Origin of the sequence: Enterococcus sp. AZ163 (assembly GCF_050498925.1) — a bacterium.
Taxonomy (GTDB): Bacteria; Bacillota; Bacilli; order Lactobacillales; family Enterococcaceae; genus Enterococcus_A; species Enterococcus_A ferrettii.
The window spans coordinates 3,286,050-3,747,422 of sequence record NZ_JBIPAO010000001.1 but is presented as its reverse complement, the minus strand read 5'-3'; the positions used below and the strand labels follow the sequence as shown (position 1 = coordinate 3,747,422).

At 39.0% G+C, this 461,373-nt stretch carries 447 protein-coding genes, 4 tRNA genes, 1 riboswitch and 4 other annotated features (2 of these 456 running past the window's edge); of the genes, 351 read left to right on the top strand and 100 right to left on the bottom strand.

The window, feature by feature from the left end:
* The 6 genes from IGI46_RS18055 to IGI46_RS18030 all read left to right on the top strand — a co-directional run.
* A protein-coding gene (locus IGI46_RS18055; RefSeq protein ID WP_429964298.1) for an ABC transporter ATP-binding protein crosses the window boundary here: on the top strand, nucleotides 1-550 show its 3' portion. It extends 152 nt beyond the left edge of the window; 550 of the gene's 702 nt are visible here — the last part of the coding sequence; its start codon lies beyond the left edge, outside the window; its stop codon occupies nucleotides 548-550.
* A gap of 2 nt (nucleotides 551-552) precedes the next feature.
* Nucleotides 553-1,197: a CBS and ACT domain-containing protein gene (locus tag IGI46_RS18050; RefSeq protein WP_207700988.1), complete on the top strand. Its 645-nt coding sequence runs from the start codon at nucleotides 553-555 to the stop codon at nucleotides 1,195-1,197.
* Nucleotides 1,198-1,283: 86 nt separating this feature from the next.
* A complete protein-coding gene (locus IGI46_RS18045) occupies nucleotides 1,284-1,514 on the top strand; it encodes a DUF2969 domain-containing protein (RefSeq protein WP_207700989.1) in 231 nt (76 codons plus the stop codon).
* Nucleotides 1,515-1,630: 116 nt separating this feature from the next.
* A tRNA-Tyr gene (locus tag IGI46_RS18040) sits at nucleotides 1,631-1,711 on the top strand.
* A gap of 4 nt (nucleotides 1,712-1,715) precedes the next feature.
* Nucleotides 1,716-1,787 (top strand) — tRNA-Gln (locus IGI46_RS18035).
* Between the two features lie 270 nt (nucleotides 1,788-2,057).
* Entirely contained in the window at nucleotides 2,058-2,234 is a 177-nt protein-coding gene (locus IGI46_RS18030; RefSeq protein WP_429964297.1) for a hypothetical protein, read from the top strand.
* Nucleotides 2,235-2,275: 41 nt separating this feature from the next.
* On the opposite strand, the gene IGI46_RS18025 is transcribed toward IGI46_RS18030, so the two are convergent.
* A complete protein-coding gene (locus IGI46_RS18025; protein WP_207700991.1) occupies nucleotides 2,276-2,884 on the bottom strand; it encodes a TetR/AcrR family transcriptional regulator in 609 nt (202 codons plus the stop codon).
* A 176-nt stretch (nucleotides 2,885-3,060) separates the two neighbouring features.
* Between IGI46_RS18025 and IGI46_RS18020 the strand changes: the two genes are divergently transcribed.
* Nucleotides 3,061-7,305, top strand: coding sequence for an acyl-CoA dehydratase activase-related protein (locus IGI46_RS18020; RefSeq protein WP_429964296.1), 4,245 nt, complete (start codon nucleotides 3,061-3,063; stop codon nucleotides 7,303-7,305).
* Nucleotides 7,306-7,417: 112 nt separating this feature from the next.
* Entirely contained in the window at nucleotides 7,418-8,122 is a 705-nt protein-coding gene (locus IGI46_RS18015) for a GntR family transcriptional regulator (protein ID WP_429964295.1), read from the top strand.
* Between the two features lie 9 nt (nucleotides 8,123-8,131).
* Here the strand turns inward: IGI46_RS18015 and IGI46_RS18010 are convergent, their stop codons facing one another.
* Complete coding sequence (locus IGI46_RS18010; RefSeq protein WP_429964294.1) at nucleotides 8,132-8,776, bottom strand: YigZ family protein; 645 nt, start codon at nucleotides 8,774-8,776, stop codon at nucleotides 8,132-8,134.
* 74 nt (nucleotides 8,777-8,850) lie between these two features.
* Between IGI46_RS18010 and IGI46_RS18005 the strand changes: the two genes are divergently transcribed.
* The 25 genes from IGI46_RS18005 (at nucleotide 8,851) to IGI46_RS17885 (ending at nucleotide 33,689) form a co-directional block, all read left to right on the top strand.
* Nucleotides 8,851-9,138, top strand: a complete 288-nt coding sequence (locus IGI46_RS18005) for a DUF7662 domain-containing protein (RefSeq protein ID WP_429964293.1) — start codon at nucleotides 8,851-8,853, stop codon at nucleotides 9,136-9,138.
* A gap of 55 nt (nucleotides 9,139-9,193) precedes the next feature.
* On the top strand, nucleotides 9,194-10,498 hold the full coding sequence (locus tag IGI46_RS18000) for a DEAD/DEAH box helicase (RefSeq protein WP_429973927.1): 1,305 nt from the start codon (nucleotides 9,194-9,196) through the stop codon (nucleotides 10,496-10,498).
* Nucleotides 10,495-11,163: a ComF family protein gene (locus tag IGI46_RS17995; RefSeq protein WP_429964291.1), complete on the top strand. Its 669-nt coding sequence runs from the start codon at nucleotides 10,495-10,497 to the stop codon at nucleotides 11,161-11,163. Before IGI46_RS18000 ends, IGI46_RS17995 begins: the two co-directional genes overlap by 4 nt.
* 139 nt (nucleotides 11,164-11,302) lie before the next feature.
* Complete coding sequence (hpf, locus tag IGI46_RS17990; protein WP_010759975.1) at nucleotides 11,303-11,848, top strand: ribosome hibernation-promoting factor, HPF/YfiA family; 546 nt, start codon at nucleotides 11,303-11,305, stop codon at nucleotides 11,846-11,848.
* 304 nt (nucleotides 11,849-12,152) lie between these two features.
* Nucleotides 12,153-14,684: a preprotein translocase subunit SecA gene (secA, locus tag IGI46_RS17985; protein ID WP_429964290.1), complete on the top strand. Its 2,532-nt coding sequence runs from the start codon at nucleotides 12,153-12,155 to the stop codon at nucleotides 14,682-14,684.
* 89 nt (nucleotides 14,685-14,773) lie between these two features.
* Nucleotides 14,774-15,884 (top strand): peptide chain release factor 2 gene (gene prfB, locus IGI46_RS17980; protein WP_429964289.1). Its coding sequence is split into 2 segments (ribosomal slippage): nucleotides 14,774-14,845 and nucleotides 14,847-15,884, totalling 1,110 coding nucleotides; the frame shifts between segments, so codons are not numbered across the junction.
* A gap of 94 nt (nucleotides 15,885-15,978) precedes the next feature.
* On the top strand, nucleotides 15,979-16,668 hold the full coding sequence (gene ftsE, locus IGI46_RS17975; RefSeq protein WP_207701000.1) for a cell division ATP-binding protein FtsE: 690 nt from the start codon (nucleotides 15,979-15,981) through the stop codon (nucleotides 16,666-16,668).
* A complete protein-coding gene (gene ftsX / locus IGI46_RS17970) occupies nucleotides 16,661-17,545 on the top strand; it encodes a permease-like cell division protein FtsX (RefSeq protein ID WP_207701001.1) in 885 nt (294 codons plus the stop codon). Before ftsE ends, ftsX begins: the two co-directional genes overlap by 8 nt.
* A 135-nt stretch (nucleotides 17,546-17,680) precedes the next feature.
* Nucleotides 17,681-19,132, top strand: a complete 1,452-nt coding sequence (gene cls, locus IGI46_RS17965) for a cardiolipin synthase (protein WP_207701002.1) — start codon at nucleotides 17,681-17,683, stop codon at nucleotides 19,130-19,132.
* A 69-nt stretch (nucleotides 19,133-19,201) separates the two neighbouring features.
* Nucleotides 19,202-20,050: a phosphate ABC transporter substrate-binding protein PstS gene (locus IGI46_RS17960; protein ID WP_429964288.1), complete on the top strand. Its 849-nt coding sequence runs from the start codon at nucleotides 19,202-19,204 to the stop codon at nucleotides 20,048-20,050.
* A gap of 277 nt (nucleotides 20,051-20,327) precedes the next feature.
* Nucleotides 20,328-21,254 carry a phosphate ABC transporter permease subunit PstC gene (gene pstC, locus IGI46_RS17955; protein ID WP_429964287.1) on the top strand — a complete coding sequence of 309 codons (927 nt, stop codon included), beginning with the start codon at nucleotides 20,328-20,330 and terminating at the stop codon, nucleotides 21,252-21,254.
* A complete protein-coding gene (gene pstA / locus IGI46_RS17950) occupies nucleotides 21,254-22,141 on the top strand; it encodes a phosphate ABC transporter permease PstA (RefSeq protein ID WP_207701005.1) in 888 nt (295 codons plus the stop codon). Before pstC ends, pstA begins: the two co-directional genes overlap by 1 nt.
* A gap of 10 nt (nucleotides 22,142-22,151) precedes the next feature.
* Complete coding sequence (pstB, locus tag IGI46_RS17945) at nucleotides 22,152-22,952, top strand: phosphate ABC transporter ATP-binding protein PstB (RefSeq protein WP_207701006.1); 801 nt, start codon at nucleotides 22,152-22,154, stop codon at nucleotides 22,950-22,952.
* Between the two features lie 17 nt (nucleotides 22,953-22,969).
* Nucleotides 22,970-23,725 carry a phosphate ABC transporter ATP-binding protein PstB gene (gene pstB / locus IGI46_RS17940; protein WP_207701007.1) on the top strand — a complete coding sequence of 252 codons (756 nt, stop codon included), beginning with the start codon at nucleotides 22,970-22,972 and terminating at the stop codon, nucleotides 23,723-23,725.
* 24 nt (nucleotides 23,726-23,749) lie between these two features.
* Entirely contained in the window at nucleotides 23,750-24,427 is a 678-nt protein-coding gene (gene phoU, locus IGI46_RS17935) for a phosphate signaling complex protein PhoU (protein WP_429964286.1), read from the top strand.
* A 209-nt stretch (nucleotides 24,428-24,636) separates the two neighbouring features.
* A complete protein-coding gene (locus IGI46_RS17930; RefSeq protein ID WP_429964285.1) occupies nucleotides 24,637-26,016 on the top strand; it encodes an MATE family efflux transporter in 1,380 nt (459 codons plus the stop codon).
* Nucleotides 26,017-26,275: 259 nt separating this feature from the next.
* Nucleotides 26,276-27,814, top strand: a complete 1,539-nt coding sequence (liaX, locus tag IGI46_RS17925) for a daptomycin-sensing surface protein LiaX (RefSeq protein ID WP_429973926.1) — start codon at nucleotides 26,276-26,278, stop codon at nucleotides 27,812-27,814.
* Between the two features lie 25 nt (nucleotides 27,815-27,839).
* Nucleotides 27,840-28,145 carry a PspC domain-containing protein gene (locus tag IGI46_RS17920; RefSeq protein ID WP_207701010.1) on the top strand — a complete coding sequence of 102 codons (306 nt, stop codon included), beginning with the start codon at nucleotides 27,840-27,842 and terminating at the stop codon, nucleotides 28,143-28,145.
* A complete protein-coding gene (locus tag IGI46_RS17915; protein WP_207701011.1) occupies nucleotides 28,145-28,507 on the top strand; it encodes a phage holin family protein in 363 nt (120 codons plus the stop codon). Before IGI46_RS17920 ends, IGI46_RS17915 begins: the two co-directional genes overlap by 1 nt.
* A 118-nt stretch (nucleotides 28,508-28,625) precedes the next feature.
* Nucleotides 28,626-29,567: an HPr(Ser) kinase/phosphatase gene (hprK, locus tag IGI46_RS17910; RefSeq protein WP_207701012.1), complete on the top strand. Its 942-nt coding sequence runs from the start codon at nucleotides 28,626-28,628 to the stop codon at nucleotides 29,565-29,567.
* Nucleotides 29,564-30,397, top strand: coding sequence for a prolipoprotein diacylglyceryl transferase (gene lgt / locus IGI46_RS17905; RefSeq protein ID WP_429964283.1), 834 nt, complete (start codon nucleotides 29,564-29,566; stop codon nucleotides 30,395-30,397). Before hprK ends, lgt begins: the two co-directional genes overlap by 4 nt.
* A 53-nt stretch (nucleotides 30,398-30,450) precedes the next feature.
* The gene (locus IGI46_RS17900) at nucleotides 30,451-31,467 is read left to right on the top strand and encodes an NAD(P)H-dependent glycerol-3-phosphate dehydrogenase (RefSeq protein WP_429973925.1); all 1,017 of its coding nucleotides are present in this window, start codon (nucleotides 30,451-30,453) and stop codon (nucleotides 31,465-31,467) included.
* Nucleotides 31,468-31,489: 22 nt separating this feature from the next.
* A complete protein-coding gene (gene galU, locus IGI46_RS17895) occupies nucleotides 31,490-32,389 on the top strand; it encodes a UTP--glucose-1-phosphate uridylyltransferase GalU (protein ID WP_207701015.1) in 900 nt (299 codons plus the stop codon).
* A gap of 287 nt (nucleotides 32,390-32,676) precedes the next feature.
* Nucleotides 32,677-33,105, top strand: a complete 429-nt coding sequence (locus IGI46_RS17890) for a DUF948 domain-containing protein (protein ID WP_207701016.1) — start codon at nucleotides 32,677-32,679, stop codon at nucleotides 33,103-33,105.
* A gap of 14 nt (nucleotides 33,106-33,119) precedes the next feature.
* Entirely contained in the window at nucleotides 33,120-33,689 is a 570-nt protein-coding gene (locus tag IGI46_RS17885; protein ID WP_429964281.1) for a YtxH domain-containing protein, read from the top strand.
* Between the two features lie 49 nt (nucleotides 33,690-33,738).
* Here the strand turns inward: IGI46_RS17885 and IGI46_RS17880 are convergent, their stop codons facing one another.
* Nucleotides 33,739-34,839 carry a M24 family metallopeptidase gene (locus IGI46_RS17880; protein WP_429964280.1) on the bottom strand — a complete coding sequence of 367 codons (1,101 nt, stop codon included), beginning with the start codon at nucleotides 34,837-34,839 and terminating at the stop codon, nucleotides 33,739-33,741.
* 196 nt (nucleotides 34,840-35,035) lie between these two features.
* On the opposite strand from IGI46_RS17880, the gene ccpA reads away from it, so the two are divergent.
* A complete protein-coding gene (gene ccpA, locus IGI46_RS17875; protein ID WP_429973924.1) occupies nucleotides 35,036-36,037 on the top strand; it encodes a catabolite control protein A in 1,002 nt (333 codons plus the stop codon).
* A gap of 83 nt (nucleotides 36,038-36,120) precedes the next feature.
* Here the strand turns inward: ccpA and IGI46_RS17870 are convergent, their stop codons facing one another.
* Nucleotides 36,121-38,496 carry a transglycosylase domain-containing protein gene (locus IGI46_RS17870; protein ID WP_429964278.1) on the bottom strand — a complete coding sequence of 792 codons (2,376 nt, stop codon included), beginning with the start codon at nucleotides 38,494-38,496 and terminating at the stop codon, nucleotides 36,121-36,123.
* Nucleotides 38,497-38,685: 189 nt separating this feature from the next.
* Here IGI46_RS17870 and tyrS point away from each other — a divergent pair, with 189 nt between their 5' ends.
* The 14 genes from tyrS (at nucleotide 38,686) to IGI46_RS17800 (ending at nucleotide 53,412) form a co-directional block, all read left to right on the top strand.
* Nucleotides 38,686-39,948, top strand: a complete 1,263-nt coding sequence (gene tyrS / locus IGI46_RS17865; RefSeq protein ID WP_429973923.1) for a tyrosine--tRNA ligase — start codon at nucleotides 38,686-38,688, stop codon at nucleotides 39,946-39,948.
* A 54-nt stretch (nucleotides 39,949-40,002) separates the two neighbouring features.
* Nucleotides 40,003-40,911: an AEC family transporter gene (locus IGI46_RS17860; protein ID WP_429973922.1), complete on the top strand. Its 909-nt coding sequence runs from the start codon at nucleotides 40,003-40,005 to the stop codon at nucleotides 40,909-40,911.
* Nucleotides 40,912-40,945: 34 nt separating this feature from the next.
* Nucleotides 40,946-41,833, top strand: a complete 888-nt coding sequence (locus IGI46_RS17855) for a deoxyribonuclease IV (RefSeq protein ID WP_429964275.1) — start codon at nucleotides 40,946-40,948, stop codon at nucleotides 41,831-41,833.
* A 210-nt stretch (nucleotides 41,834-42,043) separates the two neighbouring features.
* A complete protein-coding gene (locus IGI46_RS17850) occupies nucleotides 42,044-43,231 on the top strand; it encodes a CynX/NimT family MFS transporter (RefSeq protein WP_429973921.1) in 1,188 nt (395 codons plus the stop codon).
* Nucleotides 43,191-43,820: a FadR/GntR family transcriptional regulator gene (locus IGI46_RS17845; RefSeq protein ID WP_429973920.1), complete on the top strand. Its 630-nt coding sequence runs from the start codon at nucleotides 43,191-43,193 to the stop codon at nucleotides 43,818-43,820. The genes IGI46_RS17850 and IGI46_RS17845 overlap by 41 nt, the downstream gene beginning before the upstream one ends.
* Nucleotides 43,821-43,931: 111 nt before the next feature.
* Nucleotides 43,932-44,150 carry a YneF family protein gene (locus IGI46_RS17840; protein ID WP_207701026.1) on the top strand — a complete coding sequence of 73 codons (219 nt, stop codon included), beginning with the start codon at nucleotides 43,932-43,934 and terminating at the stop codon, nucleotides 44,148-44,150.
* A 218-nt stretch (nucleotides 44,151-44,368) separates the two neighbouring features.
* Nucleotides 44,369-45,283, top strand: coding sequence for a thioredoxin-disulfide reductase (gene trxB / locus IGI46_RS17835; RefSeq protein WP_429964272.1), 915 nt, complete (start codon nucleotides 44,369-44,371; stop codon nucleotides 45,281-45,283).
* Nucleotides 45,284-45,396: 113 nt separating this feature from the next.
* Nucleotides 45,397-47,112 (top strand): phospho-sugar mutase, encoded by a 1,716-nt coding sequence (locus IGI46_RS17830; protein WP_429964271.1) that lies wholly within the window; start codon nucleotides 45,397-45,399, stop codon nucleotides 47,110-47,112.
* Between the two features lie 14 nt (nucleotides 47,113-47,126).
* Nucleotides 47,127-47,417, top strand: coding sequence for an ArsR/SmtB family transcription factor (locus tag IGI46_RS17825; protein WP_207704766.1), 291 nt, complete (start codon nucleotides 47,127-47,129; stop codon nucleotides 47,415-47,417).
* 134 nt (nucleotides 47,418-47,551) lie between these two features.
* On the top strand, nucleotides 47,552-48,841 hold the full coding sequence (locus IGI46_RS17820) for a homoserine dehydrogenase (protein WP_429964270.1): 1,290 nt from the start codon (nucleotides 47,552-47,554) through the stop codon (nucleotides 48,839-48,841).
* Nucleotides 48,842-48,846: 5 nt separating this feature from the next.
* On the top strand, nucleotides 48,847-49,905 hold the full coding sequence (gene thrC / locus IGI46_RS17815) for a threonine synthase (protein WP_010759940.1): 1,059 nt from the start codon (nucleotides 48,847-48,849) through the stop codon (nucleotides 49,903-49,905).
* Nucleotides 49,902-50,765 carry a homoserine kinase gene (gene thrB, locus IGI46_RS17810; protein WP_429964269.1) on the top strand — a complete coding sequence of 288 codons (864 nt, stop codon included), beginning with the start codon at nucleotides 49,902-49,904 and terminating at the stop codon, nucleotides 50,763-50,765. Before thrC ends, thrB begins: the two co-directional genes overlap by 4 nt.
* Nucleotides 50,766-50,770: 5 nt before the next feature.
* Nucleotides 50,771-51,000 (top strand) — a binding site (T-box leader).
* A 213-nt stretch (nucleotides 51,001-51,213) separates the two neighbouring features.
* Nucleotides 51,214-52,485, top strand: a complete 1,272-nt coding sequence (locus tag IGI46_RS17805; RefSeq protein ID WP_429964268.1) for an O-acetylhomoserine aminocarboxypropyltransferase/cysteine synthase family protein — start codon at nucleotides 51,214-51,216, stop codon at nucleotides 52,483-52,485.
* A gap of 3 nt (nucleotides 52,486-52,488) precedes the next feature.
* Entirely contained in the window at nucleotides 52,489-53,412 is a 924-nt protein-coding gene (locus tag IGI46_RS17800) for a homoserine O-succinyltransferase (protein WP_429964267.1), read from the top strand.
* 105 nt (nucleotides 53,413-53,517) lie between these two features.
* Here the strand turns inward: IGI46_RS17800 and IGI46_RS17795 are convergent, their stop codons facing one another.
* Nucleotides 53,518-54,378, bottom strand: coding sequence for a pyruvate, water dikinase regulatory protein (locus IGI46_RS17795; RefSeq protein ID WP_429973919.1), 861 nt, complete (start codon nucleotides 54,376-54,378; stop codon nucleotides 53,518-53,520).
* 84 nt (nucleotides 54,379-54,462) lie between these two features.
* Between IGI46_RS17795 and IGI46_RS17790 the strand changes: the two genes are divergently transcribed.
* The 25 genes from IGI46_RS17790 (at nucleotide 54,463) to glyS (ending at nucleotide 78,932) form a co-directional block, all read left to right on the top strand.
* Nucleotides 54,463-54,897, top strand: coding sequence for a Fur family transcriptional regulator (locus tag IGI46_RS17790; RefSeq protein WP_207704773.1), 435 nt, complete (start codon nucleotides 54,463-54,465; stop codon nucleotides 54,895-54,897).
* A 142-nt stretch (nucleotides 54,898-55,039) separates the two neighbouring features.
* Nucleotides 55,040-55,216 (top strand): 30S ribosomal protein S21, encoded by a 177-nt coding sequence (gene rpsU / locus IGI46_RS17785; RefSeq protein WP_002356740.1) that lies wholly within the window; start codon nucleotides 55,040-55,042, stop codon nucleotides 55,214-55,216.
* Nucleotides 55,217-55,234: 18 nt separating this feature from the next.
* On the top strand, nucleotides 55,235-55,678 hold the full coding sequence (locus IGI46_RS17780) for a GatB/YqeY domain-containing protein (protein ID WP_429964266.1): 444 nt from the start codon (nucleotides 55,235-55,237) through the stop codon (nucleotides 55,676-55,678).
* Nucleotides 55,679-55,834: 156 nt separating this feature from the next.
* On the top strand, nucleotides 55,835-56,164 hold the full coding sequence (locus IGI46_RS17775; protein ID WP_429964265.1) for a PTS lactose/cellobiose transporter subunit IIA: 330 nt from the start codon (nucleotides 55,835-55,837) through the stop codon (nucleotides 56,162-56,164).
* Nucleotides 56,164-57,558, top strand: coding sequence for a glycoside hydrolase family 1 protein (locus IGI46_RS17770; protein WP_429964264.1), 1,395 nt, complete (start codon nucleotides 56,164-56,166; stop codon nucleotides 57,556-57,558). Before IGI46_RS17775 ends, IGI46_RS17770 begins: the two co-directional genes overlap by 1 nt.
* 50 nt (nucleotides 57,559-57,608) lie before the next feature.
* The gene (locus tag IGI46_RS17765) at nucleotides 57,609-57,899 is read left to right on the top strand and encodes a PTS sugar transporter subunit IIB (RefSeq protein WP_207704777.1); all 291 of its coding nucleotides are present in this window, start codon (nucleotides 57,609-57,611) and stop codon (nucleotides 57,897-57,899) included.
* 6 nt (nucleotides 57,900-57,905) lie between these two features.
* Complete coding sequence (locus tag IGI46_RS17760) at nucleotides 57,906-59,258, top strand: PTS sugar transporter subunit IIC (protein ID WP_429964263.1); 1,353 nt, start codon at nucleotides 57,906-57,908, stop codon at nucleotides 59,256-59,258.
* A 79-nt stretch (nucleotides 59,259-59,337) separates the two neighbouring features.
* Nucleotides 59,338-61,197 carry a BglG family transcription antiterminator gene (locus IGI46_RS17755; RefSeq protein WP_429964262.1) on the top strand — a complete coding sequence of 620 codons (1,860 nt, stop codon included), beginning with the start codon at nucleotides 59,338-59,340 and terminating at the stop codon, nucleotides 61,195-61,197.
* A gap of 214 nt (nucleotides 61,198-61,411) precedes the next feature.
* Nucleotides 61,412-62,332, top strand: coding sequence for a PhoH family protein (locus IGI46_RS17750; protein WP_207704844.1), 921 nt, complete (start codon nucleotides 61,412-61,414; stop codon nucleotides 62,330-62,332).
* A 15-nt stretch (nucleotides 62,333-62,347) separates the two neighbouring features.
* Complete coding sequence (locus tag IGI46_RS17745) at nucleotides 62,348-64,549, top strand: HD family phosphohydrolase (RefSeq protein ID WP_207704780.1); 2,202 nt, start codon at nucleotides 62,348-62,350, stop codon at nucleotides 64,547-64,549.
* Complete coding sequence (ybeY, locus tag IGI46_RS17740; RefSeq protein WP_207704781.1) at nucleotides 64,549-65,022, top strand: rRNA maturation RNase YbeY; 474 nt, start codon at nucleotides 64,549-64,551, stop codon at nucleotides 65,020-65,022. Before IGI46_RS17745 ends, ybeY begins: the two co-directional genes overlap by 1 nt.
* Before the next feature lie 100 nt (nucleotides 65,023-65,122).
* Entirely contained in the window at nucleotides 65,123-65,506 is a 384-nt protein-coding gene (locus IGI46_RS17735) for a diacylglycerol kinase family protein (RefSeq protein WP_429964990.1), read from the top strand.
* A gap of 89 nt (nucleotides 65,507-65,595) precedes the next feature.
* On the top strand, nucleotides 65,596-66,495 hold the full coding sequence (gene era / locus IGI46_RS17730; RefSeq protein WP_429964261.1) for a GTPase Era: 900 nt from the start codon (nucleotides 65,596-65,598) through the stop codon (nucleotides 66,493-66,495).
* Between the two features lie 93 nt (nucleotides 66,496-66,588).
* A complete protein-coding gene (gene recO / locus IGI46_RS17725; protein ID WP_429964260.1) occupies nucleotides 66,589-67,380 on the top strand; it encodes a DNA repair protein RecO in 792 nt (263 codons plus the stop codon).
* A 219-nt stretch (nucleotides 67,381-67,599) separates the two neighbouring features.
* Complete coding sequence (hisG, locus tag IGI46_RS17720) at nucleotides 67,600-69,156, top strand: ATP phosphoribosyltransferase (RefSeq protein ID WP_429973918.1); 1,557 nt, start codon at nucleotides 67,600-67,602, stop codon at nucleotides 69,154-69,156.
* A complete protein-coding gene (hisD, locus tag IGI46_RS17715) occupies nucleotides 69,153-70,436 on the top strand; it encodes a histidinol dehydrogenase (protein WP_429964258.1) in 1,284 nt (427 codons plus the stop codon). The genes hisG and hisD overlap by 4 nt, the downstream gene beginning before the upstream one ends.
* Entirely contained in the window at nucleotides 70,433-71,488 is a 1,056-nt protein-coding gene (gene hisC, locus IGI46_RS17710) for a histidinol-phosphate transaminase (RefSeq protein WP_429964257.1), read from the top strand. Before hisD ends, hisC begins: the two co-directional genes overlap by 4 nt.
* Nucleotides 71,488-72,081 carry an imidazoleglycerol-phosphate dehydratase HisB gene (gene hisB, locus IGI46_RS17705; protein ID WP_429964256.1) on the top strand — a complete coding sequence of 198 codons (594 nt, stop codon included), beginning with the start codon at nucleotides 71,488-71,490 and terminating at the stop codon, nucleotides 72,079-72,081. Before hisC ends, hisB begins: the two co-directional genes overlap by 1 nt.
* A gap of 14 nt (nucleotides 72,082-72,095) precedes the next feature.
* A complete protein-coding gene (gene hisH, locus IGI46_RS17700; RefSeq protein ID WP_429964255.1) occupies nucleotides 72,096-72,722 on the top strand; it encodes an imidazole glycerol phosphate synthase subunit HisH in 627 nt (208 codons plus the stop codon).
* Nucleotides 72,719-73,438, top strand: coding sequence for a 1-(5-phosphoribosyl)-5-[(5-phosphoribosylamino)methylideneamino]imidazole-4-carboxamide isomerase (gene hisA / locus IGI46_RS17695; RefSeq protein WP_429964254.1), 720 nt, complete (start codon nucleotides 72,719-72,721; stop codon nucleotides 73,436-73,438). The genes hisH and hisA overlap by 4 nt, the downstream gene beginning before the upstream one ends.
* A complete protein-coding gene (gene hisF / locus IGI46_RS17690; RefSeq protein WP_429964253.1) occupies nucleotides 73,438-74,196 on the top strand; it encodes an imidazole glycerol phosphate synthase subunit HisF in 759 nt (252 codons plus the stop codon). The genes hisA and hisF overlap by 1 nt, the downstream gene beginning before the upstream one ends.
* 12 nt (nucleotides 74,197-74,208) lie before the next feature.
* Nucleotides 74,209-74,844 carry a bifunctional phosphoribosyl-AMP cyclohydrolase/phosphoribosyl-ATP diphosphatase HisIE gene (gene hisIE / locus IGI46_RS17685; protein ID WP_429964252.1) on the top strand — a complete coding sequence of 212 codons (636 nt, stop codon included), beginning with the start codon at nucleotides 74,209-74,211 and terminating at the stop codon, nucleotides 74,842-74,844.
* An 11-nt stretch (nucleotides 74,845-74,855) separates the two neighbouring features.
* Nucleotides 74,856-75,680: a histidinol-phosphatase HisJ family protein gene (locus IGI46_RS17680; protein ID WP_429964251.1), complete on the top strand. Its 825-nt coding sequence runs from the start codon at nucleotides 74,856-74,858 to the stop codon at nucleotides 75,678-75,680.
* 280 nt (nucleotides 75,681-75,960) lie between these two features.
* On the top strand, nucleotides 75,961-76,851 hold the full coding sequence (glyQ, locus tag IGI46_RS17675) for a glycine--tRNA ligase subunit alpha (RefSeq protein ID WP_207704793.1): 891 nt from the start codon (nucleotides 75,961-75,963) through the stop codon (nucleotides 76,849-76,851).
* 2 nt (nucleotides 76,852-76,853) lie between these two features.
* Nucleotides 76,854-78,932: a glycine--tRNA ligase subunit beta gene (gene glyS, locus IGI46_RS17670; protein WP_429964250.1), complete on the top strand. Its 2,079-nt coding sequence runs from the start codon at nucleotides 76,854-76,856 to the stop codon at nucleotides 78,930-78,932.
* Nucleotides 78,933-78,977: 45 nt separating this feature from the next.
* Here the strand turns inward: glyS and IGI46_RS17665 are convergent, their stop codons facing one another.
* The 4 genes from IGI46_RS17665 to IGI46_RS17650 form a co-directional block, all read right to left on the bottom strand.
* Nucleotides 78,978-79,919 (bottom strand): AEC family transporter, encoded by a 942-nt coding sequence (locus tag IGI46_RS17665; RefSeq protein WP_429964249.1) that lies wholly within the window; start codon nucleotides 79,917-79,919, stop codon nucleotides 78,978-78,980.
* Nucleotides 79,920-79,995: 76 nt separating this feature from the next.
* Nucleotides 79,996-81,921, bottom strand: coding sequence for a fructose-1,6-bisphosphatase (locus IGI46_RS17660; RefSeq protein ID WP_429964248.1), 1,926 nt, complete (start codon nucleotides 81,919-81,921; stop codon nucleotides 79,996-79,998).
* 12 nt (nucleotides 81,922-81,933) lie between these two features.
* On the bottom strand, nucleotides 81,934-82,752 hold the full coding sequence (locus tag IGI46_RS17655) for a pyruvate, water dikinase regulatory protein (protein ID WP_207704797.1): 819 nt from the start codon (nucleotides 82,750-82,752) through the stop codon (nucleotides 81,934-81,936).
* 12 nt (nucleotides 82,753-82,764) lie between these two features.
* On the bottom strand, nucleotides 82,765-83,394 hold the full coding sequence (locus IGI46_RS17650) for a helix-turn-helix transcriptional regulator (protein ID WP_429973917.1): 630 nt from the start codon (nucleotides 83,392-83,394) through the stop codon (nucleotides 82,765-82,767).
* A 164-nt stretch (nucleotides 83,395-83,558) separates the two neighbouring features.
* Here IGI46_RS17650 and IGI46_RS17645 point away from each other — a divergent pair.
* From IGI46_RS17645 to IGI46_RS17635, 3 genes are all read left to right on the top strand, one after another.
* Nucleotides 83,559-83,630 (top strand) — tRNA-Glu (locus IGI46_RS17645).
* A 156-nt stretch (nucleotides 83,631-83,786) separates the two neighbouring features.
* A complete protein-coding gene (locus IGI46_RS17640) occupies nucleotides 83,787-84,629 on the top strand; it encodes a helix-turn-helix domain-containing protein (RefSeq protein ID WP_429964246.1) in 843 nt (280 codons plus the stop codon).
* On the top strand, nucleotides 84,619-85,038 hold the full coding sequence (locus tag IGI46_RS17635) for a DUF2000 domain-containing protein (protein ID WP_429964245.1): 420 nt from the start codon (nucleotides 84,619-84,621) through the stop codon (nucleotides 85,036-85,038). Before IGI46_RS17640 ends, IGI46_RS17635 begins: the two co-directional genes overlap by 11 nt.
* Before the next feature lie 91 nt (nucleotides 85,039-85,129).
* Here the strand turns inward: IGI46_RS17635 and yidC are convergent, their stop codons facing one another.
* Both yidC and IGI46_RS17625 read right to left on the bottom strand, forming a co-directional pair.
* The gene (gene yidC, locus IGI46_RS17630) at nucleotides 85,130-86,053 is read right to left on the bottom strand and encodes a membrane protein insertase YidC (RefSeq protein WP_429964244.1); all 924 of its coding nucleotides are present in this window, start codon (nucleotides 86,051-86,053) and stop codon (nucleotides 85,130-85,132) included.
* 105 nt (nucleotides 86,054-86,158) lie between these two features.
* A complete protein-coding gene (locus IGI46_RS17625) occupies nucleotides 86,159-86,431 on the bottom strand; it encodes an acylphosphatase (protein WP_429964243.1) in 273 nt (90 codons plus the stop codon).
* 89 nt (nucleotides 86,432-86,520) lie between these two features.
* Between IGI46_RS17625 and IGI46_RS17620 the strand changes: the two genes are divergently transcribed.
* The 3 genes from IGI46_RS17620 to IGI46_RS17610 all read left to right on the top strand — a co-directional run bounded on the left by IGI46_RS17620 (nucleotide 86,521) and on the right by IGI46_RS17610 (nucleotide 88,721).
* Nucleotides 86,521-87,282: a TrmH family RNA methyltransferase gene (locus IGI46_RS17620; RefSeq protein ID WP_429964242.1), complete on the top strand. Its 762-nt coding sequence runs from the start codon at nucleotides 86,521-86,523 to the stop codon at nucleotides 87,280-87,282.
* A gap of 131 nt (nucleotides 87,283-87,413) precedes the next feature.
* Nucleotides 87,414-87,899, top strand: coding sequence for an HD domain-containing protein (locus IGI46_RS17615; protein ID WP_207704804.1), 486 nt, complete (start codon nucleotides 87,414-87,416; stop codon nucleotides 87,897-87,899).
* A 198-nt stretch (nucleotides 87,900-88,097) separates the two neighbouring features.
* Complete coding sequence (locus tag IGI46_RS17610) at nucleotides 88,098-88,721, top strand: YczE/YyaS/YitT family protein (protein WP_429964241.1); 624 nt, start codon at nucleotides 88,098-88,100, stop codon at nucleotides 88,719-88,721.
* A gap of 17 nt (nucleotides 88,722-88,738) precedes the next feature.
* On the opposite strand, the gene IGI46_RS17605 is transcribed toward IGI46_RS17610, so the two are convergent.
* The gene (locus IGI46_RS17605; protein ID WP_429973916.1) at nucleotides 88,739-91,093 is read right to left on the bottom strand and encodes a cation-translocating P-type ATPase; all 2,355 of its coding nucleotides are present in this window, start codon (nucleotides 91,091-91,093) and stop codon (nucleotides 88,739-88,741) included.
* Nucleotides 91,094-91,320: 227 nt separating this feature from the next.
* On the opposite strand from IGI46_RS17605, the gene efp (IGI46_RS17600) reads away from it, so the two are divergent.
* Nucleotides 91,321-91,884, top strand: coding sequence for an elongation factor P (gene efp, locus IGI46_RS17600; protein WP_207704807.1), 564 nt, complete (start codon nucleotides 91,321-91,323; stop codon nucleotides 91,882-91,884).
* A 95-nt stretch (nucleotides 91,885-91,979) separates the two neighbouring features.
* Here efp (IGI46_RS17600) and IGI46_RS17595 read toward each other — a convergent pair whose 3' ends face one another.
* Nucleotides 91,980-92,507 carry a folate family ECF transporter S component gene (locus tag IGI46_RS17595; RefSeq protein WP_207704808.1) on the bottom strand — a complete coding sequence of 176 codons (528 nt, stop codon included), beginning with the start codon at nucleotides 92,505-92,507 and terminating at the stop codon, nucleotides 91,980-91,982.
* Nucleotides 92,508-92,542: 35 nt separating this feature from the next.
* Nucleotides 92,543-92,640, bottom strand: a riboswitch (THF riboswitch).
* A 221-nt stretch (nucleotides 92,641-92,861) separates the two neighbouring features.
* On the opposite strand from IGI46_RS17595, the gene IGI46_RS17590 reads away from it, so the two are divergent.
* The 6 genes from IGI46_RS17590 (at nucleotide 92,862) to IGI46_RS17565 (ending at nucleotide 97,435) form a co-directional block, all read left to right on the top strand.
* Nucleotides 92,862-93,629, top strand: coding sequence for a formate/nitrite transporter family protein (locus IGI46_RS17590; protein WP_429964239.1), 768 nt, complete (start codon nucleotides 92,862-92,864; stop codon nucleotides 93,627-93,629).
* A gap of 116 nt (nucleotides 93,630-93,745) precedes the next feature.
* Entirely contained in the window at nucleotides 93,746-94,714 is a 969-nt protein-coding gene (locus IGI46_RS17585; RefSeq protein ID WP_429964238.1) for an alpha/beta hydrolase, read from the top strand.
* Nucleotides 94,711-95,079: a DUF1722 domain-containing protein gene (locus IGI46_RS17580; RefSeq protein WP_429964237.1), complete on the top strand. Its 369-nt coding sequence runs from the start codon at nucleotides 94,711-94,713 to the stop codon at nucleotides 95,077-95,079. Before IGI46_RS17585 ends, IGI46_RS17580 begins: the two co-directional genes overlap by 4 nt.
* A gap of 62 nt (nucleotides 95,080-95,141) precedes the next feature.
* Nucleotides 95,142-96,101 (top strand): NADP-dependent oxidoreductase, encoded by a 960-nt coding sequence (locus IGI46_RS17575; protein ID WP_429964236.1) that lies wholly within the window; start codon nucleotides 95,142-95,144, stop codon nucleotides 96,099-96,101.
* A 118-nt stretch (nucleotides 96,102-96,219) separates the two neighbouring features.
* Nucleotides 96,220-96,963 (top strand): cyclase family protein, encoded by a 744-nt coding sequence (locus tag IGI46_RS17570; protein ID WP_429964235.1) that lies wholly within the window; start codon nucleotides 96,220-96,222, stop codon nucleotides 96,961-96,963.
* 7 nt (nucleotides 96,964-96,970) lie between these two features.
* Nucleotides 96,971-97,435 (top strand): GNAT family N-acetyltransferase, encoded by a 465-nt coding sequence (locus IGI46_RS17565; RefSeq protein WP_429964234.1) that lies wholly within the window; start codon nucleotides 96,971-96,973, stop codon nucleotides 97,433-97,435.
* Here IGI46_RS17565 and nfsA read toward each other — a convergent pair.
* Nucleotides 97,427-98,158, bottom strand: a complete 732-nt coding sequence (gene nfsA, locus IGI46_RS17560; protein ID WP_429964233.1) for an oxygen-insensitive NADPH nitroreductase — start codon at nucleotides 98,156-98,158, stop codon at nucleotides 97,427-97,429. The genes IGI46_RS17565 and nfsA overlap by 9 nt on opposite strands.
* A gap of 155 nt (nucleotides 98,159-98,313) precedes the next feature.
* Between nfsA and IGI46_RS17555 the strand changes: the two genes are divergently transcribed.
* The 3 genes from IGI46_RS17555 to IGI46_RS17545 all read left to right on the top strand — a co-directional run bounded on the left by IGI46_RS17555 (nucleotide 98,314) and on the right by IGI46_RS17545 (nucleotide 101,581).
* On the top strand, nucleotides 98,314-98,583 hold the full coding sequence (locus IGI46_RS17555) for an ACT domain-containing protein (RefSeq protein ID WP_429964232.1): 270 nt from the start codon (nucleotides 98,314-98,316) through the stop codon (nucleotides 98,581-98,583).
* Nucleotides 98,584-98,613: 30 nt separating this feature from the next.
* A complete protein-coding gene (locus IGI46_RS17550) occupies nucleotides 98,614-99,957 on the top strand; it encodes a PFL family protein (protein WP_429964231.1) in 1,344 nt (447 codons plus the stop codon).
* 214 nt (nucleotides 99,958-100,171) lie between these two features.
* Nucleotides 100,172-101,581 carry a DUF4767 domain-containing protein gene (locus tag IGI46_RS17545; protein ID WP_429973915.1) on the top strand — a complete coding sequence of 470 codons (1,410 nt, stop codon included), beginning with the start codon at nucleotides 100,172-100,174 and terminating at the stop codon, nucleotides 101,579-101,581.
* 35 nt (nucleotides 101,582-101,616) lie between these two features.
* Here the strand turns inward: IGI46_RS17545 and IGI46_RS17540 are convergent, their stop codons facing one another.
* Nucleotides 101,617-102,165, bottom strand: coding sequence for a TetR/AcrR family transcriptional regulator (locus IGI46_RS17540; RefSeq protein WP_429964229.1), 549 nt, complete (start codon nucleotides 102,163-102,165; stop codon nucleotides 101,617-101,619).
* Nucleotides 102,166-102,315: 150 nt separating this feature from the next.
* Here IGI46_RS17540 and IGI46_RS17535 point away from each other — a divergent pair, with 150 nt between their 5' ends.
* From IGI46_RS17535 to IGI46_RS17505, 7 genes are all read left to right on the top strand, one after another.
* Nucleotides 102,316-103,017 (top strand): ATP-binding cassette domain-containing protein, encoded by a 702-nt coding sequence (locus tag IGI46_RS17535; RefSeq protein WP_207704820.1) that lies wholly within the window; start codon nucleotides 102,316-102,318, stop codon nucleotides 103,015-103,017.
* 9 nt (nucleotides 103,018-103,026) lie between these two features.
* The gene (locus tag IGI46_RS17530) at nucleotides 103,027-105,693 is read left to right on the top strand and encodes an FtsX-like permease family protein (protein ID WP_429973914.1); all 2,667 of its coding nucleotides are present in this window, start codon (nucleotides 103,027-103,029) and stop codon (nucleotides 105,691-105,693) included.
* A 125-nt stretch (nucleotides 105,694-105,818) separates the two neighbouring features.
* Entirely contained in the window at nucleotides 105,819-107,129 is a 1,311-nt protein-coding gene (locus IGI46_RS17525; RefSeq protein ID WP_429964227.1) for an FAD-dependent oxidoreductase, read from the top strand.
* A complete protein-coding gene (locus tag IGI46_RS17520; protein ID WP_429973913.1) occupies nucleotides 107,119-108,585 on the top strand; it encodes a helix-turn-helix domain-containing protein in 1,467 nt (488 codons plus the stop codon). Before IGI46_RS17525 ends, IGI46_RS17520 begins: the two co-directional genes overlap by 11 nt.
* A gap of 162 nt (nucleotides 108,586-108,747) precedes the next feature.
* Nucleotides 108,748-110,244: a glycerol kinase GlpK gene (gene glpK / locus IGI46_RS17515; protein WP_429964225.1), complete on the top strand. Its 1,497-nt coding sequence runs from the start codon at nucleotides 108,748-108,750 to the stop codon at nucleotides 110,242-110,244.
* Nucleotides 110,245-110,262: 18 nt separating this feature from the next.
* Nucleotides 110,263-112,095 (top strand): type 1 glycerol-3-phosphate oxidase, encoded by a 1,833-nt coding sequence (glpO, locus tag IGI46_RS17510; RefSeq protein ID WP_429964224.1) that lies wholly within the window; start codon nucleotides 110,263-110,265, stop codon nucleotides 112,093-112,095.
* Nucleotides 112,096-112,812 (top strand): MIP/aquaporin family protein, encoded by a 717-nt coding sequence (locus IGI46_RS17505; RefSeq protein ID WP_207704826.1) that lies wholly within the window; start codon nucleotides 112,096-112,098, stop codon nucleotides 112,810-112,812.
* Between the two features lie 40 nt (nucleotides 112,813-112,852).
* On the opposite strand, the gene IGI46_RS17500 is transcribed toward IGI46_RS17505, so the two are convergent.
* On the bottom strand, nucleotides 112,853-113,446 hold the full coding sequence (locus tag IGI46_RS17500; RefSeq protein ID WP_207704827.1) for a TetR/AcrR family transcriptional regulator: 594 nt from the start codon (nucleotides 113,444-113,446) through the stop codon (nucleotides 112,853-112,855).
* 321 nt (nucleotides 113,447-113,767) lie between these two features.
* On the opposite strand from IGI46_RS17500, the gene IGI46_RS17495 reads away from it, so the two are divergent.
* From IGI46_RS17495 to IGI46_RS17470, 6 genes are all read left to right on the top strand, one after another.
* A complete protein-coding gene (locus tag IGI46_RS17495) occupies nucleotides 113,768-114,862 on the top strand; it encodes an ABC transporter permease (RefSeq protein WP_429964223.1) in 1,095 nt (364 codons plus the stop codon).
* A 1-nt stretch (nucleotide 114,863) separates the two neighbouring features.
* On the top strand, nucleotides 114,864-115,538 hold the full coding sequence (locus IGI46_RS17490; protein ID WP_429973912.1) for an ABC transporter ATP-binding protein: 675 nt from the start codon (nucleotides 114,864-114,866) through the stop codon (nucleotides 115,536-115,538).
* A 65-nt stretch (nucleotides 115,539-115,603) separates the two neighbouring features.
* Nucleotides 115,604-116,608 carry a nucleoid-associated protein gene (locus IGI46_RS17485; RefSeq protein WP_429973911.1) on the top strand — a complete coding sequence of 335 codons (1,005 nt, stop codon included), beginning with the start codon at nucleotides 115,604-115,606 and terminating at the stop codon, nucleotides 116,606-116,608.
* Nucleotides 116,609-116,692: 84 nt separating this feature from the next.
* Complete coding sequence (locus IGI46_RS17480) at nucleotides 116,693-117,292, top strand: ParA family protein (protein WP_429964220.1); 600 nt, start codon at nucleotides 116,693-116,695, stop codon at nucleotides 117,290-117,292.
* 357 nt (nucleotides 117,293-117,649) lie between these two features.
* Complete coding sequence (locus tag IGI46_RS17475; RefSeq protein WP_429964219.1) at nucleotides 117,650-118,138, top strand: hypothetical protein; 489 nt, start codon at nucleotides 117,650-117,652, stop codon at nucleotides 118,136-118,138.
* 113 nt (nucleotides 118,139-118,251) lie between these two features.
* Nucleotides 118,252-118,749: a hypothetical protein gene (locus IGI46_RS17470; protein ID WP_429964218.1), complete on the top strand. Its 498-nt coding sequence runs from the start codon at nucleotides 118,252-118,254 to the stop codon at nucleotides 118,747-118,749.
* Nucleotides 118,750-118,840: 91 nt separating this feature from the next.
* On the opposite strand, the gene IGI46_RS17465 is transcribed toward IGI46_RS17470, so the two are convergent.
* Genes IGI46_RS17465 through IGI46_RS17440 form a run of 6 tightly spaced genes read right to left on the bottom strand, consistent with a single transcriptional unit; the run spans nucleotide 118,841 to nucleotide 124,022 of the window.
* On the bottom strand, nucleotides 118,841-120,013 hold the full coding sequence (locus tag IGI46_RS17465) for an aminotransferase class V-fold PLP-dependent enzyme (RefSeq protein ID WP_429973910.1): 1,173 nt from the start codon (nucleotides 120,011-120,013) through the stop codon (nucleotides 118,841-118,843).
* Nucleotides 120,014-120,022: 9 nt separating this feature from the next.
* Nucleotides 120,023-120,988, bottom strand: coding sequence for an ornithine cyclodeaminase family protein (locus IGI46_RS17460; RefSeq protein ID WP_429964216.1), 966 nt, complete (start codon nucleotides 120,986-120,988; stop codon nucleotides 120,023-120,025).
* 15 nt (nucleotides 120,989-121,003) lie between these two features.
* On the bottom strand, nucleotides 121,004-121,747 hold the full coding sequence (locus IGI46_RS17455; RefSeq protein ID WP_429964215.1) for an amino acid ABC transporter ATP-binding protein: 744 nt from the start codon (nucleotides 121,745-121,747) through the stop codon (nucleotides 121,004-121,006).
* On the bottom strand, nucleotides 121,744-122,451 hold the full coding sequence (locus IGI46_RS17450) for an amino acid ABC transporter permease (RefSeq protein WP_429964214.1): 708 nt from the start codon (nucleotides 122,449-122,451) through the stop codon (nucleotides 121,744-121,746). Before IGI46_RS17450 ends, IGI46_RS17455 begins: the two co-directional genes overlap by 4 nt.
* A complete protein-coding gene (locus IGI46_RS17445) occupies nucleotides 122,448-123,149 on the bottom strand; it encodes an amino acid ABC transporter permease (protein WP_429964213.1) in 702 nt (233 codons plus the stop codon). The genes IGI46_RS17450 and IGI46_RS17445 overlap by 4 nt, the downstream gene beginning before the upstream one ends.
* Nucleotides 123,150-123,176: 27 nt before the next feature.
* A complete protein-coding gene (locus IGI46_RS17440; protein ID WP_207704839.1) occupies nucleotides 123,177-124,022 on the bottom strand; it encodes a transporter substrate-binding domain-containing protein in 846 nt (281 codons plus the stop codon).
* 561 nt (nucleotides 124,023-124,583) lie between these two features.
* Between IGI46_RS17440 and IGI46_RS17435 the strand changes: the two genes are divergently transcribed.
* Genes IGI46_RS17435 through IGI46_RS17425 form a run of 3 tightly spaced genes read left to right on the top strand, consistent with a single transcriptional unit; the run spans nucleotide 124,584 to nucleotide 127,913 of the window.
* Complete coding sequence (locus IGI46_RS17435) at nucleotides 124,584-125,960, top strand: cation:dicarboxylate symporter family transporter (protein ID WP_429973909.1); 1,377 nt, start codon at nucleotides 124,584-124,586, stop codon at nucleotides 125,958-125,960.
* Between the two features lie 19 nt (nucleotides 125,961-125,979).
* Complete coding sequence (locus tag IGI46_RS17430; RefSeq protein ID WP_429973908.1) at nucleotides 125,980-127,158, top strand: double-cubane-cluster-containing anaerobic reductase; 1,179 nt, start codon at nucleotides 125,980-125,982, stop codon at nucleotides 127,156-127,158.
* Nucleotides 127,146-127,913: an acyl-CoA dehydratase activase gene (locus IGI46_RS17425; RefSeq protein ID WP_429964209.1), complete on the top strand. Its 768-nt coding sequence runs from the start codon at nucleotides 127,146-127,148 to the stop codon at nucleotides 127,911-127,913. The genes IGI46_RS17430 and IGI46_RS17425 overlap by 13 nt, the downstream gene beginning before the upstream one ends.
* A gap of 158 nt (nucleotides 127,914-128,071) precedes the next feature.
* Here the strand turns inward: IGI46_RS17425 and IGI46_RS17420 are convergent, their stop codons facing one another.
* From IGI46_RS17420 to IGI46_RS17395, 6 genes are all read right to left on the bottom strand, one after another.
* Nucleotides 128,072-128,152, bottom strand: a complete 81-nt coding sequence (locus IGI46_RS17420) for a type I toxin-antitoxin system Fst family toxin (RefSeq protein ID WP_429964989.1) — start codon at nucleotides 128,150-128,152, stop codon at nucleotides 128,072-128,074.
* Between the two features lie 85 nt (nucleotides 128,153-128,237).
* Nucleotides 128,238-128,819 (bottom strand): DUF2922 family protein, encoded by a 582-nt coding sequence (locus IGI46_RS17415; protein ID WP_429964208.1) that lies wholly within the window; start codon nucleotides 128,817-128,819, stop codon nucleotides 128,238-128,240.
* 58 nt (nucleotides 128,820-128,877) lie between these two features.
* Nucleotides 128,878-129,264 carry a hypothetical protein gene (locus tag IGI46_RS17410; protein ID WP_429964207.1) on the bottom strand — a complete coding sequence of 129 codons (387 nt, stop codon included), beginning with the start codon at nucleotides 129,262-129,264 and terminating at the stop codon, nucleotides 128,878-128,880.
* 127 nt (nucleotides 129,265-129,391) lie between these two features.
* Nucleotides 129,392-129,634 carry a DUF2922 domain-containing protein gene (locus IGI46_RS17405; protein WP_429964206.1) on the bottom strand — a complete coding sequence of 81 codons (243 nt, stop codon included), beginning with the start codon at nucleotides 129,632-129,634 and terminating at the stop codon, nucleotides 129,392-129,394.
* 2 nt (nucleotides 129,635-129,636) lie between these two features.
* On the bottom strand, nucleotides 129,637-129,852 hold the full coding sequence (locus tag IGI46_RS17400) for a hypothetical protein (protein ID WP_429964205.1): 216 nt from the start codon (nucleotides 129,850-129,852) through the stop codon (nucleotides 129,637-129,639).
* Between the two features lie 391 nt (nucleotides 129,853-130,243).
* Complete coding sequence (locus IGI46_RS17395; protein WP_429964204.1) at nucleotides 130,244-130,969, bottom strand: hypothetical protein; 726 nt, start codon at nucleotides 130,967-130,969, stop codon at nucleotides 130,244-130,246.
* A gap of 732 nt (nucleotides 130,970-131,701) precedes the next feature.
* Here IGI46_RS17395 and IGI46_RS17390 point away from each other — a divergent pair.
* The 14 genes from IGI46_RS17390 to IGI46_RS17325 all read left to right on the top strand — a co-directional run bounded on the left by IGI46_RS17390 (nucleotide 131,702) and on the right by IGI46_RS17325 (nucleotide 147,134).
* On the top strand, nucleotides 131,702-132,808 hold the full coding sequence (locus tag IGI46_RS17390; protein WP_429964203.1) for a tyrosine-type recombinase/integrase: 1,107 nt from the start codon (nucleotides 131,702-131,704) through the stop codon (nucleotides 132,806-132,808).
* Between the two features lie 402 nt (nucleotides 132,809-133,210).
* Nucleotides 133,211-134,128: a hypothetical protein gene (locus IGI46_RS17385; RefSeq protein WP_429964202.1), complete on the top strand. Its 918-nt coding sequence runs from the start codon at nucleotides 133,211-133,213 to the stop codon at nucleotides 134,126-134,128.
* A 14-nt stretch (nucleotides 134,129-134,142) separates the two neighbouring features.
* The gene (locus tag IGI46_RS17380) at nucleotides 134,143-135,297 is read left to right on the top strand and encodes a hypothetical protein (protein WP_429964201.1); all 1,155 of its coding nucleotides are present in this window, start codon (nucleotides 134,143-134,145) and stop codon (nucleotides 135,295-135,297) included.
* A 51-nt stretch (nucleotides 135,298-135,348) separates the two neighbouring features.
* On the top strand, nucleotides 135,349-135,813 hold the full coding sequence (gene lepB / locus IGI46_RS17375) for a signal peptidase I (RefSeq protein ID WP_429964200.1): 465 nt from the start codon (nucleotides 135,349-135,351) through the stop codon (nucleotides 135,811-135,813).
* A complete protein-coding gene (locus IGI46_RS17370) occupies nucleotides 135,810-136,124 on the top strand; it encodes a hypothetical protein (RefSeq protein WP_429964199.1) in 315 nt (104 codons plus the stop codon). The genes lepB and IGI46_RS17370 overlap by 4 nt, the downstream gene beginning before the upstream one ends.
* The gene (locus IGI46_RS17365; protein WP_429964198.1) at nucleotides 136,114-137,208 is read left to right on the top strand and encodes a glucosaminidase domain-containing protein; all 1,095 of its coding nucleotides are present in this window, start codon (nucleotides 136,114-136,116) and stop codon (nucleotides 137,206-137,208) included. The genes IGI46_RS17370 and IGI46_RS17365 overlap by 11 nt, the downstream gene beginning before the upstream one ends.
* Nucleotides 137,209-137,221: 13 nt before the next feature.
* Complete coding sequence (locus tag IGI46_RS17360) at nucleotides 137,222-138,193, top strand: signal peptidase I (protein ID WP_429962575.1); 972 nt, start codon at nucleotides 137,222-137,224, stop codon at nucleotides 138,191-138,193.
* A gap of 62 nt (nucleotides 138,194-138,255) precedes the next feature.
* Nucleotides 138,256-139,587 carry a hypothetical protein gene (locus tag IGI46_RS17355; protein WP_429964196.1) on the top strand — a complete coding sequence of 444 codons (1,332 nt, stop codon included), beginning with the start codon at nucleotides 138,256-138,258 and terminating at the stop codon, nucleotides 139,585-139,587.
* A gap of 41 nt (nucleotides 139,588-139,628) precedes the next feature.
* Nucleotides 139,629-140,384: an LPXTG cell wall anchor domain-containing protein gene (locus IGI46_RS17350; RefSeq protein ID WP_429964195.1), complete on the top strand. Its 756-nt coding sequence runs from the start codon at nucleotides 139,629-139,631 to the stop codon at nucleotides 140,382-140,384.
* Nucleotides 140,381-141,265 carry a BsaA family SipW-dependent biofilm matrix protein gene (locus IGI46_RS17345; RefSeq protein WP_429964194.1) on the top strand — a complete coding sequence of 295 codons (885 nt, stop codon included), beginning with the start codon at nucleotides 140,381-140,383 and terminating at the stop codon, nucleotides 141,263-141,265. The genes IGI46_RS17350 and IGI46_RS17345 overlap by 4 nt, the downstream gene beginning before the upstream one ends.
* Before the next feature lie 15 nt (nucleotides 141,266-141,280).
* Nucleotides 141,281-141,922 (top strand): hypothetical protein, encoded by a 642-nt coding sequence (locus IGI46_RS17340; protein WP_429964193.1) that lies wholly within the window; start codon nucleotides 141,281-141,283, stop codon nucleotides 141,920-141,922.
* A gap of 105 nt (nucleotides 141,923-142,027) precedes the next feature.
* Nucleotides 142,028-145,408, top strand: a complete 3,381-nt coding sequence (locus IGI46_RS17335; protein WP_429973907.1) for a hypothetical protein — start codon at nucleotides 142,028-142,030, stop codon at nucleotides 145,406-145,408.
* A gap of 197 nt (nucleotides 145,409-145,605) precedes the next feature.
* Entirely contained in the window at nucleotides 145,606-146,349 is a 744-nt protein-coding gene (locus IGI46_RS17330) for a recombinase family protein (protein WP_429973906.1), read from the top strand.
* 17 nt (nucleotides 146,350-146,366) lie between these two features.
* Complete coding sequence (locus IGI46_RS17325; protein ID WP_429964190.1) at nucleotides 146,367-147,134, top strand: helix-turn-helix domain-containing protein; 768 nt, start codon at nucleotides 146,367-146,369, stop codon at nucleotides 147,132-147,134.
* 252 nt (nucleotides 147,135-147,386) lie between these two features.
* Here the strand turns inward: IGI46_RS17325 and IGI46_RS17320 are convergent, their stop codons facing one another.
* Nucleotides 147,387-148,889, bottom strand: coding sequence for a PTS transporter subunit EIIC (locus tag IGI46_RS17320; protein ID WP_429964189.1), 1,503 nt, complete (start codon nucleotides 148,887-148,889; stop codon nucleotides 147,387-147,389).
* 33 nt (nucleotides 148,890-148,922) lie between these two features.
* Nucleotides 148,923-149,621, bottom strand: a complete 699-nt coding sequence (locus tag IGI46_RS17315) for an N-acetylmannosamine-6-phosphate 2-epimerase (RefSeq protein ID WP_429973905.1) — start codon at nucleotides 149,619-149,621, stop codon at nucleotides 148,923-148,925.
* Between the two features lie 147 nt (nucleotides 149,622-149,768).
* On the opposite strand from IGI46_RS17315, the gene IGI46_RS17310 reads away from it, so the two are divergent.
* Together IGI46_RS17310 and IGI46_RS17305 are read left to right on the top strand one after the other, a co-directional pair.
* On the top strand, nucleotides 149,769-150,587 hold the full coding sequence (locus tag IGI46_RS17310) for a MurR/RpiR family transcriptional regulator (protein ID WP_429964187.1): 819 nt from the start codon (nucleotides 149,769-149,771) through the stop codon (nucleotides 150,585-150,587).
* 30 nt (nucleotides 150,588-150,617) lie between these two features.
* Nucleotides 150,618-151,577, top strand: coding sequence for a P1 family peptidase (locus IGI46_RS17305; protein WP_429964186.1), 960 nt, complete (start codon nucleotides 150,618-150,620; stop codon nucleotides 151,575-151,577).
* A 36-nt stretch (nucleotides 151,578-151,613) separates the two neighbouring features.
* Here IGI46_RS17305 and IGI46_RS17300 read toward each other — a convergent pair whose 3' ends face one another.
* The 5 genes from IGI46_RS17300 to IGI46_RS17280 form a co-directional block, all read right to left on the bottom strand.
* A complete protein-coding gene (locus IGI46_RS17300; protein ID WP_429973904.1) occupies nucleotides 151,614-152,126 on the bottom strand; it encodes an Asp23/Gls24 family envelope stress response protein in 513 nt (170 codons plus the stop codon).
* 12 nt (nucleotides 152,127-152,138) lie between these two features.
* The gene (locus IGI46_RS17295; RefSeq protein WP_429964185.1) at nucleotides 152,139-152,327 is read right to left on the bottom strand and encodes a DUF2273 domain-containing protein; all 189 of its coding nucleotides are present in this window, start codon (nucleotides 152,325-152,327) and stop codon (nucleotides 152,139-152,141) included.
* Between the two features lie 12 nt (nucleotides 152,328-152,339).
* Nucleotides 152,340-152,918: an alkaline shock response membrane anchor protein AmaP gene (gene amaP, locus IGI46_RS17290; protein WP_429964184.1), complete on the bottom strand. Its 579-nt coding sequence runs from the start codon at nucleotides 152,916-152,918 to the stop codon at nucleotides 152,340-152,342.
* Nucleotides 152,919-153,108: 190 nt separating this feature from the next.
* Nucleotides 153,109-154,002 (bottom strand): SDR family oxidoreductase, encoded by an 894-nt coding sequence (locus IGI46_RS17285; RefSeq protein WP_429964183.1) that lies wholly within the window; start codon nucleotides 154,000-154,002, stop codon nucleotides 153,109-153,111.
* A gap of 127 nt (nucleotides 154,003-154,129) precedes the next feature.
* Nucleotides 154,130-155,872, bottom strand: a complete 1,743-nt coding sequence (locus tag IGI46_RS17280; protein ID WP_429964182.1) for an ABC1 kinase family protein — start codon at nucleotides 155,870-155,872, stop codon at nucleotides 154,130-154,132.
* A 145-nt stretch (nucleotides 155,873-156,017) separates the two neighbouring features.
* Here IGI46_RS17280 and IGI46_RS17275 point away from each other — a divergent pair, with 145 nt between their 5' ends.
* Together IGI46_RS17275 and IGI46_RS17270 are read left to right on the top strand one after the other, a co-directional pair.
* Entirely contained in the window at nucleotides 156,018-156,251 is a 234-nt protein-coding gene (locus IGI46_RS17275; protein ID WP_207701038.1) for a type II toxin-antitoxin system prevent-host-death family antitoxin, read from the top strand.
* Nucleotides 156,248-156,571, top strand: coding sequence for a type II toxin-antitoxin system RelE/ParE family toxin (locus IGI46_RS17270; protein ID WP_429964181.1), 324 nt, complete (start codon nucleotides 156,248-156,250; stop codon nucleotides 156,569-156,571). Before IGI46_RS17275 ends, IGI46_RS17270 begins: the two co-directional genes overlap by 4 nt.
* A gap of 123 nt (nucleotides 156,572-156,694) precedes the next feature.
* Here the strand turns inward: IGI46_RS17270 and IGI46_RS17265 are convergent, their stop codons facing one another.
* Nucleotides 156,695-157,579, bottom strand: a complete 885-nt coding sequence (locus IGI46_RS17265; protein ID WP_429964180.1) for an IS3 family transposase — start codon at nucleotides 157,577-157,579, stop codon at nucleotides 156,695-156,697.
* 14 nt (nucleotides 157,580-157,593) lie between these two features.
* Nucleotides 157,594-158,277 carry a transposase gene (locus IGI46_RS17260; RefSeq protein ID WP_429964179.1) on the bottom strand — a complete coding sequence of 228 codons (684 nt, stop codon included), beginning with the start codon at nucleotides 158,275-158,277 and terminating at the stop codon, nucleotides 157,594-157,596.
* Between the two features lie 451 nt (nucleotides 158,278-158,728).
* Here IGI46_RS17260 and IGI46_RS17255 point away from each other — a divergent pair, with 451 nt between their 5' ends.
* Nucleotides 158,729-159,679, top strand: a complete 951-nt coding sequence (locus IGI46_RS17255; RefSeq protein WP_429973903.1) for a zinc-binding dehydrogenase — start codon at nucleotides 158,729-158,731, stop codon at nucleotides 159,677-159,679.
* A gap of 104 nt (nucleotides 159,680-159,783) precedes the next feature.
* Here IGI46_RS17255 and IGI46_RS17250 read toward each other — a convergent pair whose 3' ends face one another.
* Nucleotides 159,784-160,245: a DUF441 domain-containing protein gene (locus tag IGI46_RS17250; protein ID WP_429973902.1), complete on the bottom strand. Its 462-nt coding sequence runs from the start codon at nucleotides 160,243-160,245 to the stop codon at nucleotides 159,784-159,786.
* A gap of 191 nt (nucleotides 160,246-160,436) precedes the next feature.
* On the opposite strand from IGI46_RS17250, the gene IGI46_RS17245 reads away from it, so the two are divergent.
* From IGI46_RS17245 to IGI46_RS17230, 4 genes are all read left to right on the top strand, one after another.
* Nucleotides 160,437-161,798 (top strand): FAD-dependent oxidoreductase, encoded by a 1,362-nt coding sequence (locus tag IGI46_RS17245; RefSeq protein ID WP_429973901.1) that lies wholly within the window; start codon nucleotides 160,437-160,439, stop codon nucleotides 161,796-161,798.
* A 54-nt stretch (nucleotides 161,799-161,852) separates the two neighbouring features.
* Entirely contained in the window at nucleotides 161,853-162,809 is a 957-nt protein-coding gene (locus IGI46_RS17240; RefSeq protein ID WP_429973900.1) for an aromatic acid exporter family protein, read from the top strand.
* A gap of 93 nt (nucleotides 162,810-162,902) precedes the next feature.
* Complete coding sequence (locus IGI46_RS17235; protein ID WP_429973899.1) at nucleotides 162,903-163,724, top strand: DUF4097 family beta strand repeat-containing protein; 822 nt, start codon at nucleotides 162,903-162,905, stop codon at nucleotides 163,722-163,724.
* Nucleotides 163,725-163,850: 126 nt separating this feature from the next.
* A complete protein-coding gene (locus tag IGI46_RS17230) occupies nucleotides 163,851-165,308 on the top strand; it encodes an aldehyde dehydrogenase family protein (protein ID WP_429973898.1) in 1,458 nt (485 codons plus the stop codon).
* A gap of 31 nt (nucleotides 165,309-165,339) precedes the next feature.
* On the opposite strand, the gene IGI46_RS17225 is transcribed toward IGI46_RS17230, so the two are convergent.
* A complete protein-coding gene (locus IGI46_RS17225; protein ID WP_429964173.1) occupies nucleotides 165,340-166,023 on the bottom strand; it encodes a YoaK family protein in 684 nt (227 codons plus the stop codon).
* A 387-nt stretch (nucleotides 166,024-166,410) separates the two neighbouring features.
* Here IGI46_RS17225 and IGI46_RS17220 point away from each other — a divergent pair, with 387 nt between their 5' ends.
* The 3 genes from IGI46_RS17220 to IGI46_RS17210 all read left to right on the top strand — a co-directional run bounded on the left by IGI46_RS17220 (nucleotide 166,411) and on the right by IGI46_RS17210 (nucleotide 168,594).
* Entirely contained in the window at nucleotides 166,411-167,166 is a 756-nt protein-coding gene (locus tag IGI46_RS17220) for an AzlC family ABC transporter permease (RefSeq protein ID WP_429973897.1), read from the top strand.
* Entirely contained in the window at nucleotides 167,159-167,476 is a 318-nt protein-coding gene (locus IGI46_RS17215) for an AzlD domain-containing protein (RefSeq protein ID WP_429964171.1), read from the top strand. The genes IGI46_RS17220 and IGI46_RS17215 overlap by 8 nt, the downstream gene beginning before the upstream one ends.
* Before the next feature lie 131 nt (nucleotides 167,477-167,607).
* The gene (locus IGI46_RS17210) at nucleotides 167,608-168,594 is read left to right on the top strand and encodes a LacI family DNA-binding transcriptional regulator (RefSeq protein WP_429973896.1); all 987 of its coding nucleotides are present in this window, start codon (nucleotides 167,608-167,610) and stop codon (nucleotides 168,592-168,594) included.
* Nucleotides 168,595-168,668: 74 nt separating this feature from the next.
* Here IGI46_RS17210 and IGI46_RS17205 read toward each other — a convergent pair whose 3' ends face one another.
* The 3 genes from IGI46_RS17205 to IGI46_RS17195 all read right to left on the bottom strand — a co-directional run bounded on the left by IGI46_RS17205 (nucleotide 168,669) and on the right by IGI46_RS17195 (nucleotide 170,761).
* On the bottom strand, nucleotides 168,669-168,968 hold the full coding sequence (locus IGI46_RS17205; RefSeq protein ID WP_207701050.1) for a hypothetical protein: 300 nt from the start codon (nucleotides 168,966-168,968) through the stop codon (nucleotides 168,669-168,671).
* An 81-nt stretch (nucleotides 168,969-169,049) separates the two neighbouring features.
* The gene (locus tag IGI46_RS17200) at nucleotides 169,050-170,090 is read right to left on the bottom strand and encodes a HAMP domain-containing sensor histidine kinase (protein ID WP_429964169.1); all 1,041 of its coding nucleotides are present in this window, start codon (nucleotides 170,088-170,090) and stop codon (nucleotides 169,050-169,052) included.
* The gene (locus tag IGI46_RS17195; protein WP_429973895.1) at nucleotides 170,090-170,761 is read right to left on the bottom strand and encodes a response regulator transcription factor; all 672 of its coding nucleotides are present in this window, start codon (nucleotides 170,759-170,761) and stop codon (nucleotides 170,090-170,092) included. Before IGI46_RS17195 ends, IGI46_RS17200 begins: the two co-directional genes overlap by 1 nt.
* Before the next feature lie 128 nt (nucleotides 170,762-170,889).
* Between IGI46_RS17195 and IGI46_RS17190 the strand changes: the two genes are divergently transcribed.
* On the top strand, nucleotides 170,890-173,232 hold the full coding sequence (locus IGI46_RS17190; protein ID WP_429973894.1) for an ATP-binding cassette domain-containing protein: 2,343 nt from the start codon (nucleotides 170,890-170,892) through the stop codon (nucleotides 173,230-173,232).
* Nucleotides 173,233-173,276: 44 nt separating this feature from the next.
* On the opposite strand, the gene pepA is transcribed toward IGI46_RS17190, so the two are convergent.
* Nucleotides 173,277-174,347 carry a glutamyl aminopeptidase gene (gene pepA, locus IGI46_RS17185; RefSeq protein ID WP_429973893.1) on the bottom strand — a complete coding sequence of 357 codons (1,071 nt, stop codon included), beginning with the start codon at nucleotides 174,345-174,347 and terminating at the stop codon, nucleotides 173,277-173,279.
* A gap of 166 nt (nucleotides 174,348-174,513) precedes the next feature.
* On the opposite strand from pepA, the gene IGI46_RS17180 reads away from it, so the two are divergent.
* From IGI46_RS17180 to IGI46_RS17170, 3 genes are read left to right on the top strand one after another with little or no spacing between them, the layout of a single operon-like run.
* A complete protein-coding gene (locus IGI46_RS17180; protein ID WP_207701055.1) occupies nucleotides 174,514-175,299 on the top strand; it encodes a glucose-1-dehydrogenase in 786 nt (261 codons plus the stop codon).
* A 16-nt stretch (nucleotides 175,300-175,315) separates the two neighbouring features.
* Complete coding sequence (locus tag IGI46_RS17175; protein ID WP_207701056.1) at nucleotides 175,316-176,167, top strand: GRP family sugar transporter; 852 nt, start codon at nucleotides 175,316-175,318, stop codon at nucleotides 176,165-176,167.
* A 21-nt stretch (nucleotides 176,168-176,188) separates the two neighbouring features.
* On the top strand, nucleotides 176,189-176,857 hold the full coding sequence (locus tag IGI46_RS17170; RefSeq protein ID WP_429973892.1) for a Pr6Pr family membrane protein: 669 nt from the start codon (nucleotides 176,189-176,191) through the stop codon (nucleotides 176,855-176,857).
* A 381-nt stretch (nucleotides 176,858-177,238) separates the two neighbouring features.
* Here the strand turns inward: IGI46_RS17170 and IGI46_RS17165 are convergent, their stop codons facing one another.
* The gene (locus IGI46_RS17165) at nucleotides 177,239-177,982 is read right to left on the bottom strand and encodes a methyltransferase domain-containing protein (RefSeq protein WP_429973891.1); all 744 of its coding nucleotides are present in this window, start codon (nucleotides 177,980-177,982) and stop codon (nucleotides 177,239-177,241) included.
* A gap of 68 nt (nucleotides 177,983-178,050) precedes the next feature.
* Here IGI46_RS17165 and IGI46_RS17160 point away from each other — a divergent pair, with 68 nt between their 5' ends.
* From IGI46_RS17160 to IGI46_RS17130, 7 genes are all read left to right on the top strand, one after another.
* Entirely contained in the window at nucleotides 178,051-178,434 is a 384-nt protein-coding gene (locus tag IGI46_RS17160) for a VOC family protein (protein WP_429973890.1), read from the top strand.
* Nucleotides 178,435-178,603: 169 nt separating this feature from the next.
* The gene (locus IGI46_RS17155) at nucleotides 178,604-180,334 is read left to right on the top strand and encodes an ABC transporter ATP-binding protein (protein ID WP_429973889.1); all 1,731 of its coding nucleotides are present in this window, start codon (nucleotides 178,604-178,606) and stop codon (nucleotides 180,332-180,334) included.
* On the top strand, nucleotides 180,327-182,090 hold the full coding sequence (locus IGI46_RS17150; RefSeq protein WP_429973888.1) for an ABC transporter ATP-binding protein: 1,764 nt from the start codon (nucleotides 180,327-180,329) through the stop codon (nucleotides 182,088-182,090). The genes IGI46_RS17155 and IGI46_RS17150 overlap by 8 nt, the downstream gene beginning before the upstream one ends.
* 122 nt (nucleotides 182,091-182,212) lie before the next feature.
* Nucleotides 182,213-183,214: a hypothetical protein gene (locus IGI46_RS17145; protein ID WP_429973887.1), complete on the top strand. Its 1,002-nt coding sequence runs from the start codon at nucleotides 182,213-182,215 to the stop codon at nucleotides 183,212-183,214.
* On the top strand, nucleotides 183,204-183,944 hold the full coding sequence (locus IGI46_RS17140; protein WP_429973886.1) for a hypothetical protein: 741 nt from the start codon (nucleotides 183,204-183,206) through the stop codon (nucleotides 183,942-183,944). The genes IGI46_RS17145 and IGI46_RS17140 overlap by 11 nt, the downstream gene beginning before the upstream one ends.
* A gap of 32 nt (nucleotides 183,945-183,976) precedes the next feature.
* A complete protein-coding gene (locus IGI46_RS17135; protein WP_429973885.1) occupies nucleotides 183,977-184,393 on the top strand; it encodes a GNAT family N-acetyltransferase in 417 nt (138 codons plus the stop codon).
* Nucleotides 184,394-184,771 (top strand): ACT domain-containing protein, encoded by a 378-nt coding sequence (locus tag IGI46_RS17130; protein WP_429973884.1) that lies wholly within the window; start codon nucleotides 184,394-184,396, stop codon nucleotides 184,769-184,771.
* A gap of 11 nt (nucleotides 184,772-184,782) precedes the next feature.
* On the opposite strand, the gene IGI46_RS17125 is transcribed toward IGI46_RS17130, so the two are convergent.
* Both IGI46_RS17125 and IGI46_RS17120 read right to left on the bottom strand, forming a co-directional pair.
* Complete coding sequence (locus IGI46_RS17125) at nucleotides 184,783-185,484, bottom strand: DUF554 domain-containing protein (protein WP_207701068.1); 702 nt, start codon at nucleotides 185,482-185,484, stop codon at nucleotides 184,783-184,785.
* A gap of 131 nt (nucleotides 185,485-185,615) precedes the next feature.
* Nucleotides 185,616-187,040, bottom strand: coding sequence for an amino acid permease (locus tag IGI46_RS17120; protein ID WP_429973883.1), 1,425 nt, complete (start codon nucleotides 187,038-187,040; stop codon nucleotides 185,616-185,618).
* Between the two features lie 228 nt (nucleotides 187,041-187,268).
* Here IGI46_RS17120 and IGI46_RS17115 point away from each other — a divergent pair, with 228 nt between their 5' ends.
* The 9 genes from IGI46_RS17115 (at nucleotide 187,269) to IGI46_RS17075 (ending at nucleotide 196,172) form a co-directional block, all read left to right on the top strand.
* Nucleotides 187,269-188,831 (top strand): PucR family transcriptional regulator, encoded by a 1,563-nt coding sequence (locus tag IGI46_RS17115; protein ID WP_429973882.1) that lies wholly within the window; start codon nucleotides 187,269-187,271, stop codon nucleotides 188,829-188,831.
* Between the two features lie 220 nt (nucleotides 188,832-189,051).
* The gene (locus IGI46_RS17110; protein ID WP_429973881.1) at nucleotides 189,052-190,323 is read left to right on the top strand and encodes a cytosine permease; all 1,272 of its coding nucleotides are present in this window, start codon (nucleotides 189,052-189,054) and stop codon (nucleotides 190,321-190,323) included.
* A 4-nt stretch (nucleotides 190,324-190,327) separates the two neighbouring features.
* Nucleotides 190,328-191,431, top strand: coding sequence for a DUF917 domain-containing protein (locus tag IGI46_RS17105; protein WP_429964155.1), 1,104 nt, complete (start codon nucleotides 190,328-190,330; stop codon nucleotides 191,429-191,431).
* Complete coding sequence (locus tag IGI46_RS17100; RefSeq protein WP_429973880.1) at nucleotides 191,424-192,974, top strand: hydantoinase/oxoprolinase N-terminal domain-containing protein; 1,551 nt, start codon at nucleotides 191,424-191,426, stop codon at nucleotides 192,972-192,974. Before IGI46_RS17105 ends, IGI46_RS17100 begins: the two co-directional genes overlap by 8 nt.
* Before the next feature lie 202 nt (nucleotides 192,975-193,176).
* Nucleotides 193,177-193,728, top strand: a complete 552-nt coding sequence (locus IGI46_RS17095; protein ID WP_429973879.1) for a GNAT family N-acetyltransferase — start codon at nucleotides 193,177-193,179, stop codon at nucleotides 193,726-193,728.
* Nucleotides 193,729-193,850: 122 nt separating this feature from the next.
* A complete protein-coding gene (locus IGI46_RS17090; RefSeq protein ID WP_207701075.1) occupies nucleotides 193,851-194,534 on the top strand; it encodes a DUF1538 domain-containing protein in 684 nt (227 codons plus the stop codon).
* Nucleotides 194,531-195,325 (top strand): DUF1538 domain-containing protein, encoded by a 795-nt coding sequence (locus IGI46_RS17085; protein WP_207701076.1) that lies wholly within the window; start codon nucleotides 194,531-194,533, stop codon nucleotides 195,323-195,325. Before IGI46_RS17090 ends, IGI46_RS17085 begins: the two co-directional genes overlap by 4 nt.
* Nucleotides 195,318-195,686: a P-II family nitrogen regulator gene (locus IGI46_RS17080; RefSeq protein WP_207701077.1), complete on the top strand. Its 369-nt coding sequence runs from the start codon at nucleotides 195,318-195,320 to the stop codon at nucleotides 195,684-195,686. The genes IGI46_RS17085 and IGI46_RS17080 overlap by 8 nt, the downstream gene beginning before the upstream one ends.
* 309 nt (nucleotides 195,687-195,995) lie before the next feature.
* Nucleotides 195,996-196,172 carry a hypothetical protein gene (locus tag IGI46_RS17075; RefSeq protein ID WP_429973878.1) on the top strand — a complete coding sequence of 59 codons (177 nt, stop codon included), beginning with the start codon at nucleotides 195,996-195,998 and terminating at the stop codon, nucleotides 196,170-196,172.
* A gap of 439 nt (nucleotides 196,173-196,611) precedes the next feature.
* On the opposite strand, the gene IGI46_RS17070 is transcribed toward IGI46_RS17075, so the two are convergent.
* Both IGI46_RS17070 and IGI46_RS17065 read right to left on the bottom strand, forming a co-directional pair.
* Nucleotides 196,612-197,157, bottom strand: a complete 546-nt coding sequence (locus IGI46_RS17070; RefSeq protein ID WP_429973877.1) for a DUF6560 family protein — start codon at nucleotides 197,155-197,157, stop codon at nucleotides 196,612-196,614.
* Nucleotides 197,158-197,357: 200 nt separating this feature from the next.
* Entirely contained in the window at nucleotides 197,358-197,942 is a 585-nt protein-coding gene (locus tag IGI46_RS17065; RefSeq protein WP_429973876.1) for a type IV toxin-antitoxin system AbiEi family antitoxin domain-containing protein, read from the bottom strand.
* 412 nt (nucleotides 197,943-198,354) lie between these two features.
* Here IGI46_RS17065 and IGI46_RS17060 point away from each other — a divergent pair, with 412 nt between their 5' ends.
* On the top strand, nucleotides 198,355-198,744 hold the full coding sequence (locus tag IGI46_RS17060) for a hypothetical protein (protein WP_207701081.1): 390 nt from the start codon (nucleotides 198,355-198,357) through the stop codon (nucleotides 198,742-198,744).
* Between the two features lie 67 nt (nucleotides 198,745-198,811).
* Complete coding sequence (locus IGI46_RS17055; RefSeq protein WP_429973875.1) at nucleotides 198,812-199,654, top strand: DUF2922 domain-containing protein; 843 nt, start codon at nucleotides 198,812-198,814, stop codon at nucleotides 199,652-199,654.
* Nucleotides 199,655-199,778: 124 nt separating this feature from the next.
* Here IGI46_RS17055 and IGI46_RS17050 read toward each other — a convergent pair whose 3' ends face one another.
* Nucleotides 199,779-200,462 carry a metal-dependent hydrolase gene (locus IGI46_RS17050; protein WP_429964144.1) on the bottom strand — a complete coding sequence of 228 codons (684 nt, stop codon included), beginning with the start codon at nucleotides 200,460-200,462 and terminating at the stop codon, nucleotides 199,779-199,781.
* Between the two features lie 107 nt (nucleotides 200,463-200,569).
* Here IGI46_RS17050 and IGI46_RS17045 point away from each other — a divergent pair, with 107 nt between their 5' ends.
* Nucleotides 200,570-201,223 carry a B3/B4 domain-containing protein gene (locus tag IGI46_RS17045; RefSeq protein ID WP_429964143.1) on the top strand — a complete coding sequence of 218 codons (654 nt, stop codon included), beginning with the start codon at nucleotides 200,570-200,572 and terminating at the stop codon, nucleotides 201,221-201,223.
* A gap of 48 nt (nucleotides 201,224-201,271) precedes the next feature.
* Here the strand turns inward: IGI46_RS17045 and IGI46_RS17040 are convergent, their stop codons facing one another.
* Nucleotides 201,272-201,748 carry a YbaK/EbsC family protein gene (locus IGI46_RS17040; RefSeq protein WP_429973874.1) on the bottom strand — a complete coding sequence of 159 codons (477 nt, stop codon included), beginning with the start codon at nucleotides 201,746-201,748 and terminating at the stop codon, nucleotides 201,272-201,274.
* Nucleotides 201,749-201,838: 90 nt separating this feature from the next.
* Here IGI46_RS17040 and IGI46_RS17035 point away from each other — a divergent pair, with 90 nt between their 5' ends.
* From IGI46_RS17035 to IGI46_RS17025, 3 genes are all read left to right on the top strand, one after another.
* Entirely contained in the window at nucleotides 201,839-202,804 is a 966-nt protein-coding gene (locus IGI46_RS17035; protein ID WP_429973873.1) for a sugar-binding transcriptional regulator, read from the top strand.
* Nucleotides 202,805-202,975: 171 nt separating this feature from the next.
* Nucleotides 202,976-203,656 carry a fructose-6-phosphate aldolase gene (locus IGI46_RS17030; protein ID WP_429964140.1) on the top strand — a complete coding sequence of 227 codons (681 nt, stop codon included), beginning with the start codon at nucleotides 202,976-202,978 and terminating at the stop codon, nucleotides 203,654-203,656.
* Nucleotides 203,657-203,804: 148 nt separating this feature from the next.
* Nucleotides 203,805-204,272: a Dps family protein gene (locus IGI46_RS17025; protein ID WP_207701088.1), complete on the top strand. Its 468-nt coding sequence runs from the start codon at nucleotides 203,805-203,807 to the stop codon at nucleotides 204,270-204,272.
* 410 nt (nucleotides 204,273-204,682) lie between these two features.
* On the opposite strand, the gene IGI46_RS17020 is transcribed toward IGI46_RS17025, so the two are convergent.
* Nucleotides 204,683-205,555 (bottom strand): Rpn family recombination-promoting nuclease/putative transposase, encoded by an 873-nt coding sequence (locus tag IGI46_RS17020; protein WP_429973872.1) that lies wholly within the window; start codon nucleotides 205,553-205,555, stop codon nucleotides 204,683-204,685.
* A 238-nt stretch (nucleotides 205,556-205,793) separates the two neighbouring features.
* On the opposite strand from IGI46_RS17020, the gene IGI46_RS17015 reads away from it, so the two are divergent.
* A complete protein-coding gene (locus IGI46_RS17015) occupies nucleotides 205,794-206,414 on the top strand; it encodes a hypothetical protein (protein WP_429973871.1) in 621 nt (206 codons plus the stop codon).
* A gap of 92 nt (nucleotides 206,415-206,506) precedes the next feature.
* Here IGI46_RS17015 and IGI46_RS17010 read toward each other — a convergent pair whose 3' ends face one another.
* The gene (locus tag IGI46_RS17010) at nucleotides 206,507-207,409 is read right to left on the bottom strand and encodes a LysR family transcriptional regulator (RefSeq protein WP_429973870.1); all 903 of its coding nucleotides are present in this window, start codon (nucleotides 207,407-207,409) and stop codon (nucleotides 206,507-206,509) included.
* Nucleotides 207,410-207,709: 300 nt separating this feature from the next.
* On the opposite strand from IGI46_RS17010, the gene IGI46_RS17005 reads away from it, so the two are divergent.
* The 7 genes from IGI46_RS17005 (at nucleotide 207,710) to IGI46_RS16975 (ending at nucleotide 216,104) form a co-directional block, all read left to right on the top strand.
* A complete protein-coding gene (locus IGI46_RS17005) occupies nucleotides 207,710-208,561 on the top strand; it encodes a sugar phosphate isomerase/epimerase family protein (protein WP_207701093.1) in 852 nt (283 codons plus the stop codon).
* 83 nt (nucleotides 208,562-208,644) lie between these two features.
* The gene (locus IGI46_RS17000) at nucleotides 208,645-209,496 is read left to right on the top strand and encodes a shikimate dehydrogenase (protein WP_429973869.1); all 852 of its coding nucleotides are present in this window, start codon (nucleotides 208,645-208,647) and stop codon (nucleotides 209,494-209,496) included.
* Between the two features lie 82 nt (nucleotides 209,497-209,578).
* Entirely contained in the window at nucleotides 209,579-210,862 is a 1,284-nt protein-coding gene (locus IGI46_RS16995; RefSeq protein WP_429964135.1) for an MFS transporter, read from the top strand.
* Between the two features lie 126 nt (nucleotides 210,863-210,988).
* The gene (locus IGI46_RS16990) at nucleotides 210,989-212,317 is read left to right on the top strand and encodes a citrate transporter (RefSeq protein ID WP_207701096.1); all 1,329 of its coding nucleotides are present in this window, start codon (nucleotides 210,989-210,991) and stop codon (nucleotides 212,315-212,317) included.
* A 24-nt stretch (nucleotides 212,318-212,341) separates the two neighbouring features.
* Nucleotides 212,342-214,465: a hydantoinase/oxoprolinase family protein gene (locus IGI46_RS16985; RefSeq protein ID WP_429973868.1), complete on the top strand. Its 2,124-nt coding sequence runs from the start codon at nucleotides 212,342-212,344 to the stop codon at nucleotides 214,463-214,465.
* 42 nt (nucleotides 214,466-214,507) lie between these two features.
* Nucleotides 214,508-215,161, top strand: a complete 654-nt coding sequence (locus IGI46_RS16980; RefSeq protein WP_429973867.1) for a hypothetical protein — start codon at nucleotides 214,508-214,510, stop codon at nucleotides 215,159-215,161.
* Nucleotides 215,162-215,267: 106 nt separating this feature from the next.
* Nucleotides 215,268-216,104, top strand: coding sequence for an SDR family NAD(P)-dependent oxidoreductase (locus tag IGI46_RS16975; RefSeq protein WP_207701099.1), 837 nt, complete (start codon nucleotides 215,268-215,270; stop codon nucleotides 216,102-216,104).
* A gap of 256 nt (nucleotides 216,105-216,360) precedes the next feature.
* Here the strand turns inward: IGI46_RS16975 and IGI46_RS16970 are convergent, their stop codons facing one another.
* On the bottom strand, nucleotides 216,361-218,268 hold the full coding sequence (locus tag IGI46_RS16970) for a M13 family metallopeptidase (protein ID WP_429973866.1): 1,908 nt from the start codon (nucleotides 218,266-218,268) through the stop codon (nucleotides 216,361-216,363).
* Nucleotides 218,269-218,352: 84 nt separating this feature from the next.
* On the opposite strand from IGI46_RS16970, the gene IGI46_RS16965 reads away from it, so the two are divergent.
* Both IGI46_RS16965 and IGI46_RS16960 read left to right on the top strand, forming a co-directional pair.
* Entirely contained in the window at nucleotides 218,353-218,898 is a 546-nt protein-coding gene (locus IGI46_RS16965; protein ID WP_429973865.1) for a hypothetical protein, read from the top strand.
* 68 nt (nucleotides 218,899-218,966) lie between these two features.
* On the top strand, nucleotides 218,967-219,941 hold the full coding sequence (locus IGI46_RS16960) for a ribose-phosphate diphosphokinase (RefSeq protein ID WP_207701102.1): 975 nt from the start codon (nucleotides 218,967-218,969) through the stop codon (nucleotides 219,939-219,941).
* Between the two features lie 60 nt (nucleotides 219,942-220,001).
* Here the strand turns inward: IGI46_RS16960 and IGI46_RS16955 are convergent, their stop codons facing one another.
* Nucleotides 220,002-221,177, bottom strand: coding sequence for a PucR family transcriptional regulator (locus IGI46_RS16955; RefSeq protein ID WP_429973864.1), 1,176 nt, complete (start codon nucleotides 221,175-221,177; stop codon nucleotides 220,002-220,004).
* 209 nt (nucleotides 221,178-221,386) lie between these two features.
* On the opposite strand from IGI46_RS16955, the gene IGI46_RS16950 reads away from it, so the two are divergent.
* From IGI46_RS16950 to IGI46_RS16910, 9 genes are all read left to right on the top strand, one after another.
* Nucleotides 221,387-222,895 carry an ABC transporter substrate-binding protein/permease gene (locus IGI46_RS16950; RefSeq protein WP_429973863.1) on the top strand — a complete coding sequence of 503 codons (1,509 nt, stop codon included), beginning with the start codon at nucleotides 221,387-221,389 and terminating at the stop codon, nucleotides 222,893-222,895.
* Nucleotides 222,896-222,906: 11 nt separating this feature from the next.
* Nucleotides 222,907-223,641 (top strand): amino acid ABC transporter ATP-binding protein, encoded by a 735-nt coding sequence (locus IGI46_RS16945; protein WP_429973862.1) that lies wholly within the window; start codon nucleotides 222,907-222,909, stop codon nucleotides 223,639-223,641.
* A gap of 22 nt (nucleotides 223,642-223,663) precedes the next feature.
* Nucleotides 223,664-224,791, top strand: coding sequence for an aminotransferase class I/II-fold pyridoxal phosphate-dependent enzyme (locus IGI46_RS16940; protein ID WP_429973861.1), 1,128 nt, complete (start codon nucleotides 223,664-223,666; stop codon nucleotides 224,789-224,791).
* Nucleotides 224,792-224,801: 10 nt separating this feature from the next.
* Entirely contained in the window at nucleotides 224,802-225,854 is a 1,053-nt protein-coding gene (locus IGI46_RS16935) for an ornithine cyclodeaminase family protein (RefSeq protein WP_429973860.1), read from the top strand.
* A gap of 150 nt (nucleotides 225,855-226,004) precedes the next feature.
* The gene (locus IGI46_RS16930; RefSeq protein ID WP_429964125.1) at nucleotides 226,005-227,150 is read left to right on the top strand and encodes a cysteine desulfurase family protein; all 1,146 of its coding nucleotides are present in this window, start codon (nucleotides 226,005-226,007) and stop codon (nucleotides 227,148-227,150) included.
* A 61-nt stretch (nucleotides 227,151-227,211) separates the two neighbouring features.
* Entirely contained in the window at nucleotides 227,212-227,559 is a 348-nt protein-coding gene (locus IGI46_RS16925) for a DUF1831 domain-containing protein (protein WP_429964124.1), read from the top strand.
* Nucleotides 227,560-227,706: 147 nt separating this feature from the next.
* Nucleotides 227,707-228,333 (top strand): hypothetical protein, encoded by a 627-nt coding sequence (locus tag IGI46_RS16920; RefSeq protein WP_242704267.1) that lies wholly within the window; start codon nucleotides 227,707-227,709, stop codon nucleotides 228,331-228,333.
* A gap of 54 nt (nucleotides 228,334-228,387) precedes the next feature.
* Nucleotides 228,388-229,233, top strand: coding sequence for an aldo/keto reductase (locus IGI46_RS16915; RefSeq protein WP_429973859.1), 846 nt, complete (start codon nucleotides 228,388-228,390; stop codon nucleotides 229,231-229,233).
* 9 nt (nucleotides 229,234-229,242) lie between these two features.
* The gene (locus tag IGI46_RS16910) at nucleotides 229,243-229,848 is read left to right on the top strand and encodes a metallophosphoesterase (RefSeq protein ID WP_207701111.1); all 606 of its coding nucleotides are present in this window, start codon (nucleotides 229,243-229,245) and stop codon (nucleotides 229,846-229,848) included.
* Nucleotides 229,849-229,884: 36 nt separating this feature from the next.
* On the opposite strand, the gene IGI46_RS16905 is transcribed toward IGI46_RS16910, so the two are convergent.
* The gene (locus IGI46_RS16905) at nucleotides 229,885-231,252 is read right to left on the bottom strand and encodes a PH domain-containing protein (protein WP_429973858.1); all 1,368 of its coding nucleotides are present in this window, start codon (nucleotides 231,250-231,252) and stop codon (nucleotides 229,885-229,887) included.
* The gene (locus tag IGI46_RS16900; protein WP_429973857.1) at nucleotides 231,249-231,626 is read right to left on the bottom strand and encodes a GntR family transcriptional regulator; all 378 of its coding nucleotides are present in this window, start codon (nucleotides 231,624-231,626) and stop codon (nucleotides 231,249-231,251) included. The genes IGI46_RS16905 and IGI46_RS16900 overlap by 4 nt, the downstream gene beginning before the upstream one ends.
* Nucleotides 231,627-231,844: 218 nt before the next feature.
* Here IGI46_RS16900 and mnmA point away from each other — a divergent pair, with 218 nt between their 5' ends.
* The 3 genes from mnmA (at nucleotide 231,845) to IGI46_RS16885 (ending at nucleotide 233,769) form a co-directional block, all read left to right on the top strand.
* Entirely contained in the window at nucleotides 231,845-232,963 is a 1,119-nt protein-coding gene (gene mnmA / locus IGI46_RS16895; protein WP_207701114.1) for a tRNA 2-thiouridine(34) synthase MnmA, read from the top strand.
* Between the two features lie 216 nt (nucleotides 232,964-233,179).
* The gene (locus IGI46_RS16890; RefSeq protein ID WP_429964119.1) at nucleotides 233,180-233,446 is read left to right on the top strand and encodes a hypothetical protein; all 267 of its coding nucleotides are present in this window, start codon (nucleotides 233,180-233,182) and stop codon (nucleotides 233,444-233,446) included.
* Nucleotides 233,447-233,520: 74 nt separating this feature from the next.
* Nucleotides 233,521-233,769, top strand: coding sequence for a hypothetical protein (locus tag IGI46_RS16885; RefSeq protein WP_429964118.1), 249 nt, complete (start codon nucleotides 233,521-233,523; stop codon nucleotides 233,767-233,769).
* A gap of 15 nt (nucleotides 233,770-233,784) precedes the next feature.
* On the opposite strand, the gene IGI46_RS16880 is transcribed toward IGI46_RS16885, so the two are convergent.
* Nucleotides 233,785-235,077, bottom strand: a complete 1,293-nt coding sequence (locus tag IGI46_RS16880; protein ID WP_429964988.1) for a multidrug efflux MFS transporter — start codon at nucleotides 235,075-235,077, stop codon at nucleotides 233,785-233,787.
* A gap of 183 nt (nucleotides 235,078-235,260) precedes the next feature.
* Between IGI46_RS16880 and IGI46_RS16875 the strand changes: the two genes are divergently transcribed.
* The 12 genes from IGI46_RS16875 to IGI46_RS16820 all read left to right on the top strand — a co-directional run bounded on the left by IGI46_RS16875 (nucleotide 235,261) and on the right by IGI46_RS16820 (nucleotide 249,396).
* Nucleotides 235,261-235,632: a DUF1033 family protein gene (locus IGI46_RS16875; RefSeq protein WP_429964117.1), complete on the top strand. Its 372-nt coding sequence runs from the start codon at nucleotides 235,261-235,263 to the stop codon at nucleotides 235,630-235,632.
* Nucleotides 235,571-237,643, top strand: coding sequence for a DNA topoisomerase III (locus IGI46_RS16870; RefSeq protein WP_429964116.1), 2,073 nt, complete (start codon nucleotides 235,571-235,573; stop codon nucleotides 237,641-237,643). Before IGI46_RS16875 ends, IGI46_RS16870 begins: the two co-directional genes overlap by 62 nt.
* 152 nt (nucleotides 237,644-237,795) lie before the next feature.
* Nucleotides 237,796-240,471 (top strand): sigma 54-interacting transcriptional regulator, encoded by a 2,676-nt coding sequence (locus IGI46_RS16865; RefSeq protein WP_429964115.1) that lies wholly within the window; start codon nucleotides 237,796-237,798, stop codon nucleotides 240,469-240,471.
* A gap of 123 nt (nucleotides 240,472-240,594) precedes the next feature.
* On the top strand, nucleotides 240,595-240,915 hold the full coding sequence (locus IGI46_RS16860) for a PTS sugar transporter subunit IIB (RefSeq protein WP_207701121.1): 321 nt from the start codon (nucleotides 240,595-240,597) through the stop codon (nucleotides 240,913-240,915).
* Nucleotides 240,916-240,930: 15 nt separating this feature from the next.
* Entirely contained in the window at nucleotides 240,931-241,260 is a 330-nt protein-coding gene (locus IGI46_RS16855; protein WP_010759742.1) for a PTS lactose/cellobiose transporter subunit IIA, read from the top strand.
* Between the two features lie 11 nt (nucleotides 241,261-241,271).
* Nucleotides 241,272-242,414, top strand: a complete 1,143-nt coding sequence (locus tag IGI46_RS16850) for a GNAT family N-acetyltransferase (RefSeq protein ID WP_429964114.1) — start codon at nucleotides 241,272-241,274, stop codon at nucleotides 242,412-242,414.
* Nucleotides 242,415-242,608: 194 nt separating this feature from the next.
* Nucleotides 242,609-243,868 (top strand): PTS sugar transporter subunit IIC, encoded by a 1,260-nt coding sequence (locus IGI46_RS16845; RefSeq protein ID WP_429964113.1) that lies wholly within the window; start codon nucleotides 242,609-242,611, stop codon nucleotides 243,866-243,868.
* 387 nt (nucleotides 243,869-244,255) lie between these two features.
* Nucleotides 244,256-245,644, top strand: coding sequence for a glycoside hydrolase family 1 protein (locus IGI46_RS16840; RefSeq protein ID WP_429964112.1), 1,389 nt, complete (start codon nucleotides 244,256-244,258; stop codon nucleotides 245,642-245,644).
* A gap of 17 nt (nucleotides 245,645-245,661) precedes the next feature.
* Nucleotides 245,662-246,750, top strand: a complete 1,089-nt coding sequence (locus tag IGI46_RS16835) for a DUF871 domain-containing protein (protein ID WP_429964111.1) — start codon at nucleotides 245,662-245,664, stop codon at nucleotides 246,748-246,750.
* A gap of 79 nt (nucleotides 246,751-246,829) precedes the next feature.
* Nucleotides 246,830-247,056 (top strand) — a binding site (T-box leader).
* 160 nt (nucleotides 247,057-247,216) lie between these two features.
* Entirely contained in the window at nucleotides 247,217-247,858 is a 642-nt protein-coding gene (locus IGI46_RS16830) for an amino acid ABC transporter permease (RefSeq protein WP_207701126.1), read from the top strand.
* Nucleotides 247,859-247,880: 22 nt separating this feature from the next.
* Complete coding sequence (locus IGI46_RS16825; protein WP_207701127.1) at nucleotides 247,881-248,516, top strand: amino acid ABC transporter ATP-binding protein; 636 nt, start codon at nucleotides 247,881-247,883, stop codon at nucleotides 248,514-248,516.
* Nucleotides 248,517-248,562: 46 nt separating this feature from the next.
* Nucleotides 248,563-249,396, top strand: coding sequence for an amino acid ABC transporter substrate-binding protein (locus IGI46_RS16820; RefSeq protein ID WP_429964110.1), 834 nt, complete (start codon nucleotides 248,563-248,565; stop codon nucleotides 249,394-249,396).
* Between the two features lie 50 nt (nucleotides 249,397-249,446).
* On the opposite strand, the gene IGI46_RS16815 is transcribed toward IGI46_RS16820, so the two are convergent.
* Nucleotides 249,447-250,442: an IS30 family transposase gene (locus IGI46_RS16815; RefSeq protein WP_429973856.1), complete on the bottom strand. Its 996-nt coding sequence runs from the start codon at nucleotides 250,440-250,442 to the stop codon at nucleotides 249,447-249,449.
* Nucleotides 250,443-250,568: 126 nt separating this feature from the next.
* Between IGI46_RS16815 and IGI46_RS16810 the strand changes: the two genes are divergently transcribed.
* Together IGI46_RS16810 and IGI46_RS16805 are read left to right on the top strand one after the other, a co-directional pair.
* Nucleotides 250,569-251,396 (top strand): transporter substrate-binding domain-containing protein, encoded by an 828-nt coding sequence (locus tag IGI46_RS16810; RefSeq protein ID WP_429964987.1) that lies wholly within the window; start codon nucleotides 250,569-250,571, stop codon nucleotides 251,394-251,396.
* 148 nt (nucleotides 251,397-251,544) lie between these two features.
* The gene (locus IGI46_RS16805; protein WP_429964109.1) at nucleotides 251,545-253,926 is read left to right on the top strand and encodes a DNA translocase FtsK; all 2,382 of its coding nucleotides are present in this window, start codon (nucleotides 251,545-251,547) and stop codon (nucleotides 253,924-253,926) included.
* Between the two features lie 324 nt (nucleotides 253,927-254,250).
* On the opposite strand, the gene IGI46_RS16800 is transcribed toward IGI46_RS16805, so the two are convergent.
* Complete coding sequence (locus IGI46_RS16800) at nucleotides 254,251-254,862, bottom strand: DUF1349 domain-containing protein (RefSeq protein ID WP_429964108.1); 612 nt, start codon at nucleotides 254,860-254,862, stop codon at nucleotides 254,251-254,253.
* A gap of 236 nt (nucleotides 254,863-255,098) precedes the next feature.
* Between IGI46_RS16800 and IGI46_RS16795 the strand changes: the two genes are divergently transcribed.
* From IGI46_RS16795 to IGI46_RS16765, 7 genes are all read left to right on the top strand, one after another.
* Nucleotides 255,099-257,051, top strand: coding sequence for a BglG family transcription antiterminator (locus IGI46_RS16795; protein ID WP_429964107.1), 1,953 nt, complete (start codon nucleotides 255,099-255,101; stop codon nucleotides 257,049-257,051).
* Between the two features lie 7 nt (nucleotides 257,052-257,058).
* A complete protein-coding gene (locus IGI46_RS16790; RefSeq protein ID WP_207701133.1) occupies nucleotides 257,059-257,520 on the top strand; it encodes a PTS sugar transporter subunit IIA in 462 nt (153 codons plus the stop codon).
* A 20-nt stretch (nucleotides 257,521-257,540) separates the two neighbouring features.
* Nucleotides 257,541-257,849, top strand: coding sequence for a PTS fructose-like transporter subunit IIB (locus IGI46_RS16785; protein WP_207701134.1), 309 nt, complete (start codon nucleotides 257,541-257,543; stop codon nucleotides 257,847-257,849).
* 11 nt (nucleotides 257,850-257,860) lie between these two features.
* The gene (locus tag IGI46_RS16780; RefSeq protein WP_429964106.1) at nucleotides 257,861-258,958 is read left to right on the top strand and encodes a PTS fructose transporter subunit EIIC; all 1,098 of its coding nucleotides are present in this window, start codon (nucleotides 257,861-257,863) and stop codon (nucleotides 258,956-258,958) included.
* 109 nt (nucleotides 258,959-259,067) lie between these two features.
* Entirely contained in the window at nucleotides 259,068-259,433 is a 366-nt protein-coding gene (locus IGI46_RS16775) for a hypothetical protein (RefSeq protein ID WP_429964105.1), read from the top strand.
* Between the two features lie 83 nt (nucleotides 259,434-259,516).
* Nucleotides 259,517-259,789, top strand: coding sequence for a hypothetical protein (locus tag IGI46_RS16770; protein WP_429964104.1), 273 nt, complete (start codon nucleotides 259,517-259,519; stop codon nucleotides 259,787-259,789).
* Between the two features lie 20 nt (nucleotides 259,790-259,809).
* Nucleotides 259,810-260,745 carry a LacI family DNA-binding transcriptional regulator gene (locus IGI46_RS16765; protein ID WP_429964103.1) on the top strand — a complete coding sequence of 312 codons (936 nt, stop codon included), beginning with the start codon at nucleotides 259,810-259,812 and terminating at the stop codon, nucleotides 260,743-260,745.
* A 33-nt stretch (nucleotides 260,746-260,778) separates the two neighbouring features.
* On the opposite strand, the gene IGI46_RS16760 is transcribed toward IGI46_RS16765, so the two are convergent.
* Nucleotides 260,779-261,540, bottom strand: coding sequence for a DeoR/GlpR family DNA-binding transcription regulator (locus tag IGI46_RS16760; protein WP_207701139.1), 762 nt, complete (start codon nucleotides 261,538-261,540; stop codon nucleotides 260,779-260,781).
* Between the two features lie 169 nt (nucleotides 261,541-261,709).
* On the opposite strand from IGI46_RS16760, the gene IGI46_RS16755 reads away from it, so the two are divergent.
* From IGI46_RS16755 to rlmN, 3 genes are all read left to right on the top strand, one after another.
* Nucleotides 261,710-264,058, top strand: coding sequence for a formate C-acetyltransferase (locus IGI46_RS16755; RefSeq protein WP_429964102.1), 2,349 nt, complete (start codon nucleotides 261,710-261,712; stop codon nucleotides 264,056-264,058).
* A 15-nt stretch (nucleotides 264,059-264,073) separates the two neighbouring features.
* Nucleotides 264,074-264,856 (top strand): glycyl-radical enzyme activating protein, encoded by a 783-nt coding sequence (locus IGI46_RS16750; RefSeq protein ID WP_429964101.1) that lies wholly within the window; start codon nucleotides 264,074-264,076, stop codon nucleotides 264,854-264,856.
* Between the two features lie 161 nt (nucleotides 264,857-265,017).
* Nucleotides 265,018-266,082 (top strand): 23S rRNA (adenine(2503)-C(2))-methyltransferase RlmN, encoded by a 1,065-nt coding sequence (gene rlmN / locus IGI46_RS16745; RefSeq protein WP_207701142.1) that lies wholly within the window; start codon nucleotides 265,018-265,020, stop codon nucleotides 266,080-266,082.
* A gap of 42 nt (nucleotides 266,083-266,124) precedes the next feature.
* Here the strand turns inward: rlmN and IGI46_RS16740 are convergent, their stop codons facing one another.
* Entirely contained in the window at nucleotides 266,125-266,553 is a 429-nt protein-coding gene (locus IGI46_RS16740) for a helix-turn-helix domain-containing protein (protein WP_429964100.1), read from the bottom strand.
* Nucleotides 266,554-266,683: 130 nt separating this feature from the next.
* Here IGI46_RS16740 and IGI46_RS16735 point away from each other — a divergent pair, with 130 nt between their 5' ends.
* The 4 genes from IGI46_RS16735 to IGI46_RS16720 all read left to right on the top strand — a co-directional run bounded on the left by IGI46_RS16735 (nucleotide 266,684) and on the right by IGI46_RS16720 (nucleotide 270,488).
* Complete coding sequence (locus tag IGI46_RS16735) at nucleotides 266,684-267,502, top strand: prenyltransferase (RefSeq protein WP_429964099.1); 819 nt, start codon at nucleotides 266,684-266,686, stop codon at nucleotides 267,500-267,502.
* A 35-nt stretch (nucleotides 267,503-267,537) separates the two neighbouring features.
* Nucleotides 267,538-267,927 (top strand): hypothetical protein, encoded by a 390-nt coding sequence (locus IGI46_RS16730; RefSeq protein ID WP_207701145.1) that lies wholly within the window; start codon nucleotides 267,538-267,540, stop codon nucleotides 267,925-267,927.
* Nucleotides 267,928-267,999: 72 nt separating this feature from the next.
* On the top strand, nucleotides 268,000-268,395 hold the full coding sequence (locus IGI46_RS16725) for a VOC family protein (protein ID WP_429964098.1): 396 nt from the start codon (nucleotides 268,000-268,002) through the stop codon (nucleotides 268,393-268,395).
* Nucleotides 268,396-268,514: 119 nt separating this feature from the next.
* A complete protein-coding gene (locus tag IGI46_RS16720; RefSeq protein ID WP_429964097.1) occupies nucleotides 268,515-270,488 on the top strand; it encodes a HelD family protein in 1,974 nt (657 codons plus the stop codon).
* 56 nt (nucleotides 270,489-270,544) lie between these two features.
* Here IGI46_RS16720 and IGI46_RS16715 read toward each other — a convergent pair whose 3' ends face one another.
* From IGI46_RS16715 to IGI46_RS16700, 4 genes are all read right to left on the bottom strand, one after another.
* A complete protein-coding gene (locus IGI46_RS16715; protein ID WP_207701148.1) occupies nucleotides 270,545-271,372 on the bottom strand; it encodes an NUDIX hydrolase in 828 nt (275 codons plus the stop codon).
* A 94-nt stretch (nucleotides 271,373-271,466) separates the two neighbouring features.
* Entirely contained in the window at nucleotides 271,467-272,495 is a 1,029-nt protein-coding gene (locus tag IGI46_RS16710; RefSeq protein WP_429964096.1) for a peptidylprolyl isomerase, read from the bottom strand.
* A gap of 166 nt (nucleotides 272,496-272,661) precedes the next feature.
* On the bottom strand, nucleotides 272,662-273,048 hold the full coding sequence (locus IGI46_RS16705; RefSeq protein WP_207701150.1) for a YtxH domain-containing protein: 387 nt from the start codon (nucleotides 273,046-273,048) through the stop codon (nucleotides 272,662-272,664).
* Nucleotides 273,049-273,483, bottom strand: a complete 435-nt coding sequence (locus IGI46_RS16700) for an HIT family protein (RefSeq protein ID WP_429964095.1) — start codon at nucleotides 273,481-273,483, stop codon at nucleotides 273,049-273,051. It lies immediately after the preceding gene.
* Nucleotides 273,484-273,611: 128 nt separating this feature from the next.
* Between IGI46_RS16700 and IGI46_RS16695 the strand changes: the two genes are divergently transcribed.
* From IGI46_RS16695 to IGI46_RS16630, 14 genes are all read left to right on the top strand, one after another.
* Entirely contained in the window at nucleotides 273,612-274,352 is a 741-nt protein-coding gene (locus tag IGI46_RS16695; RefSeq protein WP_429964094.1) for an ABC transporter ATP-binding protein, read from the top strand.
* On the top strand, nucleotides 274,345-275,553 hold the full coding sequence (locus IGI46_RS16690) for an ABC transporter permease (protein WP_429964093.1): 1,209 nt from the start codon (nucleotides 274,345-274,347) through the stop codon (nucleotides 275,551-275,553). Before IGI46_RS16695 ends, IGI46_RS16690 begins: the two co-directional genes overlap by 8 nt.
* A gap of 3 nt (nucleotides 275,554-275,556) precedes the next feature.
* Complete coding sequence (dat, locus tag IGI46_RS16685) at nucleotides 275,557-276,414, top strand: D-amino-acid transaminase (protein ID WP_429964092.1); 858 nt, start codon at nucleotides 275,557-275,559, stop codon at nucleotides 276,412-276,414.
* 99 nt (nucleotides 276,415-276,513) lie between these two features.
* Nucleotides 276,514-277,296 carry a phosphotransferase family protein gene (locus IGI46_RS16680; RefSeq protein WP_207701155.1) on the top strand — a complete coding sequence of 261 codons (783 nt, stop codon included), beginning with the start codon at nucleotides 276,514-276,516 and terminating at the stop codon, nucleotides 277,294-277,296.
* A gap of 39 nt (nucleotides 277,297-277,335) precedes the next feature.
* Nucleotides 277,336-277,989 carry a tRNA (guanosine(46)-N7)-methyltransferase TrmB gene (gene trmB, locus IGI46_RS16675; RefSeq protein ID WP_207701156.1) on the top strand — a complete coding sequence of 218 codons (654 nt, stop codon included), beginning with the start codon at nucleotides 277,336-277,338 and terminating at the stop codon, nucleotides 277,987-277,989.
* A gap of 65 nt (nucleotides 277,990-278,054) precedes the next feature.
* Nucleotides 278,055-278,969 (top strand): competence type IV pilus ATPase ComGA, encoded by a 915-nt coding sequence (comGA, locus tag IGI46_RS16670; protein WP_207701157.1) that lies wholly within the window; start codon nucleotides 278,055-278,057, stop codon nucleotides 278,967-278,969.
* Nucleotides 278,966-279,976, top strand: a complete 1,011-nt coding sequence (gene comGB / locus IGI46_RS16665; protein ID WP_429964091.1) for a competence type IV pilus assembly protein ComGB — start codon at nucleotides 278,966-278,968, stop codon at nucleotides 279,974-279,976. The genes comGA and comGB overlap by 4 nt, the downstream gene beginning before the upstream one ends.
* Nucleotides 279,970-280,245 (top strand): competence type IV pilus major pilin ComGC, encoded by a 276-nt coding sequence (gene comGC / locus IGI46_RS16660; protein WP_429964090.1) that lies wholly within the window; start codon nucleotides 279,970-279,972, stop codon nucleotides 280,243-280,245. Before comGB ends, comGC begins: the two co-directional genes overlap by 7 nt.
* A 48-nt stretch (nucleotides 280,246-280,293) precedes the next feature.
* The gene (gene comGD, locus IGI46_RS16655; protein ID WP_429973855.1) at nucleotides 280,294-280,689 is read left to right on the top strand and encodes a competence type IV pilus minor pilin ComGD; all 396 of its coding nucleotides are present in this window, start codon (nucleotides 280,294-280,296) and stop codon (nucleotides 280,687-280,689) included.
* Nucleotides 280,676-280,861, top strand: a complete 186-nt coding sequence (locus IGI46_RS16650; RefSeq protein WP_429964088.1) for a hypothetical protein — start codon at nucleotides 280,676-280,678, stop codon at nucleotides 280,859-280,861. Before comGD ends, IGI46_RS16650 begins: the two co-directional genes overlap by 14 nt.
* Before the next feature lie 21 nt (nucleotides 280,862-280,882).
* Nucleotides 280,883-281,311, top strand: coding sequence for a competence type IV pilus minor pilin ComGF (gene comGF, locus IGI46_RS16645; protein WP_429964087.1), 429 nt, complete (start codon nucleotides 280,883-280,885; stop codon nucleotides 281,309-281,311).
* Entirely contained in the window at nucleotides 281,304-281,678 is a 375-nt protein-coding gene (comGG, locus tag IGI46_RS16640) for a competence type IV pilus minor pilin ComGG (RefSeq protein ID WP_429964086.1), read from the top strand. The genes comGF and comGG overlap by 8 nt, the downstream gene beginning before the upstream one ends.
* Before the next feature lie 218 nt (nucleotides 281,679-281,896).
* The gene (locus IGI46_RS16635; protein WP_429964085.1) at nucleotides 281,897-282,904 is read left to right on the top strand and encodes a class I SAM-dependent methyltransferase; all 1,008 of its coding nucleotides are present in this window, start codon (nucleotides 281,897-281,899) and stop codon (nucleotides 282,902-282,904) included.
* 23 nt (nucleotides 282,905-282,927) lie between these two features.
* Nucleotides 282,928-284,124, top strand: a complete 1,197-nt coding sequence (locus IGI46_RS16630) for an acetate/propionate family kinase (protein WP_429964084.1) — start codon at nucleotides 282,928-282,930, stop codon at nucleotides 284,122-284,124.
* 65 nt (nucleotides 284,125-284,189) lie between these two features.
* Here the strand turns inward: IGI46_RS16630 and IGI46_RS16625 are convergent, their stop codons facing one another.
* The 3 genes from IGI46_RS16625 to IGI46_RS16615 form a co-directional block, all read right to left on the bottom strand.
* On the bottom strand, nucleotides 284,190-285,776 hold the full coding sequence (locus IGI46_RS16625; RefSeq protein WP_429964986.1) for a SulP family inorganic anion transporter: 1,587 nt from the start codon (nucleotides 285,774-285,776) through the stop codon (nucleotides 284,190-284,192).
* A 173-nt stretch (nucleotides 285,777-285,949) separates the two neighbouring features.
* Complete coding sequence (locus tag IGI46_RS16620; RefSeq protein ID WP_429973854.1) at nucleotides 285,950-288,217, bottom strand: FtsX-like permease family protein; 2,268 nt, start codon at nucleotides 288,215-288,217, stop codon at nucleotides 285,950-285,952.
* Nucleotides 288,217-288,918 carry an ABC transporter ATP-binding protein gene (locus IGI46_RS16615; RefSeq protein WP_429964082.1) on the bottom strand — a complete coding sequence of 234 codons (702 nt, stop codon included), beginning with the start codon at nucleotides 288,916-288,918 and terminating at the stop codon, nucleotides 288,217-288,219. The genes IGI46_RS16620 and IGI46_RS16615 overlap by 1 nt, the downstream gene beginning before the upstream one ends.
* Before the next feature lie 170 nt (nucleotides 288,919-289,088).
* Between IGI46_RS16615 and IGI46_RS16610 the strand changes: the two genes are divergently transcribed.
* Nucleotides 289,089-289,700, top strand: a complete 612-nt coding sequence (locus IGI46_RS16610; protein ID WP_429964081.1) for a TetR/AcrR family transcriptional regulator — start codon at nucleotides 289,089-289,091, stop codon at nucleotides 289,698-289,700.
* 98 nt (nucleotides 289,701-289,798) lie between these two features.
* On the opposite strand, the gene IGI46_RS16605 is transcribed toward IGI46_RS16610, so the two are convergent.
* From IGI46_RS16605 to IGI46_RS16595, 3 genes are read right to left on the bottom strand one after another with little or no spacing between them, the layout of a single operon-like run.
* Nucleotides 289,799-290,338: a CDP-alcohol phosphatidyltransferase family protein gene (locus IGI46_RS16605; protein WP_429964080.1), complete on the bottom strand. Its 540-nt coding sequence runs from the start codon at nucleotides 290,336-290,338 to the stop codon at nucleotides 289,799-289,801.
* Nucleotides 290,339-290,394: 56 nt separating this feature from the next.
* Complete coding sequence (locus tag IGI46_RS16600) at nucleotides 290,395-291,309, bottom strand: LacI family DNA-binding transcriptional regulator (RefSeq protein WP_429964079.1); 915 nt, start codon at nucleotides 291,307-291,309, stop codon at nucleotides 290,395-290,397.
* On the bottom strand, nucleotides 291,284-291,598 hold the full coding sequence (locus IGI46_RS16595) for a hypothetical protein (RefSeq protein ID WP_207701171.1): 315 nt from the start codon (nucleotides 291,596-291,598) through the stop codon (nucleotides 291,284-291,286). The genes IGI46_RS16600 and IGI46_RS16595 overlap by 26 nt, the downstream gene beginning before the upstream one ends.
* 295 nt (nucleotides 291,599-291,893) lie before the next feature.
* On the opposite strand from IGI46_RS16595, the gene IGI46_RS16590 reads away from it, so the two are divergent.
* The 3 genes from IGI46_RS16590 to IGI46_RS16580 all read left to right on the top strand — a co-directional run bounded on the left by IGI46_RS16590 (nucleotide 291,894) and on the right by IGI46_RS16580 (nucleotide 295,678).
* The gene (locus tag IGI46_RS16590; protein ID WP_429964078.1) at nucleotides 291,894-292,751 is read left to right on the top strand and encodes a DUF368 domain-containing protein; all 858 of its coding nucleotides are present in this window, start codon (nucleotides 291,894-291,896) and stop codon (nucleotides 292,749-292,751) included.
* Between the two features lie 315 nt (nucleotides 292,752-293,066).
* Nucleotides 293,067-294,506 (top strand): proline--tRNA ligase, encoded by a 1,440-nt coding sequence (gene proS / locus IGI46_RS16585; RefSeq protein WP_429964077.1) that lies wholly within the window; start codon nucleotides 293,067-293,069, stop codon nucleotides 294,504-294,506.
* Between the two features lie 206 nt (nucleotides 294,507-294,712).
* A complete protein-coding gene (locus tag IGI46_RS16580; RefSeq protein ID WP_429964076.1) occupies nucleotides 294,713-295,678 on the top strand; it encodes a D-2-hydroxyacid dehydrogenase in 966 nt (321 codons plus the stop codon).
* A gap of 38 nt (nucleotides 295,679-295,716) precedes the next feature.
* Here the strand turns inward: IGI46_RS16580 and IGI46_RS16575 are convergent, their stop codons facing one another.
* Together IGI46_RS16575 and IGI46_RS16570 are read right to left on the bottom strand one after the other, a co-directional pair.
* A complete protein-coding gene (locus tag IGI46_RS16575) occupies nucleotides 295,717-296,652 on the bottom strand; it encodes an aldo/keto reductase (protein WP_429964075.1) in 936 nt (311 codons plus the stop codon).
* Nucleotides 296,653-296,843: 191 nt separating this feature from the next.
* Complete coding sequence (locus IGI46_RS16570; protein WP_429964074.1) at nucleotides 296,844-297,788, bottom strand: aldo/keto reductase; 945 nt, start codon at nucleotides 297,786-297,788, stop codon at nucleotides 296,844-296,846.
* A 126-nt stretch (nucleotides 297,789-297,914) separates the two neighbouring features.
* Nucleotides 297,915-298,118 (top strand) — a binding site (T-box leader).
* 48 nt (nucleotides 298,119-298,166) lie between these two features.
* Here IGI46_RS16570 and hisS point away from each other — a divergent pair.
* The 3 genes from hisS (at nucleotide 298,167) to IGI46_RS16555 (ending at nucleotide 302,263) form a co-directional block, all read left to right on the top strand.
* Nucleotides 298,167-299,468 carry a histidine--tRNA ligase gene (gene hisS / locus IGI46_RS16565; protein ID WP_207701177.1) on the top strand — a complete coding sequence of 434 codons (1,302 nt, stop codon included), beginning with the start codon at nucleotides 298,167-298,169 and terminating at the stop codon, nucleotides 299,466-299,468.
* 41 nt (nucleotides 299,469-299,509) lie between these two features.
* Entirely contained in the window at nucleotides 299,510-301,282 is a 1,773-nt protein-coding gene (aspS, locus tag IGI46_RS16560; protein WP_429964073.1) for an aspartate--tRNA ligase, read from the top strand.
* A 102-nt stretch (nucleotides 301,283-301,384) separates the two neighbouring features.
* Entirely contained in the window at nucleotides 301,385-302,263 is an 879-nt protein-coding gene (locus IGI46_RS16555) for a YitT family protein (RefSeq protein ID WP_207701179.1), read from the top strand.
* A gap of 59 nt (nucleotides 302,264-302,322) precedes the next feature.
* On the opposite strand, the gene IGI46_RS16550 is transcribed toward IGI46_RS16555, so the two are convergent.
* Nucleotides 302,323-303,486 (bottom strand): hypothetical protein, encoded by a 1,164-nt coding sequence (locus tag IGI46_RS16550; RefSeq protein ID WP_429964072.1) that lies wholly within the window; start codon nucleotides 303,484-303,486, stop codon nucleotides 302,323-302,325.
* Between the two features lie 747 nt (nucleotides 303,487-304,233).
* On the opposite strand from IGI46_RS16550, the gene IGI46_RS16545 reads away from it, so the two are divergent.
* A complete protein-coding gene (locus IGI46_RS16545) occupies nucleotides 304,234-306,078 on the top strand; it encodes an acyltransferase family protein (protein ID WP_429964071.1) in 1,845 nt (614 codons plus the stop codon).
* A gap of 20 nt (nucleotides 306,079-306,098) precedes the next feature.
* Here the strand turns inward: IGI46_RS16545 and IGI46_RS16540 are convergent, their stop codons facing one another.
* Together IGI46_RS16540 and IGI46_RS16535 are read right to left on the bottom strand one after the other, a co-directional pair.
* Complete coding sequence (locus IGI46_RS16540) at nucleotides 306,099-306,377, bottom strand: GIY-YIG nuclease family protein (RefSeq protein ID WP_429964070.1); 279 nt, start codon at nucleotides 306,375-306,377, stop codon at nucleotides 306,099-306,101.
* Nucleotides 306,364-307,101 carry a tRNA1(Val) (adenine(37)-N6)-methyltransferase gene (locus IGI46_RS16535; RefSeq protein WP_429964069.1) on the bottom strand — a complete coding sequence of 246 codons (738 nt, stop codon included), beginning with the start codon at nucleotides 307,099-307,101 and terminating at the stop codon, nucleotides 306,364-306,366. The genes IGI46_RS16540 and IGI46_RS16535 overlap by 14 nt, the downstream gene beginning before the upstream one ends.
* Nucleotides 307,102-307,181: 80 nt before the next feature.
* Here IGI46_RS16535 and IGI46_RS16530 point away from each other — a divergent pair, with 80 nt between their 5' ends.
* Nucleotides 307,182-307,814: a lysophospholipid acyltransferase family protein gene (locus tag IGI46_RS16530; protein ID WP_429964068.1), complete on the top strand. Its 633-nt coding sequence runs from the start codon at nucleotides 307,182-307,184 to the stop codon at nucleotides 307,812-307,814.
* 44 nt (nucleotides 307,815-307,858) lie between these two features.
* Here the strand turns inward: IGI46_RS16530 and IGI46_RS16525 are convergent, their stop codons facing one another.
* Complete coding sequence (locus IGI46_RS16525; protein WP_207701185.1) at nucleotides 307,859-308,587, bottom strand: DUF554 domain-containing protein; 729 nt, start codon at nucleotides 308,585-308,587, stop codon at nucleotides 307,859-307,861.
* 202 nt (nucleotides 308,588-308,789) lie between these two features.
* Here IGI46_RS16525 and IGI46_RS16520 point away from each other — a divergent pair, with 202 nt between their 5' ends.
* The 7 genes from IGI46_RS16520 to pepF all read left to right on the top strand — a co-directional run bounded on the left by IGI46_RS16520 (nucleotide 308,790) and on the right by pepF (nucleotide 321,653).
* Nucleotides 308,790-309,929 (top strand): exonuclease SbcCD subunit D, encoded by a 1,140-nt coding sequence (locus tag IGI46_RS16520; RefSeq protein WP_429964067.1) that lies wholly within the window; start codon nucleotides 308,790-308,792, stop codon nucleotides 309,927-309,929.
* Nucleotides 309,919-313,050, top strand: coding sequence for an AAA family ATPase (locus IGI46_RS16515; protein WP_429964066.1), 3,132 nt, complete (start codon nucleotides 309,919-309,921; stop codon nucleotides 313,048-313,050). The genes IGI46_RS16520 and IGI46_RS16515 overlap by 11 nt, the downstream gene beginning before the upstream one ends.
* On the top strand, nucleotides 313,050-316,226 hold the full coding sequence (locus tag IGI46_RS16510) for an SNF2 helicase associated domain-containing protein (RefSeq protein WP_429964065.1): 3,177 nt from the start codon (nucleotides 313,050-313,052) through the stop codon (nucleotides 316,224-316,226). Before IGI46_RS16515 ends, IGI46_RS16510 begins: the two co-directional genes overlap by 1 nt.
* Nucleotides 316,227-317,412: 1,186 nt before the next feature.
* A complete protein-coding gene (gene spxA, locus IGI46_RS16505; protein WP_010759673.1) occupies nucleotides 317,413-317,811 on the top strand; it encodes a transcriptional regulator SpxA in 399 nt (132 codons plus the stop codon).
* A gap of 263 nt (nucleotides 317,812-318,074) precedes the next feature.
* On the top strand, nucleotides 318,075-318,719 hold the full coding sequence (locus tag IGI46_RS16500; protein WP_207701189.1) for an adaptor protein MecA: 645 nt from the start codon (nucleotides 318,075-318,077) through the stop codon (nucleotides 318,717-318,719).
* Between the two features lie 52 nt (nucleotides 318,720-318,771).
* The gene (locus IGI46_RS16495) at nucleotides 318,772-319,755 is read left to right on the top strand and encodes a competence protein CoiA (protein ID WP_429973853.1); all 984 of its coding nucleotides are present in this window, start codon (nucleotides 318,772-318,774) and stop codon (nucleotides 319,753-319,755) included.
* Between the two features lie 77 nt (nucleotides 319,756-319,832).
* A complete protein-coding gene (pepF, locus tag IGI46_RS16490) occupies nucleotides 319,833-321,653 on the top strand; it encodes an oligoendopeptidase F (RefSeq protein WP_429973852.1) in 1,821 nt (606 codons plus the stop codon).
* 610 nt (nucleotides 321,654-322,263) lie between these two features.
* Here the strand turns inward: pepF and IGI46_RS16485 are convergent.
* Complete coding sequence (locus IGI46_RS16485; protein WP_429964062.1) at nucleotides 322,264-322,911, bottom strand: DsbA family protein; 648 nt, start codon at nucleotides 322,909-322,911, stop codon at nucleotides 322,264-322,266.
* A gap of 18 nt (nucleotides 322,912-322,929) precedes the next feature.
* Nucleotides 322,930-323,508, bottom strand: coding sequence for a CYTH domain-containing protein (locus IGI46_RS16480; RefSeq protein ID WP_429964061.1), 579 nt, complete (start codon nucleotides 323,506-323,508; stop codon nucleotides 322,930-322,932).
* Between the two features lie 208 nt (nucleotides 323,509-323,716).
* Here IGI46_RS16480 and IGI46_RS16475 point away from each other — a divergent pair, with 208 nt between their 5' ends.
* Genes IGI46_RS16475 through IGI46_RS16455 form a run of 5 tightly spaced genes read left to right on the top strand, consistent with a single transcriptional unit; the run spans nucleotide 323,717 to nucleotide 327,940 of the window.
* Complete coding sequence (locus IGI46_RS16475; RefSeq protein ID WP_207701194.1) at nucleotides 323,717-324,385, top strand: GTP pyrophosphokinase; 669 nt, start codon at nucleotides 323,717-323,719, stop codon at nucleotides 324,383-324,385.
* Nucleotides 324,354-325,157, top strand: a complete 804-nt coding sequence (locus IGI46_RS16470; RefSeq protein ID WP_429964060.1) for an NAD kinase — start codon at nucleotides 324,354-324,356, stop codon at nucleotides 325,155-325,157. The genes IGI46_RS16475 and IGI46_RS16470 overlap by 32 nt, the downstream gene beginning before the upstream one ends.
* 4 nt (nucleotides 325,158-325,161) lie before the next feature.
* A complete protein-coding gene (locus IGI46_RS16465) occupies nucleotides 325,162-326,055 on the top strand; it encodes an RluA family pseudouridine synthase (RefSeq protein ID WP_429964059.1) in 894 nt (297 codons plus the stop codon).
* A gap of 10 nt (nucleotides 326,056-326,065) precedes the next feature.
* Nucleotides 326,066-327,436: a magnesium transporter gene (gene mgtE / locus IGI46_RS16460; RefSeq protein ID WP_429964058.1), complete on the top strand. Its 1,371-nt coding sequence runs from the start codon at nucleotides 326,066-326,068 to the stop codon at nucleotides 327,434-327,436.
* Nucleotides 327,437-327,490: 54 nt separating this feature from the next.
* The gene (locus IGI46_RS16455) at nucleotides 327,491-327,940 is read left to right on the top strand and encodes an NUDIX hydrolase (RefSeq protein WP_207701198.1); all 450 of its coding nucleotides are present in this window, start codon (nucleotides 327,491-327,493) and stop codon (nucleotides 327,938-327,940) included.
* A 34-nt stretch (nucleotides 327,941-327,974) separates the two neighbouring features.
* On the opposite strand, the gene IGI46_RS16450 is transcribed toward IGI46_RS16455, so the two are convergent.
* Entirely contained in the window at nucleotides 327,975-328,613 is a 639-nt protein-coding gene (locus IGI46_RS16450; RefSeq protein ID WP_429964057.1) for a copper homeostasis protein CutC, read from the bottom strand.
* 87 nt (nucleotides 328,614-328,700) lie between these two features.
* Between IGI46_RS16450 and IGI46_RS16445 the strand changes: the two genes are divergently transcribed.
* From IGI46_RS16445 to recD2, 4 genes are all read left to right on the top strand, one after another.
* Entirely contained in the window at nucleotides 328,701-329,528 is an 828-nt protein-coding gene (locus tag IGI46_RS16445; RefSeq protein ID WP_429973851.1) for a methyltransferase domain-containing protein, read from the top strand.
* A gap of 343 nt (nucleotides 329,529-329,871) precedes the next feature.
* Nucleotides 329,872-330,378 carry a tRNA (uridine(34)/cytosine(34)/5-carboxymethylaminomethyluridine(34)-2'-O)-methyltransferase TrmL gene (gene trmL / locus IGI46_RS16440; RefSeq protein WP_429964056.1) on the top strand — a complete coding sequence of 169 codons (507 nt, stop codon included), beginning with the start codon at nucleotides 329,872-329,874 and terminating at the stop codon, nucleotides 330,376-330,378.
* An 11-nt stretch (nucleotides 330,379-330,389) separates the two neighbouring features.
* Nucleotides 330,390-331,046 (top strand): histidine phosphatase family protein, encoded by a 657-nt coding sequence (locus tag IGI46_RS16435; RefSeq protein ID WP_429964055.1) that lies wholly within the window; start codon nucleotides 330,390-330,392, stop codon nucleotides 331,044-331,046.
* Between the two features lie 15 nt (nucleotides 331,047-331,061).
* Complete coding sequence (recD2, locus tag IGI46_RS16430; protein WP_429973850.1) at nucleotides 331,062-333,503, top strand: SF1B family DNA helicase RecD2; 2,442 nt, start codon at nucleotides 331,062-331,064, stop codon at nucleotides 333,501-333,503.
* A 47-nt stretch (nucleotides 333,504-333,550) separates the two neighbouring features.
* Here the strand turns inward: recD2 and IGI46_RS16425 are convergent, their stop codons facing one another.
* The 6 genes from IGI46_RS16425 to IGI46_RS16400 form a co-directional block, all read right to left on the bottom strand.
* A complete protein-coding gene (locus IGI46_RS16425) occupies nucleotides 333,551-334,528 on the bottom strand; it encodes a diacylglycerol/lipid kinase family protein (RefSeq protein ID WP_429973849.1) in 978 nt (325 codons plus the stop codon).
* Nucleotides 334,529-334,867: 339 nt separating this feature from the next.
* Nucleotides 334,868-335,137, bottom strand: a complete 270-nt coding sequence (locus IGI46_RS16420; protein WP_278253069.1) for a YiaA/YiaB family inner membrane protein — start codon at nucleotides 335,135-335,137, stop codon at nucleotides 334,868-334,870.
* A gap of 253 nt (nucleotides 335,138-335,390) precedes the next feature.
* Nucleotides 335,391-335,873 carry an HXXEE domain-containing protein gene (locus IGI46_RS16415; RefSeq protein ID WP_429964052.1) on the bottom strand — a complete coding sequence of 161 codons (483 nt, stop codon included), beginning with the start codon at nucleotides 335,871-335,873 and terminating at the stop codon, nucleotides 335,391-335,393.
* 388 nt (nucleotides 335,874-336,261) lie between these two features.
* Nucleotides 336,262-336,420, bottom strand: coding sequence for a hypothetical protein (locus IGI46_RS16410; protein ID WP_207701206.1), 159 nt, complete (start codon nucleotides 336,418-336,420; stop codon nucleotides 336,262-336,264).
* A 530-nt stretch (nucleotides 336,421-336,950) separates the two neighbouring features.
* Nucleotides 336,951-337,421 carry a cysteine hydrolase family protein gene (locus IGI46_RS16405; protein ID WP_429964051.1) on the bottom strand — a complete coding sequence of 157 codons (471 nt, stop codon included), beginning with the start codon at nucleotides 337,419-337,421 and terminating at the stop codon, nucleotides 336,951-336,953.
* Between the two features lie 296 nt (nucleotides 337,422-337,717).
* Complete coding sequence (locus IGI46_RS16400) at nucleotides 337,718-338,143, bottom strand: ribonuclease E inhibitor RraB (RefSeq protein ID WP_429964050.1); 426 nt, start codon at nucleotides 338,141-338,143, stop codon at nucleotides 337,718-337,720.
* Between the two features lie 1,454 nt (nucleotides 338,144-339,597).
* Between IGI46_RS16400 and IGI46_RS16395 the strand changes: the two genes are divergently transcribed.
* Nucleotides 339,598-340,074, top strand: a complete 477-nt coding sequence (locus tag IGI46_RS16395) for a QueT transporter family protein (protein WP_429964985.1) — start codon at nucleotides 339,598-339,600, stop codon at nucleotides 340,072-340,074.
* Nucleotides 340,075-340,109: 35 nt separating this feature from the next.
* On the opposite strand, the gene IGI46_RS16390 is transcribed toward IGI46_RS16395, so the two are convergent.
* Together IGI46_RS16390 and cbpA are read right to left on the bottom strand one after the other, a co-directional pair.
* Nucleotides 340,110-340,628, bottom strand: a complete 519-nt coding sequence (locus IGI46_RS16390) for a GNAT family N-acetyltransferase (protein ID WP_429973848.1) — start codon at nucleotides 340,626-340,628, stop codon at nucleotides 340,110-340,112.
* Between the two features lie 46 nt (nucleotides 340,629-340,674).
* The gene (cbpA, locus tag IGI46_RS16385) at nucleotides 340,675-341,313 is read right to left on the bottom strand and encodes a cyclic di-AMP binding protein CbpA (RefSeq protein ID WP_207701210.1); all 639 of its coding nucleotides are present in this window, start codon (nucleotides 341,311-341,313) and stop codon (nucleotides 340,675-340,677) included.
* A 141-nt stretch (nucleotides 341,314-341,454) separates the two neighbouring features.
* Between cbpA and rpmG the strand changes: the two genes are divergently transcribed.
* From rpmG to IGI46_RS16360, 5 genes are all read left to right on the top strand, one after another.
* Nucleotides 341,455-341,607 carry a 50S ribosomal protein L33 gene (gene rpmG / locus IGI46_RS16380; protein ID WP_010759653.1) on the top strand — a complete coding sequence of 51 codons (153 nt, stop codon included), beginning with the start codon at nucleotides 341,455-341,457 and terminating at the stop codon, nucleotides 341,605-341,607.
* 11 nt (nucleotides 341,608-341,618) lie between these two features.
* The gene (gene secE / locus IGI46_RS16375; RefSeq protein ID WP_207701211.1) at nucleotides 341,619-341,789 is read left to right on the top strand and encodes a preprotein translocase subunit SecE; all 171 of its coding nucleotides are present in this window, start codon (nucleotides 341,619-341,621) and stop codon (nucleotides 341,787-341,789) included.
* Between the two features lie 95 nt (nucleotides 341,790-341,884).
* On the top strand, nucleotides 341,885-342,427 hold the full coding sequence (gene nusG / locus IGI46_RS16370; protein WP_207701272.1) for a transcription termination/antitermination protein NusG: 543 nt from the start codon (nucleotides 341,885-341,887) through the stop codon (nucleotides 342,425-342,427).
* A 46-nt stretch (nucleotides 342,428-342,473) separates the two neighbouring features.
* A complete protein-coding gene (locus IGI46_RS16365; RefSeq protein WP_429973847.1) occupies nucleotides 342,474-343,343 on the top strand; it encodes an alpha/beta hydrolase in 870 nt (289 codons plus the stop codon).
* A gap of 410 nt (nucleotides 343,344-343,753) precedes the next feature.
* On the top strand, nucleotides 343,754-344,845 hold the full coding sequence (locus IGI46_RS16360; protein WP_429973846.1) for a lactate oxidase: 1,092 nt from the start codon (nucleotides 343,754-343,756) through the stop codon (nucleotides 344,843-344,845).
* A gap of 58 nt (nucleotides 344,846-344,903) precedes the next feature.
* On the opposite strand, the gene sdaAA is transcribed toward IGI46_RS16360, so the two are convergent.
* Both sdaAA and sdaAB read right to left on the bottom strand, forming a co-directional pair.
* Nucleotides 344,904-345,803: an L-serine ammonia-lyase, iron-sulfur-dependent, subunit alpha gene (gene sdaAA, locus IGI46_RS16355; protein ID WP_429964046.1), complete on the bottom strand. Its 900-nt coding sequence runs from the start codon at nucleotides 345,801-345,803 to the stop codon at nucleotides 344,904-344,906.
* Nucleotides 345,804-345,840: 37 nt separating this feature from the next.
* Nucleotides 345,841-346,512: an L-serine ammonia-lyase, iron-sulfur-dependent subunit beta gene (gene sdaAB / locus IGI46_RS16350; protein ID WP_429964045.1), complete on the bottom strand. Its 672-nt coding sequence runs from the start codon at nucleotides 346,510-346,512 to the stop codon at nucleotides 345,841-345,843.
* A gap of 285 nt (nucleotides 346,513-346,797) precedes the next feature.
* Between sdaAB and rplK the strand changes: the two genes are divergently transcribed.
* From rplK to IGI46_RS16325, 5 genes are all read left to right on the top strand, one after another.
* Complete coding sequence (gene rplK, locus IGI46_RS16345) at nucleotides 346,798-347,220, top strand: 50S ribosomal protein L11 (RefSeq protein ID WP_429964044.1); 423 nt, start codon at nucleotides 346,798-346,800, stop codon at nucleotides 347,218-347,220.
* A 93-nt stretch (nucleotides 347,221-347,313) separates the two neighbouring features.
* Nucleotides 347,314-348,003, top strand: coding sequence for a 50S ribosomal protein L1 (rplA, locus tag IGI46_RS16340; protein WP_207701217.1), 690 nt, complete (start codon nucleotides 347,314-347,316; stop codon nucleotides 348,001-348,003).
* 52 nt (nucleotides 348,004-348,055) lie between these two features.
* Nucleotides 348,056-348,182, top strand: a sequence feature (ribosomal protein L10 leader region).
* A 35-nt stretch (nucleotides 348,183-348,217) separates the two neighbouring features.
* Nucleotides 348,218-348,721: a 50S ribosomal protein L10 gene (rplJ, locus tag IGI46_RS16335; RefSeq protein ID WP_429964043.1), complete on the top strand. Its 504-nt coding sequence runs from the start codon at nucleotides 348,218-348,220 to the stop codon at nucleotides 348,719-348,721.
* Nucleotides 348,722-348,768: 47 nt separating this feature from the next.
* Nucleotides 348,769-349,137, top strand: a complete 369-nt coding sequence (gene rplL / locus IGI46_RS16330; RefSeq protein WP_429964042.1) for a 50S ribosomal protein L7/L12 — start codon at nucleotides 348,769-348,771, stop codon at nucleotides 349,135-349,137.
* A 224-nt stretch (nucleotides 349,138-349,361) separates the two neighbouring features.
* Nucleotides 349,362-349,763, top strand: coding sequence for an organic hydroperoxide resistance protein (locus tag IGI46_RS16325; RefSeq protein WP_429973845.1), 402 nt, complete (start codon nucleotides 349,362-349,364; stop codon nucleotides 349,761-349,763).
* Between the two features lie 46 nt (nucleotides 349,764-349,809).
* On the opposite strand, the gene IGI46_RS16320 is transcribed toward IGI46_RS16325, so the two are convergent.
* Nucleotides 349,810-351,144 (bottom strand): amino acid permease, encoded by a 1,335-nt coding sequence (locus tag IGI46_RS16320; protein ID WP_429964041.1) that lies wholly within the window; start codon nucleotides 351,142-351,144, stop codon nucleotides 349,810-349,812.
* A gap of 331 nt (nucleotides 351,145-351,475) precedes the next feature.
* On the opposite strand from IGI46_RS16320, the gene IGI46_RS16315 reads away from it, so the two are divergent.
* From IGI46_RS16315 to IGI46_RS16295, 5 genes are all read left to right on the top strand, one after another.
* A complete protein-coding gene (locus tag IGI46_RS16315) occupies nucleotides 351,476-351,724 on the top strand; it encodes a GlsB/YeaQ/YmgE family stress response membrane protein (protein ID WP_207701222.1) in 249 nt (82 codons plus the stop codon).
* Nucleotides 351,725-351,841: 117 nt separating this feature from the next.
* Nucleotides 351,842-352,141 (top strand): hypothetical protein, encoded by a 300-nt coding sequence (locus IGI46_RS16310; protein WP_429964040.1) that lies wholly within the window; start codon nucleotides 351,842-351,844, stop codon nucleotides 352,139-352,141.
* Nucleotides 352,142-352,339: 198 nt separating this feature from the next.
* Nucleotides 352,340-353,392 (top strand): DUF871 domain-containing protein, encoded by a 1,053-nt coding sequence (locus IGI46_RS16305; RefSeq protein ID WP_429964039.1) that lies wholly within the window; start codon nucleotides 352,340-352,342, stop codon nucleotides 353,390-353,392.
* Nucleotides 353,385-354,281 carry an N-acetylmuramic acid 6-phosphate etherase gene (gene murQ, locus IGI46_RS16300; RefSeq protein ID WP_429964038.1) on the top strand — a complete coding sequence of 299 codons (897 nt, stop codon included), beginning with the start codon at nucleotides 353,385-353,387 and terminating at the stop codon, nucleotides 354,279-354,281. Before IGI46_RS16305 ends, murQ begins: the two co-directional genes overlap by 8 nt.
* A gap of 8 nt (nucleotides 354,282-354,289) precedes the next feature.
* Complete coding sequence (locus tag IGI46_RS16295; protein ID WP_429973844.1) at nucleotides 354,290-356,239, top strand: glucose PTS transporter subunit IIA; 1,950 nt, start codon at nucleotides 354,290-354,292, stop codon at nucleotides 356,237-356,239.
* A 330-nt stretch (nucleotides 356,240-356,569) separates the two neighbouring features.
* Here IGI46_RS16295 and IGI46_RS16290 read toward each other — a convergent pair whose 3' ends face one another.
* Nucleotides 356,570-357,133, bottom strand: a complete 564-nt coding sequence (locus IGI46_RS16290) for an HD domain-containing protein (protein WP_429973843.1) — start codon at nucleotides 357,131-357,133, stop codon at nucleotides 356,570-356,572.
* Between the two features lie 215 nt (nucleotides 357,134-357,348).
* Here IGI46_RS16290 and proB point away from each other — a divergent pair, with 215 nt between their 5' ends.
* The 18 genes from proB (at nucleotide 357,349) to recN (ending at nucleotide 373,914) form a co-directional block, all read left to right on the top strand.
* Entirely contained in the window at nucleotides 357,349-358,146 is a 798-nt protein-coding gene (proB, locus tag IGI46_RS16285) for a glutamate 5-kinase (RefSeq protein WP_429964035.1), read from the top strand.
* 22 nt (nucleotides 358,147-358,168) lie between these two features.
* Nucleotides 358,169-361,414, top strand: coding sequence for a M14 family metallopeptidase (locus IGI46_RS16280; protein ID WP_429964034.1), 3,246 nt, complete (start codon nucleotides 358,169-358,171; stop codon nucleotides 361,412-361,414).
* A gap of 75 nt (nucleotides 361,415-361,489) precedes the next feature.
* Nucleotides 361,490-362,170, top strand: coding sequence for a DUF969 domain-containing protein (locus IGI46_RS16275; protein WP_429964033.1), 681 nt, complete (start codon nucleotides 361,490-361,492; stop codon nucleotides 362,168-362,170).
* Between the two features lie 11 nt (nucleotides 362,171-362,181).
* Nucleotides 362,182-363,126, top strand: coding sequence for a DUF979 domain-containing protein (locus tag IGI46_RS16270; RefSeq protein ID WP_429964032.1), 945 nt, complete (start codon nucleotides 362,182-362,184; stop codon nucleotides 363,124-363,126).
* Between the two features lie 16 nt (nucleotides 363,127-363,142).
* Nucleotides 363,143-363,787: a pyroglutamyl-peptidase I gene (gene pcp / locus IGI46_RS16265; RefSeq protein WP_429964031.1), complete on the top strand. Its 645-nt coding sequence runs from the start codon at nucleotides 363,143-363,145 to the stop codon at nucleotides 363,785-363,787.
* Between the two features lie 117 nt (nucleotides 363,788-363,904).
* Nucleotides 363,905-364,603: a hypothetical protein gene (locus IGI46_RS16260; protein ID WP_429964030.1), complete on the top strand. Its 699-nt coding sequence runs from the start codon at nucleotides 363,905-363,907 to the stop codon at nucleotides 364,601-364,603.
* Nucleotides 364,604-364,670: 67 nt separating this feature from the next.
* A complete protein-coding gene (locus IGI46_RS16255) occupies nucleotides 364,671-364,910 on the top strand; it encodes a GlsB/YeaQ/YmgE family stress response membrane protein (RefSeq protein ID WP_429964029.1) in 240 nt (79 codons plus the stop codon).
* 82 nt (nucleotides 364,911-364,992) lie between these two features.
* A complete protein-coding gene (locus tag IGI46_RS16250; protein WP_429964028.1) occupies nucleotides 364,993-366,057 on the top strand; it encodes a M24 family metallopeptidase in 1,065 nt (354 codons plus the stop codon).
* Between the two features lie 77 nt (nucleotides 366,058-366,134).
* Complete coding sequence (efp, locus tag IGI46_RS16245; protein WP_207701237.1) at nucleotides 366,135-366,692, top strand: elongation factor P; 558 nt, start codon at nucleotides 366,135-366,137, stop codon at nucleotides 366,690-366,692.
* A 14-nt stretch (nucleotides 366,693-366,706) separates the two neighbouring features.
* Nucleotides 366,707-367,132, top strand: a complete 426-nt coding sequence (locus IGI46_RS16240; protein ID WP_429964027.1) for an Asp23/Gls24 family envelope stress response protein — start codon at nucleotides 366,707-366,709, stop codon at nucleotides 367,130-367,132.
* Nucleotides 367,125-367,583: a transcription antitermination factor NusB gene (gene nusB, locus IGI46_RS16235; RefSeq protein ID WP_429964026.1), complete on the top strand. Its 459-nt coding sequence runs from the start codon at nucleotides 367,125-367,127 to the stop codon at nucleotides 367,581-367,583. The genes IGI46_RS16240 and nusB overlap by 8 nt, the downstream gene beginning before the upstream one ends.
* 57 nt (nucleotides 367,584-367,640) lie before the next feature.
* Nucleotides 367,641-368,495: a bifunctional methylenetetrahydrofolate dehydrogenase/methenyltetrahydrofolate cyclohydrolase gene (locus IGI46_RS16230; protein ID WP_429964025.1), complete on the top strand. Its 855-nt coding sequence runs from the start codon at nucleotides 367,641-367,643 to the stop codon at nucleotides 368,493-368,495.
* Between the two features lies 1 nt (nucleotide 368,496).
* Entirely contained in the window at nucleotides 368,497-369,834 is a 1,338-nt protein-coding gene (gene xseA, locus IGI46_RS16225; RefSeq protein ID WP_207701241.1) for an exodeoxyribonuclease VII large subunit, read from the top strand.
* Entirely contained in the window at nucleotides 369,834-370,058 is a 225-nt protein-coding gene (locus IGI46_RS16220; protein WP_207701242.1) for an exodeoxyribonuclease VII small subunit, read from the top strand. The genes xseA and IGI46_RS16220 overlap by 1 nt, the downstream gene beginning before the upstream one ends.
* 2 nt (nucleotides 370,059-370,060) lie before the next feature.
* Nucleotides 370,061-370,939 (top strand): polyprenyl synthetase family protein, encoded by an 879-nt coding sequence (locus tag IGI46_RS16215; protein ID WP_429964024.1) that lies wholly within the window; start codon nucleotides 370,061-370,063, stop codon nucleotides 370,937-370,939.
* Between the two features lie 11 nt (nucleotides 370,940-370,950).
* Entirely contained in the window at nucleotides 370,951-371,763 is an 813-nt protein-coding gene (locus tag IGI46_RS16210; protein WP_429964023.1) for a TlyA family RNA methyltransferase, read from the top strand.
* 10 nt (nucleotides 371,764-371,773) lie between these two features.
* Nucleotides 371,774-372,232 (top strand): arginine repressor, encoded by a 459-nt coding sequence (locus IGI46_RS16205; protein ID WP_207701245.1) that lies wholly within the window; start codon nucleotides 371,774-371,776, stop codon nucleotides 372,230-372,232.
* Between the two features lie 11 nt (nucleotides 372,233-372,243).
* Nucleotides 372,244-373,914 carry a DNA repair protein RecN gene (gene recN / locus IGI46_RS16200; RefSeq protein WP_429973842.1) on the top strand — a complete coding sequence of 557 codons (1,671 nt, stop codon included), beginning with the start codon at nucleotides 372,244-372,246 and terminating at the stop codon, nucleotides 373,912-373,914.
* 38 nt (nucleotides 373,915-373,952) lie between these two features.
* Here recN and IGI46_RS16195 read toward each other — a convergent pair whose 3' ends face one another.
* Entirely contained in the window at nucleotides 373,953-374,078 is a 126-nt protein-coding gene (locus IGI46_RS16195) for a DUF4044 domain-containing protein (RefSeq protein ID WP_429964021.1), read from the bottom strand.
* A 214-nt stretch (nucleotides 374,079-374,292) separates the two neighbouring features.
* On the opposite strand from IGI46_RS16195, the gene IGI46_RS16190 reads away from it, so the two are divergent.
* From IGI46_RS16190 to ileS, 17 genes are all read left to right on the top strand, one after another.
* Complete coding sequence (locus tag IGI46_RS16190) at nucleotides 374,293-374,676, top strand: DUF3397 domain-containing protein (RefSeq protein WP_429964020.1); 384 nt, start codon at nucleotides 374,293-374,295, stop codon at nucleotides 374,674-374,676.
* Nucleotides 374,677-374,837: 161 nt separating this feature from the next.
* Nucleotides 374,838-375,269 carry a division/cell wall cluster transcriptional repressor MraZ gene (gene mraZ, locus IGI46_RS16185; protein WP_429973841.1) on the top strand — a complete coding sequence of 144 codons (432 nt, stop codon included), beginning with the start codon at nucleotides 374,838-374,840 and terminating at the stop codon, nucleotides 375,267-375,269.
* Between the two features lie 15 nt (nucleotides 375,270-375,284).
* A complete protein-coding gene (gene rsmH, locus IGI46_RS16180) occupies nucleotides 375,285-376,241 on the top strand; it encodes a 16S rRNA (cytosine(1402)-N(4))-methyltransferase RsmH (protein ID WP_207701250.1) in 957 nt (318 codons plus the stop codon).
* Between the two features lie 5 nt (nucleotides 376,242-376,246).
* The gene (gene ftsL / locus IGI46_RS16175; RefSeq protein WP_207701251.1) at nucleotides 376,247-376,627 is read left to right on the top strand and encodes a cell division protein FtsL; all 381 of its coding nucleotides are present in this window, start codon (nucleotides 376,247-376,249) and stop codon (nucleotides 376,625-376,627) included.
* Nucleotides 376,628-378,802, top strand: coding sequence for a penicillin-binding transpeptidase domain-containing protein (locus tag IGI46_RS16170; protein ID WP_429973840.1), 2,175 nt, complete (start codon nucleotides 376,628-376,630; stop codon nucleotides 378,800-378,802).
* A 16-nt stretch (nucleotides 378,803-378,818) separates the two neighbouring features.
* Nucleotides 378,819-379,781 carry a phospho-N-acetylmuramoyl-pentapeptide-transferase gene (mraY, locus tag IGI46_RS16165; RefSeq protein ID WP_429964018.1) on the top strand — a complete coding sequence of 321 codons (963 nt, stop codon included), beginning with the start codon at nucleotides 378,819-378,821 and terminating at the stop codon, nucleotides 379,779-379,781.
* Nucleotides 379,782-379,793: 12 nt separating this feature from the next.
* Nucleotides 379,794-381,158: a UDP-N-acetylmuramoyl-L-alanine--D-glutamate ligase gene (gene murD, locus IGI46_RS16160; RefSeq protein WP_429964017.1), complete on the top strand. Its 1,365-nt coding sequence runs from the start codon at nucleotides 379,794-379,796 to the stop codon at nucleotides 381,156-381,158.
* 8 nt (nucleotides 381,159-381,166) lie between these two features.
* Nucleotides 381,167-382,258 (top strand): undecaprenyldiphospho-muramoylpentapeptide beta-N-acetylglucosaminyltransferase, encoded by a 1,092-nt coding sequence (gene murG, locus IGI46_RS16155; RefSeq protein ID WP_429964016.1) that lies wholly within the window; start codon nucleotides 381,167-381,169, stop codon nucleotides 382,256-382,258.
* A gap of 21 nt (nucleotides 382,259-382,279) precedes the next feature.
* Nucleotides 382,280-383,362, top strand: coding sequence for a cell division protein FtsQ/DivIB (locus IGI46_RS16150; protein WP_429964015.1), 1,083 nt, complete (start codon nucleotides 382,280-382,282; stop codon nucleotides 383,360-383,362).
* Between the two features lie 160 nt (nucleotides 383,363-383,522).
* Complete coding sequence (gene ftsA / locus IGI46_RS16145) at nucleotides 383,523-384,842, top strand: cell division protein FtsA (RefSeq protein WP_207701256.1); 1,320 nt, start codon at nucleotides 383,523-383,525, stop codon at nucleotides 384,840-384,842.
* Nucleotides 384,843-384,863: 21 nt separating this feature from the next.
* Nucleotides 384,864-386,102 (top strand): cell division protein FtsZ, encoded by a 1,239-nt coding sequence (gene ftsZ, locus IGI46_RS16140; protein ID WP_207701257.1) that lies wholly within the window; start codon nucleotides 384,864-384,866, stop codon nucleotides 386,100-386,102.
* Between the two features lie 14 nt (nucleotides 386,103-386,116).
* Complete coding sequence (locus IGI46_RS16135; RefSeq protein ID WP_429964014.1) at nucleotides 386,117-386,794, top strand: YggS family pyridoxal phosphate-dependent enzyme; 678 nt, start codon at nucleotides 386,117-386,119, stop codon at nucleotides 386,792-386,794.
* A gap of 10 nt (nucleotides 386,795-386,804) precedes the next feature.
* Entirely contained in the window at nucleotides 386,805-387,455 is a 651-nt protein-coding gene (locus IGI46_RS16130) for a cell division protein SepF (RefSeq protein ID WP_429964013.1), read from the top strand.
* Nucleotides 387,456-387,468: 13 nt separating this feature from the next.
* Complete coding sequence (locus tag IGI46_RS16125; protein ID WP_207701260.1) at nucleotides 387,469-387,741, top strand: YggT family protein; 273 nt, start codon at nucleotides 387,469-387,471, stop codon at nucleotides 387,739-387,741.
* A 13-nt stretch (nucleotides 387,742-387,754) separates the two neighbouring features.
* On the top strand, nucleotides 387,755-388,537 hold the full coding sequence (locus tag IGI46_RS16120) for an RNA-binding protein (protein WP_429964012.1): 783 nt from the start codon (nucleotides 387,755-387,757) through the stop codon (nucleotides 388,535-388,537).
* Nucleotides 388,538-388,555: 18 nt separating this feature from the next.
* On the top strand, nucleotides 388,556-389,266 hold the full coding sequence (locus IGI46_RS16115; protein WP_207701262.1) for a DivIVA domain-containing protein: 711 nt from the start codon (nucleotides 388,556-388,558) through the stop codon (nucleotides 389,264-389,266).
* Nucleotides 389,267-389,507: 241 nt separating this feature from the next.
* Nucleotides 389,508-392,294 carry an isoleucine--tRNA ligase gene (ileS, locus tag IGI46_RS16110; protein WP_429964011.1) on the top strand — a complete coding sequence of 929 codons (2,787 nt, stop codon included), beginning with the start codon at nucleotides 389,508-389,510 and terminating at the stop codon, nucleotides 392,292-392,294.
* Nucleotides 392,295-392,338: 44 nt separating this feature from the next.
* On the opposite strand, the gene zwf is transcribed toward ileS, so the two are convergent.
* Together zwf and IGI46_RS16100 are read right to left on the bottom strand one after the other, a co-directional pair.
* Nucleotides 392,339-393,847, bottom strand: a complete 1,509-nt coding sequence (gene zwf, locus IGI46_RS16105; RefSeq protein ID WP_429964010.1) for a glucose-6-phosphate dehydrogenase — start codon at nucleotides 393,845-393,847, stop codon at nucleotides 392,339-392,341.
* A 15-nt stretch (nucleotides 393,848-393,862) separates the two neighbouring features.
* Nucleotides 393,863-394,510, bottom strand: a complete 648-nt coding sequence (locus IGI46_RS16100) for a metal-dependent transcriptional regulator (protein WP_207701265.1) — start codon at nucleotides 394,508-394,510, stop codon at nucleotides 393,863-393,865.
* A 218-nt stretch (nucleotides 394,511-394,728) separates the two neighbouring features.
* Here IGI46_RS16100 and gltB point away from each other — a divergent pair, with 218 nt between their 5' ends.
* Together gltB and IGI46_RS16090 are read left to right on the top strand one after the other, a co-directional pair.
* Complete coding sequence (gene gltB / locus IGI46_RS16095) at nucleotides 394,729-399,222, top strand: glutamate synthase large subunit (protein ID WP_429973839.1); 4,494 nt, start codon at nucleotides 394,729-394,731, stop codon at nucleotides 399,220-399,222.
* A 2-nt stretch (nucleotides 399,223-399,224) separates the two neighbouring features.
* Entirely contained in the window at nucleotides 399,225-400,664 is a 1,440-nt protein-coding gene (locus IGI46_RS16090) for a glutamate synthase subunit beta (protein WP_429973838.1), read from the top strand.
* Nucleotides 400,665-400,702: 38 nt separating this feature from the next.
* On the opposite strand, the gene IGI46_RS16085 is transcribed toward IGI46_RS16090, so the two are convergent.
* On the bottom strand, nucleotides 400,703-401,056 hold the full coding sequence (locus IGI46_RS16085) for a DUF4828 domain-containing protein (protein WP_207705047.1): 354 nt from the start codon (nucleotides 401,054-401,056) through the stop codon (nucleotides 400,703-400,705).
* Between the two features lie 106 nt (nucleotides 401,057-401,162).
* Here IGI46_RS16085 and sfsA point away from each other — a divergent pair, with 106 nt between their 5' ends.
* The 4 genes from sfsA to IGI46_RS16065 all read left to right on the top strand — a co-directional run bounded on the left by sfsA (nucleotide 401,163) and on the right by IGI46_RS16065 (nucleotide 404,217).
* Complete coding sequence (gene sfsA, locus IGI46_RS16080; protein ID WP_207705048.1) at nucleotides 401,163-401,894, top strand: DNA/RNA nuclease SfsA; 732 nt, start codon at nucleotides 401,163-401,165, stop codon at nucleotides 401,892-401,894.
* Between the two features lie 15 nt (nucleotides 401,895-401,909).
* Nucleotides 401,910-402,911 carry a Gfo/Idh/MocA family protein gene (locus IGI46_RS16075; RefSeq protein WP_429973837.1) on the top strand — a complete coding sequence of 334 codons (1,002 nt, stop codon included), beginning with the start codon at nucleotides 401,910-401,912 and terminating at the stop codon, nucleotides 402,909-402,911.
* Nucleotides 402,912-402,919: 8 nt separating this feature from the next.
* A complete protein-coding gene (locus IGI46_RS16070) occupies nucleotides 402,920-404,092 on the top strand; it encodes a DEAD/DEAH box helicase (RefSeq protein ID WP_429973836.1) in 1,173 nt (390 codons plus the stop codon).
* A 51-nt stretch (nucleotides 404,093-404,143) separates the two neighbouring features.
* Nucleotides 404,144-404,217, top strand: a tRNA-Arg gene (locus IGI46_RS16065).
* Between the two features lie 55 nt (nucleotides 404,218-404,272).
* On the opposite strand, the gene IGI46_RS16060 is transcribed toward IGI46_RS16065, so the two are convergent.
* Both IGI46_RS16060 and IGI46_RS16055 read right to left on the bottom strand, forming a co-directional pair.
* Nucleotides 404,273-405,514, bottom strand: coding sequence for an aminopeptidase (locus IGI46_RS16060; protein ID WP_429973835.1), 1,242 nt, complete (start codon nucleotides 405,512-405,514; stop codon nucleotides 404,273-404,275).
* Between the two features lie 87 nt (nucleotides 405,515-405,601).
* Entirely contained in the window at nucleotides 405,602-406,045 is a 444-nt protein-coding gene (locus tag IGI46_RS16055; RefSeq protein ID WP_429973834.1) for a flavodoxin, read from the bottom strand.
* Nucleotides 406,046-406,190: 145 nt separating this feature from the next.
* On the opposite strand from IGI46_RS16055, the gene map reads away from it, so the two are divergent.
* The 46 genes from map (at nucleotide 406,191) to IGI46_RS15825 (ending at nucleotide 458,515) form a co-directional block, all read left to right on the top strand.
* Nucleotides 406,191-406,955 carry a type I methionyl aminopeptidase gene (gene map / locus IGI46_RS16050; RefSeq protein ID WP_429964002.1) on the top strand — a complete coding sequence of 255 codons (765 nt, stop codon included), beginning with the start codon at nucleotides 406,191-406,193 and terminating at the stop codon, nucleotides 406,953-406,955.
* Between the two features lie 13 nt (nucleotides 406,956-406,968).
* Nucleotides 406,969-407,895: a YihY/virulence factor BrkB family protein gene (locus tag IGI46_RS16045; RefSeq protein ID WP_207705054.1), complete on the top strand. Its 927-nt coding sequence runs from the start codon at nucleotides 406,969-406,971 to the stop codon at nucleotides 407,893-407,895.
* 79 nt (nucleotides 407,896-407,974) lie between these two features.
* Nucleotides 407,975-409,093 (top strand): MraY family glycosyltransferase, encoded by a 1,119-nt coding sequence (locus tag IGI46_RS16040; RefSeq protein WP_429964001.1) that lies wholly within the window; start codon nucleotides 407,975-407,977, stop codon nucleotides 409,091-409,093.
* Nucleotides 409,094-409,101: 8 nt separating this feature from the next.
* On the top strand, nucleotides 409,102-409,899 hold the full coding sequence (locus IGI46_RS16035; protein ID WP_429973833.1) for a glycosyltransferase: 798 nt from the start codon (nucleotides 409,102-409,104) through the stop codon (nucleotides 409,897-409,899).
* Nucleotides 409,900-409,909: 10 nt separating this feature from the next.
* The gene (locus IGI46_RS16030) at nucleotides 409,910-410,653 is read left to right on the top strand and encodes a glycosyltransferase family 2 protein (RefSeq protein ID WP_429963999.1); all 744 of its coding nucleotides are present in this window, start codon (nucleotides 409,910-409,912) and stop codon (nucleotides 410,651-410,653) included.
* A gap of 72 nt (nucleotides 410,654-410,725) precedes the next feature.
* On the top strand, nucleotides 410,726-411,598 hold the full coding sequence (rfbA, locus tag IGI46_RS16025) for a glucose-1-phosphate thymidylyltransferase RfbA (protein WP_429963998.1): 873 nt from the start codon (nucleotides 410,726-410,728) through the stop codon (nucleotides 411,596-411,598).
* Nucleotides 411,598-412,179 (top strand): dTDP-4-dehydrorhamnose 3,5-epimerase, encoded by a 582-nt coding sequence (gene rfbC / locus IGI46_RS16020; protein ID WP_429973832.1) that lies wholly within the window; start codon nucleotides 411,598-411,600, stop codon nucleotides 412,177-412,179. Before rfbA ends, rfbC begins: the two co-directional genes overlap by 1 nt.
* 12 nt (nucleotides 412,180-412,191) lie before the next feature.
* Entirely contained in the window at nucleotides 412,192-413,220 is a 1,029-nt protein-coding gene (gene rfbB, locus IGI46_RS16015; protein ID WP_429973831.1) for a dTDP-glucose 4,6-dehydratase, read from the top strand.
* 50 nt (nucleotides 413,221-413,270) lie between these two features.
* A complete protein-coding gene (gene rfbD, locus IGI46_RS16010; protein ID WP_429973830.1) occupies nucleotides 413,271-414,110 on the top strand; it encodes a dTDP-4-dehydrorhamnose reductase in 840 nt (279 codons plus the stop codon).
* A gap of 21 nt (nucleotides 414,111-414,131) precedes the next feature.
* Complete coding sequence (locus IGI46_RS16005) at nucleotides 414,132-414,998, top strand: glycosyltransferase (RefSeq protein WP_429973829.1); 867 nt, start codon at nucleotides 414,132-414,134, stop codon at nucleotides 414,996-414,998.
* A complete protein-coding gene (locus IGI46_RS16000; protein ID WP_429973828.1) occupies nucleotides 414,970-417,066 on the top strand; it encodes a DUF7657 domain-containing protein in 2,097 nt (698 codons plus the stop codon). Before IGI46_RS16005 ends, IGI46_RS16000 begins: the two co-directional genes overlap by 29 nt.
* 21 nt (nucleotides 417,067-417,087) lie before the next feature.
* Entirely contained in the window at nucleotides 417,088-418,338 is a 1,251-nt protein-coding gene (locus tag IGI46_RS15995; RefSeq protein WP_429973827.1) for an EpaQ family protein, read from the top strand.
* Nucleotides 418,339-418,504: 166 nt separating this feature from the next.
* Nucleotides 418,505-419,317 (top strand): ABC transporter permease, encoded by an 813-nt coding sequence (locus IGI46_RS15990; protein ID WP_207705065.1) that lies wholly within the window; start codon nucleotides 418,505-418,507, stop codon nucleotides 419,315-419,317.
* 13 nt (nucleotides 419,318-419,330) lie between these two features.
* Nucleotides 419,331-420,536, top strand: coding sequence for an ABC transporter ATP-binding protein (locus IGI46_RS15985; protein ID WP_429963991.1), 1,206 nt, complete (start codon nucleotides 419,331-419,333; stop codon nucleotides 420,534-420,536).
* On the top strand, nucleotides 420,518-423,721 hold the full coding sequence (locus tag IGI46_RS15980) for a glycosyltransferase (protein WP_429973826.1): 3,204 nt from the start codon (nucleotides 420,518-420,520) through the stop codon (nucleotides 423,719-423,721). The genes IGI46_RS15985 and IGI46_RS15980 overlap by 19 nt, the downstream gene beginning before the upstream one ends.
* Before the next feature lie 2 nt (nucleotides 423,722-423,723).
* Entirely contained in the window at nucleotides 423,724-425,886 is a 2,163-nt protein-coding gene (locus tag IGI46_RS15975) for a glycosyltransferase family 2 protein (RefSeq protein ID WP_429963989.1), read from the top strand.
* A 123-nt stretch (nucleotides 425,887-426,009) separates the two neighbouring features.
* Nucleotides 426,010-427,401 carry a sugar transferase gene (locus IGI46_RS15970; protein WP_429973825.1) on the top strand — a complete coding sequence of 464 codons (1,392 nt, stop codon included), beginning with the start codon at nucleotides 426,010-426,012 and terminating at the stop codon, nucleotides 427,399-427,401.
* Between the two features lie 13 nt (nucleotides 427,402-427,414).
* Nucleotides 427,415-428,455, top strand: coding sequence for a glycosyltransferase family 2 protein (locus IGI46_RS15965; protein WP_429973824.1), 1,041 nt, complete (start codon nucleotides 427,415-427,417; stop codon nucleotides 428,453-428,455).
* Between the two features lie 17 nt (nucleotides 428,456-428,472).
* Nucleotides 428,473-429,561: a glycosyltransferase family 1 protein gene (locus IGI46_RS15960; protein ID WP_429963986.1), complete on the top strand. Its 1,089-nt coding sequence runs from the start codon at nucleotides 428,473-428,475 to the stop codon at nucleotides 429,559-429,561.
* A gap of 12 nt (nucleotides 429,562-429,573) precedes the next feature.
* Nucleotides 429,574-430,530 (top strand): beta-1,6-N-acetylglucosaminyltransferase, encoded by a 957-nt coding sequence (locus IGI46_RS15955; protein WP_429963985.1) that lies wholly within the window; start codon nucleotides 429,574-429,576, stop codon nucleotides 430,528-430,530.
* Between the two features lie 155 nt (nucleotides 430,531-430,685).
* Nucleotides 430,686-431,999 carry an O-antigen ligase family protein gene (locus IGI46_RS15950; RefSeq protein ID WP_429973823.1) on the top strand — a complete coding sequence of 438 codons (1,314 nt, stop codon included), beginning with the start codon at nucleotides 430,686-430,688 and terminating at the stop codon, nucleotides 431,997-431,999.
* A 1-nt stretch (nucleotide 432,000) separates the two neighbouring features.
* Entirely contained in the window at nucleotides 432,001-433,068 is a 1,068-nt protein-coding gene (locus tag IGI46_RS15945; protein ID WP_429963983.1) for a polysialyltransferase family glycosyltransferase, read from the top strand.
* A 4-nt stretch (nucleotides 433,069-433,072) separates the two neighbouring features.
* Complete coding sequence (locus IGI46_RS15940) at nucleotides 433,073-434,488, top strand: lipopolysaccharide biosynthesis protein (RefSeq protein WP_429963982.1); 1,416 nt, start codon at nucleotides 433,073-433,075, stop codon at nucleotides 434,486-434,488.
* A 119-nt stretch (nucleotides 434,489-434,607) separates the two neighbouring features.
* Nucleotides 434,608-435,621, top strand: a complete 1,014-nt coding sequence (gene pseB / locus IGI46_RS15935) for a UDP-N-acetylglucosamine 4,6-dehydratase (inverting) (RefSeq protein WP_429963981.1) — start codon at nucleotides 434,608-434,610, stop codon at nucleotides 435,619-435,621.
* Nucleotides 435,622-435,623: 2 nt separating this feature from the next.
* Nucleotides 435,624-436,463 (top strand): cytidylyltransferase domain-containing protein, encoded by an 840-nt coding sequence (locus tag IGI46_RS15930; protein WP_429963980.1) that lies wholly within the window; start codon nucleotides 435,624-435,626, stop codon nucleotides 436,461-436,463.
* Nucleotides 436,447-437,865 carry a GNAT family N-acetyltransferase gene (locus IGI46_RS15925; protein ID WP_429963979.1) on the top strand — a complete coding sequence of 473 codons (1,419 nt, stop codon included), beginning with the start codon at nucleotides 436,447-436,449 and terminating at the stop codon, nucleotides 437,863-437,865. The genes IGI46_RS15930 and IGI46_RS15925 overlap by 17 nt, the downstream gene beginning before the upstream one ends.
* Nucleotides 437,866-437,867: 2 nt before the next feature.
* The gene (gene pseI / locus IGI46_RS15920; RefSeq protein ID WP_429963978.1) at nucleotides 437,868-438,914 is read left to right on the top strand and encodes a pseudaminic acid synthase; all 1,047 of its coding nucleotides are present in this window, start codon (nucleotides 437,868-437,870) and stop codon (nucleotides 438,912-438,914) included.
* On the top strand, nucleotides 438,914-440,092 hold the full coding sequence (gene pseC / locus IGI46_RS15915; protein WP_429963977.1) for a UDP-4-amino-4,6-dideoxy-N-acetyl-beta-L-altrosamine transaminase: 1,179 nt from the start codon (nucleotides 438,914-438,916) through the stop codon (nucleotides 440,090-440,092). The genes pseI and pseC overlap by 1 nt, the downstream gene beginning before the upstream one ends.
* Before the next feature lie 56 nt (nucleotides 440,093-440,148).
* The gene (locus IGI46_RS15910) at nucleotides 440,149-441,129 is read left to right on the top strand and encodes an NAD-dependent epimerase/dehydratase family protein (RefSeq protein ID WP_429963976.1); all 981 of its coding nucleotides are present in this window, start codon (nucleotides 440,149-440,151) and stop codon (nucleotides 441,127-441,129) included.
* Nucleotides 441,130-441,313: 184 nt separating this feature from the next.
* A complete protein-coding gene (locus IGI46_RS15905) occupies nucleotides 441,314-443,302 on the top strand; it encodes a hypothetical protein (protein WP_429973822.1) in 1,989 nt (662 codons plus the stop codon).
* Between the two features lie 364 nt (nucleotides 443,303-443,666).
* Complete coding sequence (gene rffA / locus IGI46_RS15900; protein WP_429963974.1) at nucleotides 443,667-444,812, top strand: dTDP-4-amino-4,6-dideoxygalactose transaminase; 1,146 nt, start codon at nucleotides 443,667-443,669, stop codon at nucleotides 444,810-444,812.
* Nucleotides 444,803-445,825: an NAD-dependent epimerase/dehydratase family protein gene (locus IGI46_RS15895; protein ID WP_429963973.1), complete on the top strand. Its 1,023-nt coding sequence runs from the start codon at nucleotides 444,803-444,805 to the stop codon at nucleotides 445,823-445,825. Before rffA ends, IGI46_RS15895 begins: the two co-directional genes overlap by 10 nt.
* Nucleotides 445,818-446,978: an ATP-grasp domain-containing protein gene (locus tag IGI46_RS15890; RefSeq protein ID WP_429973820.1), complete on the top strand. Its 1,161-nt coding sequence runs from the start codon at nucleotides 445,818-445,820 to the stop codon at nucleotides 446,976-446,978. Before IGI46_RS15895 ends, IGI46_RS15890 begins: the two co-directional genes overlap by 8 nt.
* 84 nt (nucleotides 446,979-447,062) lie before the next feature.
* The gene (locus IGI46_RS15885; RefSeq protein ID WP_429973819.1) at nucleotides 447,063-447,338 is read left to right on the top strand and encodes a hypothetical protein; all 276 of its coding nucleotides are present in this window, start codon (nucleotides 447,063-447,065) and stop codon (nucleotides 447,336-447,338) included.
* Entirely contained in the window at nucleotides 447,331-447,666 is a 336-nt protein-coding gene (locus IGI46_RS15880; RefSeq protein ID WP_429963970.1) for an EamA family transporter, read from the top strand. The genes IGI46_RS15885 and IGI46_RS15880 overlap by 8 nt, the downstream gene beginning before the upstream one ends.
* A gap of 23 nt (nucleotides 447,667-447,689) precedes the next feature.
* Nucleotides 447,690-448,631 (top strand): glycosyltransferase family 2 protein, encoded by a 942-nt coding sequence (locus tag IGI46_RS15875; protein ID WP_429963969.1) that lies wholly within the window; start codon nucleotides 447,690-447,692, stop codon nucleotides 448,629-448,631.
* A gap of 900 nt (nucleotides 448,632-449,531) precedes the next feature.
* Entirely contained in the window at nucleotides 449,532-450,725 is a 1,194-nt protein-coding gene (locus tag IGI46_RS15870) for a hypothetical protein (RefSeq protein ID WP_429973818.1), read from the top strand.
* 116 nt (nucleotides 450,726-450,841) lie between these two features.
* Complete coding sequence (locus IGI46_RS15865; protein WP_429963967.1) at nucleotides 450,842-451,795, top strand: glycosyltransferase family 2 protein; 954 nt, start codon at nucleotides 450,842-450,844, stop codon at nucleotides 451,793-451,795.
* 91 nt (nucleotides 451,796-451,886) lie between these two features.
* Complete coding sequence (gene mltG / locus IGI46_RS15860; protein WP_429963966.1) at nucleotides 451,887-453,347, top strand: endolytic transglycosylase MltG; 1,461 nt, start codon at nucleotides 451,887-451,889, stop codon at nucleotides 453,345-453,347.
* A 104-nt stretch (nucleotides 453,348-453,451) separates the two neighbouring features.
* Nucleotides 453,452-453,925, top strand: a complete 474-nt coding sequence (gene greA, locus IGI46_RS15855; RefSeq protein WP_207702268.1) for a transcription elongation factor GreA — start codon at nucleotides 453,452-453,454, stop codon at nucleotides 453,923-453,925.
* 144 nt (nucleotides 453,926-454,069) lie between these two features.
* The gene (gene liaF, locus IGI46_RS15850; protein WP_207702269.1) at nucleotides 454,070-454,792 is read left to right on the top strand and encodes a cell wall-active antibiotics response protein LiaF; all 723 of its coding nucleotides are present in this window, start codon (nucleotides 454,070-454,072) and stop codon (nucleotides 454,790-454,792) included.
* On the top strand, nucleotides 454,789-455,874 hold the full coding sequence (locus IGI46_RS15845) for a sensor histidine kinase (RefSeq protein WP_429973817.1): 1,086 nt from the start codon (nucleotides 454,789-454,791) through the stop codon (nucleotides 455,872-455,874). The genes liaF and IGI46_RS15845 overlap by 4 nt, the downstream gene beginning before the upstream one ends.
* Complete coding sequence (locus IGI46_RS15840; protein WP_207702271.1) at nucleotides 455,849-456,481, top strand: response regulator transcription factor; 633 nt, start codon at nucleotides 455,849-455,851, stop codon at nucleotides 456,479-456,481. The genes IGI46_RS15845 and IGI46_RS15840 overlap by 26 nt, the downstream gene beginning before the upstream one ends.
* 106 nt (nucleotides 456,482-456,587) lie before the next feature.
* Nucleotides 456,588-457,253 carry a potassium channel family protein gene (locus IGI46_RS15835; RefSeq protein WP_207675692.1) on the top strand — a complete coding sequence of 222 codons (666 nt, stop codon included), beginning with the start codon at nucleotides 456,588-456,590 and terminating at the stop codon, nucleotides 457,251-457,253.
* A gap of 12 nt (nucleotides 457,254-457,265) precedes the next feature.
* Nucleotides 457,266-457,559 carry a HesB/YadR/YfhF family protein gene (locus IGI46_RS15830; RefSeq protein ID WP_429973816.1) on the top strand — a complete coding sequence of 98 codons (294 nt, stop codon included), beginning with the start codon at nucleotides 457,266-457,268 and terminating at the stop codon, nucleotides 457,557-457,559.
* An 11-nt stretch (nucleotides 457,560-457,570) separates the two neighbouring features.
* Complete coding sequence (locus tag IGI46_RS15825) at nucleotides 457,571-458,515, top strand: glycosyltransferase family 2 protein (RefSeq protein WP_429973815.1); 945 nt, start codon at nucleotides 457,571-457,573, stop codon at nucleotides 458,513-458,515.
* Nucleotides 458,516-458,543: 28 nt separating this feature from the next.
* Here IGI46_RS15825 and IGI46_RS15820 read toward each other — a convergent pair whose 3' ends face one another.
* Together IGI46_RS15820 and IGI46_RS15815 are read right to left on the bottom strand one after the other, a co-directional pair.
* Nucleotides 458,544-459,491 (bottom strand): phosphoglycerate dehydrogenase, encoded by a 948-nt coding sequence (locus IGI46_RS15820; RefSeq protein ID WP_429973814.1) that lies wholly within the window; start codon nucleotides 459,489-459,491, stop codon nucleotides 458,544-458,546.
* Between the two features lie 67 nt (nucleotides 459,492-459,558).
* Entirely contained in the window at nucleotides 459,559-460,374 is an 816-nt protein-coding gene (locus IGI46_RS15815) for a DUF1189 domain-containing protein (protein WP_429963960.1), read from the bottom strand.
* A 152-nt stretch (nucleotides 460,375-460,526) separates the two neighbouring features.
* Here IGI46_RS15815 and IGI46_RS15810 point away from each other — a divergent pair, with 152 nt between their 5' ends.
* Both IGI46_RS15810 and IGI46_RS15805 read left to right on the top strand, forming a co-directional pair.
* Nucleotides 460,527-460,994 (top strand): GtrA family protein, encoded by a 468-nt coding sequence (locus IGI46_RS15810; protein WP_429963959.1) that lies wholly within the window; start codon nucleotides 460,527-460,529, stop codon nucleotides 460,992-460,994.
* 72 nt (nucleotides 460,995-461,066) lie between these two features.
* Nucleotides 461,067-461,373, top strand: partial view of a superoxide dismutase gene (locus IGI46_RS15805; RefSeq protein WP_429973813.1) — the 5' portion only. Its footprint extends 302 nt past the window's final position; only the first 307 of its 609 coding nucleotides appear in the window; its start codon is at nucleotides 461,067-461,069; the stop codon falls past the right edge of the window.

Here is a 461,373-nt window from a genome sequence, read left to right as displayed (position 1 = left end):
CCAACCTTCAAATGGTAAAATTACTTTTGAAGGAGAAGAAATTCAGAAGCGTCAGCCGCAAAAAATTGTTGCCAAAGGAATTTCTCAAGTTCCTGAGGGCCGACATGTTTTTTCAGGGCTAACGGTACAAGAAAACTTGGAGATGGGAGCCTTCTTACGTAAAGATGGCAATTTAAGTGCTGAATATGAGGCGATTTTCCAAAAATTCCCAATCTTGAAGGAACGTCGTACACAGGATGCTTCTACTTTGTCTGGTGGGGAGCAGCAAATGCTGGCAATGGGTCGGGCACTAATGTCTAAACCGCGTTTGTTACTTTTAGATGAGCCTTCTATGGGCTTGGCACCAATCTTCATTAAAGAAATATTTAATATTATCCAAGAAATCCAGCAACAAGGAACAACGGTTCTGCTGATTGAACAAAATGCAAAAATGGCTCTATCAATTGCTAATCGTGGATATGTGTTGGAAACCGGCAAAGTTGTTTTAGAGGGGACTGGCGAAGAGCTCTTGGCTAGTGATGAAGTGAAGAAAGCATACTTAGGAGGATAAAAATGAGCGTAAAAGATTTTATGTCCGCTGATTTAATTGTGGTTGATCCGCAAACCAAGATCTTTGATGCGGTGGATTTGATGAAAAAGCATGATATTCATCGTTTACCAGTTGTAAACAACGGTAAATTGGTAGGTTTGATTACTGAAGGTACCATTCAAGAGGCTTTACCTTCTAAAGCAACTTCCTTAAGTGTTTATGAAGCAAATTATTTGCTAAACAAAACAGTTGTTGCTGATGTAATGATTAAAGAGGTAAAAACGATCCAACCTAAAGCTCAGCTGGAGGATGCAGTCTATGCGATGCGTCAAAATAATATTGCTGTGTTGCCCGTTTTAGACGAGGAAAAATTGGTAGGGATTATCACCAATAATGATATTTTTGATGCTTTCTTGAAGCTAGCTGGCTATTATGAGGGTGGCAGCCGTATTCAAGTACGGATTCAAGAAGACAAGAAGGGTGTCTTGGCAGAAATTGCTAAGGTTTTAGCCGATAATGATTACAGTATTCTAACCGTAATTATTGATCACGTCGAAGGTGCAGCGATTGTTGAATTACAAATGCAGGCGAAAGAGCCTGAGAAAATTAAAGCTCTACTGGAACAAGCAGGCTTTGAAGTAACCGAAGCCGTATTAACTAACCCTTAAACCATTAAACTAACTGACTGCCTTCAGCAGTCAGTTTTGTTTTCAAATGCAGGTTATGCTACAATGGATTTCGCGAGGTGAAAGAAATGGCAAAAAAAAACAAAGACATCCAAGTACAGATTCAAGATGCTCAAAAGCAAGTGAACGGAAAAATTATCGAGATAGTTCAGTTGGTGATTGGTAAAAAAGTAATTGGTGAGCTGGTTCCAGATGGAAAAAATTTCCAAATTTTTGCTGACGGTAATTCTTTAGGTAGTGCAAAGTCCCTTGATGACGGGATTGAAGCTGTTATTCGCAATTGGAATCTTCACGATTAAAAAAATGAAGAAAAGTACTTGCATTTTATTTTGAAATTCGGTATTATAACTGAGTCGGGTTTTTAAGAAACCTTTCTGAGAATGCAAGTTCTAGCTTTGGGATTTGTTTTAAATATGGAGGAGTAGCGAAGTGGCTAAACGCGACGGACTGTAAATCCGTTCCTTAGGGTTCAGTGGTTCGAATCCACTCTCCTCCATCATTGGGGTATAGCCAAGCGGTAAGGCAAGGGACTTTGACTCCCTCATGCGTTGGTTCGAATCCAGCTACCCCAGTACTTTCAGTCAGACAATGGTCTGGCTATTTTTTTACCATTTTTTGCTTTTCTCAGTTTACAAAAGTAGTACTAGTTTAGAAAGTTCAATCAAAAATGCAACAATAAAAAATAGTAAACGAGAAATTGATATGAAATGAATACTTAAGCAAGCTCCCTCTGTTACACATAATTTTCCTTAATCAGCCGTTACCTAAGCGCTAAAAAACAAAATATAGTAAAATAATGGTAAGGAAAGAAAAATCTATATTTTATGTCGGGGGCGATTAAGATGGAACGAGCAAAGAGAATTAAGGAAATAGTTACTGAAACAGCAGAGCACGTATATGAACTGTTAAGGGACAACCAAGTGGAGGTAACGTTAGATACTAAAGATAGAAAAGGTGTGAAGGTACGAAAAATACGTCCTACACAACATACGATTAAGTGGAGAGCTAAAAACCATTAGTTAAAAAAGCGGCGAACAAAAAATTTTTGTTCAGCCGCTTTTTAATGTTCAATTTCAATTCCTAGAATAGTTAGATGACCATTACCTACAAGCTTGATAACTAGTTTGGCTAAATGATCGGCAGGCATTTCAGTATCGCTAGTAATCCACCAGTGCAGAGTACCTACAAAAATAGAGGTCATATATTCTAAGATGAAATCCATAGGTACTTCAATATCATTTTCTGTAATTTTTAATCGATTAAAGATATGAGCATATTTTTCATCTAAAATATCCTCAATTTGTTTTCGCAGCATTTCATTCGCAGAACTATCCATGATTGTAAGAAAGAATTTACGATTTTCTTGAATTCTTTTATAGATATTGGTCAAGACAATTTGAATCTGTTTGACTTTTAATCGATTGCCTTGAACAATTTGATCGGGATCCAGCACAGAAGCAAAGGCTTCAACAGCATTGTGAAAAATATAGTCATACAAATCTTGTTTATCTCTAAAATGAGCATAGAAGGTAGCACGGTTAATCATTGCTTCATCTGCAATTTCTTGGACTGTAATATTTTCGTATCCTTTTTGCTCCACAAGGTGAACAAATGCTTCGACAATCATTTTATGAGTGCGCTTTACACGTAAATCTAATTTTTTTGCCATGTAATTTCCTTTCTTTTTAACGACAGGTAGTTGTGAAATGTTGCTTATCTCACAGATGTAGGCGTTTTGCTTGTTGCTTTCTAATCAAAATCTTTTTAGAATATACGTGAGTAGTATAACAAACACGATGTAAGATAATCAACATGTGTCGCAAAAAATAGAAGGTAGGAAATAAAATGACATTACGTGCCGGAATCGATGTTGGCTCAACCACAGTCAAACTAGTCATTCTAGATGAAGAGAATCGGAGCCTGTTTTCAAAATATGAACGTCATTTTTCAGATGTGAAAGCTGCCACAGAAAGGGTTCTGAGAGAAGCACAGACAGTGGTACAGAAGCGTTCGTTAACGATGAATATTACTGGATCTGGCGGTATGGGCCTAGCTGACGTGCTACAGATTCCCTTTGTACAAGAAGTAATCGCCTGTACTCGAACAGTGGAAGAGGTAATTCCTCAAACAGATGTAGCAATTGAATTAGGCGGGGAAGATGCAAAAATTACTTTCTTTGAAGGTTCCTTGGAACAGCGGATGAATGGAAGCTGTGCGGGAGGAACAGGGGCCTTTATTGATCAGATGGCTGTTCTTTTGAAGACCGATGCGAATGGTGTAAATGAATTAGCCAAGAATTATAAAACCCTTTACCCAATCGCTTCGCGTTGTGGTGTGTTTGCCAAGACAGACGTACAACCTTTAATTAATGAAGGTGCTGCTAAAGAAGACCTTGCAGCGAGTATTTTCCAAGCAGTGGTCAACCAGACAATTGCGGGATTAGCTGCTGGACGTAAAATTAAAGGGAACATTGCATTCTTAGGCGGCCCTTTGTATTTTATGTCAGAATTGCGTAAACGATTCATTGAAACGCTGGATATCGCACCTGAAAATATTGTATTCCCAGAAAATCCACAATTATTTGTGGCGATGGGCGCAGCTTTTTATTCAGAGGATGCTGAAGCTACGACACTTGAACAATTGATTAATTATTTGACTACGGCTGACGAAGGACACTTGTCACCTTCAGATCGATTGACTCCTCTATTCAAGGATGAAAAAGAATTAGAAGAATTTCGTACTCGTCACAGTCAAGCGCTGGTTGAAGAGAAGGATTTGCAAAAGCACCATGGAGTGGCCTTTTTAGGGATTGATGCCGGATCAACGACAACAAAGGTTACCTTGATTGATGACAGTGGTCGTTTGATGTATTCCTTTTATGGAAATAATCAAGGCCAACCTTTAGAAACAACGATGACAGTGCTGAAGGATCTATATAAGAAACTTCCAAAAGATGTTTTTATCGGAAAAGCAGCGGTTACTGGCTATGGTGAGCAGTTAATTAAAAATGCTTTAAAAGTAGATATTGGGGAAGTAGAAACAATGGCCCATTACAAAGCGGCCAATCATTTTCAGCCTGGTGTGGATTTCATTTTAGATATCGGTGGTCAGGACATGAAGGCAATGACTATAAAGGATGGTGCGTTGTCTTCGATTCAGCTGAATGAAGCGTGCTCCTCAGGGTGTGGATCTTTTATCGAAACTTTTGCCAAGTCGTTAAACTATAAGGTAGAAGATTTTGCTCAGGCGGCTGTGAAATCACAAGCACCAGTTGATCTGGGTTCTCGCTGTACAGTGTTTATGAATTCTAAAGTAAAACAGGTTCAAAAAGAAGGTGCTTCTGTGGGGGATATTTCTGCAGGACTTTCTTATTCAGTTATAAAAAATGCTATCTACAAAGTAATCAAAGTACGTCGACCAGAAGAACTGGGCGCTAAAATTGTCTGTCAAGGTGGGACCTTTTACAATGAAGCGGTTTTACGGGCTTTCGAGTTAGTGACTGAGCGAGAAGTAGTTCGTCCATCAATCGCTGGTTTGATGGGTGCTTATGGAGCAGCTCTGATCGCTTTGGAAAATTACGAAGTTGGGGTAGTCAGTCAGACACTTTCATTAACTGAATTGGATGAATTTACTGCGGAGAAAGAATTTACTCACTGCGGATTATGTGAAAATAATTGTATGATGACTGTGACAATTTTTTCTGATGGACGAGAATTCATTACAGGAAATCGTTGTGAACGAGGAGCACGGATTAAAATCAAACGTGAGGATCGTAAAGTAAACTTGATCGACTATAAATACCGTCGACTGTTTAAGTACCGTCCGTTACGTAAAAAAGAAGTTACTCGCGGCACAGTAGGGATTCCTCGGGTTCTGAACATGTATGAGAATTATCCACTGTGGCATACTTTCTTTACAGAGTTAGGGTTCAAAGTAGAGCTGTCACCACGTTCAAACAAAGAATTGTATGAACAAGGAATGGAAACTATCCCAAGTGATACGGCTTGTTACCCAGCTAAAATCGCCCATGGTCATATTCAGGCTTTAATCGACAAAGGGATTCCCATGATTTTTTATCCCGGAGTAGTTTTCGAACGGGAAGAATCAAAGAATGCGGACAATCATTTTAACTGTCCGATCGTACAAAGCTATCCTGATGTTATTCGTAATAATGTGGATGACATTCGTGAAGGAAAAGTGGATTATCGCAATCCGTATTTGAATTTAGGCAATGAAGCTGCTGTTGCTAAAGTATTGAGTCGTACCTTCCAAGATTTGGGAATTACCGAAGCTGAAATTACTCAGGCGCTGCATCACGGTTACCAGGAGTTGGAAGCCTTCAAGCAGGACATTCGTACGAAGGGTGAAGAAACTCTGCTGATGCTGAATCAAAAGGGAGAAAGAGGGATTGTCTTATCAGGCCGCCCTTATCATTTAGATCCTGAAATCAATCATGGAATTGCTGAGGTCATCACGCAAGAAGGGTTCCACGTCTTGACCGAAGACAGTGTTTCACACTTGAGTGATGTAGGTAATCTGCGGGTTGTTAATCAATGGGTCTATCATTCTCGCTTATATGCTGCGGCACGGGTAGTAGCCAAAAGTAAAAATCTTGAACTGGTCCAATTGAACTCCTTTGGCTGTGGCTTAGATGCTGTTACTACAGACCAGGTAGAGGAAATTATGGATCAATATGGAAAAATTTATACGGTCTTGAAAATTGATGAAGGTTCAAACCTAGGAGCAATTCGGATTCGGTTACGCTCACTAAAAGCCGCGGTTAATGAAAGAGACAAGTCTAATTTTGAGCCTGTTCAGCGTTTTGAAGAGCCAGCTAAAATTACTTTTACAAAAAATATGCGTAAAAAACATACATTGCTATTACCAATGCTAAGCCCCATTCATCAAAGCGGCTTGTTCGATGTCGCCTTAGAGGCTTCCGGGTACAATGTTGTTTGTTTGCCGGCTATGGATCGCGAAGCTGTCAATGTTGGGTTGAAATATGTAAATAATGACGCTTGTTATCCAGCGATTATCTCAATTGGGCAATTAGTCGAAGCTTTACAAAGCGGCAAATATGATTTGGATAATGTCAGCGTGATGATGAGTCAAACCGGCGGCGGCTGTCGCGCAACTAACTATATTCCGTTGCTGCGTAAGGCGCTGGCAGATGCTGGATTTGGTCAAGTCCCCGTTGTTTCCGTATCATTGGGGAATAAGGGTGTGGAGTCCAATCCAGGCTTCAAGTTTACGCTGCCTATGATCAAACGAGCGGTTGTAGCAATCCTTTACGGCGATCTTTTCGAGCGGGTGGTTTACCGAACCCGACCATATGAGTTGGAAAAGGGTCAGATTGATGCCTTACATGAAGAGTGGTTGAAGAAAGTAGAGAGCAATGTTAGAAATGGCTCACTAACGCAATTTAATCGCAACATGAAAAAAATCATTAAGGACTTTGATACGATACCAATTTCTGATGAGGTCAAACCAAAAGTTGGAGTAGTGGGAGAGATATTAGTCAAATACTCACCTACTGCGAATAACGACATCGTTCGCTTGCTGGAAGAAGAAGGAGCAGAAGCCGTCGTACCTGATCTAGTAGGTTTCATGAACTATTCCTTATATAACCAAATTTGGAAGCATGACAATATGGGAATGCCGAAGAAGAGTAAAAATATAGCGGAATTTGTCATTAAACTAATTGAGGTAGTTGAAAAGCCAATGGATAAAGCTCTGCGAAGTTCTCAGCGTTTTACTGGAATTCACTCGATTTATCAGTTGGCTGAGGATGCTAGCAAAATTCTTTCTATCGGCAACCATACTGGTGAAGGCTGGTTCTTAACCGGAGAAATGATTGATCTGTTGAAAACAGGTGTTAATAATATCGTCTGCATGCAGCCGTTTGGATGTTTGCCAAATCATGTAGTGGGTAAAGGTGTCATTAAAGAGCTGCGTCACCAATATCCCAAATCTAACATTGCAGCGATTGATTATGACCCTGGAGTTTCGATTGTCAACCAGCTGAATCGGATTCGTTTGATGATGGCTACAGCCAACAAAATGCTAAAAGAAGAAAAGGTAGAACTTTAAAAACACTGATAAATATAGGGGTAGATCATTTTTTTCGGAAATGGTCTACCTTTTCTTATTGAGAATGAGGTATATACCAGTTATAATAGAGAAAAAAAGAGGAGCGATCGAAATGGCTAATCAAGTACCGGTTTATATTCAAATACATGATCAATTAAAAGATGAAATTGAAAAAGGTGTTTGGAAAGTCGGAGATCGTTTGCCGTCCGAACGGGAATTATCAGTGAAATTTAAAGTCAGCCGAATGACTTTGCGGCAGGCTATCCAAACATTGGCAGACGAAGGGATTTTGGAACGAAAAATTGGTTCAGGAACTTATGTAGCAAATGAAAAAGTTCAGGAAAAAATGAGCGGGACCACTAGTTTCACCGATATTATGGAATCACAAAATCGTATTCCTTCTAGTAAAACGATTTCCTTTTTCCATTCACCAGCCAGTTCAAGTGAAGCTGAAAATTTAGGTTTAACAAAAGGTGATCAGATTCTGCGGATGGAGCGTATTCGTTATGCGGATAATGTTCCTATCTGTTTTGAAGTTGCCAGCATCCCGGCTAAAATTGTCAAAGGATTCAGTAAAGAAGAAATTACGGACTCCTTTTATCATACATTGAAGCAGAAAGGCATGGAAATCGGTCGTGCAAATCAGACAGTTTCTGCTATTCTAGCTTCTGAACAAATCGCCGATTATTTGCAAATCAAACGAGGAGAGGCCATCTTGCGCTTGCGTCAAATATCTTATTTAGCTGATGATCAGCCTTTTGAATATGTTCGAACACAATATGTCGGCAGCCGTTTTGAGTTTTATCTTGAAAAATAAAGGAAGCTGCTAGTCTGCTTCCTTTACCAATTGTTCGAAATATGCGATTTCTCCGGTTGTAAAATCTGCTTGACCGCTCATCAGATCAATTACTTGAGCTTCAAATTCAGTGATGCCAGGTTCATCAATCATACAGGTCACCACTACCTGATCAGTGAATTGAGTATCTTTTACAGCAATCTGTTGGCTTTCAATAAAATTTTCCATTTTACTCCAGTTGGCATAGCTAAGAGTGACTAAGACTTCTTGTTGCAGTCGACCTTCGACGATGCCGGTTTCCCGAATTGCGTTGGCAACTGAACCAGAATATGCACGGATCAATCCGCCAGCACCTAGTTTAGTTCCACCAAAGTAACGAGTGACAACGGCAACCACGTTGATCAGTTCATTTTTCTTTAGAACCTCCAACATGGGAATACCGGCAGTGCCACTGGGTTCTCCATCATCACTAGTTCGTTGAATTTCCTGATGATCACCTAACACGTAAGCACTGCAATTATGATTGGCTTTCCAATGCTCCTTTTTTACGGATTGAATGAAAGCCTTTGCTACTTCTTCGGTTGTTACACGTTTTAAGGAACAAATAAACTGGGATTTTTTGATCTCGGTTTCATGAATACTATCTTGCTGAATCGTTCGATAATTTTGCAACATTTTATCACCTCAAAGTATAGTATAGTGGAACCATCCTAAAAAAGAAATGAATCGTCGAAAAGGAGGAACAGATAATGGTCCGAGCCAAAAAATATGATGGAATTACTCATTACTTAAAAAGTAATGGTGGTTCACAAGTAACATTAACTTTTACTCAATACGACGAATTGTTGTTTCCCAGCAGTGGACTGCCCAAAACAGCTCGGGAGGATTTGGATTGGTGGGCAAATGATTATCGTCATCCTGAAAAAGGTGCATATGGTTGGTTGAATGCCGGTTATGAAGTAGTACATGTGAGCTTAAAAAAAGAATATGTGGTCTTCAATCGATTAGTTAAATCTAACTGGTTATTCAAAAAGTGAGCGAAAATAAAATTTTGTTCACTTTTTTTGCGTACATTACTTTGAGGTGAATGAAATGAATGCATATGAAGGCCAACGATTATTAAAAAGTGAGTGGGAAACCTTTTATCCAACCGTCAATATAGCTAAGGCGCAAAAGATCCCAGCTATGAATGAGGCTGATAAAGAAGGCAGATGCTGTCAACGCTGTGGCAGCACTTCTAGTGAGCAAGTTCCAGCCGGATTTTACTATTGTCCATTTTGTATTAGTTTAGGCCGTATTAGCAGTAATCAATTTCTATATACTTTCCCAGCAACCCCCTTGACGAAGCGAAGTGTATCTTGTCAATGGACAGGAACATTGTCGCAAGCCCAAAATGAGATAGCGCAACAGTTGGTGAGGGATCAATCACAGGCTAATACATTTCTAATTTGGGCGGTCACTGGGGCGGGGAAAACTGAAATGTTGTTTCCTTTGATTCAGGATTATTTGTCACAAGGTAAACGAATCGCTGTTACATCTCCACGAGTAGACGTTTGCAACGAACTGCATCTGCGCTTTACCCAGTCCTTCCAACAGGAAAAAATTAGTCTCTATCACGGTAGTAAACGAATTGACGCTGGAAATCAGTGGATTGTTTGTACTATTCATCAGTTGTTTCGCTATCATCACACATTTGATCTAATTATTTTAGATGAAGTGGATGCATTTCCTTATGCCAATAATCCGTTTTTAGAGCAAGCAATTGCCCGCAGCAAACAATCGCAAGGAAGCATTGTTTATTTAAGCGCAACACCTTCTAAACTGCTGCTGCGTTCAGTAGATTACTGCTACCGGCTGCCTGGACGATACCATAGAAGACAGTTGCCCGTACCCAAAGTACTTTTATCCTTATTTTTAAATAAAAAGCTGGATCAAGGTAAACTACCTAAAGCTGTTACTAACGAGTTAATGCGTTTATTGGAAAAAAATGATGTGCTGTTTTTTTGTCCCAGCATTCCTTTGTTGGAAGTTGTTAAAAATCAATTGCTGGGCAAGGAACCTAATTTAGCCGTAACTACAGTTTTTGCTAATGATGAAGAACGTTTAGTCAAAGTAGAAAATATGCGGGATAGCCAGTATCAAATTTTGATTACCACTACCATTTTAGAACGAGGAGTCACTTTTGAAGGTGTCTCAGTTATGATTTTAGATGCTGCCCATCAAGTCTTCAACAAGGCAGCTTTAGTTCAGATTGCAGGAAGAGCCGATCGCAAGGGATTGTTTCGCAAAGCAGAAGTTTGTTTTGTAACAAGTGAATGGACTCGAACCATTAAGCAGGCTGTAAAAGAGATTGAAGAAAACAATCAATTAGCGAAGAAAGCGGGGTTGATTGGATGAAATGCAGGAACTGCCAAACGGATATTATTGAAAATTTAACACTTATCGAATGGTTTAAAACACCTGAGGTATTGTGTTTTCGTTGCGAGCAACAATTTTCTCGTTTGAAAGGTAAAATAACTTGTCCAGGCTGTGGGAGAATAAATGACGGAGAGCTTTGTGCAGATTGTCAAAGATGGCAGAAAATTCAAGGGTATACTTTACAAAATCAGGCATTGTTTGCATATGATGAGGGCTTCCAGCAATGGGTGGAGGCCTATAAATTCAAGGGAGATTATCGTTTACGAAAAGCTTTTGCCAGGGAGTTGAAGCAAGAGCTAAGGAATTATTCAGATTTTTTGTTTTGTCCGATTCCTTTATCAAAGGAACGATTCAGCCAGCGAGGATTTAATCAGGTGATTGCCTGTTTAGAGGCAGATGATTGTTCCTACAAAATTCTTTTGGAAAGAAAAAAAGATGACCGTCCACAGTCGATGAAAAATCGTTTCGAGCGCTTGCAAATGCCGCAGCCATACAAATTAAAAGGAGACGAAAGTAAAATTAAAGACAAAAAGATTCTTATAATTGATGACGTTTATACTACAGGAAGAACTTTGTTTCACGCATCAGAAATTCTATATAAAAATGGCGCTAAAGCAGTGCAAAGCTTGACTTTTGCAAGGTAAGGATTTCTGGTTTTGAACAAAAAAATGATAGCGATTTACTTTGCAAACCGATTAGAGTTGGTTATAATAGAGGTAAGAAGTGGGGCGAAGAGTGGTCCTTCCCCTTATCTTCAGTTGGTAGACGAAAGGGGCAATTTGTATGTTTAGATATAACGTTCGAGGAGAAAATATCGAAGTTACTGAAGCAATTCGTGATTATGTAGAGAAGAAAGTGGGGAAATTAGAACGCTACTTCACTGATGTGCCCGATGCAACTGCACACGTGAACTTGAAAGTTTATACTGAAAAAACTGCCAAAGTTGAAGTAACGATTCCACTTCCTTACTTAGTGCTACGTGCCGAGGAAACTTCACCAGATTTATATGCAAGTATTGATTTGGTTGTGGATAAATTAGAACGTCAAATTCGTAAATTCAAAACAAAAATCAACCGTAAAGCACGTGAAACTTCTTTGCCAACCCGTGAGGTAGCAGTAGAGTTGAATGATGAAGCAGAAGAAACTTCAGAATTAGAAATCGTGCGTACAAAACGTCTTTCTTTAAAACCAATGGGCAGCGAGGAAGCGGTATTACAAATGAATATGTTAGGACACAATTTCTTCATTTTTGAAGATGCTGAAACTAACGGAACTAGTATTGTTTATCGTCGTAAAGATGGCAAATACGGTTTAATTGAAACAGATTAATCTTATTAACCTCAGCTTAGGCTGAGGTTTTTTTATTTTGGGATAATTTCTTGTTTATAATTAGGGTCATAATTTTCTTATGAAAAAATTCGAATGATTAAATCTATCACTAGAAACCGCTAGTTTTTTACTAAAAGGAGTAAATCGGGCGTTTTTTTACCAAAATAGTAAAAGTAGGTGGTACTTTTTGTAAAGATATTCTTTTTATTCCTGGGATAAGTTTCTTTTCCATGGCACTAATGATAAAATAGACTAGCAGATTTGTAGACAAATCAAAGAGAGCACAAAGGAGTAAGAAAAACGAATGGCAAACTTTCTAAGAAAGATGATCGAAAACGATAAAAAAGAACTGAAGCGTTTAGACGGTATCGCGAATCAAGTCGAGCGCCATGCTGAAGATATGGAGAAACTCTCCGATGAACAACTTCGAGCAAAAACAGATGAGTTTAGAACCCGCTACAAAAACGGTGAAACCTTGGATGAACTATTACCTGAAGCTTTTGCGGTAGTTCGAGAAGCTGCTAAAAGAGTATTAGGTTTGTATCCTTACCATGTACAATTAATGGGTGGGGTCGTACTACACGACGGGAATATTCCAGAAATGAAAACTGGTGAAGGTAAGACCTTGACCGCTACCATGCCGGTTTATTTGAATGCTCTAACTGGGGAAGGCGTTCACGTAGTTACAGTTAATGAATATTTGGCAACACGGGACTCTACTGAGATGGGAGAACTGTATAATTTCTTAGGCTTGAGTGTTGGCTTAAATATTAACTCAAAAACGGCTGATGAAAAACGTGAAGCGTATGCCTGTGATATTACCTATAGCACGAATAACGAACTTGGTTTCGATTATTTAAGAGACAACATGGTAGTTTATCGTAGTCAAATGGTTCAGCGACCATTAAATTATGCAATTGTTGATGAGGTTGACTCTATCTTAATTGACGAAGCTAGAACTCCATTGATCATTTCAGGAGCTGCTGAGAAATCAACCGCTCTTTATACTCGTACAGATAATTTTATTAAGCGATTGCGGGAAGATGATGATTATAAGATCGATGTTCAATCAAAAACAATTGGTTTAACCGAACAAGGAATCGAAAAGGCAGAAGATAACTTCGGCTTGGAGAACTTGTATGATTTAGAAAATACTGCATTGACACACCATTTAGATCAAGCATTGCGTGCAAATTATATTATGATTCGTGATATTGATTATGTGGTTCAAGAAGGTAAAGTTCTAATCGTCGACCAATTTACTGGTCGGATTATGGACGGCCGTCGTTATTCAGATGGTCTGCACCAAGCGATCGAAGCCAAAGAAAGCGTGGAAATCGAAGACGAAACGAAAACTATGGCTACCATCACATTCCAAAACTATTTCCGTATGTATAAGAAACTGTCTGGAATGACTGGTACTGCGAAGACCGAGGAAGAAGAATTTCGTGAAATCTACAACATCGAAGTTATTCAAATTCCGACGAATCAGCCGGTTATTCGTGAAGATCACGCGGATCTACTGTACCCAACTTTGGAAAGTAAATTTAAAGCAGTAGTACAGGACATCAAAGAGCGTCACCGCAAAGGACAGCCGATTCTGGTAGGTACCGTAGCAGTTGAAACTTCTGAACTATTATCAGATATGTTGAATAGCGAAAAGATTCCTCATGAGGTGTTGAATGCTAAGAACCACTTCAAGGAAGCTGAAATTATTATGAACGCCGGCCAAAAGGGTGCTGTAACTATCGCGACTAACATGGCTGGTCGAGGTACAGATATTAAATTGGGCTTAGGCGTTGTTGAATTAGGTGGATTAGCGGTTATTGGTACCGAACGTCATGAATCACGTCGTATTGATAACCAGTTGCGGGGACGTTCAGGACGTCAAGGAGATCCAGGTGTTTCACAATTTTATCTATCTCTAGAAGATGATTTAATGAAGCGTTTCGGATCGGAACGAATCAAAGCCTTCTTGGACCGCATGAAAGTGGAAGAAGAAGATGCAGTTATTCAAAGTAAAATGTTGACGAAACAAGTTGAATCCGCTCAAAAACGGGTGGAGGGTAACAACTACGATACTCGTAAAAATGTCCTGCAATATGATGATGTTATGCGGGAGCAGCGGGAAGTTATCTATAAACAGCGGCAAGATGTAATTATGGAAGAAAAGGATCTTTCTTCACAATTATTGAACATGGTTCGCCGGACAGTTTCTCGTGTAGTTGATAGTCATACTCAACTTGAAAAAGATAACTGGACATTAGAAAGTATCATAGATTTTGCTGGTAATGCTTTGGTCCATGAAGATTCTATTTCTGTGTCTGATTTAGAAGGTAAAACGCCAGAAGAAATGAAAGATCTGTTGTTTGATCGGGCGAAAGAAGTATTTGAGGCTAAAGCTTCTCAGCTTCATAGTCCAGAACAACTGTTAGAATTTGAAAAAGTAGTTATTTTGCGAGTAGTAGATACTAAATGGACGGATCACATTGACGCAATGGATCAATTACGTCAATCAATTGGTCTTCGTGCTTATGGACAAAACAACCCATTAGTAGAATACCAAACTGAAGGTTATACAATGTTTGAGGATATGGTTGGGGCCATTGAGTATGAAGTTACTCGTCTGTTCATGAAAGCTGAGATTCGCCAGAACGTTCAGCGGGAGCAAGTAGCAGAACCACAAGAAACTCATCCAGTTGAAGCAGATGGCGATCCGAAAAATTTAACTAGTACAAAGAGAATGCCGAAAAAGGTTCAAAAAGTAGGACGAAATGATCCGTGTCCATGCGGCAGTGGGAAAAAATACAAGAACTGCCACGGTAAGGGAGAATAATATCCTAACTATCGGACGGGACATAGTAGCTTAACAGCTATGTCTCGTCTTTCTATGTAAATTGATCCAAGATGAAAGAAGGAATGACTTTGGAAAACGCAGAGATCAGAAACTTGTTAGATACAATCCAAGAGCAAGTGGCCAGCTTTAGGGGGTCTCTTTGACCTTGATCGGTTAGAGGAGGATATTGCTGAAGCTGAGCATCAAATGGCAGATCCGGGCTTTTGGGATGATTCCGAAAAGGCTCAAGAGCTAATTAACAAAAATAATTTAGAAAAGGAAACCTTTACTAAATTTAACGATATCAAAGAAGAAGCCGAAGAGCTGAATTTAATGGTTGAAATGCAGCAGGAAGAATATGATCCAGAATTGCAAACAGAGCTGGTGAATCGGCTGCAGCAACTAAAGGAACAGGTAGCTGGTTTTGAACTGTCCTTACTCTTAGATGCTCCTTATGACAAAAACAATGCGATTGTAGAACTTCATCCAGGGGCTGGTGGAACTGAGTCACAGGACTGGGGTTCTATGTTGTTAAGGATGTATACTCGCTGGGCGGAACAGCATGGTTTTAGTGTGGAAACTATTGATTATCAAGCTGGTGATGAAGCCGGAATTAAAAGTGTTACTTTGATGATCAAGGGATTAAATGCTTATGGCTATTTAAAATCAGAAAAGGGCGTTCATCGGTTAGTGCGTATTTCGCCATTTGATTCCGCAAATCGCCGACATACTTCTTTTTGTTCAATGGATGTTATGCCAGAACTGGATGGTACAATTGAAGTAGAAGTAAATCCTGATGATTTGAAGGTGGACGTTTACCGGGCTAGTGGTGCTGGTGGTCAGCATATTAATAAAACTTCCTCAGCTGTTCGTATTACGCATTTACCTACGGGTACAGTGGTTGCTAGTCAAGCGCAACGCTCACAATTTCATAACCGGGAAACGGCTATGACCATGTTGAAAGCGAAACTCTATCAAATGGAATTGGATAAAAAAGAACAGGAAGCTGCTGCCTTGCGTGGGGAACAAATGGATATCAGTTGGGGCTCACAAATTCGTTCTTATGTTTTTCATCCATATTCTATGGTTAAGGATCATCGAACAAATTATGAAACTGGAAATGTGCAAGCAGTCATGGATGGTGATCTAGATCCCTTTATTGACGCTTACTTAAAATGGCATTTGGGTCAAAGCAACTAAGTCAAATGAAATCAAATTGTAAACTACTGAAAGCCTGTTGCAATGTTTCCGTGCTATAATAGCTAAGAATTTAAGAGGATATGGAGAGATAACCATGATTGAAATGCAAGATGTGGTGAAAAAGTATCCCAATAAGACTACGGCGGTTCGCGGTCTTACGGTCAATATTGATCAAGGGGAGTTTGTATACGTTGTAGGACCCTCTGGAAGTGGGAAATCAACCTTTATCAAATTGATGTACCGGGAAGAAAAAGCAACTTCAGGAAAGAAATTAGAAGTTGCCGGACATGATTTGCTAAAAATTAAGAACCGAGATGTACCTTACCTGCGCCGGGATGTTGGTGTGGTTTTCCAAGATTTCAAATTACTTCCACGGAAAACGGTCTATGAAAATGTTGCTTATGCAATGCAAGTAATCGGACGTAAACCTCGCGATATTAAAAAACGAGTAATGGAAGTGCTAGATTTAGTCGGCTTGAAGCATAAGGTTCGTGTCTTCCCAGGTGAATTATCTGGGGGCGAACAACAGCGGGTATCTATTGCCCGGGCGATCGTTAATACACCTAAAGTGTTGATTGCCGATGAACCAACTGGGAATCTTGACCCTGAAACTTCATGGGAAATTATGAAATTGTTGGAGCGCATCAATGCGCAGGGAACAACCATTGTAATGGCGACTCACAATAAGACAATCGTGGATACCATGCGTCACCGGTTGATTGCGATTGAAAATGGCTTGATTGTTCGAGATGAAGCGGGAGGAGAATACGAATTCGATGATTAGAAATTTCTTCCGACATTTGTTGGAAAGTATCAAAAGCTTAAAACGTAATGGCTGGATGACTTTGGCGTCTGTCAGTGCAGTAACCATTACTTTAACATTAGCTGGTGTCTTTCTGGCAATTATTATGAACGCAACAAAATTGGCACAAGATGTTGAGGGCAATGTTGATGTGACAGTCTTTGTAGACATCGGTACTAGTGAGAAGGACTTAAAAGAGTTAAAAACCGATTTGGCTGACATTTCCCATGTAGAAAAGGTACAATTCTCTAGTAAAGAAGATCAGCTTAAAAAGATTCAAACAGCATTAGGTGATGCTTGGGATTTATTTGAAGGCGACAACAATCCTTTGTATGATGTGTATATTGTCAGCGCGACAGATTCACAATACATTAAACCGGTTGCTAATCAAGCCAAAGAATTACCAAATGTCAATCGCGCTGATTACGGTGGTAGTTCAGCTGATCGTATTATTACAATTGCAGGAGTTGTTAGGACCTGGGGATTAGCTGCAGCGGCCTTACTAATTTTTGTGGCAATATTCCTAATTTCCAATACTATTCGTATCACAATCATTTCCCGTAAACGTGAAATTCAAATTATGCGTTTAGTAGGAGCTAAAAATGGTTATATCCGTTGGCCATTCTTCTTGGAAGGTGGTTGGATTGGATTAATTGGTTCGATTGTTCCTATTCTAATTTTGACGTATGGCTACCAGCAAATTTATGAGTTGGCTGCACCGTACTTGTTGCAGTCTAATTTAAACTTGCTCGCTCCAAACAGCATTGTTTGGAAGCTTGATATTCTGATGGCTGTTGGCGGGTATTTGATTGGAGCATTAGGCTCGATCATTTCAATGCGTCGTTTCTTAAAAATTTAAAACAAAGGAAAGTGTTGGTGATTCATTTCGCCAACACTTTTTATTTGTTTCGGGTTAAGGGAACCGCTAAAATAACTATGTTTTTTGTTTACAATCGGGACCTTCTTCGCTATTCTTTAAAGGAAGGAGTGGAGCATGGTGAGTTTTTTGTTGGGACATATGGGGCTAGTTTTCCTAATCGTGAACACGATATTATCATTAATTATTGTCTTTCGAGAGCGGAAAGATACGGTTACGACTTGGGCATGGCTGCTAATTTTGACATTTTTACCGGTGGTCGGTTTCATTATGTACATATTTTTAGGTAAGGGAATTTCGAAGGAACGAATTTTTGACCTGAAGATGCAAACGAAGGTCGGAATGAATGTTGAGATTGAACAGCAGCAGAGAGCACTGAATCGAGGGTTATTCCCTAGACCTTCTACAAATCAAGTGAACCCTAAGCAGTTAATTTATATGTTAACTATGTTTGAAAGTTCACTTTACACGACGAATAACGAGGTTACCCTGTATACTGATGGCAGAGAGAAATTTGATGCGCTGTTAGCAGACATTCAAGAGGCAACCTTGCATATTCATATGGAATATTATATTTACCGCAGTGATGCCTTAGGAATAGAAGTGAGAGATGCTTTGGTTGATGCAGCTAAACGTGGAGTAAAAGTTCGACTTTTATTGGATGCTTGGGGATCTACTCAAGTAAATCGCAAATTTTTTGCTTCGTTGCTAGAGGCTGATGGCGAAGTAGAATTTTTTTTCCCGTTGTTTGTACCTTATTTAAATCCCCGTATGAATTATCGCAATCATCGTAAAATTGTTGTCATCGATGGTAACATTGGATATACCGGTGGTTTTAACGTCGGTGATGAATACTTGGGTCTTGTCGAAAAATTTGGGTATTGGCGCGACAATCATATTCGTGTATGTGGCGATGTGGTTTATTCCTTGCAGAATCGTTTTTTAATGGATTGGAATTCTCAACATAAAAACGAAGTACTGTATGAGCCGATCTATTTTCCAGAAATTGAATCTGGAGGTCATTGTGCTTTGCAAATTGTAACCAGTGGACCAGATAGTGAGCACGAACAAATTAAGATGACTTATTTGAAAATGATTAATTTAGCAAAGAAAGAAATTCTGATTCAAACACCTTATTATATTCCAGATGATTCTATTCATGAAGCGTTAAAATCTGCCTTACTTTCAGGTGTAAAGGTTCGTATTCAAATTCCTAATAAGCCAGATCACATTTTAGTTTATTGGGCTACCTATTCTTTTGCTGCTGAACTTTTGGAATATGGAGCTATTATTGAGACCTATGAGAATGGTTTTATTCATGCAAAAACCATGATTATTGATGAAGGAATTGCTTCAGTCGGTTCGGCAAATATTGATGTTCGCTCTTTCCAACTGGATTTTGAAGTGAACACGGTTATTTATGACAGTCATTTTGCTACAGAAGTTCGGAATGCTTTTTTCAACGATTCCGAAAAATCACAAGTATTAACCCAAGAACGTTATGACCAGAGAGGGCTGGTAATTAAATTTAAGGAAGGAATTGCCCGCTTGATCTCTCCACTACTGTAAATAACTCTTGCTCTTTAAAAATGAAATGGTACAATAAATTAGCTTATTTCTATTAAAAGGAGAATTCCAATGAAAAAATGGTTACTGCCCCTCTTAGGGACTGTACTTTTATTATCAGGCTGTTCTAAATGGATTGATCGTGGTGAATCAATTACCGCAGTTGGTTCATCCGCACTGCAGCCTCTGGTAGAAACAGTTGCTGAGGAATACCAAAATGAGAACCCCGGCAAATTTGTTAACGTCCAAGGCGGCGGAAGTGGTACTGGATTAAGCCAAGTGCAATCTGGTGCGGTTGAAATCGGTAATTCGGATGTGTTTGCGGAAGAAAAAAGTGGGATCAATGCTGATCAGCTAACGGATCACAAAGTTGCGGTTGTAGGTATTACCCCTATTGTAAATAAAGATATCGGTGTAAAAGATATTTCTTTAGAAAATCTACGCAAAATCTTTTTAGGTGAAATCACCAACTGGAAAGAAATTGGTGGTACAGATGAAGATATCGTCATTCTAAACCGGGCAACTGGCAGTGGCACACGTGCTACCTTTGAAAAATGGGTGCTGGATGGCCAAACGGCTGTTCGAGCACAGGAGCAGGATTCTAGTGGCATGGTCCGCCAAATTGTTGCGGATACTCCAGGTGCTATCAGCTACACTGCATTTTCGTATGTAAGTGACGATGTACAAACATTAAGCATCGATGGTATTGAACCAACAGATGAGAACGTTGCTGAAAATAAATGGCAAATTTGGGCGTATGAGCACATGTATACCAAAGGCAAACCAAGTGAGCTGAGCGCTGAATTTTTGGCATATATACAATCTGAGAAAATACAAAAACGGATTGTACCAAAATTAGGGTACATTCCAATTTCTTCCATGAAAGTTGAACGTGATTGGCAAGGTAATATCGTAAACTGAGGAAATGCTCCTCAGTTTTTTTTATAGAAAATTCGTCAAAAACTGGAAATACTAAGACTCTATACTTTTTCCTTAGTAAAAATTTGAATTTCTTGGGAAAAGTAGGATCGCTTTGAGTATCTAAAAAAGTAGGCTAGAATTGAGATAAATCACACTTTTTCAGTCTGATTTACACAATCTTTACAATTGTCATCCAAGCTTTACACAAGGTTAAAAAGAAATTGACGTTCAACTTGTAAAATGAATCCGTTAGATTATCGTTTAGGAGGAATATCCTTTGGAGAATGAAGAAGTAAAAAAAGCTCTGACCACTAAATCAAAAAGAGCACGTATCGAGCAACGAGGACGATTCATCAGTTTCATCTGCATCGCCTTGATTGTATTTGTAGTAGGTGCTATCTTCTATTTTGTCGCCAGCAAAGGGTTGGCTACATTTTTTGTAGATAAAATCAATGTCTTTGACTTTCTATTTGGGACAACTTGGAATCCTAGTGCAACAGGTCCAGATGGACAGCCGCTAGTAGGTGCCCTGCCAATGATTGTTGGATCATTTGTAGTCACCTTTTTATCAGCGATCGTCGCTACACCGTTTGCGATTGGCGCAGCAGTCTTTATGACAGAGATTTCGCCAAACAAAGGACAGAAATTTTTACAGCCAGTTATTGAATTATTGGTAGGTATTCCATCTGTAGTTTATGGATTTATTGGTTTGTCTGTGATTGTTCCGATGGTCCGTTCTGTGTTTGGGGGAACTGGGTTCGGGATTTTATCTGGAACGTTTGTTCTGTTCGTAATGATTCTACCGACAGTAACGACAATGACTGTTGATACGTTGAAATCTGTACCACGTTACTACCGGGAAGCATCATTGGCTTTAGGTGGGACACGATGGCAGACGATTTACAAAGTTGTGCTGCGAGCAGCTATTCCGGGAATTTTAACAGCAGTAGTATTTGGGATGGCTCGTGCGTTTGGGGAAGCCTTGGCGATTCAAATGGTTATCGGTAATGCTGCCTTAATGCCAACTAGTTTGACGACGCCAGCCTCAACCTTAACTTCAATCTTAACAATGGGCATTGGTAACACGATTATGGGCACGGTAGAAAACAATGTTCTGTGGTCACTAGCATTGATCCTATTGTTTATGTCGTTAGTCTTCAATATTGTGATTCGCTATATTGGTAAAAAAGGAGCGATTAAATAATGGATAAAGCAAAACGTGCCGATAAGATTGCCACTGGGGTTCTATACGTGATCTCTGGATTAATTGTTTGTATTCTAGCTTTTCTATTGCTTTATATATTAGTTCGCGGAGTTCCGCATATTTCATTGAACTTTTTAACCTCCCCGTCCAAAGCTTACCAAGCAGGCGGTGGTATTGGAATTCAATTATTTAACTCGATTTTCTTATTATTTATTACGATGTTGATTAGTTTTCCGATCTCTTTAGGAGCTGGTATTTACCTATCAGAGTATGCGAAAGACAACTGGTTGACTGGACTAATTCGTACTTCAATTGAAATTTTGAGTTCACTGCCTTCAGTTGTAGTGGGTTTGTTTGGATTCTTAGTATTTGTTATTCAGTTTGGTTATGGTTTCTCGATTTTGTCAGGAGCTTTGGCGCTAACCTTGTTTAATCTGCCATTGCTGACACGTAACATTGAGGAATCCTTGCGAGCAATTCATTATACACAGCGAGAAGCGGGTCTAGCACTAGGCTTATCACGTTGGGAAACAGTCACTAAAATTGTTGTTCCTGATGCTTCGCCAGGAATTTTGACAGGGATTATTTTGAGCTCTGGTCGTATCTTTGGTGAAGCTGCTGCACTGATTTACACAGCTGGTCAGAGTGCGCCGGCTTTAGATTTTACCAACTGGAACCCGCTGAGTGTTTCAAGTCCAATTAGCATTTTTCGACAAGCGGAAACGTTGGCGGTACACATTTGGAAAATTAACACAGAAGGAACCATGCCGGATGGAGCCAGTGTTTCAGCTGGTGCTTCTGCAGTTCTGATCATTGCAGTATTGCTATTTAATTTTGGTGCACGGGCGATTGGTAAACGTCTGCACAAAAAGATGACTTCAGCATAAGGAGAATTCGATGAAAGAATATAATTGGGAAGAACGCAATATCATCCATATGCCTGGAGATGTTGTCCTCCATACAGAAGATTTGCACGTTTTTTACGGAGAAAACGAAGCGATAAAAGGTGTCGATTTAGAATTTGAAAAAAATAAAATTACCGCTTTAATTGGACCTTCAGGTTGTGGGAAATCTACGTATCTGCGTTCCTTAAATCGTATGAATGATGGGATCAGCACTGCCAGTGTGACTGGGAAAATTATGTACAAAGGCGTAGATATTAACGCAGATAATATTGACGTGTACGAAATGCGCAAACGAATTGGCATGGTATTTCAGCGTCCGAATCCTTTTAGTAAATCTATTCGTGAAAATATTACGTTTGCCTTGAAGCAGCATGGAGAAAAGGATAAACACAAATTAGAAGAAATGGTTGAAACCAGCTTGAAGCAGGCTGCTTTATGGGATCAGGTGAAAGATAATCTGGACAAAAGTGCGTTAGCTTTATCAGGTGGACAGCAACAACGTTTATGCATTGCTCGTGCAATTGCTATGAAGCCAGATATTTTACTGCTTGATGAGCCAGCGAGTGCATTAGACCCGATTTCGACCGGTACGGTGGAAGAAACATTAACTCAATTGAAGGATGATTATACAATTATTATTGTTACTCACAATATGCAGCAGGCTGCTCGTATTAGTGATTACACAGCATTCTTTTATCTTGGGCATGTGATCGAATACGATGAAACGCGTAAAATCTTCACACGACCAAAAATTCAAGCAACCGAAGATTATGTTTCTGGGCACTTTGGTTAAGAGACGGAGGAAAACAAATGTCTGAGATTATTACTTCCAAAGACCTTCACCTTTATTATGGAAAGAAAGAGGCCTTAAAAGGAATTGATTTATCTTTTAACGAAAATGAAATTACTGCAATGATTGGACCTTCCGGTTGTGGGAAATCTACTTATCTGCGATGCTTGAATCGAATGAATGATTTGATTCCTGATGTAACAATTACTGGAAGCGTTGTGTATAAAGATAAGGATATTTACAGTCCTAAAACAGATACAGTTGATTTGCGCAAACAAATCGGTATGGTTTTTCAACAACCCAATCCTTTTCCTTTTTCCATTTACGAGAATATTGTTTATGGGTTAAAATTAAAAGGTGAAAAAGATAAAGTGAAACTAGACCAAGTTGTGGAAGAAAGCTTGAAGGCTGCTTCTGTTTGGAATGATGTCAAAGATAAATTGCATGAAAGTGCACTATCTTTATCGGGCGGTCAACAACAAAGAGTTTGTATTGCTCGGGTTTTAGCAGTAAATCCAGAAATTATTTTGATGGATGAGCCAACTAGTGCATTGGATCCTGTTTCTACCGGGAAAATCGAAAATATGCTTTTAGAGTTGAAGGAACGGTATACAATTATTATCGTTACTCATAACATGTCTCAAGCTTCACGGATTTCTGATAAAACAGCTTTCTTTTTACAAGGTGAGCTAATCGAGTTTGATAAGACAAAGAAAATCTTTCTGGATCCTGCTAAGCAAGAAACTGAAGATTATATCTCTGGTAAATTCGGTTAGAAAATAGAATTAAGGAGGGAAACAATGCTACGTACACAGTTTGAAGAAGATTTATTAAATCTGCATAATCAATTTTATGAAATGGGGATGTCAGTTTCCAGTGCTGTTCACAAATCCGTACGTTCATATATTGAGCATGATAAACATTTAGCTCAGGAAGTCATCGACAATGACAATGAAATTAACAACATGGAAGTGAAACTGGAAAAGAAAAGCTTTGAAATGATCGCATTGCAGCAACCTGTTACGACGGATCTGCGGACAATCATTACTATTATGAAAGCCAGCTCTGATTTGGAGCGGATGGGAGATCACGCAGTTTCTGTAGCTAAATCAACGATCCGTTTAAAAGGGATGCCCCGTATTCTCGAAGTGGAACAAGTCATTTCTGAAATGTCAGACTATGTGAAAAAAATGGTAGACAATGTCCTAATTGCCTACGTTAAAACGGATGAAAAAGATGCTCGTATGATTGCTAAGATGGATGATCGTGTAAACGAGTATTTCAAAAAGATTTACAAAATGACTACTGATACCATGGAACAGCAGTCTGATACGATTATCAGCGGAACAGATTATTTGAACGTAGCCAGCTATTTAGAAAGAATTGGCGATTACGTGACGAATATTTGTGAGTGGATTGTTTACCTTGCTTCGGGTAAAATTACTGAATTAAACAGCAATCGCGATGAGCAGTTTTAGGCTTGAGGACACGTTATTGTACGTGTCTTTTTTTGCTTCTTTCAAAATATATATTGGTTTATACTAAGTTTTTTAAGTTCAGCTTGAAAACTCAGCGTTAATTTTGTAAAATGACGATAATAGAATATTGCTTATTAAAGCCCGTATTTTGCTATTTTCACGACTTAAAATAGTAAGAGCGGGCTTTTTCTGCGAGAAAGAGGAGAAAAATGAAAATGAATAAAATGGCTGAGAAACCCATGCCATCATTGTTGTTCGGTATGGCATTGCCGCCGATGGTTTCAATGCTGATTCAGTCGCTTTATAATATTGTCGACAGTATGTATGTGGCTCAAATCAGTGAGGGAGCACTAACTGCGGTATCAATAGTTTTTCCAATTCAAAGTTTGATTATTTCTGTATCGGTGGGAATTGGAGTTGGGGTGAACTCTTACATCTCACGCAAACTTGGGGAGCAGGAACACAAAGAGGCCAATAGTACAGTGGCTCATGGCATGATGTTGGCCACTATTGCTTCAGGAATTTTTTGTTTATTTGGGTTAGTAGGCACCGAGCAGTTTTTACAAATGTTCACCCAGGATGCGGCGATTGTTGCTGATGCCTCCAGTTATATGTATATCGTTGTTTACTTTAGTTTTACGAGTTTCTACTATATTTTAATAGAAAAAATTTTTCAATCGACGGGTCAAATGAGCATTCCGATGATGATCCAAGTCATTGGTGCCGTAATTAATATCGTTTTGGATCCAATCATAATTTTTGGTTGGTTTGGTTTTCCAGCTTTGGGCGTGGCAGGAGCGGCTATTGCAACAGTCACCGCGCAATTCATTTGTATGCTGCTGTCCTTCTACTTCTTATTAAAGAAGAATCAGGAGGTTACTCTAAAGCTGCGAGAGTTTAAATACAATGTTGAGACGATTAAGCAGATTTTGTTCATAGGGATTCCCAATACTTGTATGAATGCATTAGGATCATTTTTAGTGATGGGGTTAAATGCCATTTTAATCTCCTTTTCAACAACCGCAGTTTCCTTATACGGAGTCTACTATAAGCTTCAAACCTTTGTCTTTATGCCGGTCAGCGGCTTAACTCAAGGTGCAATGCCAATTATGGGTTATAACTATGGTAGAAAGGATGCTAATCGGTTAGTGCACTGTTTGAAAATCTGTTTAGTTGCAGCATTAGGAATTATGCTGGTGGGCGTCCTGTTATTTCAAATTTTTCCTGCTCAGTTGCTGGATTTATTTAATGCTTCTGATGAAATGCAAGTGATCGGTATTCCAGCTTTACGCATTATTTCCATTAGTTTTATTCCCGCAGCGTTTGGTTTTATCTTGCCCACGCTATTTCAGTCAATGGGCAAAGGGAAAGAATCGCTGCTCGTGTTCTTATTACGTCAGTTTTGTATTACGATGCCTTTAGCGTTACTACTGAGCAAAATATGGGGACTTAACGGAATTTGGCTTTCCTTTATTATTGCGGAAACTATAGCCGCCTTAGTTTCTATAGCTCTTTTCAAGCGGTTGATTACACGTGATAGAGTGTTGAACAAAGAAATCGAAGCAACTGCAACCAGTAAATTCAACTAACAGCAAAAAAATGCTAGAAGATTTTGTGACTTTTTGCTAAACAAAATGTTTTATCTAATCTCTGCTCATGACAAAAAGCCTTGAGTTCGGTACACTTTCAGTAGTTAGAAGTGAATTAAGGCTTTTTTCTTTTGAAAGGTTTCGATGGTTGGAGAAAAAGATAAGCCTTTAGTCCTATGACAAATGAAGAAAAACATTGCATAATAAGTACATAAGTTAAGTAACCCAAACGTTTGATTGCTGAAGGAGGCAATTTTTTATGAATGAAAGACAAAGAGTTTTAGAACTAGTTAAAAAAGGAATCATCTCAACTGAAGAAGGTTTAGATTTATTGGAAAGTATGGCGAAAGCCAAAGACGAAGCACAAATTGAGCAGGACGCAGATAAGGTAGATTCTTACCATCGCGACCAAGCCGCTAACCTGGCTGATGATTGGGAAACCGATGGAGAAGAACGTAAAGCAAAAGAAGATGAGCTGGAAGATTTAGAAGCTTACTTCGATGAGTTAGCTACCGAAGCCAATCAGATTTCTGCTCGTATTGATGAAATTAATCGTGAAAAGCAAGAGCTTAAGGATGACATTCGGGAAAAACAAGAAGTACTGATGGAACTAAACACGAAGGAAGAATTAGATGCTTTATCAGATGAAGATGAAGCGATTCGTGAACGTGTGGAAGCTGAGATCAAAGATTGGGAAGAACAGTTAATCCGTTTAGAAAACCAAGAACTGGAACAGCAAGAAGCATTAGAATCCATTCGTGAGGATCAAGAAGCTAAAGGCAAACGCCTTTACATGAATTTTGAAATTCCTGAAGAATTGAAGGAACAAGCAAGTGAGACCTTCAATCAAGTAGGCGAAAAGTTAGGCGAAGCTGGTGTCCAGTTTGGCAAGTTCATGAAGAAAGCAATAAAAACAGTTTCGGAAACAGTTGAAGAAAACGTCGATTGGAAAGATATTAATGTAAAAGTTCCTGGCGTGGCTACTACTAAATTTGAACATCAGTTTTTATACAATGGTGTTGAACCAACCTTGATTGATGTAAAATTAGCAAATGGTAAAGTAACCTTCAAGTCTTGGGATGAAGAAGACATCAAAGTGGATGCTAAAGTTAAGCTTTACGGTAAAATGAATGAAGCAACACCCTTGCAATCCTTTATGGAACGCAGTCAAGTTGAAGTTAATGACGAACATATTACTTTCCAAGTACCTAATAAACGGGTAAATGCGGAATTAGTCTTTTACTTACCAAAACGGACTTATGATCATGTTGCAGTGAAACTATTGAACGGTAACTTAATCGTTGAAGAATTGGATGCTAAAGATGTGTATGCGAAATCAACTAACGGCAATATCGTATTCAAACAAATTAATGCCACTATGTTGGAAATCCAAGGTGTAAACGGCAATATTGAAATTCGCGAAGGAGAAATTCTAGATTCGATCATTGAAACAGTCAATGGAACGATTTCTTCAAGAGCATCAGTTCAAAATTATGGCGTTTCATTAATCAATGGTGATGTAAAACTAACTGTTGGTCATGATACGTTGAAAAAAATTAAAGCAAGTTCTGTCAATGGGAACGTTAAAGTATCGTTTCCTAAAGCATTAGGTTTAGAAGGAATGGCGAAAACAAGCTTGGGAAATATCAACCATCGCTTATCAGACTACGAGGTGGTTCGTGAGAAAAAAGAAAAAACCAATCGCTTGCTTCAATTCAGAAGAACCAATGATCAAATGGCACAAATTGATGTTTCTACGACAACAGGAAGTATTTTCTTGAAAGATTTTGACAAATAAGGAATAATAGGAAGGAAGATTATATATGCAAAAGAGACTTACAAAATCAAGGAGCAATGTGGTACTAACTGGTACCTTAGCCGGAATTGCGGAATACTTCGGCATTGATCCTACCATTGTTCGTGTCATTTATGTCTTCTTGAGTTTTGGCTTGATTGGTGCACCAGTTGTTTTATATGTCTTGTTGGCATTAGTAATTCCCGCAGGACCACGGACCAATTCTTATGGCCACGATAATCCTTATTATGGACGTAATAACACAAGTCAAAAGAAGACAAAGGAACGTAAGCAAGCTGAACCCGTTGATGACGATGACTGGAGCGACTTTTAATGACTTACTTGCAGCGCGTAGTAGCTAATACATTGATTTTCATCTCATTGTCCGTGATATTTCCAGCACATGTATTTGTTGCAAATATCTGGGTAGCTATTCTCGCAAGCTTTATCTTGTCTATTCTCAATACACTGGTAAAACCGATCTTAACGATCCTATCTTTACCATTGAATCTATTGACCTTCGGACTATTCAGCTTTGTGATCAGCGCTGGTATGTTACAAATGACTTCCAGTATTGTAGGAAGTTACCGCTTCGGCTTTGCAAGCTTTGGAACAGCCATCTTGGTAGCTATCGTGATGGCAATTGTCAATGTAATTGTCTCGGAACACTATCTTGATAAATATAACGAACGTTAACCAGAAGACGCTTTTGTCTTCTGGTTTTTTAGTTTTGTCTCAGAAAGGTTCTATAACCTAGTAACCCTCTCCAATAAATGATAAAATAGAACGGAAACTGATAGAAAGAGGGGCTCAAATGTCTGAAACAGTTAAAGTGAAAGAATTAGTTGAAGCACTTTCTTTGGAAGTAGTGACCGGAGATGAAAACAGTTTAGAACGAGTGATTGTGACTGGCGACATCTCACGACCAGGTCTGGAATTGACTGGGTATTTTAATTACTACTCTCATGATCGTTTACAGCTATTTGGAAATAAAGAAATAACCTTTGCGGAGCGTATGATTCCGGAAGAAAGATTGATGGTAATGCGGAGAATGTGCAGTGAAGATACGCCAGCATTTATTGTGTCTCGTGGGTTAACACCGCCGAAAGAAATGGTAGATGCAGCAAAAGAGCACGGTATTGCAGTCTTGCGATCACCGATAGCGACTTCACGTTTATTAGGAGAGATATCCAGCTTCTTGAATGGCAGCCTGGCACCACGTACTAGTGTGCATGGTGTTTTGGTGGATGTATATGGTTTAGGAGTTCTGATCCAAGGAGACAGCGGCATCGGGAAAAGTGAAACGGCTCTCGAACTTGTAAAGCGAGGGCACCGTTTAATTGCCGATGATCGTGTGGATGTTTATCAGCAGGATGAGTTAACTTTGGTGGGTGAACCGCCAAGAATTTTACAGCACCTGATTGAAATTCGTGGAGTTGGGATTATCGATGTCATGGATTTGTTTGGCGCAAGTGCGGTTCGCGGATCTATGCCTGTCCAGTTAGTTGTCTATTTGGAAAATTGGGCCAAAGATAAGAAATATGATCGCTTGGGTAGCGATAATACAGAAGTTGAAATTGCAGAAGTGAATATTCCACAAATAAAAATTCCAGTTAAAACGGGACGAAATGTTGCAATTATTATTGAAGTTGCTGCCATGAATTTCCGAGCGAAGAGCATGGGCTACGATGCGACAAAGACATTTGAAAACCGATTAACTGCTTTAATTGATGAGAATTCGGGGCAAAATAAATGATTGCTCAAGTAAATCGGACAGCCTTTGAAATATTTGGTCTTGAAATCTATTGGTATGCGATTATTATTGTTTCTGGGATTGCTATTGCGTTGTGGCTAGCAAGTCGTGAAGCTGTTCGCGTGGGGTTGAAAGAAGATGATATGACTAATTATTTAATATGGGCACTGCCGATCGCTATTATTGGGGCCCGACTGTATTTTATTTTATTTGATTTAGAACCTTATTTAGCTGACCCAATCCAGATATTTAATACTCGGAGCGGTGGTCTGGCGATCTATGGCGGTTTGATTGCAGCAGTGATTGTGTTGATCATTTATACGCGGTATCATTTTATTGATCCTTGGTTGTTTTTAGATGTTTGCGCACCTGGTGTAATTCTGGCACAAGGAATGGGTCGTTGGGGCAACTTTATGAACCATGAGGCATTTGGTGGGGAAACTACTAGAGGTTTTCTAGAGAGCTTGCATTTGCCACAGTTCATAATCGAAAATATGTATATTGATGGCGCTTATCGGCAACCAACTTTCTTGTATGAGTCGCTTTGGTGCCTGCTTGGTTTTGTCATACTGATACTTCTAAGAAAGAAAACCAGCCTTTTCAAGCAAGGAGAAATCTTCTTGAGCTATGTAGTTTGGTACAGTTTTGCTCGATTCTTTATTGAGGGAATGCGGACAGACAGCTTATATTTATTTGGTGAGCTAAGAGTATCTCAAGCTTTATCTTTAGTACTATTTGTGAGTGCTTGGTTAGTAATCTATCTACGACGGAAAAAGCAACCACCGATTCCAGCTTATCGACGGGATCAGGGCACTAATCAGTATATAGTATAGTTTACGACATTAAAATAAAATTATGTTAGGATTAAAGACAGGAGGAACGAACTTTGAAACAAAAAGTTGCCGTTCTAGGGCCAGGTTCTTGGGGAACCGCCTTAGCAAAAGTATTAGCAGAAAATGGTCATGACGTAAGAATTTGGGGGAACAACCCAGCACAAATTGATGAAATTAATACCTATCATACCAATCGTCATTATTTGCCAGATCTAAAGATCCCTGAAAGTATTCAGGGCTGCAAGGACTTAAAAGAAGCGATCGATGAGGTAGATGCTGTTCTTTTTGTTGTACCAACTAAAGCAATACGAATCGTTGCTAAGGAATTTAGCCAAGCAGTAACTGGTAAGCCTGTGATTATCCATGCAAGTAAAGGGCTAGAGCAGGAAAGTCATAAACGGATTTCAGAAATATTGGCAGAAGAAATTCCGGCAGAAAAACGTCGGGGGATTGTCGTTTTGTCTGGTCCAAGTCATGCTGAAGAAGTTGCGGTTCATGACATTACGACAATTACAGCAGCTAGTGATATTGAAGAGCTGGCAAAATATGTACAAAAATTGTTTATGAATGAGTATTTGCGTATTTACACTAACACTGATGTTGTCGGAGTTGAAATGGGAGCTGCCCTAAAGAATATTATCGCTATTGGAGCAGGAGCTTTGCACGGACTTTCTTATGGTGATGACGCCAAGGCAGCTATTATGACCCGAGGATTAGCTGAAATTAGTCGTTTAGGTGTGGCAATGGGAGCCAACCCATTAACGTTTATTGGCTTGAGCGGTGTTGGGGATTTGATTGTCACCTGTACCTCGGTTCATTCACGTAATTGGCGTGCTGGCAATTTGCTAGGCAAAGGACATAATTTAGATGAAGTACTAGATAATATGGGGATGATTGTTGAAGGCGTAGCGACAACTAAGGCAGCAAAAGAACTTTCTGAAAAAATGGCGGTTCAAATGCCGATAACCGAAACTATCTACTCTGTTTTATATGAAGGAAAGGACGTTCGTCAAGCTTGTACTGATTTGATGTTACGGGCAGGGACATTTGAGAATGAATTTACACTATAATCAAAAAGTTGGAGGAAGTACCATGCGTGTAAAAAAAGCTGTGATACCAGCAGCAGGGTTAGGAACTCGTTTTTTGCCAGCTACCAAAGCGATGGCAAAAGAAATGCTGCCAATTGTTGATAAGCCAACAATTCAATTTATTGTTGAGGAGGCTTTGAATTCGGGGATCGAAGATATTCTGATCGTTACCGGCAAAGCAAAGCGTCCAATCGAAGATCACTTTGATGCAAATATCGAATTGGAAATGAATTTAAAAGAAAAAGGCAAAACAGATCTGTTAGCGCTAGTAGAAGAAACAACGGATGTTAATTTGCATTTTATTCGTCAGTCTCATCCAAAAGGGCTGGGGCACGCAGTACTACAGGCCAAAGCATTTGTTGGCAATGAGCCATTTGTGGTTATGCTGGGTGATGATTTAATGGAAGATACAGTGCCATTGACGAAGCAGTTGGTGAATGATTATGAGAAAACTCATGCATCAACCATTGCCGTGATGCGGGTCCCTCATGAAGAAACATCAAAATACGGAATTATTAATCCGGGTGAAGAAGTTGAAAAAGGCTTATTCAATGTTAAAAACTTTGTAGAGAAACCAAATCCTAAAGAGGCACCTAGCGATTTGGCAATTATCGGACGCTATTTGCTGACTCCGGAAATCTTTTCTATTTTGGATAACCAAAAACCAGGTGCTGGCGGAGAGATTCAGCTGACGGATGCGATTGATACTTTGAATAAGACACAACGAGTATTTGCACAAGAATTTACTGGCAAACGTTCAGACGTCGGTGATAAGTTTGGTTTCATGACAACTAGTATTGAATACGGGTTGACTCATCCTGAGATTAAAGATAAATTAGCTGACTATATTGTGAAGTTAGGTAAAGAAATTGAAGGGAAAAAACCTAAAGCTCCAAAGGAATAATCAAAGCCAAAAAACAGCAGCTAATTGTTGCTGTTTTTTTTTTAGAAAAAATCAGATAATGTAGATGCTTCAATGGTTACATTTCTCAGAAGATGAGGTATTCCTCTGAGGAATATATAATAGCAATGCGTTAGAAATAATAAGAGGTATTCAATCGATTCGCCGTTCTTCAAACCAAGATACCTTTTGTACTGAAGGATAAACTTTTGTTTAATATGGGATGAATGGTATAATAAAAGTTAGCAAATAAAGGTTTTTTGACAGAAAATGAGCAAGGGAGTGTTCGGATGAGTCTAGGAGGTATTGCTGCCCTCATTGCAGCCTTAGCATTTGTTGTATTGGTAATTTTTCTGGTAAGGGTATTGAGTCAAGTCGCCAAAACGGTGGAAAAGGTCGATACTACAGTCAAAGAAGCAAATACAACGATTAGTGTATTAACAAAGGATGTTGATTTGTTGATGCAGCAAGTGGAAGGATTGCTGGTAAAAAGCAATCATTTATTAAATGACGTCAATGGGAAGGTAGCAACGATTGACCCATTGTTTACTGCCGTAGCAGATTTAAGTGAAAGTGTTTCGAACTTAAACCATGCTAGCCGTAACTTAACTGGTAAGGTCGCTAGTGTTGGAAAAACTACTGCTAAGGTAAAGGTTGCAGGTAAGGTTGGAGAGTCAACCATGAAGTTTTTCAGAAATCGCAAACAAACTAATTTATAATAGGAGGAATTACGATGGGAAGAAAAAAAGGCGGATTTTTACTAGGAGTAGTTATTGGTGGAGTTGCAGCAGCAGCAACAGCTTTATTATTAGCACCTAAATCAGGCAAAGAATTACGTGACGAACTGGCAAGCAAAACTGATGATTGGCGAGATCTAGCCTCTGATTATACTGAAGAAATCGTTGGCAAAACTAGTGAGATGAGTGCAGTAGTTAAGGAAAAGGCAGCTGATTTGACCAATCAAGCGACTGATTTTGCATCTTCAGTGAAAGGAAAATCAGAGGATGCAGTAGATGACTTGGGAGATATTCATGCTGATTTGTTTGATGATTTGAAGCAACAAAGCTCGGACTTATCTGATCGTTTCCGGAAAGCAGCTGATGAAGCACAAGACGTCGTTGAAGACACCGCTGATGATATTGTGATTGATGCAGATGAAATGAAAACTGGCGCTAAACAAACAGTATCAGAGGGTGCTTCAGAATTAGATGTGAAGGCAGAGGATTTAAAGAATTCTGACAGCTTTGAAGAAATCAAAGAAGAAATTAAAGAAGAAGTCGAGAAGAACAATCCTGAACAATAAATTTCAAAAAAAGTTGTCCCTTCAAAAAAGGGGACAACTTTTTTTGTTTCTATAAAATTATCAATTCTTTTGATGTTTTGGTAAATGGAACACAACCGTCTTTAGTTACAAAAATGCAGTCTTCGATTCGAACACCGACATCATTCGGTAAGTAAATTCCTGGTTCAATTGAGAAGCACATGCCTTCTTTAATCTCCATATCATTACCACCAACGATCGAAGGATATTCATGAATCGTTGTTCCAATACCATGACCTAAACGATGGTTGAAGTACTCACCGTAACCGTGACCTTCAATCACGTCACGAGCAATTTTGTCTAACTCAGCTGCTGTAATCCCAGGCTTAACAGCTTCTTGGGCTTTCAATTGAGCTTCTAGTACAATGTCGTAGATCTTCTTTTGATGATCAGTTGGCTTGCCGCAAGACACTGTTCTAGTGGCATCACTGCAATAACCATTAACAATTGTTCCAAGGTCAAATAGAACTAATTCATTTTCTTTCACAGTATTTTTTCCTGGTGAGCCGTGAGGGCTTGCTGCGTTTGGTCCAGCCAACACTTCAGTTGGGAAGGACATTTGTTTAATCCCTTGTTTCTTCAATTCGTATTCGATTTCTGCTACAATAGATTCTTCAGTAGTACCAGCCTTAACCAACTTAAAACCAATTTCAAAGGCTAGATCCGCCGTTGAACCGGCTTCAACTAAACGCTGGCATTCTTCTTCTGTTTTATAAAGCTGTAATTGTTGCACTAGAGGTGTCAGGTCAGCAGAGAAGTCAGTGTCAGTAAAAGTGTCTGCCAGACGTTGATAACGATCTAAAACCAATTGCCCCATCTCTACAGCCATTTTCTTTGGTGCGCCATAGCGTTTTTTAATTTCGGCTATAATAATTGCCCATGGATCTTCACTGTCTAAGTAGCCGATTACATCATATTCCCAGTTACTTGCTTTAGCATCTTCGACTTCTAAACCGGGAGCGAATAAAAAGGGCTCTTTGTCTAAAGGAATGAAAAGTGCTAAAATTCGTTCCATCGGATTGCTGTCGAAACCTGAGAAATAAGCGATGTGGCTAGGATCAGATACATAAGTCAAATCCACATTGTTTGATGACATCCATTTACGTAGTTCTGCAACTTTTTCTTGATTCATGATTATCCTTCTTTCTGTTAAGCATACAAATATTGTATCACTTGAGCCCTTTTCTGCAAAATAATATTAGAAAACGCTTGCAAATCTTTTAATAAATTAGAGTAAAACGGTTGCAATCAGAGAAAAGACGTGCTATTATCTTTAGGAAATGTAAATGAGATTTTCTGAAAACGAAAAGAGATAGGAGAAAAATCAAATGGAAAAACAAACAATTACAATTTACGATGTTGCCCGGGAAGCGAATGTTTCGATGGCAACCGTTTCTCGTGTAGTAAACGGCAATCCCAATGTAAAACCAACCACACGTAAAAAGGTATTAGAGGTTATTGATCGTTTAGATTACCGTCCAAACGCAGTTGCTCGAGGACTTGCAAGTAAAAAGACAACAACAGTAGGGGTAATTATTCCTGATGTCAGCAACATGTTTTTCGCGTCATTAGCACGAGGAATTGATGATATTGCGACAATGTACAAATACAACATCATTTTAGCTAACTCAGATGGTGAAACTTTAAAAGAAGTGAATGTGTTAAACAATCTGTTAGCTAAGCAAGTTGATGGTGTCATTTTCATGGGTCATCATATTACTGATGAAATTCGTGCCGAGTTCTCACGTTCAAAAACGCCAATTGTTTTAGCTGGTTCAATCGATCCAGATGAACAAGTCGGCAGTGTAAATATTGGTTACACAACTGCTGCGAAAGATGCAGTAGAAATCCTAGCACAGCATGACAATAAAAAAATTGCTTTCATTAGTGGTGCACTAATTGATCCAATCAATGGGCAAGCACGTATGAAGGGCTATAAAGAAGCTTTATCTGATCATGGTCTTTCATATAATGAAGGATTAGTTTTTGAAGCGACTTACAGCTTTAAAGATGGATTGGCTTTAACTGATCGTGTATTGAACAGTGGAGCAACATCAGCTTACGTTACCGATGATCAGTTAGCAATTGGTTTATTAGACGGTTTGTTGGATAAAGGTGTTAAAATTCCGGAAGACTTCGAAATTATCACCAGCAACGATTCATTGTTGACAGATGTTGCCCGTCCACGTTTAACGAGTGTTACTCAACCATTATATGATATCGGTGCGGTAGCAATGCGTCTATTGACTAAAATGATGAACAAGGAAGATATCGAACAAAAAACAATCATTTTACCTCATGGTGTCGATGAAAAAGGTTCAACTAAATAATTGATGAAAAGCTCTCAGCTTCTGAGGGCTTTTTTGCTCCACAAAAAAGACCGGGAAAAATCTCCCGGCCTGCTTGTTTGCAGTTAGTCTTCATCATCATTGTCATTATTATTGTTTGTCACATTGTTAGTACGGTTCGAACGATTGCGAGTATTCCAGTAATCTTCATAGTTAGCGTCTGTACCGCCGATACCAAATTTGTAAGTATTGCTTCCAGGTCCATCTTTAGCCCAGAAGGATTCAGATTCACCACTTGGTACTTGATAGGTAGTTCCATCATGACTAACTTTTCCAGGTTTCAGTCCCGTAAAGGTTGAAACCTTCTCTTTCTTGACATCGTCAGACAACTTAAACTCCTCATTTACCTCAAATACGTTAGGATTCACGCCATAGATTCGACCAGCTAGATACGCCATATAAGTAGCAGTACGGTTTCCAGCATTGCTATCCATCGGCTGATTATCATCGCGGCCTGTCCAACTGCCTAAAGTAACAGAAGGTGTAGAAACAATCAACCAGTTATCTGTATAATTATCGGTTGTTCCCGTTTTACCTACCCAGTCAGCTGTACTTAAGGTATAGTTTACTCCGCTTAGTAATGATTTAAATGGAGTAGTCTGCTGCTCGGTGATTACACTACGCATCATATCATTCATGATGCTTGCTGTTGCTTTAGAGTAAACCTGTACAGGATTTTCTTGGTGTTTGTAGATTTCTTTGCCTGTACTGTCTGTAATGGATTCAATTAAATACCCCTCTTGATAAACACCACCGTTGGCTAATGCTTGAAAACCATTTACTTGATTTAATGTAGTGGTCTCAATAGTTCCCAAAGGTGCTGATTCAACTCCCCAGTTGTCGGAGCTTGGAAAATTCATTTTCTTCAAATAATCGTTGTAGACATATTGATCAGAGCCTTTTTCAGTTAATAAATCTTGATAAACATGATAAGCAGGAATATTGGTAGACTCTACTAACGCTTCACGAGTTGTTTGGAAGGTTCGTGAACCATCTCCGGTCGCGTTTTTCAATTCTTTTCCAGCATTGGCACCTTGTTGATACTTCATTGGGAAATCAGCTATGCGGGTTCCGCTGCCGATCAACCCTTGGTCAACGGCTGGTCCGTAAACCAAAAGTGGTTTGATCGAAGAACCAGGCTGCCGAATGGTATCGAACGCATGATTATTCTGGTTAGTATTGTAATCACGACTGCCGACGAAGCCATAAATCCGACCTGTCCGGTTATCCATCAAAATATTACCTGTTTCGATAGGCGTTCCCGATCCATTGTCAAGATACTGCCCGTATTCGGTTGCTGAAAGCTGCATCGCATCATAAATATTTTTATCAATTGTTGATTGAACATTTAATCCTTGGTTTTGGATTTTTACTTTAGCCTGTTCAACATAACGAGTTCGTACATCATCTTTATTATAATCAGTTTCGCTGACACCATCTTGCGCTGCCTGCTGTCTAGCTAATATGCTGACTGCTTCATTATATATGGTGTAATATAAGAACCCTCGTTGGTCTTCTACCACATCTTCTCGTGCTTTGAAATCTTTGGCTAAATCATAATTTTTAGCTTCTTCGTATTCCTGTTTGGAGATTACCTTTTCACGATACATATTAAAAAGTACATTATCCTTACGATCCATTCCAATTGAGTAATCTTCTTTGAGATCTCCAGTGTTTGTATAAGGACTATAAACGATAGGACTTTGCGGCAATCCAGCAATAAAGGCAGCCTGCGGTAAATTTAGATCCTTGGCCTGAACACCAAAAATACCGGTGGCAGCTTCCTCCACGCCGGCAATGTTCTGCCCTTTATTATTACGACCAAACGGTGAAATATTCAAATAAGCGGTCAAAATTTCATCTTTGCTTAAATATTTTTCAACATCTAAAGCTAAAACAATTTCATTGGCTTTCCGTTTGAAAGAAGTCTCGCTGGTTAATACCTGTTGCTTTATCAGCTGCTGAGTTAAAGTAGACCCCCCAGAGCTTCCTCCCAAACCAGTTACTTCGCTGATTAACGCTCGAACTACTGCTTTAGGGACAACACCATGGTGTTCGAAAAAGTACTCATCCTCTGTAGCAACAATGGCTTTTTTGATCCACGGCGATATTTCATCAGAGTTGACTTTTTGTCGAATAGGATCAGCACTAATCGTGGCTATCTCTTTATTGTCCGCATAAAGGAGTTTGGAAGACTCGGTAATATCGCCGACCGTTTGCTTTACTTCTTCTTTTGTCGGTGTAGCGGTACCTTCTACCAAGTAGGCAAAGTAGCCTGCGCCAATACCTAAAGCCAGCATCCCTCCTAAGAATAGAACGAGGACAAGACCGACGAATAACGATTTTACCACTCTTAGTGTGACGTTAATATAAAAAGAAGTACCCACCAAATGCTTCGTGGAGCGGGGTTGCTTCTTTTTTTCTTTTTTCTTGTGAGCCAAAAAGTTCACCTCATCGATTATCTATATAATTCTGTTGAATTATAGCAAAGAATGAGCTGTCATAACAAGCACTTGGCGATATTGTAATCAAAACTTCAAATAATCGTAGTCATTTTGAATCTTACGTCTTTTAATTCGACATTTTTTCAGTTAATATGGGGAAGTATACAACTTTGAGGAGGAAAAAAAATGAGTTCAGACTTTTTTCAGGAGCTAAAAGACCGTGGCTTGGTCTTCCAAGTGACGGATGAAGAAGCCCTAAAAAAACAATTAAATGAAGAGTCTGTCAAATTATATATTGGATTTGATCCAACTGCTGACAGCCTGCACATTGGACATTTGCTGCCAATTTTGACTTTGCGTCGTTTCCAGCAAAACGGTCACGTGCCAATTGCATTAGTAGGTGGCGGAACCGGAATGATCGGTGATCCATCGTTTAAAGATGCTGAACGTCAGTTAAACACCTTAGATACTGTTAAAGCTTGGTCTCAAAGTATCAAAGATCAGTTATCTGGTATTATTGATTTTGAAAGTCAAGAAAACCCGGCTATTGTTGCCAATAACTATGAATGGTTAGGCGAGGTATCATTAATCGATTTCTTACGTGATGTTGGTAAAAACTTTACTATTAACTATATGATGAGCAAAGAAAGCGTAAAACGTCGGATTGAAACTGGAATTTCTTATACAGAGTTTGCGTACCAATTATTGCAGGCTTATGATTTTCTTCAATTATTTGATCGTTACGGTTGTCACCTGCAGTTAGGCGGCAGCGATCAGTGGGGAAATATTACTTCAGGAATTGAATTAATCCGTCGTGAAAAAGAGGCGCAAGCATTTGGGTTAACTATGCCGTTAATTACGAAAGCAGATGGGACTAAGTTTGGTAAAACTGAAGGCAATGCAGTTTGGCTTGATTCTGAGAAGACCTCTCCTTATGAGTTTTACCAATTTTGGATCAATACAGATGATCGCGATGCAGTGAAATTCTTGAAATATTTCACCTTCTTACCATTAGAAGAAATTGATGCCCTTGAAAAAGAGTTCAATCAAGCTCCTGAAAAGCGTTTAGCTCAACGGACGTTGGCTAAAGAAGTAACCACTTTGGTTCATGGTGAAAAAGCCTATGAACAAGCGGTCCATATCTCAGAAGCATTGTTCAGCGGCGCAGTGAAAAATTTAACTGCTGATGAAATCAAACAAGGCTTTAAAAACGTACCAAGCTACCAAGTGAAAGCGGAAGATGACTTAAATTTAGTAGAAATTTTAATTACTGCAAAAATTGAAGCATCTAAGCGTCAAGCCCGGGAAGATATTACTAACGGAGCAATTTATGTGAATGGCGACCGTGTACAAGACTTGTCTTATGTATTGAGTGACGAAGATAAATTGGCAGAATCCTTTATAGTTATTCGTCGTGGGAAGAAAAAATATTTCGTGTTGCAGTTTTAATTGAGAAGTTGGCTAAATCTTCGGATTTAGCCAACTCTTTTATAAGGAGTAGAAATGACAAACATCTTATGGAATTCATTAGGACTGTTTCTAATTGTCTGTTTAGGGTACCTGACAAAACGTTTTAATATATTGAGCAAAGCGGATGGTTCAACATTATCGATGATCATCATAAATATAACACTTCCAGGAGCAATCATCGTTAATTTAGCTAAGTTGGATATTGCTTCTAATTTACTTTTACTGATCGTGACTGGTGTTGTAATGAACATAGTAATGATTGGTTTTGGTGCATTCTTTTCTAAAAAGCAGCAGACAGTGGAACGAGAGCTGTTAATGTATAGTGCTTCAGGGTACAATATTGGAAATTTTGCTTTGCCTTTTCTTCAAAGCTTTTTACCGCAAGCAATCCCTGCCTTATCAATTTTTGATATTGGAAACAGTATTATGCTGGCTGGTGGTTCGACAGTTATGATTGAGGCAGTTAGCGGATCGAGTAAAGAAATTCCCAGTATTTTTCAAATTGGTAAGCGGCTAGCCCGATCAGTCCCCTTTTTATGTTATTTGATTATGCTATTTTTGCGCAGCTTCTCCATTGAAATTCCGATGCGCTTAGTTACCATGATTCAACCAATTGCGAATGCCAATACCTTCTTATCGATGTTTATGATTGGATTGTTTTTAGAATTACGGTTGCCAAGAAGCGATATAGTGCTAGTTGTTCGAACATTAGCTGTTAAATATATTTTTGGCGGTGTAATAGCTTTATTTGTGGCATTGTTGCCTTTACCGTCTATTATCAAAATGGTATTATGTTTAGTTTCGTTAGGACCTTTGACCACATTTGGGGTGGTAAATAGTGTTCAAGCAGGTGCTCGTCCAGAAGTTGTGGGATTTACTTCCTCTATCAGCTTTTTGGTAAGTCTGCCGTTAATGACAGCAATTTTACTGTTGGTATTGTAATGAATGAAAATCCTTGTAAGGAGTGAAGAAAGATATGTTAATTGGTTCTCATGTCAGTATGAAAGGAAAAGAGATGTTGCTGGGCGCTGCTAAAGAAGCAGCCAGCTATGAAGCATCTACTTTTATGATTTATAGCGGTGCGCCGCAAAATACCAAACGTAAATCAGTGGAGGAAATGAATATTCCTGCTGGAGAAGCTTTTATGGAGGAGCATGGACTATCCAATATTGTGATGCATGCGCCATATATTATTAATTTAGGCAATACAACCAAACCAGAAATGTTTGGCTTTGCAGTGCAGTTTTTACGGGAAGAAATTATGCGGGCAGAAGCGTTAGGAGCTACGCAAATTACGCTTCACCCCGGGGCACACGTGGGTGCTGGTGAAGAAGCTGCGTTGGATCAAATTATTAGAGGGCTAAATGAAGTGCTGACTGAGGACCAAAAAGCTCAAATTGCCTTAGAAACGATGGCAGGTAAAGGGACTGAAGTCGGGAAGACATTTGAAGAATTGGCATATATCATTAATGGTGTGACGCTCAATGAGAAGCTGTCAGTTACCTTCGATACTTGCCATACAAATGATGCTGGTTATGATGTGAAAAACAATTTTGATGGTGTAATGGAGGATTTTGATCGGATCATTGGTTTAGATCGACTAAAGGTTCTCCATATAAATGATTCAAAAAATCCGATGGGTGCTAGAAAAGACCGTCATGCCAATATCGGTTATGGAACAATTGGTTTTGATACCTTGAATCAAATTGTCCATGATGAACGCTTTTCTAAAGTATCTAAAATTTTAGAAACACCTTACGTTGGAAAAGATAAGAAGACGGCTTATGCACCTTATGGAAAAGAGATTGCCATGTTCAAGGAGCAAAAATTTGATAAAGCAGCCTTTCCAGAATTAGCTGAATAGAAGCAGTTAAGAAAATCAAAATTATTATCTGACTACAAATCCGAACGATTAGTTTTCATCTTTAGTTGATTGCACCTTAACAATTAACTTTAGGAAAGCCGATCGGTTCGGTTTTTTTATTGAAAATGACTGTCAATTTTTTGTTGGTAAATTGCTGGTAAAATGATATGATGATTTAAAAGTCATCAGATGATTAAGGGTGAGGGATTTATGACAAAGAAAAAGACTGTGCTGCTAATCTTTTTAGTAGCCTTCAATTTACGACTGGGAATTTCTAGCGTAGCTCCCATTTTGGCGACAATTCAACGTAGTTTGCATTTATCTAATTTTTCAGTCAGCCTTTTGACAAGTATTCCGGTAATTTGCATGGGGGTTTTAGCTTTTTTGGTCGCATTTGTACAAAAGAAACTTGGACGTAACAAGGGCATATTTTTATTTTTACTCATTTTAGGCGTCGCGACGTTGAGTAGAGGCGTGTTCAACAGCTTTTTGGGATTGGTAGTTAGCACCTTGTTAATTGGTTGTTCGATAGCATTAATTGGTCCATTGTTATCAGGATTTATTAAAGAAATTTTTCCAGAAAAAGCAGGCCTTTTGATTGGTATTTATTCACTAAGTATGGGATTAGGTTCCGTTAGTGCTTCTAGTTTGATGGGACCATTAACGCGATATTTTAATGGGCAATGGTCTACAGCTTTAGCTGTTTGGGGGGGATTAGCAATAATCAGCGGGTTCATTTGGAAGCTGTTGGCAGATAAAACGACTTCGCCAGCTGCAAGTAAGCAGTTTGGAACTTCTTTCTTTGCAGATAAAAAATTATGGAAATTGGCTTTATTTTTTGGAATTCAGTCCGGAGTATTTTACAGTTTTACTACTTGGATTACTTCTGCTTTGTTGAGTAAGGGGGTGTCGCCAATTTGGAGCATCACTTTACTAACTACTTTTACAGCTGTTCAAATGATTAGCAGCTTTTTAATTCCTACATTGATGGATAAAATTGGAACTACTAAGCAATGGATTATCTGTTGCTGCTGCCTATTAGGGTCTGCTCTGTTATTGATTTTCGCCAATAGACTCTTTATTCTAGTGATAAGTATTCTATTGGCTGCAATAGCAACAGGCGGATTTTTCCCAATTGCCATGCTATTGCCGATTCGAGAAAGCCAAGATGCTTCGCAAGCTAGTATCTATGCTAGTATTGTTCAGGCCTTTGGTTATATGATTGGTGGGATTACTCCTGTTTTAATTGGCAGTTTTATTGATTTAACAAACAGTACAGCCAGCTTGTATTGGTTTCTACTAATAGGGGCAATTTTGTTGTTGGTAGTAGGCCATTCATTGGAAAGTGAGGAAACAGATGGGAAACAAACGCGGGTTAGTCAATCAAACAATCACTGAACTCTTGACCTTTATCAAGGCAAAAAACTATAGAGTGGGACAAAAACTACCTAAAGAAGCCGATTTAGCCGAACTACTAGGGGTAGGACGTTCAACGTTACGAGAAGCGGTAAAAATATTGTCTTTCTCGGATGTGCTAGATGTACGGCAAGGTTCTGGTACTTATTTGAAAAATACCAGTTTTAAAGAAGATTTCTCAACGGAAGAACTGCTGGCCGCTCGGCAAATGTTAGAACTACAAGCCGTTCGTTTAGTTATTCAAAAGGATCATAAGGTTGATACTATGCTTCAGCTGAAGGAATTACTATTTCAACGAAATCAGTTATTAGAGGCGGGCAAGTTTTCTGAATACGTAATTCAGGATATGGCTTTTCATAAAAAAATTATTGATCTGACAGGTAATCCTTTTTTAGTCAAATGGTACCATGAAATCGAAGAGGCCATTCGACTATATCTAAGTGGTCAGATGCTGAAAGTAGCGAACTATCAAGATAATATTCGCTTTCATAATCAGCTTTACCAGGCATTGGTAGATAAAGATGTTGAATTAGCTGAACAAATGATTATTGCAAATAACGGCTTTGAGTGATGGGAACTGTTAGATATTTTAAGGAGATTATCAAGATTTGGGAAATACCTTTTCTTTTGTGGGAAGTTCTAGTAAAATATGTAGCGAATGTCAAAAGAGAGGAGCGATAAAATGGTATCAACAGGAATTGTTGTGTTGATTGCAGTCATTGCCGCAATATTGGGTGCTGTAGGTGGTTTCTTCTTAGCTAGAAACTGGATGAAAGATTATTTAAAAAAGAACCCTCCAATTAATGAGGATATGTTGCGTCAGATGATGATGTCGATGGGTCAAAAACCTTCTGAGAAAAAAATTCGTCAAATGATGCAGCAAATGAAAAATCAAGAGTAAGCATAAGCAAGGACAACCATTCTTTGATGGTTGCCCTTCTTTTTTGAAATAAAAAAACCTACTTTATACGGATCGACAAAAACGGAAAGACAATCTTCGTAAGTAAATAAGCTAATTTAAAAGAATAATTTGTTTGGGAAATTACAAACCTTTTGTAAGCAAATTACTCGACAGAATTCAATTGTAGCAGTAAAGTTAAGCCAAATGGGGGGATTTGAATGTACGACGTAATTATTATTGGTGCTGGTCCTGCAGGTATGACCGCAGCTTTGTATGCATCCCGTTCAAATTTGTCTGTATTAATGATCGAGCGCGGTGCGCCTGGCGGACAAATGAACAATACAGCTGAGGTAGAAAATTATCCAGGATTTGACTCAATTATGGGACCTGAGCTAGCACAAAAGATGTATGAAAATGTAGAAAAATTTGGAACTAAAAATGCTTATGGAATTGTGCTGGATATTAAGGATCGCGGGGACTATAAAGAAGTCATTACCGAGGATCAAACTTATCAAGCCAAAACAATCATTATTGCAACGGGCTGTGTTCATCGTAAGCTGGGCGTAGCTGGAGAAGAATCATTTGCTGGTCGCGGTGTATCTTATTGTGCGGTATGTGACGGTGCCTTTTTCCGCAACAAACGTTTGTTAGTAGTTGGAGGCGGCGATTCAGCAGTAGAAGAAGCGATTTACTTAACTCGTTTTGCCGCTGAAGTAGTCATTGTTCACCGCCGTGACGAGTTACGAGCACAAAAGATTATTCAAGACCGGGCATTTGCAAACGAAAAGATTTCTTTTATCTGGGACAGTGTCGTAGAAGAAATAGTTGGCAATGATATGGTGGTAACTGGAGCAAAAATTCGTAATGTTAAGACTGATGAAATCCATGAAGAACCAGCTGATGGCATGTTCATTTATGTTGGACTTGATCCACTAACAGAACCATTTAAAAATAGTGGTATTACCAATGAAGCAGGTTGGATTGAAACAGATAATGAGATGAAAACCAGTATTCCTGGTGTCTTTGCAATTGGTGATGCCAGAGAAAAAGATCTGCGTCAAATCACAACTGCAGTAGGCGAAGGTGGTATTGCAGGTCAACAAGTTTATAAATATATCGAGAGTAATAAATAATGAGTGTCTTTTTTGACACTCTTCTTTTTTTGCTCCATTTTAATGTTTTTGTTTGCTGAATATAACAAGGATGGTATACTTGAAAGGTAAGAAAAATGAAAGAGGTGTCCTTCATGTCTTGGAAACAAGTGTATGAACAATGGATGAATTCCGATAAACTGGATGAAAAAATGCAAAAGGAATTAAAAGCGCTTAATGATAATGCTGAATTAAAGCAAGATGCTTTCTATACATCTTTAGAATTCGGTACAGCAGGAATGCGGGGGATTTTAGGACCAGGAACCAATCGTATGAACATTTTTACGATTCGTCAGGCTACAGAAGGTTTGGCCCGTTTCATGGATACCCAAGATTCTGAAACTAAAAAGCGCGGCGTAGCAATTGCCTATGATTCTCGCCACATGTCGCCTGAGTTTTCAATGGAAGCAGCTAGAACGTTGGCTGCTCATGGCATTCCTTCTTATGTTTTTGAAAGTCTGCGACCAACTCCAGAGCTTTCTTTTGCAGTACGTCACTTGAATGCATTTACAGGGATAATGATTACTGCTTCACATAACCCCGCTGAATACAATGGGTACAAAGTCTATGGTGAAGATGGAGGCCAAATGCCGCCAGAAGATGCGGATGCATTGACTAAATTTGTGCGCTCAGTTGAGAATCCTTTAGAAGTGGCAGTTTTGCAAGACGAAACCAGCAGTCTAATTACGATTATTGGTGAAGAAGTTGATGCTGCTTATTTGGAAGAAATCAAAGCTGTGACAATTGATCAGGAATTGATTAACGAAATGGGCAAAAACTTGAAACTTGTTTATACACCATTACATGGTACTGGAACAATGCTTGGGGAGAAAGCCTTGAAGCAAGCAGGGTTTGAAGAATATATGCTGGTTCCTGAACAAGCAGTGGCTGATCCTGATTTTTCTACTGTTAAATCACCAAATCCTGAAGAGCATTCAGCTTTTGAATATGCAATTAAGTTAGGTGAAAAAGAAGGTGCGGATTTATTAATCGCCACGGATCCAGATGCTGACCGTTTAGGAGCAGCAGTACGTTTGCCTAGTGGTGAATACCAAGTATTAACTGGAAATCAAATCGGTGCGTTGCTGATTCGCTACATTTTAGAAGCTCATAAGCAAGCGGGGGATCTACCAGAAAATGCAGCGGTATTGAAGTCCATTGTTTCAAGTGAATTGCCAACGGCCATTGCTAAAGCCTATAATACTGAAATGGTTGATGTATTGACCGGCTTCAAATTTATTGCTGAAAAGATTCAACAATACGAAGAAGATGGCTCTCATACCTTTATGTTTGGCTTTGAAGAAAGCTATGGTTACCTAATCAAGCCATTTGTTCGGGACAAAGATGCAATTCAAGCGTTGCTTCTATTAGCAGAGGTTGCCGCTTATTATAAGAAGCAAGACAAAACCCTTTATGATGGTTTGCAAGAAATTTTTGAAGAATACGGCTACTTTGCAGAGAAAACTATTTCTGTGACGTTGAGTGGTGCAGAAGGTGCTGCTAAGATCAAAGAGATCTTGGAAGGGCTGCGGACTCAAGCACCAACGGAATTTGCAGGGGTTTCAGTGGCACTAACTGAAGATTATCTAATCCAACAAGCCACAGATAGCCAAGGTACAAGCAGGGCCATTGCTATGCCTTCTTCAAATGTATTAAAATATACGTTAGAGGATGATACTTGGTTAGCTATCCGACCATCTGGAACAGAACCAAAAATTAAATTTTACATTGGAGTAAAAGGGTCATCTGAAAAAGATGCGGAGAATAAGCTAGCGGCTTATGAAGCAGCAATCCGCAAAATTACAGAGTAGAAGAGGGGCTTAGAATGAGTACACAAAAGACTGAAATTCTAGCCGTTAGTCAGTTGTTTAAAGTGTTGAGTGACCCCACTCGTTTAAGAATTTTATTGTATTTGAAGCAAGGTGAACGCAATGTTTCTTCCATCAGTGAAAATTTGGCAATGGAACAGTCAGCGGTTTCCCATCAATTGAAGCTGTTGCGGGACAACCGTTTGGTCAAAGCACGACGCGATGGCAAGGCAATGTTGTATAGTTTGGATGACCATCATGTCTTAGATATTTTGGATCAAACCTTCCGCCATGTGTCTCATCATTAAGACAACTAGTGATTTTCTATTTTTATTGGAAAATCACTAGTTTTTTTTGGGTATTTTAGTTATACTAAGACACAAACTATATTAAAATATGATGAAACACGTTTAATCTTTGTGCAATCATTTGGAGGCGAATTATGAAAAAACCAGTTAAAGTAGGTCTATTAGGTTTAGGTGTTGTAGGAACTGGTGTGCTGGAAATTCTGGCAGATCATCAGGAGAAAATCGAAAAGAGTATTGGCTGTCCCTTAACCGTAACAAAAGCGTTGATTCGCCCGACTGAGGACAAAGAAGAAACGGCGAAAAAATACAATCTTCAATTGGTGCATGAGTTAACTGATATTACAGAGGATCCAGAAATTGATATTGTAGTAGAAGTAATGGGACGTATTGAACCAGCTAAGACTTTCATTGCAGAATCGCTGAAAGCTGGCAAGCACGTTGTTACGGCGAATAAAGATTTACTCGCTCAACATGGCAGTGAATTAGCTTCTTTAGCTCATGAGCAAAAACGCAACTTATACTATGAAGCAAGTGTAGCTGGTGGTATTCCAATCTTACGGACCATCGCTAACAGTTTAGCAGCGGATGATATTCAGGAAGTATTAGGGATTGTTAATGGAACAACTAATTATATGTTGACTAAAATGGTCACTGAACAGTTAGACTACGAAACTGCCTTGAAGCAGGCTCAAGAATTAGGCTTTGCTGAAAGTGACCCAACAAATGACGTAGATGGCATTGATGCAGCGTATAAAATGGTAATTTTAAGCAAATTTGCTTTTGGTATGACGATTAATATGGACCAAGTAAAGGTAAAAGGAATTCGAGGATTATCCGGTAATGATGTGACGGTTGCTGACCAGTTAGGCTACACCGTTAAATTGATTGGTTCGACTGTTAAGCAAGGCGACAGTATTGCAGCCGAGGTAGGACCAGTATTGGTTCCGAGTAATCATCCATTAGCTTCCATTCATAATGAATTTAATGCGGTATTTGTGAAGAGCTCAGGAATTGGTGAATCCATGTATTACGGACCTGGCGCTGGTTCACGACCAACAGCAACTAGTATTGTAGCGGATTTGATGACGATCGTTAATAAGATTCAACTAGGCACGATTGGTCATCGTTTCAGTGAGTATACTCAACCAACCAAGTTGACATCGCCTGAAGAAATCGTCAGCAAATACTTCTTGTCATTAAAAATGCCTGATAAAACAGGTCAATTTTTACAATTAGCTGAGATCATGGCACAAGCTGGTGCAGGACTTGAACAGGTAGTTCAAGAGAAAGCTCAAGTAGAAAATGCTCGAGTTGTGGTAATTACTCACAAAATGTCGGAAACAACCATGAGCCAAATTCAAAAAGACATCGATGAAAAAACAGATTTTGAACTATTATCAACAATGAAAGTAATGGGGGAATAGTTAACATGTACGAAGGATTATTAAAGCAATATCAAGAATATTTACCAATCACTGATAAAACACCAATGCTGTCATTAGCGGAAGGAAATACACCGTTAATTCCATTGCATAATTTATCTAAAGAACTAGGAATTACTTTGTATGGTAAATATGAAGGCTTGAATCCAACTGGTTCATTTAAAGATCGTGGGATGGTTATGGCTGTAGCTAAAGCCGTTGAAGACGGAGCGAAAGCAATTATCTGTGCATCAACTGGAAACACTAGTGCAGCAGCAGCGGCATATGCGACTCGTGCAGGTATTAAAGCCTATGTAGTAATTCCAGATGGAAAAATTGCTATGGGTAAACTGGCTCAAGCGATTATTTATGGAGCGGATATCATTTCAATTCCAGGAAATTTTGATGAAGCGTTGAAAGCAGTGCGTGATATTGCAGAAACAGAAGCAGTTGCTTTGGTAAACTCAGTTAATCCTTATCGTTTAGAAGGTCAAAAAACTGCTGCTTTCGAAATATGTGAACAACTAGAAAAAGCACCTGATGTTTTAGCTATTCCTGTCGGCAATGCTGGAAATATTTCGGCCTATTGGAAAGGTTTCAAAGAGTGGCATGAAGTGAAAGGCACAGCTCTACCGCGCATGCACGGTTTTGAAGCGGAAGGCGCTGCAGCAATTGTTAGGGGAGAAGTGATCGAACAGCCGGAAACAGTGGCGACTGCGATTCGAATTGGAAATCCAGCCAGCTGGAAATTAGCTGAGGCAGCAAGAGACGAATCAGGTGGACACATCGATGCAGTAACTGATGAAGAAATTTTAAATGCATACCGGAAAGTTGCAGCACAAGATGGCGTCTTTGTAGAACCTGGTTCAGCAGCATCGTTAGCCGGAGTAATTCAGCATGTGAAGAGTGGAAAAATCAAACAAGGTGAAACTGTAGTAACAGTTTTCACTGGTAATGGTTTGAAAGATCCAGATACAGCAATTAATGCAACTGATGTAAAAATTAGTAAAATGAGCGATTTAGAAGATATGCGTCAACACTTGAAAGAAGGAGTGGCGAAACTATGAAAATCCGCGTTCCTGCCACAAGTGCCAACCTAGGTCCAGGCTTTGACTCTTGCGGGATCGCGCTTTCGCAGTATTTAGTGATCGAGATTGGTCCAGCAACACAAAAATGGGCAGTGGAGCATGAGTTGTCCAATTCCATTCCTCGCGATGAGAAAAATCTGCTGATTCAAATAGCGTTGAAAATAGCGCCTAAGTTGACACCTCACAGCATAAAGATGTCAACTGATATTCCAGTCGCTAGAGGATTGGGCAGCAGTTCCTCTGTCATTGTGGCCGGAATTGAATTGGCTAATCGTTTGGGTAATCTAAACTTGTCTGTTCGAGAAAAATTAGAGATTGCTACAGAGATCGAAGGTCATCCCGACAATGTTGCACCAGCAATTTGTGGTAGTTTTGTTGTGGCTAGCTATGCAGATGAGCAGGTAGAGTATGTAAAACATCATTTTCCAGAATGCGATGTAGTCGTATTCATTCCAGACAAGGAATTGTTAACCTCAGCCAGCCGAAGTGTCTTACCTGATGAATTTTCTTATAAGGAGGCAGTAAAGGCCAGTTCGATTGCGAATGTAATGATTGCCGCAGTATTGAATGGCAATTTACCTTTGGCTGGAAAAATGATGGAAAAAGATTTATTCCATGAGAAGCATCGTAAAGATTTAGTGCCTCATTTAACTGAAATCCGAGAAATTACTCAAAAAATGGGTGGATATGGCAGCTATCTAAGTGGAGCAGGCCCTACTGTATTGACTTTAGTGGCCCCAGATAAATCTCAGCAGGTTGCTGAGCGATTGAAGGAGTTAGATGACACAGCTCGGGTGGAAATCTTGGCAGTTGATCAAGAAGGACTGCAAGTTTATTAATTAAATAGTATGTGATGAAAAGAAGAGTATAGAAGAACTAGGTTTTACAGAAAGCTTCGGTAGCTGAAAAGAAGTATTCCTGATCTTTTAGAAGATGGTCTTGGAGCATAAAATGATGAATAGAGTAATCATTTGCGGGTCGGCCCGGTACAGCTTTTCAACAGTCCGCTGTTGAGTGAGATTGATCCTAGATCAATAAACAAAGGTGGTACCACGGAAAACTTCCGTCCTTTCCTATTACAGGAGGACGGAAGTTTTTTTGTTAGTCTCGCTTTTTGCAGTTTGCTATTGTGAGAGAGTTAGATTTAAAGGGGTTGCTCAAATTCAAAATTAAGAAGACTAGTTGGATGGTACACGATAGTAGGATAAAAGATTTTTTGATAAGAAAATGTTGAACAGAAGAACAAACAGATCGAACAACCAATCACAATCAAAGGAGGAAATGAATATGGAATTCGAAACAAAATGTCTGCATGCGGGGTACACGCCAGGAAATGGAGAACCTCGGGTATTACCCATTACTCAAAGTACCACGTACACTTATGATTCAACAGAGGAAATTGGAAAACTATTTGATTTGAAGGAAAGTGGTTATTTCTATACTCGATTGGCAAATCCAACGACGGGTGCGGTAGAGGAAAAGCTAGCTGCACTGGAAAATGGCGTAGGAGCATTATGCACTGCTTCTGGTCAGGCGGCGACTTTCTATGCTATCTTGAATATTTTAGAAGCAGGGGATCATTTTATCTCTTCTTCTTATATTTATGGGGGTACGTACAATTTATTTGCCCATACTTTACGAAAAATGGGAATTGAAGTAACTTTTGTAGATCAAAATGCTTCTTTAGAGGAATTGAAGCAAGCAGCAAAATCAAATACCAAAGCGGTTTTTGCTGAAACAATTGCTAACCCAGCCTTATGTGTATTAGACATCGAAAAATTCGCACAGTTAGCGCAAGCTTTGGACGTACCGTTTTTAATTGATAATACTTTTGCGACCCCCTATTATTGCAGACCAATTGAATTTGGAGCAGATATTGTTATTCATAGTACAACTAAATACTTGGATGGTCATGCGGTTCAAACCGGCGGAGTTATCATTGATGGTGGGAAATTTAACTGGAATAATGGTAAATTCCCACAATTGTCTGAACCAGATGACACTTATCACGGGATTGTCTATACTGAAACCTTTGGTGCTGCAGCATATATTACTAAAGCTAGGGTTCAACTAATGCGCGATTTAGGAGCGACCCCTTCTCCGCAAAATTCTTTCTTACTGAATTTGGGAATCGAAACTTTAGCAGTAAGAATGGAACGTCATTATCAAAATGCTTTGGCTGTTGCAGAGTTTCTAACTAAACAACCTGCGGTCAAAAAAATAAAGTACCCTGGTTTAAAGCAAGATGAAAATTATGATTTAGCACAAAAATATGTTCCAAATGGATTATGCGGTGTGATTTCCTTTGAAATTGGAGCAGGCAAAGAGGAAGCAGCGAAATGGCTGGATGCTTTGCAATTGGTTTCGTTGGAAGTTCATGTAGCAGATATTCGAACATGCGCACTACATCCAGCAACATCTACCCATCGTCAGCTAACCGATGAAGAATTAACGCAGGCGGGAATTTCACCAGGTTTGGTGCGCTTATCATGCGGAATTGAGAATGTATCAGATATTCTAGCAGACTTGCAGCAAGCTTTTGAACAACTGGAGGGATAAGTCATGCCGATTCGTTTAGAACCTGACTTTCCAGCAAAAAGGATCTTGGAGAATGAAGATATCTTTGCCATTGATAATTTGCGAGCTAATCAACAAGATATTCGACCATTAAAATTATTGATTCTAAATTTAATGCCTAATAAAATCGCAACTGAAATTCAACTGCTGCGGTTAATCAGTCAAAGCCCATTGCAAATTGATGTGGATTTTATGAAGGTGGCTTCCCATGAGCATCGTAATACTAGCAAGACCCATTTGGAGAAATACTATTTAGAATTTTCTTCTATTAAAGAAACTTATTATGACGGATTGATTATTACGGGTGCCCCCATTGAAAAACTGTCTTTTGAAGAGGTAGATTATTGGGAGGAACTGACTGCAATTATGACCTGGAGCAAAACCCACGTGACTTCGGTCATCCACATTTGTTGGGGAGCTCAGGCGGGGATGTATTACCATTATGGAATAGATAAAGTGCTGTTTGAGGAAAAGCTGTTCGGCATTTTCTCACAAAAGCTTTTGACGCAGCATCGTTTGTTCCGTGGTTTTGATGATGTTTTTTGGATGCCGCAATCTCGTTATACTGGAATTAATGAAACACAAGTCTCAGACAGTTCGCTAGAGGTAATCGCTCGGGGAGCTGATGGCGCAGCCACGATTCTTCTTTCAGATGATGGGCACAACGTATTTTTACTGGGACATTTTGAATATGATTCTGGTACCTTAGAAGGTGAGTATCTGCGGGACTTGGATAAAGGATTAGATACTCAAAAGCCTGAAAATTACTATTTGTCTTCGGAGAAGATTACAAATCGTTGGCGAGCGCATGCGTATTTGTTTTTCCATAATTGGATTAATGATGTCTATCAGACAACTCCCTATGTATTAGAGCAAATAGTCGAGATCCAAACGAAAAAGACAAAATAAGATTTTTAAAATAGAAAATATCCGAACTTTAGCAACTGCACCCCTGTAATTATTGGCGTGTTCATTAACTATAGTTCGGATATTTTTTGTTAAAATTCCGTTTAGTTAGTCGTCTTCAGCGTCTTCCATAAAATAGTAGCTGTGGTCTTCTAAATCTAGGGCATTCATAATCTTAGCTGCAGTTTCCTCTATGGAATAGTTTGCGACGTTTACTACATAGCAACCAAGTTTTTGATACAATTCATTAGCAAATTCTAATTCTGCTTGAATTTTGTCGCGATCCGAATATGCTGTTTCAGGATTGAGGCCATAAGCGCGCATCCGTTCTTTTCGAATACTGATTAATACTTCAGGGTCATTGGTTAAACCAACAATCTTTTTAGGATCAATCTGGAACAATTGCTTAGGAATATGCGCTTGTGGAATCAACGGCAAATTGGCTACCTTTAAATTTTTGTTGGCTAAAAACAGGCTTAAAGGTGTTTTCGATGTTCGTGAGACACCTAATAAAACAATGTCAGCGTCAAGGAAACCTTTTGCATCTTTTCCATCGTCGTATTTCACAGCAAATTCCAACGCTTTGATTCGTTTAAAATAATTGTCATTTAAATGATGCAGTGCACCGGGTTCATAAGTTGGTTCAATACTTGCACGTCGTTCGATTTCATTAACCACCGGATTCAACAGATCCATATGGAACAAGCCTGCTTGTTCGCAAAATTCTTCGGCGATTCGTGATAACTTCGGATCAATTAATGTATGAATGATCATGGCATTTTCATTTTTAGCATCTTTCAGCGCCTTTAACAGTAACTCCGCTGAGCTGATAAAGGTTCGACGGAACAAGCAAAATTCTACAGTCGGGTATTGCGCCATAGAAGCCTGCGCCAATTTAGAAGCCGTTTCACCTGCCGAATCGGAAATGATAAAGATCGTTACAAGATCGGTTTGATTTTCCTCCTCCATAAAATTCTCCCTTGTATTTTAAGATAATTTATTATACCATATTGTTTATTCATAATCATTACGATTTAATTAGGAGGAATCGTCATGACCCAACCAACATTATTAGAAAAAGCGTTAATAAAAGTGAAGGAAAAGGGCTTCAAATACACGAAAAAGCGTGAAACCTTATTGGACTATTTGATTAAAAAGAATCGTTATGTGGCTGCTAAAGAAATATATGACTATTTGAATGCTCAGTTTCCTGGACTTAGTTATGATACTGTTTATAGAAACTTAAGGGAATTTTGTGAAATCGGCATTGTGGAAGAGACCGATTATCAGGGAGAAATGAAGTTCCGCTTCAGCTGCAGCGAAGATTTTGGGCACCATCATCACTTTATTTGTACGGTTTGTGGCAAAACGAAAGAGATTCACATGTGTCCAATGGATTTTTTCAAGGAGCAGTTAGATGATTGCCAAATTGAGGGGCATCGTTTCGAATTATATGGACGTTGTTCAGATTGTAAAACGATTGCTTAACCAATCGGTAAAATAAAACTCCCCAGTACCTTGACTCATATTTATCCATTCGATATAATAACCTATGGACGGTCTTGTTTTTTGAGAGTATATTTCAATAACAAAAACGGTTACTTTTTAAGCTCGGAGGGAGGGAATTTATATGTCAAAAACAGTGGTTCGTAAAAATGAATCTCTTGACGATGCTCTTCGTCGCTTCAAACGTTCCGTTTCAAAAGCGGGGACTCTACAAGAATCTCGTAAACGTGAATTTTATGAAAAGCCAAGTGTGAAACGCAAGAAAAAATCAGAAGCAGCTAGAAAACGTAAAAAATTCTAGTGTGAATGGAGTGATATGATGTCACTGCTTACTCGGCTAAACGAAGACATGAAGCAAGCGATGCGCAGCAAGGACAAAGAATCTTTGCAGGTAATTCGCATGCTGAAAGCCGCTGTTCAAAATGAACAAATCAATACAGGTCAGGAATTATCAGAAGATGATGAACTAACTGTTCTATCTCGTGAGATGAAGCAGCGACGTGAATCATTGATGGAATTCGAAAAAGCTGATCGGACTGATTTAGCGGATAAAGTCAAAAAGGAAATTGTAATTGTAGAAAAGTACATGCCAGCGCAGCTTTCAGAAGATGAAATCCGCAGCATAGTAAGTGATGCAATTGCTAAAACTGGAGCAACTTCACCAAAGGAATTTGGAAAAGTGATGGGCGCTGTGATGCCAAAGGTCAAAGGTAAGGCTGACGGTAATCAGGTAAATGCCATCGTAAAAGAGTTGTTACAATAGGAATTTTTACCATCGAGAAGAATATTCTCGGTGGTTTTTTTTTGCTTTATAATTGAGGATTGCCACAATTTCCACATTGAAGTGGAAAATAAAAAATTTAAACTCATTTGAAAACGTTCTATAGTTAGGTCAGAAAGAAGGAGGAGGAACTTTTTAATGGAAGAAGTCAGAGTCGGAACCGAGATGGACTCAATGGCCATCATCTTACATGCAGGCAATGCAAAGAGTGATGCGTATGAAGCCCTGCTCGCAGTGAAGCAAGGAGATTTCAAAACATTTGATGAAAAGCATAAGACAGCGAAAAGTGAAATGAAACTTGCTCATCGAGCGCATGCAGAAATGCTTAGAAAGCTTTCTTCAGAGGACCGAATGAACGAGGTGGATCTGCTATTAGTGCATGCAGAGGGACATTTAACTTCAACAGAGATTGCTGTAGACATGATCGCTGAGTTTGGAGAATTGTATAAATGGAAGGAGACTATTTAATGGATAAAAACTTTTTTTGGGGTGGGGCAACTGCCTCTTATCAATGTGAAGGTGCTTGGGATGTCGATGACAAGGCCGAATCAATGTGGGATCATTACCTGCATGAAAACGATATGGAGAATGGAGACATTGCCAGTGACCATTATCATCGCTTTGAAGAAGATATTCGTATGATGAAAGAAGGAGGTCAAACTTCTTATCGCTTTTCACTATCATGGCCACGCATTATTAAAAATCAAGCTGGTGAAATTAATTCTAAAGGAATTGAGTTTTATCATCGCTTATTAGATGCTTGCCACAAATTTGATATCGAACCTTTTGTGACAATCTATCACTGGGATTTACCGCAATATTGGGAAGCAGATGGCGGTTGGCTAAATCGAGACGTAGCTTATGCATTTGAACATTTAGCAAAGATTTGCTTTGAACAGTTTGGAGATAAAGTTCGTTACTGGACAACCTTCAATGAACCCAAATGGTTTATTGCTAACGGCTATTTTATCGGAAATTATCCACCAGGCTTGCAGGACGTTCAAAAAACGATGATAGGAGCTTATCATGTAATGTTGGCGAGTGCTCTAGGGGTGCGGGCTTTCCATGAAGGCGGTTATCAGGGACAGATTGGTATTGTTCACAGCTATACACCAGTTAATGGTGTAGATGATACAATTGAAACGAAGATTGCGATGCGCTATGCAGATAACTATTGCAATAACTGGATTTTAGATACAGCAGCTTTAGGAGAATTTCCAATTGATCTAGTGGCAAAACTGGCTTTAGATTATGACGTAGATTTTATGAAGGTAGATGAATTACGCATCATTAAGGAAAATACAGTTGATTTCATCGGGCTAAACTATTATGCTCGTACTTTAGTGAAACCGTATACCGATGGTGAAACACAAGTAGTCTTCAACCATTCGGGTAAAAAAGGTCAGAGTAAAGTGGTAATCAAAGGTTGGTTTGAACAGGTGAAGGATCCGAATAGTGAATTTACTGCCTGGGATACTGAAATCTATCCAAAAGGCTTGCAGGATGGGTTGATTGAAGCTTGGGATCGCTATCATTTACCCATTTACGTTACCGAAAATGGGGTAGGCGTCAGAGAAGACGTGACTGTTGATCAGGTGAATGATGATTACCGTATTTCATTTATGAATGACCACATTAATGCCATCATGAACGCGATGGATCAAGGAGTAGATATTCGCGGCTACTACGCTTGGGCATCCTTTGATTTATATTCTTGGAAAAATGGTGTTGAAAAGCGTTACGGCCTAGTTGCTGTTGATTTTAATAATGAACAAGAACGTAAGCCTAAAGCCTCTTACTATTGGTTTAAGGAGGTCATTGAAAGTCACGGAGAAAAAATCCAACGAAGAGCGTTTGAGTAACAATCCGATTTGCATTTAAAAAAATGGCTCCATTGAGAGGAACGATAATAATGAAAAAAGTAATGCTAGTTTGTAATGCGGGGATGTCAACAGGAATGTTAGCAAAAAAAATTGAAGCAGCTTCCGGCAATACGCTGGAAGTGAATGCTTACAGTGAATCTGAATATAAAGATTATTTGGAGGGGGTAGATTTAGTTTTAATTGGGCCACAAATTCGTTTCTTAAAACCGCAAATTTCGGCGGCGGTAGAGGTACCCGTTGAAGCAATTTCACCAATGAAGTACGGCATTATGGATGGTAAAGGTGTCTACGAAGATATCAAAAAATTGATCGGGGGATAAAAGATCATGGGATTTAATACATTAAGCGAAAAAATGGATCAATATATCTCGCCGCTTGCTAACAAGTTAAGTCAGCAGCGGCACTTGAAAGCAACACGCGATGCCTTTATGTCAATGCTGCCAATTACTTTGTTTGGTTCAATTCCGATCATTTTGAATGCTGCACCAGTGACAGAAAATACAACAAACCGCTTTTTGCTGGCTTGGGCGAGCTTTGCTGAACAGAACAGTATGATTTTAAACTGGATCAGTGGTATCACCTTAAGTGCCATGTCATTATTCATTTGTATCGGAGTAACTTATTTCTTATGTCGTCATTACAAGGAAGATGTATTAAGACCTTTGATGTTTGCAGTCGTTGGATTCTTGATGCTAGTTTTGACACCGTTGAAGCTAGGCTGGGATGGTAAAGAAGTGGAGATTAGTTTCTTGGATGGTCGTGGAATTTTGTTGGCACTTTTTGTTTCTATTGTTACGGTGGAAGGCTATCATTGGATGCGTAAGAAAAACATTGGACGAATTTCAATGCCGGATAGTGTACCAGCTTCATTGTCAGAAACCTTTGCAGCGCTCGTACCTGGCCTGATTTTGATGACATTCTTTTCGATTGTCTTTATTATCTTTCATGCCTTTGATACGACCGCTGTACAATTCCTATACAATATTATGGCACCGAGCTTCCAAGCAGCGGATAGTCTGCCATTTACCATTTTGAGTATTTTCTTGATTCACTTGTTTTGGTTCTTTGGCATTCATGATGCGGCATTAGCTGGAATTTTAGGACCAATTCGTGACGGAAATTTGTCAATTAACGCGGCGGAAAAAATGGCGGGTACAGATTTAAGTAACGTCTTTACTACTCCATTTTGGACTTACTTTGTTATTATTGGTGGTTCAGGTTCAGTCTTGGCATTAGCTTTCTTAATGATGCGTTCCAAATCAAAACAGTTAAGTACAGTGGGGAAAGTTGGTTTTCTGCCTTCCGTTTTCGGAATTTCAGAGCCGATGATTTTCGGGACACCGTTGATGTTGAATCCGATTTTCTTTGTACCATTTATTTTTACTTCTGTGTTTAACGGAATTGTTACTTACTTGTGTATGTCGTGGGGGATTGTTGGCAAGACGTTTGCGGTGTTCTCGTGGCAGATGCCCGCACCAATTGGAGCTTTCCTTTCTACTATGGACTGGCGTGCGGTTGTATTGGTTCTTGCATTGACGGCTCTAGATGGAGTGCTGTACTACCCATTCTTTAAGGTATATGAGAAAAACCTAATTAATCTGGAAAAAGAATCTGAGACAGAGGCTGATTCAGCAGAAAAAACAGCCGTAGATGTTTCCAATGATACAACGACTGCTTAATAGTTTAGAGCATAGGTAATCCTATGCTCTTATTGTGATATAATCTAAAAGCTAAAATGCCTTCAGGAGGATCGAACATATGCAAATTTCTCAAAGACAAGAACAGATTATCGAGAAATTAACTTTTAGTAATCTCCCTCTTACAGCCCAGATGCTCTCTAAAGAGTTAGGCGTATCGTCTAAAACAATTCGTAATGATATCCAACAGTTAAATGGACAGGTTTTACAAGCGGTCATTTTATCGAAAGCGGGTGCTGGATTTTATCTTAATCCAGAAACTCTTTCATTATTGGATAATGAGAAGAAAATTGATCGATCAAACCTGCGCTTTGAATTGCTGGTTCAAATTATTGATCAAGCCAGGTGCGATTTTTACGAATTAGCCGATGATTTCTTTATCAGCGAGTCTGCACTTAATCGGATTATCAAGGAGTTAAATGACTTGATTTCTCGACAGGATCAATCATTGATTATTCAGCGGAAAAACAACCAATTATTTATTAATGGTGAAGAAGCTGAGAAACGGCGCGTTTTTACGCTGTTCTTGAATCAAGAAATTGAGGCCAATAAATTAAGCTTGGAGAAGTATTCAGACTATTTTGGACAAATTGATTTAGCTAAGTTGTCGCAGTTGGTAATTCGTTTCCACCAGCAGGAGAACTTTTCGATCAACGACTTTTCCACGATTTCTTTTATTTTACATGTAGCTGTATTGTTAGAGCGAGTGAGCAAAGCGAGCTTTTTAAATACTACTAAGACTGCAATGGAGGATCAAGAGGGACGTCGGCTAACCCTTGAAATAGCTGCTTTATTAGAAGAAAACTTTCAGGTAGAAATTCCAGAGGAAGAGCTGCCATATATTTATCGTCTGTATTCTGGTGTAATTGTTTCCAATGAGAGCTTGGAAGAACTGCAGTTAAAAGAAGTGATCGAAAATTTACTTGATAGTATTTCGGGGATTTTTTATTTAGATTTTACTCAAGACGAAAAGATTGTTGATTATTTGCTGACTCATGTTTCAGCTTTATATAAGCGGGCAATCAATCATCAATATTTAACCAATCCTTTGTTAGAGGAAATTAAAAGTAAGTTTTCTTTTGTTTACAATGTTAGTGTATATGCTTCCGCTTTTTTACAACGGACATTATACATACAATTTCCAGAGGATGAAATTGCCTATTTATCCTTGCATTTTCTTTCCGCTTTAGAAAATATCCGCAGGAAAAAAAAGAAGCAGGTGCTGCTAGTTTCACCTTACGGAGTAGGAAATCAGCGGATTGTTCGATCTTATTTAAATCGAATTACGGACTTCGAAATAGAGTTGTCTGTAGCACAGTCTATTTTCGATATCAATGATGAGCTGATAAAGGACAAGGATTTGATTTTGACAACTGAAGCGTTGCAAATAGAGACGACTATTCCTATTTATCACTACCAGTCTTTTTTAACAGAACAAGATTTAGCCAAGATTACCCAACTCTTTGCTGCAGTCAGTCAAACGCCGTCGGTACTGACCCGCTTTTTGAAGGAAGAATTATTTTTTCCTCACGAGGGACAAAGGACACCTGATGAAGCGATTCGTTTTCTTTGTCAGCAGTTGTGTGATAAAGGATATTGCGAAGCTGACTATGTGGAAAAAGTATTAGAACGTGAGGCGTTGTCCAGCACAGCATTTGGCAATTATTATGCGATTCCCCATGCGATTAAACGAGAGGCTAAGAAAAATGCAGTAGCGATTGCTTCCTTTGAAAAACCGATTCAATGGCAAGGAAAAAAAGTAAGACTGGTTCTGCTGCTGGCGTTAAAAGGAGAACGTGACAATTCCTTTGAACAATTGTTTGAGGAGTTGGTAATGATTTTAAACGAACCTGCTCGTGTCAAACGGTTAGCGAAGCAAATAGATTTTGAAAAATTTTTAACGATTTGTCAGGAAAAATAAGAAAGACAGTGATTTTTTGAAGCGGCTCGTCAACGAGACTTCGAGGATTGCTGTCTTTTTAGGTCTTTCTTAAGGTGAGATCCCTCGCAATTTTTCTTTTATTTAGAGTGTGGTATGATAGGGTGACTGATTAAAATAAGGGGATGAAGTATTTTTGACAAAAAACGATTTTGAGTCGTTGGAAATAAAACTTAACGCCAAAGATGATATTAGTATGTTGTTAGGTTCCCATGACAAACATATCAAGTTTTTAGAAGATAATACAGAAACAACAATTAATACACGAGGCGAAACCATCCAAATTATTGGTGAAAAAGAAGAGACCAAACTGGTCGCAGATGTTATTCGAGCATTGCAGATGTTAATTGATCGGGGAATAAAGGTTGCGACACCTGATGTGATGACCGCTCTTCGCTTGGCTAAGGATAATCATTTAGATGAGTTTGTGATGATGTATGAAGAAGAATTATTAAAGGATCGCAACGGAAAGCCTATTCGTCCTAAAAATATTGGTCAAAGCCGCTATATCTCCGCTATCCGTAAATCAGATGTAGTATTTGGAATCGGTCCTGCCGGTACTGGTAAGACCTATTTGGCGATTGTTATGGCAATTGCCGCGTTAAAAAAAGGTGAGGTACAACGGATTATTTTGACTCGACCGGCTGTTGAGGCAGGCGAAAGCTTAGGATTCTTACCTGGTGACTTGAAGGAAAAAGTAGATCCTTACCTGCGCCCAATGTATGATGCGCTGCACCAAATCTTTGGTGTTGAGCATACGAACCGTCTATTGGATCGTGGTGTCATAGAAATTGCACCATTGGCTTATATGCGAGGCCGTACTCTAGATGATGCTTTTGTCATCTTGGACGAAGCACAAAATACGACGATTGCCCAAATGAAAATGTTTTTGACTCGGCTGGGATTTAATTCTAAAATGGTGGTTAACGGTGACACCAGTCAGATTGACTTGCCAAAAGGTCAGATGAGTGGCTTGATGCATGCGGAACGAACGCTGCGTAATATCAAACATATTCGCTTTGCGAATTTTGAATCTGCTGATGTGGTTCGTCACCCTGTAGTAGCTGAAATTATTGAAGCTTACGAGAAAGAGAATCTACGCCATTCAAATGAGTAGATTGGAGGAAACAACATGTTGAATCAACCAATCAATAATTTGCGAAAAAAACTCGGTTCACGATTTATTCCGCTAACTCTAGTCTTTTTTGCATTTCTTTTGATTGTTACGATGTTTACCAGCGTGCGTCAAAAACGAGTGGATTACCGGGAGGGTCAAGTCGCTTCTGAGAGTATTCGCGCCAATAAGACGCTTGAAAATATTGCTGAGACCGATCAGAAACGTCAACTGGCAGCTGAAGCTGTCACTCCGGAGTACACGTTCCAGCCTGAACTGGCAGAAACTCAGCACGATCGCATCAGTCAATTGATTGATTTGGTTCAAAAAACCAATAGTGATATTGATAAGGCTAATCAAACCAAAGTATCACAAGCTAAAGAAGGTGAGACTGTTCCTCAACCAACGGTGGAGGAACGTGTTGCCGCGGTAAAAAAGAACTTTGAAAGTATCGACCAAGATACAGTCAGCTTTTACCAAAAGCTGCCGGAAAACTTTTTCCGGTTAGTTGTTCAACTGACGAGTCAGCAGTTAGATCAAGTAAAAACGTCGACTTTAAAGTTGAACGATGAGCAGATGAGCAAACGAATTCGAGAGAGCGACTTAGAGGCCTATAGGCAGCAGGCGATCGATCAAATTCCTGACCTTGGACTAACAGACAACCAAAACCAGGTGATTCAATACTTGTTGGAAAACGGTATTGTAGTCAATGATATTCTGAATGAGAAAAGAACAGAAGATTTACGGGAACAGGCGAAGAGCTCTGTTCAACCGGTTATGATCTATCAAGGAGAAATCATTGTTCGCGAAGGCAGCCAAATTGATGCCAGTGCCTTCAATAAATTGAAATTATTGGGGCTGACTAGCTCGGGCGGGTCAACCTTCCCACTGATAGCCATGATTTTGTCAACTATTCTTCAAGGCTTTGTCTTGTGGTTCTACAGCCGACAATTTGAAGTTGAGTTTCAGCGAATCCGATTTATCTTATTCTATTCGGCTTCAATGATTTTCAGTGTTCTAGTCATGAAGTTTCTTCAAATTTTCCAAAGTACCAGCAGCAATAACTTGGCGCTATTTTTCCCAGCTGCTTTTGTACCATTGTTGTTGACCGTTTTTGTGAATCGCAGAGCTGGAAGTTTAGCGGCTGTTTTCCAAACTATTTTTGCTTTATTTGTTTACTATGATTCCATTGGAACCAACATGCTGACGATTATTTTGATGACCTATTTGTTTTCAGGTGTTTTGGCAGTGATGGTAAAACAAAAACGAGTATCTGATCAAGCCAAGCAGGCGCTGCTTTGGATCGTTATCTTCCCCTTGATTTGGGCGATTATTTTGAATATTTATCAAGGCTTGTCCTTTACCAATAGTGCAACTTGGGGCACGTTGATTTGTGCGGTAGCTGGATCGTTATTATCCTTCTTGTTAGGAACTGGTCTGCAGCCGTATATTGAATTGCTAGTAACAGATAGCGGGGTTATTACGCTAAATGAATTAAGCAATCCCAACCATCCATTGCTTAAACAGCTGCTGGAAGAAGCACCGGGAACTTATCATCATTCCATGATGGTGGCTAATCTGAGTGCCAATGCCGTAGCTGAGATTGGCGGACGGTCGCTGCTAACCCGTGTAGCTTGCTACTACCATGATATTGGTAAGATTCGTCATGCGAACTTCTTTGTGGAAAATCTGCCGCCGGGTGCGGAGAATCCACATAATTTCCTGCTGCCAGAAGACAGCAAGCAAATTATTTTTGGACATGTGATTGAAGGGGCTAAGATTCTAGAGGAATACAAAATGCCGCAAATGGTGATCGATATTTGTTATCAGCATCATGGAACGACTTTAATGAAATTCTTCTATGTGAAAGCTAAAGAGCGGAATCCGGAAATAACTGAGGCAGAATTCCGTTATCCTGGTCCGAAGCCACAGACAAGAGAAGCGGGTGTAGTAAGTATCGCCGACAGCTGTGAAGCAGCAGTACGCGCAATGGATCATCCATCAATGGAAAAAATCAGCAGATTTGTTCATGAGTTGATTGAAGAACGTATCTCTGATGGGCAATTGGACGATTCCGGCTTGACGTTGAAAGAAATTCGAATTGTCGAAAAATCGTTAATCAGCAGTTTGAGTTCGACCTTCCATTCACGGATTAAATATCCGAAGATGAAATCAGAAGCTGAGAAAATGAAAGAAGAGCAAGAAAGAGGCGAACGGTAGTGGATATTACCTTTATTGATGAAACCGGCGAAGTTTCTCAAGATAGAATCACTGAAGTTGACGACTTGCTGCAATTTGCAGCCGACTATTTGAAGCTGCCAGAAGACACGGAGATGTCGGTCACTTTTATGGACAATGCGGCCATTCAGATTATTAATCGGGATTATCGCGATAAGGATGCACCAACGGATGTGATCAGTTTTGCTCTAGAAGAAGACGGTGAAGATGAGGGTCCGATAATTTTTGACGAGGAGATGGCAATGCCAAGAAATCTAGGCGATATAATGATTTCTACAGAACGTGCAGCAGAACAGGCGGAAGAGTACGGACATAGTTTCGATCGGGAATTAGGCTTTTTAGCTGTTCATGGTTTTTTGCATATCAATGGCTATGATCATATGACCCCGGAAGATGAGAAAGAAATGTTCGGACTACAGAAAGAGATTTTGGATGCCTATGGACTCAAAAGATAAAAAAGAAAAAGTAGCTAAGACAGATGAAATGGATAAAACTGAAAAAATAGATGAGACAGAAAAAGCAGTTAGAGTGGATAAAATAGAAGAACCTAAAAAGATGGAAAATCGGGGGAAGAACAAGCATTTTATCACTTCTTTAGAATTTGCTTTTAAAGGAATACAAACAGTCTTTGAAGAAGAACGCAACATGCGTAAACATGTTCTTCTAGGTGGGCTAGCAATGCTAGCTGGAGTCATTCTTGGGTTAGACCGTTTAGAATGGCTATGGATTTTTCTGGCAGTTTTTTTGGTTTGGATAGTTGAAATCATTAATACTGTGTTTGAAAATGTGGTAGATATGTGTACGGAATGTCACTACAATGCCATTGGCAAAAAGATCAAGGATATGGCCGCTGGTGCGGTATTGCTGACATCTATTTTTGCTGTAATTGTTGGCTTGATTATTTTCTTGCCAAAAATTCTGGAATTTTTAGACGCATGAAATTGAGAGAATGTTGTTTAGCTGGGACGAACGAGCTTTTGTAAGCTGAAAAGGTTCGCCCAGTTTTTTTCAGGAAAGGAATAAAAACTATGACAGAACATAAATCAGGATTTGTTGCAATTGTTGGTCGTCCTAACGTTGGAAAATCAACCTTGCTGAACCGGATTGTTGGGCAAAAGATTGCCATTATGAGCGACAAAGCTCAAACTACCCGTAACAAAATTCAAGGAGTGTATACGACGGATGAAGCTCAATTGGTTTTCATTGATACTCCTGGAATTCATAAACCCAAACATCGTTTAGGTGATTATATGGTGGAGGCTGCCTATAGTGCATTGCGGGAAGTCGATGCGATCATGTTCATGATTAGTGCTGATCAAAAGCGCGGGCCAGGAGACAACTTCATTTTGGAACGATTGAAAAACCAAAACGTTCCTGTTTATTTAATTATCAATAAGATTGATAAGATTCATCCAGATGAATTACTGGCAATCATTGATGATTATCGTCAGGTGATGGAATTTAAGGAAGTTATTCCTATTTCAGCAACTGAAGGCAATAATGTAGAACACATGATGGAAACTTTAGTGGATCAGATGCCGGAAGGTCCGCAATATTTTCCAGAAGATCAAGTGACCGATCATCCAGAATATTTTATTGTTTCGGAGTTAATCCGAGAAAAGGTATTGCAACTGACCCGTGATGAGGTTCCCCACTCAGTAGCAGTAGTAACTGACTCAATGAAGCGGGATGAGAACGAGAAGATTCATATCCAAGCGACGATTATAGTAGAGCGTACGAGTCAAAAGGGAATTATTATTGGCAAAGGCGGGAAAATGCTGAAAAATGTCGGAACGCAAGCACGTAAAGATATTGAGCGCTTGTTGGGAGACAAAGTGTTTCTGGAATTGTGGGTAAAGGTTCAAAAGGACTGGCGCGACAAGAAAACCTATTTGCAGGATTACGGCTACCGTAACGATGATTATTAAGATGAGCAGAGGTGAAGCGAGGCTTTACCTCTATTTGTTAGCCTATTAGATAGAAATCCCTTTATAATAGAAAGAAAGAGCAGAGGTGACGTGATGGCACAAGTAAGTGAAACCAAAGGCTTGATCCTTTTTAGTCGGGATTACAAGGAAAAGGATAAGCTGATTAAGATTTTTACCGAGTCGGCCGGGAAAGTTATGTTTTTTGCCAAGGGGATTCACCGACCGAATAATCCGCTGCGGTCTGCAGTTATGCCTTTTACCGAGGCAGTCTATATTGGTAATTTGAAGGAAGACGGCTTATCCTTTTTAAATAGTGCCAAAGAGATTCACCCGTTGCGCAAGCTGCAGGAGGACATTTTTCTAAATGCTTACGGTTCCTATATCTTAGGTTTAGTGGATGCCGCTATTGATGATCATGTCTATGATCCGGCTTTGTATGGCTTTACTAAACAGGCACTAGAGTTGATGGATCAAGGGTACGATGGCGAAACAATCTTGAATATTTTTGAATTGCAAATTATGCAACGATTTGGGGTAGCTTTAAACTGGAGAGCCTGCAGTATTTGTGGAAAGACTACTGGAGCCTTTGATTTTTCTTCGAAATACAGTGGGGTTTTGTGTCAGGATCATTGGCACATGGATGAACACCGTTACCATGCAGATCCGCGGGCAATTTATTTCATTCGCATGTTTTCGACGATTTCTTACGATAAAATCAGTAGTGTAAATTTGAAGCCGGAAACTAAGCAGGCTATCCGTAAAACGATTGATCAGCTTTATGAAGAATATGTTGGATTGCATCTGAAAAGCAAACGATTCATTGATCAAATGGGTGAGTGGCAAAATATGCTGAAGCCGTTAGATCCAAAAAATGATGCTGAATAGTCTGCGCTGTCTTAAAGACGGTGCAGATTTTTTTTTATAGATCTTTGACTGGTAAAAACTTTAATAGAGTCAAAATCTGCTTTTTCAGATTCTTTCTTGAAAAAATCCCTCGTTTGTTTAACAAATTTTCCAGCTTTCCTTGACCTTTAATGATAAAATGATTAATATACTTTAAACATAAACTTATGAGAATTTCATTTTGGAAAAGGAGTGGTATAGATGAAGGAACTTTGGGATGTGCTACGCCCAGAAGAACAGATCGAATTACAAATAAGAAGGTTGTATCAAGAGCATCATTTTCATCTATACCAATTAAACAGCTTTGAGGAATTTGAAGGCTATCAGCAACAGCGGAATTTTTTTAAAGATAGTACGATTATTACCTTTACCGGAAATGATGGTCGAACGATGGCTTTGAAGCCGGATGTAACGATTTCGATTGTAAAAAATACACCCTCAGGGGAGCGTCGTAAAGTTTATTACGTAGAAGATGTTTATCGTCAAGATCGTCAAGAGGGGGAATATCAAAAGATTCGTCAAGTGGGAATTGAGATTATTGACAACATCGGACAAAAAGATGAACTTGAGGTTCTGCGTTTGGCTTGGCAGAGTCTAGCCTTAGTAGGCGAAGGAACCTTAGACCTTTCTCACATGGGGATAATCAATGCAATTTGCGAACAATTCCCTGAAGAGGAGCGGGATCAGGTTCTGAAAGCTTTACAGCATAAAAGCTCGCATGCCATGGATGAATTGACTCAGAAATACAATTTGCCAAAAGAAGAAAGTGAGAACTTAGGAAAATTACTGCGACTTTCTGGTAAGTTTGAACAGTTTTACGAAAAAGCACGTGGGTTGCTATCTACATTGCCTAAAGCACAAGCTGCACTAGATGAGTTGAAGGAATTACACGATCAGTTGACAAGTGACTCTGAGTTGTCTTCGTTGATTCGTTTGCGACTAGACTTTTCAATTATGAACGATGCGGATTATTACAGCGGATTATTGTTCCAAGGATTTATTAAGGAATCAAAGGAAACCATTCTTCATGGCGGACGTTATGACCTCCTGCTAAAACGCCAGGGAAAAAGTCAAGGTGCGATTGGGTTTGGTATGAAGCTGAATCATGTGGGTGAAAAAAAAGCACCGAAGGACTCCGAGTATTTAAACATCGCCTTACCAAAAGGACGGATGGGAGATACGGTCTATCAATTATTTACCAAAGCCGGAATTGCCAGCGAGGGAGTTTTCGAAGACAATCGCAAGCTGATTTTTGTTGATGAAACAAATAAATTACGCTTTTTCTTAGTGAAACCTAGTGATGTAGCGATCTATGTGGAGCATGGTGCCGCTGATATAGGGGTTGTTGGCAAAGATATATTGATGGAGAATTACGCACATGTTATTGAGTTTTTAGATCTACACCTAGGAGAATGTCGAATTGCAGTGGCGGCCTGCAATGATTTCGTAGAGGATGAAAGTAGACCGTTGAGAGTTTCAACGAAGTACTCCAACATTACACGAGATTATTATGACAGCTTAGGCCGTTCGATTGAGTTGATTGGATTGCATGGTTCGATTGAATTAGCGCCATTATTAGATTTATCAGACGTAATTGTCGATATCGTGGAAACAGGTACTACTTTGAAGGAGAACAATTTAAAGGTGATTCAGGATATCGCACCCTCTTCTGCACGGTTAATTATTAACCCTGCTACTTGGCGTTTTAAGCAAGCACGCATTCAGGAGGTTATTGAGAAAGTGAGGCAGGAAATTTGAGAATCTTTTCAACTGTAAAACAAACGCAGGAAGAAATTTTGGCGCGAAAAATGTCTGAATCCGTCGATGTTTCGGCTACTGTATCTGAAATAGTAACGAAGGTTAAAACTGGCGGAGATCAGGCGATAAAACAACTGACAAAAGAAATCGATGGTGTTGAACTCGCTGATTTGCGGGTAGTAGCTGCGGATATTGAAGCTAGTGTGAATGAGATTTCTAGTGAGTTGCTCGCTGTTTTGAAAAAAGCCAAAGAAAATATTACGGCTTACCACGAAAAGCAGGTTCGCCAGGGATTTGTCTCAACCTCGGAACAAGGAATTGTCATGGGACAACGTGTATTACCCTTAGAAACGGTGGGCGTTTATGTGCCCGGCGGAACAGCAGCTTATCCCAGTACGGTATTAATGGATGTATTGCCAGCTAAAATTGCTGGGGTGAAGCGAATCGTTATGATCACTCCTCCAAGCAAAGAAGGAAAATTAGCACCAGCTATTCTCGCGGCTGCACACGTTGCTGGTGTGGATGAAATTTATCAAGTCGGTGGAGCGCAAGGTGTGGCTGCACTAGCCTATGGAACGGAAACGATTCCGGCAGTTGACAAAATTGTTGGACCGGGAAATATTTATGTTGCAACAGCGAAACGTATGGTTTACGGCTTGGTTGATATTGATATGATCGCAGGTCCAAGTGATGTCTTGATTGTGGCGGATGACAGTGCCAATCCTGAATGGTTAGCCGCGGATTTAATTGCTCAGGCCGAGCATGATCCCTTGGCGCAGGCCATTTTGATTACAACCTCAGAGTCAATGATAAAAGCAGTGGATCAAGCAGTACAACAGCAATTAGTTGACCTGCCGAGACAAGCAATTGCTCAGCAATCATTGGACAATAATGGGAAACTGATTTTAACTCGGGATTTAGACGAGGCCATTTCCTTAGCAAATCAGGTGGCACCAGAACATTTGGAGTTAGCAGTTGATCAACCTTTTGGACTATTAGGAAAAGTAAGAAATGCCGGCAGTGTCTTTTTAGGCCATTACACGCCTGAGGTTTTAGGTGATTATTTTGCTGGACCAAACCATACTTTGCCAACGGAAGGAACCGCTCGCTTTTATTCCCCTTTGTCGGTAGACGATTATGTGAAGAAAAGCAGCTATCTTTACTATACACCAGAAGCATTGGCAGAGGCAGGCCCTTCCGTTGAATTATTTGCTAAAACGGAACACTTAGATGGCCATGCCCGTTCAATGGCGATTCGATTAAGGGGGGAAAAGGAATGAATTTCTTACATTCAAAATATGCTCATTTAGTTCCTTATACACCTGGAGAGCAACCAAAAGAATCTAACTTTATTAAGCTGAATACGAATGAAAGTCCTTATGAGCCAGCACCATCAGTTATGGAGGCAGTTAAGGCAGCAGCTCATACGTTAAACCGTTACTCCGATACTGCTGTAAGAATTGTTGTTGACCCCTTAGCAAAGCAGTTAGGAGTCAAAGCGGACCAAGTTATTTTAGGGAATGGCAGCGATGAAATTTTATCCTTTATTTTCCAAGCGTTCACCGAAAAAGGGATGTCTTTTCCAGATGTAACCTATGGCTTTTATGCTATCTATTGTGATATGTATCAAGCGCAGGCCAATGTGGTACCTTTGATGGAAGATTTTACCTTAGATTTATCGGCTTATGATGCATTGGCAGGAACTGTAATTATTGCTAATCCCAATGCACCAACGGGTTTGCTGCTTTCCTGTGAGGAAATATGCGACTTCTTGAAACGACATCCGGATCGTTTGTTGGTGGTGGATGAAGCGTATATTGATTTCGGTGGTCAATCAATGATTGCCCACATTGAAGAGTTTGATAATCTGTTGGTGGTAGGTACCTTTTCGAAATCACGTCAGTTGGCGGGAGCACGTTTAGGTTATGCTGTAGGGAACAGTCAATTGATTGGGAATCTGAATCAGATCAAATACAGTGTGAATCCCTACAATATCAATGCAATGACCCAGGCTGCGGGGGCTGCAGTGTTAGCCAAGCAGGATTATGTGGACCAATGTATCAAGAAGACGATTGAAGTAAGAAAGTGGAGTACACAGGAATTGAAAAAACGAGGCTTTGAAATGACAGACAGCTATTGCAATTTCCTGTTTGCCAAACATTCTGAATTTGCTGGCGAAACGTTATTTGAGGCGTTGCGAGAACAAAAAATCTTAGTCCGCTGGTTTAATCAACCGCGTACAAAGGACTATTTACGTATTTCAATTGGAACCAAAGAACAAATGGAACGCTTGATGGATGCCGTGGATCGAATTTTGGAAGGAGCCAACTAATGAGAAAAGCAGAAGTGACGCGCAATACCTCGGAAACGAAGATTCAACTCCAATTAGCTGTGGACGGAACTGGCCAACAAAATATTAAAACAGGTATTGGTTTTCTAGACCACATGCTGGAATTGTTTACTCGTCATGGCCGTTTTGACTTAGAGCTGGTCTGTGACGGCGATATCGAAGTGGATGCCCATCATACAACGGAGGATGTAGGGATTGCGATTGGTCGTGCCTTTTCTGAAGCTTTGGGCGAACGTCGCGGAATTAAGCGCTATGGCAGTATGATGCTTCCGATGGATGAAGCCTTGGTGATGACTGCTTTAGATATCAGTGGACGTGGAATGGCCGTCGTTGAGCTGGATATTCCTACCGAAAAAATTGGCCAACAGTTTGATACGGAGCTGGTTGAGGAGTTCTTCATTGCTTTTGCTCGTGAATTAGGAGCAACCATTCACTTACATCAAATTGCTGGCAAAAATAGTCATCATATTGTTGAAGCCTGCTTTAAAGGATTTGGTCGAGCATTAGGCGAAGCAGTCACCATCAATCAGGCGGCGCCAGATGAAATTCCTTCAACTAAAGGAACGATTATCTAGAAAGGGAGAATCTGATGATAGCGATTATTGATTATGGTGTCGGCAATTTATTCAGTTTAACCCGCTCGTTGGAATATATTGGCGAGAAGAGTATTGTAACAAGAGACTTAAGTATCCTAGAAGCGGCTGATCACATTATTCTACCTGGTGTTGGAGCTTTTGGGGATGCAATTGAAAAATTAGAGCAGCTGGAATTAATTGCGCCAATTCAGCAATTAGCAGCCAGCGGAAAACCCTTCTTAGGGATTTGTTTAGGGATGCAGTTGCTATTCGAAACGAGTGAAGAATTCGGCAATTATCGAGGGCTAGGATTGATTCCTGGAAAGATTGTTTCTATGACAGAGGCCTTTCGAAAACAGGCGATTGATTTGAAGGTACCGCAAATTGGCTGGAACCAATTGGAAATTTTGCAAGAGGATTGCCCGCTGGTTCGCGCTATCCAACAAGGCGATTATGTTTATTATGTGCATAGCTTCTATGGAGCGGATTGCGAAGACTCACTGGTTGCAGTTAGCGATTATGGTGTCAAAATTCCCGGGATTGTCCAAAAGGAAAATGTCATGGGGACTCAGTTTCATCCAGAAAAAAGCGGCGATGTCGGATTGAAAATTCTTAAAGCATTTGCGGAGGTGGGAAAATGAAAATCTTTCCAGCAATCGATTTATTAAATCAAAAGGTCGTTCGTTTGTATCAAGGAGACTACGATCAGCAGGAAATCTTTGGTGATGATCCAGCAGCTTTTGCCAAGTCCTTTGAGGAGGCGGGAGCAAAATATCTGCATTTGGTCGATTTGGATGGTGCTAAGGCTGGGAAGCTGCACTATTTCGAAATTGCGAAGCAAATTGTTGAACAAACCAACTTGTTTGTCGAAGTTGGCGGTGGCATTCGCGATGAAGCAACGATTCAACATTGTCTGGATGCTGGAGTGGATCGAGTAATTTTAGGAACAATTGCGCAAAAAGATCCTGAGTTTACACAAGCTATGCTGGCAAAGTATAGCGAGAAAATTGCCATTGGAGTAGATGCTAAAGAGGGGAAAGTAGCAGTAGAGGGCTGGTTGGAAAAAACCGAAACCGATGCTTTTGAATTCTGTCAGCAGCTGCAACGCTGGGGAGCAAAGACCATTATTTTCACGGAGATTTCCCGGGATGGGACAGGTCAAGGAATTAATATTCCTTTGTACCAAAAACTGAATGAATTAGATTTGGAAATTGTGGCTTCTGGCGGAGTAGCCAGTTTAGCGGATATTGAACAATTAAAGGCGATTCAGATTGGTGGAGCAATTGTCGGCAAATCCCTTTATAATGGTAGCTTGAAGCTAGAGGATGTCTTGGCAGCCGGCAAGGAGGAGAACTAATGCTCGCAAAACGAATTATTCCTTGTTTGGATGTCCGGGATGGCCGAGTAGTCAAGGGGGTAAACTTTGCTGGGCTGAAGGATGTGAATGATCCAGTTACTTTGGCACGGTTTTACAATGAGCAGGGAGCGGATGAATTAGTTTTCTACGATATTACAGCTTCAGCCGAAGATCGTGAGCTGTTTACTGATATTTTAGAGGCTGTTGCCTCAGAGGTATTTATTCCTTTAACTGTGGGCGGCGGAATTAATGAAGTAGCTGATTTTGAACGGGTATTAAATTGTGGTGCCGATAAAGTCAGTGTTAATTCTGGGGCTTTGCGAAATCCTCAACTGATTGAGGATGGGGCCAAGCGTTACGGCAGTCAATGTGTGGTTCTTTCGGTTGATATTCGAAAGGTAGGCGATCAGTGGCGGGTTTTTGCTAAGGGTGGTCGCGAAGATACTGGTTTGGACGCGTTAGAATGGATCAAAAAAGGCGAAGCATTAGGTGCCGGCGAGCTGGTAATTAACAGCATGGATACGGATGGCGTGAAGCAGGGATTTGATTTACCTTTGTTAACAGCGGTTAGTGAAATCAGCGCATTACCGATTGTTGCCTCTGGAGGAGCCGGAAACAGTGAAGATTTTTATCGCTTGTTCCAGCTGCCCAATATTGAAGCAGGCTTAGCAGCTTCGATTTTCCATTATGGCGAAGTAAAAATTCCTGATTTAAAGCGTCAATTAACAGAAAAAGCAATTCCAATGCGAATTGTTTAGAGGAGGAAGCAGATGGAACTGAAATTTGATGAACAAGGCTTAATCCCAGTTATTGTACAGGATGCCCAAACCAATCAAGTCTTGACCTTGGCTTATATGAATCAAGAAAGTTTAACCTTAACGTTGAAGGATCGTTTAATGACCTTTTATTCTCGCAGCCGTCAAGAGTTATGGCGCAAAGGAGAAACTAGTGGGAACTACCAGCATTTAGTCTCTTTGACCGCTGATTGCGATCAAGATGCCTTAGTTGCTAAGGTGACCAAGGATGGGCCTGCCTGCCATATTGGTTCAGAAAGCTGCTTTACTGAACAGCTTTTTGGTGAGCAGGAGCAGGAGAAAGTTCAACTAACTGATCTTTATCAATTAATTAAGGAGCGCAAGACGTCACCAAAGGAAGGTAGTTATACCAGCTACTTGTTCGATAAGGGGTTAGAAAAGATTTTGAAAAAAATTGGTGAAGAATCTACCGAAGTTGTTATTGGAGCAATGAAGGCAGATCGTCAGGAAACTGTTTTTGAAGCAGCGGATTTAACTTATCATATGCTAGTGCTTTTAGTGGAAATGGGCATTACGGTAGAAGAGGTTCAGCAGGAATTAGCCAAACGGCATGTCGTCGATCATAAGGTGAAGCAAGAAACGTTAAAATAGGGGGAAGTTTCATGTTCTATTCAAACGCACATACCCACAGCACCTGGTGTGATGGTAAGGATACGATGCAATCGATGGCTGAGGCAGCTATTCAATTAGGTTTTACTGACTTAGGCTTTACCAGCCATTCTTCAGCACCCTTTGATCCTTCTTGTCCTGGCGTTGCTGATGAATCAGGGTACCAAAAGGAGGCCCATGGACTGCAGGAGCAATTCAAGGATTATTTGACGATTCGTTTAGGTTTGGAATGGGACTACTATAGTCCAGATCCACAGATTGGCTATGACTATTTTGTGGGGTCGGTGCATTACTTACCACCAAGAAATGGCGTCTATCGTTCAGTTGATGAAAGTCCAGAAACGCTGATGGAAACTTTGCGGGACTGGTATGGCGGCGACAATCTGTTAATGATTCAGGACTACTACGACACCGTAGTGAGTCATATTCAACAGCATCAGCCGAAAATCGTCGGGCACTTTGATCTGATTACAAAGTTCAATGAGAAGGCCTCTTGGTTTGATGATAAAAGCAGCGCATACCAGAAGATTGCTTTGAAGGCATTAGATAACGTAATTGATTTGGTTCAATCCTATGGCGGTTTGGTAGAAGTGAATACTGGAGCCATTTCTCGTAATTGGCGAACACAGCCTTATCCGGATTGTTTCTTGCTGCAGCAGCTGCAGTTAAGAGAATGCCCGGTGATTGTCACTAGTGACAGTCATGAAACAAATACGTTAAATTTTCATTTTAAAGAGACTGGTGAACTATTGAAGTCCTTAGGTTTTACCTCGACGGTTCAATTAAAGGATGGCGAATTTCAAAAAATTTCGTTTTAAGCTAAATACGATTTGACAAACCATAGGAAAAGTCGATATTATAGTAGCAAGTTGAATAGGTGCGTTGAGCAAAAAAAGAAGTTCATCCCTCAGTGAAGCGAGTTCGGGTCAGTGGAAGCCGAATGTGATATGAATTTTCCCGGCGTTTGTGAGCACAGTAGTTGAAAGCTGCCAAGTTTTTTTGACTTGGAAGTAGGGTGGAACCGCGTTAATACGTCCCTATGTCTATTGCAGACATAGGGCTTTTTCATGTTTTTAGAACATTCAAGGAGGAAAATAAATGAGTAAACGATCCATGCAAGACATTATTTTGACATTGCAAAAATTTTGGTCCGACAATGGTTGTATGCTGATGCAGGCCTATGACACAGAAAAGGGTGCCGGAACGATGAGTCCTTATACCTTTTTACGGGCAATTGGACCAGAACCTTGGCGGGCAGCTTACGTGGAGCCATCACGTCGGCCAGCGGATGGACGCTACGGAGAAAATCCCAACCGTTTGTATCAGCACCATCAGTTTCAGGTAGTGATGAAGCCTTCACCAGAGAATATTCAAGAGCTGTACTTAGACAGCTTGCGCTTACTGGGAATTGATCCACTGGAGCATGATATTCGCTTTGTAGAGGACAACTGGGAAAACCCATCAATGGGCTGTGCAGGACTAGGCTGGGAAGTTTGGCTAGATGGAATGGAAATCACCCAATTTACTTATTTCCAACAAGTTGGCGGACTACCTTGTCATCCTGTAACAGCTGAATTAACTTATGGTTTGGAACGTTTGGCTTCTTATATTCAAGAAGTGGAAAGTGTCTACGATCTGCAATGGTCAGATGATGTAAAATATGGCGAAATCTTCAAGCAGCCAGAATATGAACATTCAAAATATTCCTTTGAAGTTAGTGACCAAAAGATGCTGCTGGATAACTTTGATAAATTCGAAAAGGAAGCACAACGATGCATTGATGAAGATTTAGTGCATCCGGCCTATGATTACATTTTAAAATGCAGTCATACCTTTAACCTACTAGATGCGCGCGGAGCCGTTTCAGTCACTGAACGGGCAGGCTACTTGGCACGTATTCGTAATATGGCACGAGCTGTTGCGAAAATCTTTGTGGCAGAACGTGAAAAATTAGGATTCCCATTGTTAAATCATGAGGAGGGCAAATAAAAATGGCAAAAGATCTATTATTAGAAATCGGTTTAGAAGAAATGCCTGCCCATGTGGTTTGGCCCAGCAGTAAACAGCTGGAAGAACGTGTAGTGAAATTTTTAGAAGAAAATAGTTTAACCTTTGATTCAGTGGAAAGCTTTTCGACCCCTCGTCGTTTGGGGATTCGAGTAACCAATATTCCTGATCGTCAAGAAGATGTTCAAGAAGAAGTTAAAGGGCCAGCTAAGAAGATTGCTCAGGACACAGAGGGGAATTGGAGCAAGGCAGCAGAAGGGTTTGTTCGTGGGCAAGGTTTGACCACGGATGCGATTACTTTCCGTGAAGTGAATGGTGTCGAATATGTTTATGTAACGAAGTATATTCATGGAAAAGAAAGCAACGAAGTGTTAACGCAATTAGATAAAGTTATCACTAGTATGACCTTCCCAGTAACTATGCATTGGGGCGATACTACTTTTGAATACATTCGTCCAATTCACTGGATTGTCGCTTTATTGGATGAAGAAGTGATCCCTTTTGAAATTTTAGATGTGAAAACGGGTCGTGAAACCCGCGGACATCGTTTCTTAGGTGACAACGCGGTAATCAATGAGCCAAAAGAATACGAAGAAAAATTGAAGGAACAATTTGTCATTGCGAATGCCCAAGAGCGCCAACAAATGATTATTGATCAAATCAATCAATTGGCTGCCGAGAATAAATGGCAAATTGATCTGGATGCGGATCTTTTAGAAGAAGTAAGTAATTTGGTTGAATATCCAACTGTTTTTGTGGGCGACTACGAAGAGCGCTTCTTATCCGTTCCTGAAGAAGTTTTAGTCACTTCCATGAAGGAACATCAACGCTATTTTGATGTTCGTAATCAAAAAGGAATCTTGCTTCCTCACTTTATTTCTGTACGTAACGGGAATAATGTTAAGCTGGACAATGTCATTAAAGGAAATCAAAAAGTACTAACCGCTCGCTTGGAGGATGCGGACTTTTTCTACGAAGAGGACAAAAAGCTCTCTATTGATGCTTGTGTTGAAAAACTGAAAAACGTAACCTTCCATGAAAAAATCGGCAGCATCTATGAAAAAATGCAGCGGGTTGGCAAAATTAGTCAGCTGATTGGTAAGCAAGTAGGCTTAACAGAGGACGAATTAACTGATTTGCAGCGAGCTTCCGAGATTTATAAGTTTGACCTAGTCACTAACATGGTGGGTGAATTCCCTGAATTACAAGGGATCATGGGTGAGAAATATGCGTTGCTGCAAGGGGAAAAACCAGCAGTTGCTCAGGCTGTTCGAGAGCATTACCTGCCGATTTCAGCTGAAGGTGATTTGCCTGAATCGAGTATCGGAGCAGTTTTAGCAGTAGCTGACAAGCTGGACAGTATTTTAGCCTTCTTTGCGGTAGAAATGATTCCAAGTGGTTCAAACGACCCATATGCTTTGCGTCGTCAAACTTATGGAATTGTACGTATTATTGAAAACAAAGGCTGGAGTTTCCCATTCCGAAAAGTTCAGCAAGTAGTGGCTGAAGCAATTAATGCAGATGAAGCCAGCTTTGGCATTCATTTCAATCAAGATCAACAAGCATTAGTGGACTTCTTCAAAGGCCGTTTACGCCAACGTCTGCAGCTGCAAAATATCCGTCATGACTTGATTGATGCAGTATTGGCATCGAAGCAGGATGACTTAACCCAAATTTTTGAAACGGCTCGTATTTTTGGTCAACATGTTAAGGATGTTGATTTCAAGGAATCGATGGAAGCTTTAACTCGGGTAATCAACTTAGCTAAGAAAGTAAATACTGAAGCGGTTGGTCAAAAGGTTGATCCAAAACTCTTTGAAAATGAGAGTGAAAAAGAATTATTTGCTGCGGTAAAATCTGCTTGTGATCAGTTTGGCGATCAATCCATGGCAGATAATTATGAAATGCTAGCAAACCTGCGTCCGGTGATTGAGCGCTACTTTAACGAAACGATGGTTATGGCAGAAGACGAAAAAGTCCGCAATAACCGATTAACTCAATTAGCACAGATTGCTGATATGGCGGAAGCTCTAGCAAGTATCGATAAAATCATTACAAAATAAGCAGAAAGAAACCTTCAGACAAACGCGTCTGAAGGTTTTTTTGCATTATAAAATGAGTTTTAATAGCACTGGGATATACACAAGATACAATAGAACCGAATAGCCTAATGAAGAAGCAGCGTATTCCTGATCACCGCCGTAAGATCGAGCGAGGATCGGTACGGAGTTTTGTACCGGCATGGCTGATTGAATGATAAAGACAGACAGCATCAGCTCAGGGACATGAATCCATTGCCCCAATAACCAAACAATTAACGGGGACAGCAAATAACGGCCTACTAAAACGCCAAGAATGTCCTTATTCAGCTTAAGGTTTCGAATTCCTACATTGTACACGATGATTCCGATGACAAACATTGACAAGGGTGTAGTTAAATTACCTAAGTAAGCAAAAAAGGTCGCAGCTTCATTCGGCATAGGCAGGCTAAGCAGTACCCAGCCAACGCCCACTAAAAATCCTAACAGAGCAGGTGAGAATATTTTTTTTAGAACCTGCAACGGATGAAAATGAACCGTTGCTTGTTCAATTTGCGGATGGTCTTTGGCTATCAAATAGATCCCGATGGTCCAAAATAAGGTAGTATTCACAATGTAATAGAGCAGGACATAGGGCACTGATTTCTCACCAAAGATAGCTAAATTAATCGGTAAGCCAATAAAAATCGTATTGGAGCAAGTAAACATTGTGGCGAAGGCTCCTTGGCGACCTTCTGAAACCTTGAATAGTTTGACATATAGGTAGCTGAAGGCAAAGGTCAGCAGCATGGAAATAAGCGGAATAATCATTCCACTGAATAATTGCAAAAATTCTTCACGGGAAAAGTTCTTGGTAATATTCAAAAACATATTGCAGGGAAGGGCAATTTGCAGCACCAATTTGGAGAAAACATCCCCCACTTGGTTGGTAAACCACTGTTTATAGGTCAAAAAATAGCCGATAAACATTAAAGCAAAAATTAAAAATATATTGATATATGCAGATAGCATGAACAACACCTCGCTTCAACTATACCGAAAAACCCCTCTCCCAACAAGATGAATTGGAAGAGGAGTGAAAATTTTCTTAGTTTTTTTGATACAATAACAAACCCGTCAAATTTTCGATCTGCTCCTCAATGCTTAAACCAACTGTCGTGTCCTTAATCAGAATACGGGTCAGTTCATGATCAATTACTTTTTTCAAAGAGGTTTGATCAGATTGCTTCTCTAGCAGATTCTCAACCGAGGTAAAGGGTTCATGAGTAACCAATTGGAAGCCATAGGAATTGTTCAATAGCGAGTACCCAGCAATGCCAGTAGTCTTCTGATAAGCCTTAGAAAGACCGCCATCAATCACAAACAGCATTCCTTCACCTTTAATGGGTGATTCGCCGCCCTTCACCTTCACCGGTGTATGACCGTTGATGATACGAGAGGCGGGTGAATAAAGACCAAACTCTTCTAAAATCATTTCGCAGATTTCTTTTTTATCCCGGAAAGAGTAGTAGCTGTTTTTTACTTCCAAATGCGTCTTTTTATCATTGATGAAGTAGCGCTCAAAGGTTGTCATGGCACTCTTTCCAAATTGGGGTGAGATTTTACCAGTCCAGCAATACCAGATCCAATCAGCATGTGGATTATCTGTACTTTGATCATTGCAACCTAACCGGATTTGGTTTTCGAAAAACTCCAGCAGGCCTTTGCCTTCATAAAGATCCTTGCCAACTTTTAGGGGTAGGAAGTTCCCCTTTTCATCCAATGGAATACAACCATGGAACAGCAAGTGTTGATTGTAAACCAAGTACATGGAGCCTTTGTCCAGTAAGAAATTCATATGTTCTTGCATTTTGACCGACATTTGGAAAGAGGCCATCAGCATATCCACTACATAATATTCCTGCTGAGTAAGGGCATAAGGGTCCTTTTGCACTGTTTTGAAACAGCTGCCCTGCAAAGGGTAAGTATCTTTGCCCAGTTTGATTGTATTGGACTTGAAATTGATCTGATTAAACATTAAACGATCTTCCATCTCAAATTCGGGATGACGTTGAATCAGCTGTCCTTCCAGTTTAAATTGTAAAATAGATAAAGCTTGGTGAACCTTTTCCAGCGTATCTAAACTTTCGATGGAATAGTCTGCGCTGCAATTTTTTTCTTTGGGTGTGAAGACCGGATTTTTTTCATAGTGCTCTTCAGCGTACATAAACAAAGGACGCAGATTTAAGGCATAAGCCTGTTCAATTTCATAAAGATAATTGTAACGGGCAGCAATTCGCAGCAGGGTTATTAGGCAGGCGCGAGAGCCGCCGTAAGCACCCATCCATAAAATATCGTGGTTGCCCCACTGAACGTCGACGGAGGGCTGCTGGCATAAACGGTCCATAATCTTGTCGGCGGCCGGTCCACGGTCGTAAATATCGCCAACGACATGCAGATGGTCTAAGACTAAGCGCTGAATACTGTTGCATAAAGCTATAATGAAAGGTTCACCCTGATCCAGCTCCAAAAGATGAGACATGATTTGGTCAAAGTAATCAGCTTTATCCTGATAATTAGTGTCAGTATACATTAACTCTTCAATAATATAAGCATATTGTTTTGGCAAAGCCTTTCTTACCTTTGAACGAGTATATTTGGTTGAAGAATAGCTCAGCAATTCTAACAATTGGCGTATTTTTTTGCGATACCAGGAACAATCCTTATGATCGAAGAAGGTATTGCTTGCTAATGCTTCTCGTGGGTAAGCTACTAAAATAGTCAGTTTGTCTTTTTCATGGGAAGTCAAACGGTCCTGAAACAGGCCGCTGATTTTCTCCTTGATGTTACCAGCTCCGGTACGCAGAATATGGTTAAAGGCATCGTACTCACCGTGAATATCGCTGATATACAATTCGGTTCCTTTAGGCAAGTGCATGATTGCTTCCAGATTAATTAATTCAGTCAAGATTGCTTCCTTGGTAGTGAATTCTTTTTCCAGCATTTGGTAATATTTTTCACGGGTAGACAGCATAAAAACCTCCAATTAATTTGGCAAATGGCTATCCATGTGTTCAGCAATCAGGGTAGCTGCCTCTTCAATGGATTTGTTGGTTACATCAAGTGAGAATGCCCCTAAATCATCAAAGACACCTAAAGCATAATCAAGCTCGTCTTTGATTCGTTTAATGTCGGCATAACGAGAATTTTCCTGCAGACCTAATGAATGCAAACGGCTGGTACGGATTTTTTGTTGTGTTTCGGGTTCAATAATTAAGCCTACCAGTTTTTCCTTTGGAACATCCTTAATTTGTTCAGGTAAGGGAACCTCTGGGATTAAAGGTAGATTAGCCACTTTATAGCGGTTATTAGCCAAATACATACTTAACGGTGTTTTCGAAGTGCGAGAGATTCCCAGCAAAACGATATCGGCTTCCATAAAGCCTTTTGGATCTTTTCCGTCATCATATTTCACTGCAAATTCAATGGCTTCCACTCGGTTAAAATATTCTTGGTTCAGTTTGTGGACGGTACCTGCCTCTTGTAAAGGAGCAATACCGGTTTTTTGATGAATGATTTCCATAAAAGGACACATTAAATCCATATATTGTAAGCCAGTTCGATCGCAAAAATCAGCAACAATCTTCGTTAAATTGCTGCTAACCAAAGTTGTAACAACAATCGCCCCGTCCTTTAGAGCATCACTTAAAATTTCTTTCAGCTCTTCTTCGTCCTTCATGAACGGGAAACGATAAGAAGTATCAAACTCAACATCAGGAAATTGTGCAGTAACAGCATTCACCAATTTTAAAGAAGTTTCGCCAACGGCATCAGAGATCATATACAACGGTACACTTTTTTTCATTATTATTTTCTCCTATCGATTAGTTTCTGTTTGTTTCGCTTGCTGCATAATATAATTGAAGATGCGTGATTTTGTAATTTTTCCAATGATTTTTTTCGGATCGTCATCGCTGACCACCGGCAAAGAATCCACTTGGTAATCCAGCAAAACTGCGCCAGCTTCTAAGACGGTATATTCTTTTGTACAGGTCCGGATATGTGGTGCACGGGTCATAACCACCGCAACCGGTGTATTCTGCAGATTGCTGTTCAAGGCTGCCCGCAATAAATCTTTTCGCGACAATAGTCCAACGAGATGCTGTTCCTTATCTGTCACATAAATAGAACCGACATCATACATGAACATATTAGTAATTGCATCGTGGATTGAGGTGTCTTGCGGAGTCAGCAGTGGTGAGAGCATAATATCACCAACGTTCACTGAAAAGATCTTATCGAACAAGAATTGTTCGATGCCGACACCGGTATAGGTATACCCAACTTTGGGGCTGGCCTCCAGCATACCGGCCATAGTTAGAAAAGAAAGGTCTGTACGCAAAGTTGCGTGTGAGATACCTAGATTTTCAGCAATCTTTTCTCCGCTTAACGGCTGCTCTTTTTTTACTATTTCGATGATTTTCTCTTGCCGTTCTGATAGCTTCATAAGTTCCTCCTATAGTACAGTGATTCATTCGTACATCAAATATTATACACTTATTCGCTATATAAACAACATAAACAGATGAATAAACGCATATTTATTTTGTATCGATAAAACAAAATCTTTTACGAAAAAGGCGATAAGCGTTATACTATTTTTGGTTAAATAGCCTGTTGGTCAAGGGGTCAAGACGCTGCGTTCTCAGCGCGGAATCACGGGTTCAAATCCCGTACAGGTTATACAGTGCTGCGGCAGTCGTTTTTTATTAACGATTGCGGCAGCTTTTTTTGAAACAAAAACTAGTTGAGGTGTGCAGCTCACGAAAAAAGTCAATATTTTCCAAGCCGGCAGTGTATACTCTTTTGTATACTAGGTAAAAGACAGGAGGCCGGGCGATGGCACAAGCCAAAAAGGTGATTTGTTACGACAAGCAATTACAGCTGGAGGCGTATACTTTTACTGGCGTTTCGCAAAATTTCCCTAATCACTTTCATGACTATTATGTAATTGGTCTAATCGAAGCAGGGGATCGTCGTTTGGTGGTGAATCAACAGGAATATATGATTGGACCAGGCGATCTCTTGACCTTCAATCCTTACGATAGGCATAGCTGCGAAGAAATTTCTGCCGGATGCTTGACCTATCGCTGTTTTAACATTAAAAAGGGAAAGATGAGTCACATCATGCAGGAGATTGGAGCCGTGGAAGAATTGCCTCATTTTCTTCAGCCTGTTCAAAAGCAACCTAGCACGGTTGATGATTTTACCAGAGTACATCAACTGGTGATGGCTGAACAAGAGGAAGGTGAAAAGGAATTACTCTTTTATTTATTGATGGAGGAATTTCTGCAAAATTTTACTTCCATGGAACAAACCGAACCACTTTTTGCCAAGCAAGAGGTAGAGCGAGTGTGCGACTATTTAGAACAGCATTATGGTGAGAAAATTACTCTGGATCAATTAAGTGAAATTGCTCATCTGAATAAGCATTCTTTGGTTCGCAATTTTACTCGTTACAAGGGGATTACGCCTTATCGCTATTTAGAAACGTTGCGCATTGATAAAGCGAAGAAGCTGTTGGAGCAAGGAAAAAGCTTGTTAGAAGCGGCTCAGCAAACGGGTTTTTACGACCAAAGTCACTTTGCAAATTATTTTAATCGTTTAATTGGACTAACCCCGAGCCAGTACCAGTCTGTCTTTTTAAAAATGAAGGAAAAAGAGGATCTGTATGACGAATGAACGAAAATGTGTCATGGTAGTAGATGAGAAGATGCCTATCGGGATTATTGCGAACAGTACAGCAGTAATGGGCGTTACGATTGGCAAACTATTCCCAGAGGTGGTGGGTCGAAATGTCTATGATCAAACCGGTTACGAGCATCAAGGAGTGATTGAATTTCCGATTCCGATTTTAAAAGGTAATAAAGCGTTTCTGAGAGAATTGAAAGAGAAAATGCAAGACTCGAAGTTTGAACAGGTAACAGTGGTTGATTTCTTTGATGCTGCTCAGAGCTGTAAGACCTATGAGGAATATATTGAGAAGATGAAGAATATTCCTGAATCAGCGCTGCAGTATTTTGGTTTAACCTTTTTTGGTCCTAAAAAACAAGTGAATCAATTAACCGGCAGTTTGCCTTTACTGAGATAAGTTAGAAGCTTTGCTGATTCGTGATTATTCGAGTCGGCAAAGCTTTTTTTGCGACAAAAAAACCTAGCTGCAGTGAGCTAGGTTCAATGAATTATTTACGTTTTTGTTTACCAGAATTACGACCATTAGCAGATTTCTTCGGCTGATTGACCGCTTTAGGCTTAATCGGCTCAGCCTTTTTCATGGTTTGTGGTGTTACAACTTGCTTCGGTGGATTCTTCGCCAATTCTTCTTTAATTTTTGCCTTGATCTTTGGACGCATCAATACATTGGTGATGAAGGTTTGGATACAGCTAAAAATACCCCCGACTACCCAGTATAGTCCCACACCAGCTGGTGAACTGAAGGTCATGAAGACAATCATTAATGGTGAAGCAATCATCATGCTGCGCATCGTCTTTTTCTGTTCTTCAGGAACGCCAATCAAAGAAATGTAGCTTTGCAGCAAATAGGCAATCCCAACAACAACAACCAATACATAACTTGGTTTTGCTAAATCAATACCTAAAAACACAGAGCTCTGAATCCCGGTAGAAAAACGGGCAGTATAATACAAAGCTGAGAAAATAGGCATTTGGATCAGCAACGGTAGACAACCAATGCCGCCCATCATGCTAACATTGTTTTCTTTGTAGACAGCCTGCATTTCTCTTTGGGCCTGTGCTTGCTCTTCAGGTGTTGAAGCTTCTTTTAATTTTGCTTGAGCGGCGTCCACTTGAGGCTTAATCGATTGCATTTTTTCTGTTTGAATTAGTGATTTTTTCGATTGGTTGATTCCTAAAGGCATAATAATCAATCGCACGATAATGGTTAAAACAATGATTGCCAAGCCGTAAGACCAATTAAAGTTTTGAACCATCCACTCCAAAAAACTCTCTAAAGGAACAACTAGGAAACGATAAACAATACCTGATGTATCTGGTTTTCCGTCACTGCCCATACGAACACAGCCAGATAGAAATACCACAAGACTTAGGAGACCCGTTCCAAGAAGCCATTTTTTCATTTTATTCATTTAATTCTTCCTCTGCTAATAAAATTTCACACAGGGAATACTATACTAAAGATCGGACCCCTTTTCAATTGTATTTCAAAAAAAGCCGATGGATTCAACGTTTTCTTAATAGATTACAGAGAATTTATCCCGATCTTTAATGGAGGAGTCCTCATACTTTTCCATGTGGTCTACTCGAGCAAAGGAATGGGGCGGTTGCTTAATCTTTTCTAAGAAGGTATCCACTTGTTCACTTGAGCCGATAGCTTTGATCGTTACGCTGCCATTGTCTTCATTTTTTACAGTTCCGGAAATACCAATTTCCTGAGCCAGTAGTTGTGTAGTATAGCGAAAGCCGACACCTTGGACACGTCCAGTTACATTAATATGCATTTTCATGATCTGATTCCTCCTTTTTTACTATCATAACGAGTTTTGCTGGCTGAGACAAGAAATCGCGTGCTATAATGCCAAAGAGGTGACGCAAGTTGAAAGAAATTCAATCAAACAAAAATCCATTTATCAAAGAAATCAAAAAATTGCAGCAAAAAAAATATCGTCAGCAAACCAATTCCTATATTCTGGAAGGCTTTCACCTAGTGCAGGAAGCTTTTAATGCGGGGGCGGAAATTCAAGAGGTTTTTGTCAATCCGCGAGGGCAAAAGGAATGGGCCGATTGGCTGGCTGAACGTTTTCCTGAGTATTATTTAGTTAGCGATGAAATACTGAAAATGCTAGCGGATCAACCGACACCTCAGGGGATGGCAGCTGTTGTTTCCATGACTGAGGATACGATCGAACAGTTTACTGGGGCATGGCTGTTGTTGGATCAGGTACAAGACCCAGGGAATGTCGGAACAATGATTAGAACTGCAGATGCTGCCGGCTTTAGCGGAGTTGTCTTAGGTGAAGGCACGGTTGATTTATATAATCCCAAAACCTTGCGCAGCATGCAAGGCAGTCATTTTCATTTGGCAGTAGTTTCCAGAAAGCTGCCAGAACTGATTTCTGAGTTGCAATCGCAGAAATTCACCATCTTCGGAACCGCCTTAGACAAAAACGCCAAAAATTATCAGACAGTGGATGTACAGGTTGATTTTGCTTTAGTGATGGGCAATGAGGGGCAAGGAATGCGTCCGGATTTGTTAGCCATGACAGATGCTAATCTTTATATTCCTATCAAGGGTCAGGCAGAGTCTTTGAACGTTGCGGTGGCTGCGGGCATCTTAATGTTTAAGTTAATTAAGTGATTGTGAAGAAAAATTCAGGCTTATTAAGGTTCCTTTAAAGTTCGGTATAAGTAAAGTAACTCACCTTTTTTCTTATCTGAAAGCGTGTTATACTACTAAACAGATACGAAAGAAAAGGGGCTTTGCATCAGATGAATTGGCAAGATGATAAAGAGTATATGTCCTATGTTGAAGATCTGCTAGCTACCAAAGAAGTACAAAGATTGGCAAATTACACCCAACACATGAATTCAACACGCTTGGAGCACTCAATTAGTGTCTCTTATAATAGCTATAAATTAGCAAAACGTTTGAATGGCAACGCGAAGGCAACAGCTCGCGCGGGACTATTACACGATTTGTTTTATTACGATTGGCACACAACTAAGTTTGATGAAGGGTCTCACGCTTACATGCATCCACGTATTGCAGTAAAGAATGCAGAAAAGATTACTGAATTATCTGCACTAGAGCGTGACATTATTATCAAACATATGTGGGGTGCAACTATTACACCACCTAAATACAAAGAGGGCTACATTGTGACAATGGTCGACAAATATTGCGCGATCAAAGAAGCAGCAGCACCACTTACTGCACGTTTGAACAAAAGACGTGTGAAAAAAGAAGTTATCTAAGAGCCTAGCAACTAGGCTCTTTTTTTGTTGGTTCTGCTCTTCGCAGTATCCAAAAGAACGATAACTACATAAAAATAGTTTCTTACTTTTCAAGTGTAAAAGTTGACGGAGAGTAAAGCTTCCGGCTACAATAAAAGAGGTGAGTTATAAGTAAACGACACCTTATCCCCACAATAGATGTGAGCGAGGAAGATAAATTTGATTGGAAAAGACAATTTAGTAAAACAGTTTACGTTAGCTTTATTTGGTACCTTTATCGCGGCACTAGGTATTCGCTTGATTGTAGTCAGCGGATTAGGGGCAGATGCAATCAGCACTTTGGTGTTAGGACTCCTGCAGCATATCCCACTACGCTTTGGTACAATCAGCTTGCTATTTAACGCCATCGTGTTAGTCATCATCTTTTTCTATGATCGCAGCATGGTTGGTATTGGTAGCGTTATCAATGGTTTTGGAGTAGGCTTGTGTTTGAATTTAATAGATTCACTCGGTTTGCTGCACACAATCCCCGAAGTATTAAACTATCCCTCAGTGGTGGTAGGAACTGTCGTGTTTGGTGTGGGAACGGGGATTTATCTTTTGGCAAATGCAGGGTCAGCTGCTTATGAGAGCTTAATGATTGTTCTGCAGCGGATACTTAAGGTGTCAGTGAAAACCGCTAGGATCATTCTGGATGGCAGCTTCTTTCTAGCAGGTTTTCTGCTAGGCGGTACAATTGGTTTTGGGACAGTGATTGTTTTAGTTTTGATGGGACCATCGCTGGAGCTGACCTTGAATTATTTGCCTAAATGGCGAATTTTTCGTACGCGAAAAGTCAATTAAAAAGCTGGTGCAAAATTCTAATGAAAGAATTTTGCGCCAGCTTGTTTATTAGCCGCAGGATGGGGCAAGGTTTTTGATAGGAAAATATATCCGACAGCATTTAGAATCATCATGCCGATAAAGATAGCAAATGAACCGGCATTTAACAGCCCGATTTCTAAAATAGAATGGAAAAGCATCGCAGCTACATAAATCCCTCCAACAGTTGTTACGATCAAAAAGATACGTAAAGGATTCAGCGGCAGGCAAGCTTTGATCACTGCTAGACAGCTAATACCAATCAATAGATAATACATTAAAGTGGTTGTGTCCATGTGAGCCCAGTTGTTATTCCGAGCAAGTAATGAGACAACCAATACATTCACAACAACTAGTAAAGCATTGGGAACGGCCGCCCGTAATGCTGTTGGCAGGAATTTTCCTTTGATCCGTTCCTTGTTTCCTTCAAAGGATAAGAAGAAGGAAGGGTAGCCTTCAATTGCCAAGTCAATCAAGGTAATCTGAATTGGAATGAAGGGAAATGCAGTAGCTGTTAGCAAGCAAATGACTGACAATAAGAACGAATAAATTGTTTTGATAAAAAAGATGCCTGATACTTTGGTAACATTATTTACTACGCGACGACCTTCAAAGACAACTTCTGGCAATGAGGTAAAGTCAGAATCAAGTAAAACTAAGTTAGCAATTTGACGAGTGGCATCGTCGCCGTCCGCCATAGCAATACTGACATCTGCTTCACGAAGAGCCAAAATATCATTTACGCCATCACCAGTCATGGCAACTGTCCGACCCGCATTTTTCAACGATTGAACCAGCAATTTTTTCTGATGAGGTGCTACTCGACCAAAAACGGTATACTGCTGTGCAGCATCAATCACTTGTTGGTCAGTTTCACAGGTTGCTAAATCAATGTAACGTTCAAAGTTGGGCAGACCAGCCCGACGAGCAATGTTGGAAACGGTGATTGGATTATCCCCAGAGATTACCTTCAGTTCCACACCCTCGTTATACAAGTACGCCAACGTTTCTTCAGCATTCCGACGAATGACATCTTCAATTTCAATCACAGCTAAGGCTGTTAAGTTTTCTTTTTCTTCAGGTACCTTGCTGCCAGGTCCAACGGCCAGCAGCAACACGCGCAAGCCTTCTTCCTGAGCAAGAGCGACTTGGGCTGGTAAAGCCTCAGCAGCAATTAACTTTTCAGGAGCTCCAAGATAAACCACACCGAAGTCTTCTAAAGCCATTGCACCCCACTTACGATCGGAAGAGAAGGGCAAGACATCTAAACTAGCGTAACGGTCAGCCTCTGGGAAGTAATCCCGCAAAGCTTGCATGGTTACGTTGTTGTCGGTACTTTGTGCTAAGTAGCTGCCTAATAGCGACTGAACATCGATATCATTGGAAATTGGGTGAATATTTGTTACCCGCATGTTTCCTTCAGTGATTGTTCCGGTTTTGTCTAAACAAAGTGTATCGACATGAGCGAGCGTTTCAATTGAGTACATATCTTGAACTAAAATGCGTTTTTTCGCCAGCTTTGTTACACCCGTTGTTAAGGCGATGCTGATTAAAAGGACTAATCCCTTTGGCAGCATACCTAAAACAGCAGCTGCTGAAACGACTACAGATGTTTTGATACCGCTTGTGCGGAAAAAGAAAGCTTCCAGAAATAGTAAAATCCCAAACGGAATAATAATGAAACTGGTAAATTTAGACACCTTGCGTATTGCTCGAACCAATTCTGAGTTGAAGGGCTTGTGCACTTTCGCTTCGCTGGCTAGTTTCGTTGCGTAATTATCAGCACCAACGCGGACAACTTTTGCAACGACCTCTCCACTGGTTAAAAAGCTGCCAGATAGTAACTCATTGCCGGCCGTTTTGCTGATCAAATCAGATTCACCAGTTAGCATGGCTTCATTTACTTCAGCAAAGCCAGATAGAACATTCATATCAGCAGCGATTTGTTCGCCGGCATGCATAATCACAGTATCATCCATTACGAGCTCTGTAGGGTTGATCGCCTGCTCCTTGCCATCACGAAGGACCTTAACCTTTTGTTGGTTAACAATCGACAGCTTCTGCACCAAATTCCGAGCATGAATTTCTTGATAAATCCCGATACAAATATTGGTTAAAATAATGACTAAATAGAACATGTTGGTGTAGGCACCTACTAGAAACAGGCAGATACCAATAATCAAGTTTAAAAAGTTAAAAAGGGTGACGATATTATCGTAGAGGATCGCCTTAGTCGATTTTGTGGCGTTTTCCTCATAGTTGTTTTGCAGCCCCTGCGATTTACGCTGCTGTACTTCGTTTTCAGTTAGTCCCGTTTGCTTCACAACATTTCCCGCTTTCCGTAAAAATCTCATACAGCATTCAAGATAGCATAAAATAAAAAGGCAGATTGAGGAAATAAGGTGAAACAATCGTTTTTTATGAAAATTTTAAAGGACCAAATGTAAATGTATGGAAATTATTTCTTGCTCTTTCAGACTTAAAGGTTCTTTTAAAAAGAAAACGGATTTATGCCTAGTAAGTCAGGGACATATTTGCTACAATAAACGAGGTGTAATTATCGAAGAAGGAGTGTTTTTTAATGATCTCAGCAAGCGATTTACGTGCCGGTATGACCTTTGTTCAAGACGGCAAATTAATTAAAGTATTAGAAGCCAGCCATCATAAACCTGGTAAAGGAAATACTGTTATGCGCATGAAATTGCGCGATGTTCGTACAGGTGCTACGTATGATACTACATTGCGTCCCGATGAAAAGTTCGAAAAAGCAATGATGGAAACAAAACCAGTTCAGTATCTTTACAGTCAAGACGACATGGCAGTCTTTATGGATTTGGAAACTTACGAACAATACGAATTACCAGTTTCTTCAATTGAAGAGGAAATGAAATATTTGTTGGAAAACATGGAAGTGAAAATCCAATTCTTTGGTTCCGAAGTGATTGGTGTAACCTTGCCTACTTCAGTTATCCTGCGAGTGGTTGAAACCCAACCTTCAATCAAAGGAGCAACGGTTACCGGCTCTGGCAAACCAGCAACGATGGAAACTGGCTTAGTAGTCAACGTTCCTGACTTTGTTGAAGCAGGAGAATTATTAGAAATCAATACACAAGAAGGTACTTACGCAAAACGCGCAGGCAAATAATAAAAAAAGGGGGACTCGAATGCTGTGTGCAGTTGAGTCCTCCTTTTATAAGGTAAAAGGATCAGCCACCGGGATTGGATGGCTGATCCTTCATTTTAATGTGTATTAAATTGGGCAACCCAACGTTTGTAAGGCAAGACACTCCCTAAGAAGTAAGTCAGGATGCTTTGGATTGGAACCCAAATAATGGTTTTTATTAGGCGCGGCGCCCAAATGATCCAGCTGTTTAACGGAACATTGTACATAATCGCCAGCCATAGTGGGGTTAAAATTAGATTGATCACAATCGTGTTAACTACGACGGACTGGATAGAATTCTTCCAGGTAATCTCTTTTTTATAAAAGAAAAAGCCGTAGATGGCACCTGATACAAAGGCATTAATCGTAAAGCCGATGAAAAAAGGTGCTTTTGGCAGTAAAGCCATGCCGATAAAATCAGCAACAACCGATCCCACTCCTGTCCAGAGAGGACCAAAAAGCATTCCCATAATGATCTCTGGGACAAAGGTGAAGCTCACCTTCAAAAATTGTGTCTCAATACCTAATACGCGAGACAGTGTAACCATCAGGGCAATCAGTAATGCCATGGTGGTGATGCTTCTAGCATCCAGTTTTTTCTTCATTTCTAGCATCTCCTTTAAGAGCTGCTACATCTTCATGCAGCGAATGCGAAAATAAAACCGCAGACCGAAGTCTTTCGTCCAGCAGGCAACATCCCATCCTTCCGGCACTTAACGCTTTATTCTCTACTCTGATTATTATTCGGGGAAAACCCCGCTAAAGCGTATCATAAATACCTGCCAAGCGCAATCAAACCCGGTTTTCCTTTTTCAGAAAGACAAAAGAAAAACTTTCAATATGGTCTGTTTTCTTATAAAATAAGAGAAGTTATGATAAATAATTCACAAAGACCTGGATAGCCAGCTCTTTGACTATGCAAGTGTGAAAATTAATTCGACAAACGAAGGAGTAGACGCATGTATTCACCGACAGAAACAGCAGAGATTTGTGTAGCAAAAGGAGTAGAAAAAACCAGAAAATCATTGATCCCACAGCTCATTTTAGGTTTTATTGGCGGAGCAATGATTTCGTTAGGGTATTTAGGCTACATGAAGATAGTAGCAATCACCCCGGAGGAGCTGCTTTTTTTAGGAACGCTTCTAGGGGCTTCGGTTTTTCCTATTGGACTAGTAGTCATTTTGTTAGCGGGCGGCGAATTAGTAACTGGCAACATGGTGGCCGTTTCGATTGCATGGCTGAATAAACAAGTTAGCGGACGGGCAGTCATTAAGAATTGGGCGATTATTACTTTTGCTAACTTTTTAGGAGCAGTGTTTGTCGCCTATTTCTTTGGACATCTAGTAGGCTTAACCAGCAGTGGTGCCTATTTGCATGAAATTAAGGTGGTTGCCGAAGCTAAGTTAGCCGCAACACCATTGCAGGCTTTTGTATCAGGGATTGGCTGTAACTGGTTCGTTGGTTTAGGAGTCTGGCTAAGCTATGGCTGCAAGGATTCCGCCGGCAAAATTTTAGGAATTTGGTTCCCGATTATGGTTTTTGTCTTGTTGGGCTTTCAGCATAGTGTGGCGAACATGTTTGTTTTAACAGATGCAATGCTTGAAGGCTATGCAAGCTTGGGCGATTTTTTTGGCAATATTCTTCCAGTTTATCTCGGCAATATTGTCGGTGGTGTTGGTTTTGTATCGCTGCCGTATTTTATGAGCTATTTGAACGGGCATCATTAATCGATAACTGAGGGGCAAGGGATCTCTTGCTCCTTATTTCAATTTTAATATCTGCCAGCTTTGGCTTTTGCGGTTAAACGAAATATGCTACTCTAAGAAAAAAGAGGAGGGGAAATATGACCCGTTCAAATGAAATTGCCGCAGAATTACGAGGGAACGTTTTGTTCAAGTTGTTCCCCTACTTATATAGTAAAAACCTGTCAAAAATGGCGAATCGCTTTCTTTATTCGTCCATTGGCAGCCAAGTGAAAAGTCCCACGCTTCGCTATGAGGAGCGCTTTATTCCGCGAGCGGATGGCAGCCAGCTGCGTATCTGCATCTACCGATCTAAGCAAGTTTCCGAAAATATTCCGGGTATTGTTTGGCTGCATGGGGGTGGTTATTCCATGGGAATCCCAGAATTAGATGAACGAACCTATGAAGCTTTGATAGCTGCAAATCCTTGTGTTATTGTTGCACCAGATTATCGAAGAAGTGTAGATGCTCCGTATCCAGCTGCAATTGATGACTGCTATTTAGCTTTAAAATGGTTAAAGGAAAATGGCGAGAGTCTTGGCTGCCGTTTAGATCAGTTGATGGTAGGCGGCAACAGTGCAGGCGGTGGATTGACAGTTGCACTAACCATGCTGGCTCGCGACAAGCAGGAGGTAAGCATTGCTTATCAGATGCCGTTGTATCCCATGCTGGATGATCGTATGCAGACCGCTTCTGCTAAGGATAATCATGCGCCAGTCTGGAACAGTCGCGCCAACCGAATTGCTTGGGATTTATACTTAGGTAACCTGAAAAAATCCCCTGAAATTCCTAGTTATGCTGCACCTGCGCGAGCCAAGGACTACACAGGACTGCCACCAGCGGTTACCTATGTAGGGGATATCGAGCCTTTTTATGATGAAACGTTGCAGTATGTCAATCAGTTGAAGGCGGCCAGTATTCCAGTTGCTTTGAAGATTTTTTCAGGTGCTTATCATGGCTTTTCACAGGTGAAACCTGATACGGCGATCTCTGAAGAGGCCTTTGATTTCTTCATTGAGAATTATATTTATGCCTGCAAACATTATTTTGCCAAGCAGGTGAAGAGATGAACCAGAGGGAAGCGCAAAAGGAATGGGCGCGCTGGAAATACTATGTGATGGCGCGCTCGCAGGCGGAATATTTAAATTTACGGCAGCTTTTCTCAGGAAACCAATGGAATGAAGAGAAAGAAAAAGTCTTCCTCACCAGTCTGCAAAAAGTCCAGGAGTTTCCCACTAACCCGAAGGCGATGCGCAATGCCTATGAACATGTGTGGGGCTATTTTAAGAAGCAAGCTACCCCAGATGAACGAGTAGCTTTTTACCAGAAGCTGGTCGCAATCAATGAAACACAGGATGATGCATTGCCTTATTTAATCTATTTAAACGAAAAATATCCCAATCAATACCTTGCTGACTCTAAATTATTCAACTAAAGCAGATTGTTTTCTTCTTTCCTACAAACCTTCTATAATGAGAGCGACGGAGGGATAAATGTATGAAAACTAGAGCAATTGTGATAAATCAATACGGCGGGGCCGACCAATTAGTGGAGGAAACAGTGGAACTGCCAGAGTTAGAAGTAAATCAAGTAGTCGTGAAGGTTAAAGCCACTTCAGTGAATCCAATTGATTGGAAGCTGCGAGAAGGTTATTTAAGTCAAATGATGCCTTGGGATTTCCCGATTATTTTAGGTTGGGATGTTGCTGGAGAAATCGTGGAAGTCGGCGACCAAGTAACTAACTGGCAGGTCGGCGATCAAGTCTTCGCCCGACCAGAAACGACCCGTTTTGGAACCTATGCGGACTACACGATCGTTGACGATCATTTATTGGCTAAAAAACCTGAGAATATCTCCTTTGAAGCTGCAGCGGCAGTTCCTTTAGCAGGCTTGACTGCTTACCAAGCGTTATTCACTCATGGTCATTTAAAGGCTGGTGAAAAGGTCTTAATCCATGCTGGGGCTGGTGGAGTCGGCATGTTTGCTATTCAGTTGGCTAAAAATGCAGGAGCTGAGGTTATTACTACGGCTAGTGCGAAAAATCATGAATGGCTGAAGGAATTAGGTGCGGATCAGGTAATTGATTACCACACCACTGACTTTTCAGACGTGTTAACGGATATTGATTTAGTCTTTGATACAATGGGCGGTGAAATTCAAGCGAAGAGTTTTAAGGTTTTGAAACCAGAAAGCGGCCGTTTGATTTCCATTGTGGGCACGCCGGTTTTGGAATTAGCCAAAGAATACAATATCTTATTGGCCAAAAGCATTTGGTTAAATCCTGACGGCGGCCAATTACAGCAGCTGGCTGAATGGCTGCAATCTGGAGAAGTGAAAAGTGTCATGGGAGAAACCTTCCCATTAACAGCTGAAGGTGTAAAAGAAGCCCATCAATTAAGTGAAACACATCATGCACAAGGGAAAATTGTTCTGACAAATACTAGCAATGCCAATTAATTTGTATAATAAAAGTGGCTGTTGAGAAGATCATGTTAAAATGGTCTTCTTTTTTTATCGCTATTGACAGCTTCAGCTTTTGTTTGTATCGTTAAAATAAAATGTTGGAGGTTGTGCCATGAGTAAGATTACCGAAAGTATTGCCTTTTTGCAGCAGCAAAAATGGATTGACTTAACCCATACTGTTTCAGCTGAAATTCCTTATTTCCAAGCCTTTAAGCCACTAAGTGAAGAGACGTTATGTACGTTGGAAAATGATGGCTTTTACGCCAAAGAATACCATGTGGTCACACAATATGGGACGCATATTGACGCCCCGATTCACTTTGCAGCAGGCAAGGATCATTTAGAGCAATTGGATATGCAGGAATTTATTCTGCCGTTGGTTGTTTTGCACAAAGAAGCAGCCGTAGCAAAGAATCCAGATTATTGTCTAACAGTTGCTGATATCGAAGCGTTTGAGCAGGAGCATGGGGAGATTCCAGCAGGCAGCTTTGTAGCCTTTGCTAGTGGATGGTCAAAACGATGGAACGAGCATGCTTCTTATTACAATGTTGATGAGAACGGTCAAGCCCATACGCCGGGCTGGTCATTGGAAGCTTTGAAGTTTTTACACGAAGAGCGTAACGTAACGGCGATTGGACATGAAACATTGGATACCGATACTTCGATGGATTGCACCAAAAATGGTGGCTTGATCGGTGAATTCTATTGGTTATCGCAAAATAAATTCCAGGTGGAGGTCTTAACCAATTTAACTGATGTTCCGGCAATAGGTGGAGCGATTTTTCTAGGTGTTCCTAAAATTAAGGGAGCGCCTGGCTTCACAATTCGTGCCTTTGCAATTGTACCTGCGGAATAGGTGAAAGATGATTAAGGTACTGACGACTGATCATGAATTGAAGGAAGCTTTAGCAGTTGTATGGCAGGTATTTACTCAATTTGAGGCCCCAGAATATTCGATAGAAGGTGTTCAGGAGTTCAAAGAATACGTGGCTTTTGATGCAATGCAGCAGCGGATAAAAGCAAAAGAATTGAAATTGTGGGGCTATCACCAGGATGAGAAAATAGTGGGCGTCATTGGTGTGCGGCTGCCAGCTCATATTTCATTGTTATTTGTGGAATCGGCCTATCATCGACAAGGAATTGCCAGAAAGTTATCTCAGACGGCGCTTTCAACCATAGGCGAGCCAGCAGTTACTGTCAATTCCTCCCCCTATGCGCTTTCCGTATATCAGCGGTTAGGCTTTGAGGAAACTTCAGAAGAACAAGTAGTAAATGGGATTCGCTTTATTCCCATGAAATACAGCGTAAAAAAACAAGGCTTAGAATAAAAAGCCTTGTTTTTTTAGGAATTCTTTTGTTTGTGGACGGCGTGGTTCATAAAAGTGAGCCAACATTTTTCTTGACCAGTCAGCATCTGCTGAGTTAGATGACCGTTGCCCATAATAGTCTTGCATGAGGTGGTCGTAGGCTGAAATACGTTCCTCAGTCATCGGCTGATAACGATCAACGTGCTGAATATCCTGCAGCGGCAAACGCGGCTTCACTTCATTTTTTTCAGCCGGATAGCCTACTGACAGGCCAAACAATGGGAAAGTATATTCAGGCAGCTCAAGTAGCTCGGCCATTTTAAACAAATCGTTGCGAATCCCACCGATGTAGCAAATTCCTAAGCCTAGAGATTCAGCATAAACACTCAATGTTTGAGCAGCAATCGTTGTATCTACAACCGAAACGGTGAAGGCTTCCTCATTTTTTAAGGCTGCTAAAGAATGATCCTGCTGGGTTAAGATCTGAGCATGCTTATTTAAATCAGCTATAAAAACATAAAAGGCACCTGCATCCTTAACATAGCCAAAGCAGTTAGATAGGCCTTCAATGATTTCCAGTTTTTGCGGATCAGTTACTTCAATAATGGAATAAGACTGAATAAAATTGGAGCTGCTGCCGCTTTGAGCAGACAATACCAATTGCTTCTTAATTGCTGATGATAGTTTCTCTTTGGTGAACTTGCGAACCGATGTATGGTTCATTAATTGATCGAGTAAATCCATTGTAGGACCTCCATTCTTTTCTTCATGATAAAACAGCTGAATGAAAATGTAAAAGGCGAACATTCCTGTAAATTATATGAAAAAAGATTCACGATTCCCTCATCTCTTTCTAAAGATTGTGCTATAATGAGAAAAATCAATTTGGAGGGATTATTATGCGCGGCATCGTAACCGTTATTGGAAAAGACAAAGTAGGAATTATTGCAGGTGTCAGCCAAAAATTGGCTGAGCTTGAAGTGAATATTTTAGATGTGTCTCAAACGATCATGGATGACTATTTTACTATGATGATGTTGACTAATTTAACGAATGCCAACAAAGAATTTGATGATATTCGTGAAGAGCTTAATCAATTAGGCAAAGAGCTAGGGGTAAAAATCAGCGTGCAAAACCAAGAAATTTTCGACACCATGCACAAGTTATAGGAAATTTTTTAACCAAAACAGGAGGGCGACATGGAAACCAATCAAATACTAGAAACCATCCGAATGATTGAAGAAGAAAATCTAGACATTCGTACGATTACGATGGGTATTTCATTGTTGGATTGTATCGATAGCGACAGTGAAAAAGCCTGCGAAAAAATCTATCAAAAAATTACCACTAAAGCGAAAAATTTAGTACAGGTCGGTCAGGCAATTGAGTCTGAGTACGGGATTCCGATTATCAATAAACGAATTTCAGTTACACCAATCGCTATCATTGCAGCAGCTAGTGATGACACGGATTATGTGAAGTATGCGAAAACGTTAGACCGGGCAGCGAAGGAAGTCGGCGTTGATTTTATCGGCGGATTCTCAGCCTTAGTTGAAAAAGGCTATCAAAAAGGCGACAAAATTTTGATTGATTCCATTCCTCAAGCGCTGGCTGAAACAGACTTTGTCTGCTCATCCGTTAACATCGGTTCGACTAAAGCCGGAATCAACATGGATGCTGTCAGACACATGGGTGAAATCATTAAAGAAACCGCAGCCGCTTCTGAACTAGGCTGTGCCAAATTAGTCGTCTTTGCTAATGCGGTAGAAGACAATCCATTTATGGCAGGTGCTTTCCACGGTGTTGGAGAAGCAGACTGTGTAATTAACGTGGGTGTCAGTGGACCGGGTGTAGTAAAACGTGCATTGGAAAAAGTGAAGGGTGAACCCTTTGATGTGGTTGCTGAAGTAGTGAAACAAACGGCCTTTAAGATTACTCGTATGGGCCAATTAGTTGGTCGTGCGGCGTCAGAGCGCTTAGATGTTCCATTCGGAATTGTTGACTTATCCTTAGCACCAACACCAGCTGTAGGAGATTCTGTGGCGCACGTATTAGAAGAAATGGGCTTAGAAACGGTAGGAACTCATGGGACTACTGCTGCTTTGGCATTGTTAAATGATGCAGTGAAAAAAGGCGGCGTGATGGCCTGCAACCATGTTGGCGGACTATCCGGTGCGTTCATTCCGGTTTCTGAAGATGCCGGCATGATTGATGCGGTAAATAACGGCTCACTAAATATTGAAAAATTAGAAGCCATGACGGCTATTTGTTCCGTTGGTTTAGATATGATTGCTATTCCTGGCGATACACCAGCTGCCAGCATTTCTGCTATGATTGCGGATGAAGCAGCGATCGGTGTTATCAACCATAAAACAACTGCAGTTCGGATTATTCCAGCAGCCGGCAGTAAAATTGGTGACACGGTTGAATTTGGCGGCCTATTAGGTCGTGCACCAGTAATGAAAGTAAATCCAGCTGATTCGGCTGACTTCGTTGCTCGTGGTGGACGGATTCCAGCACCGATCCATTCTTTTAAAAATTAATTTTACGAAGAAGGCCCTCTGCGGCTTTCTTTTTTTGTTTTATTTGTAAGATGGAGAAAAATTGCTAATAAAAGCCCGCAAGTCCCTCCGCATAACTTAATTCACCGCCAAATATTAGCAAGTTGCGAATGCTTTGTACCTTTAAAACAACCAACTAATTTGAACGGTGACAAGCTTCAGCTTTTCTGAGAGAATAGAGGAGGAGGCGATAATGATGAAACGAACAATGGTTGTATTAATGGGAATAGTATTTTTCCTGACTGGCTGCAGTGCCAAGCCGGCTGAGTCAGAGGAGAATCCAACATTTGATAAATATATCCAGCAGGCAGAGAAGCTGGTAAAGGAAAAAGAGTATCCTGATGCAGTTAAGGAATATGATAAAGCGTTAGCAGTAGATACCAAGCAGGAGAAGCAGCCAGTGGAGGATGACAAGGCTGGTGTGAATTTACTGATCGCTGTTAATAAATTAATTGACGAAAAGGACTATCGCAAGGTAATTGAGCAATTAGGCTCTTCAGATTTGCGCAAAAGCAAAGATGTTATCGTGCATAAGCAGCTGGAAGAGGTCTATCAAGCTGCCCGCTCGAAGCAACGAGAGCAGTGGGGCAGTGAAGAAGAGTCAACCGAGGAATCTACAGCTGCCAAGCCCTCGACTAATCAAGCTGTCAGCAGCAGCCTTTGGAATGCTGAAAAAGGCAAAGCCTTGCAAGGCTTCATGGCACAATGGGGTTCTGCCATGGATCAGAAGTATGAGAATTATTCTGATGGCGTAGTCGGTGATTTTTATGGAATGAGTATTCCAAATGATGTTGTAGCCCATGCTGCAATCGGTGGAAAGAAAGCGAACCTAAACTTAAGCAAAGAGGTTACTAGTCAAAAGGGACGATATTTGGTAGCAATCTATTCTGATGCTGCTTATAGCGGCTATATGGATAAGCACCTCTATCTGTTTGTCATTGACAATGGGCAGCCTAAGGTCTATGTAACAATGCAAAACCAAGGGAACAGTGAAAATCTGCTGTACTTTGATGAAACAGAGAACCAGGATGTGAAAAATGGCTTTGCAGCGATTGTTGCCAATACCAAGGGTTATCAATCCGCAGGACAAGCTAAGAAGCAGCTGTCAACGAATGAAATCAATCAAACCTTTTTAGACTGGGCGATTCAGCGGGGAGAAATGGGCGGCATGGCGGTTTCTAGTCGGTACTTTACTCACGGAGCAGCTGGCAGGGGAGATTGGTATGCCCAGACACCGGATGGTGAGGTGCAAATGCAGGATAACGGGAATCCCGGTGCAGCAGCCTTTAAGATTCACATTATTGGCGGCTGTGTGTTCTATACTTCTTTAGATGGCACAATCGGGTTGGACCAAAAAGCTGAAGGAAGCAGTACTGCTGAGAACTATTATATTAATCTGGATCAAAGTCAGCCCGTTCATGTCTATTTGTTGGGTGATAACGGCAAAGTGTATGAGTATACTCACGTTCCGGTCGAAGAAAAAGCAATTGGCTTGTTTGGCGAATTGGAAGATGACGGGACTAAAGGACAATACGGACCTACCAAAACCTTCGCTGTTTCTGAAGATGCTGATGCCCAGGCGAAATTAAAAGAATTGTTAAATTAAAAACGGCTTTCCACAATCAAAGTGGGAGCCGTTTTTTAGTAGATCTCAGTTTTGAAAACATTCAATAGCAGCTTGCTGATTGCGGCAGCACTCATACTTTCATAATCTCTTAACCAGCGAACAATTAAACCTACTGAGCCTTCGACAAAGTAAGACAAATAGAGCTCCTTTTCTACTGTTGAAGCCTCTGGAAAATACTGGGAAAAATGCTGAAAGGCTTCCGGCTTAATTCGCTCCAGCAAGGGCGATAAGAAATTACTTTGATGATTGCCCAGCACCAGAATACGTACCTCTGGCCGTTGCTGAATTTTTTGCAGCAAAGTGGTTAACCAATTTTCAATCGGCTGACTATTTAACTGAATATCCGCCAACAAATCCTCCGTGGTTTCTTCTTCAATCTTCTGCAGCAGATCAAAAGCATCCTTGTAATATTTATAAAAGGTTCCCCGATTAATATCGGCCAGCTGAGTAATTTCCTTTACAGTAATTTTTTCTAAATCTTTTTGAGTTAATAGTGTTAAAAAGGCTTCGCGAATGGAATTTTTCGTGTAAATGGTTCGACGATTATTAGCTATTCCTACCATCTTTTCTCCTGCTTTCTTTCAACATTTCAAGTAAAACTGTCGCTTTAATGACAGGCATTTCAGTTTTGTTTCTTGTTCTTTGGAATGTTGCCTAGTATACTAACAACAGACTAAAAAAGCAACAGCTGTTCAATTAATGGAGGTCATAAGGTGAATTATGTAGAAGTCCAGCATGTATCAAAACGTTATCAAATGGGAGAATCGGTCATCACAGCGAATGACGACCTATCCTTTAACATAGAAAAGGGAGAACTGGCAGTCATATTAGGTCCCAGTGGTGCCGGAAAATCAACTGTTCTGAATATTTTAGGTGGAATGGATGCACCAGATGAAGGAAAAATTTTAATCGACGGTACGGATATTGCTCAGTACAACGATAAACAATTGACCGCCTATCGTCGGGAAGACGTGGGTTTTGTTTTCCAGTTTTATAATTTGGTACCGAACTTAACAACGAAAGAAAATGTTGAATTGGCCACGGAGGTTTCACCGAAAGCGCTCGATCCAGAGGAAGTCTTAAAGCAGGTGGGATTGGATCATCGCCTAAACAACTTCCCCGCACAATTATCCGGCGGGGAACAGCAGCGGGTGTCGATCGCTCGAGCACTAGCCAAGAATCCGAAGCTGCTTTTGTGTGATGAGCCAACCGGGGCACTAGATTTTGAGACTGGAAAGCAGATTCTAAAGCTTTTGCAGAATGCCAGTCGAGTGCAAGGCAATACGGTCTTAATTATTACGCACAATTCAGCTTTGGCGCCGATGGCCGATCGGGTCATCCGGATTAATGACGCCAAGGTTCGTTCGGTTGAGGTGAACAAAAATCCTATTTCAATTGATGAGATTACGTGGTAGGTGCTGCCGATGAAAAATAAAACCTACTTAAAAGCCAGCCTGCGGGAAATTGCTTACTCCAAGGGCCGCTTTATCGCGATCATTTTAATTATTTTGCTGGGAACGATGCTGTTTGTGGGGATCAAGGCCGCGGGTCCCATTCTGAATTCTTCAGCCAGCCGCTATGTCGATAGTCACGACTTATCTGATTTGCAGGTAGTTTCCACCGGCGGATTAACCGAGGACGATTTAGCTGCAACTAAAAAAGTGAAAGATGCTAATGTAGAACCAGGGTACCAATTCTTTTATGCTGATCCAGATAAAAACGAAGTGGTTCAAGTCTTCTCCTACGATCCGCAGCAAAAGCAGAATCAATTAGTAGTAACCGAGGGCCGATTGCCCAAGACAGACAACGAAGTCATTCTAGATACTAAAGCTAAAGACAATGGCTATAAGATTGGTGACACGTATAAAATCAATGATGCGGATCAATTGAAGGAAGCCAGCTATAAAATTGTCGGCTTTGCGAACTCGCCAATCTTCATCAGCACAGGGGAGCGGGGACTTTCCAATGTTGGCAATGGTCAAGTTGATTATTTTGCATATATACCAAAAAAGCAGTTTAAATCAGAAGTATACGGTATTTTCTATCTCACCTTTGAGCAAACGAAGGATTTAGAAACCTATGGCAGCGACTACGAAGATAAGGTGAAAGAAAAGAGTGAACAGCTGGAGACACTGTTTGCTGATCGACCGCAAGAACGGCTGGCAGAAATCCGTTCCAACGCGCAGACTGAAATAGACCCAGAAAAAACCAAAGTAAGTGATGGATTAACGGAGCTGGACCAAGCTCAAGCACAGCTTGACCAGCAGCAGGCCTTTGCATCACAACTGCCAGCTGAACAACGGGTGCAATTATCAGCAGCTCAAACACAACTGACAGAAAACCGCCAGCAGTTGACGGAGGCTCAATCCAAAATTGAGGAACAGGAACAAACCTTGGCAGATATGAAGGAACCCAGCTACTCCTTCCACCAACGCTCAGATAATCCTAGCTTTCAGGAATATGGCGATCTGTCCGAACGAATTGCGGCGATTGCCAATGTTTTCCCCGTCTTCTTTTTCTTCATCGCGGCATTAATTACCTTCACCACCATGACCCGGATGGTCGAAGAAAACCGCCGGGAGATTGGCACTTTAAAAGCATTAGGCTACAGCAAGTTTGAAATATCAAAAAAGTATTTTATCTATGCATTATCTGCTGCGGCGATTGGGATTTTATTGGGAAGTGTTATTGGAACAGAGGCTTTACCACGAATTATTTTTGCTTTGTCCAGTGAACGATACAACTTCGATCAGGTCCATATTTACTATTTGCCTCGCCCGATTATTCAGGCGTCAATTGCTTTTGTGCTAGCCAGTCTGGGCTCAGCCTTACTAGTTTTAATGAAGGACTTGCGAGAAAAACCAGCGCAGCTGCTGCAGCCGAAAGCACCGAAACCAGGCAAGCGGATTTTCTTAGAGTATATCAAACCACTCTGGTCCCGACTGAGCTTCAATCAAAAGGTCAGCTATCGCAATCTGCTGCGCTATAAATCACGCATGGTCATGGCAATTATTGGTATTTCCGGTTGTGCCGGGTTGATGGTTGCTGGGGTAGGCTTGAAGGATTCATTAAGCTCAGTTACGGCTAAACAATTTGGCCCAATCATTGATTATCAAGGAATCGTTACGCTCTCCGATGATGCAGATAATCCAGCAGATCGGCAAACAGTTGAAACGGTATTTGATCAAGAAGGACAGGTAACTGCCTCTCTGCCAAGCTTCAATGAAGCAATTGAAATTCGACAAAGCGGACAAGGCACGCAGCAGCTAACCATGATGGTTCCTCAGAGCAGCAAGGATTTTGCTGACTATGTCCATTTGAAGGATAGGGAAGAGAAAACAGTCAGGTTGGATGATCATGGTGCGGCTATCACTGAGAAGCTGGCGGAGCTTTTTGATTTAAAAGAAGGAGACAGTCTGACTATCTATGACAGTGAACAGCAGCCGATCAAGCTGAAGATTAGCCACGTCGTAGAAAACTATCTTGGTAATTTCTTATATATGTCCAAGGATTACTATCAGACGATTACCGATGACAGTTATCAACCCAATGCTTTTTTCCTGCAAACAAAAAGCATGAGTGAGAAACAGGAAAACCAGCTGTCTGAGGAGTTATTGGCAAGTGAGAAAGTTGTAAATACCTCGTTTGTTTCGCAACAAATTCAGACGCAAGAAGATTCCATGGCGAATCTGGATGCCATTGTACTGATTTTCGTGGTGTTGTCTGGTTTGTTAGCCTTTGTTGTATTGTATAACCTAACCAATATCAATGTTTCAGAGCGGATTCGTGAACTGTCGACGATTAAGGTGCTGGGCTTCTTCGACAAAGAAGTAACTATGTATATCTTCCGAGAAAACGTCATTTTTACACTGCTGGGAATTGTGGTGGGCTATGGTGTTGGCATCGTGCTGACAGCCTTTATTCTGCGGCAGGCTTCCATGGAGAATGTCATTTTTCCTTTAGTGATTCACTGGACAGCCTATGTAATTTCTGGTGGATTAACGATTGTTTTCACGCTGATTGTCATGGCAGTTACGCATGTGAAGCTGAAGCATATCAACATGATTGACGCATTAAAATCGAATGAATAGTTTTTACCGCTGTCTTTTACAGGCAGCGGTTTTTTAGGTTACAAATCAGCTGTTAGGGCATTTTGTGTGGGGGATTTTTGTTCCCATGGTATCATATTCGTAGAAGTAGAAATGAGGAAATTTTTATGAGAATTGTGATTATAGGAGGGTCCTTTGCGGGGATTCAGGCCGCAATAACCAGCCGTGAATATTATCCCTTTGCCGACATTATTCTATTGGAAAAACAACCGGAGATAGGGTATATCCCTGGAAGCCTCTCTTTGCTGCTGCAAGATAAGATCGCTGACTTGAATCAGCTGCATTGGGTAACTCTTCAGAAATTAACCGTTGATTATCAAATAGATGTGCAGTGCAACCAAACCGTGGTCGGATTGACAGACGAAGGCAGATTGCAAGTAGCAGCAAATGAAATCGTTTCCTTTGATCGATTGATTATTGCCACCGGCTCGGGACAATTCTCTCGCTACGGTTCAACAGACGAAAGACCTGGCGCTAGAATTTTGCGCTTTAAAACAAAAGGCGAAGCGCAGCAGCTATTAAACCAGCTGCCGGAAGCTCAAAAAGTAGCAGTGATCGGGGCTGGGCAAGTTGGGTTAGAGATAGCAGAAGGATTACAGACTATAAACAAAGAAGTCCATCTATTTGAAAGCAATCCCCAATTGCTCTTTCGTTATTTAGATAGTGAGATGACCCAACCGCTAGTTGAGGCTGTGCAAGCTGCTGGAGTACAGCTTCATTTGAATGCTTATGTGGAAGACTTGTTGGAAAAAAACGAGCAGGTATTGCTGACAGCTGCTGGTGAACAGACTGCCTTCGATCTGGTGTTAGTAGCGACTAACACTCGTCCCGATAACAGTCTATGGGAAAAAGCGCTGATTTTGAACGATGATGGGACCATTCAGGTCGATAGCTGGATGCAGACGAGCCGGACCAATGTTTTTGCGGTGGGGGATGCCATTCAAGTGAGCTTCCAACCGACGGGTGAAGCGATGTATATTTCGTTAGTAAACAATGCGATTCGCACAGCCAAGCTGGCTGCAGCGAATTTGAATGGCCCGAAAAAAGCTGATCCAGGAACCTTGCGAACAATTGGCAATTATTTATTTGGTTATTATGTAGGGAGTACTGGTTTGACTGAAAGTGAAGGAATTTTTTATCCCGGTACCTTGGAGACTCAGACTTTAGAACTGCCGGTTCATCTGTTTACTACGGAGACACAGCGAATCAAAATGATTTTTGATCAAGAGACAAAGGAGCTGCTAGGTGCTCAGCTGTTAAGCAGAATGCCTGTATTGGAGGCCCTTAATCGGTTGGCAGCGGCCATTCGGCTAAAGGAGACAAAAGAACAGCTGCTGCAAAGCGAAGAATATTTTCATCCGGCTTTGAACACCCCACAAACGCTCTTTGCCAGAATTGAGGACCGCCATGAGGATTGAGCAGCTTCTAGACAAGAAGGAACAGCTGCAGTTGCTGATTTTACGCCAGTTAATTCTGCAGGGAGGGCAGTTTTCTGCAACCGAATTACGAAAAGAAGTGGGATTGTCACGGAATGCTTTTGAGCAATATGTCAGTGATTTGGAATATGTTTGCCAAATTTCTAAGATTCCTTTACGGCTCTTTTATGAGGGGACGGATTTAGTTCTCCATATTCCGCCAGAACATAATCTGAATGATATTGTGGAACTATTTGTAGCGGACAGCATCAACTATCAAATTTTGGATTTTTTACTGCGGCATAAAGAATTTACCATCGTTCAATTGGTGAATGAACTGATGATTAGCGAGTCCTCAGTTTTTCGTAAAATTAAAGAGTTAAATCGTTTATTGGCCGAGTTTGGTCTGCAAATAAAAAATGGTCAGTTCTTGGGAGAGGAAGCACAAATTCGCTATTTTTATAATCAGGTTTATTCTTTTTTACCCAAGCGAATGCCAGAATACATGCAAATTACACCAGAAAATCAAAACTTTATTCGCGCGCTGGAGCAGGTGCTGGAAACGCACTTTTCTTGGGAAGCAGCCTATAAAATTTGTCGATGGATGGGGATTACTCGTAAACGATTGACTGCTAAAAAAACACAAACCAAGAAAACTCAAAAGCTGATGACCCCTTATTTAGAAAATGTGCTGTACCAAAAAATTGATCATGTCGTGACACTGTATTTTAGCCGAACCTCTTTGGAAGTCACCAAGAGTGAAAGTCTGATCTTTTATGAGTTCTTTGTTTCTAATTATATGCTGGATGAAGATGAAGCCTATCGGTTTGAATTATTTCGGAGTAAAAAGCTGCCGACTGCAGTAGTGGATGTTTATGTAAGAGAGACTTTGCTCTTGCATTATCGCCCGCGCCGACTGCCAATTGATATGGAAAAGAAGATTGGGTACCATTTAGCTCAGATACACAATGAAATCTATTTTTTTCAAGGGAAAATCGAGCACTACCAACGGGACCAAATGCTAAACAAAGAAAAGCATTTGTTAGGCTCGGCCTTGAGCCAGCTGTTAGATCAGCTGACAGACTTGGCGTTACAACAGCTGAACCAGACTTTCGATAGCGAAAACACCTTGCATTTGTACCTTGCACAAAATTATGCCAGTGTGCTGTCTATGATTGATTTCTATTTGCTGGACAATCTTCAAATTGGTCTTGATTTGACTGGTTCCTGGAAGGAGCCGCTGTACCAATTGCTAATCAGCGATTTGCGGCCGATTATTGGAATTCAAATTGAGGTGTATCAAGCCAACCGCAGCTACGATTTAATCCTCACAACGAAAACCCATCAGCTGGATTATTTGGAACAGCCGCTTGTTTATCGTCTCTCGGAGTTTGCTTCTGCTTATGATTTAAAGGAAATAAAAACCTGTATTTACCGTTTAAAAAAGACAAAAGTTTAAAAAAGACTGCTGGATCAAAATCCTTGATGCAGCAGCTATTTTTAAAGAAACTATCACAGAAAGTAAAAATTCGCTGGTTTTTGACAGTTTGTTTTTTTGAAAGCGTTGTATGATAAACACAGTTAAGGAAAACGTTTGCATCGAATAGAGAGGAGAAACATCATGACAGCAAAAACTTATATCATGGCAATAGACCAAGGAACAACCAGCTCACGGGCGGTAATTTACGACAAAAAGGGGCGCCAAATCGGCAGCTCGCAAAAAGAGTTTGCCCAGTATTTCCCAAACGACGGCTGGGTTGAGCACAATGCAAATGAAATTTGGAATTCTGTTCAATCGGTGATCGCCGGTGCCTTTATTGAATCAGGAATTAAGCCGGATCAAGTAGAGGGAATTGGGATTACTAATCAACGGGAAACCACCGTAATTTGGGAAAAAGACACCGGTCGTCCGATTTACAATGCGGTAGTTTGGCAATCCCGTCAGTCAGCACCTCTGGCCAACAAGCTGAAGGAAGAAGGGCACAGTGAATTTATTCATAAGAAAACGGGCTTAATCATTGATGCTTACTTCTCAGCCACTAAGATTCGCTGGATTTTAGATCATGTAGAAGGAGCGCAAGAACGGGCGGAAAAAGGTGAGCTACTATTCGGAACCATTGACACTTGGTTAACCTGGAAGCTGACAGATGGCGGGGCCCACGTAACTGACTATTCGAATGCAAGCCGGACAATGCTGTTTAATATCAATGACCTGGACTGGGATCAAGAAATTTTGGACTTATTAACTATTCCTCGTTCGATGCTGCCAAAGGCTTGCTCTAATTCAGAAATCTATGGCCACACGCAAAGCTATCATTTCTTTGGAGCAGAGGTTCCTATCAGTGGTATGGCTGGTGACCAGCAGGCTGCCTTATTCGGACAAATGGCCTTTGAACCGGGAATGGTGAAGAATACCTATGGTACAGGTGCCTTTATTGTAATGAATACGGGAGAAGAACCTCAGCTGTCGAAAAACAACCTGTTGACAACGATTGGCTACGGCATTAATGACAAGGTCTACTATGCTTTGGAGGGAAGTATTTTTGTTGCCGGTTCATCTATTCAATGGCTGCGAGATGGCTTGAAGATGATGAAAAAAGCTAGTGATTCCGAGGATGCAGCGAAACGCTCGAAAAATAAAAATGAGGTCTATGTCGTGCCTGCTTTTGTTGGTTTGGGTGCTCCATACTGGGATCAAGAAGCTCGAGGTGCCATGTTTGGCTTAACGCGTGGGACCACTCGTGATGATTTAATTAAAGCAACGCTGCAATCAATTGCTTATCAAGTTCGCGACATTGTCGATACTATGCAAGAAGACACAGGAATCAAAATTCCAGTATTAAAGGTGGATGGCGGAGCAGCGAAGAACGAGTATCTGATGCAGTTCCAATCAGATATTTTGGATACGCCAATTCAACGGGCGAAAAACCTGGAAACAACTGCATTAGGCGCAGCTTTCTTAGCAGGCTTGGCAGTCGGCTATTGGAAGGATACCGATGAAATTCGTGAATTTTATGAAGCAGGAAAAATCTACGAAAGCAAAATGAAGGAAGAAGAACGAGAAAAATTATACAGCGGCTGGAAAAAAGCAGTAGCAGCAACACAGGCGTTCAAATAAGGAAGGAAGCGTTAGACGATGACATTTTCTATTCATACACGTAAAGAAACGATTCAAGCAATGCAGCAGGAAGAGCTGGACTTGCTGATTATCGGCGGAGGGATTACTGGTGCCGGAGTGGCTTTACAAGCTGCTGCCTCTGGAGTAAAAACGGGTTTAATCGAGATGCAGGATTTTGCAGAAGGAACCTCTTCACGCTCTACTAAGTTGGTTCATGGCGGCATCCGCTATTTGAAAAATTTCGATGTGGAGGTAGTTGCTGATACCGTTACTGAACGGGCGGTTATTCAAAGCATTGCCCCCCATATTCCAAAACCTGATCCGATGCTGCTGCCGATTTATAACGATGAAGGCCCAACAACGTATACGATGTTTTCAGTCAAAATAGCGATGGATCTTTATGACAAATTAGCCAACGTCACAGGCACCTCCTTTGAGAATTATGTAATTGATCCAGAGGAAGTTTTAAAAAGAGAACCCTACTTGAAAAAAGAAGGGCTCCAAGGAGCCGGTGTGTATCTGGACTTCCGTAATAATGATGCGCGTTTGGTGATTGAAAACATCAAACAAGCAGCGGATGACGGGGGCTACATGGTCAGCAAGATGAAAGCGGTTGGATTTTTATACGAAGATCAAAAAATTGTCGGCGTAAAAGCTCGCGATTTATTAACCGGCGAAACCATTGAAATTCGAGCAAAATTAGTTATCAATACCAGCGGTCCTTGGGTGGATAAGGTTCGCAATCTAAACTTTACCCGGGCAGTGGTTCCCAAAATGCGCCCGACAAAAGGTGTTCATTTAGTGGTGGATCGTAAGAAGCTGCCTGTTCCACAGCCAACTTATTTTGATACAGGCAAGCATGATGGACGGATGGTTTTTGCCATTCCAAGAGAAAACAAAACGTACTTTGGCACTACAGATACCGATTATAATGGCGACTTTGAAGATCCAAAGGTAACTCAAGAAGATGTTGATTATTTGCTGGATGTTATCAATCATCGCTATCCAGAAGCAAAGCTTACCTTGAATGACATCGAAGCCAGCTGGGCAGGTTTGCGCCCGCTGTTAATGGGCAATGCTGGTTCTGACTACAACGGCGGTGATAACGGATCGATTTCTGAAAAAAGCTTTGATGAAGTCATTGAGGTTGTGACACGCTATCGAGCGGAAGCGGCTTCTCGTGATGAAGTGGAGCATGTATTAAACCATTTGGAAAATAGTCGCAGTGAGAAAGAGCTGTCTCCTTCACAAGTATCTCGCGGAAGTTCGTTGGAGCGTGAGGAGGATGGACTTATTACCTTATCAGGTGGGAAAATCACTGATTATCGCAAGATGGCTGCTGGGGCGATGAAACTGATTCAACAGCTGCTGAAAGACGAATACAACCAAGAGATAGAAGTCATCGATTCAAAACATTATCCCGTTTCTGGCGGTCACTTTGATCCAGCTAAGGTGGATGAACACGTTGAAATGTTAACGAAGCAAGGGGTTTCTGCTGGTTTGCCAGAAGAGGAGGCTCGCTACATTGCTGATTTTTATGGAAGCAACGCGCAAGAAATCTTTAAGCGAGCACAAGAAGAACCCTTCCCAGGTTTGTCAGCTGCTGAGTCCGGCCGCTTACGCTATGCCTTGGAAGCAGAGTTGAGCTTGACGCCGGCGGATTATTTGATGCGCCGCACCAACCATATTCTTTTTGAACGAGATACATTGGATAACCTGAAGCAGCCAGTTGTTGACGCGATGGCGGAGTATCTAGCTTGGGATGAAGCTGAAAAACAAAGACAGCAGCATGAATTGGATGCCGTAATCGCTGAGTCGGATTTGTCAGAATTGAAAGCGGGGATGAACTAGATGACAGGAGATATGGCAGAAATTTTTGGTGAATTTATTGGAACGATGATTTTAATCGTTCTAGGCAGCGGTGTCTGTGCCGCAGTTAATTTGAATAAAAGCAAGGCACAGGGCTCCGGCTGGATTGTTATTGCATTTGGTTGGGCGATGGGGGTAGCGATGGCTGTTTACATTTCCGGCTTTATGGGACCTGCACACTTGAATCCGGCAGTTACTATAGCAATGGCGATGACCGGTAATCTAGAAGTAGGCTTGATTGTACCCTTTATTATCGCGCAAATGCTCGGAGCTATTGTAGGTGCAACGTTGATTTGGCTGGCGTACTTACCCCATTGGGCTGTTACAGAGGACAAAGATGCCATTTTAGGTACTTTTGCCACAGCTCCTGCAATTCGCAACTACCCAGCCAACTTAATGACTGAAATCTTAGGTACCTTTGTTCTGGTCTTAGGATTGTTAACCTTCACGCAAAACGAATTTGCAGGTGGTGTAAATGTCTTAGCTGTGGGTGGATTAATCTTAGCTATCGGACTTTCATTAGGTGGACCAACGGGATACGCGATTAATCCGGCCCGGGATTTAGGACCACGGATTGCCCATGCGATTTTACCGATTGCCAATAAAGGCGGCTCTGACTGGGCGTATTCTTGGGTACCAATTGTCGGACCAATGATTGGCAGCGTGATCGCTGTATTGGTTTATCAAGTAATGGTTTAAGTTAAAAAAAACCTTGAGAGGCTGACTGTTGTCAAACCTCTTAAGGTTTTTTTTCTAACCCTTTTGTCAGCCAGTGAGACTTAAAACGAAAGTCCTCCACCAGCTCGGCTTCCGACCACTGATTAGCCAGCATATCCGTGAGAGAATCAATGACCAGCTTCATGGAAAAATACATGAAACTAATACTTTCCTCGACAGAATCAACCTCAAAAGAATTCTTTTCCAAAATTTCCTGCCACAAAGCCAGCCCGTGGCTAGCCTCATTGCGATAAGAAAACAGGTAGCTGTTTTGCGTTAAAAGCACGATTTCCTGGTAACGAAAATCTTCTTCCTCCAGCTTCGCAGCCAATAGCAGAAACTCCTCAATGCCTCGGAAAAAATCTCCTTCGTGATGAGTGATATACTCAATGATTTCACCATGAATCTTTCCAGCGTAATAGTGAATCACATAATCATAGGCATCATTCAAATCCTCGAAATATTTATAGAAAATCCCGCGGGACATCTTCAAAGCAGCAACAATGTCACTTACTTTCACCTGACTAACCGGTTTTTCATAAAAGATGGTTAAGAGCAGCTCGCGAATCTGCTGTTGCCGCTCAAGTGGCAGGTTATTAAAGGTCGATTTAGGCAAAGCAATTCCTCCTGACTTAGTCTATTCAGCGACTGTATCATACCACGATTTTCCCCATTCGACTCTTACAATCGATTCCCTGGTTAAACAAATCCAGTAAAATCAATGATTGATCAAGCCCTCAGAATGCATACCCTTCCAAATTAGCGTTGCTGACGATAATGATCTTAGCAAGCCTGCTGGGAAAAAGTACCTGCATTCCAACCTAAAGCTGGGTGAGTTAACGTAGCCTTTCCTTGATATTATAGCACATGAGCAAATCAAGTGACATTATGTCACTTTGAGAGTAAGATAGCAAAAGTAAAGGAGAGGATGACACCTATGTATTTAGCATGGAAAGAGATTCGCTATTCAAAATTGCGTTATGGATTAATCATCGGCATCATGTTTTTGGTTGCTTATGTGGTCTTTATATTATCAGGGTTAGCCAATGGACTAGCTCAAGGAAACCGTCAAGCCATCGATGACTGGCAGGCCAAAACAGTAATCTTATCTGAAGACAGCAACAAGATCGCCAGTGCCTCTCAGTTGACTCGAAGCGACCTAGAACGGGTGGATGCTTCTGACAAAGCCGCAGTAGGAATTTTTTCTTCAGCAATGGAGCGCAGCAACAGCAATAATAAAACCAATGTTTCTATTTTTGGTGCAGACAGCGACAGCTTTATCGTACCGAAAATCAAGGACGGCCGTTCAGTAAAAGCCAAGGATGAAATTGTCATTTCCGAAAACTTGGAAAACGACGGCTTCAAACTGAATCAAACCGTCAAACTGGGAGCTGGCAAAGAATTCAAGATTGTCGGAGTTGTTCCGGCAACTACCTATATGATCGCACCAGTGGTTTATATGAATTTAGAAGGCTACACGAGCTTAAAATACGGTGCACAGCCTTTTGCCAGTGAGAATCAAAAGCCTATCAGTGCCATTGTCGTAAAGGATAAAACACCTAGTCAAGTTTCTATTACAACGGATGATGGTCAAAAAGAAATGCAAAAATTAACCAGCAACGAATTTGTCGAAAACCTGCCTGGTTACAAGCCTGAAAAATTAACCTTGGATGCGATGATTTACTTCTTATTTGTTGTCGTTGCAGCGATTATCGGTATTTTTATGTACGTAATGACCCTGCAAAAAACAGCCATTTTTGGTGTTATGAAGGCACAAGGGGTTTCAACTGGTTATTTGGTTCGTTCAATTTTAGCTCAATCCTTGATTGTTGGGATTGTCGGTGTAGCACTGGCAGTTCTGTTTAGTGAATTGACCAGCTTGGTATTACCTGATGCGATGCCGTTTGCTGTAGATTGGCTGGAATGGGGCATTTACAGTATTATCCTAGTGCTTGTGGCAATGGTCGGCGGCCTGTTCTCAATTCGTACCGTCACCAAGGTCGATCCTGTTACCGCGATTGGAGGAGAATAGCATGAACAACGAAATTTTAGTTATGAAGGATACCGTGAAGAAATTTGGACAAGGACATACTGAAGTTACCGCCTTAAAAGGTGTCAATTTCACGGTTCACGGGGGAGAATTTATCAGCGTGATTGGTCCTTCTGGTTCTGGGAAAAGTACCTTCCTGACAATCGCTGGCGGTCTGCAAACACCTACCAGCGGTACTATCGAGATTAATGGGCAGGACTTTACTCATATGGGAGAGAAGGAACGATCTCAAGCTCGTTTCAAGGAAATCGGTTTTATCCTGCAAAGCTCTAATTTAATTCCTTTTCTTAAGGTAAAGGAACAATTTGAATTAGTCGAACGGATTGAAAAGCAAAAGAATGCGGAGAAAATCGAGGAACTGTTGAAGTCATTGGATATTTGGGAGCTGCGGGAACAATTTCCTAAGGCTTTATCTGGCGGGGAACGTCAGCGGGTAGCAATTGCTCGGTCGTTGTTTAATGAACCAAGCTTAATTCTAGCGGATGAACCAACGGCCAGCTTGGATTCGGATCATGCCTTTGATGTGGTTAAGCTTCTAGCCAAAGAAGCTCATAACCGAAATAAGGCGATTGTAATGGTAACCCACGATGAGCGAATGACAAAATGGAGCGATCAGATTTACCGCATGGAAGACGGTATCTTAGTTTCGCAAAAATAAAACTTGCCAATTTTCCTATTTCTTGTGTATGATGACTAAGTCAGTAATTAGGAAGTAGGAAAATCATGGATATCTATTTAAAAAAAGCAGCACTGCACATTATCGACCGGGAAACCGGCAATCCGATTTATAGCCAGCAGGAGCTGGATTTAACGAAAGAATTCGTTCGCGAATACTTGATTAAGAAGATTCAAAAGCTGTCCTCGGCGCAAACTAAAACGGGAATTTTAGCTGAGGATTCGGAATTTGCTCAGCTTAGCCGTCAGGCTGAACACGACTTCTTGCCAGCCAGTGAGAAGATTGTAGAGCGCTGGTACAATGCTTATCAGGAGAGCGAAGAAGCACCCAGTGCCGATGTGTTTGTAGCATTGTATGAAGAAGATACTCAGCTGTACGTAGCCTTTTTAAAGATTAATTATCATCAAGGCTACACGCATATGGTGGATTCCAACGATGCTGGGATAAACAATGAATTAATCCTGCATCAGTCGATTCTTTCTGGAAAAACACAAAAAGCTGATGAAGGCTTGACTGTGAATCTAGACAATCTAAGCTTTGAATTGATCGAAAAAAAATATCCCTTCTCAGGAGAAAAACGACTGTATTTTTCAACGGAGGTCATCGAAAGTGAGCCAGCACCTTCTTTAGAAGAAAGTGTCAAGGTCATCAAAAAGGTTGCTGAACGGATTGGCTCCCAATTTGAAAATCCGAAGCACGATGTAGTTGCTGACGTGAAGGAAGCCGTTTATGAACTAGTGGAGGAACACGGACAAATCGATGCCAAAGAAGTTTCTCAACGAGTCTTCAAGGACAATATTTCGGCACAATTAGCCTTCCAAGAAGAAGTCGTAGAAAAAGGCTATGTTGATCAAGCCCCGTTGCCTCGCGAAGTTAGAGAAATTAGCGAAAAGAAATACGGCAAACAAAAACTAAAGCTTTCTAACGGAATCGAATTGATCGTACCTTTGGAAGTCTATCGTAACCCAGAGCTGATCGAATTCATCAATAATCCCGATGGCACCATCTCAGTAACGATAAAAAATGTTGACGAAGTCATTAACCGCTTATAGTGGTTGATGGCTTATTTTTAATGATAATATTTCTGTTTGCGTATCTTATTTATGAGACATAAAAAGCGACAATAGGAGGATATCATGAAAAAAATCTTTATTGGCAACTATAAAGGCGGCGTCGGCAAGACAACGAGTACCTTGTTTTTAGGGAAGTGCCTGAAGGATCTAGGCAAGAAGGTTTTACTGATGGACTTAGATCCCCAAAGTTCTCTCAGCGAGATTTGTATTAAGAAGGAGGACAAGGAGCGCTCGCTGGAATATCTTGAACCCAAGCAAACCCTGAACTATGTTTACGATCTTTCGATTGATAATGTGCGCAAGGGCTATAATTTAGACGTGCAATTTGACCTGGATTATTTGATTAGTCAATACGAAGAAGGGTTGGATTTTGTGGCATCGAGTTTGTATTATCGAGAAAATGTTGGCTTAGATGAACTAAATATGAGCATGGAAAAGGATATACGTTATTTCTCTATTTTAGCGAAGCTAATTCGCAATATTGAGGATAAACTGCCTGAATATGACTATTTGTTAATGGATTGTCCACCCAACAGCAGTGTCATTACTCAAAGTGCTTTTCTGATGTCTGATGCCTATCTGATTCCCACCATTGTCGATTCAATAAGTGCTAAGGGAATCATGCATTATACAGGAAATATTTCTAAAATCCATGCCAAATAATGTACTAATCATCAGGATGCGTATCTATTTAAGCATTATTTCGGAGAAAATCCTAAATTGATTGGCATATTCTATACACTTATTCGGGGGCAGGTTAGGTATGACGAAGTGATTGAAAAGTTAAGAAATGAATTGGGAAAACTAAATATTGATCAATGTATTTATGTATTTGAGAGTTTTACGAATAATTATGTAGCTGTTACTAGAGCAGTTGCAGAAAATAAATTGGGTAATTTACATGTATCGAAAAATACATACCCAAAAATCACAAAAGAGTTTCTAAAGAGGCTATCCGATTTGAATCTGTAAGAAAAATTATGTAAAATAAGTTTACAAGTATAAGGGGAGTGAAGGACGATGACTAAGACTAACCAAACTCTTTTTGAGGATTTCATGCAAGCTTTAGCTGATGCCAGTCGTACTGCTCCTGTCCGTCCAAAACTGAAGGAATTGGAGAATAAATTTGATTTAGAAGATATGGATCAAATTTTGACCCTGTTTTACAAGGTGAATAGAGCTAAATTGAAAAACGCGGATAAACCAGTCGCTCCTCATATTCCTAAAACGTCCAAAATGCTTTCTCGCCCAGCAGAGGTCAGTGAAAAACAGTACTCCGAAGAAGAAGTGCGAAAGATATTTAAGACAGAAAACAAAGAAGAAACGATTCGCAACTATACAAAAAGAGAATTGACCGATATGTATATTTCTCTGACAGGGACTAAACTACTAACTAGCAGTAATAAATCAAATATCTACAATAGTATCCAAGGACTCTTTGATGCGCAGCAACGTGGAGCAGCTATCTACCGAAACTATATAGAGAGACCTTGGGAAAAAGTAAAATAATCATTATGTGCCGATGACCGGTAAGTCATCGGCATCTTTTATACTAAATCAAAAACATATTGAACTGAATAGGAGGTACCATGCTATACTCTCAGTAAAAGGAGTGAAGCCCGATGTTCAAATCTAACCAAGCCTTTCTGGAAGACTTCATGCAAGCCTTAGCTGAAGCCAGTCGTACTGCTCCTGTTCGTCCAAAATTGAAGGAATTGGAGAATAAATTTGAGCTGGAAGACATGGATCAAATTTTAGCATTATTTTACAAAGTGAATAGAGCCAAATTGAAAAATGCGGATAAGCCGGCCACGCCTTTTGTCCATAAAACTACAAGCACTTCTAAAATGTTCAATAATCCTGGCGAAGTCAGTGGAAAGCTATACTCTGAAGAAGAAGTGAAAAAAATTTTTAAAACAGAAACCAAAGAAGAAACGATTCAAAACTATACAAAAAGAGAACTGACCGACATGTATATTTCTTTAACAGGGTCTAAACTATTAACCCGCAGTAATAAATCAGACGTTTACAATAGTATCCAGTCATATTTCGATGCAGGAAAGCGCGGAGAAGCCATGTACCGACACTTCTTTATGAATTCAAAAGAGAAAGTAAAATAGTTTTCATGTGCCGGCGACCTAAATATCGCCGGTATTTTTTACACCACAACAAAAAAAGATGCTAAGCCAATACTCAGCATCTTCTCAAAAATCATCTAAATTCACATTCTCCTGCAATGGCCAAAAGCTGATCGATATCGCCCTGGTTATTAAAAGCACCCAATGAAAAGCGAATAAACTGATCTGCACTAATACTCAAACAAACATTGTTGCTGCGGAAATAATCGAACATCTTCTGCAGCTGATCAGTTTTTAGCGACACGATGCCGCAATGAGCAGCTTCTTTTTCCGGTGTAACCACTTCAAAGCCTAGTTCGACTAATCCGGCACGCAGCTGATCATAAAGAACACGAATGTGCTGCCAAATCGTATCAGGTCCGATAGTCAAAATTTCCTGCAGTGCATCATGCAAAACATAAATTCCCAAATTGTCTAAAGAACTGTTCTCCATCTTACCGGCCTTCGTATCCTCTGAACAGCTTAAGGAATACTGCCCCTCGGCTTCTTCAATATGAATATAAGAATTAGCTGCCGTATAAACAGGCCAAATGTGTTTCAACAAATCTGGATGATAATACGTAAAGGCTGTACTGTTAATGCCGCAAAGTCCTTTATAAGAGGCTGCAGAAACAGTAGCAACATGCCATTTTTGAGCCAGAAAAGGCTGCAAGCCCAAACTCTGAATGGCATCAACGATCAAGAAAATCCCCCGTACATGACACCAGCGGCCCAGCTTCTCTAAATCGATCCGGTAACCAGTCGCTGATTGTACATGGCTGACCAAAATCATACGAGTTCGATCGTCAGCCGCAGCAGTCAGCTCTTCAATTAAGACCTGTCCATCTTCTCTAGCAGGAACTACTCGGGCTTCAACACCGCGGGTTCTGGCAGCATTCAAACAGGGCATCAAGACAGATGGGTGTTCCTGTCGGCTGGTAACGATGTTGTCGCCAGGCTGAAAATCGAAGCCCTGAAGAATGGCATTGATGCCTTCGTTCGTATTACGGGTAAAAGCGATTTGCTCTGGCCCCAAACCGCCGACTAGCTGATTTAACAATTCGCGAGTGGCATCCAGTGTTTTGAACAAAGTCGCTCGACCAGGGCCGCCACGTTCATTGTGGAGCGCACCATATTCCCAATCGTTGAAGTATTTCTCGGGGGCTTTTCTGGCGATGGTTGTGCCGCCGCAATCATAGGCATTATCTAAGTAAATACATTGCTGGGCAACGGGGAACTGCTGCCGATAGTTTTTTTGCCAATCCATTTTTTCACCTTATTCCTGTTGATTCTTCGCAAGCTGACACAAGTAATTGGCTACCGCAAGATCTTCAACGGCCATTCCCAGTGCTTCGAAAACAGTGATATCTTCCTTAGTTAATCTGCCAGGAACCGTTCCCTGCATTACTTGGCCGATGGTTCCTAAATAGTGCTCATTGGTAATCGCGCCATCATTAAGCGGGATAAGAAAATCACCAGCTTCATGTAGGACGGATTCCCCATTATCACCGAAAAAGCGGGCTTTCTGTACAATGTCCGTGGCTAATTCACGGGTGTCGGCAGTACAAGCACCTACCGCATTAATATGAACGCCAGGCTTCAGCCAAGCGGCTTCAATAATCGGTGTTTTGGCTGGAGTGATCGTACAAACAATATCAGCATCCTGCACTGCTTCTTGACTAGTAGGGCAGGCAGTAATGGCAATCTGCTGCTTCGTACTTTCCCTTTCAGCAAACCGCTGAGCCCGCTCAAAATCTTTATCCCAAATAGTAACCTCTGTTAACGTAAATTGAGTCAGTAAGGCCTGCAGATGAGATTCACCCTGTTCACCAGCACCCAATAAAGCCAATTTGCTAGAATCTGGATTCGCTAATACTGTGCTGGCAGCGGCACTGACTGCACCGGTGCGCAGCTTGGTTACAGAAGTTGCGTCCACGATGCCCTTTAACTGACCGTGTTCCTTTTCAAAAATTAAGATCTGTCCTTGATGGGAAGGATAGCCATCCTGACTGTTTTGTAAATAAACACTTAAAATTTTCGTTCCAAAATAACCGGAATTAGAATAGCCCGGCATTAAGCCTAAGATATTGTCGTTAGGCATTTTAATCGCGTTACGCAGGTATTGAACATCCTCACCAGTTTCTACATTTTTCAATGTTTCAGCCATTAAGTCAACACAGACCTGCATATCCAAATGTTCTTCCACAAAAGCTGCATCCAAAACTAGAAGTTCTTGTGACATGCTTTTCCTCTTTTCTTAAATCGATTCCGGCAAAATGCGTTTTAGGAAGCGACGTGTGCGTTCTTCTTTTGGATTCGAGAAGATTTCCTCTGGCGGTCCTTCCTCGACAATGACGCCTTCATCCATAAAAATCACCTTGTTGGCTACTTCAGAAGCAAAGGCCATCTCGTGAGTAACCACAATCATGGTGACGCCTTCGTCCGCAATCTTTTTCATGATCTTCAGGGTTTCGCCCACCAGCTCCGGATCAAGCGCAGAAGTCGGTTCGTCAAACATGATAATCTCAGGATTTAGCACAATCGACCGAGCAATACCTACACGTTGCTGTTGTCCGCCTGATAATTGGGAAGGGTAGGAGTCATATTTTTCAGCTAAGCCCACTTTGTCCAAGGCTTCTTTTGCCCGTTTTTCAGCTTCTGCTTTAGGCACCTTACGAGCGATAACCAGGCCTTCCATAACATTTTCCAGTGCAGTTTTATTGTTAAATAAATTATGATTTTGGAAAACAAACGCCGTTTTCTTACGAACAGTTAAAATTTCTTTTTTCGATGCATGCTTCAAATCCACTGTCTCTCCAGCAATAGTCAAGGTACCACTGTCCGCTTTATCCAAAAAATTGATGCAGCGCAGCAGGGTGGTTTTCCCTGAACCGCTGACACCAAGAATAACAATTACATCGCCAGTCTCTACCTTCAAGCTTACGCCCTTCAGCACTTCATGACGATCGAATTTCTTATAGACATCTTTAACCTCTATCATGCTTGGCTCCTTCTATAACGTCCCATACGTTCTTCAGCTAATTTTCCTAATTGGATACAAATCAGGCTGATGCCCCAATAGATCAAGGCCGCAGCCACATAAGCCTCCAGGTAGCAGTAGTAAATGCTCGCAATCTTTAGTCCAGCGTTCAACACATCCTGAACCCCAACTAAGATAACCAGGGCAGACAGCTTCACCAAGGAATTGATATTTCCGATCAAGGTCGGAACCAATACTAAAAAGGCTTGCGGCATAATAATACGGTAAAAGGTTTGGAACTTGCTTAAGCCCACCGTATAGCCGGCTTCATATTGGCCTTTGTCTACAGACATCAACGCCCCCCGAACAGACTCAGAAAGCAAGGCAATTGCTGCAATCGACAAAGCAAAAACTGCCACATAAATCTTATCCACTTCAGAAACGGTAATCTTCCAGCCCAATGACTGGGCAATAGCATTAAAATTACTATTAAACCACAGTCCAGCAATCAAAATAATCAAATTGACCGGGATAGCCTTAACAATGGCAATGACTACTGTGAAAAACTGATCCAGCACCCTCACATGAAAGATTCGAATCAAGGCGATCGGTGTACCAATCAGCAAACCGACAATCAAAGTAGTTGCCGCAATACCAAGACTAACCGGAATCTTCATAAAGCTGGCCTGCAAACATTCAAGAAAATAATTTAGTTGAAAGTTCATGCAACCACCTTCTTTCTTCTGCTGGATCTGTGATTAACCACAGCAAAAATACCTTCTAAAATTAGACTGATAGCGGCAAAAATAATTGCCACACCAATATAGCCTTCAATCGAATGCCGAGTAGTAGCTGCGATCATTCGCACTTTTCCCATCATGTCGGCCACACCGATCATATAAGCTAAAGCCGTATCCTGCAGCAGCATGACAAACAAAGTCTCCAGCCCAGGAATTGCGACCTTCAGTGCTTGAGGGAAAACGATTCGATAGAAGGTTTGCCAGCCGGTTAAGCCCACCGAATAGCCTGCTTCCGTCTGCCCAATCGGAACGGACAAGATGGACGCCCGGATCAACTCCGCCATATAACCAGCCTGATTCAGTCCAAAGGTAATAAATACAAAAAAGATCTTGTTTACACCGCTCAAATCCATGTTTAAGTAAGAGCGGAATAATAAGGGCATTCCATAATACACAATGAACATTTGAACCAGCGCCGGTGTTCCGCGGAAAAAGGAAATCATCAAATAGGCCAGCTGATTTAAAACGGGAATTCGTTTGATACGAATCACCGCAAGCAGCGTTCCCAGCAGCAAACCGATAATTGTCGCTATGACAACAATCTGGAAGGTTACTGGGAGTTTTTGCAGCACCTGCGGAAAGACGTGAACAAAGCGTTCCCAAGAAAAAAAGTTAGAACTCATAGTTTACATCCTTTTCCCTAAAGCTTCTTATTTTGTATAATCTTCACCCAAGTATTCAGTAGAGAGCTTGCCAGTTTTGCCTTCTTCATGCAATTCTTTCAACGCAGCACTGACATCTTTTTCTAATTGTTCATCGTCTTTGTTGTACAGGTAGTAGCAGCCAGAATCAGCTTTGTCGCCAAAGATGTTTGAGCCATATTGTTCTAACCCGTCAAATTGCTTCACCCATTGGTCTGCATCAATTTTTTCATTAATATAAGCATCGTAAACCCCGTTCGTCAGATTGCTGACGATTTGCTCGTTTTCTGAATCTTCATAAACAATTTCAACGGCTTTTTTAGGATTTTCCTTGTTGTAAGCCTCCAATAAGTTCGACACATTTCCGCCAGTTTTTACTTGGACTTTTTTACCAGCTAAATCATCCAGGGTCTTAAAATTCTTGCCTTCTGCACCTAAGATCACGTAGCCGCCAGTGGTTACACTAGGCGTTTCAGAGTAAAGATATTTTTTGGCACGGTCTTCATTCCAACCAAAGCCGTGTACACCCATATCATAAGTGCCAGTATCCAGACCTACCAAGATGTTAGAGAATTCTGTTGGTTCATAGCTGAATTCATATTGTGGAAGTTTTTCATCGACCAACTTCAATACTTCATACTCGTAACCTGCCAGCTCTTCGTTTTCGTCTAAATAACAAAATGGATTGTAGGCATTCCCAATACCAATCTTGACTACTCGAACATCATCCGCTGAAGCCTTATCACTGTCACCAGTTGCCGCATCATCGTTGTTGCCGCAAGCGGTTAGTACGATCCCAGATAACGTTAGGGCACCAAGTACCGCCAACTTTTTCAAAAATTTATTCTTCCCCATAGATAAATACCCCTTTTCTCATTGTTTGTTCAAAAATTATTCATCTAATTTTAACTAAGTGTACATTCTTGAACAGGTGGTGTCAATCAGTCCTTTGAGTCTCTTTTTCAGAGAATTCACTAAAAAAGTAACCCAATTTTACAAATAAGATTCCTATTATCGACCAAAAATACCTCGAAACATCAGATTTTTCTGGGATACTAGCCACTTGTGAATTGTCTCATCAAATCCTAATGACTGATTGCCATTTGTCAGGCTTTTCGGTTATACTTTGGATGAAGATTTTCATTTAGCAAAAGGCAGGTGGGAAAGATGTTACATCAACGTTTTTGACTTTGAGTAAGTCATACGCTTAGAGGTTCTAAGTTAGTGAAGTCGATCGTCTTTCCTTCAAGCTGTTTTTTTGTGTGCGCTTTTATGTGATAGGTGTCACAAAATTTAGGATATGAGGGAAAACATACGATAGGTGTATGTTTTTTTGTCGTGTCTGGATGTTTAAATGAAATCTTGTTGAAGTGACAAGGGGGAGACTTCCTAAAAACTATTTAGGAGAGTGTAAACATGTTAATTGCTTTGTCGTTTATTGTTATGCTGGCGGCTATTTATGGACTTATTTATTTGAAAAAGAAAAAAGTTCCTTTTTCTAAACGGGTTGTTTTTGCGTTGGTATTAGGGATTGTTTTAGGGTTTGTGTTCAACCAGCTGTTCTCTTCAGCAGAGGGTGCAGTCTTTTCTGATTGGATTGGTATGTTCGGCAGTATCTATGTGAAGCTGTTGCAAATGATCGCAATGCCGCTGATTTTGGTCTGTGTCATCTTAGCCTTCACGAAAATCGAAATTAAAACCAACGTATTAAAAATTGGTGTTACGATTGTTGGCACATTAATTGTTACAGCCGGAATCGCGGGAATTGTCGGAATTGCGACAGGTTACTTTGCAAATATTGACGGAAGTACCTTCAACATCAGCCAATCGGCGTTAAGTGCTGCGAACGATATTGAAAAAAATTATGTAACTGGTGGGGAGCACACCTTGTCCTTGCCGCAAAAGATCGTAGCAATTTTCCCATCGAATCCGTTCTTTGATTTAACTGGCCAACGAGCAAGCGCAACCTTAGGCGTAGTCATTTTCGCCTTGTTCATTGGGGTCGCTTATCTGCGTATTAAGGATAAAAAACCAAAAGAAGCGGATTTGTTCCGCCGTGGAATGGACAGCATTTACGAAATTGTTATGTCAGTGGTTCGTTTGTTTCTATCCTTTGCACCGTATGCCGTTTTGACTATCATGACTACAACCGTTGTGAACAATGATTTATCAGCAGTTTGGAAGCTGGCGCAATTCTTTGTGGCCTGCTATGTGGCTATGCTGATTCAGTTCATCATTCAATTAGGAATTATGGCAGCCTGCGGTATGTCGCCAATTCGCTACTTGAAAAAAGCTTTGCCAGTTCTGTCTTTTGCCTTTATCACTTCATCAAGTGCGGGCTCCATGCCGATGAATTTGGAAATGCAAGAAGAGCTGGGGATTCCTAAAGGGATTTCAAGCTTAAGTGCTTCATTTGCGACTTCCATGGGAATGAACGGCTGTGCCGGTCTTTATCCTGGGATTATTATTGCAATCGTAGCGGTCACTCAAGGGATCAATCCTTTGTCGCCATCATTTCTATTTTACGCAGCCTTTGTGATTGCCATGACCTCATTTGGGATCGCGGGTACGGGCGGTGGTGGAACCGTGGCAACCATTATTTCACTATCTGCTTTAGGGCTTCCGGTTGGCTTGGCAGGCGTCTTTATTGCCATCGAACCATTAGTTGATATGGGACGTACCGCAGTGAATTTGAACGGCGGTGTTGTTGCCAGCATGGTTACCTGCAAGGTTAATGGCGTTGACTTGAAGCAAACGAAGGAAAACAAAGAAACAGTGTTAACAACGAAGTAAAAAAAGGAGGAAAAGAAGTATGGAACTACGAACAGAATTACCTGAAGTATTTGACGAATTCGGTGAAGCACGGCGGCAAGGATTTCTAACCGTTAAGAACTTGAAGGAACAGGGTCAAGCCGTTGTTGGTGTTTATTGTACCTTTATGCCCGAAGAGCTAGTCATGGCCAGCGGTGCCATTCAAATTAGTCTGTGTTCTACCTCAGACGAAACCATTCCAGATGCAGAGGAAGATTTGCCGCGAAATTTATGTCCTTTAATCAAGTCGAGCTATGGCTTCGGTAAGACCGATAAATGTCCATACTTCTATTTCTCTGATTTGGTGGTAGGTGAAACCACTTGCGATGGCAAAAAGAAAATGTATGAATACATGGAAGAATTCAAGGACACGTACTTGATGCATTTGCCTCATAACCGTGACAGCGAAGCCAGCAAAAAGCTCTGGTACAGCGAATTGGTAAATTTCAAAGAAAAATTGGAAGACTTCTTCGACGTAACGATTACAGAGGAACAAATTCAAGAAGCAATAAAAATGAAAAACCAGGAACGCCGTGCTAAACAAAACTTTTATCGCTTAGGACAGCTGAACCCGCCAGCTATCAGCGGTACCGAAATCTTCCAGGTGATGTACGGGGCACAATACAAATTTGATAAACAAGAAGTAATTCAAATGCTGGAAGAAACGACAGATAAAGTAAAAGAAGGCTACGAAGCCGGTAAAACATTGCCTAGAAAACCACGTATTCTCATCACGGGTTCTCCTATGGGCGGCGTGACCGAAAAAGTTATTAAGGCTATTGAAGACAACGGCGGAATCGTAGTCGCTTTCGAAAATTGTACGGTAAGTAAAGCGGTAGAACGACTGGTAGAGGAAGATACCGCAGACGTTTACCAAGCTTTAGTGGATAAATATATTAATATCGGCTGTGCCTGCATGTCCAACAACCAGCCAAGAAAAGACCTGTTAAGTCAAATGGTCGATGACTATCAAGTCGATGGAGTAATCGATATGGTGCTGCAAAACTGTATTCCATTCTCGGTTGAATCGCTGAAGATCAAACGATACCTGAATGAAGAAAAGGATACGCCGTACCTATATTTAGAAACCGACTATTCCACTTCCGATATTGAGCAGATCAATACGCGGGTAACGGCCTTTATCGAAATGTTAGAGGAAGAAAAAGCATGTTCTATATAGGCATGGATTCTGGCTCCACCACGACCAAAGGGGTTCTTTTCTCAGCGGATCAATTACTAGATAAATATCTGATCCCAACCGGCGGCAATCCCCGAGGGGCGATGGAAGAGATCCTGGCTCGTTTTACTGAAAAGTATCAGCTGACCGATGTGAACAGCAAGTTGATTACCACAGGTTATGGCCGTAAACTGATCGACAGCGATCTGGCCATTACCGAGATCAGCTGCCATGGAAAAGGGGCCGAGTATCTACAGCCAGGCATTAAGCAGGTTATCGATATCGGCGGACAAGATTGCAAAACCATTCAGCTAAACGGCAAGGGAACCGTGGTTGAGTTCAACATGAATGACCGCTGTGCAGCAGGAACAGGCCGTTTCGTTGAGGTGATGATGCGAACCTTAGGTGAAGATATCACTAAGCTAGATCAATTTGCTTCAAAAGGCGAACCAGTAACCATCAACAGCATGTGCACCGTTTTTGCAGAATCAGAGGTTATCGGTCTGATTTCCAAAGGTGAGAAAAGGGAAGACATTGCTTGCGGAGTTCTGCACTCGATCGCTAAACGTATCAGCAGTCAATATTCCAAGCTGCGGCCAAAACGTGGAGAGGAAGTTCTCTTCACCGGCGGACTTTCCCGCAGTACTCAATTTGCGGAAGTCTTGTCCACATATGTCCATGCGCCGGTTCATACCAATGAGCTGTCGCAATATGCCGGTGCTATCGGTGCTGCACAGATTGGACAAAGAAAATTATAGTCATTCATTTGAAAGGGAAGAGCTGTTCTGAAAAAGGATGGCTCTTTTTTTACTGCTTTTATTTATTATTTATATAGAAACAAAAATTTATTTGTTAAGCTGGAACACCCTACCTGCGAAGGGCGCCATCTTCGCAGGTAGTTGTGCTTATTCAATTTTCAAGGATCGTGACCGTCTAACCAGTGGTTAAACAAAGCAATAACCAGCCCCACGAAAATAGGGGCTAAAATGTATTGCATCAAGGATCGCAAACCATCACCCCCTTTCAGTGGAGGGCAGTGATCCGACTAATCTGGTCCGTACCTACGCTGGATCAAACTAGCTTCAAGAGGAAGAATCCGGTGAATGCTGTCGCTCTTCTTCCTTTTTCCTTCTTCGCAGCTTTCGCCGGAGCATTTCTTTGACTATGTCATACGGCTTGTTGGAAGGCTCATTTGTCAAATTAGGAATCTTTTGATCCGTTTCTTCTATAGTAAGTGCTTTGAAATTAGTTTCAGGTGCTTCGTTTAATTCATCTATAGAAACTTCCTCTTTAGCTGAGGAAGATAAGGAGACTTTCGGTACTTGCGGCAATTCACGCCAAGAGCTTTTGGCCTTTAGCTCTTCAAGGCTGGCAGTATCAACCTCTTCTGGTAAGGTCGCTTCTTCTGGGATATCTTCAATCGATGCTGGCTCACCGAACAATTCATCTCCCTCAAAAATTGGTCGTTCGATGGTTTCTACATACTTGGCCTTCACTACTTCTTGGAATAGGCCAACGCCATCTTTTTCAAATAGATTTAAGCTGCTTAACAAATTCAGTGATTCTTTGATTTCTTCCGGACTTTTTGTAGTATCCGGATTTTTAAAAGTAAAATTATGCGTTTTGCCTTCGCTGTTCAGGAAGGTGGATACTAGTTTGATCATTTACTTAACTCCTTTCGGTTTTTATTTGCGTAGGTGAGACAGACAGTAAGTATCATTTTCAGGTGGCTTCAGAGTCCGTATCGTTTTGGAAAATCTTAGCTACTGATTTTATAAGAGACTTGGTTTTTTCAATAAACTTGCGAACAGGATTCAGTTTTAAGCCCAGTATCCGTAATTCACTGGTTTCAAAATAATCCACGAAATACCAGAAAAACTGCTTCATGGTTTTCGTTGCTTTAGTATTCATAAATAAGTAACGAACTAAATCCTGCAATACCAGAGCGAACTCCTTCGCACCAAGCTGATAACGTACACGTAAAGCAAGCAATAGTTTGATGGTCATGGTGCCATTTTGGGTTTCCTGATAGTATTCCATGAGTCTTTGCTCGATGGTTTCGAGTTTAAGGTTAAATAGTTGTTGGTGGGTGAAGGGTTGCTCTGACATAATAAATTTCTCCTTTTTATTTGTAATAGTAGATAATTTGTAGATAAGCTGGATACCTAGGAAATCCAGCTAAATGCATTAAGTAAGAGAAGCACGGCACGTCTGCCGCAGCTTCTCAAAAATTCAATTACCGTGCAACAAGTTCTTCTTCAAAGATCGTTGTTTCAATCGTTTCGACATACTTCGCACTAACAACTGTTTCAAATAAACGAATCCCATCCTTCTGAAACAAATTCAATTGAGCCAGTTCTCCTAACAGTCCTTTGATCTGTGAGGGAGCCTTAGTAGTGTCTGGATTGCTCAAACTCCAGGTTTGTGATTTTCCTGCCCCATTTCTAAAAATGGAAACTAACTTAACAACTCGATTCATGCTTATTCAACCTCCTTCATAATTCTTGATTGGACAGTCATAATCACACTGTCTAGTGAACTGTCTTGCTGGGATAGCTCTGCCATAATTTCCCCTAATTTCACCACATCTTCTTCTGGTGGATTATCAATCACATTTGAAAAATTTACTTTCTTCTGTTTGTCTTCCCCTGCTTGTTCGATTTGTACCTGTAATTTTGTGCCTAACTTTTGAATCAATGTTCATTCCTCCGTTTTCTGTTTTTGGTTTATTTGGTGATGCTTGTTGTGTTTCCCGGCCGGTGATTAAACCATACTTGAATAACAAAAATTTGAAAACTGTACAAATAGGTACCTGACCCTACAAATACGACCATGAAAATTTCGAGAAATCTTGATTCAATAGGGTTTTGCTTGTTTCAGTCAAAGAAAAAGTGTCGTATTTATGGGGTCAAAGAAAAGTATTGTTTCCAAGGAAAATAGAGGGATGATTGTGAAAATAAGTGTCATTTAGGTTCGTATAAAAGGATTTTGTAATGTGAAATGACTAGAAAGGGCAGACAAAAAAAGTTGCCTTCGCTTCCCGAAAGGGGAATAAGATAACGAAGGCAACCTGTATAAAGCAATAAAATTAGTTGATCAGTTTAGTCAGTAAATCAGAAAAGGTCTCATAATTCCATTCTGCTGGATCGATTGAACGACCAAGCCGTAAGAATGTTTGCAGCGCATAGTCCCTTTCATAGGCTTCCTTCAAGGCGCCAACTGGAAGTGGAAATTTTTTTAGCAGCGCTCGTTGACTAAGGGAGCGCAGAAACGGAGTATCCGGCAGCTGCAGAACTGATAAAGGCGAAGCAGCAGACGACTGTAAGTAATCGCGTTGAAGCAATGAAAGAATAGACAACGCCTGCTCAGATCGGTTTCGAATTGTCCGAATGGTTAGCGTCGTTTGGATTGTTGAGCCATTCACTAGATGAATAAGCGTGAATAGGCCTTTTTCTTTCAGCTCCTTAATTTCCACCGGATTGATCCACGGACTATGCTGCGGCTGTCCCAATGGGAAAATGACCGAAGACAAACTAGCCATTGGACTGTTTCGTTTACTGAAACAGTCGAACCGTCTCAGGGTATGAGCGAGTGCAGAATAATCTAGAAAATTCATTTTTTTCGCATGTTTTTGTAAGGTGGTTCGGGTTTGGTTGGATTGATGATACTGCTTGTTTTGAAAGAAAAGAATACTTTCATTCCGATCGGGCATAGGAAATACCAAAGATGGTACGTGGTTTTCTGGAAAAGCGTCCAGTTTTACAGCTAAATCGTTTTCATTTAGCAGTTCAAATGTAGTTGTTAGTTTGTACATATGTTTGTCACCCCTGCATTTTTCATTTTTTGTGGGATGCCAGCGAAATGGGGAATAAATGAATCGATCATCGGTACTTTTTATCGCGCGTGAAAAGTACTCGTTCATAAACAATTGGCAATGAATAGGGCCCTATCACTACCTGCTACTGAGACGTGACGCAGTTTCATTCAGTTTCTTTCATTTGGCCATGGCATCTTCATACGATTGATTGTTAGAAGAGAAAGAGACGACTCTCTTCATAACATCTACGATTATAAACTAAAAACACTGCCAAAAGTTAAAAATACGTCGTGGGGGATGTAGATACAATAAACATTAATTTACTCCTTCATAGGGCATTTAATCAAATTTAATTTTATTAATGATTGTTCTTGTGTAATAATTATCTTTAGGGGAATTGGGATAAAAAACATTAAGGAAAAACAAGTTGATTAAATAAATACAGTTATTTTAAAAAAATAAAAAAATTCTTGGTATTAGAAATACTAAGAAGTTTTCAGAAGACTATTAATAGGTAGTTATGTTTTTTATTTATCAATGGCTAATTACTAGTCTAATTATAGAATACTCTGAAAAAATACGCAATATATTTTGAAAAAATAATTAAAGTGAATTTTTTTGGTCGTTTTTGTAATTATTGATAGACGTGTTTGCAAAAAAACACGAAGAAATCGAGTGATCCTATTAGCCGTCAAAAAACCGTACTTTTTATAGAAGGGAAGTAACAAAATGCGCAGAGGAGAAAATATCTATCGGCGGAAAGACAAACGATGGGAAGGAAGGTATAAAAAAGGAAGAAAATCGAATGGCAAACTTTTGTACGGCTCTGTCTACGGAAAGACATTAACCCAGGTGCGGGAAAAGCTGTACCCGTTGAAGGTGAAATATCAGCTGATTCAAAACGTTCAGGGAGATGCTACTATCTCTCTTCGGGAGTGGGGCTATATCTGGCTGCATGATGTTCAACCAACCGTTAAACCGGCGACCTATGCCAACTACGAGCATAAACTGGTTCGCTATGTCTTATCTGCGATAGGCGAATATAGCTTGAATGAATTGGATGAAGCAGTGGGAGAAGAATTATTAGCCTCCTTGCTGCAGCGCAAGCTGAAGCCTTCCACCATTCAAGTAATCTTTCGGATTACGAATCAGTGTTTGGCCAATGCGCTACGGAAACAACGAATCAACGTAAATCCATTCCTATCTGTGAAGTTGCCCAAAGTGGAAAAAAGGAAAAATCAAGCCATCACTAGACAAGAACAAAAAAAGCTGGAGACGGCAGCTTTATCAGAAAAAAAGGACAGAGGTTTGCCAACCTTGTTGGCACTGCATGCCGGTCTTCGTATTGGCGAAACAGCGGCTTTGGCTTGGCAGGATATTGATTTTGACAACAACCTTATCCATGTACGATCCACCTTTCAACGAATTATAGGATTATATTCTGGAAAAAAGACAGGCTTGCTCTACTCGAGCTCTAAGACAGCTACTTCGACCCGTTCGATTCCTATGAGCAAGCTGTTGCGGCAGGTGTTGTTGGAACGAAAGAAGAAGGCAAAAGGAGAATTTATTCTCTCCAATAAGAGCGAACCGATCGAGCCGAGACTGATTACCTACCATTTCCATAAGCTACGTCGAAAAGCAGGACTGGCAACCATCCATTTCCATCAATTACGCCATACGTTTGCGACCCGTTGCTTGGAGAGCAAAGGCGACATTATGAGTGTGAGTGCTTTAATGGGGCACAGCTCTACCCAAATGACGTTAGATACCTATGCTGGCTCATTGATGGAGCAACAAATCCAAGTAGTCGTACAAATGGAACAGGCGATTAGTTAGGTTATTAAATTAAAACGTTTTTAAAAAAAGAATTTTTCTCTTCCGGAGGGAAACAGTTTGCCTAACTCAAGTAAGCGCTTTCCGAAGTGTGAAATCGCAAGATAACGCGATATTTTAATATAACATACGTTATTTAAATTGAAAACACTTGTTTAGTCTCCTTGTTATTTAATAAAAATTATTTACTGACCAGTACCCATACTTTTATACCGTCATGCTTCGTCAGAGGATGGTTTTTTTTGTTGCTGTAAAAGGGTTTCTGAGGGGGTTCTTAGTATTTCTAATACCAAGTAAAAAAAAGCAAAACGAGCGTAGTGCTTTTAAGAAAGTATAGAGGAATAAACAATATTTATCAAAGTATAGATGAATAGATAGAGAAATCGCATAGAGGAGGAAAGCCATATGTTCGGTTTAGGCAAGCAAAAGAAGAATGCTTATCAAGAATCAACGCAAGATGATTACTATTACGATGAATACGACAACGAAGGATATGAAGAAGATTACGGGTATGACTCGTATCAAGAGGAAGGCTATGAACGTCCTGTTGATAGCTCTAGTGGGTATGATCGCGGGGAGCATCGCTCCAGAAGACGGACAGCTGCACCTGTAGATGAACGATACGATGCCCGATATGAAGAAGATATGGAGTCCTTTCCAGCACAAAAAGCTGAAAAAGAATCTCGGAAAGAACCAGATACTCAGCTGCAACAGGAAGTGGAACGCTTGGAAGAAACTGTCGCTCAGTTAAAACATCAACTGGAAGTCAAACAAACGGAAATGACTGGGATGGCCACTACCCTGACCGAAAAGGAGCAAGAATTACACGAACAACAAGCGAAATCTGAACAACAATTAGAAGCTTTTCGTGAAGAAAAAGAAGACGAGCAGAATAATCTGCAAGCAGAAAAAGATTTTCAGATTCAAAAATTGACAGATCAAGTGGCCCAGTTGAACACGGAGCTGCAAGACGATCGAACCAATCAAACCGAGGCTTTGGTGCAAGCACAACGACAAATTGAGTCACTGAAACAAACACAAAAAGAAAACGAGGACATGAAGGCAGAACTGGCAACGATCCTGATTGAAACGAAAAAACAAGAACGGGCAATTTTGGAACGAGCAGAATACGAAGCCAAAGGGATTCGCAGCCAAGCTGAACAGGAAGCCCATCAGGTGATTCACGATGCGTCATTAGAGTTACGCGTAATGAAGCAAGAAATTAGAAATTACCGCAAGCGTCTGCGTTCGGTACAAGAAGAAACGACCCAATTTTTTGTACGTTTGTTAGCGACAAGCGACAACTTATTGGATGACGAATAGAAGAGGGGTGGTTTTTGGTGAAGCAAGCACAGAATCAACTCGCCTTATACCCCACTCCTGCGCCCATTATGCAAGAGGAGCTGCGTAAACAGTCGTTGTTAGAGGAAATTGAACGAGCGTGTGAGTATTTGTATGCACCGCATGGCACTTTGACGGAGGACCAGCGGAAAAAGATTTACCAGCATTTTGAACAATTATTTCGTTTGATGAACAGCAGTTATCATGTGGAGCTGTTAGTGCCAACTGGCTATTTCGATTGGACTAGCTTTTGGCAATCGCTTCATCAATTCTTTCCCCAATTTGCTTGGATAAAGGCACAAACAGAAGAGCCGAAATATGGCCGACAAGTCTATCGCTTTGATTTTATTCCATTGGCTTTTCGAGAAATCGGCTTTCCTTTCGGCATTCATCTAGAAGACAGTCTGACCCAACAATTCCCCTTATCTCCCGAAGAGGCCTTGGAACGGGCAGAACAGTTATTACTGGAATTAGCTGGACAACACTTGTCAGATGTATCGCCTAAAACAAAGGAAGCATCAGAAACGAGTGCAGTCGTTCCCATTAAGCAAGCAGAAGAACAGGCGAAGGATGTTGCGCGAGTTCAACAAGAAGAAGTAAAGAAGGAAAGTCAAAGTAAAGCCCGTTTGCGAGCTGTAAATCAAAAACTAGAAATGGTGATTGAAAAGCTGGAATTATCCATGCTTTACAGCGGGATTCAATATTTTGAACGAGAAAACAAAGAAGAGAACGATTGGGATAAACGGATCAAGATCAGTTTGCGAGAATATACGTATTTGCTTCAAAAGGCCAGGTTTTTGGAACAGATGTGGAACTTGAACGGTGAGCTGGTAAATAAATCTGAAAAGATGACGGTGACCGGTAATAAATTAGTTTACGAGCGGGATCAGGTGAAACAAATCAAAGCCAATCTTTCGACGAGAGACATTCACTTTGTTTTGTATGAATGCCAAGTAATTGAATCGCGGGCGAAAGTACATGCTCGTCCATGGTTCAGGAAGCCTTACGTAAAGCTAATGAAGATGGATTATGACAATTTATTGAGCAAAGCTGCTTACTTTGATCTTTTGCAAGGAGAAAGTGCGCTATTGGAACGAATGGTACGAGAACAACGAGATGCACCAGTCAAAGAAGCTCAGGAGGTTGGCTGAGGTCAAAGATTTTCGACTTTTTATCGCTGGTCTCTTCCAGCAAAAATGGGAATGGTCTTTATCTGTTGTTATTTACTTTTTTTCAGTTCGTTTCGTATGTACCACTGGATGTATCCAAAATATTCAGTCAGCGGCGAATCGATGAATCCAACATTTAAGGAGCAGGAGGTGGTTCAGATCATATCACATCGTAAACCCAAACGTTTCGATGTTGTGGTGCTGCATCCACCGGAGAATCCAGAGGGTCTTTATTTGAAACGAATCATTGGACTGCCAAATGAACGAATAACTTATCGGGATGGGCAATTATACGTGAATAAAAAACTTGTTTCAGATGAATTTGCCAAAGAAACGGAAGACTTTAACTGGAATGAGTTCTCCAGAGACAAGATTCCAGAAGGCTATTACTTTATTTTAGGCGACAATCGCACTATTTCCAAAGATAGCCGCCATTTTGGCTTGATTACCGAAGAACAAATTTTAGGCGTCGTCAAAGAAGGAGTACGAATTGAATGAAGACACTGCAGGAAAAAATTGAATGGTACACCTTCTGGTATTGGATTTATTGGCTCTTTTCGCTAGTCATTTTGCTGGGTGTGTTGGTACTAGGTATCTTTTTCTACTTTACAGATTTCCAAGATGTGGTGACGGTCAGCCAGCTTTTCCTTCTACTGTTATTGATGTTACTAGCTGTTTATTTGAGAATGACAGCACTACACTATCACTCAATTTTAATGAAGCTGAAGCAGGCAGCAACCCGACCAAGAAGACCAAGAGAACATCCACAACTACGACCGCAGGAAAGGCGGAAACAAGGTGAAGGGTAAAGTTTTGTTGGGGTGTTTCATCCTTGGACTCTGTCTAGTCACAAGCAATCAGATCCAAGTGAGACAAACGGTATCGGCTGAAACGCAGGAGTCCATTTCGGATCAATCAGAAATAGTGCCGAAGATTGAAAGCAGTTCGATAACTGTTAGTGAAGCACATGAAGAGTCAACTGGAGCTTATGAGACTGTTTCTTCTATAGAAGAAAGCAGTAGCGTGGTCAGAGAATCTACTGACTCACCGATGACAGCAAGGGAGATGACGAAAGGAACAGAAATCCAGACGACAAAATCCACTGTCTCCCCATCAAATATGCCAGAAACAGTTACTAAAGTTCAAACAACGTTACCAACCGTAAAAGTGGAGGAAAATTATCAGTTTTCAGTAGTGAAGAATCAAACGACTGAAGAATTTATCCACTCTATTGGAAAAGATGCACAAATCATTGCTTGGGATGAAGGGCTCTATGCTTCAGTGATGATTGCTCAGGCAATTTTAGAAACAGGTTCCGGCAACAGCCAATTAGCAAGACCGCCTCATCATAATTTGTTTGGGATCAAAGGGAGTTATCAAGGAAAAAACGTGTCATTTAATACCCAAGAAGATAAAGGAAACGGTCAGTTGTACACGATTCAATCGGTTTTTCGACAGTATCCCAGCTACAAAGAATCCTTAGAAGATTATGCAGCTTTACTGAAAAAAGGAATCTCAGGCAACGCTAGTTTCTACCAAGCAACTTGGAAAGAATACGTAGAAAATTACCAGGCAGCAACTAAAGAACTCACAGGAAAGTATGCGACCGATACTTCGTACGATAAAAAGTTGAATGCATTGATTGAAACCTATCAGTTAACTTCGTATGATGCAGAACCAAGTGTAGAAGAACTAAGTACACTGGTGGAAAGGCCTACCGAGAGTGCAGAACTACCTGCAACCCAAACCGAAAAAGAAAATGAACCAACTGAATCAAGTACAACGGAGGAACCAAAGATTTTGATAAGCGAAACTAAGCAATCAGTGGTATTCCTTCCACCAATTGCTCAACGACCAGCAAAAGAGGTGGCAGGCAATCGAACGGCACAATGAAAGAAGGGGAGACATGTCGAGACAACGAGGGTATCGAGAACGGGACTATGAGTATGAAGAACAATCACCTTACAGTGGTGAACGTCCCCCTTCTAATCGACGACCACCGCAAAGGATTGACTATGAAGAAGAGTATTCGGATCGTGAAAGATCTTATCCGAGACGATCAGAGGAACGTTATTATGGAGAATCGGATAGAAGAATAAATGGACAGCGAGGAAATCCTCGAGGTAGATATTCAGAAAACTATCCGTCCAATCGGTTGGCACCACGAAACTCGCGGCCAGTTTATGACACGTATGATCGTGAGCGGATGTCTCCCCCTAGAGGGGCGAGACCACAACGGAAAATGACTCCTCCACAATCAGCGCAACCGTTGCAAAATGCAAAGAAATCGACTAACCGGAAAATCTTTTTGTTTCTCTACAATTTGTTTTTCTATACGTTAACGATTGGCATCTTGCTTAGTTCCTTGATGTTTGCCTTTAGTGAGAAGTCTGATGCGGCGATCTTTGGCTATCGTTTCTACCAAGTTTTGACCAATTCGATGGCGCCACAGCCAGATTCACCTTCAAGAGGCTTCTATGCGGGAGATATTGTATTGGTAAAGATGGCGGATGGCAGTCAGGTCAAGGAAGGCGATATTGTCACATTCCAAGTAGGTGAGGGAGATCGCTATCTGACCCATAGAATGGTAGAGCGGTTAGACGAACTAAACGGAGAAAAGGGCGACTACATTGTCACCAAAGGGGACGCCAACAACAGTAAAGACCCACCGATTTCTGCGGATAGAATCTATGGAAAAGTGGCCTTTGTAATTCCCAAGATGGGCAGTGTCCTGAACTTTGTGCAGGAAAATCTGTGGCTATGTTTAGTGTGTGTGGTATCAACATTTAGCTTCTTCCTGGTTCTTAAAGCGTATTTTCTACAACCAGAACCAGTGAGACGGCCAATGAAACAAACGAAGTATCCAAGAGGGGTATAACTGCTTGTTCATACAAGTATTTATATAAAAAGTAAAAAAAGGATGTATAGGAGGAAAAAGAAATGAAAAAGAATAACAAGAAGAAAAAGCTGATGGCTGCAGCAGCAGCTTTAGCGTTAATCGCAGCCATCTCGGGGACGTTTGCCTGGATCACTGCGCAGGACCAACGGATTAACCGGGCTGAATCTGCCGCAGTAAGTGACAACAGTGTAACGGTAAAAGAAACATGGGAACCAAAACCGTTAGTACCAGGAACCGAAGCAACCAAAGAGGTTGCGGTATCGAATACAGGTACTGCGAGTGTATTTGTTCGGGTGTCTTACGAAGAAGTATTGAAGCATTTGAATAAACTAGGTGCTGAAAAGCATGGGGCAACTACAGGGACTGGCGATAAAGCAGATCCTAAATATAAATATGTTGCGAATGATTCAGGATTAGGCAAACATATGCCAATCAACACTAATGGTGATCAAGCATACAAAGATGGTTTTGTTCAAGTACCTGCTGGCCAAATTACTGGTTTAACAACTCCTGATCATGACGATGTGAAATTATTGGTCAAAGGTGGAAAAACGATCGATGCAGTTACTGGTGCTGAGAAAATCAGTTATGAAGCGAAACTAATGCATGAATATTTCTCTCATCCAGATAATAGCGGATATGTTCCTGGAGATGGCACATACGATGCCAGCAAAAATAAATACCAATCGATGAAGTTCAATATCACGGTTACCACTGAAAACAGCAAATTGGATGCCAAAGACTGGAACTTTGCTTTGACTAATATAGAATACGGCTACTACGAAGATGGATATAAGAATTCAGTTGTTAACTGGGCGGCTTCTTCCCTTGCTGATGCAGATGGAACCAACGTAACAGGTCGTGCATTAATAGGAACAACTGGTGTTCGTTACAGTGTGGATTATGATTACACCCTTGCGGGACTAGGTTTGCCAGCTTCTCCTGGCTTGCCAGGAGTTACACCTGCAACAGTTGGAGATCAAGTCCCAACAGCAACTGGTAAAAAAGGTGTTCAAGCAGATACAAATGGTTTAGGTAAGAGTGAGATTCGGATCGGCTATAGTGCAGATGTAACAGATGTCGCTACTTTAGGCAATGACAAGTGGGTCTACAACAAAGACGATGGCTGGTTCTATTACACTGTTCCAGTAAAATCTGGCGAAACAACCAAGAACTTATTGGAAAAACTAGTCTTTGAAAGTACAATGGGCGCAGAATATACCAATGCTTCGTACGACTTAGTTGTAAAAATGGAAGCCGTTCAAGCTAATGCTGATGCGTTAATTGATTCAGCGGGCTGGCACTTGGGTGGCGGTTCAACACCAACAGGCGATACGTTGACAATTGTAACCAAACTTAAAGCAGGCATCTAAGCCATGCGCACGCCATGAAAAGAAGGGAGAAGTGACAGAGGTTGAGAAAGCTTATCGTGTTAGCAAGCAGCATCCTGTGTTTCTGTTTCTTCTTTTGCGGCATATCCACCGTGTACGCGGCAAAAGCACTTCCCCCTGGCATGGTGATCGGCGATTCGGATGGGATGTATGCCACCTCTGAGGGAGAATACTACATTGACTTAGTGGATATTCTCCCCGGAGATGTCTTTGAAAAAGAAATAACGATTCGCAGTTTGGATTTGGAAGAACCCTTTTCCTTAGGAATGTTGGCTGAAGAGATCGACTCTACTGGTTCAGTAGACTGGAAGAACCATATTACCATGACCTTGGTTCTAGATGGCAAAGAAATTTATCAGGGTTCATTGCTGGGGGATGACAGTAAAGACTGGAGTAAAACCCCTCTGGAATTGGGTGTTTGTACCTATGGGACAGATAAAGTCATGCATGCGACGTTTACCATCGATTCTAGTTTAACCAACGAGAATCTGATTGAAAAAAGTACGCTGAATTTTATTTGGAATTTTGTGGGTACCAAGGATCAATCACCTGCTCCTACACCACCAACCAAACCAACGAAGCCAACAGAGCCGACGGTACCAAGTACTCTCCCCAGCAGTTCAGGCAACCTACCAGCAACCGATCAAGGAGCACCGACCGCACGTAAGCTGTTGCCGCAAACGGGTGAAGAATTGGTCTATTTATTTCTGACCGGATTGTTGCTGATATTGATTGTCTTGTTCTTATGGAAAAAACGTCAAGAGGAGGAGCAGGAATGAATCAAAAGGAAAAGCGAAAACATTTGTTTCAGACCTTTGTCCACAGCAAAGGATTGTTCGCCTGCTTCTCTCTGGTGTTAAGCCTGTTATTAGTAGTAGGCAGTACCTATGCTTGGATTACTTCTGCCGATGAACGGGTGAATCGAACCGATGCCAATCAACGAAAGTTGTCGGCCGTGGTGGAGGAAGACTTTACGCAAGTCTTTCACTGGTCACCAGGGACATCAAAGAAGAAAGAAATACGCGTGACCAATAATGGCGAAGTACCAGCGATTGTTCGACTTTCCTTGCATGAGTTTTTTGTTAGTTTTGAAACGAATGTGGCAGATAATCATCGGGAAAATCCAGCTGTTGAAAAGGGAAATGGCAACTTAGTCGTTTATCCAGCTACCAGCGTTTTACCAAATAATACGATCAAGGTTAAGGAAACAACTACATGGAAAGTTAACAATTACTACAGTGTGTATGCCAATAAGTATTACAAAGTCAATCAAGCAATCTGTAATCCAGTGGATGATCATTCATTGGCTTATGTCTATAACGATACTGGTCGGACGATGCCGTTAAAAGCAATGGAGCTGAATTTCCAAACAACTAAGCTGTTTGACCAAGCTAAGAAACCGATTGCCGGAGATGCGGATTATTGGTATTACGAAAAGGGGTATTTCTACTATTCAGAGATTCTCCAGCCAAACGAAAGTACTGAGGACTTGTTGGAAAGCGTTACGCTGAATCCAGCTTATGCCAATCAATATAAAGGCGCTTTGTATAAGCTCGTTCCTTTGATGGATGCCCATGATATCACGAAAAGTCTAATCTCTGATTGGGGAATTACATCCACAGACTTTGCCTATGACATGTATCAAACTAAGCTGCACTAATCGAGGAGGGAAGAGATGAGAAATCGAAAGAAAAAGAGGCGACTCATTTATGTAGGATTCACATTAGCTCTTGTCCTTCTATTGATTGGTGGCAGCTATTTTGTTTACGCAGCAATGACTGCACAGGATCAAAAAGCCAATGATTTTCAAGTTGGGCAAGTAGAGACGAAGCTACTGGAAGATTTTACTGATATTACTGAAATAGAAACAGGTAAGGATGTTAAGAAAGAAGTACTGATTGAGAATACTGGGACGATCAAACAATTCATTCGCGTGATGGTCTTGCCAGAAGTTCGAGCACCGATTGCTGGTGATACCAACAAACAAGTATTACCGCTAGTAATTGGCAAAGATCTTCTTTTAGAGAACATGGCAATAACCGATTGGAAAGATGGCGGCGATGGTTATTACTACTATATCAAGGAAGCTGTGGAACCTAAAAAAACGACTAGCAAACTTTTCGAGTCCATCAAATTGTCGGATAGCTTAGCTAAACAATATGACAAAACTACTTTCTCTATTTATTTAAAGGTAGAGACAGTCAATTGTGCAGAATTTGCTTATCGGGATGCTTGGTGGCAAGGAAACATACCAACGGATCAGCCGTTAAAAGCAGTAGATGATGCATTGAGAACGAAAGTGGAAAACTCAATATAAGGGCATAGAAATCTATGTCCTTTCTAACTAAATCAGCACTCATGAGGTGAGTGTTTTATGACTAAAGCATTGATTTGATGAGTATTGTGGGGAGGGGTCACAACAGTGAACAAGAAGAGAACTGTGTATACATTGTTTGCCAATAAGAGAGTGAAAAAAGTTATTGGAACATTTTTGATTTTAGTAGTCATAGGTATTGGTTCAGTGTTCGGAATGAACAGTTTTAAAGAGAAAAAAGAAGAAGTATCTGCACATCCGACAAATACGATTAAACTGGATGAAGGTGGAGCAAATGAGTTTGAGTTGCCTTTCGATGCAAAAGAATTGAAAGAACAAGCCATAAAAGATTTGACTCCACCATTTAAGGAATACGTTCAGGGAGAAGCAGAAGTCCCAATTATGAATAAAAGTGTAATAACGGCTTATGGAAGTACACCTGCAATTAAAAATGGAAAGATACTACCCATTGGTTGCGATATTATCGACGTTGAAGAGACAAAAGGAGGTAATTATTTTGTTTTGTTTTCAATTAGCGGAAGCGATACGGGTGGCATCGCGCGAACAGCTGTTTATGATAAACGTGGAAATCAATTAGCTGTGGATAATGAAGGAACAAAGATTAATCTAAATCATAGAATACTTTCTAAATTATTCAATAAAGAAGGTAATGCTTTTCTAGTAAGTGCTGAGAATGGGGATTTCTTTAGATATACCGTCAATGAAGTTGGCGGTTCTGTGAACATAGAAAGAACGCTATTCGAAAAAAAAGATGTTGGTAATCCAGGAGCAGGAATAGGGGTGATTTCCATGGCAATAATTGATCAGTTTAGTGACTACTCTGATGATGCTCTAATTACAGGTCGTTCGACTTATACAGGTGGAATTTACAATAAAAGAATATCTGTAGGAACAGTCAATACTAGTGGATGGACAGGGGATAAATTCAATGCAAAATCAAGTCATCATTATACTTTACAAAGTCTATTAGTTGAGGAAAATCTGGGACTATTTGAGACATTTAATGGTGGTGTTATGGGAAGTCTAGGTGCAGGACTCTACAAAAGAAATAATTATACTTTTGGGAATATAAATTATGTAGTAACTGTAAATGGTAGCGAAAGCCCTCGATCATTACGTACTTTTCAAATATTCAGCAATGAAGATATAGGTGATACAGAAGTGAGTAGTAATGGTGGGGAAGTTTTTCCCATAGTAAAAAAAAGAGTATATCAGCACTTAGACATTGCAACTATTCGTAAAAATGTTCTAGCTAATAAAATGATAACATACTCAGTTGTTAAAAGTTTATGCAATGATGAGTTCGTGTATTTTTTTGCTGATGATGGAAAAAATTGTGAATTGATTCGGGTAAATTTAACAACCTTCCAAGATGAAGTTGTTAAAACCTATCCTGCGGGAACAATCATAAATTTCTATCCAGACGGACAAGGTGGATTTGCTTACTATGGCTCTACGCCGAAACTAAGTGGGGAGTTCTATTCTGAATACTATTCAAATAGGTTAAGTAGTAATTACTATTTTATTAGTGGAGCCATGACTGGTATTACGGGTTCTTCTGAAGACTTAAATGTCAGAAGTTTAAGAGCAATTGAAGTTGGTGGAGTAGTATCAGCAAGTTTTGCACTTGAAGGTGAAAATAACGAGATATTTATTGCGGGATATACAAAGGATTATGATAGTTTTCCCACTCATAAATATATGATTGATGAAAATATTGAACCAAGTTTTACTGCGGAATCTGGAGTGCCTTCTGCTGAAAGTGCACTTATCGGTACATTAAAAATTGAAGACGATTATGCTCCGATAATAAAACAAGAAAATTCAATTACTGTTGATCTTACAGACGGTCATATTTTAAATCCAACGGATGCAAATTATCTAGGATGGAGTACGTTGGACCGATGGTTAATTACTGGTAAAAAAAATGGAACTGTTTCTAATGGAACTGATCCTGATAGTACTGCAATCGAAGTTTATGACCATTTTGATAGTAATGATTCAGCAATTGCTGGAACAGCTGCAGGTCGGGCTGAATGGTTGCAAAAAAGAATTAATCGAAATCCTAAAAATTCTACTGCTGCTATCGCATGGGAGAAGTTGGGGTTTGATAAGACTACTACAGGTCCACAATTGGTTACTTATTTTGTCACGGATTCTCAAAGTCAACCTAGTGTTACTTCACGCTGGGTAAATAAAAAGGGTACTGAAACAATTGTTGACGAAGATGATAAGTATGCATTGGATGCGCAAAACTTCCATATACCATTAACGGGAATCGACTCAACAATTCCTGATGAAAACAAATTTAAAGAGTTGGCAAAAACAATGGCTTGGAGTTTAACTAAGCATGGAAGTACAGATGGAGATCAGGGCGGTGGGTTAGATGAAGACGGTTCTGATTCCAGCAAGCTTTCAACAAAGGTGACAGTGGATACTGTTCAGCTAAAAGCCTTAAGAGAAGCCACTGTAGCAAAACCTTATCCAGTAGATGTGGCCTACAAGCCAGAAAGCGGCATTGAAATCAAGAATCGTGTCTGGGTATTCGTCACTACGAAAAATACAGTGCCAAATAGTGAAACGAATCCAAAAGTAACGCCTATTGATACCAATGGTGTGGTTTATTATGCAGATGATTATTCTTTACCATATCGTTTAAGAGGTGAACACACTGCGGCTGATGTATTAAATCGAGGGAATGTCCGTGTGTATGACTATTATGACTCTACTCATGAAACAGATGCTGAATTGCCGGTATTGGCGGATAAGACGACTAATCCTGCAAAACTTCAAGTGGTCAATCTTAATGCAATCAAGACGGCTACTCAACCTAACTTAATTGATTCCAGTCCACCGGATGGACCAGCTATGATTCGTTACGAATGGGATGGACCAGTGGATGGTAATCATCAATCAGGAACGACAAAACCAACTCTTGGCGGGCTAGATGTTACCCTTACTGGTGATATTCTTCTACACGTACGTCAAGTTATTGTAGGAGATTCCAATCAGTTGGTCGTACCAGAAGAAGGCTATCTACGGATGGCAACCAACGATTACGATGGAGTGTCCGGAACAACGACAGAAAATGCTGATCAGTTACGACAGGTGAGGATTTCGTCAGGAAAGAATGCTGATAATCCAGCTTTTGAAACGATTGCTGTAAATGCAGAGCATATGGACGATCCGTTGGATGAATTGGAACTGAAGCTTATTATTCCTGAATATTATGAGTCGGTTGGAAATTATCTGACGTTGGGAAATGTGGATGCAAATGGCACAAGCCATTCAGGGAAAACAGAAGCAGATAGTAATAAGGCTTCGTTAATTTTCCAACGAGATGATCTTTATGATGACGAAGAATACTTCATCACTATTTATCTAAAACCAAAGTTGAATCAAGAAGGCCCACAACCTTATAGCTGGGATTACAAAAAGAACGATCTAGGAAAAATCAAAACCAAATAAACGAAAGAGGCGAGACAGAACATGGTCTATCTCTTATTACTAGTATTGGGTCTGATCGTGCTAGTTCAAAGCTATCTGCTGTTCTCGCTAATGCGAAGCCAACAGGATTTGCAGACACAGATTACCCGGTTGTTACGAAATAGGAAACAATCGGGCACTAACCGAAGAAAAACTCCAACAGAAAGAGGAAGGACACGATGAATCTTGGCTATGCACGCGGGTATCAACTGACCCAACAATTGGATATGCTGGAAGATTACCCAGTGGACGAACTCTTTTCTGATGGCGCTCAGGAGTTAGAAGCTTTACATTCACCAACAAGTGACTTTCAGGCTTTAATGAATTTTGCCCAACCTGGAGACCATTTGGTGATTGCTTCTTGGGAGGTTGTTTCTCGCGATTATCGTCAGTTGCTAGCTTGTCTGGATCAGTTGGAAACACAAGAATTAACCTTGGATGTATTGAACTTGCCTCAACTAACCATCGAAGAATGGCGCCAAGTTTTTCGCTGGTCATTGCGCAATGATCGCCTACTACATCCAGTACTGGTCAAAGCTGGCAAAGAAAGAGACCGTAGTAAAGATGCTTACTCTTTATTTAGCAAAGAACCGGAAGCTCGCAAACTCTATCGCGAAATGATCTGGCTATTGGTAGAGAAAAGCTCTGTTCGACAAGTGGCACAACAAAAGCGAGTGCCAATAGAGACAGCCTATCGTGTGCAACAAGAACTAAAACAAGTCCAACTAGCAATTATCTTAGTCATTTGTTTCCTACTGGCAATTTTTAGTATCAAGCTAGCCGAATCTTATTTTGATCAACTGTGGATTCAAGTGGCTATTTGTGTGGTTGTGACGTTAGTTATCCTGTGGAATGTATTGATCGATACGGAAGAAACCGAGACAAAGCCGCCTATAAAAGAGAAGAAAACATCAAAAATTTGAAGAGAAGGTGAATCCCCATGCAACACGTACTTATTTTAACGAAAAATTCCTTAGCAGAAGAACCGCTAGTCCAAAAATTACAGCGAATGAATTGTGAGATTCTTTGTTCGACAGATTTATTCAAACGTCTGAAAACAGGTACGGTTAGTCCTTTTCTTTCCTATTTTCAATGGATTATCTTAAGTGAAAGTCTTTGTAACTCAGAAGTAGAACAGATTCTGCAAATGTTGAAAAATCATCCACTATTAGTTCTACGAGTGGTGGAAAACATTCCTAATGAGGAAGAGCAAAGCTACTGGCAAGAACAAGGATTGGTAGACTGGGTTGCAAAAGAAACCAGTTATGAACTTCTACGAGAAAAAATGAACGAGCTTCAGCAACAAATGAAGCAAGATGTAGTAACAGGTAATCAAATTCTGACCTTCCCTACGACGCAAGGAGAAGATACCACCCCAAATAGTTTGAAACTGCTAATTAAGAGTTTGTCCAAAACAGAAAAACGGGTTTTTGAATGCTTGATCCAATCCTATTCCACTAGCGGAGTTCTATCTCGACAAGAACTGTGCGATTGTTTATGGCAAGATGGCAGTACGTCTTCGAATATGAGCCAGTTGTCTTGCTTGATAAACAAGTTGAAGCATAAATTTGAGACCCATGGCATCACTGGTGAAACCATCACGACACTATGGGGCAGAGGCTACAAGTTAAGCAGTGCATTTTATGAATACTGGTTGGAAGGTTCGCAACAATTAGAGGAATTGAAGTATTATTCTGCTATGAATTAATGAATTGAAGCACTCAATCGGTTAAGGTTGAGTGTTTTTCAATTTGAGAGAGAATTGCCAAAAATGACAGATATATAGTTATTGACGGGTTCATTTAGATAGTCAATTCTATCCTAAAAAGAAAGCAAAAATTAGGCTGCCGATCATCAGTAGAATATCGGTAATCAGCAGCCTAGGAAATGCTTTTCTGTTTCTGTCTCGTTAGTTTTTTAAGTCAGTTCCGAACTATAATTTCTGACCTAGCTCCTTTAATTAATCATCTCTACCCAATAGCTGATTAATTTCTTGGCTGAACAAGTCGGCTTTTCCACCAAAAACGGCTTGGATTCCGCCTTGTACTTCGAAAACAGCTGTCGCTCCCAGTTTCTTGAAAACAGGCTTCTGAACTTTTTCACCATTTTTAACAGCTACCCGCAAACGTGTAGCACAAGCGGTGACAGATTCAATGTTTTCGTCGCCACCTAGAGCTTCAATAATTTGCCAAGACTCTTCTTGTAGAGAAGTTGGGGCAGAGGAGTCATCTTCAACGGTTAGCTCGTTATCATCCTCCATACCAGGAATCGCTACCTTGAATTTCTTGATACAGAAGCTGAAAACAAAGTAATAAATGAAGGCCCAAGCAATACCGAAGGGGATAACTTTGATCCAGTTTGTTTTATCGTTGCCCTGCAGTACACCGAAAAGTAGAAAGTCAATCAAACCACCAGAGAAGGAGTTACCAATGCGGATATTTAAAATATCGGCAAAGAAGAAGGATAGTCCATCTAAGAATGCATGAATGACATAGAGCCATGGGGCAACAAACAGAAACATATACTCGATAGGTTCAGTAATCCCGGTTAAGAAGGAAGTCAAGGCACCACTAAAGTACAGTCCGCCACTTTTCTCACGGTTTTCTTTAGGAATTGCCCGGTACATAGCAAAGCAGGCTGCTGGTAACCCGAACATCATAGTAGCGAAACGTCCAGCAAAGAAACGAGTACCATAAGTGAATAGTCCAGTATGACTTGGATCAGCTAATTGAGCGAAGAAAATATTTTGAGCTCCAGAGACCGAAGCACCCGCCACCGTTTCCACGCCACCTAAGGATGTATACCAGAACAAGGGATAAATCGTGTGGTGCAATCCAACAGCGCCAGTCAATCGCAGCAGGAATCCATAGAAGAAGGTTCCGATGCTGCCCATTTCAGCGATTTGGTGTCCAGCGGCTACCAGTACATTTTGAATTGGCGGCCAGATCAAATAGAAGAAGCACCCAATAACGATTGCGGCAAAGGAAGATACGATTGGAATGAAGCGTGATCCGCCAAAGAACCCTAGAAATTGAGGCAGCTCGATTTTACGGTAACGATTGTGCAAGAAGGCTACGGTTCCACCAATTACAATCGATCCAACAACCCCTGTATCGATGCTGGCATCTTCTGCTGAGAATAATTGCAATAGCCCGCTAATCGTTGCGGTATAAACTAAAAATGCTACTCCGCCAGCTAAACCAGCTGTTCCTTTGTCACCCTTTGCTAAACCAACAGCAATACCGATAGCAAAAATCAGAGCCAAATTAGCAAATACAGCATTTCCGGCAAAGCTCATGATACTTAAGATAGTTTGCAGCCATCCTTGATTTAAAAAAGGATAGGCCGCTACAGCACTCTCATTGGTCAGTGCGCCACCTAGACCTAACAACAAACCAGCTGCCGGTAAAATAGCGATTGGCAGCATAAATGCGCGTCCTAACTGTGAAAATTTCTTAAACATTTGTTTTCCTCCTTGTCCTGTTGACTGCTTCGATCAATTTTCTTTGGTTAAAGCTTCAATAAAGCGAGCGGTAATTTCTTTGGGACGGGTGATTGCACCGCCTACCACAACACCTGCCACACCCAGATCTTTAATATTTCTTGCCTGCTCAGGTGTCCGAATCTGTCCTTCCGCAATGACCGTCATTCCATCAGCAACCATTGCTTCGATTAATTCAAAATTTGGTACTTCGCTGCCAGCACTTTCCTTTGTGTACCCGCATAAGGTGGTGCCAATAAAATCAATGCCTGCTTCAAAAGCATTTTTGGCTTCTTCGTAGGTGGAAATATCCGCCATAAATAATTGATTTGGATACTTAACTTTGATTTGCTGGATAAAGCTGTTAATGCTTTGACCATCGGGACGTTCTCGCAGGGTGCAGTCTAGCGCAATTACTTCTACATTTGTTTCAGCTAATTCATCTACTTCCTTCATTGTCGCAGTAATGAATACTTCGCTAGATGGATAATTTCGTTTGATGATTCCGATGACAGGTAAAGAAATTTTTTCTCTAATCTGACGAATGTCACGAACAGTATTCGCTCGGATGCCGACAGCTCCGGCTTGTGCTGCTGCAACAGCCATGAGAGGCATGATTCCTCCTTCTTCGGTGTATAGTGGTTCTCCAGGCAATGCTTGACAAGAAACGACTAAGCCATTCTTTATCAAGTCAAGAAATGTTGATTTTTCCACGCTCCAATTATCCTCCGTTTATATATTATTTTGGATTAATTCTCCAATCAGACTATAGCACGCGCTTTCAACTCTGTAAATAAGAAATGAAAAAAAATTTTTTTTGACGTATAATCGTTAAGTGAGAGAAGTAAAGAAGGTGAATCAGTGACAATTACGTATAAAATTCAGGAAAGCTATTCTAGCTTGACGAAATCAGAGAAAAAGGTAGCGGACTATATTTTGTCTAGTGGTGAAAAAATTGTTTACAGTACGATGAGTGATATCAAAGCAGCCACCAATGTTGGCGATGGGACCATTATTCGTTTCTGCCAAAAGCTGGATTTTTCTGGTTTTTCTGATTTAAAAATCGAGATTGCTAAAGAAGATTTCAGCAAGCAGCAAGAGGATTCTCAGACTGCCAATGTTTTCGATAAAACAGCTCAAAAGGTGAATGATTCGTTAAAAACTACCAATCATTTGCTGGATTCAGGGAAGCTGGATCAAGCGATTCAGGCGATTACTGAGGCGGAGCGCATCTATATGTTTGGTGTAGGTTCCAGTGGAAATACTGGAAAAGATTTAGAAGCAATGTTTTTAAGGGTCGGGGTACACTCTTGTACGGTTATTGATCCACATTTTCAGGCACAAATTGCTTCGTTGTTAACTGAAAAGGATCTGGTTATCGGGTTTTCTTTATCAGGAAAAACCAAGGATACGTACAATTCCTTGAAAATTGCTAAACAAAATCAAGCGAAGGTATTGGCGATTACCAACTATTTATCCTCACCCATTGCAGAGCTGGCAGATATTGTACTGCAGACAGCTGTTCAGGAATTTTTAGATGGTGCGTCTTTGGCTGGGAAGATCTCTCAGCTGTATCTTTGTGATTTATTGGTACAGGGCTATGAAGTGAAAAATAATATTGATTCTGTGGAGTTGCGGGCAAAGGTGCTGCGTTCCATTTTAGACAAGAGCATCGATTAGTTTAATTAGCATACAGAAAGCAGGGGGAGCATGGAAGGGATTCAACCATTTTTCAAAGTGGGCCATTGTACAGATACGGAAGCGATGACGGGGTGTACGGTGATTATAGCTGAGGATGGTGCGACCGGTGGTGTTTGTGTACGGGGCGGTTCGCCGAATACGCGCGACACAGATGCATTAAAATCGGAAAACAATCGTAAAGCAGTCCATGCCGTAACTTTATCTGGCGGCAGTGCCTTTGGATTGTCTGCCAGTGATGGTGTCGTGAACTACTTGGAGGAACATCAAATCGGTCGAGATGTCGGTCTGGGAGTAGTCCCAAATGTCAGTGGGGCCAGTTTGTTTGATTTAGGCATGGGTCGCCAGGATGTTCGCCCAGACAGCCGCTTTGGGTATCAAGCTTGTGAGGCTGCTTTCAAAAATGAGCCCTTTTCAGCTGGAAATGTTGGAGCTGGAACAGGGGCGAGTGTCGGCAATATGAACGGCCGTGAGAATGCTATGAAGGGCGGAATTGGCAGCTGTACGATCCAGCATAAAGAACTATTTGTTTCAGCGGTTGTGGCAGTCAATGCTGTCGGTGATATTTATGATGAACAGCAGCAAATTTTTCTGGCTGGAGCACGCGATGGACAAAAAATTGGTTGTTCGGAAGCCATTTTTTTGGAGCGGTATCAAGATATGCGGGATATGTATTCAGGGAATACAGTAATCGGTTGTGTGATGACCAATGCAACCTTGCCTAAAGCTAAGGTTAATAAATTAGCGGATATTAGCCACAACGGGATTGCCCGAGCTGTTCGTCCTGCTCATACAACCTTTGATGGGGATACAATGTTTGTGCTTTGTGCCAATCAAATTGAGGCAACCTTTGAAGCAGTGTCGATCTTGACCGTCGAGGCCGTTAGACAAGCAATTTTGGATGGGGTAAAGCAGGCTGAAACGTATGGTGACTACCTGTCCTGTAAAGAGTATTACGCAAAAAAAAGCTGATCCGATTTTCTCGGATCAGCTTTTTAAGCAGTGAGATTATTGAACGCGTGGTTCTGATTCCATTGCATTACGTGCTTTGTCTGTTTGACGAGAAGCAAATTTACCAGTTGATTCAGCTGCATTGCTTACTTTGTCTTGTACAGTTTCACTTTCGTCTTGGTATTCAGCACGAGTTTTAATGTCTACAACATTTACATTAACTTCAACCACGTCTAAGTGAGTCATTTTCTTCACTTCTTCAATGATTAAGCCTTTCATTTCGTCGTAAATTTTTTCAATATCTTTACCGTATTCTGCAACGATATCCATATCAACTGCGACTTGCTTTTTACCAACTTCAGTGTTGATTCCAGCAGTTACATCGTCGCTGTTTACTAATTTGTCTTTGATATTTGAGAAGAAGCCGCCATCAACAGTTAATAGACCGTCGATATTTTCTAAAGCGATTCCGATAATTTTTTGAATAACCTTATCTTCGTAAGTTAATTCTCCTCGTACATTTGTTGTACCTGCTGCTTGTGTATTAGTCATTGTTGTTTTGTTTTCCATGGTAAATTCCCCCTATTTTTTTAAATAATTGTCTAGTATGCCGTTATCTTTTAGATATTTTCCGATAGCGACACCGATACCTGTGATAATGATTAATAAAATGGTTTTAAAGAAGCCCACTGTAAAAAACAGTACAGCCAGGATAAAACCGATCACCCCGAAAATAAGGGGCAACTTGTCTTTAGTGAAATACTCTTGCATCGTTTCCCCTCCTTATTCTACTCGCGGCTGATCTGATGATACTTTTTCACGTTGTTTTTGATCGTCTTCAAATCCGACATATTTAACATCAACGACTACTTTTTCTTTCGGGCCAAGCACACGCATCAGTTCATCTTGCATTTGTGCTGCCCAAAGATCCATTTTGCCGATCATTGATGAGGTACGTTTTAAGTTTCCTTTGACCCTAATTTTTATCTTATTATTCGTAGCTTTAACATTCACCTTAGGGGAGTTCATGAAGTCTCCTTGGTTGATGCTTGTACGAACATAGCCCTCAATAGCGCGTTTATCCAACGATAATTTTCCATGATTATCCTTTAGCGTAAATTTGCCAGTTGTTTTAGGGTAGAAGATAATGACCAAGATCGCCAAAATCATCAAGATCGCTAAAACAGCGCCAACCCAGAATAAATATTGTTGAGCGATGTAGTTTGTCAATGTGAAATACCTCGCTGGTCCCAATTGCATTGGAATATTCACAATGTGTGAATTAATAACAACAATTGATAGAAAAACAGATAGTAAGATTAGCGATATAATTATCAGCAAAGACTTTAGACCCTTGTTCATAACAACCCTCCTTAGCTTTCGTCAGATTAATTAATTTGTTTACATTACGATCATAAAATAAACCGTGAACAAAGTAAAATGATATGCTTTAGAATTTCTAAAAAACTATTGACTCCAGGCTCTTTTTGTGTATGAAAAAGAGATCAGGACGGCGTTTCCACCGTTTTGATCTCTTCAAAAAAATCTTTTTTTATAAGTTAATTGGTTCGCCGCCGGTTACACCGTAAATTTGAGCAGTTACATAGCTGGCGTCATTAGAAGCTAAGAAAACGTAAACTGGTGCAAGTTCAGCGGGCTGACCAGCACGCTCTAGTAATGAATCTTGACCGAATTCTGGCAGGGCATCTTTGGGCTGACCTTGGTCTAATTGCAGTGGAGTCCAGATTGGACCGGGCGCAACACCATTTACTCGAATACCTTTTTCAGCTAATTGTTGTGCTAAACCGACAGTAAAGTTGGCAATCGCTGCTTTTGTCGTCGCATAATCCAATAAATGTGGACTTGGATTAAAGGCTTGAACGGAAGTTGTTGTAATAATGGAGCTTCCAGCAGGCAAATGGGGTAGAGCTTCCTTCACTAAAGCAAACATTGAAATAATATTCACCAAATAGGTGTCCTTTACTTGTTCAATCGGTAATTCTTCAATGGAAGGCCATGAAATTTGTTGCGCAGAGTTCATCACCATCGTATCCAAGCCGCCTAATTCTTCGACGGCTCTTTTTACGATTTCTTTTGGTGCTGATTCATCTCGTAGATCATAAGCCAGTAATACTGCTTTACGACCAGCATCCTCAATATACTTAGCTACTTCTTTAGCGTCTTCATCTTCACCTGGCAGGTATTGGAAGGCTACATCTGCACCTTCCCGCGCATAAGCGATCGCTGCTGCTCGGCCAATCCCTGAGTCGGCACCTGTAATAAGAACACGACGATTTTCTAATTTGTGGTTGCCTTTATAGCTTTCTTCACCACAATCAGGTTTTTCACGCATGTATTCTTCTTGGGCAGGTGTCTCTTGGTCTTGTTTAGCGAAACCTTCTTGTCGATACATTTTTCTTGGATCTTTTAAAATAGGTTCTGTCATAAATAAACTCCTCCTTCAGGTAATTTCAGTCTATCGGGAAGAGGGGAAATAACACAATTATGTGCTTGTGCATTTTGTTGTAATAAAAAAAAGCACGAAGAGCAAGGCGCCCATTCGTGCAAATAAATTATTTTTCCCGCCATTTTTTATAACGGCGATATAAGCTTTCAGCTACTAGAAACAAGATGGAAATAGCAGCGGCGCCGTAGCCAAAGATTCCTAAATTAGAAATAAACGTTCCTCCGCTGGGAGATGTTTGCACCAGCAGTGAAGAACCAATTACTAATGCTGAAAGAATCAAACCAATAACTAACCGATTGACCATAGCTTCCGCTCGTTCCAGCAAAATATGTTGGTTCTTAAATTCCAAATTCAACTTGGCTTTACCTTTAGTGAAGGTTTCTAACACAGTAAGGGCATGACTTGGCAGCTTAGGAAGAGCCCTCATGGTGCCAAGATAGTCCAATCCCGTTTGACGTAATTCTTCCTTTAAGTCAAATTGTTCAAAGAAATATTTTTGGGCAAAGGGTGAAATCACTTCAAATAAGGAAAGCTCGGGATTCAGCTCCTCAATGACTCCCTCTAGTGTTCCAAAGGCTTTTATCAGCATTGTAATGGAGTCATCGATTTGCAGATTATTATTGTGACAGATGACTACTACCTGAGAGAAGACCTTTTGAATATCAATTTCTTTTACCGGCATATTTAAATAGCGCTTCAGAAAATCATCCAGCTCTTCGTTAAATTTCTGTTCTGAAAAGGGGCCAGTTTGCTTGCAGATGGCTAAGACGGCATTCGCAATTCGCTGCGTATCTTTACTGTAGATGGCAATGATCACATTGCTCATTTTCAACTGCATTTCCTTAGTAATTTCACCCATCATACCGAAATCGATGAAGTTTAAACGGAAGGGTCGCAACGGTTCCGTTGTAGAAAAATCAAAGTTGAAAGGGAAGGGGCCGATTTTTCCTTCGTAATGGCTATCCTTAGGCTTTTGATCCTTCTGATTTTCCTCTTCGGTTAAAAACTGTAGCAGCATGTTTCCTGTGTGTGGATCGGCATGGAAAAAGCCGTCCTCAAAAACCTGTTTCATAAAATGGTCAATCAACAATGAGCTGACTGTTTCTTTCAATTCTTGGTTGGTGATCTCTTCGTAGGCGATCTCATCTTCTGGAGAATTCACTAATTCTTTCAAATTATTCCCAGGCATGAATTCCATACATAAAACTTTTTTCGTTGAGTAGCTTTCGAACATTTTAGGGGAGCGAATTTCCTTCCAGCCGTTATTCAGCTGATAGAAACGCTCTGCATGCTCTAGCTCTTTGCGAAAATCTAATTCATTGGACAGCGATTCACGGATTTCCTTCAGAATACTTTTCAGGTCAACAACGTTACTTTCCGGAACCCAGCTAGCTAACGGCAAGGCTTTCTCAAATAATGAAAGATCAGTCTCAATCTCTTTATCGATGCCAGGGTGCTGCACTTTAACGACGACTTTTTCATCATTTTTCAATGTCGCATGATGGGCTTGGGCAATAGAGGCAGAAGCAAAAGGTATTTCCTCAAAGGAATTGAATAGCTCCTCGATAAGCAAACCCAATTCACTTTCAACCAGCTGTTTTACTTCTTTAAAATCATCGGTTTTTACATTATCCTGCAGCTTTCGCAGTTCTTTAGTGAAGTCAAGGGTAAAAATATCATTTCGTACAGACATCATTTGTCCAACCTTAATGAAGGTAGGGCCCAATTCTTCAAAGGCTTCCCGCACCTCTTCTGGGTGGGTTTGCTGAGTAATATTTTTGATTAGCTTGTATTTATTGGCGACTGAGATAATCCGTCTCAAGCGCGCGGTTCTTCCAGATCCGACCATTTGTTCACCCTCCTTTATGAGGTGTTTGGTTGATTAACTCTATCTTACAAGAAAATGCAAGAAGACACAAAGAAAGGTGGTGTTAGTAAAGTTGCTGCAAATTAATCGTAAAATATGGTACAATTTGTTTGAGGAGTTGAGTGTAATGTTAAATATTAAGCCTGTATCAGATTTACGAAATTATAATAAACTGCTTGAGGAGGTTACGAATGATCAACCGGTATTTTTAACAAAAAATGGTCGTGGAATGTATGCAATTATCAATATCGAAGAGTATGATCGTTTGAAAGCAAGCATAGAAATTGTTGAAAAATTAAAGCAAGCAGAAAAGAGTGGCGTGGTTGACCTTTCTGATGCTAGAAAGAAATTTGGACTATGAGCTATGCAGTTGTCCTGACAAACAATTTAATGTCAGACTTGGCTAAACTTAGTTTATATTTGGAAGATGAATTTTCTGAGAATAGCTCAAAAAAAGTGCTTAGCCAGCTTTTTGATACGTTTGATACAATCGGAACATTTCCAAAAATGGGAAAAGATGCTACAGCTTTACTGTTTACCTTTCAAGGATATATGTATTTACCCCTTGAGAAAAATATATTATTTTACTCGATTGATGAAAATTCAGAAACGGTAACACTTTTGAGATTGTTTTCAGTGAGCGAGGAATATATAGAGAAATTTGAAGGGTTTATTTATTAAAACAAAAAAAGTTGGTGAGAATTTGGTGCGCACCCCATCAATAGGACAGTGAAATAGTATAAAATTTTTGTGGACTACTCATCAAAAATAGATGAGTAGTTTTTTTGAATATACCTTGGTGATTTATGCAGCTTTGTAGTAATTGTTGTGAAATTCCATCGGCGTCATTACTTGTAATTTTCGTTGGTAACGTCCAGTATTGTAGTACTTCATGTAGTCAGTAATCATTGTGACGAGTTCTTCGCGACTGGTAAACTTTCGTCCATAATAGTTTTCTCGCTTAAGCATTCCCCAGAAACCTTCCATAGGTCCATTATCAGTACATTTCCCTACACGAGACATACTCTGAATCATATCGGCTTTTACGATGCGGCGGAAGAAGTTCACATGGGTATATTGAAACCCTTGATCACTGTGGAAAATTGGATGAGCCTCTGGCTCCAATTCGACTGCTTGATCAAACGTATCAAAGACCAAGTCTAAATCATTGGTATCACTCAGTACATACGTGACAATGCGGTGATCGTAAAGATCTAGAATCGCACTCAAATAGAGTTTTTTGACTATTGGTCCAATAAAATACTTGAATTCTGAAACATCTGTCACCCATTTCTGATTCGGCGCCTCTGCATGAAACTGGCCACGCAAAACGTTCTTTGCTTTGTAGTACGGAGCATAAGCACACCTTGTAATGCAATTTGCTGGATGTTTTATCCTCGATTGGATTTGTTCATGACGACAGATGCGTAAGACTCGTTTATCGTTAACATTTATCTTATAGGCCCGCTTCAATTCATCTTTGATTCGACGATACCCCATATCTGGATGCTTTTCATGAATTGTTCGAATGTCTTTTGTGATTTGACGATTGATTTGTTCGCGTACACTCTCTGGATGTTTCAACCAGCGATAATAGGCAGAGCGTGTTATCCGCAAGAGTTCGCACAAGGGTTTTATCGGGTAGTCCATTTCTTCGTGCAAGAATTTGATTGCTTGGTAAGCAGCCACGTTTCGAAATTGCCCTAACGATTCCTCCTTTCCAATTCCCTCACTTTTTTTAACAGGTCATTTTCCATTCTCAATTGTCTAATCTCACTCTTCAATTTGGCTAGCTCAATTGCTTGTTCTTCTTCTGGTGTTCGGCCGACTTGTTTCGCTTTGCGTCGGCTTCGCCGATCTTGAAGCCCGTCATAGCCTCGCTGCTCATACTTCTTCACCCAGTTATAGACGTTCTGATAGGACACTCGATACTTGATTGCCATCGCTCCATAATCCTTATTATTGGCTAGACACTCTAATACAATCTTCAGACGTTCCTCTTGACTGGTTTCACGGGTTTGACTCATTCTACTTCCACCACTTTCTGATTTGAAGTCTTTATGAGTATTATAAACCTTGATCCAGTCCTGTAGTTGCCTCTTGCTTCTTAATCCATACTTTTTGGCGATATAAACTTGGCTGCCTCCACCAGTAAAGTAATCTTGAACGGCTGTCAGCTTCAAATCCTTCGAATAATTGTTATTCTTTCTTGAAGCAACCAAACCTGCGGCTCCTTCATTTTCATACAAATTACACCATCGTTGGATTGTTTCTGTGGAAACCTGTGCTTCCTTGGTGGCTCCCTTCAAACTGATCTCATGTCTAAGATAACTCTCGACAATCTTTAGACATTCTTCTGGACTCAGCTTCATCCTTCTTTTTCCCATAACAAATACCCCTATCTAGGATTTAATTATTTCCTTGTCCTAGATAGGGGTAGCATATCAATTTTTCCCAACTTTTTTATTTCGCTATCCGGGCAGGTAAACGTAAAAAAATTTGCATCGTAGATATGCTGCTTGAGGATCTAGAAAATGAAGATTAAATGAACGGCTGCTTTCAAACTATTGCTGCAAACCTTAAAAAAAGTCAGATGCAAGGAATAAGCTAAAAGTGGCAATTAAGTTGATTGTTACTGCTGATCCCAAAACACTAATCGGAATATACAAAAAACTGTGCTAGAAGGAAATGTGAGCGGATTTAAAGAACTATACATAGTGGGTATAAAGTACAGCATAAACTAATTCTGATGAGAGTGCTCTTTATGGATGGATTATGATACGATGTTAGAAGCTTTATCAGTAAAATAATATCTAGTTGACAGGAGACGAATTGAACATGAAGGCTTTATTTTTTAATGAATTTGGCAGTTCTGACGTTTTAGAATATGGAGAATTACCAGATCCAATAATTTGTGAAAATGAACTATTAGTAGAGATGAATTATATTGGGTTAAATTACGCAGACATTTATAGAAGAAAAGGTACCTATCATATCGAAGAACGCACTCCATATATCAATGGGTATGAAGGAGTTGGCACTGTTGTTGGTCTGGGATGCTCCGTCAGCAACTACAAACTTGGGGATAAGGTACTTTTTGTCGATGTTCCTTTTTCAAACGCAAATCTAGTAGCTGTTCCAGAAGAAAATGCCATAAGGGTTCCTGATGACATAAATACTAAGTTGGTAGCGAGCATTGGGCTGCAAGGCTTAACTGCAGATTTTTTGGCACACGATTTAGGTGATGGACAGCAGAACAGCAATGTTTTTGTACATGGAATAAGCGGTGGCATAGGACAAATTTTGTCACAGATGTTAACTGCGGATGGTCTCAATGTTTATGGAATTACATCATCTCAGGAAAAACAGCGTTTAGCCTTGAATCAAGGAGCAAAAAAAGTTTTTTTAAGAAATTCAAATTGGGAGGAAGAGTACGTATCTTTCTTTGATACCGTCTATGATGGGGTGGGGATCACACTGCTAGATAGTATAAACCTACTTAAAAATAAAGGAAAAGTAGTTTTCTTTGGAATGGCTGGGGGCAATCCCCCTAGTATTGATTTTGTTAAACTGCTGTCTCAATCTAAAAGTATAGTAACTGGAGATTTGTGGGATTACCTGACTAGTTCTCAAGAGCGCATTAACAGAAGTAATCGACTTTTTGAGTATTTCAGAGAGGGGGAAATACATATTAGTGAGCCAACAATTTTCCCTTTGTCTAGGGGAAAAGAGGCACATAAATTTTTAGAATCAGGTAAAAGTGTTGGAAAGATTCTTTTACAGCCGTAAAGATGGTTTAGTTAATCCGGCTAGTTCTTACGATTATATACTTTGAATAGCCAATTATAAAAATTAGCAGGACAAAATCTGAGGGATTATTGTCCTGCTAATTTTCATTTCGTAGCAAATACTTGAATCGCCTGCATGATACAATAAGTGATCCCGGCCGCAATCACCGGTCCAGCGGCTATGCCCTTTAAGAAAACGACACCAACAATTGTTCCGAAAACTAGAGCAACAGTCACCTCAGGAGATGAAGCAATGAGACCCACACCTCGGGCTGAAAGGACTGCGACAAGAATTCCGCAAATGGTAGCCACCCAGCCTAAGGGTGATTTCAAGGTGTTCAATAAATCCTTTAATACAATGTCTCCCGTTGCAATCGGGACTAAGATAGTTGCTGAAATCAGGGTGACGCCCCAGTTAATGCCTTTTTGATTCAAGGTTGTTAGTATTTTGTCTGATTGCGGCAGTAATTTCAATGCCAACACTGCTAATGTGGCAATCAGTAAGCTTTGATTTTTTGCTAGAAAGGCCACTAATAGAATAATGCCAAGAAATAACCAGCTTTCCAAAGTTATCCACTCCTTATCTGAATCTACTATACAAGAAAAGCAGCAAAAGTGCGACCAGAATCCTGTATTTTTCAGAAAATACTAGTTAAGAATTAGTATCAATAATCAAGACTTATTCCTCCTCTTTTGAGCAAAAATGACGTAGTATTAGAGTGTACAGTTTGTACAAAAGAAATTTAGGAGGGATATACATGAAAGTTATCGTATTAGGATCTTCACACGGCGGCTATGAAGCGGTCGAAGAACTGTTGTTGACGCAGCCCGATGCGGAAATTCAGTGGTATGAAAAGGGCGACTTTATCTCATTTATGGGGTGAGGCACGCAAATGTATCTTGAAGGAGTCGTTAAAGATGTGAATTCAATTCGCTATGCGACTGCTGAAGAGATGGAACAACGCGGGGTCCGCGTTTTCACAAACACTGAAATTACAAAAGTAGAACCTGACAAACACCAAGTGGAAGTATTGAACCATGTTACAGGGGAAACACGGGTAGAAAGTTATGACAAATTGATTTTGAGTCCCGGAGCCAATCCGTTTATCTTACCTGTGCCAGGCAAAGATTTAGGCAACATAAAAACAATGCGTGGTCGTCAAGACACAATTGATTTAAAAATGTTGTCTGTTGATCCAGATATTGAAAACGTTGTGGTTATCGGCGTTGGTTATATCGGAATTGAAGCAGCGGAATCATTTGCAGTATCTGGTAAAAAGGTTACTTTAGTGGATATTATTGATCGTCCATTAGGAGTCTACCTGGATAAACAATTTACCGATGTGCTGGAAACAGAAATGGTTGACCATGGCATCAAGTTGGCAATGGGAGAATCAGTTGTTGAATTTGTTGGCGATGACAACGGCAAAGTAACTAAAGTAGTGACCGATAAAGGGGAATATCCAGCTGACATGGTAGTAATGTCTGCCGGTGTTCGGCCTAATACTGCTTGGTTGAAGGATGCGGTTGAAATATTGCCAACCGGCATGATTAAGACAGACGAATACATGCGTACAAGTGAACCAGACGTATTTGCAGTTGGAGATGCAACGCTGATCCAATACAATCCTGGTAACACTACAGTCAATATTTCATTGGCAACGAACGCACGCCGTCAAGGTCGTTATGCTGTTCGCAATTTAGAAGAAGCAAAATACCCGTTCCCTGGCGTTCAAGGATCTTCTGCTTTACGTGTTTTTGACTATAAATTTGCTTCAACTGGCTTAAATGACCAAATGGCCAGTAAGCTAGACATTAAAACGAAATCTGTCTTCCTGGATCAAGATACGTTAATGGATTTTGTTCCAAAAAACTTAAAGACTCGTATGATGTTCAAACTAGTATACAATCCAGAAAACATGGAAATTCTAGGCGCCCAAATCATGTCGAAAGAAGATTTAACGGCGAACATCAATGCGATTTCCATTGCTATTCAAACGCACTTTACGGTGGAGCAGTTGGCGTATGCCGATTTCTTCTTCCAACCAGAGTTTGATACACCATGGAACTTGTTAGGAATGGCTGGTTTAAAAGCCTTGCAACAAGAAAACAAAGCATAAGAGGTTTACAGGCTGCACTGGATAGTGTAGCCTTTTTTATGAGGAGTGAAAAAGATGAAGATCGGATTACGAACGATAAAAACGGCAATTGCTGCACCGATTGCTTTGGTCATCGCAAACTTATTAGGACTAGAGAGTGCCACCGCGGCAGCGATTATTACTGTTCTAAGTGTCACTAACACGAAACGCTCGACGGCTAAAACCGCCTGGAATCGGGTTATTTCGCTGACTTTAGCTACAGCAATAGCGGCTTTATTTTTTTCACTATTTGGGTTTAATGCTTTTTCCTTTGGTTTGTATTTGCTCTTATTTATTCCTTTATCAGTCCGGCTAAAGGTAGCAGAAGGAATTTCGGTTAGTTCCGTCCTGATCACCCATTTTCTGGCCAGTGAAAGCTTGGCCCCTTCGCTGATCTTAAATGAGTATTTGCTGATGATCATCGGCGTTGGCTGCGCCTTAATTGCCAATATCTATATGCCCAATACGGAAAAGAAAATCAAAGAAGACCAGCAGGTAGTAGAAGTAATGATGAAGAAGCTGCTGGCGAAAATGTCTGATTCCCTTAATCAAAATGCGGGTGAAGAAGTGTTGCTGCAAGAGTGTCTTTCACTGGCTGACTTTGTGAAGCAGGCGCAAAAGCGCGCCTTGAGCTTTGAAGAAAATCGCTTATGGTCGCCTAACAGCTATTATTTTGAATATTTTGCCATGCGGCGTCTGCAGGTGAAGAATCTTTCAGATATGCTGCAGGTGCTTATTCATTTGAACGCAACAGAAAATGAAGCCCAAGAGTTACGAGCTTTGTTCACTTTTACTTCGCAAACATTAGCCGAAGACAATGATGGACAGGAAATTTTGAAAAAGATTGACGAGACGTATCAACGGTATCGAACCAAAGACCTACCAGAAAATCGGGAAGCCTTTGAGAATCGAGCGATGCTGTTCCATTTGTTTCAATTGTTCCAGGATTTTATTGCGATAAAGGCTGGTTTTTATCGTGAAATTCAAAGATAAGCGGGAGGTCCTAGGTAAAATCAGTCTTATGACCTAGGCAAGATTCTTGTGTTTCCTTTACTATAAAGGAGAAGGAAATAGGAGGAGTTCAAAATGAAAAAAATTGCAGTAGGGTTAATATTGGTTGGGCTAGCGGTCGTAAGTATGTCGAGTATGTTTTTCCATAATCGTCAAACGAATAAAACATACCATGCAGAAGAAGCGCTTCAGAGCATTATAATAGATGATAAAAATTCACCAGTAACTGTAGTAGGAACTAATGATAATAGAGCTACTATAGAATATAAAGAATCTAGAAACAACAAATATCGTCTGAAAGAACGTGATGGAGTATTAACGCTTGAACGTAAAGACAACTGGTTCTTTTTTACTTCTTGGTTCAGCTTTGGTAACGACCAAGGAGAAGTCGTTGTTGAAGTTCCGAAAGATCAGTTGGAAAACTTGGACCTAGAAACCAGCAACGCCAGCGTCTCGGTTAAAAACCTTTCAGTAAATTCTGCGGATATTGAAACGTCTAATAATGAAATTAAGTTATCTAAGCTGAAGGTTAGTGATACGATTGATGCCGAAACCAGCAATGGTAAAATTACTTTGTCTGATTTGACCTTTAGTGATGGTGAGTTTATTACCAGCAACAGCAAGCTGGAGGCTGATCGTTTAGATGGAAAAAATATTTTGCTGGAAACTAGTAACGGCAACCTTAAATTTGATAATGTAAAAGTTGGCAGCGAATTAACTGTTGACAGCAGCAATGCCAGCATACAAGGCTACATTATTGGCAAACAATCTGATTTTGAGATTAATTCTGATACCTCCAACGGACAAAATACTCCGGGAAATTCAGAAGGCTCTGGTGAAAAAGTATTGGATATGAATACCTCTAATGGAGATATTACAGTTAAATTTAGTGAATAGATTGAAGAAAACGAGGCGTTGATGCGGCTCGTTTTTTTTTTTGCAGAATTTCAGATGGTGCTGAGCCGATTCTTTGTCATTCGTGAAACCGTATTCTATGATGGATAGAAGGAAGGTGACGAATTGATGGAGAAATTTGATAAACAATTTATTGCAGGAAAATGGCAAATTGGGAATGACAGTGAGCATGTGAACGAGGACAAGAACCCTTATTCACAGCAGACAATTGTGACACTTCAAGGTGCCAATACTGATGATGTTGATAAAGCTTATCAAGCTGCCAAAAAGGCACAAAAGGAATGGATGAACAAGACGCCTCAGGAACGCAGCACAATTATTGAAAAAGCTGCTGATTTGATAGAGGAGCACCAAGACGAAATCATTGACTGGTTGATTAAGGAAGGCGGAGCAACTAAAATCAAAGCGGGGTTAGAGGCGAGTCTGGCTCAGGGAATCACTCGCGAAGCTGCGACATTTCCTATGCGATCAGAAGGCAAAATTTTGCCAACCAATAAACCAGGTGAGGAAAGCTTTGTGACACACCGTCCCTTGGGAGTAATTGGGATTATTAGTCCTTGGAATTTTCCATTCCATTTGACGATGCGTTCGCTGGCACCTGCTTTGGCAGCTGGAAATGGTGTAGTTATTAAGCCTGCCAGTGACAGCCCAGTGACTGGTGGCCTACTGCCTGCGAAGTTCTTCGCGGATGCAGGAGTACCAGAAGGGTTAGTCAATGTAACAGTCGGCAGCGGCAGTGAAATTGGTGACTATTTTGTGGAGCATCCAATACCAAGCTTTATTTCTTTTACTGGTTCAACGGCAGTTGGTAAAAATATTGCTAGTCATGCCATGAGCGGCAAGAAAATTAAACAGGTCGCTTTAGAGCTGGGTGGAAATTCACCATTTATCGTTCTGGAGGATGCTGATTTGGAAGAAGCAGCTCAAGCATTAGTTGTAAGTAAATTCATGCATTCTGGTCAGATTTGTATGGCAGCCAATCGAGCGATTGTTGTCGCGTCTGTTTTCGATGAATTTGTTGAAAAAGTAGTCGCTCGTGTAAAAGCATTGGCTGTGGGCGATCCGGCTAAGAATGAAACAGTGGTAGGTCCGATTATTAATCAAAAACAAACGGATCAAATCCAAGAAATCGTGAAAAAAGCGAGAGAAGCAGGCGCTGAATTTTTAATTGAAGGCGGCGTGAAAGGCCAATTAGTCGAACCTTCAGTGCTAATCTCAGAAGATCCTGCACTCGAGATTTTTCATGAAGAAATTTTTGGTCCGGTATTACCAATTCTCAAAGTCAAAGATACTGAAGCAGCAATCACAGCTGCGAATGATACAGAGTATGGATTATCCAGCGCGTTGTTCACCAAGGACTTGAACAAAGGTCGTTTGTTAGCAAACCAAATCGAAGCAGGAATGTGCCACATTAATGGCTTAACTGTTGATGATCAGCCCAATGCACCTTTTGGCGGGGAGAAAAATTCCGGCATCGGCCGCTTTAACGGTGAGTGGGTACTGGAAGAGTTTACTCGGGTTCAATGGGTAACTACTCAGTCTGGTAAAGGACAGTATCCGTTTTAAGATATAAATAAGAGCTGTCAGCTGACAGCTCTTATTTTGTGGTGTAGACCTCTTTATGAAACCGCCAAATTTGATAGCTTTGCGTAACTGCCAGGTATAGGAATAACACCGATACCAGTAAAATTGTTTGTCTGCCTAGATAATCATAGCTAAACACGGAAACAACTACGCCAGCTAAAAAGGCCAATACGACCCATAAAAAGTGGAAAAACTGTTGTTTGGCTTTGTCATCCTTGGTTTTCAGATAGTCATAAAAATTTGTAGCGACACCCTTTAGGTTGCCTGTTGTAAACAAATTAGTGTAAGATAAGCCGTTAATTTTATCAAAGGCAATCCATTGAATCGCAGCAGTAAAGGCAATAATCACTGTGATTGCAGAAGGATGCGGCTCTAGCCACTGCAGACTGATCACGAAAAAGACCAAGGCTTCGAAATACAATAGGAACAATCGCCAAAAATGCAGTTCCTTTTCCCGGAAGTAATCAATTAAGTATTTAGCCAGTAAAATACCTAAAAAGAAAAACAGGGTAGAAAGCAGCTTCTTGCCGACTAAAGCCCATTGATGGTCAAAGGCCTGAATAATCGCTAAAATTAAATTTCCAGTCTGGGCCGAGGCAAAGGCTTCATAGCGGATGTAGGTATAGCTGTCCATCACGCCGCCGATAAATGTCAAAATTAAACCGACGGAGCGATGTTCATGAAAACTTGAATTCACAGGTGCTCATCTCTCTTCTGAAACTATGGTAGCACATTGCTTCAAAAAATGGGTGGAAAATTAATCGATCATGAAAAAAATAGCAAAATTAAACTTGAAATCAAGAAGACACAACGGAATTTTCATAACTTAGACTAAAAATCGCAGTGTATTAACAAGGCGAAGTTTGAGAATTTCCGAACCATAATTGGCTCAAAACTATTCGCTGGAAGTATTATCTGAAAAACGCTTTAAATATCAGCTGATGGAGGGGATAAAAGGGAAGAATTCCGAACAACCTCCTAGTTTTTTAGATAAATAAGCCCAGTAAAGTCAGCTATCTTTTTTTTGAAATTGTGTTAAAATGGGTATGCTTTTTACTCTCGAAATTGGAAGGAAAAGATTCTGATGTCTTTAAAAAATCGGGCAGACTGGCAAGAAGCCTTTCAAGCCGTCATGCCCCTTTGTTTCAGCTATATTCCCGTGGGTTTAGCCTGCGGCATGCTGCTGCAGCAAGTAGGGTTTAATCCTCTTTTGACAGCACTGCTGTCTTTGGTTGTATTCTCAGGTGGTGCACAGTTTTTGGTGGTATCTTTGTTAGCGGTTCACGCCTCGTTTACTTCCATCATATTGATGGTTTTGTTTTTGGAATTGCGTTACGCTTTGCTGGGCTCGAGCCTGTCTCACTTTTTTAAGCAGGAGCAGCGGGGATTTTTGGCCGTGTTTTCGCAATCAATGAATGATGAAAATTATGCGGTTAATTATTTAAAGTTTTCAACCGACAAAACTTGGAATCGTACGCGGGCGATTATGGTAAATTGGTTTTCTCAGGCTTCATGGGTAATCAGTACCGTACTCGGTAGTGTTTTCGGCTCATTTATTCATGTGGATACAGAGCTGGTGCATTTTGCTTTAACCTCGATGTTTATTTTTATGTTTATTATGCAGGTGAAAAACAAGCTGTTGTTAGTTACGGGGATGTTTTCCGGAGGATTGGCAGTCATTTTTATGCTGCTGCTGAAGAATACTTTTGGTTTGATTTTGGCAACGGTGGTTGCTTCACTGGTAGGCTTTTTGGTCGATAAAAAAATTCGCAGTTCGGCGACTGGTAAAGACAATGACGACTTTTTTACTGTAAAAGGCGAGGAGGCTCATCATGAGTAATTTTTATTTACTTTTGTTGATTTTAAGCTTATTTGTCGCTTCTTATATTCCCCGTGTAATCCCGATGCTTTATTTCTCACAGCGCAAAGTACCGGAATGGTTTAGTGAGTGGATGAAGTTTGTTCCGATATCGCTATTTGCTGCATTGGTATTTAAGGATGTTTTTATCAGCCATGCGCATTTTGAAATAGGGGGAAATATTCGGATTCTGGCAATGTTTTTAGTGGCAGGAGTTGCTTATAAAACCCGCTCCATGGCTTGGTCGGTAATCGCTGGTTTAGCAGCGGTATTTCTATTATCGTTAATGTAGGGCGCCGCTCAAGCAGCAGGCGTTTTTTTGTTGCAGCTGATAGCTCATCTATTATTTTCCTACTGAGAACGACGCAACCCGTGTAACGTGGTATGATGAGAAAAACGATTTAAATAAAGGACGACGACCAAATGAAACTGACGATTAAGGAAATTGCCAAGCTTTCAGGGGTTTCGGTGACCACCGTTTCCCAAATCATGAATAACAAGGGTGGACGGTTCAGCGAAAAAACCAGAGATAAGGTGCTGAAGGTCATTGAAGAAAATGATTATGCGCCGAATTATTTTGCTTCCAACATTATTCTAAAAAAGTCAAAGACTATTGGTGTAATTGCACCTTCTGGTTCTGAACAGTTTACCAGCGGTATCCTGCAGGTTTTGCGAGACAAGCTGCAGGAAAATGGGTATTATTTAATTATTTGCGAATCAGATCATCAACAGGCAAGAGAAATGGATTTATTGAAGAAGTTGAATCAGTTAGGTGTGGAGGCAATCGTCTTTTTCACAGCGAATCAGTATTCACCAGAAGTCATTAAGCAGGGAAGATATTTAAAAACACCGATTTTATTTGTTGATCGGGGCTTGAATCAAGGCTACTATGGTTCAATTTTAGTAGAAGAAGAAATTGGTGCATGTAAAGCCATTGAGTGGTTGATTCGTCGAGGAAACCAGAAGATTGCTATTTTGACTGAGGATGCTACGACCTATCATTTGAATGAACGATTTTTAGGCTATAAACGTGCGCTCAAGGAAGCTAACCTGCCTTTTTTAGTTGAGCTAGTCCAAAAGGTTCCTTTGACAATTGAGGGTGGGTACCATGGAACCACACAGCTGATTCACTCACAGCCAGATGTTTCCGCAATTTTCTGTGTTGATGATATGGTAGCTTTGGGTTGTTACCAAGCAATTTACGACATGGAAAAGCAATTGTATCGTGACATTGATATGGTGGGATTTGATGGCGGGGCGATGACTAAGCTTGTGCGACCCAAAATACGCTCAGTCAAACAACCCTTAGAGCAATTCGGAGCCATTCTTTCGGAAAAGATTAAGAAGGTTATTTTGTATCCGAATGAACGGATTACGGATGTAATGCTGGATACAGTGTTTGAGGATTAGATGAGACCAATAAGAAAACGAACAAGTTGCTCTCCAATTAACAGAGGCCAATTTGTTCGTTTTTTGATCGGCATTTATCCTTGATATTCAGCTAAAGGTCGGTAAGTTAAGACCTTCATTTTACGATAGAAGTCAGCGGGCAGCTTTTTCCAAGCCCGCATCAATTGCATAAAATAACTTTGATCTGCTCTAATTACGTATTCATTTAGTAATAGTCCGAAAGATTTACGATTGCTTTGTTTCAACATATTTTCATAAGCCTCTTTGGCATCTTCTTCATTATCAGCTACATATAAAGTTTGAACTTCGACATAGGCACCTTCAATACTTTGTGTTTCTTCGATAAAATAAATGGATCTTGTTTCTTCGCTCATTTAAATCATCCTCTCCATGTATATAGAATAACTGTTGTTCGTGAATTAACTGTGAACGATTTGGTCATTTTTTCTTGGGATTTACCTAGGATTTGGTAAATAAATGATAAAGTGGCTGCCTTGTCCTAGTTGAGAGGATACATTAATGCTGCCATGGTGCAAATGAATAATTTGTTTCACTAGCGTTAAGCCTAAGCCGTTGCCCTTTATTTTACGACTGGTATCTGCTTGATAAAATTTCTCAAAGATGTGCTGGCTCTCTTCAGGGCTCAAACCTAAACCTTCATCGCAAATCGCTATTTCCAACCCGCCTTCGACTTTTCTTAAAGTAACGGTTAATTTGCTTTCTGGCGGGCTGTACTTGATGGCATTGTCCAGCAGGTTTAACCATACATGATACAAAAATTCTTCATTGCCTTTATAGCAGGTTTCTTCAAGATCAATGTCTAGCTGAAGCTGCTGTATTTCCCATTTCGGCTGCAAGAATAAAATGACCTCTCGGATTTGTTCATCCAATTGAAAAGATTCTTTAGGAAATTGAATGCTTTGGCTTTCCAATTTGGTCAAATGCAAAACATTGTCTGTTAGCTGAGATAATTGCAGGGTGCCATCCAGCATACGCTCCAAATAAATTCTTCGTTGTTCCGGCTTCAGCTGTTCATTTTGCAGCAGCTGTACATATCCTCGGATAGTGGCCACCGGTGTTTTGAACTCATGAGAAACAGTTGAAACAAAGTCGTTGCGCAAAGTCTCGATGCTGCTTAATTCCTTTACCATCACATTAAAATCGTGGTAGAGCTGTTCCACATCCTCGACCTTTTGATCCTCGGTCAGCTGAACAGTCAGGTCGCCTTTGGCAACCTGAGTCATGGCTTGACGCAGACTGGCAATAGGATGAAGAATCCGTTTACTGACAATGGCAGATACGCCTAAACCAATCAGCAGACTCAACAGCGAGATGATTGCCAAGGGAAAGATGTGCTGTTCCTGCCGGGTACTTAAAATATCAAAGCGATTCAGCACAAACATGGATGTCACAAAGAAACCTAACAAAAGTACCATAATCAGGAAAATCATGCAGGTAAAATACACCCACAAGGAAGAATGCAGTTTTTTTAGCATCAATGAAGCACCGCCTTGTAGCCCAATCCTCGAATTGTTTCAATTGAGAAGTCAGTATTTTCCTGGAATTTTTGACGTAGTCGTTTAATGTGTACGTCGATGGTTCGCTCATCGCTGTCGGAATCCAAGCCCCAAATTTCATCCATCAGTTGTCGCCGGGTAAAAATTTTGTTGGGATAGGCTAAGAGCTTGTAGAGCAATAAAAATTCTTTTTGCGGCAGTGTTTCGGCATTCTCTTGGATAATAACTTGATAGCTTGCTTGATCGAGAGTCGTTTGTCCAACGGTCAGCTGTTTATTGTGGACAATTTGAGCCCGCCTTAATAGAGCTTCTACCCGCAGGACCATCTCATTGAGATCAATAGGTTTCACCATATAATCATCGATTCCCATACCAAAACCTTTCTTTTTATCTTGAAAGGTATTTTTAGCAGTAATCATCAAGATTGGCAGCTGGAAGCCCGCCTCTCTTAGGTCTTGAGTTAGTTCATAGCCGTCCATGTCCGGCATCATAATATCGGTAATCATTAAATCAATGTGCTGCTTATCTAAGATATTCAGGGCCTCAACGCCGTTGGTTGCTAGAAATACGACAAAATCATTTTGCTCCAAAATCGATTGATAAAGAAACAATAAGTTTTCCTCGTCTTCCACAATCAGCAAGTGGTTCATTTGCCTTCGCCTCCTTTTTGCATAATAATAGTAGCTAAATGCTGTGAACTATGTGTGAAGTTTGTTCATCTTGAGTTAATAAAGCTCTGGTATCTTCACTTCAAATCAAAAAATAAAGGGATGAATTCATGTTAGAACTAAAAGATATAAAGAAATATTACCATGTTGGGGACACAACTACCAAGGCCCTTGATGGCGTAACCGTCGCTTTTCGCCGTCAGGAATTTGTCGCGATTTTAGGAGCGAGTGGTTCTGGGAAAACTACACTGCTAAACGTAATCGGCGGTCTGGACAATTACGATACTGGTGATATGGTGATTAATGGGAAATCAACGAAAACCTTTAAGGAGTCCGATTGGGATGCTTATCGGAACAACTCCATCGGCTTTGTTTTTCAAAGCTATAATCTGATCAGCCATTTAGGTATTATTGATAACGTAGAGCTTGGCATGACCTTAAGTGGTGTGCCAAAAGAAGAAAAAACACAAAAGGCAGAAGATGCGTTGCGTCGCGTAGGTCTGGCGGATCATATGCACAAAAAGCCGAATCAGTTATCTGGTGGTCAAATGCAGCGGGTGGCGATTGCCCGGGCGTTGGCTAATGATCCAGACATTTTACTCTGTGATGAACCGACTGGGGCACTGGATACGGAGACCAGTGTGCAAATTATGAACCTGATTCAAGAGCTGTCTAAAGAAAAATTAGTGATTATGGTAACCCACAATCCAGCTTTAGCCGATGAATATGCTGATCGGATTATTCGTTTTTCTGATGGGAAGATTTTAAGTGATTCACATCCCCATCAAGAACGACCAAAACCAGATCAATTTAATTTGAAACGGACTAAAATGAAATTCATGACGGCGTTGAAGCTGTCCTTTAACAATCTGCGAACCAAAAAAGGGCGGACCTTCTTAACTGCTTTTGCTTCCAGTATCGGGATCATCAGCATAGGGATCGTGCTGTCACTTTCCAGCGGGTTTCAAACGCAAATTGATCAGACGCAATCGGAAACAATGGCCAAGTTCCCAATTACGATTTCTCAAGTAGCCGCAGATCGGAGTGGTCGGCAAGAAGATGCGTTAGGTACCGATGATGGGAAATTCCCTAAAACGGATACGGTAACGGCTAAAATCAGTGACCAGGATCGTTCGCAGCATACCAATAAAATTGATCAAGAGTATGTAGACTATATTGAAAATATCAACCCTGATTTGAGCAACAATATTGGATTTACTCGTTTAGTTGGAATGAACCTGCTAAGAGATGTGAACGGCAATGTGGAACCAGTGAAATTATCCAACGATGCTTCAGACAGTGCCAGCGCTGGAATGACCAACGCAATGGCGAATATGACGGGTGTCGGTGTTTCTTCTTTCCCTAAACAATTGAAAGAAGGCAGCGAAAGCTTTTTAGAAGAAAACTATGACCTGCTAAATGGCGCATATCCAAAAGACCCAACAGATGTAGTGTTAATTGTTGATGGCAACAATAATACCAATATCAATTCTTTAAAGAACCTTGGCTTCGACGTCAAGGATGGCGAAAAATTGAATTTCGATCAAATCGTAGGAACCACTTTTAAACTGGTTCACAACAACGACTATTATACTGAATTGCCAACTGGAAATTTTGTGCCAAACAGTGATTACAATGACATTTACAATAATGCCAACAATGAAGAAATGAAGATTTCCGGTGTGCTGCGGGTGAAGAAGGATTCAACCATGAACCTGTTAGCCCCAGGAATTGCTTATAGTAATGAATTGACTCGAAAAATTGTTGACGAAAATAAAGACTCAGCGATCGTTGCAGCACAAAGAGACAGCAGTACCAATGTGATGACCAATGAACCTTTAGATGATAGTACGAAGGACAGCACGTTAGCTTACCTTGGCGGCGACAGCATCCCTTACAGTATTATGATTTATCCAAATAACTTCAAGGACAAAGAGGCGATTTTGGATTACTTGGATAAATACAATGAAGGAAAGTCTAAGGAAGATCGAATCATCTACCAAGATTTGGCTGGGACTATGACTGAATTGACCGGTGGTTTGATGGACGCTATTACCTATGTTCTGATTGCTTTTGCCGGAATTTCATTGGTAACTAGTATGATTATGATTGGGATTATTACGTATACCTCAGTCATTGAGCGGACGAAAGAGATTGGTGTTTTGAAGGCTTTAGGTGCGCGGAAAAAGGATATTACCCGAGTATTTGATGCGGAGACCTGTATTTTAGGTTTGGCTTCAGGAACATTGGGTGTTGTACTAGCCTGGTTAGCAACTTTCCCAATCAACATAGTGTTGTATAATATGACTGATTTGGAGAATGTGGCTCAGCTGAATCCTGTACATGGGCTTATCTTGATTATCGTTTCAACGGTATTAACCATGATTGGCGGACACATTCCAGCACGAATGGCTGCTAAAAAAGATGCAGCAATCGCTTTACGAGCAGAATAAAAAAATTCAGTACCTTCTTATTAGAGGGTACTGATTTTTTGTTTCTAGCCATAACTAATGGTGCGGATAGTACTTTGGTCTAGCCCCTTCAACACTTGAATCAGCATTTCTCGAGCTGCATCGAAATCAGCAATACTGAACATCGTTTGGTGAGTATGAATATAGCGTCCACAAACACCGATTACGCTGCTAGGAATTCCTTCATTGGCAGTGTGAGCAGCGCCAGCATCGGTTCCACCTTTCGAAACAAAGTATTGATAAGGAATATTGTGCGTTTCAGCGGTGTCCAATAAATATTCTCGCAAGCGGGGCAGTAAAATCATGCCTGGATCTTGAATCCTCAGCAGGGTCCCTTCGCCTAAGTGACCAAATGTTCCATTAGTAGTAGTTAAATCATCCGCTGCAGAGCAATCTACTGCAAAGAATAAGTCAGGCTTAAACTTTGTGACAGCAGGTTTGGCTCCTCGCAAGCCTACTTCTTCTTGTACATTTGCGCCAGCAATCAGTGTGTAATCCAAGGTTTCCTTTTGTAAAGCCTCTAGTGCTTCCAAGACAACAGTGCAGCCGTAGCGATTATCCCAAGCCTTACTGATAATATTTTTACCATTGGCCGTTTTGACGGTTTCCACCTGCGGCACAATCGTATCTCCAGGCAGAACGCCGTATTCTAAAGCTTCTTCCTTCGATTCAAAGCCAGCATCGAATAAAATGTCCTCAACCTTTACTTGGGTTTGACCACCAGTCCCGCGCAGCAAATGAGGAGGAACGGAGGATGAGATGCAGGGATAATTTCCTTTTTTTGTTTTCAAGGTAAAGCGTTGTGCTGAAACAACATAAGGATTCCAGCCGCCTAAGGGAACCACCTTGAATAAACCTCTGGAGGTAATTTCCGTCAGCATAAAACCAACTTCATCCATGTGAGCCGCTACCATCACTCGTGGTGCATCCTCGCCAGCATTCTTAAGACCAAAAATACCCCCTAGGCCGTCTTGTTGAATGTCATCTACTAAGGGAGTCATTTCCTTTTTCAAATAGGCCCGAACATCTTCTTCAAACCCGCTGGTTCCTTGTAATTCTGTTAACTCTTTAATACGGTTGAATGTAGTTTCCTTCATACATATGCTCCTTTATCTTCTATTATTAAATAGTATAATCCTTTTTGAATGATCTGTAAGGTCTGACTTCTATCTGAGCCGATTATTGGCAACAAAAAATAAAAACGGGTAGAGTAATTGTAAAATGAAGGACTCATTTTTTATTCATGGAAAGAAGGAAAAAGGTATGTATACTGACTTAAAAAACAAGGTAGCCGTAATTACCGGTGGATCAAAAGGAATTGGAACAGCAATCTCTAAACGTTTTGGTCAAGAACAAATGAACGTGGTAGTAAACTATCACTCGGACGAACAAGGAGCCAATGAAGCCGTAGAATTAATTGAACAAGCTGGTGGAAAGGGCATCGCTGTCCAAGCCGATGTCGGTACCGAAGAAGGCACTCAAAAGTTGATTGATGCAGCGGTCAAAGAGTTTGGTGATCTGGATATTTGGATCAATAATGCCGGGATGGAAAATCAACACGAAACCCATGAATTGCCATTAAAGGATTGGGAAAGAGTAATTGATGTGAATTTGACGGGGGTATTTTTAGGGACTAAAGCTGCCTTAAATTATTTCTTGGAGCAAGATAAAAAGGGCAACATTATCAATATGTCTTCAGTCCATGAGCAGATTCCTTGGCCAACATTTGCTCACTATGCAGCATCTAAGGGCGGAGTAAAACTATTCTCTGAAACGGTTGCGATGGAATATGCGGCCCGCAATATTCGGGTCAACAGTATTGGACCAGGTGCTATTAATACACCAATTAATGCGAAAAAATTTGCAGATCCAGAACAATTGGCGACAACTACCGGCATGGTACCGATGCAGCGTATTGGTGAGCCAAGTGAGGTAGCAGCGGCTGCTGCTTGGTTAGCTTCAGACGAATCGAGTTATGTGACAGGAATTACGTTGTTCGTTGATGGCGGTATGACATTGTACCCATCTTTTCAAGGTGGAAAAGGATAGAATGGAGTGTTAATGGATGAATATTTTAATTGCATTATTACCAGCAATTGGTTGGGGCGTTCAGCCGCTGATTCTAAAAAAAATCGGTGGCCGTCCGACCAATGAAATCTTAGGTACAGGTATTGGTACACTAATTGTTGGCTTAATTGTCTATTTTTTCTTTTCTAATCAAAGTGTTTCCTTGGGTACCTTTATGATCGCAATGGCTTCTGGTGCTTTTTGGGTAATCGGACAAACTGGCCAATATACTGCTTTTAATTTGCTAGGTGTTTCGCGAACGATGCCAATCTCGACAGGCTTGCAGCTGGTAGGGACCTCTTTAATCGGCGTTTTTGCCTTTGGAGAATGGGCTGGAACTACCTCTAAGATTATCGGTTTTGGATCAATCGTGCTATTGGTCATTGGTGCTGCACTGACCGCTATCACAGAAGGTTCAGATGATCAGGGCGGAACTAGTAAAGGGTTAATCATTTTAGCAAGTACCAGTGTGGGTTATTGGGTGTACAGTGCATTACCTAAGCTGGTAGATGCGCCAGGAGATGCTATTTTCTTTCCTCAAATGTTGGGTGTATTTATTGCTGCATTAATTTATGTTATCCTTAAACAGCCAACTGCTTTCTCAAGTGATAAAAGCTGGAAAGCAGTCATTGTCGGGATTATTTTCAGCATTTCAGCTTTTGCCTATATTTTTTCGGCTCAAAGGAATGGCGTAGCAACTGCTTATGTAATCACACAGTTGAATGTAGTTATTTCGACGTTAGGTGGTATGTTTATTCTAAAAGAGAAAAAGACGCCCAAAGAGTTTCGCTTTACGTTAATTGGGTTAGCCCTAATTGTGATTGGGAGTGTTACAACGGCGTTTTTATAAAAAAAAGGAGGAGTTAAAGCATTGTATCTTACGATAAAAAATATTTTTCGTTTCGTATTGGTTATCGGTTGCGGGTGGGGACTTGCATTGCTGTTGGGGCTGTTTGAAGGTCGATTTGAACTAAATCAGTTGGTTTTTTATACGATTCAAAGTAATCTGCTGGTATTTTTTGCTTACTTGTATTTGCTTATTAAAAGTATTGCCAAAAGTCTTTCTCTAAAACAGGCGTGGTCGGCAGATTTTTCGCCGAATAGCATGGGAGCCTTGACACTAATTATTGTGATCACTGGCTTAATCTATAATTTTATCTTGGTGCCTACTATTTCTGACACTTCAGGCTATGCGGTAAATAGTTTCTCAGATATTCTAGTCCATACGTTTACCCCAATTATGGTATTTGTGGACTGGATTATTTTTGCGAATACAAGCAATATGAAAAAGATTAAGCCATGGACTTGGGCGATTTTGCCACTGCTTTATTGGGTATTTACTATTGTCCGCGCACAAATCGGCGGACCGATTGCGGGCTTTGGCAGCTATTATCCCTACTTTTTCATTGATGCTGACCAACTAGGCTGGACCTGGGTAATCATTAATGTACTGGTTTTGCTACTGGTATTTGTTCTATTTGGCTATCTAATGAAGCTGATTGCCTGGATAACTAACCGGTTTAAGCCGTTTACTAAATAAAAAAAGTTTGTAACCATTTGGTTGCAAGCTTTTTTGTTGTACGTTTTGAAAACCACTTGATTTATACATTGTTCTGATGTTTTTTAATCAATTTGATGGAAGATTGATCGGGGAAAAATATATCTTAAATTGAAAAAAGTAGAATTTAGAAGTGGTATACTTAAAACAGATAAACGCATGAACAAACTATAATAGCTGCTAATTGCTTTACAACTGAAAAAGTATAGGACGGAATTAAATGAAAAAAGAACATAAGCTAGCTGCGGCTATATGCTTCATAGTTGCTGCAATTTACATATATACAAATCATTCAGGTATAAATATACCTGGAGCGATAATAATTATTTTTGTAGGGTTTCGTTTGGTAAAGGGAAACTCTCACTAGCTTTTAACTAGTGGTGAGTCTGGTACTAAGTAATAGATCAATTGATAACAAACCGTTTGGAAGTTCAGCTGTGTTTCGGACAGACCAAAGATTTTTTCGGCAATTTGATTTATTTTCTTCAAAGAGAGCTCCTTTTCAAAATAAGCTTCAAAAAAATCGCGTGTTACTTCTTCGCTGTAAGTAAACGTAAAGTCTTGAGAATTGTAAGAGATACCGCTCTCTTTTAGGATTTGCTTGTAGTTTTCCATTAGATTCGGCTTTGTATCTGTTTCTTCATAAGGTGAAAAGAGATTATCAGTTTGTTGAACTAATCTAAAAATCAAGCACCAACGATGGCTTTGAGCAGTGAAGGCTAAAAGGTCTTCTTTGGTAAGCAAGACAGGATTCATGGCGGTAAAGACCACATCAAAGGTTTCAGTAGCAGACTGGAAAAACCTTTCTTGATCTTGATGAACAAAAGCCGCATCCGAATCCTGTAGCTTCGTTTTCGCAATCCCCAGCATTTCATTAGAAATATCCACTAACGTATAGTGGTCAACAGTATCTTGAAACTCCGCTAAATAGCGTCCGCTTCCTCCAGCTAAATCAAGAAAAGAATGAGCAGGCAAAATCGCTTGTTGCAAGAGGAATTGCTTTAGTTTCTCAGCAATTGGAAACGGAGATTCCTGCTGAATTATTTCATATTCATCGGCAAATTCATCCCAAAATTGTTCAAGCTCATTTAAGTAATCATCGGTCATGAGACTTCCTTCTTTCTGTCGAATAGTATACCATTAGTGGTAATAGAGAAAAAGAAAAGGGGAATTGGATGAAAATCGAGCACGTAGCAATGTATGTCCATGATTTAGAAGGAATGCGAGAATTTTTTGAAACATATTTTGAAGCAAAAAGTAATGATCAGTATCATAATCCTAAAACGGGTCTGAAAACGTATTTCCTTAGCTTTGACGATGGTTCACGATTAGAATTAATGACCAGACCTGAGATTGAGGGGGCAGCGCCTGCTTTATATCAAGCAGGATTGATCCATTTAGCTTTTAGTGTTGGCAGCAAAGAAAAGGTTGATGAACTGACGAAACGTTTCTTAGCCGATGGGTATCAAGTATTGTCTGGTCCGCGCACTACTGGGGATGGGTACTATGAATCGGCAATTGTAGCAATGGAAGGAATTCAGATTGAGATAACTGAATAAATAAGATGATTGAAGGCAGGCTGCGGCTTGTCTTTTTTCTTTATTTCCAGAGAAAATTGAATATAACTGCGCAAACTACCTAGAAAGTTCTTTACTTGTTGAATAACATATGTAATAATTCGAATGAGATTGAGAATCATTATCAATTAAAGTTTTTGGAGGAATTCGTATGGAAAAAGCAAGCGTTGGGTATTTGTTTAAATTGGCTGGGAAATCCAGTATTTTGCTGCTGTTTTCTGCCATTTTTAGTATTGTTTCGGGAATTATGGATTTTGTGCCGTTAGTGATGTTGTATCGTGTGCTGATGTTTCTTTTTGGGAATAATCCCAATATTGATTTGGCGATGCAATATGCCATATATGCAGGGATTGCTATTATTGTGAAGTTTGTAGCACTGTTGATCAGTGGTTCATTGTCTCATATAGGGGCTTTTAATACGTTATACGAAATTCGTAAACGACTGAGTATTCATATTGCTACATTGAATTTAGGGTTTTTCACTAAAACAACTTCTGGAAAGCTGAAGAAAACCATCATTGAAGACACAGAGCGGATTGAAACGATGTTGGCCCATCAGGTACCAGATTTGGCCAAGGCCTTAGTGGTTCCGATTTTGATGTTTGGTTATTTATGTACGCTGCATGTCGGGTTGGCCTTATGTCTGCTTATCCCAATTGTAATTGGAGCTGTTGTATTGGCTGTTGGAATGCGTTCCAGCGGGAAATACATGAGCTGGTATCATAAGCTGGTCGGTCAGTTGAATTCTTCTATTATGCAGTTTATCAATGGGATGAATGTCATGAAATCCTTTAATGTAACTGCGAAAGGCTTCAAACAGTATTCTGATACGGTGGAGGAATACCATGAAATGTGGACGGATTGTACCCGCGCACAAGCATGGCCCTATGGACTATTTATGGTTCTAATTGAATCTGGTTTATTGTTTAGCTTTCCAATAGGGGGCTGGTTGTATTTACAGGGCAGTATTGATTTACCGACTTATTTATTTTTCTTGATTATGAGTATTGTTTTTCTTTCTTCCTTAAAAAGCTTAAGCGGATTTGCGGTGGCGATCAGTCAGATTTTGACTGGAACAGAAAAAATCAAGGATATTATGGATTTGCCGCAGCAGGGCTTTGGTTCTACTCATCAGGTACTGAATCAAGTGGAGGTTGCTTTTGAAAAGGTTCATTTTTCTTATGAGGAGGATGAAGTACTGCATGATGTTTCGTTAACGATCCTAGCCAATACGCTAACGGCCTTTGTAGGGGTATCTGGTTCAGGGAAATCAACAACAGCCCAATTGGTTCCGCGTTTTTGGGATATTCAAAAAGGTCAGATTCGTTTAAATGGTCAATCGATTGATACCTTCGACGAGTCGAGCTTAATGGAATCCATGAGCTTTGTTTTTCAGGATGCATTTATGCTGAGTGATACCATTCGCATGAATATTTTGGTTGGTAAAGATGAGGCAACGGAAGAAGAAGTTCAGGCGGCAGCCAAGGCGGCTCAAATTCATGAATTTATCATGAGTTTGCCAGATGGCTACGATACAGTAATGGGCGAAGCGGGCATAAAAATGTCTGGCGGGGAAAAACAACGGATTTGTATCGCTCGAGCTATCTTGAAGGATGCACCGCTGGTAATTTTCGATGAAGCGACCAGTTTTACCGATATTGAAAATGAACGGAAGATTCAGCTGGCATTAAATGAGCTGCTGCAAAATAAAACAACGATCATGATTGCTCATCGTCTGAATACCATTAAGCATGCCGATCAGATTTGTGTCTTTGACGAAGGAAGGATTATCGAGCGGGGAACGCATGAAGAGCTGCTGCATCGTAAAGGAAGCTACGCGAAGCTGTGGGCTATCTATGCAGAGGAGGGTCAAAATGATTAGTATCATTCGAAATGTGAAGGCTGTTACTGGAGATAATATTCAGCTGTTGTATAAACCGATTATGTTGTCGATTTTCGATGCCTTTTTGAATATGGTCTTTTATTCAGTCATGATTTTGGCAATTGTAAATTTGGTGTCTCAGCGATTTACTGAGACGTTTTTCTTCCAAGGTTTGGCAGTGTTGGCAATCGTTTTTGTTATTCGGGCAATTTTGGCACGGTATGTTTTTTACTCACTGCAGATGAACAGTTCGGCAATTGCCACTGAGTTACGTTTAAAATTGGCTGAGCATGTTCGCGGATTGAACTCGGGATATTTCAATCAGAACAGTGTCGGACGGTTAACCAGCTACTTTTCTACCGATATTTCTGATTTTGAGCAGGTATTGTCTCACAATTTAACAGATTTTATTCGGGCAATGTTCAGTGTGGGTGTCTGCATGTTGGGTGCCTTAATCATTGATTTTCGCTTTGCTGGGGTGATGGTGGTAATGATTCTGGTTGCTTTACCTTTAATGATTAAAGGAGGGGCGGTTGGACATAAGATTGCACCTGAGCATCGGGAAAAAATGAACGATGTAATTTCTCGCGTGGTTGAATACATTAACGGAATTAAAACGTTCCGTTTGTACCAGCTGACAGGAACAAAATTCAAACGGTTGGACCATTCCTTTAATGAATTGAAAAAATCATCGATTCGAGTGGAATTATCCATGATGCCCTATGTCATGATTTTTTCGACTATTGTTTCTTTTATGATTCCGATTGCGCTGATTTGGGGAACGAATCTGCTGTTGCAGGGCAATACCTCACCAGAACAATACATTGCGGTATTGATGCTGAGTGTATCAACCTCTAGTCAATTGATGATAATTGGTATGCTGTATCCAGAATTAAAGTACATTGCTAAATCAGCGGATAATTTGCGGCAGATTTTTGAAACACAGCCGTTGCCCTATACGAAGGAAAGCTTTGAGGGGATGGATCACCAAATTGACTTCAAAGATGTCTCTTTTAGCTATGAAAATGATGTTCCAGTATTGAAGAATTTAACTTTTACAGTAGAGGATGGCAAGACGACTGCGTTAGTTGGACCTTCCGGCTCTGGTAAATCAACAGTGATCAGTTTAATTTCACGTTTCTGGGATGTCTCAACAGGAACCATCACAATTGGTGGTGAGAATGTCCGAGAAATTCGCCCCGATGCTTTAACAGAAGAGATTACCTGTGTACTGCAGGATGTTTACTTGTTCAATGATACGATTTTGAACAATATTCGGATTGCCAAACCAGGGGCCTCTATGGAGGAGGTAGTCAAGGCTAGTCGGTTAGCCAATTGTCATGAGTTTATTATGCAGCAGGAGAATGGATATGATACGATGGTGGGTGAGGGCGGTTCAACCTTAAGCGGTGGAGAAAAACAACGTATATCAATCGCTCGTGCTTTATTGAAGGATGCCCCAGTTGTACTGTTGGATGAATCCACCTCCAGCTTGGATGCCGATAATGAAAAAGAAATTAATTTGGCTTTGGATCGGCTGATGGCTGAAAAAACTGTTGTGGTTATCGCTCATCGGTTGAACACAATTATTAACGCAGATCAAATCATCGTTCTATCAGAGGGCGAGATTTTGGAAAAAGGAACTCATCAGGAGCTTTGTCAAATGAAAGGCTGGTATGCTAAAATGATCCACGAGCAAAAGGTTGCTCGGACTTGGGTAGTTGGAGAGCCAATGGAATTAGAAGAAGCAAAATAAGCAGGAGGACTCTGGCTAAGGCTAGGGTCTTTTTGTAACTCTAAATTATCGTAGAATTTGTAAATTCTCATAGATGTTGATAAAATACAGATAGAATGAGAATTCACCGTGGGGGAAAAAAGATGAATATAAATAAACTTAACAAGATACTGACAGACATGGGGTTGTTTTTAGATTTTTCAGATATTCAGTTAGATATCCCTTTAGCCTTCAAAGCGAAGTATGAACTGTCAAAAGGCATACTCATGGAACCACAGCTTTCATTTTTACTTATTAAGGAAAAACGATCAGGATCAATTGAGGCATTTATAAAACAAGCAGAAGTGATGGGAAAGATTGCAGAACTGCCCTATGTGCTAGTTTTTTCCAAAATTTCGAAGGAAACGAAAAAACTCTTATTAAAAGCTAGAATTCCCTTTATGGATTACATAGGAAATCTTTTTCTTCCGCAGCTGGGAGCTGTATTGACGACAGAATTACCAGTTTTTAAGGATCAAAAGTTATCGCCTAGTGAACAATCGGTGTTTATCTATTTACTACTTAAGGAGACCGCTACAATTATTCCTGCTCAAATTTCGGAGAAGCTACATCTTTCAATAGCTACGGTATATCGAGTATTGAAAAGTTTTACTAACAGAGAATGGCTACGTTCAAAGCATGGTCTTTATCAATTCAATCAAGGATTGAAAGATATTTTTCAAGAATCTTTGGATTTGCTGAACAATCCGGTTAAAAAATGCGTATTTATAAATAGGAACTACTTCAATCAATTAATGGATAATCGGATGTTTAAGCAGGAGCTTAATTTGGCTGGACTAGCGGCCTTAAGTAAGCTATCTATGTTGGATGACTCACCCCCTGCTTTTGCTATTTCAAAGAGAACGTATCAACAAATAATGAAAGGAGACCCTAGCGGAAAACAATTTATTTTGGACAAGAAAGTAAAAAACGATATTGAACTGCAATTATGGGAGTACGCTCCGTTATCTATAGTTGATTCATTAGTAGATCCTATTTCTTTATTGCTGTCGTTAAAAGACAACGATGATCCAAGAGTTGAAATTGAACTAGAAAACTTGGAGTCTAAGATTATAAAAAAGCTGGAGGAAAAGGATGCCGATTAACGAAAGTCCAAAATTTTTAGCTGCGTTTAGTGGATTTGAAGATTACTATGTTCTTATTGGTGGAACAGCAACAGCTATCGTTTTAGCTGAATACAATATAAACAGCCGAACTACTCGTGATTACGATATTGTTATTATGGATGAGCAGAAAGATCAAACATTCTTTAAAGTAATAATAAACTTTTTAGAAGAGGGAGAGTATACTCCTGGTGTATCCGACAGAGAGGAAAGATTGTATCGGTTTACTAGTGTGAAGGAAGGGTATCCTAAAATGATTGAATTGTTCTGCATTAGACCTTGCTGGTTAGCTGGATACGGAAGGATAGCCCCAGTCCATTTTGAGGAAGATATGAGCCTCTCCGCTTTAGTATTAGACCCAGAATATTATGATTTACTGAAGAAAGGTCGAAGGATAAGAAAGGGGTATTCTGTGCTGAACAATGAGTACCTGATTGTTTTTAAGGCCAAAGCTTGGCTGGACTTAACCAAAAGACGACAGGAAGGTGCGGCTGTTGACAGTAAGAATATAAAAAAGCACTTAAATGATATTGCACGATTAACTGGTTCAATTAAGAGTAGGGAAAAGATAGCTATATCTAGAACTATTCAACAGGATATGAATAGTTTTCTTGAATTCTTGGAAAGCGATCTTTCCATCATTCCTCAAAACGAGGATATCCTTTTGGATCGACAGGGAATTTTTGAGCTGCTTAATGCTATGTTAAAATAAAATTCACAGAACATTATAATAGGAGGTTGCCAATGGAAATCAGAGAAGCGAAGCAGGCGGAGCTGCGTCCATTTTTAGCAGAAATTTTTGCTGAACAATACCGTCAGTTTTTTTCACAAGAGATGGAAGAGAAAAAGGAAATAGCTCTGGGTGCTTGGCAGGAGGACCAGCTGGTTGGAGGAATTACTGCGAAGTATCAGTACCAAACCTTACATGTTTCTATGCTGGCGGTTGATAACAACTCTCGGCATTCCGGTGTGGGCAGTCAGCTGCTAAAGGCGATGGAGCAGAAAGCTTTTTCTTTAGGAATGAACACCATTACCTTAACTACTAAGGAATATCAGGCCGCTGATTTTTATTTGAAAAATGGTTACCAAAAATTTGCCCAGCTGGATGATGTTCCGATGACTGGGATGACCAAATATTATTTTGTGAAAAGGAGAAAATAAATGGAACTAGTTGTAATGACAGAGGAGTTATCAGTTTTTCAGGTGTCTAATTTGAATCAGATTGATTTGAGTATTCGTCCTTTATTTATTGGGGCAACTGATGAAGAAAATTCGGTAGTAGCTCCCACGAAGACGGTACCTGAAGAGACAATTCAACGAGAAGATGATTGGCGGGGATTCAAAATTGAGGGTGTATTAGATTTCGCATTGGTTGGAATTTTAGCTAAGATTACCGGTATTTTGGCTGAAGAAAAAATCAGTGTGTTTGCGCTGTCCACTTACAATACGGATTACGTGTTGATTAAGCGCAATGATTTCGATGCCGCTTTAAAGGTATTGGCAACAAACGGGTACAAAATAAAAACCAGCGAGGCATAGGCCTCGTTGGTTTAGAAGTAATAATATTGAACAACTAAAAAAGTGATTAAGACTAAAATGCTCGGTAAAAAGTTGGATACACGAATTTTAGTCAGCTTAATGATGTTTAAGCCGATCCCTAAAATCATCAATCCGCCGATGGCACTGATTTCATGCATCAAAATATCCAACAGCTCTTGGGGCAAATATTTAACAATAAAGCTGGCAAAAATAGTAATGGCTCCTTGGTATAAAACCACAGGGAAGGCTGAAAATAATACACCTACTCCTAACGAAGCCGTCAGCATAATCGACATAAATCCATCCATCACGGATTTTGTGAACAGGGTCTGATGATTTCCAGCGACACCGCTCTCAATTGCACCGATGATCCCCATTGAACCAATTAAGTAAATCAAGGTGGCTGTCACGAATCCTTCGGCAAAGTTACTGTTGCCGCGAGCAAATTTACGTTCCAAAAATAGTCCCAGACGAGTCATGCTGTCTTCAATTTTTAGAAATTCCCCAATCATGCCGCCAATACAAATACTGATAATAATTAAAATAAAGGAGCTTGCCTGAATGGCCATTTGTATAGCCAAGGCAATAACCCCCAAGCTAATCCCCTTAGTGACCGTATCCTTGGTCTGTTCAGTAATATTTTTCAAGACAATTCCCGAGAGACTGCCTCCAATAATTGCTAACCCGTTAACGATTGACCCCAGTAACAGCATTCTGTCACACCTTTCCAGCAATTCTAAATTTTCTATGATAGAAACATTAAAATCTCAGTTATTCAACATACTACCACGACTTGTCAGATTTTAAAACAACTACATGAAAAAAGAGTGGAAGGACGCCACTCTTACACTTGTTGTTCACGTTTTGCCAAGGCTGGCATGACAAAGCCTAAGCCAATTAATACCACGATACCAACAATATTTAAAATTAATTCGTGCCAGAACAATGATGAGCCATAGGCAGCATCCTGCGGCAGAATACCAAAAACGGTTGCTAAAATGGTAATGATCAAGCACCACCAGCCGACAAATATGGCTCTCCGGTCATTTTTAATAAATACGTAGTCTGACTGAAATTTATGGCTGTCCATTCGAATGCGGATAAAGGCATAGAAAATCCAGCAGGTTACACCTGGAGAGATAATGCCGTTCAGGTTCAATAACCAGTTAAAGATGTCATTCATTTCAGGCAGGAAAACCCCTAGCAGTAGAATGAAGGCACTCAAGCTGGTTGTTAAAATGTAGCCATTAATTGGCAAGCCTTCAGCATTCAGCTTAGTCAATTTTTTCGGTAAAAATTGCTTGCCGGTGTCTGAAATCAGCATTCGGGTCATAGCATCCAACAAAACTGCTAGCAGGGCACACATATAAATAATTTGTGTGACAGCAAAAACGTACATTAAGGTGTTGCCTAAATGATAGAATTCCCCCAAGCGTTGAAAGGCATAATAGGAGCCATTCATTTTTAAATTGTTTGGCAAATGATGGGCATCAAAGAAGACACCTAAAGAAAACGACCCAAAGACAGTCAGAAAAATCGTCATAACCGTCAGCATTACCATCGCCCGTGGAAAATCTCGCGTAGGCTTCTTCATGCGAGTCACAAAGGGAGCGACCAGCTCAGCGCCGTTAATCGCATAAATCAACAGTCCAATTGTTGTCAGATAATGCAGATCGAATTTCGGCAGCAGCGTCCGCCAGGTCATGGGCTGCGTCTCTACATGACCATTGGGCATAAACAATGAAGTAAAGGTCATGAAGACAAACAGAATCGACAGGATAAACATCGCTCCGCCACCTAATGTGCTAAGGACCTCAAGTGACTTTTTAAAATGCCGCTGCAGGAAAATGAATGCTAAGAAAATGACGAAGGTCAGTAGGGCAAACATAGAGTTGGACATAGTGTCCTCTATCGAATCATTGCCGTTGATCAGCCAGCCTAAGCCGACCACCACGGCATTAGCGGTATCCACAACATAGGGGATCGAAGCCGCCCAATAGGTCCAAGCAGTGAAATAGCCCAGACGGTCGCCGCTGGTTCCCCGTACCCAAGAGCTAAGTCCACCACCCTCATGATTGAAGACAGAGCCTAATTGCCCCACCATTAATGAATAAGGAATGACATATAAAAGCAGTAAAATGATCCAAGAGGTAATAACACCCATTCCTTGGTTGGCAAAATTATAAATAATATCATCAAAGCCAATAACTGTGACAAAGGACATCAAGGCCAATACCGGCCAGGAAATAAATTTTTTCTTTTCTTCCATCTAAGAAACCTCCTATATGATTAAATGCCAGAGTACATTTCATCACATGGGGGCTTATTTCGATAGTCTTTTGCCATCAAGGAAACTTCCTTTCATATTAAAATACGATTTATCTTGCCATAAAAGAATAGCACTCGTCAACCGATAGGAGAAAACTATTTACTCGTGGCCCATAGACAAGTATTCTCTAATTTGTTATCTTAAAAAAAAGATCAAGGGGTGATTAGAGTGGGAGTAAAATTAAAAGATTTATTGTTGCTGCCTTCACTGCGGGAAGCTAAAGTGATTGCTGGGCATAACAGTTTAACCAGTACAGTGACTTCTTTATCTTTTTTAGAGGTTTCTGATATGGATTTTTTTGCGCAAGAAATTGCCTTTGAGAATGAATATTATGCAGGGGAGCTTGTGATTAGCTCATTTTTTAGCATTCGAAATGATGTAAAGAAACAGTGTGAGGCCGTTCGTTACCTTCACAGTATTGGAGAAATTGGTTTATTGCTCTATTATGTAGGGATTGTTCTGCCTGAACTATCACAGGAAGTTATTGAGGTTGCCGAAGAATTGGACTTTGTTATCATCCAAATGCCTAAAAACAATGTCTCTTTGCGTTACAACGAAGCAATTGTTGAAATAATGATGGAAATTCTACAGGAAAAATCACCGGACAATATCGTGAATGAGGTACTGGAAAAAGCTTCATTATTACCAGAGCATTTACGAAGTGTGGAAATGACGCTAAAAATATTATCAGATTTGCTGCGGGCTAATATTGTGTTGACCAATGCCGATGGAGAGGTAATCAATCAAATTAAATGGCCTAGAACGTCTACAATGGATGTTATCCACTTTATCCAGCAAAATCCGATTGAAGACGGCTTGCAGCTGCAGAAGGATGAATATTCTTTCTATTATAAAGAGATCTATCATAAAGACAATGGCGTATTGAAGCTTCATATAATTCGCGAGCATACTTTATTAACGCAGGTAGAATGCGAGCAATCGGTAGAATTGGTTCGGGTTTCCTTAAACCTTTGGGGGAAAAAGCACGGAGAAGTTAGCGAATATGCGCTAGTGCAGGCGATTCTAAATGACGAAAGCGAGAAAATGTATCGCTTAGCTAAGAGCTTATCAGTAGATGTTAAAGCCATTGATATGATGTGGCTGCTGCAATTAAACAATCTTCAACAGGAGAAGGAAATCAAGGAGGAGCTGCTGGAGCATGTAGCGAAATATTATCGAACCTGTGTTGTACAGGTGGTAGAAAATCGCCTAATCGTTCTATTAGGTAATTACCGCCATAACGATTCAGAGATTGAGCTTAGTAACGATTTTATGCGAATTACTCAGTACCAGCAGATGATTGATAGTATTGTTTTATGCCCAAGAATGCGCAATACCACAGATGTTCGGAATACTTATCAATTGATGAATGAGGTTTCGGATCAATTGCCATCAATCTATAAAGACCGTAAGAACTTCTCCATTAGTGAGATTCGTCAAGTTGCGTATGCCTTGAAGCTCGTACAATCGGGTGAGTCTGAGGTGGAGGAATGCTTGTCGATTTTGGAACCGATTATTGACAACAAAGAGTACTTAACCACTCTTTGCTGCTACCTGTTGGATGCCAGTGCTGATTTCCAACGCTGCAGTGAGCTGCTGTTTATCCATAAAAACACGGTAAAGTATCGTATTAAAAAGATCAGCGAGCTGCTAGGCTATAATATTACTTATTTTTCTGAAAGCTATGAATGTTATTTAGCATGTATGATTTATTGTGTGATTAATGACTAAGAATGAGGGAACCAAACTGTCTGATAAGCATTTTGGTTCTCTTTTTTGTACACATTCATCAGTAGAAAGACTGTTTTTCGGCCTGCATGACACCACAACATCGGTTTAAAATGAGATTTTTTTCATTTTAAACAAAATAATGCCATAATTTTTTCATTATGCAAAAGACGTGTTGCGCTTTCATCTTATATAATCGTAAGAACATAAGGGGGGAATAGACATGAATGAAGATAAGAATAATCAATCATGGCAGAGTTTAGCATTTGTTTGGGCCGGTGCAATGATTTGTGTACCAAGTTTAATGATTGGTGGTACGTTGGTTTCAGGCATGTCATTATTACAAGCCTTACTAGTAGGGCTTGTAGGTTACGGTATTATTGTCATATTAATGATCTTGCAGGGAATGCAGGGAGCGGATTTACATAAGCCGACGGTCAGCATGGCTTCACAGGTATTCGGCAAGGTAGGTTCACAAAAGATTATTTCGATTATTTTGATGATTGCCTGCTTAGGTTGGTTTGGAATTCAGGCCAACGTTTGTGGTCAGGCCTTCACGACTTTTTTAGCAATTTATGGAATTCAATTACCAATACAGCTTTCTTCTTTAATTTGGGGTGTCATTATGCTGGTGTCAGCACTTTATGGAATTAAGTTCTTGAATATCCTGAATTATGTGGCGGTACCGGTTTTAGTTGTAACTTGTATTTATGGAGTAATCGTATCGATTAGCAATAGCTCAGTAAGTGAAGTTTTTAGCTACCAAGGAACTGGCGATGTATCGATGGCGTCAGGCTTAGCGATTACGATTGGCTCTTTTGCATTAGGAGCAGTAATTGCTGGCGACTATTCACAATATTGTGCTTCACGAGGAGATGTTATTAAGGCAGCAACTTTAGGAATTTTGCCTTCGGGTGTATTGATGATTGGCGTTGGAGCAATCCTAACATTGACTGCGGGTACTGCGGATATTGCCGAAGTATTTATGGGATTGGGCTCTCCGGTTTTAGGGGTGATTGCGTTGATTCTTGCTACCTGGACCACCAATGCAGTAAATGCCTTTTCAGGCGGTTTGGCGATGATTAATGTATTCAATATTTCCAAGGAAAAAGAAAAAATGGCAGTTGCTGTGGCTGGTGGAATCGGAACCATCTTGGCAGTTGTCGGGATTTTAAATTACTTTGTACCGATTATGTCAGTTTTGTCGGCAATGGTTCCTGCGGTGGCAGGTGTAATGATTGCTTCTTACTGGGTAGTCCAAAAGGGAAATCCAGGAAAATGGCATCCAGTAGCTGGAGTCAATTGGTTAGGGATTATCTCTTGGTTAATCGGTGCGGTGGTTGCTAGTACGCCGGTAATTTTTAGTTTCTTTCCAAGCTTGCCGCAATTACCGAATCAGCCGTTGATTGGAATTGTTTTATCGTTTATTTGCTATTTGATCGGCAATAAGGTTTTTGTGAAGCAGTCAACCAACATTCGTGAAGTGGAGGAATAGAAGTATGCGCTATTTAGATCAAGAAGCAATTGAAGACATCGCAGTCGGGGCAGCCTTTTTAGGGACCGGCGGTGGTGGAGATCCTTATATCGGAAAAATGATGGCCTTATCGGCGATTAAAGAATTTGGACCAGTCAAAATGGTCTCTCCGGAAGAGGTTGGTGACGAAGATTTCTTCTTACCATCTGCTATGATGGGGGCACCCTCGGTTTTAATTGAGAAGTTTCCGAAGGGTGATGAATTTGTACGAGTTTTTGAAAAACTAGGCCACTATTTAGGGGTTGATACGGTTGCTGGTACTTTTCCAATGGAGGCTGGTGGTGTGAATTCGATGATTCCCATCGTAGTAGCCGCTTCCTTAAAAATTCCATTGGTGGATTGCGATGGGATGGGTCGAGCCTTTCCTGAATTACAAATGACGACTTTTAATTTAGGCGGCGTTTCAGCAGCTCCTATGGCAATTACTGACGAAAAGGGTAATATCGGTATCATGGAAACCATCAGCAACAAATGGACCGAACGCTTGGCACGAGTGCAAACGGTGGAAATGGGTGCTAGCACCTTGGTAAGTCTGTATCCATCTACCGGTCGTCAGTTAAAAGATCATGGCATCCACAATATTGTGACATTTTCTGAGAAAATTGGCCAAGTTATTCGCAGCAATGAAGCGGATGAGGCAACTAAGCTAGCAAACTTGTTGAAGCTGATTAATGGCACACAATTGTTTGAAGGAAAGATCATTGATGTGATTCGTCGGCTAGAGGGTGGATTTAATTTTGGTGAAGCGACGATCGAAGGCCTGAATCAAGATCTTGGATCTGAAACAAAGATTTTCTTCCAAAATGAAAACTTGATTGCGGAAAAAGATGGCGTACCAATGGCGATGACACCGGATTTGATTTGTATGGTGGATTTAGAGACGCTCATGCCAGTGACCACAGAAGCCTTGAAATACGGGAAACGGGTGCGGGTAATCGCCTTGCCGTGTGATGAAAAATGGCGAACAGAAGTGGGGATTGCTACAGTTGGTCCGCGTTACTTCGGCTACGATTTGGATTATATTCCTTTAGAAGAAATGCTGGCACAAGGAGGAGAAGCGCATGTATAAGATTGGGATTGATGTCGGTGGAACGAATACCGATGCAGTAATTATTGATGAACAATTAGCGCTTGTGCATGGTGTCAAGGTGCCGACTAGCGAGGATATCCAAACAGGGATTGAACAAGCTTTGCATAAAGTAATGGCTGAGTCGAAAATCGATCCAGCAACGATTAGCCACGCGATGCTAGGAACCACCCAATGTACCAATGCTATCGTGGAACGCAAGAAATTATCCAAGGTTGGCGTTATTCGTTTGGGCTATCCAGCGACTGGTTCTGTCAAGCCTTACACGGCCTGGCCAGAAGACATGATTGCTACTTTAGGTGAAAATTACGAGCTGCTGCATGGCGGCTATGAGTACGATGGGCAAAACTTGAGCGAACTGGATGAAGCTGAAGTGAAGGCTGCTTTGCTTAAATGGCAGGGTAAGATTGAGTCCTTAGCAATAGTTGGCGTATTTTCTTCTTTGAAAAATGATCAAGAATTTCAGGTAGCAGGATGGTCTAAAGAGATTTTAGGGGAAGAAATTCCAGTTTCTTGTTCTGCTACTATTGGTTCAGTTGGATTAATTGAACGAGAGAATGCGACAATCCTAAATGCGGCTTTAGATAAGGTTATGAACATTACCAGCAATGGATTTGAGCGTGCGCTGGAAAGCGAAGGCATCCGATCAGCAGAAGTTTATCTTTGTCAAAATGATGGAACATTGATGTCGATTGACTACGCGCGTCAATTCCCAATTTTAACGATTGCATGTGGTCCAACCAATAGTATTCGTGGGGCTTCCTATTTAGCACAGCTAAAAAATGCGATTGTACTGGATGTTGGCGGCACAACCTCTGATTTAGGGGTATTAACTGACGGTTTCCCACGGGAGTCATCATTGGCTGTAGATGTTGGTGGAATTCGTACCAATTTCCGAATGCCTGATATCATTTCTATTGGACTTGGCGGAGGCAGTATCGTGCGAGAAGTGGATGGTAAGGTAACGGTGGGTCCAGACAGTGTCGGTTACAAAATTACCACCGAAGCCAAGGTGTTTGGTGGTGACCAAATTACTGCTACTGATATTGCTGTTCGTTTAGGGAAAGCCCAGGTGGGCGATGCAAGCCTGGCAGTGGACATTCCATTGGAGTTTGCGGAAAGAGCTTGCCAGACGATTAAGAAAATGACGGAAGAAGCCATCGACAAAATGAAAACCAGCTCGGGTGATGTGGAGTTGGTGCTAGTAGGTGGTGGTGCGATCATTATCCCTGAAAACTTAAAAGGTGTCGCAAAGGCATATTACAACGAACACGGCGGTGTTGCCAATGCCATTGGCGCATCAATCGCTCAAATCAGCGGTCAGTATGAACAAATATACATTTATACTAAAATGGACCGCAAAGACAGTTTGGCAGATGCTCGAACAAAGGCAACACAGCAAGCCATATTAGCTGGCGCGATTGAGGAAACAATTGAACTGGTTGAAGTAGAAGAAACACCACTTGCTTATCATCCAGAAAATGCGACGCGCCTAAGAGTCAAGGTTGTCGGAAAAATGGAATAATACATGAGAACGAATCAGAATGCTGCCAAGTGTTTTGATTCGTTTTTTTGTCAGTCTTAAAAAAGCTCTTGTTTACTAGAAGGCGTTTTTTCGTCAGAATATCAATTGAAAAGTGATTATTTTTGAAGAAAAATGAAAGAAAATTCGTGATTTTTTCATTTCTTCTTTTTTTCCTGTTAGAATGAGAGAAGGGGGTGACGGTATGATCGAAACAGAGCGGTTAGCTTTAAGAGAATGGACAGCCGATAATCTTCCTGACTTAAAGCGCTTTTTGCAGGATTCAGAAGTGATGTGGGCCTATGAACATGCCTTTTCCAATGAGGAAGTATCTAATTGGCTGCAGTGGAATTTGGATTCTTATCAAGCAAATGGGTATGGACTTTGGGCGATGCTATGTAAATCAACCGGTGAAATTATTGGTGAATGCGGAATTACGCAACAGACGGTTGAAGGTACAGTTTATCCAGAAATTGGCTATCATTTAGTCAAGACTCACTGGCATCAAGGCTTTGCTGTTGAAGCTGCAAGAGCAGTGAAGGATTGGGGATTTAAAGAAAAGCAGTTTCCTGAGTTGGTTTCCACCATCAGAGATACCAATCTGGCCTCGATGAATGTGGCGATCCGCAATGGAATGATTGTTAAGAAACGATTTATTAAACAGTATCGAGGAATCGAGATGCCTCATTATTTGTTTGGCGTAAAAAAAGATGCCCGTTCTACTTTTTCCAGAGAAAAACTGGACGAGAAGAAGTAAAGGATTGGTAAGTAAAATTACGCAGGAAGCAGTTAGCAGAAAGGTATACGAGTCAAAAAACAAACTCAATTTTTAGAGAAAAATGAATACATTATTAATGAGACAGGAGGAATGGCGAATAAATGAAGAAAACCTTCAAGGAAGTGATAATGGCCATTGTGCCAATGACGGTGTTGATTATAATTCTGACCCTTATTTTTGCTCCACTAGAAGCAGAAGGAATGATTACCTTTCTGGTTGGTGCAGGAATAATGATGATCGGAATGACGTTGTTTTTGTTTGGGTCGGACTACTCCATGATGGAGGTAGGGGACCTTTTAGGAAAGTTTTTGATCAAAAAGCGGAGTTTTCCCTTATTGATAAGTTTAGCCTTTATTATTGGAATTGTGATTACGATTGCTGAGCCTTCTGTGCAGGTATTGGCTCAACAGGTTCGAGAAATTTCCGATGGGGCGATTCCCCGGACAATTTTGATTGGTGTAGTAAGTGTCGGGACGGGAATTTTTCTGGCCTTTGCAGTCATGCGGATGGTCTTCAAATTTTCGTACTTGAAAATGATGGCGATTGGCTATGCAGCTATTTTGATTGCTTCATTTTTCACTGATCCGCAATTTATGCCGATTGCCTTTGATGCCGGCGGAGTAACTACCGGACCGGTAACGGTACCCTTTATTTTATCCTTTGCTACCGGGTTAACCAGTATGGTTCGCCAAGGTAAACATGAAAATGACAGCTTTGGTATGGTGGGTGTGTCCTCACTAGGTCCAGTTTTAGCTGTGATGTTGTTGGGAGTGATCTTCCGATGAGTATTGATTTCGCTGATGTTTTAGACCGAGTGATTACTGGAATTGGCGGTGTTACTTGGGATGTTGTTCTTTCAGTGGCTCCGATTGTTTTGATTTTTGTTGTATTAAACGCAACCAGCTTTAAGCTGCGAAAGCGGCGCTTTGCAACGATTATGAAAAGTTTTTTGATTACTACTGTGGGTCTGATTCTGTTTTTGCACGGTGTAAATATTGCCTACTTGCCAATTGGACAACATTTAGGCGGTGCAATTGCAGCTATGGACAATAACTGGATTTTGATTCCTTTAGGTTTTGCGATGGGATTTTTAGTCGGTTTTGCAGAACCAGCTATTCACGTGATGGTCAAGCAGGTAGAAGAACAAAGTGAAGGTCGGATTAATGGAAATGTACTGTTGGCGTCGATTTCAATTGGGATTGGTTTGGCTGTCAGTCTGTCTATGTGGCGTTTGTTAGCCGGCTTTTCATTGTATTACTTTTTAATTCCAGGGTACTTATTGGTCTTTATTTTAGGACGGAAAGTCGATAAAATGTTTTTAGCGATGGCCTTTGATAATGGTGGTGTCGCCACTGGTCCAATGTGTTCCACTTTTATATTAGCCATGTGTGTCGCAATTGCAGCACAGATTGAAGGACGCGATCCTATGATTGATGGCTTCGGTGTTGTTGCAATGATTGCTCTAACCCCTATTTTAACTACGTTAGTTTTAGGGTATATTTATAAGAAGAAGGATGACCTGGATCAAAAACGAAAACAAGCTTTACAGGACAGTGAGGGAGAAGAGAATGGGTAAATTAGTGGCATTGCACTTGAAGATGATTGTAACGATTGTTGATGGAGGAACGGGACAGGATGTCGTTGATTTCTCAAAAGAGGCTGGAGCGGTAGGAGGAACCATCCTTCATGGCAGAGGATCGGGTGTACATGATGCTGGTAAATTTTTTGGCTTGGACATTCAACCGGAAAAGGACATTGTATTGACCTTAGTTCCTGCCGAAATGGAGCTGTCAGTCATGGAAATGATTGGTAAAGGCATTAAGATCGATAAGCCCGGTAATGGAGTCTGCTTCTCAATTGATATCGAAAAAGCCATGGGTATGACCTCCATTAAGAGCTTTGGTGAAACGAAGACGATGGATGAGTTAAATAGTTAAAGAAATAATGCGAACATCAGTAAAAGGCAGAAGAGCCGATTGCTGATGTTTTTTTGCATAGGAGTTCTTTTTTCAGTTTATCTATATCTATAATATGTATGTACGTTATAATGTACCTATGAAAAAGAGATGATCTAAATGGAAAATCAAGCGTATCAAACATAATCAATGGTTGTTGTTTCTGATTTTTTGATTTTATTCGTGCACAATCTTCGTAAGAGAAAAGCGAAGGGATGCTTCTGAGAATAGTGTCTGATCAAACTGTGCGAAGATTACCTTGCCAGATGAAGAAAGATGAGGGAGTCGCAAATGGAAAAAATGAAACGTATTGGGCAAAATAAGCTTTTATTGGTATTACTTCTGTTAGTGATCGGAATTGCAGTTGGATGGTTGATGACCAAGAAGCAATCCGTTCTGAATTTGGGTATTCTTCTGTTATTTGTGGTAGCAAATAAGCAAATCGCCCGCAAAAAAAATTCGAAGTAAGTCATGAAGTTTTTTTGATCTTTTGAATCATTCAATCAAGTCAGTCTTGCCAGTGCTCTTTTATATGCGTAGGCCAGGCTTTTTTGTCTCGTGTCATTAAGACAGAATAGCAAAAAGGAAGGTGCGTAAACATCCTTCCAATGATTATTCAACACCTTTACTTTTCGTAAATCGCCACACATCGTGCCGTATATCCTGGAGCACCAGTCACATTCGGGAAGCTGCAGCAAATAATTGCACCAGTTGCTGGAAGATTATCTAAGCTCCGCTAAATCAGTGTAGAAAACAGATTTTGAAGTTATTTTTTGCCAGAAATTGGACTGAGCATCGGGGTTACATGTTCAAGGTACCACGAAAGCGATATAATCAGAGAAATAAACGATGGATCCAGCAACTTTTTAGCTTTATCTATCAGAGCATCCAGCATTCATTTAATTTTTTATCGTTTCGGCAGGTTCTCAAAATAAACTCCTTCAAAAATTAGACGGGTCAATAACTCATAGTACCCCTCACAATTGGTTTCAATCGCAAACATTCTTTCGTTTTCACAATAGATAATCAAAGTAAGATTCATCCCGAATCTCACTTTAGTTATTTCCTCAAACAGAAAGGTCGTTTTTTTCAAAATACTTCTATAGCTGATCTCTCGATCACACACGGTGACTCGCCGTATGTGGTAATAAACAATCATATAAAAGATACCATTCAAAAGAATCAGAGCCCAAATGAGGGTCATTATAGAGGAAATTCCCTCCTGAATAAGCAAGCCCCAAAATAGAATGGAGCAGAAGAGAACAAAGATTAAGAGCAATAATTTTACAGATTTTGACTCTTGAACAATGAAATGACTGGACACTTTTTTAGCAAATCTTGCTTTTATTATCGATTTTTTCAGCTTCGTTTCCCGGTGATGCATCACTACTTTGATGATCTCAGGGAAACATATGAAAATAGAAAATAAGCAGACAAAAACAACCACGCCCATACAACTACTCCTTGATAATTTTGATAAAGAGTGACTTTCCATCCAATTGCTGCTGACTGTCTTTGAAGCAGTCTTTCTATGTAATAGTATACACAATAATGCAGAAGAATTCTTTTTGAGCTTTCGATCCGAAGGTTGGAAAATTTCTGGTGATTAATGATTGCTCTTGTACAATATAAGGCGGATAAAACGTTATTTTATCATAGCAGAACCTCTAAATAGGGCTGGATTTTTGACTCCAGATTAAACAGCCGAGCATAGTTTAGCAATTTAGGGATATCTTTCTGATCTGAGCACAGGTAGTGCTTTAAAGCAGCAAAAAATTGTTCCTTGTCTGCTGTGTATTTGGGTTTAAGTAAATCAAGCAAGGTTCGCTCAATCTCGTAAACATGAATGGTTGTTCCGCCCGATCGCGAAACAGGACGGATGCCGACAGTCACATCTTTGCTGATAATTGGCTGAATCTCGGCATTTTTCGCCCGCAGCGAATTAAAACCTACGGGAAAGGTCATGTGAAGCTGCTGAGGCTCTTGATCAAGATGATCCAACAGGTGCAAAGCTGTTTCGTGAGAAAAAACGCCTTGCGGAAAGCGGTACTGAAGCAGAAAGTAACGATCAACGCACTCCGAATTCATCGCATAAATGCCTCGCTCAATTCGTGAGATCAGCTTCTGGTCCTCCAGCTGAGACAAAATTCTTCGGGACAAGCCATTTTCCGTCACCATTTTAGTCGTGATAAGTCCGTGTTCTTCTAGTATGCGTAAAATTTTTTTCTTTTGTGACATGAAAACTACCCTTCTAAAAAGAACGAAAATGCTAAGATGATATAACTGAGTTAGCATATTTGTTCCTTTAATTAAATGATTGGAGAGACGAAATCCCCTTAATCAGATTATACGTATTCTTAACAGAAAGCAACTAGTTATTGTCAATGAATTCTAAAATTTTCACAGAAAAAGCGTTGCTTTTAAGGCGATTATTTGATATTTTTCAAATATCTTGTCTTTAAAAAAATACACCTGCTATAAAATTTGTTTAAGAGACTAGAAATAATTGCTGAAAAACCCTTTAATCTCGCGGGTTTATAAAATAACGTTACCGGCAATTAAAAATACTGTTGACAATCTCGGTAAAGTGCTTTAGCCTAAAATCGTCGACAGCTCATAAAAATAAAATTGAAAAAAGGGGGAAAGACCTTTGCAAGAGAATACGTATACACTCACTTACCAAAAGCTATTTCAGCTTCAGCGTACTACGTTAGAAGACCGCATTAGCACATATTATGATCAGACCCGAAATGAAAAAAATACGATTAAGTACTTGGCAGCGCTTCAAATACGTGAAGAATTAAGTATTGAAGACTTCAGCTTTGTGTTACGGGAATTGGTTCGCCATATCTTTCTTAAAACCAAAGCAACCCGTGCATTGCGCCGCTATTATTATTTATTCCAGCATTATTTTGGAACAAAAGAATGGAAGCTGCTAACCTCTCGGTTGTTTACGATTAAACATCTGATTGTTGAAAAAATAGCCCAATTAATGAACCTGGTGGAACAGGTGCATCCGGAGACTTTTTCGGTACCTTGACTGCAGCATAACGAAACCAAAATGAAACCGTAAACAAATTGATATAGATACGCCAAAAAAGGAAGGAATGATACGAAATATGTTAAGTTTATCCGCAACATTTGAAAATAGTGCAGGCCGCCGCCACAGTTTTAACCTTAAGGAACCGAATCGCAATAAATCCGCCAAGGAAATTCGTGCTAGCTTAGAAAAATTAGTCAGCTTGAATCTGTTTGAAAAAGGCGAAGTTGGCCTATTCAAGAAATTAGTCAGTGCTAAATTTGTTGAAACCATCGAGACCCCAATCTTTGATCTACGTAAATCGGGTATGTCTACACCCGAAATGGACACACAACCAGAAAACCTTCACGTTGGTAAAGTACAGGAAGTACGTCAATCCACATCGATTAGTGAAGTTCAGCCGGGGTCTGTCCAAATCCCTAAGGCACTGGCACCGGAAGTAACGTCCGCATCAATTCAACCTATTGCAGCGCCATCAGCATCGAATCAAAGAGGTCAGCTGGCAGCTGCACAAGGAGAATTGCAGCAACTCGAAATTATTATTCCAGAAGATGTAGATGTAAACAGCTTGACTGAGGAAGACTATATTGCCATGATTACTGCTCAATTACCAAAAGGGGCGACTTTAGAAAGTTTTAGTGTGGAGGAGGTAGCGGTTGATACCGAAGAATCAGCTGAACACCTTGAGACTACCGCTGAAATGGCAGATACGGAATCAGTTAGAGCTGGGACCGCCAAAGAAACACCGAAGGAATTTGCCAAAGGAATATTGGAGGAACCCTTACCTAAGAAAGAATCGGGTTGGTTTCCTAAACGCAAAAAAGGGAGTAATCCCTTGGCTGGTTTTTCTGCAAACAAACGAAAGAACAAAAAGGCGATAAAGGACTTGAAGAGGAATAAAAAGAAATAGCTTACTGGTGCATTTATGAGTCTGAGGTAGCTGCCATAACGGTAAGGAAGGCCAGCAGTTTAAAATGAAAAGAGCTGGACAAAAAAGGCTCAAAGAAAGACGATCGCTTTCTTTGAGCAGAGGCTTACAGTTCGATGGATTCACCAACAGCTAAGACCTTGACCACGCCTGCTGGAAGAGCGTCAACTAGTTCTTGCGGATCTTGTTTAATCAAGGGAAAGGTATTGTAGTGAATCGGTACAACCTGCTTGGCCTTCAAACGTTTCGCAGCACTAGCCGCTTCATGAGGTCCCATGGTAAAGTTATCGCCAATTGGCAAAAAGGCAACATCAATATCGAAGGCGTCACCGAAAAGGGCCATGTCGCCAAAGTTTGAAGTGTCACCAGCATGATAAATCGTTTTTCCTTCAGCTTGAAGAATGAAACCAGCTGGTTCACCGAGATAAATCATTTGTCCGTCTTTTTCATAGCCGGTACTGTGCTGCGCGTGGACCATTTTTATGCGGCCAAAGGGAAAGTCAAATTTGCCGCCGATATTCATGCCATGCGTTTTAGTCACGCCCTCGTTGCGGGCAAAAGCAGCCACTTCTACTATACCAATAACTGTCGCGTCATTGCGCTTAGCAATCGGTACCATATCACCAATATGGTCGTCGTGTCCATGAGTAATTAAAATCCAGTCTGCACTGACCTCATCAGCTTTTAAATCAGTGACTGGGTTGCCAGTGATAAAAGGATCAAATAGTAATTTTTGTCCATCCGCCATATCAACAGCTATGACAGAGTGTCCATGATACGTAAGTTTCATCGTGATTCCTCCTTTTGTTTATTATAGCGAAAAAAGCAATACTTGACTTGTAAGGCTTTTTATTTTCTAATAGAACGATTAGAATAAACTAAAAAGGGAGGAATTGTATGAACTTGGTAATTGAAGAACACTTGAAGGATTTAGGTGTTTCCTTGGCTTATACAGTAGTAGAATTTGAAAATGGTGCATACAGCGAGGTAATTTGGGACGAATTGTTAAAGCCATTAATCGCCAAGGTTGAAGAAAATGACTCGATTGAGATGATTAAGGACGAGGAACGGATGATTGCCACGAAAAAGGTTTATCGGGCATTGGGCAAAGACCCTGCGCGTTTTCGTCCTTCTTCAGATAGTCTGTGGCGTCGGGTAATTCAGAAAAAAGGGTTATACCAAATTAATAATTTAGTAGATGCAAACAACTATTTTTCATTGCTTTATAAATTACCTTTTGGGAGCTATGACTTAGCTAAAGTTGGGGAAACTATTACCTTATCAGTGGGAGAAACTGGAGAAAGCTATGCGGGAATTGGTAAAAAAGCAGTAAATATTGAGAATTTGCTGGTGCTAAAGGATGAAGAAGGTCCTTTTGGCAGCCCAACCTCTGATTCTACTCGTGGGATGATCGGAGAAGATACTACGCAAGCAGTGTTAATTGGTTATGTTTTTGGCGATATAGCCACAGCCGACATGCAGCAGGAAATTAAAGCAATTGTTGAGAAGTATTTGAAGGATTGTAGGGTAGTTCAGCAAGACGTGATTTAATAAATAGGCAGACAGGCGCTTTTGCAGGAAAAACGCCTGTCTGCTTTTTTAGTTCCAACCTTTGCAGACATTGACCCAGTTCGTCGTTTGAGCGCAGGTCTCCAATTGAGGAATCGTTAATTCAATTGCGCTTTGGGGACTGCCGCAAGCGGGAAAAACAGTTTCAAAACGCTGCAAGGACTCATCCAAAAAGACCTCTACGCCTTCATTAATTGCAAAAGGGCAGACGCCGCCTACCGGATGGCCGATTTTTGCTTCTACCTCGTCAGGTTTTAGCATCAAGGCTCTTTCGTTAAAGGTTTGCTTGTACTTGGCATTATCCACCTTGGCGTCACCAGCTGCTACGATTAGCAAGATCCGATCGCTTTTTTTTAATTTGAAGGATAAGGTCTTTGCGATACGTTCCGGGGCACAATTTAGTGCTTTTGCTGCTAATTCGACAGTAGCACTGGATACGTCAAATTCAATAATTTGTTCAGCCATATTATAGGCTGAGAAATAAGCTTCGATTTTTTCAACTGCCATTCATGATCGCCTCCATTCCTTCAAATCATACCGAATTTTTACTAGTGGGTAAATGAATTTTTTGCTATAGTGATGAAAAGGAGCCGGATTATGAAGGAAGAAAAGAAAAAATTACTGGCAAAAGCCGCTTATTTATATTACCAGCAGGATTTGACCCAGGCGCAAATCGCTAAGGAATTGAATATCTATCGTACAACGGTTAGCCGAATGCTGGCCCAAGCTAAAGAACTGGGTATTGTTGAGATTACCATCAATCATTTTGATCCAGCGCTTTTCTCGTTGGAGGATCAGCTGAAAAAGCGGTATCAGCTAGAGCACATCGAAATTGCACCAAACGATGCAACAATGAGTTCAGAAGAAAAGGAAGAAAGCTTAGCCAAAACGGCTGCCAGCTGGCTGCGACGTCAATTGAAGGATGAATGTGTCATTGGTGTTTCTTGGGGCGAAAGTGTCGGCAATGCGGTCAATCATTTAGAAGCTAAATCGGTAAATAATGCGACAATTGTGCCCATTGTTGGAGGACCGAGTCATATTAACTCCCGATATCATGTAAATACTCTGGTCTATGAGCTGGCTCGCAAGTTAAACGGGCACAGTGTCTTCGTGAATGCGACCGTTACTCAGGAAACAAAGCAGCTGGCTGAAGGAATTTTCCAATCGAAATACTTTCAGGAACTGCGAGAGTATTGGCAGCAATTAGATATGGCGATTGTTGGTGTAGGTGGCCCATTGAGCTATAAGAAAAGTCAGTGGCGGGATCTATTAACGGAAGAAGATTATGAGGAGCTTCGTCTGCGGGAAGCCATTGGTGATTGCTGCTGCCGGTTTTATGACCGTTTTGGCAAATTGTTAAAAGGACAGCTGGATCAGCGAACGATTGGCTTGCCGCTAGAGGCATTAGCTGAAATTCCTCAGTCCGTCGGCATTGCTCGTGGTACAGCGAAAGCTCGTTCGATCGTCCCTTTGCTGGATAAGGGCTATCTAAACACTTTGATTACCGATCAGGAAACCGCGGAGGAAATTTTGCGAATAACTAAGGAAGGCATAAGTAGCTAATAAGTAGCTAATTAGAATGAAAATGCACATTTGTGCGATTTTTAAGTAGTTAACCAAGGGAATCCTTGTTAAATCAAGCTTCATCGACTTTTTCCTAAAAAGATACTGTTACTTTTTTCGGCAGGTGCTATGCTAGGTACGTAGAATAAATCATAAAGGGGCGTATCAGTAATGGAATTTATGTTAGATACAGCGAATATTGCTGACATTAAAAAGTATGTAGAAATTTTGCCAGTTGTTGGAGTGACTTCAAATCCCTCGATTGTAAAAAAAGAGGGCAAGGTAGCCTTTTTCGACCACATGAAGGAAATTCGCAGCATCATCGGTGAAAACCGTTCATTGCACGTACAAGTAGTTGCTAAAGACTACGAAGGTATGATCAAAGATGCCGAAACAATTTTGAACAAGATTGATCAAAAGGTTTTTATAAAAGTCCCTGTTAGCGAAGTCGGCTTAAAGGTGATTAAAGAGTTAAAACGTCGTGGAGCAAATGTTACTGCCACAGCGATCTATACCAAATTCCAGGCTTACTTAGCGATTGCGGCTGGTGCGGATTACATCGCACCATACTTCAACCGAATGGAAAACATGGGCATTGACCCTCGTGAAGCTATTTTTGAAATGGCACAGGAAATTGAACGAACCGACAGCGAGACCAAAATTGTTGCGGCTAGCTTCAAGAATGCCGGTCAGGTAAATGCAGCATTGGAAAGCGGCAGTCAAGCTGCTACCATGGGTGTAGACATTATTCAACAAGCTTTGGCAATGCCTTCAATTGGGCAGGCAGTAGATGATTTCACCGCTGACTGGGAGGCTGTTTACGGTGTTGACACAAATTTAGCTTCTATTTAATCCAACGATTTCATTAGCACTTCTCTTTTTAAAGGGAAGTGTTTTTATTGTTCAGATGATAACGATTATTAATTAATCATAATTATTGCATAGTCTGCTTCCTTAAGATATACTTAAAGAGTAAACAAAAAGAAACGAGGGATAAACAATGAAATATGGAAAAACAAAAGAAGTCTTGAACCAATTGGTAGCTGATTTAAGTCAAATGAGCACGGTGATTCACCAAACACACTGGTACATGCGCGGACCTGAATTTTTAACCTTGCACCCATTGATGGATGATTATATGGATGAAATCAACGATCAACTGGATGTGATTTCTGAACGCTTGATTACTTTAGATGGCTCACCTTATTCAACTTTACGTGAATGGGCAGACAATACTGGCATCAAGGATGAAGTTGGCAGCTGGGATCGTACGATTCCTGAACGCATGGAAGTTTTAGTGGCAGGTTATCGCTATTTAGCTGACCTTTACCAAAAAGGAATTGATGTGTCTGGTGAGGAAGGTGACGACAGCACACAAGATATCTTCATCGCTTTCAAAACGGACATCGAAAAGAAAATTTGGATGCTGCAAGCCAAATTAGGCAAAGCACCAGGTGTTGACGCATAATAATAGAAATAATGACTGCTTTTCCTTTAGGAGAGGAGCAGTTTTTTTTGTGGAGATTTATGATGGGAAATTTGCTGGAGAGCTAGCTTTTATCTAAATTCTTCATTTGATAAACAGGTTAAACTTAATTTAGATAAGAGGGGAGCTGACGAAAATAGGAAATTCTGTAGGTGCAAGTTTCCAAAAGGTGTTGCTTCAGAAGTAGAGGAAATTGAACAAGGGAAGATGTTGACTTGGTTAGATACTTTGGAAGTTAGCACAAACGAACGCCTAACTAATTCCAGATTTAGAATTAGCTAGGCGTTATGTTTATGCTTAAGTGGTTTGGCTACTTTTTTATAGTTGTTCACAGAAACCTTGGTAACTCTTAGAAAACAAAGTGATAGGCTCTTCTACTTCTAACCGGCTAACTAAACGAGCGTATTTCGCAGCGCTTCTACTTCTTCACTCGATAATTTAGTGCTATCAGCGACTTGTTCTATCGAGAGGCCGATTTTTAGTAAATTCAATGCAATTTCAAGTTTTTCTGCTTTCTGAGCTTCTCTGACCGCTGTTGCTAACACAGCATCATTCACCATCTTTGCCTTATTTATATCTATAATCATTTTTTGTTCCTCCTCGTCCAGTGAATAGTAGTCAATTTTTTTCTGAGCTTCTTTCAAATAATTGGGGGCTTCATCAGGTACTTCACCAGTTTTGAAAAACTGATGCCAAAGATAGGCGGCACTCGTTAGATCAATGTTTTTATTCTTTAAGCTGAAGAAGCATAACATAATCAGTTCATCGCCTTGTCCTGCACACAATGGCTTGTGAGAAGCTGAATCCAGCAGGGCAAACTTGTGGATTGCAGCTTCGTCCTGCTCAAACAAGTGAAAATCAATGATATTTATTCCATAAGCCGGACGCAGAGAGGAAAAATTATTGCTCTTGATAAAGTCCTCAATCTCTTGGTTGCCTAATGAACTGCGAAAGGCTTCTAATAAGTAAAAGAGAGACCGTTCGATGAAATAATCGTGAGATTGGATTTGCATTTCGATGGTTACGTGACCACCAGCTTCTGTTTCCGCTAAAATGTCTACTTCCGTGCGCATCAATTCAGGGTTTTCGTCGAAGGCCTTCTTGTAGCTGTCAATATGGTACGTTTCTCTGGGCTTTACGGTCTTGAACTCTTTTCCTAAAATATCGCGAATAAATGCTTTCAAAATGTGCGTCGAATCCTTAGAGCATAGGAGTTTTTTGAATAGTAAATCCATTGTGGGGAGTACTTTCGGTCTGTTTTTCATCTAAATCTCTATCCTTTCGGCGACAGAGATTTTTTCACCAGTAGTATACCATGGCCGGCCATTCTCTATCAAAATTTGCTTCAACATAATATATGCAAAAAAGATCAATTTTTTTCGAGAATAGCAAACAAATTTGAATGGATCGTAATATGTGATACAGATCAATCAGCAGACTAAAAGCCTTATCCTTTCACCCAAACCTGTCTTCTTCACTATAATAAGAACAGGAGGTGCTTATATGGACAACCAAGCACAATTTGAAATGAAGGTCAGTAATTTGGCCAATCGTTTTTTATACAATACAATTGATACACCACAGCGTCTGCTGCCACTAGCAGAAAAAATTGCCAAGGATGGACAAAAGATTGCTCGTGAATACGACGAACAGGAGCGGATTCAGACGGTAGCAGAAGAATTGCTGCTGGCGATGGACGGCTCTTTATATTTGGTGGATTTACTGGCGAGTGCCATTTTGACGAAGGATTACAGCCATTTGGAGGAGGCAGAGCTGGTTGATCAGTTAGGTAAAATTGAAGGCCACTCGGATGAGCAGACTCGTTTGATCCAATTATTAAAGGAATCGATTCAACACAATTTACAGCAAGGGGTTACCTTGGAAAAAATTTATTATGAAAACTATTTAGTAGAGTATGCCTCAAGTTTGATGGAAATCTATGTCATTCAGCACTTGAAGGATCAGGAAGACTTTTTAAATGAGCTGCAGCCGTTGATTAAGGAGAATCGATCCAGTGAAGTTCCATATGGGGTTTTTCGCAGAATTACTGCTAATTTTAAAAAGGAATTGGCGCGCCAATATTATCAGTATGAAACAATGGTGAAACTAATGGAGACAAAATAGAAAAAAAGCAGTGAATTGGTTGAACCTGTATCGACCCGCAAGAGTTAGACTAAAAATCTAATATTTTGCGGGTCGATTTTTTATGCTTTATTTTAATAGATGGTTTCCTTGGGATCGGAATGGGCCAATACGTATTCTTTAAAATTCGTTACCACAGGAGTCAAATAGGCTTCCTTATTAGTCACCAGATAGAAGTAACGCTCCCAGTTTAGATTTTTTAGGCGAATTTTCTTCAGGGGCAGCGAGTCTAAAATCCCCATATCAGGTACTACAGCCATGCCGAAGCCTTGACTAACTAAACCAGCGATCACCTGATCCACGGTTACTTCATAAACAATATTGTAGGTACAGTTGTTACGTTTAAAGGCACTATCGATGATGCTGCGCAATCCGCTGTTTTTACTGAAGCCGATTTGCGGGAATGGTTGTGTCTGTTCTAAATAAACTTCATCGAATTGGGCTAAAGGATGATCTAAAGGTGTGATCACTACCAACTCTTGATTCGCCACTGGAACAAATTCAATCATCGGCTCATCCGGCAAATAGGAACAAATACCGATATCATACTTCATGCTCTTTACCCCTTCGATAATTTCTTTAGTGATGCCGGCGGAAGAATGGAAATCAAACTCGACTTCCTTTTCAGGATTCGCGTTGATAAAGCCGCTGGCAAAGCGGGGCGCATAGCGCGTTCCTAAAATAGGTAAAAAGGCGAAGCTTATATAGCCACTGCCTTTGCTGATTTTTGAGACAGTCTCAATACCAGTATCTAACATATTTAAGGTTTTGCTGACGTAATCATGGAAAATTATACCAGGCTTCGTCAGAACGACATTGCGGCCTTTTTTTTCAAATAGGGGGACGCCTAATTCAGACTCCAACGAAGAAATTGCATTACTTAAACTAGGCTGTGTGACATTGAGCAATTTACTGGAACGCGTATAATGCTGTTCCCGGGCCAGGACATCGAAATATTTGAGGTGTTGTAAATTCATGATATGTACGCTCCCTGTGCACAGTTTTCTTCATTATAGCAAAACCTATTTCTTTTACCTATAGGTTTTGCTATAAAAATCAATTAGATATTTCAAGAAATCCAAGTTAGAATTAATTCGAAAAGTGATTGTGAAGTAAGGAACTTTAAATGGAAACAGAATACCTATGGAATTCCTCGGAATTGCAGATGTTTTCGCCAGAAGTAACCGCTTTTTTGTAAGGAAGTCTAAACCATGAGTTTGTTTTTACTCTCTCATGTGAAAAAAATAACTTTAAATAATTTTTAGGAGGAAATAGAAATGAGAAAAGTACCTTTAACAATTAGTTCATTTACATTAGGCACGGAGATTGATTTTGAAGAACGGGTGAAAGCAGCAAAGGCCGCTGGTTTTGACGGAATTGGGATTCGCGCTGAAACTTATATGTTAGCAGTAAAACAAGGCTACTCTGATGAAAGAATGCTAGAAATTCTTGAAGAGAATGACATGAAGGTTACGGAAGTTGAATACATTACTATGTGGACTGACCCAAATAAAACAGCAGAAGCGCCAAGTACTTTATTACAACAATTCAAGGAACAAACGATTTATCATATGGCTCGTTTATTCGGCGTAGGCCACATTAACTGCGGCTTAATGGAAATGGACTCATTAGAAGTACAAATTCAAGCCTTCAAAGAATTGTGCGAACGCTCAAAGGAATTAGCAATTGGTTTAGAATTCATGCCTTACAGCGGCGTGCCTGATTTGAAGACTGCTTGGGAAATTGTTAAGGGTGCTGACTGCGACAATGCAATGCTGATCTTAGACACTTGGCACTGGGCACGTGCTGAAATGACTGCCGAAGATTTGAAGGGTGTACCAGCTGAAAAAGTTGTTTCAATTCAAATCTGTGATGTTTTGGAACGTCCGTATCCAAAACCAATCTTACGTGAAGAATCCTTGCATGATCGTTTATGCCCAGGTACTGGCTGGGGCGATACAGTTGGTTTCTTGAAAGCCTTGAAAGAGCATGGAATTAACCCTCGTGTAGTTGGGACAGAAGTTATTTCAGATAACAACTTAGAGTTGGGTTACCAAAAAGCAGCCCAAATGAATTACGACACAAGTATCGATGTAATCAAGCAAGCTTGGCCTGAATTACTAGATTAATTTTACGAATTTCTAAAAAGGGATAAAATTACAAATCGAAATGTAGTATACTAGCTAATAAAAATGAATAGGGATGTGTATACATGTTAGAAGGAATTTCAGGAAAAACAAAGCTATACGGTTTAATTGGCAGCCCGGTTGGTCATTCTGGCTCACCAGCTATGTATAATTATGCTTTTGAACAATTAGATATGGACGCTGTTTACATGGCATTTGATGTTGAGGTTGACGGCGTTGAAAAAGCGATAGATGCAGTAAAAACATTCAGTATGCCTGGTGGAAACGTAACAATGCCATGTAAAGGTGAAGCAGCTAAATTCATGGACGAGCTTTCACCAGCCGCTCAAATGGTTGGAGCAATTAATACTTTTACAAATGTAGACGGCAAATTAACTGGTCACATTACTGATGGCATGGGTTTTGTTGATAACTTAATGGCTCACGATGTTGATCCAAAGGGTAAAAAGTTTGTTGTTCTTGGGACTGGCGGCGCAGCAACAGCTATTCAAGTCCAATTAGCAATTGAAGAAGCAGCATCGATTGCAATCTTCAACTTGAAGGATGCCTTCTTCGCAAATGGAGAGCGTACCGTTGAACGAGTGAAGAAGCACTATCCAGAATTAGATATCGCTATTTATGATTTAGCGGATGCAGATCTTTTGAAAGAAAAAGTTGCTGAAGCAGATATCTTAATTAATGGTACCGTAGTAGGTATGGGTGAAGGATCCACTCGTACACCAATCAGTGATACTGGTATTTTCCATGACAACTTGATTGTTGCCGATGCAATTTACAACCCGCCAAAAACTCAGCTGTTAAAGGATGCTGAAGAAAAAGGTTGTAAAACTGTTGGTGGAGCAGGTATGCTTCTGGCACAGGGCAAAGCGGCTTTCAAAATCTTTACCGGTAAAGATCTACCAGTAAAACCTAAATAAAAGAAGTACTTCTTCCTGCAGCTGATTTACAGTTGCAGGAAGAGTAAAAAAAATGTGGGATAACCAATCAAGGAGAGTAAAAATGAGAGCGAAAAAATATGTATTATCCTTAGTAACCGTATACTTGTGTTACTTTACACATGGTATGCAAGCACTTATTCTTAGTCAGAACATGCCTTATTTTTATGAAAAATGGGGATATACTGATGCAACAGCAGGAGCTGCTGCGGTTTCATTAGCAATTACTGCAACTGGTTTTGGTAAATTTATTTCAGTTTGGATCGGTGGAGAAATTTCTGATAAAATTGGTCGGAAAAAAATGGCCATCGGCGGAGCAATCCTTTACATCATCTGTTTTGCAGGATTATTGCTTAGTCCAAGTATGATGGTTGCATCTGTTTGTGCATTTATGGCGGGTGTCGCTACTTCTGGTTTCTGGGATGCTTCATTGTATCCTGCAGTGCAAGAAGCAGCGCCTAAATATGCAGGCTCTGCATTAATTGGAATCAAGCTATTTGTATCATTAGGCGGAATCTTCTATCCATTGATGGTTGTTAACTTTACCGAAATGGGTTCTCCTCAAATGAACGTAATCATTCCGTTAGTACTATCCGTTGCCTGTCTAGTACTAGCCGTGCTTTCACCTTTTGTGTACGATGATTTGATGAAGGGGAGTGGGGATTCAAAAGATGGCAGCCATTCGGATGCGATCAAAAAAGAAATTGACGATGCGAAAGCAAAATTGCTGATAAAACCAAACACACTAGTAAACTTTATCACCATGTTCTACGCTTTCCTATGTATGTTTATCATGTATGGTGCGCAACAATATACAAAGGCGTTTGGATTAAGCAATGCGGGACTTTCTGAGATTCAAGCAGCAGGTTTAACTTCGATTTATACCTTTGGCGGAATTATCGCGGTTGTCTTTTGGGCAATCATGATGGGTAAGCTTCGTTGGAACCCATTAAAAGTATTGGTAATCGATTCTATCTTCACTGCTTTGGCTTTGGCAATTGTGTTGATCATTCGTCATCCAGCAGTCATTTACATCAGTATTGCAGCACTTGGATTCTTTGCTTCAGGTGGTGCACTGCAAACTGGTTTGGGTGTACGCCAAATGTTTTGTCCTGGACCTAAGGGAAGAAACACCGGGATTTACTATACATTCATGGGATTTGCAAGTACATTCCTACCGTTCATCGTTTCTGCAATGACTCGTTCAGTTGGAGAAACTCGGGCAGTATACTTGATGATGATTCTGCTTTTAGCAGCAGCAGTTATTGCGACTGTGATGATGTTCTACCTAGTGGGACAACACAAAAAAGTCTTTGGCTATGGCGCATTCGAACGTCTGCGTGATTAATAAATAATTTTTTTTGGAGGAACAACTATTTTTTAATTGAAAATAGTTGCCTCCTTGTTTTGCTATATAAATGAATACAGGAAAAATGTATCTAGGACAGATACTAGGTTATTTTAGGGGGTCCCTATGGATATTATTATTGGAATATTGCTCATTTGTTCCTTCGCAGGAATGGTTACATATTGTATAAAGGGTCATAATTTGATGATCGGCTTTTTCATTATGGCAACAATTTGGACATTTCTGCCAATTATTGGCAATATGCTTTCACCAAATGCGGCTTTCGATGGATTAACCGTCAATGACATGCTGCGACAAGTTTATCAAACAGCTCCAGAAAAATATGGTGCTTCCGTAATGAACATTTTTTTGGGTGCTTTTTTTGGTCGAATTTTATTGGACACAGGAATAGCAGCTACGATTATTCGAAAGAGTGTGGAATTAGGTGGGGATAACCCAGCAATCATTTTAGCTATTGTGAATGTAATCAGCGGCTTTATCTTTACCTCTATGACTGGAGGGGGATCAGTTATCGCGATTGCAGTCATTGTATTGCCTATCTTGTTTTCGATTGGTATTCCGAAGGTTATTGCGTTCTTCTCTTTTACTGGTTCGGTAGCCGCAGGGATCTTTCTGAATCCAATTAATTTTGGTCAATATTCGGCGTTTTTCTTAAACTCCAATGGAGGAGCCGAGTACACCTATAATGACTATTTTCCGTTTGGGATGCTAGCATTTGCTGTAATGATTGTCATTGTATCAGTCGCATCAATGTTCTACTTAAAAATGGAAAGCTTAACCTATTCATGGGCAGCAACTAAGAATGTTGAAGTAGTAGATGCACCAGGAATTTCTTTAATCACGCCTTTTTTGCCAGTCGTGGGGGTCATTGTATTTAAACTGCCGGTCATTCTTTGCTTCATTATCGCAAGTATCTATGGTCTATGGGTATGTGGTGGACTAAAAGGAAGTTTTAGGGATATTTCTCGTACCATTTCTCGTATTTTTACGGAGGGTGTAAAAGACATGTCAGCCTTGATTGCTTTTTGGATTACATTGGCGATGTTTAATGATGCAGCTGTTTATGCGGCCCCTTATTTTCAAACGATTATCGGGGGAATTATTCCTATTTCGCCGTTGGCTTTATGTATCATGTTTGGTATTCTAGCACCACTAACATGGTTTAAGGGTCCTCTTTCTTTAATCGGGTCAGGAGCTGCTTTACTAGCGGTAGTTAGTCAAACAACCAACTATCCGACAACTTTCTTGTATCCATTGTTTGCTTCCGTATTAATTGGGATGGCACATTTTGATATTACAATTTCTTGGAATGCGTGGGGACTTGGATTTAATCGAATTAACAGTACAGATTATATGAAGGTGGCGCTGATACCGGGAACTTTAATCGCTTTGGTTTTGGAAATAGCCAACTTTTTCCTTAACAACCCTTTATAGACTAGAAGTAAGGAGAAAATCGACATGAAACGACGCGTTCGAATAGGTATAGATGTTGGTGGCACGCATACGAAAGCAGTAGCTATTGACAATGATACACAAGAAATTATTGGAAAATCCTCCGTGAAGACGACTCATGATAGTGAGAAGGGTGTGGCTGAAGGAGTAGTAAATTCCTTTTTAAAATGTTTGTCCGAATTTGACATAGCAGCTGAAGAAGTGGTTTTTGTTGCCCACAGTACAACCCAAGCAACCAATGCATTATTGGAAGGTGACGTAGCAAAAATTGGGATCATCAGCACTGCTCGCGGGAAGATGGAAGGCTGGCTGGCTAAACCTCAAACAAATCTGAATGATATCGATTTAGGGACCGGCAGAAGTATTCATGTTCTCTCTCGCTTTATTTCTCACAAAGATTTTGATGAAGCAGCAATTTCTAAAAACATTGATGAATTGTTAGCAGAAGGAATTGATGTTTTAGTAGCTTCAGCAGCTTTTGGGGTAGATAATTTGAGCTTGGAAGAAAAAATTGCAGAGATCGGTAAGCGTAAAGGAGTCCAAGTAACGTTGGCCTCGGAAATGACCAAGCTGTATGGCTTGTCTCGTCGGACGCGCACTGCAACGATCAATGCATCGATTTTACCTAAGATGCTAGAAACAGCTAATTCAACTGAACAAAGTGTCCGTTCATCAGGTGTAGACGTTCCCTTAATGATTATGCGTGGTGACGGTGGACTGATGGATGTTGTTGAAATGAAAAAACGTCCAGTATTAACAATGCTTTCTGGTCCAGCGGCCAGCGTAATGGGTGCCTTGATGTATTTACGAACGTCAAACGGCATTTATTTCGAAGTTGGAGGAACCTCCACCAACTTGGGTGTAATTAAAAATGGTCGTCCGGTGATTGACTACTCAGAAATTTCAGGCCATAAAACCTACGTAAACTCTTTAGATGTTCGCGTGCTGGGGGTAGCCGGAGGAAGTATGATTCGAGTAAGCAAAAGCGGTGTAAAAGATGTCGGTCCTCGAAGTGCCCACATTGCCGGCTTGGAATACTCAGTATATACTCCTGAAGATGAGATTGTTGATCCAAAGCTGGAGCTGTTTGCACCAAAACCAGGAGATCCAGAAGATTACGTAGCGATCCGTTTAGCAAGTGGAAAAGCAGTGACTATCACTAATTCCTGTGCAGCAAATGTTTTAGGCTATGTTACGGAAGAAGATTTTTCACATGGGTATGTCGAATCTGCGCGTAAAGCAATGCAGCCGTTGGCAGATTATTTAGGCCAAACGGTAGAAGAGGTCGCTCGCCAAATCTTAAGCAAAGCTGTTGAGAAGATCGAGCCGGTCATTCAATCCCTAGCCAAGAAATACCAGCTGGAGAAAAACCAAATGACGCTAGTAGGTGTTGGCGGCGGCGTGGCTTCATTGATCAAGTTTGCGGCAGAAAGAATGGATTTGGTTTATAAAATTCCTGAAAATGCTGAGGTGATTTCTTCTATTGGTGTAGCCCTGGCAGCTGTTCAGGATGTAGTGGAACGGATTGTTCCTAGTCCGACCAAATCGGATATTCAATCAATTAAACAAGAAGTGATCAATATGGCGATTGAAAGCGGCGCAACTGAAGATAGTGTTGAGGTTCATATCGAAATTGATCCACAAACCCAAAAAATCACAGCACGGGCTTCGGGATCTACCGCTGCTCAAGCGACGGAATTGCAAAGTGCAGCAACTGAAACCGAAGCAAGAGAAATCGCGGTACATGATCTACGGGTTCCAGACAATGAAGTTAAACTATTAGAAAAAACGGATCAATTCCATATTTTTGGTGCTTCTTCGGCTAAAACCGGCGAAGCCATTCGAGTAATCGATAAAAAGGGCTTCATTCGGGTACAGCGCCAGCATGCCAAAGTGGTCAAAACGACTATCCAAAGCTACCTGGAACAGGTAACGAAATTATGGGAAGACATGGCCAACTATCAAAGTGATTTGATTATTCGTCCCGATTTCTATTTCTGTGTCGGCCCCCGTTTACTCGATTTCTCCAGCACGGATTTTACCCAATTAACGATGCTGATTGATATTGAAATGAGCGAAATCGTTGGTACTGATGAAATTATCATTATTGCTGCCAACCGCTTCAAATAATGAACAGCCTTCTTCTTGAACGCTGTTTTAAGGAGAGAAGCTGTGAGTACAGAAGGATTTGTCAAACAAATTATTCAGCTTAGCCAGCAATCAGAGGAATTATTTGCTCACTATTTACTGGCTCAGGATAATCTTTATCGTAAAATTCCCGAAAATGAACAAGCTGCTTTGGTAGCAAAAGCAATCGCAAGCGGACAGGCTGCGGCTCGGCACTTACAGAGTCTGAGCCTGTCTGATTTTCTGGCTGAAGCGGGAATCAGTGTAACCTATGTTGAGGAAACCTCCAGTAAAACTAAGGTGGCCTATACCTTGGCAGAAATCCGTTTACCAAACCGGATTACCTTGAACCGCACCTTGCTTGACTCTGGTCAGCAGCTAATTGATCAGCAAGAGGCACTGCAATTCTTAGTAGAACGCGCGCCGATTGCTGATGTTTTGATTGCTCACGAATTATATCATTATTTGGAAAATCGCGACCAGCTGTATACCACGGAAAAACATGTCCAGTACAAAATTGGTCCGTTTTCAAAAACAGTTAGAATACATTCCTTGAGTGAGATTGCAGCCACGGCATTTGCCAAAGAGGTCTTTGATTTAAGCTTTTCACCGCTTTTATTCAATCCAGTGCTGCTATACAAGTTTGATACAGCGTTTAGTGAATCCTTTAATGAGCAGCTGTTGAAACAGGTAGAGTGATTCATCACTTGAAGCTATGGATTAATTAAAAAAAGCAATTAGTTTAATTGCTTAAAGTAACGTATAGTAGGTAATAGAGAATAACAACAAAAGGAGAAATCAAACAATGGAAAAAACTTGGTTAGATTTAGCTGGCGACGTAGTAATCATCACTGGTGCTTTAGGCGGAATGGGACGCAAAATCGCAAACGACTTTGCTGAACAAGGCGCTAAATTAGCTTTAGTGGATTTGAACGAAGAAGCAACACAAAGCTATGCGAAGGAATTAAACAGCACATATGGCGTAGAAGCAAAAGGCTATGCATGCAACTCAACAGTTGAGGAGCAAGTGGATGCTTTAGCTAAAGCAGTTAAAGCTGACTTTGGCCGCATTGATGTATTGGTTCAAACGGCTGCCATCTTAACATTTAGTCCTTTAGAGGATTTAGCTTTAGACGAATGGAAACGTACGATTGATGTAAACTTAACTGGTTATTTCTTAGTGTCACAACGTGTTGGCCGTGTGATGATCGAACAACAATCAGGCCGCATGGTTCACATTTCAACCATTGCGTCACTTAGTCCAGAAACTTACTCAGGCGCTTACAGCCCAAGTAAAGCCGGTGTAAATATGCTGTCTAAAATGATTGCTGGTGAATGGGGACAATATGGCGTACGCAGCAACTGTGTATTACCATGTTTCGTTAAAACACCACTGTCAACTAAATTCTATGAAGATGAAGAAGTAGAAGAAGGACGCAGAAGAATGACTGCTAACCGTCGTATCGGTGAAGTACAAGACATCGCGAATGCTGTTCTTTACTTGGCAAGCAAACGTTCTGACTACACCAATGGTCATGAGCTGCGTGTTGAAGGCGGCTTTGGCAACATGATCGGCGACTTGGTTCCAAAACCAGGCGGACGTCGTCAATATGCAATTGATTCAAAGAAACCTAAAAACTAATTAAAATTAACCCAGCTAAAAGGAGCAATGACTGCTCAGCTTAGCTGGGTTTTTTGTGGGAATAATTTTTGGCTCCTTTATTCCAATTATTGGGTGGAGACCAACTTTAGACCCAAACATTTAATCATGGAATACTGTGAAAACAGCTCAGTATGAAAGCAACTGTGATTTAACATGTCGTAGCCTCTTTAACTTAACAGGAATGACTGAAAATATGGAGACATAGTCAGTTAATCCACATTAGGGTAGTCCTTTGTTACCAAATACTTACCCGTTTTTCAGGAGCTAAATACATCTCATCTTCTGCTGTGACATCAAAGGTTTGATAGAAATCTTCCATGTTTTTCACCTGAATATTTGCTCGCAGTTTATTTGGTGCATGAACATCAACAGCTAATAAAAGCTGAGAGTATTCAGGTCGCGCCTTCATACGCCAAATAGTAGCCCAGTTGATAAAGAAGGCTTCGAGATCTGTTTCTTCTTCTCGCTTGGCGGCTTCTAAAGCACAGCTTAAACCACCCGCATCAGCAATATTCTCAGAAACTGTCAGCTTGCCATTCACTTTTCCACCAGCAATTTCTAAACCATCAAATTCTGCAATCATTGCATCAGCTAAGGTTTGGAACTGTTGACGGTCTTCTTCCGTCCACCAGTTATTCAAATTGCCCAGCTCATCAAAGAGAGAACCGTTGTTGTCAAAGGCATGTGAAATTTCGTGAGCGATAACTGCTCCGATTCCGCCGTAATTAGCACTCTTTGACTGCTCCAAGCTGTAAAAAGGCGCCTGCAGAATGGCTGCTGGGAAGACAATGATATTGCGGAATGGATGATAGTACGCATTTACAGTATCCGCGCTCATTTCCCATTCGTCCCGATCAACTGGCTGGTTCCATTTGCTGAATTGATCTTCACGACTTAACCGACTAAAGGCCAGTGCATTTGTCAGCAAGGTTTCGCCTTTTTCTGCCGGCATTACTTTAAAGCGATGGTACAATTCTGGAATTTCGTCCGGGTAACCAACATGGATTCCCAGCGTACTTAACTTCAAAATAGCTTTTTCGCGGGTAGCCTCACCTAGCCAAGTATTATTTGCTAAGCGGTCTTTGTAGACTTGAATCATGGTTTCCACCATTTGTTTGACATCATTTTTGGCTTGTTCACCAAAATATTTCTTTCCGTAGTAGTCGCCTAAAACTTGGTCAAATCGACCTGAAGCTAAATAGAAGGCGGCTTTTTTCTGCGGTCTCGCTTCGGCTGTGCCTGATAAAGCACGACTGTAGATGCCGCCAATTTGGCGAGCATCTTCACTTAAATAGCCAGTTAAGGCATTCAGACTGAGAACCATCATCCAGCTTTTTACTAGAGAAAAATTATCTGGATTAAAGAAGCTGTCCAATTGCTCAAAGTAAAGAGGTTCGGTCACAATCACTTGTTCCGGAAGCTGACCAACTAAATTTTGCAGCAGCTGATCCAGCTTTAAGTAGCTGCTGTGGGCCACAAAATCTTCGACAGATTGAGGATTATACATTTTACTGTAATCGGCATTTTCTTCGGCACTTTTCACATGAGGAGCGATTAGGCGGTCAAAAGCTAACGCTTCATCCGTCATTCGTTCGGCTTCTTTCTTTTCATAGCCTGCTAAATCGAAAAGCTGCAAGGTCATATCTTTGAAAATAGCCAGCAGCTGTTCTGCTTGTGGATGATCCTCAGCATAATAGGTTTTGTCTGGTAGAATTAGACTAGTTGAACCAGCAAACAGTGCATTGGTTGTAGTATTCTTCATATCAGCATCAACATCTAAGCCAAAAGGTAACGGCAGTCCTGATAGGACCCAATCTTTTAACTGTTCATTTAAATCTGAAAAAGAAGTTAATTTCTCAATCCGTCCCAGAATTGGCAGCAAAGGCTGCATGCCATCTGCATTTCGCTTTTCAAAGTCGCTAGTTAAGCGATAATAGGCGATATATTCCTTCATTAAGTCGTTCGGAATCGTATCAGGTTCCTCCACCAGATGATTGGTATCGGCGATCAACAGATCGTCAATCTCATCTACCAAATCCTGAAAGCCCCCGGTTGCCGGTTTATCCGCCGGAATCTCAGCAGTTTTCAACCATTCACCATTAACGGCTTCATACAAATCTTGTTTTATCATCAATTTTTCCATTTAATACGTGCCCCTTTCCTTCCTTTCTATTATCATATAGACAAGAGAAATACTCAAAACAAATAAACTCAAGGAGCAAAAAAGATGACCTATCCTTTAAATACTTGGATTGAATTGCCAGAAGAGCGCTTCAAAACCTACCGTACTTGGCGTACCCCCAGCGGTTTTTTATGCGGTACATATGCCAGCAGTGTTTTGCTGGCTTATTATCAAGATTATTTGGATGAAACTATTCTTCCGACCAGGCTGCGAAAAAAGGGCTCAGCAGATAACCAAGCTCTAATTAAAGCAATGCAGCCGATCTTGCAGCCGATTGATTTCCCCACGGTTCCAGTTCAAATCAGCTTCGGCTTGAATCGGTTTTTGAACCAGCAAAAAACGCACAAGCGCACACGCTTCACTTCAACAGGTGCCTGGCATCGAGCAACAAAGCGAATTCTGGAAGGCAAGCCGGTAATGATCGGTGTTTTACGTTTGTTAGGCAGCACCTATGGAAACCACTGGGTAGTTGCTTATGGATTTTACGAAGACAGCCACGGCCAGCGCCTTTATAAGGTGCACGACAACTGGGGAAATTACAACAAAATAATCCCTGCGCGTTGGGCAAACGGAACAATCTCTTTTTCTTGAGAATAAAATCCATAAAAAAGAGTTAAAGTTGTGTTAAACTATTGGTAGAAAATGCTTGGAGGGACACCATGACAGAACAAAATAGCGAAAAGAAATTCAAGATCTTTAGTTTAAATGGCAATCAGCCGTTGGGCGAAAAGATTGCAGCTGTTTGTGGAACAACATTAGGTAAGTGTACAGTGAAACAATTTAGCGATGGAGAAATTGCCATCAACGTAGAGGAAACCGTACGAGGCTATGATATCTATTTGGTACAAGCCACTAATCAGCCGGTAAATGATTACTACATGGAATTGTTGATTATGATTGATGCGATGAAACGGGCCAGCGCCAAGACAGTCAATGTTGTATTACCTTATTATGGGTATGCAAGACAGGATCGGACAGCGAAGCCGCATGAACCAATTACAGCAAAATTGATTGCCAATCTTTTATCAGATGCAGGGGCAACCCGCGTGCTGACATTAGATTTGCACACTGTTCAAGTCCAAGGATTTTTCGATATTCCAGTTGATAACTTATTTACCATGCCGCTTTTTGCTCACTATTACCGTGAGAAGAAGATGGTAGGGGACGATTATGTTGTCGTATCGCCTAAGAACAGCGGTGTGCAGCGTGCCCGCAGCTTGTCGGAATATTTAGATACAACGATTGCGATTGTAGATGAAGCTGAAGAAGGCAGTCCAGAAAGCGGATATGTGATCGGCGATGTTGCTGGTAAAGTCTGTATTATGGTGGATGATATTCTGAATACGGGACAGGTTTTCAAAAAGGCAGCTGCTACCTTGAAAAAGGCAGGAGCTAAAGATGTTGTTGCCTGTGCATCTCATGGCTTGCTCTCAGCGCCAGCCAAGGAATGTTTAGATCAAACCGATATAAAAGAAATTTGCATCACTGATTCGGTCTTCACACCAGATGATCGTCATCCGAAGCAGTTGAAAATCATCAGCTGTGCTGATTTAATGGGTGAAGCCTTAAAACGCATTCACAACAACCAATCAGTCAGTCCATTGTTTACTGTTGAAAAAAAAGAGTTTGAATAGAAAGTTAAAAAGGTGCTCTAAAACTGATTAAATCAGTTTAGAGCACCTTTTTTAGGTGAGTTATTCTTTGGTCAGGAGCTCATCAGTTTTAATCGCCAAAGAAAGCTGTTCGTATAAAGCAAAGTCGGACAATACTAGAGAGTCATGACTTAGAAGCTCTTTTAGTTTGTGCAGCCGATAGCGAACAGAATTTTCGTGAATTTCTAAGGCATCCGCCATCATAGAAAGATTGCCTTCATAATGAACAAAGGCTCGGGCAGTTTCCAGCAGCTTTTGTTTTTTTGAAGGATCATTTTGTTTGATTTTATGCAGCAGCATCTGACTGAAACGGGAGAAGATAGCGTCTTGATAATACGGAATTAGCAGCTGGTAAACACCCAATTCCTCATAACTGTTGACTCTATTTTGTGATTTTTCACCGAACTGGGCGCTTATCAAGGCTTCGGAGAACGCATTTTTCAATTCGGCTGTTTGGCGATAATCTAAGCTTCTGCCTACCATGAAATCAGTCGCAGGTAAGCCGATTTGCTGGAAGAGATCAGCAATCGGCGGAAAGCTTTCCTCCTTGAGCGAGTGCTTCTTTATGCCTAAAAGTACAAAGAAGCCTTGCTGATAACCGATACCCCGGATGAAAAAGCTGCTGTGCTGATAATTGTTTATTAAGGATAGCCAATGAACAATGGGTAAATTCAAGCGATCAGGCAAAAGATAAAACAGAGCAAATTTTTTAAGCATCTCCTGTTGAAACAATAGGGATTGAATCCTTGCTTCAGGAATCGCTTCACCCGCTAATAATTCCTCCACAAGCATTTCTAGAATCTTCTGTTGGCCATCAAAGGAAATGACCTGCTTCAGCTGGAATAAAATATCTTCGAAATGAGGAGTGGCTGACTGCTCATAAGTAAAGATCGGGAAATTAATTTCATTCGCATAGGCCAGGAGCTCAACAGGTAATTCTTGAAAGAAAATCTTTTTGACAATTAATCCGCTGACCCCATCCCGATAAAGCAGACGAATCGTATCCACCAGTAGATCGGGTTTATTTTTAGCAAAATACAAGCTCGTAATAACTAAGGTGTTTACATCAAATTTTCTTTTAGGGTGCAACCCCTCATCGTATTCATATTCTAAAATACCTACCGTAGTAATTTCGTTGTCCAGTCCGCTTTTGCCTGCTGCCAAGCTTAAAAAATGAAAGTAATCAAAGGCTAACACTTCGCGAATCGCAATACTCATGCCTTTCCTCCTCTGGGTATTTAATAATTATGCATTCCAATCAAAGTAATTATAGCATTGCAGCTGCTCTTTTTTGTACGATTCACAAAAATTCGCAAACCAAATTGTATTATTTTCAAAAAAGTGAGTAGCATTAGCAGGTATAATAAGAATAACCAAAAAATGTAGGGATAAAGGTGAATGAATATTCACTGCTTGGAGGGGAAACAATGGAGAAAAGATGGTTAAGTAAATGGCCCATTTTGCTGCTGGGATTATTGATTGTTTTGACCGGTAGTATCAAAGGATACGCGGAGGAGGATGATTCACTGCAAAGAGTGTTGGATCGGGGAACACTCATTGTTGGAACATCTGCGGATAATCCGCCAAAAGAGTTTATTCGCATGAACAATGGTAAAGAAGAAATCGTGGGTTTTGATATTGATGTCGCGAAGGAAATTGCGAAGGAATTAGGGGTTGAGCTGGAAATAACCAACATGAAGTTTGATGGTCTGATTCCTAGTATTCAAACCAATGAGTTTGATATGGCATTGGCTGGTTTCAATCCGACACCTGAAAGAAGAGAAATTGTTGGTTTCTCTAATCCTTATCATACTTTACCCTTTGTTATTTTGACGACCAAGGATAAAGCCGAGGTCTTCACTTCTGTAGATTCCTTAACGGGCAAAGAAGTGGCTGCTCAAAAGGGGTCTACTCAGGAAACCATTCTCAACGACTATTTAGGAAATGCACAGCCTGTCGCGTTAGGCAAGCTGCCAGAGGTTATTGCGGAAATTAATGCTGGAACAGTGGATGCTGGTGTAGTCGGTTGGTTAACGGCCCAGAATTATTTAGACGTTTATCCCAACCTAACGATTGCGGATGTTGAGATTGAGGTTCCTGAAGAAAAGACAGCTCAGGTAATTGCTTTCCCTAAAGAAAGCACGGCATTAATTGAACGAGTGAACGAAATCATCGCTGATATGGAAGAAAAAGGAATGATGGAGGACCTCTTAGACAAAAATATTGAACTGGCGAAGGCTGGTGATAGTCAAGATAGCCAAAGTATGTTGAAGACGTATGGTCCGCTGTTCCTGAAAGGTGCCCTAACAACAATTGGTGTAGCTGTAGTTTGTGTGCTTTTCGGCACCTTGCTGGGAATTTTGATTGCTTTGTTGAGAATTTCTTCCAATAAGCTGTTGAAAGCACTAGCCACCTTTTACATCCAGGTGCTTCGGGGAACGCCAGCCTTGCTCCAAGTATTCATTTTCTATTTTGGCCTTTCCATGATTATTTCTATTCCCTCGGTTCATGTGTGGGGTGTGAATTTAGCCCGTTTAATTCCGGGATGTATTGCGCTGTCGATTAATTCCAGTGCTTATGTAGCTGAAATTATCCGCTCGGGGATTAACGCAGTCGATAAAGGACAAAGCGAAGCCGGTTATTCATTAGGATTAAACAAGTGGATGACCATGAGAGAAATTATTTTGCCTCAAGCCATTCGCAATATTCTGCCGGCGTTAGGCAACGAGTTCATTTCTATGATTAAAGAAACGTCCTTATTGTCAGTGATTGCGGTTTCTGAATTGATGTTTGTGGCGGATACAGTAAAGGCTGCGACCTATCGCACGATGGAATCGCTCTTTATTGCAGCGATTATCTATTTCTGCATGACCTGTGTGGTTTCATTGCTGGTGGCTCGTTTTGAGAAAAAGCTGGCTCGTTCATCTAAAAGCTAGGGGGAGAAAACATGTCTGAATTGATTCAAGTAAATGAGCTGCATAAAGCCTTTGGCGATAATCAGGTGCTGAACGGTATTACAACCAATGTAAAAAGAGGCGAGGTCGTAGTAGTTATTGGCCCTTCCGGCTCAGGGAAAAGTACATTTTTACGCTGCTTGAACCTGCTGGAAATGCCTACCAGCGGACAAATTATTTTTGAGGGGACCGATCTAACCGATCCCAAAACGGAAATTTTTCAGGTAAGAGAAAAAATGGGTATGGTTTTCCAATCCTTCAATCTCTTTCCTCACAAAACAGTCATGGAAAATCTGTGCCTGGCGCCTGTAAAATTGAATCGTAAAAATGCTCAGCAGGCCAAAGAAAAGGCAGAAGCTTTACTGAAGCAGGTAGGACTTTCTGATAAAGCAGAGGCTTACCCAAGCTCATTATCAGGTGGTCAGCAGCAGCGGATTGCGATTGCTCGAGCATTAGCCATGGAGCCGGATGTTATGTTGTTTGATGAACCAACCTCTGCTCTTGATCCTGAGATGGTAGGGGAAGTATTAACAGTGATGAAGGATTTAGCCCAAGAGGGAATGACCATGATTATTGTCACTCATGAGATGGGTTTTGCTAAAGAGGTAGGAGACCGGGTTCTATTTATGGACGAAGGAAAAATTGTTGAGGAAGCAGCACCCGTTGATTTGTTTGACCACCCACAGCATGCCCGGACCATTGACTTTTTAAGCAAAGTATTGCACTAGAAGAATTAGGAGGAAACAAATTATGTATATTAAGCCTTTCGGTGTTGAACGCTGGCTTTCAAATTATGAATTCAATGTCGATTACAACTTAACCAGCACATCCATCATTCCATTTTCGCTGGATGAGTTGTTAGAAGTAACCGGTGAAAATCCAGAAGAAGTGAAAGAGGCGATTTTTTCTTTGCGCTTAAGCTATGGCGCAATTGAAGGAAATCCTGATTATTTAGCAGGGGTAGCCAGCCTATACGATTCACTTGGTCCAGACCAAGTTATTTCTACTCATGGAGGAGTGGGAGCATCTCACTTAACCATGATGACCTTGATTGAGCCCGGGGATCACGTTGTAGCGATCCTGCCAGCCTACCAGCAAATCTATTCTGTTCCCGAATCGATCGGAGCTAAGGTGGATTATTTGTTTATGGAAAAGGATGATCGCTTTGTCATTGATTTAGACAAGCTGGATGCCTTAGTAACGCCAAAAACTAAAGCGATTTGTTTTAACAATCCCAACAATCCAACTGGACAAGTCGTCAGTGACGAAATCGTACGGGCTATGACAGAGATTGCGCGTAAAAACGATGCTTATCTAATTTGTGATGAAGCGTATCGCGGATTGGCTCACGAAGCCGGCTTTGGTTTATCGGTAGCTGACAGTTATGAAAAGGGAGTCAGTTTAGGAAGCATGTCAAAGGCGTTTGCCATGGCAGGTTTGCGTTTAGGCTGGATTGCGACACAGGATGAATGGCTGATTAAAGCAGTCGAAATACAGCGGGATTACACCATGATCAGCTGTGGCGGGATTGATGAATACATTGCCGGTTTGGCATTGAAAAATAAAGAGGTTGTTTGCGAAAGGAACTTAAGCATTGTTCGTCATCGAGTTGCCCTGTTTAATGACTGGGTAAAAAATGAACCGAAGCTTGATTGTGTCCTGCCACAAGGAGGCACAGTTTGTCTCCCTTATTACCAAAGCAGCTTATCCTCTGAAGATTTTTGCCGTAAAGCGATCGAAACGGAGAGTGTGCTGCTGATGCCAGGCTCTGTTTTCGAATTGGAGAACTGTTTCCGCATGGGCTGTGCCCGCGAGCCAGAGGAGAAATTCCTAGCTGGACTAGAACGGGTTTCCAGCTTTTTGAAAAAGATTAATTAAGGAGAAAACCATGACACAAATACGAGTATTAAACCAAGCAATGGTAAAAGAAGTCTTGTCATTAAAAGAAACGATTCAAACCGTGGAAGAGGTTTATCGCGGAAAGGCTAGAGAAACAAGTACACTTTGGCCGATGATCTTTTATGAGTTTGAACCTGGAAAAGCAGATATGGATATCAAATCTGGTTATATGAAGGAATTAGGAATTTATGGACTAAAATTGGTTTCTTGGTATGGCAGTAATCCACAGCAGCAATTACCTGCACTGTTTGGAACGACACTGCTGTTTGATGATCAAACCGGCGCACCGTTGGGAATTGTGGATGCGGAATATATTACCGGTATGCGGACGGGTGCGGCAGCAGCTATTGGCAGCAAATATTTAGCTCGTCAAGATTCCGAAACCTTATTAATGGTAGGAACGGGGCATCAAGCGTTATTTCAGCTGTTGAGTCATTTACTCGTGATTCCCGGTCTAAAGCAACTGTTGATTTACGATCCTTTAGCAAAGGAAAATGCCGATTCCTTCGTGGCAGGCTGTAAGGAGCAGTTGCTCCATTTATTGGATCAACCGAAAATCAAAGAAGACCAAGTCGAGCTGCGAGAGAAAATTGCACAGCTGCAGATTCATGCGGTAGAGGAAATAGCAAATGCTGTAGGAGCAGCTGATATTATCGTAACAGCAACCCCCTCTAAGCAGCCGATGATTCAAGCTGAGTGGGTGAAGCCGGGCACACACTTTAGCTGTGTTGGTGCCGATATGAGCGGCAAGCAGGAAATAGATGGCGCTATTTTCCAGCAAGCACGTCTCTTTGTGGATGATCGAAAGCAAGCGATAGCCGTTGGAGAAACCGAGCAGCCGATTAAACAAGGATTAATTGATGAAACAGCGATTCAAGGAGAAATTGGTGAAGTTATTCTTGGATGGGTAGGTGGTCGTATCTCTGAAGCAGACATCACCATTTATGACACTACCGGAATTGCTCTACAGGATTTGGCAGTAACTAAACAGGTGCTTGATACAGCAGAGAAAAATGAAGTAGGTCAAGTAGTAGATCTATAGAGAGCAGCTCAGGGAAACCAATAGTCAGCATCGACGCTGATTCGTTGGTTTTCCTGAGTTTTTTAGCGGCCTGCCGATTCTTTCCTTGTCTAAAGCTGCTTGCCTATGCTAGAATAACCCTACTTTAACTATAGAAAGGTTCGTAGACTTGTGGAATCAATATATTTAGATCATGCAGCGACCAGTCCAATGCATCCTGAAGTCATTGCAGTGATGGCTGATGTTATGCAAAATTATTATGGCAATCCTTCGAGCATCCATCATCTGGGCCGCTCCGCTTCTTACAAATTAGAAGAAGCCCGAGAAGTGATCGCCAAAAGCCTAGATGTGAAGCCTCACGAGATTATCTTCAACAGTGGTGGAACTGAAGGGGATAATACCGCGATTTTAGAAACGGCATTTTCTCGTCAGACCCAGGGAAAGCATTTAATTACGACGCGGATCGAGCACCCTGCTGTTTTAAATACCATGCGTTATCTGGAAGATAAAGGCTTTGAGGTGACTTATTTAACAGTTGATCAAAAAGGCCGTATTTCACTGGATGAGCTGCAAGCTGCTCTGCGAACCGACACGATCTTAGTTTCTATTATGTACGGGAATAATGAAATCGGTAATCTGCTGCCGGTAAAAGAAATTGGAGAGCTGCTAAAAGAGCACCCCGCTTATTTTCATACAGATGCTGTTCAGGCTTATGGCAATCAAACGATTCGCCCCCATGAATGGGGCATTGATTTATTAAGCACCTCTGCTCATAAGGTCAACGGACCCCGAGGAGTAGGCTTCTTATACAAAAACGACGATATCCGCTTGCCCTCTTTATTGCATGGTGGTGAGCAGGAGGAGAAACGCCGGGCTGGAACAGAAAATCTGGCTGGCATTTGCGGCTTTGCCAAAGCAATCGAATTATTAACTTTAGAGGAACGAGACAACCGAGCACAAGCCTATCTCCAGTTTACTAAGACGATTTTACAGAGCCTAGATGAAGCGGGGATTGACTATGAGGTGAATGGCGAATTAGAGAACAAACTGCCCCATATTCTGAATTTACGATTTAACGGAATTGCCAGTGACTTACTGCTCATGAAATTGGATTTAAAAGGGATTGCTATCTCTACAGGTTCAGCATGTACTGCCGGCAACGTAGATCCTTCTCATGTGTTGGAAGAAATGTATGGAAAAAATGCGTCTGAGGTAAAAGAATCCGTACGGGTAAGCTTTGGCTACGGCAACACAGAGGCTGAGATACAGCGCTTCATCCAGGAACTGATTGCAGCAATTCAACAACTAAGAAAGTAGATTGAATTACGCGCCTGTTCCCTCTATAATAATAGGTAACGAAAAAAGAAGAGGTGAGCGCATGGCTTTTGCAAAAATAGCCACAGTAGAAGGTGCGAAAGTAAATTACAGCTTGGCACCAACTGCTAAAAAATACACATTACGAGACAATGGATTCACAGAAACAACTTCGGGCAATTTTCAATTAATTCGTCCGCTAGACGCAACTCCCCAAAGTAAAGAAGGCTTCAAATTAAAAATTACTGTCGCAAAGGATCTGCAACAGGTCAAAATGTCAATCACAACGGCTAATGGTCTAAAATCTGTGAATATTTTCAAAGATGACACCCATGTTCTATTACAGGAAAAGTTTTACTTTTTAATGGAGGGCATGATTGACCGAGGACTTTTTGTAAAAGTTAATAACTAATGAAGAAAACAATTTCCGTCTAAATTTTTGACGGAAATTGTTTTTATTTGTTCTTTAAAAGGTTCAATTGGAAAAGAATATGGTACACTAAAGACAGTTATCTTTAATTGAAAAGAAGGTGAAGCATTGAGGCGGAAAATACAGACAATGATGCATCACAAAATTATTTCTGAATTTCGACACCTAACAGGTCTAACCATCGCAGTAGATGATTGTGCCTACCTGGCAAGAAAGTTTCAGTCATTTGGAATAGAGGATTACATCATTGCCTATTATGAGGGGAACAGTTATTTTACTCGATACATACAGTACTACGTAGAGATGCTTCCTTGTTGGGAGTACAAAAAGGATTATTTAATACCATTGATTTTTCGTGAAATGCCGGATACCCATAAGATGTTTCAGGAGCCCTACCGCTGGGAAGCTTTTTTCAAGTTGTTGGATTGGTACCTAACCTACCAGCCTGAAAAAGTTCTGATCAACTGTCAAAACAAACAAGGCAAGAGACAAGTCGTGGATACTGCTTTTTTAGTTTTTCGTTTATGGGAAATTTGTGATGGGGCAGCCTTTCCGATTGGTAATTTAAATAACCTATCGGAATTTCAACATTGGGATCATATCTTCCATTTAATCGATACCGGAAAATCATTTCGCAGAACCAAAAATTTTAACCCTGAAAAAATTGAAGATTTAACCCAGCTTGAAGTAATTATTGGAATTATAAAAATGCGTTACCAAGCTATTTTGGAAAGACAAGGTTACCAGCTGAAATAGCTTGTGACCTTTTTTGCTCTTTTTAGCGTATACTAAATGTGAGGCGGAGAAAAAATGATTATTGAATTGGGACAAAAACGGGTACCAGCCATTGGTTTGGGGACTTGGCACATGGGTGATGAAATTGGAAAGCGCCAACAGGAAATCAAAGCACTGCGATCAGGAATTGATGCTGGAGCACGAGTAATTGATACGGCAGAAATGTATGGTGATGGCCGATCCGAACGTTTAGTGGGGGAGGCAATTGCTCCATACGATCGGACCAGCTTGTATTTAATTTCTAAGTTTTATCCTTGGCATGCTGATAAAGACAATCTACAGCATTCTTTGGAGCAAAGTCTTTCACGTTTGAAGACTGATTATTTGGATCTGTATTTGCTGCACTGGCCGGGCAATGTACCTTTGGAAGAAACAGTTACTGAATTGGAACGTTTGAAGAATGCCGGCTGGATTCGCCAATGGGGAGTATCCAACTTTGATACTAGTGATATGCGGGCTTTGTACAGTATTCCTAAAGGAAAAGGCTGTCTAACAAATCAAGTACTTTACAATTTAGCAAGTCGAGGAATAGAATATGATTTATTGCCTTGGATGAGAGAACATCAGTTACCATTGATTGCTTATTCACCGATTGCTCAAGGCGATACGCTGGGAGCACGTCTACAGGATAATCCAGTCCTGCAGGAAATTGCTGCGACTCATCAGGCGTCCATTTTTCAAATCTTACTGGCGTGGGTAATTCGGGATGGCAAAACACTGGCGATTCCTCAATCGGGGAAAGCACAGCACGTACTGGCCAATCTTCAAGCGCTAGACATTCGGTTAACTGCGTTGGACTATGAACGGTTAACCCGTGAATTTCCAAAGCCGGAAAAGAAACAACCATTAGACATATTGTAGGTGAGTGAAATGAAATTTTTTATCGGTGATACCCATTTTTTTCATGAGAATCTGTTAGGGGACAATGACTTCGCCCCTCGTTTATTTGATACGGTGGAAGAGATGAATCAACAGCTGGTTGCAAGCTGGAATGCTGTGGTAAAAGAAAAGGATACCGTTTATCACGTAGGAGATGTAGCGATGCATCCAAACTACGAAAAAGGCAATCAGGAAATTTTGGATCAGCTTTTGCAGCTGAAGGGGAAGATTGTTTTTATTAAAGGTAATCATGATTCTCGGGCTTTTTTCAATTTTTTAGCTGCCAACGATCCCATGATGTTAGATGGGACACCTAAGTTTGCGTTTCATGATGTTGGAGCGATTGTAAAGTTTAATCACCATCAGTATTATTTGACCCATTATCCAATGCTTTTAGGCACCACCTTGAACATTCGCAATCTGCATGGGCACATTCATCATTATAGTATTCCAATTGCAGAAGACATTAACGTGGGTGTCGATGCACCGGAGCGGGATTTATTACCAGACAAGCTGCCTTTTGGTACACCACTTTCTGAGCATATGATCGATAATATCGCAGAAGCCAAGGCTAGAGAAGTAGCTAAATTAACTTAAAAAAATTGGGCAGCCGAATCAGCTTGCCCAATTTTTTTACTTCAACTCTTGTTTAATTTCCTGATAAGCTTTTCTAGTTTTTGCGGGTGATTTATTCGTATAGTAGTAGTTTTTAGCTGCTGTCTGTATCAAAAGAATAGGATGGGAATGGTGGTCAATGAAAAGATTGGCCGCCTTTCCATCAAGTTTAAAACTCCCCATAGCATAGTGATCGGTCGCAAAGCCATTCGTTCTTAACCCCCGCTTAGGAAGCTCCTCAACCAAATCAACTTGCTGAATCTTAGTCAAGGGAATCGCGCGTTTACTCACAAAAGGTCCCTCCAGAGTAACATTCTTGTCATTGACCGTATAAGTAAAAGGATCAGGATGATTGTCCAATATATACAACGGAACCACAGAGATAAACAGGGCGATCAACAGGACTACACCACCAAGAGCCATCGTAATTTTTGCTCCCGTTTTCGCCAAATTAACTGAAAGATTCAAGCCGATCCGATCCGGAACCATAAACCGACTGTCTTCAGGATTATAATAGACACCGTAACGCCAATAGTAGTCATCTCCTTGATAACGAAAATCACTGCTCTGATCCAGCAAAGCATCTTGTTTCCTTCTTAAAGTCAATAACCAAGCAACAGTAAAGATAACCAAAAACACTAACATGGCAAACTCGATTGCGGTCAAAAGAATAAACTGATTTTTCCAGCTATTCAAAGAAAGCAACGGAAAATAAATCAGTGGAGGAAAGAAAATTCCCATTCCGACCATTAAAAAGGACCAGTAGTATTTAGTTAAGTTGTTGTATTGACGATTGATCTCTTGGTCGTTAGTTAAAGCCCTAACCGGCAAACGACTCACCAAATACCAGCCCCCTATCAGCGAAAATTCAATTAGAAGAACAGTTGCAATAAGCAGCAGGTTACCCATCGTCGCGTAAGCGAAATAAAACAAGAGCAAACTTAATCCTCCAGCCAGAACGAACCACATAACAGAAACCATTTTTTCATTCTTTTCTCGCACCAGCTTGGTATTAATTTGCACCGAGGCTATTGCCAGCTGCCAGTGATTCTCTTCAATAATACGACGCATTTTGCGAATGTAGCGAATCTGCAAATAGTAACCACAGCCAATAGAAAGCATCAGCAATAGAAAGAACAGCAGCATGAATAAGTAATCCTTCATTGGCAGTAATAGAATGGCTTCAATGACACTTAAAAAGAAAGCAATCTGAAACTGGCGTTTACGGTACTGTTTCGCTAACGTTACAACCTGTGGATCATCTAATTTGTCTACTGGCAAAGTATTCTCAATAATCACATGATTATGCGGCTTAGCAGCCAAAGATAAGGTAAGGGCCATAATAAAATTACAAAAAACTAGAATGCCCCACATGAATAGGTTCATTTTTCTCTTCCTTTCCGAAAGCTGGTTAGTATTTCATCAATTTTCTGTTTGATTTCGGTCTCACTGGAACCTGAAAGAGCCAGTTCAGCCAATAACAGAGTGAGGGCCGCTTCTTTTTCTTCTTTTTTATCGACGGGCATTGGCGCTACTAAAGTCCCCTTACGCCGATCGGTAATTAGATAGCCTTCTTCCTTTAGCTGCTGGTAGCCTTTGGAAACTGTCATGGCGTTAATCCCCAGCTCGTCAGCTATCTGTCGCACAGTCGGCAGCTGCTCGAGGGGCTTTAAGTCACCTTTGGCAATGCCGATAATGATTTGTTTGCGCAGCTGAAGGTAAATGGGCTCATCCGAATGCGCATCTATTTCTAAAATCATAGCACTCGCCTCCTTTGTATTATGTATATTAATACAACTAATACAAAAATGCAACTGCTCGTGAATTTGTTCAAAATGGGATAGTTTAACGAAAAATTAAAATTTTGACGTTTTTGCACCCTAAACGGTTTAATTTATCGTATAATACGTGTTACTGAAAAGTTGCGACCTTCAAATCGTAGAGTTTTCGGAATCTAGATTGAAATGATGGTGATACTGTGTCGAACAGCAACACAAGAGTCGTCGTGGGAATGAGCGGCGGCGTAGACTCGTCAGTTACAGCTCTTTTATTGAAAGAGCAGGGCTATGACGTTGTAGGAATTTTTATGAAGAATTGGGACGACACCGATGAGAATGGGGTGTGTACCGCAACCGAGGATTATAAGGATGTAGCGAAAGTTGCTGCCCAAATTGGAATCCCTTATTACTCAGTCAATTTTGAAAAGGAATATTGGGACCGTGTTTTTGAATATTTCTTAGCAGAATACCGGGCTGGTCGAACCCCTAATCCAGATGTGATGTGCAACAAGGAAATCAAATTCAAGGCTTTCTTGGATTATGCGATGGATCTTGGTGCAGAGTATGTAGCCACTGGTCATTATGCGCAAGTAAAAACTGACGAAAACGGCGTCGTGCATATGCTGCGTGGTATCGATAATAATAAGGATCAAACTTATTTCTTGAGTCAGCTTTCACAAGAACAATTGTCAAAGACCATGTTTCCACTAGGCGGCATGGAGAAGTCAGAAGTACGGGCAATTGCAGAACGTGCCAACTTGGCAACGGCGAAGAAGAAAGATTCTACCGGAGTTTGTTTCATTGGTGAAAAGAACTTCAAGCAATTTTTAAGCAATTATTTACCTGCCAAAAAAGGCAACATGGTTACTTTGGATGGGGAAATTAAAGGGCAACACGATGGGCTGATGTACTATACAATTGGTCAACGTCAGGGCCTAGGCATCGGTGGCGGTGGCAAAACACAAGAACCATGGTTTGTTATCGGGAAAGACTTAAGTACGAACACTTTGTATGTTGGCCAAGGATTCCATCACGAAGCCTTGTATGCAACCAGCTTGGATGCCAGTGAAATTCACTTTACCACTAATGAAGACAAGCCTAAGGAATTCCGCGCAACGGCTAAGTTCCGTTACCGACAAACAGATGTACCGGTCACGGTTTATTTGGAAGAGGGCAATCGTGCGAGAGTCGTTTTTGACGAACCTGTAAGGGCGATTACACCCGGACAAGCAGTCGTTTTCTATGACGGGATGGAATGCTTAGGCGGCGGTTTGATTGACCATGCATATAAAGAAACCAAAGTATTGCAATACGTATAAAAATTTCATTCTTTCATCGAAACGAAGCAGACAAACAGGAACTGCCAACTTTCAAAAGGATGTTTTGCCAGACGATCTTCAACGGATCGTCTGGCGATTTTTTTATCCTTTTACCTATAGCAAAAATTTATTGTTCATGGTTTCTCAATGTGATAAGTTTAGATGAGGAATAAATGAAAATATGCTATAATTAACATTAGAATAGGAGTGGTAAAAATGGCAGAATTTGATTTGTTTGTGGTTGCTGTGTGTGGGATATGTGCTGTGATTACGGAGTACAGTGGATTGCTGTTTTATCGCGAACGGGAATTTGCTTATCTGATGCTGGGATTGTGCAGCGGACTGGTATCCTATACCATTTATTCGTATCATTTTGCAGGAAATAAAGCCTTGGTTTATACATATCTCTATATCGCTTTTTGGTTGGTTAGCGGAATATTTTTAACAAGGAAGGCTCGACGGTCTAAGCTGAAGGATGCTTAGTTGACCGTGACTGTGCAAGGATTAATTATGTTTCTTTTGATTTTGTGATAAAATGATTAAAAGGAGTGAGACCAGTGAGTTTAGCGAATTTATACGTAGTACTTATGTGTGGAATCTGTGCCATTATCACCGGTTATAGTGTTTTAATGATGAAGCGCGATTTTAAGCTGAGATTTGTAGGGATTGCCTGCTTAAGCGGGATGTTGTCCATGGTATTGTATACCTATCATTTTGAAGCTCAGGAGCCCTTTTTTATTTTGTGCCTTTATTATGGCTGTTGGTTGTTTAGTGCCTTCTATTTTGCCAAAAAAATGAAAGCGTAAAACAAGAGTATTGTCCTATTTGTGGACAATGCTCTTATTTTTTTTGGAGTGATAGGTTTCTATTTCGGCAATTTCTTTAGTATTGCGATGAACAGAAAGATAATTGATTAATACTAGCAAAGAAGTGGATAAGAAAACTCCTCGGTAACCAAAAATAGAAGAAACACTCGAACCGATCATTGGGCCCACCACGTTACCAGCAGCCTGGAAAGATTGGTTGTAGCTGAAAATTCGTCCAGCTGCATTTTGTGGCGAATACTTGGTGATCAAGGTTTGAACAGCTGGCAGCAGACATGCATCAGAAATTCCAACTAAAAAGCGCAAAAACGCTAATTGCCAGACATTTTGAACAATGGCCATTGGAAGGTATACTACAATAGCAAACAACAAGCCGATTCCTAAAATTTTCTCACTGCCAATTCGATCGCCCAGCCGTCCCAAGCGAGGAGCAGCAATCAAGGTAGCAATTCCTGGAATCGAGGCGATAACGCCACTAACGAAGGTAACATTGCCGTGATTGTGCATCAATTGACGAATATACAAACTAATAATCGGGCTGATAGAATTATTGGAGGCTTGAATGATCATTGTAGTAAGAAACATACCTAGAATTAGATGAGGATATTTCAATTCGCGAATCATTTGCCTAGCAGGAATCATGTCCTTCTTTTCGACCGGTGTAAATTCTTCGTGGACCAAAAACATGCTCAACAGAAAGACTAAAAAGAGAATGCCGCTGGTGATAAAGAAGGTATAACGATAGCCAAAAATAGATGCAGTCGTTCCGCCGACCAACGGGCCCAAAAGAGTCCCCGTGACGGATCCCGTTGCTAAAGTTCCTAAAACCTGTCCGCTTTTCTCTCTTGGCGTTCCAGTTGCAACTAAGGCTGTAGCATTGCTGATGTAACCGGAGAAAATACCTTGCAGAAGCCGTAAGCCAATCAGCTGATAAACGTTGGTAACCAAGCCCATCAGGCCGATAACCACGGCCATACCCAAGGAAGCACGCAGCAGCATCAGCTTTCTTCCTTTTTGGTCAGCCAGTCGGCCCCACAAAGGTGAAACAATCGCAGTAACTAGGAAGGTAGAGGAAAAGGTGACACCGCTCCAAAGATTTAATTCTTGGCTGGTGTAATGGCCCAGAGTATCAATATACAGAGACATAAAAGGCATGACTAAACTAAAGCCGATTCCTGCCATAAAAGTCCCAAACCACAGCACGATTAAATTTTTCTGCCAGGTCGGACGAGTTGGGAAAAGCTTTTTTTTAAGTTGTTCTGACAAAACACTCCGCCTTCTTTCATTCATACTCAAACGGTTATATTATAATCCTGAAAAATAAAATATCAAATACCTCAGTACTGTGATAAAGTAGAATTAAGAAAAACGCAAAGTTAATCTGCTAAACTAAAGAAAAATAATACCAGTAAACAGAACACTTGAAAAATTTAAATTTCATGCTTATGATGACAGTGGAAGGAAGGGATGGGAATGTACCAAGTTATTATCATGTATGGCGACAATGAGCCATGGTGGTTTTTTGAAGATTGGAAAAAAGACATCACTGAAGAAAAACAATTTGACAGCTTTGAACAAGCAGAAGAATATTTTGAAGAGCGCTTTAGCGGTCTATCTCAAGATTTTACATATCATCAAGCGAAGAAAAATTATTTAAGTGCATTTTGGAACGATGAGGATGAGCGTTGGTGTGAAGAATGCGACGATTATCTTCAACAATACTGGGGTTTAGCACTTTTAATGGATGATCAACCGATCTCAGTTGAAAGCAGAAAGGAAACCTATGAAACAACTAATACTAGCGGAAAAGCCAAGTGTTGCAAAAGATTTAAGCAAGGTGCTTAACGCCAATCAAAAACACAAGAATTACTTTGAAGGACCCAATGTGATTGTAACATGGGCCCTTGGTCATTTATTAAGCTTAAAAATGCCAGAAGATTTAAACAAGGAATGGCAAAGCTGGCAGATGGAAAGCCTGCCGATTATTCCCAAAAATATCGGTATTAAGCCATTACCAAAAACTAGAGCTCAGCTAAAAACAATTCAACAGCTGGCCAAACGCAGCGATATCTCCGAGGCGGTCATTGCGACTGATGCTGGAAGAGAAGGAGAGCTGGTGGCTCGCTGGATTTTAGAGTACGTAAAATTCAATAAACCAGTGAAGCGGCTTTGGATTTCATCCCAAACACCAAAAGCAATTAAGGATGGCTTTAGTAAATTGAAGCCAGCCAAAGAGTACGACAACCTTTATTACTCCGCGCTAGCTAGAGCGAAGGCTGACTGGCTGGTAGGATTAAATGTTACGCGGGCCTTGACGGTTAAATATGAAGATAGTTTGTCTGCTGGCCGAGTTCAAACACCTACCTTGTCTCAAGTTCGTCAGCAAGAAAAGAAAATTGAAAAGTTCCGACCACAAAATTATTTTGTGATCTCGCTGCAGGTAGAAGGACAAAAAGCAAAGCTGAATCAAAAAAATCCTTACGGCATAACCGAGCGGGAAAAAGCTGAAGCCTTAGTGAAAGAACTAAGTCAGCAAAAAGGAACGGTTACCGAAATTTCAGACAAAGAAAAAGTCGAACCGGCACCGTTGCCGTATGATTTAACGGAAATTCAGCGAGAAGCCAATGCCCGTTATCAGTTCTCAGCGAAAAAAACATTGTCTTTAGTGCAAAGCTTATATGAAATTCACAAAATTGTAACGTATCCTAGAACAGATAGTAAATATTTGACGAGTGATATGAAGGCAACGATGAAGGAACGGCTACAGGCTGTTAGTGATTTTGCGCCTGAAGTGAAGACGTACCTAAAAAATGGCGGACAGGTCAAACAACAGCGGGTCTTCCAAGACAGTAAAGTAACCGACCACCATGCGTTAATTCCGACAGAACAACGCCCGCGTTATGAAAAGCTATCAAATGACGAGCAACGTATCTACTCTATGATCGTTACCCGCTTTTTAGGCTTGTTTGCGGATGCTCATAAGGAAAGTCAGCAAAAAGTAACTATTACTTTCGGCAAGGAAACCTTTACCTTCCGTCAAAGCAAAGTCTTAATGGCTGGTTGGAAGAAATCTGAGGAAGACAAACCAGCGATTCAATGGAAGAAAGAACAGCGGATTGTTCCAGATTTTACTATTGAAAAGGCGTTAACTTCGCCGCCAAAACCACTGAACGAAGGAACACTGCTGGCATTAATGGAGAAGCACAGTCTAGGAACACCAGCAACCCGAGCAGAAATCATCGAAAAGCTGATCAAGTCAGAATTGATGGAGCGTACACCAAGCGGTCTGCAGGTCTCACCAAAGGGCAAACAATTGTTAGAGCTGGTAAACCCATCATTAGTAACACCTGAATTGACTGAAAAATGGGAAAGACAGCTGGAAGCAATTGCTAAAGGCAGCTATTCCAGCAAGCAGTTCTTAAAAGAAATCGAAGATGACACGAAGAAGCTGGTTCAAGAAGTCAAACAAAGTGAACAGAAATACCAAGATTTCTCAATTACCCAAAAGAAATGTCCTGAGTGCGGCTCTCTGTTGAGAGAGAAAAATACTCGCGATGGCAAGATTTATATTTGTACCAATGCAGAATGCAACTATCGCCGCCGCAAAGAACCAAAAGTTTCCAACCATCGTTGTCCGCAATGCCACCGTAAAATGGAGATCATTGATGGTAAGAAAGGTTCATACTTCCGTTGCAAGTATGACGGGACCACTGAGAAGATGCTGGATAAAAAAGAACGCAGCAAGAAGATGACAAAACATGAAGAACGCCGTCTTCTGAAGCAGGTGAATCAAGAAGCTGAGCCACAAGAAAGTGCTTTGGCACAGGCCTTGAAGGCAGCTATGGAACAAAAATAATCAAGAGCGGAGCAGACAGAGATGTTTGCTCTTTTTTATTTTAAAATAATTTTGTAATCGATTTCTATATTTTGGTCAACCTCTGGTTATTTCACTAAAAAAGCGGTATAATAGGCATTGGTTTATACCACTTCTTTCTAGGAGGTGCTCGAATGAAAGCAAGAAAAGACGAAGTGTTAGACCTTTTGAAAGAACAAAAGCGTGAGATGACTGCCCAAGAACTTGCTGACAAGATGTCAATGGACCGAACCAATATCAGTCGTTATTTAAATGAGCTGACTAAAGACGGTTTGGTGAGAAAAATTGATGGGCGTCCTGTTAAATTCCAATTCGTTGTCCAATCTACCGAAAACCATATTACTTTTGATAATTTAATCGGCCGAGAGGAATCCTTAAAAAGCCAGATTCAAAAATCAAAAGCTGCCATCTTATATCCGCCTCGCGGACTGCACACGATTATTTTTGGTGAAACGGGAACTGGGAAAACGATGTTTGCTGAGTGTATGTACCGTTTTGCTGTTTCCTCGGGTGTGTTGGATGCTAGTGCACCCTTTATTACCTTTAACTGTGCAGATTACGCCCAGAATCCCCAACTACTATTTGGCCACGTTTTTGGTGTGAAGCGTGGTGCCTTTACCGGTGCTGACGAAAGTCGCGAGGGCTTAATGGCGCAGGCTGATGGAGGGATTCTCTTCTTAGATGAAATCCATCGTTTACCCCCTGAAGGACAAGAAATGCTATTCACCTTTATCGACAAAGGTATTTTCCGTCCCTTGGGAGACAGCCAAGAAAAAACAGCTTCTGTTCAGATTTTAGGAGCAACAACCGAAACCAGCTCCACCTTTTTATCCACCTTCAATCGCCGAATTCCCATGCAAATCGAATTGCCTTCACTAGCAGATCGCTCGTTAGATGAACGGCTAGCCATCATTAAGGAATTTCTGCAACAGGAAGCCAACCGTTTAATGGAAGAAATTGCGATTGATAAGCGCAGCTTGCTGGGATTTCTATTATACACAGCTGAAGGAAATATCGGTCAGCTGAAGCGAGATCTAAAGCTAGTTTGTGCTAAAGCATTTCTACACTATCAAACCACCAGTGATTTAGAAAAGCTGATGATCACCGAAGAAGACCTGCCAATAAATGTTCATAAAGGTTTGTTAAAGATGAAGGAACAGCCTGACTTAGGTCCCTTCTTGGATAAAAAGAATCTTTACATGAGCTTTAAACCCGGCACGGAAGAAGTTGTCTGGGGACAGGATCCGGCTAAAAGCATGGAAGTCTATCATTCCATTACTGATAAATTAGATACTTTAAATCAAGAAAATCTAACTGAAATTGATTTGGAGGAGCTGATTTCTAACGATGTGGATCAGTATTTTGAAACCTATGTGGAAGAACTTTCCCATACAAATGCGTACCGAGAAATTATTCCTGATGATCTGTGGCGTTTGACGAATGAGCTGTACGAGACTGCTTCAGAAAAATTGCGGAGAGATTATGATGAGAAGGTCCGTTTTGCTTTTGCTTTGCACCTGAACTCTACTATAGAAAGAATCAAAACCGATCAAATCATTCCACATCCGAATTTAAATGAAATTCGAAAAAAATATTCGAAGGAATTCCAGTTGGCCATCGAACTATCAGGTCGCATTGAGGAAGAATACAATATTTTGATTCCGCTAGATGAGATTGGCTTCATCACCATGTTTCTCACAATGGAAATTAGTGAGGACAAACATCCTGATGAACGTCAGGTTTCGGTGATCGTGGTGATGCATGGCAAATCAACGGCCTCCAGTATGCTGGAAACAGCTCAAGACTTGCTGGGAACCAAGGACGGTATTGCCTTCAATATGCCTCTGACTGTAAAAACAGAGGAAATGTATGCGACCATTCGCAATTACATTGCAACTGAAAAAGAACGTTTTTCGGAAGGAATCATTTTACTGACAGATATGGGTTCGCCCAATAACTTTGGGAATCTGATCTATCACGAAATGGGTATTCGAACGAAGGTTATTTCCATGGCGAGTACCATGATAGTATTGGAAAGTCTGCGTCTGGCGACTCTAGGTCGTTCTTTGGAAGACATTTACCACAGTGTAATTACTGTATTTACGAATATGATTCAATTGGAAGAGCCCGCCCCTAAAGAGGGCAAACGTGTAATTATTGTGGCCTGCTTTACTGGTGAAGGGGTATCGAAGCGGTTGAATCAGGTCGTCTCTCAATTGGTGAATGTGAATGAGTTTGAAGTTATTCAGATGCAGTCATTGGAGCGGGAAAGCTTTAAGCATCGGATTGATCAGCTCATTACCCACAAAGAAATTGCTGCGATTATCGGCACGATGGAAATCCACTATCAAAAGATTCCTTTTATACCTGCTCTGAATTTGTTCAATCGCCAAAAGATTTTGGAATTTCAAGATATCTTGGGCACGAACATTTCATTACCGGAGATGGTGGAGTCCTTAACAGATGACTTTGCGCCAGAAATTGCTGTTAGTGAGTTATTTTTCGCAACAGAAGAAGCGATTCAACGCATTCGTAAAAGTCGTGGCTTAATCATTGATACAAATGTCCTGCAGGGGTTGATGATCCATATTGCCTTTTTAGTCGATAAGATAAAAAAAAAGCTGCCGCGTCCTTTGTTTAAAGAAGTCGAAAGCTATCGTCAGCAAAACATTTCAATGTTTGCGGAGGTTACATTGCAGTTAAAACCAATCGAAGAACAATTTGGCGTTCAATTAACAGATGACGACAAAGCGTATATAATAAAAACTCTTTTAGATAATAGTATTGAACTAGAATTGCACAGTGTGTAATTCTAGTTTTTTTGTGTGTAAGTTGAAAACCTTATCATAGCAAGCTCCATGCAAGAAAAAAGTTGGCACGGCAATTGCATTATATAAAAGTGAAAATAAAAAAATTTTAAGGAGTGTTTTATCATGAAAAGAATTATGTTAGTTTGTTCCGCAGGAATGAGCACCAGCTTATTGGTTACTAAGATGGAAAAAGCAGCTGAAGAACGCGGAATGGAAGCTGATATCTTTGCAGTATCTGCTTCAGAGGCTGATGGAAAATTAAATGATACAGAAAACCCAGTAAATGTTCTATTATTAGGACCGCAAGTTCGTTTTATGAAACCGCAATTTGAAGAAAAATTGGCTGGCAAAAATATCCCATTAGAAGTTATCGACATGAAAGACTACGGCATGATGAACGGTGAAAATGTCTTGAATACAGCGATCGCTTTGATGGATCAATAAGAAGGGGTTGTCAAGATGAGCGACGTAATGAACCAAGAACAATTAGAAGCTGTTATGGGCTTAATCATGAATTCCGGTGATGCCAAAAGCAGCGCGATGGAAGCCATTCAAGCTGCTAAAAAGAATGATTTCGATTTAGCAAGAGAAAAACTGGCTTCTGCAGATGAAGCATTGATTGAGGCCCACCATGCACAAACAGGTTTACTAACTAAAGAAGCCAGCGGCGATCCAATGACTGTAACATTATTAGCAGTCCATAGTCAGGACCACTTAATGACAAGTATTACATTCAATGATTTAGCAAAAGAAGTAGTCGATATCTATCAACGCCTTGCTGATGAGTAGGAGATGATCACGTGAAGCTGCCGCAAAATCAAGCAGCCTTGCAAGCGATAACGGAATTAATTGAATATGCTTTTAATAAAAAGCAGCCAATTATAGGAGAGCCATTATTCCTCTCCCGTTATCACCATGCAGATTGTTTTGGCACATTCCACCAGGAACAGTTAAGCAGCTTGGTAATGAGCAATCATTTTCAAGCCAAGGTTTTCGAAGGAACCGTGCCGATGTCGGGTATCGGGTATGTAGCCAGTTATCCTGAATTTCGCGGAAGCGGCGGTGTTTCTGAGCTAATGCAGGAAATACTGACCGATTTGTATGAAAATGACGTGGTCATTTCTCAGCTGGCGCCGTTTTCTCAAGGTTTTTATCGGCAGTTTGGCTATGAAAACACCAGTAAACAAAAGCATTATCATATTCCTGCAGCAGCATTTAACTATGTAGTCAGTGAAAAAGCTGGCGAGGTTCAACGAGGGACCTGGCAGGAAATGAAACCACAGATTCTAACAATCTATCAGCAAGCTCTGAAGGGACAGGTTGGTACGGTTGTGCGAGAAGAATGGTGGTGGGAACGACTGCAGGAGTATTATCCTCATCGATTTTACGCTGTATGTTTCGACCAAAATCACCAGCCGCAAGGATACCTGATCTATCGTTTGCAAGGTGATACGTTTTTGGTAGATGAATTTGCCTACCTAAGCAGTTTTGCCTTAAGAAAATTACTAACGTATATGAAAGCACATGTGTCATCCTTCGCTCGGTTTAGTTATGCCGGACCAGTCTATGAACGTTTGGAAGAGTTCTTTTCTGAACAGGAGACGTTAGAAATCTCAATTAAACCTTATATGATGAGTCGGATCATCAATTTTCCGCAATTATTTCGTCATTTACCAATTGATGCAAAGACAATCATTGTGGAGGTAACCGAAGATCGACAATGTCCTTGGAATGTAGGGCAATGGCAAGTAACTGGGAAACAATGTCAAAAAGTTGAAGGCAAACAGGCCGATGTGCGAGGAACGATTCATTCCTGGACAGAGCTGTTGTTAGGTGATTTATCTCTGCAGGAAGGTTGTTTCTTAGACAAGTTTGAAGTAACGAATCAAAAGATGATGACTGTTTTCCCACAAGGCAAGCAATCATTTTACGATTATTTTTAGAAATAACTGCATTACTAACGGAATAGGATGCCAGTCCAACTTTTGGCAGTCAGAAAAAAAGAGCAATCAAAGCATGAATTGGTCGCTAGTAAGAAACAGAAATGTCTAGTTGGATGGTATGCGTGGTGAGAATCAAATTCATTTTTCTAGAAGAAAAATGATTACATTATTAACGAACTAGGAGGAATTTGAAAATGGATGGATTTATTAATTTTATGGAAAGACGCTTTATCCCGATTGCGTCTAAAATCGGGGCGCAGCGACACTTAGTAGCAATTCGTGACTCTTTCATGGTAACAATGCCATTAATGATTTTAGGTGCATTAGCCGTAATGATCAACAACTTATCGTTGACCATTCCAGCGTTCGGAAACTTTATGGACGGCATCTTCGGTGGTGAATCTTGGAAAGGATTCGGCGGAGGCGTTTGGAACGGAACTTTCGGTGTTTTATCTGTCTTTATTGCTTTTCTAGTTGCTTATAACTTGGCGAACAGCTACGGCAAAGATGGTGTTTCAACTGGTGTTGTTTCAGTGGCTTGCTTCTTTACACTAGGTGCAGCTACTAGTGGTATGAACTCTACTGGATTATTCGTCGCTTTAATCGTAGCAATCGTTGTTACTGAGTTATTCCGTCGCCTATTGGGTAACCCTAAACTAGTGGTAAAAATGCCTGATGGTGTTCCACCTGCAGTAGCTAAATCATTTGCAGCGTTGTTCCCAGCAATGATTACAATTTCTTTATTCGGTTTAGTAGCAGCAGTTATCGCTGGTTTTGGTGTTGAAGATATGTTTGCTGCTTTCTATGCAATGGTACAAGAACCATTCATGGGCTTGGCAAACTCTTACGGCTCAGCTTTACTAATTGCTTTCATTACACCATTCTTATGGTTCTTCGGTTTACACGGTGCCAACATGATCGACCCATTCATGCAAGCAATCAATGCACCAGCAATCGAAGCAAACATGGCAGCACTTAGCGCAGGTAAAGCAGCTCCTTATATCGTAAACAAACCATTCATCGATTCATTCGTTAACATGGGTGGTACTGGGGTAACACTTGGTTTGATTATCGCAATTTATTTAGTAGGACGTAAACATAAAGCCTTCATGGTAGTAAACAACTTGGCAGCAGCTCCAGGTGTATTCAACATCAATGAGCCATTAATGTTCGGTTTGCCATTAGTATTGAACCCAATTATGTTCATTCCATTTATCCTAACGCCGATGGTCTGTGTAACGACTGCCTACTTTGCAACTAAATTTGGTTTAGTGCCGCCAGCAACTGTTATGCCGCCATGGGTAACACCACCAATCTTAGGTGGATTCTTGGCAACACAAAGTATCTCAGGTGCGGTATTAGCAGCAGTAAACTTAGCAATCTCAATCGTTATGTATGTACCTTTCGTAATGCTTTCTACCAAACAAGAACTAAAACGCGAAGCAGCACAATAAGTCAAAGAAAGGATTCAAGGATCAATGGATTCTTGAGTCCTTTTTCCTAATGCTGCTTTTCCCAGATTCCATAGGGAAAAGGCATTAAGCAATAGGCAAGCAAATAATTGAATCATTATAGTGAAAAAGGATGCGTACGAAAAATCAATACCTTGCAAATAAGATAGCATCACAACGCTTTTTGTAGTTATTAACAGACGAAAAGCAGCTAGACTTTTTTATCTAACAAAGTAAGTGAGTATTCAACAGTTCGCTATTTACACATATGCTTACAAGTTCAAAAAATTAATCAACTAAAAGTACTCTCACAAAGTCAATAAATGAAAAACCTTTGTGTATAATCTTTAGTAGCACAACAAAAACTTTTCATATAGTCAGGAGAAAACCATGAAACAATTTCCAACAAATTTTTGGTGGGGAGCAGCCACCTCAGGACCACAAAGCGAAGGCCGCTTTAACAAAAAACATGCCAATGTATTCGATTATCATTATGAGATTGAACCAGAAGTTTTCTATAATCAAGTAGGACCAGATACTGCATCGAACTTTTACAACAGCTACAAAGAAGATATCCAAATGATGCGCTCTATCGGCATGAACAGTATGCGTACCAGCATTCAGTGGAGTCGATTAATTGATGATTTGGAAACCAATACAGTTAATGAAGACGCTGTTCGTTATTACAATGATGTGATCAATACGATGCTGGATGAAGGCATGACACCGGTCATGAACTTACATCATTTCGATTTGCCAGTCGAACTGTTTGATAAATATGGCGGTTGGGAATCGAAAAAAGTAGTGGATTTATACGTAGGTTTTGCTAAGCGTTGTTTTGAATTGTTTGGCGACCGAGTGAAATACTGGGCAACTCACAATGAACCAATGGTAGTAGTTGAGGGGGAATATCTTTTCCAATTCCATTATCCTAATATAGTTGATGGTAAAAAAGCAGTCCAAGTGGCCTACAATTTAAATCTTGCTTCTGCGAAAGCCATCAAAGCCTTTCGTGAGCTGGCAATTGCAGATGCACAAATTGGAACAATTTTGAATTTGACTCCAACCTACGCCGCTTCAAACAGCGAAGAAGATCAAGAAGCTGCACGGATTGCGGAACTTTGGAATAATAAGATGTTTCTTGAACCAGCTGTTTACGGACATTTCCCAGCTGAATTGGAAGAACTATTAACTAAAGACAATGTATTATGGGAAAGTACTGACGAAGAAAAACTAATTTTGAAAGAAAATACTGTAGATTTCTTAGGTGTGAATTTCTATCATCCGAATCGAGTGAAGTCTCCCGATGTTGCACCGAATTCTGTGGGATCATGGATGCCAGACCGTTACTATGATGCTTATGACATGCCGGGGCGACGGGTTAACCTTGATCGCGGCTGGGAAATTTATCCCAAAGCCTTGTATGATATTGCCGTGAATATTCGCGATAATTACAAAAATATTCCATGGTATGTATCAGAGAATGGGATGGGGGTTTCCAACGAGAACCGCTTTAAGAATGCAGAAGGCATGATTGAGGATGATTATCGAATTGATTTTGTCCAAGAGCATTTAGAGTGGCTGCATAAGGGAATCGAAGAAGGTTCAAAATGCTTTGGGTACCATATGTGGACACCAATTGACTGCTGGTCTTGGTTGAATGCCTACAAAAATCGTTATGGATTTATTTCCAACGATATTCATACGCAAATCAAAACTGTAAAAAAATCTGGTCATTGGTTCAAACAAGTTGCTGAACAAAATGGCTTAAAAGATTAAACCCAAGGAGGCACCACATGAAAAGAGAACTAGGTGTATCAATTTATCCCGATCATAGCAATCCGCAGGAGGATCGTCAGTATTTAAAAAAAGCGGCAGATCTTGGCTATACCCGCATCTTTATGAGCATGCTGGAGGTAACCGACGGCAAAGATAAGGTTCGTGAAAAATTCCAAGGAATCATTGGCTATGCCAAAGAGCTGGAATTCGAGACCGTTTTGGATATCGCACCTTCCATTTTCGATGAGCTGGAAATCTCCTATGATGACCTAAGCTTTTTCGCAGAATTAGGAGCAGAAGGTATTCGTTTAGATGAAGGCTTTGATGGCAACAAAGAAGCGATGTTAACATTTAATCCAGAAGGACTGGCGATTGAACTGAATATGAGCAACAATGTCGCTTACTTGGAGAATATTTTATCTTATGAAGCCAACAAACCATTTTTGTATGGCTGTCATAATTTTTATCCGCAAAGCGGTTCGGCCTTGCCATACGATTTCTTTATTTCCTGCAGCGAGCGCTTTAAACGCCAGGGCATCAAGACAGCGGCTTTTGTAACAAGTTCAGCGGCACAGTATGGTCCTTGGGATGTGAATGACGGGTTGCCAACTTTAGAAATGCATCGTCATCTGCCAATTGATTTACAAGCTCGTCATATGTTTGCTACTGGATTAATCGATACAGTGATTATTGGCAATGCTTACGCCTCCGATGAAGAGTTAGCAAAGGTAGCCGCGATTGACCGCTACAAACTAAGTCTAAGTGTCGAATTGGTTCCAGAAATTAATGAGGTAGAAAAGAAGATTATCAACTACGACAAGCATTTCCGTCGCGGAGATATTACAGCTTCTATGGTTCGGTCGACACAAGTTCGAGTGAACTACAGTGACGTTGCGAATGCGCCTCATGATAATGAGCAGGAGTTCCAAGTTGGGGATGTGGTGATCGGCAACGATAAATTCGGTAAATACAAAAATGAGCTGCAAATCATCCTAGAACCGCATAGCGATGATCGAAAAAACCTAGTCGGCAGAGTTCCGCAAGACGAATTAATTATGCTGGAGTTCCTGCGTCCATGGGTAAAATTTCAGTTTGTTCCTAAATAAAGGCAGCGTAAATTAGAAATTGATGAAATTTTCTAGTTGACAAACCCTTGGCCCCGGTGTAAAGTAAAAACAACTTAATCAAACGACAATGAAAAGAAGAGTAGCAGGTAAGTTGCTTCTAGAGAGTCTCTGGCAGGTGGAAAGAGACAGCAGTTAGTTGTGAACCACATCTTTGAGTCGACTAGTTGAAGCAAGTAGGCTAGTCCGGGAGGGCCCGTTACAGCTGTGGTCAATTTGACCAGTGGAGATTGCTTGTCGTGAGACAGCAATGAAAAAAGGTGGAACCGCGTAACTTACGTCCTTTAGTCATTATGACTAAAGGACTTTTTTTATTTCACCAAGCTGGCATTGACCCGAAGAGGCTTTTTCTGTAAAAGGAAAGCAAACAAGAGGTGGAACCACGTTCAATGACGTCCTCTGGCAAACAGCCAGGGGACTTTTTTTATTTTAGGGAGGAACATGCAGGATGAATTATTTAATCGAAGTTATGCCGCAATTATTAACCGGAGCTAGTACAACATTGAAATTATTTTTATACACGATTGTTGGATCACTGCCGTTAGGGATTTTACTTTCCTTTGGGCTATCTAGTCGGATCACTCCGATAAAATGGATTTTACAGCTCTACGTTTGGATTATGCGGGGAACCCCGCTGCTGCTGCAATTGATTTTTGTTTTTTACGGTCTGCCGCTGGTAGGAATCGTATTTGACCGCTTTGAAGCAGCACTGTTCGCATTTGTTTTAAACTATGCCGCTTATTATGCTGAAATTTTCCGTGGCGGGATTCAATCGATTCCGTTAGGTCAATACGAAGCATCACGAGTTTTGGGACTGACTCCGTTTCAAACCATTACCCGTATCATTATTCCACAGGTAGTAAAAATTGTTTTACCCTCTGTCGGTAATGAAGTAATCAATCTGGTTAAAGATACTTCGCTAGTCTACATCTTAGGTTTATCTGATGTAATGCGGGCTGGAAAAATTGCGATGGAACGAGACACCACTTTATTGCCGTTGTTAGGAGTTGCGTTGATTTATCTAGTAATGACTGGAATTACAACGGTAGTTATGAAGCAATTGGAAAATCGTCTAAACTACTATCGCTAATATGTGAAAGAGGAGAATCTACATGATTGAATTAAAAAATGTCAATAAATCATTTGGCAATAAAAAAGTTATCAATAATCTAGACCTAGTGATTCCAGATGGGCAAATTCTTGCTATCGTTGGACCTTCTGGCGGTGGGAAAACGACGCTGCTTCGGACTTTAGCAGGTTTGGAAAAAGCAGATAGCGGAACTTTTCTGTTGGACGGCGAACCGTTTAATCCAGCAGCCGACAAACAAACAGAACAAGTTGTCGGTGTGGTATTCCAAGACTTTCAGCTGTTCCCACATTTAAATGTGATGGACAACATCACCATTGGACCAAGACTTGTTTTAAAACAAGACAAGGAAACTTACACTAGCAAAGCAGAAAATCTTGCCAACCTGCTGGGAATTGAAGAGCTGTTAAACAGCTACCCTTTCCAACTATCGGGTGGGCAAAAACAGCGGTTGGCTATCGCTCGAGCAATGGCTATGAATCCTAAAGTGTTGGCCTACGATGAACCGACCAGTGCATTAGATCCAGCCTTGCGCCAACAGGTAGAAAGTCTAATTTTGGAATTAAAGAGTGATGGCGTTACTCAAATTGTCGTTACTCACGATTTGGTTTTCGCGGAAAATATCGCAGATAAATTATTGAAGGTTGAACCAATTAGTTAATGTAAATTACAAATAAAACCAAGCTTAAATCAAGGAGGAAGTAAGGATGAAATTGAAAAAATTTGTAGTGGGAGCAGCAGCAGTATTAACCGTAGTGGCTTTGGGGGCTTGTGGCAATAAAGACGACGCTGCGTCAGATGGCAACTCGTGGAAACAGATCGAGGAATCAAAGAAAATTACCATTGGATTAGATGATACCTTTGTACCGATGGGCTTTAAGGATGAAGATGGGACAACAGTCGGTTTTGATATTGACTTAGCTAACGCGGTCTTTGAACAGTATGGAATTAAGCCAACCTTCCAATCGATTGACTGGTCTATGAAGGAAAACGAATTAGACAATGGAACCATTGATTTGATTTGGAATGGTTATACGATGACAAAAGCTCGCGAAAAGAAAGTAGCATTTTCAAAACCGTATGCTAAAAATGAACAAGTGATCGTTGCGAAAAAAGACAGTGGAATTACGAAGGATGAAGATCTAAAAGGCAAAATATTAGGTGCACAGGAAGGCTCATCTGGTTACGAAGCCTTCAACAATGAGCCAGAAAAATTGAAGGACTTGGTTGATACAAACGATGCTACCTTGTATGCCAGCTTCAATGAAGCCTTTATTGACCTTGAAAGCGGACGTATTGATGGTTTATTGATTGACAGAGTATATGCAGATTATTACTTGAAGCAGGCAGGCAAAACGGATAATTTCACCGTTTTTAATGCAGGCTTTAACAACGAAAACTTTGCTGTAGGTGCTCGTAAAGACGACACTGAATTGGTTAACAAAATCAATGAAGCCTTAGACAAGCTGCAAGAAGATGGAAAATATGGTGAAATTTCCGAAAAATGGTTTGGTGAAGAATGGAGTATTCCTAAAGAATAAGTGAATATAGGCGAGCGAATTTGTTCGCCTATTTTTTATACGGCGAATTGTCAAATCAAGTGCAACACTTTATTGAAGAAGACTTCATAAGGTGTCTTCCAACCTAAACATTTTTTTGGTCTGCTATTTAGTTTTTCAACCATTCGATAGATCGTTGTATCTTCCACGGTATCCATTTCTTTTGTTTTCGGTAGATATTCCCTAATCAATCCATTCGTATTTTCATTCGTTCCGCGTTGCCATGGCGCATGAGGATCAGGAAAATAAAACGGAACGCCTTCCAAAGACTGGGTGACATCGAAGTGTTTAGAAAATTCTTTTCCTCTATCTGGAGTGATGGTTTTGACAAGCTCTCTATCAACAGTATTAAATAGTTCTGTCATCTTTTCGCAAACGTAAAGAGAATTTTTCTTGAGTGCTTTCCCTGCTATAAGAAAACGAGATTTCCGGTCAGTTAGCGTCACTAAACAAGCACCTCCTGTTTTCCCAGCCACTGTATCAGCTTCCCAATGCCCAATTTCACTCCGTTTTTCAGCAGTTTCAGGACGGTCGTGAATAGAGTGAGTGATTCGGATTTTCCCACGAGTTTCTGTATGGTTCTTAGTATGACGCGTTTCTCCTCTATGACGTAAAGAACGAACTAAACCGCGATTTCCTTTAGACAATGGAGTGATGTCAAACGTTCCATTATAAATTGCCCGATAAATCGTCACAAAACTGATGTGAAAATCGGCTTGCTCATAAGCTAATCGATTAGAAATCTCTTCTGGCGACCATTGAAGATCGACAAATAACCGGCGGACGATTGACCAAATCCGTGAATCATCTAGGATTTTATGTCGTCCACAATTTTTTCTGCGTACTTTATATTTCTTATTCGCATGGGAAGGTGAGTATTCTTTTTCACTATTTCTACTCAGTTCACGAGAGATTGTCGATTGGCTTCGATGGATGTCAGAACCAATCTCTCTAAGAGAACAGCCATTTTCATGGAGCAGAAAAATCCTTTCTCGCTCGACTATGGTAAGATGGGTGTAGTGGCTCATAATTGAATTCCTCCTGATAGTGTTCTTCGACAGACCTATTCTAGTTGGAAATTCGTTATGAGTCATTTTTTATGTGTTGCACTTAAATTGTAAATTCAAGACTCTAAAATACAAGAAAATGGGGGAATTACAATGAAAAAATGGGTTGTAGGGATGATGGGATTGGTTTTAGCATTAGGATTAGCCGCTTGTGGGGAAAAAGAGGTCAGCGGTGACGACAGTTGGAAAAAAATCGAAGAGTCAAAAAAGATTACCATTGGATTAGATGATACCTTTGTTCCGCTAGGTTTCAAAGATGAGGATGGAAAAACAGTCGGCTTTGATATTGATTTGGCTAAAGCGATTTGTAAAGATTACGGAATTGAGCCAACCTTTCAGGCTATTGACTGGTCCATGAAGGAAAATGAATTAGATAACGGTACGATTGATTTGATTTGGAATGGTTACTCAGTAACCAAGGCCCGGGAGAAAAAAGTGATTTTTACGAAGCCTTATGCGACAAATGAACACATTATTTTAACTCGCAAGGATAGCGGTATTACGGATCGTGAACAAATGAAGGGGAAAATTTTGGGTACACAGGAAAGTTCTTCCAGCTATGAGTCCTTCTTGAAGAATCCAGAATACTTAAAGGACTTAGTTAAGGACAAAGATGCTATTCAGTATGCCAGCTTCAATGAAGCCTTTATGGATTTGGAAAATGGACGGCTGGATGGCATCTTAGTTTCAGTTATCTATGCCGAATACTATTTGAAGCAAAATGATAAAATGGCTGATTTTAATCTATTCAGTCCCGGTTTCCAAGGTGACAGCTTTGCAGTAGGTGCTCGCAAAGGTGACAAGGCGCTAGTCGAAAAACTGAACCAAGGCTTTGAAAAATTGGAAGAAGATGGCCGGTATGCTGAAATTTCGGAAAAATGGTTTGGGACGGCTTGGGAAATTCCAGACAAATAAGGGATAAAAGACACCTTGATTCGATTAGTCAAGACTACTTTTCTGACTAAATAGCGTGAAAAGATGAAGAAGTAAAAAAAAGAGGCAAACAAAACTTTTGTTCGCCTCTTTTTTTTTGTATAATGGAACAAGTGAAAAGAGGGATAAAATGGCGCAGAAAAAGCGTACAAAGAAAAAAAGAAAGACAACCAAAAAACAAAAACAACTGCAGGAGCAACGATTAGTCATTATTATTGGTCTCATTTTTATTCTGTTTGCAGTTTTCTCTTTATTTAGCTTAGGCTTTTTGGGTAATTTGATCGCCAATGTTCTTCGAATGATCGGCGGCAATACGTATCAATTTTTAGCCTTATTGTTGGGTCTTTATGGGCTGCTGCTCGTAGTCAAAAACACGAAGCTGAAGTTCTCCAAAGGCCGACGCTGGGCAGGACTCGGCGTATTTTACATAGGTATCTTGGTAATCCTTCATGCGCGATTGTTTGCGAATGTCCAAAGTCAGAATCCTAACGTCTTGAAGACGACTTGGGAATTGCTGATGACGGATTTTCTCGGTAATCAAGTTACTCAAAATGTTGGTGGCGGGATGCTGGGTGGCGGAATTTATAGTTTGACTCATTTTCTAGTCTCTCAGGTAGGCAGTTACATTATTGCCACTTTAATGTTGGTGTTAGGCGTTTATCTGTTCAGTATGCTGGACTTTGCCCAGGTGTCAGATTTCTTAAGTCACTCAATGGATACGATTCAACAAAAGCTGACAGAATCCGATGAGAAGAAAGCTGAACGAACAGCCAAACGAGAAGAACGACAAGCTTTGAAGGCCAAACAAAAAGCGGAAAAAGAAGCAGCTGCTAAAGAACGACAAGCAGAAAAAGAGCGCAATCAAGTTCGACCGTTAACACCAGGAGAAAAATTGGCGAAGGAAAACTTAGAGCCGGTGGAGAATGGACCGGAACAAATGACTTTGGTGCCAATCGAAGCTTACCAGGCCAATGCTGAACCGAAAAAAAAGATGCCAGATCCAGTTGAAGAAATTGAAGAAGCAGATGTGGGCGACTTGGAATTTGAAATCAGTGCGGAGCCTGAGGACCACGATTATCAATTGCCGCCATCGTCCTTGCTGGATTCTATACCTGCTGCTGATCAAAGTGATGAATACAAGAAGATTGAAAACAATATCAAAATTCTCGAAAAAACCTTTGAAAGCTTTGGCGTGGAAGCGAAAGTGGTCAAGGCCAGTCTGGGACCGTCAGTTACTAAATTTGAAATTCAACCAGCTGTTGGGGTCAAGGTAAGCAAAATCGTCAACTTAACAGATGATATTGCCTTAGCTTTAGCTGCTAAGGATGTACGGATGGAGGCACCAATTCCAGGTAAATCCTTAATTGGGATAGAAGTGCCTAACAGTACTATTAGCACTGTGTCCTTCCGCGATATCATTGAATCGCAACCAAACCATCCAGATAAGCTGCTGGAGGTTCCTTTAGGACGCGACATTTCAGGAATGGTTCGAACGGCTGATTTGACTAAGATGCCTCACTTATTGATTGCTGGATCAACGGGCAGCGGAAAGTCTGTGGCTATCAATGGCATTATTACTAGTGTATTAATGCGGGCAAAACCGAATGAAGTAAAAATGATGATGATTGATCCGAAAATGGTTGAACTGAATGTCTACAATGGCATTCCCCATTTGTTAACGCCGGTTGTTACGAATCCTCGAAAAGCGTCGCAGGCCTTGCATAAAGTTGTGCAGGAAATGGAAGAACGTTATGAGAAGTTTGCCGCAACGGGTGTACGGAACATTACGGGCTTTAATGAGCTGGTCATTCAAAAGAATTTAGAAGATGGACAAAATCGTCCAATCCTTCCATTTATTGTTGTTATTGTCGATGAATTGGCTGATTTAATGATGGTAGCAAGTAATGAGGTGGAGGATGCCATTACCCGTTTAGCCCAAATGGCGCGGGCCGCCGGCATTCATATGATTCTGGCGACGCAACGGCCAAGTGTCGATGTCATTACCGGAATCATCAAAGCCAATGTACCATCACGAATTGCCTTTGCTGTTTCCAGCGGAACGGACTCCCGAACGATTATTGACAGCAATGGTGCTGAAAAGCTCTTAGGTCGTGGGGATATGTTGTTCCTGCCAATGGGTGAGAACAAACCGATTCGTGTGCAAGGGGCATTCATCTCTGACCACGAAGTAGAGGAAATTGTGGCATTTGTTTCTGATCAGCAGGAAGCTCATTATGAAGAAAAAATGATGCCTACTGAAGAAACTACTTCCTCACCTTCAGAAGTTCCACAGGACGATTTATACGAAGAGGCGAAAGCTTTAGTGGTAGAAATGCAGACTGCAAGCATATCTCTGCTGCAGCGGCGTTTCCGAATCGGCTATAATCGGGCTGCCCGAATCGTTGATGAATTAGAGGACAATAAAGTTATTGGACCTTCTGTTGGAAGCAAGCCGCGAGAGGTGTATCTGCAGAAGACAGAAGAAGAACCAGAAGAGACAACTGAATACTAATAGAAAAAATATCTTTCCTAGCTTTGGAAAGATATTTTTTTGATTCTGATTGATTAAGGTCTAGCAATAAACGATTGAGCTATGCAGCTTTATCATAACAGCGAAATTATTAGATTGTTATCTGCGAAGTCGTCTATGAGTAAGGCTGGTGTGAATGGTACGATGTTTAACCGTTTGTCGATGTCAGTTAGAAAGAAAACGATCACCTTGCGGAAACAGAGCGGATTTTCGACACTAAAAAAGACTGTCTTAAATTAAGCTCTCAATCAATAAAACAAACACAAAAAAAGCCAAGCTCAAAGGTTAAGCTTTGGCTTGGTAAAATTAATGGTTTTCATCAGGTGCTTGTCCATCATGAGCGGGCCACTGACACTCCAGCATTTGTAACTGAGTAAAACTTGCTTTGAATGAAGAATTCTCTGGGCTGCAAGCATAGATACCAAACCGAATGTCATCCTTCGCTTCCCGTAAATGACAAATCCTAATTTGTTGAAAATGGATGCCGTCTTGAGAACATTCAATACAAAAATCGCTGTCTCGCCGACTTAAGCGATACCACATAGATTTGATTGAGGCATCAATTGAAGTAGTTGCCCAATCAGAATAGCCCTGATTCGTTACGACACTTCCTAAACGCTGAAACTCTTCATTTTCATACTCAATCGATCCCTTCAACCAATTCTCACTGTCCAAATAGACCACCACACCACATTGATCAAAACGGTGCTGGCTATCAAAAATTGTTTTGACAACAAAAGAGAAATAGTTCTCCTGCGTAGCCATTTGCAGAATCGGGGCGCTGTCATTTCTGAAATGATAATAGGTTCTTTGCCATAAATCGGTATGAGGATCAGTAATAATGTCAATTTTGTTTTCCTGAATTGAAAAATTTACAGGTTTTCGCGTCCAAATTAGTTTATCTAAAGAAAATTCCATCAAGTTTCCCCCTAATGCCTGCCACTTTTTCAGCAAGTTGCTTTATACTAAAGTATACCATGATTTAAAAGAATCCCTTGAGTTTGTTTAATGACTCCCTACGTTCAAGGAGTCATTCTTTTTTGCATGTGAAAAAATTTCAACATTAATGTGTAACTGAGTTGTGTTATACAACATAAAATACCTGTGCTATATTTTGATTAAGTTGATAAGCGCTTACAATTGGAGGAAATAAAATGGAGGGAATGAACACTCGACAAAAAAAGTTAATTAGTTTGCTGGTACAAAATGATGAGTATTTACCAGTGGCTCATTATGCCAAATTATTAGGCAAAACCAATCGCACCATTTATTCAGACTTAGAGAAAATTCAAGAGAATTTTTTAAATGAACAAACAAGAATTGATAAAAAGCCGCGAATAGGAATAAAGCTGGTAGGAGATGCGATAGATAAGATGCTGCTTTTAGAGGCATTTGATTATGCAGAAGAGGACGATTGCTCAGATTGCACACCAGGGGATCGTCAATTATTGATTGCTAAAATGCTGTTAGTGGATGAGATCGTCGTTACGCAGCAGAAGCTGTCGGAACATTTCCATATTAGTGCCAGCTCAATCGCAAGTGACTTGGAAAAAATTAACGAAACCTATGCTGTCTCGTTAGTTGCTTCTAAAAGAGGCACTTGGATTACTGGCAGTGAAGAGGATCGTCAAAGAAGTCTGTTTCGCTTTTGTGAGAATTGGCTAGTTTATAAAGGTGTAGATAATGAGCAGCTTTTTTTGGACAAAGGCCAGCATGAGCTTCAAATGATTTTTGGCAAAGCAATTGTAGCAGTCGTCTTTCAGCAACTCCAGGCACTAAAGCAAAATCCAACGGTTTTCTTGCCTGAGCAGTATGAAAAATCATTGACTATGGGCTTGATAATTTTCTTGTCTCGACTGCAAAAGGGTCAGCATGTGGAAGAAGACAAATTTTTATTTGATCAAATCAAAATGATTGATACGTATTTTTTAGCCAGTGAGTTGCTGGAGGAAACCACAAAGGCCCTAGCACTCAGCTATTTGGAAGAGGATGTAGCTTACGTCAATCGCCAATTTGTAGGCTATGGAGTAAAAATTTATTCCAATCAGCCGCAATCACTTGAGGAAATGACACCGATTATTGACAAGGTATTAAGCAATATGAGTGAAATTATGCAGGTGGATTTTTCACAGGATGAGGAGCTGCGCAGCCGCTTTATCAATCATTTCATTCCTATGATCTATCGTTTGAAGTTGGGAATTGAGATTACAAATCCATTAGTTGATGAAATAAAGAATCAATATTCAATTATTTTCAGTTCGACCTGGTACGCGTTGGCAAATGTTGAACATGAATTAGCAGTTCAGTTTAACGATGAAGAAGTTGCTTTCTTGGCTATGTATTTCCAAGTGTCCTTAGAAAAAAGCCACAACGGCAAGAAAATATTGATCGTTTGTCCAACAGGGATTGGAACCTCTGAGCTGATTTACAATAAAATTAAACGGATTTTGCCAGCTCAGGATATTGCTGAGGTAACGACTGTAGATAAGCTGTATAAAAAGAATTTAGACAACGTGGATTTAATCATTTCGTCAATCCATTTACCAACAATTGATAAGCCAACAATTAAGGTTTCAACATTGATTACCCAAGAGGATATCAAAAATATTACGTCTCTATATTCTGATTTCTTCTATCAAGAGGAGGATACTGCCAGCGAGCAGACGACCTTCGAGTCATTAAAGCAAGTCATTGATCCTGCCTTTATTGTGACGGGAAAAGCAATTGAGACAAAGAGTGATTGTTTAAACTACCTGATTGATCAACTGGAAAAAGCCAAGATTGTTAATCAGGATTTTCGTCAAGAAGTCTTTGAACGGGAGCAGTTGGGTGAGACAGCGCTAGAAACAGGAGTCGCGATTCCTCACGCATCACCGCAAAATGTTTTGCAGACTAAAGTATTTATTCTGACCTTAGAAAAGCCGATTGTCTGGGATCAGCGGAAAGTCAGCTATGTGTTATTGATGTGTGTTGCCAAACGTGACCGCAGTTTAGTAAGAGGCATTATTACCGACATCCATAAAATTGTCCGTTCAACGAACAACATCCGCCATTTTTTCTTAGGAAAGAATGCGCAGGAAATATATCAGGAAATCAGCAGGGGGTAGAAATAAGATGGAAGTTATTACGAATGAACTGGTTGATTTGTCAACCGTTGGAACAAATAGTCAGGAAATCATCGAAACATTAGCCAAAAAAATCGAGGCGGCTGATCGTATCACTAACTTTGACGGTTATTTGCAAAGTGTACTGGATCGTGAAGCATTAACCTCGACAGCCATTGGATTTGGAATTGCCATCCCTCATGGGAAGAGTCCTCACGTGAAGGAATGTACCGTAGCCTTTGGTCGTTTAGCACAACCGGTGGACTGGAACAGCCTAGATGGCAAAGACGTAGAAATGGCGTTCTTATTAGCTGTACCAGAGGAATGTGCTGGCGATGAGCATTTAAAAATTATTGCTGGACTATCTCGCAAATTAGTTCATGAGGATTTTCGTGAAATGCTGAAAACATCTGCCAGTGAAGAAGAAATTGTTCAAGTCATTAACGACAGTCTAACCGCTGTATTAAATTAACTAAAAAAGGGGAAAATAAAATGAAATTAGTTGCTGTAACCGCATGTCCATCAGGAGTAGCACACACTTATTTAGCAGCCGAAAGCTTAGAGGTTGCTGCAAAGAAGCATGGAGTCGATATTCATGTGGAGACACAAGGATCAATTGGGATTGAAAATGAACTGACCATGGATCAGATTACTGCGGCCGATGCGGTGATTTTAACCAATAATATTGGTATAAAAAATGAAGAACGTTTCAAAGGTAAACCAGTCGTTCGGGTAAGTGCCGGAGATTGCATCAACAAAGGTGAAGCAATCGTCAAGAAATTACAGCAAAAATTAGGCTAGGAGGAACCGAAATGGTCAACTTATTAAAGGATACAAGAAAGAACTTAATGACTGGTGTATCTTATATGATTCCCTTTGTAGTAGCTGGCGGTATTTTACTGGCATTAAGTGTTCTTTTTTCAGGAAGTGCTGCTGTTCCAGAGGAGGGTATGCTGGCTGATATTGCAAACATTGGAATTACTGGTCTAGGGATGATGGTACCAATCCTTTCAGGCTATATTGCTTTTTCAATGGTGGATCGTCCAGGGTTAGCACCAGGGATTATTGGTGGATTAATTGCCAGCAATATTGGTGCCGGCTTTTTAGGCGGAATTTTATCAGGGCTATTGGCAGGGATTGTTGTTTATTATTTGAAACAAATTAAATTGCCTTCCAGTTTGAGGTCGTTAGGACCGATTTTCATCATCCCGTTACTAGGAACTACCATTGTGGGTTGCTTAATGTACTGGGTGATTGGACAACCAATTGCTTCTTTAATGACTGGTTTAACGGCCTGGTTGGAGTCAATGGGAACGACCAACCTGATGCTTCTAGGATTAGTGCTAGGGGCAATGATCGCTTCAGACATGGGTGGACCGATTAATAAAGTAGCCTTCGGTTTTGGTTCGGCTATGGTTGGAACAATTGATCCTATAACTGGAATGCCAAGTGCTACTGCTTTATCCATTATGGCTGGAATTGGAGCGGCGATCTGTATTCCACCATTAGCAATGGGTGTGGCTACCTTGATTGCTCCTAAGAAATTCACAATGGAAGAACGCAACTCTGGGAAAGCAGCAATTGTTATGGGCTTAGTCGGTATTTCTGAAGGGGCTATTCCTTTTGCAGCAGCTGATCCATTACGCTGTATTCCAGCTAACATGATCGGTAGCGCAATTGGCGCTGCGGTTGCCATGGTATTAGGTGCCGGAAATCCTGCGCCATGGGGCGGTTGGATTGTCGCACCTGTTGCTCAAAATCCGATCATGTATATTATTGGTACGTTAGTCGGGGTAGCGGTAACTGCAGGGATTGTGATTGTGTTGAAAAAACCAGTGGCTGCTTCTGATGGAACTGAATCAGTACTAGCAGCAGATGAAGATATTGATTTAGATATCGAAATTATGTAATCATTTTAGGCAAGGGATCTTTCAAATAAGATCTCTTGCCTTATTTTGTCTTGAAAAATTGAGAACATGCTATACTAAATGAAAAGAAATCATTTAGGAGGAATTTGGAATGGCAAAAATTTATCGTGGTACTGGAATTTTCGGCAAGGATGCAATTGGTGTATTTGATGACGGAAAGGTATATAAAGGCACGGGGCTTTTAGGAAAAAATTTGGTGGGGTCTTATAAAGATGGGAAAATCTATAGCGGCAGTGGCTTAATCGGTAAAGATCATATCGGTAAATTTAAGGATCATAAAATTTACAAAGGGACCGGAATTTTTGGCAAAGACGCTGTTGGAACGATTAAGGACGGGAAAATTTACAGCGGTACTGGACTTTTCGGTAAAGATGCGATTGGTGCTTACGAAGGCGATGATGAAGAAGGTGCAGCAGCGGCAGCATTATTGCTGTTGGCTGAAGAATTAGAAGATTAATTGGCATTAATCAGTACTTTTTACTTGCTGTGGTACGCGTTCCATCCGCTATACTTTGGGTATAACCAAAGGAGGAGATAGCGATGAACGCTTATGTAGAAGTGCATGATCAAACAGGAACAGATTACTATTATGCATCCTTGGAAATTAAGGGGCAGCGGTTGTCTGTCCAACGTCACCAAGGCTTGTATAAGGTGCGGGAAAAAGAATTAACCTTAACAGGAATACATGATTTAGCAGTTAATGGCAGTGAAGATCGGCAAATTAAGTTTAGTTATGGCAAAGATACCTTCATTTTTTTCGACTCAGGAAGTGATATCGTCCGCTATCTTTATCATCAGCTTCTCACTGCTTAAAAATTTTTCAGGAGAATTTTATGGCCAATATCCGGGACATCGCGAAAAAGACAGGCTATTCAGTCTCGACTATTTCACGAGTACTTAATAATCATCCTTACGTTGAGGAACAGAAACGACAAGAAATTCTGACAGTTATGGCGGAGTTGAACTATGTTCCCAATCATACTGCTCGTAATCTCAGCTATGGTAAAACAAAAAATATTGGAGTGATCGTGCCTTTTGTTAATCATCCTTACTATGATCAACTAGTGAAGGGAATTGCAGAGAAGGCCTTTGTCCAGCAATATAAAGTTACGTTGCTGCCAACAAATTATGATCCATCAGTCGAAAAGAATTATTTGAATGAACTAGCTGCTAAAAGCTTTGATGGAATGATTATTGCCTCAAAGTCCAACAGCTTAGAGGTAATTGCCGATTATCTGAAGTTTGGCAAAATTGTTTTATGTGAAGATGTTCAAATAGAGGGATTGAGCAGTGTATTTATCGATCGGAAAGGTTCCTTTAGAGAGTCACTGAACTATCTGAAAAACCAAGGTGTCGAAAAAATTGGCTTAACTTTAGGACGAACCGGTAAACGAAGTAATAATTCAAAGTTGGCAATGCAGCTATGTGAAGAGTTGTTTCCCAAGTTTGATCCTGAATTGATGCGCTGGGGTTGTCAAGAAGCCGAAGACGGGTTAGCAGTCGCTGACTTTTTTAGGCAGCATTGTGTCGAAGGAATCTTCAGTAATGGCGATGAAGTGGCAGCTGGGATTATTGAGGGCTATGGAAAAGAACAAGCGCCACTAATCGTGGGACAAGAGAATCTTTTTATCAGCCGGGTAATGAAATTTCCCACAATTGATCATCATTTGCCCGAATGTGGTCGAAAGGCATTTGAAGCACTGATCGCTGAAGAAACACAGCAGATAAAAATACCGTATACGTTCGTAAAGCATAACGAAAGGACTTAGCTGGCTGCCAAGTCCTTTTTTCGCGTCTAGTTATCACACTAAAATCAACTGAGCAAAAGCACTGATCATCCGCTCATAATCGTGGGGGATTCCTTTATTAGCAATGACAATATCTACCTCAGACCAAGGGGCTACCTGAACCAAAGAGGTGGTCTCAAATTTGCTGTTATCCAACAAAACTACTTTTTTAAATGATTTTCGCAGCATCATTCGCTTTGATTCTGCATCCACCAAAGAGGAGGTGCAAAAGCCTTTGCGATTTTTAACCCCGCTAGAGCCAAAAAAGCAAAGATCAAATTGAACATCGGGATACATTTCTTTGCCCGTATCATTGCGAAAGGCCATATCGCTGGCTGAATATTGTCCACCAAAGGAATGGATCATATGATGCCCATTGGCCAGCTGTAAAATAGCAGCCAAAGATCCAGTAAATAGTTGGCGTTGGTCGAAGGAAAGCATCTGCTTAGCTAATAGAGCAATGGTACTTCCTTGGTCCAAGCCAATTACTCGATCTTTTTCAGTAATCAGCTCGAGTGCCTTTGCTGCAATCCGTTCCTTTTCCCTTAAATTAACGGTTCGTAAGGAAACGGGGGCTAGCTCTTTTTCCTTAACTAGTACAGCTTTCCCATGTTGCTTTTGTAAGATTCCCTCTCCCTCTAAATAAGCGAGATCTTTGCGAATCGTTTCATCTGAAACATGAAAATAGTTGACTAGCTGGGCAACCTTAATCGCTTCTTCTTGGTACAACCATTCGGTTATTGCTTTTCGTCGTTGGGCAATCTCAGCCGCTTTCATCTGAATTCCTCCCTGCTCTCACTGATAACGTATCATTCTATTCCAAAAAACTCAAGAAAAAATTTGGGAAAAACAGAAGAAATCCAAGCTTTTTGACAAAATTCAATGAAATGCGTGGCTTTATTGCTTGTGTATTTCTATACTAAAGGAGAAGAGGAGATGATAGGAAATGGCGACTGGAATTATCGACAAAGAAAAGAACATTGCCAATGTAGTCACAAACGGGAACGACCGAATTCAACGCATGAAGGATAATCTATTTAAAGAAAAACGTCAAATCTCTTTAGAGCGGGCCTTGCTCTATACGGAGAGCTATCAACAGACAGAGGGAGAAACAACCATTATTCGCCGTGCGAAAGCAGTGGCTCATATTTTAGCGAAGACGTCTATTACCATTCGTGAAGGTGAGCTGCTGGTGGGAAATCGTACTGTTCGTCCTCGTTCAGGAATCGTTTCACCAGAAATGGATCCTTACTGGATTCTAAAAGAAATCGATACAATTGCTACCCGGCCTCAGGATCAGTTTGAATTTACTGAAGCTGACAAAATGGTTTATCGTCAAAAGCTTTATCCCTATTGGGAAGGCCGTTCCATGAAGGATTTTATTAATGGGCAACTAACTGACGAAGTTAAAATAGCGTTGAAGGATGAAGTCTTCAAACTAAATCAAACAGACAAAGGTCAAGGTCATATCATTATGGATTTTCCGGCTGTTCTGAGTAATGGAATAGGCTATTATATTGAAAGCCTAAAAGAGAAAACAGCTGAAGAACCTGACAATGCATTTTTTCAAGCTGGCTTGATCATTTTCCAAGGAATGCAGGAGCATTTCCTGCGTTATGCTGACTTAGCAGAAGAAATGAGTCAACTAGAGAGTGACCGTACTCGTCAAGAGGAATTAACAAGAATTGCAGCGATGTGCCGAAAGCTAAGTGTTGAAAAGCCTGATTCCTTTTATGAAGCCCTGCAGTTATTATGGATGACCAGTATTGTCGGACAATATGAATCAAATGCGTCCTCCTTGTCATTAGGACGGATGGATCAATACATGTATCCTTACTATCAAGCTTCTCTAAATGACGGAATTTCTGAAGCGTTCTTGTATGAAGTTCTGGGAGATTTTTATATTAAAACAAATGATGTTGTGCTCCTGCGCAGCGAAAGCAGTGCTAAATGCTTTGCTGGGTTTCCAACCGGATATACAGTTGTTTTAGGTGGGTTAGATGAGTATGGGCACACTTCGGTAAATCCATTGTCTTATATTATGCTGGATTTATATCATGAGGTTCTTTTGCCACAGCCGAATCTTTCCGTTCGCATGAATGAATTAATTCCTCGACGGTTCTTATTGAAAACCTGCGAAACAATCCGATTAGGTACTGGAATCCCTCAGCTTTTCAATGATGAGGTTTGCGTGCCGGCCTTCTTGAGTAAAGGCGTTTCTTTGGATGATGCTCGTGATTATGCAACAGTAGGCTGTGTTGAAACCTCAATTCCTGGAAGAACCTATGGCTTGCATGATATTGCTTTGTTCAACTTATTACGCATCATGGAATTGAGTATGTACGAGCTGAAGGATAAAAGTGATGTAACCTACGATGAGCTTTTCGAAACTATCAAAGCTAAAATTGCTTACTATGTAGAGCTGGTAGCCAAGGGATCGGACATTGTTGATTTAGGTCACAGACAGTATGCACCCACGCCCTTTCTCTCAGTTTTAATTCAAGACTGTATAGAAAAAGGCAAGGATGTGACCGAAGGCGGAGCAAGGTACAACTTCTCTGGTGTCCAAGGAATTGGTGAAGCGAACCTGAGTGATTCCTTGTATGTCATTAAAAAGATGGTTTTTGAAAACCATGAAATGAGTTTCTCTGAATTGGTAGAGGCGATGGCAGCAAATTACACGGGTGAATACGAAGCGCTGCAAAAGCATGTTATCCAAGATTTCGAAAAGTATGGCAACGATGATGATGAAATTGATCTGATTGCTGCTCGCTTATTTAGATATTATGCCAAAGAACTGGAAAAATATACTAATGTTCGCGGTGGACAGTTTATTGCTGGAGCTTATACCGTTTCTGCCCATATTCCATTAGGAGAAGCAGTTGGTGCAACACCAGATGGACGGAAAGCTCAAGAACAATTGGCGGATGGCGGCTTGTCACCAATGGTAGGCCGAGACCACTTAGGACCAACAGCCGTTTTAAAATCAGTCAGCAAATTGGATAACTATTTAACGGTAAATGGCAGCTTGCTTAATTTGAAATTTCAACCAAATACGCTAAAAGGACAGCAAGGCTTAAATAAATTTGCCGATTTTCTAATGGCTTATACAAAACTAAAAATTCAACACGTTCAATTTAACGTTCAATCAAAAGCGACCTTGTTAGATGCTCAAAAGCATCCAGAAAAATACACGGGTTTGCTAGTTCGGGTGGCGGGTTACAGTGCCTTCTTTGTTGATTTGAATAAACAAATTCAAGACGACATCATTGCTCGTGTTGAACATGAATTGTAGAATAGAGGAATATCCATGTCCAAAGGATTAGTATTTAATATCCAACGCTATTCCGTACACGATGGTGGTGGAATTCGGACCATTATCTTTTTGAAAGGCTGTCCACTAAAATGTCCCTGGTGCTCCAATCCAGAATCAAGAAAAGCAGTCGCTCCAACGACTTGGACCAAAAACGGTAAGATAGAAACTGTTGGAAGTTGGCGCACAACCGATGAGTTAGTGGACGAAGTGATGAAGGATGAAATATTTTACCGAACCTCTGGTGGAGGAGTAACACTTTCTGGAGGTGAAGTATTAATGCAGGCTGACTTTGCCGCGGATTTGTTATCAGAATTTAATTATTTAGGTGTACACACTGCAATTGAAACAACGGGCTGTTTTCCTTTGAGGGAGATTAAAAAGTTAACACCTTATTTGCAGCAGGTCCTATTTGATTTGAAAATAATGGATGCAAAGTCAAGTAAACGAGTGATAGGTTCTGAGATTAAAATGGTCAAAGAAAATTTTGAGTTTCTCTTAAGTCAGGATCACTTAGAAGTGATTCCACGTATCCCCTTAATCCCCGGATACACAACAGAACCTGAAAATATTTCAGCCTTGATCAAGTATTTGCAAAATCTGGAGGTAAAAGAAGTTCATTTGCTTCCCTTTCATCAATATGGCAGCAGCAAGTATGATTATTTAGGTTGGGAATATACTATGAAGGACACAAATACGTTAACCCAGACTGAGATAAATGAAATAAAGAACGAATTTGAAGATGCAGGTATCTATACAAATGTTGATGGCTTAGAATAAGTAGGGACTGTCAGGAAACTGGCAGTCTTTTTATTGATTTTTTCCAAAGGCGATTGCTTTCATTTTTTTAATCGGTTATAGTATGAAGCGAGACTTTACCAGGCCGGCCCCTATTTGTGAAAAGAAGCACGGCTAAGACACAAGAAATAGGAGATAAGAGTTTGAAACCATCAATTTATGAATTAAGAAAAGAAGCCTTGATTGATTGGCTGATTGAGCATGGAGAAAAGAAATTTAGAGCAACGCAAATTTGGGAATGGTTGTATCAAAAACGGGTAACCAGCTTTGAACAAATGAGCAACCTTTCGAAGAAAACAATTGATCTATTGGATGAAAATTTCTGCATCAATCCGTTAAAGCAGATGGTAGTGCAAGAATCAAACGATGGAACTGTTAAATACTTATTTGAATTGCCAGATAAAAATATGATTGAAACGGTCTTGATGCGGCAAGAATATGGCTTGTCCGTTTGTGTGACTACCCAAGTAGGCTGCAATATTGGGTGTACATTCTGTGCGTCAGGTCTGTTAAAAAAACAAAGAGATCTAACCGCTGGTGAAATTGTGGCCCAAATCATGCTAGTACAACACTACTTTGATGAACGAGGTGAAGATGAACGAGTATCTCATGTTGTTGTAATGGGAATCGGGGAACCTTTTGACAACTACGAGAATGTAATGGACTTTATTTACGTGATCAATGATGCCAAAGGTTTAGCTATCGGTGCTCGTCATATTACGGTATCGACAAGTGGTTTAGTACCTAAAATCAAGAAGTTCGCCGAAAACGGACTGCAAGTTAATTTGGCCATTTCATTGCATGCTTCAAACAATGAAGTTCGTTCTTCGATCATGCGAATTAATCGCAGCTTCCCCATTGAAAAATTAATGGAAGCTGTTGATTACTATCTGGAATCAACCAATCGTCGAATTACTTTTGAGTATATTATGCTTGCGAACGTTAATGATCGTCCAGAGCATGCCAAACAATTGGCTGAACTTTTAAAAGACAAAAAAAAGCTGACATACGTTAATCTGATTCCTTATAATCCGGTGAGTGAACATGATCAATATTCTCGTAGTTCAAAAGCAGACGTTTTACGCTTCTATGATGTGTTGAAGAAAAATGGTGTCAATTGTGTCATCCGTAAAGAACACGGTACTGATATTGATGCAGCCTGCGGTCAATTACGCAGCAAACAAATGAAAAAAACGGTTACGAATTAATCAAAGAATCCTTTCACTTACAGGTGAGAGGATTTTTTACGTTTAAGGAAATAAGGGATCAGTGGATTTATCGTCATCGAAAAAAGTCCAATGATAGGCGCCGAAGACTGAAAAAAGTAGCGCAGCAATAATCAATAACCACGTGTAATCATCAGAAAAAAGTGCACCCCCAAAGGCCACCGATGACAGACTTTGGCTAATTCGAAACCAGGTTTTGTGCTTTCTTAACTGCGCCAACTCTTTAGCATCAGTAATCAGTTTTTCTTTCATGATAGAATCCTCCTTTACGAGTTCATCTAAAGTTACTTCATAAAATTCACTTAATGCAATTAACTTTTCGATATCTGGATAAGTCTTTCCTAATTCCCAATTCGAAATCGTTTGACGAGAGACATACATTTTTTGAGCAATTTTCTCCTGTGAAACACCCATTAATTCTCTCCGCCCTTTTAATACTTTACCAACTCCCATAATTCTCACCTCACAATAATTATCCAAAATACCCCACTTAATTACTAGCAAAGAATGTTTGCATCGCAAAAAAATAGTGAATTGAAGAGGGAAAATTGCTACAATTAACAGAAAAGGTCGGAGGGTTCAGATGAACTATCAGGAGGATATTGAAACAGTTTTAAGTCATCGTTATGATCAGAAATGGGATTATTGGACGACAGAGGATCGCAGATTAACTAATGGTGGTGCATTTTCTTGCATTGCCTCCGCAAATTATTTATTGGAATTAGGTGTCTCACCAGAAAATCCAATTTTACAAACAGTTGGTGAGCTGATTTGGGAATCTTGGAAAGAACCGGGAGATTTCAAGCTATATCCGAAGGGCCCCGTTTTTCCCTGCCAAACTATTCCAGCAGCAACCCTGCTGATTCGTTTAGGCTATTTGGAAGATCCTCGAATCAAGAAAACATTGACTCATTTAATGGAAACTCGCTACTCGGATGGTGGCTGGCGATGCAAGAAGTTCTATTTTGGCAAAGGGCCTGAAACCGAACACTCCAATTCTTTACCTACGTTAAATGCACTAAATCTATTTCGTCATACCGAATACTTTTCTGATGATCGCTTGAACCAGGCGATTGAGTTTCTTTTAAGTCATTGGGAAACGAAAGCCCCGATCGGACCCTGTCATTACGGGATTGGGACTTTATTCATGCAGGTAGAATATCCTTTAAGTGATTACAATATTTTTCATTATGTTTACGTATTATCCTTTTACGAATATGCGCGCAAAGATCATCGTTTCAAGGATGCTTTTGAAGCATTAAAAAAGCGCACGGTAGAGGATCAAATTGTGGTTGAACGAGTAAATCGTAAGCTGGTCAAACTGGAATTCTGCAAAAAAGGACAGGTGAGTGAACTGGCTACTAAAAAATATTTGGAAATCTTAGACCGAATGAGTGATTAATTGCGTACCTTTGAATAGATAAGGAGCGTGATAACATGAAACTGCATGAAATAAGAAAAGAATACGGACTAAACCAAACCACTTTTTATGGATGGCTGAGGGAGTTGGGGGCAATTAGAAAGGCCGATACAGGCTATGTAGTAGGGGATAATCATTTTGACGGGATGGAAAATTTGGTCACTCGTCGAGTAAATGAGAATGGAGAATTTATAGAACGAACCCAAGTAAAAATCGACAATCAAAAAATTCCTTATTTACTGGAAAAGTATAAGCAGTCTGGCTTGCCTAAGCTGTATTCTCCTACAAAAATGGCTGAAACGAGTGTCGGTTTAGAAGAACTATCCGCCTTGGAAACGCGAGTGGCCGTTTTGGAAAACCAGCTGTTTGTATTAACGCAGCAAATGCAGCTGCTGCTAAAGAAATAAACTCAGCCAGGCAAAGTTTTTGACACCGTTTTCTTTAGCGCGCATAATAACGCGAAAGAGAGGATGATCAAAATGACAATGGTATTTGTGAATTTTCCAGTAACCGATTTGCCGCGTTCAATTCAGTTCTACGAAGCATTAGGCTTTAAGAAAAACGAAGAATTTTCAACTGAAGAGGCTAGTGCAGTAGTCTGGGACGACCATTTTTGGGTGATGCTGTTGACTCCTGATTTTTATCAAAAGTTTATCAAGGATCGTGAAATAGCTAATCCCAAAACTACCAGTGGCGTACTCGTGTCATTTAGTTTAGATAGTGCTGAAGCAGTCAAACAATTTGCAGAAAAGGCTAAAGAAAATGGTGGTGATTACTACCATATAGACATGGGGATTCCTGAAGATCAAATGTTTGGTTTGGAAGTAGAGGATCCGGATGGCAATATTTTAGAACCAAATTGGATGAATATTTAGCAAATAGCTAACCCTCAGTCTTAGGATTGGGGGTTCTTTTTTGGTCAAACCCTCCACTAAACCACCAATCTTTCTATTTCCCGTATACTATAGATCTATTTACCAAGGGGGATGATTGGATGAACGTAAAAGAAGAACAATATCTCAAAAGAGTCATAAAAAAGGTCAATGAAAAGGCCGACTCACTGGGGGAAACGATCGATTCCAATGAAGACCAGTACAAAAAGCTGAAGAGACATACCGTTGATTATAAGGCGGAGCTGGACAAATACGAGGTGTACAATTATCAACAGACGATGAATTTCATTGATCGCAGAAGTACACTGGAAACAGGCATCCTGCAAAAATTGAATTATCAAAAGAGCAGTCCGTATTTTGCTAAAGTAGGTTTTCAATATCAGCAAGAGCAGGAGGTTGAACCATTTTATATCGGTCGTTACGGTTTCGCAGATGATAGAGGGGAGCAACTGATTTACGATTGGCGGGCACCAATTGCCTCTTTATATTATGAATTTAACTTAGGACGGGGCTCTTATGAATCCTTTGGCAAGATATTCCAAGGCAACATTTTAGAGAAAAAGCAATTCGAAATACATGATGGAGAAATCCAGTTATTGGTGGACACAGAAGATACAGTCAATGACGAATTTCTACTACAGGAGTTAAGTCAATCCTCCACTCATGAAATGAAGACCATTATTCAGACTATTCAAAAAGAACAAAATGAAGTGATCCGCAATACTAAAACTAAGAATCTGATTATACAAGGAGTGGCCGGTTCAGGGAAAACAGCCATTGCACTGCATCGAATGGCTTTTCTGCTCTATCAAAAAAGAGCAAGCTTAACGGCCGAAGATATTTTGATTATATCGCCGAACCTAATTTTTTCCAGCTACATCAGCAATATTTTACCAGAATTGGGTGAAAATGATTTACAGCAGTTGGACATTACGACATTAGGGAAAAGCTTTATGGAAGGGACAGTTTCCGTTTCCAGCCGACAGACAGAATTAACCGAGATGATAGAACGCCCAAATTCTCAGCAAAGCAAAAGTTATCGATACCGTGACTCCTCAGAATTTTTTGAAAAATTAACAGCCTATCTTCAACAGTTAACACAACAGGTCGTTGCCGAAGACTTAGTATTAACACAAGAAAAGATCCTCTCCAAAGAAAATCTAGGCCGTTTTTTTGAAAATCCAAGACAACAGCCATTAGTTGTTTTGATTGAACAAGTCAGCAGAAGAATTGCAGAAGAAGAAAGGTTAGAAGACAGCAAGTCAGTCGCAGCTAAATTAAAGAAACGCATCGGATTTTCCAACAGTTTATCTGCTTATTTAAACTTTTTATCTACTTTACCGCAAGGGTGTCAGGGAGACAGTGATAAAAATCTTTTAGCAAGCAGCGATTTGTACCCGTATTTGTATTTCAAATTACGATTCGAGGGGATTAAGTCCAAGCAACAGATTAAACATTTAGTCATTGATGAAATGCAAGATTATTCCATGCTGCATTTTCGAGTTTTGCAGGCGCTTTTTCCGGGTGAAAAAACAATTTGTGGGGATATAAATCAAGCATTGACCAAGGATCAGAAACCATTTTTAGAAGAGCTCAGCGACTTGTTACCAGCCAACCAATTGGTAACGTTTGATAAAAGCTATCGCTCCAGTTATGAGATTGTTGAATTTGCCAAACAATTCGCTAATAACCCCGAGATGACAGCAGTAAAACGACACGGTAACCCCGTCGAAATGATACCGGTGGTTGATTTTCCGGATAAACTGATTAAACTAAAACAAAAATTAGTCGAATTTCAACAGAGTCGTTTTACGACTTGCGGAATTATCTGTCAAAGTTTACAAGAAGTTAAGCAGCTGCTTACCGAACTATCTATGCCACTAACGATTATCAACGAGAACACCAGCAAAGTTGAAGAAAGCATCGTACTAACAACAATTCAATATGCTAAAGGATTGGAGTTTGATACAGTAATTTTGCCTGATATAGAGATTGGACAGTTGAAACAAACGGATAATCGATTGTATACCAGCTGTACTCGAGCGCTTCATCAGCTGGTCATACTTACAAATTAGTCGTAAAAAACCCTGCCAGAATCCCATATAATTCTGGCAGGGTTATAAGTGCGTTACTATTTTTTCTCGCCGATTTCTTCTTTTAATCGATAAATTTTTGAAGGTCGGCCGATTCCTACTGGACGTTCACCAATCTCATCAAAATATTGCAGCATTGCCTTTTTGAAATTTGAGTGGTCAACGGTTTTAAAATCAATACCTAAAAATTTAGCAAATACTTTGCGCGCTTCAGTAATGGTAAATTCTTCGCCGAGTACTTGAAGAATCAATGGTTCGTGATCCATTTTATTCACTACACGATTGAAAGCTTTACGAATGATTTCGTTATGGTCAAAAGCAAGGGTATCTTTGCCAATTGACTTACCGGTTTCCAAATCAATCTCAATAGAGATATCGTCACTGGTTAAGGTAAGAGTGTCTTCCTGACGCTCCATGTTGAACCAACGGGCATCCTGCGTGTCATCACCAGCCTTGGGCGGTACTTGACCTAAGAAAGCAATGTAGCTAACCGTAATAACCCAGCCGCGAGGATCACGATTTGGTGTGCTGAAGGTGTGTAGCTGTTCCACGTTGCGACGACCAATCGTTAAGCCAGTCTCTTCTTTTGTTTCTCTGCGAACACTATCATTGGTTGATTCGTTGCTTTGTACAAAGCCTCCGGGCAGTGCCCATGAATTGCGGTAAGGATTGCCACGACGTTGAATCAAAAGAATCTTTAATTGATCTTCTTCTTTATTGTAGCCCATGACAACAATATCTACTGTTACTGAAGGTTTTTCATATTGGGGATGATCTTGCTGTTTGTACCAAGACAAAAATTCTGACTCGGAAGCTTCATGTTCATAATAATCCTTTTCTGCTTCTTTTGAAGGAAATTCTTTCATGACTATCCACCTTATCTTTTAAAAGTAATTGATACTATATTGTAGCATGAATAACGAAAAAAAGGGAACTCCATTTGGAATTCCCTTTAAGTGTTTAGTTAGATGCTTCAGTGCTGCTTTGTGCTGATTCTTCGGTAGAAGACTGGCTTGAAGCTTGATCAGATTCTTCAGTAGAAGCTTCTGATTTTTTGTCTGAAGATTTCTTAGAACCAGAAGTTCCAGTAGAGTCAGTTGTTCCTAAGAAGTCAGCCAAAATGTTGTCGAAGGCTTCATCCTTGATCTTCACGTTCGCTTTTTTCAATTCTTCACCGATAACTTCAGAAGTGAAGGTTTGATCTGCCATTTTAGTATTTTCAGCGATTTCATTTACTTCTTTTTCATATTTGCTCATGTCATTGCCCTTAGGAGTATTTTTCTCCATTTTTACAATGTAGTAAGCTGTTTGATAAGTAGAAGCGTCCATTGCTGAAACAACTGCAGATACTTCGCCGTCTTTCAAAGCAAATGCTGCTTCTTTTACTTCAGAAGGAACAGTGTCAGATTGTGAATCAAATTTGATTTTGCCACCGTCTTCTTTTGTCGCAGTATCTTGTGATTTTTCTTTTGCAATTTTAGCAAAGTCGCCGCCATCATCAAGTTGTTTCTTAATTTCGTTTGCGTCATCTTCACTACTTGCCAGAATAACTCGAGCTTCTACTTCAGGATGGAAAGATTCCCATGCAGCCTTTTTATCAGCATCAGTTAGTTTGATGTGGCTCTTGATTCCTTCTTGGAAAGCTAGAGACTGTTTCAGATATTCCTTGTAAGAAGATTTTGTATAGCCGGCAGATTGTAATTGGCTTTCAAAGCTGTCGCCTAATTGTTTTGCTTGCTTGTTGTATTCTTTGTCAATTTGCTTATCGGTAACTTTGTCTCCGTAGGCATTTTCAAAGACATCGTAGATAATCATGTTACGAACCAGTTGTTGATTTGTTTGTTCTTTCTTTGCTTCATTGTAAAAATCTTCTACGGTCAATTTACCGCCTTTCATTGTTGCGATTTCTTGACTGTTGCTACTTGAACAAGCACCTAAAACTAAGACGCTTAATAGTCCAGCAGTAGCTAAAACGATTTTTTTCTTCATGCTCAGTTACACTCCTGTATTCATTTATTTGCGTATTATTGCTCCTCAATCACTATACCATACTTAAATTTGTAAAATAAAGGCTTTTAAAGATAGTTTCTATAAAAATTCACAATAAAGGCATAAAAGAAAGGACGGAGCCGTAAAAATGCTCCCATCCTGTTGATTATTTAAATTTTTCTGGACGTTCTAGAATAAAGCGACCTTGTTTATTACCATTTGTTTGTAATTCTTCTGGTAAGTGGCTCTGAATGAGAGCTACTTGTTCTTGAATTTGTTGAATTCGAGGCTCAGCTTCGAATTTAAAATCCTCCAAGTCACTTTCTAATTCCGCCTTGAATTCTGGAACCAGCGTGTGAACAGTTGCTTTCAATTCCACCAAGGATTCACGAAAATCAGTCAAGCTGTCATTCAATTCGTCAGTTAATTGAACCACATCACGGACATCATTAACCAGTTTTTCACGCGTTTCTTCTCCTCTTCTTGGTGCAAGAAGAAGACCGCCGATGGTTCCGACACCTGCGCCAACTAAGAGTCCTTTGAAAAAGCCCATTTATTTCACCTGCTTCTTAATTGCTTCAGCAATTGCTTGCATTTCTTCTTTTGACTGTTTTTCTGAATGATCACCAAAGTGAATGGAGAAATCATCCTTTTTACTATAACGAGGAATTAAGTGTACATGTGAGTGAAAAACCGACTGATAAGCTAATTCTTTATTATTATTTAATATATTCAAGCCCTCCATTTCGGGGAAAGCTTTTTCTAAAGCTTTTGCGACCTTGGGAACTCGGGCAAATACTTCGCTGGCCAATGATTCATCATAGTCAAAGATATCGGCAACATGCTGTTTAGGGACAAGTAAAGTGTGACCCTTAGTTACTTGAGAAAGATCTAAAAAGGCATATACTTTATCGTCTTCATACACTTTATAGCTGGGAATTTCTTGGTTAATAATTTTACAGAAGATACAATTTTCCATAACAGACACCCTTTCTTTTTTTGCTTACTTTCACTTTACCATAACTTTTCTTAACTGTGCGGAAAAATGAAATCACTTTGTCAAAAATCTTTGTAAAACTTCTGCTATAATATAGAACAAGTATTGGAGGGAATAAGATGAGTTTATCTATTCAGCAAGTAACAGGCGGTTACGGCCATGTGCCTGTATTAAAGGATATTAGCTTTGATGTAAATAGTGGAGAGATGGTTGGCTTAATTGGATTAAACGGGGCCGGAAAATCTACTACAATAAAAAATGTAATTGGTTTGCTTACTCCTCAAAAAGGGAAAATTACGATTGACGAGTTAACCTTGTCTCAAGCACCAGAGGAATATCGGAAAAAAATTGGCTTTATTCCAGAAACACCTTCATTATATGAAGAATTAACCTTGCGAGAGCACATTGAAGTGACAGCGATGGCATATGATATTCCCAAAGAGGTAGCGATGGAGCGAGCTGAGCAGCTGTTGAGAACGTTTCGTTTAGAGAATCGTTTAGAATGGTTTCCAGTTAATTTCTCTAAGGGAATGAAACAAAAAGTAATGGTTTTATGCGCATTTTTGATTCAACCCAGTTTGTACATTATTGATGAACCTTTCTTGGGCTTAGACCCATTGGCAATTAATGCCTTGTTGGAATTAATGATGGCAATGAAAAAAGAAGGGGCTGCAATTTTGATGTCCACTCATATTTTAGCAACAGCTGAAAAGTATTGTGATCGTTTTGTTGTTTTACACAACGGGGAAGTGCGAGCACAAGGAACCTTAAGTGAGCTTCAACAAGAATTTCATCTGCCAGGTTCTTCCTTAGATGAAATCTATGTCGCATTGACAAAGGAGTCTGAGGCGAATGTCTGATTTTTTTAGTCAGCGGCTAAGACTGCACCAAAAGAAAATGATGAAGTACATGCGTTACGTTTTAAATGATCATTTCGTCTTAGTTTGTTTGTTTTTAGTAGGTGGTTTGGGGTTTTACTACTCAAATTTGTTAAAAGAGCTGCCGCCAGATTTCATATGGGGGTTACCTATTGTAGGCTTCCTTTGGTTTCTAGTTTTACCAGCAGGAAAGCTGGTCACTTTGATTGAACCAGCCGATACTACCTTTATTCTGCCGAAGGAACGGCAAATGGACGGCTATCTGCAAAAGGGGCTAAGCTATTCGTTGGTCTTCCCATTTGTATTAATTATTCTAATCGTTGGCATCTCAATGCCGTTATATGTTGTCAGTACGGGCGATGGCTTTATTAATATCCTTTGGTTTGTACTGATGCTTTGGCTTTTAAAATACAGCCATTTAACTATTTTGCGCATGGTATGCTATCAAGGAATTGAAGAAAAGGCTCGTCAGTTAAAGCTGCTTTGGTATGTGGCTAGCCTAGCAGTAATTGCTGTTAGTTTATATACGACGCCATTAGCAGGTACGGCAATGGCGATGATAGTGACCTTTTTCTTTTACCAAGCAACCAAGGCTGAAAATCGGTTGCTGGATTGGGAGAAAATGGCTGATTATGAACGCAGTCGCTTATACCGAATTTATCAGTTCATCAATTTGTTCACCGATGTACCGGAAATTGAAGCCAAGGTGAAACGACGCAAATACTTGGATGGTCTGTTAGCAAGAATTACTTTTAAACAATCGAATATTTACCTTTATTTATTTATGCGCCGGGCATTGCGGGGGTCTGAATATAGTGGACTTTATCTTCGTTTAGTGGTAATTGGCGGTATTCTTATTTTTACACTGCAGGATTTTCTTTTTGCCACTGGAGTCGCGGCGTTATTAATCTACTTGATTGGGTTTCAAATGATTCCATTATACGGTCAATTCGATTATATTAGTTTTATCCAATTGTATCCGGTAAGCCAAAAGACGAAACAAGCTTCGCTACAAAAGATGATTGTGAGCTTGCTGGTAATTGCTGCCTTTATTTTTGCAGGTGTTGCTTTAACCCAATTATCTGTCCTAAATAGTCTTTTGATGTTAGCCATTTTAATGGGAGAAATAGCTTTGTTTGTTTGGTTGTATGTACCAGCTCGAATCAAAAAGATGGAGGATTAACCGATGAAAATATTATGGAACGATAAAATTGTTGATGAATCAGAAGTAAGAATTGATACTGAAGATCGCGGGTATCAATTTGGTGATGGAATTTATGAAGTGATTCGTATTTACGATGGACTGTTATATATGGAAGAAGAACATTTGGAGCGGTTTTGGCGCTGTGCAGACAAAATTCGTTTGACCCTGCCTTTCTCAAAGGAAGAATTCAGTCAACGGTTGCATCACTTTGCTGAAGAAGTGGGGATTGAAAACGGACGGCTGTATTTCCAAATAACTCATGGAACAGCTAAGCCTCGCCTGCACGACTTTCCAAATGCTAAAGAGGTTATGCCGGTCTTAACTGCTGACATTCAAACGGCTAATCGTCCTGTCGAAAAACTTGAAAAAGGAATTCGCGGCGGATTTGTCACTGATAAACGTTGGCTGCATTGCGATATTAAATCAATTAGCTTACTAGGCAATATCTTAGCTTTAAATGAAGCAAAAGAGAACGGATATGATGATGCCGTACTGGTTAGAGATGGGATTGTAACTGAAACTTCAGCATCTAATCTTTGGATGGTAAAAGAAGGTATTTTATATACTCATCCGGATGGTGAATTAATTTTACCAGGAATCACTAAAATTAAGGTGCGGGAACTAGCAACGGCACTAGGTATTCAGTTAATTGAAGAACCTTTTACTAAGGAACAATTAATTGAAGCAGATGAGTGTTTCAAAACTAGTTCGGTTGCTGAAGTAATGCCGATTGTTAGTATTGATGGTAAAAATATTGGTAAAGGAACACCTGGTACGGTCACAAAACAACTACAAAAAGCTTATATTGACGCTATAGAGGAATCTGTAAAGAAAATGTAATCCAAAAAGGCTAAAGAAGAACATACATGCGCTTGACGAAGCCACCTTCCCTAGCTAGAATAAGAGGTACTGCGAAAAAAGCATGAGGAGGCCCATGAGATGGATTTTCAGTTAGATAGCGAATGGCGTGTCAGTCCAATCAAGGGCGACACCGGCAAAACCTACATCGGGTATCGCGATGAAGACCGTGTCTTTATAAAACGAAATACCACTCCTATGCTGGCAGCTTTATCTAGAGAAGGAATTGCACCTAAGTTGGTGTGGATTAAACGGACAGGCAATGGTGATACGCTAACTGCGCAGGAGTGGTTGGACGGTCAAGTGCTTAGCCCTGAGGAAATCAAGCAGCGCAACGATGTAATAGATGTTTTGTACCATCTGCATCATTCGGACTCGCTAAAAATGATGTTGAAAAAAGTAGGTGGACGTCAAGTCTCTCCTCAGCAATTGTTGGCAGATTTTGAAGAAAGGTTATCGCCGGCTTTGCAACAGAACAGTTTCATTGAATTAGTCCATAGTTATTTGAAAAAAAATATTCCTTACTATCCGAAAAAAAGCTACACCGTAGTACATGGTGATGTCAATCACCGCAACTGGTTAGTGTGTCGGAATTATCTTTATTTGGTTGATTGGGATTCAGTTATGTTTGCTGATCCGGCTTTAGATATTGGAACAATCTTAGGAAGTTATGTACCGCTTTCTAGTTGGAGCAAATGGTTAGTGAGGTATGGTATAAGACCAACTGATGCGAACATGGAGCGTGTATATTGGTACGCTCTGATGAGTTTGTTATTAGAAATATCCCGGCTGTATCGTCGTCAGGAATTTCGTCATATGAATCAATTAATATTGCAATTAAAACGAATTTTTGCGGGAAGCTGAACGATTTAGGTTCAGCTTTTTTTAAGGAGGAAATAAATCATGCGTGTAAGAAAAAGGTCGGGAGCAGAGGAACTGCTGGCTGCTCACCCGCAACTTGTTGTAGAAGACCCTCAAGCCTGGAAAGGTCGTTGGCACGAGCGTTTTGGCAACGATCAGCCAATTCATATCGAGATTGGTATGGGAAAGGGCCAGTTCATTAATCAAATGGCACAGGCTCACCCCGGAATTAATTACATTGGGATTGATATGCAAATAAGTGTAGTATCCTTTGCTTTAGATAAATTAATTGAAGAGCCGGTGTCAAACCTGCAATTGCTGCATGTTGATGGGTCAGAGCTAACCAACTATTTTGCGGAAAGTGAAGTAGATCAGATTTACTTGAATTTTTCAGATCCGTGGCCTAAGAAAAGACATGAAAAACGTCGTCTAACCTATCGAAGTTTTTTAGCGGTAGATGAAACCATTCTACGACCCAATGGAGCGATTCATTTCAAAACAGACAATCAAGGATTATTCGAATATTCTTTAAGCAGCTTTTCAAAGTATGGCATGATTTTGGAGCAGGTTTGGCTTGATCTACATCATAGCAGTTATGAAGGAAACATCATGACCGAATATGAAGAAAAATTCTCTAAAAAGGGACAGCCGATCTATCGGGTAGAGGCTCGTTTTCCAGATAAAACAAAAAAATAAAACTTTTTTAGCGAGTCGAGATCAGACTCGCTTTTTTTGCGTACTTTATCAATGAGGTGAAGGAGATGACGATTGAAGAACTTTCAACAGGCTTAGTAGAGTATGGTGCCAAAAAGCAGATGCAGGATTTCTATTTGATGCCTAAAGATGAGCATTATGAATATTATTTTCGCCAGGGACCTTATTATCATGGGCAGGGGTGTGTCTCAGGTGAGATTGGAAGGCAGTTAATTAGCCGCTTTAAGTATTTGGGACAAATGGACGTTAGCGAAAGGCGTAAAGCACAATTAGGTGCAATTACTTATTCCTTACACCAACAGGAGCAGCGGTTACGTTTGTCTACTGTAGGCAATTATCTGCAACGAGAGAGTCTAGTTATTCGTTTTTTGCATTCTTTTGGACACAGTCGTGAAAAATACTTATTACCAGAACAGTTACCAACAATCCTTCAGGCTTGTCGCTCAAAAGGGTTGTATCTATTTTGTGGTCCAGTCGGTTCTGGGAAAACAACCTTAATGTACAAACTGGCTAAGGAAAGTCATGGGCAAGTATTAACTATCGAAGATCCCGTTGAGATTGAAGAACCAGACTTTTTGCAGCTGCAGGTCAATGAGAAGATTGATCAAACCTATGAGGAGCTGATCAAATTATCATTACGCCATCACCCAGATGTGTTAATAATTGGTGAAATCCGCGATCAAAAGACGATTCAAGGAGCAATTCGAGCAGCCTTAACAGGTCATTGCGTATTTGCGACGCTGCATGCTTCAAGCTTAGAAGCAGCGGAGAATCGGGCAATTGAGTTGGGAGGGGATCAACATTTGTTACAAGATTGCTTACGCGGAATTATTTACCAAGAATTGCTTCCCTGCCAAGAAAATGAAGTGGGGTTATTAATGAGCTACACCTTTTATGATGATCCCCCGCAGCTTTTTACTTGGCAGGAAGGCTTAAGACAGATTGGGGAAGATATGCAATGAAGAAAAGACTAACTCCACAACAAAAAATTAGCTTCTGCCAATTACTAGGTGATTTGTTAATTAATGGATTTAGCCTGCAGCAAGCCTTACATTTTTTGCGAACCGCTGATATTTTTTCAGCAGAACTAGTGGAAATAGTTCAAAAAAATCTGCACAGTGGTCAACCTTTATCAAAAAGCTTTTCTCAATTGAATTTTTCCGCTGATCAAGTACTGCAAGTTGCTTTGGGAGAGATGCATGGAGGGATTGCTCTTACGCTAAAAGGAATAGCCAATCAAATGTTGCTGATTCAAAAGCATCGTCAAAATTTCATTAAAGCTGTTTCTTATCCAGCCATGCTTCTACTTTTTTTACTGTTGATTCTGTTGGGAATGCGAACCCTTCTTTTACCTCAATTATTAGACAGTGGAATGATTGCTGCTGATAATCCTTCGATTCTCTTTATTCAAGCAGCTCCTTGGTTCGTTGTAGCAGCTTTGTCCGCTGGGCTATTCGTACTAAGTTTATGGAACTACTGGGGAAAGAAACAAAGCTATCTTATTAAGTACAGCTTCTTAGCTAAACTCCCCTTTATTGGCCGGCTGCACCGCGATTATTATTCAGCCTATTTTGCATTAGAATGGGGAAAATTATTTGATCAGGGTCTCGAGCTTCAACAGATTATTGCCTGTTTACTAGCAACAGAAAAAAAGTCGCTTATGAAAGAATTAGCTGCTTCACTTCAAGAGAAGCTCGTTCAAGGTCAATCTTTAGCACATCAATTAAGAGACTACCCTTTTTTAACCAAGGAATTTAGTCAAATTGTTCAGCAGGGGGAAGTTCGTGGGAATTTAGGAAAGGAACTGCTCACGTATAGTCAGCTTGTTTGGCAGCGTTTTTTTGCCCGTTTAGAGTTTTTGTGTTCTTGGTTGCAGCCGGTAGTATTTTTGTTCGTTGCTTTATTGATTGTTAGTATTTATGTCGCTATGCTTTTGCCGCTATCCAGCGGTTTGGAGGGAATATGGTGAAAAAGAAAAAACTTGAAGGTTTTACTCTATTAGAAATGATGGTCGTACTTTTTGTGATCAGTATCCTATTACTATTGTTTGTACCAAATATTATGAAGCAGAAAGACTCTGCCCAGGGGAAGAATGATGAATCAATTGCGAAGGTTGTAGAGACGCAGATGGAAGTTTATGAACTAGATACAGGCATTCGTCCAACATTAGAAGTATTAGTAGACGAGGGGTATATTACAGACAAACAAAAAAAAGTCTATGAAAAAGTTAATCCTTAGATGAGGTGTAAATCGGGATATACGCTGTTCGAGACCTTAATTGTTCTAATGATAGTTTGCAGTTTTGTTTTACTGCCAACGTTGATGTTCTCCAACTGGCAGCGAAAACTGGAGGAACGATCTTTTTATTATCAGCTGGAAAAGTCGATATTACATCTTCAGCAGTTGGCGATCTGTGATCAAAAAAATGCTCGGTTTGACTTGCACCCAGATAAACAGCTGATTACTTTTACGGCCGTCGATGAGGAGCTACCCTGGAAAAATTTGGAAGTGCCAAAGTACGTTGTTTTGCATAGCGGATATTCCATCATGTTTAAAAGCAGTACCGGAAATGTTTCTACGAATCAGCCAGAGACTGGTATTCCTAAAATTAGATTCACTGACAGGTCTGGAGAAGTTATTTATCAATTTCAATTAGGAAGTGGTCGTTTTGAAAAAAAGTAGAGGGTACATTTTGTTAGAAAGTCTAGTAAGTCTGTCTCTGCTATTTGGGATGACCTATGGATACTTGTCGATTACTATTCATCTACAAAAACAAACACTGCAACAGTTGGAAAAGATTGAAGAATATCGCAATCGATATATTGAGCTTCGTCATAAACGACTTTATCCCTAAAAAAACTAGAGGAGGAAGATAGTGGGAGAAAAAGAGCGCTGGCGAATTAAGGGATTTACTCTTTTGGAATGCTTAGTGGCATTGCTGGTATTAAGTGGAAGTCTTCTTTTGCTAGATGGTTTGATTAAGCACATGGCCAAGATGGAGCAGCAGCTAACAGCCTATCATAGCCGTGAATGGGAAGTAGGCTTGCTGCAATTAGAAAATGAACTTGCAGGATTTGATTATAGTAACACTGAAGCCCATCGAATTGTGCTGAAGGATAAAGAAGGAAGCACACTCAAAATAGAAAGAGCCAATTCAACAGTAAGAAAAAACTATAAAAATGGGCATCAACCGTTGTTTACTCAGGTATATGCTTTCAGCTGTCAGGAAGTAGATCACACTGTAGAATTTGATGTTACTTTCAACGACGGCACAAAGAAGAAAGGAACTTGGGTGATTGAATAAACGCGGTGGAATTCTAATTTCTGTCTTACTGTTTATTTTTCTTTTCAGCTTTTTAGTTTTACAACTGCTGTTTACCTATCGTCAAACAGCAGATTTCTCAAAACGGACCATTCAGCTGTATCAAGCAAAAATTGCCAAGGAAGAATTTTTAATCGTATACCAACCATTGAAAGAAGAGCAAGGAACTTGGCTTTTTGACCAGGGGGACCTGTCCTACGAAAAAAAGAAAGATACAGTAAAAATTTGTGTAACTATTCAGGGGAAAATGTATACTTTTTCTGAGAAAATAGCTAAGGAAACCAGCCAGTCTGCGGGTAATTCCACCAATAAAAAAGAAACAACTGAAGGACACTTGAGAAATCCGTGAAATTTGTGAAAGTGTTAGTAAAGCGCTCGTCTCTTTACTAACACTTTTTGTTCTGTAATCGATACAGACTAACACACATGTTTGTGAAAAAGTTTTACAGGTAGTTTTCTTCCAAAAACACTAAAAATCCGCAATTTTAAAAAGAAAGCGATTGATTATTTTTAAATTGTCCGCTAAAATAGAACAGGTATCATAGGTGTTATACTAGGAGGTATAAGATGAATCCAGAAAAAATTGAAACAGCTTTTTCTTTGATGAATCAAGCAGTGGAATTATTGCAGCAAAAACTAGAAACTTCCTTTTTTGACGCCTATATCGAAAATGCGGAGAATTTAGTGGATGGTGCAAAAGTACGTGTGGTTGACCAAACACCTGATCAGCAAACCGTCAGCCAAGTAGAAAAACTCTACCAAGATATTTTAGAACTGAACTTGAAAAAAGAAGAATGGCGTAAAGTCACTCAGCTGCTATTACTGAAAGGCTCTAAACAAGAAACATTACAGCCTAATCATCAGTTAACACCAGACAGCTTGGGTTTTTTGTTTGTCTTTTTGATTGAGCAGTTAACAGCAGATAAGCAAGCACCTATTCGTGTATTGGATATTGCAGTTGGTATGGGGAATTTACTTCTAACAACCATTTCTAATTTACAATTAGCAGGTTATAAAGTTGAGGCGGCTGGTATAGATATCGATGATACCTTATTAGCAATCGCTGCTTCAGACAGTGCTTTAATGGAAGAAGAAGTTCAATTGTTCCATCAGGACAGCCTGCAGGATTTATTAGTAGATCCAGTAGATTTCACCATTGGGGATTTGCCTATCGGTTACTATCCCAATGATGAAAAGGCGCGCCAGTTTATCACTAGTTCGGAAAAGGAGCACAGCTATGCACATCATTTATTGATGGAGCAAGCGATGGCTTACGTAAAGACAAGCGGTTTTGGATTATTCCTGCTGCCAAGTAATTTTCTGGAAGCTGAACAAGGCCCGCTATTGCAAAAATGGTTGGGTGCAGAAGTCTTCCTGCAAGGAATTATTCAATTGCCAGACGAATTGTTCAAATCCGAACATTCTCGCAAGAGTATATTAATTCTGCAAAAAGCTGGTGGAGATGCTCAGCAGGCTGAAAAAGTGCTGCTGGTTAAATTACCTACCCTTAAGGATCCAAGTAAGGTAACAGAGTTTTTCAAAAAATTCGAGGGCTGGAAGTCTTCTAATTTATAAGCTAAAACAAAAGGAGAGTAAAAATGTCAAAAACAATTGCAATTAATGCTGGTAGCTCAAGTCTAAAATGGCAGTTATACCAAATGCCTGATGAAACCGTCGTAGCTAAAGGAATTGTAGAAAGAATTGGAATTAAAGATTCAATTTTTACGATTAAATATGGTGATGGAGAAAAATTTGAAAAAGTATTAGACATTAAGGATCATGAAGTAGCTGTTCAAATGCTTTTAGACCAATTGATCGACCTAAAAATTATTTCATCCTTTGATGAGCTTACAGGTGTAGGACACCGTGTTGTAGCCGGCGGCGAATACTTCAAAGATTCAACGATTATCACTGATGATGTGTTGGAAAAAATTGAAGAGTTAAGTGAATTCGCTCCATTGCACAATCCAGCTAACGCTATGGGAATTAAGGCATTCCGCCGTATCTTGCCTAACGTGTTAAGCGTGGCTGTTTTTGATACATCTTTCCATGCAACTATGCCGAAAGTGAACTATCTTTACAGCATTCCTAAAGAATACTATGAAAAACATGGGGCTCGTAAATATGGCTTCCATGGAACCAGCCATCGTTATGTGTCTGAACGTGCTGCTGAGTTATTAGCTAAACCGATCGAAGAAACAAAGATTATTACTGCCCATATTGGTAACGGCGGATCTGTTACAGCAGTTGAAGGTGGAAAATCAGTTGATACTTCGATGGGCTTCACGCCTTTAGCAGGTGTCACTATGGGAACTCGCTCTGGAGATATTGATCCATCATTATTGCCATATTTGATGGAAAAAGAAGGGATTTCTTCTATTAATGAAATGATTGATATTTTAAATCAAAAATCTGGTGTTTTAGGATTGACTGGTCTTTCAAGTGATATGCGTGATATTGAAAATGGCGCAGCTGGCGGTAATGAAGACGCAATTCTAGCTTTAGAAATCTATGCTGACCGCATCCGTAAATACATTGCTCAATATATTGCAGTTATGAACGGTGTTGATGCGATTGTCTTCACTGCTGGTGTGGGTGAAAATGGCGATATCGTTAGAAAAATGGTCTTGGAGCAAATGACTTGGTTCGGAATTGACTTGGATGCAGCTGTAAACCAAAAAATTCACGGCAAAGAGGCTGAAATTTCAACACCTGATTCAAAAGTAAAAGTCTATGTTATCCCAACAGACGAAGAATTAATGATTGCTCGAGATGTTGAGCGTTTAAGTAAATAAAAACAATGAAGAAGGTGACCTGGAAATGCCGATTAGCATTTCCAGGTCACCTTCTTTTTTAAGCATTAATATAATTCTCGCAAAGCATCAGCTACAGAAAAGTGATACTGAATATCGGTATCGATGTGCATAGTTTGAATCATTTCTTTTACCCCTGATTGCATTGAGCTAAAGTAAAGTTCCTGACCGACTTCTTTACGTTGAGCATAACAATCTGAAAGCACAGTTAATGCAGTTGTATCAATACTTGAAACGCCCCGCATTGATAGAATGATTCCCTCTTTATCCTTTAAATCATCCAGAGCCTTTTTCAGTTTTGCTGAAGACATAAAAAATAACGGACCGCTAAGATACACAACCACCCAGTCTTTCGTATGCTCAACAGGAACCATCGCCATACGCTCCCAATCAATTTCTTCTACGCTAATAGAGATTTGCGCCGATTTCGCCAAAAAGATTAAGCAGCTTGCTGCTACTCCTAAAATGATGGCTAAGCTTAAATCAAAGACAACAGTGGCAATCATAGTAACAAAAAATTTTACTAAAGCAGGATAAAACCTTTTTTGGCAAAATTCCTGTATGATTGTCCATTCATTCATTCGCCAAGCAGTTACAATCAGGACACCTGCTAATGCAGACATAGGAATGCTTGACATTACAGGAGCAAAAACCATCATAGATAATAGTAAAAATAGTGCGTGGAAAATACCGGTTAAACGTGTCTGTGCGCCTGATTTAATGGCTACACTTGTTCGTGCAATTGCCGCAGTAGCAGGAACGCCACCAAAGAAAGGTAGAATCATGTTCCCGATCCCCTGTGCCACCAATTCTTGATTACTATCAAGCTCTTTTCCAGTCATACGTCCGGCGGAAGCTCCGCAAAGCAGGCTTTCAATCATCCCTAACATAGCAATACTGATTGCTGGAACGAATACATCCTTCAGACCACTAAGGTGAAGATCGGAAAAGAACAGACGATGGTCACTAACAATTGTAGTGGGGATTTTTCCTACCGTAGCCACAGGAAGCTTGAATAATACAGTAAGAACAGTTGCTACTATAATCATTACTAAGGACGCAGGAATTTTTTGATTCCATTTTTTGGGAAAATAAATCATACCAATAATGACAGAAAGTCCTAAGAGAGTAGTAATTATATTGGGCGAGAATCCAAACTGTTGATAGCTTTGCAGCTTTTCAATTAAATTATGGCCTTCAGAATGTACGCCAAAGAAATTATCTAGCTGCCCTAGGGCTATGATAATAGCAATGCCTGAAGTAAAGCCTGTTATGACAGGTGCTGGAATGAGGGAAGTAATACTGCCAATTTTCAAAATGCCGGCAAACAACAAGAAAATACCTGCTAAGAAGGTAGCAAGCAGAACTCCTTCAAGGCCTTTAGTTGCCACAATGGACATAAGAATTGCCCCCATTGCGCCAGTCGGACCAGAAATTTGATAGAAACTACCTGACAAACTACCGATTACACCACCAGCAATAATTGCAGTAATCATTCCCGCAGCAGCATCTGAACCATTGGAAACACCGAAGGCAAGAGCCAACGGTAAAGCCACGGCAGCGACGGTTATTCCAGCCAGCAAATCCATTTTCAGCGTTCGCAGAGTATACCCTTTAAACTCGGCCCTAATCATTTTTAAGTAATTCAATCTAACCTAACAACTCCATTCTTAAAGTCAACAAATAGATAATACCACAAGAATTAAGCCAAAAACTTCAGCAATTGAATTAAAAACGTTTTCTTAGGTGAGAGAGGAAAAAACTGCTCACGGTAGACAAGGACACCTGTGAGCAGTTTTAAGATTAATTATTCGGCAGGTTTCAAAGCTGTTGCAAAATCAATTTGATTAATTTTACGATTTAAAAAGGCTTGTACTAGTAGCATGCAACCAAATAATATAAAGCTAGCCAGCATTAGGCTTTTGCTTGATAGTTGAGGTAGGTATTGCTGATTTTCAGTTGAGACCATTGATACATACGCTTGGAGAAACAGCCACCCCAAAGGCAAACTGAACACCCAGCCAATACTTGTTAATAAAGTTGTTTCCAATAAGGAGAGACGCAATACCTCTGACTTAGTAAAGCCCAATACTTTCAACGTAGCGAATTCAATAAAACGTTCAGAAAAAATCAGCAAATGGCAATTCATCATAATGGTAATTCCTAATGCTAAGGCTGCTAAGATTAATAAAGAAATAATGAAACGAATGCCTTCGATTAACTGAAGAGAGTCGGTATATTGCTGTTTTTTAGAAACAGAGTTGGAGAAAAGGGCAGACTCTTTTATTTGATCTTGCTTTTCTAGTAAAAGAGATTGCGGTAAAAAGGATTGATCCAGACCTTCCCATACCTTTTGTGAAAAAAACAATCCTTGAGGAGCTGAGAGGTAGGCTAAATCTTTTACCTGAAGCGGAATAATTGTTTGGCCAATCCTCACATAGATGGAATCATTTTTTTTGATTTGATAGTTGTTTGCTAGAGCAGAAGAAAGAATTACTTCGTTGTCCTTTAAATTTTGCAGGGAAAGTGTTTCTGAATGAGTGCTCAAATTCAGAAAATTTCCAGGTGAAGCAATGGTAGCAGTAATAAGCTGCTCTTCTGAACCATTTAATAAAGTAACTGTTTGTTGTTCCAACCATTGACCTTCATGTGAGAACAGCTTTTCAACTTCGTCTTGTTGTTTTTCAGCTAAGGGCTGTATGAAGCTAGCCTTTTCATTGTAATGATAGGTTTCATAAAAAACTTGATGCAAGGAGTGATCAATTGAATCATTAATTCCAAAGGCTGCTATTAGTAATATCATACAGCCCATCGCTCCAAAAATACCAAGGATACCTCGGCGTAAATTTCTCTGAATATCACGCAGCGTCCATTGCAGAGAAAAGGGGAGGTACTTCCAAATAAATGAATGCTCTAACCAGACTCGACGAAAACGCTCGTTTGTCTGCTTTTGCAAAATGACTGCAGGCAGTTTATTCATAATTGGCGCCACGGGAATTAGAGTGGCGAGGACACTGCACAAGGTAACAAGGGCAACTACCCAGTAACCTAGTGAGCTGGTACTATTTTCCCAGGCAGGTACAGAGAATTGATTACCGATTACCGATAATAAAATAGGTGATAGAACTCTTGGGCCCAATAAACAACCAATGAACGAACCGGCAAAGGATATTAGTAAGCCAAATAAAGAGTAATGAAACAATAAAGACCGTTTGCTTAGCCCTTGAGCGAGCAGACTACCGATTTGTAATTGCTGCTGCTTAACAAAACGCCTCATGGTGGCTTCCATTGTAATTAAGGTAAGAATTAAGAATAATCCAGAGAACAAAATTGCCAATCGTTTAATTTGCTCCGATCGATCAGTGAACACACCAATACCTGAACTATCCTTTTGCGAGGTCAGCTGTTGAAAATCAGAACCCCAAATAGAAGACAACTGTTTTTCTAACCACGCTTGATTCGTTTGATTTTTCGTGTCCAGCAGTAACTGCTGGCTTGAATAAATTCCCAATTGGGCAAAGGTCTCTTCCGATACATATGCATAGCCGACTTCTTTATGATTTGGCAAAGGTTGATCGGCACTTTCGGTAAAGTAGATAAATTCCGGCTGTCGGATGGTTCCACGGATTTTACAAATTGTTTGATTGATCGTGATCTCATCATTTAATTGATACTTATTTTCTCGGAAAAAATCTTGGTCCAACCAAATCCCCGGCTGCTGTTGCAGACTGGCACCTTGGATTACTTGAGGCTGACTAATTTTTGATTGATCAAAAGAAAGTAAAGTTAATGAAAGGTCATTGTTTTCAAATTGACCCACATGACGAAAAGACATCTCCTCTACAGAAGGTAAAGAGGCAGTTTCCTTTTCCTTCTTCTCGTCCAGTCGTCGGGTTGTTAATAAATAGTCGGCTAACTGACTGTCTGCTATAAATTTTTTACCAGTTTGCTCCATTTGCTGACTAAGATTATAAATACCGGTAAAAACAAACAGACAAATAAAGCTCATTAAAAAAACGGCGAAGAAACTTAAACCATTTTGACGAAAATCACGAATTGTTTTGCGGATTAACATTACCAGCTCACCTCATCAATCTTCAATGGATGAAGCTGTCGATCATTTTTAAGGATTGCGCCGTCTTTTAGGTGAATAACCCGATCTGCGATTTGGGCAATAGCTGCATTGTGAGTAACTACAATAATAGTATGTCCATGCACTTCCGACATTTCTTTTAACAGGTATAACACTTGCTGTCCAGTAGTACTATCTAATGCTCCAGTGGGTTCATCACATAAAATCAATTGAGGATTTTTACAGACAGCACGAGCAATAGAGACACGTTGCTGTTCACCACCAGAAAGTTCTTGCGGAAAATTGTTAAGTCGATGGGACATTTGAACCCTTGTTAAGATCTCTGTAGCTTCGAACGGCTCTTTCGCAATTCGTTGAGCAATGGCTACATTTTCTAAAGCAGTTAAGGTTGGAATCAAATTATAAAATTGAAAAATAAAGCCGATACTGTGACGACGGTAATTAGTTAGTTCTCGATCCTTGAAGGAGTGGATGGTATTCTGATTTACAATCAGTTCACCACTTGTTGCTTTGTCCATTCCCCCTAAAAGATTAAGCAAAGTTGTCTTCCCAGAACCACTGGGGCCTAAAATTACAGTAAATTCTCCTTTTTCGATAGCAAAGGTTACATTTTTCAATGCCGGAATTTCAGTGGTTGCTGTTAAATAATTTTTCTGCAGGTTTGTTGCTTGAATATAAGTCATGATCTTCTCCTTTTTTGAACACTATGTTGATTTATTATGTGCTTTAGTTTAGGATGAAATCATTCAAGTAACAATAAACAACGAGCGGCGGAGTGTTCAAAAAGGCAACAGTAGAATTGACTTTGTTGAATAAATGAACAGATAATGGAAAATTGTGGAAGGAAAGTACGATGTCGAATAAAACAGATCGAACGAAGCAGCACATTGTCACAATATTTTTTGAAATGATGGATGAAATTGGTTTTGATAAAATCACCGTAGCAGGGTTATCTAAGCGTGCCAAAATAAATCGAGGAACCTTTTATCATTATTATGTGGACAAATATGCTTTACTGGAAGAAGTAGAAGAGGAAATGTATAGCAGTCTCGAACAAGTGATGAAAGATCACGTTGGTGTGACAGTAAAAAGCAAAATTGAGCAATATGGAAGAGCTAATATTTTCCAGTTCTTTAAAGAGGCCTGTGAAAACTTGATGATATTCCTCTACGAACGCAAGGAATTAGCGCAGGTTCTGATTGGCGAAAATGGCCGCCCACAATTCATTGAGCGTTTGGAGCGCTTGTATATCAAAACCGTTCAGCTCAAACTTCAGAACGTATCGCCTGAGATTACAGAAAGTGAGAAATTGCAGCAGGAATTTATTTATTATGGTGTGATTGCTATCGTTAAACGTTGGCTGCGTACGGGTGCGAGACAATCACCCGAAGAAATTGCTGAAATTCTCGCAAAAAGTATGACCACGTCACCGATAAGCATTTTTGAAGAAATCGAATCTCGTTAAACGAAGTCCTGCTGTTAAGAGGTGTTCTTGCAACAGGGCTCAATTTAGGTTGAGTCAGCTTGACATAACTAAACGTTAGTAGAGACGGTTATCTACCTTCATTTTATGATACAAGAAAAAAATGAACGACAGTTTTTATCTAATTTTTTTGACAAAGCGACTATCAATAGTTCGTCTAAAACGGATAGCACAGCAACAACTACAACGATTATTCCCCAAATAGGCAGCGATATAAAGTTATAAAGGTAGGGAGTCAAAAACAACAGTAAGCCGGTTAATTTATTGAGCCAAGTATGAAGACTTGTCCACTGACGAAAACGGATAAAGCCGATAGTATAGGTAAACAGTCGAAAGACAAGAATGACCAAAGCTGCACGTAGCAGCCAAAGTGGCAGTGAAATTTTTACAAGCAAAGTACCCGCTGCTAGAAATAAAAAAAGTGTGTCTGCCAAAGTATCTAAGAATGTTCCTAGATCGCTGGAACATTTTAATTTGCGAGCTAGATAGCCATCCACTATATCACTGACTCCACAAAGTGTATAGATAATTAGAAAATTTTGATCAAAAGGAGTTGTAAAAGGCAAAAAAAGGGTCAGTAAAATTCGGCAACTAGTCATAAGATCAGGAATGTTTTTCATAGCTTTAGTATAAAAGAAAAACCAGCTATTTTCTATTGAAAATTAGCTGGCTAAACTTAACGTTTGATTAACTCATAAGGTAAGCAGATTTTATCTTGCTTTTTTTGATAAAACAGCTGAAATGCTTGGCGACCACAATCAATTAGGTGATGGTCAATACTAGAGAAATTCATGACTTCACTAATTAACAAATTCTCTCGACCAACGACTATTGGAGTTGGGTAGTTTCGCAAAATAACAGCAGCAAGCTCATCACTGTTCACTAATAAACCATCTACCTGCTTGTTTGCGAAAAATTCTGCAGCTTGTGGGCCATCTTCTCCAGAGAAACAATCCCAAAAAATATTTGCTGGATCAAAATCAGGAAATACTTGGTAACTAAGTCTTTCAATTAAGACGGAATCCTGACTGATTTTTTTACTGCGGCCTAAAGTAACACCTAACTTTTTAACCCCACGCTCTTTTAAATAGAGCAGGGCTTCATGGATAGAAGATTCTAGATCGATATAAACAGAGCCAACGTTTTCCAATGCAATTTTTTGACAAAATATTAGTGGACCATAAGTAAGATAGGCGCGATAAAAATCGGGCTTATTGGCCATCGTTGTAATAATTAAACCATCAAATTCTTTGGCTGCAAATTGGTCCAAGTAATCTTTTTCAAGTTTTGGGTTATAGTTTGTCGGCAGCAAGGTAATTTTGTAGGAATAAAGAAAAGCTTCTTCCATTATTCCACTTAATAATTGGGTATAGTAAGGATGGTTTGTAAAGGGTAAAACCACACCAATATTTTTAGTTTCACCGTGACTCAAATTTTGGGCAGTTTTATTCGGAATGTAATTGAGCTCCTTCATGACAGCTAAAACCTTTTTGCGTTTTTCTTCTTTGATATAAGGATAGTCATTGATCACTCTTGAAACCGTTGAAACGGAATAGCCCGTTATTTTAGCTATATCTCGGATATTTGCCATAATTGATTACCTCTTTTTTTAGGGATAATTGATTATGCAGATCAGTAATGACAGCTGGACCAAACTCAAAAATAGCAAATTGCTCTTCTTCATAAGCGAAGATGATACGCTTTCCGCCATAATATTGATCTTCACCTAAATAGGAAATTTTTGATAAATCGATAACACGTTTGAAGGATTTCAATAAACCGACGGAACATGTAAGCACTAAACTATTGTCCTTTACCTGAATAAATGCATAATACAATTTTTCTTTACCATCTTTTTGAATTTTAACATAGGTTCTCATGTTTATTCCTCCTTTTTCTTATATAAGTACAGTGTACTTTATGAAACGAGTTTCAATGCAAGCAGTTTATATCATAAAAATAAAAAACTTTTTTTGTATCAACGCAGATCAAAAAAATTGAGAGAAACGACCCCCATTAACAAAATTTGATTAAAGGATCTAGTCTATGAAAAAGCGTCATTTGTCCAATTTAAAAGCAAAGAATGAGCTAAACTGGATAAAAATCTTGCCACAACAATTCTTTATCGTTACACTGAATAAGGTAGAAATGCGAAAATTAAGGAGAAAAAGGTTGATGGAAAGTAAAAAAATAACGAAGCCAGTAAGAAGTGACTGGTTTTTACGGTTTATCAAAGGAATGTTTATCGGTTCTGGCTTTATTTTACCTGGTGTCAGCGGTGGAGCTTTAGCAGCAGTTTTTGGTATTTATGAACGGATCATTTCGTTTCTGGCACATATCACAAAGAACTTTAAAGAGAATGTCCTGTTTTTTATCCCCGTAGGATTGGGTGGTCTGGCAGGTGTATTTATTTTATCTTTTGCGGTTAGTTTCTTGCTTGGCGAATTTGAAACTATCATATTATGGTTCTTTGTCGGCTGTATCATTGGTACTGTTCCTGCGTTATGGAAAGAAGCAGGGAAACATGGCCGGTCGACGCGTGATATCGTCATTCTTGTGGTTAGTTTTGCAGCAGGATTCTTATTTTTGTGGCAGGGATCAGGCTTGTTTGGTGAAGTGGATCAAAACTTTTTCACATGGATGATTGCTGGGGGATTAATTGGTTTAGGATTGATTGTTCCTGGCTTAAGTCCCTCTAACTTCCTAGTATATATGGGTATGTATAAAGCAATGGCAGATGGATTTAAAACGTTGGATTTGAGCGTTCTTATTCCTATTGCTATTGGCGGCTTAGCGACTGTTTTAAGCTTGTCAAAAGTGATGGATTGGATTTTCAATCGTTATTTTTCGCCGATGTTTCATTTCATTTTAGGAATTGTTTTTGCTTCAACGATCATGATTATTCCCACCAACTACAGCGGAATCGGTTTCTTAGGATTTGTTGGCTGTGGGGTGTTATGTTTCTTGGGAGCGGCTTTAGGCTGGTGGATGAGTCGTTTAGAAGAGCGTTATAAACCGGAGGAAGAAAATTAAAAAAATTCAAATTAATACTTGCTTTTTTTTAAATAACCCTTTAACATATGAGTAAGCATTCGAGCTAGTAATAAATTTTCATGACAATTAGAGAGTTGATTCATCGGCTGAAAGATCAACACGTCTACTGAAATTTATGAACCTGTCGAAGAAGTATGTTGCGAAAGCAGCACGTATCTCCAGCGTTAAGGGAGCTGAAAGTTGGGTCATCTAAGAATGGCCAAGCAAGGTGGTACCGCGAAATTATCCGTTTCGTCCTTACAGTAATGTAGGGATGGAACGGTTTTTTTTATTAACTTTTAAGGGGATGTTTAGATGTCAAATTTACAAAAAGAAGATTTTTCAAAATGGTATTTACAAACAATTCAAAAAGCGGATTTAATGGATTATTCTCCTGTTCGCGGCTGTATTATTTTTAAACCAGACGGCTTCGAGTTGTGGCAGCATATTCAAGATGACTTCAACAAATTCTTGAAGGAAGAAGATATCCGCAACGTGTATTTCCCAATGTTGATCCCTAAACATTTCTTAGAAAAAGAAGAAGAACATGTGGAAGGTTTTGCACCAGAATTACCATGGTTGACAAAAGTCGGCGATGAAGAATTAGAAGAGCCGTACGCGCTTCGTCCAACTTCAGAAACCTTGATTGGAGATGCTTTCTCTAACTGGATCAATTCTTATCGTGACCTTCCTTTAGAGATTAACCAATGGGCGAATGTATTCCGTTGGGAAAAGAAAACGATGCCTTTCTTACGTACTTCAGAATTTTTATGGCAAGAAGGCCATACCGCTCATGAAACTGAAGAGGACGCACGCAACCGTACAATGAGTGCATTAGAGGCGTATGCAAATTTAATTGAGAATACCTTGGCAATCCCAGTTTATCGTGGTCAAAAAACACCATCTGAACGTTTTGCGGGTGCTGTTGATACCTATTCTGTCGAAGCAATGATGCGTGACGGTAAAGCCGTCCAAGCAGGAACGTCTCATTACCTTGGCAACAACTTTGCAAAAGCTTTCGACATTAAATTCTTAAATCGCAACAATGAACACGAACATGTATACACAACTTCTTGGGGAATTTCTACTCGCTTAATCGGTTCATTAATTATGGTTCATGGTGATGAAAAAGGATTGGTTCTACCTCCAAAAGTTGCACCTACACAAGTAGTCTTAATTCCAGTAGGCCCATGGCAAAAGAACCCAACTATTTTAGATCGCTTGAAAGAATTACAAGCAACTTTGAAAGCTCAAGACTTGCGTGTTCGAATTGATCAAACAGAAAATACACCTGGCTATAAATTTAACGAATGGGAACTAAAAGGCGCGCCATTGCGTATTGAATTTGGTCCTCGTGACTTGGAAAACAATCAGGTTGTTGTTAAAATGCGTGACCTTGAGGATAAAGCGACCGTTTCCTTAGATGATATCGAAGAGTACATCACGACAGAATTAGACACTATGCAAAAACGTCTATACGAAAGTGCTGCTGCTCGCTATAAAGAAAATGAGCACTATGACATTGATACGCTAGATGAGTTGAAAGAGCATATCGCCAAATCCAAAGAAACTGGCGAAGTCCCTGGATTTGTCTTAATCGGTTGGGATGGTACAGAAGAAACCGAGGCAAAAATCAAAGAAGAGACTGGCTTTACAACTCGCAATATCCCATTCAATCCTCCAGTTGAAAAAACTGTGGACATTGTTACTGGGGAACCTGCGAAACACACTGTGTGGATCGCACGCGCATATTAGGAAAGTTTCCGTGAAAGAGACTACTTTAAATATATAAAAATTCCTTCAATAACTGTTCGAAAAATCAGCCGCAAACAATAAGTAGACAGTGAGAAAATTTTTAACTCCCGCTGAAGTAAGTTTCTGAACGGACTTTTAATTGAGAGTTTGAGATAATGGTCTTAGTTGATCGTTGTCTTAAGCTCTTTTTTACTAGGAGGATGTTTATGAAAATTGTTGTATTAGATGGTCATGCGTTAAATCCAGGTGATTTATCTTGGAAAGGTTTTGAACTCTTTGGTGAAGTAAGCGTGTATGACCGTACCTCTTATACGAATATAGATGAAATTGTTGAACGTATTGGTGAGGCAGAAGTTATTCTGACTAATAAGACACCGATAGATGAAGAGGTATTATCGCAGACACCAAATGTTCGGTATATAGGTGTGATTGCGACAGGCTATAATGTTGTTGATACGGAAGCAGCCAAAAAACGAAAAATTGCCGTGACTAATATTCCGGCTTATGGAACCGATGCTGTTGCGCAGTTTACTTTTGCTTTATTATTGGAAATTACTAGTCAAGTTGGCTTACATAATCAGTCTGTTCATGCGGGTGATTGGGAAAAAAGCATTGATTTTACTTATACCAAGACATCTCTGATGGAATTAAGAGGGAAAACGCTAGGACTAATTGGTTATGGTGCCATTGCTCACGCAACTGCTAAAATAGCCCATGCAATGAATATGGAGGTGATTTATGCGAATCATCGACCTAAACCTTCTGAAGAGGAGTGGTTGAGTCAAGTTTCTTTGTCTGAGCTATATCAGAGATCCGATATTATCAGTTTGCACATTCCTCAGACAAAAGATACTGCTGGGATGATTAATGAAGAATCCATCATGAAAATGAAAGATCAGGTAATCCTGTTAAATACGGCTAGAGGTGGTCTGCTGGATGAACAGGCAGTTGCCGATGCTTTAAATGAAGGGAAAATCGCTGCAGCAGGAATTGATGTGGTCTCAACTGAACCAATTCAGGCTGATAACCCGTTATTAAAGGCCAAAAATTGCTTCATCACACCTCACATTGCTTGGGCACCCGTGGAGACAAGAGAACGTCTGATGGGCATTGCTGTAGACAATTTGGCTGGCTTTCTTAATGGAAAAGCTCAAAATATTGTGAATGAATAAATAGGGCAGCTAGACAAAAAAGTCTGGCTGCCTCTTTTTTATTGGAATAATTGATCGATCTTGTCGAAATCTTCTTGAGAAAGCGGAATGTCGCTGGCTTTAGAATTAGCTTCAACTTGTTTCGGGTTTTTGGCACCAGGAATGACAACACCCATCATAGGATGCTTCAGGTACCACGCTAATACTAATTGAGTAACACTCACATTGTATCGCTCAGCAATGGGTTTTAACTGATTCACTTTACCAATGATTTCTTTAAAACGTTCTCCTTTGAAGTCTGGATTTTTGCTGCGTAAATCACTATCATCAAACGTTGCTTCTTGTTCATATTTTCCGGTTAATAAACCAGAGTCCAAAGGATAATAAGGAACAAAGCTGATTTGCTCTTCTCTTAAATATGGAAACAGGGTATTTTCATGTTCTCGATGAATTAGGCTGTAACGCTCTTCAATTACATCAACATGCCCGTCTTGATTGGCTTCTTTCAATTGTTCCAGTGAAAAGTTTGAAACCCCAATAGCTTTTATTTTACCAGCTTGCTTTAACTCATACAAAGCAGCGACTGCTTCATTTTTAGGAGTAGATTCATCTGGAAAGTGAATGTAGAAAATATCTAAATAATCCGTTTGCAGACGTTCTAAAGATTCCTCAACTGCCTTTTTTAGAAATTCAGGAGAATTATTGAAGACTCCACCGTTGGACATGTCATGTGCTGCTTTAGAAGCTACAATGATTTTTGAACGATCAAATTCTTCTTCCTGTAGAACCTCCCCGATCAATTCTTCTGATCGTCCACGTCCATAAGAGAAGGCTGTATCCAGTAAAGTAATTCCGTTTCTAAGAGCAGTCCGGATCACTTCTTTTCCAACCTCTTCATCTAGATTAGGGTATAGATTGTGTCCACCAACTGCATTCGTTCCTAGCCCAAGCTTGCTTGCATATACTGAAGATTTTCCGATTTGTACTTCTGACATGACTAGTATCACTCCTTGATTTTTATTGTTAAATTATTTAAGACGCTAAATAGTCTGCTGATCAAAAATAAAAGCTTACTAGGTTTTATATAGAAGTCTTTTGTATTAGTTTAAAGCAAAAAAATAAAAAAAGCGAGACCTACTTTGACTTTATCCGCTTTGTATTCAACAAAAAAACTGAGACAAGTGCCTCAGTTTAAGTCAGTAAATAGTTCATCAATCATGGTATAGTCGGCTTCCGACAAGCGAATATCAACTGCTTTTGCATTTGCTTCGACTTGTTCAGGACGCTTAGCTCCGGGAATCACTACGCTAACATCAGGATTTTTCATGTACCAAGCCAATACCAGCTGGGCAACTGTGGCATTGTAGGTTTCAGCAATTGGACGAAGCAGATCAATTTTGGCTAAAATTTGTTTGAATCGTTCGCCTTTAAAATCAGGATTATCATTTCTCATGTCTGAGCTGTCAAAACCATTTTCTTCGGTATATTTCCCTGTCAGTAAACCAGATGCAAGAGGAAAGAATGGAACAAAACCAATTCGATGTTCTCTTAAGTAAGGGAATAAATTGATTTCAGCTTCGCGATGCAGCAAACTATATTGATCTTCGACCACATCGACATAGCCTTCTTGGTTAGCTTCCTTTAGCTGTTCCAACGAAAAATTCGAAACGCCAATTGCACGAATCTTTCCAGCTTCTTTTAATTCATGTAAAGCAGCCAAAGCTTCATTTTTAGGGGTGTGATCATCTGGAAAATGGATGTAGAAAATATCGATATAGTTAGTCTGTAATCGTTGCAACGCATCTTCAACGGCCTGTTTCAAGAATTCAGGTGAATTGTTAAGAGCACCGCCCTTAGTGACATCTTGAGCAGCTTTAGTAGCGATAATCACTCTGGAGCGATCATAGCTTGGCTCTTGCAATACTTCACCAATTAACTCTTCTGAACGTCCCATTCCATAAGCAAAGGCGGTATCCAGCAATGTGATGCCATTATCTAACGCTGCACGAACAACCGCTTTTCCTTTCTCTTCATCTAAATTAGGGAATAAATTGTGTCCACCAACTGCATTTGTTCCTAGACCCAAATCAGTTGAATAAACTCGTGATCTACCAATTCTTACGTCTGTCATTATTTCCTCACTCCTATTCTTTCAATTAAGTGTAAAGTGGAATGCAAAAAAAGTGAAATATCTTGCCTTTTCTTTTCACTTCGCCTTGACTTTCCGGTCTTTTTTTAGTAGCTTAAAAGATGATAATTAACATCAATGAAAGAAAGAGTAAGCAACGAAGAGGGTGCAGAGAGAATTTGCCTAGGCTGAGAGCAATTCCAAATCACGTTTCTGAAAGACATTCTGGAGATGAGCGGGTGCAAAGCCGCTCCGTATCGCAAGCGTTAATTGCTAGAGGGAAAAGGAAACTTTTTCAAAGATAGGTGGTACCGCGATTATTTCGTCCTTGTTCAGCTGAGCAAGGGCTTTTTTACGTCAATCAAGAAAAGAGGCAAAAAGATGAATTATCAGCGACCAAAAGGCACCAATGATATTTTACCTGGAGAAAGTGAAAAATGGCAGTTTGTGGAAGAAACTGCGCGTTTACTATTTGGGGATTATCAGTACCAAGAAATCCGCACCCCTATGTTCGAACACTATGAGGTAATTGCCCGCAGTGTGGGCGATACCACTGACATTGTATCAAAGGAAATGTATGACTTCCGAGATAAAGGTGATCGTCATGTCACACTGCGTCCAGAAGGGACTGCTCCTATTGTTCGGGCTTATGTGGAAAACAAACTATTTGGACCAGAACACAAGAAGCCTTACAAGGTTTATTACACAGGACCTATGTTTCGTTATGAGCGTCCGCAAAAGGGACGATTACGTCAATTCCATCAAATTGGTATTGAGGCTTTCGGCAGTGAAAACCCTAGCTTAGATGTTGAAGTTATGGCTATGGCAATGGACTATTTCAATCAATTAGGAATTCGACAAATCCGATTGGTAATCAATTCAATCGGGGACAAGGAAACACGTGCTGCTTATCGTCAGGCATTAATTGACTATTTAGAACCTTTTGAAGCCGAATTGAGTGAAGATTCTAGACGGCGGCTGCATGAAAATCCATTGCGGGTATTGGATAGTAAGGATAAGAAGGATAAACCAATCGTGGCAAATGCACCCAGCATTTTAGATTATCTTAGCGAACCTGCTCAAAAACATTTTGAGGCAGTAACTGAAACCTTAAAGCATTTAGGTATTGCGTATGAAATTGATCACCGGATGGTTCGGGGATTGGATTATTACACGCATACGATTTTTGAGATAATCAGTGATGCACCAGGTATGGGAGCACAGTCTACCATTTGTGGCGGTGGACGTTACGATGGACTGGTTGAAGAGCTTGGAGGACCAGTTACACCAGGTTTTGGTTTTGCTATGGGAATTGAGCGTATCTTGTTGACGTTAGAACAAGAAGATGTCCTTGTTCCAGCAATTAATAACTTGGATGCTTATGTAGTCGGAATTGGCGAAGGAACGAATATGGAAGTCCTTAAAATAGTTCAGGCAATCCGCGGATTTGGTTACTCAGCGGATCGAGACTTCATGCAGCGCAAAGCCAAAGCCCAGTTTAAATCAGCTGATAAGCAAGGAGCAAAACTGGTTTTAACTTTGGGAGAAGATGAATTAGAAAAAGGTCAAATCAATGTGAAGGCTTTAGCCTCTCACAGAGAGAAAACCTTCCCTCTAGAGGATATTTATCAGCAATTTAATGAAGTATATGACGAAATGATGACCTTCATTATAGAAGAATGATTCATAGCAAAAAATAATTACAAAGAATGAGGAGTAGAATAATGGCTAAAAGATCGGTTTATTGTGGTTTAATTTCTGACCAGTGGTTGGATAAAAAAGTAACACTGAAAGGCTGGGTTCAAAAGCGCCGCGATTTAGGTGGTTTAATTTTTATCGATTTACGCGACCGGGAAGGTGTTGTTCAAGTAGTTTTCAACCCTGAGGAATCCAAAGCGGCTTGGGAAGTGGCAGATCAATGCCGCAGCGAATATGTGGTGGAAATTACCGGGACAGTTATTCGTCGTGACGAAAACTCAGTGAATCCTAAAATGGCTACTGGTGATTTTGAAGTCAAAGGGGAAGAAATTGTCATTCTGAATGAAGCAAAAACACCCCCATTTTCAATTGAAGATGATCAAAATATCAGCGACGAAGTCCGTTTGAAATACCGATATATGGATTTACGTCGCCCGAAAATGACTCAGAATATCATGCTGCGCCATCGTTTGACTCAATCGGTCCGCAATTTTCTAGATAACAATGATTTCTTGGATATTGAAACACCATATCTGGCGAAATCAACACCAGAAGGAGCCCGGGACTATTTAGTACCCTCACGTGTTCACCCTGGTCATTTTTACGCGTTGCCGCAATCACCGCAAATTTTGAAACAATTGTTAATGACAGCTGGTTTTGACCGTTACTACCAAATTGTTCGTTGCTTCCGTGACGAAGATTTGCGTGGAGATCGCCAACCAGAATTTACTCAAATTGATATTGAAACAAGCTTTTTAACTGCAGAAGAGATTCAAGAATATACTGAAAACATGATTGCTCAAGTAATGAAAGATCTTTTGAATGTTGAAGTAACGTTGCCTTTCCCACGGATTACTTGGGATGATGCGATGGAACGCTATGGTTCGGATAAACCTGATACCCGATTTGATATGGAATTGATTGATGTAACAGAGATTGCTTCAGCAACTGACTTCAAAGTATTCCGTATGGCTACAGACAATGGCGGTGTGGTTAAGGCTTTAAATGCTAAAGGCGCAGCAGACAAATATTCTCGTAAAGAATTGGATAGATTAGGTCAGTTTGTCGGACAGTTTGGAGCTAAAGGCTTAGCCTGGATTAAAGTAGATGAAACGGGTGAACTAACTGGACCAATTGCTAAATTTATGGGCGGAGTTGCTGAGGAACTTAAAGCAGCAATGAAAGCTGAGGCTGGTGACGTGCTAATGTTTGCGGCAGATCAATTTTTAACTGCAGTAACAGCTTTAGGTGCTGTCCGTTCTAAAGTAGGGAAAGAATTAGGGTTGATTGACGAAAGTAAATTTAATTATCTATGGGTAGTTAACTGGCCTCAGTTTGAATATGATCAAGAGCTAGGGCGATATGTCTCCGCGCATCATCCATTCACTATGCCTAATGATGAAGATATTTCAAACTTAAAGGACCATCCAGAGAAGGTTTACGCACAAGCTTATGATATTGTCTTAAACGGCTATGAATTAGGTGGGGGATCCTTGCGTATCCATACACGTGAATTGCAGGAACAGGTTTTTGAAACATTAGGATTTACTCGTGAATCGGCGAATGAACAATTTGGTTTCTTATTAGAATCCTTAGACCTAGGATTCCCGCCAATTGGGGGAATTGCTCTTGGCTTAGACCGTTTTGCTATGCTATTGGCCGGAGAAGACAATATTCGTGAAGTCATTGCCTTTCCGAAGAATGGGAAAGCTGCAGACCCAATGTCGGATGCTCCAAGTACGGTTTCTCCATTGCAACTGTATGAGTTAAGCATTAACACTACAAATGTAGAAGACTAAGAATATTCTAAGATAAGCACGCTCTTTTGGGGCGTGCTTTCTTTTTAGTAAGAAACCCCGTATAATGTGTATGAATTTGTGGAAAAGAGGCCTTTAAATAAAATGAAAAAGAAGATAGAGGGTTGGCCGTATCATGATTTTGCCACCCGTTTGTCTGTTGCTGTTGTCTATGCATTTTTAGCTTCCATCGCGGTTAATTTCTTTTATCAACCAGGGAATATTTATTCCAGCGGTATAACTGGATTTGCTCAAATACTTACAACTCTGTCTCATCAATTGATTGGGTATACTGTACCAGTTTCTATTACTTTGTTCTTGCTGAATATTCCATTATTTGTTTTGGCTTGGTTTAAAATTGGTCACAAGTTCACAATTTTTACTTTTGTGACTGTCTTTTTAACATCCTTTTTTATGCATATCATTCCGGAGACTCAATTAACGGATGATCCTATCATTTGCGCCATTTTTGGTGGAGCCATTATGGGCGTAGGAATTGGTTTTGCTTTAAAAAACGGGTTGTCTTCTGGTGGATTGGATATTTTAAGTATTACGATTCGTAAAAAGACAGGGCGTTCGGTAGGTTCTATTTCGATTGTATTTAATGTAATGATTATGCTGATTGCCGGAATTCTATTTGGCTGGCAATACATGTTTTATTCAGCTTTGTCTATCTTTATGAGCGGAAAGCTTACCGATGCATTGTACACCAAACAGCGTAAAATGCAGGTAATGATTGTAACTAAGTGTCCAGATAAAGTTATTAACGGTATTCAAGAGAGTATGCGAAGAGGAATTACGATAATTAATGAGGCGGAGGGTGCTTACAAGCATGACAAACAGACGGTGCTCTTTACCGTTGTCACGCGTTTTGAGTTACCGCAACTAGAAACGATTATGCGGGAAACCGATCCAGGAGCTTTTGTCAGCATCTCTGAGAATGTTCGCATCATGGGACGATTTTATGAAGAATCTTTAGACTAAGCGAGGCTGCTGCCTCGCTTTTTTCGACTCAAGTTTTTCGTTTACGCGAACAGCTCGAATTATTTCCGTTTTTTCTTCTTTTTCCCCAGCTTTTTATCCAATCGTCGTTTCAGCTGCTTTTTTTCGTGTTGTTCCTTTCTCTGTCGAATCTTCTCTGGTCCTTCATAAGTGGATTGCTTTTTCTTCCTATTTTTGGATGGTTGTTTGCCCTTATCATTTTTAGAAAGCTTTTCTAACGGCGAGTTCCGGGCATTGCTATTGCTGGGTTCATTCTCAGGATCACCGTTGGGTATATCATCAAGCAAGAATTCGGGTTTGGCATCTTTCAGCTGAATCCCTCGTACAAAAGCTGTCAGTATCCTGTTAATCATTTCTGTGTCGTCAGTTTCAAGCGGTAGAGTAAAGCCATCCAGTAAGAAGTCAGTCGTTTCTTCTGGAGTTTTGCCAGCATAGGTATTATTTTTTAAATAGTCGCTGGAATCTACGAATAAAACAGGATCTTCTGAGCTGTCCTCTTCAACAACTTCCAGTTTTGTCAAGATACTTAGTGCTTCCGTGACTCGCGGCTGCAGGACTTTTACTAAGTCAACGGTTGGTTCTGATTCGCGCTCACTATCGTAAACCGGCTCAGTTGGCAAATAGGTGTATCGAACTAATTCAGTGAAGCGTCTTACGCCGTCTTTTTCAAATAGTGTTAGTGTGTTTAGAATGGATAAAAGATCAGTAGTCTCTTCAATAGAATAGCAGGGATCAACATCCTTTAGAGTAAAGCGATGCTTCTTACCGTTAGCGTCTCTATAGACAGTGGCGATGTTCATGAGTTCTTTTGCTTCACGGTTACCAGAATGCAGCATTTTGTGCAGATGATCAGTTTTGTCTCGAGTAAACTTGGTGACTGCTAAATACTCTTCGTGGTTTTCAAATAAGCGGTCAAGGACCTTTTTCCAATCCTCTGGGGTGAAAAATTCTTCAAAATAGACACAAAAATGACGGACAGGGGCTAACTCCTTTACATCACTTTCCAAAAAAATATGACAAATCAAATCTTGTGCCATGTAAGAAAAATCAAACGGTGAAAAAGCATTGCGTAAAAGCATAACAATTGAGCTTTCCACAATATGTTGAATAGAATGATACATTTCAAAATGATCCCAAAAGCGACGTTGAAGTCCAGGCCTTCCCATAGAGAACAGTTGTGTTTGTTGCAGTTTTTTTGTGGTCATCTTTTTATCTCCTTAATCTTTAGTAGATTTATTTTTGCCAGACAATAATAAATGAGTTGAATTTTATGTACTTTTCACGTTGTTTTAGTGTGCGCTCTCATTGTAATATATATTAGTGAAAAAGAAAACGTTTTTTTTGATGAAAATAGAAATACTCTCTCGAATCCTATTAAATAAACGTTTTTCGGATGCTTTAAAAATAAATAATTTCATTATAATTTTAATTTATTAAGTTTGACGTTATGTTTTGTAAGTGCTTTTAGTTATTTTAACCGAGGTTCTCAGTGTTTTATAAGCGAATGAGTATGCAATAAATTAACGGCTCTTTTAAAGAAATATAATTTGAGGATAATTAAATTTTTTAAGCTTATGTGTATATAAAAGTGAAGCAGACGTATAAAAAAGGAGATTACTCGTACTGATCTGGAAGAAATGCAACGTTTAGTTTTAAGCTGTTTTTAGATAATTAGTGGCTGAAAATTCTTAATTATTGTGGAAGTGATAGTCAATTAGTAAAAAAAGGTCGACCAATTCATTTGTCAGCCGTAATTCATTTTTATTTCTATTTATGCTATTGTTACTAGTGAAAGATTGCGTATTACTGGTCATCTGAAGGGGATATGAAAGCGTACTATTTTCTAATTAAGTAAAATTTAGGAAATGTTTATGTTCTGATATACCTCTTGCACTTTGAATAAATAGAACGTATAGTTTAATTTGATTCTAGAGTAAAGTTGGAAATAAAAAATGAAAAAAAGACTGAAAAATAGTCGTTATATAACTGGATTTGATGGACTTCGATCGTTGGCAGTGATTGGAGTCATTTTATATCATTTACTGCCTTCTCAAATGCGTGGTGGTTTCTTAGGTGTTCCGGTATTTTTTGTTGTTTCGGGGTATCTCATAACTGATTTACTTCTTCAAGAATGGAAACAAAATGGCAAAATTAAATTAGGTAAGTTTTATATACGAAGAATGAAGCGGCTTTATCCGGCTCTGGTAACAATGCTGATTGCTTCTTCGGCCTACATCACTTTATTTCAACGGAATTTGTTGAATAATTTGCGAGGTAATGTAGTCAGCAGTTTGCTCTACGTCAATAACTGGTGGCAGATTGAGCATGGACTTTCTTATTTCGATCGTTTTGCTGGAGAGTCTCCTTTTACCCATATCTGGTCATTGGCAGTTGAAGCCCAGAACTATCTTTTTTGGCCCATTATTTTCATTCTGTTAATGAAGCTAGTCAAAAATCGTGGAAAGATTTATATCACGATATCAATCGCTGCACTAATTTCTGCAATATGGATGGCGATCTTATTTATACCGGGTCAAGATCCCACACGCGTCTATTATGGAACAGACACTAGATTATTCTCCATTTTGATGGGCTCAGGTTTGGCATTTATTTGGCCTAGTACACGATTAAAGGCCCAAATACCAAAGCAAGCAAAAAAAGTGTTAAACAGTATCGGACTTGTTTCACTGCTGTTGTTAACCGCTGCTTTTCTATTTCTAAATGATGGAACTACTTTCCTTTATTATGGTGGGATGTTCTTAATTAGTTTAGTTTGCGTGGTATTGGTAGCTATTACAGCGCATCCGGGAGCTAGCTTAAATAAATGGCTGACTAATCCAGTATTTAATTGGTTAGGGAAACGAAGCTACGGAATTTACCTTTATCAATTTCCGATTATGATTTTTTATGAAGCGAAGGTTAATGTCGCAGATCACTTGGTGTTTCATACGATCATGGAGATTGTTTTAATTCTATTGGTGACAGAGCTCTCTTATCGTTTTGTTGAAAAGCCATTGCGTTTTTTCAATTATCGAGGACTTTTTGCTAAGTTAAAAACTTGGGTGCAAGCGCCACTGAAGAGTAAAGAAAAGATTGTATTGCTGTCTACTTCTTTAGTTACCTTAATAGCCTTAATTGGTATTGTGATGGCACCGACCAATCAAGTAGATGCAAACCAGCAAGAATTGCAAAAACAGATTGAAGCGAATCAAAAAGAAGCACAAAAAACACAGGCCTCCACAGAAACTACTGAAACAAGTAGTGAAGGTCCTGATATGGCTGAAAAATATGGATTAACCAATCGGCAAGTGACTAAAGCCGAAAACATGCAGGTCACTGCTTTTGGCGATTCTGTCTTATTAGCTGGTGCGGGTGGATTAAAAGAAATTTTCCCTAAAATGGTAATCGATGGTGAAGTTGGTCGTCAAGTAGACGATAGTCCGCCCTTGCTGCAAGCGTTGAAAGACAAAAAACAATTGGAAGATACAGTTTTATTAAGTCTTGGAACCAACGGGCCATTTACTGATGACGAATTCGATCAAATGATGAAAATCATTGGAAATAAACGTCGAGTATTTGTATTAAACGTTCACGTACCAACACAACGCTGGCAAAATGAAGTGAACCAAAAGCTTGGTGAAATGGCTGAAAAATATGAAAATATTACACTGATTGACTGGTATGGCTATAGCAGCAGCCAGCCTAGCTGGTTTTATGATGACCAAGTTCATCCGAATCCAGAAGGAATTGTTCCTTACTGTTCTCTAATTGCTAAGGCATTATTAACAGGACAATAGCAAAAGCGTTTTGTGAACTCTCACAAAACGCTTTTTTTTCGATATTCTTTTAAGTACTTTTCTTTTTGACCTCGGGGAAGTCGTTTAAAAGCAGCCTCTGCTTTCATAGCGGCACTTCTGGAACCAAAATGTTCTGCGTGAATCATAACAGCTGGCCGTCGTTTCGCTGGATGGGTGTATTTTGCACCTTTACCAGAGTTGTGCTCAGCTAAGCGTCTAGGAAGATCTACTGTGTATCCGCCATAGTACGTGTGATCATTACAGGCTAAAACATAAAAATAGTGATCAGTTGCGGCCATAGAGCATCTCCTCAACGGGTTTAGTGTAGTTTCCCTGAGCATCATAAGTGATTAATGGAGACAAGAAACGCAACCCTTCATTTTTTCCGTGTTTAATTCCTTCAATAAGCAAAATATTCGCTTCCTTGTCGCCTTTAGGGTAAACAAATTGAATCCTTTTAGGAGCAATTTGATAGTAACGCAAACAATCAATGATTTCTAAAAAGCGATCTGGCCGATGGACGATCGCAAAATGTCCATTCATTTTCAATAAGCGTGAAGAAGTAGCAATAACGTCTTCTAATGTTGCGTGAATTTCATGTCGAGCCGCTGCAAGATAAGGATTAGGATTTTTTCTGCTGGTTGGCAACTCTTTAAAATAGGGTGGATTACAAACCACCAGGTCAGTTGAATCGGGTTTGAACTGAGAAAACGTATCTTTCAAATCCAAGGTATGCATGGTCATCTGCTGGTCCAACTGGTTTAATTGAATACTACGACGCCCCATATCTGCTAACCGAGGTTGTAATTCAATTTGATCAATTGAAGCAGCTGTCTTTTTACTGATGAAAAGTCCAACAGCGCCATTTCCAGCACACAGATCCACGATTTTTCCACGCTTGGGAATTCTTGGGAAATTGGCCAGTAAAACGGCATCTAAAGAAAATGAAAAGACTTCAGAACTTTGAATAATCTGAATGTCCTCTGCATAGAGCTGGTCAATTCGTTCGCCATTGTTTAACATTTGCTTATACCCCCTTAAAAAAATCGTGCGCATGTATTATACTACGTTTATCTACGTTAGAAAACAGAAAGGAAGAAAAGATGTTTTTTAAATTTATTCGCGGCATTGTACGCATCTTGTTAGCAATCATTAATGGGAATGCTCATTATCAAAATCAAGCAGTTTTACCCAAAGAAGAAAATTATATATTGGTAGCTCCTCACCGTACTTGGTGGGATCCCATTTATATGGCTTTAGGAGCTTCACCTAAACAGTTTTGTTTTATGGCGAAGGAAGAGCTGTTTAAGAATCCAGTATTGCGCTTCTTTTTAGTTCATTTGAATGCTTTTCCTGTGAACCGTGACAAGCCAGGCCCCAGTGTGGTAAAAAAACCTGTTAAGCTTTTAAAAGATTCAGATAAAAGCTTGATTATGTTTCCTAGCGGCACACGACACTCTACTGAGTTAAAAGGCGGGATGGCCTTGATCTCCAGATTAGCCAAAGTAAAGATTGTTCCTTGTGTCTATCAAGGGCCACTAAAATTTTCTGATTTGTTCAAGCGCAAACCCGTTTATGTTCGTTATGGTGAACCGATCGAAATAAGTGATATTAAAAAGTTGGACAAAGAAGGTTTGGCGGAGATAGAAATCCGTGTACAACAGGCTTTTGATACACTGGATACTGAAATCAATCCAGACTACAAATATGTACCAACAAAAAAAGATAAAGACTAGTAAAGCATACCGATTGAGAACTCTTCAGTCGGTATTTTTTTGTTCTAAAGCAAGGGTAAGAAGATATTGCTCCAAATCCAGCTGATTGGCATAACTAAAACCATTGCAGGAATCATATCAGCTGTAGGAAACATCTTCACACGAATCATGCGAAAAGAGGTTGCCACGATTAACAGTCCTCCACATGAGCGAAAGTCTAAAATCATCTCAGGAGTGGTTAGTGGAAGAATTACGCCAGCAAATAGGAATAACGATAAAAAAATAATGAATTGTGGGAAAGCCACGACAGAAACTACGTAACCTAGATTACAGGCAAAAATAGCTGCTGTAAAAAAATCAAGAATAGATTTTGCAATTAAAATAGTATGTTCACCTGTCATGCCAGCATCCAGACTTCCGTAAATACCCGTACCACTAGCACAAAATAATACAATGATAGTCACCAATCCACTTACAAATTCCTCGTGAGAGACGGCTAAATGTTCTTGGGGGAACAATTTGTTTATAGGACGCTGCATTAAATCAGCTGCACCTGCAATCTTCTTTTCTAAGTGCAGAAACATCCCTAAAGAAGTACCTAAAATAACAGAGAGAATAACCGCTGGTAGATTAGCTGTTTGTGTGATAGCAGGAATTCCCATAGCGAAAGCGCAAAGACCAAAAATCAACTGAATTTCTTCCTTAAATCGTTCAGATAATAGATGCCCTAAAAATCCTCCGGCTAGTCCTCCTAATATGATTGACGCTGAATTGATAATTATCCCAGTTGGCATAAGCTTCTCCTCCAATTTCAAAAAATATGGCTAGATTTATCCTATCTCATTTGATATAAAAATGGTAGTCTCTGCGGGGAAATGAGAAAAATAACGTTTAGATCGACGGATAAAACAGCATAACTCTTTAGCATCAACAGCAGAAAAAAAGAATGACTCATGTTATACTTGTAGGAAGGACTTATTTAGAAAAGGTGATTTGGTGAGGTTTTTACATACAGCAGATTGGCATATTGGAAAGAAATTACATGGCTATGATTTGTTGGAAGATCAAGCCTATATTCTCAAACAAATTTTGACAATTGCTAAGACAGAAAAAGTTGATGCGATTGTGATAGCTGGGGACCTATACGATCGGTCAGTTCCTTCTGAAGAAGGAGTTCGCTTGCTAAATCAGACGATTGCTGCAATGAACCTAACAGCAGAAATTCCGTTATTAGCAATTTCGGGGAATCACGACAGTGCCACGCGATTAGCCACTGGAGCACCGTGGTTTGCACAATCGAATTTTCATTTACATACAAGACTGGACCAAGCCTTTAAACCAGTTGTTATGGAGAATACGGCATTCTTTTTATTGCCGTATTTTGAACCGGTCGATGCGAGAATTTATTTTGAAAATTCCTCGATTCGATCTATTCAAGAGGCGATGCCGCTGGTAATTAAGAAGATGAAGGAACAATTTGATCCCAAATACCAACACGTACTGGTGAGTCACTTTTTCGTTTTGGGCAGTAGTCGGACAGACTCTGAAACGAAAGTAGAGGTTGGCGGGTTAGATGGAATAAACGGAAGTCTTCTAGAGGACTTTGATTATGTTGCTTTAGGGCATTTGCACAATAGAAATTCTTTAAATTTACCGAATGCTCGCTATAGTGGCTCGCCGTTAAAATATTCACTTTCAGAGAAGAATCAGAAAAAGGGTGTATGGCTGGTAGAAACAACTGGACAACTGAATCTTCAATTTATTGAATTAGAACCACTTAGAGAAATGCAGGAGCTTCAAGGAACCTTTGCACATTTCTTAAATCCTGAAACGTATCAGCAATTAAATCGGGAACGCTATTTTTCTTTTCTTTTGGAAGATCGCAGTATTATTCCTAATATGATGAATCAATTGAGAAAAGTTTATCCAAGGGTCCTACAGGTGGAACGTCTGTATGGCCGAGAAAATAGCCAACAATTAGCAGTAAAAAAATTGAAGGAACAAACACCTATTGAATTAACTGAAGAGTTTTTTACAACAATTGTTCAATCAAAACCAACCAAAAGACAACAGAAATGGATCGAGCAATCGTTTCACCAGCTAATAAAAAAAGGAGGCGATGGCGATGCTTCCTAAAAAAATTGTGATGGAAAACTTCGGTCCTTTTATACATGAAGAAGTTAATTTTGATCACTTTCTCGAAACACCGCTTTTTCTAATTAGCGGAAAAACAGGTGCTGGGAAAACGACCATTTTTGATGCGATTACGTTTGCTCTTTTTGGAGATGCTTCCGGCGGGGTAAGAAATGCAAATGAAATTCGCTCAACGTTTGCTGATGCTACTGAAGAAACACGGGTTCGCTTCTTTTTCGAGCACCAAGGACGGCAATTTGTCATTGAGCGCTCCCCTAAACAAGTTGTTCAAAAGAAAAGTGGGAAAGGTGAAACCACTAAGAATCAAAAGGTTCAACTGATAGTTTTAGATAATGAAGGCAAAGAAGTAGAGGCCTATCAGAAGGTAGAACCGGTTAGTGATATGATTTACCGAATGCTTCACTTAAATAAGGATCAATTTCGCCAGATAGCGATGCTGCCGCAGGGGGAATTCCGAACATTTTTAGTGGCCAACAGCTCTGAAAAAGAAACAGTTCTGCGCAGCCTATTCGGTACAGCTATTTATCGTACCTTTACGGAAAATCTGAAGATTAAAAAGCAGGAACTAGAAAAAGAAGTTAGCGAAATTATAGTACGAATTGATCAACTCTTGCAGCAAGTAGTAACCAATGAGGGAGCTACTTATCAAGAATCAATGATCAATGCTAAAAACTACTTAACTAGAGAAAAACATGCTCTACAAGAAATGCAAAAAACGGTCTTAGTGAAAAAGACAGCTTATACAGAGCAACAAGAACTGCTTGTAGAGGCCGAACAACTGGTAATCAAATTTCAACAATTTGAGGAAGCCCAAAAGGAAGTTGGCTTGTATCAAGCTCAAGAGGCTGAGATGTCTGTAAAGCGGGGCCAAGCGGAAAAAGGGAAAAAAATTCAACAGCTATTACCATTGTATTCAAGAATAAAAGAGTTAGAGAAAAGTTCGCTACAATTAGAAATTCAAACAAGCCAAATACAAGAGGCCTTAGTATCTCTCGCTGAAAGACAACAAAAGTGGCAAGAACAGGCTGAAAAATTTGAAAGTGAACAGCCCGATTGGTCCTTGAAAGAATCAACATGTCAGGAATGGAAGAATGCTTTGCCTTTTGTTATTCAAAAAGAAGAGTTAGAGGCTCAAAAACAGGAGCAGCTCTTACTGCAAAAGGGACTTCAACAAGAGTGCGACCGTATCGTTGCACTCTCTGGTGAACTGCAAGATCAATTGACTATCCTAAAAAAAAGAAAATCTGCCGAAGAGTTTTTCCATGATCGACGTTTTCAAGAGGTACAATTTCAGCAGCAGGTTGATCAGCTGCTAAAAGAACAACGGCATCTAAACCAAGAAGAAGAACTCATTGAGGAGCAACAAATTCAATTAGCAGTTCTTACAGACAAAATTAGTCAGTTTAGCAACGAATTAACTGCTCGAATAGCTGAGAACAAGAAACAAAAGAGCCGTTGGGCAAGCTTTGAAATTGCTCGACTAAGTCAAGATTTATTACCAGGTGAACCGTGTCCTGTTTGTGGCTCTTTAGAGCATCCTAAACCCGCAAATAAGGAAAGTATCTCTAGTAGCGAATTGATGAAACTTCAAGTGGCGTTAGAAGAAGTCGAAGAGTGTGTCAAGCGGTTGCAAATTCAAAAAGAAACAGCCGAAAATGAGTTTCGAACAAATTCGAAGAAATATGAAACAGCTCAACAAAAACACAAGGAACAGACTGAAAGCTTTCAACAAGAAATTGCGAAGTTTGCTGAGAAGGTTCAATTGTATTATAACGAAGCAAATGGTCACCAGTTAGAAGAGATTCAAGACTATTTAAAAGAAAAACAAAAAGAAACGGCTCAAGAATTGGCTGCGATCGCGGCTGCTAAACAAGAAATCACGAAATTAGAAACCCAGCAGCAGCAATTAAAGATGGAGCACGATAAAGCAAGTGAGGAGCTAAGACAGGCTGACAGCCAGCTTCAATTATTATCAGGAAGACTTCAAACTGCTGCAGAACAGGCTCAAGAATGGAAAGCGGCAGAACTTGAACAACAAATTAAAACTTTAGAAGATGAGATCAGTGCAAGACAGCAATTAATTAGAGCTCATCAAGAGGAACAGCAGCTCATTAATACTGAAAATACTCGTTTAATGGAAAGCCAGAAACAAGTAATGAATCAAACTGACTCGCTGAAAAACGAGCAGGAGCAAAAGTCAGTCGATTATTTTGAAGTACTAAAAAAATCGGGTGTTGACCAGGCTTCTGTTGAAAGGCACTACCAGGAACCCCAAGATTTCTATGAACTAGAAGAAGAGATAAAGGTGTTTGAAAATGGCTATCTTTTGGCAAAAGATCGTTTTCAACAGTTAGAAAAAGCTATTGCGGATCAAACTTATCCAGATTTGAATCCTTTAAAAGAACGAGTAATTAAATCAGAAGAAATCTTTCAAGCTGCTCAGGAAGCTTTTTATCAAAAGGAAATACAATTGCAGCAAATGGAAGAAATTCTTCAGCAAATTCAGGAACTGCACCAGATGAGCAGCAGCCAATTAGATGAGCTTAATGAATTGACTGAGCTTTACCGAACGATGAATGGTGATAATCCTGCAAAAATTAGTTTGGAGCGATTCGTTTTACAATGGTATCTTAATGAGGTGCTGCAGGCAGGTAATCAGCAATTGGCTGTGTTGACAAATGGCCGCTATCAATTCGAGTTGAACCAACAAATTGGGCGTTCAAAGGGGAATACAGGTTTAGAGATTAACATTTATGACGACAATACAGGTGCCAGCAGAAGCGCGCATACTTTATCTGGTGGAGAGAGCTTTATAGCAGCTTTGGCCTTAGCTTTAGGTTTAGCTGAAGTTATTCAAAGCCAGTCTGGTGGAATTGCTATGGAGACACTATTCATTGATGAAGGATTTGGCTCACTGGATGAAGAAGCTTTAGAAATGGCAGTAAGCGCGCTAGAAGGAATAGAAAGCCAAGGGCGAATGATTGGCATAATCAGTCATGTACGAGAACTAAAGGAACGAATTCCTCAACAGGTTATCGTACAAACAAGCGGAACTGGTCAAAGTACAATTTGTTATCAACTAGAAGGATGGGAGAGACACTAATGAGATGGAGTATTCCAGAAAAGGTTATTGAACGTGGAAGAACATATTTAAAAGAAGGTCGCGTGCTTTCGGTCTCCGCGGATCCAGCTCGACGTGTATGGCATGGTGAGGTTTTAGGTAGTGCACTTTATTTGGTCGATTTGGACGGCAGTGGAAAAGAAAATGATTTATGTGAGTGTCCCTACTGGGAAGAGCACGGCTACTGTAAGCATACGGTAGCAGTTGAATTATATTTACGAGAACAAGGGATTTCTAGAGTCATTAAACCAGAGACGGTTTTACCTAAACCTAAAGAAAGCTCAATATCGTTTGCCGATTTATTAAATCAAGGGTTTACTCGGTTGGAAAAAGATGCGCTGCCCATACAACCCTTGTTTGTGGAGTTTGTGGTAGAACCAATTCCTACTAATCCATATCATCCGGAGTTGGACGTGCTTGCTGTCTCTCTTCGCTTAGGCAGTCGTTCAAATCAGCGCAGCTACATTGTAAAAAATCTTTATGATTTTTTACATGCGTATCAAACGGATTCCGTTTATACAATCAACAAGCAGTATCGTTTTCAAATCGAGGCTGGAGCATTTGATGCTAAATGTCGTGATATCATTGAAGATCTTGTTGGTGTTAGTGAGACGTATCAGCTATTAGGTAAAGCCGGACTTCAGGTAAAAGGAAAGCTTGATAAACGATATTTGCTGCTTCCAGTTCATCGGATTCAAGAATTAATGGCAAACATGGAACAAACAGGAAATTTAACAGTCAATTTGAATGGAAAAAGCTATCATCAATTGAATGAAGGAATAGAATTACCTCTGACATTTAGGTTAATGAAGCAATCAGACGACTTTATTTTTACAATAGAAGATGACTTTACTGCTTATTTCAGCAATTATTTTCTAGGCTTTGTCGGCAATGCTTATTATATTCTTACCCACGAACAACAAGAAACCTACATTACGTTAAAACAGCTTTTGAAGCGACTAAAGGAACCCGAAATTATCTTTCAGCAAAGTCAGCTGTCACCATTATTTAGCGAAGTATTTCCTTTTCTTAGGAAAATTGGTCGGGTAATTGTGGCAGAGGAAGTATCAACTATGATCAAAAATGAGCCGTTAAAATCAGTCGTAATTTTTCGGAAAATTAAGGGCATGATTCGTGTTGAGGTTGAGTTCCATTATGGTAATATACATTTTACTACCAATGAAACCCATCAGCCAGTTTTACCGGACCAAGTAGAGGTGTTGCGTGATCGTAAAAGTGAACAGCGGCTGCTAGATTTATTTGAGAAGTATAGGTATAAAGTAATTGACACTGGTTTTGAAAAAAATATACCTGCACAAGAAGGACTTTATCGATTCTTCCGAGTAGAAATTAATGATTTTCGTCAATTAGCTGAAGTTAAAATGGGAAAGAAATTACGCCAGCTATTTTTAGATGGGCAAGAGTTTCAGCCTACTTTAGAGGTAGATCAAAAAGGATCATGGTTAGACATTCGTTTTGATGTCACAGGTATCAACGATTCTGAAATTGACAACGTCTTGTCAAGTCTTTTAAGGAAGGATCAATTTTATACACTGGATAATGGTGAAATTCTATCATTTGATTCTGATGCGTTTAGAGAGACTAGTGAGGTTATTGGCCAGCTGCGAGAACGACTGAATTCTGAAAATGGTGTGATTCGTCTGCCAAAGAGCCAAGGAATTTTATTGGAAGAGCGACTAAAAAATAATCCTCAAACCCAGTTTAGTGAAGGCTTTCAAAAGATGGTGCAAGATTTAACTCATCCAGAAGATTATCCAGCACCCGTTCCTCAAAATTTGAATGCCACTTTACGGCCTTATCAAGAAATTGGTTATCGTTGGCTAAAAATGCTTAGTGACTATGGTTTTGGAGGAATTTTAGCTGATGAGATGGGTTTGGGTAAAACTCTCCAAGTTATTACCTTTTTACTGGCTGAAAAGCAACTAAAACCAATTAAGGTAGTGATAGTTACACCGGCCAGCCTAGTTTATAACTGGCAAGCAGAAATCAAGAAATTTGCACCTGACTTAAAAACGGTAGTTGTTTCTGGCAATCGGTTAGAACGTGAAGCGCAGCTAGATCAAAATTTAGAAATTGTGATTACGTCATATGCTAGCTTGCGACAAGATATTGATCTTCATTCTAAGCAGCAGTATCAATACATGGTCTTGGATGAAGCCCAGATGGTTAAAAATGCTGCGACTAAGACATCTCATGCTTTAAGGCAGTTAGATATCCCAAATCGTTTTGCGTTAAGTGGAACACCAATAGAAAACAACTTGGAAGAGCTTTGGGCATTATTCCAAACAGTTATGCCAGGCTTCTTTCCACCTATTAGTCGTTTTCGCCAGATGCAAGTATCAGAAATTGCCCGAATGATTCAGCCGTTTGTTTTACGGAGAGACAAAGATACTGTACTGCAGGACTTGCCTGAACGTATTGAATCAAATATTTTAAGTAGTTTGTTAGAAGAGCAGAAGACAGTCTATTTGGCCTACTTAAAACGGATGCGGCAAGAGGTTGACCAAATGGATTCGGCGACATTTAGGAAGCAGCGGGTGAGTATTCTGGCTGGGTTAACCCGTTTAAGACAAATTTGTGATGATCCGCGTTTATTTATGGAGGACTATCAAGGTGGCTCTGGAAAGCTTGAGCAGGTCAAAGATCTTATTCAAGCAGCTAAAGAAAACGGCCGTCGTGTACTGCTCTTTTCTCAGTTTACTGGTATGCTGTCTATTCTGGAAAAAGAATTAGGTGAAGTCGGAATTTCTAGCTTCTACTTAAGAGGGAGCACGAAGGTGAAGGACCGCTTAACAATGGTAGATGCTTTCAATCAAGGTGAAAAGGATATTTTCCTGATTTCATTAAAGGCTGGAGGAACTGGACTAAATCTCACAGGCGCTGACACCGTGATTTTGTATGACTTATGGTGGAATCCTGCTGTAGAAGAACAAGCAGCTGGACGTGCTCATCGAATTGGCCAGAAAAAGGTAGTAGAAGTATGGCGAATGATTGCTGAAGGAACGATTGAAGAACGTATGAATGAATTGCAGCAAGAAAAACGTGAATTGTTCCAAAAAGTAATCCAAGGCAATGAGGAACAGGTGAATAAGCTAACGGAAGAAGATATCCGAATGATTTTAAGTATTGGTGAATAAGAAAGGGGGCTGTGATGTAAATCGTCACAGCCCCTTTCCTACAATTAGTCAATAGGAAATAACCAGTCTGACTGTAGCGGCTCATTTTAGTGTGTGAATTATTCTTATTGAGAAATAAATTTAAAGCCAATACTCTAGTATAAATCAGCCTATAAACTTAAAACGATCAGTCTAAATTGTTCAATGAACAAGCGGCATTCACTTATTTCCTTAAAATAGACTAGTTTATCCTTTTGCTTAGATTACTATTTAAAGGATAAATTACTGACGATCGCCCAAACAAGTAAGTAAAATAAATGAGGAAGTATATCTTGATTGAAAAAGCAGAAATGTTTTTTAGTTTGATTTTGATTAAAGTAATAGTCTATAAAAACAAAGTGAATTGCCAAAGTATCTCACTTGGTTATAACCGTTTTATCAGTATTTCAGACTTTTTCTAATTCTACTCCTTCAAATCGTCTTCAGGGTGGGAAGAAAAAAGCGTTCGATAACCATTGTTATCTTATTTTTTTGTGTTTTTTGACAAAAAAAACACGAGCATTTATCAATCAAAAAAAATCGACTAGAAAAAAATAATGATTGAGGAAGGCATACTAAGAAATAATGACTCTTTTTTAAGAAGCTAATCGGACTAGAAAAATTAAAATTGCCCTTTTTTTTAGGTGATCTGTATCTATAAATAAAGGGATTTCGATGAAGAATACTTGATACAGAAACCGCTTTCTTAATTCAAAAAGAATTAGCGTTTTCTTATTAAATGTGTTTTTTATACAAATTTTAATTTATAAGATCATTTAAGAGTATTAAGATAATTAGCGGTTTGATAGGATTTGTTGCGAATGACTAGTGTTTGTAATAAGTATAATATGTAATTTAGAAAAACTTTTTTTTTTATTTTTAAACAGAGTTGTGGAAGAAATCCTAGACTTAATGATACAGTTTTTTATTTTGTATTATGCCAGAAGACATTGGAAATAAGTTTTCAAAGTAAGCGTGAGGAGGAAGCCCCCTAATTTAGATGGGTGCTTTACAAGACTGAAAATTAAATAACGGTATTATTAATAAACTTTGTTGTTTAAGGCACTTTTTTTTGTTACGTTTTTTCTGTATAATAGGACACAGATAGAAGAGAGACAAAACCTTCTGTTACAAAATCATTTTAGTCAAGAAAAGGAGTGATACATGTATGTTGACACTATATACTTCCCCTAGTTGCACATCATGTCGGAAAGCACGTGCTTGGCTGCAGGAACATGAGATCCCATTTGTGGAAAGAAACATTTTCTCTGAACCTTTGACCATTGAAGAATTAAAAGATATTTTGCAAATGACTGAGGATGGAACCGAAGAGATTATCTCCACTCGTTCGAAGGTTTTTCAAAAGTTAAACATGGATTTAGACGAACTATCTTTAAAAGATTTATTAAGTTTAGTAAAAGAAAATCCTGGCCTGCTTAGACGACCTATCATGATTGACGACAAAAGATTGCAAGTAGGATTCAACGAAGATGAAATTCGCCGCTTTTTACCACGTGATGTTCGTCAGTATGAATTACGACAAGCACAGCTTATGGCCGGACTATAAAAATTACCTCGCGGAAGCGGGGTTTTTTTGTTTCATTCACAGTTCTATTTGATTAAGTCAGTAACTCTTTAAAGTTTGTGCAGAGAAAGAATATTTCAGTTCCTGCTTAAGTGTTGAAGATTTTTCAGAAAAATTTAGAAGAAAGAGGCAGGCCAAAAATTTCTTTTTAAAGACTTGATAAATTCTGTTCGCTTTCTTTACTTTTGCCGCCAATCGGTTACAATGAACATATAACCTACCTATTTGAAATGAGGTGTGCTTAGATGGAAATGGAACACATCAATGAAAACACCATTCGAGTGATGATTGGCAGTGATGATTTGGCAGAACGAGGAATTACTTTTCTGGATCTTCTTGGAAATCATCGCGAAATTGAGACTTTCTTTTATAGTATTTTAGAAGAAGTTGACATTGAAGATGAATTCAAGAGTAGCGAAGCCGTTACTTTTCAGGTTTTGCCTAAAAATGATGGATTGGAATTATTCATTAGTAAAAATCTTACACAAGATGATTTGAATAAATTCTCTGATCCAGGTGATTTTGAAACGAATGATCTCGATCAATTAATTCGTCAGCAAATACTTGCTTCTCAAGATTCAACATCCGAAAGTGCTGAGATTGGTCGTTTACGTGTTTTTAAACTTAACGATTTTGAAGACATGATTGAATTAGCTAGTTATTCCTTTTTGGATGAAGCTTGGAGCGATCTTTTCCAATATGATAAAGAATACTATCTCCAGTTGTATTTTGATCCAGAAATATTTGGGGATTCGTCTATTTCAGACGTTGTTGCTGAGGTGTTAGAATATGCTGAAGATACGCAGGTAACTCCAGAATTTTTGGAAGAATACGGACATTTATTGATGCAAAAAGATGCAATAGAGATCACCCGAAGCTATTTTATTTAAGAAGCCTGAATAAGGCTTCTTTTTTTGCGTATATTACCTATGGGGTGAAAATATGCTATTTGCATATAACGAAAAGAAGCAATTGATTTCGGTGAAGCATTATTCATCAGAGGAGAACTATTATTGTCCTGATTGTGGAGACAAATTGATCTTCAAACAAGGGACAATTAAAATTCCTCACTTTGCTCATCGCAAAAGAACGAACTGTGAAGGGTTAAGCGAAGGAGAAACGCAAGAGCATTTGCGATTAAAACAGCTCTTTTGGATAAGTGGACGCTCACAGGGTGAGGAGTGGGTACTGGAGAAACCGATTCCTGAATTGCAGCAACGACCAGATCTTTTACAGAATCGTACAGCGGTGGAGATACAATGCTCTCCGTTGAAGATTTCTCGTTTAATTCAACGTTTTAAAGGTTACTCAGATGGGGGATATCAGGATTGGTGGCTTTTGGGACCACCTTTATGGCCCAAAAGAAAGTGGAGCATCCTGCAAAAACATTTTTGTTCGTATAGTCAGGAAAACGGATTTCATCTTTGGTTGATTGATTTTAAAGGGATTTATTTGCTTAGTCATATCAAAAAATTCAATCAACATTGCTACTATACAAAGAGAACTTTCCCTTTTCAATCAATGCCCTTACTAGAAATAAATCAAATAGTAAGTGAAGACAAAACAGCTAGTTGGTTTAACTATCAGCAAATCCAAGTAACAAAGCAATTTTTAGCTGTTAAACTTGCTTCCTTTGATGAAGGGATTAAACCATTACAGAAGTTTCTGTATCAGCAAAGTGGGCATGTACTTCATTTGCCGGAGTGGATGTATCAGCCTAGTCAGTTTGCCTTTATCTACAACGAGGCATACATCATTTTTCGCTATTTGTATTCCTTAAATCCTGAAAAACCAGTAGCTGTTATTAATGATTTTGAAAGGTTTTGTATTGAAAGTAAGCTTAGCTGGCATTTTCCTCGAATCGAAAAAGAAAGAATACTGAATGGACTTCTAACAGAAACACGTCAATTGATTCTGAGACAGTGAAGAATATCTTTAAATGCACCCAGTTATTTTTTTCAACAAAATGTGTTAAGATAAGTCAAAAAGATGGGAGCGATGATATGACTGAAGCAAAACAATTACCAAAACGGGAAGAGGTCCCAGTAGAATTGACATGGGATTTAACCAAAATTTTTGCTGATGAAGCAGAGTTTGAAGAAAAATTTCAATTTTTATCAGATGAGTTGCAGGCAGCTGATAAGGTTAAGGGAACTTTAAAGGAAAATGCACAGGCATTTTTAGCCGGAATTGAATATGTATTGGATATTTATCGCAAAGTAGAAGTTATCTATGTATATGCACATTTGAAAAATGATCAAGACACGGCCAACACCCAGTATCAAGCTTTGTATGCACGTGCTTCAAGCCTGATTGCTCAGACAAGTGAGGCAGTCAGCTGGTTTGAACCTGAAGTATTATCAATATCAGATCAAACAATCTGGACTTTCTTTGATTCTGAACCGGCTTTAGCGCTGTATCGTCATTTTGTTGAGCAGATTCTGTCTCAAAGAGCCCACATTTTACCAGCAGAGCAAGAAGCACTGTTAGCCGGTGCCAGCGAAATATTTGGTAGTTCAGCGGATATTTTTTCTGTGATGAACAATGCAGATTTGAAATTTCCAATTGTTCAAAATGAAGCCGGAGAAGATGTTCAGTTGACACATGGTGTCTATGGCCAATTGATGGAGAGTATGGATCGCAATGTAAGACAGTCAGCCTTTAAGGCGTTATATACAGTATATCAACAGTTTAAAAACACTTTGGCAACTACATTGAGTACCCATGTAAAAAGCCATAATTATAAAGCAAAAATACGGGGGTATTCGTCAGCACGAGCAGCTTCTCTAGACAACAATCATATTCCAGAAGATGTGTATGATACTTTAGTGTTGGTAGTGAATCAGTATTTGCCATTGCTTCATCGATATGTAGAATTACGTAAAGATTTGTTGGGATTAGAAGAGCTGCATATGTATGATATGTATACACCTTTGCTGGCAGATGCGCCTATCAAATATACGTATGAAGAAGCTAAGGAAAAGGCGTTGTTAGCATTAAAACCACTAGGTGAAGAATATCGTGAGATTGTCGAGAAGGCTTTCGACGAACGCTGGATAGATGTCGTTGAAAATCAAGGGAAACGCAGTGGAGCTTACTCTTCAGGGGCCTATGATACACAACCTTATATTTTATTAAACTGGCATGACCGTTTAGATGAATTATATACATTGGTTCATGAGATGGGACATAGTGTACACAGTTACTTCACGCGAAATAGTCAGCCCTATGTATATGGAGACTACTCTATCTTTTTAGCAGAGATTGCTTCTACTACTAACGAAAATATTTTAACTAGTTATTTACTTGAAACTGAGAAAGACCCAAAAATTCGTGCTTATATTATAAATCATTATTTGGATGGGTTTAAAGGAACTATTTTCAGACAGACACAATTTGCAGAATTTGAGCATTACATCCACACACAAGATGCAATAGGTGTTCCATTGACCAGCGAACACTTGAGCAATTACTATAAAGAATTAAATCAGAAGTATTATGGACCAATTGTTGTTAGTGATGAAGAAATCCAATACGAATGGTCGCGTATTCCTCACTTTTACTATAATTACTACGTTTATCAATATGCTACGGGCTTCTCTGCAGCAAATGCTTTAGCAGCTAAAATTGTTAATCATGAGCCAGAAGCATTAGAAAACTATTTAACTTATTTAAAATCTGGCAGCAGTGATTATCCGATTGAAGTGATGAAAAAAGCTGGTGTGGACATGACAAAGGCTAACTATATTGAAGATGCAATGGGAGTTTTTGCTTTACGTCTAGATGAATTAGAAGAATTAGTTCGGCAATTGAAAGACAATTAAAAAATAGAGCGTTCTTAACAAAATCTAACCGTGTAAAATAATCGCAAAAGAAGAGAGAGACTGCAGAAATGGCGGGTCTCTCTTCTTTTGTATTATTAGAAAACAAGCTTAGGCTATGCCATGTTCATTCATAAAAGAAATGTTAGTTTCCTCACTTTATATCCAGAAAAATGATACCCACTAAAAAAGGATGCAGCAATCTGACAGAGGACTATACAACCAAAGCAAATTTCAGAATATTCTATCTAATGGTTTTGGTAATTGAATTTGCAGTTAAGCCCTCCTTACTCAGCACTTACAGAGTCTTTTGTAATTACTTGCTAAAAACATTCGAATACACTAAGGAAATGACAGGAGGGTTCGCGAGAACTTTGTTTCTATAGATCAGCTGGAAAAGCGATTATTCAGACTATTTACGATACAAGGGATAATTGATGAGCGGAGATGAGCTGTATTAAAAAAACTGACTGCATGGGTACATTGCTATCAGCAAACCAAGCAAAAAGTGGGAATTAAAAGCAAAAGTAATTACATCCGTGCTTATCCAGTAAAAAAGCATCGTAAATCAAGTCAAAAAAACAGTTAAGGATTTTTCCTCAGCTGTCTTTTTTTAGATTAATGAAAGGTGATCATCAGGAAACTCTTGACTAAAAATTTCACTGTTTTCCTGAGTCTTGAAGAAGCGGAGCATTGACTCACGTGATTTGCAGGCATTGATCACATACTTGATGGCACTGAAACCCTCAACTCTTACGCCAGTTCCTGCGTCGTTCGCACAGTTATAAATGACAGCTGATGGGTGCTTTGTAATGTTCATATCTCTAGCAATTTGTTGATCTGCTATAAACAGTTCTTTTACTAGATCAGAAGCACGATCCTCAATAAATGTTTCCATATCCCCTCCAACCTCTGAGAATAGGCGATACACCAACTCTTCAGAATAGGGAGTCTTTTTTTTAGTCAATTCTTCTTGCAATTTCATCAAGAAGATTCGACCACGCTTTTTACCCTGCAACTGGGCTGCTTTTACGTCTAGGGCAGCAGAGTAAATGTTATCAGAAAGCTTGTTCCGTTTGCGTATGTCTTTTTTTGACAGGCCCTCCCGGATTAAGAGGTCAGATACAGTATGTAAATTCATTAATGGAATGAGCCGTAACTGGATTTTTAGATCATTCTTTTTCATCAATTCAGTTATCTGTTTTTCAATGTTTAAGCAACGATCCCCGATAGGATTGATAAACAAATAGATCTCAATCAAGAGACTTCCTCCTCACATTCATTTCCTTACAGTAACAGCTCGAACAATTTTATTCTCGGCTGGTCGATAAGGGATGTTAAATTGTTTCAATAGGGCAAAAAAATCTTCTTCTTTTTTTCCGCTATCTTGTACTTCTAATTCTAATTCAAAATCATGTTGGTCTCTGTACCAGCTCTCATCTAAAGCTAATTTACCTTCAGGAATGATTTTTTCAGCACGTTTGGTCACTAATCGACCAATTAGACCTAATAAATCAGTAGTAACAGACTCATTATTTAAGGCACTAATTATCTGAAAAGCATTTTTTGGGAAACGATTATCCTTAAGTGCTTTTTTAACGTCTGATAATTCAAGACTATCTGTAACTTCCAGCAATCCAATTTGCTGAGGAATCTTTAGAGTAGCTTCAGCCTCAGAATCAAAATAGCGGATTCGCAATCCCATATTTTTCTCTTTCAATTGATAATCTGATGTGTCAAAATAAAGATTGGTTTGAGTAACCAAATTAGAGGAGTCCAACTGATAATGGGTCATCAGTTGAAGGTATTCTTGCTGAGTCAGCATGGTTTTATATTCTATTTCGATTGATTTGTTCATTCTCATTGTACACCCTATTCTAAAATTTGACTAATACAAAGGTATATTGACACATATTACACCATGCCGTCAAATATTTAAATGAAGTATATCCATTAATAAAGCAAAATATAGAATTTACGACTTTTGGAGATGAACCAGTCATTTTTGCTAACGGATGGTTTGTGATAAGATAGGAAAGAATGGAAAGAAAAGCGAGGGAATTTTAATGGAAAGAAACTGGGAAATTTTTCTTGCACCGTATGAATTAGCTGTGGCTGAACTAAAAATTAAGCTCAGAGGTTTAAGAACTCAATATCGTGAGCAAGGGGAACACGTACCAATTGAATTTGTAACCGGTAGAGTGAAGCCAGTTGACAGTATTTTGAATAAAGCAAAATTGCGAGGACTATCTTTAGATCGGTTAGAAGAAGACATGTCTGATATTGCTGGTATGCGTATTATGTGCCAGTTTGTTGAAGATATTCATCACATGGTTCAAGTCATCCGAAATAGAAAAGATATGAATGTCGTACAAGAGCGTGACTATATAACCAATCGTAAAGCGAGTGGCTATCGTTCGTATCATTTGGTAATCGAATATCCGGTTCAGATGTTAGACGGAGAGAAGAAGCTATTAGCTGAAATTCAAATCCGAACATTAGCCATGAATTTTTGGGCTACTATCGAACATTCTTTAAATTATAAATATGAAGGACAGATTCCTGAAGATATTAGTGAACGTCTTTTTCGTGCTGCTGAGGCTGCCTATCAACTAGATGAAGAAATGTCTAGTATTCGAGATGAAATACAAGAAGCCCAGCACCTATTTTCATATCGTAAAAAGAAGAAAGAAGGAGACGAATATGCCGCTAAAAATAGGGATCATCCACAATAATGAAGCAAAATCTTTAAAGGTTTATGAAGATTTGCTGCTATTGTTGGCCAAAAACAATGACTTGGCAATTGTTGAGCGTGATCCGGAATTAGTGATTACTATTGGCGGAGACGGAACATTATTGTCAGCATTTCATCGGTACAGTCATAAGTTGGATACGGTAAGATTTTTAGGGGTTCATACCGGGCATCTAGGTTTTTATACTGATTGGCGTGATTATGAATTAGAGGAAATGGTAAATAGTTTATGCAGTGATCGCGATAAGAGTGTCAGCTACCCTTTATTAGACGTGGTAGTCAATTTTGAAGATGGCCGTCATAAACATTTTTTGGCTATGAACGAATCGACTGTGCGCAAAGGCAATCGAACAATGGTTGCAGATGTTTATATAAAGGATGAACTTTTTGAACGCTTCAGAGGAGATGGGTTATCAATCTCAACGCCCACCGGATCAACTGCATACAACAAAAGTGTTGGCGGCGCTGTTGTGCATCCAAGCATTAGTGCAATGCAATTGGCAGAAATTGCTTCATTGAATAATCGTGTATTCCGGACATTAGGATCACCTAGTATCATAGGCCCTGCTGAATGGATTGAGATTTTTTTAAATTCCGATGGAAAACACATGGTAACCATTGACCAGTTAGACGTTAGTGGGGGAGGAATACGCTCTATTCAGTATAAAATTGCTGAAGAACGTATCCACTTCGCTTCTTACAAACATATGCATTTTTGGCATCGAGTAAAAGATGCCTTTATTCGAGAGGATTAATTTTGTGGAATTTGAATGGACTTATGATCAAGCGGATTCATTATTGCTTCGTACCTTTTTAAAAAAGCAGGGAATTTCTAAAAAGCTGTTAGCAAAAATAAAGTTTCAAGGTGGAAAAATTTATGTGAATAACCAGGAAAAAAACGTCTTGTTTTCTTTGAAATCCCATGATAAGGTAACTGTTGTGATTCCTGATGAAAAGGGCCATGATACTTTGTTGGAAGATAAGGTGCCTATTGAGATTGTCTTTGAAGATGATCATTTATTAATCATAAATAAACCAGCAGGTGTGGCATCAATTCCAGCGCAATATCATCCAAGTGGAACAATGGCTAATCGAGTAAAGGCTTATTACGTTCAAAAAGGGTACAAAAATCAGGTTGTCCACGTAGTTACAAGACTGGATAAAGATACTTCTGGCCTAATGTTGTTCGCAAAGCATGGATTTGCTCATGCAAAATTGGATCAAGAATTACAAAAGAAAACATTGGTAAAAAAATATCAAGCACTTATTTCTGGTGAAATAGCTGCTTTGAGTGAACATGGGCAGATTGATTTACCAATTGTAAGAGACATGACTTCTCTAATCAAAAGGAAAACGGATGAGTCTGGTCAAAGTGCCCTAACAGAATATTGGCTGAGTGAACGAAATGAACACATAGCGCTAGTGAATATTCAACTACATACTGGAAGAACGCACCAAATCAGGGTTCATTTCAGCGCTGTGGGTTGCCCACTGCTGGGAGATGACTTATATGGTGGTAGAATGGACCTTGGGATAACTCGTCAGGCCCTGCATTGCTGTGCCTTGACTTTCAGACACCCCTTTACTGGGGAATTGCTGGCATTTTCTTTGCCGCTTGCAAAAGATATGGAGATAATCGCAAGAGAGCTGTGAGGTGAGAGAGATGGATGAAAACCAAGAAGAATTAGAAGCCCATTTTTTACAGTTAAAAAGTGAACTGCAGAAAAACGATCTTCAAGATTTTCGTGAACATTTTTTGGAGATGCACATTTACGATCAGGGGCAATTCTATCAATCTCTCGATGGTGAAGAACGTCAATTAGTGTATTCTTACATGTCGCCTAAAGAACTAGCTGATATGTTTGATGTGATCGAAGAAGATGATGAACATGTTGAAGAATATTTATCTGAAATGCGTCCACGTTACGCAGCAGACATGCTTTCTGAAATGTATACGGATAATGCTGTAGACATTTTAAATGAATTAGACAAGAAACAAGTAGCGAAATATTTAAGCTTGATGGAACCAGAGCATGCAAATGAAATTCGTGAGCTCTTGCATTATGAGGATGATACAGCCGGTTCCATCATGACTACCGAATTTGTTTCGATTGTTGCCAATCAAACGGTTCGTTCAGCAATGTATGTCTTAAAAAAAGAAGCACAAATCGCCGAAACGATTTATTACACATATGTTGTTAATACAGACAATCAGCTTGTGGGAGTTATTTCTCTACGGGATTTAATTATCAATGACGATGATACCATGGTATCAGAAGTAATGAGTGAACGAGTTATTTCGGTCCACGTTGGTGATGACCAGGAAGATGTAGCCCAGATGTTCCGTGATTACGATTTTCTAGCATTACCAGTAACGGATTATGAAGATCATTTACTAGGGATTGTCACAGTCGATGATATTATCGATGTAATCGATGATGAAGCAGCTAGCGATTATTCTGGTCTAGCGGGGGTCAATGTCGAAGAGGTCGATGAAAATCCTATAAAATCTGCTTCAAGACGTCTGCCATGGTTAATCACCTTATTGTTTTTAGGAATGTCGACAGCAAGTTTAATTAATCATTATGAAGCCCTAGTTAGTGAAGCGAGTATTTTAGCTGTTTTTATTTCGTTAATCACAGGTACAGCTGGCAATGCGGGGACACAATCACTAGCCGTGGCTGTTCGTCGAATAGCAATGTCTGATGATAAAGACAGCGGTTTTGGTAAACTGATCATGGGTGAGATTTTGACTGGGTTAGTAACCGGGTTGGTAACGGGAGCGACTATTTTTGTTATTGTAGGGATATGGAAGCACAATTTTGTATTAGGATTTGTTATTGGAACTGCGATGGTAGCTGCGATAACAGTAGCTAATTTAGCAGGTAGTCTGATTCCAATGGTAATGGAAAGATTAGGATTTGATCCTGCCGTAGCTAGTGGACCATTTATCACAACCCTCAGTGATTTAACAAGTGTACTGATTTACTTCAACATCGCTGGTCTGTTTATGGAACATTTTATTGGAAGCTAAAATTTTTTTGGTCTTAGCAGAAGGAAGAAACATATGCTGAAAGTAGTGGAGAAAATGAAAAAAGCCTACGCTGTTATTATCCGCAATGGTTTGATTTTATTGGTCAGACGACCAGGACTACCTGTGTGGGAACTGCCTGGAGGAGAACTATTTCAGGATGAAAATGAACGGAATGGAATGAAACGCTTAATTTCAGAAGATTTAGGCTTAAGGGGAGATATTCAAGAATTAATAGGCATTTATACAAAAGAATATATGGATGAACTTACCTACGTTTATAAAGCGAAGGAAGTTGAGACGCAACAACCAATAAATTCACCTGTTTATTCAGCAGTAAATTTTTTTGATGTTCATAATCTGCCCTTAAATATCCACCCTGATCAAAAGCAGCAAATTAAGGATTATTTATCGGGGAACTATCCTGTAAGAACGCATCTAAAAACTTGGAAGTGGCTTTTTCTTATAAAAAACTATATTCAAACGAAAAGAAGCAGTAGGGATTAACCACTGCTTCTTTACTCTTTAGTCAATTCATTATCTAGTCGAAGGAAACAATTTTTGTTCCGTGTGCTTCTTGTATACCCAGAAATTGGGTAATTTCGTTGATATTTTTAAACGTAACACCCCCTCCAGGAAAGATAGTGATTCTGTCATTTGCGTAATCAATCAATTCCTTCAAGTGAGTCAAGTTTTCTTCAATTGGTTGGGATAATGGACCGCCATGACTTAAAATGCGATCTATACCCAGTTTGACAAACCAATCGATTGTTTCAAATTGCTTTTCTTTTGGAATCTCATCGAATGCCATATGAAAGGTAGTTTGCAGTCCGATGCTATTTCCTAATAGAATCTCTAAAGCTTCTTCATCAACCTCTTTGTCTTCTGTTAAACAGCCAAAAACTACGCCATCTGTTCCGGCATTCTTAGCATAAATCAAATCCGTTTCCATTATCTTCAATTCCAAGTCATTATAACAAAAGTCTCCGCCTCGAGGACGGATCATTGTCATAACTGGAATATGCTTTTCATTAGTATATGCCAAAGTTTCCTCAATAACGCCTAAACTAGGGGTAGTACCTCCTACAGCCAGGTTGTCACATAATTCAATTCTTCCAGCGCCCGCTTTAATAGCTGCGGGAATCAAAGTGAAGTTTTCAGCGCAAAATTCTTTAATCATTGTAATTCCTCCTATGTCCATAGTGTAGCATAAGTCGTAGAAGGTTGGGAGTAACTATGCTATCATATTGCTAAAGGAAGTGAATCAATGTTAAAGAAAATAGATCGTGGCTCTTTATTTTTAGAAAAGAATTACGCTATGTTTCGTTGTCCTAAATGTCATGAAACCTTTTCGATGGACAATCATTATCTAAGCTGTAAAAATAACCATCAGTACGACCTTTCTAAAAAAGGAACGATTTACTTTTTGGATCATCAAGTGAAAACAGACTATGACAAAGAAATGTTTCTCCCAAGAGGTAGAATGATTCGTTCAGGAATGTATCAACCAGTTATTGAGCAGCTTGCAAATTGGATAACTCCTGGTAAACTCTTGGATGTAGGTTGTGGTGAAGGGAGCTTTTTAGCGGAACTAAACCAGTTAAAAGCAAATGAGGTTTCTATAGGATTTGACTTAGCTAAAGAGGGGATTTACCTAGCAACAGATCAGGCCTTAGATTGTTTCTGGTGTGTGGCTGATTTGACCAATTTACCTTTTTCGAATCAATGTTTTGACACTATTTTAAATATTTTTTCGCCCTCACATTATCAAGAGTTTCGCAGAGTTTTGCAAAAGGACGGTAGTGTGCTAAAAGTGGTTCCTCAAGAAAACTACCTGCGGGAATTAAGAGAGGCTTTTTATCCAGAGGGGAAGCCCTATTCAAATGAGGCAGTCATTGATCGATTTAACATGGAGATGTCAGTTGAGAAACGAACCCGATTGACCTATCAGTTTGAAATTCCTGTTCAAAATCAACTTGATTTACTGGACATGTCTCCCTTGGAATGGCATGCGGATCCCTTGATAAAACAGAGGTTAATGGCTAAACTATTGGAAAAAATCACGATCGATGTGGAAATATTAAAAGGACATTAGAGAAATCGTTTTCATTGAAAAAAATGTGAATTAATCATTGCTTTTCTAACTTCATGGTGATATAGTACAAACAAGTTGTTTTTCATTGGTTTTTATCAGGTTCCTGTTCTGATAAAAGTTTGTGAAAAGTGCTTCACTAACGTAGCGACTCGCCGTGCTAGACACCGAGTTGGTACGTTTTTTTTGTGCAAAATCTCGTTCGAGTATGTAAAATGCATGAAATAGCAGAGAAATCACGCTATTCTTTTGAGAGTTATCCAAGAGTTTATCCATAAGTAATAATCTATTTTTGAAAAATTATGGAGTGAATATTTTTATAAAAATTAATCAGAGGAGCCGTATCATGACTAACCATATTGTATTATTCGAGCCACAGATTCCAGCTAATACTGGTAACATTGCTCGGACATGCGCAGCTACTAATTCGCCACTGCATCTAATTGAGCCTCTAGGCTTTTCTACTGATGACAAGCATCTAAAACGAGCAGGATTAGATTACTGGAATGACGTGGATATTACTTACCATAAGAATCTTGCAGTATTTATGGAGTTTCTGAATCAGCGCCCGTTATATTTAATTACTAAGTTTGCTAATCGTACGTATTCAGAGCCAGACTATACGCAAGCTATAGATCGTTTCTTTATGTTTGGCAAAGAGACCACTGGCTTGCCGGAGGAATTTATGCGTGAGAATGAAGACAAATGTTTAAGACTTCCAATGAACGATACGCACGTTCGTTCACTAAACTTATCTAATACGGTAGCTATCGTAGTTTATGAAGCGTTAAGACAGCAGAGTTTTCCAGAATTAGAACTTAGTCACCATTATGAAAATGACAAGTTGGATTAAGGAGAGAAGTTATGAAGTTATATTTTACACGGCATGGTAAAACGCAATGGAATCAAGAGAAAAAGTTCCAAGGCATGATGGGGGACTCCCCGTTGCTGGCAGAAAGTTTTCAAGCGATTGAAGCACTAGGGGAAACCGTAAAAGATATTCCCTTTGAAAAGATTTATTCAAGTAGCTCAAGACGTGCATACCTCACTGCTGAAGGGATCAAGAATCGTTTGGCTTATCCTGTTGAAATCATTCGAACAGATGATTTGAGAGAATTAGGGCTGGGGTCTCTTGAAGGTCAATCAATTACGAAAATGTACGAAAAATATGGTGAGAACATGGCTCATCTACGTCATCGACTGGATATGTATGATCCAACTTCCTTTGGCGGTGAAGAAATCGACAAAATGCTGAGTCGTACAACAGATTTAGTTCGTCAAGCTGTTGCTGAAGCAGAAAAGGGACCACTGCTTTTTGTGGGGCATGGTGCGTCACTAACAGCAGCTATTCAATCATTGGCAGGCGAATCAAAGGCTGAATTACGGTCCATGGGTGGACTATACAACAACAGTTTGACTATTTTAGAAACCGCAGAAGGTGATCAACCTTACCGTTTGTTAGAATGGAACAACATTGACTTTTTAAATCAATTAAAGCAACAACCTGATGCTATTTTATAAGTGAGGTGAGACAAAATGTCAGAGGAAGCTCTATATATTGTCGGTAGACTAAAAGCTGTCTTTTTCCAAAATCCAGGTAACTTTTATAAAGTTTTGCTGTTTGGTGTTCGCGAAACAAATACGGATTTTTTAGAATCTGAAATTGTTGCTACTGGCAGCTTTGGTGATGTACAAGAAGAGGAAGAGTATCGCTTGTTTGGGCATTTTGTTGAGCATCCTCGGTATGGAAAACAATTTCTGGTAGAGCGCTATGAGCAAGCACAACCGACTTCCGCTAATGGGATTATCAGTTATCTTTCTAGCGATAAATTCCCTGGGATCGGCAAGAAGACAGCAGAAAAAATTGTTGAAATTTTGGGAGAAGATGCTATCGATCAAATTATCGATCAACCAGATATTCTAAACCAAGTGCCAAATCTAAATCAAAAGAAAAAAAATCAATTGGTTGAAACCTTACGGCAAAATTATGGGATGGAAAAAATTATTGTTGGTTTGAGCTCTTATGGCTTTGGCAGCCAGTTGTCTTTTGCCATTTTTCAAACTTACCGCAATCAAGCGCTGGAAATCATACAGGAAAATCCGTATCAGTTAGTCGAAGATATTGAAGGCATCGGTTTTAAAAAGGCTGATAATTTGGCTGAACAGATGGGAATTGCAGCAAACAGTGATCAGCGCATAAGAGCAGCGATTTTACACCAAATTGTTGAGGATGCCAATCAGAGCGGAGACACCTATGTAGAAGCACAGCACTTATTGGAGCAGGCTTTATCTTTATTGGAGAGCTCTCGTGCGGTGGAAATTGCACCAGATCAAGTAGCTGCGGTGATTATTCAACTAGTTGAAGAGGAGAAAATTCAACAGGAAGAAACCAAACTGTACGAGAACACTCTGTACTACAGCGAATGGGGAATAGGAAATGCTGTTGCTCGATTGTTAGAACGAAAAAAGGAAATCAAGTATCCAAAAAAGGTAGTCGAGAAAAAATTACGAATCATTGAGAAGCGATCGGACATCTTGTATGGCACCTCTCAAGACAAAGCAATTAAGGAAGCCATTCGCTCACCTCTCTTCATTTTGACTGGTGGTCCTGGAACAGGTAAAACCACTGTTATCAATGGAATTGTCCAGCTGTTTGCTGAATTAAATGATTTATCTTTAGATCCAAGTGATTATAAAGAAGCAATTTTTCCGATTATTCTTGCTGCACCTACAGGAAGAGCTGCTAAACGGATGAATGAAACGACTGGATTACCTGCTAGTACTATTCATCGTTTGTTGGGGTTAAACGGCCGTGAGAGTACACCGGAGACCGAAGCGCGAGACCTAGAAGGAGGACTGCTGATTGTTGATGAGATGTCCATGGTGGATACTTGGTTGGCAAATACTCTATTAAAGTCTATCCCAACAAATATGCAAATCATTTTGGTAGGAGATAAAGATCAGTTGCCTTCAGTCGGTCCCGGACAAGTTTTTCATGACCTTTTACAAGTAGAGACTATTCCTAAAATTGAATTAACAGAAATTTATCGTCAAGGAGATAAGTCCTCAATTATACCTTTAGCTCATGAAATTAAAGAAGGAAAACTGCCAGCTGATTTTACAGTAAATCAAAAGGATCGTTCCTTTATCTCTTGTCATGCCTTCCAAATGGAAGCTGTAATTAAGCAAATTGTTGAACGGGCCAGAAAGAAAGGCTATACGGCTCAGGACGTTCAAGTACTTGCACCGATGTATAGAGGTCCTGCTGGGATTGATGCGATAAATAAAATGATGCAAGAAATATTTAATCCAAATGACGGAACAAAAAAAGAAGTCCAGTGGAACGATATAGTCTATCGCATTGGTGACAAGGTTCTTCAGTTAGTCAATAATCCGGAATCTAATGTTTTTAATGGTGACATGGGAATTATTGTTGGAATTATTCCTGCCAAAGAATCTGAAGACAAGGTAGATGAACTTGTTATCCAGTTTGATAGTATAGAAGTACAATACAAACGTTCAGAATGGAACAATATCAAGTTATCCTATTGCTGCTCGATTCATAAAGCCCAAGGCAGTGAATTTCAAATGGTTTTATTGCCGATGGTTAAGCAGTACAATCGAATGTTACAGCGTAATTTACTCTACACGGCTGTTACTAGAAGTAAAGATCTGCTCATATTATTAGGAGAACAGGAAGCATTTACTGAATGTGTCCGTAAAGAATCAGCTGTTCGGAAAACAACACTGATCGAACGAATTTGTTCAGCAGCAGAATTAGACGTTCCTGTTCCAAAAGCAGTGGACGACCCTTTTAAAGCTTTTTTGAAAGAGGAGAAGCCGGTTATATTAGAAAATAAACCAGGGACTTCAGAAGAGAAAGGACCGAAACTTCTAACTGCTGCTTTAATTCGTCAGCAAGTAATTGATCCTATGATTGGAATGCAAGATATTACTCCCCAAATGTTTTTGAAATAAAATAGGCCAAAGTAAATTCTGCTGAATTTACTTTGGCTTATTTTTTATTACTCATCAGCATACCAAACATACTGAGAACTCGTGGAAAAGTATAGGTCATAGGAACGCTGCCCCATGTTTTCACCATCAGCTTGTCCGTGCTGAGGCACGACGGATACAATTCGAATACGAGAACTAGAAAAGTGACGATAATGCTTATTATTTGTATGTTTTTTTTGCAAAAGCTGCACTAATAAGCGAATGATCGCAAAGGGGTTTGGTTTCTCGATAATGACTAAATCGATCATTTCTTTCTTTGGATCAGCCATAGGAGCAATAGGAACTCCTCCTCCAAAATAAGGTATATTGGTGGTTGTACATAAAAATGTTCGGTTAAATTCTTGCTTTTGCCCATTTACCTCAACTAAAACAGGAAATGTTTTCTGAGTTAAGAGTGCTTTTATTAAATAGAGCCCATACGAAGCAGATCCCAGCTTATACTTGTTCAACAGCTCTTTAGAAGCAGAAGCATTTGTTGTAGCAACAATTAAAGCATCCAACCCAATGCCCACATTGTTTAAGACTAAGCCATATTCTTCTCTAATTTTTTCTTCGTATAGTAAAACGTTAATCTTCTGTGGTTTATCGGCTTCAGTAATTTGTTTGAAAGCCTTCTCCACTTGGCGTGATAGTCCAATACCGCGAGCAAAATCATTGCCTGATCCAGCTGGAAGATAGCTTACCGGAAGATTAATTCCAGTCAAATAAAACTGATTGACCACCTGGTGCAAAGTACCATCACCGCCTACTACAATTAACAAGTGATAAGGTTCATCATCTGAACGCCGGAGCAATTCTTCATCCCAAGGAGTGAGTAATCCTATTAGACGCTTAACGATTTCCTTTTCCTCACCAGCATACGTTGTATAATAAGGGGTGTATGTATAATCGTGTTGATCAAAAAGATCGATTAGTTGATCAGCTTTCTTGCTAGCAGTCCCACTGCCAGCAGCAGGGTTAATCAGTAAATGATAGTGAAAATTCATAAATAGTCCTTTCCTTTCAGGTGATAATTATAACAGACGTTCTGCAAATGAAACATCATTATGCGTCAATTTACATTTTTTCTTCACAGACAGTTGGATTACCTTGAGACAAAACCTATGATTGTTCAGGATTTATTCGCGATTCCTCAAGTATAGGTAGGTAATAAAACGAACGTCTCTATATCGATTTTTTGATGGGAGACAAGATAATAGTAAAGAGGAGCAATCAAAGTAAAAGAGTGCTGTCTTGTCGTTTCTAAAGGACAACAGAGTGACAAGGAATGGATCTACCAAAAAGAATTAAAAAAACTGCATAAAAGAATATGCAGTAGAATGGTCTTATTTTTCATCTTCGTCCTCTTGGACACGGAACATTTTATTGTAACGTTCTTCATCCTCCTGATTATCACGAATAACTTTTGACAAGGTGAATGATGAGGAAATCAGTCCCACAGAACCCATCAGATAATATCCTTTAACCATTAAGGGCTCTTTTAAAGTATACAAGCCAATAAGGATAAGAACTGCGAAGAAAACAAACGATCCCCATGATAAAAGAACGAAAGCAGGGGTATTTCGATAGGCTTTCTTTTTAATATTATTGTTCAATATATCACTCCTTAATTTTAAGTAAGTTTCATTATACATGAAATTGCGATTAGAATCATTCTAATTTTGAAAAAAAGTTTTAACAGGCGAAAGCATGGAATAAAAAAAGGTCTCTTAACTGAAATTAAACAGGTTAGAAGGTTCTAAGACAATCAACGATTGCGATACGCATTAATGGCCAAGAATAACGAATCGAAATCATCATACTTACTAGCAGTAAAGCTGGTTAAAGTATTACTAGTTATTTATACAGTTAAGAAGCTCTATTCTTTTTTTGATACTTATAGATGTTCCAAAGTTCGTAAAGACTTCCTAGAACTAGATCAGCAATCAAATCACTGGTTAGTAGAGTTCCTCTATAGAGAGAAAAGAAGAATCCCAAGAGACAGATAGGTATGTAAAGAAAAGTACCGGTTATTAATCCCGGGGAGTATTTGCGGGTTTTTATTGTCCCAAGAATATGAGTAAAAAAGGCATTACTAGCTAGAAATGTAGATGCGATTAAAAAAGAATTGTATGATGTCTCAAAAAAGAACACGCTGATAGAAATTATCGAAACAATTATAAAGGCAATTATATTCACTTTAAGATAATACTGGGGCTTTTGTGCAGATAAAGACGGTCTAAATCCACGATACCATTCAATAAATCCTCCAGGAAAGTAGAACTCTTCCAAACAGTGTAATAGGTAGGATAGAGGGAGTAATAAGACAATTACTTTCATTGCAGTTTCCATTTATACAGTTCTCCTAACAAGTATATTTTGTCAAACTTTGTATTTTGAAAGTGATTTTACTCCAAATTTAGAAAAAGTAAACAAAAAAATAAATTTATATAAATAGAATATCTTTTTATGAGGCTGAATAAGTCTTCTGACGAAGAAAAATTAATATTATTTAAAAGATGGGACATGTAATTAACCGCAAAATAGTCCGAAGCGAGCAAAGTTGAGTATATTAGAACAAAGTAGAAATCGAAGCTTATGTGAATAATCATCTATAAGTCAGTTACAATGATTTAGTATTTTTATTCCAATCAAGACCGAAAGTAAGGAGTGGTCATAAGTGCATCACTCCTAGATAATAGATTTAAAAGTTCAAGTAGTTGATTAACTATTATGCATATTATTTGTACAGCAATCCAATAGAAAAAAATAATCCGATAAAAGGAACAGACAAAAGAAAAAGAATATAGTTAGAGGTCCAAAGACCCAAGAGAATAAGTACGATTATCGCCAATAAGGAACAAATCTTTGAAAAAGCAAGCAGTTCTTTTTTATTCATTATCATCCCTCCTATGTAACTATCTTACATTAGTTTTAGGTCCAAAGAACTGTCAAAATAAAGAGTTAATACCGTCAATTTTTGAAAGATAAATGCAAGAAGCCAATAGTTTTAGTTAGTTAACCAAAGAACTAAAGTAGAATTATGGGAAAATGGCTTACGCAAATCATGAAATAGAAAGGGTGCCAGCGCGCGAGTGGATTAAAAAAGTAGAAGATGTATCTGTAGTTGAAAAGTCTGTCCAGCAATATTTTAAAATTACTGGCTTCAAAAAAGCGATGGAACTTTGAAGGATAGTATTTTTAAAGAAATTAATGTTTTGTTGAGACCTAAAAATAGACAAAGCGTTAGACCTTTAACTGGCTATCGATGAGATGGGCGAAACGATTGTTGAAAGAAAAAAAGCGTTCTGAACAAAAGCAAATTGTAATTCATCAACCACTGAAAGAAAAAATGACAGAAATATAAGAGGAAAAAACGAGCTCAAAGAACATTCTAGACAACGGCCAATTTTTAGTAGACAGAACAATCTACTTGCTTAACAGATATTCTTCGGTGGTAAGAGTGACAACCCCTTTTTTGCTTAAACGTTTGTTGTAGACTTCTCTTAATGATTTGATGACTGAGTCGTGGGCGTCTGAGATTAAGGTGACGGAGTAGCCTTTAGCTAGAGCACCTTTACAGGTGTGCTGGACACAAGCATTACTCATTAAGCCGATAACAACGACAGATTTACGATCCATTGTTTTAATAACTTTGTTAAATTCTGAGGAAGAAAAAGCATTCGGTCTGCTTTTTCTTGTGACGAAATCGTTCTCACGTTTATTTACTTTGGAGGAAACAGCACCGTAACCAATTTGTTGTACAAAAATAATAGGAGCATTTTTTTCGTGAAAACGTTCAATGATTGAGTTCATATTATTGATCAGGGTGCGTTTTCCAATAATTGGTGCTAACGTAGTTGTCTGTATGTCTATAGCTAATAATATTGAATCATTCAAATGCGCGGCCTTCTTTCAAGTATTGGTTCAATAAATTTTAGCACACACTATATTTTGCAGCAATAGAAGTCAGCAGTTAATGAATCAATACATAGAAAAAAGCAGCGGACCGCGCGCTGCAAAAGTGTTAGAGTCTCTTGTTTTCCGCCAAGAGGTGCCTTTATCATTTAGAATTCATTTTGCGGTCTAGCGGCACAAAGAAAGTGTAGCAATAGAATGTGAAAAAAATGTTAATAAGCGTAAAAGAATGACTGTAGATTTTTACTTTATAAGATTCACTAAATCAAAACAGGATTTTATTTATGAAGTAAAGGTTCAACGTAAGTTAGTTTGTCCATAACAGCAAGTGGAAAAAGACTATTCAAAGTGTTAGACCATTGTTCTAGAGTAAACCAACCATCATATTGACCTTGGAAATCCTTGACGAAACGTTCGATATGTTCAATCAGATCATCTATCGTGTTTTCATTAACAATGTCAGCTCTAGAAAAATGAACTTCCCAACAATTTCGTTGGTAATTGAAGGAATTTGAACCGGTAAAACCACGTGAATAAGCAACTTTTAAAAAGGACTTACAGCCATGCCTGGAATTAAAAGAAGCAAAGTGATCTAACAAATGTGGGTCCACTAAGGAATCACCGTTAGAAACCAGCTCTCTAATGATTTGGGTGTTTGATTTATTTAAGCTTTTAATGAACAAATTATATGAATCAATAGACACAGAATTCACTTCCTAATAATTGTATGGACCACCATAAAGAAAAATTTAACAGATTATATTTGATGAATAAAAAAACCAGTTAGTATTGGTGGAATTATTCAGTATGTTGCAAGTCTGTTTTGTTTTTGGTGTTTCAAAGAGTTATGCCACAAATTTTCCCACTAATATTGTGGAAATTACGCAATAAACGACGAATAATAGTATGGAGAAATAGTAAAGCTCGCTAATGCTCTTTTTTTAACATGGCCAAATCCTAATTAATTGAAGGAATGGGGAGTCATAAATGGTAGTAAACTGCTGGAAAAACTAGCGATAGTTACTATTAAAAACTTAACCTTTTTATTTATCCTTCATTCATTTCTTCAGAATCAATGTTACATTAATTTTAGTCAGAAGAATATACAAAACTCAGATTAGTTTGTTTTTAGCAAAGTCTGTTTCTTTTTAAATTAGAGTTTCCCAACTTAATAGAGAGAAGAATGATTGAACGTACATAGAAAACTTTGAGCATATAAATAAGCTACGCAAAGTGAGACTCTAGATAATTCGAGTTATTTAGCGAGAGGTGAATTTTCACAGAAGGTCTATAATGGTGAAATAAGAACAAATACATTGGAAACTGTCGGAACGAACTGACTTAAGATTTAAGAAGAGACTAAATATATCAACAATAACGATAGTCTGCATTTGAAGGAATCATGTGATTAGCAATTCGAAGGAACTAGAAAAGAGAGGATACTTATAAAATTAGTAATTGAATAGTTGTGAAAGAAAACGGCGCAAGATTCGTCAATACCATTAAACAGCTGTGGTGATGGAATGACAACAAAAGAAAAACTTGTTGCTAATAAATACTGATGCCAACTTCATTCCGTCAGCTACATTTGTCAGAGAGCTTAGAGAACGGCTAGCTATTAGAAAACAACGGTCAGAAAGAATGAAATAAACTAGTGAATGTCCTAGCATCTTGAGAAGGGTAATTTTGCTAACTATTCTTGTTTTCACTTTTGTACAATTTTCTTCTACATAGGCCTAATGAATGATAACTATTTAATTATTGATCAGTGTAAAACCATAAGCATTCCTTACCTAAAGTAAATCTAATATTAACTTGAACATGTGGAAGGATGGGCTCGCATTCGTGTCATGGTCATTCTAGTTGGACTACTGCAAGCTTATTATTTTTAGCAGTGAAAAGCATCCTTTTGCCGCCTTCAAAACTATTTCGCACCTTTTTGGGTATTGATGGAAGGATCTTTTAGATAAATAGCTTTCTTTAAAAAAGTTAATTCACGATAACTCAAGTCATACAGAAGTAGCATAAAAGTCGATATTACAGCGTTTGTGATATATCAGAAATATGGTATAATACGGCTTGCGGTTCATCAACCATCCCGCGTAAACAAAACTTGGAGAAAGAAGGGGAAGTAGTGCATTTAGTAGAAAAAAGACGAATGAGTATAGTGATTACTAATGGTATCCTGATGGCATTATATTTGGCCTTAACTATTTTAGTTTCGCCAGTTGCATCTGGTCCCATTCAATTCCGCATTTCAGAAAGTTTGAACCACTTAGTTGTATTCAATCGGAAATATCTGTGGGGTGTATTTGGAGGAGTAGTTATCTATAACGCACTTTTTGGTATGGGAATTTTAGATGTTATTTTTGGTGGAGGGCAGACTCTATTAGCTTTAGGGATGACTGCACTTTTACAAAATAAGGTGAAAAATGTCAAGATTCGATTGGCCTTAAATGCTCTGTTCTTTAGCGTTAGTATGGCTTTAATTGCAGCGATGCTTTATTTAACCGCAGCTTTACCTTTTTGGGCAACTTATGCTTGGTTAGCTGTCAGTGAAGCAATTATTATGACTATTTCAGCACCGTTGATGTACTATTTGGATCAACGACTGCATTTTGAAAAGACAATTTAAAAGGAAAAGCCCAATCTTCGGGATCGGGCTTTTTTCTATGCTTTAATTAATGAATACATTTGCATGTCTTTGAACTGTCCATTTTTTACGGCGTTTTTCTTCAAAGTTCCTTCATGTTGAAACCCAGCTTTTTCTAACATGTGACAAGAAGCCGGGTTATCTGAAAAAGGTTCTGCAAAAATACGAACAATATCTGTTGTTTCGAAAACCTTTTGACACATTATTTTTAAGGCAGCAGTTCCTAATCCTTTACCCCAATGTGGTTCTGCAATATAATAACCAACTTCTGCTGTTCGAAAGTGAATATTTTCTTGACGAAACACGCCAATACTGCCGACTACTTTATCCTGTGAGGTTATCGCCAGTGAAAGCTCTCTGTTAGACAAGAGGGTTGTTAGGATAAATTCTTCCGCATCCCTTTTGCGATAGGGATAAGGGATGCCATCTCGCAAATTTGCTTGTATCTTTTGGTTATTCATAATAGAGCACAGTTCTTCCGCATCCTCGAGATGCCATTCGCGCAACGTACAGTTCATTGTTTTACCACCCTTCATAAGATGAAAAGGCACTGAATATAATTATACTCAGCACCTTTTGTAATTAATGCAAACTTAATCTTTCAACTTCTCGAACTTCAAAGTTTTTTCGTTCCAAGTGCTCAACAATTGCCGCTAATTTTTGTTCGTCAATACCATTCGGCAATGTAATGAGTGTTCGTCTGCCTTGCATGTCTTTGCCCACGTCTAAAGTAATGCAACTGGCGATGCTTGAGAATTTAGAAATAATTTTAGTCATTAGAGCAAGCTCGCCCTTTTTACCGGATGATACGATGGTTAAGACATAACTTCCTGCTTTGACACTCCAAGATTGTGACAGCATATTGAGTAATGTACTATGGGTTAAAATACCATAAAAATGGTTATTCTCATCTAGCACTGTGATATAAGGCAACTCTTTAATCGTAAAAAATATCTTAAAAAAAGAAGTATGGATTGAAATAAATTTTGTAGCATTTTTCAATAGATGAGTTACCGGTAACTGTAAATCTCCACCATTCGCTTTATGGCGATAAATGTGCATTTTATAGATATTTCCACGGAAAATTTGTTTGCTCTCATCTAAAATCGGAACGCAACGAAAACCTGTTTCTTCCAAAATATCTAAAGCTTCTTGTAACGTTGCAGATTCTGTAATCGTAGTTAGATCCTTTTTGGGATAAACTAGACTTTCTAATAACATTAAAGCGCCCTCCAATAATCGATTCGTTCTTTCATTATACTATCATATTCTTTCTCATAAAGGTAACTAATTTTTGACTAATTGACAGAAAAGGCATTAGATGATAATGTTACCATGTGAGTTTTTGTAAGGAGGTTCGCTATGGCAACGAAAAAGGCGGCTCTAGCCTGTACAGTTTGCGGTTCTAGAAACTACAGTAAGTCTGTCAGTGAAGGTAAACGCGGAGAGCGTTTGGAAATTAATAAGTTTTGCAAACATTGTAATAAATACACGTTACATAAAGAAACAAAATAGGGGGAAATTCGGTGAAGTTTTTACGTAGTGTTAGAGAAGAGATGAAATTGGTCACTTGGCCTTCAAGAAAACAATTGCGTCATGATTCATTAGTAGTAGTTGAAACAGCAATTTTATTCGCAGTAATGTTTTTCGTTATGGATACAGCGATTCAACTGTTGATCAATTTGGTAATTCGTTAGTAGCCAAGTTCAAGAAAGCATGCTATACTGTCTTTGAGAAAAAACCTTGGGATACTGAGGTTTTTTTATTTTAGGACGGGGAGCCGATGAACAAAATGGAATCTTTTGAGAAACAGTGGTATGTACTGCATACTTATTCCGGCTATGAAAACAAGGTAAAAGCAAATATTGAGTCTCGAGCACAAAGTATGGGAATGGAAGACTTTATTTTCCGTGTAGTAGTTCCTGAGGAAAAAGAAAAAGAGATTAAAAATGGCAAAGAAAAGGAAATTGTTCATAAAACATTTCCTGGATATGTATTAGTAGAAATGGTCATGACAGATGATTCTTGGTATGTCGTTAGAAATACACCAGGAGTAACTGGCTTTGTTGGATCGCATGGAGCTGGAAGCAAACCTGCACCATTAATGCCAGAAGAAATCAACCATATTTTACGCTCAATAGGTATGAGTACACGTCAACATGAGTTAGAAATCGGCCTTGGTGAAACAGTAAAAATTATTGAAGGAGCTTTTGCTGGACTTGAAGGGGTAATCACTGAGATTGATGAAGAACGTGAAAAAGTCAAAGCAAACATTGATATGTTTGGACGTGAGACAAGTACAGAATTAGATTTTGATCAAATTGATAAGATTTAAAAAGCTGAGGCATTAGTCTCAGCTTTTTTTATGGATGGGAGATTATATGAAGAAATATATTGTGAGTATAACTTTGCTGCTATGCCTGTTCTTTGTAAGCAGCTGTCATTCAATCACTGAAAAAAACACAACTAAAAGCAGCACGAATCAGTCATCAAGTCCTTTAGAAACAAATTCTAAAGATAGCACCCCCACTCTTTTTATTCATGGATATAGTGGAACGATTAACTCGTTTGGCGGAATGATTGATCGTTTTGAAAAGCAGCAGTTGGCACGAAAGGAACTGGTAATTACAGTTCAGCCAGACAGCACCCTTCAGATTGATGGCAAATTGAGTAATGCGAGAAATAATCCAATGATCCAGGTTTTATTCGCAGACAATAAGAACAATGAGTGGAACCAATCGGAATGGATTTACGCTGTTTTAAGGTATTTGAAGACACAGAACGTTGAGCAGGTGAATATTCTCGGTCATTCCATGGGAGGTGTTAGTTCTCTCCGCTTTTTGACAACTTATGGAGAACCAGAGGATAGTCCTAAAATCGTTAAGCTGGTTGCAATCGGATCACCATTTAATGATTTTATTGATACATCTGATCAACAAACCATAGATGAGCTCTTAGTAAACGGTCCAACTCAAAAATCCGATCGTTACATTGACTATGAGAACGGTATTGCTAATGTACCAGCAAGTTTGCCAATGCTGTTATTAGCTGGGGAATTAGGTGCAGGAACGTCTGATGATGGCACAGTTCCGCTAACCAGTGCCTTATCCGTCTATTCATTAGTAGAGAAAAATGGGAATCCTATTAGACAATCTGTTTTTGTTGGCCCTAATGCGCAGCACAGCCAATTGCACGAGAATACGGCAGTAGATCAGCAAGTAGCTCAATTTCTATGGGAGGAAAAACCGTGAATCTGTTTTTTGGTGGACAGCGGGTAGTATAAAAAAGACTATTAGAACAAAGGGTTAAGGGAAATTATATATATATTCATCAAGCAAAAGAAGACCATTGTCTGCTTAAACACAAAGAAGTAGGGAACTTGATCAATTAAAAGCTGAGTCTGTAAAAGAGATATCGAAAAAACTAAACAAGAATTGCGACTGAACAACCAATATCAACGTTTAAATACAAAGTCGGAAATTCTATATAAAAGTGTCTCCTTGAACTATCTTTAAAATTTGCTTTGAAGGACTTAATTTCTGAGGAAAAAACAGAGGTCATTTTGAAGTCATTCCGTTTCTTAGTTTCGAGCAAAGATGTTTGCTTACATTTTGTAAGAGAGGTATGATGTTGTCGTATTAAAAAGAAAGAAGGAGTTACGATGACCTATCAAACAAGTAACGAAGAACACCCAATTGAGATTGTAAATATTGCATCATTAGAGGCTCGTGTGAAAGAACGTATGGAAAAAGGTGCATTTGGATATATTCGGGGTGGCTCTGAAGATGAGTGGACAATGAAGGAGAATACAGCTTCTTTTAATAAAAAATCGATCATGCCTAGAGTTTTGCGTGGAATTGATCATGCGGACTTAAGTACAAAGCTTTGGGATATGGAGTTGAAAACACCGATTATTCAGGCACCTTCAGCTGCTCAAGGATTAGCTCATGAGAAGGGAGAATCCGACACAGCCAAAGGTGTAGCTGCCGCGGGATCAATTTTTTCAATAAGCACGTATGCAAATACTACGATTGAAAACGCAGCAGCAGCGGCTCCTGGAGCACCACAGTTTTTCCAACTATATATGAGTAAAGACGATGGTTTTAATGAGTTTATTTTGGAAAAAGCTGTAAAATCTGGAGCGAAAGCTGTGATTTTAACAGCTGATTCTACATTAGGTGGATATCGTGAGGAAGATATTATCAACCATTTTGAATTTCCATTGCCAATGCCAAACCTCGCTGCTTACAGTGAGAAAGATGCTGCGGGCAATGGGGAAGGGATTGCTGAGATTTACGCTGCTGCCAAACAAGGACTGATTCCAGAAGATATTAAGAAGATTAAAGATTTGACCAACTTACCGGTAATTGTAAAAGGAATCCAATCTCCTGAAGATACAGAAGTGGCAATCAGTGCAGGTGCGGATGGTATTTGGATTTCTAATCATGGTGGTCGTCAATTGGATGGGGGACCTGCATCTTTTGATGTATTGCCTCTAATTGCTGGAGTAGTCAATAAACGAGTACCAATAATTTTTGATAGTGGAGTTCGTCGAGGGGAACATATTTTTAAAGCTTTAGCCAGTGGAGCAGATTTAGTAGCCATTGGACGTCCTGTAATTTATGGTTTAAATCTAGGGGGCGCAGAGGGTGTGACTTCAGTATTTGACCATTTAAACAAAGAATTGTCTATTACGATGCAATTAGCTGGTACTAAAACAATTGAAGAAGTAAAAAATACAAGATTGATTTAATGGCAAAAGCCGCTTAAAACCTGCAGGTTTTAAGCGGCTTATTTTTAGTAATGTTACATTATGACAATTGTTTCTCCTGCTCATCAGCAGCAGTTTCTCCGTAAACTTCTCTACTTAATCGTAAACCAGTTGGAGTCGTTGCAACACCACCCTCAGCTGTTTCTTTAAAGATAGAGGGCATTGCCCGTCCGACTTTATACATTGCATCAATTACCTCGTCGGGTGGAATTACACTGCGAATTCCTGCTAAAGCCATGTCAGCAGAAATGAAAGCTTGAGAAGATCCCATTGCATTACGTTTAACACACGGTACCTCGACCAAACCGGCTACAGGATCACAGATTAACCCCATTACATTTTTCAAAGTGATGGCAACTGCTTCAGCTGCCATTTGGGGAGTGCCGCCATTTGCTGCTACTAAAGCTGCGGCCGCCATAGCGCTGGCAGAGCCAACTTCAGCTTGACAGCCACCTTCAGCACCAGAGATTGAAGCACTGTTAGCAATAACTAAGCCGAACGCTCCAGCTGTAAATAAGAAATCCAATTGTTCTTCGTGAGTCAAATTTAACTTTTCGCGAGCCGCCATCAGAACGCCGGCAACTACTCCTGCACTCCCGGCAGTAGGGGTGGCGCAGATTAGTCCCATTTTCGCATTCACTTCATTGACCGCTACAGCATTGCGAACCGCTTGTAAAATAGTATCACCACTAAGGAAATTACCAGAATTGATATATTCATCTAATCGTTTCGCGTCTCCACCAGTAATCCCGGTAACGGACTTAACCCCAGCAATTCCTTCATCAATTGAGTTGGACATCACTTCGAGATTTCGTTCCATTAACTTGATGATTTCTTCTCGGCTTCGCCCAGTTAGTTCTTGTTCGGTAGCAATCATTAATTCGCCTATAGTAGGATAATTTTGCGCTTGTTCTACTAATTCTTTTATCGACAAAAACATAATTTTGCCTCCTTATATTTACCTGTCTTGTATAAAACTAATCAAAATAAGTGACACTAAACACGTGACCCAAAGATCGTAATTTTTCTTTTGTTGAATCATCTGCGGGTTTATCGTCGACCTCTAAAACTAAGATTCCATTATCACCCTTTTTTTGTCGAGTCATCGTCACGGTACCGATATTAATTCCCGCATCCGATATGACCGCTGACACCTGAGCCAGTAATCCGCGTACATCTTCGTGTACAACAATAAAAGTAGGGGTGCCCATTGACAAAGAAATGCTGAATCCATCTAATTCTGATATTTGAATATTTCCACCACCGATTGAAATACCGGTGACTGACATTTTATAATTATCTTTTTTTAGATGCATAGTTACTAAGTTAGGGTGCTTCGCTTTTTCTTTTTTTGGAACAAAAAGCACTTCAATACCTTCTTCATGAGCTATTTTTAAAGAATCCGCTAAACGAGGGTCATCAGGATTCATACCTAAAAGTCCTCCGACTAATGCAATATCTGTTCCGTGACCGCGATAAGTTTTAGCAAAAGATTCATAAAGATCAATTTCAACAGAATCTGGTTTCTCACCAAAGATCATCCGACTCACTTTTCCAATCCGAGCAGCACCTGCTGTATGAGAACTGCTTGGTCCAACCATTACAGGACCAATAATATCAAAAACACTGCGATACTTTAAATTTTCCATTATTTTAAGCCTCCTTGAGTATCTGGTGGAAATACCTCATCAATTCGATCATAGTTTAACACAAAGTCGCTAATTATATAGGAAAATTAGCATTTTATTTTGTTATTCTAATCATATACGAAGTGTTTGTGAAGAAAATATTTATTATCAGAAAATTGAAAAGTTCTTGAAATTATGAAAGACTTTTGCTATCATACACTAGTGTGCGTTTTGCACGCTGTAACAGTGGGAGGAGAAATCTTTATCTCCAATTAACCACATCACGGACCCAAGGAGGTATGTCTCGTGGCAAAAAAAGTAGAAAAACTCGTTAAATTGCAAATTCCTGCAGGGAAAGCAACACCAGCTCCCCCAGTAGGACCAGCACTAGGTCAAGCCGGTATCAACATCATGGGCTTCACAAAAGAATTTAACGCTCGTACCGCTGATCAAGCAGGCTTGATCATTCCTGTAGTGATTTCTGTATACGAAGATCGTTCATTCACCTTCGTAACAAAAACACCACCAGCTGCAGTATTATTGAAAAAAGCAGCAAAAGTTGAAAAAGGTTCAGGCGAACCAAACAAAACCAAAGTTGCAAAAGTTACTAGCGATCAAGTAAAAGAAATCGCTGAGTTGAAGATGGAAGACCTAAACGCAGCTGACGTTGAAGCAGCAATGCGCATGGTTGAAGGAACTGCAAGAAGCATGGGAATTACTGTCGAATAATTCCTGAACCTACAGCTTCTCAGTCGTCTCTTGATTGAAAAATCAAAACACGTGGGAGGTTCTACCGTTATAACCACATAAGGAGGAAACAAAATGGCTAAAAAAAGCAAAAAAATGCAAGAAGCATTAAAAAAAGTTGACAGCTCAAAAGCTTATTCTGTTGAAGAAGCAGTAGCTTTGGCTAAAGAAACAAACATCGCAAAATTTGACGCAACTGTTGAAGTTGCTTACAAATTAAGCGTAGACCCTAAAAAAGCAGACCAACAAATCCGTGGAGCAGTTGTACTGCCAAACGGAACTGGTAAAACACAATCTGTATTAGTATTCGCAAAAGGTGAAAAAGCTAAAGAAGCAGAAGCAGCAGGCGCTGACTTTGTTGGAGACGACGACTTGGTACAAAAAATCCAAGGCGGATGGTTCGACTTTGACGTTGTTGTTGCAACACCTGATATGATGGCAACTGTTGGTAAATTAGGACGTGTATTAGGACCTAAAGGCTTAATGCCAAACCCTAAAACAGGTACTGTTACTATGGACGTTACTAAAGCGATCGAAGAAGTAAAAGCTGGTAAAGTAACTTACCGTGTGGACAAAGCTGGGAATATCCATACTCCAATTGGAAAAGTTTCATTTGATGATGCGAAGTTAATCGAAAACTTCAAAACAATTAATGAGACTTTACTGAAAGCTAAGCCTGCAACAGCCAAAGGTCAATACATCAAAAATATCACAGTGACTACAACATTTGGTCCTGGGATTCATGTTGATCAAGCATCTATCTAAAAATTTAAATTAATGATTGACTTGACTGCCTAACCTATGGTAAGGTAGTCGAGGTTAGTAATTAACTGTACCGAAGACAGTAGGTGGCGCAAGCCTCAATTTCCTACCGAGGACATTTATTGAGAACATTCAATAGTCCCTCTATGTCTACGGTGGCATAGGGTATTTTTTTGTGAAAAAAACCCTTCCATCAAAATCAGGAGGTGAAATATAAATGAGTGAAGTAGCAATCGCTAAAAAAGCCGCTATTGTGGATGAAGTCACAGAAAAATTCACTGCAGCAGCTTCAGCAGTTATCGTTGATTACCGTGGTTTAACAGTAGACCAAGTGACTCGTCTACGTAAACAATTACGCGACGCTAACGTTGAAATGAAAGTCATCAAAAACTCTATCCTATCTCGTGCCGCTGAAAAAGCTGGTCTTGAAGGTTTGGGTGAAGTATTTACTGGACCTACAGCTGTAGCCTTCAGTAATGAAGATGTTGTTGCACCAGCTAAAATTATTGACGAGTTCTCTAAAGAAGCTGAGGCATTAGAAATCAAAGGCGGGATCATTGAAGGCAAGGTAGCTTCTATCGAAGAAATTACTGCTCTTGCAAAACTTCCAAACCGCGACGGACTTCTATCTATGCTATTATCTGTCCTACAAGCGCCAGTCCGCAACGTGGCTTACGCTGTCAAGGCAGTAGCAGAAAAAGACGAAGAAGAAGTAGCTTAATTGCTGCATAAAAAAACTAAAAACATATATTATGGAGGAAATTTAAAATGGCATTGAACATTGAAAACATTGTCGAAGAGCTAAAAGGCGCGACAATCCTAGAATTAAACGACTTAGTTAAAGCTATCGAAGACGAATTTGGCGTAACTGCTGCTGCTCCTGTAGCTGCTGCTGGCGCTGCTGCAGGTCCTGCTGCTGAAGAACAAACAGAATTTACTGTTGAATTATCAGCTGTTGGCGATCAAAAAGTTAAAGTTATCAAAGCAGTTCGTGAAGCAACTGGCCTAGGCTTGAAAGAAGCTAAAGCTGTAGTTGACGGCGCTCCTGCACCAGTTAAAGAAGGCATTTCTAAAGAAGAAGCAGAAGAATTAAAAGCTTCTCTAGAAGAAGTTGGCGCTTCAGTAACAGTAAAATAATTTTTGTAATGAAGGAGCTAGTGCCTCTAAAAAGGTGCTAGTTCTTTTTTTGTTTACATATTTGTAGGACAATGTTTGATAAGTAGAAATACCTTTTTTGTGATAGTTGGTGGCTATTTTTTCAATTAATCATAGAAGTTTCGATCGGATTGCATATTTTTAAGCAAGTTCATTGTGTTATTTGGCCATTGGCTATAGACTAAGGTTAGAGAGGGAGATGCTTGATGAAAAAATTGTACGAAACATCTATGATTAATCATGGTGGACGGAACGGTGAAGTAGAAGCACCGGGTGGAAAGATGCATATGAAAATTGACCCCCCTTCAATTCATGCAGAAGGAACTAATCCAGAACAATTATTTGCTGCTGGCTATGCATCTTGTTTTAATGGTGCTGTACAGCATATTTTAGAGGAACATCAATTGCAATCTGATTCCGAAGTTAAAGCGCGAGTGTCACTTTATCAAACTGACGATGGTGGCGTACAAATTGGCGTAGTTTTAGAAGTATCGCTTCCAGGTATTGAGGAGACTCAAGCTGAGACAGTTGTGAAGGAAGCTCATGAATTTTGTCCATATTCTAAGGCCACTCGTGGAAATATAGAAGTAGCAGTTGAATTGGTTTAAATAGAAAAGATCCAGCAGTCAACTATTTGATTGCTGGATCTTCTTGTTATGTGTGATCCGTTAATGTGTGAAAATGCTTCTTCTGGTAGTTTAGAAGGATAATTAAGTAAATACCAGCAGTCATAACGGTAACACTTAACGGATTACTAAATAAAATCCCAATTAGAATTAGGAATAAAATTAAGATGGCAAGACCGCTAAAGAATATTTCCGCTTTAGTTCCCTTTTTCAAAGCAAGTGCAAAAGCTGCAAAGGTAATCATTAACCAAGTTAACAAAACCGAGTAGGATAATGAGCCAACTAAATAATTGAAAAGCTTATCACCTAAAAAATAGGATAGGATAACCCCAACGTATAAAGTCCCGGTACAAAATAATACAGCTCTTTGAGGAACTTGGTGCCGATTTAAAACGGCAAGATTTTTAGTAGCAGTCTTGGAGTTCTTTAATCGAAAATATAACGTGCGTGAGGAGGCATAAACTCCTGAGTTGATAGAAGAAAATAGAGCTAGAACAATTACAAAATTGACAATATCACTAGCAAAAGGAATATGAATTTTCTCGAACACTAAAACAAAAGGACTCACATTGCTGTGGGCTAACATATTCCATGGATAAATAATCAGCAATAGAAGCATTGGAATAATATAAAAAGAAATAATTCTTCCCATGACACCTTTAATCGCTTTAGGAATGGCTGTTTTTGGATCTTCGGTTTCGCTAACAGTTATAGCGATGAGTTCTGAACCGCCATAGGAATAAATTACAACCAACAAGGAACTAATCAGACCTTTTAAACCATGCGGAGTAAATCCGCCATGGGCATTCATATTCTGAACTGTTGGCAGAAAACCAGCATTGTGGATTTCTTTACCAATTAGAAAAATCCCGAAGATGATTAATAGAATAATAACTGTAATTTTTGCGAAGGCTAGCCAGTATTCTGTTTCTGCAAAAAGCCTTACAGAATACAAATTGATAAGCGTAGTTAATATTGCTAAAAAAAAGACAAATAGCCATGCAGGAACATGTGGAAACCATAATTGTAAGAAGCTTGCAGCAGCTACCGCCTCTGCAATGATGTTAATCATCCACAATGACCAATATAGCCAATCAATAAAGTCAGCAGAACGTTTACCCAGAAATGGTTCAATGATTCCTGAGAGACCGTGAACATTATCGTTAGCAATTACCAATCGTCCTAATCCACTCATTACAATAAACAGAACAAGACCTCCTAATAGAAAGGCTAGCAGAACTGACGGACCAGCGATACCTATTGCTTCACCGCTGCCCTTAAACAAACCAGCACCAATTGCTCCACCTAAAGCAAGCATTGTAATATGGCGCGAGGTCATTTGTTTTTGTAGCTTATTCTCCATAAAAATCCTCTTTTCGTTGAATATTCGATAGATTTGAAATATTCAGAAAGTTTAGTCAATAATAACAGACAATTCAGAATAATCCAGAAGTATGAAATTATTTTTATGTAAATTTCACGGAGCTGTTAACGAATGACCATTCTTTTCAAAAATAATTAAAATGGTGTTTTATTATGAGATTAGAGAGGATAAATTTAGAATACATAGCTAGAGTTAGGAAAATGATTTTCTTAGTTCTGTTTCCAAATCTAAGCATATTTTTGGCTTTATAATAAAAGTGAGAGTAACATATACTTGTAATAACTATTAAGTAAAGGGAGGTTGGAGAACTATGGGTTGGCTATGGACATTAATTGTAGGTGCTATTATTGGTGTGATTGCTGGTGCGATAACTAATCGAGGTGGTTCAATGGGCTGGATCGCAAATATTGTAGCTGGTTTAGTTGGTTCTGCTATCGGTCAAGGATTATTAGGTTCTTGGGGACCTTCATTAGCTGGAATGGCTATTGTTCCATCAATCATTGGGGCAGTAATTGTTGTAGCGGTTGTTTCCTTTTTTGTTGGTAAAAGTAATACTTAACAGGAAATACCACATGAATTGAAATAGCAAAATTAACCGGCACGCCTTAATCAGACGGGCCGGATTTTTTTATAAGTATTCAGATAGAAAATTTTATGAGAATGGAGAAGGATCATTATGATAGATGAAAATTGGTCTGAAGATTTTGAGCAACGGAAGAAAAAAGAGGCAGAGGTTGAAAAACGTACCTTAGCTTTTAGTGATAGCTACGAAAGTGGAAATATCACTGAAGAAGAATATCAAGCGAATTTACATGCTGAATATGACCATGCTGAGCCTAATGCCGATTGGGTACCAATTGAAGATCCTTTAGATCCGAATCATGAGGTTGCTCAGGAAATTGATCCAGAATTGTCTCAAGAGTTTCAAGAAGTTCTAGAGGTAGAGTTGAACAATCAAAGTGATTTAGAAGCTTAGGTGAATTTAGCAGATAGTTCGAATAGGAACTAATAAGCTGAAGGACAAGAATCTCTTTAGAATAAGGGGTTCTTTTTTTGCACAAAAAAGAAACATAATTTCTTTGTTTTTTATTTTTAGAGAAATTATGTTGCAAAAAATCCAGCTTAAAGTTATACTGTTCTCATGAAACGCTTTCAACTAAATTGGAGGGATGGTATGTTTGGTTTTTCTGTTTTTTTAACTGAAGAAATAACGGAACAAAGAAATAGTTATATTAAGAAAATGGCAGCTCTTGGTTTTTCTGGAATATTCACTTCTTTACACATTCCAGAAGAAAATACTGCTGTATATCAAAATAGACTGCAGCAGCTAGGAGCAAAGGCAAAGGAATTGCAGTTAAATTTGATGGTAGATATTTCAGGTAATGCTTTAGAAGAGGCAGGCTTATCCTTAGAAAGAATTGGCGAATTAAAACAAATTGGTGTAACCGGTTTACGCATGGATGATCAAATTTCAATGGAACAAATTGCAAATGCCTCTCATCAGTTAAAAGTTGCGTTAAACGCATCTACTTTGTCTGAACAGGATATTCAAAAATTACAAAAATATCAAGCTGATTTCTCTAACCTAGAGGCTTGGCATAATTATTATCCAAGGCCAGAAACTGGATTAGATCAAGACTGGTTTGATCAAAAAAATCAGTGGCTTAAAAAATTTGGATTTAATATCCAAGCATTTGTATCAGGAGACGGTGAAAAAAGAGGTCCGCTTCATGAAGGGTTGCCAACTCTGGAAAAACATCGCTATCAGCACCCATTAAGTTCTGCACTAAATTTAGACGTAGATTTGGTTTACATAGGGGATGGGGATCTAGCGTTAGAAACACAAAAGCAATTTAGTCTGCATATTAATGAACAAAAAATTTTGCTTCATGTTGTGCCGCATGATGAACAGATTCATCTGGTTCTAGGAGAGCATGTCAATCGAATGGATGAGGCTAGAGATGTGATCAGAAGCGCAGCAGCCAGATTTAATAAACCAAAGTTTGTGCCTCCACTACCACTAAGGGAACGAGAGATTGGCGCAGTAACGATAGATAATGTAAAATACCTGAGATACATGGGAGAGATACAGCTAGTTAAGCACGCTCTACCAGCTGACGATAAAGTAAATATAGTGGGCTATGTAATTGAAGAAGATCGTTCATTGTTAATGAGAATCAAAGCAGGAACGAAATTTATTTTGGAAAGTGTGAAAAATTATGAATAGTTTAAATTTAGATAGATTAACAACCGAGCGCAGAAATGAGAAAACCTTTGGATTGGACGAGATGACTATTTCTGCAGCTTTAGATTTAATGAATCAAGAGGATCGAAATGTTCCAACAGCAGTCGCAAAGTGTCTACCTGAAATAGAGAGAGTTATTGAACAAACAATCTACTCCTTTAAACAAGGCGGACGTTTGATATATATGGGGGCAGGAACAAGTGGACGATTAGGAGTTTTGGATGCAGCTGAATGTGTTCCAACTTTCGGTGTGAATCCTGAAATGGTAGTGGGAGTGATTGCAGGTGGTAAAGAAGCCATGACTATCGCTGTCGAAGGAGCAGAAGATTCACTATCACTAGGACAGAACGATTTGAAAAAATTAGGTCTGAATGAAAAAGATATGGTGATTGGAATTGCTGCTAGCGGGAGAACCCCTTATGTTATTGGTGCTTTAGAGTACGCTCGATCAGTGGGTGCATCTACTGGATCAATCTCTTGTAACCTTCAAGCAGAAATTAGCCAGCATGCACAATACCCTATTGAAGTAGATTGTGGGCCAGAGTTTTTGACTGGATCCACACGTTTAAAATCAGGTACTGCCCAAAAGTTAATTCTAAATATGATTTCCACCATTAGCATGATTGGTATTGGAAAAGTCTATAACAACTTGATGATTGATGTGAAAGCTACAAATGAAAAACTAGTTGAACGTTCAAAACGAATTATTATGGAAGCGACAGAAGTTGATTACGAAACAGCTGCTTTTTATTTTGCTGAAGCTGAACAAAATGTGAAATTGGCTATTGTTATGATTTTGACTCAAAGCGATAAAGAGATGGCGCACAAAAAGCTTGTACAAGCAGATGGCTTTGTACGAAAAACATTATAAGGAGTTGAATGAAAATGGCTGATTTATCATTAATTGAGCTAGCAAATGAAATATTTACCGGTGCTGGTGGAATTGATAATGTAGAGAATGTTGTCCATTGTATGACTAGAGTTCGTATGACTATTAAAGATGATACTAAAGTCAATAAAGAGTATTTGAAGAAAATTCCTGGAGTACTAGGAGTAGTTGACGATGAACAGTTGCAAGTTATTATAGGGCCTGGAAAAGTGAACAAAGTTGCACAAGCAATGGTAGATATAGTAGGAGTAGATATAGGCGAAGATTTTCCTCAGATTTTATCCGGTGGTAAAGAGAAAGTGCAAGCCAAGGCAGAAGCTATGAAAGCCGCTCAAAAAGAAAAGCAAAAATCTTCACGAATGAAACGAATTCTAAAAGATATATCGAATATTTTTGTACCAATGATTCCAGCTTTTGTGGGGTCTGGTATCGTAGCAGGTATTGCTTCAGTATTGGCTAACTTAGTTACTGCTGGTACTTTGGATGCAGCAACTTGGCAACAATATCTTGATGTTATGAACATTCTTAAGAATGGCTTATTCAGTTACTTAGTTATTTATACGGGCGTAAATGCTGCTAGAGTTTTTGGTGCCAATCCTACTATGGGAGGAGTAATCGGTGCTGTAGTTACCTTAACTGGAATGAATCCAGAAGCCCCGCTACTGAACCTGTTTACTGGGGAACCTTTATCTGCTGGCCAAGGCGGAATTTTAGGAGTTATCTTTGCTGTGTGGTTGTTGTCTTTAGTAGAGAAAAAGCTACACCAGATTATTCCAGACTCAATAGATATTATTGTCACGCCTACTATTTCATTATTGGTTATTGGGCTTGCAGAAATCTTTTTCATTATGCCATTGGCGGGATTTATTTCCAATAGTATGGTTAGTGGTATTACGTGGGTGTTAAGTGTAGGTGGCGCTTTTTCAGGATTTGTATTGGGATTACTTTTTTTACCAATGGTGATGTTTGGACTACACCAGATTTTAACACCTATTCATATTCAAATGATTGATGAAACCGGAAGTACAATGCTGTTACCAATACTTGCAATGGCCGGTGCAGGACAAGTCGGTGCTGCTCTTGCTCTGTGGGTTCGGTTACGTAAAGACAAAGAGCTTTCCGAAATGATTAAGGGTGCCCTACCAGTAGGGATTTTAGGAATTGGCGAACCATTAATTTATGGAATCACCTTACCATTAGGTCGGCCATTTATTACAGCGTGTATTGGTGGAGGAATTGGTGGTGCCGTGATAGGAGCGATTGGCGGAATTGGTGCGATTGCAATCGGCCCTTCTGGAGCTGCGTTGATTCCCCTAATAGCCAATGGTCGTTGGTGGGGCTATGTATTAGGTCTGTTGGCAGCATATGCAGGTGGCTTCGTTGCTACTTTCTTCTTTGGGATTCCTAAAGAAAAGCTAGCTGAAGAAAAAGTAAAAGAATCATTGACAGACACTGCCAAGATTATTTTACCTGCTACAACTACAACTGAAGTTTTTAAGTCTGTTGCCAGAGGGTCTGTTCATCCGTTAGAAGAAGCTAGCGATCCAGTATTTGCTGGTAAAATGATGGGTGATGGGTATTTCATCGAACCAGAGGACGGAAAAATATATTCTCCGGTACAAGGAAAGGTGTCCACTATATTTCCTACGAAACATGCGATCGGCATCACAACAGATAGTGGCCTGGAAGTATTGGTGCATATGGGCATTAATACAGTAGAGCTAGAAGGAAAACCGTTTGATATTCATGTTCAAGAGGGACAAGCATTACAAAATAATACACTGCTTGCGGATGTTGATTTAGCTGCAATTAAACAAGCCGGGAAGGAAACTTCCATGCTGGTAATGATTACAAATATGGATCATGTTTCTTCACATGAATTAGAAAAAGAGGGAATTGTTTCCTCGGGTATTGAAGTGATGAAAGCAACTACGATTTAGAAAATAAAATGGTGACAGAAGCATTTCATTTAGAGAAATAAGCTTGATAATTCCAAAAGAGTTTCTTACAGTTTTTGATTATCCAGCTTACTTTCGAAAGGATCGCTTTATTCACAATAATTATTCTTCTTTTAAGGGACTGGGACATAAGTAAAAAATGACTTCAAATTCCGAACAGAGAATCTGAGGTCATCTTTTTTCTAATTACAAATTATCTGCTTTTCAACGTTTCATATTACTTCATAAGAATATCAAGCGAATGATTGGGCTTATTAGCATTCTTTCGTTCGCCTCTAGTGCGAAAAAAATGACTTTTGTCCCAGCCTCATTTCATATCTTGTCTAAAGTGAGCTGATCCAGTATTTTGCGAAGCTCCTTCAAATAAGAATCGTTAAAATACTCTTTTCCATACTCCAAATTAAACTGGTAGTCAAAATCAACCGGATTTTCTCCTTGGACATGCTGTAGAATTGTTTCCGCTTTATCTAAAGCCTTCACTAAACGGGCCTCTTTTGTTCTACCTGTTTGGTAATCTTTGAACAGCTTGTTATAATGTGTTGCATTTTTTTCAGGAAGAAGACCGGTTAAATAATCAAATGCAATTTGCTCATCGTGTTCTTTCTTTTCTGTATCAGTGTTTTCAATTGCTGGAATATCTCCAGTCTTTAGTTCTGCCAAATCATGAATTAATGCAATCTCTAAAGCATCAGTTTTATTTAAGTCTGGATAGAACGAACAGAACAAGGAGACAAATAATGTAAGACGCCAAGTGTGCTCGGCTGTGCTCTCGACTTCGCCATGCTTTTTAAAAGCAAAACGCTTGGTTTCTTTAAGTTTTCCAGACTCCTCAAGAAACTGAAGAAAGTTATTAATATCTTTTAGTTGATTATCCATAAAATCCCTCCTAGGTACTTTCCATTTTAACATGTTGACCAAATAAGGTATTGATTCGAAACGACATTTCTAGTAAAATGTTTGAATATTGTTCGGAAGTTTCAGAAAATTCAATTTTTTGCTGAATTTATGTGAATCAAAATTTTGCTGTTTCTTTTGGATAATGCTTGTTCAAAATAAAAAAGACAACGGTCTTTTGAAATTAAGGTGTGTATATGAGAAAAGATATCCAGAAAGCAAACGTGATTGTAATAAAGATAGGTACAAGCGCATTAATTTCTGCTGAGGGGACTATCAATTATCAAGTACTACAACAGTTAGTTTTTGTTATTGCTGAATTAATGAAACAAGATAAAAAAATCATTCTTGTTTCTTCAGGAGCAGTGGCTTTAGGCAGGCAAAAACTCGGGTTTATAGAGTCAACATTAAGCACTGGACAGCAAAAAGCAAGTGCAGCTGTGGGACAATCTCTATTGATAAATGAATACCAAGAAGCATTTGGGGAATGTAATCAAGAAATTGGACAACTACTATTAACTAGAGACATTTTGGAGTTTGCTGAAAGTCGTCAGACATTTACTGAAACTATTAATCAATTATTAACTTTGGGGATTTTACCAATTATTAATGAAAATGACGCCGTTTCTGTTAATGAAATTCATCAGCAACGCCAATTTGAGGACAATGATGAAGTAGCACTAAACGTGGCATTACTTATGCAAGCTGATTTATTTATTATGCTTTCAGATGTTGAAGGCTTGTATTCTGATAATCCATTATATAACGAAGAAGCGAAACTGTTTCAACATCTTAAAGAAGTGGACACTAGCCTCATGAGTAATTCCAGTACACAAGCTGGTCTATATAGTCGCGGTGGTATTCGGAGTAAATTAAAGACTGCAAACGCGGCACTATCATCCGGATTAGACATGGTATTAGCAAATGGAAAAAAACCATCCATCATTTTTGATATTTTGAGAGGGGAAGAAGTAGGGACTTTATTTCAGAGATAGTAAATTATAAGGGAGGAATTTCATGTTAAAAGTACCAAACAATGCTAATTGGAAAGAATTAAGAATGTTGATTCAAACTGCTTTAGTTAAAGGTTTTTTTAGTGAGTCATCCCAGTTTCCGGTTGCATCTCTATCGGGAGATGAAAATATTCCTGATGATGAGAAGGATCTGTTGGCAACTTACTCTCAATTCTCGCAGTCAATGCCGGAAAACTATCAGGCCGCCTCTGATTATGCAAAAGCAATTCCTGATTTTGATTGGCGTCGCAAACGAGGACTAGAAAATCTTTTTCAAACAGGGACCTATTTAAAGGATGAAAACCTTGACCAGCTACCTGACAAGTTAGATTTTAAACTAGTTGTTCCATTGAAAGCTAGTTCCTCTATTCTGATTGCAGCATGTAATTTCGCTTTTCGTTTTGGTATGGAAACTACTGAGATAGACGGATGGCTTTTGTCAGAGGATTATCATGAAGGAAATGCTTTAATCTTTCGTGAGGGTGAAGAATGTTTATTAAGGGAAGAAGCTGGTAAAAATGGCAAGTTATTGATTGTCCAAGGACAGGGGAAAGATTTGGAGCTTTTTTCGGCGGTTGTTTGTGAGAATTTTCCTAAATTATCTTCTTTTGAAACATGGAACAGTTACTTGCAAGATTTGACTGATAGTTTCTTAATGAACAATTTAGATGGTCAGCTTAGTTATTTACAGGCACAGTCGACACAAAAGGTAAAAGCGTTTGTTTCTCCAGAAATACGTTCTCGTATGGAAGAGCTCCAGGCTTTTTTCCCAGAAACAAAATTTGTGAATTACAAAGATATGCAAAAAGTTTATGAGAAGGACTATCCATTAACATGGGAAGCGAATGAATTTCATCAGCATTTAAGGAATGATATTTATCCTGTTTTGAATAAATCGGATAAAGTGGAAATTTTTGGTGTACTTAGTGAAGAAGAAACGGTTCGAAACTCTTTAATTAAAGAGATAGAAAAAGAAATTGTTAATAGTGGGGCTGAATTAACGAATATGCAGCTAGTATGTGCTCATAAACAGGGTTACTCTTGGATCGATGAGTACATTATTCCCAAGTTGAAGAATAAGGCAGTAGAGAAGTTAACGATTGCTTTTAAACCCTTTTTACCTGAAGGAGTCACTGAGTGGACGACTGAATCGGGGGCAGTTCCAAGTTACAACAATATAGACAGTCAAGATTCGAACAAGTGGAATGATTTACCTATTCGTTACCTTCAAGAGTTGTATCCCATTCAAGACACATTAGTTCAAAAGTTAAGCCTCGATGAAAAGCAAATAGATTTTGTTACCTATGATGGGAATCAAGATATTACCTATTTGGTCACTGGAAAAGATAAATATGGCAATTCTATTTTTCAGGAAAACTATTCTGCTAGTTACACTGAGCGATCATACCTAGATGCTTATCCCGGTTTAGGAAAGGTTCATCCACCTACCGGAAGATTACACGTCAAGATAAATGGAGAAAACATCTTAGAAAAACGAATTATTACGGATGTAGAAAAAATATGGGATATTTACCAAAGTGAAATATTACCGGATTGCCGAAATTTTGTATTAGAAAAAACAGCTGACCACTTAACTAAGGAAAAACAGCCCTTCTTTTCTCGGTTAGTAGTAGAAGTGACAGCGAGTGAGCCCAATCATTTACTGCCTAGTCGTAATGACATGATTTCCAGTTTAGATGCATTACACGAAGATTTGTATTTTGCTGGTGCCGATTATTTTAAGAATTTTGGTTATCAGGTTTGTGGAGAAATGTTTGAAGAACCTGGCCTTATTTTGCCCGTAATTAAGCAAAAGGAAGGTCGCCCTACCATAAAAGTTACACTATTGGAGCAAGTAGTAGACGAACCTAAACTACTGATTGAAGATACAGAAATTTTTCATCCTAAAACGCGAGAAGAAATTTCAGTAATACTCCAAGAGGTTGGTTATCAAGAACAACAACTTACAGCTAAAGTTGTTGTAAATGGTGTTGAAGAAAATGTACTTCAAGCTTATTCAAACTTACTGATGGAAAAATTAGTAGCTCAACGTTTTGATTTTTCTTTATTTAAAGTAATTAGTTTTAGTAGTTCTGCAGAAATTTACCCTGCAAAAATTTCACAAACCCTACCTAAGAAAACTAAAAGGACGATTGAAACAATAGATTTTTATGAGGATCAGGTTATTGGTTACGAACAGTATCTGAACATTATAGACCAACTAAAGCAGGTTCCTGAAGTTATAGTTTATCCTATTGCTAATTCTTATTTAGGACGTGAAATTTATGCAATTGAACTCTTCCCTGAAGAAAAAGGATACCATTCGCGTACCAAGAGGTTGACTAATTATCCATCGGCAATCATCAATGCTCGTCATCACGCGAATGAAGTAGCAGGAACTAATGGGATCTTTTTATTGTTAAAAGAGTTGTTGACCAATAGGAAATACCGTAAAGTAATTGATCAATTAAATTTGGTACTTGTTCCTATGGAAAACGTTGATGGTGCTGCTATTCATTATGACTTGCAATTAGACAACCCTTATTGGAAATTGCATGTCGCCCGGTTTAATGCAGTGGGCAAAGAGTTTTATTATGAATACTTCAACCCAGATACGAAACATCCAGAGGCATTGGGAATGACAAGGTTGTATAGCCAATTTTTACCTGATGTGATGATCGATAATCATGGTGTACCAACACATGAGTGGGAGCAGCCTTTTTCTGGCTATACTTCGCCTTCATACAAAGGATTTTGGTTACCAAGATCCTTATTATATGGATATTTTTGGGTGGTATCAAACGATGAATATCGTTGGAACCTGAAAGTAAATAAGAAATTAGAAGATGTAATAGCAAATGCAATCGCTAACCAGCCAGAAATGCGGCAATGGAATTTAGAATGGGCGCAACAGTTTGAAACATATGCTCACCAATGGTTGCCTAATTTGTTTCCGGCTGATTATTACAAAGAAATGATCAACTATTGGATTGAGTTTTCCGCGGATTCAACACATCGTTATCCATCGATTCGCTTTCCTTGGATTACTTCTGTTGCTTATACTAGTGAAGTGGCAGATGAAACGGCGCAGGAAGGTTATTTGAAGCTGTGTGCTCAGTCGCATGTTGTGCATGATCTTGCAACAATTGATCTATTGCTTTCTGCAAAAAAAGTTTATCGACATCATATGGTTGCGACGATGGATTCTTTCAGCGTTGGTCATACTCGATTGCGACCAATAATTACTTAACTTAACGAATGGTTTAAAAAGGTTTCAATATAGGAAAAAAATTAATAGATTAATTTAGGGTATGGAGGAAAAAACGTGGAGTATTTAAAACTTTTAGGAATATTAATTGTCATTATAGGCTTTGCCTTGAAAAAGGATTCGATTCTAATTATTTTATTGGCAGCAATAGTCACCGCTTTAGTAGGTGGATTGGGAATCGAAGGCTTACTAAATACACTAGGAGAAAGCTTTGTTGCCAATCGTGCAATGGCTATTTTCATTATTATTATGCTGATTACTGGAACATTAGAACGTAATGGATTAAAAGAATCAGCTGCTGCATTGATTAGCAAATTCAAAAATGCCTCAGCGGGTGCTGTTATCGGTGCTTATGGTATCATGCGAGGGATTTTTGCTGCTTTTAATATTAGTTTCGGCGGGGTCGCTGGATTTGTCCGTCCAATTATCATACCCATGGCGCTTGGTACTATTGAATCCAAAGGTAAAGAGCTAAATGAAGACTATGTTGATGAATTAAAAGGTATGTCATCTGGTATGGAAAACATCGCTTGGTTTTTCTGTCAAGTTCTGTTCGTTGGAGGAGGAGGAGCCCTTCTCGTCCAAGCAACTCTAGAAGACTTAGGCTATAAAACAAGTTTAATTGATTTAGCAAAAGTTGAAATACCTGTAGCAATTTTTGCGATTGTAGTTGCCATTATCTATTATTTCTTGAAAGATAAACGCTTATTCAAAAAATACTACGGTAATGGAAAATAGGAGGAAATACAATGTCATTTTTTACTGATTCGGGTATCACGCTAGGTGACAAATTGCTAGAGATCATTTACATGATTATGGGACTGATTTCAATTTACACTGGCATTAGGAATGCAAGGGATAAAGAGAATCCGACGCCAATTGGAACTGCTGTTTTTTGGTGTTCATTAGGTTTAGTATTGACGTTTGGACGTTGGATTCCCTCAATAATAAATGGAGTTTTAGTAGTCATTATGACTTTACCAGCTATTTTTAAAAAGGTTAGCAAAGGAAAAGATTCTGCACCAAGTGCTGAATTTACCCGTAAAATGGCTGACAAGATTGGAATGAAAATTTTTATTCCGGCACTTTCAATGGGGATTTGTGCAATTTTGTTTGCTTTGTTTACAACGCTAGGTGCCTTAGTTGGTGTTGGTGTCGGAGTCGGTGTCTCTATCATTATTTTAATGATACTTTCCAAGGAGAATAAACCACATGTTTTCTTGGATGACGCAGAACGTATGTTATCAACAGTAGGTCCATTAAGTATGTTGCCGATGTTGTTGGCTAGTTTAGGTGCGATTTTTACGGCAGCTGGAGTTGGTGATGTTATTTCGAGCATGGTGGCGACAGTTATTCCAAAAGGGAACGTAAATGTAGGGATTATTGTTTTTGCCGTTGGAATGATGTTATTTACGATGATTATGGGAAATGCATTTGCCGCAATTACAGTAATGACGGTGGGGATTGGAGGTCCATTTGTATTAGCATATGGTGCTGATCCTGTATTAATCGGGATGGTGGCATTAACTTGTGGGTACTGTGGAACATTGTGTACGCCAATGGCAGCTAATTTTAATATTGTACCTGTTGCAATGTTAGAAATGAAGGACCGCTTTGGTGTAATTAAGAATCAAGTGCTGTTGGCATTCGTTTTCTTAATTTTTCAAATTTTCTATATGATCTTATTCAAATAAGGAGGAATAATACAAAATGAAAGTATTGATAACTGGTTTTGATCCTTTTGGAGGAGCTACTATTAACCCAGCTTTTGAAGCAGTAAAACTTTTACCTGATACAATTCAACAAGCGAAAATCATAAAAATTGAGATTCCTACCGTTTTTCAAAAAGACGGAGAAGTGCTAGAAAATTCAATCAAGCAACATAATCCAGATATTGTCTTATGTGTTGGACAAGCCGGTGGACGTTCAGGAGTCACAATCGAAAAAGTAGCCATTAATCTAATGGAAGCACGCATTCCTGATAATGAGGGGCAACAACCATTGAATCAGCAGATTTATAAAGATGGAAAAAATGCATATTTTGCTACTATACCAGTTAAGGCAATGGTCAATAATATTAAAGCTAAAAAAATTCCATCAAGTATCTCATATACTGCTGGAACCTTTGTCTGTAATGATATTATGTATCGTTTATTATATCTGGCGGAGAAAGAATACCCTGAAATGCGTGGCGGCTTTATTCATGTTCCTTATTTACCAGAACAAGTAACCGAACTGCCAGAAGGAACCCCTAGTATGTCTGCTGAACTTATCAGTCAAGCGCTCGAGACTGCGATTGAGGCTGCAATTAACACTGTACAAGATGATGATGTAGCAATGGGGACTATTATGTAAAGTACTAAGACTTTGATCTTAAAACAAGATCAGGGTCTTTTTTCAGTCTTTTGTAGGATAGCTTTTTTAGTGTTAATTCTTTATACTAGCAAAGTACTGTCGAAAGGAAGTGTACCGATGAATGTATTATTTATATTTGACGATGAAGAAAAATCTAGTTTTTTCCTTTATAACTTACAAAGAGGAACTAATCGATTGATCCGCTTTTCACCAGAATTGCCTACAGAAAAGAGTACTTTGGGTTCATTATATACTTTAGTGCCAATTGAACAATTTCTCGTTCTTTTTTCAAAAACGTTTGCATTAGATGTTCGGAAGTATTTAATTTTGACAAAAAGTAATAGTTTAAAAGCAGTTGCTGAAGCTGGCTTAGATGAGGATGGAAAAATTTTAATTACTGTTCATAAAGAATTTATTGCTTTAAAAAATCGACAGCAGTTTTTACCTGGGAAGCATTATTTATCACTAGAAGAGCTGGATGCGTATATATCGTATCAAATAGATGAAGATGGACGTTTGGATGTTTTTGAAAGACAAGAAGATATCATCCGTTTAATGAAACAAAAAACAGTTCGGCCAAAACTTACTTCAATTACGCAAAAATATGGGACGGTTAAGGAATTTTCAGGTAATAACTTAAGCTTGAAAGACATGATTAAAATGGGTACTGGTTACTTGGCCAAAGGAAGTGCTCACATGGATAAATTGAATGTTCCTGTGTTAGGGTCTTATTCGTTATCCGGTAGTTTTCCTTACATTATTAGTTCCGTTGATATAGAAAAGAACCGAACCCAATTAAGACAGATGGTTTTTTAAAATAAGTGATATTAAAATTACTTGTAGTCTGCAAATATACTAGAGTAAAATAGGGGGGTATCTTAGAATGCATTGGTTATGGACATTGATTGTTGGAGCAGTAATTGGATCCATAGGAGGAGCTTTAGCAGGGAAAGGTGAAAATCAAGGTTGTTTATTTAATATTATTGCAGGATTAATTGGTTCAACAGTTGGGCAAGCGCTGCTTGGAGAATGGGGGCCTCAGGTAGCAGGGATGGCACTTATTCCTTCAATTTTAGGTTCTGTTATTGTAGTAGCAGTGGTGTCTTTTTTTGTAAATCGTTAGTTAAACAGGGGCATCTGCTCCTGTTTCTTTTTGTATTTTGTTAGGATTTGTTATACTAGTAAGGGAAATGAGGCGATAGTTTATGTTAGAAAGAATCAACAAACTAAGAGCATTAATGAAAGAAGAAGTGTTGGATGGTTACTTAATTATGAGTCCAGCAAATTTACGTTATCTTACAAATTTTACTGGGACTGCAGGCATTGCTTTGATCACACCAGTAGATGCTTATTTTATAACAGATTTTCGTTATACTGAACAAGCAGCGGACCAAGTGGCAGGGATGACAATTCTTCAACACCAAGGTGCTATTGGCGAAATGGTAGCTGATTTGGTAGAAAATAATCAATTGTCCGCGATTGGATTTGAAGATGATTTTTTAACATTTGCTGATTATTCTGTTTATGAAGAGCTTATCCAGGCAGAGTTTGCTCCTGCTGGTGGATTTATTGAGAAATTAAGAGAACAAAAGGATGAATCAGAAATAGCAATCATCGAAAAAGCGTGCAGTATTGCTGATGCTGGCTTCGAGCACGTTTTAAGGATGATTAGACCCGGCATGACAGAAATTGAAATAGCAAATCAGTTGGATTTCTTTATGCGATCTATGGGTGCAACAGGAACCTCTTTTGATACTATTGTGGCTTCAGGCGTTCGTTCTGCTTTGCCACACGGTGTCGCTAGTGAAAAAACCATTGAAAAGGGAGAAATGATTACTTTAGATTTTGGATGCATTTATCAAGGTTATGTTTCTGACATCACTCGAACCTTTGCTATTGGTGATCCGGGTCAACAGTTGAAAGACGTTTACGCTATCGTTTTAGAATCCCAACAACAAGTGCTCTCAAAGGCTCAAGCAGGTGTTACGGGAGCACAACTTGATTCTGTTGCCCGCTCAATAATTGTAGATGCTGGTTATGGTGAGGTATTTGGTCATTCAACAGGACATGGTATTGGGTTAGCTATTCATGAAGGTCCTAACTTAAGTTGGACTAATGAAGAACCGCTGAAAGCAGGAAACGTGGTCACAGATGAACCTGGAATATATATTGGTGGATTAGGTGGAGTGCGAATTGAAGATGATCTAGTTATTTTAGAGAATGGTAATCGCGTATTGACTCATTCACCGAAGGATTTAATCATTCTTTAGTAGTGGTAGCATAAGCGCCAAAGAAATGATAAACTATAAACAAATCTCTAGTTGATAGGAATCAAGGAGGAATAATAATGATCTCAGTAAATGATTTTAAAACTGGGTTAACCATCGAAGTCGACGGTGATATTTGGCGCGTTGTTGATTTTCAGCACGTGAAACCTGGAAAAGGTGCTGCTTTTGTTCGCTCTAAACTAAAAAATTTGCGTACTGGCGGTGTTCAAGAAAAAACTTTTCGTGCGGGTGAAAAAGTAGCTAAAGCTCAAATAGACAATCGAAAAATGCAATATTTGTATGACGATGGTGGTAACTATGTGTTTATGGATATGGATAACTATGAACAAATTGAGATTCCTCAAACACAAATCGCAGATGAGATGCGCTATGTGTTAGAAAATACAGAGTTAAATGTTATTATGTATGGTAGTGAAATTTTAGGTGTTGATTTACCTAATACAGTCATCTTAGAAGTTGCGGAGACAGAACCGAATATCAAAGGGGATACCTCTTCAGGTGGTTCAAAACCAGCAATTATGGAAACGGGATTAACTGTTAACGTTCCATTTTTTGTTAATCAAGGAGATAAACTTGTCGTCAATACACAGGACGGCAGTTACGTTTCACGGGCATAAAGGAGAGAGTTAATATGGCAGATGAAAAAAAATTAGTTTTACGTGAAAATCAAGATCTTGGCGAGATTATTATTGCTCCAGAAGTTATTGAAGTCATTATTGGAATTGCTGCATCAAAAGTAACGGGAGTCTACGGCATGCGAGGATCGTTTGCTAGCAATGTCACGGAACTTTTAGGTAAAGCCGCTCACGGCAAAGGGGTCTATTTAACAAATGATGAGCAAGGGTTGAAAGTAGATATCTATACTTATCTTGAATATGGTATTTCAGTACCAAAGGTTGCCATGGATATGCAGGAAAGAGTGAAACAACAGGTTATGTTTATGACCGACGTTGCTCTTAGTGAAGTCAATATTCACGTAGTGGGAGTAGTAGCAGAGAAATTAGAACAACCAACACTTGAAGAATTATTCAATGATGAAGAGGGAAATAATGAGTAAAGAGCTATCACGACATGAAATCCGCGAGAAGGCTTTACAAGCTCTTTTCCCATTGGATTTCAATCAAGAGTTAACAAAAAGAGATGCAATCAATCATGCTCTAAGCCTGGATCAAGCAGAATGGGTTAGTGAAGAAGAAGATTCATTTGTACCAAAATATTTAGATGAATTAGTTGACGGTGTGCTAAATCATAAGTCTGAATTAGATCAAATTATCCAAAAGCATTTACGATCTAATTGGTCAATACAACGAATTGCAAAAATGGATTTGATTATTTTGCGATTGGGAATTTATGAGATGCTTTACAATACAAACGTGCCCGATCGTGTTGTACTGAATGAAGCAATTGAATTAGCGAAAACATTTAGCGACGATCAATCGAGAAAATTTGTAAATGGCATTTTATCGAATGTAATGAAAGAGATCAATGAAGCTGGAGAAAATGGCTAAGCATGCTATTTTTTCCAGCTTCATTTCAAATCATACATAAAGTACAGGAGTGGAAGTATGGGAACAATTATTAATGGGAAAGAATTAGCCGAAAAGCTTCAACATGCTACAGCAAAAGAAGTTAAGGCTTTAGAAGAGGCAGGGCTGTGTCCAGGTCTTGTTGTTTTACTGATTGGTGACAATTCAGCAAGTCAAATTTATGTGAAAAACAAACAACTTGCAGCACAACGTATCGGTATTCATTCAAAGGTTATGCGGTATCCAGAAACTATTTCAGAAGAAAAATTGTTGGAAGAGATTGCTTTCTTCAATCAAGCTGATGAATTTCACGGTATTTTGGTTCAACTACCATTACCAAAACATATAGATGAAGAAAAAATTTTGTTGGCGATAGAACCAGACAAGGATGTTGATGGATTTCATCCAATGAATTTAGGACGTCTATTTGCTGGAGTTCCTCATACGATTCCTTGCACACCTTATGGCATTATGAAGATGTTTGAAGCCTATGATATTTCTTTATTCGGTAAGAGAGTTTTGATCATTGGACGTAGTAATATTGTTGGTAAACCGATGGCACATCTGATGTTATCAGAAGATGCCACTGTTACGATCGCTCATTCAAAAACAGTGAATTTACCAGAATTGGCAAGAGAAGCAGATATTTTAATTGTGGCAATTGGTCGGGGTCATTTTGTCACAAGTGAATTTATTAAACCTGGGGCTGTAGTAATCGATGTTGGTATGAACCGTAATGAAGATGGAAAATTAATTGGAGACGTAAAATTTGATGAAGTTGAACCTCTAGCCAGTTTTATCACTCCTGTTCCTCGTGGAGTAGGGCCCATGACGATTACCATGTTAATGCAACAAACAGTAGATGCCTGTCGGCGCCAGAAACTAGGTGATTGAAATGACCCAAGAGTATTTAACAGTTAGTGCTCTAAATAAATATATTAAACGTAAATTTGATGTTGATCCCTATTTAGAGCGGATCTATTTGACAGGAGAAATTTCAAATTTTCGATTAAGACCTAATAATCATCAATATTTTAGCCTAAAAGATGAACAATCCAAAATAAGTGCAATAATGTTTAAGGGTGCTTTTCAAAAACTAAAATTTGTTCCTAAAGAGGGCATGAAAGTGCTGGTTGTCGGAAGAGTGGCGCTTTACGAAGCAAGTGGAATGTATCAGATTTATATTGAACATATGGAACCTGACGGCGTAGGTGCATTGTATCAAGCATTAGCAGAATTAAAAGAGAAGTTAAACAATGAAGGTCTCTTTTCATTGCCAAAAAAAAGGTTACCACGATTTCCAAAACGAATCGCTGTACTTACGAGTCCTAGTGGTGCAGTAATCCGCGATATTATTACTACGGTAAAGCGTCGTTACCCTATCGCGCAGTTAGTTCTGTTTCCAACAGTTGTACAAGGTGACAAGGCTGCTGAAAATATTGTTAAAAATATTAAGCAGGCAGAATCTGGCGAGTTCGACACTATGATTATAGGCCGTGGTGGTGGATCAATTGAGGATTTGTGGCCATTTAATGAAGAAGTTGTGGCTAGAGCAATTGCTTCCTCAACAATACCTACTATTTCATCCGTAGGGCATGAGACAGATATAACGATTGCTGATTTGGTTGCAGACGTACGTGCTGCAACACCTACTGCAGCGGCAGAATTGGCAGTCCCTGTATTAAGCGAAGAACTTTTACGTTTGAAAGAGAAGCAAGGTCGTTTAGAAAAAGCTTATTTAAATCAATTGGAGCGAAAGAAGGAGCGTTATCAAAGAATTATGCAGTCGTATATTTTTCGTCAGCCGATGCGCTTATATGAAGCTCAGAGTATTCAATTGGATCGCTTAACTCAAAGGCTCCAACAAGAGACGAGATTGTTAGTTAATCAGCGAGAAAAGAAGCTATTACAAGCGATTAGTCGTTTTGAAAAGTCAACACCGCTCAATCGAGTCAAAAATACACACCAACAACTTGATTATTTAATTACTCGTTTGAAACAGCAAATGAGCGTTTTTATGGAGCAAAAAGAACAAGCAATGGCCCACTCAATCACGTCACTGGATTTGTTAAGTCCGTTAAAGATCATGGGCCGCGGATACACTTATACCACTCAAAATGATCAAGTGATTCGTTCGGTAGATGAACTAAATGAAAAGAATTTGACCATCCATTTTGTTGACGGAACTGTCACAACTACAATTGATAAAATTATAAAAAAAGGAGAAGAATAATGGAAAATGCAACATTTGAAGAGTCGTTGACCGAACTAGAAGCTATCGTTGCTCAACTTGAGCAAGGAGATGTTCCGCTAGAAGAGGCATTAGAAGTATTCCAAAAAGGCATGCTGTTAAGCAAACAATGCCAAGATACTTTGAGTAAAGCTGAGAAAACACTAACTAAAATGATGACAGAAAATAACGAAGAGGTGCCATTTACTGATGAGGAGGAAGCTTAACCATGCTGCAATCTTTCAGAGCAAAAGAGTTGCCGAAAGTGGAAGAAGCTATGTTAACTTTTATCAAAGAGCATACAAGCAATGAGCAATTAGAGAAAAGTATGACGTATTCTGTAAAAGCAGGTGGGAAAAGAATCCGGCCCTTGATTGTTTTAGCGACTACAGTTTCTTTTAAGGGCGAAGTTGACACGGATACCTATCACGTTGCTGCTGCGTTAGAAATGATTCACACTTATTCTTTGATTCATGATGATCTACCAGCAATGGATGATGATGATTTGCGCAGAGGAAAACCAACTAATCATAAGGTTTTTGGCGAAGCTTTAGCCATTTTGGCTGGAGATGGATTACTAACAGGAGCGTTTCAATTGTTAAGTGAAACATCTTTAGAATCAACAAAGCAAGTTTTGCTGTTCCAGTTGCTAGCCAAAGCTTCGGGTACAGAAGGTATGGTAGCTGGACAAGCTGGAGATATGGCTGCTGAAAAGCAGCAAGTATCCTTAGAAAAATTAATGAGCATCCATCGAGGCAAAACAGGGGCTCTTCTGACTTTTGCTTTTATTGCTGGGGGGATATTGGCTAACCAAACTGATTATGTTATTGAACAATTAAGGAAATTGGGTCAGCATATTGGTTTAGCTTTTCAAATCAGAGATGATCTTTTGGATGTTATTGGAACGACAGAGATGTTGGGTAAAAATGTTGGTCAGGATGAAAAATCTGAAAAGAGCACATACCCTTCTCTTTTAGGTCTAGCAGGTGCAAAAGAGGCTCTGCAAGCTGAATTGACCCTAGCTAATCAAATAGTTGAAGGGCTGGAAGAAGTTGAGGATTTTGAATCTAGTTTGTTCAATGAACTAATTGCATTGTTTGAACTATAGAGGAGAGCAGCATGAAAAAAGAACGAGTTGACATTTTAGCCTTTAATCAAGGATTATTTGAAACAAGAGAAAAAGCAAAAAGAGCAATTATGGCGGGACAAGTTTATAATCAGAATAACGAACGTCTTGATAAACCAGGTGAAAAAATTTCAGAGAATACTCAATTGCAAATCAAAGGAAAAAAATTGGCTTATGTTTCTCGTGGAGGATTAAAATTAGAGAAAGCATTACAAGTATTTGAACTTTCTATTGCTGATAAAACTGTTTTGGATATAGGCGCTTCAACTGGTGGTTTTACCGACGTAGCTCTACAAAATGGAGCAAAAATGAGCTATGCTTTAGATGTTGGATACAATCAATTAGCTTGGAAAATTCGTCAGGATGAGCGAGTAGAGGTAATGGAACGTACTAATTTTAGATATTCCAAACCAGACGACTTTGTAAAAGGTCAGCCAGATTTTTCTACCATTGATGTTTCCTTTATTTCATTAAAACTGATCCTGCCCCCTCTTAAAAATATCTTAGCTCCTGCAGGTGATGTAGTAGCACTTATTAAACCACAATTTGAAGCGGGCAAATCATTTGTTGGAAAAAAGGGTATTGTGAAAGAATCTGTTACGCATTTCAATGTTTTAAATGATATTACTAAGTTTGCTTTACAAACAGGTTTTGATGTTGAGGCAATCACTTATTCCCCCATTACTGGTGGTGAAGGAAACATTGAATTTTTAGCTCACCTTAAATTAGGTGATGTATTAGGCAAGATAAACCCAACAATTGATTTGAAAGAAATAGTAGCGCAAGCTCACCAACAATTAAGTTAGGAGGCTCCCGATGCGAAAACAAGAGCGACACCGTTTGATTACACGATTGTTGAATGAACATGATATTAAACGGCAAGAAGATTTTGTAATGGTATTAGCTAAGGAAGATGTTAAGGTTACTCAAGCCACAATTTCTCGTGATATTAAGGAAATGAAATTAATTAAAGTTCCATCGGCAAATGGTGGTTATCGTTATAGTGTTCCCCATAAAAATGAAGAAAATTTGTCTGAGCGTTTAAATGAGCTTTTGCAGGAAGCCTTTTTATCCGCGGATCAAATGGAAAAAATGGTAGTGTTAAAGACCTTACCAGGGAATGCATCCGCAGCAGCCAACCTTATTGAGAAATATTTTAATAAGAAATTATTCGCTGTTTTAAATGATGATGATAGTGTGTTAATGATTGCTCGTTTAGAAGAAAATGCGAAAGAATTATATCAAGAAATCAGCAGTCGAAGTCAAAAGGAGTAGGAGAATAAATTATGTTGCAAGAATTGACAATCAAAAATTTTGCGATTATTTCTTCTTTGCATCTAACTTTTACTAACGGAATGACAGCGTTAACCGGTGAAACAGGAGCAGGAAAATCTATTATCATCGACGCAGTCAGCCTGTTAGCAGGTGCACGTTCCTCAACAGAATACATCCGGCAAGGAAGTGATCACTGCCTATTAGAAGGTATTTTTGATCTTCCAAATCAAGTTGAGTTTGAAGAGTTGGTAGAGGAATTAGGAATTGACACGGAAGAAAATATACTAATTGTTCAACGAGATATGAACATATCTGGAAAAAATATTTGCCGAATTAATGGAAGAACAGTGACACTAGCAAATTTGAGAAAAATTGGTCAGTATATTGTGGATATTCAGGGTCAAAATGATCATCAAGAATTAATGAATCCGGATTCTCACTTAAGATTGTTAGATAGTTTTGGCTCAAAAGAATTTCAAAAAAACAAGCGCACGTATCAAGAATCGTATAGAAAATATATTGATTTAGTTAAGCGTGTAAATAAATATAAACAAAATGAGCAATCTTTTGCACAACGGATTGATATGTTAACATTCCAACAAGAAGAAATAGGAAATGCTCAATTTGAAAATGGTGAAGAAGAACGTTTAATTGAAGAACGAGACAAATTGATGAACTTCCAAAGAATTGTTGATACTCTTTCTTATAGTTATCAAGGGTTATCTGATGATGAGGCAGGAGCGTTGGATACAATTGGATCTGTCAGTCAGGAACTTCAATCTATTGCTTCGTTGGATGAAGAGTATCAAACGATTTCTGAAAATGTTAGTAGTGCCTACTATTTATTACAAGATGCTGCGAGCGAGATAGGACGTCAGTTAGATGCTCTAGAAATGGATGAGCAAAGGTTAGAATTGGTGAATGAACGATTAGACCTTATTCATCAGTTGAAGCGAAAATATGGTGATTCTGTTGAAATCATTTTAGATTACTATCAAACAATCAGTCAAGAATTACTGGAATCAGACTTTTCAGAAGGAAAATTAGAGCAATTGGAGAATGAACTTTTGGAAAAAGAAGAGAGGCTTCTTGAAGAAGCTAATGGATTACATGCTGAACGTGGTAAAATAGCCCAGAAACTGGAAAAAGCTATCCAAAAAGAGTTAAAACAGCTATACATGGAAAATGCTCGCTTTCAGGTAGTGTTCAAAACAACAGGCTTTCAAGAGGAAGGCTTAGATCAGATTGAATTTTACATTACTACTAATCCTGGTGAACCGTTGAAACCTCTAGTTAAGGTTGCCTCAGGTGGTGAAATTTCACGAATTATGTTGGCGTTGAAAACAATATTCTCTAAAACTCAAGAGTTAACAAGTATTGTATTTGATGAAGTAGATACTGGAGTCAGTGGTAGAGTAGCCCAAGCTATTGCAGATAAAATATATCAAATCGGCGAGAACTCACAAGTACTATGCATTACACACCTACCTCAGGTAGCGGCAAAAGCAGATCACCAACTCTATATCAAAAAGGAAATTATTAATGGGCGTACGATAACCAAGGTGGAAGAGTTACCTGAAGGCAAACGAACAAACGAGATAGCTAGAATGCTAGCGGGTGCTGAAATAACTGATTTAACAGTTCAGCACGCTAAAGAACTGCTAGCAATGGCAAAACAGTAAAAAAACCGCTGTTCCAATTGAAAGGAACAGCGGTTTTTTTACATAATACTAATAAGACTACTGATTACAAGCGATCCAACGATTAAAATTAGCATGGCCCAGATAACGATTTTTGTGATTTTTGAAAAATTGCTTGTTGCTTTTTTTTCTTTCAATTTTGCCACCGTCCTTGTACATATTCATAAATATGATACTCTAAAATAGTAGTCTCTGCAAATTTACTATAACCATTATAGAAATTATAAGCAATTCTTGAGAAGTATGAAGAGAGATTGGTCTTTGTTAAGAGTTGATAAATCTACTAGATTTTAAATAAACTGAAACAAAAATGTAATGATAATGAAGTATAGTGTCGTTAGTAGTTATAAGTAGGAAGGAATGGGTGTGTTGGGTTCATTTTCACCGATTTTATTATTATGGTATGTTTTCCCTGTAATCATACTATTAGGTTCAGATTATATTGTAAGTGCATTAAAACTAAAGCAACGTTTTAATATTAAAGTACCAGATATATCTGTCCCATTTTTATTTGTAGGAATGCATGAGATTTCGAAGCATATCAGCACGTTTTCTATTTTACCGTATTTTTTACTGACAATTTTATTATTAGGGATCGCGGTGGTTTTATTCCAAGCGTATCGTTATCGTGAAATTGTTTATGGACGATTTTTCAAGATGTTTTGGCGAATGACATTTCTATTGTCTGTAGTAATGTATTTTATCTTGATTATTGCTAGTTTTATTCGCCTGATTTTTAGATAAAAGACTTTAAAAAAACTGTCGAAAACACTGATTGTCATTGGTAATCTAGTATGGTTAGTGAAGGTCAGACAACTCTGTTTATTGTTTCCTGGAAAATGTGGTAGATTGTGGGTGATTGTGGTAGACTAAACTCATGTAGTGGGGAACAGGGGTGAATCTAGATGTTCATGGGAGAATTTCAGCATAATATTGATGCAAAAGGCCGTTTAATTGTGCCATCGAAATTGCGTGAACAACTAGGTGAGAAATTTGTAGTCACTCGTGGTATGGACGGTTGTCTATTTGGTTATCCTATGACTCAATGGAATGAGTTAGAAGAAAAATTAAATGAGATGCCATTATCAAAAAAAGATGCACGGGCATTTGTTCGTTTTTTTTACTCTGCTGCAACTGAATGCGAAATTGATAAACAAGGTCGAATTAACATTCCGGCTACTTTAAGAGGACATGCCGATTTGGAAAAAAAATGCGTGATTATTGGAGTAGCGAACAGAATTGAGATATGGAACGAAACGCGTTGGCGTGAGTTTACAGTAGAAACAGAAGCTAGTTTTGATGACATTGCGGAGACAATGGTAGATTTTGGATTTTAGGGAAGAGGATTTTTGATGACGGAAGACTTTCAACATACAACTGTTTTGCTACATGAGACAGTGGCTGGGTTAGATATTAAACCTGATGGTATTTATGTTGACTGTACACTTGGCGGAGCTGGACACAGTGAATATTTGCTTCAGCAATTAAATGGAAATGGTCATCTTTATGCATTTGACCAAGACCAAAAGGCAATTGATAATGCCGAAGTACGCCTGAAAGAGTATATAAAGCGTGGACAAGTTACGTTTATTAAAGCCAATTTTAGGGAGTTGAAAGATCAACTCGCCCTACTAGATATAACTGCCGTTGATGGCATCCTATATGATTTAGGTGTTTCATCCCCGCAATTAGATGAAGCCGACCGGGGTTTCAGCTATCATCAAAATGCACCCTTAGACATGCGAATGGATCAGCATGCTTCTTTAAGTGCCTATCATGTCGTAAACGATTTTTCCTATCAAGAATTAGTGAAGATTTTTTTCCGTTATGGTGAAGAAAAATTTTCAAAACAAATTGCACGCTTGATTGAGCGTAAGCGAGAAGAGTCACCTATAGAAACTACTGGTGAACTGGTTGACCTTATTAAAGAAGCGATTCCAGCCCCTGCTAGAAGAAAAGGTGGTCACCCGGCTAAGCGAGTCTTTCAAGCTATTCGAATTGCAGTTAATGATGAATTGGGTGCAATTGAATCTTCTCTAGAACAGGCAATTCACTTGGTAGTTCCAAAAGGAAGAATTAGTGTAATTACTTTTCATTCATTGGAAGATCGTATTGTAAAGACTATATTTAAAGAGTACAGTTCACCAAAAGATGTCCCACCAGGTTTACCCGTTATACCTGAGGAATTTCAACCTCTGTTAAAATTAGTTAACAGAAAGCCAATAGGGCCATCATCTAAAGAATTGGAAGAGAATAATCGTGCGAGAAGCGCGAAATTAAGGATCGCAGAAAAAACAAAGGAAGGATAAGAATTATGGCTGAACTAAAAAATAATCAACAAACGCAGTTTGATTATTCACAACCTGAACAACCAATCCAAACGCCAGATTCTTTCGAAGTCTTTGTTTCTCCGGCGGATCGCTTAAAGAAAATCTCTCGCATTGAAAAGATTGTTGCAGTTGGACTATTAGCTATGCTTATTGGCATGGCGATTGTTATGGTGAATACAAGGAATGATATTAGCAAGACACAAAATGATATAACAAACACACAAACTGAAATTGATAAAAAAGAAAAAACAGCGACACAACTACAACAAGAGAAGAACGAACTATCTCGTTCTGATCGGTTGAAAGAAATCGCTGAGAAAGATGGACTTTCAATTAACGATGAGAATTTAAGGAAAGTGAAGTAAATGATCTTTAAAAGGATTAAGCGTAAAATCCGTAAAAAAAATCTAACTCCGATGAACAATCGCAAAAAAGTAGGTATTCTTTTATTTGCTACGAGTATTGGGTTGTTCTTTTTGTTTGCTGGGCGAATGATCTTTGTTGTAGCAGGAGGACATGTAGCTGGTACCTCGCTTGAGGAGAAAACAGAGGAGCTTTATCGTGGCGAGCAAGTGGTCCCTGCAAAGCGGGGAACTATTTATGATCGTAATGGTGAGGCTATCGCTGAAGATGCCACTTCTTATTCTATTTATGCCGTTCTATCTGAAAGATATATGTCAGGCGATGAGAAGTTATATGCTCAAGAGAAAGATTTTGATAAATTAGCGGAGATCATGCATGAACAGTTAGGTGCTAAAAAGAACAGTGCTTTGAAAAAGCTGAAAGATGGTAAGAAAAATAATCTATATCAGGTAGAATTTAATCCCTGGGGAAAAAACATTTCAGAAGAAACTAAGCAAAAGATCGAAAAATCGATGAAGCAAGCTAAAATCAGAGGCCTTTATTTTGAGGATCACACCAAGCGTATGTATCCTAATGGAGCATTTGCTTCCTATTTTATTGGATATGCTTCTCCTGATAAAAATGAGAAACTTAGTGGAGTTACTGGACTGGAAGCTGCTTATGATGACGTGCTTAAGGGGAAAGACGGAAAGATTGTCTATCAAAAAGATAATAATCAAAATCCATTACCAGGAACAGTAGCTGAAAAAAAATCTTCTGAAGATGGCGAAGATATTTATACTACGTTAGATGCTGGATTGCAAAGCTATCTAGAAACCCTAATGGATGAAGTGAGTGAAGAAACTAAACCAGTTGACATGACTGCTACATTAATGCAGGCTAAGACTGGTGAGATTCTTGCTATGTCACAACGTCCGACATACAATCCTGAAACTAAAGAAGGATTAGGAGAGGACTCTGTTTGGCGAAATATTTTGGTTGAAGACAGTTACGAACCTGGATCAACAATGAAGGTTTTTACCACTGCAGCTGCTATCAATGAGGGTATCTTTAATGAAAATGAAAGTTTTAATTCTGGCAAAATTAGTGTCGGGGACGCAACAATCAATGACCATGATTTAGGGGCTAAAGGTGTTTTGACTATGCGGCAAGCTCTTTCTTGGTCTAGTAATGTTGGTATGGTCATGTTGGAGGAGCGTTTAGGTGATAAATGGCCGGACTATTTGAAACAATTTGGTTTTGGACAAAGTACTTATTCTGGACTCCCTGGTGAAAGTAAAGGAACTATGCCTACAAGTAATATTGTCGATCAAGCAATGAGTGCCTACGGACAAGCAATTGGCGTAACAAACTTTCAAATGATGAGAGGATACACGGCCATTGCAAACGATGGAAAAATGCTTCAGCCACATTATATAAAAAAAATGGTGAATCCTAATACTAGTAAGGAAATTGTGACAAAACCTGAAGTGGTTGGAGAGCCAATCACTGCAGAAACTGCAGAGAAAGTCCGTGAATACATGCGGGATGTAGTAGAAAGTCAAAATTATGGTTCAGCATACGATCAATACAATGTACCTGGTTCTCATATTTCGGCTAAGACTGGTACAGCTCAAATTTTTAAAGATGGGTCTTATTTAACGGGGGACACCAATTATATTTATTCTATCGCATTAATGTTACCTTCTGAAGATCCCGAATTCATTTTGTACTTAACTTTGAAACAGCCTGAGCACTATCCTGAAGGTGTATTAGGGAAAATTGCAAATCCATTGTTGAATCGAGCAATGGAATTTCAATCAGAGGAAGTTGATACAAATGATACAGAAGATCAACAGGTTACAGTAGAGGATTATCGTAATCTCAAAACGGAAACTGCAGTAGGAGATGCAAACAAGCGCGGTGTAAATGCTGTAGTTATAGGAAATGGAAATAAAGTAGTAAAACAATCATCAAAACCAGGTGAGAAAGTAATGTCTAATGAACGACTGATTCTTTTAACTGATGGAGTTAAGGAGTTACCGGATGTTCGTGGATGGTCTAAAGCTGATATCTTAAAACTTTCCAATCTGCTTGATATAGAAGTGGAGTTTACTGGAGAAGGGTATTGTACAAAACAAAGTATTGAACCCTACACAGAAATCTCCAATCAAAAATTAAAAATCATCTTAAGTTAGGACTGGAGAGAAAAAAATGGAACCGGCGCAACTATTTATTGCTTTTGTTAGTAGTTTTGCGATTACTGTCGCATGGATGCCTTTTTTAATTGGCTATTTTAGAATGAAAAAACAAGGTCAAGCTATTCGTGATGAAGGGCCTGAGTGGCATAACGTAAAAGCGGGAACACCTACAATGGGGGGGGCGGGTTTTTTAACAGCAGCTGCAATCACTATTGTATGGTTTAGTATATGGCAAAACAAGATGACAGCATCACTTTTGTTGTTGCTATTTGTATTAGTATTTTATGGCATAATCGGTTTTTTAGATGATTTTCTAAAACTGGCCCGTAAACAAAATGAAGGGTTGACCTCTAAACAGAAATTTATTGGGCAAGTAGTTGTTGCTGTTCTATTTTATGTTATTTATCAAATGGAAGGATATAGTAACACTTTAAACTTTTTTGGGCTAGAATTATCGTTAGGTATCCTATACGGTCTGTTTGTCATTATTTGGTTAGTTGGTTTTTCTAATGCTGTGAATTTGGCAGATGGAATTGACGGACTAGTTTCTGGTTTAGGGACGATCTCTTTTGCAGCTTATGGTATCATTGCTTGGAAACAGCAACAATACGAGGTATTGATTGTTTGCTTAAGTGTAATTGGTGGACTGGTCGGTTTTTTTCCTTACAATAAGAAACCAGCAAAAATCTTCATGGGGGATGTTGGATCGTTATCTCTTGGAGGGTTATTAGCAGCTATCTCTATTATGCTTCATCAAGAGTGGACATTGCTACTGATTGGGTTAGTATACGTTTGTGAAACTGCTAGTGTAATGATTCAAGTTACCTCGTTTAAGTTAACAGGTAAGCGTGTTTTCAAAATGTCTCCTTTGCATCACCATTTTGAGCTATCTGGATGGTCAGAATGGAAGATTGATACTGTTTTCTGGTTAGTTGGATTAGTCGCTTCAATACTAGTTTTAGTGATTGTACTGTAGGAGATGAAGAGAATGAAGCAAGTAAAACAATACGAAAATGAAAAAGTTCTAGTCTTGGGTCTAGCCAAGAGTGGGTTTAGTGCGGCCAAGTTGTTACATCGCTTGGGCGCGCTTGTTACTGTAAATGATGGAAAACCTTTCGAAGAAAATCCAGCAGCGCAAGATTTATTAGAAGATGGTATTCGAGTAATTACAGGAAGTCATCCAATTGAATTACTAGATGAAGATTTTTCTTTAATGGTAAAAAATCCTGGAATTCCTTATAGTAACCCGTTGGTCAAAAAAGCTGAATCATTACATATACCAGTTTTAACCGAAGTAGAATTGGCTTATCAGGTTGCTGAGTGTCCGATTATTGGTATTACTGGTACGAATGGGAAAACAACAACTACTACAATGATCAGTCTCTTATTAAATCAAGATAGAGAAAAGGGGAACGCTCATTTAGCAGGGAATATCGGTTTTCCGGCTAGTGAAGTTGCTGAAAAAGCAGAATCAGTTGATGATATTGTAATGGAAATGTCTAGTTTTCAATTAATGGGAATTGACGAATTTCATCCTCAAATTGCGGTGATTACTAATATTTATGAAGCACATTTAGATTATCATGGCTCTCGTGATAATTATGTGGCAGCAAAATGGGCGATTCAGAAAAATATGAATCTGTCTGATTATTTAGTCATTAATTGGGACTCCAAAGAGCTGCAGAACCTAAGTTCACAAAGTAATGCGACCATTATTCCCTTTTCAACTAAAACGGAATTAGAAAATGGTGCTTATTTAAAAAACGGTAGATTGTATTATCAAGGCGAAAGAATCATTGAGGCGAAAGAATTAGGCGTTCCGGGTCAACATAATATTGAAAATGCGTTGGCTGCTATCGCTGTTGCTAAGCTAAAAAATGTTTCTAATGAATCAATTTACAAAGCAATGACTAATTTTCAAGGCGTTCCTCATCGTACACAGTATGTAACAACTATAAGCGGACGCAAGTTTTATAATGATTCAAAGGCTACTAATAGTTTAGCAACCAAAATGGCTTTAAGTGGTTTCGATAACAAAACTGTTATCTTATTAGCTGGTGGATTGGATCGTGGTAACGGTTTTGATGAACTAATTCCAGCATTTCATGAGATAAAAGCAATCATTCTATTTGGCGAAACAAAAAATAAGCTAGCTGAAACTGCTGAAAAAGCAGGAATAAAGAAAATTCTGTTTACTGAAAATGTTGAAACTGCGGTGCCACTAGCTTATGAATACAGCGCAGCAGGAGACAATATTTTACTTTCCCCTGCAAATGCCAGCTGGGATCAGTATTCTAGTTTTGAAATTCGTGGTGATAAGTTCACGCAGGCAGTCGGAAAGTTAGAAAAGTAGGAGAAATAATGAAGATACTTGTTACAGGTGGAGGAACTGGTGGACATATTTATCCAGCTCTTGCCTTTATTCGTTACGTTGAGAAGATCGATCCTAGTGCAGAATTTTTGTATGTGGGAACTCACCGTGGTTTAGAAAATAAAATCGTTCCTGAAACAGGAATCCCATTTAAAACTATCAAAATCCAAGGATTTAAACGTAAAATCTCAATGGATAATATAAAAACTTTACAATTATTCATGGAGAGTTTGAAACGTTCGAAAGAAATTTTGAAAGAATTTAAACCTGATGTGGTTATTGGTACTGGAGGCTATGTTTCAGGGTCTGTTGTATACGCAGCAGCACGACTAAAAATACCAACCATTGTACATGAACAAAATAGTGTACCTGGAATTACAAATAAATTTCTCAGTCGTTTTGTCGATAAAGTCGGAATTTGTTTTCCAGATGCTAAGCAATATTTTCCAGAAAAAAAGACTGTGTTGGTAGGCAATCCGCGGGCACAGGAAGTTATTGCAAATGGTAAATCAGAAGTTCTTTCAGATTATGGGCTAACTCCAGAACGACCAACTGTCTTGGTTTTTGGTGGAAGCCAAGGAGCCTTAAAAATAAATCAAGCGGTAATTCAAGCATTGCCTCAATTATCACAAAAGGACTATCAAGTACTTTATGCTTCTGGAGAGAGATATTTTCAAGAACTTAATGAAAAGTTCGATGCCGGAAAAGCTTGGTCTAATATTTCCTTACAGCCGTATATTAAGAATATGACTGACGTAATGGCCAATGTTGATTTATTGATTGGTCGTGCTGGTGCTACCTCGATTGCAGAGTTTACCGCTTTAGGACTTCCTGCAATCTTAGTTCCTAGTCCCTATGTAACTAATGATCATCAAACAAAAAATGCTCAAAGCTTAGTAGATGCTGGAGCTGTTGAAATGATCAGCGATGCTGACTTAACTGGAGAAGTTTTAATAAAAGCAATTGACTCTATTATGGACAATCATACATTAAGAGAGCAGATGGCTGAGGCCTCAAAAAAAGAAGGGATTCCCGATGCAGCAGAACGTTTGTGGAATTTAGTAACCAGTATTGTGAAATAACGAAACAGGAGGTGAATAAGCTTGAGCCATCAAGAAACACCTGATAATAACAAAGATGAAAAAAGCAAATTAACACCTTGGCAACTTGCAAACCAAGAATATCTAAAAATGCATCCTAATGAGACGGGGGACTCTCCTGCAGAGGAAACTGATCAAGATTACTTAGAGAATGAAGAAATCCCTGAAACTCCCAATGAGAAACAAACGGATCAGCTAGAAAACACAGAAGCCCATGAAGAAAATGTCGAAAAAGAGAAAAAGGGCCCTGTTAATGGGTCATTTTTAGATCGATTGCCTAATATTAGACATGAACGTAATAAGCGCCTATACAGACGATCATCAACTTTAATTCTTTTATTTATGATTCCTGCGTTGGTATTGTTGTACTATGTTTCTCCTCTGAGTAGATTGTCAGGAATCTCTATTGAAGGTAATGAGCAAATTTCATCGGAAGAAATTACTAACAAGCTAAATTTTTCAATTGGCAGTAATCTTTGGTCGCAGTATTTTAACCGAGATGAACATGTTACACGACTTAAAAAACAAGAATTAAGAATTCAAGATGCGAAGGTTCATTTTAATGGGATTAATAAATTTGCTGTGGACATTAAAGAATACAAGGAAGTAGCTTATCTAGAACACGATAATAACTATTCTCCTATACTAGCAAATGGAAGAGTAATTCCAACAAATATTAAAAAAGATCAGGATTCTTTACCCATTTTAGAAGGGTTTACTGGGCCAAAACGGATCTTAGCAGTAATGAAACAATATGATGCATTATCAGAGGAAGTTCGTCAAGGTGTTTCACAAATAAAATATGCACCTACTAATGAGAACAAAAGTCTATTGCAAATTTTTATGAACGATGGAAATCAAGTTCTTGTATCTATTCAAGGTATGAGTGATAAAATGAAATATTATCCACAAGTTGTAGAGGAAATGAATGCCAAGGACATAAAAGGTATAGTTGATATGGAAGCCGGAATTTACAGTTATCCCTATCCTGAAGAATCGTCCTCAGATAACACAGAACAAAGCACAAGTGAAAGTACGGTAGAAACTACAGCAGAAGAAACCAGCCCTTCGGTTGAAAATGATTAAAATTATCCGAAGAAAATACGGATTCTCCTTTTTAATTCTGTGTAAAATGTGGTAAAATTGGTGGCAGTGAGTATATTTGAAAGAAATATATGACGTGCTTACTGAAAGCAGATATTTTCAATCTAGATAATGAAATTTTAAGTAGGAGGGAATCCCATTCATGGCAAAAGCAGGAATGTATGTGGGCCTTGATATCGGAACAACATCTGTCAAAGTTGTAGTTGCCGAATACATCGATAGCCAAATGAATATAATTGGTGTTGGAAATGCAAAATCAGAAGGAATCAATCGTGGGATTATTGTGGACATCGATAAAACGGTTCACGCAATTCAACGAGCAGTAAAACAGGCCGAGGAAAAAGCCGGGATTCAAATTAAGAGTGTCAGTGTGGGATTGCCAGCGAACCTTCTAGAAGTTGAATCATGCCAAGGTATGATCGCTGTAAATAGCGAATCCAAAGAGATCACTGATGATGACGTTCGTAACGTTGCTTCTGCCGCAATGGTTCGTTCAATTCCTCCTGAAAGACAAATTGTAGCTTTATTACCACAAGAGTTTACTGTTGATGGATTTGACGGAATTAAGGATCCCCGAGGTATGATTGGCGTACGACTGGAAATGTTTGGTCTTGTCTTTACAGGCCCTAAAACAATTATTCACAACATAAAAAAATGTGTTGAGACAGCTGGGCTAACAGTTGCTGAAACAATTATTACTCCGTTGGCTTTAACCGAGTCGATTCTCTCTGATGGAGAAAAAGATTTTGGTACAATAGTTATTGACATGGGCGGGGGTCAAACTACAACTGCAGTAATGCATGATAAACAATTGAAGTTTACGCATGTTGATCAAGAAGGCGGAGAATATGTGACAAAGGATATTTCGATCGTATTGAACACTTCTTTCAATAATGCTGAAGCATTAAAAATCAATTATGGAGACGCTTATCCAGCAAGAACATCAGCTGAAGAAGAATTTCCAGTTGATGTTATTGGAAAGACAGAGCCCGTTAAGATTGATGAACGTTATCTAGCTGAGATTATTGAGGCTCGTTTAGAGCAAATTTTCCGTAAGGCCAAAGGTGCTTTAGATGAAATCGAAGCATTGGATCTACCAGGAGGAATCGTTCTATCTGGTGGAGCAGCTAGCATTCCAGGAGTTGTTGAGCTTGCTGAAGATGTTTTTGGTACAAATGTTAAGTTACATGTACCAAATCAGATGGGCTTGCGAAATCCAGTATTCACCAATGTGATAAGTATTGTTAATTATTCGGCTGAATTGAACGACGTGTATCATTTGGCAAAATCAGCAGTGACTGGTGAAAAAGTTTCGTTGTCACCGCAAGTTTCAGCTGTATCCACTACACCAGTCTATGATGATTATGATGCTGTGGAAGAATACGAAGAAGAAACTAAACCAAAAAATGACGAAAAAGTAACTGGGAAGATTAAAGACTTCTTCTCTAATATTTTTGATTAACTCACATAGGAGGAATAAAATATGGAATTCTCAATAGATAACAATATTAACGAAGGCGCAGTTATTAAAGTTATCGGTGTCGGCGGCGGTGGCGGAAACGCAATTAATCGTATGATCGAAGAAAACGTTAAAGGCGTTGAATTTATTGCTGCTAATACTGACGTTCAGGCTTTAAAGAACTCAAAGGCGGAAACGGTTATTCAACTAGGACCTAAGTATACGCGTGGTTTAGGCGCAGGTTCTCAACCAGAAGTAGGACAAAAAGCTGCTGAAGAAAGCGAACAATCTATTCAAGAAGCACTGCAAGGTGCAGATATGGTATTTATTACTGCTGGCATGGGCGGTGGAACTGGAACAGGAGCTGCTCCGATTGTTGCAAAAATTGCAAAAGAATTAGGTGCATTAACTGTAGGTGTTGTAACACGTCCTTTCAGTTTCGAGGGTCCAAAACGTGGCCGTTTTGCCGCAGAGGGCATTTCTTTACTTAAGGAAAACGTAGATACTTTGTTGATCATCTCTAACAATCGTTTGTTAGAAGTTGTTGACAAGAAGACACCGATGCTTGAAGCATTCCGTGAAGCGGATAATGTTCTTCGTCAGGGAGTTCAAGGTATTTCTGATTTAATTACCGCTCCTGGATATGTTAATTTGGATTTTGCTGATGTTAAAACAGTGATGGCCGATCAAGGCACTGCCCTGATGGGGATAGGTGTTGCTAGCGGTGAAGATCGTGTTGTAGATGCAACGAAAAAAGCAATTTCTTCTCCATTATTGGAAACATCTATTGATGGTGCTGAACAAGTGCTATTAAATATCACAGGTGGGTTGGATATGACACTGTTTGAAGCGCAGGATGCTTCTGACATTGTTGCAAATGCTGCTACTGGCGATGTAAATATCATTCTAGGAACTTCAATTAATGAGGAATTAGGCGATGAAATTCGTGTAACAGTAATCGCAACGGGGATTGACCCGACAAAAAAGGAGCGAAAGGCTAGTCGCGGTAACCAACGCACTAGTCAAGTTCAATCGGTGCCACAAAAACCAAATTTAGACATTGAACCTACAAAAAATAATGAATCACAATCAGCGTTTGGCGAATGGGATATTCGTAAGGAAGACAACGTCCGACCGAAAGTAGACGATACTCAATTTGAAAATATTGAAAAGAAAGAATTCGAAACTTTTACTCGTGAAGAAGTAAAACCTGAAAAAGACGAAGAGCTAGATACACCACCATTCTTTCGCCGTAGAAAATAAAAGGGGGAGAGCACATGATCGCTGATAACTTGCACACCGTTAAGCAAGAGATTCAGGAGTCGTGTGCTCTTGTTTCACGTAATTCAGGGGAAGTGACACTGATTGCGGTAACAAAGAGTGTCGACTCATCAGCTACTGAGGAATTGGTAAAGCTCGGTGTGAATAATTTAGCCGAAAATAGAGTAGACAAACTTCTTGAGAAAAAAGAAAGTTTAAGCCAGTATACTCAAATTTCTTGGCATTTGATTGGTAATTTGCAGCGCCGCAAGGTAAAATCTATTATTAATCATATTGATTATTTTCATGCTTTAGACAGTGTGCGTTTAGCGCAAGAAATTCAAAAGCGTGCTACGCATAAGATTAATTGTTTCATTGAAGTTAATATCTCAGGCGAAGAATCAAAGCATGGTATACGCCCCGAGGAATTGACAGCATTTGTTCATGAGCTAGCCGATTTATCCAATGTAAGCATTGTTGGATTAATGACAATGGCTCCCTTTGATGCAGATGACGAAACAATCCGGAGCATTTTCGCCTCCTTGAAAAATTTACAAGAAGAGATTTGTTCCTTAAAATTGAAATATGCTCCTTGCACAGAACTTAGTATGGGGATGAGCCAGGATTTTCCTCTGGCAATTATAGAAGGTGCAACCTATATTCGTGTGGGTACAGCATTATTTAAGAAAGGATAGGACAGAATCAATGGCCATTAATCTTGCAAAAATCAGTGACTTTTTCGGTTTAGCCGAGGATGAGGAAATATATGAAGAGACACCTGTTTCTCGAAAACCTGTTGCTAAACAATCTAAGAGAGAGACACGGGCACAAACAAAGCCTATGGTTAATAAGAGCAAGCAACAACAAGTAAGAAAAGAACCAATTAAGCGATCTATAGAAAATAAACAAGGTACAACTAATCAACCGGCAAGAGTACGACAGTCTGAAAAGCCAACTGTAAATAAAGAAGTAGCCTCGCCTACGAGAAAACAAGAAAAAGTGATTAATATGCCTAATAATGAAGCGATGAAAAAAAGGGTAGCGGCTCAAACTACCTCTTCTACTACAAGAGAGCGTAGACGTATTTCTGTTGTGGAGCCTAGAGCGTACAACGAAGCAATGGTAATAGCTAAAAGGATTGCTCAAGGAGAAGCCGTATTAATCAATTTTCAATCGTTAGATGAAGGGCGAGCTAGACGAATTGTGGACTTTTTAACAGGTGCTGTATATATGATAGATGGTGATATAAAACGCGTAGGAAATGAGATGTTTTTATGTACACCCACAAATATGGAAGTTGACAACGCTACCTTGCAATCAATGGACGATCAGGATATTTTTGGACTTGAACTATAAAGGAGACAATTAGTTGATATTATTTAATTTGTTAAATTTGATCAATCGTTTGGTCAATCTTTACACTGTATTATTAGTCGTATATGCCTTGCTGTCTTGGTTTCCTGGAGCATATCAATCTGCTTTAGGTAAATTGCTAGGTCGCATTTGCGAGCCGTTCTTAGATTTATTCCGTCGCTTACCTTTGCAGTTTGGTGGGATTGACTTCTCTGTTATGGCTGCGATTATCGCATTAAATTTTATTATGAGAATTCTTAATTCATTAGTATACAGCATGATTTATTAGGGGGGGTGAAGGTATGAATGAGAATGTCTATCAACATTTTCGACCTGAAGAACGCCCATTTATAGATGCTGTGAGTGATTGGTTAGAGCAAGTTGAAAGCCAGTATGCCCCTTATTTGACAAACTTTCTTGATCCGCGTCAAGCGTATATTCTTGAAACATTGACTCGAGAAATCAGTGATCTGAAATTTTTGTTTTTCGGAGGCTATGAACAGGCTGAACGTTGCCGTTGTATGATTTATCCAGAATATTTCGAACCATCTAAGGATGACTTTGAAATAGTAACGATTGAAATAAAATATCCTCAAAAATTTACAGAATTATCTCATGGAAAAGTTTTAGGAACATTGATGAGTGCTGGAATGAAACGTGACTATTTTGGTGATATTATTTCTGATGGCGAGCGTTGGCAAGTCTTCCTAGCTCGGGAAACGTCAAATTATATTGATTCGCAGATAAGTAAAATTGGTCGTGTCACTGTTCATTTAGAGGAGAGACCGTATACCGATATTATCGTTCCAAAGGATAGTTGGTCTGAAGAAAATATGACTGCCTCTTCATTAAGACTTGATGTGGTAATCTCAACCGTATATAATATTTCCAGACAGCGCTCAAAGCAGTTGGTTGAATCTGGAAAGGTAAAAGTAAACTGGAGCATTAATGAACGTCCAGATTACTTGTTAGATTTGTTGGATGTTGTTTCTATTCGTGGCTTTGGACGAATTCAAATCCAGGCAATAGAAGGAAAAACGAAAAAAGAAAAAATCCGTTTGCGCTTAGGCGTTTTACGAAAATAAACTGATGAGGTGACTTGAATGGCTTTAACTCCACTAGATATTCAAAACAAAAGTTTCTCTACTAAAATGCGTGGTTACAATCAAGATGAAGTTGATGACTTTTTAGATATGATCGTAAGAGATTACGAAGATAGTATTTCTAAGAACCGTGAACTAGAAAAGGCTTTAAAGCATGCTGAAGAGAAATTGGAATACTTCAATGAATTGAAAGAAGCTTTGAATCAATCAATTGTTGTAGCTCAAGATACTGCTGATAAAGTAAAATCTTCTGCTAGCAAGGAATCAGAAGTAATTGTAACTTCCGCACAAAATCGTGCAGATGAATTAATTACTAACGCTGAGAAGAAAGCTCATCTTCTGACTTCAACTGCTGAAGATAGAGCAAGAGAAATTTTGAGTGATGCAACTAGTCAAGCTCGCCAGTTGGCTGCTGAAACAAACGATTTGAAGAAGAAAACGCGTACGTTCCATCAACAATTGTTATTGTTATTGGAAACTCAATTGGATCAAGCTAAAAGTGGTGATTGGGAAGAAATTTTAAAACCGATGACAGCTTATGTCGATGATAGCAACGACATCATTAAAGAAGTTTTAGCTGAAGAGCTTGACAATGATCAAGAATTTACAGTAAACTCAGATGAGCCAACTATCGATTCTACTCATGATGATATGGGGTTGACTATTGATATTCCTGAGTTGATTAAAACTGATCAATCAGACGAAAACTAGAATAGAAAAGCTGATTAGAATCTTTTAGCGAGTCACTGATGGTGGGAGAGTGACAGACCCTCTAATGAGACAAGATCCTCTAGTTTGTTTTACTGGTGAAGATAAGTAACCAGTAACGATTCATCTCGTTAACGATGAAGAGGAAATCAATTTGGTTTCAAATCTGGGTGGTACCACGACAAGTTCGTCCCTTTGCGGGATGCACTTGTCTTTTTTATTTAGGAAAGGAAGTCGAAATACATTGAAAATGAAAGATACACTGCTATTAGGAAAAACGGCTTTCCCTATGCGCGGTAATTTGCCAAATCGTGAAGGCCAATGGGAGAAAGATTGGGAAGAAGATAGAGTATATGAAAAACGTCAGGAACTGAATGAGGGTAAACCATCTTTTGTTTTGCATGATGGACCCCCTTACGCAAATGGAAATATTCACATTGGTCATGCATTAAACAAAATTAGTAAGGACATCATCATTCGTTCGAAATCGATGAGTGGATTCAGGGCACCTTACGTTCCAGGTTGGGATACTCATGGTTTGCCAATTGAACAAGTACTAACAAATAAAGGAATTAAGCGTAAAGAAATGACTATGGCTGAGTATCGCCAAAAATGTTATGATTACGCGCTAACTCAAGTTGATACTCAAAGAGAAGATTTCAAGCGATTAGGCGTAGCTGGAGACTGGGAAAATCCATATATTACTTTGACACCTGATTATGAAGCAGCAGAAATTCGTGTTTTCGGTAAAATGGCCGAAAAGGGATACATCTATAAAGGGCTGAAGCCAATCTATTGGTCACCTTCTAGTGAGTCTTCTTTGGCCGAGGCCGAAATTGAATACAAAGATGTTAAATCGGCATCAATTTATGTAGCCTTTCCGGTCAAGGATGGAAAAGGATTAATAGATACAGATGCATCGTTCGTAATCTGGACAACTACTCCTTGGACGTTACCAGCTAATCAGGGTATTGCAGTTAATCCAAGCTACATTTATGTATTAGTGGAGGCAGATAGCCAAAACTATATTATTGCTAAGGATCTAGTTGAAACTGTAAAAAAAGAAATCGGCTGGGAAGATGTACGTATTGTCAAAGAGCTGAAAGGTACGGAACTAGAATACATGACTGCGGCACATCCATTCTATGATCGAGAATCACTAGTTATTTTAGGTGAGCACGTTACTTTGGATGCAGGTACTGGGTTAGTTCATACTGCTCCTGGCCATGGTGAAGATGATTATTTTGCGGGTAAAAAATACGGTTTAGAAGTATTATCACCAGTAGATGATCGTGGTGTTTTCACAGCTGAAGCTCCTGGTTTTGAGGGAGTCTTTTATGATAAGGCGAATCCAATGATTACTGATCTATTGAAGGAAAAAGGACGCTTATTAAAATTAGATTTCTTTACCCATAGTTACCCTCATGATTGGCGTACGAAAAAACCCGTAATTTATCGTGCAACACCACAATGGTTTGCCTCAATTGATAAATTCCGACAAAATATTTTAGATGAAATTGAAAAAGTAGATTGGATTATTCCTTGGGGTAAAACACGCTTATACAATATGATTCGTGATCGTGGTGACTGGGTAATTTCTCGTCAACGTGCTTGGGGTGTCCCGTTGCCCATTTTTTATGCAGAAAATGGAGAAGCGATCATTACTCCTAAAACGATTGATCACATTGCCAATCTGTTCGCAAAATATGGATCAAATGTGTGGTTTGAAAGAGAGGCCAAGGAATTGTTACCTGAAGGCTTCACTCATCCTGGATCTCCTAATGGAGCGTTCACCAAGGAAACAGATATCATGGACGTCTGGTTCGATTCTGGTTCTTCACACGAAGCGGTATTACGTCAACGTCCTGAGTTAACTTTTCCAGCTGATATGTACCTAGAAGGCTCTGATCAGTACCGTGGTTGGTTTAACTCAAGTATCACAACAAGTGTTGCAATCAATGGAGTTGCTCCTTACAAAGCTGTATTATCACAAGGATTTGCTTTAGACGGTGAAGGACGAAAAATGTCTAAATCTTTAGGAAATACAATTGTTCCCGATAAAGTAATTAAACAAATGGGTGCTGATATTCTTCGGCTTTGGGTCAGCAGTGTAGATTACGAGTCAGATGTACGGGTTTCTATGGATATTTTGAATCAAATTGCTGAGGTTTATCGTAAGATCCGCAACACGATGCGCTTTTTATTAGCAAATACAACAGATTTTGATCCCCAAAAAAATACTGTTGAATATGAAGAATTACGCTCTGTGGATAAGTATATGTTAGTTCGATTGAATCAAGTAATTAAAAGTGTGCGAGACGAAGGATACGATAAATATAATTTCGTACACATCCACAAAACAATTGTTAACTTTTTAACGACTGATTTGTCAGCATTTTATTTGGATTTTGCCAAAGATGTTGTTTATATTCAAGCAGAAGATGCGTATGAACGTCGTTGCATGCAAACTGTGTTTTATCAGGTTGCTGTAGCTTTGACAAAATTATTGACACCAATCTTACCGCATACTACGGAGGAAATTTGGTCTTTCTTGAAAGAAGAAGAAGAATATGTTCAGCTAGCCGATTTACCAAGTTATCAAGAATTTTCAAATCAAGCAGAATTGTTGGATACTTGGAAGGCATTTATGGAATTTAGAGATAATGTACTAAAAGCATTAGAAGCAGCTCGAAATGAAAAAATTATCGGACGTTCTTTAGAGGCTAAACTGACTGTTTATCCCAATGAACAAGTACGGGTATTATTGACTGCGGTGGATGCTGATTTACCACAATTACTGATTGTTTCGCCAGATTCATTCAGTATTTCAACTAAACAGGCTCCTGACACTGCAATGAAATTTGATGATGTCGCTTTATTAGTTGAAAAGGCTGATGGAGAGGTTTGTGATCGTTGTCGTCAAGTACGAACTACTGTAGGACAAGATGAAAATCTACCAAAACTATGCGCAACTTGTGCAGAAATTGTTGAAGAGAATTATCCTGAAGCAGTCTCAGAAGGATTTGAATAGTAAAAAAAAGCAAGCGATCATTTTACTGATTGCTTGCCTTTTTTCTAGTTTAATTTACCACGTTCACGATACCAGTTATCGGGATGCCAATTCCATTCATGGCCATTTTTTTCAAGCAATTCAAAGGCAGCTTTTGGCCCCATTGTTCCTGCAGCATAATTTGGAAATTCTGGTGTAGACTGATCCCAGGTTTGACGAATACGATCAACGATCTCCCATGAATTGGCAACTTCATCCCAATGAGAGAAGTTTGTCCCATCACCACGTAAAGCATCCAATAATAACTTTTCATATGCTTCTGGACTGTTTTCAGTTACTTCAGCCGATTGACGGAAGTCCATTTTTACTGGCTCCGGATTAAAACCTTGACCAATTTGTTTGCCATTTAAGGTTAGTGAGAATCCTTCTGTAGGCTGAATATAAATTGTTAATACATTTTGAGCTAATTCTTGTTTATCTTCATTATCGAAATGAAAAACATTAACTGGGACTTGTTTAAAGATCACATTAATACGAGTGCCTTTTTCAGTCATACGTTTTCCAGTGCGTATATAAAACGGAACGCCTGACCAACGGAAGTTATCAATTAAAAACTTTCCTGCAACAAAAGTTTCAGTTGAAGAATATTCAGCTACATTGGGTTCTTTACGATAAGAGACAAACTTAGTATTATCTAACTCACCGGCGTCATATTGACCACGTACAAAATTTTCTTCTACTTCTTCTGGTGTGTAACGACGAATGGCTTCTAATGCTTTCACTTTTTCTAGACGGAGTGACTCATCAGAGAAGGAAACTGGAACTTCCATCGCCAATAGAGAAACTACCTGCAAGATATGATTTTGCACCATGTCTTTTAGCGCACCGCTATTCTCATAGTAGCCTCCGCGATCTTCGACCCCTAAACTTTCAGAAAAAGTAATTTGGATATTGTCGATGTAACGGTTATTCCACATAGATTCGAAGATATTATTGGCAAACCTAACTACCGCAATATTTTGAATCATCTCTTTACCAAGATAGTGATCAATTCGAAAAATGTCTTTTTCAGGAAAAACAGCTCGTATCTGTTGGTTTAATTCATTAGCGGATTCGTAATCAAAGCCGAATGGTTTCTCAATTACTAAACGATTGAAGCCATCTTTGGTTACGATTCTTTGTGATTGCAAATGTTGAACAATTGTACCGAAAAATTGAGGTGCCATGGCCAAGTAATAAATACGGTTACTAGATAAATCATATTGCTCATCCAGTTTTTCCGTTAAAACACGTAATTCATCATAGTGTTTAGTGTCATTCACATTATGCGAAAGATAATAAAAATGACTGGAAAATTCTTCTGCTTCTTCTGTTGTTGGGTTTAACTCTTGAAGAGTTTCTTTGACAACTTCGCGATAATGTTCATCACTCCAAGGTCTGCGGGCAGTTCCAATAACTGCAAAGTGGTCTTTCAAATTTCCTTTTTTATATAAGCGGAATAATGAAGGATAAAGCTTTCGTTTTGCTAAATCTCCAGTACCGCCAAAAATCGTAAATAGTGCCGCTTGTTCCATGTAATTCCACTCTCCTTATAATTGATCAACAAAAATTGTGCTAGCAGCTTTGTAACTAATGCTTACCTGTTTCTGGTTGTTGGTTAGAGTAATCGGACCTTCATAAGCCGCAACATCAGTGATGGTAAACTCTTCATGAATATTTACCTTGAGATTAACAAGATAGTCTAGTAGATCTTTTTCGTCTAGTACACGAGCGATGCGAATTTTTGTATTAACCGAATAGTCAACCAATGTTTGACGTTCCTTCTCGTGAATTACCCGTCCATCTTGTGGAATCATGCCACCATGGGGGCAATACTCAGGGTGTTCAAGATAAGTATCAAGTCTTTTTTCTAGCTGTGAAGAAGTAACGTGTTCTAACACCTCCGCGTCATCGTGGACTTCATTCCACGAATAGCCTAAGTGATTAACAAGAAAAACTTCCCAAAGTCGATGTTTTCGAACTAAGGTGCTTGCTTTTTCTAAACCTAAAGGAGTTAGTTGTACTCCCTGATAGGGGGAATGACTAACTAGTCCTTCTTTTACTAATTTTGATATCATTTCGCTGACAGAGGCACCAGAAATTGTTAGACCAGATACAATTTGTTTGTTGCTGACCTTTTTTTTGTCGCCGCCTAGTTCTAATATCAGTTTCAAATAATCTTCGCGATTTGGTGTCATAGTGAGTCATCCTTTCAAAACTTGGACATATCAGATTAAGTTTATCAAATAATCCTCTTTTTTACCATTTGATTCAACTTCTTTATTTTTTTCGATTATTAAGGTTGACTGGCAGAATGAAAAAAAATTTCTAAGAAGTATTGCGTAACGCAAGTAAACAAGGTAATATATTAAAAATAAATGAGAATTGTCAAACTATTTAAAGGATTGGTGCCCATATGTCGAATCAGACACTATCTAAAGTCCCAACCATGTACGATCCCTCTTTTGAGAAGGATGCATGTGGTATGGGCTTTATTGCTCAAATGCATGGAAATGCCTCAAGAGAATTAGTAGTACATGCGTTAACAATGTTGGAAAGAATGAATCATCGTGGTGGAACAGGAGCAGAACCGGATACGGGAGATGGTGCTGGAATCTTAATAACTGTACCTGACCGTTTTTTCCGTCGTGAAGCTGAGAAACAAGGAATAACTTTGCCGATTGAAGGGGAATACGCGGTAGGAATGTTCTTTTTACCCGCTGAAGAGAAACAAAAACTTGGCCTCATGCAGGCAATTATTAATGACATTGAAACAGCTGGTTACCCAGTAATCTGGCATCGTGATGTGCCTTTTCAGTTTGAAAACTGCGGGCCTGGTGCACAACGAGTTATGCCAAGTTTTATCCAATTATTTATCAAAAAACCGATGGATGTTAAAGCAGGACGTATGTTTGAAGATCATTTGTATCGTTTACGTAGAAAGTTGGAAAAGACCTATCATTCTAAAGAAATGTCTTTGTGCAGCTTATCGGCAAAAACACTTGTCTACAAAGGGATGCTTCATGCTTACCAAGTAGGGATCTTTTACGAAGATTTACAGGATGCAGAATTTGAAGCAAGTATTGCTGTGGTCCATTCTCGTTTTTCTACGAATACTTTCCCTAGCTGGGATCGAGCACAACCTTTCCGATTCTTGGCCCACAATGGTGAAATCAATACTTTGCGAGGTGCAGAAAATTGGATGAAGAGTCACGGTGTTGAAGTCTACAATGAAGAAGATTCGGATTCGGCCAAATTAGAAAATTGTATGGAATACTTGTATCGAAATGGTCGAGATATTCCTCAAGCTTTAATGATGATGGTTCCTGAAGCGTGGTCAAAAGAGGCGGGCTTAGGGGAGGAACTAACAGCATTTAGCGAATACAATGCTAGCTTTATGGCGCCTTGGGATGGACCAGCGGCTTTGTGCTTCACGGATGGGGATATGGTAGGTGCCGCATTGGATCGAAATGGTCTGCGCCCTTCACGCTACTCCATTACTAAAGATGGATTAGTTCAAGTCGCTTCTGAATCAGGAGTAGTTGATTTTGAGTCTTCTAACATAATTGAAAAAGGAGTACTTGGACCTGCCAACATGATTTTGGTAGATACAACAAATGGACGCTTCTACCGCAATGAAGAAATTAAGGAAAAGTATGCGAAATGTCAACCTTATCAAGAATGGCTAGATGAACATCGTTTAGAAATTAATCAGTTAACTACTGAAGCTGCTGTCGAAACTAAAATGACTGAAGCAGCGCTAAAAGAAATGTGGCAGTTAAACGGATATAGTGATGAAATTATTCGTGGTGCTATCTTACCAATGGCAGAAAAAGGAGAAGAACCTGTTATTTCAATGGGATTTGATGCACCTTTAGCTGTTTTAAGTGAAAAGCCACAATCACTGTTTACGTATTTTAAACAGCAATTCGCTCAGGTTACCAACCCGCCAATTGATGCGATTCGCGAACAATTAGTAATTGGAACTGAAATGTTTCTAGGTCGCGACGGGGATGTAAGTAAAGATGTTGCTGTCAATTGTCAAAAATTAAAAATTGAAAGTCCTGTATTAAATACAGAAGATTTTCAGAAAATTATTTCATTGGATAAGAAACATCAAAAAACGGTGACAATTTCGACATTGTATACATTAAGTGAAACAGCTAGTTGTTTGGAAGATGCATTAGAACAAATGTTTAAGCAGGCAGAAGAAGCAGTCGATCAAGGAGCAACTATTCTTGTTTTGAGCGATCGAAATCCATCAAAAGAAAAGATGACCATGCCCATTCTTCTAGCTGTGTCTGGTTTGCATAATTATTTAGTACGTAAAGGAAAAGCTTCTTTGACCAGTATTGTGGTAGACTCCGCTGAAGTATGTGAAGTTCATCATTTTGCAACGTTAATTGGTTACGGCGCCAGTGGTATACATCCTTATGGTGCTTATGTAACACTGCAAGATTTTTCTGTTGAAAACGGTCTTGAGAATTATCGGAAAGCTGCGGAAAAAGGAATTGTTAAGGTAATGTCCCGCATGGGGATTTCAACAATTGCCGGTTATCATGGTGCCCAACTATTTGAAGTTGTTGGAATTAGTCAAAAGGTTACAGATCAGTATTTCACAGGAACCGTTAGTCGAATCGGTGGTTTGTCGCTGGTTCAGATTGAGGAAGAATATTTGAATCGTCATAAACTAGCCTATGGATCTAGAGGGAATGATTTTTTAGCTTCTGGTGGAAGCTTCCAATTCAAGGCCGAAGGTGAACATCACCTGTACAATCCAAAGACGATCTATAATTTCCAACAAGCTGTACGTTCTGGTGACTACGAATTGTATAAGCGCTATGCTGCTGAAATGAATGAAGAAGCGGACAAGCAGCCTACAACTTTGCGTTCTATGTGGGAGTTCGCTAGTGATCGTCAATCAGTAAAAATTTCTGAGGTTGAACCTGCTTCAAGTATCGTGAAGCGATTTAAAGTAGGAGCCATGTCCTATGGTTCATTGAGTCAAGAGGCTCACCAATGTATTGCTGAAGCAATGAATGCAATCGGAGCTAAGTCAAATAGTGGTGAGGGTGGAGAAAATCGCAATCGATTCAAACCAAGATCTGATGGTAAAAACTTTAATAGTAAAATTAAACAGGTAGCATCAGGACGTTTTGGAGTCAATGCGGAATATTTAATGAGTGCAGAGGAACTGCAAATAAAAATGGCTCAAGGAGCAAAACCAGGCGAGGGTGGACAGCTTCCAGGTAATAAAGTATTTCCTTGGGTAGCTGAAATTCGTGGGTCTACACCAGGTGTACGGTTAATTTCACCACCGCCTCATCATGACATTTACTCGATTGAGGATTTAGCACAGTTGATTTTTGATTTAAAAACAATTAATCCTTACGCTAAAATTAATGTTAAGTTGGTATCAAGTACTGGTGTTGGAACTATCGCAACCGGGGTCGTAAAAGCCGGTGCAGATATTGTTGTAATTTCGGGATATGACGGAGGTACTGGTGCTTCTCCTAGAAACTCCGTACGGGATGCTGGTTTGCCTTGGGAAATGGGGTTAGCAGAGGCGCATCAAACACTAGCGATGAATAATTTGCGTCAACGGATGATTTTAGAAACAGATGGTAAACTAATGACTGGCCGTGATGTTGCCATGGCAACACTTTTAGGTGCCGAAGAGTATAGTTTTGCTTCATTAGCTTTAGTAGCTATCGGTTGTGTGATGATGCGGGTCTGCAGCTTAAACACTTGTCCTGTAGGAGTTGCCACTCAAAATCCAGCCCTGCGCAAATTCTTTGTAGGCAAGCCTGAACATATTATTAATACTATGATGTTTATTGCCGAAGATCTTAGAGAAATTATGGCTGAGTTGGGCTTTAGAAGTATTGATGAGATGGTTGGACATACTGAGGTACTGCAACCGCGCTTTGTGGCTAAAGGAAAAGCAAAATCTTTAGACTTTAGTCGAATCTTATCAACAAGTGTTGGAATTGAACGTAAAGTTGAAGACCCATTTATTGATAAACGTCAATGGAAAGAACTGGATCATTTTGCTGAAAATGCTATTGAGAATGGTGAAATTGTTCGAATAGAACAATCAATTAATAATGTTAATCGGTCAGTGGGGGCTCGTATGGGTGGCTGGATTGCTGAGCGTTTCGGAAATTACGAATTGACTCCAGGACAATTAAAGTATACTTATCATGGAATTGCTGGTCAAAGTTTTGGTGCATTTACTACTCAAGGGATGGAACTTAAACTGATTGGTGAAGCTAATGACTATGTTGCTAAAGGATTAAGTGGTGGACGATTAATAATTGTTCCACCTGAAGATGCAGCCTACGATGTTGAACATTCACCAATTGTTGGGAATGTGGCTTGTTTCGGAGCCAATCGAGGCGAAGCCTTTTTCCGTGGGCGGGCTGGCGAAAGATTCTGCGTTCGTAACAGTGGCGCAAATGTTGTTGTGGAAGGTGTTGGCGATCACGGTTGTGAATACATGACTGGTGGTACTGCCGTAATTCTTGGTTCAACAGGACGTAACTTTGCTGCTGGGATGTCTGGAGGAGTTGCTTATGTATATGATCCAGATAATAAATTGGCAGGTAACTGTAATATGGATATGGTTGAACTTTTTAAAGTTGATGAAACTAGCGACGATTCTGCTTTAAAAGAACTACTTGAAAAACATCTTGTTTTTACTGACTCACAAAAGGCAGAGAAGTTATTAGCAAACTGGGAAGAAGAAAAGCAGTATTTTGTTAAAGTCTATCCAAGCGAATACCACGAAATGATTCGTGTAACTGAAGAATTAGCCAAAAAAGGTTTATCTGGCGATGACTTGGTGGAAGAAGCCTTTAATAAAGTTATTGGCATTCAAACTGTACCTGTTGGAAAGGAGCGTGGCTAACGATGGCAGATCCATTTGGTTTCTTAAAATATACTCGTAAAGATAATCCATATCGTCCGGTAGAAGAACGAGTGCAAGATTGGAACGAATTACAAATACCATTAAATGCTGAAGAACGTCAAGAGCAAGCCGCACGTTGTATGAGTTGCGGAATCCCTTTCTGTCATACGGGAATTTTTTATGGCGGTAAACGAGCTGTCTCAGGTTGTCCTAATGACAATTTAATTCCGGAATGGAATGATCTAGTTTATCGAGGTGAATTTAAAAAGGCTTTTGATCGTTTAGTCAAGACGAATCCATTACCAGAGATGACGGGCCGTGTTTGCCCTGCACCTTGTGAAAAGGCCTGTACAGAGGGATTGAATGGTTCGGGCGTAACTATTCATGACAATGAGCGATTTATTATTGATAATGCTTTTGAAAATGACTGGGTGAAAGAAACGGGCTTACCCGTTGAACGTACAGAGTTTAAAGTTGCAGTTGTTGGTTCAGGTCCCGCAGGTCTATCTGCAGCTTGGCGTTTAAATCAGCTGGGTCACAACGTAACGGTGTATGAACGAAGTGATCGTGCTGGTGGGCTCTTAATGTATGGAATTCCTAACATGAAATTGGATAAAGATGTAGTTGATCGCCGTTTAAAGGTAATGGAAGAAGTTGGAATACAATTTGTTTTGAGTACGGAGATTGGTGTGGACATTACCGCAGAAGAATTACAAAATCAATATGATCGTGTGATCATTACCAGTGGTGCGAGCGTTCCTCGTGATTTAAAAGTGTCTGGTCGTGAATTGCATGGTGTCCATTATGCGGTAGATTATTTAACAGAATGTACGAAAGATGTCTTAAAATATGGAAAAGATGCAACCAGTAAAAAACTCTCAGGCAAACATGTTGTAGTAATCGGAGGCGGAGATACTGGAAATGATTGTATCGGTTCTGCTATTCGTCAAGGTGCCGCTTCGGTCAAGCAATTGGAAATCACTCCTCAATTGCCGAAATCGCGTGTGGCTGCCAATCCTTGGCCAGAATACCCAATGACTAACAGGATTGGGTATGGACAAGAAGAGGGGCTAGCTGCTAATGAAGAACAGCTGACTTATTACAGCACCTCAACTACTGCTTTCATTGGTGCAGAACGTGGCCAAGTTATTGCGATTGAAACCACACAAGTTGATGAACGCTACCAACCTGTAGCAGGAACAGAACAAGTATTAAAAGCTGACTTAGTTTTATTAGCAATGGGCTTTACTGGAGCAGAACAACGCCTTTTAGATGGATTTGATGTTCATGAAGTTTACGATGACTATACTACTGATAATGAACGAGTGTATGTAGCAGGAGATGCCAAACGTGGACCAAGTTTAGTAATTTGGGCGATTCGTGAAGGGCGAAAAGCTGCAGAAACAGTTGATCAAATGTTACGAGCTTTGGTCTATCAATGATAAAACAAGTCTGCTGCACATGGTGCAGCAGACTTGTTTTAATTGGCGGGTGTTATTGGCAATGAAGCATCGTCCGCTTCATCGTATAGCGTAGTGGGGATGCCGTTTTCAGTTTTTATGATTAAATGATAGCCGAATTGATCTTGAATTGTGAGTTTATTTTTAGTCAACTCTATTAATTGGTAGACAATTTCTTTTCCATCAATCATAATAGACAAATCGGGATAAATAGTGAGCACATGGTTTTTGGCTTCTTTTGGATGAAAGAACGACCAAGAACCGACATAAAGTGGACCAGGATCTTCTGACAAAGCTTCCTCTTTACGCAAGAACAATCCAAGAGCCCCAGCAATTACGGAGGCGCCTACAAAAACATGCCATTTTCTTTTCATCAAAAAGCTCCTTTCCTACAATCTTTCATTTTACTATATAATAAAGAATGTCTGATGACTATCGGACTTAAGTACTATTTAATAATTTTAAAGGATTTTGATAAAGATGCAGTATACAAATGTTCAGCTCGCGTATTTTTTAGAACGACCAAATCGATTTATCGCTCATTGTCGGTTATTAAAGACTGGTGAAATAGTAGTAGCTCATGTAAAAAATACGGGAAGAGGAAAAGAGATTCTGTTACCTGAGGCGTTAGTGTCGCTTAATTACCAACCCTCTCCTAAACGAAAAACCGATTACGACCTGATTGCTGTAAAAAAAGGAGATATGTGGATTAATATAGATTCACAAATCCCTAATACTTTGGCAGCGAACGGACTGTTACAAGGAAACATTACCCTGCCTCATCTAAGAGGTCAATTATCTTTTCTAAAAAGAGAATATCAATATGGTCATTCAAAGTTCGATATCTATTTTGAAACTGATGTGGGGGAGAAGGGATTCGTGGAAGTAAAAGGGATGACTTTGGAAAACCATGGAATTGGTGCCTTTCCTGATGCACCTACTATCAGAGGAAAGAAGCATGTTTTGGAATTAACTGAAGCAGTATTTGAAGGTTATCACAGCTATTTATTATTTATTGTGCAGTTTTCTAAAATTAAAGCTGCTACTATTCATCGAACTATGCAGCAAGATTTTTTTCAAGCTGTTAAAAAAGCAGAGCAAGACGGCGTGACTATTTTAGCGTATAATTGTGAAGTAGATGAATCAACGATTGAGTTGCTAGGGGAGATTCCTTTTGATTTAACTCAAGCGTTTATCGATCCTAATCTGTGAAAGGTGGAAATGAACATGATCAATTTAGGAATTATCGGAACGAATTGGATTACACATCAATTTGTAGAGGCAGCTTTAGATACTGGTAAATATCAATTAGCAGCGGTTTATTCTCGAAGATTAGAAACAGCACAAGAATTTGGCGGGTGTTATGGAGATGTGGAGTATGCAGTGGATCTTCCAACATTCTTCGACATAGCGCATCTCGATACCATTTATATTGCCTCACCTAATAGCTTGCATTTCGAGCAAACTAAAATGGCTATTTTAGCTGGCAAAAATGTAATTGTTGAAAAACCGGCATTTTCGACGCCAAAAGAAATGGATGAAATTATTAAACTTGCTAATGAGAAACGGGTATTTTTCTTTGAGGCAGCTAGAAACATTCACGAGAAAGCATTTAAAACAGTTGCGGACTTCTTACCTTTAAAAGATCGTATTTTAGGAGCTGATTTCAGCTTTGCTAAATATTCTTCACGATATGACCTTGTATTAGATGGGGAAGAACCAAATATTTTTTCACCTCATTTTTCTGGAGGAGCGTTAGTTGATTTGGGGGTATATCCTATCTATGCAGCTTTGGCCTGGTTTGGGATGCCTAAAGAAAGCCATTATTTTGGCAATCTGATTTCAACTGGAGTTGATGGACTAGGTATTGGTGTCCTGCGTTATGACAATTTTGATGTGTCTATCCGTACTGGCAAAATTAACGACAGCTATCAGAAAGCTGAAATTTACTTGGATAATGGAACACTTGAAATGAATGCGATTAATTCAATTGATGAAGCTGTTTTTCATGATCGGAATCACAAGAATCGAGAAAAGCTAACGGTGCAACAATTAGAAAATCCAATGGTTGAAGAAGCAGAAATATTTGCGCAAGTTTTATTGAATCCAGAAGATTGTGATTTAGGCTTGCTCTATGAAGAATGGGTAGAGTTGGCGCGTAACGTAAATCAAGTATTATATGACATGAGAAAAAGTGCAGGTATCGTTTTTGATGCCGATGAAAAGTAGAGGATTTTATGAGTAATCAACAACTAGTAAATTTTTTGCAAAAAAATTGGGAAGCTGCAGGTTTTTCTACACCGTCCTTAATTCAATCGGAAGTGTATGAGCCTATTACTGACGGGAAAAATTTAGTTGGTGTAGCTCCAACTGGAAGTGGAAAAACTTTGGCGTACCTGTTACCACTGCTAAATAAATTAAAACCTAAAGAAGCAAATCAGCTGTTAATTCTAACTTCTTCACAGGAATTGGCGATGCAGGTAGTAGAGGTAACTCGAGTATGGCTTAAGGGCTCAGATTTGCAAGTCCTGCCATTAATTGGTGGAGCCAATATCAAGAGACAACAGGATGGACTAAAGAAAAAGCCGGAAGTAATAATTGGTACGCCAGGACGAGTTATGGAACTAATGACTAGTAAAAAGCTGAAAAGTCATCAGTTTAAAACAGTTGTATTCGATGAAGTGGATCAGCTAATTCAAGGACAAAACTTACAACTTATTCAACGGATATTAAAGAACGTACCTCAAACTGTTCAGCGACTGTATTTCTCAGCAACGGCTGACAAGGTTCTTTCTGAAATTCAACAAATTGATAACGACTTAGTTGTCGTAGACGTCAGTAAAACTGATAAAAGCCAAGGAGAAGTTACTCACTTTTATCTAGAAATCAGCGAACGAAAAAAAGTAGACAGCCTGCGCCGTTTATTAAATCTTCCGGCATTTTGGGGATTACTATTCTTCAATCAATTAAATGATCTAGGTGCTGCGGAGCAAAAACTTTTATTTCACAAACTTCCAGTAGCCAGTTTGGCATCTGATCAAAACAAACAATTGCGTAAACAGGCAATTGATAAGTTGAAAAAACATCAGCTAGTAGGCTTATTAACTACTGATATTGCCAGTCGCGGATTGGATATTGAGGCCATGCCTTTTGTTGTAAATGTAGATTTTCCGAAAACAGAAGAGAGTTACCTTCATCGAGCAGGGCGTGTTGGTCGAATGGGGAATGAGGGAATTGTCATTTCTTTTGTTACCACCCAAGAGTTAGCGGGAGCTAAGAAGATAGCTAAGAAATTAGGAATCACTTTAGAGGAAGTTTATCTTTATGGTGGAATGCTGACTACAGAAAAACATGAAAAAACCGAAATAAAAAATAAAAAGAAAAAAAGCAAAGTAAAAAGGCGCAAATAGTGCCTTTTTTCCTTGCGTAACGCTCATTAAATCGCTAAAATGTAATAGTATGTCCTTGTAGCTCAGCAGGATAGAGCAATCGCCTCCTAAGCGATAGGTCGCTGGTTCGAACCCAGTCAAGGACGTTAAATAATCCCTGTTAGAGTTGATCTAACAGGGATTATTTTCTTGTATCAAATACTACTGCGCCCAATCGCCATCTCTAAATACTGGAACCCGGCTCCCGTCCTCACGAATACCATCAATTGACATCTTATTTGAGCCAACCATAAAATCCACATGTGTTTGACTGTTGTTTAAGCCAGCTTGTGTTAGCTCTTCTTCAGACATTTCGGTGCCGCCTTCAACGCTAAATGGATAAGCTGCTCCTAAAGCTAAATGGTTTGAAGCATTTTCATCAAATAATGTATTATAAAATGTAATCCCTGATTGAGAAATAGGTGATGGATCAGGAACCAAAGCTACTTCTCCTAAATGTTTGGCACCCTCATCAATATCAAGTAAAGAGGCTAATACTTCTTGGCCTTCTCTCGCAGAGAAATCAACGACCTGGCCATCTTTAAAAGTAAATTTCATATCTAATAAAGTGGTTCCAGCATAGCTCAATGGTTTAGTACTTGTAATGTAGCCATCTACACGGTTTCGATCAGGAGCAGTGAACACTTCTTCTGTAGGCATATTTGCCATGAACTCGTTGCCATCAGCTGCAAAACTACCAGCGCCTTCCCAAATATGATTTTCGGGCAGACCAATTAATAAATCTGTTCCTGGAGCAGTGTAATGAAGTGCAGAAAATTGCTCCTTATTTAATTTTTCCGCCTGTGCTCGCATGTTATTATCGTGTTTACGCCAAGCCTTAATGGGATCATCATTATAAATACGAGTAGTTTTGAAAATTTCATTCCATAAAGCGTCAAGCTGCTCTTCGGCCGTGTCAAGCTTTGGAAAAACTTTTTCTGCCCAAGCAGGACTCGCTGCTGCTACGACCGTCCATCGCAATTTATTCGCTTGAGTAGCTTGCATAACCGATTTCAATGCTTTTCCACGTGCCTGTTGATACGTCGCAACCCGGTTTGTGTCAACCCCCAGCAAAGCATCTGGATCAGAAGAAACAATGCTAACCCGGCTAACACGCTTTTTAGCATAATCCTCCGCTTCCGCTTTTTTATACTCTGGAATGGTTGAAAGGTGATCCTCTGCGGCATTCATTAAAAACTCACGTTGAATAAAATCGTCATTCCATTGAACAATGACCTGATCTGCTCCCAACTGATAAGCATGGGTGGTTACGAGACGTGCCAATGGTGCTTGATCAACGCTAGCATATACAACTACTGTGTCACCCTGTTGTGTATTAATTCCAACCTCAGCGATTAATTGTGCATATTTTTTTAAATTGTCTAAGAAGTTTGGTAATACCATTTTTATTCCTCCATTCCTTTAAAGCCATCATAGCATTTCTTTTTCATGCAAAAAAGGAATCTTCCTTATCGAAAGATCCCTTGGAAATTACGAAGCAGCGTCAACTAATTTTTTAGCGAATGCTTCTAAGTTTTCAATGTCCTCTTCTTCTGCGGCCATTTCAACTTTGACATTCTCAGCGCCTTTTGAAGCACCTGCCTTGGCAAATGCGCTATCAAAATCATCTACTGATTTACAATATTGTTCATAAAACGTGTCTCCCGAGCCGCAAACGCCGTAAATTTTACCAGATAAATCCAACTCTTGCAATTCGTCATAAAAATCAACAATCTCATCAGGTAAATCGCCCTCGCCATATGTGTAGGTAGCGACAATACATATATCAGCAGCTTCAAAATCTTCTGCATCAACTTGGGTGCATTCGTCAATTTCTACTTCAACATTCAAGTTCTCAAAAGCTTCAGATACGATATCGGCAATTTCTTCTGTATTTCCAGTCATGCTTGCGTAAACAATTTTTGCTAGTGTCAAAAACAATTCCTCCTTGAAATTATATGTGGGCTGATTATACCAAAAGTCTATGAAAAAGGAAATGCTTCTTTTATGTATTTGTTAAGCATTTGTTCGCTTAATAGGGTTATGTTAAAATGGAAAGGATGAAAAAGGAGACGAGAACATGATCACATTAAAATCACCGAGAGAAATTGAAATGATGAACGAGTCAGGCGAATTGTTAGCGGATGTTCATCGACATTTACGTACATTTATTAAACCAGGTATTTCTAGCTGGGATATTGAAGTTTTTGTTCGGAAGTTTATTGAAAGTCATGGTGGCAAGGCCGCTCAAATTGGTTTTGAAGGATATAAATATGCGACTTGTTGCAGTATTAATGATGAAATTTGTCACGGTTTTCCTCGAAAGAAGCCTTTGAAAAATGGTGATCTGATCAAGGTAGACATGTGTGTAGAATACAAAGGTGCAATGTCCGACTCTTGCTGGTCTTACGCTGTTGGTGAGGCTTCTCCTGAAATTCAACGATTGATGGAAGTTACTAAAAAGTCTTTGTATATTGGTATCGAACAGGCTCAGGTGGGTAATCGCATAGGTGACATTGGGCACGCTATCCAAACATATGCAGAAGGTGAAGGGTTTTCGGTCGTACGCGATTTTGTTGGTCATGGTATTGGACCAACTATCCATGAAGAACCTGCAATTCCTCACTATGGTGAAGCTGGCAAAGGTCTTCGCTTAAGGGAAGGTATGGTTATTACAATCGAACCAATGATCAACACAGGTGATTGGCAAATGAAAATGGATCCGAATGGTTGGACCGCGTATACTCGTGATGGTGGTTGGAGCTGCCAATATGAACATACCTTAGCGATTACAAAAGAAGGACCTAAATTACTAACTTCTCAAGGGGAAGAAGGAACTTATTAGAAAAGGAAACACTATGCTAGAAAAAATAAAAAGCAATGAAAAATTGATGCGTCTGATTGAATCTATCCAAACCCACGTGAAAGAAACTGAAATAGGCGACCGCTCTGTTGTAGTCGCCTATTATTTATTGCTATCTTTTTTTCCACTACTTATTGTTATCGGAAATTTGCTTCCTTATTTGAGTGTTACTCCCGAAACGGTTTTACCTTATGTTCGAGAGATTATTCCTAAAGAAATTTATGAATTTTTAAAACCGGCGATCGAAAGTTTGCTTTCTAATAACTCTGGGAGCTTATTGTCTATTTCTGTGTTAGCGGCAATCTGGTCTTCCAGTAAAGGGGTTAACGCCTTGCAAACTGCCTTAAATCGTGCATATGGTGTAGAAGATCGAGGGAATTTTGTCATTAGTCGAATCGTTTCTGTAGGAATGGTAGGCGTTTTGTTGATGGCAGTGATTGCTATTGCTTTATTCTTTAGTGTGGGGCAACTGATTATGGACAGCTTGCAACCCTTGCTAGGTTTTTCAACCACGTATATTGATATTTTTACTCGACTACGCTGGCCGGTTACTTTGTTAGGTTTGCTTATCATTTTAAGTGCAATTTATATGGTGATTCCCAATGCCCGCATTCGATGGAAATATACACTTCCTGGTACCTTTTTTGCTACTTTGGGCTGGATGGTTTTGGCACAGGGGTTTGGTTTGTATGCGAGTACTTTTGCTAGAAGTATTTCCGGTTATCAAATTATCGGGAGTTTCATTGTACTAATGTTGTGGCTTAATTTTGCAGCAACAATTGTCATCTTTGGCGGAATCATTAATGTTACTCTTGAAGAACTTCACACTGGTCGTGAGGTTCGTGAGGGAAGCAATAGGATTAACAAGCTTTTAAAATTTTTCCAAAAAAAGTCATCAAAAAGTGATAAATCTGACCAATAACTTGGGTAACCTTTGTTTAGATGGTTGTAAAGCAGAAGAAATTCGATATAATATTTTTTGAGAAAGGTGGGATGGCAAAATGATAGTTTCGTTTGGATTGATTATCAAGTATTTTCTGACGTTTTTAATGGCAGTTGTTTTAACACCTATTTTCAAAATTATTTCTGTTCAAACGGGGATGGTTGATAAACCAAACGCACGACGAATCAATCGGGTGCCCATGCCAAGTGCAGGTGGTTTACCTATATTCATTACTTTTGCCTTCTCTACACTTTTTTTCTTTCGGCATGTTATTCCACATACATATTTATTACCTATTTTGATAGGTGGAACAGTGATTGTTATCACTGGTGTATTAGATGATAAATTTGAGTTGAATCCGAAACAAAAGAGTTTAGGGATTTTAATTGCGGCTTTGGTTATTTATTTTGGCTCGGATATTCATTTCAGCTTTTTGACTATTCCAGTAATTGGTCATGTGGATCTTGGATGGCTCAGCTTGCCAGCAACTATATTTTGGATTTTTGGTATTACAAATGCAGTGAATTTGATTGATGGTTTGGATGGTTTGGCTGCAGGAGTTTCTATTATCGGTTTAACAACAATCGGTGTAATCGGTTATTTCTTCCTTCATGCTTCCACCACCTATATTTCTCTGACTATTTTTTGTTTGGTTGCTAGTATTATGGGCTTTTTTCCTTACAATTTTCATCCAGCAAAAATATATTTGGGAGATACCGGGGCGCTCTTTCTAGGTTTTATGATAGCTGTATTATCTTTGCAAGGACTTAAAAATGTTACATTTATTACTTTGGTTACGCCTTTGATTATTTTAGGGGTACCGGTAACAGATACTTTTTTTGCTATGGTTCGACGTAAAGCAAAGAAGTTACCAATCTCTGCTGCTGATAAGCAGCATCTGCATCATCGGTTAATGAATTTAGGGTTTGGTCACCGCGGAGCTGTGTTAACAATATATGCCATAGCGACACTTTTTTCGTTTACTGCTTTGTTGATTAATTATACTAGTCGGATTGGAACGATTGTATTAATCATTGCTATGGGATTTGCTTTGACCTTTCTACTAGAACTTATCGGATTAATCAGTGAAAAGTACAGCTTTATTACTAAGACTTTTCGTTTTTTCGGAAACAAAGAATATCGTTCGCAAGTCCTCAAGAAATATTTTAAGAAATGAGCTATCTGATGAATAAAAATACAGAGATTGTCACTATTAGCATTGTTACACACAATAGTGACAAAATTTTTTTAAGTTTAGATACATTAATTGACAAATTAGGTAAAAGTCCAGCTGTTCGCATTATGATTTTTGATAATCATTCCGATCCAAAGTATCAGCAAAAATTAATGGACTATCAGCAATACCCATTTGTTCACGTGACTCTTCATAAAGAAAACAAAGGTTTTGGCTTTGGTCATAACTTTAATCTGTTTCCCAAGCCTTCTGAGTATGCAGTCATTTTTAATCCCGACATAATCTTAGAGCAGGATGTTTTAACTGGCTTGGTTTCTTTAATAAAAGAACACCCAGAAGTCGCGTTATTAGCCCCTAAAATTTTAAATGAAGATGGTTCTACGCAGTATTTAGTCCGTGAAAAACTAGATGTTTTTGATTATATGTTGCGCTTCATCCCTTTTTCTTTCGTGAAGAAATTGTTTAATGAACGCTTAGCTAAATTTGAATGTCGAGACCTTTCAGATGAGAAAGACAGTTATGTTCGGATGATTTCCGGTAGTTTTATGGTAGTGGATGTATTGAAGTTTATAGCAGTAGAGGGGTTTGATGAACGCTATTTCATGTATTTTGAGGATAACGATCTCTGCCAGAAGGTGGAGGCTGCGGGACATAAAATCTTGTATACGCCTAGATTTCAAGTAATACATTTATACGAACGTGGGGCAGTAAAAAGCCGGAAACTTTTTCTAGTCTTTCTGCAATCAATGAGAAAGTATTTTAGTAAATGGGGTTGGCAATTTTTCTAAGGAGGATTACATGCACGAAAAACATGGATTGTCTGTCTCTGTTTGTATGGCGACATACAATGGGAGAGCCTTTATCGAAGCACAGCTAGATAGTATCTTGCCACAGCTAAGTAAATATGATGAACTAGTTGTTTCTGATAATTCTTCTACAGATGGTACCTGGGAATTATTGCAAGCTTACCAAAAAAAGGATCAACGAATCCAACTCTTCAAAAATGAGCAACCTGGAGTTATCGGGAATTTTGAAAAGGCTATTAGGTTAGGACAAAAGGAACTAATTTTCTTGTGCGATCAGGATGACCTCTGGCAGACAAATAAAATAGAAGTGGTGAGAGCTTATTTTCAAGAACACCCAGAAGTAACCGTAGTTATTTCTGACTTAATCATTGTTGATAATGATTTTCAAATTTTGGTTCCCTCTTATCAGGCAATGCGGCATACAAAACCGGGATTCTGGCATAATTTGCTTCGTAGCAGCTACATAGGCGCTGGGATGGCTTTCAGAAAAGAACTGAAAGATTTAATCTTACCGATTCCTAAGGAGGTACCGATGCATGATATGTGGATTGGATTGCTTGCTGATCACACAAAAGGTGTAGCTTTTATACCAAATAAATTGGTGTACTATCGGAGACATGGGTTGAACACTACTGAAATCAAAACAACTGCTTCGAAAGTTCAGCAATTTATTTGGCGCTGGAAAGCTTGGCAGTTGGTTAGAAAAAGGCTAAGAGAAAATAAAAAAAAAGCGTAAAGTACTTCCTCCTTTAGGAAGACATCATGTATAATGAATAACGTATGTATAGATAAAGTTAGGAGCGTAAATATGAAAGGAATTATTTTAGCGGGCGGGAGCGGCACTCGTCTGTATCCATTAACTAAAGCAACATCTAAGCAACTAATGCCCGTTTATGACAAACCGATGATCTACTATCCAATGTCAACTTTAATGTTGGCAGGGATTAAAGAAATCTTAATCATTTCAACGCCTCAGGATACACCACGTTTTGAAAATTTATTTGGCACCGGTGAAGAATTAGGAATTCATATTGAGTATGCTGTCCAAGAAAGTCCTGATGGATTGGCTCAAGCATTTATTATTGGCGAAGAGTTTATTGGTGAAGATAGTGTTTGCTTAGTGTTAGGGGATAATATTTATTATGGGGATGGCTTATCTCGTATGTTGCAACGTACTGCGGCGAAAGAAGATGGAGCAACCGTATTTGGTTATCATGTAAATGATCCTGAACGTTTTGGAGTGGTGGAGTTTGATGAGAATATGCAGGCTGTTTCCATTGAAGAAAAACCAGAAAAACCAAAATCCAAATATGCTGTAACTGGACTTTACTTTTATGATAATGATGTAGTAGAAATCGCTAAAAACATTAAGCCGTCTGATCGTGGTGAGTTAGAAATCACTGATGTAAACAGAGAATATTTGAAACGTAACAAACTTTCTGTTGAGGTAATGAGTCGTGGCTTTGCTTGGCTAGATACGGGGACGCATGAATCCTTATTGGAAGCTTCAACGTTTATTTCAACTATTGAGAAACGTCAAAATCTGAAAGTTGCTTGTCTGGAAGAGATTGCTTTCCGTATGGGATATATAACGAAAGAACAATTAGTTGAACTTGCACAACCACTGAAGAAAAATCAATATGGACAATATTTATTACATTTAGCAAAAGAGGAAGCCTAATGGGAAAATTAGTCGTAACTGAAACTAAGTTAACGGATGTAAAAATCGTGGAACCAGCTGTTTTTGGCGACCATCGCGGTTTTTTTACTGAAAGTTACTCAGAAAAAGATTTTAAAGAAGCTGGAATTGAAGCTGATTTCATGCAAGATAATCATTCATTGTCTACTCAACCAGGTGTGTTGAGAGGACTGCATTTTCAAAAAGGTAAGTCCGCCCAGACGAAACTTATTCGTGTAATAACAGGCGCTGTACTAGATGTTATTGTAGATATTCGTAAGGGGAGCCCTACTTATGGAGAATGGGAAGGATATATTTTATCCGAATACAATCATCGTCAATTGTTGGTTCCTAAGGGATATGCTCATGGATTTATGACATTAACACCAGATGTAAATTTTCTGTACAAATGCGACAATTACTACGACGCAGATGCTGATGGCGGAATTGCATTCAATGATCCTGGATTGAACATTCAATGGCCCATGGCAATGGATAAAGCAATTACTTCAGAAAAAGATCAAAAGCATCCAACATTAAAAGAATTTGAAGCAGAAAATCCGTTTATTTACGGTGAAATCTAAGGAGACAACCACATGAAAAAGATAATTGTTACTGGCGGAGCTGGATTTATCGGTTCTAATTTTGTTCATTATGTTGTAAAACATCACCCGGAGGTCCATGTGACTGTTTTAGATAAATTAACCTACGCAGGCAATAGAGCAAATTTAGCGGGTTTGCCTGAAGAACAGGTGAAACTAGTTGTAGGAGATATCGCAGATGCCAAATTAGTAAATGAACTAGTTCAAGAAACAGATGCGGTTGTTCACTATGCAGCTGAGTCACATAATGATAATTCTTTAAAGGATCCATTTCCTTTTGTACAGACGAATATTATAGGTACCTATACCTTAATTGAAGCTTGCCGTAAAAACGATGTTCGTTATCATCATGTATCGACTGATGAAGTTTATGGCGACTTGCCATTACGTGAAGATTTACCTGGACACGGTGAAGGTGAGGGCGAGAAGTTTACGGATCAAACTCCATATAATCCATCCAGCCCGTATTCTTCAACTAAGGCAGGCTCAGATTTGTTAGTGAAAGCATGGGTTCGGTCATTCAATTTACAAGCAACTATTTCTAATTGTTCTAATAACTATGGGCCTTATCAACACATTGAAAAATTTATTCCTCGTCAGATCACTAATGTTTTGAGTGGGATTCGTCCTAAACTCTATGGTGATGGTAAAAACGTAAGGGATTGGATTCATACAAATGATCATTCTTCTGCTGTTTGGGCTATTTTAACTAAAGGCAAAATTGGTGAAACCTATCTGATTGGTGCTAATGGTGAAGAGGATAATAAATCTGTGATGGAATTAATTTTAGAGTTGATGGACCAGCCTAATGATGCTTACGACCATGTAAATGATCGTCCCGGACATGACTTACGTTATGCGATTGATTCAACAAAATTACGTCAAGAATTGGACTGGAACCCGGAATTCACCAATTTCCGTGACGGATTGGCAGATACTATTCGTTGGTATAAAGATAATCGTGATTGGTGGGAAGCAGAAAAACAAGCTGTTGAAGCTAATTATGAAAAAAACGGTCAATAATTCTATAGGCAGGGAAACCTGCCTTTTTTTGAGAAAAGGAGAGATACACAATGATCTTATTAACAGGTGGTAACGGACAATTAGGAACTGAGTTAAGAAAACTGTTAGATGAAAAAGGTTGGGATTATATTTCAACAGATGCAGATGTTTTAGATATTACAGATGCTGAGAAAACCATGGAATATATAACTGACTTGAAGCCAGAATTAATTTATCATTGTGCAGCCTATACAGCAGTTGATAAAGCTGAAGATGAAGGTAAAGAACTAGATGAAAAAATCAATGTAGAGGGCACTCGTAATGTGGCTAAAGCAGCTAAAGCTGCAGGTTCCAAATTAGTGTATATTAGTACTGACTATGTATTCGATGGTACAAGAAAAGACGATATGTACCAAGTGGATGATACAACTAATCCGCAAAGTGAGTACGGGCGTACAAAACTGCTAGGTGAGCAAGCCGTTCAGGAAGTTATGGAAGATTATTACATTATCCGTACCTCTTGGGTATTTGGCATCTACGGACATAATTTTGTTTACACGATGCAACGGTTAGCAGAAACTCATAAACAGCTGACAGTAGTAAATGACCAGTATGGTAGACCAACTTGGACTCGTACTTTGGCTGAGTTTATGACTTTTGTAATTGAAAATGGAGCACCATTTGGTGTTTACCATTTATCTAACGAAAATAGTTGTTCATGGTTCGAGTTTGCCAAAGAGATTCTAAAAGATACGGATGTAGAAGTTTTGCCAGTTACTTCTGAAGAATATCCTCAGAAAGCAAAACGTCCACAATACTCAGTTATGGATCTAAGTAAAGCGAAAGAATTAGGTTTTGCTATTCCTACTTGGCAAGAAGCTCTAGAGCATTTTCTAAAGCTAGAAAAATAAAATAGAAAAGAGGAAAAGGATTTGTATGATATTGTCATTGTGTTGTATCAAATAAAAGCATCTGAGTCCCCAACAATACAAACTCTGCAGCAAATCCTTACTTCTAATGAATTGCCTGAATTACGACAAGTTATTGTGTTTGATAATAGTGTATCGGAAGATAATCCCGTTTTTACAGATGAACGGTTTGTTTATCATTTTGCTGAAGGAAATCAAGGTTTAGCAAAGGCTTATAATTATGTATGGCCGAAAAGTCTTTCAAAGGGGTGCCATTGGTTAATTACTTTAGACCAAGATACTAGTTTGACCAATGATTATTTTTCTACCGTTGCAGATGGGATCAATCAAGCTGATAAAAATATTGCGATTATTGCGCCAGTTATCTATGATAAAGAGAAACAAATTTCACCTGTACAAAGTAATACACTGCGTCCCTTACATACCTTCCTGCCAAGGGGAGGAAAAATATATTATAATCAGATCATGGTAATTAATTCAGCGGCTGTGATTTCACTAGATTTCTTACAAGCAATTGGTGGCTACAACGAAATTTTCTCGATGGACTATTTAGACCACTGGCTTTGTTGGAGAATATTCCAAGAGAAAAAGCAAATAAAGATTTTATCAGGCGCTTTACATCATCAGTTATCAGTTCTTGATTACAGAAACAGTATGAATACAGCAAGATATCAACAAATATTAAATGCTGAAAGTCGATTTTATAAGGACTATGCGGCTGAAATGTTTACGGAGTACAAAAAGCAGTTATTATTACGCAGTATGAAACAAATTTTCAGAGGGCTTTTCCCCTATGCTGGAAAAACCTTATCACAGTACAAAATGATTTCGGGGGAAAAAAATGGAGACAAGGTTACAACAAAGAAGTAGAGAAAGAGTGAGAGAGAAAAAAGAAGGCCCCCAGACAAAAGTGGTCAACTTTATTGTTCGATTTCGATATATAATTGGACTAATTTTTCTTATTCTAATCGTTGCTTTTAACTTAAATGGCAGCTCAATTGGTGAGTGGGACAACACTGTTTTTCAAAGAGATGATGGAAAAAAGTCAGATGTAATTTTTGGTCAAAGCCGAGCCATTCGTTCTGATGAATGGATGGTTCAGACACCTTTTTATTTATCTCAGGCTGAGGATAATTTTCCAGTACTAAATAAGAATTATGGGATATCTGGTCAGAATATGATTATTGCCTATAATTCTCCTGTAAAAGATATTACACAAATTGGTAAGCCTTTTAATTGGGGGTTCTTTTTTCTAGATAAAGATCGAGCACTTTCTTTTTATTGGGGCTTTAAAATAATTTGCATGATTCTTTTGGGCTTTGAACTCTCTATGATTTTGACTAAAAAGAATAAGTACGTTTCTTTACTAGGTTCACTTATGATTACTTTTTCTCCCGCTGTTCAATGGTGGTTTATGCAACATGTAGGCGACCTTATTTTCTTTACTTTAGGTTTAATGGTTGCTTTTTATCATTATTTTGCTAATCATGATAAAAAGATTTTGCGAAGTTTAATGATGTTGTTAGTGGTAATATTTGGAATTGGATTTGTTTTAGTTTTATATCCGGCTCATCAGGTAGTTTTAGCTTACTTCATTTTATTCTGGTTTATAGGTCTTTTGATCCATTATCGTAAAAGAATTGATTGGGATAAATTAGATATAGTCTTAATTATAGGGGCATTACTGTTTATTGGTTATGTTTTATTTCATTTTTATCAGGAGTCCAAAGATGCGTTGGAAGCTACCATGAATACTCTCTACCCTGGTAGGCGTGTATCAACTGGTGGTGGCTTAGGACTGTGGCAAATGCTGCTATTTCTAACAAACTGGAAAACCCCTTTTTCTAATGGTATTGATATAGCTAATGAGGCTGAAGTAGCGGGTTTCTTCAACTTATATATATTAGTAGTCCCGTTCATGCTTATTGCTTTTATGAAAAAGGAATTAAGAAAAGAAAATTATTTAGGCTTAAATCTTTTGATCTCCTCAATACTTTTATTAGTTTTTATGGTTTTCGGACTGCCTGAAAGTCTAGCAAAATTGACACTTTTGTCTTACGTTCCAACAACTAGAGCTATTTTTACATTTGACTTTATAGCATTATTACTAACAATTTGGTTTATAGGCTTTATTTTTGAACAAAAAAGACTGCCTCGTTGGTTGAGAGGAATTATTGTCCTTTTTTCTGGAGTATCCATTTATATTGTTGTGAATAACTCTGCAATCATGGACTATTTCAATCAACTTGACCTGATTCTAACAGCATTAGTTATTGCGCTGATTATTTGGTTTATTTTATCTTTAAAAAAGAAAATAGCTATTACATTGATGTTGTTATGTACGATTGCTAGTGGTTTCTTTGTTAATCCCGTTGTTCATGGAACAGGAGCAATTTATGAAAAAACTTTAGCTAAAGCTATAATGAAACAGAATCAAGAAGATCCTGGACAACTTTGGATAGCCGAAAATCGTTTATACAATTTCTTGCCTGCATTGGGCGTAAAGACCTATAATACTGTTCGTTTTTACCCCGATGCTAAGATGTGGAAAGACATTGATCCGAAGAAAGAAAATGAAAAAATATACAATCGATATTCCCACATTGATGCTTATGTTACAAATGGGGATACCAAGTTTACTCTAACTAATCCAGATGCCTTTGTGGTGAACATTAATTTCGATCCTATCAAAGAGCTTGGTGTCAAATATGTAGTTAGCAAAAGGTCTTTAGAGGATTACAATGTATTTAATTTTGCTCATTTTACTCGGATTTACGGACCAGAAAAGGGCAAATGGCAGATTTTTGAAGTGAGTTTCCCTGAAGATTCAGAAGGCACAAATACAGAAGACCCGTCAGCTACTCCTGAACCAGATCCAATCTTACCTAACCCGGCTGAAAATAATTCACCTGTAAATCCATACAGTTACTACCAATAGCAGATTTAAGAGGAGAGAAAAATGCGAGATAACGATACAAATATTTTAAATACCATAAGCCTTTTCATTCTTTTTGTAATGATTTGTGCGTGCTACTTTCTCTGGACGCGAGGTATTGGTACTCAACCGATGCTAGACCTCTATACTGCAATGGTTCGTTATGTAACATATGGTGCAATTTTCGTATTACTTTTGAATATTTATCGTTTAAGTATTGCTGATTGGTTTTGGGTAATACTAGCAGTAGCGAGCGTTCCTTTTTATTCTCTGTTTTCTGATTTACGAGGTGCTGGTTTTTTTCAAAATGTGATACCTGCTTTAATCATAGTAGTAGTTATCGATTTTAAAATTGTATACTTCAATAAGTGGATTCGTACCTTACTTGCAAGCATTCTATTACTGATATTATTGATTACAATGTATCGTATTTTTACGGAGATGCCACCCCCAGTCGATGGGGATTCTATCTGGGCACCAACTAATAAACTGAAAGAAATCTGGATTAACACGAACACAATAGGTGCATCGGTTATGACAGCCAGTTTATTGTCAGCCTGCCTGTTTAAGTCTTTAAGAACAGGATGGAGTGATTGGGTTATTTATCCAATTTATTTGTCAGGATTGGTGGGTACTTGGGTAGTCCAATCAAAAGCTTCTTTTGTGGCAATGGTCTGCTTTGTCTTTTTGGATGTATTCCCAGAGAATATTAAAGAAAAATTAAAATATTTTTACGGTGGAGCATATACCATTTTTCTAACCGCAATTTTTCCAATATCCTATTTTGTTGCTTTTTCTGATGAAGTCAATATTTTTACAGGCAGGGAAGAGATTTGGCGGGAGTTTTACGAAAAATTATTTGAAACAGGTCAGCAGGTTTTAGTCGGTATGTATCCTTTTACTTATCATAGGGGAAGTGAAGTTTTAGGCTACCACAACAGCTATAACTCAATTCTAGGACAGTACGGTATTATTGGCTTAATTTTGGTCTGTCTATTTATTTTGTATAATGTCTGGTCAATTATCTTAAAAAAAGATTTTGTGGTTGCTCGTTATAGTTTTCTGATTGCTTTTTTCGGAATTTTACTTCAATCTGTCATGGAGGATACGCTCAATGCTGGTTTCTGGATCCCCTTAACGTTCAGTTTATTAGGTTTTGCTGGTCAACAAACACTTGAAGATGAAGAATACGAGTATGATGATTACTATGATTATCAAGAATACTATGATGTGATTAATGAACAAACTAGAAGTCGTAGCTCACGTCATAAATAATCTTAAGAATAAGCTTAGATATTTCAAATATCTAAGCTTATTCCTTTAGGTAAACTTGCTTTTAAACTTTGAATTCTGTAGAATAATACCGTTAATCAACTTAATGATACTCGTTCAATTGTGTATCTAAATAAATAGAAAATCTAGTGTAATGAAGGGAAATACAATGATTAAAGATTTGATTAGTTTCTTTAAAGAGATTTATAGTAACCGAGTACTCCTGAAACAATTTTCAGTGAATGATTTTAAGGCAAGATATGCTGGTTCAGCGTTTGGAATTTTTTGGGCCTTCGCTAATCCAATTGTCATGGTGCTGACTTATTGGTTTGTTTTTGGAGTGGGTTTTAAAGCCGCGATGACCGATGGTAAGTATCCATTTATAGTTTTTCTTTTGACTGGTTTAGTTCCTTGGCTTTACTTTTCTGAAGTATTAGGTGCTGCAACGAATGTTTTCCGCGAGTACAGCTATCTAGTAAAAAAAGTTGTATTTAACATTCGAATATTGCCAAGCGTAAAATTATTCTCCAATCTTTACATGCATGCTTTTTTTATTGTAATTGCTTTTATTGTGGCGATCTTTAATCAAGCAATGCCTAGTTTATATACTTTGCAAATTTTTTATTATCTTTTCTGCATGATGATGTTTTTGACAGGCCTTACGTGGATTACTTCGTCCATTCAACCTTTTTTTCCAGACATCAATCAATTTATCGGAGTAATTATGCAGGCCTTGATGTGGGGAACCCCCGTATTGTGGAGTATTAACCAATTTCAGGCACATCCAACAATTCAATTTATTTTGAAATTGAATCCGATGTTCTATGTTGTTCAAGGATATCGGGATGCCTTTTTTAGTGAACAATGGTTCTGGGAAAAACCTTTACTATCCGTTTACTTTTGGATAATTACTTTAATTTTATTAGTTATCGGCAGTGTGGTATTCAAACGCCTGAAACCACATTTTTCTGATGTATTATAAGGAGATAAAACCTATGACGGAAACAGTTATTCAAATAAAACATTTAACCAAAAAGTACGATATGTATCAGAAACCCTCTGATCGTTTGAAAGAGGCTTTGAGTCCTAGTAGAAAGACCTACCATGAAGTATTTTATGCGTTAAACGACGTAAATGTTGACGTAAAAAAAGGAGAAATGATTGGTTTTATTGGGGAGAACGGGTCTGGAAAATCTACTATTTTAAAAATAATCACTGGAGTACTGTCACCCTCTGATGGTGAGATTAATATCAAAGGAAATATCTCTGCGTTACTAGAATTAGGTTCAGGGTTTAATCCTGAATACAGTGGATATGAAAATATTTTTCTTAACGGAATGGTTCTAGGTTTTTCACGTGAAGAAATGGAAAGTAAAGTAGATGATATTATTAGCTTTGCTGATATTGGAGATCATTTATATCAACCAGTAAAAACTTATTCAAGTGGGATGTTTGTTAGATTGGCTTTTGCTGTAGCGATAAATGTTGATCCAGATATATTGATTGTTGACGAAGCGCTAGCTGTAGGGGATTTAGAGTTTCAGTTAAAGTGTATGGAGAAATTTACTGAGTTTCGTAATGCTGGAAAAACAGTTTTATTTGTATCTCATGACGTAAATGCAGTACGTCGTTTTTGTGACCGCGTATACTGGTTAAAAGATGGTGTGATACGTGCTGAAGGCGATACAATGGAAATAACGGAAGAATACGAAAACTTTTTGAAGAAAAAGTCTTTGAAAAGTATTGATCGTGATGCTTCCTCTTCTGAAGAGTTTTCGGCGTATGATATTGTAGAGGTGAAATCTGCAGAATTGCTAAATGGAGATTTGAATCCATTAGAAATTGTAGAGCAGGATAGTAAGGTAGTTGTTAAAGTAAAATATTATGTAAAAGATGATTCTATTAAGCGCCCCGTTCTAGGTGTAGCTATTCGCACTGTAGACAACCAATATGTTTGTGGTTTAAATACGCTATTAGATGAAGAAAATATTCCCTGGAAAAAGGGTGAGAATGTTTATTATTTAGAGTATGAAAAGATGGCTTTGTTAGGTGGAGAATATTATTTTGATGTTGCTGTTTTTGAAGAAAATGCAACAGTCCCCTTGGTTTATAAAACACGTTACTTAACGATGTTTATTACAGGTAAATATGTGGGTGAAGGTATTGTTGTTTTAGATCACACATGGAAGGAAAGAATATAACCATGAAATATGATTTTGATCTATCTCTCGATGAGCAGACCAGTGTAGGAAAAATAATCAGCCAGATAAATGAAAACAGTCGTGTTCTAGAATTTGGACCTGGTAATGGTCGAATGACAAATTATTTAATCCATGAAAAAAAATGCGAAGTATCAATTGTAGAATTTGATACAGTCTTATACGATCATGTAATGAGTGTTGCTCAAAATGGTTTTTTGGGTAACATTGAGGAATACAAATGGGTAGATTATTTTGCAGGGCAAAAATTTGACTACATTATTTTTGCGGATGTTCTAGAACACCTGACGAATTCTGAAGAAGCATTACGTCAAGCACGGCATTTTTTGGCTAAAGATGGGGAAATCTTGATTACTTTTCCTAATATTGCTCATAATTCTGTTCTTATTGATTTGTTTAATAACAAATTGGATTGGAAACAATATGGTCTGTTAGATAGGACACACAACAGCTTTTATACACAAAATGGTTTTTACGATTTATTTAACCGATTGGATTTACATGTGAGAAGGGAAGACTATACCTATGCTCAAGTAGGACAAAATGAAATTGAGACATCCTATGATCAATTGCCAACACCGGTGCGCTATTCATTTAAGAACCGTCCTTTTGGTGAAGTATATCAGTATTTTTTTGCCTTGAGAAAAGAAGCAGTTACTGTCCCTGAACGCAAAATTCCTGCTAATTCAAATTACAATAAACAAATCCAATTAGCTTATTTAATTGCAGACTCTTTTGAAATGGAGCCTTTTATATTAAATAATAGCAATGGAGAAAACAAAATAACTACTCATAAGGCGCCTGAGGCTACAGAAAGTCTTAGAATTGTTATTGGAAGACTCCCAGCGAATGTAAAATTATCGGTTGTTTGCGAAAATCGATTGTTGACCATCAAGGAAACAAATGCCAATTGGTTCAAGGATGATATTTTTATGTTTAATCATATCTCGGAAGAACCATACGTCACTGTTTCAGGTGAAGACATTGCTGGTAAAGAATATACTCTATCAGTAGAAGTTATTGATGAAGAGCAAGGCTCATCAGTAGATCAAGAATTATTCAATGATTTGTACGAAACTAAAAAAATACAGCGATTACTTAATCTTAAGTTGACTTACTATAACGAGTTTGAATATCAACTGTCACGAATCCCTTATAAAAGGCCGGAAGAATATCTACAAGATATTCGTATAAACATCGAAACCGTGGAAAACAATGAAATGGATAAACAGGTCATTATCAAGGGGTGGGGATTCTCGCTAAGCGATCAAAAGCAGTTAGAATTTTTGTTGGCTGAGAAGATTAATGATTATCAAGTAACTCGCTTATTAAGACCGGATGTAAATGAGACCTTTACCCTTCCGTTAGATGAAAAGTATGGTTTTATCTTGACAATTGAAAACCTGCAAATTGAAGATGCAATTAACTTACTGTTAGTATCTGCCAATTATGAGGTATTTCCATTAGTCGTGAGCATGCCTAAAGAAACTAGTACACCATTTGTAAAAAAGGTACGTCGTATTTTAGGTTCAGTAAAACGTGAAGGTGTGTCACAAGCTTATAAGAATTATCAATATCGAAAATCAATCAGTGCAAATTATGAAGTATGGATTGAAAAAGATGAAATTGGCTTTAAGGAAAGACTATTGCAAGAAACACAGCAGTTAGATTTTGAACCCAAAATATCATTAGTTGTTCCTGTCTATAACGTAGATGAGAAATGGTTACGTGCCTGTGTAGGCTCATTGACTAATCAAATTTATAAGAACTGGGAGCTTTGTTTAGCAGACGATGCTTCTCCTAAAGCACATATCAAACCACTTCTACAAGAGTTAAGTGCTACTGATGAAAGAATTAAGATCGTTTTTCGTGAGCAGAATGGGCATATCTCTGAAGCAACGAACTCAGCAATAGAAGTAGCAACTGGAGAGTACATTGGATTTTTAGATAACGATGATATTTTATCTGAAACGGCTCTTTTAGAGGTAGTTAAGGCAATTAATGAGGACTTCAACATTGACTTCATCTATACAGATGAAGATAAATTATCGATGAGTGGTAAACGTTTTGACCCATTCTTTAAATCTAATTGGAACGAAACCTTACTTCTTGGGCACAATTATATTACTCATTTTGTAGTAGTTAAACGATCAATTATTGAAAAGATTGGTGGTTTACGCACAGAATTTAATGGAAGCCAAGATTATGACTTTGTTCTTCGAGCTACAGAAGCAGCACAAAAAATTCATCATATTCCTAGAATTTTGTATCATTGGAGAACAATTGAAACCTCAGTAGCTATGGATCCTCAGAGTAAAGAATACGCTTATATTGCTGGTCAAAAAGCAATTGAAGCTGCTTTGGAGCGTCGTAGCTTGGCAGGCCAAGTGTCTATGACGAAAAATTATGGTGCTTATAAAGTTGACTTTACTTATCAAAAAAATGGAAAGGTAACAATTGTATACACGAAACCCCTGAAAGAAAAGCAAGTACTCATTAATTTACTGGAAATGACAAGTTGGCAAGATTACGAAGTATTGCTTTTTAAGGAAAATAAACTAGCGACAGAGGACAAGCATATCCGATATGTGGATGCTAAAAACGTAAACGAGCTTGCTGAAGCTGCCTTAGGTGAATATATAGTGTTTATGGCACCGGATGAGTATCCATCCTCAAAAAATTGGTTAAATGAAGCTATGAATTTTATTCGTTTGCCTGAAATAGGACTTGTTTCAGGTAAAGTTATCAGTACTCAGGACGCGATATTGAATTGTGGGGTACTCATTAAGCCGAATGAGCAAACGATTTACTATGAACAGCAAGGGTTATCCAACAAAACAATTGGAACATATTTCCGTCCGACATTGCCTAGAGAAATTTATACTACTACTGAAGATTGTCTGATCATTGCTAAAAGTGACTTTCAGCAACTTAACGGTTTTGACCTAGCGTTAAGTGATCAAATTCTAGGAGTAGACTTAAGTATTAGGGTACACCAAGAGTTAAAACGAAAACATATTTTTGACCCATATTTTGAATTGATCTGTGAACAGACTGTACGGTTCTCTTTACCTAAGGGCGTCTTTACAGAGTTAGAGTCTAAGTATTCCATGAATGATTTAGAAGATCCTTATCTTAATAGTAACCAATTTAGTATAGGAGGATAGATATGTCAGAAGATAAAATTCTTGTCTGTATAGATAGCAGTGAATATCTTCCAAATCAAAAGAAAACAATTATTAAGGGGTGGGCACTTGAAGAAAAGAATAAAGCTGTTCCTGAAATCCATATTGATTCAGAGAACGTTATTGAGTACTCTTCAAGTTTTCATGTTCGATCTGATGTAGCAGCAGCTCATAAAACAAGTGCAACTTTGCAGATGGGTTTCTTATTAGAGATAATGGTTAAGGATCAAAATCAAAAGATTCCGGTTATATTTTCAGCAGACAAGACTAGTGTAACTGAAATGATTGATCCTAAGATAAACTTAGGTAGTAATGTCGGCCAAACCAACCAAATCCAGTCTTTTTATAGAAAAGCCCGAAAAGGATTAGGATATTTAAAACGTAATGGAATAAAAAGCACTTTGAGAAGAGTAAAACTTGAACAAAGTAAACAAAGTGATGAGAGCTATCAACAATGGATTAATGAACATGAGCAATGGGACCAATCATTAATTGAAAAAGAAATCTCAGCATTTAACTACAATCCGCTTATTTCTATTCTGATGCCTGTTTACAACGTAGAAGAAAAATGGTTAATTAAGTGTATTGAATCTGTTCAAAGTCAATTCTACTCAAATTGGGAACTATGTATTGCAGATGATTGTTCCACAGATGCCACTGTGCGACCATTGTTAGAAAAGTTTCGAGAGTCTGATAACAGAATTAAAGTAGTTTATCGCAAAGAAAATGGACATATTTCCCGGGCGACAAATTCAGCTTTAGAAATCGCTGCAGGAGACTTTATTGCATTACTTGATAACGATGACGAACTCTCTCCTATTGCGTTGTATGAGGTTGCTAAGTGCTTAAACGGCAATCCTGACATAGACTTGATCTATAGTGATGAAGATAAGATTGATATGAGCGGCAAACGATTTGATCCAGCTTTTAAACCAGATTGGTCACCAGATTTACTGCTAGGAACCAATTACATTTCTCATTTAGGTGTATATCGTCGTTCCATCATGAACGAGATTGGTGGGTTTCGAGTCGGTTATGAAGGATCGCAGGATTATGATTTAGTCCTGCGTTTTACTGAAAAAACTACGGCTGAAAGAATTGTTCACATTCCAGAAGTATTATATTATTGGCGGATACTGCCAAGTTCTACAGCAGCTGATCAATCAACGAAAAGTTATGCTTTTGATGCGGGGCTGAAGGCCGTACAAGATGCAATCAAACGTAGAAAAATCAAGGCGGAGGTAACTCATGCTGCTGGTAACGGATTGTACGATGTAAATTATGCTATTTTAAAAGAAGAGATGGTTAGTATAATTATACCGACTAGAAATGGTTATGATGATGTTAAGCGATGCGTAGACTCCATAATTGCTAAAACAACATATCCTAATTATGAGATAATCATTGCTGACAACGGAAGCGACCAGCCTGAAATGCAAGAACTGTATGATAACTACAAAATGCTACTAAATGATCGTTTCACAGTTGAGTCAATAGATATTCCATTCAATTACTCTCGCATTAATAACTTAGCAGCTAAGAAAGCGGATGGAAAATACTTACTTTTCTTGAATAATGATACAGAAGTGATTACACCAGAATGGATGACTAAAATGGTATCCTTCGCACAGTTTGAACGAATTGGCTGTGTGGGTGCAAAGCTTTATTATCCTAACAATACGATTCAACACGCAGGAGTAATTTTAGGTATGGGTGGTGCTGCTGGTCACGGACATCATACTTTTCCTAGAGGTGATTTTGGATATTTTGGGAAGCTTGAGATCAATGTGGATTACTTAGCTGTAACTGCTGCGTGTATGATGATTAAGGCTAAGGACTTTTCAGAGCTGGGTGGTTTTGATGAAGAATTGACTGTAGCTTTTAATGATGTTGACTTATGCCTACGTGAGTATGAAAAAGGACATAACAATATATGGTTGCACGGAGCAGAGTTGTACCATTTCGAGTCTCAATCTAGAGGATATGAAAATACTCCTGAAAAGCTAGAACGTTTTAAAAAGGAAACAGCTTATATGGAAGAAACTTGGTCCAAATATATTGAGAATGATCCTTACTATAATCCTAATTTAACTAGGAGCAGAGGAGACTTTTCGGTCAGAACAATTACTGAAAAAGCAGTCAACTAGACTGCTTTTTCAAATACTGTTTCTTTCATTTTTATTACTTTTTTTGAGTTTTCTATTTTTTTAGCTATGACTATGGTAAGATGTAAAATGGATTATTCTGAAGAGTAGGAGTGTAGTTTACATATGAATAAGAGTGGCGAATGGGGAATGGCGCGTCGGGTGTTCATAATCGTGTTGGACGTTTTAGTATATAATTTGTCTATTTATGCAAGTTTTTGGTTTAAGTTTGGTGGAGAGATACCGTTGAGAAATTTTCAGACATTTGAGAATTCTGCAGTATTTATCTCGATGTTTTTCATCCTGCTAAATATGCTGTTGGGAACATACATATTTTATAATCGTATTAGTAGTGATATTATTTTCGTTACGGTTATCGGACAGATTTTGATGTCTTTGGGTATAATGATTATCACCTTTGCAGGACGGTGGTTTGCCTTTCCTAGATCAGTCATTTTTTATTCCTTTTTAATAGGAATAATTTTATTAAGCATCTATCGAATAGCTGTCTATAAGCTTTACATGAGATTAGGCTCAGATAAAAAAGTTGTCATTGTAGGACGGGAAAAAGATGTAGCTCCCGCTGTACAAAATTTCAGTACACATAAAAATAATAAGCATAAGGTGAGCGCTGTAATTATCGGTAATTGCTACGAAAATCTAGTTAAGTTAATTGATGAGATTGACATTGTTTATCTGGCTTCAAAATTGGATGAAGAAGAGAAGATCAAAATCTATCAGTTAGTCACTCGAAAGGATAAGAAGCTTTTCTTAAACACAACATTCGAAAATCTAATTACTATTAATGCGAACATCATGAACTTCGAGGATGAAAGCATTATTGAGTCGACAGGCTTTAATATTCAACCAGAAGATGCACTGTTCAAGAGAATTTTTGATATTGTAGTTTCTTTAGTTTTACTGGTAGTTGCTTCACCGTTCATATTATTAACTGCAATTTTAGTTAAGATGACTTCGCCTGGACCAATTATCTATAAACAGATTCGAATTACTAAAGATCAAAAAGAGTTTCCTATCTACAAGTTCCGTTCAATGTCTGTGACTGCTGAAGCAAAGTCTGGTCCAGTGTTAGCGAAAAGCAATGATGCTAGGGTTACTCCAGTAGGTAAGTTTATCCGAGCTGTTCGTTTTGATGAATTACCACAATTGGTCAATGTTTTAAAAGGGGATATGTCAATCATTGGACCACGTCCAGAACGACCTTACTTTGTAGATCAATTTAATGAAGATAACTCTTATTATTATCTGAGACATAATGTTCGCGCGGGTATTACTGGGTATGCTCAGGTTTATGGGAAGTATGTTTCTGATTATAATAGTAAGTTGAAGTTTGATTTGCTTTATATTAAAAAGTATTCTTTGATGCTGGACATGAAGATTTTACTTCAAACGATTAAGATATTATTTGATAAAGTATCATCCGAGGGTGTAATAGAAGAAAATAGAATAGACAATCTCGAATCTTTGTCTTTCGAAGGCTTAAGGATTTTTGAATAATAAAGGAGCTATTATGGAACAATTACTATTCAGTATAATAATTCCGATATATAATGCCGAAAATAATATTTCTAAAATGATCAAGCGCTTAAAAAAGATAGACGGGGAAGACTATGAAATAATTTTGGTTAATGACGGTTCATTTGATAGAACTAGACAGATACTTGAAAACCTTACAATTAAAGACAAAAGGTTTCACGTATTTACTACTAAAAATCAAGGTCCCGGGTTAGCAAGAAATTATGGCTTAAAGAGATCGAGTGGCAAGTATATTCTTTTTTTTGATTCTGATGATACACTTAATGAGAACATTTTGGAGGATTATCGTGAATTGCTAAAGAAAAATCCGGATACAGATTTAATAATTAGTTCTTTTACTTTTCGTTCTAGATCTGAGGAACGTATTGTTTCTGAGAAGAATTACGTAGTTGAGGGGAAAAAATATACTACTCAACAAGATTTTTTTGATGATATTTACTATCTTATGAATAAGCAAATGATGTATGTTGTATGGAATAAGTGTTATCGTAATGACTTGATTGCTAATAAAAATATACAATTTGAGAACTACCAAAGTTGTGAAGATCGTATATTCAATTTGGAATATTTTAAACACTGTGAAAGAGTAGTATTAAATAAAAAAATTGAATATTTTTATGAATTCGATGGTGGCAAAGGAATAACAAATAAGTACCATGATAAAAAGTTTGAGAGTTTCAAAAAATTCTATAAGCTTACGAATCAAATATTAGAAGAAAGAAACGAAGAGGGAGTAGCTTCACTATTTTTGAAAGGAGTAACTTCTGTACTGTTCTCTATTATTCAGAATGACGAGTTCTCTACTACGCAAAAAAAAGAAATACTTCAAAAAATTTTAGATGATGAAGATATATTAAAAGCCAAGAGGATAGCAATAGCAGATACGAAAATTAAACGACTTACTAAATTTTTATACAATTCACCTAGTACAGTTTTTGTTGCATTATTACATATTGGAAGTTTTGTAGAAACTAAAATGCCAGGTATAATGGCTTTCTTCAAACGTGTATACTAAAATGTCGGAGGTTATGTATGACCAAGCGTGTATTACATTTTCAGGGGAGAATGGGTTTAGGTGGTGCTGAATCTTTTATGATGAATCTCTATCGAAAAATTGATCGATCTAAATATCAATTTGATTTTTTGATTTACGATGATTACAAAGAGGTTACTGATTATCATGAAGAAGTAAAGAGTTTAGGAGGACGCTTCTTTATCGTGACAAATCCTAAAAAAAATATTTTCAAGTACTTAGTAGAAGTAAATAAGCTTCTAAAGAGTGAGACTTTTGATATTGTTCATAATGAAGTTTATTTTGGTGGTGGAATAAATCTTTGGTTAGCTAAAAGAAATGGTATAGTAAAAAGAATAGCTCATAGTCATTCAGTTGAAGATGGAAAAGGAAATTCAATTATTTTTAGGGTTTTAAGATTTTTTTTGACAAAATTACTGTTGAGTACGGCCACTGACTATTTAGCTGTTAGTGAAAAAGCAGGTAAGAGTTTATTTAAGGATACTCCATTTATAATAGTACACAACGGAATTGATTTATCTCTTTATACGAAAAATCAAGATAGAATCAACGAAATGAAAAATAATTTAAAAATAATAAACAGTTCAGTGATTATTGGGACTGTTGGGAGATTAGAAAAAGAAAAAAATCATTTTTTTTTGTTTAATGTTTTCAACGAAATAAATAGAATAGATCCAGACAGTAAATTGCTTATTATTGGTGACGGAAGTCTTCGAAAACAATTGCAGTCATACATTGATGAACGAGGTTTATCTGAGAAAATACTACTTTTGGGTAATAGGAGAGATATTCCTGATATGTTAGCTATATTAGATGTTTTTGTTATGACATCATATTATGAAGGATTACCTATGGCAGCACTGGAAGCACAAGCAAGTAAAAAAAAGCTTGTTTTATCAGAAGGGGTATCTAAAGAAACGAAGTTAACCCCAAATGTTACGTTCATATCTTTGGGACTTTCTAAAAGTGAATGGGCACAAAAGATTTTACAAAAACCATATGAGAACAAAATGACTAAGGAGTTAAATTCTTACAATGTAGATTATACTCTTCGTCAAATGTTGAAAGTATATGAATTAACGGAATAGTGAGTGATTTCTTTGAGTAAAGTTTGTTATTTAATTTTAGCGCATAATGATATCGCTAATTTGAAAAGACTAGTTGACAGTATCAATTATCAAGCTGACTTTATTATTCATATTGATAAGAAAAGTGATATTCTCCCTTTCAAGAAGCTTTTTCTTGGTTATGAAAATATCTCCTTTTTAGATGATAAGTTACGATCTAAAATTTATTGGGGTGGTTTTTCTATTGTTCAAGCTGAAATTAACTTAGTAAATGAAGCATTGAAGCGTAAAAAGAAATATATAAAATATGTATTGTTATCAGGTGCTGATTATCCTATTAAGCCAGCCCAGTATATTTACGACTATCTTTTAAAAAATGAGCAAATAGAATTTATTCGTGGAATAAATATGGATCAACATCCTCAAAAATATTTTTTTAGTAAACACATCGATGTTTATCAGATTCATGATTATCCTTTCATTAGAAATACCAATTCAAAATTTTTTTACTATCTTAGGGCAAGTGTCAATAAGTTATTGCGTAGAATAAAGCTAACTAATAAGGTTAGGTGTCATGCATTTGACTTATATCAAGGCTCACAGTGGTGGGCGTTGAGTTATGAATGTTTAGTTGAACTAATGGATATCTACGATAAGGACAAAGATAGTTTCGTAAACTTTAGATTTGGGATGTTTGCTCCTGATGAAAAATTTTTCCATACACTTTTCTTCCAATCTAAATATAGAGAAAAAAATATTGTCGGAGGTGAAGATACTCCAATGCAGTTGGATAACGAAAATGATATGACTATTCAAACTGCTAATCTAGCTAATATTCATTTGTTGGATACATCTATGACAAAGTGGTTTAATGAAGATGATTTCGAAGCTATTTCAAAAAGTGAAAAATTATTCGTCAGAAAGGTAAAAACAGGTTATTCTGACGAATTATTAGATTTGATTGACAAAAAAATTTTGAAAGTTGGATAATGCTATTGAATAAACTCAGTAGAATTCTCAATGTAACAATTTTAAACCGTGATCTTTTTCGACTAATTACCTTAATAGTTTGCATTGTTTACTTTATGCCCAGTACTCTAAATATTTCCAATATCCCTATGAAGATATGCTTTTTGTGGGGAGGGATGCTTGTTGTCTATCAATTACTGCTAAAAAAAGATATCTATCGTATTCCTTTTAAAATCTGTTTGTTTATGCTTACAATTAGTTTTTTATTTACTATATTACTTAATAGACAATACAATTTTTTACCAATGCTATATAATTTTGGTTACCTTTTAATATCCATTTTTGTGATTTTTCCAGTAGATTTCTCTCAAAGCATTGAGGTTAGAAAGAATAAGTTAATTCAGTTTAATAATGTATTTATTCTCATGATTTTTATTGCAGGATTAATATCTGTAATCCAGTTCTTTATGTTGCTTGGATATCGTGTACCTACCGAAGTTGCAGGAGTTACTGCTAGACAAGGCTTTTTAGAGCATAGACTGTTTGGAGTTTATACGAGTCCGAATGTGGGTGCTTTGTTCGGATATTGTTCGATAGTGCTGAGTTTCATCAACCTATTATTGCTTGAATTTAAAAAGAAAAAAATAGTGTTTTTATATTTAATAAATTTCATAACACAAGTGGTTTTTAATTCGTTGTCTTCTTCTAGAGGAACTCAGATCACATTTGTTTTTTTCTTAACAGCACTACTACTTTTATTTTTCAATAAAGAGTTTACCAGAGAAATGTCAAACAGTATTAATACAAAAAAAATAATCTTAGGTACCATATGTTTGCTATTGTTCATAGGAGTTGGAACAAGTTGTTTTAAAAAGATTTTAGGTACCATTCCACCAAGATATATTTCTGTAACTCAAAATAGAAATGATTTAGAAGGTTTAGAAGAAACAGATAATTCTGATGAATCGAATAAGGTACCTGTCAAGGTTGAACATTCGGAAGAAGGCAGTGAGATATCTTCGGGAAGATTTAATATCTGGAAAGGCGGTATAAGTGTACTCTCACAAAAACCTTTGTTCGGTTTTGGAGAACTTGATTTTTTCTCTAGTAGCAAATTAAATTTTAACAAAAGGAAATTAACAGACCAAAATCTAATTTCTCTAGAAAAATCTCATGGGAATATGCATAATGGGTATTTACAGGTACTATTAGCCTCGGGAATTGTAGGCTTTTTGATCGTATATGTGTATTACGCATTAAATATTTTAAGTTTATTCAAAGTATTTTTATTCAGTGGATCAAATAGAAAAAACATATCTGGATTCAATATGGCGTTCTTAGGAGTGTCTCTAATTCTATTGCTCTCATTCTTTGTAAATGAATTAGTAGAGGTACATTTGTTGTTTAATAAACGTGATGTAATATCACTAATTTTTTGGTATTACCTTGGCATACTATCCACGACATTTCTCCAAAAGAAGGTGAACTAGTATGAGACTTGCGTTTATTTGTTGGACTCCACTGCACATCATCAACATATTGAATGTCATAAATACTTATTACAGAAATGAGAAAAAAGATTTGTATGTTTACGCAGAATTCAGCGGTGCGGAGGTCTATTATCAGCGGCTTAAGGAAATGCATGTTTTTGAGGATGTTTTTTTTGTTAAACCTGAGAAAATGGGGAACTTTTTTCAGAGAAAATTTTCATTAGTAACTGGGAAAAGTAAAATGACAAATATTTTGAAAGTTAGTTATGACCAAATGTTTATACAAGGGGAGAATTACTTCTCGAAAATTTTATTTAGTAGTATGCGTAAAAAAAATCCAAATATATATTTTAATTACATTGAGGACGGTATAGGTGCTTATTTATCGGATCAAATATTTTCTACCTCTATTAATAAACAACGATTGCTTAACCTAGTAAATCCACACTCGATTTTTTTGCAAAAAGCGCATTTTTCTTATGTATATCGTCCTGATTTACTAATGCTTAAAAGAGATAATATAAGAAGAATTCCGACCATAAAAAAAGATAGCATTATTGATGAGCAAATTCGTTTTATATTCGGAGTAAACTCTCTTGATTATGTCAGAAAAAGTATTGTTTATTTTGATCAACCTTTGGAAAATGATGGATTTGGAATAAATGAAGCTGATATTGCGGAAAAAGTCAAGCAGTACAATAAATTAAAAAAACGCTTTTTTGTAAAGCTTCATCCACGTAACCATTCTACTAAAAAATACTACAAAAATGAGATGTTAGAGAGTCAGTTACCGTTTGAAGTACTAATTTTAGAAAATGATTTTTCAGATACTATTTTACTAAGTCCGTTATCAACTATCGCGTTTTCTCCATTGTTGATGTTTGACCAACCTATGAAGTCAATATTTTTGCCTAAATTATTATTAAATACGTACAATGAGGCTATTCCCTTAGAAAAAAAAGTGATATTAGGGAAACTAATCGATTTTTGCAATGCTTTTAATAAAGTTAGTGAAAGTAAAGTATTTCTCCCGGAAACTTGGGAAGAACTGGAAAGAGATTTAAGGTGAGTGTATGAAATTTTTGGAAATGTTGATGAAGTCAAAACTGGTAAAATCAAGTTTCTGGTACACAATAGGAAATTTTTTTATTAAGGGGATTTCTTTTATAACAATTCCTATTTTCGTTAATATAACTACTCAAGCTGAGTATGGATTGATAAATAATTTTGCCTCATTTGTATCTATTTTCTCAATACTAGTTGGACTTAGTCTGAATTCAGCTATTAACAATGCTAGTTTTGACTATAAAGATTCAATTAAGGAATTTATGTCATCAATTCTTTTTTTAGCTACATTGTCGTGGATTGTAATTGTATTTTTGGGAAACATCTATTTTATATTATTTAATGACTTTTTTGATTTAAATCAAACTATTTTCAATTTGATGCTACTTCAAAGTTTTTCAATGTTTATCATTTCCTATGTTCAGGCATACTTTACAATAAATTTTAACCATTTTAAGTATTTGTTTTTATCCTTTATGTCGACTATAATTAATGTTTTGTTTTCTGTTTTATTGATGCAGACAATATTTTCATATGATAAGTATATTGGAAGAGTTGTTGGAGGAACTCTGTCTTTTGCTCTTATTGGCATGTCAATATATTTCTATATCATGTTAAAGGGTAGACACTTCATTGATTACAAACAGTGGAAATACGCTTTGCGAATTTCTTTGCCCTTAATCCCACATTCCTTAGCGAATATTATGCTAGCTCAATTTGATCGAATAATGATTAATAATTATCTTGGCCCAGCGGAAAGTGGAGTTTATTCTTATATAAGTAATATTGGAATTATTTTAAGTGTAATATGGGTTTCGACTAATAATGCATGGGTCCCATGGTTTTATGGTGAGATGAATAAACAAGACTATGCAAAAATAAAGAAAGTTAGCAATTACTATTTAGCTGCTTTTACTATGATATCAGTTATTGTAATGATTGTGTCAGTAGATTTGGCTAAAATTATGGCTCCGACAAAATATTATTCAGGGTTGCCACTAATAATTCCAATCTCTTTAGGCTACTTTTTTCAATTTTTGTATAGTCTACCAGTAAACGCTGAGTTCTACGAAAAAAAGACCGATTATATTGCAATAGGCACAGTTGCTAGTGCTGCAGTAAATATTGGGCTAAACGTTTTATTTATACCACGATATGGAATTATTGCTGCGGGTTATACAACTGTCTTTACATACTTTCTGCTATTTCTGTTTCACTATTATATGGCAAAAAAAATTACTAAAAGACAGTTATTTAATACTAAAAATATTTGGTATATTATAGTATTAATATCCTTGTTTTCTATAACATTACACTTTTTAATAGATCACTTTTACCTACGTTACTTTTTACTATTAATGGTTATCTTTACAGCGATAGTCTACTTTTTGCGTAATAAAAAAGAGTTTACGGGCAAAGATTAAGGTGTATTTAAATCTAGGACATTGATACTGCAACGTACCATTCTTATTTAATAGTAAAGCAAATTGTGATATGATAAAAGCGACTTTGTAAATAATGAATTAATTCGGAGGGGATTTTTATGTTGAATGGAAAAAGTATTCTAATTACTGGAGGAACAGGATCTTTTGGAAAAAAATTTATTGAGATGATTTTTGGAGAGTATGATCCAGAAAGAGTCATTATTTTGTCAAGAGATGAATTCAAACAATCGCAAGTAAAAAATATGTTTTCTGAAAAATTAACTAATGAGCAAATGGAAAAATTAAGATTTTTTATTGGAGATGTTCGCGACAAAGAAAGACTTTATCGAGCATTTAAAGGTGTCGACTATGTTATTCATGCTGCGGCAATGAAACAAGTCCCTGCCTCTGAATATAACCCAACTGAAGCTATAAAAACAAATATTAATGGTGCTATGAACGTTATAGATGCGGCATTAGATTGTAATGTAAAAAGAGTTGTTGCCCTATCTACTGACAAAGCAGTAAATCCAATCAATTTGTATGGTGGCACTAAATTAGTATCAGATAAACTCTTTGTTTCAGCAAATGCGTATTCGGGCAAAGAAGGGACGATTTTTTCAGTAGTTAGATACGGAAATGTTGCTGGAAGTCGCGGATCAGTCATTCCTTTTTTTAAAGATTTACTCAATCAAGGGGAAACAAGACTTCCCATCACTAATTTAAATATGACTCGTTTTTGGATAACCTTAGAAGAGGGTGTTGAATTGGTGTTCAAGGCATTAAAAGAATCTCGTGGCGGAGAAACATATATTTCGAAAATCCCATCGTTCAGGATAACAGACCTTGCAAAAGCAATGAATCCTGAAGGTGAGTTTATTGAGGTTGGAATCCGTGAAGGTGAAAAGCTAGATGAGGTAATGGTAACTAAAGACGATTCAAGAACTACTTTTGAGTATGATAAACATTATATCGTGTATCCTAATTTTGAGTGGTGGAATGCTAATGATTATTTTGCGACGGGTGGTAAATCTATTGAACCAGGTTTTGAGTATAATTCAAGAACAAATACTGAATGGCTAAACGTAGAAGATTTGGAGAAGGCACTAAAGAAACTTGACAAGGTAGATTAAAAATGAAGATAGGTTGCATCATACAAGCTAGAATGGGTTCTTCCCGTTTACCAAATAAGGTTTTAATGAAATTTCCATATGATGGAGAAAAGTCAAACTTGCAATGGATAATCGAAAGAGCGAATAAAACTAAAAAAATAGATCAAATCATTCTAGCAACAACATTAGATTCAGTGGATGACCCAATTGAGAAATTAGCAACGAAGAATGGAATAGTTTGTTTTAGAGGGGACGTTAATAACGTTCTCTCCCGTTATTATTTAGCGGCTAAAGAAAACTCTTTAGATGTAATTGTTCGAATCACTGGTGACTGTCCGTGTATCGATCCTATGGTAATAGACGAAGTTATAAGGGGATTTTTAAAAGCTGATAATGACTATTGTTCAAACACTTTATGTCGTTCTTATCCACATGGGTTAGATGTAGAGGTTTTTTCTTTCGTGGCACTTAGACAAGCATTTCATTCAGCTACCGAAGAGTTTGAGAAAGAGCACGTAACACCTTATATTTACAAGACAAAAAAGGAATTTTTCAATATTAGCCAAGTAGTCGCTAAAGAAGACTATTCTAACATTCGAGTTACCTTAGATACTTATGAAGACTATATGGCTATTTGCGCTTTATATCAGCAGTTTCCAGAAGGAAATTTTGGGCTTTACGATTTAATTGATTTATATGAAACATGCCCATGGCTAAGCTTTATTAATAATGCAGTGACACAAAAAAAACAATTTGATTCTTTGAGACAGGAGTTGTTTGAAGTGTATCGTTTTGCAAAAAAACAGGATCTTATTCGCGCTGCCTCATTTATAGAAGGTGAAATTAGTGACTTGGAAAGTTAAAATTTTAACTGAAGGTTCAAAAATGATTGGTTTAGGGCACATATATAGGTGCCTAGCATTAAAAGAAGTTCTTGAAGCTAGAAAAATAAATTGTGAAATGATTATCGCCGAAACAGAGCCGATTGAAAACTTTGCTAAGATTAGTAATATTTCATACATTGATTGGAAGAGAAATGACGAATTGAGCAGTCTCATAGGAGGAAAGCCGCATTGCATTATTGTGGATTCATACCTTGCGTCTGAAAAACATTATTCAAAGTTAGCGAACGGAAAACATCAACTTTATATCATAGATGACAACAATGATTTTCGTTATAGTAGAGGAACGATTGTAAACCCCTCTTTCTTGGCTAATGAATTGATTTATCCGAGGGGAAATAGACAATTTAGATTTTTGTTAGGGAGCACATATACACTAATTAGACCAGTATTTTCTAAGAGTGTAAATCGAACCTATTGTGGAAATATAAAAAATATTTTAGTTATGATTGGTGGAACAGATGTATTAGGTGTTAGTCGTAAGATTGTCGATAATTGTATGAATTACTTTCCAAATAGTGAAATTCACCTAGTATATAAAGATGATGAATCTATTTGGCCGGAGAATATTCATAGATACCATAACTTGGATGAACACCAGATTAGACAATTAATGATCAAGGCGGATTTTGCTATAGTTGGAGCAGGCCAGACAATATTTGAACTGATAGCTACTCAAACTCCGTTTTTAGCTATTAAAGTTGCTGAAAATCAGTCTTTAAATCTTAAATTACTGGAAAGAGATCAGTTAGCTTTCACAGTAGCGAACATACATCATTTACCAGATGTTTTTTTAGAAGCCAAAAAAATAAATAATCGACTTAACATTGTAAATAATCAAAAGAAATACAAGCTTAATGGAGCAAATAATGTTATTGATGATCTTCTCTTACAGTCTGTTCAAATGGATAAGATGGAATTAAAAGACAGCAAAGATATCTATGATTTGTCTTCTTCCGCAGGTGTAAGAAAGTGGTCAAAAAGTAAAAAATTTTTTTCATTTGATTCACATGAGGTGTGGTTGCGCAAACAACATGAGGACAAGCATACTTTTTTCTTGGTGATACGAAGAAAAGTTGATCAAAAATTTTTAGGTCAAATAAGATTTTCGCAAACTCTAGATAAACAGTTTTTAGTTAGTCTAAGCTTCACTTTAGATCTTAGAGGAAAGAAATTAGGAAGCTACCTTTTGGACCTAGCAATAGAGTATTTAAAAAAGGAAACTTCAGTCAACATAATCTATGCTGAAGTGCTAAATGACAACATAAGTTCAATCAAGGTTTTTGAGAAAAGTGGTTTCGTAAAGTGGGAAGAAAACCAGAATCTTTTTATTTTTAGAAAACTACTTGTTAAGGAGGATTAGTCTTGAGAATATGTGGAAAAAGTACTACAGAAAAAATTCTGATTATAGCAGAACTTTCAGCTAATCACGGAAATGATATCAATATTGCAAAAAAAACAATCGATGCAATTAAGGAGAGCGGCGCAGACTTTGTTAAGATCCAAACTTATACACCTGATACAATAACTTTAGATGTCGACAATAAGTATTTTCGAATCAATCAAGGTACTCTTTGGGACAATCGTACGCTTTATGATTTGTATAGTGAAGCTTATATGCCTTGGGAATGGACAGAAAAACTTTTTGAATACTGCGCAAGTATCAATTTGCCAATTTTTTCTTCTCCATTTGATTTCACAGCAGTTGATTTATTGGAAGAATTACATACACCGGCATATAAAATCGCTTCATTCGAAATAACGGATATTCCGTTGATTGAATATGCGGCGTCTAAAATGAAACCAATGATTATATCAACAGGGATAGCAGATGAGGAAGATATTCGAAGGGCACTAAAAGCTTGTCACGATGTCGGTAACTATGATGTAGTTCTACTAAAGACAACTTCTGCATACCCTGCGAATATTGAAGATGCTAATTTGTTGACGATGGCCGATTATAAAAAAAAATTTGATGTTGAATTTGGATTGTCAGATCATACCATGGGTTTTATTGTGCCTGTTGTGTCAGTGGGAATGGGAGCTCGTATCATTGAGAAACATTTCATATTAGACAAATCTATTGGTGGGCCTGATGCAGAGTTTTCAATGTCTCCTAAAGATTTTAAACAGATGGTTGAACAGGTTAGGTTAGCTGAAAAAGCAGTTGGTATAGTTGACCACTCGTTAACAGAAAAAAAATTGAAAAACAGAAAATTTGCTCGTTCGTTATTTGTTGCTGAAGATATCAAAGTAGGAGAAATCTTTAATGATACTAATGTACGTTCTGTTCGCCCATCTGATGGTTTACCACCTCGCTTCTTAAAAAATGTAATAGGAAAAAAAGCAACAAGGGACCTATCAAAAGGGACACCTCTTAAAACAAATGATATTGAAGGGTGGAATATTTAATGAAACCAATTCCATATGGGACACAATTTATAGATCAAAATGATATTGATCAAGTTGTTGAGACTTTAAAATCACCTTATATGACTCAAGGGCCCAAAGTTCGAGAGTTTGAGGAAGTTGTTGCAAAATATTTAGGGTGTAAATACGCAGTTGCTTTTAGTAACGGAACTGCAGCATTACATGCATGTTATCACGTTTCTGGAATTAAGAAAGGTGAGACATTCATCACGTCTCCTAATACTTTTGTTGCTAGTGCTAATGCTGGTCTTTATGTCGGTGCAGTTCCAAAGTTTGTGGATATAGACAAAGATACCCATAACATCGATCCTGCTAAATTATCAAGTGCATTGACATCAGATACAAAAGTTGTCACACCCGTTTCCTATTCTGGATATCCAGTAGATTTGAAGACGATTAGAGAAATTGTTGGGGAAGAGCGCGTTATTATCCATGATGCAGCACATGCCATCGGCGCTAAGTTGGAAGGTAAAAACATAATTGACTATGCTGATATGACTATATTATCTTTTCATCCAGTGAAACATGTTGCTACCGGTGAAGGAGGAATGGTTGTTACCAATTCAAAGGAATACTATAAAAAATTAAAAAGATTCTGCACGCATGGAATAACTAAAGAACCTCAAGAATTAACTAAGGAAGAGGGACCATGGTATTATGAAATGGTTGAGTTGGGATATAATTATAGGCTGACTGATTTGCAATCCGCTTTAGGAATTAGTCAAATGCGCAAACTAAATAACTCATTGTATGTTAGAAATAAAATTGCTGATAGGTATAATAAATTATTGAGTAACGTAGAGTGGTTAGAATTACCTAAAGCTATTTCCGATTTATCTTGGGTAAATGAAATTTCTCCGGATTCAATTGGAACTATTGCAAACTTAAATGCATATCATTTGTATCCATTACAAGTAAAAGATCCCAATATAAGGAAACGATTATTCTGCTACTTAAGAGAGAACGGAATATTAGTTCAAGTACATTATATACCAGTTCATTTACAGCCTTATTATGTAAATAATTTTGGGTTCAAAAGTGGGGATTATCCGGTAGCTGAGGAATTTTATTCTAAAGAGATATCATTGCCTATGTTTCCGACCTTAACTAAAGAACAGCAAAGATATGTGGTGGAAAAATTAAAAGAATTCAATCCGTAATAATTAAATGAAATGCTACTTGAATCAAACTCAACAAGAAAAGGAGTTTTATAGTGATGCTTGAGAATAATACAGTATTAGTTACTGGAGGTGCTGGCTTTATCGGTTCAACACTTACAAATCACCTTTCCGGAAAGAAAAACAAGATTGTCGTGATTGATGATTTATCAATGGGTAAAGAAGAAAATATTTCCCTAAACTCCAATATAAACTTTTTTAAAGGATCTGTAACGGACAGCAAGCTGATGGAAGATATTTTGTCTAAAAATGATTTTGACTACATCTTTCATCTGGCAGCTATAGCAAGTGTGGCAGATTCTGTTGAAAGACCAGTAGAGACTCATGAAGTGAATTTTGAAAGTGTTTTAACTCTTCTTGAACTAACCCGTAAATACCAAAAAAAAATCAAGCGTTTAGTATTCAGCTCTTCTGCTGCAGTTTATGGAGATGAACCAACTCTACCTAAACAAGAAGAATCGGTTATTCGACCTTTAACACCATACGCAGTTGATAAATTCGCTGGAGAACAGTATGTACTGAATTACAATCATTTATATGGTGTTCCGACTAGTGTTGTTCGCTTCTTTAATGTATACGGACCAAATCAAAATCCAAGGTCTCCATATAGCGGAGTAATTTCTATTTTAGTAGATCAATATAAGAAGTGTCAATCAGGTCAAGAGGCTACATTTACATTACTTGGCGATGGTTCTCAGTCTAGAGACTTTGTCTTTATTGATGATGTCATTCAAGCATTGTTGCTAGTGGCTAGTAATACGAATGCTTTGGGAAAGCAATTTAATGTAGGTACAGGGAATGCGGTTACTCTAAACTCATTAATCAAAATAATCGACAACGAGTTGCAAGTCAGGCTGCCTATCAACTACAAAAAAGAGCGTATTGGAGACATTAAGAATTCGGTGGCAGACATCACTCGTTTAAAGACCATTAGCTATAGACCACGTAATAAAATACAAGATGGGATAAAAAAATATTTAATCTATGAGAATATGATCAATATTGTAGCTGGTAACTAAATTAATGACTGATTTATAAAGCATACTAATGATTCGTGTGCATGGAAGCGTAAGGAAGTATGATTAATTATTTCTATTTGCATGCTTATTTTAAAGTCATTTAATCTCGGAGGGTTTTATGAATCGTATATATCGCTTCTTTGTTTTTTTTATCATAATACTTTATGTGCTATGTCTTTCGTTTTTGAGTCAAGTAATGTTGATTAATTCATTGAAATATCTAGTTTTTCAATTTTTTATTATTTTTTTGCCGGGGATGACAGTTTGTTCGTTTTATCAAAAAAAAATTAATGACCCATTGTTTTTTAATGTGTTTAGTTATGGAGTAGGTGTTGCTATAAATATTGTTTTATACTTCTTACTAAGTATCATGAATTTACTCCAGTTTGCGAACCTTACTATGCTACTTCTTGCTGGTTTTTGTTGTGTTATACTGATAAAATCATCGCGTGGAAGTTTTACAGGCAAACAGATTGATATTAATACACTATTTTATGTAAACTTCATAGTTATGCTGAGTCTAGTTACGGTATTAGTAGCTTTTACATTACCAAACTTGCTAATTGGTCAAAAAGAGTCTTATTCCTATTACGTAGATAGTCTTTGGCATATTGGAAACATAGTAGAGATCAAGTTAGGATTACCAATTGAAGACCTTAGAGTTCTAAAGGTGCCGATGCATTATCATTTTGGAATGCATGTCCATATAGCTATGATGGACTTTTTTATAGGTGGGATTTCTGTTGCTAGTACCTTTTATAGTTTTTCACAATTGGGGATAGTTATATTATTATTTTGTACGATGTTTGCTCTAGCAAAAAAGTGCCTAAATTCAAATTTGTTAGCGGCAGCTACTACAATGCTTTTGTTTATCATTGAAAGAAGTTTTTTATTTGTACACATCTTCAAATATCCATCTGGAGTGGGGTTAGCCTTAGCGTTTGAATTACTGGCTATTTATTATTTTATTTTTGTACTTTTGGATAAAACAAGTGAAAAAATGTATAAATTTATTATTAACGCAATACCATTATTTCTATTATTATTCGGGTCATTATACTCCAAAGCTCCTATGGGCGTGTTGCTGTACTGTGGCTGTATTATTACCATAGCATATAAAGCTATAAAAACAAGAAAAGATTACAAAAATATAATTGCTTTTATCGTTATTATAACAGGCTTGTTTTATCTTCTATATAGCAACCTTTTCGTTTCAAGTGACGCTGGGAGCAGCTCTTTAGGATTGGGGCTTGATTTTGGAAGGAGCATAATAAAAGATTCAACTTTTTATCAATTTTTGCTAAATAGAAAAATTGAAAGCATTATTATTTTTAGGGCAGTAGCAGTATTATTTGGCTTAATACAATGGCTATTAAATTTGGAAATACTAAGATGGGTTATGCCGCTATATATCCTTGGGCTACTTTTGTATTTAAGACACCCTTTAAAAATCAAGAGTTTAAACTTTTTTTTGTCATCGGTTATTTTGGGAGGACTTGTCTTGAATTTTTGCATCAGACAAGATGGAGCTTCAGAATATTATTTTTATATGGCAATTGTACCATTAATTTTATTGCAAGCTGTTGACATTTTAACAAGTATTATAGGAAATATCAAGGCAAGTGCTTTGTTACTTGTCTTAATTTCCTTAGCACCAATTTTTACTTCAGCGAACACTTTTACTAAGCTTGCTATCGAGGGAGGTATAAATTTTGCACAAAATACAGGTTCGATTACTGTGCCACAAATTCAAAGTGAGGGGGATTCCATTTCAAGAAAAGAATATCAGGGTATGATTTGGTTAAAGAATCATTCCCAAAAAAATGACATCATATTAACCGATCGTAGTTTTTTTATTAAAGAAGACTATCCTGATTTAAGAAACACTATTCGAAATCGCAATTATCGCTATCATTATTACTCAGCTTTTTCAGAGAGAAGAAATTATCTCGAAGGATTTGCTTATCAGAGAGACGCGTATGGAGATTTAATAAGAAAAAGATTTGATATAGTATCTACAATCTTCAGTGAAGAGGTTAATGCGGAATTAGAACAAGTAAAAAAAGAAGGTGTAAAATATATAGTTGTGACTAAATCTCTGCATCCCAAAGTATCATTCAATGAGAAAGTTGTATTCGAAAATTCAGATATTAGAATCTATGAGTTGCACTGATCGGGTTTGATTATTACTGATGAATCAATCAAGAATGTATATCACAATTAGTTTTTCACTAATATGAGTGCTAGCTTATCGCTTTATGACAGACTGCTAACAAAAATTTTATTTGTTTGAATTATAGATGCTGCACTGCTTTGATTGATATCTTGTGCATTTAGGAAGATGTGTCCAGTTGATACTTAAAACTAGAATTGTTTATTAAATCTTATTTTTTCTGAGGGCACTTACTAAGGACTCTTAGCTATGAGAACGACCATCTTTTTGTTCTTTTGTAATTTAAATTTTATGGACAAGTCAAATTAAAGAATTTCTCAGTATATCAAAATTTGCAAATCAAAAAAGATTGAGGTATTAGAAGATGATTAATTTTAATGAGCCTGTTTGCACTGGTAAAGAGCTTGAATATCTGCAGAAAGCTATTGTTAATAAAAAAATTAGTGGGGATGGGAATTTTACTCGATTTTGTAGCGAGTGGTTTGAAAAGAAGACCGGCTGTGAGTCTGTTTTAATGACTACATCGTGCACGCATGCGTTAGAAATGTCTGCAATTTTGGCTAAAATAATGCCCGGAGATGAAGTGATTATGCCAGCTTATACGTTTGTATCTACTGCGAATGCATTTGCATTAAGAGGAGCTAAGATAGTCTTTGTTGATATACGTCCAGATACTATGAATATTGATGAAATGAAAATAGAAGAAGCGATAACTAAAAGGACTAAAGCGATTGTCCCTGTTCATTATGCTGGAGTTTCTTGTGAAATGGATGTGATAAATCGATTAGCGAAAGAATATGATCTATTAGTAATTGAAGATGCAGCTCAGGGCGTCATGTGTGAATACAAGGGGGCTTCGCTAGGGACGCTCGGGGATTTTGGCACTTATTCCTTCCATGAAACAAAAAATTACACAATGGGGGAAGGCGGAGCTATCTTGATAAAGGACAAGAGGTATGGTGAGATTGCCGAGGTCATTCGTGAAAAAGGAACCAATAGAAGTCGATTTTTCCGAGGTCAAGTGGATAAGTACACTTGGGTTGATATGGGATCTTCCTATTTGCCGAGTGAGTTGAATGCTGCCTATTTATGGGGGCAATTGGAAATAGCTGAAGAGATCAATGATAAGCGTTTATCATTGTGGAATCAATACTATAATTCACTAAAAGAATTGCGGACCTTTGGAGTCGATTTACCAGTGATTCCAGATGAGTGTAAACATAACGGGCACATGTTTTATTTAAAATGCAAAAACCTGAAAGAAAGAACAGAGCTAATAAAGTATTTGAAAGAAAGAGACATTCAAGCCGTTTTTCATTATATTCCACTGCATACCTCGCCAGCGGGTAGAAGATTTGGTGAATTTATAGGTAAAGATGAGTATACTACAAGTGAGAGCGAACGATTAGTACGATTACCTTTATATTATGGTCTAGAAGAAAAAAAAGCTGATGAGGTCATAGGACAGGTCATTAAATTTTATAAGAAAGGAGCTAAGACATGGTTATAGTAATAGGTGCTACAGGATTTATAGGTCTGTATACTATTGAACGACTGATCTCGGATGGGTACGATGTGATTGCTACTGGTAGAAATAAATCCTTGGCTCCCTTAGTTGAGTCGTTAGGTGGAAAATTTATACAATTAGACATTACAGAAAAAGAAGATTTTAATAAACTTCCTACTGATAATATTGATGGGGTAATACTGCTGGCAGGGCTATTACCAGCTAATACAAAAGTCAATCTGGATGAAAATGAGAATGCCTATGACTATATTGCCACCAATACATTAGGTACAATCAATGTTTTGGAATTCTGTAGAGTTAAAGGGATAAAAAGAATGATATCTACTAGTTCCTACGCTGATGTTAGTAGCGCGTGGAAAAAAGGCTACCCCATAAAAGAAGATGAGCCAAGAAGTTTTGAGAAAGAAGGTGACCATGCTGCTTATGTAATCTCGAAGAATGCAGCTTCTGACATAATGGAATATTATAATATACAACATGACATGAGAACGGCAGTGTTCCGTTTGCCACCGGTATACGGAGTGGGACCACATTCGGAGATATATGTAAATGGGATATATTATAAGACAGGTATACAAACCTTCATAGATAAGGCTATTGCTGGAGAGCCAATAGAGATTTGGGGTGATCCGCACATATCTCGTGATATTATTTATGTTAAAGATGTAGCTAAGGCTTTTTCTTTGATCTTAAAAAATCAAACTGCGAAAGGCTTATACAATATGACCTCATCAACGGAACTTAATTTGGAAGAACAAGTAAAAATAATTATTAAAGTATTTAGTGATAAGAAAGAATCTCCAATAGTCTACTGTCCTGATAAACCTAATAATACACCATCTTTCCTATTTAGCATGGAAAAAGCAAAAAGAGATTTTGGTTTTGTGCCAAAATACAAAAATTATTTTCAGATGATGAATGATTATAAGCGTGAGCTAGAAAGCAAGCGATGGAATTTATTAATAGAAACTAGAAGAAAAAATAGCGGTGATTAAATTGAAAAAAATAGCAATCATAGGAGCCGGAGAGTTCCAGCTACCTTTAATAAAGAAAGCTAAACTTTTGGGATTTGAGACTCATGTATTTTCTTGGGAGCAAGGAGCTGCAGGTAAAGGTAGTGCAGATTATTTTTATCCAGTAAGTATAACAGAAAAAGAAAAAATCCTAAATCAGTGTAAAAAAATTAAACCCGAGGGTATTGTTACAATTGCTTCAGATCTTGCAAATATTACTGTTCAGTATGTTGCGGAGAAATTAAATTTAGTCACTAATTCAAAACAATGTATTCGTGTTACTACTGATAAATATTTAATGAGGGTAGCCTTATCACGAAAAGGCACTCCCACTCCAAAGTTCGCTAAATTTAATACGATTCCAAACAATGAAGAATTGAAACATTTTAGCCTGCCAATCATAGTTAAACCGACAGATCGTTCTGGAAGCCGTGGTATAACAAAATTGGATAGCTTTAGCGAAAAGAAACTAACTAAAGCCTTTTCAGTGGCACAAAAAGACTCATTTGATAATAGTGTTATAATCGAAGAATTTGTTGATGGGATTGAATATAGCTGTGAATCTGTTTCTTACGATGGAAAACATCATATTTTAGGAATTACCAGAAAGTTCACAACTGGATCTCCTAATTTTATTGAAAAAGGACATATAGCTCAGGCAAATTTACCTGAAAAAATAGTCAAGGAAATACATGCAGCAATTCCAACCGCATTGGACTGCCTGGGAGTAGAATACGGTCCTTCTCATTCGGAATTCAAAATTACCAATTCCGAAGAGATCCGAATTATTGAGGTGGGATCGCGTATGGGCGGCGATTATATTGGTTCTGATTTGGTTCCTCTCTCGACGGGGTATGATTTTTTAAGGATGACTATTGATATAGCTACCGGAAAAAAACTCGAAATAGAAAATACTATTGAGCAATATCCTTATTGCGCAATTCGATTCTCCGTTAGCGATCAAGATAGTTCCTTATTAAGACAGTTGGAGTTAAAACACAGTGAAAAGATGAAATCGGAACTTGTATTAAGTAAAAGTGACCATGTAATTGATAGTTCTTCAAGAAAAGGCTCCTTAATAGCTGTATTTGATAAATATGATGAAGCATTGAAGATGCTAGAATTGAGTGATTAAAAGTTGAAAAACAAAGTGTCAAAAAAAATAAAGAGCTTGGCGTGCTTACAAGGCATTGTTGTAATATACACTTTATCAGGTGTTATGGCAAAATTAGCTTCTGGATATGGTTTTTTAAGTACAGATTTTTTGTTGTTCTATGGCATTGAAATACTAATTCTGGCATTTTATGCGTTTTTTTGGCAACAGATTATAAAACATTTTGATTTATCAATCGCTTATGCAAATAGATCGATTGCTCTACTATGGTCAATGATTTGGGCGGTCATTTTCTTTCAAGAAATGGTAACGATCAAAAATATTATTGGAGTAATTGTTGTTATTATTGGTACAACAATAGTAAATAAAGAATATGAATAAATATTGGATATTGTTGTTCTTAGCTGTTATCATTTCTTCGATCTCGCAGATAATATTGAAACTAGGATCAAAGCAGTCACACGAAAGTCTAATCAGAGAATATCTAAATCCTCACGTTATTGTTGGATATACACTAATGGTAGTTTCAACGATTTGTATTATTTTGTCTTATCGAGGGGTGGATTACAAAAATGGACCTGTAATTGAATCTTTAGGGTACATATTAGTGATGATTTTAAGTAGTATCTTTTTGAATGAAAAGATTACTAAGGGCAAAGTTGTAGGTAATTTGGTTATCTTAATAGGTATTATAATTTTTTATTTCTAATCGTTAGTTTGTAGGAGGAATTTATGGAAATCACTGTTGTAATACCCGTTTATGGATGTAAAGCTTCTTTATTTGAGTTATACGAGCGACTCAAAACTGCACTATCGTCTATTACAGAGCATTTCGAAATTATTTTTGTTAATGACAATGATCCTCAAAATTCTTGGGAAGTTATTGAGCAAATTTGCCAAAATGATAAACGAGTTATAGGAATAGAGTTATCTAGAAACTTCGGACAAATATATGCGATAAATGCTGGATTAGAAGAGTCCTCAGGCAAGTGGGTAATTGTCATGGATTGTGACTTGCAAGACCGGCCTGAAGATATTCCAAACTTATATAAAAAAGCAAAAGAAGGATGGGATATTGTTTTAACCAGAAGAGCAAATCGACAGGATAACTATTTCAAGAAGTTAGTCTCTAAATTTTTTTACAAAGTCTATTCTTATGCTACAGATGGTAACTATGATCCTGCTTTAAGTAATTTTTCTATTTGTAAAAAGAAAGTAGTGGATAGTTACCTATCCATGAAGGATTATCATCGGGCATATGTAATTTACTTAAAATGGTTAGGTTTTAAACAGGCTGTAATTGATGTGAATCATGATGCTCGAAAAGAAGGAAAATCATCTTATAACTTTAAGCGTCGAATGAAAATGGCTAGCGATATACTCATCTCTCAATCGGATAAGATACTAAAACTAATGGTCAAGGTAGGCTTTTTAACTACAATCTTGTCTTTACTTGCTGGAATATATGTGTTGGTACTTTATTTTAATCGCTCTTTACTCACAGGATGGCCAAGTCTAATTGTTGCCCAATTCTTTTTAAGTGGAATAATTCTCTTAGCAATAGGAATAGTGGGATTATATGTAGGTAATATATTTATGCAAACTAAAGGTCGCCCTTTATATGTTGTCCGACAAATCCTAAATAAAGGTGATAAGTATAGTGGCTCAGTTTAATATTCTCCATATAAATTTTGCTTTTAAAAATGTGCTGATTATCTAAAATCATAGTATAAGTAAACAGTCTATTATTCATGCTGCGTAAATAGAGTCAGAAAACTATACCTCAATAAAGATTCAAAGGAGTGGGATGCCACATAGCGGAGAACTATTTTTCGAAAGTTTCTAAACGTTATTCTTCTAGATGAACTCGGTGAATCGTTGCAAAGGTCAGGTTTAACTTATCGTCAACTAGATCTGATTTCTTTTAGCTAGTTGGAAAAGTTTTGTTGTCTTGTTCAGAACACTCGCTATCGATCAAATAGATCAAAAGTGTCTCAATAAGAATGGATGTTTTATTAAGGTTTTCAAGGCTTGAGGTTTTGCAAGCTTATAGGGTTTTTTATTATGAGATTTTTGAACTGATTTGTTACTGATCTTTGATAAGAGTACCTGACTTAATTGCTTATTTAGAGTAGAAAGTCCTGTGAGAAAGTATATTTGTGTTGAGTTTTTCAAAGAATTGTCAGTTTCATGAAAGCAGAATTATTTGTATGATAACTGGGTAATTCCTTACAGATAAAAGTAAGTCAGAAGTTTACCTACGCTCGAAAATTTATTTTATTATCTTTATAAGCTAAGTTTTACGTTGATTGGACTTTTTCTATTAGCAAATCAATATTTATTGCAGAAATCTAATTATGAAAAAAGTATATTTAACCTACCTATATACTAAGGGCCCTTTTTGATGGTCTAGGATAAGTTATCCTTGATTAGTAAAAGGACTTTTTTATTTATGGAAAGCTAGAGACCAAGTTTTTTAGTTGTCAGAACAGTATTGCATCTCTAGTCGTGAAAAATAGTTCTTACCGAGTGCGATTCTGATCTAAAGATAAAAAAGAAAGTAGGAAAACTAATTTGCTAAAAGCTACATTAAAAACGTTAGTGTCATTAATAGTTTTATATGTTATATTGATGACTACTACATATAGTATTCCGAATAGCGCCTTAAACGAAAAAATAGATGAATCATTATCTACTTTGAAATATGAAGGAGACTACAAGATAATCAACACTGGGGATTTTGGAACAAGGTTGGATAACTTCACTGATAGGGTTATGATCCAAAAGGCTAGAAAGGGAGAAGCCTCACCTATAAAAGAGGGCATGTCAATATCTGATTATCCAAGGTATTGGCATGGCTATCAAGTATTTCTTCGCCCTATGCTTACCGTGATAAGCTATACTTCAATTAGACAAATTTATTTGTTGATTCTAATAATTTTTTTAGGTTTGAATTTCTATTTGCTTACTAAAAGGACTAACTTGCTAGTTTCAATTAGTCTAATGATTAGTTTGACGGCGGTTCGATTCAATGTATTCTCGTTAAGTATGCAGTTTTCTAATGTTTTTATTTTGTTGTTAACTGGGAATGCGTTTTTGCTTACTAGAAATGATACTTTTTTCAAAGGCTATAAACGTTATCTCTTTTTTCTAGTTATAGCTTCCTTAACTAATTTTTTTGATCTATTAACTGCTCCAATGATTACTTTGGGAATACCTTTGGTTATTGTTTGCTATCTGATGCTCACCACTGTTGGAAAAGAAAAATATTCTCTGCTAGATTTTGTAAAAAATATTATTAATTGTAGTTTTTTTTGGGGTATTGGATATGGTATAACTTGGATAAGCAAGTGGTCGGTTGCCACCGTTATCTTGAAAAGAAATGTTGTATCTGATGCTATCAATCAGATATTATTTCGAACGGAAGGGGATCAAAATTGGCCTGTTGACAGGGTTAAGATGCTTGGGCATAATATAGTGCTTGCTTTCAACAAAATTAACTTGCTTTTTATTGTAGGCTTTTTGTTATCTGTGATCATTATGATTTTATTGAAAAGAAAGAGAAGTATTAAAGTAATTTTTGAAAAGCGCATTCTTGTGTCAATTTGCTCATTTATATTTATAGCAAGCATGCCTTATCTTTGGTATTTAGTTTTGGCAAATCATTCGCAAATTCACTACTGGTTTACTTATAGGTTACAAGTAATAACCATATTTTCTATAATGGTCACTTTCTCTTTTTTTTACGACTGTTTATGTAGGGAATAATCAAGTAATAACCGTTATTTTGTAAAAAATTAAAATACGATATTAGATCGAAATAATATTTGAGAAAAATTAAACGATTTTTGAGATGAACTATTTTAATACAGAGGAGAAATTTGATGGAAAAAATAGCAGTACTAATCCCTTGCTACAACGAGGCCTTGACCATAAAAAAAGTAATCAATGATTTTCAAAGAGAACTTCCAAATGCAGATATTTACGTCTATGACAATAACTCTACTGATAACACTCATGAGATTGCTTTAAACGAGGGAGTAATCGTTCGTAAAGAACCTCGTCAAGGTAAAGGGAATGTTATTCGGCAGATGTTTTTTGACATTGATGCTGATTATTATTTGATGGTGGATGGGGATGATACTTACCCTGCAGAAGCTTCTCATGAACTTTTAAAGGTGCTGAGAGAAAGTAGAGCGGATATGGTGATTGGTGACCGATTATCTAATGGCACCTACTTTGAGGAGAATAAGCGTGCTTTTCATGATGTGGGTAACAATCTAGTTAAAAATACTATCAATCAACTATATAAAGCAAATATCAAAGATGTCATGACTGGATATCGTGGATTCAATAAGTTGTTTGTAAAGAGCTTTCCTGTAATGAGTTCAGGTTTCCAAATTGAGACTGAATTTACTATCCATGCGTTAGATAAACGCTTCAAACTTATTGAAATTCCTATTGATTATCGTGATCGTCCTGAAGGCAGTGAATCAAAACTGAATACTGTTTCTGATGGGATTAAGGTATTGCTCACAATTGTTAAAATGTGTAAAGATTACAAACCTATGTTGTTCTTTTCGATTTTTACTGTTTTTTTCTTTTTATTAGGATTAATTACTGGTATTCCAGTTATTTCCGAGTTTATTAAAACTGGTTTCATTACCAAATTACCATCCTCAGTTCTAGCGACCGGTTTAATGACTCTTGCACTTTTGCTGCTGATTACTGGTTTGATACTCGATACTGTAGTTACAAACGCTAAAAAGGATTACGAACTAAATCTTTATCACGTGTACAATAAAATTTCCAATAAGAAAGATGCTACAAAAATGTAAAATTTGTTACGAAATAACGATAACCATTTCACTCCTCCGAACTTTCATGTATAATATACAAAGTTATGACATGAAGTAAGGGGGAGTTGTTTTGTCTGACGTGCAGAACACACACTCAGAAGAAGGTTCTTTTAAAGAACAAATTATGCGTGCGTTAGAAGAAAATCGGCAAAAACGTGAGACTGAACAGGGCGGAGAATCTATCAAAAAGATTGAACGACCTTATGCTCCTAAACAAGATCCGATTGTTAAAGAGAAAAAACAAACTTCTGCAAAAAAGAAAGCTACAGTTACTTCTAAAAAAGCGAGAGAAGAAACAGTAACTTCAGCTGCTATAGAAGAAGTTAGTGAAAATGATGAACCGACTATTTTTGAAAAACTTAGTGATAAAATAGAAGAGATTCGTCAGATCGATTACGATGAATATGAAGAAGAGTTAAGCGAGGAGAGCAATTTGAAGCGAGCAGAACGTAGAAAAGAGGATCGGGTCGTTCGAAAGATCGTCTATGTTTTGACTGTTGCGATATTGATTATTGCTGGAATTTTGGCTATTTCCGGATATAATTATGTCAGTGCAGGTTTAAAACCCTTAGATACTAATGATAAAAAATTAGTACAAGTTGAGGTACCTAGTGGTTCATCCAATCGACAGATTGGTGAAATTTTAGAAAAAGACGACATCATTCGTGACGGATTAGTCTTTAACTTCTATACTAAATTTAAAAACTTAACGAACTTTCAAGCTGGTTATTATCAGTTTTCACCCAACATGACATTGGATCAAATTGGTAAGGAGCTGCAGCAAGGTGGAAGTGATGTACCTTTAGATGATGCTTCTAAGCTAACCATCCCTGAAGGATACGATATCGATCAGATTGGTACTTTAGTTGCTAAGAAAACTGACTTCAGCAAAGAAGACTTTTTGAATTTGATGAATGACGAAGCGTTCTTTAATCAATTAAAGGAACAATATCCAGATTTGTTAACGGATGCTGGAAATGCTGAGGGTGTTAAATATCGTTTAGAAGGATATTTATTCCCTGCTACGTATAATGTTTTAAAAACCAATAATTTACAAGAATTGGTTACTCAAATGGTTGATGCAACTAGCCAAGTGATGGCGCCTTACTACAGCAAAATCAAAGAAAAAGGCATGACCGTACAAGAAGTAATGACTTTAGCTTCCTTAGTGGAAAAAGAGGGAATAACAACAGAGGATCGTAAGCAAATTGCACAAGTGTTCTTCAATCGTATTGATGAAGGCATGCCATTGCAATCTGATATCTCAATTCTTTATGCTTTAGGGGAGCATAAAGAATTAGTTACCTACAAAGATACGGAAATTGATTCTCCATACAATCTGTATGTTAATACTGGTTATGGACCTGGCCCTTTTGATAGTCCAAGTCAGGATGCAATCTTGGCTGTATTGGAACCAACTGCCAATGATTATTACTATTTTGTAGCAGACATTTCAACTGGAAAAGTATATTATGCTAAAACGTATGATGAGCATATGGAATTAGTTGAAAAATATGTTAATAAAGATTAGCTAGACTAATTTACAAATAAGCAATTACGTGGTAATCTTTTGTGGATCAACTCTACAAAGGATTACCTTTCGTAATTTATTTAGAATGAAGGAGCAATAGAATTATGGTAGAAAAAGTTTATCCTATGACACATGAAGGAAAAGAAAAGCTAGAGCAAGAATTGGAAGAATTGAAAACGGTAAAACGTGGCGAGATTATTGAGCGAATTAAAATCGCCCGCAGCTTTGGTGATTTATCTGAAAACTCGGAATATGAATCAGCTAAAGATGAGCAGGCGTTTGTTGAAGGACGGATTAGCACACTTGAAAATATGATTCGTTTTGCACAAATTATTGACAATGACAATGTAGATTCTGATGAAATATCCATTGGTAAAACTGTCACTTTTGTCGAACAGCCTGATGGTGACGAAGAAGAGTACACGATCGTTGGTAAAGCAGAAGCGGATCCATTTTCTGGCAAGATTTCGAATGATTCACCGATTGCTCAAGCGGTTATCGGTAAAAAAGTTGGAGATATTGTTTCTATTTCTACTCCTGGTGGAGATATGCAAGTGAAAATTACAAAAGTTGGTTAATCTTAATCAGAGGGTTTAATGATTTAATACTAAGCTTCACGAACTAATTTTCGTGGGGCTTTTCTTATGTCCTACTAAAGTCCGATAGTATTCGAAATGCAAAACAAGTAGAATGAGGTATAAACAATTCAGGGGGAGAATATTGTGAGAAGTCCTTGGCGTTTTTTTATCATTATTGAAGCTTTGCTGGCAGTCTTTCTACTGTGGCAAGTTTCATCGAATCCACCCGTATTGGTTATGGTGGTATTTGGTATTTTAAATATCTATTGGGGATTACGCAAAAATCGTCGCCGCAAATTTCAACTTATTTTGGGTTCGTTGATTTTAATAATTTGCTTGGTAAATAGTCCGGCGACTTGGTTAATGCTTATTTTTGCGATTTTATTTTTGGGCTTAAAGGGAGTGGAAATTGCGGGTGTCTCTTTTCCAAGTTATTCCTTTAAAAATAAAAAGCAAATGATTATCGTGGCAACCGAAAACCCAACTGAGCATCAAGGCGAGAAAAAGAAACAGTCTTGGTTTGGCAACGATCGCATAGGCAATCAGGTTTTTGAATGGGATGATATCAATGTGGATCTTTTTGCTGGCGATACGATAGTAGATTTAGGGAATACTTTGCTTCCCAAAGAAGATAGTGTTGTAATTATTCGTAAAGTTTTTGGTCGAACTCGTATACTTGTTCCTTATGGAGTAGGAATTTTGTTCGAACATGCAACATTCTACGGGAAAGTTCATTTTGAAGATGAAGAAATAAGCTTGAAAAATGAATCATTAAAAATGTACAGTGATGACTATGATGATAGTCCTAGAAGAATAAAGTTGATTACGAATTCCTTACTAGGAGATGTCGAGGTGATTCGAGTATGATGGATAAATTTTCGCGCGGTCATTTGGCATTTTATTCGGGGCTAGCAACTTTTCTATTGTTAATTACAACTCTTTATATGTACATGTATGCGATTGGCAAGAAAAATTTGATTGGTCAGCTAATAACTGCTAGAATTTTCTATATTCCTATGATTATTCATTTATTAATGATTGCGTTCACGGTTGGAATTGTTGTGTATTTTTTAATTACATTCTTGCAGAAGCAGCAGTTTGATAAGATTGAGGAAAAGCTTCAATATTTATCATCAGGTAATTATGATCATCCGAACTTAGATACTTCTATGTCTCAAACTAAAGATTTATTGTTGATTAATGATGATATTAAAAAGATCCAACAAAAGCTGGTTAACATGTCAAGAGAGCTGCAGCAATTAAGCAGTCAGCCGCAGCTAGTAGACGGTACGACTAAGGAAAAAATATTAGAAGAGGAAAGGCACCGCTTAGCCAGAGAATTGCATGATTCGGTGTCTCAGCAGCTGTTTGCGGCCATGATGATGATGTCAGCGCTAAATGAACAGTCTCAGTATTCTGATGAACTAGAGCCTTATAAGAAACATCTAGCTATGGTGGCGGACATAATTAATGCTGCTCAATCTGAAATGAGAGCGTTGCTACTGCACTTAAGACCTGTTAGCTTAGAAGGTAAAAGCTTACGTCAAGGAATTGAGCAATTATTAAAGGAACTGCAAACGAAAATTCAAATTCGTTTGAAATGGGATGTTCAGGATATTCAAGTATCTTCGTCAATTGAGGATCAGTTGTTCCGTGTGGTCCAGGAATTACTCTCAAATACACTGCGGCATGCAAAAGCAAGTGAGTTAGAAGTGTATTTAAAAATTATTGGTCAAAATATCAGTTTACGTGTAATTGATGACGGAGTAGGTTTTGAAACCAATGACGAACACGCCGGTAGTTATGGATTAAGAAATATTCGTGAACGTATCGCTGGTGTAGGTGGGACAACAAAAATAATTAGTTTTAAAGGACAAGGAACGAGTATTGAGATTAAAGTTCCTTTAGTGAAGGAGGCAAAACATGATACGAGTGTTGTTGGTGGATGATCATGAAATGGTTCGTTTAGGAGTTTCTTCTTATTTATCCATTCAAAGCGATATTGAAGTAGTTGGTGAAGCTGAGAATGGTGAAGAAGGTTATGACAAGGCTTTAAACTTGCGTCCAGACGTCATTTTGATGGATTTGGTGATGGAAGTAATGGACGGCATCGAATCTACTAAAAAAATCCTAAATGACTGGCCAGAGGCCAAAATATTGATTGTAACGAGTTTTATTGACGATGAGAAGGTTTATCCAGCAATCGAAGCTGGTGCTTCTGGATATTTACTTAAAACGTCAACTGCCCATGAAATTGCGGATGCTATCAGGGCAACCTATAAGGGGGAGCGGGTTTTAGAGCCAGAAGTGACCACTAAGATGATGGAACAGTTGTCTAATCGTAATCGACACGTTCTTCATGAAGAGTTGACTAATCGGGAGCAGGAAATCTTATTACTAATTGCTCAAGGTATGAGTAATCAAGAAATTGCTGACGAATTATTTATTACATTGAAAACAGTCAAAACGCACGTATCAAATATTTTGGCGAAATTAGAAGTAGAGGATCGTACTCAGGCAGCAATCTACGCCTTCAAACACGGGTTAATAAAATAGAGGAGTTCCTCTGTTTTATTAACCCGCTCTTTGCTATACTGGGAAAAGTGAAGAGAGGGTTCTTTAATTATAAAATCCAGAAATCTGAAATTTGAGGAGATTGAGCATGAAACAAAGTTTTGTAATTGTCGGTCTTGGTCGTTTTGGTGGAAGTATTTGCCGGACTTTAGTAGAATCAGGTCAAGAGGTATTGGCAATTGACAGCAATGAAGACCGTGTCAATGAGTATATGAATATTGCCACCCATGCAGTAGTTGCCAATGCTCAAGATGAAATGACGTTGCGTTCGTTAGGCATTCGCAATTTTGATCATGTGATAGTAGCAATCGGTGAGGATATCCAGGCGAGTATATTAGTTACTTTAATGTGTAAAGAAATGGGTGTTCCTAATATATTGGCAAAAGCTCAGAATGAATACCATGCAAGAGTTTTAGAGAAAATCGGAGCAGATAGAGTAGTCCATCCGGAAAGAGATATGGGCTATAGGATTGCTCATAATTTAGTTTCAAAAAACATATTAGACTATTTGGAGCTTTCTGCAGAATATTCTTTAGCAGAAGTGGTAGTAACTAACAAAAAATTTTATGGAAAAACTCTTCAAGAACTAGATTTTCGTCAAAAATTTGGTTTAAACGTAGTTGCTATTCGCCGAAATAATGATGAACCAATTGTATCTCCGCCTGCTGAAGAAATCGTGCAGCAAAATGATCACTTGGTTGTAATTGGTTTGAATGAAGACGTGGATTATCTTGACGAGAAAATGAACGGATAGGAGTCTGACAGGATGAAATTAACAGTAACACCAGCTGCACAAAAATGGTTCAAGGAAGAAATTGTTGTAAATGAAGGACAAGGGATAAAGTTTTATGGGAAAGTATATGGTAAAACTCAAGTACATGATGGATTTTCTGTGGGGATGGCAGTTGATACACCAGAAAAAACATTGATTACTGAAAAGTTAGGTGGTAGGCTATTCTTTGTGGAAGAAGCAGATGAATGGTTTTTTAAAGGGTATGATTTATTTGTTGATTATGATGATGATCTTGACGAACCTAAATATGAATTTAATGAAGCTTAGAGGTGAATAGAATGTTATCAATTATTGTTCCTTGCTTTAACGAAGAGGAAGCAATTCCTCTTTTTTTTGAGGAAATGGAGAAAATCCAGCCACTTACTGGAAAAAACTTTGAATATATCTTTATTGATGATGGTTCAAATGATGATAGCTTGAAATCTATAAAAAGATTGTCATCGGTTAAGGGATCTAAAATAAGATATATTTCTTTTTCACGCAATTTTGGAAAAGAGGCAGCGCTGTATGCAGGTCTGCAAGCATCAAAAGGCGATTTGGTTACTGTAATGGATGTTGATTTACAAGATCCACCAGAGCTGTTGCCTCAAATGATTCAAATGATTGAGTCTTCTGACATAGATTGTGTTGGTACTAGGCGTGCTGATCGTAAAGGTGAACCGCCGATACGAAGTTTTTTTGCGAAGAGATTTTATCATTTGATAAATAAAATTAGTGATACTTATATGGTTGATGGTGCCCGAGACTATCGGTTAATGACTAGACAGATGGTAGATGCTGTTATGGAAGTAACGGAGTATAATCGATTCTCTAAAGGGATATTTAGTTGGGTTGGATTTAAAACCGAATATATATCTTTTGATAATCGTGAGCGTGCTGCTGGTGAAACATCGTGGTCTTTTTGGAAATTGTTTAATTATTCAATTGACGGTATTATTAATTTTTCGGATGCGCCTTTGAATATTGCTTCATTTGTAGGAGCTTTGTCTTGCGTAGGGTCTGGAGTTGCATTACTTTTCATTATTTTCAGGGCATTAATATTTGGTGATCCAACATCGGGATGGCCTTCAATGGTATCTATCTTACTTTTTATTGGTGGGTTGCAGCTTTTATCATTGGGGATTATTGGGAAATATATTGGAAAGATTTTTCTGGAGACGAAGAAGAGGCCAATTTATATTGTAAAAGAAACTGAAGATAAGAAAAACAGTCTAAAAGATTAGCACAATCGGCTAACCTTTTAGACTGTTTTTAATACCCTTTTCTCAACTCAATCTGATTCTCTACAAGTTTCCCCTCAGCTACATAACTCTTCAAATTTTTCAAAAAGATAGTCATAAACTTCCATTGAAAATCGACAGTCATTCCGGAGATATGTGGGGTGATTAATAAATTTTCTAATTCCCACAGTTCACTATCGACAGGCAAAGGCTCTTCCTCAAATACATCGAGTGCAGCAAAAGCAATTTGCTGTTCCTTGAGTGCGGTTGCTAATTCTTTGGTGTGCACACAGTCACCACGACCTACGTTTATGAAGACAGCATCAGGTTGCATATGACTGAAGACGTCACTATTAAAAATGTGATAAGTGGCTTCTGTTCCTGGAAGGATACCAACAACGATGTCCATGCCCTCAGCAATCTTTGCTAAATTTTTAATAGAATAGGTTTCGATAAATCCACTCACTGGATGTCCAGTGGTATTAATGCCGTACACGTTAACACCTAAACCTCGAAGTGAAACGGATAGTTGTTTACCAATATGACCAGTGCCAACGATTAACAAGTTTTTACCTGAAAGCTGATCATAGTGAATACCTGTTTGGTCCCATTTTTTGACTGCTTGATTTTTGATTGCTTGCCCGATTCCACGGTAGTATGTGAGTAAGGTTCCAATAACATGTTCACTGATCGATAGAGAATGAATTCCACTGCCATTAGATAGGAGTATGCCCTTTTTTTCAAATTCGGATAAAGGCAAGTAATCAACACCAGCTGAAACAGCTTGTACCCATTTTAAGTTTGAGTGATTTAATAGCTGAAGTTCTTTTTCCCGTTTCCAACCGACGGAAATTTCAACGTTGTTTAGCTCGTCATCAGCTAATTCCGTACTAACTTGATAGTTTGGCGCAATTTCCTGTATTTTAGTCACGAATTCTTTACGGAAGGCTTTTTGTAAATTAATAATTGGTTTTTGCATTTTGTTCACCTCGACATTCATTCTATCAAATTATCGACAAAAAAACTGTTTACAGCTTTGTAAACAGTTAAGTATTGGGCAATTTCATTTTTGGATAATTGTTGCTGACTTGAAAATAGATAAAAACACTAATACAAGTGATTAGCAGGCTTGAATCAAAACTAGCATCAAAGAACATGATAATCATGGATACAATCGTAGGAATTGTCGCGCAGAAAATAATTGTTTTGAATGTTTCAAAAAAAGTGACCTGCCGAAGTCTAAACTTGGCGAATAGGTGACCAGCAATTGCGGTAAACAATAAGGTTACGATTAAATTTATGATTGTTGGGTAGAGTGCAGCTAACAGCATAACAATAGGTGCCCAAACTGGCAACTGAAGATTCTCCAACTCTGCTCGCAAACCTTTACCAGTAAGTTCGCTGAAGGGTTCTTTCTCATAAGAAAAGTGTAAAACATTATCACCAAATAGGGAAGTACTAACACCGCCCATATCAGGTAACGCTAAAACAGCTTCCTTTTTTAATAGACCGACACTAAAATAGTTTCCGACTAAATCATTTGCAACATCCTTCTCTGTACGTTTACCTTCAGGATCAAAGGTCAAAATGATAGAGTTTGTCTGATAGATAAAGCCATTATTTGAGCCTTCCGCTTGAATCTCGCCGTTTTCTATTTGGAAATCGGGCACTTTCTGAGCAATTTTTGTGCTGTCACTTTTAATTTCCTGCAGTACCTGCATTCCTTCGTAAACTATCGGTAGGGATAAAAAGATACTTAGAACAATAAGATAAATGATTGCTTTCCAGAAAGGAATATCTTTTGCATCTTTCAGTGTGGAAAAGCGAAAAGTCGCTCCTTTTATTAATTGACTAAATGTCATATGATCGCTCCAATCTATCAATCATTGTAGCGAAGTACTACTGGAATAACAAGGCAATGGGAAAAAAAGATAAAAGAATTTATACAGTGAATTGACTATGACAAAAGACTACTGTAAGGTACAAAGTGGAATTATGAGAAGGGTGAAAGTGAATGAACTATTATCGTAAATTTGAAAGCTATTTAAAAGAAAAAAAACTTTGGGAAATATTTATCTACTTATTCTTTGGTGGTTTGGCAACGGTGGTTAATATTGTAACCTTTACTATTGCATATCAAATGTTTCATTTAAGCTGGCCGATTTCTAACACGATTTCATGGATTTGCTCGGTGTTATTTGCTTTTGTGACCAATAAGCTATGGGTTTTTCAATCAAAAACGGAGACACTTGGGGCATTGACCTGGGAATTTAGCAAGTTCTTGTTTGCTAGGATTATTTCCTTTGGTATGGATATGGCATGCATGTATTTATTCATTGATATATTTAGTACAGGGAATTTAGTAGCTAAAATTATTACTCAAATTGTAGTAGTGGTGGCTAATTATGTATTTAGTAAAGTATTTATCTTCAAGAAAGTAGAAATTATTGAAGAATCCTCTTCAAAATCGGAAGAAAAGTAAGCATATACTTTGAAAAGCCTGTGATAATCTGATAAGATTTTAATGTACCTATTTCTAAGGAGGAAATAAAAAATGGCTTATACTTTACCTGAATTACCTTACGCATATGACGCATTGGAACCATACATTGATGAAGAAACAATGCATTTACATCACGAAAAGCATCATAACACGTATGTGACGAATTTAAATGCAGCAATCGAAAAGTATCCTGAGTTAGGTGAACTATCAATCGAAGAATTGATGATTAATTTAAATGAAGTTCCTGAAGATATTCAAACAGCAGTTCGCAACAATGGGGGCGGACATGCTAATCATAGCTTCTTCTGGAAAATTATGGCACCAAATGCTGGTGGCAAACCAACCGGAGCAATTAAAG

Coding starts and splice junctions, on each gene's coding strand:
- IGI46_RS18050 (WP_207700988.1), top strand. CDS start 553: ATGAGCGTAAAAGATTTTATGTCCGCTGATTTAATTGTGGTTGATCCG.
- IGI46_RS18045 (WP_207700989.1), top strand. CDS start 1,284: ATGGCAAAAAAAAACAAAGACATCCAAGTACAGATTCAAGATGCTCAA.
- IGI46_RS18030 (WP_429964297.1), top strand. CDS start 2,058: ATGGAACGAGCAAAGAGAATTAAGGAAATAGTTACTGAAACAGCAGAG.
- IGI46_RS18025 (WP_207700991.1), bottom strand. CDS start 2,884: ATGGCAAAAAAATTAGATTTACGTGTAAAGCGCACTCATAAAATGATT.
- IGI46_RS18020 (WP_429964296.1), top strand. CDS start 3,061: ATGACATTACGTGCCGGAATCGATGTTGGCTCAACCACAGTCAAACTA.
- IGI46_RS18015 (WP_429964295.1), top strand. CDS start 7,418: ATGGCTAATCAAGTACCGGTTTATATTCAAATACATGATCAATTAAAA.
- IGI46_RS18010 (WP_429964294.1), bottom strand. CDS start 8,776: ATGTTGCAAAATTATCGAACGATTCAGCAAGATAGTATTCATGAAACC.
- IGI46_RS18005 (WP_429964293.1), top strand. CDS start 8,851: ATGGTCCGAGCCAAAAAATATGATGGAATTACTCATTACTTAAAAAGT.
- IGI46_RS18000 (WP_429973927.1), top strand. CDS start 9,194: ATGAATGCATATGAAGGCCAACGATTATTAAAAAGTGAGTGGGAAACC.
- IGI46_RS17995 (WP_429964291.1), top strand. CDS start 10,495: ATGAAATGCAGGAACTGCCAAACGGATATTATTGAAAATTTAACACTT.
- hpf (WP_010759975.1), top strand. CDS start 11,303: ATGTTTAGATATAACGTTCGAGGAGAAAATATCGAAGTTACTGAAGCA.
- secA (WP_429964290.1), top strand. CDS start 12,153: ATGGCAAACTTTCTAAGAAAGATGATCGAAAACGATAAAAAAGAACTG.
- ftsE (WP_207701000.1), top strand. CDS start 15,979: ATGATTGAAATGCAAGATGTGGTGAAAAAGTATCCCAATAAGACTACG.
- ftsX (WP_207701001.1), top strand. CDS start 16,661: ATGATTAGAAATTTCTTCCGACATTTGTTGGAAAGTATCAAAAGCTTA.
- cls (WP_207701002.1), top strand. CDS start 17,681: ATGGTGAGTTTTTTGTTGGGACATATGGGGCTAGTTTTCCTAATCGTG.
- IGI46_RS17960 (WP_429964288.1), top strand. CDS start 19,202: ATGAAAAAATGGTTACTGCCCCTCTTAGGGACTGTACTTTTATTATCA.
- pstA (WP_207701005.1), top strand. CDS start 21,254: ATGGATAAAGCAAAACGTGCCGATAAGATTGCCACTGGGGTTCTATAC.
- pstB (WP_207701006.1), top strand. CDS start 22,152: ATGAAAGAATATAATTGGGAAGAACGCAATATCATCCATATGCCTGGA.
- pstB (WP_207701007.1), top strand. CDS start 22,970: ATGTCTGAGATTATTACTTCCAAAGACCTTCACCTTTATTATGGAAAG.
- phoU (WP_429964286.1), top strand. CDS start 23,750: ATGCTACGTACACAGTTTGAAGAAGATTTATTAAATCTGCATAATCAA.
- IGI46_RS17930 (WP_429964285.1), top strand. CDS start 24,637: ATGAAAATGAATAAAATGGCTGAGAAACCCATGCCATCATTGTTGTTC.
- liaX (WP_429973926.1), top strand. CDS start 26,276: ATGAATGAAAGACAAAGAGTTTTAGAACTAGTTAAAAAAGGAATCATC.
- IGI46_RS17920 (WP_207701010.1), top strand. CDS start 27,840: ATGCAAAAGAGACTTACAAAATCAAGGAGCAATGTGGTACTAACTGGT.
- IGI46_RS17915 (WP_207701011.1), top strand. CDS start 28,145: ATGACTTACTTGCAGCGCGTAGTAGCTAATACATTGATTTTCATCTCA.
- hprK (WP_207701012.1), top strand. CDS start 28,626: ATGTCTGAAACAGTTAAAGTGAAAGAATTAGTTGAAGCACTTTCTTTG.
- lgt (WP_429964283.1), top strand. CDS start 29,564: ATGATTGCTCAAGTAAATCGGACAGCCTTTGAAATATTTGGTCTTGAA.
- galU (WP_207701015.1), top strand. CDS start 31,490: ATGCGTGTAAAAAAAGCTGTGATACCAGCAGCAGGGTTAGGAACTCGT.
- IGI46_RS17890 (WP_207701016.1), top strand. CDS start 32,677: ATGAGTCTAGGAGGTATTGCTGCCCTCATTGCAGCCTTAGCATTTGTT.
- IGI46_RS17885 (WP_429964281.1), top strand. CDS start 33,120: ATGGGAAGAAAAAAAGGCGGATTTTTACTAGGAGTAGTTATTGGTGGA.
- IGI46_RS17880 (WP_429964280.1), bottom strand. CDS start 34,839: ATGAATCAAGAAAAAGTTGCAGAACTACGTAAATGGATGTCATCAAAC.
- ccpA (WP_429973924.1), top strand. CDS start 35,036: ATGGAAAAACAAACAATTACAATTTACGATGTTGCCCGGGAAGCGAAT.
- tyrS (WP_429973923.1), top strand. CDS start 38,686: ATGAGTTCAGACTTTTTTCAGGAGCTAAAAGACCGTGGCTTGGTCTTC.
- IGI46_RS17860 (WP_429973922.1), top strand. CDS start 40,003: ATGACAAACATCTTATGGAATTCATTAGGACTGTTTCTAATTGTCTGT.
- IGI46_RS17855 (WP_429964275.1), top strand. CDS start 40,946: ATGTTAATTGGTTCTCATGTCAGTATGAAAGGAAAAGAGATGTTGCTG.
- IGI46_RS17850 (WP_429973921.1), top strand. CDS start 42,044: ATGACAAAGAAAAAGACTGTGCTGCTAATCTTTTTAGTAGCCTTCAAT.
- IGI46_RS17845 (WP_429973920.1), top strand. CDS start 43,191: ATGGGAAACAAACGCGGGTTAGTCAATCAAACAATCACTGAACTCTTG.
- IGI46_RS17840 (WP_207701026.1), top strand. CDS start 43,932: ATGGTATCAACAGGAATTGTTGTGTTGATTGCAGTCATTGCCGCAATA.
- trxB (WP_429964272.1), top strand. CDS start 44,369: ATGTACGACGTAATTATTATTGGTGCTGGTCCTGCAGGTATGACCGCA.
- IGI46_RS17830 (WP_429964271.1), top strand. CDS start 45,397: ATGTCTTGGAAACAAGTGTATGAACAATGGATGAATTCCGATAAACTG.
- IGI46_RS17825 (WP_207704766.1), top strand. CDS start 47,127: ATGAGTACACAAAAGACTGAAATTCTAGCCGTTAGTCAGTTGTTTAAA.
- IGI46_RS17820 (WP_429964270.1), top strand. CDS start 47,552: ATGAAAAAACCAGTTAAAGTAGGTCTATTAGGTTTAGGTGTTGTAGGA.
- thrC (WP_010759940.1), top strand. CDS start 48,847: ATGTACGAAGGATTATTAAAGCAATATCAAGAATATTTACCAATCACT.
- thrB (WP_429964269.1), top strand. CDS start 49,902: ATGAAAATCCGCGTTCCTGCCACAAGTGCCAACCTAGGTCCAGGCTTT.
- IGI46_RS17805 (WP_429964268.1), top strand. CDS start 51,214: ATGGAATTCGAAACAAAATGTCTGCATGCGGGGTACACGCCAGGAAAT.
- IGI46_RS17800 (WP_429964267.1), top strand. CDS start 52,489: ATGCCGATTCGTTTAGAACCTGACTTTCCAGCAAAAAGGATCTTGGAG.
- IGI46_RS17795 (WP_429973919.1), bottom strand. CDS start 54,378: ATGGAGGAGGAAAATCAAACCGATCTTGTAACGATCTTTATCATTTCC.
- IGI46_RS17790 (WP_207704773.1), top strand. CDS start 54,463: ATGACCCAACCAACATTATTAGAAAAAGCGTTAATAAAAGTGAAGGAA.
- rpsU (WP_002356740.1), top strand. CDS start 55,040: ATGTCAAAAACAGTGGTTCGTAAAAATGAATCTCTTGACGATGCTCTT.
- IGI46_RS17780 (WP_429964266.1), top strand. CDS start 55,235: ATGTCACTGCTTACTCGGCTAAACGAAGACATGAAGCAAGCGATGCGC.
- IGI46_RS17775 (WP_429964265.1), top strand. CDS start 55,835: ATGGAAGAAGTCAGAGTCGGAACCGAGATGGACTCAATGGCCATCATC.
- IGI46_RS17770 (WP_429964264.1), top strand. CDS start 56,164: ATGGATAAAAACTTTTTTTGGGGTGGGGCAACTGCCTCTTATCAATGT.
- IGI46_RS17765 (WP_207704777.1), top strand. CDS start 57,609: ATGAAAAAAGTAATGCTAGTTTGTAATGCGGGGATGTCAACAGGAATG.
- IGI46_RS17760 (WP_429964263.1), top strand. CDS start 57,906: ATGGGATTTAATACATTAAGCGAAAAAATGGATCAATATATCTCGCCG.
- IGI46_RS17755 (WP_429964262.1), top strand. CDS start 59,338: ATGCAAATTTCTCAAAGACAAGAACAGATTATCGAGAAATTAACTTTT.
- IGI46_RS17750 (WP_207704844.1), top strand. CDS start 61,412: ATGTTGTTAGGTTCCCATGACAAACATATCAAGTTTTTAGAAGATAAT.
- IGI46_RS17745 (WP_207704780.1), top strand. CDS start 62,348: ATGTTGAATCAACCAATCAATAATTTGCGAAAAAAACTCGGTTCACGA.
- IGI46_RS17735 (WP_429964990.1), top strand. CDS start 65,123: ATGGAAAATCGGGGGAAGAACAAGCATTTTATCACTTCTTTAGAATTT.
- era (WP_429964261.1), top strand. CDS start 65,596: ATGACAGAACATAAATCAGGATTTGTTGCAATTGTTGGTCGTCCTAAC.
- recO (WP_429964260.1), top strand. CDS start 66,589: ATGGCACAAGTAAGTGAAACCAAAGGCTTGATCCTTTTTAGTCGGGAT.
- hisG (WP_429973918.1), top strand. CDS start 67,600: ATGAAGGAACTTTGGGATGTGCTACGCCCAGAAGAACAGATCGAATTA.
- hisC (WP_429964257.1), top strand. CDS start 70,433: ATGAATTTCTTACATTCAAAATATGCTCATTTAGTTCCTTATACACCT.
- hisB (WP_429964256.1), top strand. CDS start 71,488: ATGAGAAAAGCAGAAGTGACGCGCAATACCTCGGAAACGAAGATTCAA.
- hisH (WP_429964255.1), top strand. CDS start 72,096: ATGATAGCGATTATTGATTATGGTGTCGGCAATTTATTCAGTTTAACC.
- hisA (WP_429964254.1), top strand. CDS start 72,719: ATGAAAATCTTTCCAGCAATCGATTTATTAAATCAAAAGGTCGTTCGT.
- hisF (WP_429964253.1), top strand. CDS start 73,438: ATGCTCGCAAAACGAATTATTCCTTGTTTGGATGTCCGGGATGGCCGA.
- hisIE (WP_429964252.1), top strand. CDS start 74,209: ATGGAACTGAAATTTGATGAACAAGGCTTAATCCCAGTTATTGTACAG.
- IGI46_RS17680 (WP_429964251.1), top strand. CDS start 74,856: ATGTTCTATTCAAACGCACATACCCACAGCACCTGGTGTGATGGTAAG.
- glyQ (WP_207704793.1), top strand. CDS start 75,961: ATGAGTAAACGATCCATGCAAGACATTATTTTGACATTGCAAAAATTT.
- glyS (WP_429964250.1), top strand. CDS start 76,854: ATGGCAAAAGATCTATTATTAGAAATCGGTTTAGAAGAAATGCCTGCC.
- IGI46_RS17665 (WP_429964249.1), bottom strand. CDS start 79,919: ATGCTATCTGCATATATCAATATATTTTTAATTTTTGCTTTAATGTTT.
- IGI46_RS17660 (WP_429964248.1), bottom strand. CDS start 81,921: ATGCTGTCTACCCGTGAAAAATATTACCAAATGCTGGAAAAAGAATTC.
- IGI46_RS17655 (WP_207704797.1), bottom strand. CDS start 82,752: ATGAAAAAAAGTGTACCGTTGTATATGATCTCTGATGCCGTTGGCGAA.
- IGI46_RS17650 (WP_429973917.1), bottom strand. CDS start 83,394: ATGAAGCTATCAGAACGGCAAGAGAAAATCATCGAAATAGTAAAAAAA.
- IGI46_RS17640 (WP_429964246.1), top strand. CDS start 83,787: ATGGCACAAGCCAAAAAGGTGATTTGTTACGACAAGCAATTACAGCTG.
- IGI46_RS17635 (WP_429964245.1), top strand. CDS start 84,619: ATGACGAATGAACGAAAATGTGTCATGGTAGTAGATGAGAAGATGCCT.
- yidC (WP_429964244.1), bottom strand. CDS start 86,053: ATGAATAAAATGAAAAAATGGCTTCTTGGAACGGGTCTCCTAAGTCTT.
- IGI46_RS17625 (WP_429964243.1), bottom strand. CDS start 86,431: ATGAAAATGCATATTAATGTAACTGGACGTGTCCAAGGTGTCGGCTTT.
- IGI46_RS17615 (WP_207704804.1), top strand. CDS start 87,414: ATGAATTGGCAAGATGATAAAGAGTATATGTCCTATGTTGAAGATCTG.
- IGI46_RS17605 (WP_429973916.1), bottom strand. CDS start 91,093: ATGAGATTTTTACGGAAAGCGGGAAATGTTGTGAAGCAAACGGGACTA.
- efp (WP_207704807.1), top strand. CDS start 91,321: ATGATCTCAGCAAGCGATTTACGTGCCGGTATGACCTTTGTTCAAGAC.
- IGI46_RS17595 (WP_207704808.1), bottom strand. CDS start 92,507: ATGAAGAAAAAACTGGATGCTAGAAGCATCACCACCATGGCATTACTG.
- IGI46_RS17590 (WP_429964239.1), top strand. CDS start 92,862: ATGTATTCACCGACAGAAACAGCAGAGATTTGTGTAGCAAAAGGAGTA.
- IGI46_RS17585 (WP_429964238.1), top strand. CDS start 93,746: ATGACCCGTTCAAATGAAATTGCCGCAGAATTACGAGGGAACGTTTTG.
- IGI46_RS17580 (WP_429964237.1), top strand. CDS start 94,711: ATGAACCAGAGGGAAGCGCAAAAGGAATGGGCGCGCTGGAAATACTAT.
- IGI46_RS17575 (WP_429964236.1), top strand. CDS start 95,142: ATGAAAACTAGAGCAATTGTGATAAATCAATACGGCGGGGCCGACCAA.
- IGI46_RS17570 (WP_429964235.1), top strand. CDS start 96,220: ATGAGTAAGATTACCGAAAGTATTGCCTTTTTGCAGCAGCAAAAATGG.
- IGI46_RS17565 (WP_429964234.1), top strand. CDS start 96,971: ATGATTAAGGTACTGACGACTGATCATGAATTGAAGGAAGCTTTAGCA.
- nfsA (WP_429964233.1), bottom strand. CDS start 98,158: ATGGATTTACTCGATCAATTAATGAACCATACATCGGTTCGCAAGTTC.
- IGI46_RS17555 (WP_429964232.1), top strand. CDS start 98,314: ATGCGCGGCATCGTAACCGTTATTGGAAAAGACAAAGTAGGAATTATT.
- IGI46_RS17550 (WP_429964231.1), top strand. CDS start 98,614: ATGGAAACCAATCAAATACTAGAAACCATCCGAATGATTGAAGAAGAA.
- IGI46_RS17545 (WP_429973915.1), top strand. CDS start 100,172: ATGAAACGAACAATGGTTGTATTAATGGGAATAGTATTTTTCCTGACT.
- IGI46_RS17540 (WP_429964229.1), bottom strand. CDS start 102,165: ATGGTAGGAATAGCTAATAATCGTCGAACCATTTACACGAAAAATTCC.
- IGI46_RS17530 (WP_429973914.1), top strand. CDS start 103,027: ATGAAAAATAAAACCTACTTAAAAGCCAGCCTGCGGGAAATTGCTTAC.
- IGI46_RS17525 (WP_429964227.1), top strand. CDS start 105,819: ATGAGAATTGTGATTATAGGAGGGTCCTTTGCGGGGATTCAGGCCGCA.
- IGI46_RS17520 (WP_429973913.1), top strand. CDS start 107,119: ATGAGGATTGAGCAGCTTCTAGACAAGAAGGAACAGCTGCAGTTGCTG.
- glpK (WP_429964225.1), top strand. CDS start 108,748: ATGACAGCAAAAACTTATATCATGGCAATAGACCAAGGAACAACCAGC.
- glpO (WP_429964224.1), top strand. CDS start 110,263: ATGACATTTTCTATTCATACACGTAAAGAAACGATTCAAGCAATGCAG.
- IGI46_RS17505 (WP_207704826.1), top strand. CDS start 112,096: ATGACAGGAGATATGGCAGAAATTTTTGGTGAATTTATTGGAACGATG.
- IGI46_RS17495 (WP_429964223.1), top strand. CDS start 113,768: ATGTATTTAGCATGGAAAGAGATTCGCTATTCAAAATTGCGTTATGGA.
- IGI46_RS17490 (WP_429973912.1), top strand. CDS start 114,864: ATGAACAACGAAATTTTAGTTATGAAGGATACCGTGAAGAAATTTGGA.
- IGI46_RS17485 (WP_429973911.1), top strand. CDS start 115,604: ATGGATATCTATTTAAAAAAAGCAGCACTGCACATTATCGACCGGGAA.
- IGI46_RS17480 (WP_429964220.1), top strand. CDS start 116,693: ATGAAAAAAATCTTTATTGGCAACTATAAAGGCGGCGTCGGCAAGACA.
- IGI46_RS17475 (WP_429964219.1), top strand. CDS start 117,650: ATGACTAAGACTAACCAAACTCTTTTTGAGGATTTCATGCAAGCTTTA.
- IGI46_RS17470 (WP_429964218.1), top strand. CDS start 118,252: ATGTTCAAATCTAACCAAGCCTTTCTGGAAGACTTCATGCAAGCCTTA.
- IGI46_RS17465 (WP_429973910.1), bottom strand. CDS start 120,013: ATGGATTGGCAAAAAAACTATCGGCAGCAGTTCCCCGTTGCCCAGCAA.
- IGI46_RS17460 (WP_429964216.1), bottom strand. CDS start 120,988: ATGTCACAAGAACTTCTAGTTTTGGATGCAGCTTTTGTGGAAGAACAT.
- IGI46_RS17455 (WP_429964215.1), bottom strand. CDS start 121,747: ATGATAGAGGTTAAAGATGTCTATAAGAAATTCGATCGTCATGAAGTG.
- IGI46_RS17450 (WP_429964214.1), bottom strand. CDS start 122,451: ATGAACTTTCAACTAAATTATTTTCTTGAATGTTTGCAGGCCAGCTTT.
- IGI46_RS17445 (WP_429964213.1), bottom strand. CDS start 123,149: ATGAGTTCTAACTTTTTTTCTTGGGAACGCTTTGTTCACGTCTTTCCG.
- IGI46_RS17440 (WP_207704839.1), bottom strand. CDS start 124,022: ATGGGGAAGAATAAATTTTTGAAAAAGTTGGCGGTACTTGGTGCCCTA.
- IGI46_RS17435 (WP_429973909.1), top strand. CDS start 124,584: ATGTTAATTGCTTTGTCGTTTATTGTTATGCTGGCGGCTATTTATGGA.
- IGI46_RS17430 (WP_429973908.1), top strand. CDS start 125,980: ATGGAACTACGAACAGAATTACCTGAAGTATTTGACGAATTCGGTGAA.
- IGI46_RS17425 (WP_429964209.1), top strand. CDS start 127,146: ATGTTCTATATAGGCATGGATTCTGGCTCCACCACGACCAAAGGGGTT.
- IGI46_RS17420 (WP_429964989.1), bottom strand. CDS start 128,152: ATGCAATACATTTTAGCCCCTATTTTCGTGGGGCTGGTTATTGCTTTG.
- IGI46_RS17415 (WP_429964208.1), bottom strand. CDS start 128,819: ATGATCAAACTAGTATCCACCTTCCTGAACAGCGAAGGCAAAACGCAT.
- IGI46_RS17410 (WP_429964207.1), bottom strand. CDS start 129,264: ATGTCAGAGCAACCCTTCACCCACCAACAACTATTTAACCTTAAACTC.
- IGI46_RS17405 (WP_429964206.1), bottom strand. CDS start 129,634: ATGAATCGAGTTGTTAAGTTAGTTTCCATTTTTAGAAATGGGGCAGGA.
- IGI46_RS17395 (WP_429964204.1), bottom strand. CDS start 130,969: ATGTACAAACTAACAACTACATTTGAACTGCTAAATGAAAACGATTTA.
- IGI46_RS17390 (WP_429964203.1), top strand. CDS start 131,702: ATGCGCAGAGGAGAAAATATCTATCGGCGGAAAGACAAACGATGGGAA.
- IGI46_RS17385 (WP_429964202.1), top strand. CDS start 133,211: ATGTTCGGTTTAGGCAAGCAAAAGAAGAATGCTTATCAAGAATCAACG.
- lepB (WP_429964200.1), top strand. CDS start 135,349: ATGGTCTTTATCTGTTGTTATTTACTTTTTTTCAGTTCGTTTCGTATG.
- IGI46_RS17370 (WP_429964199.1), top strand. CDS start 135,810: ATGAAGACACTGCAGGAAAAAATTGAATGGTACACCTTCTGGTATTGG.
- IGI46_RS17360 (WP_429962575.1), top strand. CDS start 137,222: ATGTCGAGACAACGAGGGTATCGAGAACGGGACTATGAGTATGAAGAA.
- IGI46_RS17355 (WP_429964196.1), top strand. CDS start 138,256: ATGAAAAAGAATAACAAGAAGAAAAAGCTGATGGCTGCAGCAGCAGCT.
- IGI46_RS17345 (WP_429964194.1), top strand. CDS start 140,381: ATGAATCAAAAGGAAAAGCGAAAACATTTGTTTCAGACCTTTGTCCAC.
- IGI46_RS17340 (WP_429964193.1), top strand. CDS start 141,281: ATGAGAAATCGAAAGAAAAAGAGGCGACTCATTTATGTAGGATTCACA.
- IGI46_RS17330 (WP_429973906.1), top strand. CDS start 145,606: ATGAATCTTGGCTATGCACGCGGGTATCAACTGACCCAACAATTGGAT.
- IGI46_RS17325 (WP_429964190.1), top strand. CDS start 146,367: ATGCAACACGTACTTATTTTAACGAAAAATTCCTTAGCAGAAGAACCG.
- IGI46_RS17320 (WP_429964189.1), bottom strand. CDS start 148,889: ATGTTTAAGAAATTTTCACAGTTAGGACGCGCATTTATGCTGCCAATC.
- IGI46_RS17305 (WP_429964186.1), top strand. CDS start 150,618: ATGGAAGGGATTCAACCATTTTTCAAAGTGGGCCATTGTACAGATACG.
- IGI46_RS17300 (WP_429973904.1), bottom strand. CDS start 152,126: ATGGAAAACAAAACAACAATGACTAATACACAAGCAGCAGGTACAACA.
- IGI46_RS17295 (WP_429964185.1), bottom strand. CDS start 152,327: ATGCAAGAGTATTTCACTAAAGACAAGTTGCCCCTTATTTTCGGGGTG.
- amaP (WP_429964184.1), bottom strand. CDS start 152,918: ATGAACAAGGGTCTAAAGTCTTTGCTGATAATTATATCGCTAATCTTA.
- IGI46_RS17285 (WP_429964183.1), bottom strand. CDS start 154,002: ATGACAGAACCTATTTTAAAAGATCCAAGAAAAATGTATCGACAAGAA.
- IGI46_RS17280 (WP_429964182.1), bottom strand. CDS start 155,872: ATGGTCGGATCTGGAAGAACCGCGCGCTTGAGACGGATTATCTCAGTC.
- IGI46_RS17275 (WP_207701038.1), top strand. CDS start 156,018: ATGTTAAATATTAAGCCTGTATCAGATTTACGAAATTATAATAAACTG.
- IGI46_RS17270 (WP_429964181.1), top strand. CDS start 156,248: ATGAGCTATGCAGTTGTCCTGACAAACAATTTAATGTCAGACTTGGCT.
- IGI46_RS17260 (WP_429964179.1), bottom strand. CDS start 158,277: ATGGGAAAAAGAAGGATGAAGCTGAGTCCAGAAGAATGTCTAAAGATT.
- IGI46_RS17255 (WP_429973903.1), top strand. CDS start 158,729: ATGAAGGCTTTATTTTTTAATGAATTTGGCAGTTCTGACGTTTTAGAA.
- IGI46_RS17240 (WP_429973900.1), top strand. CDS start 161,853: ATGAAGATCGGATTACGAACGATAAAAACGGCAATTGCTGCACCGATT.
- IGI46_RS17235 (WP_429973899.1), top strand. CDS start 162,903: ATGAAAAAAATTGCAGTAGGGTTAATATTGGTTGGGCTAGCGGTCGTA.
- IGI46_RS17230 (WP_429973898.1), top strand. CDS start 163,851: ATGGAGAAATTTGATAAACAATTTATTGCAGGAAAATGGCAAATTGGG.
- IGI46_RS17220 (WP_429973897.1), top strand. CDS start 166,411: ATGTCTTTAAAAAATCGGGCAGACTGGCAAGAAGCCTTTCAAGCCGTC.
- IGI46_RS17215 (WP_429964171.1), top strand. CDS start 167,159: ATGAGTAATTTTTATTTACTTTTGTTGATTTTAAGCTTATTTGTCGCT.
- IGI46_RS17210 (WP_429973896.1), top strand. CDS start 167,608: ATGAAACTGACGATTAAGGAAATTGCCAAGCTTTCAGGGGTTTCGGTG.
- IGI46_RS17205 (WP_207701050.1), bottom strand. CDS start 168,968: ATGAGCGAAGAAACAAGATCCATTTATTTTATCGAAGAAACACAAAGT.
- IGI46_RS17200 (WP_429964169.1), bottom strand. CDS start 170,090: ATGCTAAAAAAACTGCATTCTTCCTTGTGGGTGTATTTTACCTGCATG.
- IGI46_RS17195 (WP_429973895.1), bottom strand. CDS start 170,761: ATGAACCACTTGCTGATTGTGGAAGACGAGGAAAACTTATTGTTTCTT.
- IGI46_RS17190 (WP_429973894.1), top strand. CDS start 170,890: ATGTTAGAACTAAAAGATATAAAGAAATATTACCATGTTGGGGACACA.
- pepA (WP_429973893.1), bottom strand. CDS start 174,347: ATGAAGGAAACTACATTCAACCGTATTAAAGAGTTAACAGAATTACAA.
- IGI46_RS17180 (WP_207701055.1), top strand. CDS start 174,514: ATGTATACTGACTTAAAAAACAAGGTAGCCGTAATTACCGGTGGATCA.
- IGI46_RS17175 (WP_207701056.1), top strand. CDS start 175,316: ATGAATATTTTAATTGCATTATTACCAGCAATTGGTTGGGGCGTTCAG.
- IGI46_RS17165 (WP_429973891.1), bottom strand. CDS start 177,982: ATGACCGATGATTACTTAAATGAGCTTGAACAATTTTGGGATGAATTT.
- IGI46_RS17160 (WP_429973890.1), top strand. CDS start 178,051: ATGAAAATCGAGCACGTAGCAATGTATGTCCATGATTTAGAAGGAATG.
- IGI46_RS17155 (WP_429973889.1), top strand. CDS start 178,604: ATGGAAAAAGCAAGCGTTGGGTATTTGTTTAAATTGGCTGGGAAATCC.
- IGI46_RS17150 (WP_429973888.1), top strand. CDS start 180,327: ATGATTAGTATCATTCGAAATGTGAAGGCTGTTACTGGAGATAATATT.
- IGI46_RS17145 (WP_429973887.1), top strand. CDS start 182,213: ATGAATATAAATAAACTTAACAAGATACTGACAGACATGGGGTTGTTT.
- IGI46_RS17140 (WP_429973886.1), top strand. CDS start 183,204: ATGCCGATTAACGAAAGTCCAAAATTTTTAGCTGCGTTTAGTGGATTT.
- IGI46_RS17135 (WP_429973885.1), top strand. CDS start 183,977: ATGGAAATCAGAGAAGCGAAGCAGGCGGAGCTGCGTCCATTTTTAGCA.
- IGI46_RS17130 (WP_429973884.1), top strand. CDS start 184,394: ATGGAACTAGTTGTAATGACAGAGGAGTTATCAGTTTTTCAGGTGTCT.
- IGI46_RS17125 (WP_207701068.1), bottom strand. CDS start 185,484: ATGCTGTTACTGGGGTCAATCGTTAACGGGTTAGCAATTATTGGAGGC.
- IGI46_RS17120 (WP_429973883.1), bottom strand. CDS start 187,040: ATGGAAGAAAAGAAAAAATTTATTTCCTGGCCGGTATTGGCCTTGATG.
- IGI46_RS17110 (WP_429973881.1), top strand. CDS start 189,052: ATGAATGAAGATAAGAATAATCAATCATGGCAGAGTTTAGCATTTGTT.
- IGI46_RS17105 (WP_429964155.1), top strand. CDS start 190,328: ATGCGCTATTTAGATCAAGAAGCAATTGAAGACATCGCAGTCGGGGCA.
- IGI46_RS17100 (WP_429973880.1), top strand. CDS start 191,424: ATGTATAAGATTGGGATTGATGTCGGTGGAACGAATACCGATGCAGTA.
- IGI46_RS17095 (WP_429973879.1), top strand. CDS start 193,177: ATGATCGAAACAGAGCGGTTAGCTTTAAGAGAATGGACAGCCGATAAT.
- IGI46_RS17090 (WP_207701075.1), top strand. CDS start 193,851: ATGAAGAAAACCTTCAAGGAAGTGATAATGGCCATTGTGCCAATGACG.
- IGI46_RS17085 (WP_207701076.1), top strand. CDS start 194,531: ATGAGTATTGATTTCGCTGATGTTTTAGACCGAGTGATTACTGGAATT.
- IGI46_RS17080 (WP_207701077.1), top strand. CDS start 195,318: ATGGGTAAATTAGTGGCATTGCACTTGAAGATGATTGTAACGATTGTT.
- IGI46_RS17075 (WP_429973878.1), top strand. CDS start 195,996: ATGGAAAAAATGAAACGTATTGGGCAAAATAAGCTTTTATTGGTATTA.
- IGI46_RS17070 (WP_429973877.1), bottom strand. CDS start 197,157: ATGGGCGTGGTTGTTTTTGTCTGCTTATTTTCTATTTTCATATGTTTC.
- IGI46_RS17065 (WP_429973876.1), bottom strand. CDS start 197,942: ATGTCACAAAAGAAAAAAATTTTACGCATACTAGAAGAACACGGACTT.
- IGI46_RS17055 (WP_429973875.1), top strand. CDS start 198,812: ATGATACGAAATATGTTAAGTTTATCCGCAACATTTGAAAATAGTGCA.
- IGI46_RS17050 (WP_429964144.1), bottom strand. CDS start 200,462: ATGAAACTTACGTATCATGGACACTCTGTCATAGCTGTTGATATGGCG.
- IGI46_RS17045 (WP_429964143.1), top strand. CDS start 200,570: ATGAACTTGGTAATTGAAGAACACTTGAAGGATTTAGGTGTTTCCTTG.
- IGI46_RS17040 (WP_429973874.1), bottom strand. CDS start 201,748: ATGGCAGTTGAAAAAATCGAAGCTTATTTCTCAGCCTATAATATGGCT.
- IGI46_RS17035 (WP_429973873.1), top strand. CDS start 201,839: ATGAAGGAAGAAAAGAAAAAATTACTGGCAAAAGCCGCTTATTTATAT.
- IGI46_RS17030 (WP_429964140.1), top strand. CDS start 202,976: ATGGAATTTATGTTAGATACAGCGAATATTGCTGACATTAAAAAGTAT.
- IGI46_RS17025 (WP_207701088.1), top strand. CDS start 203,805: ATGAAATATGGAAAAACAAAAGAAGTCTTGAACCAATTGGTAGCTGAT.
- IGI46_RS17020 (WP_429973872.1), bottom strand. CDS start 205,555: ATGAAAAACAGACCGAAAGTACTCCCCACAATGGATTTACTATTCAAA.
- IGI46_RS17015 (WP_429973871.1), top strand. CDS start 205,794: ATGGACAACCAAGCACAATTTGAAATGAAGGTCAGTAATTTGGCCAAT.
- IGI46_RS17010 (WP_429973870.1), bottom strand. CDS start 207,409: ATGAATTTACAACACCTCAAATATTTCGATGTCCTGGCCCGGGAACAG.
- IGI46_RS17005 (WP_207701093.1), top strand. CDS start 207,710: ATGAGAAAAGTACCTTTAACAATTAGTTCATTTACATTAGGCACGGAG.
- IGI46_RS17000 (WP_429973869.1), top strand. CDS start 208,645: ATGTTAGAAGGAATTTCAGGAAAAACAAAGCTATACGGTTTAATTGGC.
- IGI46_RS16995 (WP_429964135.1), top strand. CDS start 209,579: ATGAGAGCGAAAAAATATGTATTATCCTTAGTAACCGTATACTTGTGT.
- IGI46_RS16990 (WP_207701096.1), top strand. CDS start 210,989: ATGGATATTATTATTGGAATATTGCTCATTTGTTCCTTCGCAGGAATG.
- IGI46_RS16985 (WP_429973868.1), top strand. CDS start 212,342: ATGAAACGACGCGTTCGAATAGGTATAGATGTTGGTGGCACGCATACG.
- IGI46_RS16975 (WP_207701099.1), top strand. CDS start 215,268: ATGGAAAAAACTTGGTTAGATTTAGCTGGCGACGTAGTAATCATCACT.
- IGI46_RS16970 (WP_429973866.1), bottom strand. CDS start 218,268: ATGGAAAAATTGATGATAAAACAAGATTTGTATGAAGCCGTTAATGGT.
- IGI46_RS16965 (WP_429973865.1), top strand. CDS start 218,353: ATGACCTATCCTTTAAATACTTGGATTGAATTGCCAGAAGAGCGCTTC.
- IGI46_RS16960 (WP_207701102.1), top strand. CDS start 218,967: ATGACAGAACAAAATAGCGAAAAGAAATTCAAGATCTTTAGTTTAAAT.
- IGI46_RS16955 (WP_429973864.1), bottom strand. CDS start 221,177: ATGAGTATTGCGATTCGCGAAGTGTTAGCCTTTGATTACTTTCATTTT.
- IGI46_RS16950 (WP_429973863.1), top strand. CDS start 221,387: ATGGAGAAAAGATGGTTAAGTAAATGGCCCATTTTGCTGCTGGGATTA.
- IGI46_RS16945 (WP_429973862.1), top strand. CDS start 222,907: ATGTCTGAATTGATTCAAGTAAATGAGCTGCATAAAGCCTTTGGCGAT.
- IGI46_RS16940 (WP_429973861.1), top strand. CDS start 223,664: ATGTATATTAAGCCTTTCGGTGTTGAACGCTGGCTTTCAAATTATGAA.
- IGI46_RS16935 (WP_429973860.1), top strand. CDS start 224,802: ATGACACAAATACGAGTATTAAACCAAGCAATGGTAAAAGAAGTCTTG.
- IGI46_RS16925 (WP_429964124.1), top strand. CDS start 227,212: ATGGCTTTTGCAAAAATAGCCACAGTAGAAGGTGCGAAAGTAAATTAC.
- IGI46_RS16920 (WP_242704267.1), top strand. CDS start 227,707: ATGATGCATCACAAAATTATTTCTGAATTTCGACACCTAACAGGTCTA.
- IGI46_RS16915 (WP_429973859.1), top strand. CDS start 228,388: ATGATTATTGAATTGGGACAAAAACGGGTACCAGCCATTGGTTTGGGG.
- IGI46_RS16910 (WP_207701111.1), top strand. CDS start 229,243: ATGAAATTTTTTATCGGTGATACCCATTTTTTTCATGAGAATCTGTTA.
- IGI46_RS16905 (WP_429973858.1), bottom strand. CDS start 231,252: ATGAACCTATTCATGTGGGGCATTCTAGTTTTTTGTAATTTTATTATG.
- IGI46_RS16900 (WP_429973857.1), bottom strand. CDS start 231,626: ATGATTTTAGAAATAGATGCGCATTCGGATGAGCCCATTTACCTTCAG.
- IGI46_RS16890 (WP_429964119.1), top strand. CDS start 233,180: ATGGCAGAATTTGATTTGTTTGTGGTTGCTGTGTGTGGGATATGTGCT.
- IGI46_RS16880 (WP_429964988.1), bottom strand. CDS start 235,077: ATGAATGAAAGAAGGCGGAGTGTTTTGTCAGAACAACTTAAAAAAAAG.
- IGI46_RS16875 (WP_429964117.1), top strand. CDS start 235,261: ATGTACCAAGTTATTATCATGTATGGCGACAATGAGCCATGGTGGTTT.
- IGI46_RS16870 (WP_429964116.1), top strand. CDS start 235,571: ATGAAACAACTAATACTAGCGGAAAAGCCAAGTGTTGCAAAAGATTTA.
- IGI46_RS16865 (WP_429964115.1), top strand. CDS start 237,796: ATGAAAGCAAGAAAAGACGAAGTGTTAGACCTTTTGAAAGAACAAAAG.
- IGI46_RS16860 (WP_207701121.1), top strand. CDS start 240,595: ATGAAAAGAATTATGTTAGTTTGTTCCGCAGGAATGAGCACCAGCTTA.
- IGI46_RS16855 (WP_010759742.1), top strand. CDS start 240,931: ATGAGCGACGTAATGAACCAAGAACAATTAGAAGCTGTTATGGGCTTA.
- IGI46_RS16845 (WP_429964113.1), top strand. CDS start 242,609: ATGGATGGATTTATTAATTTTATGGAAAGACGCTTTATCCCGATTGCG.
- IGI46_RS16840 (WP_429964112.1), top strand. CDS start 244,256: ATGAAACAATTTCCAACAAATTTTTGGTGGGGAGCAGCCACCTCAGGA.
- IGI46_RS16835 (WP_429964111.1), top strand. CDS start 245,662: ATGAAAAGAGAACTAGGTGTATCAATTTATCCCGATCATAGCAATCCG.
- IGI46_RS16830 (WP_207701126.1), top strand. CDS start 247,217: ATGAATTATTTAATCGAAGTTATGCCGCAATTATTAACCGGAGCTAGT.
- IGI46_RS16825 (WP_207701127.1), top strand. CDS start 247,881: ATGATTGAATTAAAAAATGTCAATAAATCATTTGGCAATAAAAAAGTT.
- IGI46_RS16820 (WP_429964110.1), top strand. CDS start 248,563: ATGAAATTGAAAAAATTTGTAGTGGGAGCAGCAGCAGTATTAACCGTA.
- IGI46_RS16815 (WP_429973856.1), bottom strand. CDS start 250,442: ATGAGCCACTACACCCATCTTACCATAGTCGAGCGAGAAAGGATTTTT.
- IGI46_RS16805 (WP_429964109.1), top strand. CDS start 251,545: ATGGCGCAGAAAAAGCGTACAAAGAAAAAAAGAAAGACAACCAAAAAA.
- IGI46_RS16800 (WP_429964108.1), bottom strand. CDS start 254,862: ATGGAATTTTCTTTAGATAAACTAATTTGGACGCGAAAACCTGTAAAT.
- IGI46_RS16795 (WP_429964107.1), top strand. CDS start 255,099: ATGGAGGGAATGAACACTCGACAAAAAAAGTTAATTAGTTTGCTGGTA.
- IGI46_RS16790 (WP_207701133.1), top strand. CDS start 257,059: ATGGAAGTTATTACGAATGAACTGGTTGATTTGTCAACCGTTGGAACA.
- IGI46_RS16785 (WP_207701134.1), top strand. CDS start 257,541: ATGAAATTAGTTGCTGTAACCGCATGTCCATCAGGAGTAGCACACACT.
- IGI46_RS16780 (WP_429964106.1), top strand. CDS start 257,861: ATGGTCAACTTATTAAAGGATACAAGAAAGAACTTAATGACTGGTGTA.
- IGI46_RS16775 (WP_429964105.1), top strand. CDS start 259,068: ATGGCAAAAATTTATCGTGGTACTGGAATTTTCGGCAAGGATGCAATT.
- IGI46_RS16770 (WP_429964104.1), top strand. CDS start 259,517: ATGAACGCTTATGTAGAAGTGCATGATCAAACAGGAACAGATTACTAT.
- IGI46_RS16765 (WP_429964103.1), top strand. CDS start 259,810: ATGGCCAATATCCGGGACATCGCGAAAAAGACAGGCTATTCAGTCTCG.
- IGI46_RS16760 (WP_207701139.1), bottom strand. CDS start 261,540: ATGAAAGCGGCTGAGATTGCCCAACGACGAAAAGCAATAACCGAATGG.
- IGI46_RS16755 (WP_429964102.1), top strand. CDS start 261,710: ATGGCGACTGGAATTATCGACAAAGAAAAGAACATTGCCAATGTAGTC.
- IGI46_RS16750 (WP_429964101.1), top strand. CDS start 264,074: ATGTCCAAAGGATTAGTATTTAATATCCAACGCTATTCCGTACACGAT.
- IGI46_RS16740 (WP_429964100.1), bottom strand. CDS start 266,553: ATGGGAGTTGGTAAAGTATTAAAAGGGCGGAGAGAATTAATGGGTGTT.
- IGI46_RS16735 (WP_429964099.1), top strand. CDS start 266,684: ATGAACTATCAGGAGGATATTGAAACAGTTTTAAGTCATCGTTATGAT.
- IGI46_RS16730 (WP_207701145.1), top strand. CDS start 267,538: ATGAAACTGCATGAAATAAGAAAAGAATACGGACTAAACCAAACCACT.
- IGI46_RS16725 (WP_429964098.1), top strand. CDS start 268,000: ATGACAATGGTATTTGTGAATTTTCCAGTAACCGATTTGCCGCGTTCA.
- IGI46_RS16720 (WP_429964097.1), top strand. CDS start 268,515: ATGAACGTAAAAGAAGAACAATATCTCAAAAGAGTCATAAAAAAGGTC.
- IGI46_RS16715 (WP_207701148.1), bottom strand. CDS start 271,372: ATGAAAGAATTTCCTTCAAAAGAAGCAGAAAAGGATTATTATGAACAT.
- IGI46_RS16710 (WP_429964096.1), bottom strand. CDS start 272,495: ATGAAGAAAAAAATCGTTTTAGCTACTGCTGGACTATTAAGCGTCTTA.
- IGI46_RS16705 (WP_207701150.1), bottom strand. CDS start 273,048: ATGGGCTTTTTCAAAGGACTCTTAGTTGGCGCAGGTGTCGGAACCATC.
- IGI46_RS16695 (WP_429964094.1), top strand. CDS start 273,612: ATGAGTTTATCTATTCAGCAAGTAACAGGCGGTTACGGCCATGTGCCT.
- IGI46_RS16690 (WP_429964093.1), top strand. CDS start 274,345: ATGTCTGATTTTTTTAGTCAGCGGCTAAGACTGCACCAAAAGAAAATG.
- dat (WP_429964092.1), top strand. CDS start 275,557: ATGAAAATATTATGGAACGATAAAATTGTTGATGAATCAGAAGTAAGA.
- IGI46_RS16680 (WP_207701155.1), top strand. CDS start 276,514: ATGGATTTTCAGTTAGATAGCGAATGGCGTGTCAGTCCAATCAAGGGC.
- trmB (WP_207701156.1), top strand. CDS start 277,336: ATGCGTGTAAGAAAAAGGTCGGGAGCAGAGGAACTGCTGGCTGCTCAC.
- comGA (WP_207701157.1), top strand. CDS start 278,055: ATGACGATTGAAGAACTTTCAACAGGCTTAGTAGAGTATGGTGCCAAA.
- comGB (WP_429964091.1), top strand. CDS start 278,966: ATGAAGAAAAGACTAACTCCACAACAAAAAATTAGCTTCTGCCAATTA.
- comGC (WP_429964090.1), top strand. CDS start 279,970: ATGGTGAAAAAGAAAAAACTTGAAGGTTTTACTCTATTAGAAATGATG.
- comGD (WP_429973855.1), top strand. CDS start 280,294: ATGATAGTTTGCAGTTTTGTTTTACTGCCAACGTTGATGTTCTCCAAC.
- IGI46_RS16635 (WP_429964085.1), top strand. CDS start 281,897: ATGAATCCAGAAAAAATTGAAACAGCTTTTTCTTTGATGAATCAAGCA.
- IGI46_RS16630 (WP_429964084.1), top strand. CDS start 282,928: ATGTCAAAAACAATTGCAATTAATGCTGGTAGCTCAAGTCTAAAATGG.
- IGI46_RS16625 (WP_429964986.1), bottom strand. CDS start 285,776: ATGATTAGGGCCGAGTTTAAAGGGTATACTCTGCGAACGCTGAAAATG.
- IGI46_RS16620 (WP_429973854.1), bottom strand. CDS start 288,217: ATGTTAATCCGCAAAACAATTCGTGATTTTCGTCAAAATGGTTTAAGT.
- IGI46_RS16615 (WP_429964082.1), bottom strand. CDS start 288,918: ATGACTTATATTCAAGCAACAAACCTGCAGAAAAATTATTTAACAGCA.
- IGI46_RS16610 (WP_429964081.1), top strand. CDS start 289,089: ATGTCGAATAAAACAGATCGAACGAAGCAGCACATTGTCACAATATTT.
- IGI46_RS16605 (WP_429964080.1), bottom strand. CDS start 290,338: ATGAAAAACATTCCTGATCTTATGACTAGTTGCCGAATTTTACTGACC.
- IGI46_RS16600 (WP_429964079.1), bottom strand. CDS start 291,309: ATGGCAAATATCCGAGATATAGCTAAAATAACGGGCTATTCCGTTTCA.
- IGI46_RS16595 (WP_207701171.1), bottom strand. CDS start 291,598: ATGAGAACCTATGTTAAAATTCAAAAAGATGGTAAAGAAAAATTGTAT.
- IGI46_RS16590 (WP_429964078.1), top strand. CDS start 291,894: ATGGAAAGTAAAAAAATAACGAAGCCAGTAAGAAGTGACTGGTTTTTA.
- proS (WP_429964077.1), top strand. CDS start 293,067: ATGTCAAATTTACAAAAAGAAGATTTTTCAAAATGGTATTTACAAACA.
- IGI46_RS16580 (WP_429964076.1), top strand. CDS start 294,713: ATGAAAATTGTTGTATTAGATGGTCATGCGTTAAATCCAGGTGATTTA.
- IGI46_RS16575 (WP_429964075.1), bottom strand. CDS start 296,652: ATGTCAGAAGTACAAATCGGAAAATCTTCAGTATATGCAAGCAAGCTT.
- IGI46_RS16570 (WP_429964074.1), bottom strand. CDS start 297,788: ATGACAGACGTAAGAATTGGTAGATCACGAGTTTATTCAACTGATTTG.
- hisS (WP_207701177.1), top strand. CDS start 298,167: ATGAATTATCAGCGACCAAAAGGCACCAATGATATTTTACCTGGAGAA.
- aspS (WP_429964073.1), top strand. CDS start 299,510: ATGGCTAAAAGATCGGTTTATTGTGGTTTAATTTCTGACCAGTGGTTG.
- IGI46_RS16555 (WP_207701179.1), top strand. CDS start 301,385: ATGAAAAAGAAGATAGAGGGTTGGCCGTATCATGATTTTGCCACCCGT.
- IGI46_RS16550 (WP_429964072.1), bottom strand. CDS start 303,486: ATGACCACAAAAAAACTGCAACAAACACAACTGTTCTCTATGGGAAGG.
- IGI46_RS16545 (WP_429964071.1), top strand. CDS start 304,234: ATGAAAAAAAGACTGAAAAATAGTCGTTATATAACTGGATTTGATGGA.
- IGI46_RS16540 (WP_429964070.1), bottom strand. CDS start 306,377: ATGGCCGCAACTGATCACTATTTTTATGTTTTAGCCTGTAATGATCAC.
- IGI46_RS16535 (WP_429964069.1), bottom strand. CDS start 307,101: ATGTTAAACAATGGCGAACGAATTGACCAGCTCTATGCAGAGGACATT.
- IGI46_RS16530 (WP_429964068.1), top strand. CDS start 307,182: ATGTTTTTTAAATTTATTCGCGGCATTGTACGCATCTTGTTAGCAATC.
- IGI46_RS16525 (WP_207701185.1), bottom strand. CDS start 308,587: ATGCCAACTGGGATAATTATCAATTCAGCGTCAATCATATTAGGAGGA.
- IGI46_RS16515 (WP_429964066.1), top strand. CDS start 309,919: ATGCTTCCTAAAAAAATTGTGATGGAAAACTTCGGTCCTTTTATACAT.
- IGI46_RS16510 (WP_429964065.1), top strand. CDS start 313,050: ATGAGATGGAGTATTCCAGAAAAGGTTATTGAACGTGGAAGAACATAT.
- spxA (WP_010759673.1), top strand. CDS start 317,413: ATGTTGACACTATATACTTCCCCTAGTTGCACATCATGTCGGAAAGCA.
- IGI46_RS16500 (WP_207701189.1), top strand. CDS start 318,075: ATGGAAATGGAACACATCAATGAAAACACCATTCGAGTGATGATTGGC.
- IGI46_RS16495 (WP_429973853.1), top strand. CDS start 318,772: ATGCTATTTGCATATAACGAAAAGAAGCAATTGATTTCGGTGAAGCAT.
- pepF (WP_429973852.1), top strand. CDS start 319,833: ATGACTGAAGCAAAACAATTACCAAAACGGGAAGAGGTCCCAGTAGAA.
- IGI46_RS16480 (WP_429964061.1), bottom strand. CDS start 323,508: ATGAACAAATCAATCGAAATAGAATATAAAACCATGCTGACTCAGCAA.
- IGI46_RS16475 (WP_207701194.1), top strand. CDS start 323,717: ATGGAAAGAAACTGGGAAATTTTTCTTGCACCGTATGAATTAGCTGTG.
- IGI46_RS16470 (WP_429964060.1), top strand. CDS start 324,354: ATGCCGCTAAAAATAGGGATCATCCACAATAATGAAGCAAAATCTTTA.
- mgtE (WP_429964058.1), top strand. CDS start 326,066: ATGGATGAAAACCAAGAAGAATTAGAAGCCCATTTTTTACAGTTAAAA.
- IGI46_RS16455 (WP_207701198.1), top strand. CDS start 327,491: ATGAAAAAAGCCTACGCTGTTATTATCCGCAATGGTTTGATTTTATTG.
- IGI46_RS16450 (WP_429964057.1), bottom strand. CDS start 328,613: ATGATTAAAGAATTTTGCGCTGAAAACTTCACTTTGATTCCCGCAGCT.
- IGI46_RS16445 (WP_429973851.1), top strand. CDS start 328,701: ATGTTAAAGAAAATAGATCGTGGCTCTTTATTTTTAGAAAAGAATTAC.
- trmL (WP_429964056.1), top strand. CDS start 329,872: ATGACTAACCATATTGTATTATTCGAGCCACAGATTCCAGCTAATACT.
- IGI46_RS16435 (WP_429964055.1), top strand. CDS start 330,390: ATGAAGTTATATTTTACACGGCATGGTAAAACGCAATGGAATCAAGAG.
- recD2 (WP_429973850.1), top strand. CDS start 331,062: ATGTCAGAGGAAGCTCTATATATTGTCGGTAGACTAAAAGCTGTCTTT.
- IGI46_RS16425 (WP_429973849.1), bottom strand. CDS start 334,528: ATGAATTTTCACTATCATTTACTGATTAACCCTGCTGCTGGCAGTGGG.
- IGI46_RS16415 (WP_429964052.1), bottom strand. CDS start 335,873: ATGGAAACTGCAATGAAAGTAATTGTCTTATTACTCCCTCTATCCTAC.
- IGI46_RS16410 (WP_207701206.1), bottom strand. CDS start 336,420: ATGAATAAAAAAGAACTGCTTGCTTTTTCAAAGATTTGTTCCTTATTG.
- IGI46_RS16395 (WP_429964985.1), top strand. CDS start 339,598: ATGAGTATAGTGATTACTAATGGTATCCTGATGGCATTATATTTGGCC.
- IGI46_RS16390 (WP_429973848.1), bottom strand. CDS start 340,628: ATGAAGGGTGGTAAAACAATGAACTGTACGTTGCGCGAATGGCATCTC.
- cbpA (WP_207701210.1), bottom strand. CDS start 341,313: ATGTTATTAGAAAGTCTAGTTTATCCCAAAAAGGATCTAACTACGATT.
- rpmG (WP_010759653.1), top strand. CDS start 341,455: ATGGCAACGAAAAAGGCGGCTCTAGCCTGTACAGTTTGCGGTTCTAGA.
- nusG (WP_207701272.1), top strand. CDS start 341,885: ATGGAATCTTTTGAGAAACAGTGGTATGTACTGCATACTTATTCCGGC.
- IGI46_RS16365 (WP_429973847.1), top strand. CDS start 342,474: ATGAAGAAATATATTGTGAGTATAACTTTGCTGCTATGCCTGTTCTTT.
- IGI46_RS16360 (WP_429973846.1), top strand. CDS start 343,754: ATGACCTATCAAACAAGTAACGAAGAACACCCAATTGAGATTGTAAAT.
- sdaAA (WP_429964046.1), bottom strand. CDS start 345,803: ATGTTTTTGTCGATAAAAGAATTAGTAGAACAAGCGCAAAATTATCCT.
- sdaAB (WP_429964045.1), bottom strand. CDS start 346,512: ATGGAAAATTTAAAGTATCGCAGTGTTTTTGATATTATTGGTCCTGTA.
- rplA (WP_207701217.1), top strand. CDS start 347,314: ATGGCTAAAAAAAGCAAAAAAATGCAAGAAGCATTAAAAAAAGTTGAC.
- rplJ (WP_429964043.1), top strand. CDS start 348,218: ATGAGTGAAGTAGCAATCGCTAAAAAAGCCGCTATTGTGGATGAAGTC.
- rplL (WP_429964042.1), top strand. CDS start 348,769: ATGGCATTGAACATTGAAAACATTGTCGAAGAGCTAAAAGGCGCGACA.
- IGI46_RS16325 (WP_429973845.1), top strand. CDS start 349,362: ATGAAAAAATTGTACGAAACATCTATGATTAATCATGGTGGACGGAAC.
- IGI46_RS16320 (WP_429964041.1), bottom strand. CDS start 351,144: ATGGAGAATAAGCTACAAAAACAAATGACCTCGCGCCATATTACAATG.
- IGI46_RS16315 (WP_207701222.1), top strand. CDS start 351,476: ATGGGTTGGCTATGGACATTAATTGTAGGTGCTATTATTGGTGTGATT.
- IGI46_RS16310 (WP_429964040.1), top strand. CDS start 351,842: ATGATAGATGAAAATTGGTCTGAAGATTTTGAGCAACGGAAGAAAAAA.
- IGI46_RS16305 (WP_429964039.1), top strand. CDS start 352,340: ATGTTTGGTTTTTCTGTTTTTTTAACTGAAGAAATAACGGAACAAAGA.
- murQ (WP_429964038.1), top strand. CDS start 353,385: ATGAATAGTTTAAATTTAGATAGATTAACAACCGAGCGCAGAAATGAG.
- IGI46_RS16295 (WP_429973844.1), top strand. CDS start 354,290: ATGAAAATGGCTGATTTATCATTAATTGAGCTAGCAAATGAAATATTT.
- IGI46_RS16290 (WP_429973843.1), bottom strand. CDS start 357,133: ATGGATAATCAACTAAAAGATATTAATAACTTTCTTCAGTTTCTTGAG.
- proB (WP_429964035.1), top strand. CDS start 357,349: ATGAGAAAAGATATCCAGAAAGCAAACGTGATTGTAATAAAGATAGGT.
- IGI46_RS16280 (WP_429964034.1), top strand. CDS start 358,169: ATGTTAAAAGTACCAAACAATGCTAATTGGAAAGAATTAAGAATGTTG.
- IGI46_RS16270 (WP_429964032.1), top strand. CDS start 362,182: ATGTCATTTTTTACTGATTCGGGTATCACGCTAGGTGACAAATTGCTA.
- pcp (WP_429964031.1), top strand. CDS start 363,143: ATGAAAGTATTGATAACTGGTTTTGATCCTTTTGGAGGAGCTACTATT.
- IGI46_RS16260 (WP_429964030.1), top strand. CDS start 363,905: ATGAATGTATTATTTATATTTGACGATGAAGAAAAATCTAGTTTTTTC.
- IGI46_RS16255 (WP_429964029.1), top strand. CDS start 364,671: ATGCATTGGTTATGGACATTGATTGTTGGAGCAGTAATTGGATCCATA.
- IGI46_RS16250 (WP_429964028.1), top strand. CDS start 364,993: ATGTTAGAAAGAATCAACAAACTAAGAGCATTAATGAAAGAAGAAGTG.
- efp (WP_207701237.1), top strand. CDS start 366,135: ATGATCTCAGTAAATGATTTTAAAACTGGGTTAACCATCGAAGTCGAC.
- IGI46_RS16240 (WP_429964027.1), top strand. CDS start 366,707: ATGGCAGATGAAAAAAAATTAGTTTTACGTGAAAATCAAGATCTTGGC.
- nusB (WP_429964026.1), top strand. CDS start 367,125: ATGAGTAAAGAGCTATCACGACATGAAATCCGCGAGAAGGCTTTACAA.
- IGI46_RS16230 (WP_429964025.1), top strand. CDS start 367,641: ATGGGAACAATTATTAATGGGAAAGAATTAGCCGAAAAGCTTCAACAT.
- xseA (WP_207701241.1), top strand. CDS start 368,497: ATGACCCAAGAGTATTTAACAGTTAGTGCTCTAAATAAATATATTAAA.
- IGI46_RS16220 (WP_207701242.1), top strand. CDS start 369,834: ATGGAAAATGCAACATTTGAAGAGTCGTTGACCGAACTAGAAGCTATC.
- IGI46_RS16215 (WP_429964024.1), top strand. CDS start 370,061: ATGCTGCAATCTTTCAGAGCAAAAGAGTTGCCGAAAGTGGAAGAAGCT.
- IGI46_RS16210 (WP_429964023.1), top strand. CDS start 370,951: ATGAAAAAAGAACGAGTTGACATTTTAGCCTTTAATCAAGGATTATTT.
- IGI46_RS16205 (WP_207701245.1), top strand. CDS start 371,774: ATGCGAAAACAAGAGCGACACCGTTTGATTACACGATTGTTGAATGAA.
- recN (WP_429973842.1), top strand. CDS start 372,244: ATGTTGCAAGAATTGACAATCAAAAATTTTGCGATTATTTCTTCTTTG.
- IGI46_RS16190 (WP_429964020.1), top strand. CDS start 374,293: ATGGGTGTGTTGGGTTCATTTTCACCGATTTTATTATTATGGTATGTT.
- mraZ (WP_429973841.1), top strand. CDS start 374,838: ATGTTCATGGGAGAATTTCAGCATAATATTGATGCAAAAGGCCGTTTA.
- rsmH (WP_207701250.1), top strand. CDS start 375,285: ATGACGGAAGACTTTCAACATACAACTGTTTTGCTACATGAGACAGTG.
- ftsL (WP_207701251.1), top strand. CDS start 376,247: ATGGCTGAACTAAAAAATAATCAACAAACGCAGTTTGATTATTCACAA.
- IGI46_RS16170 (WP_429973840.1), top strand. CDS start 376,628: ATGATCTTTAAAAGGATTAAGCGTAAAATCCGTAAAAAAAATCTAACT.
- mraY (WP_429964018.1), top strand. CDS start 378,819: ATGGAACCGGCGCAACTATTTATTGCTTTTGTTAGTAGTTTTGCGATT.
- murD (WP_429964017.1), top strand. CDS start 379,794: ATGAAGCAAGTAAAACAATACGAAAATGAAAAAGTTCTAGTCTTGGGT.
- murG (WP_429964016.1), top strand. CDS start 381,167: ATGAAGATACTTGTTACAGGTGGAGGAACTGGTGGACATATTTATCCA.
- ftsA (WP_207701256.1), top strand. CDS start 383,523: ATGGCAAAAGCAGGAATGTATGTGGGCCTTGATATCGGAACAACATCT.
- ftsZ (WP_207701257.1), top strand. CDS start 384,864: ATGGAATTCTCAATAGATAACAATATTAACGAAGGCGCAGTTATTAAA.
- IGI46_RS16135 (WP_429964014.1), top strand. CDS start 386,117: ATGATCGCTGATAACTTGCACACCGTTAAGCAAGAGATTCAGGAGTCG.
- IGI46_RS16130 (WP_429964013.1), top strand. CDS start 386,805: ATGGCCATTAATCTTGCAAAAATCAGTGACTTTTTCGGTTTAGCCGAG.
- IGI46_RS16120 (WP_429964012.1), top strand. CDS start 387,755: ATGAATGAGAATGTCTATCAACATTTTCGACCTGAAGAACGCCCATTT.
- IGI46_RS16115 (WP_207701262.1), top strand. CDS start 388,556: ATGGCTTTAACTCCACTAGATATTCAAAACAAAAGTTTCTCTACTAAA.
- zwf (WP_429964010.1), bottom strand. CDS start 393,847: ATGGAACAAGCGGCACTATTTACGATTTTTGGCGGTACTGGAGATTTA.
- IGI46_RS16100 (WP_207701265.1), bottom strand. CDS start 394,510: ATGACACCAAATCGCGAAGATTATTTGAAACTGATATTAGAACTAGGC.
- gltB (WP_429973839.1), top strand. CDS start 394,729: ATGTCGAATCAGACACTATCTAAAGTCCCAACCATGTACGATCCCTCT.
- IGI46_RS16090 (WP_429973838.1), top strand. CDS start 399,225: ATGGCAGATCCATTTGGTTTCTTAAAATATACTCGTAAAGATAATCCA.
- IGI46_RS16085 (WP_207705047.1), bottom strand. CDS start 401,056: ATGAAAAGAAAATGGCATGTTTTTGTAGGCGCCTCCGTAATTGCTGGG.
- sfsA (WP_207705048.1), top strand. CDS start 401,163: ATGCAGTATACAAATGTTCAGCTCGCGTATTTTTTAGAACGACCAAAT.
- IGI46_RS16075 (WP_429973837.1), top strand. CDS start 401,910: ATGATCAATTTAGGAATTATCGGAACGAATTGGATTACACATCAATTT.
- IGI46_RS16070 (WP_429973836.1), top strand. CDS start 402,920: ATGAGTAATCAACAACTAGTAAATTTTTTGCAAAAAAATTGGGAAGCT.
- IGI46_RS16060 (WP_429973835.1), bottom strand. CDS start 405,514: ATGGTATTACCAAACTTCTTAGACAATTTAAAAAAATATGCACAATTA.
- map (WP_429964002.1), top strand. CDS start 406,191: ATGATCACATTAAAATCACCGAGAGAAATTGAAATGATGAACGAGTCA.
- IGI46_RS16045 (WP_207705054.1), top strand. CDS start 406,969: ATGCTAGAAAAAATAAAAAGCAATGAAAAATTGATGCGTCTGATTGAA.
- IGI46_RS16040 (WP_429964001.1), top strand. CDS start 407,975: ATGATAGTTTCGTTTGGATTGATTATCAAGTATTTTCTGACGTTTTTA.
- IGI46_RS16035 (WP_429973833.1), top strand. CDS start 409,102: ATGAATAAAAATACAGAGATTGTCACTATTAGCATTGTTACACACAAT.
- IGI46_RS16030 (WP_429963999.1), top strand. CDS start 409,910: ATGCACGAAAAACATGGATTGTCTGTCTCTGTTTGTATGGCGACATAC.
- rfbA (WP_429963998.1), top strand. CDS start 410,726: ATGAAAGGAATTATTTTAGCGGGCGGGAGCGGCACTCGTCTGTATCCA.
- rfbC (WP_429973832.1), top strand. CDS start 411,598: ATGGGAAAATTAGTCGTAACTGAAACTAAGTTAACGGATGTAAAAATC.
- rfbB (WP_429973831.1), top strand. CDS start 412,192: ATGAAAAAGATAATTGTTACTGGCGGAGCTGGATTTATCGGTTCTAAT.
- rfbD (WP_429973830.1), top strand. CDS start 413,271: ATGATCTTATTAACAGGTGGTAACGGACAATTAGGAACTGAGTTAAGA.
- IGI46_RS16000 (WP_429973828.1), top strand. CDS start 414,970: ATGGAGACAAGGTTACAACAAAGAAGTAGAGAAAGAGTGAGAGAGAAA.
- IGI46_RS15995 (WP_429973827.1), top strand. CDS start 417,088: ATGCGAGATAACGATACAAATATTTTAAATACCATAAGCCTTTTCATT.
- IGI46_RS15990 (WP_207705065.1), top strand. CDS start 418,505: ATGATTAAAGATTTGATTAGTTTCTTTAAAGAGATTTATAGTAACCGA.
- IGI46_RS15985 (WP_429963991.1), top strand. CDS start 419,331: ATGACGGAAACAGTTATTCAAATAAAACATTTAACCAAAAAGTACGAT.
- IGI46_RS15980 (WP_429973826.1), top strand. CDS start 420,518: ATGGAAGGAAAGAATATAACCATGAAATATGATTTTGATCTATCTCTC.
- IGI46_RS15975 (WP_429963989.1), top strand. CDS start 423,724: ATGTCAGAAGATAAAATTCTTGTCTGTATAGATAGCAGTGAATATCTT.
- IGI46_RS15970 (WP_429973825.1), top strand. CDS start 426,010: ATGAATAAGAGTGGCGAATGGGGAATGGCGCGTCGGGTGTTCATAATC.
- IGI46_RS15965 (WP_429973824.1), top strand. CDS start 427,415: ATGGAACAATTACTATTCAGTATAATAATTCCGATATATAATGCCGAA.
- IGI46_RS15960 (WP_429963986.1), top strand. CDS start 428,473: ATGACCAAGCGTGTATTACATTTTCAGGGGAGAATGGGTTTAGGTGGT.
- IGI46_RS15950 (WP_429973823.1), top strand. CDS start 430,686: ATGCTTGTTGTCTATCAATTACTGCTAAAAAAAGATATCTATCGTATT.
- IGI46_RS15945 (WP_429963983.1), top strand. CDS start 432,001: ATGAGACTTGCGTTTATTTGTTGGACTCCACTGCACATCATCAACATA.
- IGI46_RS15940 (WP_429963982.1), top strand. CDS start 433,073: ATGAAATTTTTGGAAATGTTGATGAAGTCAAAACTGGTAAAATCAAGT.
- pseB (WP_429963981.1), top strand. CDS start 434,608: ATGTTGAATGGAAAAAGTATTCTAATTACTGGAGGAACAGGATCTTTT.
- IGI46_RS15930 (WP_429963980.1), top strand. CDS start 435,624: ATGAAGATAGGTTGCATCATACAAGCTAGAATGGGTTCTTCCCGTTTA.
- pseC (WP_429963977.1), top strand. CDS start 438,914: ATGAAACCAATTCCATATGGGACACAATTTATAGATCAAAATGATATT.
- IGI46_RS15910 (WP_429963976.1), top strand. CDS start 440,149: ATGCTTGAGAATAATACAGTATTAGTTACTGGAGGTGCTGGCTTTATC.
- rffA (WP_429963974.1), top strand. CDS start 443,667: ATGATTAATTTTAATGAGCCTGTTTGCACTGGTAAAGAGCTTGAATAT.
- IGI46_RS15895 (WP_429963973.1), top strand. CDS start 444,803: ATGGTTATAGTAATAGGTGCTACAGGATTTATAGGTCTGTATACTATT.
- IGI46_RS15885 (WP_429973819.1), top strand. CDS start 447,063: ATGGCAAAATTAGCTTCTGGATATGGTTTTTTAAGTACAGATTTTTTG.
- IGI46_RS15880 (WP_429963970.1), top strand. CDS start 447,331: ATGAATAAATATTGGATATTGTTGTTCTTAGCTGTTATCATTTCTTCG.
- IGI46_RS15875 (WP_429963969.1), top strand. CDS start 447,690: ATGGAAATCACTGTTGTAATACCCGTTTATGGATGTAAAGCTTCTTTA.
- IGI46_RS15865 (WP_429963967.1), top strand. CDS start 450,842: ATGGAAAAAATAGCAGTACTAATCCCTTGCTACAACGAGGCCTTGACC.
- greA (WP_207702268.1), top strand. CDS start 453,452: ATGGTAGAAAAAGTTTATCCTATGACACATGAAGGAAAAGAAAAGCTA.
- IGI46_RS15845 (WP_429973817.1), top strand. CDS start 454,789: ATGATGGATAAATTTTCGCGCGGTCATTTGGCATTTTATTCGGGGCTA.
- IGI46_RS15840 (WP_207702271.1), top strand. CDS start 455,849: ATGATACGAGTGTTGTTGGTGGATGATCATGAAATGGTTCGTTTAGGA.
- IGI46_RS15835 (WP_207675692.1), top strand. CDS start 456,588: ATGAAACAAAGTTTTGTAATTGTCGGTCTTGGTCGTTTTGGTGGAAGT.
- IGI46_RS15830 (WP_429973816.1), top strand. CDS start 457,266: ATGAAATTAACAGTAACACCAGCTGCACAAAAATGGTTCAAGGAAGAA.
- IGI46_RS15825 (WP_429973815.1), top strand. CDS start 457,571: ATGTTATCAATTATTGTTCCTTGCTTTAACGAAGAGGAAGCAATTCCT.
- IGI46_RS15820 (WP_429973814.1), bottom strand. CDS start 459,491: ATGCAAAAACCAATTATTAATTTACAAAAAGCCTTCCGTAAAGAATTC.
- IGI46_RS15815 (WP_429963960.1), bottom strand. CDS start 460,374: ATGACATTTAGTCAATTAATAAAAGGAGCGACTTTTCGCTTTTCCACA.
- IGI46_RS15810 (WP_429963959.1), top strand. CDS start 460,527: ATGAACTATTATCGTAAATTTGAAAGCTATTTAAAAGAAAAAAAACTT.